Here is a 455,091-nt window from a genome sequence, read left to right on the forward strand (position 1 = left end):
GGACGCGGAGCCGGCGCTTGCGGTCCGCGAAGGCCATGATCCGGTGGACGGCCTCGACCAGTTCGTCGGCGTCGTTGGCGCCGGCGTGCATGCGGCCCTCGAAGTACTCGACGACCGGGGACGGGACGACCGGGACCTCACCCAGGTAGACCTTGCCGGACGAGCCGTCGATGGAGATGAGGTCGCCCTCCTCCACCACATGGCCGCCGGGGACGGTCATCCGCCGGCGCTTGGTGTCGACCTCCAGCTCCTCCGCGCCGCACACACACGTCTTGCCCATGCCGCGCGCGACCACGGCCGCGTGGGAGGTCTTGCCGCCGCGCGAGGTGAGGATGCCCTCGGCCGCGATCATGCCGTCGAGGTCGTCGGGGTTGGTCTCACGGCGGACCAGGATGACCTTCTCGCCCGAACGCGACCATTTCACGGCCGTGTACGAGTCGAAGACCGCCTTGCCGACCGCCGCGCCCGGGGAGGCGGCGATGCCGCGGCCGACCTGCGCGACCTTCGCGTCCTCGTCGAAGCGGGGGAACATCAGCTGCGCGAGCTGGGCGCCCGTCACCCGCTGCAGGGCCTCCGCCTCGTCGATCAGGCCCTGGTCGACGAGTTGCGTGGCGATACGGAAGGCCGCGCCGGCGGTCCGCTTGCCCACGCGCGTCTGCAGCATCCACAGCTGGCCGCGCTCGATGGTGAACTCGATGTCGCAGAGATCCTTGTAGTGGTTCTCCAGGGTCTCCATGATCTGCATCAGCTGGTCGTACGACTTCTTGTCGATCGCCTCCAGCTCCGCCAGCGGGACGGTGTTGCGGATGCCCGCCACCACGTCCTCGCCCTGCGCGTTCTGGAGGTAGTCGCCGTAGACGCCCTGGTGGCCGGAGGCGGGGTCGCGGGTGAAGGCGACGCCCGTGCCGGAGTCGGGGCCCAGGTTGCCGAAGACCATCGAGCAGACGTTGACGGCCGTGCCGAGGTCGCCGGGGATGCGCTCCTGACGGCGGTAGAGCTTGGCGCGGTCGGTGTTCCAGGAGTCGAAGACCGCGTGGATGGCGAGGTCCATCTGCTCGCGCGGGTCCTGCGGGAAGTCCCGGCCGGCCTCGGTCTTGACGATCTTCTTGAACTTGGTGACGAGCTTCTTGAGGTCGGCCGCCTCCAGCTCGGTGTCGACGACGACCTTCTTGGCCGTCTTCGCCGCCTCCAGCGCCTCCTCGAAGAGGTCGCCGTCGACGCCGAGGACCGTCTTGCCGAACATCTGGATGAGCCGGCGGTAGGAGTCCCAGGCGAAGCGGTCGTCGCCGGCCTGCCGGGCGAGGCCCTGCACCGACTTGTCGGAGAGGCCGATGTTGAGGACCGTGTCCATCATTCCGGGCATCGAGAACTTCGCGCCGGAGCGGACCGAGACGAGGAGCGGATCGTCGGCCTGGCCGAGCTTCTTGCCCATCTTCTCTTCGAGCGCGGCGAGGTGGGAGGTGACCTCGTCACGCAGTGCCGCGGGCTCGTCGCCGCTGTCGAGGTAGACCTTGCACGCCTCGGTGGTGATGGTGAAGCCGGGAGGCACGGGGAGACCGAGGTTGGTCATCTCGGCGAGGTTCGCGCCCTTGCCGCCGAGGAGGTCCTTGAGGTCCTTGTTGCCTTCGGTGAAGTCATAAACAAACTTCACGCCCTCAACGCTCTGAGCTACGTGGCCTACGTGGGGATCTTTGTTTTCCGACACAGGTCCCAACTCCTTGAGGACGCGGTGGCTGCCCTGACGGCCAGGAACATACCCAGATCGAAGGCTCCTGGGTACGTCCACTTGCGCGTCATGCGCCTGTAACCACCCGTCCGCCAGTAGATCGAAAGTCAAGGCTTGGCAAGGAACAGTGCCGCGATGTGTTCACCTCTTGAACGCGACCCCGCCCAACAGGCCTGCAAAGCGCTCACCTGAGCACCATTCGGCACGCCTGAGTTCGCTCGATGAACGATCAAAGGGTGGCACCGAGTGCCACCCTTTGAAGTCGCGGAACCGCCCATGATTCGCTCATCTGAGCGCAAGCCCTATCAAGGGTGGCGAGAATCACGCCCTCCGGGCAGCCCGGATTTCACCATGCGGACCAGTGCTCGGGACAGAAACACGCTCGTCATCCCGTCCAGCCATACGAGTCTGGCCGCTCGGGTCCGCTCATACGGGTCCGCTCATACGGGTCCGGTCGTACGGTCCGGTCGTACGGGTCCGATCACTCGGTCCGGTCGTGCGCGTCCCCTCGGCCGGAGTGGCGAGGGCGGGCCCACCGGCTCAGGAGGGCAGCGCCCGCCTCACACCCCCAGCGCCGCCAGCCGTTCCTCGGCGCGCTCCGGCGCGTACAAGTACTCGACGACCTGCGCCGCCGCCCCGACGAGGCCCGCCCGCTCCCCCAGCCGGGAGGTCACCACGTCCAGGTGGGCCGTGGAGCGGGGCAGGGCGCGCTGGTAGAGCAGTTCACGGACGCCGGTGAGGAAGGGGGTTCCGGCCAGATCTCCGGCGATCATCAGAACGCCCGGGTTCAGCAGGGTCACCACCGTCGCCAGCACGTCCCCGACGGCCCGGCCCGCTTCCCGCGCGAGCGCGGTCGCGCCCGGATGCCCGGCGGCCAGCAGGTCGCGTACGTCCGAGCCGGATGCCGCCGGCACCCCCGCCTCCGCCAGCCGTCGCGCCACGGCGCCGCCGCTCGCGATCGCCGCGAGACAGCCGAACGAGCCGCACTTGCACAGCGCGTCCGCGCCCTGCGGGACCCGGATGTGGCCGATGTCGCCGGCGCCGCCGTCGATGCCCCGGTATATCGAACCCCCGACCACCACGCCCGCGCCGATGCCCGTGGACACCTTGACCAGCGCGAAGGCCGAGCAGTCGGCGTAACCGGTGCGCTGTTCGCCGTACGCCATCAGGTTGGCGTCGTTGTCGACGAGGACCGGGACGCCGGCCGGGCCGCAGGCGTGTTCGGTGAAGGCGCGGGCCAGCCGGCCTCTTATGTCGTAGCCGTCCCAGCCGGGCATGATCGGCGGCTGGACGACGCGGCCGGTGTCACTGTCGACGGGGCCGGGCACGGCGAGGCCGATGCCGCAGACCGCGTGCGCCGGGCGCCCCTCCTTCGCGAGCAACTCGGCGAACCAGCGGCCCAGTTCGTCCAGTACGGCGTCGGGGCCCTCGTCGATGACCAGGGTGCCGGTGTGTTCGGCCTGGATCTCGCCGGTGAGGGAGACGAGGGCGGCCCGGGCGTGGCGGGTGTCGAGGTCGGCGGCGAGGACGAGGGCGTGCGCGTCGTCGAACTCCAGGGTGATGGAAGGGCGTCCGCCGAGCGGGGAGTCGACGGGGCCGCCGGCGCCCTCGCGGAGCCAGCCCGCGCGGAAGAGACGCTCCAGACGCTGGCCCACGGTCGCCCGGGACAGGCCGGTGGCCTGCTGGAGCGCGCCACGGGTGGTGGCCCGGCCGCTGCGGACCAGTTCCAGCAGATCTCCGGCACCGGCATGACTGCCCACCCTCACGGCCCTTCTGCTCATGCCGCCATTGTCGCGGCCCCTACGGACATTCACTCCCGCGCACCCTCTTGCGTTCACCAACTCTGCATTACATATTGAGTTTTGCGTGTTAAGTAGACGTAACCCTACGGTAGCTACTGCCGAACCCGTCGGCACCTTGCTCTCCAGGAGCCCTGCGTGGATCGCACAACCCAGCTCACCGCCCGTCGGCCAGGGACAGGCGCGCACGTCGGCGGCGGTGTATACGATCCGGTCGCGCCGGCGACGGCGGCGACCGCCCCGACCGGCTCTGTCGGCTCGACCGGCTCGACCGGCTCGACCGGCTCGACCGGCTCGACCGGCTCAGCCTTCTCGACCGGCTCAGCCTTCTCGAACGGCTCAGCCTTCTCGAACGGATCGCTGCGCCGCGCGGCGGCGCGGGTGCTGGCCGACAACTGGACGGGCCGGTCCACGGTGCCGTCGCGCACGCTGTATCCGCACCAGTGGTCGTGGGACTCGGCGTTCATCGCGATCGGGCTGCGCCATCTGTCGCCGCTGCGGGCGCAGACCGAGCTGGAGACCCTGCTCGGCGCGCAGTGGGGTGACGGGCGGATCCCGCACATCGTGTTCAACCCCTCCGTGCCGCTGGACGCGTACTTCCCGAGCCCCGACTTCTGGCGCTCCTCGACCGCGGGACGCGCCGCGGGCGCCCCGCGCACCACGCAGACCTCGGGGATCGTGCAGCCGCCGGTGCACGCGCTGGCGGCGTGGCTGGTGCACCGGGCGGACCCCGGGCTCTCCCGGGCGCGCGGTTTCCTGGCCCGGATGTATCCGCGGCTGGCCGCCTGGCACCGCTATCTGCTGCACCGCCGCGACCTGGGCGGGGGCGGCCTGGTGTCGGTCGTCCACCCCTGGGAGCAGGGCATGGACAACAGCCCCGCCTGGGACGCGCCCCTCGCCCGGATCACCCCCGCCCCGGCCCGCTCCTTCCGCCGCGCCGACCTCGACCACGGCGCGGCCGAGGACCGGCCGACGGATCTGGACTACGGGCGGTACGTGCGCCTCGCGGCGGACTACCGGGACGCCTGGTACGCCGACGGGCAGGGCGGGTTCGCCGTCGAGGACCCGGCCTTCAACGCCCTCCTCATCGCCTCCGAACACGCCCTCGCGCGTATCGCCAAGGAGCTGGGCGCCCCCGGGACCGCCCGGCACGCACGGGCGGAGCGCCTGACGGCGGCGCTGGTGGAGCGGCTGTGGGACCCGGCGCGGGAGATGTTCCTGTGCCGGGACGTCACCACGGACGCCCTCGTGCCGGAGCGCGGCGTCTCCGGTCTCCTCCCCCTCCTGCTCCCCGGCCTTCCGCGCGACATCACGGCCGGGCTCGTGCGGACGCTCCACGGCCCGCACTTCGGACTCGGCGCGACCACCCGGCTCGTGCCGTCGTACGACCTGACCGGGGAGGCCTTCGATCCGCACCGGTACTGGCGCGGGCCCGCCTGGTTCAACACGAACTGGCTGCTGGAGCGGGGGCTCAGGCTGCACGGGGAGACGGGCCGGGCCGACGCGCTGCGGGCGGCGCTGCTGGAGATCGCGGGGGCGTCCGGGTTCGCCGAGTACGTGGACCCGTACACGGGCGAGGCCTGCGGGGCGCTCGGCTTCGGCTGGACCGCCGCGCTCACGGTCGACCTGCTGCACGGGGACGACCGGGACCACGGCCGCGACCACGGGCACGGGCACGGGCATGACGGGGGCCATGTCGATGGACGCGCCGACGGCCTCGACCACGGGTGGCATCACGGACCGTACGACGAGCGCCAGCGCGACGACGAGGTCGTGTTCGGCATGGGTGACGACATCACTGAGGACATCACTGACGGCATGAGTGACGCGTGAGTGACGGCAGGCATGAGTGACGGCATGAGTGACCAGGGAGGGGACCGGGGATGACGGACCGGCATCACCTGCTCGTGCGCGGCGGGACGTTCGCCGCCGTGGGCGACGGCGGCGACATCAGCGGGGTGCGGGGCGGCAGCGCACCGGACGGGCTGTTCGTGCGGGACGCCCGGCATCTGAGCCGGTGGCAGCTGACCGTCGACGGGGCGGTCCCCGAGACGCTCACACCGGTCGCCGACGGGGACACCGCGCGCTGTGTGCTCGTGCCCCGGGGCGGGCGCCGGGAGCCGCCCGCGTACACGCTCTTCCGTGAACAGGCCGTCTCCGACAGCGCGTTCGTGGAGACGCTGCGGGTCACCAGCAACCGTCCGGTGGCGACGACCGTCCGGATCGCGATCACCGCGGACGCCGACTTCACCGACCAGTTCGAGCTGCGCTCCGACTTCCGTACCTACGCCAAGAGCGGTGTCGTCAGGAAGCGCGAAGTCCTCGACGACGGTGTGGAGTTCAGCTATCGGCGGGGCGAGTGGCGGTCGTGCACGACGGTGACGGCCGAGCCCGCGCCGGACGGTGTGGAGGAGACCGGGACGGGGGCGCGGCGCCTGGTCTGGGCCCTCGATGTCGCGCCGCACGGCTCGGTGGAGCTGACCTGCCGGGTGATGGCGCGGCCGCACGGCGACCGGCGGGCCCTGCGGGTACCGCGCTCGCCGGGCGCCGAGCGGGAGCGGCTGCTGGCGGTGGAGGGCGAGTTCATGGAGGGCGTGGCGTTCCCCACCGGCTGGCCGGAGCTGGCCGCCGCGTGTGCGCGTGGGCTCGCCGATCTGGCCGCGCTCCAGGTGCCGGCGACCGGGCCGGAGGGTGAGGTCCTGCGGGTGCCCGCCGCCGGGGCGCCGTGGTTCCTGACCCTGCTCGGCCGGGACGCCCTGCTCACCTCGCTCTTCACGCTCCCCTACCGGCCGGAGCCGGCCGCCGCCACCCTGCTCGCGCTCGCCGCGGCCCAGGCGACGGAGGTCGGCGTCGGCTCGGTGGCCCAGCCCGGCAAGATCGTGCACGAGGTGCGGCACGGTGAGCTGGCGCACTTCGGGCAGGTGCCGTACGGGCGTTACTACGGCTCGGTGGACGCCACGCCGCTGTTCCTCGTGCTGCTCGGCGCGTATGTGGAGCAGACCGGGGACGTCACCCTCGCCCGCCGTCTCGAAGCGCAGGCGCGGGCCGCGGTCGGCTGGATGCTCGACCACGGCGGGCTCACCTCGCGCGGCTACCTGGTCTACCGCGCCGACCAGGGCGGCCTCGCCAACCAGAACTGGAAGGACTCCCCCGGCTCGATCTGCTCCGCCGACGGCAGTCGGCCCGCCGCCGGGCCGGTGATGGCGGCGGGTGCGCAGGGGTACGCGTACGACGCGCTGCGCCGCACCGCCGTCCTGGCGCGCACGGTGTGGGAGGACGAGGTGTACGCGGCGCTGCTCGAACAGGCGGCGGGTGATCTCCGTGACCGTTTCCAGCGGGACTTCTGGATGCCGCGGCACGGCTTCCCCGCGCTGGCGCTGGACGGTGAGGGCAGGCAGGTCGACGCGCTCGCCTCGGACGCGGGGCATCTGCTGTGGTCGGGGCTGCTGGACAAGGAGTACGGGAAACTGGTGGGCCGACGGCTCCTGGAACCGGACTTCTTCTCCGGGTGGGGGGTGCGGACGCTGGCCGCCGGGCAGCCCGCGTATCACCCGCTGTCGTACCACCGGGGTTCCGTGTGGCCGCACGACAACGCGCTGATCACGCTGGGGCTCGCGCGGTACGGGCTGCACGACGAGGCCCGGACGGTGGCCTCCGGCATGGTGGACGCGGCGACGGCGGCGGGGCATCGGCTGCCGGAGGTGCTGGCCGGGTACGGGCGGGACACGCATCCGGAGCCGGTTCCGTATCCGCACGCGTGTGTGCGGGAGTCGCGGTCTGCGGCGGCGCCGTTGGCTCTGCTCACTGCGGTCGGCGGAGCGTGAGCGCTCCGCTGGGTGGGGTGGGGGGCGGCGTTGTTGTGTGGGGTGGTGGATGGGTGCGGGTTCGTCGCGCTCGCGGCGCCTGACAACTCGGGGGGTGCGGGTGCTTGGGCGGGTGCCGGTTGTGGAGGGTTGCTCGCGCCGTTCCCCGCGCCCCTGGCGGGGCGCGTGCCCGGTGGCGCGGGCTGCGCCTGACAGCTCGGGGGGTGCGGGTGCTTCGGCGGGTGCGGGTCCTGCGTGGTTGCTCGCGCCGTTCCTCGCGCCCCTGATGGGGCGCGTGCCCGGTGGCGCGGGCTGCGCCTGACAGCTCGGAGGGTGCGGGTGCTTGGGCGGGTGCCGGTTGCGGGAGGTGCTCGCGCCGTTTCTCGCGTCCCTGGCGGGGCGCTCAGGTCGGCCGGAGCGTCGGCAGAACGGGGCGGCTAGCCGCCGGACGTGTCCTGTTCGGCTTCCTCTCCTACGCCCGCGCAGTCGTACGGGTCCTTGAGCCAGCCGTCCGGCAGGACTACGCGGTTGTTGCCGGAGGTGCGGCCGCGTGGGCCGTCGGCGCCGGTCGGCCAGGGCTGGTCGAGGTCCAACTCGTCCAGGCCGGAACGGAGTTCGGCGAGGGAGGAGGTGATGGCGAGGCGTTTGCGCATCTCGGAGCCGACCGCGAAGCCCTTGAGGTACCAGGCCACGTGCTTGCGGAAGTCGACGACACCCTTGGACTCGTCGCCGCTCCACTCGCCCAGCAGGGTGGCGTGCCGGACCATGACGTCGGCGACCTCCCGGAGCGCGGGCCGCGCGAGATCCTCCGTGCGCCCCTCGAACGCGGCCACCAGGTCCGCGAACAGCCACGGCCGCCCCAGGCAGCCGCGCCCGACGACCACGCCGTCGCAGCCGGTCTCGCGGACCATCCGCAGCGCGTCCTCGGCCGACCAGATGTCGCCGTTGCCGAGGACGGGGATCTCGGGGACGTGCTCCTTGAGACGGGCGATGGCGTCCCAGTCCGCCGTGCCGCCGTAGTGCTGGGCGGCGGTGCGGCCGTGCAGGGCGATGGAGGTGACGCCCTCCTCGACGGCGATGCGCCCGGCGTCGAGGTAGGTGATGTGGTCGTCGTCGATGCCCTTGCGCATCTTCATGGTGACCGGGAGGTCACCGGCGCCGCTCACCGCCTCGCGGAGGATCGCGCGGAGGAGGTTGCGCTTGTAGGGGAGGGCGGAGCCGCCGCCCTTGCGGGTCACCTTGGGGACCGGGCAGCCGAAGTTGAGGTCGATGTGGTCGGCGAGGCCCTCCTCCGCGATCATGCGGACGGCCTTGCCGACGGTCGCCGGGTCCACGCCGTACAGCTGGATCGAGCGCGGCTTCTCGGTCGCGTCGAAGCGGATCAGCTGCATGGTCTTCTCGTTGCGCTCGACCAGCGCCCGCGTGGTGATCATCTCGCTGACGAACAGGCCCTTGCCGCCGCTGAACTCCCGGCACAGGGTGCGGAAGGGCGCGTTCGTGATGCCGGCCATGGGGGCCAGGACGACGGGCGGGGTGACGGTGTGCGGGCCGATCCGCAAGGGGGCCGGCGCGAGGGAGACGGGCGTGGACATTCCCCCATTGTCGCGCACCTGGACGCATGCCCGCGATTCATTAGTTAGGCGCACTATAGAGTCGGGCGTACGATGGGCCGCATGCCCGAGCTCGGCCGCCGCCACCGTCTGCTCGTGCTCGCGATCTGCTGCACCAGCCTGCTGATCGTGAGCCTGGACAACACCGTCCTGAACGTCGCCCTGCCCTCCATGCAGCGCGACCTGGACGCGAGCCTCGCGGGCCTGCAGTGGACGATCGACGCCTACACCCTGGTCCTGGCGGCCCTGCTGATGCTGGCGGGCTCCACCGCGGACCGGATCGGCCGCAAGCGGGTCTTCATGGCGGGCCTGGTCGTCTTCGCGGTCGGCTCGCTGCTGTGCTCCCTCGCGCCGAACCTGGAGTCGCTGGTCGCCTTCCGCATGGTGCAGGCCGTCGGCGGCTCGATGCTCAACCCGGTGGCCATGTCGATCATCACCAACACGTTCACGGACCCGCGCGAGCGGGCCCGGGCGATCGGCGCCTGGGGTGCGGTCGTGGGCATCTCGATGGCCGCCGGACCGATCATCGGCGGCCTCCTGGTGGAGTCGGTGGGCTGGCGCTCGATCTTCTGGATCAACCTGCCGGTCGGGCTGGCCGCGCTCCTGCTGACCTGGCGGTTCGTCCCCGAGTCCCGCGCCCCGAAGGCCCGCCGCCCCGACCCCGTCGGACAGCTCCTCGTCATCGCGCTGCTCGGCTCCCTCACCTACGCGATCATCGAGGCGCCGACCGCCCCGCTCGGCGAGACCCTCGCCCTCGGCATGGTCGCCCTCGCGGCGCTGCTCGGCCTCCTGCGGTACGAACCCCGCCGCCACGAACCCCTCATCGACCTGCGCTTCTTCCGCTCGGCCCCGTTCAGCGGGGCGACGGTGATAGCGGTCAGCGCGTTCGCCGGCCTCGGCGGTTTCCTGTTCCTGTCGACGCTGTACCTGCAGAACGTGCGCGGCCTGGACGCCCTGCACGCCGGCCTGTGGATGCTGCCGATGGCTGTCCTGTGCTTCGTCTGCGCGCCCGTCGCCGGCCGGCTGGTCGGCAGCCGGGGCCCGCGGCTGCCGTTGCTGGTCGCCGGGATCGCCATGACCGCGAGCGGGGTGCTCTTCGCCGCGTTCGAGGCCGAGACCGGGAACGTCACCCTCGTCATCGGCTACGTCCTGTTCGGCCTCGGCTTCGGCTTCGTCAACGCGCCCATCACCAACACGGCCGTGTCCGGGATGCCGCGCGCCCAGGCCGGGGTCGCCGCGGCGGTCGCCTCCACCAGCCGCCAGATCGGCCAGACCCTGGGGGTCGCGGTGATCGGCGCGGTGCTGGCGGCGGGCCTCGGCTCGTCCTCGTACGCCGACGCGTTCGTGTCGGCGGCCCGCCCCGCCTGGTGGATCGTCGCGGCGTGCGGCTTCGCGGTGCTGGTGCTGGGGGCCCTGACCACCGGGGTGTGGGCCCGGGAGACGGCCGACCGGACGGCCCGCCGCCTGGAGGCGGCGGAGGTCCGGGACGCGGCGGAGGTCGGGTCGTAGCCCTCGACACCCTCTCCGCGGTCGCGGTCGCCGGCGCTGAGCGCCGGGACGGCCGGGCGGCCGCCGGTGCGAGCGGTTTCTCCGGCTTGCTCCGGCTTGCTACGGCTTGCTACGGATCTGCGGTCCCGGTCGGGTCGAACGCCGGGGCCCTGCGCGACGACATAGGTAACGCCTGGGACAACTCCTCGTGCGATCCGCCCCGTTGATGTCGGTCGTGCCGCACACTCCTCACGGACGTGGAACGGGACCGCGCGGGTGTCGGCCGGAGGGGTCATGCGGCAGATCAACACGAGCAGGGTGAGCCGCTGGGACCAGCACGGGCGGGAGCACACCGTGCGGGTCCAGCGCACGGGGGTGCAGCGCACGATCCGCTGCGACACCTGCGGCTGGCGCAGGGGCGCGCAGTTCCTGCCGTGGCTGAAGGCGGAGGAACACCTCGCCGAGGCCCACCAGGCGACGGTGAACCCCGCGGGCTCGTGACCGCCCCGGGACACTGGCCCGGCAGCCTCGTGACCGCCCGGGAACCACAGCCCTGGGCAAGCTCGCGACCGAACCCCGGCCCGCTCATGCCGGGCGGCCTCGCGACCGCCCCAACACCACTGGCCCGGGTGGCTCGCGACCAGCCCCCGGCCCTCTCACACCCGGGCGATCTCGCGACCGCCCCGGCACCACGGACCCGGCGGCCTCGCGACCGTCCCCCGCCCCTCACGCCCTGACAGCCTCACGACCGCCCCCGGCACCACCAGCCCGGACAGCCTCGCGACCGCCCCGGCACCACGGACCCGGCGGCCTCGCGACCGTCCCCCGCCCCTCACGCCCGGGCGGCCTCGCGACCGCCCCGGCACCCCAGGCCGCCCTGCGGGCTCGTGGCCGCCGGCGAGTCCTCAGCCCTGCCGGTCCAGCGCCTCCGCGACCTGCTTGATCACCCGCCGCCAGTGCGCCCGTTGGCGTTCCCGCTCCTCGGGGCCCGCCATGCGCTCCTGATGGAAGACGAGCACCGACCGGCCGCCCCCCGCCGCCGACACGGCGACCTGCACGGTCGTGTCGCCGTAGGTGACGCGGATGCGGTCACCGGGCCGGTAGCCGCGCACCTCGCCCGTGGCGCCCGCGGCGGTCTCGTAGGACGCCCCGCGCTCGGGGGTGAGCCGCGCCCCGGCCCCGAGCCACAGTTCCAGCCCGCGCGGTCCACTGATGAACTCCCAGACGGCGGCGGGCGACTGGGGCAGGGTGCGGGAGACGCCGACTTCCCATCCGGCGTCCCTGGTGAGTCCGGTGGATCGCGTGGTCATGGGGTTCATCCTTTCTCGTGGACCGCTCCCGGCCGGTGTACCCGCCGCCCGGTTCCAGCCGCTCATTCGACCGGGCCCGCCCCGGAGCGGCGTACGCGGTGGGCGCGGACCTTGTGACGGTTGCCGCAGTGCTCCATCGAGCACCAGCGGCGGCGGCCGGGGCGTGAGGTGTCGACGTACAGGAGGTAGCAGCGGTCGCCGGCGCACATGCGGATCCGTTGCGCGTACGGCCCGGTGAGGAGGTCGACGGCGTCCCGGGCGACCGTGGACAGCAACTGCGGGCCGGTCGCCGGGCCCGGGGCCCAGCCCCGGGTGCCGTCCGCGCCGATGGCGGGAGCCAGCGGCGGGCGGGCGGCGGCGTCGTTGACGAGGTCGAGGTCGGCGGTGTCCGCCGGGGCTATGCCCAGCTCGGGGAGCCCGCCGCCGACGACACGGGAGACGGCCGTACGGGTCAGCGCGTCGCGCAGCCGGCGGGCGTACGCCACATCGTCCTCCGTGACATCGAGGGCGGGGGGCGTCGGGGTGAGCCGGGACTGCTCGGCCCAGGCGACCAGGTCGCCGGGGGTGTGCAGCACCTCGTAGCGGGTCAGGGCGCCGGGGCCGCCGGTGATGAGCAGCTCCAGGCAGAGGGCGCCCGGATCGAACCGGAAGACGTTCCCGGAGTAGGACCGCAACCGGATGCCCGACACTCCCGACGCCCCCTTCGGGGCCGATGCCCTGGACGACAAACCCATGTAACCAATATAACCGGTTACATGACTGCCGCACTGAACTGGAAACTGGTCATCGACTCGCGGGACGCCCAGCCCCTGGCAGACTTCTGGGCCGCTGCGCTGGGCTACGAGGTGGAGGACCCCAGCACGCTGATCAGCCATCTCCTGGCCACCGGCGACCTTCCCGAGGCCGCCGTCGCCGAGCACGACGGCCACCGCGTCTTCCGCGGTTACGCCGCCGTCCGCCACCCCGACGACCCGTACGACCCGTTCACCGGTGTCGGCAAGGGCCGTCGTCTGCTCTTCCAGGACGTCCCCGAACCCAAGTCGGGCAAGAACCGTCTCCACATCGACGTCCACGCCGGCCCGGACGGGCTGGAGGCGCTGGCCGTCCGCATGGAGACACTCGGCGCCACCCGGGTCGAGGAGTTCGACCGGGGCCCGGCCGGGCACTGGTGGGTGATGCGGGACCCGGAGGGCAACGAGTTCTGCGTGGCGTAGGCCCGGGCCGGACGGGCCCGGCGTCAGGCCCGCAGGCCTCGCGTCACCAGCTCCACGACCGCCTCGAACTGGGCCTCGATGTCCGGCTGCCGCCAGGTGGGGGCGTACGAGGGGTCGTGGAAGCGGGCGGTGGCGTGGAACACGGCCCGGGCGGTGGCGGCGGGGTCGGTGGCGGCGAAGGCGCCGGCGGCGACGCCGGACCGGACGATGTCGGCCAACTGGCCGGTCAGGTCGGCGATATGGGCGCCGACGGCCTCACCGCTCTCGTCCGTCAGCACCTGGTAGGTGGCGAACAGCTCGGGGTCGTCCCCGGCCTTGCGGCGCTTGGCGGCGAAGAGGGCGGACAGCCAGGCGCGCAGCCGGGCCTCCGGGTCGCGGTCCTCGGCGGCGACGGCGGTCAGGGTCGCCGTCGTACGGTCCAGCCAGCGCTTGGTCACCGCTTCCCGCAGCACCGCCTTCGTGCGGAAGTGGCGGTAGACGCTTCCGTGACTGACGCCGAGCGCGCGGGCCACGTCGACCACGGTGGCCTTGGCGGGCCCGTGGCGGCGCAGGACCTCCTCGGTCGCTTCGAGGATGCGCTCGGGGGTCAGGGTCTCGGAGGTCGGTGACATGGGGGAACCGTACCCGGCGGACGGATCAGCGCTCGCTGTCGAGGTGTGCCATCTGGGCCGCGGGGTAGCGCTCGCCCGCCGCCGCGCCGGCCGGGACGGCGTCCTCGATCGCCGCGAGGTCGGCCGCGTCCAGGGTGACCTCCAGCGCGCCCAGCGCCTCGGCGAGGCGGTCCCGGCGGCGGGCGCCCACCAGCGGTACGACGTCCTCGCCGCGCGAGAGCACCCAGGCGATGGCGATCTGCGCGACCGACACCCCCTTCTCCTCCGCGATCTTCCGCAGCGCCTCCACCAGGTCCAGGTTGCGCAGGAGGTTCTCCCCCTGGAACCGGGGCGAGAACGCCCGGAAGTCCCCCTCCGCCAGCTGCCGGTCCCGGGTGAAGTGACCGGAGATCAGGCCGCGGGAGAGGACGCCGTACGCCGTGATCGCGATACCCAGCTCGCGGGCGGTCGGCAGGATCTCGTCCTCGATGCCGCGTGAGACGAGGGAGTACTCGATCTGGAGGTCCGTGATCGGGGCCGTGGCGGCGGCGCGGCGGATCGTCTCCGCGCCGACCTCGCTGAGGCCGATGTGCCGGACGTATCCCTTCTCGACCAGTTCGGCGATGGCGCCGACGGTCTCCTCGATCGGCACGTCGGGGTCGACCCGGGCGATGCGGTAGACGTCGATGTGGTCCGTGCCGAGGCGCTGGAGGGAGTACGCGGCGAAGTTCCTGACCGCCGCCGGGCGGCCGTCGTACCCGGACCAGGCTCCGTCCGGGTCGCGCAGCGCCCCGAACTTGACGCTGGTCAGGGCCTGTTCGCGGTGGGCGGCGGGCGCGGTGCGCAGGGCCTCGCCGATCAGCAGTTCGTTGTGGCCCATGCCGTAGAAGTCGCCCGTGTCCAGCAGGGTCACACCGGCTTCGAGAGCCGCGTGGATCGTCGCGACGGACTCGGCCCGGTCGGCCCCGCCGTACAGCGCGGACATGCCCATGCAGCCGAGGCCGAGGGCGGAGACCTGGGGACCGGTGGCGCCGAGGGTGCGGGTCTTCGGTGTCGTCGTCATGCGACCACGATGACATGACAGCTGACAGATATCAATATCTGTCAGCTGCTATCTGTCACCCGTCGTCCCCTACCCATCGCAGGGCGTCCGGCCAGGCCGCAGTAGGCGCTTCGCGATGGGAGCGGATCGCCGAGCTGATCGGTGTCCCCGGCCGGAGGCGCGGGCCGTCAGGATCATCGCCATGGGGCGGCCGAAGTGGGCCGGCTGGGCCGAGCTGGCGCGGGACGACATCGGCTGGGACGGGGTGGAGAACACCGTCCGGGTGCGGGGTGAGGTCGACGCGGACATCCCGCTCAACGACAGCCGTGGCATCGACGTCGGCGTCCTCAGCCGGTTCCCGATCACGTCCGCGCGGTCGCACATCTGCCCCGAGTTCGAGGTGAAGGCCGGGGGCGAGCCCGTCGGGCACCCACGGCACCGGCAGGCGGGACGAGCAGAAGCCCGACTGCCTCATGTTCGGCCCGCAGTCGTGGGCGAGGGTGACGAACGTGGGCGTGACCTGCAAACGCGGAGTTCCCCGGCCCCGTCAGGGGCGCGGGGAACTCCGCGACCGGCTACGACCTACGACGAACCCGCAGCCGCTCAATCACACGTGCGAGGCAACCCCTCAGGCGCCCACGAGCCGGCCCGCGAGGTAGCCCTCGATCTGGTCCAGCGACACCCGCTCCTGCTTCATCGAGTCCCGCTCGCGCACAGTCACCGCGTTGTCGTCGAGCGTGTCGAAGTCGACGGTCACGCAGTACGGCGTACCGATCTCGTCCTGGCGCCGGTAGCGGCGGCCGATCGCACCCGCGTCGTCGAAGTCGATGTTCCAGTTCTGACGCAGCGCCGCGGCGAGCCCCTTCGCCTTCGGGGACAGCTCGGGGTTGCGGGAGAGCGGGAGCACCGCGACCTTCACCGGCGCGATGCGGTGGTCCAGGCGCAGCACGGTGCGCTTCTCCAGCTTGCCCTTGGCGTTGGGCGCCTCGTCCTCGGTGTAGGCGTCGAGCAGGAACGCCAGCATCGTGCGGCCGACACCGGCGGCCGGCTCGATGACGAACGGCGTGTACCGCTCGCTGGACTCCTGGTCGTAGTACGACAGGTCCTGGCCGGAGGCCTTGGAGTGGGCGGAGAGGTCGTAGTCGGTGCGGTTGGCGACGCCCTCCAGCTCACCCCACTCGTTGCCGCCGAACTGGAAGCGGTACTCGATGTCGGCGGTGCGCTTGGAGTAGTGGGAGAGCTTCTCGGCCGGGTGGTCGTACCAGCGCATGTTCTCCTCGCGCATGCCCAGACCGGTGTACCAGTTCCACCGCTCCTGCATCCAGTACTCCTGCCACTTCTCGTCCTCGCCCGGCTTGACGAAGAACTCCATCTCCATCTGCTCGAACTCGCGGGTGCGGAAGATGAAGTTGCCGGGCGTGATCTCGTTGCGGAAGGACTTGCCCATCTGGGCGATGCCGAACGGCGGCTTGCGGCGCGAAGTGGTCTGCACCTGGGCGAAGTTGGTGAAGATGCCCTGGGCGGTCTCGGGGCGCAGGTAGGCGACGGAGCCGGTGTCCTGGGTGGGGCCGAGGTGCGTGGAGAGCAGACCCGAGAACTGCTTGGGCTCGGTGAACTGGCCCTTGGTGCCGCAGTTGGGGCAGTTGACGTCCACGAGGCCGTTCTCCGGGAGACGGCCCTTCTTCGCCTCGTACGCCTCTTCCAGGTGGTCCGCGCGGAACCGCTTGTGGCAGGAGGTGCACTCGGTGAGCGGGTCGGAGAAGGTGGCGACGTGGCCGGAGGCGACCCAGACCTCGGGGGCCAGGATGACGGACGAGTCGATGCCGACCACGTCCTCGCGCGACGTCACCATGTAGCGCCACCACTGACGCTTGATGTTCTCCTTGAGCTCGACACCCAGCGGTCCGTAGTCCCAGGCGGCACGCTGACCGCCGTAGATCTCGCTGCACGGGAATACGAAGCCACGGCGCTTGCTCAGGCTGACGATGGTGTCGATCTTGTCGGCGGCCACGGTGCTCTCTTCATTACGACGACGGGCGACGAAGCGATGCGCTCCTGGAGGGAAGCGAACGCGCTTCAGAGCGAATGCCTCAGGTTACCGGCGGGGGCTGCCCTCCGATCAAATCGGTTCGGAGAAGGAGACGGGAAGGAGGGGACGAGAGCCGGACAAAGGCCTTACCAAGGGCTTACCACCAGGCTTGTTGACAATCGTTTCCAGATAAGATGAAAATGACTGTCATGAACGTACGACGACGCCCGCGTCCCCTCATATCCGGGACCGCCGCGGCGGTGGCCACCGCACTCGGCCTCGCCACCCTCTCGGCATGCTCCACCGACAGCGCCGCCGCAGGCAACACGGACAAGTTCGACGTCGTCGCGTCGTTCTACCCGATGGCCTTCCTCGCCGAGCAGATCGGCGGGAAGCACGTGCACGTCACCAGTCTGACCGAACCCGGCCAGGAGCCGCACGACCTGGAGATCAGCGCCAAGCAGACGGCCGCCCTCCAGGAGTCGGACGCCGTGCTCTACCTCAAGGGCCTGCAGCCCTCCGTCGACGACGCGGTCGCCCAGTCCGAGGTCGGGACGAAGATCGACGCCGCGACGCTGACCGCCATGGAGCACCACGGCAACGAGGTCGGCGGCCACTCGGCCGAGCACGACGACCACGAGAACGAGGAGCTGGAGGGCAAGGACCCGCACATCTGGCTCGACCCCGTGAAGTACGCGGAGGTCGCCAAGGGGGTCGGCGCCGCCTTCGAGAAGGCCGACCCGGACCACGCCTCGACGTACAAGACCAACACCGAGGCCCTGGTCATGAAGCTGGGCGCGCTCGACGACCAGTTCGAGAACGGTCTGAAGAACACCGACACCAAGGTGTTCATCACCACCCACGCCGCCTTCGGCTACCTCGCCGAGCGCTACGGCCTCACCGAGGAGGCCATCTCCGGCCTCGACCCCGAGTCCGAGCCGAGTGGCGCGCGCGTCAAGGCACTTGAGACCATGGCGAAGGCCGACGGCGTGACCACCGTGTTCTACGAGACACTGGTCAGCGACAAGACCGCGAAGACCATCGCCGCCGACGCGAACCTCAGGACCGACGTCCTCGACCCGATCGAGGGCATCACCGCGAAGTCGCGCGGCAAGGACTACTTCGCGGTGCAGGAAGCCAACCTGAAGGCCCTCCGGACAGCCCTGGGAGCCACATGACCTCGTCGACCATCCGGAGGCAGCAGGCATGACCGAGCCCGTCATCTCGTTGCGTGGCGTCCGCGCCGAACTGGGCTCGCGCACGGTCCTGCGCGGCATCGACCTCACCGTCCACCGCGGTGAGGTCGTCGCGCTGCTCGGCGCCAACGGCTCCGGCAAGTCCACCGCCGTCCGCACGGTGATCGGGCAGGTACCGGTGAGCGACGGCGAGATCGAGCTGTTCGGCACCCCGCGCCGCCGCTTCCGCGACTGGCGGCGCGTCGGGTACGTACCGCAGCGCACGACCGCGGCGGGCGGTGTCCCGGCGACCGTGACGGAGATCGTGGCCTCGGGCCGGCTCTCCCGCACCCGCCTCGGCATCCTGCGCAGGGCCGACCGCGAGGCGATCCGGCGCGCCCTGGAGCTGGTCGGCATGGCGGACCGCGCCAAGGACTCGGTGAACGCCCTCTCCGGCGGCCAGCACCAGCGCGTCCTCATCGCCCGCGCCCTCGCCTGCGAACCCGAGCTGCTGATCATGGACGAGCCGATGGCGGGCGTCGACCTGGCCAGCCAGGAGGTCCTGGCCGCCACCCTGCGCGAGCAGGTCACCAAGGGCACGACGGTGCTGCTGGTCCTCCACGAACTGGGTCCGCTGGAGCCGCTGATCGACCGCGCGGTCGTCCTGCGCGACGGCTGCGTCACCCACGACGGCCCGCCCCCGGAGGCGGTCGGCCAGCACGCCCTGCCCGGCCACGACCACGTCCACCCGCACGCGGCCCCCGGCATCGAGCCGGTCCGCACCGGCCTGCTGAGCTGAGAAGGCACCCACGATGGACATCCTCGACTACGCCTTCATGCAGCGGGCCCTGCTGGCCGCCGTCCTCGTCGGCATCACCGCCCCCGCCATCGGCATCTACCTCGTCCAGCGCCGCCAGGCCCTCATGGGCGACGGCATCGGCCATGTCGCGATGACCGGCGTCGGCCTCGGCTTCATGCTGTCCTGGTCCCCGGTCTGGACGGCGACGCTCGTGTCCGTGGCCGGCGCGGTCCTGATGGAGCTGATCCGCTGGTACGGCAGGACGCGCGGCGACATCGCGCTCGCCATGCTCTTCTACGGCGGCATGGCGGGCGGTGTGATGCTCATCAACCTCGCGCCCGGCGGCACCAACGCCAACCTGATGTCGTTCCTCTTCGGCTCGCTGTCGACCGTGTCACAACAGGACATCACCGCGATCTGCGTCCTGGCCGCGTTCGTGATCGTGATGACGCTGGCCCTGCGGCGGCAGCTGTTCGCGGTCAGCCAGGACGAGGAGTTCGCCCGGGTCACCGGCCTGCCGGTGCGCGCGCTGAACCTGCTGACGGCGGTCACGGCGGCCGTCACCGTGACGGTCGCCATGCGCGTCGTCGGCCTGCTGCTGGTGTCCGCGCTGATGGTCGTCCCCGTCGCCGCCGCCCAGCAGCTCACCCGCAGTTTCGCGGCGACCTTCGCGGTCGCCGTCGCCATCGGGGTCTGCGTGACCATCGGCGGCACGGTCACCTCGTACTACCAGGACGTGCCGCCCGGCGCGACCATCGTGCTGCTCGCCATCGCCGCGTTCATGCTGCTCACCGCGCTGGCCACCCCGCTGGCCAGGCGGCGCGCGAAGGCTCTGGAGGCGCTGGCCGGCGACCCGGCGGAGTGCGGGATCGCGCAGACCGGCGCGGCCGAAGGAGCCGTAAGGACCAAGGACACGGTCCCGGCCAGCCGGGCCTCCGTCGAGGGGTCCACGGGCTGACCGGCGTCCGCGGCAACCCGGCCGGTGCGCGCGGGCTGGCACAATGGCCCCGCAAGACCGCTACGTGAGGAGGCAACGGTGACGACCGCCGGACCCGTACGAGGTCGTTCCACCCGGCAGCGGGCGGCCGTGGCCGCGGCTCTCGACGAGGTCGACGAGTTCCGCAGCGCGCAGGAACTCCACGACATGCTCAAGCACAAGGGCGACTCGGTCGGGCTCACCACCGTGTACCGCACGCTCCAGTCCCTCGCCGACGCGGGCGAGGTCGACGTCCTGCGCACCTCCGACGGCGAGTCGGTGTACCGCCGCTGCTCCACCGGCGAGCACCACCACCACCTCGTCTGCCGCGTCTGCGGCAAGGCCGTGGAGGTGGAGGGCCCGGCGGTCGAGAAGTGGGCCGACGCGATCGCGGCGGAACACGGCTTCGTGAACGTGGCCCACACGGTGGAGATCTTCGGCACCTGCGAGGAGTGCGCGGCGAAGACCTCGTGAGGCCGGCCGGGCCGCATCGGGCCCGGCCTCCCGGAGCCGGGCCCGGCCCGGCCCGCTCCGCCTAGGCCTTGCGGCCGAAGCAGCGCTCCAGCTCGTTCAGGTCGTAGAAGGCGCTGTGCCTCGACACCGGGCGGCAGCCGGCCTTGAAGGGCGTCTCCTTCTCGTTGTGGAGCGTCCGGACCACGTACGTGGAGCCCTTCCGGAAGACGTCCCACTGGATGTTCGCGCCCAGCGGAGCCACGTCCGCCCCGCGCCAGGGGCTGTCCGCGTAGGTGTACGGCCGCCCGGCGGTGGCACCCTTCGTGCTGCCCGGCAGGCCCATCAGCGCGGCGAGCGGGATGATCTCCTCGACGTGGGTGACTCCAGCTCCACGTTCTCCCCACCGGCCTCGGCCAAGGGTCAGTCCTCCGTCCGGCCCTCCATGGCGAGCAGTTCCTCGTTCGGGATCGCGCCGCCGAAGCGGCGGTCGCGGGAGGCGAACTCCAGGCAGGCGCGCCACAGGTCACGGCGGTCGAAGTCGGGCCACAGCACGTCCTGGAAGACCATCTCGGCGTAGGCGCTCTGCCAGAGCAGGTAGTTGGAGGTGCGCTGTTCGCCGCTGGGGCGCAGGAAGAGGTCGACGTCCGGCATGTCCGGGTAGTAGAGGTACTTCGCGAAGGTCTTCTCGGTGACCTTGGAGGGGTCGAGGCGGCCCGCGCGGATGTCCTCGGCGAGGGCCTGGGCCGCGTCGGCGATCTCGGCACGGCCGCCGTAGTTCATGCAGAAGTACAGCGTCAGCCGGTCGTTGTCCTTGGTCTGCTCCTGGGCGACCTGGAGTTCCTTGGCTACCGACTTCCACAGCTTGGGCATCCGGCCCACCCAGCGGACCCGGATGCCCAGCGCGTCGAGCTGGTCGCGGGTCTTGCGGATGAAGTCGCGGTTGAAGTTCATGAGGAAGCGGACCTCGTCGGGCGAGCGCTTCCAGTTCTCGGTGGAGAAGGCGTAGAGGGAGATGTTGCGCACGCCGATCTCGACCGAGCCCTGCAGGACGTCCAGCACGCGCTCGGCACCGACCTTGTGGCCCTCGGTGCGCGGCAGCCCGCGCTCCTTGGCCCAGCGGCCGTTGCCGTCCATGACGATCGCCACGTGCTTGGGGATCAGCTCGCCGGGGAGCTTGGGCGGGCGGGCGCCGGACGGATGCGGCGTCGGTGCCTCGTACTCGCGGCGCTGACGCCCCAGGAACCCGCGTACCACCATGTGCTTCTCGTCTCCTCTGTGCTGCTCGACTCTGTGGTGCTCGACTGTGTGCTGCTGCTCGACGGCTGTGCCGTGCCGGACGGCCGCGTGCCGCCTACGACTTCTCCACGTACCGGAGGGAGCGCAGGCCGCGCTCCAGATGCCAGTGCAGATAGGCGGACACCAGCCCGCTGCCCTCCCGCACGTGCCGCGGCTCGCTCGCGTCCGCGGTCTCCCAGTCTCCCGTGAGCAGCGCGGCGAGCAGCCGCAGTGTCTGCGGTGAGGGTACGACGCTGCCGGGCATCCTGCAGTCCACGCAGACCGATCCCCCGGCGGCGACGGAGAAGAAGCGGTTCGGGCCGGGCATGCCGCACTTGGCGCAGTCGCCGAAGCTGGGGGCGTAGCCGTTGACGGCGAGCGAGCGCAGGAGGAAGGCGTCGAGGACGAGGTGCGGCGCGTGCTCGCCGCGGGCGAGGGTGCGCAGCCCGCCGACGAGCAGCAGGTACTGCTGCACGGCGGGCTCGCCCTCGTGGTCCGTGAACCGTTCGGCCGTCTCCAGCATGGCCGTCCCGGCGGTGTAGCGGGCGTAGTCGCTGACGATGCCGCCGCCGTAGGGGGCGATGGTCTCGCTCTGGGTGCACAGGGGCAGCCCGCGTCCGATCAGCTCGCTGCCCCGCGCGAAGAACTGCACGTCCACGTGCGAGAAGGGTTCGAGCCGCGCCCCGAACTTCGACTTGGTCCGCCGCACCCCCCGGGCCACCGCCCGCACCCGCCCGTGCCCCCGGGTGAGCAACGTGATGATCCGGTCCGCCTCACCGAGCTTCTGGGTACGCAGCACGACCCCGTCGTCACGGAACAGACTCATCGCCCACCCCCGCAGATCCCCCGCCGAGGGCACGGGGGCCGCCCCCCGGAAGACAGCAGCACGATCCGCTCCGCCGCACCCGGCTTGCGGGTGCGCGGGACGACGGGGGCGTCGCGGGACGGACTCATGCCGCCCATTCTCGCCTACGGCCACCCCTTCAAGGGACCTCGCCCCGACTGCGGGCGTTCTCGTACGCGGTCGCCGCGCGCAGCCGTTCTATGGTCGTGGCGGCCCGGACGGCGTCGGGGGCGCAGTCCCACTCCCTTCCGCCGCCGATCGGCCGCAGCTGGACGTAGGGGCCCTCGTGGCCCATGACCCGGCCGACCCTGCCCGTGCGGGTGTCGACCGCGTAGGTGCCGACCGCCGGCTTCTTCCCGTGTCCGCTCACCGCAGGGCCGCCGCCGAAATACCCGGTACCGACAGAACAATTCCTGCCTTTCCGGCCGTCCGCCGCAATTCCTCCACCGCTTCCTCCGCCTCTTCGACACGCCCGCCGAGTTCCGCCCGCCGGACCTTCTCCCGCCGCCTTCACGGTGCTCCCCCACACCGTCGAATTTCACTCTTCGCATCTCTCCGGTGACCCTTGGTGCCTAAACTCGGCGGCAGTCTGTCCCGTACAACTACGGGGCGGCGCGAAAGCGTTGGGTCGGGGTCGACGGACCTGGAAGGCCAGGGACGAGATCGGGCGCGGTCCTCACAGCATCGTCACAGGCGGTCCTCACATACGAGGGGAATCTCCGTGTTGTCCACCTAAGATTCCCTTTGGTTCCCCCGTTTTCCGACAACTCGTCGACGCATCACGTGTCATGGGAAACCACTCGGCGTACATGAGCGTCGAGCACTGCGTGAGCAACCGCTGTCCCGGCGGTCCGAAAGCACGGAAGATGGGGACCCGTGGAGCTGGAATTCCGACTGCTCGGCCCGGTCGAGGCATGGCACGGTGACAGACCCCTGCGGCTGGGCGGGCCGAAGCCGCGCGCGCTGCTGGCCGTACTGCTGCTGAGGGCCGGGCAGGTGGTGCCCGCGGATGCGCTGGTGGACGTGATCTGGGGGGACGAGCCCCCGGACACCGCGCGGGCGCTGGTGCAGACGTATGTGTCGGCGCTGCGGCGGGCCCTGCCGCCCGAGGCGGCGGAGGCGATCGAGACCCGGCCCCCGGGATACACGATGCGGCCCGGGGTCGGGCGGGTGGATCTGGCGGAGTTCGAGGCATGCACGGCGGACGCGCGGCGCGCCGCCGCCGACGGGGACCACGCGGAGGCGGCCCGGCTGCTGCGACAGGCGCTGGAGCTGTGGCACGGCCCCGCGCTCGGCGGCGTCGGGGACGCGCTGCGCGGTGAGGCCGGGCGGCTGGAGGAGGCCCGGCAGGCGGCCCTGGAGGAACGGATCGCCGCCGAGCTGGAGACCGGCGGGCACGAGGCGGAGCTGGTCACGGAGCTGACCTCGCTGGTCGAGGCCCGTCCGACCCGGGAGCGGCCGCGCGGCCAGCTGATGCTGGGGCTGTACCGGCTGGGCCGGCAGGCGGACGCGCTGGCCGTCCACGCGGAGGGCCGGGCCGCGCTCGCCGAGGAACTGGGGCTCGACCCGGGCCCGGAGCTGACCAGGCTGTACGAGGCCATCCTGCGGGCCGACCCGGCCCTGCTCACCGCCACGACGGCCCCCGCCGCCCCGCGGCCCGCCGCCACCCCCCGGCCGGTGTCGCTCCTGCCGCCCGCCATCGGGGACTTCACCGGCCGGGAGGAGGAACTGGCGGGGGTCGTCGGGGCGTTGCGGGGCGCGCGGGAGGCGATGCCCGTCGTCGTGGTGTCGGGGGCGGCCGGCGTCGGCAAGTCGGCGCTCGCCGTGCAGGCCGCGCACCGGGTGGCGGACGCCTACCCCGACGGGCAGCTCTACGCCGAACTGCACGGTTTCAGCGAGCCCGTACCTCCCGCCGAGGTGCTGGGCCGGCTGCTGCGGGCGCTCGGCGCGGACCCGCCCGAGGACACCGCCGAGCGCGGCGACCTGTTCCGCAGCCTCGTCGCCGGGCGGCGGATCCTGCTGGTCCTGGACGACGCGAACGGCGAGGCCCAGGTACGGCCGCTGCTGCCGGGCAGCGCCACCTGCGGGGTCCTGGTGACCTCACGGGCCCGGCTCGGGGGGCTCGTCGGCGCCCGGCGCACCGACCTGGACGTCCTGGACGACGCGCGCGGCCTGGAACTGCTCACCCGGGTCACCGGCCCGGAACGCACCCCGGACGACCCGCGTGAACAGGCCGCGGCGCGGCGCATCGTCGAGCTGTGCGGCGGGCTGCCGCTGGCCCTGCGGATCGCGGGGGCCCGCCTGGCGACCCGGCGCCACTGGACGCCCAGCGTGCTCGCCGAGCGCCTCGCCGACGAACACCGCCGCCTGGACGAGCTGTCCGTGGGCGACCTGGAGGTACGGGCCGGTCTCGGCCTCAGCTACCGGGCGCTCGACGAGTGCGCCCGCCGGGTCCTGCGCCGCATCGCCACCCTCGGTTCGGCGGACGTCGCCGTGTGGACGGTGGCCGCGCTCTCCGGCATGCCCGAGGACCGGGCGGAGGAGGTCCTCGAACGCCTCCTGGACGCCCAGCTGATCAACTGCCCCGGCACCGACCAGGTCGGCCAGCCCCGCTACCGCCTGCACGACCTGGTCCGCGTCTACGCGGCCGAACGCGCGGAGACCGAGGACCCCGTGGACGACCGCACGGCGGCGGTGGAGAGGGCGTTGGGCGCGGGCCTGTGGCTGATGGACCGGGTGACGGAGAAGTCCCCTTCGGGCGCGGTGACTCTGCGACAGGGCTTCGCCCCGAAGGGGCGCGGGGCCGTGACACACGCGGCTCCGCCGCGCGGGCGCGGGCGACCGCAACGGACCGGAAGCCGCGAACCGGCGAGCGCCCCCACCCCGGTGGGCGAACGGACCACCCGCCGAGCCCTGGAAGACCCCTTCGCCTGGTTCGACGCGGAGGCCGACACCCTCACCAACGCGGTCGAGCGCGCGGCGGCGCTGGGCCTGCACACCCTCGCCTGTGAAGCGGCGGCGGCCCTGTGCTCCTCCTCGTTCGCCATCAAGAACCGCTTCGACGCCTGGTGGCGCAGCCACGACGCCGCCCTCGCCGCGGCCCGCCGCGCCGAGGACCGCTCGGGCGAGGCCCTGCTGATCATCGGCCTGGGGCAGCTCCGCTACGAACAGGACCGCATCGCCGAGTCCCAGGAGTACTTCCGCACCGCGGAGCGCGTCTGCACCGAACTGGGCGACGTGCGCGGCCGGTCCGCCGCCCTCGCGGGCCTCGGCAGCGCCTGCCGCGAGGTCGGCGAACTGCGGGAGGCGGAGCGGGCGTTGACCGACGCGGCCGAGGGCTTCCGGCGGGTCGGCGACGACACCGGGGTCGGGGTCGCCTGCCGGTACGGGGGATCCGTACGTCTCGAACTCGGCGACCAGGAGGGCGCGTTCCCGCTGCTCGACGAGTCGCTGCGGGCGTACCGGCGGCTCGGCAGCCGGCGCGGCGAGGCGCTGGCGCTGCGCACGCTCAGCCTGGTGCACCGCTCGCTCGGCGCGTACGAGGAGGCCGCGCGCGTGGCCGAGCGGGCACTGGAGATCCTGCGCGGGATCGGCGACCCGCACATGGCGGCGTACGCCCTGCGGGCCCGGGCCAAGGCGCGGCTGCGGCTGGGGCACGTGCGGGAGGCGGAGGCGGAGCTGCGCGAGATCGTGGAGGTCTGCCGGGTCCACGAGGACCGTTTCGGCGAGGCCCTGACGCTGCGCACGCTCGGCGAGTGCGCGCTGGCCGACGGGCGGCTGACGGACGCGGAGGGGCTGCTGACCGCGTCCGCCGCCCTCTGGGGCGTGCTCGCGCTGCCCCTCCCCCGGGCCCGCGCCCTGCGCAACCTGTCCGTCGTACGGGCCGCGCTCGGCGACAAGGAGGGCGCCGAGGCGCTGCGGGCCGAGGCGATGACGGTGTTCGACGCCTGCGAGGCCCGCGAACGCCACGAGCCGTGGCCGTGGGTGTGATCCACCCGATCCGGGTGCTCCGGGTGCTCGGGGTGCTCCGCGCGTGTCCGGCGGGGTGACGGGGCGCGTTCACGCCCCTCGGCCAGGCCGAAACCCGCTTGCGGCCGACTTGCAGAGAACTTCCAGCGGAGTGCGCCATTCTCGGTGTCCTCGGGGGAACAACGGATCGGCCGGGCGACCACCGCCCGGCCGGTCGGCCCACCGGAGCGCACAGGGGACGGACCGGTGGGAACGTGACAACAGTGGGTTCGGAACAGCAGGACGGACTGGGGGAACACCCGGCTCCAGACCGCAGACCACCACTCAAGGGGGGAAGCCCCCGGGGAGGGACATCAGGGGATCAGGTCCCTCCCCGGGGTGCTGCCACGCACCCCGCCGCCGCACCCCTCCCGCCCGGTGGAAGACGATCCATGGCTTCGATCATCCTCATGAGCGACCCCGAGGTCGCCGGTGTCCCGGTCCAGGAGTGCGGTGAGCCCCTCGTCGACCTGAGGGAGCTGCCCTTCGTGGTGGTCGACTCCCGCCAGGCCGACCCCGAGGGGTCGTACGCGCACCTGCGCGAGGGCGTCGCCTGGCGCCTCGCCCGCGCCGCCCGGCTGCTCCCCGACGGGCTGCGGCTGCTGGTCACCGAGGGGTACCGGCCGCTCGCCCTGCAGATCGAGTACTTCGAGGCGTACGCCGCCGAGCTGCGGCTCGCCCACCCGGACTGGACCGAGGAGCACCTCCACGTCCAGGCCAGCCGTTCCCTCTCGCCGCCGGAGATCGGGCCGCATGTCGCGGGCGCCGCGGTCGACCTCACCCTGTGCACCGCCGCCGGGGAGGAACTCGACATGGGCACCCGTCTCGACGCGAGCCCCGAGGAGAGCGACGACGCCTGCTACACGGACGCGCCGAACATCTCCAACACCGCCCGCGGCAACCGCCGCACCCTGAGCGCCGCCCTCACCACGGCGGGGCTGGTCAACTACCCCACCGAGTGGTGGCACTGGTCGTACGGGGACCGGTACTGGGCGCTGATGACGGGCGCCCCCAACGCGCTGTACGGACCCGCGAGGGCCGGCGCCTAGCCCGGTGGCCCGCGCCGGGCTCTGCCGTCCCCGCCGTCCCTACCCGTCCCATCTCTGAGGGCCGCACCCCGTCTCCCGTCGCCGCCCCGGCGGCGAACCCCGTAGCGGGGGTCGGGGGCAGCACCGCGCGGATGGGACGGGCAGGGGCGGCGGGGGCGCGGTGGTGCTGCCCGCCGCGGCCGCTCAGGCCCCGAACCGCCGTACGTACCGCCGCTGCCAGGGGGTCTCCACCGCGTGCCGGTCGTAGTGCCGGCGCACGTACGCCACGGCCTCGTCCGGCGGTACGCCGTCCAGCACCGCGAGCGCGGCCAGCGCCGTGCCGGTGCGGCCCCGGCCGCCGCCGCACGCCACCTCGACCCGCTCGGTGGCCGCCCGGTCCCAGACGTCGCGCAGCACCCGCGCCGCCTCCGCCCGGTCGGCGGGCAGCCGGAAGTCGGGCCAGCGCAGCCAGCGGGCCGCCCAGGGGACCTCGGGCGGCTCCTTGCCGAGGCAGTACACGGCGTAGGTGGGCACGCTGCCGTCCGGGAGCGGGTGGCGCAGCCCCCGGCCGCGCACCAGCCGCCCCGAGGGCAGCCGCAGCACACCGGGGCCGGCCGGGTCCCAGGGCTCGATCGGCTCCGCCATGGCCCTAGCCCACCCCCCGCGACGCCTGCGCGGCCCTGGTCTCGATGCCCCTGAAGTGGTCGGCCATCGCCCGGCGCGCACCCTCGACGTCGTGGGCGCGCAGGGCGGCCACGATGTCGCGGTGCCGGCGGATGGTCAGTTCGGGAGTGGGGTCGTCGGTCCAGCCGCGGGCGCCGGCGACGCGCAGGAAGACGGTCCAGAAGGCGCCGGGGAGCTGGGGGACGAGCGTGTTGCCGCGGGAGGCGTAGAGGAGTTCGTGGAAGTCGCGGTCGGGTTCGGCCACGGACCCGCCCGCCTTCCCGGCCTCCTCCATCCGGTCCACCACGGCCGCGAGGGCGTCCACTTCGTCCCGCGTGAGGGTGCCCGCCACCCTGCGCACGAGGCCGTCCTCCAGGATCTCGCGGATCTGGAGGATCTCGGCGAGCGCGGCGGTGTCGCCGTCGGGCCGGGCGAGGGTGCGGAAGGTGAGGCCGTCGATCAGGGGAGTGAGGGAGGCCTCTCCGGCATAGGTGCCGTAGCCGTGCCGGATGTCGACTATGTCGAGGGCCTGCAGGGCTTTCAGGGCCTCCCGGACGGAGTTGCGGCTGACGCCGAGGCCCTCCATCAGCTCCGTCTCGGTGGGCAGCGGCGCGCCCGCCCGGAGCCCCTGGTCGAGGATGAGCTGCATGACCTCGTGCTGGATCTGGCTGCTCACCCGCCGCTCGGGCCGGCGCCGGCCGCGCTCTCCTGAGACATGCGCCGCATCGTACGCTCGCCGGACATCCGACGTCCCACCTCCGGACGGAAACCACGTGGACCGGCCAGGGGAACGCCAGGTAACGCCCAGGGGCGACCGTGGGGCACCACCCCTGACGATCCCTCAACAGTCCTTATGTCATACCGATGTTGATCCGTCATCGGTCGCATCTCCGGCACGTACGCCATTCGTGTGCGATCGCTTGACCGCCCCTGCGGGTGCTCCCAAGGTCACGCTGCCCCTAGGACGTGGGACGTCGTATCTCCCGCCCTGGAGGACCCGTGCGCGACGTGATCCGTGACGCCCCGGCGCCGACCCGCCGGTCGCCTCTGAAGTACTCCGGCGCGCTGGGCGCGGCGGCCGCCGTCTCCTCGTCGCAAGGCGGGCGAGGTGTGCGCGCGGATCGTGCCGGACTTCTCGGCCGCGTCGGCCCCCGGGCACCGCTTCCGCTGCCACCATCCTGTGCAGGAGCAGGAGTCGACGCGTGACCTGGTCGCCCAGGCGGAGGCCGCGCCCGCGCCGGACTCCTCACGCGCTGTAGAGGACCGAGGGAGCCGCCATGACCGTCCCCGCCCCGCTGACCGGTGTCGTCCCGCCCGTCTGCACCCCCCTGACACCGGACCGCGAGGTGGACGTCCCCTCGCTCGTGCGGCTCGTGGACCATCTGGTCGCGGGCGGTGTGGACGCGCTGTTCGTGCTCGGCTCGTCGTCGGAGGCGGCGTATCTGACGGACGCGCAGCGGCGTCGGGTCGTGGAGTCGGTCGTCGGGCACGTCGGCGGTCAACTGCCCGTGCTCGCCGGGGTGATCGACATGACCACGCCCCGCGTCCTGGACCACGTCCGCGCCGTGACCGCCGCCGGGGCCGAGGCCGTCGTGGCCACGGCCCCCTTCTACGCCCGCACCCACCCGGCGGAGATCGCCCGCCACTTCCGGCTGCTCGCCGCCGGTTCCCCCGTCCCCGTCCTCGCCTACGACATTCCGGCCGCCGTGCACACCAAGCTGCCCGCCGACGTGGTCCTGGAACTGGCGGAGGAGGGGGCCGTCGCCGGCCTCAAGGACTCCAGCGGCGACCTGGCCGCCTTCCGCGCGGTCGTCACGGGCGCCCGTACGAACCCGGCCCTGAGCGGCTTCAGCGTCCTCACCGGCTCCGAACTGCTCGTCGACTCCGCCCTCGCCCTCGGCGCGCACGGCGCGGTGCCGGGGCTGGCGAACGTCGACCCCGCCGGGTACGTCCGCCTCGACCGCCTCTGCCGCGCCGGCGACGCTGACCGGGCCCGCGCCGAACAGGAACGCCTGTGCGCGCTCTTCGGCCTGACCGGCGTCGGCGCCCCGTCCCGCATGGGCGCCGGCTCCTCCGCCCTCGGCGCCTTCAAGGCGGCCCTCCACCTGCGCGGTGTCATCGCCTGCCCGGCCACGGCGGAACCGCAGATCCCGCTGTCGGAGGCGGAGGTCGAGCGGATCGGCAAGTACCTGGCGGTCGCGGGGCTGTTGTAGGCCCGCGCGGGCCGCGGACGGTTACGACGGCGTGCGCGCCGCCGCCAGCAGACGGGTCACGTCGTCCGAGCAGATCGTCAGGGCCGCCCCGACCGTGGCGAGCGCGTCCCGCTCGGCCGGGGTGTAGGGGCCGTCCGCCAGGGCGATCCGGGCGCCCTGGAGGAGGATCGCCTCACGGCCGGTGGCGGCGAGGTGGGGGGCGAGCGGGTCGAGGGCCTCGTGGAGCTCTATGGCGAGGCCGGGCCCACAGGGTTCGCCGTGGACGCGGCCCGTGTCGGCGGCCAGTGCCTGGACCAGGGCGGCGAGCTGGTCCTCGGTGCAGTCGTCGAAGCCGGCGGAGCGGACGGCGGAGGCGGCCACCGACAGGGAGGCGCGGGAGCCGCTGCCGTCGGCCGCGAGGACCGCCAGGGCGACCGTGTGGACGGCGTCGCGGAGCATCGCGGAGAAGCGGGTGGTGGTCGGGTGGTCGAGGACGTCGATGGCGTAGTGGTGGCGGCAGGCCGCGCACTCCACCACGGGGCCCGTCTCGCCGCGCGGCAGGACCGGGACGCCGAGGAAGGTGAAGCGACGGCGGCCGGTGAGGCGCTGGTAGTTGCGGTCGCCCCCGCAGCCCGGACAGAAGAACTCGCCGTCACCGACGCCCGTCCACGCGATCCGCGTCCCCATCACCCGCGACAGGCCGGTGGCACGGCTGGTGCACCCCACGCCGGCGAGCGCGGCGGCATCGCCGATCGGGTCCCGTCCTGGCAGCACGTGGCACCTCCGTAACTCCCCCACACACGGCCCCTTGGGCGCGGGAAGTGCCCCCTCGGCAACATTGCCGCGCTTGGTGATGTTAGCCACATCCGTGAGGCGCAGTCAGTACTCCGGACGAGGCCTTCCCGCGACCCGCACAGGGTTTGGCCGGTAAACGACGGGGCCCCGCCCGCCGGAATCCGGCGAACGGGGCCTTCAAACCGCCGGTCGGGCTGGTCAGCGGGCCGCGCGGTTGACGGCGGAGACGACCGCCTTCAGCGACGCACGCGTCGTGTTCGCGTCGATACCGATGCCCCACAGGACCTTGTCCTCGATGGCGACCTCGATGTACGAGGCGGCCTGCGCGGAGGCGCCCTCGCTCATCGTGTGCTCCTGGTAGTCCAGCAGTCGCGCGTCGATGCCGATGCCCTGCAGCGCGTGGAAGAACGCCGAGATCGGGCCGTTGCCGGTGCCCACCAGGGTGGTCTCCGTGCCGTCGACCACGGCCTCCACGGTCAGCGTGTCCACGCCGTCCTTGTCGGTGGTCGACTGGTTGTTGCGGACCTGCACCCGGCCCCAGGGGTTCTCGGGGTTCGGCAGGTACTCGTCCTGGAAGACCGCCCAGATGTCGGAGCCGGTGACCTCGCCGCCCTCGGCGTCGGTCTTGGCCTGGATGAGCTTCGAGAACTCGATCTGCATCCGGCGCGGCAGGTCCAGCTTGTGGTCGTTCTTCAGGACGTAGGCGATACCGCCCTTGCCGGACTGCGAGTTGACCCGGATGACGGCCTCGTAGGAACGGCCGACGTCCTTGGGGTCGATCGGCAGGTACGGGACCGCCCACTCGATGTCGTCGACGGTGACGCCCTTGGCCTTGGCGTCGGCCTCCATGGCGTCGAAGCCCTTCTTGATGGCGTCCTGGTGGGAGCCGGAGAAGGACGTGTAGACCAGGTCGCCCACGTACGGGTGGCGCGGGTGGACCTCCATCTGGTTGCAGTACTCCCACGTGCGACGGATCTCGTCGATGTCGGAGAAGTCGATCTGCGGGTCGACGCCCTGTGAGAACAGGTTCATGCCCAGGGTGACCAGGTCGACGTTGCCGGTGCGCTCGCCCTGGCCGAACAGACAGCCCTCGACGCGGTCGGCGCCGGCCATCAGGGCCAGTTCGGCGGCGGCCACGGCCGTACCGCGGTCGTTGTGCGGGTGGACGGAGATGACGACGTGCTCGCGGCGGGAGATGTTGCGGCTCATCCACTCGAAGCGGTCCGCGTGCGTCGACGGGGTCGAACGCTCCACCGTGGCGGGCAGGTTGAGGATGATCTCGCGGCCCGGACCGGGCTGGTAGACGTCCATCACCGCCTCGCAGACCTCCAGGGCGAAGTCCAGCTCGGTGTCGGTGAAGATCTCCGGGCTGTACTGGTAGCCGAACTCGGTCTCGGGGCCCAGCAGTTTCTCCGCGTACTCCATCACCAGGCGCGTACCGTCCACGGCGATCTGCTTGATCTCGTCCTTGGAGCCCCGGAACACGACCCGCCGGAAGACGGGCGCGGTGGCGTTGTACAGGTGGACGGTCGCCCGCTTGGCGCCCTTCAACGACTCCACGGTCCGCTCGATCAGGTCCTCACGGGCCTGGGTCAGTACGGAGATGGTGACGTCGTCCGGGACGGCCCCCGGCTCCTCGATGATCGACCGTACGAAGTCGAAGTCCGTCTGGCCGGAGGCGGGGAAGCCGACCTCGATCTCCTTGTAGCCCATCGTGACCAGCTGGTCGAACATCCGGCGCTTGCGCTCGGGCGACATCGGGTCGATCAGGGACTGGTTGCCGTCGCGCAGATCGGTGGAGAGCCAGCGGGGGGCGACGGTGATCCGGTTGTTCGGCCACGTGCGGTCGGGGATGTCGACCTGCTCGTACTGCCCGTACTTGTGGATCGGCATGGACGTGGGCTGCTGGCGGTTCGCCATGATGCGTGGGCTCCTCGATGGTCCGGAAAGGACGGCCGACGCAACGCCAGAGCACCGCGGGGAGGGGGTCGGCCTCGACTACAGGCCCTCGCCGCGGCAGCTAAGGAGAAGCAGCCCGAAACGCATGATGCGGAGCAGCTTAGCCGAGCCGTCCCTGCCGCGCGGGGTCGTATCAGTATGCGGGACCGAGGAACCGATCCGGACAAAAGGTGCGCAAGGCCACACCGGGTACGACAGCGCGCCCCTCTTGGGGGCGCGGGGAACCGTGCGAGAACCCCTACGAACAGAAACCCCCACACTCAACCCTCAGTAACACGGCGGTGACGATTCGCAACCCATACGGCGACATTTCACCAATCATGGTTGCCCCTAGTGACATGCCCCTAACGGAGTGCGATCGTGCGGAACATGACGACCAACGGGGGCCACGAGCCCGTCTTCTGCACCGTCGTACCACCCCACGTCCTCGACAAGCTCACCCGCGCCGAGGACCCCGCACTCGCCGACGCCGCGCGCAGGACCCTGGAGCGCGACGCCTTCGAGCGCACCCACCGCCGTCTGACCACGGTCATCGGCGCCCCGAGCATCGCCGCGCCCGTCGGGGCCGAGACGGGCCGGCCGCACCGCACGATCCACGACGCCCGCCACGGCACGGACCTGCCCGGCAGGAAGGTGCGCGGCGAGGGCGACGAGCCCGGCAAGGACGCCACGGTCAACCGGGCGTACGCCGGCCTCGGTGCCACGTACGAGCTGTTCTGGCAGTCCTTCGCGCGCGACTCGATCGACGGCAACGGACTGCCGCTGGACGCGACCGTGCACTACGACCGCGACTACAACAACGCCTTCTGGAACGGCGAGCAGATGGTGTTCGGCGACGGCGACGGCGAGATCTTCCTCGACTTCACCATCCCGATCGACGTCATCGGCCACGAACTGAGCCACGGCGTCACGCAGTACACGGCGAACCTGACCTACTTCGGGCAACCGGGCGCGCTCAACGAGTCCATGTCGGACGTCTTCGGCGCCCTCATCAAGCAGTACACGCTCGGCCAGACCGCCGCCGAGGCGGACTGGCTGATCGGCGCGGGCCTGCTCGCCCCGCGCGTCACGGGCACCGCCCTGCGCTCGATGAAGGCCCCGGGCACGGCGTACGACGACGACGTCCTCGGCAAGGACCCGCAGCCGGCGACCATGGACGACTACGTCCGCACGGGCCGCGACAACGGCGGTGTCCACATCAACTCGGGCATCCCCAACCACGCGTTCTACCTCGTGGCCACCGCGCTCGGCGGACAGGCCTGGGAGCGCGCCGGACAGATCTGGTACGACGTCCTCACCGGCGGCGAGCTGAGCAAGCAGGCCCTCTTCGTCGACTTCGCCACGCTCACGGTGAAGGCCGCGAAGGACCGCTACGGGCAGGGCGACGAGCTGACGGCGGTGCTGAAGGCCTGGGAGCAGGTGGGCGTGCGGACGCTGTGAGGACGGGGATCGGGGACTCGGTGCGTCGGGGGACCCGGTGCACCGCAGGACGCGGTGCTGCGGTCCGGCCCCGATCCGTACTAGACATGACCCATGCGTATCGAAGTGCGGCGCACGGGCGGTTTCGCGGGCATCGAGCGGCACGCGGTGGTGGACACCGCCGGACGGCCCGATGCGGAGGAGTGGCGGGCCCTGGCCGAGTGCGCGCTCGCGGCCGACCGGGGCTCGCCGCCGTTCGGGGTGCCGGACGGCTTCCGTTACGAGATCACGGTGGACGGAAGGACGGCGTACTGCGCGGATCCCGGGCTGACACAGGAGCAGCGGGAGCTGATCACGAGGGTGCTCAAGGAGGGTGCGTGAGCAGCCCGGGAGGGGCGCCGGGGGCGCGTAACGGGCACTTCACCCTCGGGCGTTGACTTCCGTTACCAGTGGTACGGATGATCCGCCCATGGCGACGAACCCGACGAACCCGATACCCCAGTTCCCCGCAGACTTCCTGTGGGGCGTCTCGACCTCCGCGCACCAGATCGAGGGGGCCGCGGCCGAGCGCGAGCCGTCCGTGTGGGACGCCTTCACGGCCGAGGCGGGGCACGTCAAGGACGGCTCGACGGCGGAGGTGGCCTGCGACCACTTCCACCGGTACCCGCAGGACGTGGCCCTCCTGCGCGATCTGGGCGTGGGCGCGTACCGTTTCTCGGTCTCCTGGACCCGGGTGAACTCCCCGGGCGGCCTGGACTTCTACGACCGCCTGGTGGACGAGCTGGCCGGCGCGGGTGTGCGGCCGGTGCCCACCCTCTTCCACTGGGACCTGCCCTCGTCGCTGGAGGAGGCGGGCGGCTGGCTGAACCGGGACACCGCCGAGCGGTTCGCCGAGTACGCCTCCGTCGTGGCCGCCCGGCTCCGCGACCGCGTCACCAAGTGGATCACCATCAACGAGCCCGCCGAGCACACCCTGCTGGGCCACGCCCTCGGCACCCACGCGCCGGGCAAGCAGCTGATGTTCGACGCGCTCCCGGCCGCCCACCACCAGCTGCTGGGCCACGGCCTGGCCGTACGGGCCCTGCGCGCGGCCGGTGTCACGGACATCGGCATCGCCAACTCCCACGGGCCGACGTGGGCGGCCTCGCAGGAGCAGGCGGACGTCGAGGCGGCGGGCTTCTACGACCTGCTCCTCAACCGCCTCTTCGCCGAGCCGATCATCCTCGGTGAATACCCGGAGGGGATCGGGGAGTTGATGCCGGGCACGGACATCTCGGCCGACCTGAAGGTCATCTCCGAGCCCCTGGACTGGTACGGCGTCAACTACTACGCCCCGACGCGGGTCGGCGCGCCCGAGGGCGCGGACATCGAGTTCGGCGGCATCACCATCCCGGCCGAACTCCCCTTCACGGTCAAGGAGATCGAGGGCGCCCCGACGACCGACTTCGGCTGGCCGGTCGTCCCCGGGGGCCTCACCGAACTCCTCACCACCTTCCGCGAGCGCTACGGCGACCGGCTGCCCCCGGTCGTCATCACCGAGAACGGCTGCTCCTACGAGGGCGTCGACGACCAGGAGCGCATCGCCTACCTCGACGGCCATGTGCGCGCGCTGCACGAGGCGACCGAGGCGGGCGTCGACGTCCGCGGCTACTTCGTGTGGTCCCTGCTCGACAATTTCGAGTGGGCCGAGGGATACGCGCGCAGGTTCGGCCTGGTCCACGTGGACTTCGAGACGCTGGAGCGGACCCCGAAGGCCTCGTACGCCTGGTACCGGGACCTGCTGCGGGCCCAGGGCGGAAGATGACCACGACACGGCCGACGGACGCCCTCGCCGAGCCCGTCGAGCGGGTCGGCGGGGCCTGGACCTCCGCCCTGGCGCTGGCCAACGGGGCGATCTGGGTGGGCTGGTACGGCCCGCTGCAGATCCTGCTGGCCTCCCAGGCGGAGGACTTCGCGCCCGCTGCCGGCATGTCGAAGGAGTCCATGCTGGCGTGGGTGACCGGCGCCGGGGCGGTCGTCTCGCTGCTGGCCACGCCGCTGTTCGGGGCGCTGTCGGACCGGACGACGTCCCGCTGGGGCCGCCGTACGCCCTGGATCGTCGTGGGGTCGGCGGGCGGGGCGGTGTCGCTGCTGCTACTCGCGGGCGCGGGCGGGCTGTGGACCGTGACGGCCGGCTGGTGTCTGGTGCAGCTGACCCTGAACGCGTCCTGGGCGGCGGTCACGGCGGCGGTCCCGGACCGGGTGCCCCGGCTCCAACGAGGCGCGGTGGGCGGCTGGTTGGGGGCGGCGCAGATCCTCGGCGTGGTCGGCGGCACCGGGCTGGCGACGCTGGGCGGGGGTGTCGGCGCCGGGTACGCGGCGTGCGCGGTGTTCACCCTGGTGGGCGTGTTGCCGTACGTGCTGGGGCACCGGGATCCGCGGTTGCCGGCGACGGTCCGCCCGCCGTGGTCGTGGCGGGGGTTCCTGGGCGGCTTCTGGCTGAGCCCGCGGCGCCACCCGGACTTCGCGTGGGCGTGGCTGACGCGCTTCCTGATCAATCTGAGCAACAGCATCGGCCTGCTCTACCTGCTGTTCTACCTGCGGGACCGCGTCGGGTATCCCGACCCGGAGGAGGGCGTGCTGATCCTCACGGTGGTGAACGCCTCGACGCTGCTGGCGACGGTGGTGGTCTCCGGGGTGTGGTCGGACCGGGTGGGGCGGCGCAAGCCGTTCGTGTACTGGTCGGGGATGGTGATGGCGGCCGCCACCGGCGTCATCGCCCTGTGGCCGACCTGGCCCGGCACGATCGTCGCCTCGGCCCTCCTCGGCCTGGGCTTCGGGGTGTTCACCTCGGTGGACTTCGCCCTCATGACCGACGTCCTGCCGAAGGCCCTCGACCGGGGCAAGGACCTGGGCGTCATCAATGTGGCCAACTCCCTGCCCCAGGTGGCCGCCCCGGTCCTGGCCGCGCCGATCGTGACCTATCTCGGCGGCTACCGGGCGCTGTATCTGGTGGCGGCGGTGATCGGGCTGGCGGGGGCGGTGTTCGTGGGCCGGATCCGCGCGGTGGAGTAGGGCGCGCGGGCGGCGTGCGGCAGACCGGGCGGGCGGAGTACGGCCGCTCGCTCCGGCGGAGTACGGCCGCTCGCTCCGGTGAAGTGCGGCCTCTCACTCCGGCGGAGTGCGGAAGATCACGCGTTTCACAGCCGGTGCACAGACAACGGATCCGTCCTTTCCCCCGTCTTCAGTGCTGACCACGCTCGCCGCCGAAGGGACGCTCTGTGCCTACGCGTTCAACCAGACCAATCCGAACCCGCCCCGCACGGCAGGCGATAGCCGTGCTGGCGGTGTCCGGCACGCTGCTCGCGACGCCCTCGCTGGCGGCGCCCTCGGCGTTCGCGGCCGGGGCGCCCCCGACCGATCTGCGCGTGGACACGAACCGGGACGGGACGGTCGACGTCACCGGCACCACCGACACCGCCGGCGAGAACGGCTGGACCGTCGCCCGGGGCGCGCTGATGCTGCCCAACATCGACGACGACACCAAGCGCTGCCCGGTGACCGGCCCGAAGGGCAAGCCCCTCTCGGACGCCAAGCTGGCCGCCTGCAACGACGCCTCCGACACGAAGGTGAACGGCACGGCCGACGCCGCCGACCTGGCCCGCGTGCGGTCCGTACCGATGGCGAGCGTCCCCGCCGGGGCGCAGGGCAGCGTGAAGATCACGGCGGGCGCCCAGCAGACCCGGGTCTTCGTCAAGCGGGGCACGAAGTGGGAGCTCGTCACGGACAGGACCCGGCTCTCGCGGGCCGAGCTGAAGGCGGGCGTCGAGTTCGGCGTCGAGGCCCGTGACGTCATCCGGGACACCGCGAAGTGGGACGGGACGGCCCGGGTCCGGCTGACCGTGAAGTCCTCCCAGGGCACCACCGCCGACTCCGTCACTCTGCGGGTCGCCCCGCTCCTGACCCACCACCACCTGCAGAACGCCCAGCAGATGCTGGTCACCAAGGTCTCCGGTGGCAACTACGGCAAGCTCAACCGTGCCTTCCGCGAGGGCCTGGACAAGGCGGCCAAGAGCGCCGGCATCACCCAGCCGACGGTGAACTTCACCAAGTACGGCGACATCTGGGCGCAGGACTTCGTCGAGCCCGCCTACGTCAGCATGACCGGCACGAACGGCAAGCGGCAGGCCATGCGGGTGATGCTGCGCTCCGCCCAACTGGACCGGGAGTCGGGCCGGGAGCTGTTCGAGAAGATGCGCGGCCCGAACATCGGTGCCGTGCAGGTGACGGGCGCCAAGGAGTCGGAGGAGTGGACGCTCAACTCCATGGGCAACCTGGAGACCATTCCGCCGTACGCGCAGGGCGACCGCTCGTTCCCCGCGGGCCGGATCATCATGGGCCAGCGCCCGGACACCGGCTCCAAGCCGGCGAAGGTGATGCGGACGTTCCTGAAGTCGCAGGGGCTGCAGGACCCGCTGTTCCTCGACACCTCCTGGCTGCACGTGGGCCACGTCGACGAGTTCGTGCAGTTCCTGCCCGCCGACACCCCGCGCGGCTGGAAGATCGCGATCGCCGACCCCGAGGCGGGGCTCAAGCTGCTGCGCGACGCGAAGGCCGCGGGCCACGGTTCGACGTCGATGTTCTCCCTGCCGGGCGTCCCCTGGGAGAGCATCTCCGAGGCCCTCGGCTCCAAGCACCTGGTCTCCGACAACAACCTCGCCACGCGCCGCATCGAGGCCAACCTCGCGGTGCTCAAGCGCGAGACGGGCGTCACGGACGCCGAGATCGTCCGCGTCCCGGCCCTCTACACCCGGGGCCGGGAGATGGTCGGCGAGTCGCAGTCGGGCGGCGACGAGAAGATCCGTCTCCCCCGCCTGACCCGCCTCGGCGCCGGCTCCGAACTCCCGGACGCGGCACGGGAGTACGGCCAGCAGCGCCGGCTCGACGACCCGCGGGCCGACCGGGGCGCCCTGACGCCCGACAGCTCGGCGGCGGCCTCCCCGGCGGCCCCGGCGCCCTCCGTCATGACCAGCGCCTACGTCCCGGGCGCCGTCAACGGCATCGTCCTCAGCCGCACCCACTACCTGGCGCCGCGCCAGTGGGGTCCCGTCATCGGCGGCAAGGACATCTTCACCGAGGCGGTGACCGCCGCGTACGCGAGCGCCGGCATGAAGGTGTCGTACCTCGACGACTGGGAGACGTACCACCTCGGCATGGGTGAGATCCACTGCGGTACGAACACCCTGCGGAACACCTCGGCGGCCTGGTGGACGCGCTGACGCCCACCGTCGCCTGACCGCGCACGAGACGAACGCCGCCGCCCCGGAGAACCGGGGCGGCGGCTCCTTTCACACCGGCTCCCGGCCCCGCAGGTCCGCCAGCCGCAGCAGGGCGTCGTGGGCCGTCTCCCGCTGCGCGGCGGTGAGGGGCACCGCCTCGGCCCGGGCGAGCGCGGCGGTCGCCGTCTCCTCGTCGCCGAGCCGGACGGCGACGTCGGCCCGCAGCACGAGCAGCCGCAGCAACAGGGGCTCCGCGGGTTTCTGAGCCATCGCCAGAACCCGGTCGACCACCTTCGCCGCGCCCGCCGGATCGTCCTTCGAGTCGGCCAGCAGGGACGCGTGGTGCAGGGCCCGCGCGAAGGTCTCCTTCGGGGCGGGCCGGTGACTCTGGTCCGCGCTCGTGGGCTGTCCGACGCGTACGCAGTTGCCGCCCGGGTCGGTCAGCAGGAACTGCCGCACGCCGTACGACATGTCCTTCAGCGGCCCGAGCCGCGGCAGTCCCCGGGTCGGTATCCGTCCGTAGGTCTCCTTGAGCCCGGATCTGAAGGCCGTGTAGAGGCCGTCGACGTCGTCCGTGATCACGTAGCACGTGCTGAAGGACCGGGCGGGATCGAACGCCTTCAGTCCGAAGAACTGGAGTTCGATGTCACCCCGCTCGACCACCGCGAACGGGTTGGGGCTGCGCTGTCGAAAGGTCACCTCGAAGCCGAGGGCCTCGTAGAAGTCCAGCACGGGCCGGAGTGTCCGGCAGGGAAGGATCGGGATCGTCTTCTCGCCCATCACTCCACTCTAGTCAAACTTGACCAGTGCTGTAAACGAAAGGGGCGCCGGTGCGGGTCACGGCACCCCTCGCTCGTCCGCTTCGCTGTCAGAACCCCAGCTTGCGCAGCTGACGCGGGTCCCGCTGCCAGTCCTTGGCCACCTTCACATGGAGGTCCAGGAAGACCGGGGTGCCGAGCAGCGCCTCGATCTGCTTGCGGGACTTGATGCCGACCTCCTTCAGGCGCTTGCCCTTGGGGCCGATGACGATGCCCTTCTGGCTCGGACGCTCGATGTAGACGAAGGCGTGGATGTCCAGGAGGGGGCGGTCGGCGGGACGGTCCTCGCGGGGCAGCATCTCCTCGACGACGACCGCGATGGAGTGCGGCAGCTCGTCGCGGACGCCCTCCAGGGCCGCCTCGCGGATCAGCTCGGCGATCATGACCTGCTCGGGCTCGTCGGTGAGGTCGCCCTCGGGGTAGAGGGCGGGGCCCTCCGGGAGGAGGGGGACGAGCAGGTCGGCCAGCAGATCCACCTGCTTGTCGGCGACCGCCGAGACCGGCACGATCTCGGCCCACTCGAAGCCCAGCTCCTTGCCGAGCTGGTCGATGGCGATCAGCTGCTCGGCGAGCTGCTTGCTCTCGACGAGGTCGGTCTTCGTGACGATCGCGATCTTCGGCGTCTTCCTGATGGACGCCAGCTCCTTCGCGATGAAGCGGTCACCCGGGCCGAGCTTCTCGTTCGCGGGCAGACAGAAGCCGATCACGTCGACCTCGGCCCACGTCGCGCGGACCACGTCGTTGAGGCGCTCGCCCAGCAGCGTGCGCGGCTTGTGCAGGCCGGGGGTGTCGACCAGGATCAGCTGGGCGTCCGGCCGGTGCACGATGCCCCGTACGGTGTGCCGTGTGGTCTGCGGCTGGTCCGCCGTGATCGCCACCTTCTGGCCGACCAGAGCGTTCGTGAGGGTGGACTTGCCCGCGTTGGGGCGGCCCACGAAGCAGGCGAAGCCGGCGCGGTGGGCGGCCTCGGCCGGCTGCTCGGATGACTGGGTACGGACGCTCATGGCGCCCATTCTCCCTGATCCACGGAGTCCCACCGCACCCGGCACCGACGGTGAGTTTTCCGAAACCCCCACGCAACGAAACGTCACCGAAACACACCTGTACGCGTCCGGAAACGCACGCCGATCACCCTCTGACGAGCCCCCGCCCCGCCAGAGAAAGGCCGTGCCGACCGTGACCCTCGCCGCGCCACTCGCCACGCCGATCGCCGCGTCCCTCGCCTCACCGGCCGTCGACAGCGGCGACACCGCCTGGCTGCTCGCCGCCACCGCCCTCGTCCTGCTGATGACCCCCGGCCTGGCCCTCTTCTACGGCGGCATGGTCAGGACGAAGAGCGTCCTCAACATGCTGATGATGAGCTTCGTGTCGATCGCGCTGGTCACCGTCGTGTGGCTGGCCGCCGGGTATTCGCTCGCCTTCGGGGACGACGCCTTCGGCGGTCTCATCGGCGGTCTCGACCACCTCGGCATGGCCGACCTCGGCCCCACCGACGTCCACGGCACCGTCCCGACCCTCCTCTTCGCCACCTTCCAGCTCACCTTCGCGGTCATCACGGCCGCGCTGATCAGCGGCGCGATCGCGGACCGGGCGAAGTTCGGGGCCTGGCTGGTCTTCGTGCCGGTGTGGACGCTGCTCGTATACGTTCCGGTCGCCCACTGGGTGTGGGGGCCGGGCGGCTGGATCCTCGACGGCCTCGGCGCCCTCGACTTCGCGGGCGGCCTGCCGGTCGAGGTCACCTCCGGCGCCTCCGGCCTGGCGTTGTGCCTGGTCCTCGGACCGCGGCTCGGGTTCAAGAAGGACGCGATGCGACCGCACAACCTGCCGATGGTCATGCTGGGCGCGGGCCTGCTCTGGTTCGGCTGGTTCGGCTTCAACGCCGGCTCCGCGCTCGGCGCCAACGGGCTGGCCGCCGCCGCGTTCCTCAACACCCTGTCCGCCGGCTGCACCGGCCTGCTCGGCTGGCTCTTCGTGGAGCAGAAGCGCGACGGACACCCGACGACACTGGGCGCGGCCTCCGGCGCGGTCGCCGGTCTCGTCGCCATCACCCCGTCCTGCGGCTCGGTCTCCCTGCTCGGCGCACTCGTCATCGGCCTGGCCGCGGGCGTCGTCTGCTCCTACGCGGTGGGCTGGAAGTTCCGGCTGAACTACGACGACTCCCTCGACGTCGTCGGGGTCCATCTGGTCGGCGGGGTCGTCGGCACGGTCCTGATCGGCGTCTTCGCCGTGGAGTCGATGACCGGCGGACCCGAGGGTCTGCTCCACGGCGGCGGACTCGCCCAGCTCGGCAGGCAGTTGGTGGCCGTGGCCGCCGTCGGGGCGTACGCCTTCCTCGTCACGTACGGCGTCGGGAAGCTGATCGACAAGGTGCTGGGATTCCGCGCGGAGGAGGAGCACGAGCACACCGGCCTCGACCTTACGGTGCACGCCGAGACGGCATACGATCACGGCGTCCTGGGCCATGGCGCCCCGGTCGGCGCGTCCGTCTCGTCATCGTCCTCGACGTCCTCCCCGTCCTCCACGCAGAAGGCCAAGGCATGAAGCTCATCACCGCGATCGTCAAGCCGTACCGCCTCGACGCGGTCAAGACCGCCCTGCAGGAGATGGGCGTGCACGGTCTGACCGTCAGCGAGGCCAGCGGCTACGGCCGACAGCGCGGTCACACCGAGGTGTACCGGGGCGCCGAGTACCAGGTGGACCTCGTCCCCAAGGTCCGGATCGAGATCGTCGTCGAGGACGCCGACTCGGACGCCGTGATCGACGCGATCGTGAAGGCCGCCCACACCGGGAAGATCGGCGACGGCAAGGTGTGGGCGCTGCCGGTGGAGACGGTCGTACGGGTGCGGACGGGCGAGCGGGGTCCCGACGCGCTCTGAGCGGGCGGAACAGCGGGTGAAGGGGTGGTGCCGCCGGTGGGCGGCACCACCCCTTCACCCGTGATTCAGGTGCGTGCGGCGGTTCAGTCGAAGACGAACGGCCCCGGCGACTGGGCCGCGCCGGCGGTGCAGGTCACCGGGAATCCGAAGATCACCATCTGCAGCGAGCCGCCGAAGGCCTCCAGCGAGTCCCCGGGAGCGACGGTGCCGGTCAGGGGCCCGACCTCCACGCCGTCCCCGGCGGCCAGCGCCGGGTTCTCGGTGCCGGTGAAGGCGACGGTGCCGCCGCTCGCGTTCACGAAAGTGAGCGTGGACTGGATGGAGTCCTCGGCGAGGGCGATCGGCGCGGTGATCTCCTCGGAGGTGACGGTGACGGTCGCGGAGGTGCCGTCCTGCGTGGCCGTGAGCGTGGCCACTCCGGAACCGCCGATCGTGCAGCTGGCGTTGATCGTCGCGACGTCAGGGGTGACGGCCACGGCGGTGGGGGCGAGCGCGAGGCCGGTGACGGCCAGCGTCCCCGCCACGAGTGCCGAGGCGGCTCCGAGTCGTATGCGTCTCATCGAGCGAATTCCCTTCCCTGGTACGGGACGGCGCACGGGGGCATGGGGGAGCCCCGTACGTCCCGGTACGGGCGTTGCCATGTGGGGGAGGTGCAATGCGCGGCCGCGCGGCGGAATATGACGGTCCGCCAGGAGAACGGCTCCATTGAGACGCGGGCGGCCCAAGATTGCAAGAGACGGTCCGCCGGTTGTGCCGGGGCCGTCGAAAGTGGCCGAACCCGTTCGCCGGCGACACCGGCCGGCTCGCCCGTCGGGCCGCGCGGGTGGGCCGATCTGTCCCGCCCCGCACGGTTTCACCGGTGGCCGGGCCCGGTGTCCACTCGCCCGCGCATGAGTTCTCCCGCAGCTCGGCGGACTGTTACCGGCCGTAACACGCTAGGACGGGCGACTCCGGGCCCGTACTCAGCCCGCCGTCAGCGTCGTGCGTACCGACCCGTCCGGTCCGGCCAGGAGCACCGGGGTCTTCGGGCCGCCGAGGTCCCGTACGGCGGCCCGGTCCTCGTCGGAGACGGTGTCGGCGGCGGTCACCACTGCCGCCGCCTCCAGGGACGTGGCGCCGGAGGCCACCGCCATGGCGACGGCCGTGCGCAGCGCGCTCAGCCGCAGGGAGTCGAGGGCCACGGTCCCGGCGACATAGGTACGGCCCGTCTCGTCGCGGACGGCCGCCCCCTCCGGCACGGCGTTGCGGGCCCGCGCGGAACGGGCCAGGGTCACGATCTTGCGGTCCTCGGGGTCGAGCGCGCTGCTGTCGGTCATGAGCCGAGCATACGGAGACCGGGGCCGCCCACCACGCCACGGGGTGTGTTCAGGGCCGGTCGAGACGGAGCCGTTCCGCCCGGGGCAGGCCCGCCACCACCAGGTCGTACGAGTCCTCGATCAGTTCCCTGGCGAGGTGGTCGGGGAGGTCGCCGTCGAGGGTCACGGTGTTCCAGTGGCGTTTGTTCATGTGGTAGCCGGGGGCGATGAGGCCGGGGTGTTCGGTGCGGAGCCGGACCGCGTCCTCGGGGTCGCACTTGAGGTTGACCTTGAGGGGACGCTGGTCCGTCCAGCTGAGGGCGAACATCTTGCCGAGCACCTTGAAGACGGAGATCTCCGGACGGAAGGGAAAGTCCTCGACGGCCTCGTGGAAGGAGAGGCAGAAGGTACGCAACTCCTGTGGGGTCACTCGGACTTCTTCTCCCCCTCCGGCGCCTCGGCGGGACCGATCGGCTCCACCAGCACCGTGACGATCTTGTTCCGGCGGCCGGCCGCGGCCTCCGCCGTGAGGCGCAGTTCGCGCTCGTCCGGCAGGGCGACGACCGAGGAGGCACCGGCGATGGGGACACGGCCCAGGGCCTTGGCGAGGAGGCCGCCCACGGTCTCCACGTCCTCGTCGTCGTAGGCCTCCAGGCCGTACAGCTCCCCGAGGTCGGTGATGTCCAGGCGGGCGGTGACGCGGTAGCGGTCCTCGCCGAGGTCCTCGACGGGCGGGAGTTCGCGGTCGTACTCGTCGGTGATCTCGCCGACGATCTCCTCCAGGATGTCCTCGATGGTGACGATCCCGGCGGTGCCGCCGTACTCGTCGATGACGACGGCGACGTGGTTGCGCTCCTGCTGCATCTCGCGGAGCAGGTCGCCGGCGTTCTTCGTGTCGGGGACGAAGACGGCGGGGCGCATGGCCGTGGACACCAGTTCGCTCTCGGCGTCCCGGCTGATGTGTGTCTTGCGGGCCAGGTCCTTCAGGTACACGATCCCGACGATGTCGTCCTCGTTCTCACCGGTGACCGGTATGCGCGAGAAACCCGAGCGCAGGGCGAGGGTGAGGGCCTGACGGATGGTCTTGTAGCGCTCGATGGCGACCAGGTCGGTGCGCGGGACCATCACCTCGCGGACGAGGGTGTCGCCCAGCTCGAAGACCGAGTGCACCATGCGGCGCTCCTCCGCCTCGATCAGCGACTCCTTCTCGGCCAGGTCGACCAGCGCGCGCAGTTCGGCCTCGGAGGCGAACGGGCCGCGCCGGAAGCCCTTGCCGGGCGTCAGAGCGTTGCCGATGAGGATCAGGAGCGAGGGAATGGGCCCCAGGACCCGGGCCAGCGGCAGCAGCACGTACGCCGCCGCCGTGGCCGTGTTCATGGGGTGCTGGCGGCCGATGGTGCGGGGCGAGACCCCGACGGCCACATAGCTGACGAGGACCATCACGGCGATGGCGACGGCCAGGGACTGCCAGGTCCTGTCGAACGCCTGCAGGCAGGCGTAGGTGACCAGCGCGGCGGCGGCCATCTCGCAGGCCACCCGCACCAGCAGCGCGAGGTTCAGATAGCGGGTCGGGTCGGCCGAGATCTGGGCGAGCTTCGCGCTGCCGCGCCGCCCGGACCGTACGGCCTCCTCGGCACGGAAGCTGGAGACGCGCGCGAGGCCCGCCTCCGCGCAGGCGGCGAGCCAGGCGACGACCACCAGGGCGACGGCACCCGCGATGAGAGTCGCGCTCATGACACGGTCGGTGCCGGGGAGGGGCCGGTGAAGCCCTTCTCCGCGCGCCAGCCGTCCACGATGGCGGCCTGCAGGCCGAACATCTCGGCCTTCTCGTCGGGCTCCTCGTGGTCGTAGCCCAGCAGGTGCAGCACCCCGTGGACGGTGAGGAGCTGGAGCTCCTCGTCCATGGAGTGCTGCGTGTCCGCTTCCCTGCCCTGCTTCTCGGCGACCTCGGGGCACAGCACGATGTCACCGAGCAGGCCCTGCGGCGGCTCGTCGTCGTCCTTCGACGGCGGACGCAGCTCGTCCATCGGGAAGGACATGACATCGGTCGGACCGGGGAGGTCCATCCACTGGATGTGCAGCTGCTCCATGGCGTCCGTGTCCACCACGATCACCGACAGCTCGGAGAGGGGGTGGATGCGCATCCGTGTCAGCGCGTAGCGGGCGATGTCGAGGATCGCCTGCTCGTCGACCTCGGTTCCGGACTCGTTGTTGACGTCGATCGACATGGTGCGGTGTCTGTCTACTTCCCCTTGGGCCCGGACCGCCTGCCCCGGCCGCCCTGGTGGCCGCCGTTCTCGGTGCCGTGCTCGCTGTCGTACTTCTCGTACGCGTCGACGATACGGCCGACGAGCTTGTGCCGTACGACATCCTGCGACGACAACCGGGAGAAGTGCACGTCGTCCAGGCCCTCCAGGATGTCCTGGACCTGACGCAGACCGGACTTCGTGCCGTTCGGCAGGTCGACCTGGGTCACGTCACCGGTGATGACGATCTTCGAGTCGAAGCCGAGGCGGGTGAGGAACATCTTCATCTGCTCGGGCGAGGTGTTCTGGGCCTCGTCGAGGATGATGAAGGCGTCGTTCAGCGTTCTTCCCCGCATGTAGGCGAGCGGCGCGACCTCGATCGTCCCGGCGGCCATCAGCCTCGGGATCGAGTCCGGGTCCAGCATGTCGTGCAGCGCGTCGTACAGCGGGCGCAGGTAGGGGTCGATCTTCTCGTAGAGCGTGCCGGGCAGGAAGCCCAGGCGCTCGCCGGCCTCGACCGCCGGGCGGGTCAGGATGATGCGGTTGACCTGCTTGGACTGCAGGGCCTGGACGGCCTTGGCCATGGCCAGGTAGGTCTTGCCGGTGCCGGCGGGGCCGATGCCGAAGACGATGGTGTGCTTGTCGATGGCGTCGACGTACCGCTTCTGGTTGAGCGTCTTGGGGCGGATCGTGCGGCCACGCGAGGACAGGATGTTCTGCGTCAGCACCTCGGCCGGGGTCTCCTGGCCGTCGCTCTTCCCGTTCTCGCTCGCTCTCAGCATGGCGATCGAGCGTTCCACTGCGTCCTCCGTCATCGGCTGTCCGGTGCGGAGCACCAGCATCATCTCGTCGAACATGCGCTGGACGAGGGCGACTTCGGGGGCGTCGCCGACCGCGCTGATCTCATTGCCCCGGACATGGATGTCGACCGCCGGGAAGGCCTTCTCGATCACGCGCAGGAGGGAGTCGCCGGAACCCAGCACGGTCACCATGGGGTGCGCCGCGGGGACGGTGAACTGTGCTCTCGCCTTGCCCTGCGCGGGGGTGTGAGCTGTGGGTGTCTGAGTCATGAGCCGGCTCTGGGGCCGCGGTTCCTCCTTGACGCGGTGGGGCTGGTGTCGCCCCTTCTTCCAGGGTACGACGCGGCGGTGACAGTGCTGTAGGGCTTTTCCGGGGCCGCTCGGGGCCGGCCCCGGCCTTCAGCGCCAGACCGGCGCCCCCGCCCCTCCCGGGGTGGTCGCCTCGATCTTCGCGCGGATCTCCCGCATGACGTCCACGATCCGCCGCTCGTGCTCCGGGGTCAGGCGGGCGACCGGGACCGAGCAGCTGACGGCGTCCTCGGCCGGGGTGTCGGTGCGCAGGGCAAAGCCGAAGCCGACGATGCCGGTGACGCCCTCCTCGCGGTCGACGGCGTAGCCGCGGGCGCGGACACCGGCGAGGTCGGCGGCGAGGGCGTCGCGGGTGGTGCGGGTGTGCGGGGTGAGCGCCTCGTAGGGGCCCTCGGGGAGGTCGCTGTCGGGGCGTTCGGCGAGGAGGGCCTTGCCGAGGGCGCCGGCGTGGGCGGGCAGGCGGCGGCCCACGCGGCTGATCGTGCGCAGGTACTCGTGGGACTCGCGGGTGGCCAGGTAGGCGACGTCCGTGCCGTCGAGACGGGCGAGGTGGATGGTCTCCCCCAGCGCCTCGGACGCCTCGTCGAGATAGGGCCGTACGGCGCGTACGCGCGGGTCGGAGTCCAGGTAGCTGGTGCCGGTGAGCAGGGCGCGGATACCGATGCCGTAGAGGGAGCCGGTGGTGTCGGTGCGGACCCAGCCCCGGTCGATCAGGGTCCGCAGCAGGGCGTACATCGAGCTGCGCGGGACCCCCAGCTCGTCCGCCAGTTCCTGGAGGCGGGCGGGGCGGTCGCCGCGCGCGGCGAGAAGTTCCAGCACCTCGACCGTACGGGCCGCCGATTTCACCTCGCGGACGCCCCCGGCGCCGTCTGTCTCCGCCATGGGCCGATCGTATGCGGGGCCGCGCCGCACGCCGGTGGCGTCTCTTGACGCCCCTCGTTCACTTACCTAATCTCCATCTTCATACATAGATGACGTCTCCATAGGAAGATGATGCGCGTGGGCCTCGACACGGACTCGGCGGCCGAACCGGGGAACGACCCGGTCACGGACCGCTTCACGGACGCGGTCCGGCGGCTGCGGCACGGCATGACGCAGGGCGTCCTGTCGTTCCCGCTCACCAGCTTCGGCTCCGACCTCTCCCTCGACCTCGACGGCTTCCGCGCGCACCTCGACGCGCAGGTCGCCACCGGCCCCGGCGCCGTCTTCCCCGCCTGCGGCACCGGTGAGTTCTTCTCGCTCGACGAGGACGAGTACCGGCAGGTCGTGACCGCCGCCGTGGAGGTCACGGCCGGCCGGGTGCCCGTCGTCGCGGGCATCGGCTACGGCTGGGCGCAGGCCGTACGGTTCGCGCGGATCGCCGAGGAGGCGGGCGCCGACGCCCTGCTCGTGCTGCCGCACTACCTGGTCGCCGCCCCGCAGGAGGGCCTGGTCCGGCAGCTGGAGGAGATCGCCGCCCGCACCCGGCTGCCGCTCGTCGCCTACCAGCGCGGCCAGGTCGCGTTCACCGCCGATGCGCTGCGGAGGATCGCCCGGATCCCGCACGTCGTCGGCCTCAAGGACGGCCACAGCGACCTCGACCGGCTCCAGCGCCTCACCCTCGCCGCCCCCGCGGACTTCCTCTTCTTCAACGGTGCCTCCACCGCCGAGATCCAGGCCCGCGCGTACGCCGCCGTCGGCGTCCCCGCCTACTCCTCCGCCGTGCACGCCTTCGCGCCCGAGATCGCCGGCGCCTTCTTCGACGCGCTGCGCCGCGGCGACGACACGGCGGTGGACCGGCTGCTCCGCGGGTTCTACGTCCCGCTCGTCGAGCTGCGCGACCGCCGGCCCGGGTACGCGGTCTCGCTGGTCAAGGCGGCGGCCCGGCTGCGCGGCCGTCCCGTCGGCCCCGTACGCGCCCCGCTCACCGACCCCTCGCCCGCCGACCTCGCGGACCTGGAGAAGCTGCTCGCAGAGGGCCTCGACCTCGTCGGCGGCCTCACCTCCGCCCCCGCCGCGTCCGCCGTCCCGACCGCAGGAGCCGCCCTGTGACCCGCGACCTGACCATCACCGAGGTCCGGCTGACCCCGATCCTGGTCGCCGACCCGCCGCTGCTGAACACGCAGGGCGTGCACCAGCCGTACACCCCCCGGCTCATCGTGGAGGTCGTCACCGCCGACGGGACCACGGGAGTCGGTGAGACGTACGGCGACACCAAGTACCTGGAGCTGGCACGGCCGTTCGCCGAGAAGCTGGTCGGCCGGCCGGTCGGCGATCTGAACGGGCTGTCCGCTCTCGCCGACGAGGTGGCGGTCGACGGGGCACGGGTCTCCGGGCAGGTCGACGTGGGCGGGCTGCGCGGTGTCCAGACCGCCGACAAGCTGCGGCTGTCGGTCGTGTCGGGGTTCGAGGTCGCCTGCCTCGACGCGCTCGGCAAGGCACTGGGGCTGCCCGTGCACGCGCTGCTCGGCGGGAAGGTGCGCGACCGCGTGGAGTACAGCGCGTACCTCTTCTACAGGTGGGCGGAGCATCCCGAGGGCGTTTCCTGCGAGAAGGACGACTGGGGAGCGGCCGTGGACCCGGCCGGGGTCGTGGAGCAGGCCCGGAAGTTCAAGGAGCGGTACGGGTTCACGTCGTTCAAACTCAAGGGGGGTGTCTTCCCGCCGGACGAGGAGATCGCGGCGGTTCGCGCGCTGGCCGAGGCGTTCCCCGGGCACCCGCTGCGGCTGGACCCCAACGGGGCCTGGTCCGTGGCGACTTCCCTCAAGGTCGCGGACGCGCTGGCCGACGTCCTCGAATACCTGGAGGACCCGGCGCTCGGAACGCCCGCGATGGCCGAGGTGGCCGCGGGGACGTCCGTGCCGCTGGCCACCAACATGTGCGTGACGACCGTCGCGGAGATCGAGGAGGCGTTCACCAAGGGGGCCGTGCAGGTCGTCCTCTCCGACCACCACTACTGGGGCGGGCTGCGCAGCACGCGTGAACTCGCCGCGATCTGCCGGGCGTTCGGTGTCGCGGTGTCCATGCACTCCAACACGCATCTGGGGATCAGCCTGGCGGCGATGACGCACGTGGCGTCCACGGTCCCCGACCTCCACCACGCCTGCGACTCCCACTACCCCTGGCAGTCGGAGGACGTCCTCACCTCCCGGCTCACGTTCGAGAACGGGGCGGTCCGGGTCTCGGACGCGCCCGGACTGGGCGTCGAACTCGACCGCGACCAGCTGGACCGCCTGCACCGCCGCTGGCTGAACGACGACGGCGCCCTCAGGGACCGCGACGACGCGGCGGCGATGCGGGTCGCCGAACCGGGGTGGGTGACACCGCGAGTGCCTCGCTGGTAGCGGCGGTGGGTCGTTCGTCGGCCGCGGCCCGGTGGGGCTTCTCGCGCAGTTCCCCGCGCCCCTGAAAGCACCAGGCCCAGCGGGCCTGAGAGCGCCGGGCTGCGGCCTGAAGACGTAGGGCCGCGGGCCTGAAAGGCGCCGGGCGCAGCCCGTGCCTCTCAGGGGCGCGGGGAACCGCGCGAGCAACCCCCACGCACCCGCGGCCGCCAGAATCCGGAAGGGACCGATCCGAAAGGCGTTCTGCGGGGTCACAGGGGCGGCAGCCCCCGCAGAACGCCCCCACCCGCACCACACACCCAGGGCCCACCCCGCGCCCCCCGCCCCCCAGCGGAGCACTTGGTGCAGACTTACTGGATCCGCACCACGCCAGGGAGCACATCGTGACCGCGTTCAGGGGAGAGCGACCGCACCGGCACCAGGTGGACCCGCTGAGGTCCCTGAGAGCACCGGACGACCCGCCCTGGGACGTCTACCTGACCGGCACCGTCTTCCTCGACATCATCTTCACCGGCCTCGACTCCGCCCCGGTGCGCGGCACGGAGTCCTGGGCCCGCGGCATGGGATCGAGCCCCGGCGGCGTGGCCAACATGGCCACGGCCCTGGCCCGGCTGGGCCTGAAAACCTCCCTCGCGGCGGCCTTCGGCGACGACCACTACGGCGAGTACTGCTGGGACGCCCTGGAACAGGGCGAGGGCATCGACCTCTCCGCCTCCCGCACGGTCCTCGGCTGGCACTCCCCGGTCACGGTCTCCATGGCCTACGAGGGCGAACGCACCATGGTCTCCCACGGCCACGCGGCACCCCCGGAGCAGTCCGAGCCGGAGTACCCGCCGCACGCCCGCGCCGCCGTCGCCTCCCTCACGCCCGGCGTGCGCGCCCCCTGGATCGTGCGCGCCGCGAGCGAGGGCACCCGGGTCTTCGCGGACGTCGGCTGGGACGAGACCGGTGCCTGGGACCTGGCGGCCCTGCCCGATCTCGCCCACTGCGAGGCGTTCCTGCCCAACGCCGCCGAGGCGATGCGCTACACCGGCGCCGACTGCCCCCGGGCCGCCGCCCGCGCCCTCACCGACCACGTCCCGGTGGCCGTGGTGACCCTCGGCGCGGAGGGCGCGTACGCCGTGGACGGCCGGACCGGCGAGACGGCGGAGGTGCCGGCCATCGCCGTGGAGGCCCTGGACCCCACGGGCGCGGGTGACGTGTTCGTCGCCGGCTTCGTCACCGGCACCCTCGCCGACTGGCCCCTCGCGGACCGGCTGGCCTTCGCCGGTCTGACCGCCGCGCTGTCGGTCCAGGAGTTCGGCGGTTCGCTGTCCGCCCCCGGCTGGTCGGAACTGGCCGCGTGGTGGCACCGGGTGCGGTCACTGGAGGACCAGGACCCCGCAGCACTGCGCCGGTACGCCTTCCTGGCGGACCTCCTGCCGAAGGACCACGTCAGCCCCTGGCCGCTGCGCCGGGCCGTCCCCACGATCGGCTTCCGCCGTTCGGCCTGACGGCGTCGCCCCTCACCCGAACTCGTAGGCGTCCACCTCGGCGAGATACCGGGCCCGCCGCTCCTCGTCGTGCTCCAGGAAGGAGGCGGTGAAGGAGTTGCGGGCCAGTTCGCGCAGCCGCTCCTCGCCGAGACCCAGCGTGCGCCCCACGGCGTCGAAGTTGTCGCCGGCGTAGCCGCCGAAGTAGGCCGGGTCGTCGGAGTTGACCGTGCAGAGCAGGCCCGCGTCGAGCATGGCGGGCAGCGGGTGGTCGGCGAGCGTGTCGACGGTCCGCAGCCGGACGTTCGACAACGGGCACAGCGTCAGCGGGATCCGGTCCCGTACCAGCCGCTCGACGAGGGCCGGGTCCTCCATGCACCGCAGGCCGTGGTCGACACGTTCGACACCGAGGACGTCGAGGGCCTCGGTGATGTACTCCGGCGGCCCCTCCTCCCCCGCGTGCGCGACCCGCCGCAGCCCCAGCGCGGCGGCCGCCTCGTACACCTCACGGAACTTGACCGGCGGATGCCCGACCTCGGCGGAGTCCAGCCCGATCCCGACGATCCGGTCGAGATACGGCTTCGCGGCCTCCAGGGTGTCGAGGGCCGACGCGGCGGACTCGTCGCGCAGGAAGCACATGATCAGCTGGGTGGAGATCCCGTGCGTCTCCTCGCTCCTGCCCAGCGCCCGCCACAGCCCCTCGACGACCGTCCCCATCCCGACACCGCGCGCGAGGTGGGCCTGCGGATCGAAGAAGATCTCCGCGTGCCGTACGCCCTGGGCGGCGGCGCGGGCCAGATAGGCGTCGGCGAGGTCGGCGAAGTCCCGCTCGGTGCGCAGGACGGCCATCAGCTCGTAGTACAGGTTCAGGAAGGACTGCAGATCCTCGAACTCGTACGCCGTGCGGAGCGCGTCCGTGTCCGCGTACGGCAGCGCCACCCCGTTCCGGGCGGCCAGCGCGAACGCCAGCTCCGGCTCCAGGGTGCCTTCGATGTGCAGGTGCAGTTCAGCTTTGGGGAGGGACATCAAAGCATCGTACGGCCGCTCTACCGCCGTTTCGGAAGCGCCACCCGCATCAGGTCGTGCGCCACGGTCAGCTCGCCCTCGAACCCGGCGGCCCGCGCCTGCCGTTCGAACTCGGCGGGCTCGGAGTACCGCTGGCTGAAGTGGGTGAGCACGAGATGCCGTACGCCGCAGTCACGGGCCACCGAGGCTGCCTGACCAGCCGTCAGATGCCCGTGGTCGACGGCGAGTTGGACGTCCTCGTCGAGGAACGTGGACTCGATGACGAGCATGTCGGCCGCGTCGGCGAGGGCGTAGACCCCGTCGCACAGCCGGGTGTCCATGACGAACGCGAACCGCTGGCCGCGCCGCGGCTCGCTCACGTCGTCCAGCGTGACGTCACCGACCGCGCCCTCCCGCTGGATCCGTCCGATGTCCGGCCCCTTGATGCCGCGCTCGGCGAGCCGCTCGGGCAGCATCCGGCGCCCGTCCGGCTCCACGAGCCGGTAGCCGTAGGACTCGACGGGGTGCGAGAGCCTGCGTGCGTCGAGGGTGTACGACGGTGTGGCGGCCAGTGTCACGCCCTCGCCGTCGACCGGCGCCTCGATCAGCCGGACCGTCTCCCGGTAGGCGGTGGCGTACCGCAGGCGGTCGAAGAACCGCTGCCCGGAGCGCGGGTAGTGCGCGGTGACGTCGTGCGGGACCCGGTCGAGGTTGATCCGCTGGACGACACCGGCCAGCCCCAGCGAGTGGTCGCCGTGGAAGTGGGTGACGCATATGCGGTTCAGGTCGTGCGCGGCGACCCCGGCGCGCAGCATCTGCCGCTGGGTGCCCTCCCCGGGGTCGAACAGCAGCCCCTCCGCGTCCCAGCGCAGCAGATAGCCGTTGTGGTTGCGGTGCCGGGTCGGGACCTGGCTGGCCGTGCCGAGGACGACCAGTTCACGTACGGACACGGTGCTCTACCCGGGGGGCCACTGCAGGCCGCGGCCGCCGACGACGTGGGCGTGCGCGTGGAACACGGTCTGGCCGGCGCCGGTGCCGGTGTTGAAGACGATGCGGTAGCTCTCCAGCTTGTCCTCGTCGGCGACGGCCTTCGTCTCGCGCAGGACGTCGGCGGCGAGGTCCGGGGCCGCGGCGGCGAGGGTCGCGGCGTCGGCGTAGTGCGCCTTCGGGATGACCAGGACGTGGGTCGGTGCCTGTGGATTGATGTCCCTGAACGCGACCGTCGTGTCGGTCTCCCGCACGATCGTCGCCGGTACGTGTCCCGCCACGATCCTGCAGAACAGACAGTCGTCCTGCGGCTCCCCAGCCATGCGTTGCCTCCCAGCCACCGGTGATCGCCTACCGGGGCATGCTATCGCCAGGGTGCGTCGTCGGGTGCGGGTCCGGTGGGGCTTCTCGCGCAGTTCCCCGCGCCCCTGAAGGCAACGGCCCCTGCGGGCCGTTGAAAAGCAGGGGGCGCAGCCCCTGCTTTTCAGGGGCGCGGGGAACTGCGCGACCAGCCCCCACGCACCCGCACCCGACAACGAGCCCCCGGCCCCTACGACGGCAGCGGCGGCGCCACCTTCGCCGGCGTCGACTCAAGCCCCTCCAGCGCGATCCGGATCGCCTCGTCGAGCTGGGGGTCGCGCCCGGCCGCGTGGTCCTGGGGCGCCTGCACGACCTCCACGTCCGGGTCGACCCCGTGGTTCTCGACCCCCCACCCGTACCCCTCCATCCAGAAGGCGTACTTCGGCTGGGTCACGAGCGTCCCGTCCACCAGCCGGTACCGGCTGTCGATCCCGACGACCCCACCCCACGTCCGCGTCCCCACGACCGGCCCGATCCCGAGCGCCTTGATCGCCGCGTTGACGATGTCCCCGTCAGACCCGGAGAACTCGTTGGCGACGGCGACGACGGGCCCCCGGGGCGCGTCGTCGGGGTAGCTGGTCGCGCGCATCCCGCGCGGCAGGTCCCAGCCGACGATCCGCCGGGCCAGCTTCTCCACCACGAGCTGGGAGGTGTGCCCGCCCCGGTTCTCCCGGACGTCCACGACGAGTCCCTCCCGGGCGACCTCCACCCGCAGGTCGCGGTGGAGCTGCGCCCAGCCGGAGCCGACCATGTCGGGTACGTGCAGATATCCGAGCCGGCCGCCGGATTTCTCGTGGACGTAGGCCCGCCGGTCCGCCACCCAGGCGTGGTACCGCAGCGGCTCCTCGTCGGAGATGGGCACCACCACGGGGTGCCGCAGATCCCCGCCGCCGGACGGCAGGACGGTCAGCTCGACCGCCTTGCCCGCCGTGCCGACGAGCAGCGGTCCGGGCCCGGCCACCGGGTCGACCGGCTGCCCGCCCACGGCGACGATCGCGTCCCCGGCCCGCACGGCCACACCCGGCGCGGCGAGCGGCGAGTGCGCGTCGGGGTCGGAGGTCTCGGAGGGCAGCACCCGGTCGATGCGCCACAGGGCCGACCCCTGCGGGCCGTCCTCGTGCCGGGAGACGTCCGCCCCGAGCAGCCCCTGCCGCCGGTCGCCGGAGGCGCCCCGGCCGCGCGGGGTGACGTAGGCGTGCGAGGTGCCCAGCTCGCCCTGCACCTCCCACAGCAGGTCCACGAGGTCGTCGTGGGTGGCCACGCGTTCCAGGACCGGGCGGTACCGGGCCAGGACGGCGTCCCAGTCCACCCCGCCGAGGTCCGGGCGCCAGAAGTTGTCCCGCATCAGACGGCCGGTCTCGTCGAACATCTGGCGCCATTCGGCGGCCGGGTCGACGGTCCGCCGTACGCGCGAGAGGTCGACGGTGATGTTGCTGTCGCTCTCGTCGTCGTTCGAGGCGCGCCGGTCGCTGGGGACGACCTTGAGCTTGCCGTCGGTCCACAGCAGGACCCGTTTGCCGTCGCCGCTGACGGCGACGTGGTCGGCGTCGGAGGCGAGGTACTCCAGGCGCCGCTGGGCGAGGTCGTAGCGCTCCAGGGACGTCTTGGGGTCGGGGTCGTCGGGGGTGGCCCGGGAGTGGCCGAGGACGCCGGTGACGGGGTGGCGCAGCCACAGGACGCCGTCCTTGGCGGCGCGGAGGGTCGAGTAGCGGCCGGCCTCGACCGGGAAGGGGACGATCCGGTCGGCGAGTCCGTCCAGGTCGATCCGGGTCGCCGGGGCGCCCTCGCTGTCCGGGGTCTCGTCCTTGTCGGGCGCCTCGAAGGGGCGGCCGTGCCGCTGCGGCCCGAAGGGCGACGGCGTGGTCGCGGCGAGCGTGATGAGGTGCGGCCGGGCCCCGCTGACGAAGTGGAGGTCGAAGACGTGTTCGTCGTAGACGGGGTCGAAGGCGCGGGCGGAGAGGAAGGCGAGGTGCTTGCCGTCGAGAGTGAACGTCGGCGAGAAGTCCTGGAAGCGCAGCGGGGTCGCCTCGGTGACGGACAGGTCGGCGGTGTTGGCGAGCTTGAGCTGACGCAGCGGGCGCGGGCCGGGGTGCGACCAGGCGAGCCAGGCGGAGTCGGGCGAGAAGACCAGCCCGGACACCTCGCCGTCCTCGCTCCGGTCGACCTCCCGCACCTCCCCCGTCTCCCGTTCGACGAGCAGGACCCGGCCGTCGTGGGCGGCGACGGCGACCCGGCTGCCGTCGGGCGCGACCGCGAGCCCGAGGACCCGGCCCAGCTGCCCCGCGGCGAGCCGGCGCGGGGTGGCGCCCGGGGCGGGACCGGTCGCCGGGGCGAACTCCAGCCCGTCGTCGCCCTCCGCGTCCGTCACCCACACCACCCACTCCTCGCCCTCCACCCGGAAGGTGCGCGGCAGCCGGGCCCGTACGCCGTCCTCGGCGACGAGCGCGCGGGCGGGGCCGGAGCGATGGGTGACCCAGTGGATCGAGCCGCGTACGGAGACGGCGCTGCCCCGGGCCGTGTGGTCGGGCGAGGCGGAGCCGAGCCAGCGGGAGGCGTTCACCGGGAACGGCTGGAGGTCGACGCGCTGTCCGCCGAGCCGGATGTCGAGCCCGCGCGGCTCGGCCCCGTCCAGGTCGTCCAGGAGCCACAGTTCACCGGCGGACGCGTACACGACCCGGGTGCCGTCGGTGGCCGCGTGCCGGGCGTAGAAACCGTCGAGCGGGGTGTGGCGGCGCAGGTCCGAGCCGTCCGCGAGGGAGGAGTACAGCGCCCCGACGCCCTCGTGGTCGGAGAGGAACGCGATCCGGTCACCCACCCACAGCGGGTACTCGATGTTCCCGTCCAAGTCGGCGTGCAGCCGCGCGAATTCGCCGGCGCCCTCGCCGTCCCCACCCGCGCGGTCGATCCACAGCTTGCCCGCCGTGCCGCCCCGGTACCGCTTCCACCAGGCGGCCTCGCGGCCCATCGGCGCGGACAGCAGCACGGTCGCGGGGCCGTGGGCGACATCACCGACCGGCCCGTACGGGAGGGTGGTGGCCGGGCCGCCGTCGAGCGGGACGGCGCGTGCCCAGCTGCGCCGGAGGCTGGCCTGTCCGTGGGTGCTGAGCGCGAGGACCCGGCCCTCGGGCGTCCAGCCGCGCACCTGGGTGCGCCAACTGCCCCAGTACGTCAGGCGCTTGGCCGAACCGCCGTCGACGGGGGCGACATGCACCTCGGGCGCGCCGTCCCGCGTGGAGGTCCACGCGACGGTGGTGCCGTCCGGGGAGATCCGGGGATGGTTCACGGGCACGTTGTCCGCGCTGACCCGCCAGGCACGGCCGCCGTCCAGAGGCGCGACCCACACGTCGTCCTCGGCGGTGAAGGCGACCAGGTCGCCGTGCAGGTGCGGATACCGGAAATACGCGAGCTGAGTCACCCGGTCACTGTAAGCAGCGTTCGGCCTGATTGGGAGGGGTTTGGATCATGTCCCTCGCGCGGAACCATGTCCCTCGCGCGGGGCCTCACTTGCCCACGGGCGCGCACGCCGGGTCCTTCTGGCACCAGATGGTCTGGGTGACGGTGACCGTCACGGTCGGTCCCGGCCGGTCGGGATCGCGCGGCCCGTTGCTCGGGGCGGGGGCGTCGCAGTTGCCGAGCCCCTCGACGTGGAACCACTCCTTGCCGCCGACCTTCGCGGTCAGGTCCCCGCGTACGCACCTGCCGTTGACCTCCTTCGTCACCTTCCCGGTGAGGCTGATGTCCCGGCCTTCCTTGTCCTCGCCCGTGCAGTCGACGTTCGCGACGGTGGCGACGGACGCGGACGGCGACCCGGACTTCCTTCCCGCGTCGCCGTCGTACGAGGCCGTGCAGGTGAGCCACCGGACGTCGAGGCCCTCCCGCTCCAGCTCCTTGGTGGCCAGCTGGTCCGTCGTGAACGCGACCGCGCCGGTGTTGAGCCCGCCGCCCTCGCAGGCCACCAGGCTCATGACAGCGCCGAGTCCGAGCCCGGCTCCCAGCAGGAGCCGGCGCCCGCCGGTCCGGTGCGACCTGACACGCCTCCATACCCGCATGCACGGCAGCCTGCCACCGCCCGCCGCGTCACGGAAGACCGCGTGCGGCCATGCCGCCGGGAAGGGTGAACCGGGGTTGCGCGGGCGCGCGGCCGCCTCAGCCGCGCATCAGCAGCCATTCCTGCAGCTCCACCAAGTTCCCCTCGGGGTCCTTGAGATGGGCCACGCGCATCCGGTCGGTCATGGGCGCGGGCCCGTGCAGGAGGCGTGCGCCGCGTTCGGTGATCTGCTCGCAGTACGCGTCGAGGTCGTCGACCCGCAGGACGACCAGCGACCGGTGCCCGTTCGCCGCGTCGGCCAGCTCCCCGAGGACCTCCGCCATCATCGCCCGGTCCTGCAGGGCGATCCCCGCGGACCCGATCGCCGGACTGAACTTCTCGTAGGGCCCCTCGGCCGCCCCGGACTGCGGCTTCAGCCCGAGGACATCGGCGTAGAAGCGATAGCACGCGGCGAAGTCGGAGACGAGCAGCCTTACTTGGGCGAGTTCCACGATGCTCCCAGGGGTTGTGGGGACGGGGCCCGGACCGGGGCGGTCAGGACCAGCGTCCGGTTCTGCCCAGCAGCAGCGCCCCGGCCGCCGTCCCGGCGGTCGACGTGCGCAGCACACTGGGCCCGAGTCTGTACGCCCCCGCGCCCGCCTCGCCGAAGAGCGCCAGCTCCTCCGGCGACACGCCCCCCTCGGGCCCCACGACGAGCACGATCTCCCCGGCCGTCGGCAGCTCGGCCGTGGCCAGTGTCTCGTCGCCGCTCTCGTGCAGGACGGCGGCGAAGTCGGCGTTCGCCAGCAGTGCCGCGACCTGCTTGCTCGTGGCCGCGTCCGCGACCTCGGGGAAGCGCGTCCGGCGGGACTGCTTGCCCGCCTCCCGCGCGGTGGCCCGCCACTTGGCGAGCGCCTTCAGCCCCCGCTCGCCCCGCCACTGCGTGATGCAGCGGGAGGCGGCCCAGGGCACGATCGCGTCGATGCCGACCTCGGTCATGGTCTCCACGGCCAGTTCGCCCCGGTCGCCCTTGGGCAGCGCCTGGACGACGGTGAGACGGGGCTGCGCGGGAAGCTCCTCCACCAGGCCCCCCGTGTCCATGACGACCAGCCGGTCCTTGCCCTCGGCGGCCTTCACCACGCCGTTCAGCCACCGGCCCCGCCCGTCGGTGAGGACGACGTCCTCACCGGGCTGCAGCCGCTTCACCGAGACGGCGTGCCGCCCCTCGGGGCCGTCGACCACGATCTCCGGTCCCAGGCCGTCGAACCCGTCCACCACGAACACCGGCGCGGTCATCGGCCCTCGCTCCCGCCCCGGGCCCCGCCCGTCCCGCCGACCCGCGCGGCGGCCTGCTCGGCCTGCGCGGCGGCGATCTCGGCGGCCAGCACCCCGACCAGTTCCCCGGCCGGCAGGTCCCGGGCCATCCGGTGCCCCTGCCCGGCCCACAGCGCCATGCCCTGCGCGTCGCCGGACTTGGCGGCGGCCTTGCGCAGCGGCGAGGTGAGGTGGTGGACCTCCGGGTAGGCGACCGGCGCGTACGGGCCGTGCTCGCGCAGGAAGCGGTTGAGCAGGCCACGGGCCGGGCGGCCGGAGAAGGCGCGGGTCAGCTCGGTGCGGACGAAGAGGGGGTCGGTCAGGGCCAGCTTGTGCACGGTGTGCGCGCCGGACTCGGGGGTGGCGAGGAAGGCCGTGCCGAGCTGGGCGGCGCTCACGCCCGCCGTGAGGAGGGCGGCGATCTGACCGCCGCGCATGATGCCGCCGGCCGCGACGATCGGCAGGGCCACGGCCTCGCGGACCTGTGCGACCAGGGCGAGCAGACCGACGCCGGCGCAGTCCCGCTCGGGGTCGTCCCGGTGCGTGCCCTGGTGGCCGCCGGCCTCGACGCCCTGCACGATCACGGCGTGGGCCCCGGACCGCTCCACGGCCTGGGCCTCCTCCGCCGAGGTCGCGGTGACGAGGGTGAGCGTGCCCCTGCGGGCGAGGGACTCCACGACCTCCGGGGTCGGACAGCCGAAGTGGAACGACACCACCGGGACGGGGTTGTCGAGCAGCACGGCCAGCTTGGCCTCGTAGCCGTCGTCGCGTCCGCTGTCCGGGTCGCCCAGCTCGGCGTCGTACCAGGTGGCCTCACCGGCCAGCTGCTCCGCGTAGACGTCGACGGCGGCCGGCTCGGCGTACTCCGGCTGCGGCATGAACAGGTTCACGCCGAAGGGGCGCGAGGTCAGGGCCCGGAGCGCCTTGATCTCCTGGTACATCCCGTCGGCCGTCTTGTACCCGGCGGCGAGGAACCCCAGCCCACCCGCCTCGGACACGGCGGCGGCCAGCCGCGGCACGGACACGCCGCCCGCCATGGGGGCCTGCACGATCGGCAGCGGGACGAGATCGGTCAGCGCGGAGGACATGACGGCATGTTGCCATGCCCAGGGGTCCCAGCCGAATCGAGTGCGGCCATCTGTTCGACCTCGGCTCGGTGGGGGCTTCTCGCGCAGTTCCCCGCGCCCCTGAGAAGCAGGGGCGCGGGGAACTGCGCGAGAAGCCCCACTCGGCCGCACCCGACGAACAACCGGTCAGCGCCCGTTGAACGCGTCCTTCAGCCGGGAGAACAACCCCTGCTGTCCGGGCTGGAACTGCCCCGTGGGCCGCTCCTCACCCCGAAGCACCGCGAGCTGCCGCAGCAGCGCCTCCTGCTCGGGATCCAGCTTCGTCGGCGTCTGCACCTCGACGTGGACGATGAGATCGCCCCGGCCGCCGCCCCGCAGATGCGTGACACCCCGGCCGTGCAACGGGATCGACTGCCCGGACTGGGTCCCGGGCCGGATGTCGACCTCCTCCAGACCGTCCAGCGTCTCCAGCGGCACCTTCGTGCCGAGCGACGCCGCCGTCATCGGGATCGTCACCGTGCAGTGCAGATCGTCTCCGCGCCGCTGGAACGTCGAGTGCGGCAGCTCGTGGATCTCTACGTAGAGATCACCGGCGGGACCGCCGCCGGGCCCGACCTCGCCCTCACCGGCGAGCTGGATCCGCGTGCCGTTGTCCACACCGGCCGGGATCTTGACCGTGAGCGTCCGCCGCGACCGCACCCGTCCGTCGCCCGCGCACTCGGGGCACGGGTTGGGGACGATCGTGCCGAACCCCTGGCACTGCGGGCAGGGCCGGGAGGTCATGACCTGGCCGAGGAAGGACCGCGTGACCTGCGAGACCTCACCACGGCCGCGGCACATGTCACAGGTCTGGGCGGTCGTGCCCGGGGCCGCGCCCTCGCCGCTGCACGTCGTGCAGACGATGGCGGTGTCGACCTGGATGTCCTTCGTCGTGCCGAAGGCCGCCTCGTCGAGGTCGATCTCCAGCCGGATCATCGCGTCCTGTCCCCGGCGCGTGCGCGAGCGGGGACCCCGCTGCGACGCCGTGCCGAAGAAGGCGTCCATGATGTCCGAGAAGTTCCCGAAGCCGCCGGCGCCGAAGCCGCCCGCGCCGCCGCCCGCCTGGGACAGGGGGTCGCCGCCGAGGTCGTAGACCTGCTTCTTCTGCGGGTCCGACAACACCTCGTAGGCGGCGTTGATCTCCTTGAACCGCTCCTGGGTCTTCGGATCGGGATTGACGTCCGGGTGCAGCTCGCGCGCGAGCCTCCGGAACGCCTTCTTGATCTCGTCCTGGGACGCGTCGCGGCGCACGCCGAGCACGGCGTAAAAGTCCGTGGCCACTTAAGACTCCGCCAGGATCTGTCCGACGTACCGTGCCACCGCTCGTACCGCTCCCATCGTTCCCGGATAGTCCATGCGCGTAGGTCCGACCACGCCCAGTTTCGCTACTGCCTCGCCGCCCGAACCGTAGCCGACGGAGACGACGGACGTGGAGTTGAGTCCCTCATACGCGTTCTCATGACCGATGCGTACGGTCATGCCCGAATCCCCGGCCTCGCCAAGCAACTTGAGGAGGACGACCTGCTCCTCCAAGGCTTCCAGAACGGGCCGGATGGTGAGGGGGAAGTCATGTCCGAAGCGGGTGAGATTGGCGGTTCCGCCGATCATCAGCCGCTCCTCGCTCTCCTCCACCAGCGCCTCCAGCAGGGTGGAGAGCACCGTGGAGACCGTGCCCCGGTCCTCCAGGTCGAAGGCCTCGGGCAGGTCCTCGACCAGTCTCGGCACATCCGTGAACCGGCGGCCCGCGACCTTGCTGTTGAGCCGGGCCCGCAGATCCGCGAGTGACGTTTCTCCGAACGGCGCCGGGCAGTCGACCAGCCGCTGTTCCACCCGTCCCGTGTCCGTGATCAGCACGAGCATCAGCCGGGCGGGGGCCAGCGACAGCAGCTCCACGTGCCGCACCGTCGACCGTGTGAGCGACGGATACTGCACGACGGCGACCTGCCGCGTGAGCTGCGCGAGCAGCCGTACGGTCCGCGCCACCACGTCGTCGAGGTCGACGGCGCCGTCCAGGAAGTTCTGGATGGCGCGCCGCTCGGGCGGGGTCATCGGCTTGACGCCGGCCAGCTTGTCGACGAAGAGCCGGTACCCCTTGTCGGTGGGGATGCGGCCCGCGCTGGTGTGGGGCTGGGCGATGAAGCCCTCGTCCTCCAGCGCCGCCATGTCGTTGCGGACGGTCGCCGGGGAGACGCCCAGGTTGTGCCGCTCCGTGAGCGCCTTGGAACCGACCGGCTCCTCGGTGCCCACGTAGTCCTGGACGATGGCGCGCAGCACCTGCAGCCTGCGTTCACTGAGCACCGCGCACACCTCCAGCTCGCTCTCCTGTGGCTTCCCCTTGGCACTCACCCCGGGCGAGTGCCAACACTCCCCGCCCAGTGTACGGCGGTGGGGTACGCCCCCGGCAAGGCCGGTCCAGCCATGTCATGGCGACGTGTACCGACCTGTCCGACGATGTCGGGCGACCGCCGGACCTCGCCCTACCGCCGGGTACGCGACGGCCGGCCCCCTCCGGCGGCCGAAAAGCGGCGGGGAGCCGCGGTGCGCCTCGGGGAGCTACGGCTAGCGTCGGCCCATGACGGTGACTTGGGAAGAGTGCGGGTGGCAGGGATTGACACCCCGGGTCGGACGGTGCCGCCTGCCCGGCTGGGACTGCACGGCCGGGCTGGTGGTCGGGGACGGTGCGGCCCTGCTGATCGACGCGGGTTCGAGCCTGCGGGAGGGCGCGCGGTTGCGCGCCGAGGCGTGTCGGCTGCTCGGTGGCGCCCGTGTGACACATCTCGCGCTCACCCATCCGCACTTCGACCATGTCTTCGGAGCGGCCGCGTTCGCCGGGGTGGAGGTCTTCGACGCGGTGGGGGTCGACGGCGTCCTGGCCCGCGACCGCGAGACCCTCCGCGCGGACGCCGTGCACCACGGCCTCCCCCCGGCGGACGCCACGGAGGCGGCCGACCTCCTCGTACGGCCCCGCCATCACGTGTCCGGCGAATGGACCCTCGACCTGGGCGGTGACCTGCGGGTCCTCCTGGCGAACGTGGGGCCGGGGCACACGGGCCACGACCTCGCGGTCCTGGTGCCGGGGACCCCGGACGGCTCACGGGAGGTCGTGTTCTGCGGGGACCTGGTGGAGGAGTCCGGCGAACCCCAGGCGGGCCCCGACGCGATCCCCGCCCGCTGGCCGGCCGCCCTGGACCGGCTGCTGGACCTCGGCGGCGAGGACGCGCTGTACGTGCCCGGCCACGGGGCGGTGGTGGACGCGACGTTCGTCCGGGCCCAGCGGGACGCGCTGGCCCGCCGTTTCGGCGTGTCGGGCTGAGGGGTTCCGGCGTGTCGGGCCGAGGGCGCGGGCATCCGGGTGCGGCTTCTCCTATCGTCACTCGAATGCGCCAGTACTCGCCCGATCTGACCCCTCCCTGGAAGAAGCCCTCTCCGGCTCCCGAGGTCCCGGCCGACCCCGGTCTGGTCGTCGAGGAACCCGGCACCGGCTTCTGCGGCGCGGTCGTCCGCTGCGAGGCGGGCACGGTGACCCTGGAGGACCGCTTCGGCAAGCACCGCGTGTTCCCGCTGGAACCCCGGGGCTTCCTGCTGGAGGGCCGGGTGGTGACGCTGGTGCGGCCCTCGTCGACGGCCCCGGCCCGTCCCTCCCGCACCGCCTCGGGTTCGGTGGCCGTCCCGGGCGCCCGCGCGCGTGTGGCCCGTGCCGGGCGCATCTACGTGGAGGGCCGCCACGACGCCGAGCTGGTCGAGAAGGTCTGGGGCGACGACCTGCGCGTCGAGGGCGTGGTCGTGGAGTACCTGGAGGGCGTGGACGACCTGCCCGCCATCGTCGCGGACTTCGCGCCGGGCCCGGACGCCCGTCTCGGGGTCCTGGTCGACCATCTGGTCCCCGGCAGCAAGGAGTCCCGGATCGCGGCGTCGGTGACCAGCGAGCACGCGCTCGTCGTCGGCCACCCGTACATCGACATCTGGGAGGCCGTGAAGCCGTCCGCGGTGGGCATCCCCGCGTGGCCGCGCGTACCGCGCGGGCAGGACTGGAAGACGGGGGTGTGCCGGGCGCTGGGGTGGCCGCCGGAGAACACGGGGGCGGTGTGGCAGGCGATCCTGGGGCGGGTGGGGTCCTACCGGGATCTGGAGCCGGAGTTGCTGGGGAGGGTGGAGGAGCTGATCGACTTCGTCACGGCAGCCGGTGAAGCCGCACCCCGGTGACCGTCCCGAACTCGCTCGTGTCCAGCTTCAGGTCGAGCGATTCGAGCACCACCGGATCACCGAACTTGGTGATCCACTGTCCACGGTAGTCAGCTTGGTCCCCTTGTCCTACCGGGTCGGTCAAGAGAACGCAGTGCGCCACAATGGGGTCGACGATCAGATAAGCGGGGATCCTGCCTGCCGCGTAGACAGATCGCTTGACGCCATAGTCCCGGTCGACACTCGTTTTCGAGACCACCTCGACCACCAAGGTGGCCAACTGAGAGGGAACCAGATTCCCCGAGGCAGGAGCCACACCGCGTTCCAGCACCAGCAGGTCCGGAATGGGCTCGCTGGCTTCGCCGACGATGTCGACATCCGTCGTCTGGAGCCGTTCCCAGCGCTTGCGCGGGATCTGATCCTGCACGTCCGCCACGATCCGGTTGTGCACCAGATCGGGAGCAGCCATCATCACGATTTCCCCCCGGAGGAGCTCGACCTTGACGCCCTCGGGAGGCTCAAGCTCCTCGAAGTACTTGGTCATTCCGCGCTCGTCCACAGCGGTCATCTCCATGGCCTCCATATCCGCCGCTTGCTGTCGGCGGCAGCCTACGAATCAGATTAGGTACCGAACTCCCGTTCCGCACCGATTCACCCACCCGAGTGATCAGTCCACCAAGTCCCGCACCACCGCGTCCGCCAGCAACCGCCCCCGCAGGGTGAGCACCGCGCGCCCCTCCTCGTACGGGCCCGCCTCCAGCAGCCCGTCCGACAGGGCGCGCCCGGCCGCCGCGAGGCCGTCCTCGCGCAGCAGGGACAGCGGGCAGCCCTCCCGCAGCCGCAGCTCCAGCAGGATGCGCTCGACCCGGCGGTCCTCGTCCGCCAGGAGTTCGCGCCCGGCGCCCGGCGACTTCCCCGCCGCCAGCGCGCCCGCGTACGCGCCGGGGTGCTTGACGTTCCACCAGCGCACGCCGCCGACGTGGCTGTGGGCGCCCGGCCCCGCGCCCCACCAGTCGGCGCCGCGCCAGTACAGCTCGTTGTGCAGGCAGCGTCCGGCCTCGGAGGTGGCCCAGTTGGAGACCTCGTACCAGTCGAACCCGGCGGCCGAGAGCATCTCCTCGGCGATGAGGTAACGGTCGGCGTGGACGTCGTCGTCGGTCATCGGCACCTCGCCCCGGCGGATGCGCCGCGCGAGCTGCGTGCCCTCCTCCACGATCAGCGCGTACGCCGAGACGTGATCCGGTCCGGCCCCGAGCGCGGCGTCCAGGGAGGCCCGCCAGTCGTCGTCGGACTCCCCCGGTGTGCCGTAGATCAGGTCGAGGTTGACGTGATCGAAGCCGACGGCGCGCGCCTCCGCGACGCAGGCCTCGGGGCGCCCCGGCGTGTGCGTACGGTCGAGGATCTTCAGGACGTGCTGCCGGGCGCTCTGCATCCCGAAGGAGAGCCGGTTGAAGCCGCCCGCGCGCAGGGTCTCCAGATAGGCGGGGTCGACCGACTCCGGGTTCGCCTCCGTCGTCACCTCCGCGTCGTCCGCGAGACCGAACTCGTCCCGGATCGCCCCCAGCATCCGTACGAGGTCGTCGGCGGCCAGCAGCGTGGGCGTGCCGCCGCCGACGAAGACGGTGCGGACGGGGCGCGGGTCGTCGCCGAGCACCTTGCGGGCGAGACGGATCTCGTCGAGGAGCGTGTCCGCGTAGTTGTCGCGGGAGGCGAGGACGCCGCCGGTGCCGCGCAGCTCGGTGGCGGTGTACGTGTTGAAGTCGCAGTAGCCGCAGCGGGTCGCGCAGTACGGGACGTGCAGATAGAACCCGAGGGGCCGCTCGGCCGCGCCGGCCAGGGCGCGCGCGGGCAGCGCGCCGTCGTCGGGGACGGGCTCACCGTCGGGGAGTGCGGAAGGCATGTCCCCCATTGTCCAGCACCCCCGCCGGTCCTCATTCCGCCCTCAGCACCAGCAGCGCGAGGTCGTCGTCGGGTGGCCCCTCCCCGAACTCGTGGACGAGTCGTCGGATGCGTTCGGCGATCAGCTGGGCGTCGAGCCCGGCGCAGCCGGAGAGCGCGCAGGCCAGACCGTCCCCGTCGTCGAACATGCGGGGGCCGCTGCGCCGCTCGGTGACGCCGTCGGTCACGCACAGCAGTGTGTCGCCGCGGCGCAGCTCGAACGTCTCGGAGACGTACTCGGTGTCCTCGATCACCCCGAGCAGCGTCTGCGGCTCGGCGACGGCCCGTACGTCGCCGTCGGGGCCCAGGAGCAGCGGCAGCGGGTGCCCGGCGGAGGCGAGGGTGCAGCGGACGCCGCCGTCGACGGGGACGAGTTCGCCGTAGAGGAGGGAGAGGAAGCGGGTCTGCGGGCCGTCGGGGTCGACGAGGCCGGGGTCTCCGGCCGTGACCAGGGCGCGGGCGGCGGCGTCGGCCGCCTCGGTGGCGTCGTCGAGGAGGAGCTGGTTGAGGCGGTCGAGCACGTCCGCGACGCCGTAGCCCTCGCGGGCGAGCAGCCGCAGCCAGGGCCGGGCGAGGCCGATGACGACGGCCGCCTCGGGGCCCTTGCCCTGGACGTCGCCGATCGCGAAGCACCAGCGGCCCCGGCCCGCCGGGAAGAGGTCGTAGAAGTCGCCGCTGGGTCCGCCCTTGTCGCACGGCTCGTAGACGAGCGCGCTCGACACGCCGGGGATCTCGGCGACCGCGCCCGGCAGCAGTCCGCGCTGCAGGACACGGCTGATGGTGGCCTGACGGGCGTACTGGCGGGCCGCGCCGATGGACAGCGCGATCCGTCGGCTGAGGTCCTCGACCAGCCCGGTCACCTCGTCGGGAAACCGCAGCAGCCCGGCCCGCCCGATCACCAGCGTGCCGAGCGGCCGCCCACCGGCGATGAGCCGATACGCGAGCGCGGCCCCGCCTTCGCCCTCCGGGCCCGAGCCGCCTCGGCCACGCGCCGCTCGGCCTCCGTGCTCCGCCGGCGGTCCGGGTGCGCGTCGGGGCGCCCCGGCCACTCCGGCTCTGTCGGTCACTCCGGCTTCGGCGGCCACTCCGGGCCCGTCGGCCACTCCGGCCACGTCCGCGACCGGCCCTCCTGCACCCTGCGGTCCAGGCCGGGCCGGGCCCCGGGACGCCGTGCCTTCGCCCACCGCGGCCGGCCTGGCCTCGCAGTGGGGTGCCCCGCGCTCCACCGGCCCGACCGCACCGGGGAGCACCCCGACGCCGGCCTCCGGCACCGGCACGGCTTCGCCCTGGGGGGCCTCGCCCGCACCGACCACCACCTGGCCGGCGACGCCCGCCATCGGCCCCGCTTCGGACCTGGGCGCCCCGCCCTCCCCCTCCGTCGAGGGCCTGTCCTCGCCCTCCCGCGCAGACACGCCTTCTGCCTCGTGCGTCCCGCTGCCCGTGCCGGCCGCCGAGCGCGGTCCGCCCCCGGCTCCGGTCCCCGTCTCCTCAGCCGGTCCAGGCGTCACGTCAGGAGCCGGACCCCGGGCAACCCCGGCCGCCCCATCCTCCGTAGCCGACCCCGCGCCCCGTCCGGACCGGGCCCCGCGCCCCGAATCCGGCTCCGTCGCCTCGGCCTCCGCCCCCTCCCCCAGCTCCGGCCACGGCACAGGCACTGCCCTCGATCGCACCGCGTCGGGCAGCCTCGGGGGGTTCTTCTCCAGGGCTCGGCGCAGTTCCTCGATGCGGTTCTCGCTGCCGTGCCAGACGCGGGCGAGGCGGGGCGCGGGGCCGAACGAGGCGTCGCCCGCGCGCCAGCCCAGACCCTCCTCCTCCAGCCACACCGCGCACCAGTCGGCCAGCCTCGGCACGAGCAGCTGCCCGGCGAGTGCGGCGACCAGGTCCTCGTCCAGCTGCCCGGTGAGCAGATCGGACGCCTCGGCGAGGAAGGAGAGGGCGCCCCGGTTCAGCCACTCCCGATCGCGCTCCCCACCGGGCCGGGGCACGGGCGCGACCAGATCGAGCGGGCGCACGCTCTGTGCGGAGTCACCGGCGTACGCCCGCGCATCCCAGGCGTCGTCGGCACGGTCCCCCAGGGCCCCTTCGGCCGCCGAGCCGCCCCCGTCCCCGCCGTACGGCTCGAACGCCCCCTCCACCGCCATCGCCCCGTCGACCGACAGCCGGGCCCAGACGGTCTTCACGCCGGTCCGGTAGGTGATCCCCCAGGCTTCGGAGAGCGCGGCGACCAGGCGCAGGCCCCTCCCGTACTCGGCTGCCCCGTAAGGCCGTTCGACGAGGTAGGGCCGTTCGGCGCCCTCGCCCCGTACCGCCCGGGAGGGGTGATGGTCCGAGACCTCCAGGAGCAGCCATCCGGGGGCGGTGGGGGCGTCGCGGCCGAGGCGGCAGAGCAGTTCGACATCGGTGCCGGCGTGGACGACCGCGTTGGTGACCAGCTCGCTGACCACCACGAGCACGTCCTCGACGAGGCGGGCCGAGAGCGCGGCGGCGCCGGGCAGGCCCAGCTCGGTCCACTCCGTGAGCGCGGCACCCACGAAGCGCCGGGCGGCTCCGGGCGCGAGCGGCCCGCCCGAAAGCGACAGGTGCGCCGTCGCGCGCCGGTCGAGCCCCGCGTACGCGGGCGCGGCGTACAGGGACTCGGAACCGACGCGCGCCGGCGCATCAGAAGCGCAGGACACGGTGTCCCGTTGCGTCGGAATGGCCCCCACTGAGCGGCTCCCTGAGAAAGTTCGGACGAATAGGCCTCAGGCGGCACGGCCAGAGTGACAGACTGACCACGCCCATAAGCGCCGAGTTACCGAAGTGGGCCACCATGAGCGAGAACAGTGGTACGCGGTTGTCCGAAAACGGTCGGAAGGACAGCCAAACGGACGGTCTGATCCGGGCGTCCGATCTCCGCGCGCTGGCGGCGGCCATGACCGCGGCCCGCGACGGCAGCTTCACGAAGGTCCCGGAGACGGGTCCCGCGCCGGTCGCGGAACTGTGCGCCCTCTTCAACCAGATCATCGACCGCAGCACCCACTTCGGCTCCGAAGTACAGCGTGTACGGCGCGAGTTGGTCCGGCACGGCCGCCTCGACGAGCGGCTCTCCGCCAGTCCGGGCCAGGGCGCTTGGGCGACCCGCGTCGACGACGTGAACCAGACACTCGACGCCCTGGTCGCCCCCGCCGCGAACGCCACACGCGTGCTGGACGCGGTGGCCGGCGGCGATCTGACCCAGCGTGTCGACCTGCACGACGGAACCCGCCAACTGCGCGGCGACCTGCGGCGGTTGGGCAGCGCCGTGAACAAGATGGTCGACCAGCTGTCGCTGTTCACCGGCGAGGTGACGAGGGTCGCCCGCGAGGTCGGCACGGAGGGACGCCTCGGCGGCCGGGCCAAGGTCCGTGGCCTGTCCGGGAGTTGGCGGGACGTGACGGAGGCGGTCAACACCATGGCCGCCCGGCTGACCGCGCAGGTGCGGGACATCGCCCTGGTCACCACCTCGGTGGCGCGCGGCGACCTCACCCGGACGGTGACCGTCGAGGCGACCGGCGAGCTGCTGGAGCTGAAGCTCACCGTGAACACGATGGTGGACCAGCTCTCCGCCTTCGCCGACGAGGTGACCCGGGTGGCCCGGGAGGTCGGCACCGAGGGCCGGCTCGGCGGGCGCGCGCAGGTGCGGGGCGTCTCCGGCGTCTGGAAGGACCTCACCGACAACGTCAACTTCATGGCGTCGAACCTGACCTCGCAGGTCCGCAACATCGCCCAGGTCACCACCGCCGTCGCCAACGGCGACCTGAGCCAGAAGATCACGGTCGACGCGCAGGGCGAGATCCTGGAGCTGAAGTCGACGATCAACACGATGGTCGACCAGCTCTCCGCCTTCGCCGACGAGGTCACCCGCGTCGCCCGCGAGGTCGGCACCGAAGGAAACCTCGGCGGCCGCGCGCAGGTCCGGGGCGTCTCCGGCGTCTGGAAGGACCTCACCGACAACGTCAACTTCATGGCGGACAACCTGACCTCCCAGGTCAGGAACATCGCCCTCGTCTCCACGGCCGTCGCCCAGGGGGATCTCGGCAAGAAGATCACGGTCGAGGCGAAGGGCGAGATCCTGGAGCTGAAGTCGACGATCAACACGATGGTCGACCAGCTCTCCGCCTTCGCCGACGAGGTCACCCGCGTCGCCCGCGAGGTCGGCACCGAGGGCAACCTCGGCGGTCAGGCGCAGGTCCGGGGCGTGTCGGGCGTCTGGAAGGACCTGACCGACAACGTCAACTTCATGGCTCTGAACCTGACCTCGCAGGTCCGCAACATCGCGCAGGTGACGACCGCCGTGGCCAACGGCGACCTCTCCAAGAAGATCACCGTCGACGCCCGCGGCGAGATCCTGGAACTGAAGGACACCGTCAACACGATGGTGGAGCAGCTGCGGGCCTTCGCCGACGAGGTGACGAGGGTCGCCCGCGAGGTCGGCACCGACGGCGCGCTCGGCGGCCGGGCCCAGGTGCAGGGCGTGTCGGGTGTCTGGCGGGACCTGACCGACAACGTCAACTACATGGCGGACAACCTGACTTCGCAGGTCAGGAACATCGCCCAGGTGACCACGGCGGTGGCCAACGGCGACCTCTCCAAGAAGATCGACGTGGACGCGCGCGGCGAGATCCTGGAGCTGAAGACCGCCATCAACACGATGGTGGACACCCTGTCCTCCTTCTCCTCCGAGGTCACCCGCGTGGCCCGCGAGGTCGGCTCCGAGGGCCGACTCGGCGGCCAGGCCCGGGTCGAGGGCGTCTACGGCACCTGGAAGCGCCTGACGACGAACGTGAACGAGCTCGCCTCGAACCTGACCACCCAGGTCCGCGCGATCGCCGAGGTCGCCTCCGCCGTGGCCCAGGGCGACATGTCCCGCTCGATCACGGTGGAGACACAGGGCGAGGTCGCCGAGCTGAAGGACAACATCAACCTGATGGTGGCCAACCTCCGCGAGACCACCCGCGCGAAGGACTGGCTGGAGTCCAACCTCGCCCGTCTCGCCGCCCTGATGCAGGGCCACCGCGACCTGATGGAGGTCGCCGACCTGATCCTGCGCGAGCTGACCCCGCTGGTGAACGCCCAGTACGGCGCCTTCTACCTGGCCGACCCCGACGAGGACGGCGCGGCCCCGCTCCCGGTGGCGCCCACCAAGGGCCTCGCCTTCATCGCGGGCTACGGCGCGGCGCAGGGCGCGACCGTCGAGACCGGCGGCCTCCCCGTGCACGGTCTCGTGGCGCAGGCGGCCCGCGAGAAGAAGCGGATCCTGGTGGAGGAGGCCCCGCCGGGCTACATCAAGATCAACAGCGGTCTCGGGGAGGCCTCCCCGTCCAGCGTCGTGATCATCCCGATCCTCTTCGAGGACAAACTCCTCGGCGTGATCGAGCTGGCGTCCTTCTCCCGCTTCTCCGACGTCCACCTGGCGTTCTTCGACCAGTTCGTCAACACCATCGGCGTCGCCATCAACACCATTATCGCCAACTCCCGCACCGAGTCCCTCCTCGGCGAGTCCCAGCGCCTCGCCATGCAGCTCCAGGAACGCTCCGACGAACTCCAGAAACAGCAGGCGGAGCTGCGTCGCTCGAACGCCGCACTGGAGGAGAAGGCCGCCCTGTTGGCCACCTCCTCGCAGTACAAGTCGGAGTTCCTGGCGAACATGTCCCACGAACTGCGCACCCCGCTGAACTCGCTGCTGATCCTGGCCCGGCTGCTCTCCGACAACCCCGACGGCCATCTCACCGACCAGGAGGTGCAGTTCGCGACCACGATCCACCGCTCGGGCTCCGACCTCCTCCAGCTGATCAACGACATCCTCGACCTCTCGAAGATCGAGGCCGGCCGGATGGACGTACGCCCCAAACGCCTGCCGCTCATCAAGCTCCTGGACTACGTCCACGCCACGTTCCGCCCGCTCACCCTCGACCGGGGCCTGGCCTTCGAGGTCGCGGTCGGCGAGAACGTGCCGCGCGAGATGTACTCGGACGAGCAGCGCCTCCAGCAGATCCTGCGCAACCTCCTGTCCAACGCCATCAAGTTCACCGCGTCGGGGCGCGTCGAGCTGGCCGTCAACCGCGTCAAGGACCCCGACCACCGGTTCACCCGCGAGGACCACGACGAGGTCATCGCCTTCGCGGTCTCCGACACCGGAATCGGTATCGCGCCCGAGAAGCTCCCGGTGATCTTCGAGGCGTTCCAGCAGGCCGACGGCACCACCAACCGCAAGTACGGCGGCACCGGTCTCGGCCTGTCCATCAGCCGGGAGATCGCCGGTCTGCTGGGCGGCCGCATCATCGCCGAGAGTGTCCCCGGCAAGGGCTCCACCTTCACCCTGTACGTGCCCGTCTTCAGCCCAGGCCACGGGCTGCCGGGACCCGCCGCGGCCGAGGAGCCCGGCACCCTCGTACCCGAGCAGCTGACGACCGAGCCGTACCCGGCCGCGCACGACAGCGACGACACCTGGCCCGCGCCCACCAAACTGGAGGCGTGGAAGGCGGGACGCGCCGGCCAGGTGCTGCCCGGCCGCCGGGTGCTGATCGTCGACGACGACATCCGCAACGTCTTCGCGCTCACCCACGTCCTGGGCCGTGTCGGCATGCCCGTCCTGTACGCGGAGAACGGCCGCGAGGGCATCGAGACCCTGGAGCGCAACCCGGACGTCGAACTCGTCCTGATGGACATCATGATGCCGGAGATGGACGGCTACGAGACGATCTCCGCCATCCGCCGCACCCCACGCTGGGCGGGCCTGCCCATCGTCGCCCTCACCGCCAAGGCGATGCCCGGCGACCGCGACAAGTCCATCGCCCGCGGCGCCAACGACTACGTACCGAAGCCCGTGGACGTCGACCAACTGCTCACGGTCGTCTGCGCGGTCCTGGACCCGGAGAGCCCGGCGAACGCGCAAGGCACGCAGAGCCCACAGGGCACGCAGGGCACGCGGAACCCGGCGGACACGGCACCCGAGAAACGCACCGACGAGAACGAGGCACCCTCGCCATGACCACTCGGGACCGGACCGACGGACGCGCGGGCATCCTCCTCGTCGACGACATGGAGGACAACCTGGTCGCCCTGGAGGCCGTCCTGGCATCTCTCGACGAGCCGCTGGTACGCGCCCGTTCGGGCGAGGAGGCCATGAAGGCCCTCCTGAGACAGCGCTTCGCCGTCGTCCTCCTCGACATCCGGATGCCCGGCATGGACGGCTTCGAGACCGCCGCCCACATCAAGCGCCTCGACCAGACCAAGGACGTCCCGATCATCTTCCTCACCGGCACGGACGCCGACGCCGGTTACGCCTTCCGCGGCTACGCCACCGGCGCGGCGGACTACGTCACCAAGCCCTTCGACCCCTGGGTGTTACGGGCGAAGGTGAGCGTCTTCCTGGAACTGCACCGCAAGACCCGGCAGTTGGAGAGCCTGATGACGAGACGGCGCGAACACACGGAACAGGTCGACGCGCGCCTCGCGGCCCTGGACAAGCAACTGGCCCAGTCCGCCCCGGACCTGACGGAGGTCCGAATACAGATCCAGGACCTCCGTCAGCTGGTGGCAGGAGAGGCGGGAGAGCACAGCCCGTGACCCGGGGGACGCGCGAGACGCGGGGACGCGGGGGCCGCACGACCGGCCCTCCCGGACCATGCCTCGTCATCGGTCCCCCGCTCCCGTGCGGCGGGCGCTACGCCTCCCGTGCGCCCGTGTACATCTCGTCGATGAGGTGCTGGTACTCCTTCTCCACCACCGGCCGCTTCAGCTTCAGGCTCGGTGTCAGCTCACCGTGCTCGACATCGAGATCCCGCGGCAGCAGCCGGAACTTCTTGATCGTCTGCCACCGCTGCAGCCCCTCGTTCAGCTGGGCGACATGCCCCTCGATCATCTCCACCGTCGCCGGCGCCGAGATGATCTCCTCGTAGGACTTGCCCGCCAGCCCGTTCTCCACGGCCCAGCCCTGGAGGGACAGCTCGTCGAGGGCGATGAGCGCGGTGCAGAAGTTGCGGTCGGCGCCGATCACCATGACGTTGGACGTGAACGGGCAGAGCGCCTTGAACTGCCCCTCGATCTCGGTCGGCGCGATGTACTTGCCGCCGGACGTCTTGAACAGGTCCTTCTTGCGGTCGGTGATCCGCAGGTACCCGTCGGGCGACAACTCCCCGATGTCACCGGTGTGGAACCACCCGTCGGCCTCCAGGACCTCCTCGGTCTTCTCCGGCAGCCCGTGGTAGCCCTCCATGATGCCGGGGCCACGCAGCAGGATCTCGCCGTCGTCCGCGATACGCACCTCCGTACCGGGCAGCGGCTTGCCCACCGTGCCCGTACGGAAGGCCTCGCCCGGGTTGAGGAAGGACGCGGCGGAGGACTCGGTGAGGCCGTAGCCCTCCAGGATCGGGATGCCCGCGCCGGCGAAGAAGAAGCCGATCTCGGGCGCCAGCGCGACCGAACCCGAGACACAGGCGCGCAGCCGGCCGCCGAACGCCTCACGCAGCTTCTTGTAGACCAGCGCGTCGGCGACCTTGTGCTTGGCCTCCAGCCCGAACGGGACGGACGCGGTGCCCGTGCGCCGGAAGTTGTCCTGGCTGACCTTGGCGTACTCGCGGGCGACCCCGGCCGCCCACTGGAAGATCTTGTACTTGGCCGGGCCGCCCGCGCGCGCCTTGCCGACGACGCCGTTGTAGACCTTCTCGAAGATGCGCGGCACGGCCGCCATGTACGTCGGCTGCACGACCGGCAGATTCTCGATGATCTTGTCGACCCGGCCGTCGACGGCGGTGATGTGCCCGACCTCGATGTGTCCGGCCAGGAGCACCTTGCCCATGACGTGCGCGAGCGGCAGCCACAGGTACTGCACGTCCGCCGGTTCGAGCAGACCGGTCGCGCCGATGGCCTTCGCCATGTACGCCCAGTTGTCGTGCGGCAGCCGGACCCCCTTGGGGCGGCCCGTGGTGCCCGAGGTGTAGATGAGGGTGGCGAGCTGGTCCTTGGTGATCGCCCCGACCTTCTCCTTGATCAGGTCGGGGTTCTTCTCCAGGTACGCGGCGCCGCGCTTCTCCAGGTCGGCCAGGGAGAGCACCCAGTCCTCGGAGAGGTCCGCGCCCTCGGGGTCGATGACGACGACATGGGCCAGCTCGGGCAGCTCGGCCTTCTTCTCGCGGGCCTTGTCGAGCTGCGCCGCGTTCTCGGCGATCAGGACCCGGCTGCCGGAGTCGGACAGGATGTACGCGGATTCCTCGGCGTTCGTCTGCGGGTAGACCGTGGTGTTGGCCGCGCCCGCGCACATGATGCCGAGGTCGCACAGGATCCACTCGATCCTGGTGGCCGAGGACAGGGCGATGCGCTGCTCCGGTTGTACGCCCAGCTCGACGAGGCCGGCCGCGATGGCGTTGACCCGTTCGGCCGCCTGGGCCCAGTTCAGCGACTTCCAGTCCGACGGGCCCTGGCCCGAGGCCGGCGCCACGGGGTAGCGGAAGGCCTCGGCCTCCGGTGTGGCCGCCACGCGCTCCAGGAAGAGGGCCGCCATGGACGGCGGGCGGTTCTCGATCAGGGTCTGTGTGTCGCTCACGACATCCTCCGGGGCACGCGACAGCGCGGCTGGCTCATGGACTGTGTGCTCAGGACTGCGCGGCTGGCTCAAAGCGGCTGTTGTTTAACTCGCGAGTAACCATCGAGTGGTGATCAGGGTAGAGCGAGGTCGGCTGGTTCGTAAGGGGCGGCGGGCAGTCACTTTCCACCGAGAACGACCCTACGAACACGCACCGGCATCTCCCTGACGACCTGCGGGCCCGTCGCGCCGAAACGCGACGGGCCCGCATCATGCCCGAGTTTCCGGGGGTAACAGCGGTCACCCCGCGGACCGGGGCCCCCGCCGCCCGGTGGCTACTTCTTGCCCTTGCCGCTGCCGGCGCTGTCGTCGCTGGACAGAACGGCGATGAAGGCCTCCTGCGGAACCTCCACAGAGCCCACCATCTTCATCCGCTTCTTGCCCTCCTTCTGCTTCTCCAGCAGCTTCCGCTTCCGGGAGATGTCACCGCCGTAGCACTTGGCGAGGACGTCCTTGCGGATGGCGCGGATGGTCTCGCGGGCGATGACCCGCGACCCGATCGCGGCCTGGATGGGCACCTCGAAGGCCTGCCGCGGGATCAGCTCGCGCAGCTTGGCCACGAGCCGCACACCGTAGGCGTAGGCGGCGTCCTTGTGGGTGACGGCCGAGAAGGCGTCCACCTTGTCGCCGTGCAGCAGGATGTCGACCTTGACCAGGCTGGAGCTCTGCTCACCGGTGGGCTCGTAGTCCAGGGAGGCATAGCCGCGCGTCTTCGACTTCAGCTGGTCGAAGAAGTCGAAGACGATCTCCGCGAGCGGGAGCGTGTAGCGGATCTCGACCCGGTCCTCGGAGAGGTAGTCCATGCCGAGCAGGGTGCCGCGCCGGGTCTGGCACAGCTCCATGATCGAGCCGATGAACTCGGAGGGCGCGAGGATCGTGGCGCGTACGACGGGCTCGTACACGGCGTCGATCTTCCCCTCGGGGAACTCGCTCGGGTTGGTGACCGTGTGCTCCGCGCCGTCCTCCATGACGACGCGGTAGACCACGTTCGGCGCGGTGGCGATCAGATCGAGCCCGAACTCGCGCTCCAGCCGCTCACGGATCACGTCCAGGTGCAGCAGACCGAGGAAGCCGACGCGGAAACCGAAGCCGAGCGCGGCGGAGGTCTCCGGCTCGTACACCAGCGCGGCATCGTTGAGCTGGAGCTTGTCGAGGGCGTCGCGCAGCTCGGGGTAGTCGGAGCCGTCCAGCGGATACAGACCCGAGAAGACCATCGGCTTCGGGTCCTTGTAACCGCCGAGCGCCTCGGTGGCACCCTTGTGCAGGGTGGTGATCGTGTCACCGACCTTGGACTGACGGACGTCCTTCACACCGGTGATCAGATAGCCGACCTCACCGACCCCGAGGCCGTCGGCCGCCTTCATCTCTGGGGCCGAGACGCCGATCTCCAGCAGCTCGTGGGTCGCGCCGGTGGACATCATGCGGATCCGCTCACGCTTGTTGAGCTGCCCGTCGATGACACGCACGTACGTCACGACACCGCGGTAGGAGTCGTACACCGAGTCGAAGATCATGGCCCGCGCGGGCGCGTCCTGGACGCCGACCGGGGCCGGGACCTCGGCGACGACCCGGTCCAGCAGCGCCTCGACGCCCAGACCGGTCTTGGCGGAGACCTTGAGCACGTCCGCCGGGTCACAGCCGATGAGGTTGGCGAGCTCCTCGCTGAACTTCTCCGGCTGGGCGGCCGGCAGGTCGATCTTGTTCAGCACGGGGATGATCTTGAGGTCGTTCTCCATCGCCAGGTAGAGGTTGGCGAGGGTCTGGGCCTCGATGCCCTGAGCCGCGTCGACGAGGAGGACCGTCCCCTCGCAGGCCGCCAGCGACCGCGAGACCTCGTACGTGAAGTCGACGTGCCCAGGGGTGTCGATCATGTTGAGGATGTGCGTGGTGCCCGGATCATCGGTCGGCGCCCAGGGCAGACGCACCGCCTGGGACTTGATCGTGATGCCACGCTCACGCTCGATGTCCATGCGGTCGAGGTACTGAGCACGCATCTGCCGCTGCTCGACCACACCGGTCAGCTGGAGCATCCGGTCGGCGAGCGTGGACTTGCCGTGGTCGATGTGCGCGATGATGCAGAAGTTGCGGATCAGAGCCGGGTCGGTACGGCTCGGCTCGGGCACATGGCTAGGGATCGCGGGCACGCAGGGTCCTGATTCTTGAGGTGTCCGCAGCCGTCTGCGGTCTCGGGTCGGATCTAGCGGGTCTTGTACGTAGGCACCATGGTCCCACGGGCGGAGAACTGCGACCGGTTTGGGCCGACCCGTGGGCGGCTGGTAGCGTGGGCGGCTGTGTCTCATGCCCTCTCAGCAGGAGACACGTCCCTAGGAAATCAAACGGTGTCCGAGGCGTGCGCGGCGTGTCCTGCACGACCTCCACGGTCTCGCACACCTGTAGCTGAAAAGGCTCATTCGTGGCGAACATCAAGTCCCAGATCAAGCGGAACAAGACCAACGAGAAGGCGCGCCTTCGCAACAAGGCCGTCAAGTCGTCGCTCAAGACCGCGATCCGCAAGGCTCGCGAGGCCGCTGCCGCGGGTGACGTCGAGAAGGCCACCGAGTACCAGCGCGCTGCCGCGCGCCAGCTCGACAAGGCCGTCTCGAAGGGCGTCATCCACAAGAACCAGGCCGCCAACAAGAAGTCGGCGCTTGCTTCCAAGGTCGTGGCCCTCAAGGGCTGAGCTCCCCTTTGATCTGACCGCCGGCTGGACCCAGAGCGGGCCCTCTCTCTCCGCTCCCACCCGGCACCCCGGACCCGTACGCGGCCTGCGTTCGCCACGCGGGTACAGGTCCACAAGCATTGACCGAGGCCCCGCCCCCATCCCTTCCCCAGGGACGGAGACGGGGCTTCCGTCATACCTGCCCGTCGACAGAGACGGCGGGAGGGGTTCTCGGGAGCGGGGACGGCGGTTCCCCAGGCACGCACGGGCTCAGGGCTTCTGGGAGCGGGGTCGGCGGCTTTCCCGGCTGAGGGAACCGCGCGGCTTCTCTGCCGTGGGGGATCGGCGGGATTGCGCGGAGAAGGGGCGCAGGGTGTCTCGGCAGCGAGATCGGCGTCCGCCAGAGGGAGCTACAGGGCTTCTCTGTGGCGGGGGGGCGGTGAGACTCCTACTGCGAGAGCTGCGGGGCTTCTCTGCGATGGGGGGATCGGCGGGCTTGCGTGAGCCCAGGGAGCGGCATGCTCGCAGGACGTGGAGCACCGCAGGCTTTCAGGGGCGCGGGGAACTGCGCGACAAGCCCCGACGCTCCCGCACCCGCCCACGCACAGACGCCCCCTCCCCCTCCCCCCACGCTCCTCCCACCCTCCCGGGGTAGAAGGGGCAGCGCCCCTGGGGATGGGACGGGTAGGGGCGGCGGGGGCGAAGAACTCAGCCCCGACGAGACCGAGCCGCCCGAGCGATCACCACAACCGCCTTCTCCAACGCGTACTCGGGATCATCCCCCCCACCCTTCACCCCCGCATCCGCCTCAGCCACCGCCCGCAACGCCACAGCCACCCCGTCCGGCGTCCACCCCCGCATCTGCTGCCGCACCCGATCGATCTTCCACGGCGGCATCCCCAGCTCCCGCGCAAGATCCCCCGGCCGCCCACCCCGCGCCGACGACAGCTTCCCGATCGCCCGCACCCCCTGAGCCAACGCACTGGTGATCAACACCGGCGCCACCCCCGTCGCCAACGACCACCGCAGCGCCTCCAACGCCTCCGCCGTCCGCCCCTCGACGGCCCGGTCGGCCACCTCGAAGCTCGATGCCTCGGCCCGCCCCGTGTAGTACCGCCCGACCACCGCCTCGTCGATCGTCCCCTCGACATCCGCGACCAACTGCGACGCCGCGGCCGCCAGCTCCCGCAGATCACTCCCGATCGCGTCGACGAGCGCCTGGCACGCCTCGGGTGTCGCGGACCGCCCGAGCGTGCGGAACTCCCCCCGCACGAACGCCAGCCGATCCCCCGGCTTCGTCATCTTCGGGCACGCCACCTCCCGCGCCCCCACCTTGCGCGCCGCGTCCAGCAGCGCCTTCCCCTTGGCACCCCCCGCGTGCAACAGCACCAGGGTGATCTCCTCGGCAGGGGCCCCCAGATACGCCTTCACGTCCTTGACGGTGTCGGCCGCCAGATCCTGCGCATTGCGTACGACCACGACCTTCCGCTCCGCGAAGAGCGACGGACTCGTCAGCTCGGCCAGCGTGCCGGGCTGCAACTGGTCCGAGGACAGATCCCGTACGTCCGTGTCGGCGTCCGCGGCCCGCGCGGCGGCCACCACCACCTGCACGGCACGGTCGAGCAGCAGCTCCTCCTGCCCCACGGCAAGCGTCACGGGGGCGAGAGGATCGTCATTCGCAGTCTTCTTGGCCATCCCGGAAAGCATCCCACGCCCCACTGACAACCCACCCCGCCCCGCACGGCAGAGCCACCGGCACCGGCACCGGCACCGGCACCGGCACCGGCACCCCGGAACAGCGCAGGGAACCGCGCGGACACCCCCACCGACCAGCAGCCGCCGAACCATCCCCGCACTCCCCGACGCTCCCCGGCCACCGGGGCGTCACGGCTCCTCCCGACACCGGGGCGTCACGGCTCCTCCCGCCACCCCTCCCACTCCCCCGCGAACTCGTCCAACGCCACCGGATCGAGCCGCCCCCGCTCGTCCCGCAGCACCAACAGCCACTGCGCGTCCTCGGCGTCGTCCTCCCCCGCCAGCGCGTCCCGCACCAGCTGCGGCTCCTCGTCCAGCCCGAACCGCTCCCCGAGCGCCTCCGCCGCCGCCTCGGCCGCGTCACGATCAGGCAGCACCAACACATGTCTCACATCGCTCACGCCCCCATTTTCCGTCCGCCCTCCCCCTGCTCCTCCGGGGCCCCTCCCCTCCCCCTCCCCCCACCCTCCTCCCCCGCCCTACCCCAAGCTCCCCCTCCCGTCCCCCACCTCCGGCACCCGCCCCAACTCGATCCCGAACCGCTCCCGGTACACGGCCAGCACCTCCCCGTCCGTCGCCGGCTCGGTCACCTCCCGGTCGCCCTCCGCCGAGGTGACCGTGAGGGTGCGGCCGCTGAGGGTGACGCGGCCGCCGTCCTCGGCGACCCGGGAGCAGACGAGGGACCGGGTGAAGTGGGAGGCCGGTGAGGTGCTGTGCCACCAGGCCCCGGCCACGAAGTCCCCGAGGACCCTCGGCCGCACCTCCAGCCGGTACTGCGGCTTGCCGTCCCGGAACACGTCCAGGTCCCCGAACTCCCGCCCCCCGCTCTGCCGGTCCGCCTCGGCCACCCGGAACGTGCCTCCCGGATCCTTCTGCTCCCCCCGATTCCCGAACTCCAGCGGACAGTGGCTGTTCGCCCCGAACCCGACATCGACCAGCCAGTCACCCCCGTCCACCGTCCCCACCCGCAGCGCGAGATGGTCGTACGGGATGCCGAGCCGCTCCTGCTCGCCGTACACCCGCGCCGCGAGCAGCGTCACGTCGAACCCGAGCGCCGCGAGCAGTGCCCCGAACAACCCGTTCAGTTCGTAACAGAACCCGCCTCTGCGTCGCCCCACCACCTTGTCCAGCAGCAGCTTCTCCTCCAGGACGATCTCCTCACCCAGGTGGATCGACAGGTTCTCGAACGGCACCGCCCGCAGATGGCGCAGGTGCAGTTCACGCAGCACGTCGGCCGTGGGCCGGGCCGGCCGCTCGGCTCCGAGGCGGCGAAGGTAGGCGTCAAGCTCCGCAGTGTCCATGAGGTCAGTCTCGCGCCACGAGCAACTCCTTCGCCGTACCCGCGACAGCGATCGCGCCGTCCTCGTCCGTACGCAGCACCGTGGCGCCCCCGGCCCGCAGCGCGGCGACCGTACTGGGCGCCGGGTGGCCGTACGGGTTTCCGAAGGGTCTCCGACTGGTAGTTCAAGGAGACACCTGGCATGGCTGCATCGCCGCAGGTCAGCGGCCCCGCGTACCCGACTCAACAGAGCACGCGTATGAACACTCACAGCGGCCCCGCGTGCACCACAGGACAGAGCGGGCGCATGAACCCTCTTCTCAGGGGCGTGTCTGCGCTCCGCCTCAGTGTCCTGACCGACGAAACGACTAGCCCCGAGCGTCAGCGCGAAGCCAATCAGGTCGCCGCCGCATCGCTGGGGATCGACCTTGCCGACCGTGAAGCCGTCGATCTCGGCGTAAGCGCCAGCAAGACCACGCCGTTCGAGCGCCCCGAATTGGGTGCATGGCTTCGCCGCCCGAACGACTTTGATGCGCTGGTATTTTGGCGTTTTGACCGCGCAGTTCGGTCCATGGACGACATGCATACGCTGTCGCTGTGGGCCCGCGAGAACCGCAAAATGATCGTGTTCGCCGAAGGTCCCGGCGGGCGCCTGGTGCTGGACTTCCGCAACCCGCTGGACCCCATGGCACAGCTCATGGTCACGCTGTTCGCCTTTGCGGCCCAGATGGAAGCGCAGGCAATTCGTGAGCGCGTAACCGGCGCCCAGGCAGCAATGCGCGTCATGCCGCTTCGCTGGCGCGGTTCCCGTCCGCCGTATGGCTATATGCCGGCTCCGCTCGAAGGCGGGGGATGGACGCTGGTTCAGGATCCGGAAGCCGTTGCAGTCCTTGAACGCATCATGCGGGAACTCATGGGCGATCCCAGCGCGGGAATCCTCGGAAAGAGCACTGCGGCCATCGCAAGGGGGCTGAACGCCGATGGGATTCTTTCACCGCGCGACCACTGGAGCATGAAAAAGGGTCGCCAGACAGGGGGGAAGACCGGCGGGAGTCCTGGCGAGACTGTCACACGCGACCGCTTCGGCTGGCTGCACAGCAGCGTCAAGGAACTTCTCACATCCGAGCGCCTTATGGGGTGGAAGATCCACGGGGCCAACCCGGTACGGGATGACAAGGGCGCGCCGGTCATGGCGACTGCTGAGCCGATCCTCACCCGCGAGGAATTCGACATCATCGGCGCTGCGCTGGCTGAGCGCTCACACAAGAAAGTAGACCGAAGTGACACTGTGGCGCTCCTCCTCCGCGTAATTCACTGCGATGGATGCGGCGAACGCATGTACCTTCACGTCCCGTCCAGCACGAGTAAGAGCACCAGCAAGACAGCAACCTATAAGTGCTCAGCGCACATCAAGGGTGTGGTGTGCAAAGCACAATCCATCATCAAGCGCGAATGGGCGGACGAGTACGTAGAGGGTGAATTTCTGCGGCTACTCGGTTCACTGGAAGTGACACAGCACCGCACCATTCCGGGCTATGACCCGCAACCCGAGATTGACGCCACTCTCGCCGAGTTCGAAGACCACCAGGCACAGCAAGGGCGCCAGAAATCGACTGCGGCCCAGTCAGCGTGGCAGAGGCGCGCAGATGCCCTTGACGCGCGACTCGCTGAGCTTGAAGGCCGCGAAAAGGTCGAACCGCGCACTGAGGTAACCAGCACCGGAAAGACCTACGCAGACGTGTGGGCCGAAGCCGACACCGAAGTGAAGCGGAGGATGCTGCAAGAGGCAGGGGCGCACCTGATCGTGAAGCGGGCAACACGCGGTAGGTGGCACTCACTTGACCTGCGGCGGGTCGAATTCGAAGTACGACAGCCGTTCTTCGCTGACGCTGCGGCAGACCACGTAGCAATGATCGCCGACTTGGAATCGGCAGAGCGCTAGAAACCAATGGTGCCGGGGGTGCACAGACGCCAATCCAGAACACCCCCGGCATCCTCACTGAAGAGGAGACAGCATTATGTCATGGGCGACGCGTGAAGCGTTCCAGTCCGAAATGGACGAGTTCGATGCTGTACGGCTCCGCAAGGAGGAATGGAACTATCTCGACCGCAAGCTGAACGCGCTGTACAAGCTTCAGTTCGAGGGCGACACCAGTGAACTGACCAGACAGCGCGTAGGCAGGATCGAGGCCCTACAGGCAGTTCTCTGCGGCGATCCGGCCGCACTGGCCCAGGAACCCCCGGCACGCAGGCACAGAGCCTGAGCGCCCCACTCTGGCCCCCGCTGGGAACCTTTCCGGCGGGGGCCCTCGCGTGCGCGCTGGAGTTATACGTATAACTGGTGTGACCAGCGCGAACGTGCCTTCGCGTCCATGACTCGACAGTTACTTACTGACAGGGCACAGCGCTTCGCGTACCCGACATGACAGTTCCACAGTAGAGACGCACAGCGCTTCTCAGCGGATGGCATCACTCCAGTCCGCACCTTGGCCCCGCAGCGTGGCGGTTGATACCACGCACCAATAACGGCCCTATCCGGGTTGAGTCTGCACGGCGGTAGTGATGCCCCGCTGTTCGGACTCCCCGGATAGGGCCGTTTTTTGTCTTCCCGCGCTGCATGCGTGGGTTACGCCGACCCGCAATCCCGCTGGCTGGCGAGGCATCACACAAAGGCGACCCTCATGAACGGCTATGAGCACTATCAGCGCGCCGAAGGGCTGTTGGCTTCGGCCAATGAACCCGACATTGTTCACTCCACATCCGGCGAAGCGCTGAGCTATAGGCACAGCGGGGAACAGCGGGCGCACATGATCGCCAGTTCGCACGTTCACGCCCTACTCGCGCTGTCAGCGGCCACAGCGGATGCTACGGAGTTTCAGCGCTCCCTCTATGCGGCGAACGGGCTCGAAGTCCCTCAGAAGGAAGCGCGCAAGCGTCGCAGCGCTGACCGGAACGCTGACGCTGCGAGGGACTACCTGTGACCGACTTCAATGACACCTACTGGGCGCGCACTGCGAAGGACATTAACGTCTCGCATGAAGTGCGCCATGCCAACTTCGCCAAGTTCGTCGCCGAGCACAGCGCGCATTCGCTGAAGTTCGTCACGGGACTCGGCTGGTACCGCTGGACGGGTAAGATATGGGCACCGACCGGCGACGAAGGCGCAGCCCTACAGGCGATTACCGAAGCGTCAGACGTGCTGATTCAGCGCATGCGTGACAGCGAGGATGATCGGGGCTGGGCCGGCGCAGCGGTGGGCAAAATGCTCAATGGCCGAGAGCGCTCTGTCATCGTCCGCGAAATGGCTGCGCGGCCTGAATTCCGGGCGACCGTCGATGACTTCGACACAGCGCGCCATCTGCTGACGTTTCCGAACGGCACAGTAGACCTACGCACGGGCGAACTGCGCAGCCATGATCCGGCGGACATGCTGACGCTGTGCGCGCTGGTCGATTACGTGCCCGATGCGCTGGCCCCTCGCTGGGAGCGGTTCATCGAAGAAATCTTCCCCGGCAAGCCTGATGTGCAGAGCTACTATCAGCGGCTCCTCGGCCTGTGCATCACGGGCGAAGTCCGCGACCACGTTCTAGGGGTCTGGTACGGCTCTCAGGGCCGCAACGGTAAGGGGACGACCGTTCGGACCATGCAAGCTGCGTTCGGCCCTGAGATCGTCCGTGAAGTCGATTTCGGGCTGTACGAAGGCGGGCGGGGCCGCGAACCGCACACCGAGCAACTAGCGGCACTTCGCGGGGCGCGCATGGTCGTTGCCCAAGAGGGCGAAGCGGACGTGCCGATGAACACAGCGCGACTGAAGCGCCACACGGGCGGCGATCGGATTCAGGCGCGACACCTGTACGGACGTGAGTTCACCTTCGCGCCTACGTTCACGCTGGTGCTGGCGACCAACCACTTGCCTGAGTTCAGCGCTGGTGGTGCCGCTCTCTGGGCTCGTACGAAGGCGATTCTCTTCGGCGAGAGCTTCACGGGCGACCGCGTAGACCCTGCACTAGAGCCGACGATTCAGGGCCCCGAAGTCGAGGGGTTCGCCGCATGGGTCGTCCGTGGCGCTGTCGCGTATTACGCAGCGGGCCGGCTGGCGGATATCGACGAAGTCACGCAGGCAACCGAGATGCACAAAGCGGAAGTTGATCCGCTGCGCGCTCTGGTCGGCGACCTCTTCGAGTATGACGAAGGCTGTGAGGTATCCCGTACGGCGTTCAACGGGGCGCTCAAGGAGTGGCGGGAAGCCAACGGCGATAAGTCAGCGAAGTACTCCCCGAGCAGCGTGAAGAAACACCTACTCAACCGGGGAATCACCGAGCGCCGCACGAAGGGTGCCGGTTGGGTATACGGCGGGATTCGGTTCCCCGACGACCGGCCGAGCGACACAGCGCAGCGTGATGACGGGGTGTCAGACATCTTCGGCCAGCCGCTGAGCGCGTAGACGACAGCGCATGCGGAGGGTGCAAAGAAATCGTGCACCGGTCATAACTCCCTAACACGTTAAGAGGGTTTAGACCGGTGCACGTTTTTCTGACACCCCCGCTTGCGCGCTGTTCCGCCCACCCGACCACATACGAATTTTCCGATGTGATGAGAGGTAGCCATGTCCGACGAGATAGCACGTGCGCTCACGGCTGTGCTTGACCCTGCGCCCGGCCACACAGTTCCGATTCCCGCAGTCCATCGTGCCGTGCTGGCGCACATGGGCGTGACCGGCGGAGTGACGTACAGGGCCGTGAAAGGGGTGCTCAGAGCTGTGGGCGTGGTCGTGAGTGGCCGAACCGGTAGCTCCGAGACCTACGCGCATGGCGTTTCCCTGGCGCCTGCCTACACCACCGACCACTGAGAGGTTCTCCTATGACCGACAGCCTGTACATCACGTACACCGAAGCCGATATGGACCTGATCCCGAAGGGAATCACCATTCCCGCTGCGCTGGCTGAGGCTCTGGCCGCCCGCGACACGGCGTATGACGCCTACGGCGATGCGCTGATCAAGTACGACGATGTGCTTCGCCAGGACTACATCACAGCGGCTCAGGCTCGCGATGCTGCGAACGTCCGCGCGGCTGTTCTGGCTGGCTCCGACCCAGACGAGATCCCCAGCGAAGTAGCGCGGGTAACCGCTGCGCGAGGCAGGGCCGTTGGCCTGGTGAATGGCCTCGCTGACCGTGTGCGCCAGTGCGACCGCGAGATCTATCGGCAATGGGTCGCCGTACTGCCGCAGGCCGAAAGCGAAGTGTCCGAAGCCTTGGGCGCCGCTGAGGATGCGCTCCGTAGGGCCGAGGATGCGTTCCGGGCCGCGCGTAGCAATCACGCTGCGATGGTCAACACGCTGGTCTACGTGAGCCTCATGAAGCGTGGTGTGGTGCGGTCGCAGACCGGGGCGCCGAAGTACATGCCCGGACGGGACGAAGACCGAATTGCGCACGCGCGGCTGCACATGAAGAACCTCGGCGTAGGCGATCCGGATGCCAGCGTGGAAATGCGGCGCGTGCTGGACGCGAGCGGGAATGCCGTCACCATCCCGATGCGCAAGGACTAGCCGCTCAGCAACGGGGCCCAGAAACCGTTTCTGGGCCCTCTCCCACACCAATTAGGAGAATCCATGGCACTCGTGCCCGTTGAAATCGTGAACAACTCCGGTCAGACCGTGCAAATGACACTCGATGAGAACGGCGAACAGCTTGCGCACTTCCGCAGGATGGTCCGGCGGGAAGAACTCGTGAGCGTCGAGGTAATCGAGCCTGCGACTACTCCCCGTAAGTCGGCTGCGCGAGGGAAGACCGGCGCGTAACCGCTGAGCAAAGGGCCCTGGGTCGTACACCTGGGCCCCTCTGCGGAAGGGATAAGCCATGACTGTTCGACTGCGAGTCGCTTTCGGTCGTCAGTTCGTGTTCGCCGGCGAGACCTATTCGGGCGGCGATGAGATCGAGATAGCGGACGACGTGGCCATTGCGATGTTGCGAAGCGGTTTGGTCCTGCCCGCTGACGGTAATTGGCGTGACACAGTGCCGAATTCCGCTGAGCCTGAGCCGCTGGCCGACCATCCGCCCTGTGATCCTGGCGAAAGGCCCAAGGGTTCTCGCGGCGCCATGCAGACATGCCCCGTTCATGGGTGTCCATGCCTCACATGGAAGGGCAATTGTAGAGCCCATGCGCGCAGCAATAGCAGGGGAAGGCGCTACAGCGACAGCTATAACGCGGGATCGGCCCGCCGTAAGCGCTGGGATATAGCCAGTCGTGCCTATCTGCGCGAGAATCCGTTGTGCGTCAGCGAGCGATGCGCGGCCAAACCTGAGCCATTGCGGAAAGCGGCCAGCGAGGTAGACCACATCGACGGGCTAGGGCTGCAAGGTCCGCGCGCATTCGACCCGGCCAACTGGCAAGCGCTGTGTAAGCCATGCCATTCACGGAAGACCGCTGGCGAATCATTCGGCCATTAGCTCACGCGCTGTAGTCACTGGCGTCTCACCCATAATCACTCACTGTGTCGAGTGACTACACAGGGTAGGGGGAGGGACCCTGATCGACTGGGATTGGACAGCGCGGGGGAGGGCGCTGTCAGGTCCGCCCGGTTCAAAGACCCCGTTCGTTACCGTTCCGTGACCTGCGGAGCGGTCTGGCCATAACACAGCGTGACAGCAGATTGGGGTACGTCGTGAGCATCTTTCACGCCCTCACTGACATGAAGCTAGGTACCGACGATCCGAGCCTAGACCGCATCCGGGCCGAGCACGCCGCATGCCGCTGGTCGGACTGCCCACACCTCACAGCCTTCGCTGCCCACGAAGACCGAATGCGCACTGCCGGACGTTCCTGGCGCTGCGAGCCGGCGATTCGACACCAGCGCCCCGAGCGCGACTAGACACGAATACCCGCCAATCGCCCCCGAATTTCACTGGATTCGGGGGCATTTTCATGCCTGAGGGGCGCCAGATGGCCAAGAAAAGAGACTTACTCGGGTCGGCTGCGCTACTCGCTGCACTGATTGCCACGGCCAGCGCAGAGTATGAGCTAGCGCGCGCAGTCGGATACGGCGAATGGGTCGCGGGATGCGTTCCGGCCGCACTCGATGTCTGGTGCATCCGCGCATTCAAGGTTCAGCGGGATGTGGCTGCGGCTGTGGTTGCGCTGGTGCTGGTGAATGCGGCTGCGCATCTGGTGAGTGCAGACCTCATTCCGGTGTCCGTCCCGCTGGTGATCGCTGTCAGCGCGATTGCGCCCCTGGTGCTGTACCGAGTGCACGCCCTACATGAGCCGCTGAGCGCCCCGCCAGCGCCCCAGGAGCCTGCGCCAGTGGTCCCGGAGCCGCAAGAGCCTGCGAAGCCCGTACAGACGCCTACGGCTGCGAAGCCTGCGCACTCCGCTGACCCGCTCTTGCCGGATGCGCGGAAGCTCTATGCAGCCAACGGCAAGCCCGTACCGCTGCGCACGCTGCAAGCCGAGTTGCGTATCGGTCAGTCCCGCGCTCAGCGCATCCGAACCGCACTCGCTGCAACCACGTAGTCAAGCCCCTGCACTCGCTGCCATTCGGTGGCCAGTGCAGGGGTATTCGTGTTTCAGGCTGCCTGGTGCTCAGCGAGTAGGGCAGCGACTTCCGGCACTTCTGCGTAATCCTCCAAGCGGCTGAGAATGACACGCACTCGCTCCGCCACTCGCTCTGACAGGGTGTCAGCTCCGAGAGAAATGACCCGCTCGGCTACCGTTGCCGCTTCCTCAGGCTCGTTTGCATCGGCCAGCGCCACGGCCAGCCAAGAGAGGTACAGAGCCATTTCGCGGGTATGCGTTGCGTCGTAGCCGCTGAGGACTTCACGGAGCAAGGGAACAGCGCGCAAGGGCCGGTGAAGCTCGGTGTAAACGCGTGATTCCATGACCCGCAGTTCGCCAGCGTCCACCCAATACAGGTACGCGGGTGACTCCGTTGCGGCGCTGTCCTCGCTGAGTGCTTGCCCGGCTTCCCCCAGCGCGCGCATCGCTTGCCTTGCATGGTCGATTCCCCCGACCTTCGTATGCGCCCATGCCACGCGGTCGAGGTACAGTGCGCGTGCCTTCGGCGGGGCATCGCTGCCAGCGTCATATAGCGCCGCTTGTGCCAGCGTGACACCCTCGATTTCCCGCCCAGTGTTGCTCATCTGGTAGGCCAGCGATCCGGCTATGTTCCCGGCAAGCGTGTGATCCTCCGCCTGCCTCGCTGCGCTGATTCCGACCCGGTAAATGCGTTCAGCTTCACTGTGCTGGCCGGCGTCGCTGGCAATCCATCCGGCAATCTGCGCCAACTCCCCTATCTGCCTGAGTAGTCGGCGCCCTACTTCGCTGGTATGGGTTCCTTCGCGGTACAGCTTCACGGCGGAGCGGAGTTCACGCAGCGCAGGCCGGATTAGGTCGCCTCCCGCTAGAACGTCGTCGGCAAGCCTGAGCCCGTGCACTCGCTGCTGTAGGTCATCCACCTGGCCCATGCTGATCCGGCGCCCTGTACGGGCACTCAGCGGGCTTAGCGGGTCACCTTCGGGCAGGAAGTCAGCGAGGGTCGGCAAAGGCGGCTCAGCGGGCTTCTGTGGCGCGCGCAGCGTGTCTACGGGTACGCCGAGAGCAGCAGCGAGGAACGGAAGCCATTCACGGGGCGTGCGCTTGCCCGTCTCCCATCGGCTGATCTCTTGGCGCCCGACTGGTTCGCCAACAACCCCAGCGGTACGGCAGACCTCATGCGCTAGACGTGCCTGACTCCACCCGCGCGCTTCGCGGTACCGCCGGATGTTGGCCCCGATGTCGCTGCCCATGCCTCAAGTCTGGCCGACAGTTGGCCTACAGGGGGCCGCTATGCCGCTGCTTTTTGGGGCGGAAGGGTCGAGGAGCGTAAGTACCCCCGCGACGCTGCGAACGTCCGGGGGCGTGGGCCACCTGAGAAAGGCAGGCAGTCACCATGGGTCTATCACGAACGCTCGAACGAGTGAGAGCCGCATTCCGGCGACGCACACCAGGCAGGCACAGGCGCTCCGCGCTGACCCAGGAAGCGCCCTGGGGTGGTGCCCAGTGATGACCATCGCTGTGTACCGGATCGACCCGCAGACAGGCGCTCAGACCCTCGTACGCGCGCAGCACACGGTGAAGCCTGCGAGCGTGCCGGATCTCTCCAGCGAATACCCACCGTGCGCCTGCCCGCGCCACAGGGGCAGCGAAAGCAGACTCCGCACTCTGCTGGCCGAAGCGAACCGACGTAGCAGGGGGACGCTGTGACGCGCTCGATCATCAGGGCCGCTGAGTGGACGCTAGGGCCGGAAACCGCCCAGGGTGCTACGCAGGGCATCTACTCCGCCGAGTGCATCACGTGTGGGGCCCAGGCTCAGCCAACTGACAATGACCGCTTGCCAGTTGAGGTCTGGACGTTGAAGCACACGGGGCTGAATCCGACGCACCGGCAGTTCAAGGCCACGACGGAGACTTTCTGGCGCGTGACTCCGACTGACGGCAACCCGTACCGCGAGAACGACTGAGCGCCCAGCGCCGAAGACTGCCCCGTTTCACTTGCTCTCCCACGCTGGCGAGTGAAACGGGGCTCCTTGCTGCCTCAGTGCTGGCTCAGGGCTCCGCGCAAAGCGTCTGCCAGCGCCACAGCCACAGGAGCGTTCAGCCGTTCCCCGCGCAGTTCTGCTACGCCAGCGACGTCCTTCACGGCTCCGGCCAGTTTCTCGACCAGCGAGCAAAGCTCAGCGCGTGAGATCTCCGGCCGCTGGACCATCGTCAGCGCGTAGGCGGCATCGTTGCGCGCTGCGCTGATGATGTGCGCTTCGGTGCGATCCGCGATCAGGTCAACACCTTCGCCGGGCACTGCGTACTCTGCGTGTCCCGCTGGCCCGTTCCACGGTAGGCGCCTGCCGATAGGCTCAGTCACGCCGACTCCAATCCAGTCGGTTAGCCCCGGTGCGGAAGCCTTCACCCTTCCCGCCGGGGCACTGTTTTTGACTTGATCAGATTACGTGGCCGGGCACTTTCAGGGACGCTCGCACGCCCATTTTCGGGGCCGATTCCCCCTGTTGGGGTCTCGCGCTGGCCTGGGACGACGTGCTAGAACTGCCAGTCACAGGCCCTACGGGTTGTCCGCGCCGACCGAGATGAGGGCCAACCGTGGAGCCATCGCACGTATCAGTCCAGGGTCCTGGTAGGCCGAACCATGGTGGGCGACCTTCACCACGTCCACGGCTCCCAGCGCCGCGGCCTCCGGTGATCCCGCCAGTTCCCGCTGGCCCGGTGGCTCCAGGTCGCCCAGGAGCAGCAGGGTCAGCCCGGCCGAGCGGACGAGCATGGTCACGCTGGCGTCGTTCGGCCCGTCCGGTGCGGCGGCGTCGGCCGGTGGCCACAGCACCCGCCAGGTGAGGCTGCCCGTGCGGCGCTCCTCCCCCGCCACGGCCCGGGTCAGCGGGATCCGCCGGTACGCCGCCTCCCTGCGCACGAACTCGGCCTGTTCCTCGGGCTCCTCGAAGCCGGTCGCCGCGATCGCCCCCACCGCACGCCCTCGCAGCACTCCCGGCAGCCCCATCACGTGGTCGGCGTGGAAGTGGGTGAGGACCACGAGCGGGATCCGGGTGATGCCGAGTGCCGTGAGGCAGCGGTCGACCGACACCGGATCGGGACCGGCGTCCACGACCACTCCGGCGCCGTCGCCCGCCGCGAGGACGCTCGCGTCCCCTTGCCCCACATCGCACATCACCAGGTGCCAGCCCGGCGGCGGCCACCCCGTGATCACCCTGGTCAGGGGCGGTGGCTGCACCACGACCAACAGAAAGGCCAGCAGGCAGGCACCCACCAGATACGGATGGCTGAGGAGGCGCCGCCCGATCAGGACGACCACCACGGTGACCAGGACGAGGAGCAGCGCACCGGTCCAGCTGCCCGGCCAGTCCACTCCCGCGCCGGGCAGCGACGCCCCGGTGCGGGCGATGTCCGCGATCCAGCCGGCGGGCCAACTCGCGCACCAGGCAAAGCACTCGGCGACGGGCATCGCCACCGGGGCCGTCGCCAGGGTGGCGAACCCCAGCACCGTGGCCGGGGCCACCGCGAACTCCGCCAGCAGGTTGCACGGCACCGCCACCAGGCTCACCTTGGCCGACAGCACGGCGACGACCGGCGCGCACACCGCCTGCGCGGCTCCCGCCGCGGCCAGCGCCTCGGCCGGACGCGGTGGCACCCGGCGCCGCTGGAGCGCGGCGCTCCAGCGCGGGGCGAGGATGAGCAGCGCTCCGGTCGCGAGGACGGACAGCAGGAAGCCGTAACTGCGGGCCAGCCACGGGTCGTACAGGACCAGCAGCAGGACCGCCGTCGCCAGCGCGGGGACGAGGGACCTGCGGCGTCCCGTCGCGATGGCCAGCAGCGCGATCGCACCGCACGCGGCGGCCCGCACCACGCTGGGTTCCGGCCGGCACACGATCACGAACCCGAGCGTCAGCGCACCACCCGCCAGCGCGGTCGCCCGCAGAGAGATGCCGAGCCGTGGTGCGAGTCCCCGTCGCTCGGCCCGCTGCGCCAATCCCGGCGGTCCGATGAACAGGGCCAAGAGAATCGTGAAGTTGGCCCCTGAGAATATGTACCGGACAGGTGAGTCGGTCGCTATCCTCAGGCCATGCCGATCGCGCCCGAATACCTCCATCTGGTCTACCCAGACACGGTCTTCCACGCCCTGCTCTACGGCCGCGCCTCCCGCGACCCCCGCAAAAAGGGCCGCAGCGTCGGCGACCAGCTCGACACCGGACACGAACTCTGCGACGCCAACGGCTGGCCCGTCGCCGAAACCTTCCGGGACATCGACCGCTCTGCTTCCCGCCACGCCCGCCGGACCCGCGACGACTTCGAGGCACTCATCGCCGCCATCGAAGCGAAGAAGGGCCGCATCGTCGTCGCCTTCGAAGCCTCCCGCTACTACCGGGACATCGAGGCATACATCCGGCTGCGGAACGCCTGCATGGCCAACGACGTCCTGCTCTGCTACAACGGCCAGGTCTACGACCTCTCCAAGCGCGAGGACCGCAAAGCCACCGCCCAAGATGCCATCGCCGCCGAGGACGAAGCCGAAGGCATCCGCGACCGCGTACTCCGCTCCACCCGCGCCCAGGCCAAGAAAGGTCTTCCCCACGGCCGCCTCCTCTACGGGTACGCACGCCGCTACGACCCCGACACCGGCGACCTCATCGAGCAGTACCCCCACCCCGAGCAGAGCGCCATCGTGCTGGAGGTTTTCGAGCGGGTCGCCGCGGGTGAGACCGAGTACTCGATCCTCCAGGACCTTCGGACGCGCGGCGAGCGGACGCCGGGGCAGGAGTGGGGCTACTACCACTTGCCGAACATGCTGCGGAACGTCGGCTACAAGGGCCGCCGCCTGCACCGCGGCGAGGACTTCGGGGAGGCGACGTGGCCGGCGCTGGTGCCGGAGGAGCTGTTCGAGCAGGTGCAGGAGATCATCGGGGCTGAGTCGCGGAACACGGTCCGGGACTATGCGGTGAAGCATCTGCTGTCGGGGATCGCCCGCTGCGGCGAGTGTGACGATCACCCGCATCTGCGTGTGGGGAAGTCGCGCGGCTATCTGACGTACGGATGCTCGGCCAAGTTCGACTCGCAGATGAACAAGGACAAGCTCGACGCGTATGTCGAGGAAGCGGTCGTGGAGTGGCTGGGATCGCGGGCCGCGGTGGCTGCGTTCCAGTCGGACGAGCAGGGCAAGCGGGCCGAGCGGGCACGCGCCCGGCAGAAGGCGTTGCAGCGGCAGTTGGACGAGGCGCGGGAGATGTCGGCGACGTTCAAGGAGGACGGGGTGACGCCGCGCTTGTCATTGGCGTCGCTGGCGGTTCAGGAGGACCGGCTGGTGCCGCAGATCGAGGCGGCGCGGCGCGAGGCTCAGGAGATGGACGCGCCGCCGCTGGTGCGCAGGTTGGTCGGCCGGCCGGATGTTCAGGAGGTCTGGGACGAGGAGTTGACGATCGAGCAGCAGCGGACGGTGCTGCGGGCGGTGGTCAACATCCGTTTGAACAGGGCGAGGGCTCGGGGTGTGCGCTCGATTGAGCCAGGCCGGGTCACGCTGCGGTTCTTCGGGCAGCCCGGGTTCAGGGACCAACCACGTTATGTCCGCGCGACCTCTCCCGCTCCGGCTGCTGCTGAGGGAACGGAATGAGGTTGCCCTTGACGGCCGGCTGAGGCGCGAACTTGCCGTTGCGGTACATGCGGACGGTGGCTTCCATCGTTTCCGCGATGAGGGAGGCGCGGCGCTCTTCGAACTCGGAGTGCAGTGCCTCCCTTTCGGTTGCCAGGCGGACGGCGAGGGCGGCGCGTTCGGCAGCTACGGCTTGGGTGCGGCGCCCGTGTTCGTTTTCCAGGGCCGCTTCCAAGGAGACGTAACGGTTCCTCTCGTCGTCGGCGGCGCGTGTGGCGTCGGCGAGGGCGCGTCGTTCTTCGCTGGTGTTGGTGAACCAGCGGTGGATGAAGAGCAGAGCTATGAGCGTGAGCGCGACCATGGCCAGGCAGAGCCCGCCGAGGGCTTGTGCTGGGTCGCCGCGGACTACTGCATGGAGGGTTACTGCCGCTCCTGCGAGCAGGGCTGCCGCTCCTGTTGTGGCTGTGGCTCGTGTTCCGCCCGTGAGACCCATGCGCATCCCCCGATCACATTTCTGCTGCTGCCTCTCCGGGGTTGTTGCGCTCGGTGGGCTGGTCGTCTTCCAGGCGCTTGAGACGGTCGATGGTTGCGAAGAACATCTGGCGTCCCACTTCGTCCTGGATTCCGAGCCCGTCGGCTACTTCCTCCGGAGTGAGGTCAGAGCCTACCTGCGATCGGTCAGTTTCGGACAGTGACTGAAGAGATTCGCGGGACATGAGCCCGGCTTCGACGAAGAGAGCCGCAGGGTGGAGGCCTACAGCCTCGGCGAGGGGCTCGAAGAAGCGGGGCTCGGGGATGGCTTGTCCGTTCCACATTCGGCCAATGCTGCTCTCGGTCATGCCGGTGGCGCGTGCGAGGCGGGCTTGGCGGCCGTGGCCGGTGTAGCCGGCGCGTATGGCGGCGGGCACGACGACGGCGGCGAAGCGCTGCGCGAGCGTGGGGGTCGCATCGGTCATGTTCCGAAACTGTACCTCCCTAGTTAGGGAGTATCCAGAAAATCCCTGAGGCGCAAGAGTCTCTATCGGGCCACCTACCTGCATTAACGCAGGCCACGCCCGAAACTGCGTGAAAGTTCATCTAAAACCCACCCCTATCGGACCTGCATCCTCCCTTGCGAGGGAGGGTTTTTCATGACAGAGTCTCCCTCGTGAGCAAGGAACCCCCTTCCACCAGTGACAACCCCTGCCAACCACCCCCCGAGGGAGGTGAGTACGTGTTCCGCCTGGACACCGCCAAGATCCTCGAAGTCGCCGCGCTTCACGGCGACAAGACCCGCGCCGCCATCTACCGCCGGACCGGGATCACCGAATCGTCCGTCTATCGGATCCTCAACGGCGAGACCCAGCCTGACCTGAACTCGGCCATGCGCCTCGCTGAGGCATATGACGTTGACCTGCGCACCGTCATCAAGCGCGTCCCCATCGAGGCCGCCGCGTGACCCGCGAACAGCGCCGGGCGCTCCTCGGCGACGCGGCCATCGAGCACATCCACGAAGGCGTCGACGAGGCCGTCCGCGACTTCACGAACGCGCCGTCCGAGGACAAGGTCGGCCTGATTCGCCGGCTCCGGCCGATCCTCGCGCCGGCTGCGGCCCGCTTGCAGTCCCGCAAGGCGGCTGAAGCGCCGGCTGCTGCGGCCTCGAAGGCCGCCTGATCCCACACATGCCGAAGGCCCGCCCGACTGCCAGGCCCGGCGAGCCCACGACTTTCGGCGACCCCTTCAACTTCAGAAAGCAGAGGTCACCATGACCGAACAGACTACCGCTCAGAGTAAGACCCATCGCCTGATGGCGGCGCTCTCCGTGGCCGAGCGGCTTACCGCCGAGTCGCCGATCACGCCGTCGAACCTGCGGGTCGACGGTCACTCCGACTGGGCGGCCCCGTCGATCGGGGTGCTCCTGTACTTCCACCGCGACCCCGAGGCGGTGCGGGTCTTCGCCGAGCACTTCTCGCTGACGGTGTTGCGGCGAGGCTGTGGCGAGGACGACGAGTACACGCTGGCGGACGGCGTCGTGGACGGTGTGCCGTTCCGTGCGTGGTCGCTGACCGAGGTCAAGTCTTCGGCGGTGGCGGCATGAGCGCCGACGAGTTGGCGGCTGCGGTCGCGGAGCTGGGCGCCCTGCCGATGCCGGTGCCGGTCGCGCCGGAGGCGGAGGAGCCTCTGCCGGTGGCGTTCCTGGCGTGCCGGGACTCGCGGGTGCTCGGCCTGTACGGGCAGAGCGAGGACGCGCTGCACCACTGCGAGAACGCGCTGGGGCGGACCGTCGGGTACAGCGCCGCCACCCCCTTCTCGTGGCGAAAGCGGCCGGGCGGGATCCGCGAGTTGTACGCGTGGACTTCGCAGGAGGTGTCTTCGGCTACCGGGTTCACCGTGGCGCGGCTGGAGGTGCGTGACGAGTTCGACGAGGGCTGGGGCGCGGACGCGGATGTAGTGCCGGATCCTGTCGCGGTCTTGTCGTCGGAGCGTCCGGTGGACGGGCTGACGGCGGTGTTTGTGCCGGTGGCGTCGTTGCGTGAGCCGGAGCCCGAGTTCTACGGGTCGGTGCATCACGACTGGCGGCTCGGCCGGGACCTGCCCGAGGGCGGCCTCCGATGAGCGCCACGCACAGTCTCGCCGAGTGGGCGTCCGTCCTGTCGCTGGGTGTCTCCGCGATCAGCCTGATCGCGTTCGCCCTGGCGTTCGCGCCCGCCGATGTCGAGTACTTCGACCCGCGTCCGCTTCTCGGCCGTGCCGGTGACCGGCTGCTCGTCGAGGCCGTGAACGCCCGCCTGGCCCTGCGTGATGCCGCGATCACCTGCGCCGCGCTCCTCGCTCTTCTCACCGTCCGACCGGAGGCACTCCGATGACCGAGACCACTGCGCCCATCCCGCTCGACGCCGACGGCGAGGAGCTCGTGGACAGCGCCGAGTACATCGACCGGCACGGCGACACGTGGCGCTACCTCGGTGGGATCGAGGAGCTCCGTCACGTCAAGCGCGCCGACGAGGACACGCCTGACCCCAACTGTGGCCGCTGGTGCGAGGACGCGACCGCTGTCGCCCGCGACTTCGGCCCCATGACCAAGGTGACGGAGGCCACCCGATGACGTACAAGATCGAGGGTCCGACCCCTCTCACCCTCAAGGCCACCGACGACGGCGCCGAGCTGGGTGTGGCCCCGTTCCTGCGGGCCGTGTTCCTCGACCTGTTCAACGCCGCCGACTCCGACCCCGAGAGCTTCGCTGCCGAGTTCGCGGAGATGCACGCCCTCGCGCAGTCCGCACAGACGCAAGGCCGGGACTCGCATGCCCGTCACGAGTTCGACGAGCGGATGAACAAGCTGCTCGACGAGTTCGCGGACGGCGGCACGATCAGCCTGTACGCGGGTGGCCTGCACCAGTTGCGGGACGCGGCGGCGGAGATCACGGCCCCGCGCTCGGTGCCCGGCCAGCGATCGGCGGGCGCCGCGTGAACGCCCGTCGTCACCTCATCGCCGCCCTGTCTGAGGACAGCCTCGGTGGGATCGCCACCCTGGCGGACGTCGCCCACGCCGAGCAGCTGGTGGACGCCTACCGCGCGGAGATCCTGGCCGAGGCCAAGATCGAGGTTGTCGCCTGGCTGGTGAAGAAGGCCGCCGAGGGCACCCCGATCGGGGACCTCGCGTCCAAGGTCGACAGGGGCGCCGTCCGCGCCTTCCTCGGGACGGGCCACTACCGGGACGCCATGGACGCCCACCGCTCCCGGGTCCTCAACGAGGCCGCCGACTACGTCGAGCAGCGGCGTCTCGCACGCGCCGACATCGTCACCGACTTCGACCGGGGGCGTCGGGCTGCCGAAGGCTGTGTCGTCGAGGAACTCCGCGAACTCGCCGGTGAGGAGGCCACCGCTGCGGCGGCGACGGCCACTCCCGACGAGAAGTTCTTCGTCCCGGGCCGCGTCTACACCCGCACCAACCGGCTCGGCCTCCACCTCAGGTTCGTGTGCGAGCACCTGACCACCGACCCGAAGGTCGGCGACCGGGAGGCGTGGGGCTGGCTCCACCGCTCCGACGGCACCCGCCGCATGGAACGCCTGTGGGACCACGACTACCCCCGCTGGACGGAGGCGGGTGAAGGCCGTGGATGAGCGTCCTCGCCGCCTCAGTCTCCTCGCCGAGATCCACCGTATCGGCGGCGAGATCACCTCCGGTCAGGCCCACCGCTTCTACCGGGCGACCGGCTGGGGCCCGTCCCGGAGCACGGCCCGCGGCGACCTCCAGTACTACGCCCGCCGCGGCGTCCTCGTGCAACGCGGCCCCGACAACGGGCGCCTGTACACCCTCGCACCCCAGAAAGGCGGCACCGCCTGATGGCAACCGTCGCGCAGGCCGGGGTTGACGCCCCGGCCGCCGGCCCCACCGTCCTCGGCTTCTTCGAGCCGGGTTCGGATCAGTGGCACGCCGCCCGAGCGAACGGCATCGGCGGCAGCGAGATCGCCGCCGTGATGGGCCTGTCTCCGTACGAGTCCCGGTTCTCCCTCTGGCACCGCAAGAAGGGCCTGATCGGCCCGGTAGAGGAGAGCGACGTCATGTACTGGGGGAAGATCCACGAGCCCGCGATCTGCGCCGAGTTCGCCAAGCGGCACCCCGACGGCGAAGTCCGCCCGTCGCCCACGTACGCCGCGGCCGGACGGCCGTGGCAGGTCGTCAACCCAGACCGTCTGATCCTCGATGGCGAGTGGAAGACGACGGCGATCGTCGAGGCCAAGACGAGCCGCGACGCCGAGGGCTGGGGCGAGGAGGGCACCGCCGAAATCCCGGTGCACTACCGGGCCCAGTGCCAGTGGTACATGGACGCCCTGGTCGTGCCCCGCTGCCACGTCGCGGTGCTGATCGCCGGGTCGGAGTACCGCGAGTACGTCGTCGACTACGACCCCGCCGACGCCTTGAAGATGCGGGAAGCCGCCACCGAGTTCATGCGGACCCTCGCCGACGACGAGCGCCCCAGCATCGACGGTCACTCCGCGACGTACCAGGCGATCCGCGAGATCCCTGAGGGCATGGACCCGGTCGACGTGGAGATCCCCACCCTGCTGCGCGACCGCTTCTACGCCGCCCAAGACGCCGCTTGGACCGCCGAGGACGAGCTGACTGCCTGCAAGGGCGAGCTTCTCGACGCGGTCGGTACTGGCCAGCGGGCCGTCTGCGAAGGACAGCGCATCGCTACCCGCACCGTCCGCAACGGCTCCACCTACTCCCTCATGCCTGCCCGAACCCGAAGGAACGCCCGATGACCGACAACACCGTCTCCAATGCCGTCGCCGTCCGTGATGCCGGCCCCGGCGCCATGGTCGAGCAGTACCGCGAGGAGTACGCCGCCCTCGTCCCCTCCCACGTCAACGCCGACCAATGGGTCCGCCTCGCCGTCGGAGCCATCCGCGGCAACCGTGACCTGGAGCAGGCCGCCAAGACCGACATCGGCGTGTTCCTGCGGGAGCTGAAGATCGCCGCCCGTCTCGGCCTGGAGCCCGGCACCGAGCAGTTCTACCTCACGCCCCGCAAGTCGAAGGCCCACCGAGGCCAGAAGATCATCAAGGGGATCGTCGGCTACCAGGGAATCATCGAGCTGATCTACCGGGCCGGCGCCGTGTCCTCCGTCGTCGTCGAGACCGTCCGCCAACGCGACACCTTCCGGTACGTCATCGGCCGCGACGAGCGCCCCGTCCACGACGTCGACTGGTTCGGCGGCGAGCGCGGCGACCTGGTCGGCGTGTACGCGTACGCGGTCATGAAGGACGGCGCCACCAGCAAGGTCGTCATCCTCAACCGGGCGCAGGTCATGTCGGCGAAGGCGAAGTCCGACGGCCGCAACAGCGAGTTCTCCCCGTGGAACACCAACGAGGAAGCGATGTGGCTGAAGACAGCCGCCCGCCGCCTCGCCAAGTGGGTGCCGACGTCCGCCGAGTTCATGCGCGAGCAGCTCCGGGCGCAAGCCGAGGTCGCCGCCGAGCTGCCGTCCGGGTTCGCCCCGGCGCTCCCGCAACCGCAGGTCGACCTGCCCGATGACGGCGACGACGCCATGGACGACGAGGGCCCGATCGAGGGCGAGTTCGTCGACGACGAGCCCGGCCAGCAGTGGCCTGCCGTCGCCCAACCGCCTGCCTGACCCCTCGCCCTTGCCGAGCTCCCGCCCGCCGATAACAGGCGGGGGCTCGGCCTCCCCTAGGAGACCACGCCCATGACCCACACCGAACCTCCCTGGTTCACCCAGAGGCTTGCGGCCCTCGACTTCGAGTGCTCCGACAAAGTGCCGGAGACCGCCCGCATCGTGTCCTGCGCCCTGATCCTCGTCGGCGGCGGACTGCCCACCGACACCCGCACCTGGCTGGTCAACCCGGGTATCGCGCAGGAGCCGGGCGCGATCGCCGTGCACAAGCTGACGGATGAGCACCTCGCCGAGCACGGCACGCCGGCTCCGGAAGCGGTCGGGGAGATCGCCAAGTCGGTGGCCGAAGTCGTCGCCGCGGGGACGCCGTTGGTTGGCCACAATCTCGGAAGTTTCGATTTGAACCTTCTGAACCACGAGTGCATGCGCCACCTCGGCGACAGCCTCGAAGGCGTCTGCCGGCAGCCCCTCACCCGCGTGCTGGACACGATGGTGCTGGACAAGCACGCCGCCCCGTACCGGCGGCGCGTGTCGGAGAAGCAGGGCCCGTACCAGATGCGGACCACCGCCGAGACGTACGAGCTGCCCTGGGACGAGAGCGCGGCTCACGGCGCCGAGTACGACGCCCTGATGTCCGCCCGTGCCGCGTACCGGATCGGGATCATCGCCCACACCCCGCCCGAGCACCGGCCCGACTGGGTCAAGGCGCTCCGCAACCGGCGCGGCCCGTACGACCGGTTCGACGACCTCGCCAACGTCACCGTCGAAGGCCTGCACCAGCGGCAGATCCGGTGGGCGGCCGACGACGCGGCCTCCTACCAGGCGTGGCTGCGAGACCCGGCCAAGAGCGGGGACAAGCACAACCCGGACGCGGTCATCGACGGCACCTGGCCGCTGCGCCCGATCGGCGGTGCGTCGTGACGAGCCCGATCCGTTTCCTGCGTCAGGTCGTCGCCCCGAACGGCCGGCACCGTCTCCGGCCGGTGTTGCTGCCCGACGAGCCGATCCCGCCGCGCGCGGAGCCTGTCCCGCACGTGGTCCTCGACGAGGACGAGTTGCTGCGGCTCCTCGACGAGGACAAGGCTGAGGTGTTGGAGTGCGCGGACTGCCCGGTCTGTGACCGGCTCACCGCGCACGCCGTGAGCCCGGACAGCCGGCGCTGCTGGGTGTGCGGCACCGAGTCCCCCGCAGGGGGCGTCCGGTGAGCCTCGACGCGAAGACGTTGGACGTGTTCATCAGCGTCCCCACAAACACCGCCGAGACCCGCCGCGCGGCCGCCCTGCACGTCGCCTCCAAGGCCGTCGACAAAGCAGACGCCACCCAACTGCTGGCCGCACTCGGGCTCCTGCCTCGCGCACATCCGGCGGTCCTCCGCGCGGACGAGCACGGCATGCGCGGCTGGCGGTTCGGCTGCCGCTGCACGGTGTGCCGGAAAGCGAAGTCGGACGACAACCGGCGGAGCGCGAAGAACGGGGGCGCGGCATGAGGGACGCCCTTCTCTTCCTCGGCTGCTGGCTGGTCCTGGGCATCGTCGCCGCGGTCCTGTTCGGCCGTCACGCGCGCCGCCGCCCGTACCTCGCCGCCCGCTGGGACGACGGCGCAGGCGACTGGGCCGACGAGACGCCGACCGCCGGCAGCCCGGCCGACCTCGACGCGCTCGAACTCCTGTGGGACCTGCCCACGTACAGCGGCGGCGACCACACCACCACCAACCCGACGGGGGACCAGTGACCACGCCCACCACCACCGAGCTGCTCGCCGACCTCGAACGCGCCCGCTCGATCGCGGTCGCCTTGGAGCAGCAGCTCGCGCTCGCCACCGTCCTGGAGATCCCGCGCCCGGGCACCGGCATCCCGCTGCAACTCCGCCGCAGCCACGGCCACACCGACCGCTGGGCCATCTGCGACCGCGAGGGCCGCCGCTGGCACCGCGAGCACGGCTGGGTCTACGAGTCGCAGGGCATCCGCGACGAGGCGCAGCGCGACGACACCCGGTACACGCTCGACGAGGCGCTTCCCCTGGCCCAGCAGCTCGCCAAGGACGGTGCCGAATGAGCCTGCTCAACTGCGAGGCACCGGCCGCCACCACGGCGGCCGGGCCCCCGGCCTACACCATCACCCTGCCCGCCGGCCTGAAGCTCCTCAACTCCAACCAGCGCCTCCACCACAGGCCCAAGGGCGAACGCACCGCCGAACTCCGCGCCGCCGCCATGGAAGCCGTCAGCGACAACCCGACCCTCATGGCTGCTCTCGCCGCCGCGAAGCCCGGCCCGCTGTTCCAGCGCGCTCACATCCTCGGCATCCTCCACCCGGCCACCAACGGCCGCTGCGACCCCGCGAACTGGTACCCCAGCTTCAAGGCCGCGGTCGACGGGATCGTCGACGCGGGCCTCCTCGACGACGACGACCACACCCGCGTCGTCGGCCCGGACATGCGGCTCGGGACGAAGGTGAAGGGCGGCCAGCTCGTCCTCGTCGTACGCGGCCTGGGGCCGGGCGAGGACCTGCTGGACACGGTCGGGCTGGCTGGCTGCCAGTGGCCCGACCACGAGCAGGTGACCCGATGACTCTCGGATCCGTACACGGCCTCACCAGCCCCCGCCCCGCCGACTGGCGCGCCACCGCCCCCTGCAAGGACGACGCGGACGCCATGTTCCCCAGCAGCAAGGGCGCCGAGATCGAGCACGCCAAGTCGTTCTGCCGCCGCTGCCCCGCCATCGAACGCTGCCGGGACTGGGCTATCGACACCCGCGAAATCTATGGCGTCTGGGGCGGCCTCACCGAAGACGAACGCTGGGAAATCTTCCGCCAAACCCCCCAGCCCCACCGCGCCGCCCAGCCCCCCGGGCCCCGGGTCCCGCCGCCCGACTCCCTCGGTGAACTGTTCGCCCGGCACGCCAACCCGTCCACAGGCGGACACCTGATGTGGATCGGCGCGAAGACACCGATCTACCAGGGCCGGCAGTTCACGCCGGGGCAGGTCGCGTTCATCGCCGACCGCGGCCGCAACCCGCAGGGGCTGGTGCAGCGGACGTGCGAGGTCCGCGGGTGTGTGCAGCCGGCACATCTGGAGGACGACACCGAGCGGCAGCGCTGCGGCACGCGGCCGGGATACAACCGGCACCGCCGTAACGGTGAGGCGCCGTGCGCCGACTGCCGTCAGGCGAACGCGGACGCCGACAACCGGCTCCGTAGGACCGGCACCACGAAGGTCGCCGTCTGATGGCCGGCCCCCCGGGCGTGCCGCGCGCCGACATCGTCGCCCTCCTCCACGACGGCCACTCCGACCGGTACATCGGCCGCACCCTCCACACCAACCCGAAGCGGGCCGCCCGGATCCGTACCGAACTCGGCCTCCCCAAATCGGTGCGCATCCAAGGCACCGCCATCGAACACAAGTGGAACAAGTGGACACACCCCGTCACCGGCGGTCACATCCGCTGGACCGGCGCCGTCCGTGGCATCACCCCCAACCTCGTCCACCGCAAGCGGAACTACTCCGCCCGCCGGGTCGGCTTCCAGCTTGAGCACGGCCGGCTGCCGGTCGGCCGTGTGCTGCCGGGCTGCGGCCAGTCGTGGTGTGTGGCGCCAGCGCATGCGACGGACGAGCCGATGCGTCGGGCAGACGCCATGTACCGGCGGATCTTCGGGCGGGCGGCCTGATGCCCGGCCCGTGGCGTGGCGGGATCGCTGTACGGCGGATGGACCGCGGCCAGGTAGCCGTCGCGGACTTCCTGTGCGCCGTGTGCATGCATCACCGCCGGGTCACGGGCCGGGCCATGGTCGTCGACTTCCTCAACTCCTCCCCGATCGAAGCGCACCGGACGGTGTGCACCCGAAAGGACAACCCGTGAACCGCTTCCTCCTCGGCCTGCTCCTCGGAGCGAGTGCCGCCCTCATCACCTGGGTGATCTCGTCCAGCCACCTGTGGACCGCCGTGATCGGCCTCGTCGTCGCGGTCCTCGTCTGGTTCGGCGAGTTCCTCCTCGACGACCTCATCTGACCCGCCCCAACCACAGCGCCCGCCGGGGGCTATCCGGCGGGCACCACCCCAAGGAGAACACCGTGACTGACCGCCCGTACACCGACGAAGACCTCCGCACCGAAGCCGCCCGCCAGCACGTCGCCCTCACCGAGGACCCCGACTTCATGGGCGTCGGCGAGCAGATGGAAGACGCTCCCGTCCCGTCGACCGAGGACGGCGACACGTCACTGACGTGGACGGAGCTCCTCGTCCCGCAGGGCGCGGGGGCCAGCTACGAAGCGTTCGGCGAGGCACAGCGGCAGATCCACGACCTGATCAACGGCGCGGCCGACGTGTCCGAGTGGGCGATCAACCTCGGCGCCGACGGGCTGGAGCCCAGCGACGAGCACCTGATCACCGTCAACGCCGACAACGGGGTCGAGCGGCCCATCGTCCGCATCCACTTCGCGTTCGAACCCGGCATGCCCGAGGAGATGCGGACCGCGTTCGTGCAGGGCATCGGCCAGGCCCTCGACGCCCACCTGAGCTAACCGACCGGCGGCTGCACCTCCCCCCAGCAGCCGCCACCGGGCCCGCTCCTCACCTCCCCCAACGAGGGGCGGGCCCGGACCACCAGCCACCACGAGAGGAGCCCTCGATGAGGGACTACAAGCCCGGCACCCAACTCACCGGCGACGTCCGTACCGCAGCCCGCGACAAGGCCGCCGAACTGTACGGGCAAGGCTGCACGATCCGCTCCGTCGCCCAGCAACTCGGCCGCTCCTACGGCGGCACACGCGTCCTCCTCCTCGAAGCCGGCGTCACCCTCCGCGGGCGCGGCGGCGGCATCCGGAAGGCGGCCGTCTGATGGGCCTCTACCACTCCGTGAACCTCGCGTACGGCTTCGAGATCCCCGCGAAGACCGACGTCAACGAGATCGACCGCGCACTACAGGGCCAGCCCTACAACCCCGACAGCGTCGGCTACATCGTCGTCGGCGACTGCGACCACCTGCTCCTCGCCACCCGGTGCACGCGCGTCGACGAGAACGAGTTCGTCCGCCTCAGCATCGACACCCTCGCACCGCCCGCCGAGCAGGCCGCGTGGGACACCGCCCTCCACCAGGCGGCCGTCAGCGTCGGCTGCCCGGACCACCCGGCGCCCGCCTGGCTGGTCATCCACAACTACCGCTGAGCAACACGAAGGCCCCGCACGCACGGTGCGGGGCCAGGGAGGAGGAGGGGTGTCAGGACTCGGCGATGTTGCGGGCGGCGTTGGCGTCACGGGCGCGCTTCGGATCGGGCGCGATCTTCGCAACCCACTCACGGGTCATGCCGGACCAGCGGGCCATGTCGGACGGCCCGACGCCTTGAGCGCGCCAGGTCACGAACAGCTCGCGCAGCGCGGCGTCGTCCCGCTCGAAGGCGGCCTTCGACTTCTCGCGCTTACGGGTGGCTTCCCGGATCTGGGTCTCGGCATCGCTGGTCATGACCCTCATGGTGGCACAGCTTGTCACGGTCGCGCTACGCGTCCGCGCTATGGGGTCGCGAAGCGCGGTCGCGAACGGTATTCTCGTCTCATGAGTAACAGCGAACGGCGATCGGCCGTCCGGATTGCCGACGGAAAGATCACGATGGCCTACTCGACGGAAGCCGACGCACGCACCGCTTTCCGCCAGCTGGCCGAGGCGTACGGCTGGCTCGCCCGGGAGGAAGTGGTCATCCCCGGGTGGGGGCGCATCGATCTCGTACTGCGGTCCACCGAAGCCGCTAGCCCGGTTCTCATCGAACTGAAGAAGGAGCTGAAGAAGCCCTCGGAGATCCGCAAGGCGTTCCAGCAGGCAGACGGTTACGGCCGATGGTGGGCTCTCCACAAGGACGAGAGCGTCACCAGTCTTCTCGTGGGCATGGAGTGCGACTGGGCGCAGGTGCAGCCGGTCGCAGATGCCTACCCGCAGGTCAAATCTCTCTCCGGCGCAGGGTTCATGACGAACCTCTTCAACTGGCGTCTAGACCCGGGTACGCGCGCGCCACGTGCCCGCGAACGCCTGGCCTCTCTGGAAGCGCTCCTCGCCATCCACCGCCTCGCTGTGGAGGAGATGGACACCGAATCCACTCAAAGCCCTTATCCCACGGAGACGGACAGTGTCTGAAGAAATCACCCGCTTGATGACGGAAGCAGAGGCGCATGCATCCGTAGACCGCACGAAGCGCAGTCTGCAAGACGCCGCAGATGAACTCGTTCGGCAGATCAACGGCCGCGCGTGGATCGCGCTGGGATATCAATCGTGGGACGACATGCGGGAGGCCGTCTATGGCGGCGCAGCCATCATCGTTCCGCGTGCGGATCGTCCCGAGCTGACCGCTCAACTGGCCGCTGGCGGTCTCAGTCAGACCCAGATCAGCGAGACGCTGGGCGTCTCTCAAGCCACCATTTCGGGCGACCTGCAACGCGTTATCAACTCTGATAACGCGAGCGTCCCCGCCACCCGGATCGACTCCATGGGGCGAGAGCAGGTGCGCACCAAGCCGCGCACGACGCCCCCCGCCGAGTCTGACCCACCGTCGGACGAGGACCTCCTCGACGGCCGCGAGTGGACGGGCGCCGCAAACCCCAGCCTCGAACCCGCCCGGCCTGAGCCGCCGAAGCCGAAGCGCCGCCCGCTCCCCGAGGCGTTCACCGACGCCACCCATGACTTCGTCCGCATCGCGGAGCGCTTCGACCGCCTGCGCCAGGACGACCGGTTCACCCGCAACCGGCACCAGACCCACCACCGGGCCTCCGACATCGTCCGGGCCCTGGACTCCATCGCCCAGTTCGCCGCCGACATGGATCTCCCGGCGGCCGAGACAAGCGAGGAGGCCCGCCGCTGGTGGGCGACGAGCCTCCACAACATCTCCGACGCCCTCACCGGCGTCGCCAACTCCCTCGAACAGGAGAAGTAATGACCAGCTCCATCGTACCCATGACCGGCCAGGACGGCCCGGTCTACACCGTCGTCGACATCACCCCCGACCTCGCCAAGGACTGGCTCGGACAGAACATCCACAACCGCAACCTCCGCGAGCGCGTCGTCAACGGCTACGCCGCCGACATGCGCGACGGGAACTGGGTCGAGGACGGACAGAGCATCAAGTTCGCCAAGGGCAACACCGTCCTCCTCGACGAACCCCCGATCGTCGGCGGCGCACTCCTCGACGGCCAGCACCGTCTCAGCGCGGTCGTCGCAGCCGACACCACCGTCCGCATGCTCGTCGTCACGAACCTGTCCGACAGCACGCAGGAAACCATGGACACCGGCGCCAAGCGCGTCCTCGGCGACGTCCTCAAGCTCCGCGGGGAAGAGCGCTACGTGCCCCTGGCGGCCATCCTCCTCCGCGTCTACCTGTGGGAGGTGCAGGGCCAGCGGCGCAGCATGAAGGCGAACAACGCCCGCCCCACCCACCGCCAGCTCCTCCAGTTCCTCGAAGAGCACCCCGAGCTGCGGCGCTCCGCCGAGATCGGCAGCCGGGTCAGGACCGCCATCCCGCTGTCGGCCAGTTCTGGCGGCCTGTGCCACTGGCTGTTCAGCCGGATCGACCAGAGCGACTCGGCGTTCTTCTTCGCCCGCCTCGTCGACCACGCCGGCCTCGTGCCCGGCGATCCGATCTACGCCCTCCGGCGCGTGATCGAGAACTTCGCCAAGGACAAGGGCCGCGTCGGCGAGGAGCACCTCACCGCCCTCGCCATCAAGGCGTGGAACGCCTACCGCGACGGCCGCCAGGTCCAACTCCTGACGTACAAGCCGGGCGGCGCCACCCCCGAGGCGTACCCCGAGCCCAAGTAGCCGCACCCGCGGGGCCGTCCACGCGGCGGCCCCGCTTCCCTCCCTGATCAGTACGGACGAGAGAAGCACTTCATGGCCTGGTTCGCCCTCGATGACGGGTTCGACACGCACCCCAAGGTGCGCAAGGCGGGCAACGCTGCCGTCGGCCTCTTCGTGCGCCTCGGCGTCCACGCGACCAGGCACCTCACCGAAGGGCACCTCGACGGCGACATCGTCCGCAGCTACGGCACCGGACCCAACATCAAAAAGCTCGTCGCCGTCGGCATGCTCCACGGCCACGGCCACGACTGCATGCGCTGCCCGCAGCCGGCCGACGGCGACTTCGTCATCCACGACTACCTCGACTACAACAAGTCCCGCGCGCAGATCGAGGCCTCCCGTGAAGCGGCCCGGAAGCGGCAGAACCGGGGTCGGGAAACGGCCCGCGCGAACCGGAATGCACGCGATTCCGAGCGCGTTTCGAGCCCGATTCGGAGCCGAAACGGATCCGATTCCGCTCCGAATCGTGAACGAAATGACCCCCTGTTTGATGATGAACCCGCAGGTCACGACGACATGTCACGGCGTGACACCCATGAGGGTGTCACGGTTGTCCCCTCCCCTCCCCTCCCCTCCCATAACTACGACGTGGCTGATGTAGGTGGGGGAACTACCGGTAGTAGGGCCGCTGATCTTGACGCTCACGCGCCCACACCGATCGAGATCGACGGCTTCCAGCTGACCGACGCCATGCGCCGCTGGGCCAAGCGCGACGGCTACTCAGACCTCGTCGACATCGACCACGCCACCGCCCAGTTCGTCTCGCACTACCGCTCCACGGCCGCCCGCCGCTCCTCGTGGCCGGACGCCTGGCAGAAGTGGATCCGCGACGACGCCAAGCGCGCCACCGAACGCGGCACCCGCACCCAGCAGGGCGCATTCCTCGTCGCCCTCCCCGGCGGAGGACAAGCACCACCACGCCCCTCCACCACCGACGCCCGCGTCCAAGCCGCCCTCGACCTCGGCCGGCAGATGCAAGCCGAATACGACGCCGCCCACAAGGAGGCCCAGTGATCACCTTCGAAGACGCCTCAACACTCCTCGGCCTCGCTGCTGCTCGCGACCAGCGCACCGTCGGCCGCGCCGATGTCCTCGCCTGGCACGCCGACCTCACCGCCGCAGGCCTCACCCGCAACGATGCTGAGGCCGCGCTGACGGTCTTCTACCAGGAGATGGCCAGCCGCCAGCCGAAGGACCGCTACCGGGTCACCGCCGTCGACTTGATCGACATCGCCAAGCGGGCCCGCCGCGAACGCGTCGCCAACCTCCGCTACGACGGCGACCCCGACGAAACCCCCGCCCAGTACCTTGCCCGGCTCCGCGCCCGCACCGCCGCCCTCGCCGACGGCCGCATCGGACCGGACACCGGACTCCGTGCCCTCAACCCCGGCACCCCCGACCCGCGACTGCTCCGCGAACTCACCGCCATCGGCCGCGACGTACCCGACGACGACACCGCTGGAAGCCGGCGGCCGGTACGCGTCGGCCCGCTCACCGTCGCCTGCCCCGCCTGCCTGGCACCCCTCGGACGGCACTGCCGCACCAACGGCCACCCCCGCACCGTCCCCCACGCCGCCCGCCGCCGAGCCGCACGCGACGCCCACGAACTGCCCCGCGAAGACACCGCCCAGATCGCCGCCCGCAAAGAAGCCGCAGCCGCCTACCTCGGCCAGCTACCTCCTGAGGAGCGTGCCGAGCTGGAGGAGTTCAAGAGCCAGATCCGGAAGACGGACGCCCCGTGACCGACAAGCCGCCCGCCTGGTCCATCCGCTGCCCGTGGTGTCAGGCCCCTCCCGGCGCCCGCTGCACCAGCCCCCGCGGCCGGCGCCTCGCCATCGAATCCCACGACGCACGACTCCAAGCCCACACCGCCCGCACCGCCGCCGAGAACAGGACCAGCCCATGACTGCCGACTTCTACGAGCCCGGCCACACCTATGCCAAGAGCCACGGGTGGAAGTTCCGCGTCGACATGATCACCACCCACCCGGCCGACGGTGAACGCACCGCGCTCGGCTGGCGCTTCTTCCGCGACGAGTGGGAGCCCTACGAGTACGGCGAGGGCGACTGGTCGATCCACCAGGCCACCGGCGGCTTCACGGAGATCACGAAGACGGAGGCCGACCGGTGACCGCCTTCAAGCCGCACCCCGCCGTCCACGCCCCGTGGATGTTCATGTGCGCCATGGACGACCCCGACGCCGTCATCATCTCGTTCGCCGAAAACCCGGGCGCCCAGATCGCGAGCGCCCTCCTCGAAGACGTCGGCGACTGGCACCACGCGATCAAGAACCTTCAGCGGACCAACGTCCCCGAAGGCGTCGTCACCGCCCTGGACGCCTTCCACGACGCCGTCTGCGGCTGGGTCGAGTGGAACGAACAGGCGGCCAAGCGGACGGAGCCCAAGCCGTGACCCCGCTGGAGCGGCTCCTCGCCGAAGACATCCCCACCCGACCGCCACCCGCCCCGTCCACGCCCAGGACAAGCACCGGCCGCCGGCCATGGACCCCCGCCGAGCAAGACGCCCACTGGCAGGCCCTCTGCGACGCCGTCGGCGCCCCGGACACCCAACGCCCCGCCCTCCGCCTCATACGACCCGCACAAGCCGCTTGACCTGTTGTGCACCCCGACCGCCAGACAACCAGCACAAACACCACGAAAGGACCCGCGTCGTGACCATGAACGACGACCTCAACCGCATCGGCTACCAGATGCTCAGCCGACGCGTCCACGCCGCCGAAGCCGTCGCCTGGCAAGCCCTCAACATCACACCCCTCGACGACGAGACCGCCGCCCAGGTACTCGCCCGCATCCGGTACGTCGCCGAGCGGGACCACCCCGAACTGCTGCTGCGCTTCGAGCACTCCCGCATCGAGATCTACACGGTCGCCGACGACTGCGGATGCGACGAGAACGCCGAGGACTACGACAGCGACCACGGCGAGAGCGACGACGACGGCCGCTACCTCTGCTCGAAGAAGTTCCACGGCCACGTCTGCGGCGACTGCGAGAACGAAGACGGCGACGGACCCTCCTGGCGCCCGGACCGCTACGAGTGGCCGTGCCCGACCGTCGCCGCGATCGACCGCCGCACCACCAACCAGCCCGCCGCCTGACCCGCAACTGATCACCACCGCGCGACCACCCGGATACCCCGCCGTCTAGCCGTCGCGCGTTGAACCCCGCCTAAGGAGCCACACCATGAACACACGCCGAACCCTCGCCCTCACCGCCTACATCCTCGCCATCGCCGCAGCGAACTGGCTCACCACCCGCTACGGCATCGTCCCCACCGGCTTCGGCCTCGCCACCACCGCAGGCACCTACGCCGCCGGACTCGCCCTACTGCTCCGGGATGTCGTGCAGGACTACGCCGGCACCGCCTGGGTGTTCGTCGGCATCGCTGCCGGAGGCGCGCTCACGGCCGTCATGTCGCCCGCCCTGGCCGTGGCTTCCGTGGCCGCGTTCGTCCTTGCCGAACTGTTCGACTGGGGCGTCTACACCCCGCTCCGCTCCCGCGGGTGGGCACGGGCCGCCCTCCTCTCCGGGATCGTGGGCGCGATCGTCGACACGGCGGTGTTCCTGCGGCTCGCCCCGTTCCCGTTCGAGTGGCCCGTGTTCTGGGGCCAACTGGTCGGCAAGGCGCTGTGGGCCACGCTCCTGCCCGTCCTGCTCGTCGTCGCTATCCGGCAGGTGCGCCGTGGTCCGGTATCTCGGCACTCCGTCGGGGCCTGACGTGCGGGCCGCGATGAGTGCCGGGCTCATCGGCTGCATGACGACCCCGGCCCAAGGCAACCGGATCCCCGAGGGCGCGCTGTACGCGTGCGACAACGGCAAGTTCGGCTGCGACGGCAAGGGCCGCAACTGGCCCGGCACCCAACGCTGGTGGGACTGGCTAGAGCGCACCGTGGAGCGGTACGGCGCCGACCGGTGCCTGTGGGCGCTCGCTCCCGACGTCCCGTTCGATGCCGCCGCCACCCTCGACGAGTCCCGGCCGTGGCTCGCCCGCATCCGTGAACTCGGCGTACCGGCCGCGTTCGCCGCACAGAACGGCTGCGAGTACGGGCTCATTCCGTGGGGCGAGTTCGACGTGCTGTTCCTCGCCGGGGACACCGAGTGGAAGACCGGCCCGATCGCCGAACGCCTGTCCCGGGAAGCGCGGGAGCGGGGCGTGGCCGTCCACATGGGCCGCGTGAACTCCCTCGCCCGGCTGCGCACAGCGGAGTGGTTCGGCTGCGACAGCGCGGACGGCACGTATCTGGCGTTCGGCCCGGACAAGAACCTCGCCCGGCTCACCGGCTGGCTGGACGAGCTGCACCACACGCCGAGCCTCTTCGGCACATGACCACGCAGGACGGCCGCCCCTGTCGCTATCAGGGGCGGCCGCACCCGAAGTCCATCACACCGCCCGTCCGTTCCCCGGCTGCCGCTTCACGGTGGCGGCCGGCCACCCCAACCGTGAGGACCACCATGACCACCGACCCGACACCCGAGTCCGCCCGCGCGCTGCTCGACCGGCACGGCCTGCCTGAGGACGTCATCGACGGCGTGCTCTGCCTCCACGCGCAGGAACTCGCCGCCTTGCAGCGGCTCCGCATGGACGAGCTGGACCTGACGGGGCAGAAGGCCCGGTTCGTGGGGCGGATCGTCGACCTGATCGACCCGACGCGCACCGCTGCTGTTCCTGTTGCCGCGCCGCCCACCACCGAACAGACCGCACTCCGGGACTGCATCCGCCGCGCGCTGTGCGAGGCCGCTGGGTTCGGCTTCGCCTGGGGCACGGACATGCTGGAGCCCGACGAGTACGGCGAGGTCGCCGATGCGGTGCTGGCTGTGCTGCCTGCGCCCGCAGACCGGGCCGCCGAGGCTCGGGTTCGCGCCCTGCACCAGGAGTACGCGTTCGGCGGCGACCCGCAGGTCTACTGCGCGCACTGCAACCAGATCAGCGGCGGATGGATCCCGTGGCCGTGCCCGACCGTGCAGGCGCTGGCCGCCGAGGCACCCCACGCCGAGACACCGGACGCCGAGGGTCTGCCTGCCCGTCTCGAAGCCGCGCTCACCGAACGCTTCACCGCGCTCGGCAATCCGTTCTCCGAGATGCGCCGCCAGGAGCAGGGCCCCGACGGCTGGCCCGCGTCGCGTCCGGTCGGGCCGCACCAGGTTGCCGAGGTGCTGCGGGAACTGCTTGCCGCCGCGCCCGCCGTTGTGGCCCAGCCCGGCAAGGAGAACTGACATGGCCGACCGATTCAGCGGCAACCACATCGGCCGCTCCTGGACCACCCACGAGATCGAAGACCGGTGCCCCTGCCCGAAGGCCCCGTGCGGGCTCGTCGTGCAGGACGAGGTCGCCGCCGAGTGCCGTGAGCACCACTGGTCCGCTGCGAAGACCACCCGCCAGTCGCACTCCGCTGACCGATGCCCGGGAGCAACGCAGTGATCGCCGAAGCCTTGGAGGCGGCGTGGGTGGTCGTCGGGGTGGTGGCGGTGACGGTCGGCCTGTACGCGGTCGTGGTGGCCGGGTGGGGGATCTGGCGGGCGGTGGTGGCTGTGATTCGCCGCTGTCGCACCTCGGAAACGCACGACGACCCCTCGTCCTGGTCCGGAGAGGGGTCGAGAAAGGGTGTGACGGGGGCTGTGAGGCGATGAGGGGGCGTTTCTTTACCGCGCCGCATCGGGCGAGTTTGCGTGGCTCAGGCGGGCGCTCAGGGCTTTGGATCTTCCTTGGGTGCTCTGGGCCGGCGGGCCGGGTGCGACGCCCGCCACTTGTCGACCTCTCCGGGAAGCCAGAGCGAGGCCCGTCCGACCTTGGTCGGCTTCGGAAAGTCGGGCGACCTGTTGACCAGGTTGTAGACGCTCTGCCGGGAGATCCCCAGACGGCTCGCTACCTGGTCAGCGTCGATGTATCGGCTGATGTCCATTGGCACACGGTAACCCCTTGGAGTAGTTCAGGAATGCTAGGATGGAGTAGTTCAGGTCGCCTAAGAAAGGTTGAAAGGTGACAGCAAAACCCCTCCCTCCCGGAGACTGGCGCCTACGCGTCTACGGCCGCGCCCCCGCCAACGGAGTCACAACCCGGCAATATCCCCGCGTCGCCGAACGCAACCGCGCCATCGAGAAGCAGAACAACCAGTGCCTCTACTGCGAGATACCGATCGGCACGCCCATATGGCGCCACAGCAAGACCGTGATCCTGCGCCTCAACTGGGATCACTTCGTGCCCTACGCCTACCTCGCGCGCAGCCCCCGCGATAACTGGGTCCTGGCCTGCCACGTCTGCAACCGGATCAAGTCCTGCCGGATGTTCGACACCGTGCAGGCAGCCCGCGAAGTCATCCTCCCCGAGCGCGTAGCCCGGGGGTACGAGGCGCCCAAGGAAGTCCTTCTCCGCCTCGGTCTTGCGGCCAGCGAGAACCCGTGGCCGGTCGACGTCCGGGCTATGGGGCACGCCGTGTACCACTCGGCGCGCATGGTCCGTGAGGGCGTGTACCTCACCCCGTGCGGGGTCGAAGTGGCCCGCGAGAACATCCGTCCGATCGCGTCGCATCAGCGGCGCTGCACCAAGTGCCTACAGCTGCGCGACCTTCCCGTTGTGCCGCCTGCGGCAACACCGTGAACGGGCAGGGCGCCCCCCGCAGCAATCGGGGGGCGCCCGTCGCCCATCCAACCACGCTCGTGCTCAGCAGATGGAAGGCAAGATCGATGCGCGATCCAGATTCCCAACGACGGGAAGTGCAAGGCAGCTTCGAGGGCGGCGCCAAGAGCACGAGAGCCCGTGGGTATCGGAACCTCACCCAGCAGGCGCGGAGAGCGCACACCGCCGCAGGCCAGGCCGATCATGTACTACCCACGACTCCCGAGGCGTACCAGCAGGCGATCGACGCCCAGATGTGCCCCGCATGCGGCGCGGGACCATGGAAGATGCTGGCTGGCCACATGTCCAAGACGCACGGAATTGGCCCCGCTGAGCTGCGGCGTCTGGCAGGCCTTCGCCCCAAGGACAGCGTCTGCGATGCCGACTACTCCTCTCGCCGCCGAGAGTTGATCACAGAGCGCATCGAAATCGAGCCGCTGCCTCGCCCGAAGCCCAGAGAAGGCATCGAGGCCGACCGTGCCGAAATGCAGCGGTTGTACGAGAAGGAAATGCTCAGCGTGCGGGCCATTGCCGCACGGTTCGGCTTGGAAAAGCGGCAGGTAGGCCGAATCTTGAGGAGACGCGGCGTAGCGATGCGGGATGGCTCTCGCTCCGGCGCAAAGCTGACCGAGGAACAGGTTCGGCAGATCCGGCAGAGCCCTGAGCAGACGACGCCCCGGCAACTCGCCGACGAGTACGGCGTAAGCCCCTCCCTCATTTCGATGATCAGGAACCGACGGGTCTGGAAGGAAATCTGAGCCGACCACCCCGCGTCTCGTGTCGGGCCTGCACCGGGCCCGACACCCCACCCCACCAAGGAGACACCCATGACCGCCAAGCCCACACCCGAGGAAGCCGAGACGCTCCTCGCCGCCCTCCAAGGCCAAGCACCCGCGATCGTCTGCTACAGCCGCTGCTGGCCCTGCCAGTTCGACCAGCACTACGACCCGCCACAACCGCACCCGTGGGCCGACGACGAAGACCGCGCACACGCCACGGCAACCGGCCAGCCCGAACCCACGGGTAACTGCGCCTGCCGCTGCGCCAAGCCGGAAGCCGAGGCGCAGCGATGACCACGGCCGCCGACGAAGCAGACCGAGCCGCTCGACGGCGCGCCGCCCTCCACCACGTCTCCGGCGTCACCATCGACTGCTGCGAGCAAGGTGAGACCGACTGCCCGTGCGTGTGCCACGACCCCGAGGAGGCGCGGCGATGACCGCCACTCCGAAGCGCCGCCCGCCAGCCCGCGAACTCCTCACCGACACCGCGGCCCGCATCCTCGCCACCCGCTACCCCGGCCAAGTCCGCGCCGTCGTCATCGAACGCGCACTCCAGCGGATGGCCGCAGCAGACGCCCGCCGCCAACGAACAGCCGCACGCAGGAGCCGGACATGACCGACCGCCACACCGTCAACACGATCACCAGCGACGCACTCGACGCCCTGTACGAGCAGCTGGAAGCAGCCGAGGACACAGAGTCGCAACGGCAACTTCGCATCGCCGACGCAGCATTCGCATCCGCCACCGTCCGCGCCGCACAGCTCGGAGCACAGCTCGCCGAAGCCCGCCGCCTGCACGCCCAGACCTGCCCCCTCGCACAAGGCCAGCTCCGGCCGCCCGCGTTCACCTGCTCGATGTGCGACGCCCTCACCGCACCCGCCCTGGAGACCCCGTGACCCCGCCCGACATCACCCACCGCTGGACGTGGACCGGCGACCGTACCCTCCCCGACTGGCTCGACCGCCGCCACCACTGGCACGCCGACCGGCCGATCATCCACACGTCGGACGGGCCCCGCACCCTCTACGACGGCTGGATCGTCATCGGCTGGTCGGACGGGGCGATCACCGTCGCATCCGCCACCGTCGCCGAACGCGTCTACGGGCCGGACGGGATCGCCGGCCGACTCGCCGCCGCAGAGAAAGCCCTCGCCCGCATCCAGGCGATCGCCGACGAGCACCCCGCCGGCATCGACACCGCCCTCATCCACGCCGCACTCGACGGACAGCCCGACCCGACAGCGACCCAAGCGACCGAAGCCAGCACATCCGCACGCCCCTGGTCCACGTGCACCGTCCCCGCCGACCACGGCCCCCATCCCTGGCACGACCCGCGGCCACTCCCGGACGGGCAGGACGCGCACTGCCCCGGACGACCCACACCAGGCTGACCGGCGTGGCATCCTGGCCCTGCGGTCTCCCTGTCCCACCCCGTGACGGGAGACCGCACCGTCTGCCGGGATCAGGTCGGGACCAGGTGACTGGACCCTCCCGCGAACATGCATCTCCGCAGGTCAGCCAGGTTACCGGAGCCGGTAACCTGGAGACCGCAGAGGCCAGCCGCGCGGGCAGTGGCCCCCGGAGACACGCAGTGCCCCGTTCACCCCGAGCGGGGCACTCGCCGTTGTCAGACACCCGCCGTACCCTGGCGAGGCCGCCCGCCGTTCATGCTGCTGCACGCCGGGAGGCCTGCCTCGTCCCGGGGCATACGACAGCCCCGCCTCAGACCGAGGCGGGGCTTCGTCGTACGCGGCTACGGCCGCCACTCCTCGCGGTAGCCGGGCCGGTCCGCGTACGGCAAGGCGAGGAGCGGAAGTACCCACTCGGTGCCACCCGTGTCGCCGTGCTCGCGCAGCCACGCGTACCGATCCACGATCCGCCTCTTGGCGTCGATTTCCCGCAGCACCCGAGCCGGATCCCACACCGCGATGTGGTGCGCGACCACCTCCGCGAGAGGCATCTCCAAGCCGTCCGCTACCTTCGCGACCTCAGCCTCGCGCCCACCGCCCCCGCTTCCGGCCATGACCCACGGGCCCGGATCGGACCACTCGTGCCCGAGGTCTACGGGGATGGCGCGCGTCTTCCGTTCGTCCTCGTCGAGACAGGCTGTCAGCCACTGCACAAGATCAACCATCGGACGGCTCCGACTCGTCGGCGTTGGCGGCAGCCCACGCAGCGTTCTTCCATTCCGGGTCGTCGCTGGGCGGTTCGAGGAGCCCGCCGGCGACCGCCGCCCGCACCCACTCCCGCGCCTCCGAGATCAGCGCCTCCGGGTTGTCCTTGCCGAGCCACAGCCACTCCTCACGGGTGCCGCCCGTCCGCAACCGCCACGCCACCTCGGCGAGATGCCGGATGCGGGGATCGGTTGCGTAGTGCACGTTCAGCGCGGGCCTGGCGTCGATACGTGCCACCTCAGGCCCCTTCCGTCTCCGTCGCGTTCAGCAGCTCCGCGAGATCCGGATTGTCCTCCACCAGCTTCGCGGCGACCGCGTCCCCGGACGACTGCTCCAGCCGCCACAGGAAGTCACGGAGCTCGGCCGCCCGGTAGGCGGCGAGCATCTTCACCGCCTCATCCCACGGCACGCACCGCTTCTCGGCCGTCGCGTTGTACGGCGGGTCGTTCAGGTCGGACAGGATCGCAATACGCGGATCAACGGTGTGGCTCACTGGTTCTCCCTGCTTGGGCCTGGGGCTGCGCTTCTTCGTGTCCGGACCGCGCCCCCGCCGCTTTCCGAGCCGCTCCCGCATGTACTCGGCGAGCACGTCATACGGCAGCGTCCGCGTCTTCCCGACCACCCGGTAGTCGCCGGGGCCGATGGGCCAACCGGACTTCGGGTCGCGCGCGAGTCTGCGTAGCCCTTCGGCGGTCATGTTCGGAGCGATGCGGTCCTCGACGAGCCGTTCGGCAGCCTCGGTGAAGGACAGCATCGTGGGCTGCTCCTCTCCCTGTGGCGTGTCTTCGGGCATGGCTCATCCTCCCAGCTTTATTGCGTTGAACGCAACAAAGAGCTACGGTCGTACAGCACCAATAAGTCGGCCCGGCAGGAAATCTCACCTTCCTGCCGGGCTAGCCACTACTGATCTCACCAGGAGTGACCATGGCCGATCGTAGCGATCCGCAACCCCCGAAGCACGACCCGCGCACCTGCCAGCCCTGCGGCATCTACCGCCACCCCGCCCAAGCGAAGCAGGGCCGCGCCCTCCAAGCGCACCTCGCGGCCAACCCCTTCCCCCGGCAGGCGGCCACCCAGTGAGCTACCAGGGCCCCACCTGCACCGGCTGCGGCGGCCAAGGCGGCTACCCCGACACCACCCCCACCCCCGAAGGCGGCCACACCACCGTCTTCCGCCCCTGCACCACCTGCGGCGGAAGGGGCCACCAGTGACCTGCTGCGGCAAGCCCATGCAACAACAAGGCCAACAACTCGTCTGCGGCAAATGCGGCGGATGGATCGACCCCGACACCAGCTGACCTCCCCAAGCCGCCGCGCCCCGGTACCACCCCCGGCCGGGGCGCGGCACCCCTACGGAAGGAACCCCATGCGCTCCTGGAAGACCCTCGTCGAAGTCACCGACCCGAACGGCCGCGCCGGCACCGTCGAAACCCCCGTCTGCGCCCTCACCGAAAACGCCGCCGCCACCGGAATCATCGGCGAACTCAAAGCCGACGGCTACACCCCCACCGACGGCCGCGTGATCGTCGAACCCACCGGCACCTGCACCCACCAGTAACCCCTCACCCGAAGGACCCCCCCATGGGCCTGTTCAGCCGTAAACCGCACGTCAACAGCAACGGCATGACCGACGCCGAACTCCACGCCTCACTCCGCAACACCCTGGAACAGCGCGAACGCCAAGCCGAAGCCGACGCCGCCGAAGCACGCCAGCGCGCACAGAAGTGGGACCGCACCGTCCGCAACATGACCAGCCGCGGCGAAGACCACGAAGGCCGCGACTACGCCATCCGAGCCCGCACCCGCGCCCAAGGCGACCTCGCCGCCGCAGAGATCGACCAACTGACCGCGAAGAACGAACGCTCCAACTACCGCCGCTAACCGAAAGGAACCCGACATGGGCCTGTTCAAGAAGACCGACGAGGAGAAGGCCGCGATCGCCGACATGAAGGCGGCCGACCGCGCACTGAACGCCAACTCCGCCCGGGAGTTCAAGGCCGGCATCCGGGACGAGACGCCCGAGTACCAGCGGCTGAACACCGCCGCGAACGAGGCCGCCGCCAAGGTGTCGTTCTGGAGCGGCGGCACCAAGCGGAAGTGACTGGCCGGTAGCCCACGGCCCACGTCCCCTCACCGGTACGCGGGCCCTGGAAATCCGACCAGCCCACACCACCCCGAACGGAGACCCCGATGCCCCGCTGCGCCTGGCTCTTGATCGGAGCCCTCACCCTCCTCCTCCACCAGACGATCGGCATCCCCGCCGTCCTCGAAGCCGCCGTCGCGGTCACCGCCTGGGCCATGACCACGCCGGCCGTCCTCGTCGCCATCGCCGCACTCGCCGCCTGGCACCTCACGAACGAGCACCCGCCCCGCACCGCCCGAGCCCGGACCTAACGGAGGAACCCCGTGAACACCCCGATCGTCCGCGCCGTCACCCGCAACGGCCGCACCCACCACGTCGAAGAGCCGGCACAGCTCCCGCCGCTCACCCCCGACGAGATCATCATGCGGGCCGTCGGGGTAGCCACCGCGATCGTCGTTACCGGCGCGCTCGTCTGGTCCACCGTCAGCGTCGGCGCGATGCTCGGCAAGGTCGCGCCCGAGTGGGCCGCCTACATGATCGCCGGGGTGTTCGACCTGACGTGGATCGTCGCGATGGCCATCGAGTACGTCCTCCGCTTCGAACCCGCCCGGCAGAAGATCCCCAAGCGGATCGGCTGGCTCTCCCTCTTCATCTCCATGGCCGCGATCTTCACCCACGGGGCGCTCCTCGAAGCCAAGTGGATCGGCCTGTTCGGCGCCCTCGTCTCCGCCCTCGCCAAGGGTCTGTGGTGGCTGACGATGTACGTCACCAGCCGCCAGCTCGACAAGGACACCCAGGCCTGGCTCAACGCCGAACTCGGCGAGGTCCACGCCCGGCGGGCCGAGCAGATGGCCGTGGCGAAGGTGGAGCGGGAGCGGGAGCGGTACGCCCTGAACCAGCCGCCCGAACCACCGCAGCTCACAGTGAGCCGGACCGTGAACCCGCCGCAGTCCACGCCGGTTCAGGCCGCGGTTCAGGCCCCCGACCAGCTCGCGAACCAGATCGAGGCCACCCCCGAACCGGCCCCGGTTCAGACGGCTCAGGCCGCGGTCCGCCCGGTCGAGACCAAGGACCAGGTCGCTGAACTCCACCAGCGCCTCAAGGTCGGCGAGCACATCACCAAGGCCCGCGCCGCGGAGATCCTCGGCATCCCCGAGTCCACCGCCTACCGCCGTCTCACCGCCGCCCAGGCCCTCCTCAACACGTACCGCTGACCGCCCGCCCGGCCCCCGCCACCGTGCGGGGGCCCGCCTGTCTCTGCGGAGCCCACACCGTGAAGATCGACCGCACCGACATCGTCACCGCCATCACCGTCCCCGGCCTCGTTTCCGCCGCCGCGCTCACCGCAGACGGCATCTACGGCACCACCGCCGCCGCCATCGAGTTCGGCACGGCCATCGCCGCAGGCTCCCTGTCGTGGACGTCGTTCTCGAAGAAGTGGCCGCCCTCCCTCGCCTGGGGCAGCCTCGCCCTCGCCGGCGTCTCCGGACAGGCGTGGCTCACCGGCACGGTCGGAGGGTTCGCCGCCTGGTACGGGTACGCCATCAGCGCGGCCGCCGTGTTCGCGGCGATGGTCAAGCACCGGCACGACACCCGCCACGACCAGATCAAGTTGGACCACGAGACCGCCCGCCTGGAGACCACGCTGATCCGGCAGCAGATGGCCCAGCATGCCCTGGTCCAGAAGACCACCCCGGAACCGGTCCAGTCCGGACCGGACCTGACCGGGCGGACCGTGGAAGAGACCAGGCTGCGGACCGTGGTCCACGAACTGTTCGCCGCCGAACTGCCGGGCTGCACCGTGGAACGCACGCGGACCGGGTGGACTGCGGTCCTGGACCTGCCCGTGAGCCTGGACCGGGACAAGCTCCGGTCCGGCTGGCCCAAGGTGGCGTCCGGGATGGGCGTGGCCGGGGAGTTCATGCTGGAGGACGGGGCGCTCACGAACCAGCTCGTCGCCAAGTTCATCGACGGCGACCCCCTCGCCGACGTGGTCCCCTACGTCCGGTCCACCGCAGCCCGGTTCACCGAACCGGTCCTCCTCGGCGTGGACCGGTTCCTGAACTCGGTCTGGCTCGACCTGGCCTACAACCACACCCTGATCGCCGGTTCATCCAAGTTCGGAAAGTCCACGCTGGTCCGGTCCATCGCGGTCCAGCTCGCGGACCGGCCCGACGTCGTCCTGTACGGCATCGACATGAAGCCCGGCGCCCCCGAACTCACCCCCATGCTGCCGATCCTGCAAGACCTCGCCACGACCGCCGAGCAGGCCCACGCCCTCCTCGACTGGCTGAAGGCAGAACTCGCCGAGCGCGGAGAGATTCTCGCCAAGGCCGGCGACCAGGAATGGGACCCGGCCAAGCACGGCCGCCCGGCGATCTGGGTCATCGAGGACGAACTCGCCGAGCTGGTCCGGCAGGGCGACGACGGGCCGTGGAAGAAGAACCCGGCGTCGAAGAAGAACCAGTCACTGCTGGCGCTCCTGCGGTTCGCCGGCATTCACAAGCTGTCGGCCACACAGCAGCCGTCCAGGCAGGTTTTCGGAGGGACGACGGACGCCCGCGGGAACTACACGAACCGACTGTCCACGCGCATGAACGATGCGGACCACCGCCGGTTCATTTTCGGCAACACCCCTGGTTGGGAGCCTGGGAAGCTGGACCAGCCGGGGAAGTTCCTCCTCCAGTCGCCGGTCCATCAGGTCGCGGCGCCGTACAAGGGGATGTGGCTGACGGGGGAGGAGTTCAAGGCGGAGGTCGCCCGGATCGGCGCGACGACGGTGCGGGCGCCGGTCGGCAAGCGTCTGATCCTCCCGGTGTCCGGCGCGACGAATCAGGAGAAGGTACGGGCCGCGCTCACGAAGTACGGGAACGCCACCCGCCGGGAGCTGGAGATAGCGGCCGGCCTGGACGAGCGGCAGGTGCTGAAGGCGATCGAGGGCCTGAAGCCGGACGTGGAACGGACGGACGCGGGGACGTGGCGGATGGTGCCCGCAGGGGCGTGGGAAGCGCAGGCGGTCTCCGTGCCCTGAGCGGGTGAAACCGCAGGCCGGAAGGCGTGCAGCGGGGTCCCTTACCCCCTCCCTTGAGAGCCCTCTACGGGTTCCCTGCGGGAGGGGGTTTCCGTGTCTGGGGGACCGGGTGGGGGACTGGCCTGCCACACTGGCATCACCCCCGTGGCCCTGCCCCCGGTCCGTCCCCCCGGCCGGCGGGCAGGGCCTCTTTCGTGCGGTTGGGTGCCGTACGCCCGGCGTGTGCCGCTACGATCCGGTCCTCCGTACGTCCTTGGGGGGACCATGCGCCACACTGCTGCTGCCCTGCTCGCCGTCGTCTGTTTCGCGCTCGCCGGATGCTCGTCGTCGGGGGAGGACGAGCCCGCGAAGACCGTGACCGTCACCGCGAGCCCGTCCCTGTCGGATGCGGAGGCGCGGCAGGCGTGCGTGGACGGGTGGCTGAAGGTGATGACGGCCGACGGCTACGACCCTGACCGCGGGCTGGACGCGCGGCCGGGAGTGTGTGAGGGGCTGCCGGGTCAGGCGACGATGTACGCGGAAGCATTGCAGGCCCGGAACCAGGCCAACCGGGACGAGCTGGACGCGTGCACGGAAGACCCAGCGTGCACGGTGTGGCCGATGCCGTAGCCGCACGCGAAGAGGCCCCGCCGGGTTGGGCGGGGCCTTCGTCATGCGGTGGGCTATGTCGGGACCGCGATGAACTCGCAGTTCGTCCACCGGCACACGTCCTCGGCGGCAGGCCCGTACTGGACGTACCAGGCGTGATCGTGGAACCGCTCGTCGTCGCGGATCAGGTCGGGTTCCTCCGCGAGCGTGGCCGCCCACTCCTCATCGGTGGACGCCCATTCCTCGCGGTGGGCGATCAGGATGCCGAAGCCTTTGATCTTCGCGTCCGTGTCGCGCCGGTAGAACCCGGTCACTTCCATGACGAGGTCGCCAGGCTGCGGGTCGCGCATGCGGGCGTACATGTCGGCGACTACGGGTGCGGGGTTGCCGACGAGTGTGGCGGTGTGGAGAGCCTTCACGGTGCCGATCATGAGGAGTCGGCGGGCGATGGCCTTGTCGGCGAGGGCGAGGAGGTCGTCCTCGGTGCGCTCGGTGCCGGTGATGCCTTCGCGGGGCTGCGGGTAGAGGGTGGCCGTGTCGCTCATGGGGTGGGCTCCTCGTCCGGGCGCACCGGGCCCGCGCTGAGGTAGCGCTCCTTGTTCGCTTCACGGATCCGGAAGCTCCAGCGGAGGCGCTGCTGCTCGCCCGCGAGGATCTCCTGTCCCTCGCGCCGCATCTTCTTTGCCACGGACGCCTCGGCCTCGTTGAGGATCCCGTGGATGGCGAGCGTGTTGGACAGGTAGTGGACGGTGTCCTCCAGCTGCTGCACGCGCTGCTTGAGGTTGTCGATCTGCTCCTCGGGCGTGATGGGGGCGGGCTTCTCGCTCATCCGTTCGTCTCCTCGCCGCTCACCGGGCGCTCCGGGAGGGTGATGAGGCCCTCGTCCACGCCAGCCTGAACCCCTAGATAGGGTCGCCGCCCCGGCGGAACGGTGCCCAACGTCCGCCGCATCTTGAACGCCCACTGGATATTCCGGGTCTCGGCATCCCTGAACAGGTCCTGCGCCTCGTCGTACGACAGGGCGGCGACCTCCGGGGAGACGCCTACGTGCTCGGACGGCTCGGGGGCCGGGTCGTCGGGAAGCGTCTCGGTGACCCGCTGCCGAGGCGCAGCGGCGGCGGGGCTCGGCTCCTTGGCGGTGCTCAGCTCCTCGACCCTCCGGCGCAGCGCCTCCATCTCTGCCTTCTCCTTCAGGCGTCGCAGGTGCTCGCGGCTCCATCCGGTGACGCGTGCGACGTCGGCCTGCTTCACACCATCCTGCTGGAGGAGCGCGACGGCGGTCCCCTGCATCTCGGTGCGGACAAGGTCGAGCGCGTCGGTGGCCTTCTTGTAGCGGTGGGCTACGTCTTCGAGGTCCTTCATGTCCATGGGGCCATGGTGTCACATGGCCTATGTGCGTTCTAGTGGCCAACGCAACCCATACATGCCAACTGTGTTGCCATAGGCCAACAGGGGTGGCATGATGGAGTCATCGCACCGCACCAAGGGGGATCACGATGACCGCCGCCACCCGCACCCGCCGCAACACCCTCCGCACCGCCATCCACACCAGCCGCGCCCTCGGCTACCGCACCCTCTCCGGCATCATCGCCGCCCACGTCGAAGCCGGCCGCCTCATCCGCACCGGCGACTTCCTCGACCGGGTCGGCGGCGGCGACCTGAAGGACGGCCAGAAGGCCTGGTTCGGCCGGCACGTCGCCAAGGCGTACCGGGCGCAGCACGGCGGCGACACCGTCCGCGTCTGGACGCAGCACCGGACGACCGGCAAGTGGATCCACGTCTACGCCTACGGGGTCGTCGACGACGCCCTGTACACCGGCCTCTTCAGCTACAAGGGCACCCAGCACCTCCTCGCCGACACGTACGCGGAGGCGGCCTGAGACCAACTCCACGGCGCAGCAGACGACCCAGACCAGCGTGCCCGACTTCTGCGGAACCTGCGGTGAGACGTTCACCGAACGCTCCGCCCTCGACACCCACCAGTTGGAGACCGGGCACGAGATGGACCAGCCCGACCACCCGCTACGCCAGGAGCCCGTCATGCCCGTCCCCGCGTTCACGCCCTGCCCCGGCGGCTTCGTCACCGCCACCCCGCTCCCCGACGGCCGCACCCTCATCGAGGGCTGGATCCTCAACCTCAACCCCTACGACAGCGACAAGCCCCGCACCGACCCCGCCTGCCACTGGATCGCCGACAGCGAGAAGGAGGCCGCCGACACGATCGCCGAGTTCACCAACGACCTCGCCGCCCCGATCACCGCCTGAGGAGGCCCACCGTGACCCGCACCGAGAACCTCGCCACCCTGACCACCAACGGCCTCCACGACGAACGCGAAGCCTGCCTCCTCCTCACCACCGACCACTACGCCGGCAGCACCCAGGTGATCGAGTTCCACGCCGACCTCGCCGACCGGATCAGCGACGAAATCGACCGCCGCACCAACACCTGACCATCGCCGCCCGATCGGAGTCCCGTCGACCTCGGCATCACCCACCTCGTCTGGTCCGACCTGCCCGTCGAACTGGAAGACCGCCCGCACAACCCGATGATGCGCGGAGACTGGGGCCCCTACCGGCCCGCCACCTGACCACCCGACACGACAGGAGCAACCGCATGACCGAGCTGCCCGAGCGGCTGATGGACTGCCTGCACGCCGAAGCCCTCGCCGAGAACGAGGCACGCAGCGTGCCCTACTGCACCGGCGACCGCTGCGCCGACTGCACGGCCCCCACCGCCGACGACCCGGACGACGAGTGCTGCGAGGCCACGTGCGGGTGCTGCCCCCGCGTCGACGAGCACGGGAACTGCTGGATCGGCTCCGAGCAGGACGACGGCAGCCGGTACTGCTCGCAGCACGGCGAAGGCTGGCTCAACGACCGCACGCCCGAGGCTGAGCTGCGCTACCAGATCCTCCGCGCCAACGCCTGACCTGCCGCACGCCAGAGGGCCCGTCTGGGATTTCGGCGGGCCCTCAACCCCGACCATCCAACCCGCACCCCGCGAGGTCCCCCGTGACCATCCACATCGGCAACGCCGAAAACTTCACCCCCACCCGAGGCTGGTTCGTCGGCGGATTCCTCGACGACACCCACGGCCCCCTCAAAACCGAAGACCTCGAACTGAAATGGAGCCGCCACCCCGCAGGCGACCACCGACACGAACTCTCCGAAGCCGCCGACACGGCCAGCATCACCATCCTCATCTCCGGCCGCTTCCGCCTCGACTTCCCCGGCCAGGACCCCGACACCGTCACGCTTCAGCAGCAGGGCGACTTTACGTACTTCGGCCCCGGCACCCCGCATGCTTGGCAAGCCGAGGCCGAGTCGGTGATCCTGACCGTGCGCTGGCACCCACGCATTCACGCCAGCACCTGAACGCAAGGAGGGGCCCATGCCCGACAGAATCGCCCCCCTCCACCAGCAGGGCACCCACCACTGGCTCCTCACCCTCGACCAGGTCGGCTCCCGCTCCGGGACCTGCACCCCCGACCCCGGCGAAACCCGCTACGACCTGTACCTCCGTATCCGGGCCGAAGTCCTCGACGCCGAAGGGTTCGCCGACGGCCCGGTCCCGGTGACCCTCAACTTTGACGTCCAGCCCAACCTCCTGAACGGAACAGCCGCATGAAACTCATCGCGCACATCGCCTCGGAGACCTGGCGGGTCATCCGCTACCTGGCAACAGGCCACACGAACAGCCGCCGCGACCGTCAGGCGCTCGCCAGCTACTGGCGCTACCAGGCCACAGAGCGAGCGGCAGAGACGCGGAGCCCGCGAACATGATCCTTGCCGTCGTGAGTCTGATCGTTTCTGTCGCCGTCCTGCTCCTCGTCCTGGACACCCGGCGGAAGATGCTTCACCTGCTCAAACAGCGCGACAAGCAACAGGGCGCCTAAGTCTCCATTCGGTCACGGGGCCACGCGCGCCGCCCCGGGCACGGCACGCTGAGCACCCGCACACACCAGGGAGCTGCCGTGCCGTCATCCGCCAGACGCCCCATGTACCCCCGCCCCTGGCAACGCTGGGCCTGGGCCGCCGTACCAGCCGTCAGTGCCACCGCGTTGACGTTCGTCCCATTCATCGTCGCCTGGCGCCGGCACGTCGTCGGCTGGCGCACCCTCGCCGTGTACACGGCGCTGAGCGGCATCACGATCGCGGGCGCGGTCGCCGAAGTCGACGTCCATCAGTGGGGCACCTTCTGGCGGGAGGTCATCCGCTACACGACGTGGGCGTACCTGATCACCGGGGTCGTCCACGTCGCCCTCCTCGACTGGCCGCACAGGAAGCCTGCCGCCGCCAAGGGGTAGCCGCCATCTCTCGTGACGTCTGCGGCCTCGACTCGACAGTCGGGGCCGCTTTGCGCACCATGCCCTACGATTCGAAGGTAAGAGCGGACATGTTCCGACGAATCAACGGACGACGAGGAGCGTGAAGGATGGCCGGAGGACCAGGAGGACCAGCCCCCTACCGCAAAAACAACCGCGCCGAACGCGCCGAACTCGCCGAACTCGTCTTCGACCTCAAACTCCGGGGCCTCTCCTTCCGCGCCATCGAAGAAGCCACCCAAGACCCCAACGGCCCCACCGGCGGCAAACGCGTCCCCGCCGGCACCGCCCGCGACCTCGTCCGCGACGAAGCAGCCCGCCGCGTCGACCCCAAAGTCGACGCCTGGCGTGCCATCGTCGTCGAACGCCTCGAAGCGGCTCACGCCCGCCTCGACCGCATGGAAGCCGCCGCCCACAAGGTGCTGGAACGGCATCACATCACCGTCAACAACGGCCGCATCATCACGCTCGACGACGGTGAACCCCTCCTCGACGACGGCCCGGTCCTCGCCGCCATCGACCGCCTCGCGAAGATCGAAGACGCGCGCCTCAAAAACAACGAGAGCCTGCGCCGACTCTTCGGACTCGACATGCCCGTCAAGGTCGACGCCACCGTCACCGAAGTCACCCAGCAGGACCTCGAACTTCAGGAGATGCTCCGCGAAGCCAAGGCCCACGTTGCCGCGCAGGAGGAGGAACTCCGCGAAGGCGCCGGCGGCGAGGCCTGACCGTGACCGCGGCCGTCGCAACCGCCGGCTACCTCGACGGGCTGGACGCCGAGACGTTCAACCTCCACGCGTACCTCGCCCAGTTCAACCCTGATCTCCTCGCCGACCCCGAAGGGCGCCGCACTCTCACCCGCCTCGACCCGCTGCTGTTCGCTCTCACCTATCTCCGCCACCACCTGAAGGACACCGCAGGCCGCATCTCCTTCGGGGACGCTCATCTCGACTGGTGCCGCGCCGGCCGACGCTGGGTTCGTCCCCCGTCAGAGCCGGCCGCCGAGCGGGACGCGTACATCGCGCCCCGGAACACCGGCAAGAGCACCTGGTGGTTCCTGCTCCTGCCGATGTGGGCTGCCGCCCACGGTCACGTCCGGTTCGCTGCCGCGTTCGCCGCGTCCGCCACCCAGGCCGAAACCCACCTGGCCACCTTCAAGCGGGAGATCGACAACAACGCGCTCCTGCGCCGCGACTACCCGGACCTGTGCTCCCCGGCGAAACGGCCGTCCGGCGCGAACGTCGCCGACACGCAGAACATGTACGTCGCCAAGTCCGGATTCGTGTTCGCGGCCCGCGGTATCGACAGCTCCAGCCTCGGCATGAAGGTGGAGGAGAAGCGGCCCGACCTGCTGCTGTGCGACGACATTGAGCCGGACGAGTCGTCGTACTCGGCGGAGCTGGCGCGGAAGCGGCGTACCACGCTGGTCGATGCGATCTTCCCGTTGAACGTGTACGCCCGCGTCGTGATCTGCGGGACCGTCACCATGCCGGGCAGCATCATCCACCAGCTGGTCCGGGCCGCGAAGGGCGTCCAGGCCGAGGAGTGGGTTCGGGAGGAGGGCATCCGGGCGCACCACAGCCTGCCGATCGTGCAGCGCCCGGACGGCACCGAGCGGTCGATGTGGCCGGCGAAGTGGCCGATGACCTATCTGGCGGAGACTCGGCACACGAGGTCGTACGCGAAGAACATGGCGAACGATCCGCTTGCCGCGGACGGGGCGCTGTGGACGCCGGAGGACTTCCGCTACCCGGGCGAGGACGGCCCGGACCCTGCGACGCACATGATGCTCAGCATCGATCCCGCGGTCACCGCGAAGAAGTCCAGTGACTTCACCGGGCTGGCGGTGGTGTCGTGGTCGGTGCAGCGGCAGCGGTGCACGGTGCATGCGGCGTGGGCGGTGAAGCTGACGCCGGGGCCGCTGCTGCGGGATCGGGTGCTGGCGATCCTGGACGAGTTTCCGCAGATCGGGCTGATCTTGCTGGAGGTGAACCAGGGGCACGACACGTGGCTGTCGGTGCTGCATCACATGCCGGTGAAGGTGAAGCCGGTGTCGCAGTCGGAGCCGAAGTTCGCGCGGGCCGAGGGCGTGTTGAACCACTACCAGCGGGGTCGGGTGCTGCATGCGCGGAAGTTGCCGGAGCTGGAGCAGCAGATGTGCACGTTCCCGAAGGGCCCGAACGACGACATGGTCGACGCGGTGGGCAGCGCCGTGCGGCGGTTCATTCCGGCGGCGAAGAAGCAGGAGCCGCCGAGCGCGAGGCGAGCCAGCTACGTCTAGCCTGCGATTCGTTTGCGGCAATCGACTCGCTGCGCATCTACCGGCATTCGATGGGGGCGTTATCCTTCGATTCAAAGGTCACGTCTAGGAGGTCGCATTGGAAGACGAGCCGAGCGTCGACCCCCGCGCCGACCTCATGTCCGGCATCGCCGAACTGGACGACGCCCGCCCCGGCTACAACCAGGCGCAGACCTACTACGACGGCAAGGTCCCCGAGGTCTTCACCTCCGCCCGCCTACGCCGCGCGCTCGCCGTCCACAACATCGACTTCGACCTGAACTTCGCCAAGACGCCCGTCAACGCCGTCACCAACCGGTTGAAGATCGCCTCGATCACCAGCCCCGACGAGACGACGAACACCCTCATCTCCAAGATTTGGCAGGACAACCAGCTCAACCTGGAGATGAAGAACCTGTTCCGCCGGGCCGGAGAATACGGCGACGCCTACCTCATGGTGCTGCCCGTCGAAGACACCAAGGGCAACGTCATCCGCGTCGAGATGTTCTACAACTCGCCGCAGACCGTGCGGGTGATCTACGACGAGGAGAACCCGCGGCGGAAAAAGTTCACGATCAAACGGTGGTGCGACGGGCCGTACCTGCGGGCCGAGTTGTACTACGACGACCGCACCGAACGGTGGACCACCGCGAAGGGCTCCACCGGCGAGAGGCCCAACGACTGGATGCCCTGGCCGGCCGACCCCGACGACTCCGAGTCGTGGGTGATCGACCACGACTGGGGTGAGCAGCCCGTCTTCCACTTCCGCACCGACCGCCCTTACGGGGTGCCGGAACACTTCGGCGCCTACGGCCCGCAGAACGCCATCACCAAGCTCCAAGCCACCCACATGGGCACGGTCGACTACCAGGGCGCACCCCAGCGCTACGCACTCACCGAAACCGCCACCACCGACACCTCCGACCTGGAGCCCGGCGACTTCGATGACGACGACTGGCCACCCAACGACGCGGGCGCGGGGCCCAGCGACTCCGGCGACGACAGCAGCCTGAAGGCCGGCCCTGGCGAGATGTGGCTGCTTCGCGGCTACAAGTCCGTCGGCCAGTTCGACGCCGCGGACCCGGACGTGTTCCTTGACCCGATCACTTTCAACGTGAAGGCGATGGCGCAGATCACGGAAACCCCGCTGCGCATGTTCGACCCCCAGTCCTCCAGCCAGCGGTCTGGTGTCTCCTTCCAGGAGGAGGACTCCCCGTTCATCAGCAAGATCGAGGACCGGCAGACCGCCTACGGGGCCGAGACGCACGCGGCGTTCGTGTTCGCGCTGCGCCGCCTCGGCATCCCCGATCCGGTCGTCACCGTCGACTGGGTTCCCGCCCGGTCCGTCACCGACGCGCAGGGCTGGCAGACCGTCAAGGCGAAGATCGACGCCGGGGTCCCGCGCAGGCAGGCCCTGATGGAAGCCGGGTACCGGGCCGAGCAGGTAGATGCGTGGCTCGCCAAGGTCGACGACGCCGAGCTTCAGCGCCGCGTCGAGATCCTCGCGCGCCTGGCCGACTCCGCGCAGAAGCTCGGCGCGGCCGCGACCCTCGGCGTCATCTCTGACGACCAGGCCAAGGCGCTTCTTGCCGGGGCCCTGTCGGATCTCGAAGTCCTCGCTGGCGCGCAGGAGGAGGGCGGCTGATGGCGTATCGCAGCGACCGCCTGGCCCGCCTCGTCCAAGGCCAGCACACGAGCCAAGTCACCGACATCGAAGACCAGATCGCCGACAGCGTGATCGGTGACGGCGACAGCGCGTTCGAGGACCTGATCCGGCGGACCCTCGCAGCCTGGGTGAAGGCATTCGGCAGCTCCGACCAGGATGCGCTGTCGGGCGAGACACTCCGCCGGATCATCGCCGCCGCCCGCTCCGCCGTCCGACGTCTCCTCGGCGAGGTCGCCGGCCGCGGCCCCACCGCGCTGTGGAGCGCCCTCGCCGGGGCGTTGGCGCTGGGGGTCGAGCAGGGGACGGCGTTCGTACGAGCCGCATCCGGAAACAGCCTGCCCGCGCCTGCCGTGCCGCGCGCCGCCCGGGTGCTGCGGGACGAGGCGCTGCGTATCCGTGAGTTGGTGGAGCAGCGCCGCGACCGCGCCCTGTTTTTGCTGCATCCGGATCGGGTGAACCGCTGGTCGCATCTGCTGGCCGGCCTCGGCGCCGCCCGCGCCGCACTGCCCGCAGTCCGGGCTCACGTGGCGTGGGTCATCAACACCGCGGTCTCGCAGGGCTGGGATGCGGTCGCCCGCGCGACGGCCCCGCAACGGCTGTGGGTGTCGGAGGCGGATGCTTGCGTCCGCTGCCTGGCCTACACCGGCCGGGTCGTGGCCGTCGACGAGCCGTTCCCGGGCGGTCTGTCCTGGGACCCCCGGCAGCGCCGCACCACAGTGGCCGCTGTCGAAGGGCCGCCGCTGCACGCGAACTGCCGATGCCGGGCCGTCCCATGGAACGACGCGTGGACCACCAGCGGGATCCCGTTCCCGCTCGCCCTGCGCCGTGAGGCGCACCGGTCGATCGCCTACGGCCGGGCCCGCCCATCGGAGTCCCGCACGGCCCGGATCCGCGCGGCCCGGGAACTCCTGCGCGCCGAGCCCGGCCTGCTGCCCGCCGTGGAGGCACGCGCCCGAACCGCTGTACGCGAGGGCCGCTTCGCCCCCGCCGCATAAACCCCCGGCGCCCGCGACGGGCCGCCGCCAACCACCCCCGCGATGGGAGAACATCATGGGCATCCACCCCGACACCACCGACCCGCTGCCCGGCATCAGCGTGCCGCCCGGCACCATCCTCGGCTACCGCGCCGACGGCCGGCCGATCCACGTCATCGCCGGCGCCGCCGAGACCGACGACGAGCCCGACATCGAAGTCGAGCCCGATGACGACCCGGAGCCCGAGCCGGAGGCCGACCCTGAGCCGGAGCCGGACGACAAGCCGAAGCCCAAGCCGCCCGCCAAGAAGGACGACCCGAAGCCCGGCGACGACGACTACGAGCCGCCTTCCAAGACGGAATGGGCGCGCACCCAGGCCGCGCTGAAGAAGGCCAACGACGACGCCAAGCGGCACCGGCTCCGCAACAAGGAGCTGGAGGACAAGGCGCGCGGCGACGAGTCCGACCACGAGAAGGCGCTGCGGGAGGCGCGCGAGGAAGGTGAGCGGAAGTACCGCGCCCCGCTGGTGCAGACCGCGGCCAGGTCCGCGCTCGTTGAGGCTGGGGCGCTGGCGTTCCTCTCCGATGAGAAGGAACCGGAGTCACAGGCTGCCCGCGAGAAAGGCGAGTCGCGCCTGAAGCGGCTGTTGAAGCTGGTCGACACGGACGCCCTCGACATCGACGACGACGGGTCGGTGTCGGGTCTGGACGCTGCGGTCGATGAGTTGCGCAGGGACTATCCGGAGCTGTTCTCGGCGCCAGCCCGGAAGCCGAAGGCCCGGCCGACGGGCGCGCCCCGGCCTGCCGCGGTGGAGAAGCCGAAGAGTACGGCGGAGATCCATGCGAACCGGATCCTCGGAAAGGCTTGACGCCAACAGGTATATTCATCACCAGGTGAATTGCTCCGGTGATCGGAGTAGGCCGCCGCCCTTGCTTGCGAAGGCGCCCGTGATGGGGCCCGAGCCCCAACTCGTATCCCCATCACGCCGCCCGCAGGAGGGCCATCATGGCGCGCAACACCCTTGAGGCATGGATCCCCGAAGAGTGGGAGACATCCAAGGTCATTCAGGGCATCAACCAGATGTCCGCCGTCGAGGCACTCGCCGCCCGCATCACCATGGGCTCCGACACCAAGCACGTCCCGCGCACCGCTGGCATGGGTGTCGACGTCGTCGCGAAGGGCGGCGCCTACGGTGAGGACGTCAGTCTCAACGACGAAGTCCTGCTGACGGCCCGCAAGTTCGGCAAGGCCGCGAGGATCGCGGAAGAGGACATCGACGACTCGGTCGCCGACGTCATCGAGGCGAAGATGATCGGCTGGGGCCGGTCCTACGCCAAGATGATCGACAACGCGTCTCTCGCTGTGTCCGCCGCCGAGAACGGCACCACCATCCCGTTCACGTCGCTGTACCAGCTGCTGAACACCACCGACGCCACCCTCAGCTACACCGGCGGCGACAACATCACCACCGCCGCCAGCTCCGGCGCCCCCACCTACGGCGAGTTCTCCACCGCCATCGGCGACGTCGAGGGCGGCGACTACTTCGACCCCGGCAACATGGTCGCCATCGCCCACCCGGCGTTCCGCAAGAGCCTGCGAGGCGTCCTCGACGACCAGAGCCGCCCGATCTTCATGGAAGGCCTGTCCGGCACCCCCGACACCATCTTCAGTGTCCCGGTCCGCTGGTCCCTCGGCGCACGCCTGTCCGCGACCGCCACCTCGGCGCCCACCGGACGGCCGATCATGGCGTTCGTCAACCCCGAGCTGCTGCTCCTCGGCGTCCGCTCCGGCCCCGAGAGTGTGTTCATCGACGGCCGCGACGGCCTGTCCGCCCTGACCGACGAGTCGATCCTCAAGATGCGCGCCCGCCGCGGCTTCGCCTACGGCCACCCCAACGGCGCCTCCATCCTCGTCGGCTGACCGCCCCGATTGTGGTGTGCCGCCCGACGGCTCCGGGCGGCACACCACCGAACACAGGGAGGTGAGCCATGGCAGCGAGGAAGACCACCAGCAGCAAGACCACGGCCGACAAGCCAGCCGAGAGCGAGGAGCAGCTCCAGCAGAAGCAGTTCCCCGCGAAGGCCGGCGCGCCGGAAGTCGAGGTCGACAAGCGGTCCCCGGACGGCGCCGAGGGCACGCGCCACGTCAAGGAGTTCGTCGTCCTCGGCGACACCTGGACGGGCGAGGAGTACCAGCACGAGGCGAACAGGGCGGCGGTCGCCAACGAGGCGATCCAGCGCGGCCTCCACCCGCGCGGCGAGGCCACCTTCGACGGCGCCGAGGATCACCCCGACGGCGCGTCCGTGACCCTCACCTACTCGGTGGAGACCGTGCCGTCCTCCATCGACCACTCCCCGGAGGACACGACCACCCCGCGCGACGTCATCGAAGACGCCGGCGGCGACACCAGCAGCAGCAAGGCCGAGGCCTGACATGGTCGACGCCTGGGCTACCGCGCAGCAGGTCCTGAACACCACAGGGGTGTCGGTGACCGATGCGCAGCTTGCCCAGGCGCAGGACGACATCGAGATCTTCACCAGCCGGGTCTACGCCGACACGGCGCGGATCCGGACGCGGGATCTCTACTGGCTGGGCCGGGCCGTCGCCCGGCAGGCAGCGTGGGCGGCGGGCCAGTTCGGTCTGGAGACGCGGCTGGATGCCACGCAGATCCAGCAGGACCAGGTGTCGACCACGCTCACGGGCGACGGCCTGGTCCTCGCACCCATGGCAGCCCGCGCTTTGCGGAAGGTGTCGTGGATGCGGTCGCGGACCGTGCACATCCGCTCGGCGGTCGAGGGTGCGGGCCCGGTCGGGAACGTCCTCTCGGACGCGGCTGACGACCAGCTGGACTGGGCGCCGGTCGGGAACGGGGGCCACTGATGCAGGCCATCGCCACCACCCTCCTGACCGTGCTGCGCGGCACGACCACCGACGTGTACGGCGACGAGCAGGACACCGACGCCCCCGTCCTCACCGGCATCCCTGCCTCGCTGACCGAGCAGTCCCGGCGGGTCACCACCCGCGACAACCCGACCCCCCGCATCGTCCGCTACGCCGTCGCCCGTGTGGCTGCTGGCACGGATATCCGGGATCAGGACCGGGTGCGTGATGAGCGCACCGGGGCCGTGTACATCGTCGACGCCCCGTCGTCGATGGCGAACCCCGCGATGACCGCTGATCTGCGGCTGGATCTGCGGCGCACGACCTGACAACAGCATCGGCCACCAGCGCCCGGGGAGACCGGGCCCGGCCAGCACGACACCACCTTCGGAGAGGAGGCGGCGACTATGGCGCGATCCGGCGTACGGATCGACCCGTCGGCGCGTACGCATGTCGACGCGGCGATCAACGACTGGATGGGAGACGTCATCGGCGTCGCCATCCTCGGAGACGCCCGCGACTACGTCCACAAGCGCACCGGCCGCCTGCACGACTCCCTCCGCTCCGAGTGCCACGACAAGGTGCTGCGCGTCGGCTCCCTCGACTGCAACTACTCGACGGACGTCGAACTCGGCACCGCCCCGCACGTGATCGTGCCCCGCAACAAGAAGGCCTTGTACTGGCCTGGCGCTGACCACCCCGTGGCCCGCGTGAACCACCCCGGCACTCCGCCCATGCCGTACTTGCGTCCCGCTCTGTTCCAGCGGAGGACGCCGTGAGCCTCCAACTGCGGGCCACCCCAGAACTCGTCGCCACCGCCTGGCTCAAGACCGTCGTCGGCGACCGCGTCGCCACGACCCTGCCCAAGGACAACACCTCGTGGGCGGCGTCCGGGTTCTGCACCCTCGTCACGGCCGGCGGCACCCCGAACCTGTACGTGCCGCTGCGGGATCCGGCGATGGGCGTGGACTGCTGGGCCTTCAACCCAGACAGCCAGAAGCCGCCGTGGAACAAGGCCGCCGTGCTCGCAGAGGCGATCCAGGCCGCCTGTTACGACCACACGGCGATCCCGCAGACCGTCACCCTGCCCGCCGGGTATCCGGCCGCGCGGGTTCTGTCCGCGTACACGGTCGGCGAGTCCCGACGGATCCATGACGACGCCTCGTCGTACGCCCGCTACTCGATCCCCGGGCTCGTCATCGCCTGGACGGAGGTCCCCTCGTGAGCTGCTACGCCGTCCAGGAACGCAAGCCGCATGGCCAGCTCCTCAGTTGGAACGGGCGCGTCATCGTCCACAACAGTCGAGACGAGTTGGAGTTCCTTCTCACCGGCGACATCCGCATCGTCGACTGCCCGCGCTCCATTCCGCCCGAGCAGACCATCGAACTGCGCTTCCACCCGCAGTTCAGCCACCACCGCTTTCCACTCTGTCGGGAGGACTACCCCTGATGCCCACCGTCCGGACCACCATGCAGCCCGACCGGGAGATCGAGGTCACCGACGCCGACTACCTCGACCTCAAGCGGCAGGGCCTCCTCATCGACGACACCCCGGAGACTCCCGCACCCGCCACGGCGGCCCCTGCCCCTCCCGAGAAGAAGACCATCGCCGGCACGGCCGGAAGCAAGGAGAGCTGACCTATGTCGGTGACCACGACCAACCTGATCCAGGGCCCCGCAACCCTCTACAAGGGGGCATTCGGTGCGACCGAGCCCGCTGACACGGCCGTCAACGCGGCCCCGCCCGCGTCCTCGTGGACGGATCTGGGCGGTACGCAGGACGGCGTGAAGCTCAGCGTCGACCAGACCTACTCGGAGCTGGAGGTCGACCAGATCACCCTCCGCGTCGGCAGCCGCCTCACGAAGCAGGACTTCACCATCGAGACCTCCCTCGCGGAGGCGACGCTGGAGAACCTGTCGATCTCCCTCAACGGCGGCACGGCAGCGTCCGGGTCGGGCTACAAGAGCTTCGATCCGAACGTTACGTCGAGTGCGACGCAGCCGAACTACTTCGCCGTGATCATGGACGGTTACGGCCCCGGCGGCACGCGTCGCATCATCGGCCGCCGGATGCTCAACACCGACTCGACGGAACTGGCGTACACGAAGGACAAGCAGACGCTGATCCCCGTCAAGTTCACGGGGCACTACGTCAGCTCGGTGATCACCCCCTTCCACATCGTCGACCAGAACTGACCAGCCCCTAGCCCCTGCCCGTACGAGGAGAACCACCCATGGCATCCACCACCGCACGCACCCGCCAGTCTGCCGCCGCCAAGCGGAACGCGGCCAAAACTCTCAACCCCGACGTCGACTTCGAGCCCGTCCGGATCGCTGCCGACGACGAGGTCGTTGAGGAGCGGGTCCCGCTCTTCTATATCGGCGACGACGAGTACACGATCCCCAAGCGCATCCCGAAGGGTGTCGCCCTCCAGTACCTGCGGCAGGCAGGCGAGCGCGGCCATGAACTTGCCACCGCGCCCCTGCTGATCCGGGTGCTCGGCGAGGACGCCTACGAGGCGCTGGAGAAGTCCAAGGCCCTGACCGACGAGCAACTCGAATCGATCGTGGACATCATCGTCGGTCAGGCCCTCGGCAGGCAGGAGGGCGGGAAGGGAAAAGCCCAGAGTGGCTGACCCCGCTCCACGGGGCGATCACCGCCCTGCCGTGGCTGGAGGCGATCGCAGAGCGGACCGGACAGATCATCTGGGTCCTCGACCACCAGGACGACATCGACGCCGACTTCCTTGCGATCTACCACATCGACCTCGAACGCGACGAGATTGACGCCCGCCGCTACTTCGCCCTGGCGCACCGGCTGACCGCCTACTCGGGCGTGATGGCGGCCCGCGCTGAAGCCGAACGCGAAGAGCAGCAGCCGACAAGCTCGACCCCAACCCGCACCAGCAGTACCCCCGCGCCCGAGGGCGCGGACAGCGACGCCCGAGAGGTCTCGCTGACGACGTTCCGGATGCAGTTCCCCGGACTGGTGAGCATGGGAGGCGGGGCAGGGTGACCACCAAGCAGTGCACCCGGTGCAGCGAGGTCAAGCGCCTCTCCGACTTTTACTCAAAGGTCAACCGGCGCCCGCACCGCAAGGCCGACCGGACCTATGCCTCGGAGTGCAAGACGTGCACGTTGACCTACGCCGCTGAGTGGCGGGCCCGTAACGCTGACCATGCCGACGTGAGGCCGCTCCCCGCCTCTGCGTTCTGTGGGCGGTGCAAGACCGAGAAACCCACTGGGGACTTCGCCCTCAACCGCACCAAGGCGCGCGGGATTCAGCACATGTGCCTGGACTGCATGAGGGATCGGAAGTACGGGCTGGCCCTCGGCGAGTACGACCGCATGCTCGAACAGCAGGGCGGCGGCTGCGCTATCTGCAAGCAGCCCTGCGCCCGCGAGCGGCGCCTCAGCGTCGACCATTGCCACAGCACCGGGCGAGTGCGCGGGCTGCTCTGCCAGAACTGCAACGCCGCCATCGGCATGCTCAAAGAGGACGTCGCCTTGTTCTTTAGGGCGGTCAACTACCTCTCCGGAGGCGGTTCCTGATGGCCGGGAGCTTTAGGATCGCCGAAGGTTACGTGGAAGTAACCGCCGACGAGTCTGGCTACGACCAGGCGATGGACCGCCTCAAGGCGAAGAAGCACACCGTCAAGGTGGGCGTTGACATTGACGATGCGGACGCCGTCGCCAAGCTCGACAAGTTGGCCAAGGACCGCAAGGTCAAGTTCTTGGCCAACGCCGACACTCGCGTTGCCGCCGATGAGCTGAAGAACCTTACCCAGAAGCGGACTACACGGATCGGTGCGGACGCTGACACTCGCGTTGCAGCTGAAGAAATCGATCTCCTCACCCGCTCGCGCACCGTCCGCGTCGACGTGGACTTCGATGGGACCGCGCTCGCTGGACTGACCGCACTCCCGGACACGATCGAGATCCTGACGGAGTTGAATCAGGCGGCTTATGACCGTGTCGTCGCCAAGCTCGACAAGCTGACCGCCGACCGGACCGTCATCATCCGCGCGTCCGCCGACACCCGCGTCGCCGCCGACGAGATCCGCAACCTCACCGCCCGCCGCCAGGTACGCATCGGCATCGACGTCGACACAAGGGTCGCCGCCGACAGCATCGCCAACCTCACCCGACGCCGCACCATGACCGTGCAGGCCCGCGCCGACACCGCCGCCGCGCACACCGCTCTGAACTTCCTCACCCGCGACCGGAACGTCAACGTCCGCGCCCGCATGATCGGCAGCCTCGCCGGACTCGCAGGACTTGGCAGCAACGCCTCCAGTGGCGCCGGAGGAGTCGGCCTCCTCTCCTCCCGGCTCGTCATGCTCGCCTCCGCCGCCATCGGCGCACTGCCCACCGTGGCCTCCCTCGGCCAGTCCATCGCCGCCATGGGTCCCGCCGCCGCGGTCGCTGCGCCGGCGATCCTGTCGCTCGCGACCGCGTTCGCCGCGGTCAAGGTCGGCACAGCCGGTATCGGTGACGCGTTCAAGGCCGCGTTCGCGCCGGCCACCGCGAGCGCGGGCGCCGCCACGTCGTCGATCCGGCAGGTGGAGAACGCGCAACGCTCCCTCGCCAAGGCGCAGCAGGGTGTGAAGGACGCCGAAGTCCGGGCGGCCGAAGCCAGGGTGCAGGCGGCCCGGCAGATCAAGGACGCCCAGCTCAACCTGAAGTCCACGATCCAGGACGTCGCCGACGCCAACCGGCGCGCGGCCCGTCAGATCGCCGACGCCGAACGCGACCTCGCCGACGCGCAGAAAGACGCACGGCAGGCGCAGGAGGACCTCACCCAGGCCCGCAAGGACGCCGCCGAGGAACTCGAAGACCTCAACAACAATTTGGCCGGCGCCAAGCTCGACGAGCGCCAGGCCGTCCTCGACCTCCAGGACGCCGAGCAGGAGCTGGCGGCGGTCAAGGCGAAGGGGACGAAGGCGTCGCAGGAGGACATCGACAAGGCGCAGCTCGCCTACGACCGCGCGTTGCAGAACCTGGACGAGCAGCGGACCGAGACGAAGCGTCTCGAAGAGGAAACCGCGGCCGCGAACAAGGCCGGGGTGGAGGGCTCGGAGAAGGTTCAGCGCGCCAAGGAAGGCGTAGCGGACGCCGACCGGGCGGTCCTGGACCGGACCCGTGCCGTACGTGATGCGGTTGTGGAGGCGGCCCGCACGCAGCAGGACGGGGTGCAGCGTGTCGCCCGCGCTGAACGCGAGGTCGCCGACGCTCGTGAGGCTGCGCGTAAGGCGGCGGTGGACGGGGCCCGCGACATCAGGGACGCGCAGATGGCTGTCGCCGACGCAGCCCGCGCGGTTGCTGACGCGCAGACGTCTGGCGCCACCGCGGTCAACAAGCTCGCCGACGCGATGGCGAGGCTCAGCCCGAACGCCCGTGAGTTCGTCAACGCCGTCATCTCCCAGGGCGCCGCCTGGCGCGGCCTCAAGCTCGACGTACAGGACGCCCTGTTCCGCGGCCTCGGGACCACGTTCACCAACCTCACCACCGCTGTCGTGCCGCCGCTGACGGCCGGCCTCGTGGGGATGGCGGACAACCTGAACGCGATGGGGAAGAACGCGGCCAGCGCGGTCATCGAGTTGTCGAAGACTGGCAGGCTGCGGCAGATGTTCGACGGCCTGAACGCAGGGTTCGCGAACCTCAACCGGGTGCCCGCCCAGTTCTTGAAGGGCCTGACCGAGCTGTCCATCGCAGCGTCACCCGCCTTCGGGCGGCTGACGAAGGCGGCGGGGGACGCCGGGGACCGGATCTCGAAGAAGATCTCCGATGGGCTTGCGTCGGGCAAGTTGGAAGAGTCCATCAACCGCGGCATCGACGTCGCGAAGCAGTTCGGGCAGCTGCTCGGGGACATCTTCGGGACGCTCGGGAACATCATGAAGGCCGCCGGGGAGGGCGGCGGGGATGCGCTGGGCACGTTGGGCGAGGTGTTTGCGGAGCTGCGGCGGATCACGGCGATGCCGGAGGTGCAGCAGGCGCTCGCGACGATCTTTCGGGCGGTCAACGAGATCGCGAAGCTGTTCGCGGGCACGCTGGGCGCGGTACTTCAGGCAGCCCTGCCGCTGCTGGAGGCGCTCGCGCCGGTCGTCACTGAGCTGGCGCAGAAGCTGGGCCCGGTCCTGGCCTCCCTCGCGGAGGCGCTGGGCGAAGCGCTCATGCCGATCATGGATGCGCTGCTGCCGGTGGTCGAGGAACTTGGTGACGTCCTCATCGACGTCGTGCAGGCGATCATGCCGCTGCTGAAGCCGATCGGTGAACTTCTTGCGGTGGTCGTGTCCGCGCTGGCGCCGGTGCTGCCGGTTGTCGGGGACATCGTGACGCTGCTCGTCGGCGCGCTCGTCACCGGGCTGAAGCCGGTCATCGCCGCGCTCATCCCGGCCGTGGGGACGTTCGGGAGTCTCATCGGCCAGTTGGCGCCGATGCTCGTGCCGCTGTATGCGGCGTTCGCGCCGCTGATCCCGGTACTGGGGCAGATGGCGGCCGCGCTGATCAACCTGGCGATGTCGGTGATCGAGCCGATGCTTCCGCTGATCGTGGGCCTGGCGGGCATGATGTCCGGCGTCTTGGCGGGCGCGTTCAACATCTTGGTGCCTGCGATCACGACGGTCGTGGGCTGGCTGACGACGTTCGCGAACAAGGTCAGCGAGGTCGTCGGCTGGATTGTCGACAAGTTCGAGTGGCTGTATGACACCCTCGTCGGGCACTCCATCATCCCGGACTTGGTGCGGGACATCACGCGGTGGTTCACGTCGCTGTGGACGAACACAAAAAAGATCTTCACCGCATTGAAGGACTGGGTCGTCAAGACCTGGCGGGACCTGTGGGCTTCGGTACGAGACCGGTGGAACTCCTTCTGGTCCGGGCTACGGGGTGCGGTCTCCGGGGCGTGGAAGTCGCTCCGGGACAGTGTGAGCAACCTGCGGACGTCGATCTCCAGCACGTGGAGCAACCTGTGGAACGGCGCCCGCGACAAGGTGACGTCGATCTTCTCGACGATCCGCAGCAAGGTCGACTCGTTCAAGTCGGGGATGCGGACCGCGTTCACGTCCCTCCGGGACAGCTTGGGCCGGATCTGGGACGGCATCAAGAGCAAGTTCGCCTCGCCGGTGCGGTACGTCGTCGGCACCGTCTACAACAACGGCATCCGCCGCATGTGGAACGCCATCGCCGGAAAGATCAACTCCGGGATCACCCTCCCCGCGATCAAGCTCGGCTTCAACAAGGGCGGCGTCGTCCCCGGCCAGGGCAACCGCGACACCGTCCCCGCCATGCTCACCCCCGGCGAACGGGTCCTCTCCACCAGCCAAGTCACCGCCCTCGGTGGCCACCGCGGCATCGACGCCATGCTCGGCCAGGACCGCCCGACGAAGACCGGCGGGAACCCCACCCGGCAGCAGGAACGCCGCCGACAGCAGCAGCCCGTGCAGCACTTCGACGTGGGCGGCATCGTCGGCAACGTCACCGGCGGCATCAGCAACGTCGTCGGCGACGTCACCTCCTGGGCGAAAGACCTCGTCGTCGGCGGCCTCAAGGACGCCGCGAAGAAGGCCCTCTCCTCGCTGGTACGCCCGCTCATCGGGAAGATCCCCAACACCGGCATCGGGAACCTGATGCGCGGCCTGTCGAACAAGGCGGTCGACGGGATGATGGGCTGGTTCGGCAAGGAGGACAAGAAGGCCGTCGGCGGGCCCGGCGTTCAGAAAGCCCTGTCGTGGGCGAAAACGCAGCACGGCAAGAAGTACCAGTGGGGCGGCAACGGCAACCCCAGCTGGGACTGCTCCGGCCTGACCTCCGCGATCGAGTCCGTGATCCGCGGGGAACGCCCGCACCGCCGGTGGGCCACCGGCAGCTTCGTCGGGAACAACGGGCCGTCCGGATGGGTCCGGAACCTGAACAGCCCGTACATGATCGGCATCACGAACAGCGGCGTCGGCCACACGGCGGGCACGATCGCCGGCGTCAACGTCGAGAGCCGCGGCGGCGACGGCGTGGTCATCGGGAAGCGGGCCCGCTCCTACAGGGACAGCATGTTCACGTCCCGGTGGGGCTTCGCGCCCGCCGCCAAGTTCGACTCCGGCGGCCTGCTCCAGCCCGGCGCGACGATGGCCATCAACGCCACCCGCCGACCGGAGCGGATCCTCGACCCGCAGCAGACTGCCCTGTTCGAGCAGCTCGTCGCGGGCGGGGGCGCTGCTGGTGGCGTGACGATCGAGAACATCACGGTGGCTGGCACGTTCGACTTCTCCACACCTGCCTCCCGTCGAGCGGCTGCTAACGCCCTCGTCGACGAGATGAAGGAAGCCATCCGCAAGTCCGACAGGAGCCGCGCCTGATGGCCCTCTACAACTGGGGCGACGTCCAACTCGGCCGCATCCCCCTCCGTGAGACGTTCACCGTCACCGAGTCGGGCGGCGAGTCCCGCAGCCTCGACCTCGAAGGACAGGAGTCCTACCCGCCGCTCACCCGCGCGCAGGTCATCGCCCGGCACGACGGCATCAACGCGCTCCAGATCGGTCAGTGCGTGCCGGTGACGTTCACCGACAAGCCAGAGCGGTCCGGCTACTACACGATCAAGAGCGCGGGGGCGACGTACAGCGAGCATCTCAACGAGCGCGTCACTACTGACTGGAAGGTCAGCTTGGAGCGGGTCGGCTCCGACTCGGAGACCGACCTCCAGAGCCGCCTTACCGGGGCCGTGCGCGTCAACGACTTCTCGCTGACCGGGGAGCGCTGGCATGCGCCGCCGATCGGGCACTACGGCTACTACACCGGCTCCACCAACGCGACGACGATGACCCGCACCGGCGCGGACGGGGCGATGACCGTCTACCGCAGCGTGCCCGCGAACGTGTCCCCACGCTGGGGCTGCGCGCCGACGTCGTACCTGACCGGCCGGGTCAAGGTCACCACCACCGGGGCGCAGGAGGTGTACGGCGTCGACGTGCCGCTCGCCGCCACCGGGTGGGCGCTGTCGAATGGCCTCGTCAACGTCGCCCCCGGCGCGTCCGCGACGCTGGACGTGCAGGCGTACACCGGCAGTGCCTACCACTCCAAGCTCTGGAACGTCAGCGCCGCCGGGTCCGCCTCCTCGATCACGACGTGGGACGGAGCCACCCTCCTCCGCAACGACCCCGAGATGTGCATCGTGCGGCTGATCAAGGGCCTGGCGCCGGGCCGCGCGACCCTCGACCTCACCCTCCGCCGCGGCTCCCGCTTCGTCGAGGGCTACCTCCAGACCGGCACCTCTGCCACGCTCGCCGCCTACCGCAGCAGCCTGGAGACCAACACCAGCTTCGCCGCGTCCGGGTACGTCGTCGCCACGTCGGACGATGCCGACGGCAACAAATTCGCGGCAGGCTCCGCGAGATCGTTCACCGCCCACACCAACGGAGGCGTCATCAAGAGCAGCGCCACCAGCATCGACTTCTGGATCGGCGTAGCGGCCGGCGGGAGCAGCGCTATATCCGGGGACGCCGCGACCGACCTGCGGAACCAGTACGTCGCCTGCATGCCGGAAGCCGTCTACGGAGTCCGGAGGTAGCGCGGGTGGCCGTCAACGAGGTACTGAAGGCTCTGGGTTCGTGGGAGATCGGTCTGCTCCCGTCGATCCCCCGCGACGCCCTGGACGCGATCCAGTACTTCGGGCACGTCGCGATCGTCCCCGGCCGGCTCGACCCCGCCCAGTACGGCGACAACCTCCTCGACGTGGCCCGCTACGTCGGCGTCGTCCGCACGCGCACGACCGGCGACGACGGTCGCACCAACGCCCCCGGCGACAACCTCAGCGTCGGCGGCGTCGGGATGGCGTTCTGGCTCGGCGACGAGGACAGCAAGGGCGACGTCTTCGAGAACGCCGTGGAACCCGCGAGCGCCAGCTTCGCCACGGCCATCAACATGCTGCTCCCCGCGTCCGGCGCGGTCACCGCCGGCACCATCCACTCCGTGTCCGGCACGTACACCGGCCGACACCAGTACGAGACGCCCCGCACCGCGATCGGCTACGTCTGCGACACCATGTCGTCCGAGAGCGTCCCCGTCTCCTGGCGCGTCAACGGCGACGGCACCCTCGACGCCGGGCCGGACTCCGATCTGTTCGTGACCAACCCGACGTGCGTCATCGTCACCCGCGGCGCCGGCGAGGACATGGCGCTACGGGCCCTGCCGGGCAGCATGGACGTCACCCGGGATATGGAGGACTACTCCACCCGCGTCGTCCTGCTGGCCGAGGGTGAGGGGGCGAGTATCGCCACGGGGGCGGCGGACATCTCTCCGGCGACCGGGTTCAAGGACATCCACGGCAACCCGCTGAAGCTGACCCGCCTCGTGTCCGAGTCGGATACGACGTCGACGAACGCGGAGACCCGGGCTGCGTTGCAGCTGTCGCGGTTCACGTCGGCACGGAACGCCCTCACGCTGTCGACTGCGGACTACGACGTCCACGGGTCGTTCGTGGTCGGGGACCGGGTGTGGGTGTACGACCCGGACTCTGGTCTTGTCGACACATCGACAGAGATCACGTTCCGGGGCCTGCGGCTGAACCCGCTCAAGCTCCAGGTGACGGAGACCTCATGGTCCATCACCGAGGGATACACGGTCGCCTACCGGGCAGCCGACGGCACCTGGACCGACCTCACGCAGTACATCGACTTCGAAACCGACGGCACGTCCACCGTCACCGTCGGGGACTTCTCCCGGCAACTCACCAACTCCTCGACCGAGCCGATCGGGTCACGACCCAACGCCGACACCTCGGTACCCAGCCAGCCGGTGTTCGTAGAACCGTTCACCGGCCTCGCCTACCTCGACAACCGCGGCTTCACCCGCGCCCGCGTCATCCTCACCTGGAACGCCCCCAACAACGTCGACGGATCCACGGTCCTGGACGGGGATCACTACGAGATCCGCTACGCCGTCGACACCGACATGCTGTACCCAGCCACCTGGACGCAGGTCTCCCAGGTCCGCTGGCAAGACCTCCAGACCTGGAGCCAGCCGTTCGCCGCGCCCGATGACGACTGGCAGGTCATGTTCGTGGCCTGGGGCGAGACAACCGCCCAACTCCAAGACCTCTCGCCCGGGGTCGGCTACGACGTGCAGATCCGGGCGGTCGACAGGACCGGCAACACCGGCGCCTGGTCGCCGGTGACGACGTTCGTAGCCTCGTCCGACAACCTGCCGCCCTCCACTCCCGCCGCCCCGTCGGTGGCCGGGTCGCGGATTGCAGTGCAGATCACGCACGAGTTGGGCAAGGCCAGCGGCGGCACGTTCAACCTAGAGTCGGATCTCGACCACCTTGAGATCCACGCCGACTACGAGCCCGGGTTCACACCGACCACGACCACCCTCAAGGGCAAAGCAGTCGCCAACGCGGGCATGATCCAAGCCGAGATCCCCGTCGTGTTCACCGCCCAGGTGGAAGAGACGTCCGCCCGGTACGTGCGGGTCGTCGCGGTCGACAAGACCGGCAACAAGAGCGGGCCCAGCGACGCGGCGTCGGCGACCGCACTCCTCATCGACGACGCCCACATCAGCGACCTCACCGTCTCCAAAGTCACCGCCGGTGAGATCACGGCGTCGTGGGTCATGGCCGGGGAGATCAAAACCGCCGACACCGGCGCCCGCGCCCGGATGTCCGCCGACGGCTACGAGCTGTACAACACCGCCGGCAGCCGCACCTTCTTCGCCGACGCCTCCACCGGCGACGTGTCGATCATCGGCCAGCTCCTTTCCGGTACAACCGGAAAGCGACTGGAGATCAACCCCACCGGAACCTTCCTGCCCGAAATCCGCTTCTACCCCAACTCCGGTAGCGACTTCGGCTTCATCAACGGAGTCTCCGCAGGCACCGACGTCAGCCTCGGCATGAACTCCAGTCCGTTCGACGACGGCGGCGTCACCTGCACATCCCGCGCCTACCTCACGCCCACAGCCGCCCGCCTCGAAGTCATCCGATCCGACACCGCGGAACGCCGCGGCGGCTACGTCATCGCCCAGCCCGGCGCCTTCTCCGCCGGCTACCAGCGCGGCGGCGTGGACGGCGGCAAGTTCTACGGCGACGAGGTGCAGGCCATCGTCGGATGGGACAACGGCACCGACGCCACCGCCAACTACTGGCTGCACTTCGCCAACCGGACCGTACACATCGGCAGGTGGGCCGACTTCGCAGCCCCGGGCAGCATCGACGGCATCTTCACCGGCACCGTCGCCGGGACCGCGAGTGCCTCCAGCCTGTCCCTGGGGTTCGGTATCACCATGGACACCCAGCTCGTACCGATCGTGTCCGTCCGCGACGCCCCTGCCGTCGCCAACACGCGCGGGTTCTGCATCAGCGCCTCCGACACGACCGGCTTCACCACCCAACTCTCCGGCGCCGCCGACGGCGGCTGGTCCGTTTATTTCTGGTGCTACAGGATCTGACATGCCACCACGCGAATACATCGTCCAGACGGTCGGCGAGTACTGGCCCAACCCCGACAACCCGTGCTGGTACGTCGACATGCTCAAACCGGACGGCACCCTGCACCGGCACGTCTTCCCCAAGATGACCTTGGAGAATTTGGCCGCCGAATACGGCATCGACCCGACAGCGGTGGACGACCTCCTCGACATCGCCATGCACCAGCCGTTCGCACCCAACCCCGAGGACCCGGACGGCGAGGACCCGGCCGGCGCGGCGGGCATGCTGTCGCCCGCGCTCGTCTCGCGCGGCACGACCCGCAAGGGCGACCCTGTACCGACGACCCTGTACACGGCTGCCGACACCGCCGCGGCGCGTGAGGCGCACCGGATACGGATCGAGCACACCAAAGCCCACCGGGTGCGGGTCGTCCCGCCGAAGGCCGGCCGGGACCCGCTCAACACGATCCGGCAGGCGCACGGCATCGACCCGGCCCGCGTCGCCGTGAAAGCCCGCATGGTCGAGGAGCGGCGGCTGGTCGCTCAGGGCCGTGCCCCGCAGCGCCCTACCACCCGTAACCCCGACTTCCTGAAGGGCGGCCCCCGTGCCTGACGCTCCCACCACCAGGCTCGGCCTGTACAAATCCCTGTCGGACGGCTCTGAACTGGTCGACTACTCGCAAGATATCGGCCAGAACTGGGACAAGGTCGACGCCGCCGCAGGCTTCCAAGTCGTCACCTCGGGGACCCGGCCCTCCAGCCCGTACAGCGGCAAGGGCATCGCCGAGTCCAACACCAGCTACCGGACGTACTTCTCCAACGGCACCGCGCCCGCCTCCGCGTCGTGGGTGCAGATCCCCAACAGCAGCAGCACGTACGACGCGGACCTCGACCTCACCAGCGGCAAACAGGTCAACATCGGCACCAGCAGCAGCACCGCCAGCATCGCCGTCGTCAACGCCGCCACCACCACCGACGCCATCAGTCTCCGCGTCACCGGAGACACCCAGTCCCGGTTCCTCGTCGACACCGACGGCTCCATCAACTGGGGTGCGGGCGCCTCAGCCGCAACCGACGTCACCCTCTACCGGTCAGCCGCCAACATCCTCCGCACCGGCGACAGCCTCACCGTCGACATCGACCTCACCGTCACCGGCAACATCAACTCCGCCGCAAACCTCAACACCGGCGCCTGGACCACCTACACGCCCACCTGGACGAGCAGCGGAACCCAGCCCGCCCTCGGCAACGGCACCCTCGTGGGACGGTACGCCCGCATCGGTCGCACCATCGTCTGCCAGATCAACTTGATCCCTGGCTCCACCACGACATTCGGTACGGGCACCTACTCGTGGGCGCTACCGGCTACGAGCGCGAACGCGGGCGCCACCTACATCGGTCAGGCTCACCTTCTCGGCACTGCCCGGTGGGCAGGCCAGTTCGTGATCAGCCCCAACCAGTCGGCGTCCAACCCCTTTTTCTCCACCGCGTCCGGCGACTCACGGCTCGCCGGCATGACACCGACCGTGCCGGAGACGTTCGCGAACGGGTCCCAGCTCCGCATCACCGTCACGTACGAGGCGGCCGCCTAGCCGTGGTCGTCGGCCGGGTACGCCGGCTGCGCGGCCAGGTCCGGGCCGAACGTCGATGGGTCGGGCTTGGCCTGCTGGAGCCGCTGGTTCTCCTCCTGCGCGGCGGCAAGCTGGCGTTCCAGCCCGGCGACCTTCGCGCGCAGGAGGAGGGTTTCGTCGAAGAGTTCACCGCACCGCTGCCGGAATACGGGGAGCGCGTCGTCGACGCTGATCTGCTGACCCTGGGGCTGGTTCATGCGGTGACCGCCTTGTCTGCGAGGTCCCGGTACCGGTCCAGGAGGTCGGTGTCGTTGAGGAACGCGTGCTGGGTGAAGAACGACCAGTGCGACACGATCGCGTCGCCGCGGAGGATGTTCGGGGCGCCGGTGGCGAGCGGGTGGTGGATGGTGTGAAAACTCTCCTCCTCGTCCGGGACGAGGACGCCGGGGCCGTGCGGGAGTCCGGCGTACATGCTGCCGAGGCTGGCGAAGCAGGAGACGGAGAATTGGGTGCCGGGCTGGATCGGGAAGTCCTGGTACAGGTAGAGGTCTTCGACGGCGCCGCGCTCGATGTGGTCGAGGAGCAGTTCGTGGAGCTTCACCGCGAACGGGCCGTTGGCCCAGCCGTTGGGGTCCATGCAGTACATGCCGACCTCGCCCCACTCGCGCGGAACCTTCCCGCAGTGCTGGAGGAAGTGCGAGCAGATCGCGTTGTTGAAGATGATCGGGAAGATCGCGGTAGGCGCGGGCATCTGAAGGCGGGCCCGGACGAGGTTGGGAATCGCGTCCTCGTGTAGGTAGATCACGTCATCGTCGAGCCTCAGATAGACGGCCTCCGGGTCGATCATCTCCCGGTAAGCCAGGCCCGTGTACCTCTGCTTGGGCAGGTTGCCGAGGTCGACGCCTTCGGGCCGGTGCTTCAGCTTCACCCAGTCGAACTGCTCGTCCAGCTCGTGGGCGTAGGCGATGTCGTCCTCTTGGCCGACCGGGTCGGTGTTGAGGTACAGCCACGCTTCGTCGACCAAGCCGCGGGCATGGTCGCGCTCCAGGTACTTGATGAGCAGGCTGAAGGTCCGGCGCCGGCCGAACGGTGTCCACGCGATGACGCGCTTCCCATCGATCACGGGTTCCTCCTCGTGGTGCGGTGTTGTGGCGGCCACTGCCCGGACGCGTCGGTCCACGGCAGGTCAGGGTGCAGCTTCCGCAGGAGATCCACGGTCGCCGCGTGATGCTCGCTGCGGGCGTCGGAGAGCTGGCCGGGGTGGACGCGCACGAAGTACAGCGGCTGCTCCACCACCGCGTACCGGTGCATGCCTGCCTTCCAGACGCGAATCCACCAGTCCCAGTCCTCCGCCGTCCCGTACGTACCGGGCGGCGTGGCGTCCGGCGAGTAGCCGCCGACCGTCTCCCACACCCTGCGGCGGATCAGCGCCTTGTCGATGAGCGGCGGCCACTGCGCGAAGTCGTCCAGCGTGGCGTCCGGGAGGCTGGCCTGCACGTGGTCGGCCTCGCCGAACTGCTGCGCGTGCGGGACGACGAAGTCCCGGCCGCCGTCCGCACCTAGGGCGGACGCGCAGCGGGCGATGCACTCCGGGTGCAGCCGGTCGTCTGCCGAGGCGGTGAACAGCGCGTCACAGCCGTCGGCGAGTGCGAGGCGGGCGGCGGCGTTGAGGCTGCCCGCCCAGCCGACCCGCTTCCGATTCCGCCGCATGCCGGCCCACAGGTCGGGGTGCTCACGCAGCCACTCGTAGGTGCCGTCGTCGGAGCGGTCCTCGGCGATGTACGCGTGCGCAGCGTGGGTCTGGCCCTGGACCGAGTCGAGCATCTCTTCGAGGTAGGGGAGAGCGTTGCGGGCGGGGATGATGACGCCGATCTTCATCGCGTTCGCTCCATCCACTGGTAGGTGCGGGCCACGCCCTGCTGCCACCCGACGGCGGGCTCCCAGCCGCGGACTGCGCTCACGGGGGAGTTGTCCGTGACGACTCGTTGAAGATCCCCGGGGAGGCGTTCGGCGTGGCGCACGTCGCTGTAGTCGATGCGTTCCAGGAGCCCGAGGAGGCTGACCTCGTTGTCGGGGCCGCCGCCGACGTCGTAGGTGCGGCCCTGGTAGGCGTCGAAGTTTTCGACGATGTCGCCGAGGAGGCGGGTGAAGTCGTCGATGTGGAGGATGTCGCGGGACTGGGTGCCGTCGCCGTGGACGGTGATGGTGCGGCGTTCGAGGGTGGCGCGGAGGAACCAGGTGACCCAGCCTGCTTCGGCGCTGCCGTCCTGTCCGGGCCCGTACACGGTGGACGGTCGGAGGATGACCGACGGGAGGCCGTAGAGGTCGCCGTACAGGCGGAGGTAGTCCTCGCCGACGCGTTTCGACAGCCCGAGCGGGGCGATCTTCCCGTCGGCGCCGGCGTTCACCTTGACGCTGGACGTGAACAGGACGGGCACGCCCCCGGCCTGGCGTGCGGCTTCGCACACGTTGAAGGTGCCGAGCGCGTTGTCCCGGAAGTCGGCGGCCGGGTCGGCGAGGCTGACGGCCGTGGAGCAGCTGGCGCCGAGGTGGACGATGACGTCGGGCTGGGCGGCGTCCACGGTCTTCTGGAGCGCGGCAAGGTCGGTGGTGGGTCGGCCGTGGCGTTTGTCGATGCCGGTGACCCGATGGTCGTGGGCGGTCAGCTGTCGGACGAGGTGGGTGCCGATGAATCCGGATGCCCCGGTTACGAGGATGTTCACGGGCGCTGCCTCCAGAGGTCTCGGAGCACTGGCCCCAGGAAGGCGAGACTGGCCAAGGCGGACAGGATCGCGACGGCGGCCCATTCGCGGTTGCCGGAGGCCATCGTGACGATGGTGAACGCAGCTGCCGACGCCGAGGCGGCCATGGAAGCGGCGATCTGAGCGGCGATCTCGTTGTCCTTCACCAGCCCACCGCTTTCTGCCAGGAGACGTACTCGGTGAGCTTGGCCTCGGCGAGGACGGCGACGAGCGCGGCGGTGAAGTGGGCTTGGGCGGCGAGGACGTCCAGATGGCTGGGCGGCCAGATGCCCGGCTTGATGCCGCGCGCTTGTTCCTCGTCGCTGACGGGTTGGCCTTCGAGGAGGCGTTCGCCTTCGCGGTAGTGATCCGGTCCAGTAGCCATCAGGCAGCCTGCTTCCTGGCATGGTGGCGGCGCTGTGCAGCGTTCTCGCAGGCGCGACACTGCCGCTTCCCGTTCCTTCGGGTGATCGTGTTCTCGGGGGTGAACTCGTGCCCCCTGCCGCAGCGGTTGGTTCTGACAGCGATTGCTGTAGGCGTCATGCCGCGCCGGATGTTCTCAGCCTGTGTGACCGGCTCCAGATGGGCGGGGTTCACGCATCGCCGGTTGCGGCATGTGTGGTCTAGGACAAGGCCTTCGCGTACCGCACCTACAGCGAACTCGTACGCCACGACGTGCGCCCTGCGTGTACGTCCCGCAAGCTTGAACTGGCCATAGCCGTCGCGGACATTGAGGGAGGCCGTCCATTCCCAGCAGGTATCCGCTGAGGAGCGGTTGACCTTGGCCCAGAAGCGGACCGCTGTCTGGTCGTTCACACCGTCACCCCCACGGGCGCCGTAAGAGCCGCCTGCCACTGCACGTGCAGCGCCTGCATGATCGACCCCGACGCCTCGCCCCGCGCCGCCATCCCGACCCGCTGACGAAGCTCCGGATCGTCTGCGAGGAGCTTGAGGAACTTCCCCCACTGGTGCTCGTGCTTCACCAAGAAGCCGTTCTCGCCATGACGGATCACCCGCCGGTACGGCTCGATATCCGACGCGATCAACGGAATGCCCAGGACGCTGGACTCCAGCCACTTCGTCGGAAACTTCGCCCGGTTGAACGCCGTGTCCCGGTACGGCGCCACCCAGACGTCCCAGTCGCTGCACGCCTGAAGGTAGTTGTCGACGCTCGGCACCCAGCCCAGCGCGCCGACCCCGCGCCCCTTCAACCCGAGACCTATCGCGTGCTCGGCGGTGATCCCCACGATCCGCACCTGCACCCCACCCGGACGCCGATAGGTCGCGATCCGATTCAGCGCCCGCACCGCATCCGGCAACTCGGCCACCGTGCTGCTCGTGCCGGCCCAGCCGACGGACAGCGGCCGGCCGTCAGCGCGGTAGTCGCGCGGCTTGCCGAGGAGCTGGGCGGGGAGACCGTTCGGAATCACCCGGACGTCAGCCGCGTAGTCCCGCAGCACGCGCGCGAGGGGTTCGGAGCAGCAGGTGACGAGGTCGGCGAGCGCCATGTTGTCGGCCAGCCGCTGGAGCATCGCCTTGTCCCACGTCTGGGCGGCGTGCTGGTTGGTGGGGTCGATGTGGAAGTAGTCATCGTCCAAGTCGAGGACGAGGCGGGTGTTCGTCTCCTGCTTGAAGTGCTGCCACATCTGGGTGGGCTCGGGCTTCGCGACGCGGCAGCCGACGAGCGCGTCCAAGTCCCGCCAGTCGTGGGGGAGGCGCATGCCGCCGCTGACCTGGTGGCCGAGCCATTGGAGGCTGATGCCGGGGAGCTGTGCGCGGTAGTACGACGATCCGGCGGTGTCGGCGGCCCAGAAGTGGAAGCGGCCCATCTCAGCCCCCAGGAGTCGGCACGACAGGCCCGTGGTTGAACGTTCCGGGGCACTCGTGCGGCTCCTCAGCGGTCCACTGCCCCCAGGCGTGGCAGCCGTCGCAGTGCCCCCACCCGCCTGCCTTGATCTCGTGGAAGCGGGACGGGGTGCCGTCGGGGTGCGTCGGACGCCCCGTCGACTTGGCATCGCCCGGCCCGGACCTGGCCGCGTCCAGCCGTTGGTAGAAGCCCGCGAGTTCCCGCTGCCGCTCGCCGACCTGCTCGATCAGCTGGTGCCACGTCGTGTCCCGCGACAGGAGCAGGGCGTCGCAGAGGGCGAGCCGGGTCTGCTCGTGCGCGTGGATGAGTTCACCGGTCTGCGCATCCCCCTCGCGATCGTCGACCGCGACCGGGGCCGCGTTGTTGCCGAGGATCTCCACGGTCTCCGGGGTGACGATGGCGGCGCGCGCACCGATCTTGTCGGCGATGCCCTGCCAGTAGTCACCGAACGGCATGTCCTGGCCGAGGATGATGCGCTGTGGAACCGTCTCGTCGACGACGAGGACGAACGGCGGCCGGTCGTCGCCGGTGCCTTCGGGGAGTTCGAGGATCTGCAAACGGGCCATCAGCCAACCGCCTCGCGAGGGGGGAAGAAACGCAGTCTCACCATGACGGCGGCTCCAGGTACTGAGCGGCCGCGAGTAGACGCTGCTGGTCGTCCTTGGCGTGGCCGAGCATGAGGTTGCACGTCGCGCAGAGAATGCCCCGGATGCTTCCTGTCCTGTGGCAGTGGTCGACGTGAGTCTGTTTGTGAGAGGTGAACTCGTCCGAGCAGATCCCGCAGCGGTTCTCCTGCGCGTGGATCATGCGCTCCAGGTCGACGAGGCTGATTCCGTAGTGACGACGCAGATCCCGGTCCCGGCTCTTACGGAGTCCTTCCGGGGTCTGCCGCGCCGCGCGGCGGCGCGCCGTGATGGCTTCCGCGTTCCTCGCCCGGTACTCACGGTTGCGCCGCCTGCTGCACTCACGGCAGTGCGCGGACGTCTTCGTGGTCGAAGTGTGACTCTGGCTGGAGTAGAAGGCGTTCAGCGGCTTCGTCTCGCCGCAGTCGGGGCAGCGCTTCATTCCTGCTCCGCGCGCCACTTCGGCAGCCAGTTCTCGGCGTACCAGGCGACGACGTCCGCGATGCCCGCATCCAGGTCGACGAGCGTGTCCGCGCTCATGTCGACGAGGGGAAGCGTGCTGGTGTCGGCGGTGACTCGCGCACCCTTTACTTCCCCAGGGCGCATCCAACCCGTGTGCGCGAGCGGCACCTCGTCGTACCCCAGGGCGACGGCCGCCTTGACGACCGTCTCGGCGACCTCGTTCACAGTGCGGTGGTCGGCGGGTCCGACCTCGACGGGGCGGGGGGTCTTGTCGTTGTCTTCGAACACGATGCCGCTGGCAGCCTTCTCCAGGGCAGTGACGAGGGCCTTCGCCCCGTCGGTGACGTGGACCATGTCGGACACCTGCTCGCCGTCGCCGTAGATCTCGATCGGCTGGCCGGTGAGGGCGCGGCAAACGAACGAAGGCGTGATCTTCTTGACCTTCGCCGGGCCGAACGGTGGGGCGACGGACTGGCGAGGGCCGTAGGCGTTGACGAGCCGGACGATGTTGCAGCGGGTGCCGCGCTCCTTGTTGAACATGGCGACGTACCGCTCGACGGTGGTCTTGGAGATGCTGTAGGTGTTGTTCATCCAGTGGTTGCCCACCCCGATGTAGACGCCGGGGATCTTGTACTGGGTGATGGCTTCGAGGAAGTTGAGCCCGCCCTTCACGTTGGTCTCGGTGGCTGGCCGAGGGTTCTGGATCGTCTCCTGGGTGCCGAGGCAGGCGGCCAGGTGGATGATCCCGTCGACGTGGGCGCCGAGTTCCGCCATGGCGACCTCGTCGCGGACGTCGCCCATGCGGACGGGGTGCCCGTGGGCGCTGCGTCCGGCGGTGTCGAAGATGACGGGCTGGTGGCCGCGTGCGACGAGTTCGTCGACGACGTGTCCGCCGATGAATCCGGCGCCTCCCGTGACAGCGATCCTCATGCCTCGTTCTCCTTGCTGTTGGTGCACGTGCAGCCGTTGCAGTGCCGGGTCTGGTGTTTGGCGAGGGCGACGTCGCGGATGGAGTTGCTGATGGCCATGGCGACGAGCGCGACGACGATGATCACGGTGATGTAGACGGCAGTCACGGGGTCTCCCCTTCGACGGGGAGGATGTGGCCGCCTTCAACGCAGTGGGAGGACACGCAGCGGCCAACGGGCGTGGCCCCCAGCGCGGCGTGTACGGCCCGCCAGATGACCGCATTCCGGTGCACCGGGTCGGGCGGCAGGTAGGTGCCGAGCCGCCGGATGTACTCGTACACGGCGTCGTAGGCGGGCTGACGCGGGTCCGGGCGGACGGGGAGCGCGGGGTTCAGCTCCTCCTCGGCGGGCTGCTCGGGGCGGCCCTCGTCGTCCGTCTCTGTGTCCGGTTCGGCCATGGCGTCTCCCAACTGGCGCGCGTGCGGGCATGCCTTGCAGTGCTGGCACTGTTCGTGGCCGTCCGGGCAGTCGCAGCGCGGGCAACGGCGCCCCGTGTCCGCCTGAACCGCAGGCTCGGCGTGGGGGCACTGGACGGGCGTGCCCCACGGGTCGGTGTGCTGCTCACCGCCGCACTCGGGGCGGACGCATCGGCGGCTCATCGGCTGCTCCGTATGACGGGCGTCATTTCGACGTTCACCACAGGTGGCGGAACGAACGCCAGGTATGCGAACAGGAACGACAACGCGGCACACAGGTAGTTCACGACTCGCCCCCGGCTGCCTCGGCTCCGGCCCGCTGGCTGAAGACCTTCAACACCGTGCGGGCCAGGGCGGGCACCCAGTCCTGACCGTCCGGGTCGTCTTCCAGTGCGTACGAGACCTCGTCCATGCCGTAGTTGTCGAACGGAAAGTCTCGGATGGCGGCTTCTACCTGCTCGCGGAGCGGGGAGCCTGCGGTGCGGGGCTCGGTCATGGCGTGACTCCTGTGCGGGTTCGTGCGGGTGGGGTGCGGGTCTTGATGCGGCAGGGGTACGACCCGCACGGACACACCCCTGCCGCGATCCCTTGAGCCAGGGATGCACGAACCATCCTACGATTCGCAGGAAAAACGCAAGTACAAGCTACGATTTGAAGGAATGCGCGCCACGGGAGGACCCCACACCTTCCCCGACAGGGCACACACGGACGCGATCGGGAGAGCGTGATGGCCACCCAGTGCAAGCTCTACCGAGGCGAGACGCCGCAGTTGATCCCGCCGAACGTGTGGACACTGCTCACGTTCGAGAAGCGGATTCGCAACGACCGGTCCATGGCGCGCGACCTGGCCCTGGTCATGCCGCCGTTCGACGGGGACTTCCTGTGGTCCCGGAACCTCCGGTGGGCCGCGATCACGATCCCCGAAGGCGACACCCGGCCCCGACAGTTCATGTCCCGCTTCATCCGCGACCCGCACGGCATCGGTGACGACACCGGCGCCGACGACCGCATGGCCACTCCCGGCCGGTCATGGCAGACGGTGACGTGGCCCTTCGCGGGGGAGGCAGGCCAGCCGGTGGGCGTCGAGGTATGGCACGACCACCACGAGCCCTGGGCTGTGGAGCACGCCCAGTTCGTCGGCACCACGTGGGACTACTGAAAGGGGCCTGATCATGGCCGAGTTGTGGATGCCGGGAGCAACCCGACTGGACATCGGCGACCACGCCGCGACCGACGGCGGACCGGCGAAAGCCATCGCGCACATCACGTGGGACGTCAACGCCACCGCCGCCAAGCCCGCCGACCTCATCCCCTATGAGCGGCTCCGCGGCTACTTCTCCGGCGGCGGCAAGGCCGCGTGCCCGCACATCCTGTGGGACCCGTTCACCGGCCGCATCACCCAGTTCCTGCCCGCGAACTCCCGCAGCAAGAGCCTCGCCGACCGGGCCGGCGGCACGCGCACCAACCGTGCAGGCTCCGTCGTCCTCCAGATCGAGGCCCTGTTCTTCCCGTACTGCCGGGTCGGCGACACCGTGTACCCGACCCTCGCGGGCACGCCCTGCAAGGGCTGGACCGAACTCCACGCGTGGGTGAAGTCCTGGGGTGTCGCCGATGCGTGGCCGAACGGACGCCCCGAGAACTGCACCCGCAACGCAACGAACTGGGCAACGAAGAGCGGCTGGTTCCCGCACAAGGCCGTTCCGGAGAACGACCACGTGGACCCGCTGTCCTGGCCGGCGTTCCCGACGGAGCCCGTCGTCGTACCGCCCAAGCCGAAGCACGAGCCATTCCCGGGCGTCGGATTCTTCGCGGCCGGCCGCCATAGCCCGATCATCGCGGCGATGCACAAGCGGCTTGTCGCCGAGGGCTGCAACCGGTACGCGTCGCAGGCGAACGCCGACGTGTGGGGCAGCGGCGACGAACGGTCCTACGCCGCCTGGCAGCGGAAGCTCGGCTACTCCGGCGCTGACGCCGACGGCACTCCCGGCCCTACCTCTTGGGCCCGGCTCCAAGTCCCCAACGTCTGACCCGAAAGCGAGAACGCCATGAACGTCAACCTCGACCAGGCCTACTGGATCGGCCTCCTCGTCTCCGTGATCCTGCCTGTCCTCGTCGGCCTGGTCACCACCAGAGTCACCCACGCTGGAGTCAAGGCCGTCCTCCTCCTCGCCCTGTCCGGGCTCGACGGATTCCTCGTCGAGTACGTCGCGGGCGGGCCCGGCTACGACGTCGGCACGGCCGCGGTGCTCGCGCTCGTCGCGTTCGCCACCGGCGTGCTCAGCCACTTCGGCCTGTGGAAGCCCGTCGGCGTGGCCGGACGAGCGCAGGACACGTTCGTCAAGGCTGCCTGACCTGTCCCGTGAGCGCGTCGGGGAGGTGGTGGTGGCGTGGACGCGGCCATGGTGACGGCGATCGCAGCGGTGGTCGTCGGCACCCTGTCCGCGGCGGGCGTCATGTACGGCAGCCGCGGCGCGAACCGGGCGGCTCGGGAGGGCAACGCGGTGACCGGATTCAGCAGCCTGACGAACGAACTCCAGGAGGAACGCAAGGAGCTGAAGCAGGAGATCGCCACCGTGCGCGCGGAACTGGCGGCGGAGAAGCTGGAGTCGGCCCGGCTGCGGCTCCTCGTGCAGCAGCTCGGAGGCGCGCCATGACGCGGACCGAGCTGGTGCTGTATCGCAACCGGCGGCTACTGCTGCTGACGGCTGTCCTGCTGGTGCTCGGCGGCGGGGTGGCCCTGTCGCTGATTTTGATCGGCCGGGAGGCGGATGCCCGTCGGGAGCTTGCGACGGAGGCGGACCTCCGCGGCACGGCCGTGAGCACGTTGGCGGGTGATGTGCGGGCGTTGCGCGAGCAGGTGCTGGGCGAAGGCGAGATACCGGTGGCGCCGGATCCGACGACGGCGGTGGAGGATCTACCGGATCGGGCTGAGGTACCGGTGCCGATCCCGGGACCGGCCGGGCCTGACGGAGAGGACGGGGAGGACGGCGAGCCGGGCAAGACCGGGCCTTCGGGGACACCAGGCAACGACGGCCAGACCGGAGCAACAGGCCCGCCCGGCGCCACCGGCCCGACGGGCCCGCAGGGTGACGTGGGCCCGCAGGGGCCTGTCGGTCCGCAGGGCGAACGCGGGGAGAAGGGGGACACCGGCGATACGGGCGAGCAGGGCCCGCCCGGACCAGCCTGCCCCGACGGCTACAGCCTCCAGCCGCCGGCCGACGACCCGGACGCGCTGGTCTGCCGGCGGGACAGCGCACCCGACGAGCCCGACGGTAACGCCCCGCAGGCTGTAGCCCTTGATCCGCAACGCAGGCTGTACGCATGAAACCGAACGTGTGAACTGGAGTGAGTCATGGCTAACCTCGTCTTCAACGTGGCCCTCGGCCGCGTCGCATCGCTGGCCGCGCTCGGTGCCGCGTCCGACGCCTTGATCCTCGTGCCCTTGGAGGCGTCGGGGCTGGTCGCGGACTCGACGATGCGGGACTACGACACCCTCGCCGATCTCCTCGCCGGCGCGTCCAACGAGCAGACGACGGTGGGCCGCAAGACGCTCGCGTCGGTGACGGTGACGGTCAACGACACCGACAACAGGGTCGACGTCGACGCCGCCGATGTCACCTGGACGTCGCCGACCGGGAACGCTGTCGGCGCGGTGGTGATCTGCTACGACGCGGACACTGGCACGGGCACCGACGCGGATCTGATTCCGCTGACCAAGCACGATCTGACGTGGTCGCCGGACGGCAACAACTTCACCTTGGCGATCACGGACTTCTTCCGCGCCAGCTCCAGCGCCTAGCCGTGGCCAGCTTCAGCGACGACTTCAACCGGGCCGACAGCAGCGACCTGGGCGCCGGGTGGGTGGAGGTGTCCGGGGACTGGTCGATCGTCTCCCAGCAGCTCTCGCCCGGCGCGGCGGGCGGCACGATCATCCTGCGGGCTGCCGGTGCGATGGACACCGACGACAACTATGCGCAGGTCACGATCGCTGCGACGGTGGCCGCAAGTCAGGGCGTGTGGTGTCGCGGCAACAGCAACATCTCCTCCGGTTACCTGTGGCGCAACGACGGCAGCACGTGGGATCTGTTCTCTGTCGTCGGCGGTAGCTTCACAGCCATCGGCAGCTACGCGGCAGCGGCAGCACCCGGCGACGTCGCGAAGGTGCAGGCCGTCGGCTCCACGATCAAAGCGCTCGTCAACGGCGTCGAACGCGTGTCGCTCACCAACACGCACGTGGTGACCGGCACGAGCGTCGGTATCCGCTCCGAATCCGCCGGCGCCCTGCGATTCGACGACTTCGCCGCCGCAGACGTCACAGCCGGCGTGGTTCTCGAAGCCGCCCTGGAGACCGACGAGGCGCAGAGTCTCGCCGGCGCCAAGTCCGCAACGCTCACCGCTGCAGCGGAGGCGGCCGCCGCGCAGCCGTTGAGTGGGGCGAAGGCGGCCACGCTCGGCGGCGCGGCCGCGGTGGAGTCTGCACTGCTGCTCTCGGGTGCCAAGGCTTCGGTGCTGTCACCGGCTGTGGGGCAGGAGGCTGCGCAGGCCCTGAGCGGGACGGTGTCTGCGGTCCTGGGTGTGGCCGGGGCGGTCGAGGTGGCGTTGCCGCTGACGGGTGTGAAGACGGCCGTGTTGGCGCCTGCGGTGGAGATGGATGCGGCGCGTGCGTTGTCGGCGGTGTCCGTCACCGCGCCCAGCTTGGAGCGCACCTACCAGGTCCCCGCCGAGCGTCGGGTGTTTGCCGTGGTTGCCGAGGATCGCACCCTGATTGTGAGGTAGGCGGGATGTCGAACGCGTATGTCAAGGACCCTGCTGCGTTGTTGGATTACAGCTGGGATTGGTCGGAGTGGCTTGCTCAGGTTGCGGACACGATCAGTTCTGCGACGGTGGCTGTACCTGCTGGGTTGACGGCTGTGGGGTCGCCGGTGGTTGACGAGGGGGTTGTCACTCAGCGGGTGTCGGGCGGGGCGGTGGATGGCGCGTATGTGCTGGTCTGCCAGATCACTACGGTCGGCGGGTTGATCGATGAGCGGTCGATTTACCTCACGATCGGCAACCGGTGAGGGGTGGGCTCGTGGCCCGGATGTTGAGGCGGGTGTCGCCGTCGTTCTGTCCGGTGTGCCGTCGCGGCCCGGCTGGGGTGGACTGCCCGGACGCGGGGCGGTCGAAGAGGGCGCAGCGGGCTCGGGAGAAGCGGCAGTGGAAGCGGGAAGCCCGGCGATCACTTTCGCGGAGCCTCGAAACTGACAAGGGTTTTCACTTTGTCGGCACCGACAAAGTGATGAGGGGTTTTCACGGACCTCCGTAAGAACCTCCTGACCAGCTACGCCGCCTCCACCACCTCAGCCCGTACCGCCTCCGCCCACTCCACATACAGCTCGTCCCGCCGCGCCCGCTGCTCATCCGTCAGAGGTACACGCGGATCCACCCACAGGCTCCTGATCTCGGCGTTGATGGCCGCAGCAGAGCGCACGGGGCCAGAGGCCGGAAGGTTGGGGGGCATGACCCCAGACTATCGACCGGCCACCCCAGATACGCATGGCGGCCTCGGCGACTTTTAGCCGCCGCCCTCCCCGCCGTCACACCCCACGACTATGCTGCCGTTCACCGCCTCCGGGGCCCGAACCCCCGGGGGCGCCCTACTGCCGGGAGTAGCCGTGGAACGCTGGAAGCTGACCTACGCCAACCGTGACGCCATGCTCGGCGAGACGCCCGTCCGGTCCAAGACGGAGGAGTTCGACGCCGACACCGACGGTCTCGACGAGAAGACCGACGAGCAGGCCATCCTCGACAAGCTGCACCACCTGATCGACGAGCACACCGACGGCGCGGGCGTCCTCACCGGAGCCGAGAAGCTCTAGACCCGCCGCTCTGCGTCCTCCAGCCGGGCCAGGTAGTAGCCGTGGTCGCGCGGGAACCCGGCCAGCGCGGGCAGTGCTTCACGGAAGCCGGCCGCCGCATCCGCCCAACGCTGGCAGGCGTACGCCGCATCCGCCGCCTGTAGCCGGGCGCGGGTGGCGTCGAGCCAGTACAGCCAGCCTGGCCGCTCCTCCTCGTCCGGCGCCCGCAGCGCGAGCCCGTGAGCTTCCTCCGCGAGGCGTACGGCCCGGTCCCGCTCCCCGAGCTGCGCGGCAGCCATCGCCTCTTGGTGGACGGCGGCGGCCTCGGCTGCCGGAGACAGCGGGCGGGGGCCGGCGAACCGGGCGCCCTCCGCCGTCCGTAGGGCGCGGACGGGGTCGCCGTACTCCAGCGAGTAGTGGGAACGGACGCGCTGCGCCCAGCTGGCCATGTCCGGGTGCCCGCCGTCGACGGCCCACCCGTGCGCGAGGTCGATCCACGCCAGCGCCGGACCGCGCTTGTCTTCCTGCCAGGACACCCACGACAGCCAGTGCGCATGCTCGGCGGCGAGGAGGAGCAGCCGGTCCGCGGCCGGGCCGCTGGTGCCGGGAATCAGCGCGGTGACCTGGTCCAGCTGCGAGCGGACGATGGGCCACAGGTCCATGCCGCCGACTTCGTCTTCCGCGCGGCGGTGTTGGGCGAGGACGACACCGATCCAGTCGGCGGTGCGCAGGTCGCCTCGGCCGCGGGTGTGGGCGTGCGCGAGCCGCTCTCGCAGTTCGGCGGATGGCCCCCACTCGTCCAGGGTGCGGTCTCGTGTGACTCCGCCCAGTTCTGTCGGCACCTTCAGGCCCCTTGTGATTCGGGCGACGACCTCGGCACTCCTGATCTGGTGTCGTCCCCGTTCCACGTTGGAGACGTAGCCCTGGGTCATGTCCACGAGTTCGCCGAGGTGCCGCTGTGAGATGCCCGCCAGGTGCCGGTAGCGGCGGAAGACGGCGGGCCAGTCGCGGGCCGCCCACGCGGCTCGTAGGCGTCCGTCTCCCCAGGGTTGCTGACCACTCATGGTGACGACGATACGACGCAGATATACGACGGTGATATGGGTTCGAGAATCCGCCACTCCCACGATGTTGTCTCGATCACACCGAGTCGGGTCGGGGAGAGAGCGCCATGCCGAAAGAAGCCGTCACACAGCCGCCGCCGCTATCCCTGCTGCCGCTGGATCTGGTCGGCCTGTCCGGGCCGCAGCGGCGCGGCGCGATCTGCGTGTGGGGTGGCGAGTCCCTCGGCGTGGACGCCGTCAACCTCGGCGACCACCGTCTCGACGGCACGAAGGTCTTCCCCCGCGCCTGCCCCCGCTGCATCGCCGACCAGGCCGCCGAGACCGCGGGCGCGCACGCCGCCATATGCGAATCGTGCGTCGACAACCCGATGGGCTGCGAGACCGTCCGTGCCCTGCGGCGCCTCTACATGGAGCACGCCCGATGAGCGCCCCGGCCGCCAGTGTTGGCGATCTGTCGCCCGAGTGTGAGCTTGCCCGGCGCGCCGAGTACGACAGCCTGCACGCCGACTGCCGGCAGGAAGACGTTCCATTGCCCGGGGCCGTGGGCGTGCTGCTCCAGAAGCGCTGCACCTGCCAATGCCATCCTTCCCCGAAGGTGAGGAAGCCGTGATCAAGATCTGTGGAGACTGCCAGCAGTCGATCCGGGACGGCGAGGAGTACAGGTCGTACCCCATAGACGCGGCGTCGACCGCCGCAGGGGTCGTGTACTTCCACCAGCGGCCGTGCCGGAAGCAGCCGTACCAGACAGCCCCATCCGGCCTCGGCCGCTGAGACCCCCTCGCGCCGGCGCCCGGTAACGCTGGCGTGTGGGTGGCCGCCTTGCGCTGGAGGCGGCCTGGGTGGGCCCGCCGCTCGACCCCCGAGGCGGCGGGCTCACCGCACTAGGTCCGCGAGGGGGACGCCGAGGGCGTGGGCGATCAGCGCCAGGTGGTCGATCAGTGTCGCGTGTGTGCCTTGCTCGATCCGGTTGACCGTCTTGCGGTCCAGGCCGACGTTCTCAGCGAGGCGTTCCTGTGTCAGCTTGTGGCGCGTGCGTTCGGCGCGGACTCGGTCCCCGATCGCTCGACGTTGCAGGAGTACCCAGTCGGGCATGGGGTCGGTTGGCACGGATCAACGCTGGTCAAGCCCGAGATCGATGTCTGTACCATCGATGGGACATTCACGGAACGAAGACCACGGCCATCCGCAACCTATACCTGAATAAAACGCCCGTTCGAGTGACGTTGTATCTTGACCATTGTTCAGGCCAGAGGCTTACCTGATCATTACCCCCACCCCCGCACCAGCCGTCCGCCCCGCGCCACCCCGCAGCGCCCGCACCACAGGTGACCTCACACATGACCGAGCAGCCCGATCCCACTCAGGGCAGCCCCCTCACCCCCACGCAAGCCATGATCATCGACTTCGCCCGCAACGACTCCGCCCGCACCGAGGAACTGGCCCGCCTGCCCCCTGCCAACCTCATCCTCATCATCGAACGCCTACGCGGACGCCTGGACGACATGCTCCACCTCGTCGACGAGATCACCCAGGCCAGCCCCAAGTCGCACCAGTAGCCACCTCCGCCACCCTGAACTGCGAAGATCTCTAACTGTCACCCACCCTCCTCGTCAACCTTCGCTCCGCTGACGGCGAGGAGGTGCGTGAGATCGGTCGCCTTGAACGCCTCGTCCAGCTCGGCCGGGACCCGCGAGGTGTCCCCGACGACGAACCCCGGCAGCAACGCCCGCGCGTCGGCGTCCAGCCCGTCGGTCGCCTCCCGCAGTCCCGCGCGCAGCCGTCCCGCGAGCCGCTGCACGGCGCTCGGCTCCTCCGTCACCACCGGCGCCCCACCGCCCCGCACCCGCAGCACGGCGGCCACCCGGTCGCCGCCGACCATGGCCGGCGCGACCCGCGCCGCGACCCGCACCCGCGTGGACGGCAGAAGCGAGAGCCACAACGCTCGACCGGACCGCTCGTCCACGTCGACCATGACCAGCACCGGTGTGCGTGTCCGCACGTCCGTCCCGTCCGGGCTCCGCACCCGGCGTACCTCGGCCTGGAGGAGCACGGCGGCCGGGGCCGCGTGGTTGCCCCTGATGCGGGGGCGGGTGAGCCGTGGGTCGGCCGTCAGCCGGATCTCCGCGGTCACCCGGGCGTACTGCTCGGCCAGAGCGGGGACGGGCCCCCGCCGCAGATCCGCCCCGTGCAGTCCGGCGGAGGCGGCGGCCGCTCCGGCACAGAGCAGCACAGCGGCGACGGACACCTTCGTCCGAGCCCCGGTCCCACCCCGTACCGGCCCGTCCGCGCGCCCCGGCCTCTGCCGAAGAACCAGCAGGGCCGAGCCCACCACCAGGCAGGTCACGACCACTCCCGTGACCCAGCCGGGCGAGGCGTGCACCATGAGCGCCGCCGTCCCCCACGCGGCCAGCGCCGGGGGCACGAGACGCAGGTCCGTCGGTCCCTCCTGTCTGGGGTGGGCGTCGCCGAGCCGGGTGCCGGCGGCCGCGTGCACGGCGGGCCGCGGCGGAGCGACCCCCGCATCGGCTGCCGCCGTGGCCCCCTCCTGCGTCGTACTCACGGCTGTACGAGGTCGCGCAGGTCGGCGAAGCGGCGGTCCCCGATGCCGTTCACCTCGCGCAGTTCGTCGACCGAGCGGAAGCCGCCGTGGCGGGTGCGGTGGTCGATGATGTGCTGGGCGAGGACGGGGCCGACGCCGGGCAGGGTGTCCAGCTGGTCGGCGGTGGCGGTGTTGAGGGAGACGGGGGCTGTGGGCGCGGCTCCGGTGACGGCGCCACCGGCCCCGACCGCACCCGCCCCGGGCATCGCGCCCGGCCCGGACACCGGCATCGGACGTCCGACCAGGACCTGTTCGCCGTCCACAAGGATTCGGGCGCGGTTGAGCCCGTCGGTCTTCGCCCCCGGCCGGACACCGCCCGCCGCCCGTAGCGCGTCGGCGACCCGGGAGCCGGCCGGCAGCCGTTGGATGCCCGGCCGACGGACCTTTCCGCCGACGTCCACCACGATCGAGGGCCCCGTCGAGGCGACCGCACCGACCGAGGCGTCCGGCACCGCCGCCGCCCGGCCGTCCCCCGCCTCACCGTACGAGGCCGCCGGGCCCCCGGAAGCGCCTGGGGCACCCGCCCGCACCACCTCCGGCGCGCTCACGGTCTGGGTCCGGCCCGTCCAGAAGTGCTGGGCCGCGAACAGCGCAGCGACGACCAGCACCACGCTCAGCGCGGCCACGCTCTTGCGTTCGGTTGCGCACCGCACCTGCAACCACAGCGGCAACCGCTCCCGCAGGGCCGGCCCCATCCGCTCCCGCCACGCACCCCTCGCCGCACGATCGGCATCTCCGAAGCCGACGTCACGACCGGTCGCGAACCTGTCCGCCCCAGCGGTCCTGCCGGTGACAGCGTCATCCCTGCCGACGACGACGGCTTGCTTCTCGGCGGTCTCGGCGGTCTCGGCGGCCTCATCGACATCGACGTCACCAAGCTCCGCGGAAGCCCCAGAGCTCAGGGTCCCCTCCGCGGCGAGAGCCCGGACCGCGCGGCCCTCGCTGCCACCCCTCGGCGTCCCGCCGGTCGCTCCCGGCGGCCCGTGCCCCAACTCCCTTGGTTCTCGCGCCCTCTCGGGGAACAGTGCCTCCGCGCGCAGGCGGAGCGTCTCCGCCGTCGCCCGGCGGCCGGCCCTGCCCCCAGGCTGTCGAGGGCGGTGGCGGGCGCGTCCGTCGGAGGACGGGCCCCTGCCGGGGCCGCTGGTGACCGTCGCAGTGCGTGAACGTGATCGAAGTGCCATGCGACGAGGATCGGGCAGACTCGCCCCGTCGCGATGATCTTGCTCAATTACGGTGGATTACTACCGGGTTGTGGATAACTCCGTCACCCACACGAGCGGTGAAAGTCTCGACGCCCCCGCACCCCCGCGCCCCTAGCCCCGACTCACCGACTCACCGACTCACCGACTCACCGACTCACCGACTCACCGAGGTGAGACGACGACCCCGAGCAGCCCAGGCCCCGTGTGCGCCCCGATCACCGCTCCGACCTCGCTCACATGCAGGTCGGCCAGTCCGGGCACCCGGCTCCGCAGCCGGTCCGCGAGCGCCGAGGCCCGCTCGGGCGCGGCGAGGTGATGGACCGCGATGTCGACCGGCGCGCCCCCCGCCCGCTCGGCGACGATCTCCTCCAGGCGGGCGATCGCCCTGGACGCCGTACGGACCTTCTCCAGCATCTCGATGCGGCCGCCGTCGAGCTGCAGCAGCGGCTTGACGGCCAGCGCCGAACCGAACAGCGCCTGGGCCGCGCCGATCCGTCCACCCCGGCGGAGATAGTCCAGGGTGTCGACGTAGAAGAAGGCGGACGTCCCCGCGGCCCGTTTCTCGGCGGCCGTGACGGCCTCGTCCACCGTGCCGCCCGCCTCGGCGGACTCGGCGGCGGTCAGGGCGCAGAACCCGAGGGCCATCGCGACCATCCCGGTGTCGACCACGCGCACCGGCACGGGTGCCTCGCGGGCCGCGAGCACGGCCGCGTCGTAGGTGCCCGAGAACTCGGCGGAGAGGTGGAGGGAGACGATGCCCGTGGCGCCCGTCTCCGCGACCCTGCGGTAGGTCTCGGCGAACAGTTCGGGGCTGGGGCGCGAGGTGGTGACGGACCGTCGCTTCTGCAGCGCCTGGGCCAGGGAGCGTGCGGAGATCTCGGTACCCTCGTCGAGCGCCTGGTCGCCGAGGACCACGGTCAGGGGCACCGCGATGATGCCGTGACGCTCCATCTCCGGCGGCGGCAGGTAGGCCGTGGAATCGGTGACGATCGCGACATGGCGGGACATGAGCTGGAGGTTACCCGCCCAGCCCCGTCGACGGCAGCCCGGCCCCTCTCACCTGCGACCGTACGGAGCGAGTCGACCGTCCCGGGCGAGCCGTCCGCCGTGGCGACCGGATCAAGTCGTGCTCTCCGGGCGGGGCTTCTTCTGCCACGGGTACGTCGGCCGCGCGCTCGCCGGGGCGATCGCGGGCTTGGGCGGCCCCTCGCCGCCGGGGGACTCACCACCACGGGACTCGGCGGCGCGAGGCTCGGCCGTGCGCGACGCGGGGGTCTCCTGCCAGGTCTGCCCGGTGGAGGCGGTGGCCTCGGGCTTCGGCGCCTCGGGCCACACCGCGGCGGGTTCCGTCGTCCAGTGCCGCAGCGCGCCCGCCTCGACGTCGATCTGCGCACTGAGTGTGTCCAGGTCGTCCTCCGCGAACCTGCGCGCCCTGTCGTGCGCAGCCCAGCGCAGGGAGTCGGCGGACTTGACGACCCGCTCCGTGCGCTCGCGCAGCGCGGGCAGCCGCTGGGCCAGCTTGCTCCGGTCCGGCTCGGGCTCCAGGCGCCGAAGCTCGCCGTCCAGCTCCCGGCCGTGCTTGCTGAGCTGCTCGAAGAGGGCCAGGGACTCCTTCAGGGACTCGTCCTCACCCACCCCCGCCTGCAAGGCCTCCTGGGTGGCCCGCATCGACGTACGCAACTTCAGCCGCAGATCGGCCAGTTGCCCCGCCGGGCCCGGCTGGGCCAGGCTTCTGGCGCGCAGGGTGGTGTCCTCGACGGTCCGCTTGGCCTGGGTGATCGTACGGTCCACGCCACGCTTGGCCGCGCCGACCGCCTTCACCGTGGCGTACACGCCCAGCGCCACGAACAGCACGAAGAACAGGGCGACGATTGCGATGACGGCTTCCACGACGCGCTCCTCCTCCGACCGGCACGGCATGTGCTGCGGCGCTCTTCAACGGTAAACGCAACGGGCAGGTTCCGAGTTCCACCGGAACCCGGAACCTGCCCGTAGGGGACGACCCCGAACCACCGCAGTCAGCACCCGCACGATCACCCGCGGCCGCACGACCTACCGCAGCAGATCCACCACCCGCCGTCAGCCGAACGACCACCGCCAGCCGCCGCTGACTACCACCGGTCGTCCGCGGACCACCGTCAGTCGTCCGCGGACCACCGTCAGTCCTCCTCAGGCCACCGCCGGCCGCCACCGACTACCGCCGGTCGTCCTCAGACCACCGCCAGTCGCCCCACGGATCACCCGCAGCACCCCACAGACCACCAGTCGTCCCGCAGCACCCCACGGACCACCGCCGGTGGTCCCGCAGCGCCCGGCGGAGCACTCCGCCGGGCGCCCCGCTCACGTGACGATGTTCACCAGCTTCGGCGCCCGCACGATCACCTTCCGGATCGGGGCCCCGGCCAGCGCCGCGACCACCTTCTCGTCGCCCAGAGCCACCTTCTCCAGCTCCTCCTCGGAGATGGCCGGCGACACCTCCAGGCGGGCCTTGACCTTGCCCTTGATCTGGACGACGCAGGTGACGGCCTCGTCGACGACGTACGCCGGGTCGGCGACGGGGAAGTCCCGGTGCACGACCGAGTCCGTGTGGCCCAGCTTGCGCCACAGCTCCTCGGCGATGTGCGGGGCCAGCGGCGCGACCAGCAGGACCAGGGCCTCGGCGACGGGGCGGGACACCGGGCCGCCCACCTTGGTCAGGTGGTTGTTCAGCTCGGTGATCTTGGCGATCGCGGTGTTGAACCGCATGCCCTCCAGGTCCTGCCGTACGCCGTCGATGGCCTTGTGCAGCGCGCGCAGGGTGTCCTCGCCGGGCTCGTCGTCCACCACGGTCACCTCGCCGGTGGCCTCGTCGACGACGTTGCGCCACAGCCGCTGCAGCAGGCGGAACTGACCGACCACCGCGCGCGTGTCCCACGGCCGGGAGACGTCCAGCGGGCCCATCGCCATCTCGTACAGGCGCAGCGTGTCCGCGCCGTACTCCTCGGCGATCGACTCGGGAGTGACGGCGTTCTTCAGGGACTTGCCCATCTTGCCCAGCAGGCGGCTGACCTTCTCGCCCTGGTAGTAGTAGGCGCCGTCGCGCTCCTCCACCTCGGCGGCCGGTACCGCGAAGCCACGGCTGTCGCGGTAGACGAAGGCCTGGATCATGCCCTGGTTGAACAGCTTGTGGAACGGCTCGGCCGAGGAGACGTGCCCCAGGTCGAACAGGACCTTGGACCAGAAGCGCGCGTACAGCAGGTGCAGCACGGCGTGCTCGGCGCCGCCGACGTACAGGTCGACACCGCCGTGCGGCTGGCCCTCGCGCGGACCCATCCAGTAGCGCTCGATCTCCGGGTCGACCAGCTTCTCGGAGTTGTGCGGGTCCAGGTAGCGCAGCTCGTACCAGCAGGAACCGGCCCAGTTGGGCATGGTGTTGGTCTCGCGGCGGTACGGGCGCGGGCCGCGTCCGTCGCCCAGGTCCAGCGTGACGTTCACCCAGTCCTCGTTGCGCGAGAGCGGCGTCTCGGGCCGGGTGTCGGCGGCGTCCGGCTCGAAGGTGCGCGGCGAGTAGTCCTCGACCTCGGGCAGCTCCAGCGGCAGCATCGACTCGGGCAGCGGGTGCGCGACGCCGTCCTCGTCGTAGACGATCGGGAAGGGCTCGCCCCAGTAGCGCTGGCGGCTGAACAGCCAGTCGCGCAGGCGGAAGTTGACGGTGCCCCGCCCGATACCGGACCGCTCCAGCCACTCGGTGATGCGCGCCTTGGCCTCGACGACGCCCAGGCCGTCCAGGGACACGCCCTCACCGCTGGAGTTGATGATCTTCGCGTCGTACGAGGCGAAGGCGTCCTCCCAGGTGGAGGTGTCCGTGCCGCGGCCGTCGGTGGGCTCGACGATGCAGGTGACGGGCAGTTCGAAGGCGCGCGCGAACTCGAAGTCGCGCTGGTCGCCCGCCGGGACGGCCATGATCGCGCCGGTGCCGTAGCCCATCAGGACGTAGTCGGCGATGAAGACCGGGATCTTCTCGCCGTTGACCGGGTTGGTCGCGTACGAGCCGGTGAAGACGCCGGTCTTGTCCTTGGCCTCGGCCTGCCGTTCGACGTCGGACTTGGAGGCGGCCTGTGCGCGGTAGGCGGTGACGGCGTCGGCCGGGGTCGCGTGGCCGCCGGTCCACACGTCGTGGGTGCCCGCGGGCCAGGCGTCCGGGGTGAACTTGTCGACCAGCGGGTGCTCGGGGGCCAGGACCATGTAGGTCGCGCCGAACAGGGTGTCGGGGCGGGTGGTGAAGACGGTGATGTGCTCGCCGTCGATGGGGAAGTCGACGCGGGCGCCCTCGGAACGGCCGATCCAGTTGCGCTGCTGCAGCTTGATGGCCTCGGGCCAGTCCAGCTCGTTCAGGTCGTCCAGCAGGCGGTCGGCGTAGGCGGTGATGCGCATGTTCCACTGGCGCAGCTTGGCCTTGAAGACGGGGAAGTTGCCGCGCTCGGAGCGGCCGTCGGCGGTGACCTCCTCGTTGGCCAGCACGGTGCCCAGGCCGGGGCACCAGTTGACCGGCGCGTCGGAGGCGTACGCCAGGCGGTGTCCGCCCAGCACGTCGGCACGCTCGGTGGCGCTCAGCCCGCTCCAGGAGCCGCCGCCGGGCAGCGCGCGCTCACCGGACTCGAACTGGGCGACCAGCTCGGCGATGGGGCGGGCCCGCTTCGCCTCGTCGTCGTACCAGGAGTTGAAGATCTGCAGGAAGATCCACTGGGTCCACTTGTAGTAGTCCGGGTCGATCGTGGCGAACGACCGGCGCTTGTCGTGGCCCAGGCCCAGCCGGCGCAGCTGGGACTTCATGTTGTTGATGGCCGCTTCGGTGGTGATCCGGGGGTGCTCACCGGTCTGCACGGCGTGCTGCTCGGCGGGCAGGCCGAAGGCGTCGAAGCCCAGGGTGTGCAGGACGTTGTGGCCGGTCATCCGCTGGAAGCGGGCGAAGACGTCGGTGGCGATGTAGCCCAGGGGGTGACCGACGTGCAGGCCCGCACCGGAGGGGTACGGGAACATGTCCATGACCAACTTCTTGGGCTTGGCGGCCAGTCCGGGGTCGCCCGCCAGATCACCCGTCGGGTTGGGGGCCGCGTAGGTGCCCTCGGCGTCCCAGAAGTCCTGCCAGCGTGCCTCGATGTCGGCCGCGACGGCGGCCGTGTAGCGGTGCGGCGCTGCGTCCACCGCCGTGTCAGTGGCAGCGGGGTTCGTCTCGCTCATGATCCTCAAAGCTCCATCGATCGTCTCTGCCAGCGGCTTGTGTCGTCGGAAAACGAAAAATCCCCTCGCACAGGAGGGGACGCCGCGCCGATGCCGACCACGCCGTTCATCGGCGGTCGGGACTGATCAGCGCGGCTCACTAAGCAGAAGGCGTACGGCACGCATGGGCTCAGGGTACCGCAGCCGTCACAGCCGTCGCGACGAGGTTCCGGCCCCTCGGCGGGCCGGAACCAGCGGCGTGTCCGCCACAGGTTCCGGCCAAAAAAGTTGAACTTTATTCAAAACTTACTTCGCGTAACAACCACTAACGGGCATCACAGATGTGAGATTGGTCCTTGATAACAACGCAATAACTCAAACCTCGTACCGCCCGGTATTGGCACCACTTACAGTTCGACGACGGGACCGCTTTCCCGAACTGTTCGGAGTTGCCCCCATGAACCCTCGTCGCAGTAACAGCTCGATGCCCCAGACCGGCCGTTCGGCCTACGGGATGGCCACGGCTGCCGCTCTACTGCTGATACCCGTAAGTGTGCTGGTCGGAGGTGACGCGTACCGGGAGTTCCTCGACTTCGGAGCGGGCGTGCTCTCGCTCGTCTCGTTGACCTGCTCGGTGCTCTGGGGGCTCGTCGCCCAGGACCGGACCCTGCTGACCGTGCGCCAGCGGATCATCGGCCAGGCCGTCCACCGGACGACCGCCATCGCGTCCGTCGCGTTCCTCGTGCTGCACGTCACGGTCAAGCTGGCGCTCAACCACGTCTCCGCGATCGCCCTGTTCCCCTTCGCGCTCGGCGTGACGGGCACCGGAGCGCTCATCGGCTTCGGCGCCACCGCCGGATCCATGATGATCTTCGTCGCCATCACCGGCGCGCTGCGCAGCAACTTCGCGTCCCCGGCGCCGGTCGCGGCACGCTGGCGCGCGATGCACATGATGGCCTACCCGGCCTGGTGTTTCGCGCTCGTGCACGGACTCTACGCGGGTCGCGAAGCGAAGCCGATCTTCATCACCCTCTACTCCCTCGGCCTGGTCGCCGTCGCCGCCGCCCTGCTGCTGCGCGCCGCGCCGCGCCCGGTCAAGCGCCAGGTGGTCGAGCGGATCGCCGCCGTCCTCGGCACCGACGGCCAGCGTCCCCCCGAGGTCGACGACCTCGTGAAGTCGCGCTCCGCCCTGCAGGGCACGGACGAGCCCGGCGGACGCCGCGAGGGTGGCCGGCGCGAAGGCGGACAGCGCGACCGGATGCGCGACACCGGCCAGTTCCCGCTGCCCGGCTTCGGCGGCGGACAGGGCAACCCCCCGCTCGGCGACCCGCTGGTGCCCCCGCAGCGCGGGGCGGCCGCCGTGGCCGACAGCGGCCCCGGCTTCGCGGCCGCCTACCGCGCGGTGTCGATGACCCCGCGCGCGGCGGAGCCCACGGCGCCCTATCTGACCCAGCAGCAGCCGCCGTTGGACATGCAGCCCACCCAGGCCATGCCCCGCATGGACGACGGCTCGACCACCGGGAGCACCCGCTGGCCGGCCCCGTCCCCGCCGCCGGTGGGCGAGGCGCCCCCGTCGTCGTACGACCCGATGCAGGACACGTTCGCCGGACAGCCGCTCGGCGGGCAGACCTATCCGGGCCAGGCGTACCAGAGCCAGACCTACCAGGGCGAGACGTACAACACGGGTGTCTCAGAAACTCCCTACGGAACCGCTGAGACGAACGCCCCCTACGGCACGTACAACCCGAACGACACGTACAACAGCGGTCCCGCCACTGAAACGCTGTCCGGCTACGACGACTACAACCAGCCGGGCTCAGGCGAACCCTGGAACGCGCCTTCCGGAGGATTTAAGTGAACGAGGCCCTTCCCGACGTCCCCGAAGTCCGAGTGGTGGGGCTCCCCCAACTCACCTCGGGCTTCGACCTCGTCGAGAGACTCGACCTCCCCATGCACCTCAAGGTGCACGGTCCGCTCGAACCGATGGGCGGCGAACAGCTCGCCCAGCTGTCCGAACGGATCAACCTCAAGGGCAGGGGCGGCGCGGGCTTCCCGTTCCACAAGAAACTGCGGTCGGTCGCCGAGTCGGCGATCAAGCGCGGCATCCGGCCCGTCGTGGTCGTCAACGGCAGCGAGGACGAACCCGCCTGCCGCAAGGACACGGTGCTCATCAACCGTGCCCCGCACCTCATCCTGGACGGCGCCCTGCTCGTCGCCGAGGCCCTGGGCGCACGTCAGCTCGTCATCGGGGTGACACGTGAATCCACCGAGCGCTCGATGGAGGCGGCACTCGCCGAGCGCGGGCTGAGCAACCGGCGCGGCGCCGCCATCCGCGCGAGCGTGCAGCGCAACCCGGTGCGGATGGTCACCGGCGCCGCCGGCTCGCTGATCCGTTCCATCGACGGCGGGCCGCCCATCCCGCCGGGCCGCAAGACCAGCGCGTCCAAGAGCGGTGTCGGCGGCGCGCCGACGCTGCTCTCCAACGCCGAGACCTTCGCCCAGCTCGCCATCGGCGCCCGCATCGGCTCCGAGCGGTACGGCAACACCGGCCTGTACGACGAGCCGGGCACCGTCATGCTCACCGTGTCCGGCGCGGTCGCCCGCCCCATGGTGATCGAGGCACCCACCGGCGTGCCGCTGCGCTACATCCTGCAGCTGGCCGGCGCGCCGCCGGTCCCGCAGGGCGTGCTGACCGGCGGCTACCACGGCAAGTGGATCGACGCGGCGACGGTCAACGAGGCGGTCGTCTCGCGCAACTCGCTGGACGCGGTGGGCGGTGCGCTCGGCGCGGGCGCGATCCTGCCGATCAGCCAGGACACCTGCCCGCTCGGCGAGTCGCTCCAGGTCGCCAAGTGGCTCGCCGAGGAGAGCGCGGGACAGTGCGGCCCCTGCTACCTCGGTCTGCCGGCGGCCGCGCGCGGCATGGAGGACATCCTCAACGGCGGCGGTCCGGCCGCCCTGGAGGCCCTCAAGCAGGTCGCGAAGAACGTCAAGCGGCGCGGCGCGTGCTCGCACCCCGACGGTTCCGCGATGTTCCTGGAATCGACCATCAAGGCGTTCACGGACGACCTCGCCGCGCATGTCCTCGGCAACGGCTGCGGCCGTCCCGTCGAGGGCGTGCTGCCGCTCTTCGAGGGCGGCAGGATGCCCACCGGCATCCCGGGCGGTGCCGGCGAGGAGGAGACCGGCAGCCGACAGAAGATCTTCGTCGACTGGACGCTCTGCCGGGGTCACGGCCTGTGCGCCGACATCCTCCCCGAGGTCTTCCAGCTCGGCGCCGACGGCTTCCCCACCGTCGCCCAGGCGAAGGTCCCCCAGTACGCCGAGGCCAAGGCCCTGCGCGCGGTGCGCCGCTGCCCCGCGCTCGCCCTGCGCCTGGAGGAGGACAACCGCGCCTCCGCCCCGTCCCGCAACCTCCCGGTCCTCTCCCCGGGCCGTGGCCGCCGGGCCCTGGGCAGCGGTCGCTGACGCACGGACGCCGAAGGGCGGGTCACCCCGGTCGGGGGCGACCCGCCCTTCTCCGTTCCGCCGCGGCCGCCGAGACTCCACTGCGGTCCACCGAGCGCCTCTGCGGTCCACCGAGTGGCGCCACCAACGCGAAGACCCCGTCCACTTGGGACGGGGTCCTTTCTGTGGAGCTAAGGAGAATTGAACTCCTGACCTCCTGCATGCCATGCAGGCGCTCTACCAACTGAGCTATAGCCCCTTGCCGTGCTGTCCGCCCGGTCTCCCCGGCGACGACGCCAACATTACCGGTCCCTCACGCGCACCACCAAATCGATTCCGGCGGACCCGAAAGAGGAGTTGATTTGATGCTGAATGTCGGATATCGAACCCCCGGTCACCCGCCCGCCGTTCACGACCGCCGACGACGGCCGCCGTCGGGCCGCCACAAGGGCACCGGAGCACCCCTGACGCCCCCGCCATGGGCGGGGGCCGGGCAGGGCCGCGGAGTTGACGCTCAGGCCGTCACGAACGAATAGAAGCGCTTGAGCGTGCAGTGCTCCTCCAAGAGCCGGCCGTAGATCGGCTCACCCTCCAGCTCACGGTACGTCTCGATCGGGTCGCCTTTTATGATCAGCGCCCGCGCGCATTCCTCGCACCAGTACTGGTAGTCGGCGTTGACAGGCTCCATGTCGCGGACGATGGGCGTGCCGCTGCCGCACCAGTCGCACTTTCTCCTGTGTGCACCCATCGTTCAGCTCCAGCTGTGGCCGCAGGCCGTGCACACGTAGGAGATCCCTCCGTTGTCACCGAGGACTTGGGCCACGTGGAGCGAGCCGCAGGAAGGGCAGAGGAGGGTGGTCTTGCTCCGCATCACCACCCTCACGGGAAGGTCGTGGACCCTCCCGCGGATGCTCGCAGGCATCGCTTCTCCCTCCCGTCGGGCCGCGCCCCCTTCCGGCCGTTTGATTCTGCCACGGCCGGACCAATACGGTCAGCGACGCCTTCGTACCAGTCCGGGCGAGGAGCGGGAAAGAAGACGTCCTCAGAGCTATACGCCTCCGGAGCGGCGACTGCTCAAGAAGGGACGCAGGTCACACACGAAAAATCCCGTCCCCTCGCGGGAACGGGATCTTCTGTACCGATCTGTGGAGCTAAGGAGAATTGAACTCCTGACCTCCTGCATGCCATGCAGGCGCTCTACCAACTGAGCTATAGCCCCTTGCGTCACGCGGTGAACCGCGTGGTGTCCGGTCCCGCTCGGCGGGGCGAACAAGAAGAACTTTAGCCTGCGACCAGCCGGAAAGTGAAATCCGGGCCGCGGCCCCGGTACGGGGCCGCGTACGGGGTCAGTCGTCGTCGCCGAGCACCGGCTCGGGCAGCGTGCCGGCGTTGTGCTCCAGGAGCCGCCAGCCGCGGGCGCCCTCGCCGAGGACGGACCAGCAGCAGTTGGAGAGGCCGCCGAGGCTCTCCCAGTGGCGGGGCTCCAGACCGAGGAGGCGCCCGATGGTGGTGCGGATGGTGCCGCCGTGGCTGACGACCACGAGCGTGCCGCTCTCCGGGAGCTTGTCGGCGTGCCGGAGCACCACGGGGGCGGCACGGTCGGCGACCTCGGTCTCCAGTTCGCCGCCGCCGCGGCGGATCGGCTCGCCGCGCTTCCACGCGGCGTACTCCTCGCCGTGCCGGGCGATGATCTCGTCGTGTGTGAGGCCCTGCCAGACGCCCGCGTAGGTCTCGCGCAGGCCCTCGTCGTGGCTGACCTCCAGACCGGTGAGCGCGGCCAGCTCGGCGGCCGTGTCGGCGGCACGCCGCAGGTCGGACGCGACGATCGCGTCGGGCTTGAGGGAGGCGAGCAGCCGCGCGGCCCGGCGTGCCTGGCCGAGTCCGGTCTCGGTCAGCTCGACGTCCGTGGTGCCCTGGAAGCGGCGCTCCACGTTCCACGAGGTCTGGCCGTGCCGCCAGAGGATGAGGCGGCGGCCCTTCCCCGTGCGGGAGGCCGCCTCGGTGCCCGCGGTCACCGCAGCTCCCCGTCCAGCTCGGCCTCCTCCTCGGCTGCGCGCAGCTTGGCGTGCTCGGCGCCCTTGCCCCGGGTGGCCTTGGCGTCGGCGGGCAGTTCCAGCTCGGGGCAGTCCTTCCAGAGCCGCTCCAGCGCGTAGAAGACGCGCTCCTCGCTGTGCTGGACGTGGACGACGATGTCGACGTAGTCCAGCAGCACCCAGCGGGCCTCGCGGTCGCCCTCGCGGCGGACCGGCTTGGCGCCGAGCTCCTTGTTCAGCCGCTCCTCGATCTCGTCGACGATCGACTTGACCTGGCGGTCGTTGGGCGCGGAGGCGAGCAGGAAGGCGTCCGTGATGGACAGCACATCGCTGACGTCGTACGCGATGACGTCGTGCGCGAGCTTGTCGGCGGCCGCCTGCGCGGCGGTGGTGATGAGCTCGAGGGAGCGGTCGGTGGCGGTCACTACACGGCTTTCGGTCGTCGGTCAGGAACCCTCACGGGCTACCCCAAGGGTCTCACGGCCCACCGACACCGCCCCACGCGTTAATCGATCGGGCCCCGGAGCGACGCCGATGCGGCGGCTCCGGGGCCCGATGTCGATCACTCCGATGTCGATCACCCCGGTGCGGTCATCCCGGTGCGGTCGTGCCGGTGCGGTCAGCGCGGCACGGTCACCCCGTGGTCCCGGTCGTGCCCGTCGTGCCGGTGGTTCCCGTCGTTCCCGTCGTCCCGGTCGTGCCCGTCGTCTCGTAGTTCTGGCCGAGGACGACGGAGACGTCGGCGTTGGACGTGGTCTCGCCCTTCTTCACGGCGCTGGTCGGCAGGCCGAGGGTCTTGGCGACCTCGACGGCGTCCTGTTTGCGCGCCGCGTCGGAGTAGGTGACCCGGGAGGTGGCCTCGGCGGTGGCGGTCGTGCCGGCGTCGAGGAAGGTGTAGCCGCCGTTGAGGACGACCACGCGGGCCTGCTCGGTGGCGTCCTTCTCGCCGGTGGCGTTGCGGATGCCGACACGGACGGCGTCCCCGGCGTCGGGGCTCTTGGCGGCGCCGCCGAGCAGGTCCTTGACCACGCGGTCGGAGTCCTCGGCGCTGAGCGTGCCGTCCTGCTGGACGGGCAGCAGCTCCGTCCTGTAGTCGCCGCCCTTGGCGTGGTCGGCGAGCTTGGCGAGGAAGGTGCCGAGGTCCTTGTCGCCGAGCGAGGGGTCGAGGATCTGGGCCAGCGTCTGCACGGTGACCGTGGCGGCCTGCGCGTCGGACGACAGCTTGCGCAGCACGCCCTGCATGACCTGCCCGAACCGCTTGAGCTGCGCGTCCTGCGTCTCGCCCGGGGCCCGGTAGGTGGCGTAGGCGACAGCCATCTTGCCGCTGAGGGTCTGTGCCTTGCCCTTGGTGACGAGGGGGGCCTCGGTCTTCTTCTTCGCCTCGGGGTCGGGCACGTTCGCGTTCGTGTCGATGTCGATGTTTCCGACGAGTCCGACGAGGTTGTTCAGGTACGGGGTGTCCAGCCGCCAGGTGCCCTCGATGTCGGTGCCGAGGACGGTGTCGAGCGCGTCGCGGGTCCCGGAGGAGCCGTCGTCGTCGACGGATTTGGCGAGGGTGGTCGTGGTGCCGTCGTCGGCGGTCAGGGCGAGGGCGTTGGGGATCAGGACGGTGGCGCCCCGCTGGGTGGTGGCGTTGTCGACGAGCAGCGCCGTGGAGGTGCCGCCGTTCCTGGTGTCGTGCAGGTGGACGACGACCACGTCCCGCTTCTGGGCGGCCGCGGAGGTCGTGGCGCCGGTCCGCTCGTCCGGGGAGGAGCCGGGCAGCATGCCCGCCCACCACAGGTAGCCGACGCCACCGACCGCGACGAGCGCGAGGGCGACGACCAGGGCGACCATCCGGGTCCTGGCCCGCCGTTTGGCCTCCTCGCGGCGCTCGGTGCGGTTCTCGGTGAAGTTCAGCCAGTCGATGACGTCCTCGGAGTCGCCGTCGGGCTCCTCGACGAAGGCGAACTGCTCGGTGCGGTAGTCCGGTTCGGCGCTGCCCGCTTCGGCGGAGTCCGCTTCGGCCGGGTTCGATTCCGCGAAGGGATCGCCGGTCCGCGGGTCGCTGCCCTCGGCGGTCCCCGGGGGCGCCGACTGCTGCGGGATGTAGGCGGTCTGCCCGGCGACGGGCGTCTGCAGGCCGGTGGCCGCGGTCTGCCCGTAGGGGTCGTACGGGTCGTAGGCGGGTGCCGGTGCCTGCTGACCCTGGTCGTAGCCCGTGCCGTAGCCCTGGGCGGGCTGCTGCTGGACCTGGCCGGTCGCGTACGGGTCGTAGCCGTAGCCCTGGACGTACCCCTGGGGCTGCTGTGCCCCGTAGGGGTCGTACGCCTGTTGCTGAGGCACCTGCTGGGCGGGCACCTGTCGGTACACCGGCTGCCCGAACTCGTCGTAGCCGACGAGTTCGTAGCTCTGGTCGCCTCCGTAGCCGGCGTCGTATCGGTCGTTCACCGGTGCCCCTCTCGGCTCACTCGCCGCGGTACAGCTGCCGCTTGTCGATGTAGCGCACCACGCCGTCCGGCACCAGGTACCAGACGGGATCGCCCTTGGCGACTCTCGCACGGCAGTCCGTGGAGGAGATGGCCAGTGCCGGCACCTCGACCAGGGAGACCCCGCCCGCGGGAAGGCCCGGGTCGGCCAGGGTGTGACCCGGACGGGTGACCCCGATGAAGTGCGCGAGGGAGAAGAGTTCCTCGGCGTCGCGCCAGGTGAGGATCTGGCCGAGCGCGTCGGCGCCGGTGATGAAGAAGAGGTCCGAGTCGGCGTTGAGGTCGTGCAGTTCGCGCAAGGTGTCGATGGTGTACGTGAGGCCCTTGCGGTCGATGTCGATCCGGCTCACGGAGAACTGGGGGTTCTCGGCCGTGGCGATGACCGTCATCAGATAGCGGTCCTCGGCCGCCGAGACCGAGCGGTGGGACTTCTGCCACGGCTGACCGGTCGGTACGAACACGACCTCGTCGAGACCGAACTGGGAGGCGACCTCCTGGGCCGCCACGAGGTGCCCGTGGTGGATCGGGTCGAACGTGCCGCCCATGACGCCGAGACGGCGGCGGCCGGGCTGCGACGGGCGGTTTCCCGGTGCGCCGGAGGCACTGTCGGTGCGGCCGTCCGTGGTGTCGTGCGCCTGGTCAGCCGCCTTGTCGTGCTCGGGACCGGTAGGCATTTCCTGCTCTCCCATGCGTGGAGAGCCTACCGGCCCGGCCGACGCAGACCGTTCGAACGTCCTTTTGCGCGGATTAGCGATCGCGGTTGAAACGGGTGGTGATCCACAGCAGCAGCATCAGGGCGAAGAAGGCTCCGCCGCCGGTCAGGTAGGGGCTCAGGCTGTCGTGGTTGCCGCCGTGCTCCCCGCCGCCCTCGGCGGCGAAAGTGACCAAGTCGGCAGCGGTGCTGTGGAAGCTCATCGTCGGCGTGACCTATCCGGTGGTGGGATCGGGATGGAGACCCGCCCATCGTAAGCGGGAGCCTTCGCCGCGATCACGCCGACTCCGTCCAGGAGTGAACGCGGGCGCCGCCGGGCGCGTACTTCGCGTGCGAGCAACCGTTCGCGCGTGCCGTACGTCCTTCCCGTCGGCGGGCGTCAGTCGTCCCGCTTGTATCCCCGCAGAAGGAACCACGCCACCAGGACGGAGCCCAGGACCATCACGATCAGCACCACACGCAGCAGGTTGCCGGCTCCCTGTTCCTTCGCGGCGGCGTCCGCGGCCTCGGTGAGCCAGGCGGACGCGGGCAGGTGCGGGAGATGCCCCATGAGATCGCTCCTTACGGTTGATGCCCTGCCACGGTAACTCCGCCTAGGCTGGACCCCGCTTCGGGGGCAACTCGGGCACACAGACGCATGGGGGAAACATGCCGGAAGAAAGCCACGAGCAGAACGGGCGCGAGAACGTGCCGAGCAGGCAGCGCAGGCGCTTCGAGGGGATCTCCTCCCGGGCGTACGAACACCCCGCCGACCGCTCGGCGCTGGTGGCGCTGCGCAAGCTCAGCGGCTTCGACACCGTGTTCAAGGCGCTCAGCGGCCTGCTGCCGGAACGCAGCCTGAGGCTGCTGTTCCTGTCCGACTCCGTACGGGTCTCGGACCAGCAGTTCACCCACCTCAACGACATGCTGCGGGACGCGTGCTACATCCTGGACCTGGAGAAGGTCCCGCCGATGTACGTGAACCAGGACCCGCAGCCGAACGCGATGTGCATCGGCCTGGACGAGCCGATCATCGTCGTCACCACCGGGCTCGTCGAGCTGCTCGACGAGGAGGAGATGCGGGCCGTCATCGGGCACGAGGTGGGCCACGCGCTCTCCGGCCACTCGGTGTACCGCACGATACTGCTCTTCCTGACGAGCCTCGCCGTGAAGATCGCCTGGATCCCGCTGGGGAACCTCGCGATCATGGCGATCGTGACCGGGCTGCGCGAGTGGTTCCGCAAGTCGGAGCTGTCCGCCGACCGTGCGGGGCTGTTGGTCGGCCAGGACGTCCAGGCGTCGATGCGCGGTCTGATGAAGATCGCGGGCGGCAACCACCTGCACGAGATGAACGTGGACGCGTTCCTCGCGCAGGCCGAGGAGTACGAGGCCGGGGGCGACCTGCGCGACTCCGTCCTCAAGATCCTCAACGTGCTGCCCCGCTCGCACCCCTTCACCGCCGTGCGCGCGGCCGAGCTGAAGAAGTGGGCCGAGTCCCGCGACTACCAGCGGATCATGGACGGGCACTACCCGCGGCGCAGCGAGGACAAGGACACCTCGGTGACCGACTCCTTCCGTGAGTCGGCCTCGCACTACACGAGCAGCGTGAAGAACTCCAAGGACCCGCTGATGAAGCTGGTCACCGACATCGCGGGCGGCGCGGGAGACCTCGGCGGCCGGGTCCGCCGCGGCTTCGGCAACGCCACGCGCGGCGGCGCGACGGCCACCGACACCGATCCGGGCCAGGGCGGCGGCACGGACACCGCCACGGAGGACAGGCGCCGCGACGAGGAGTGACGTACGGCACGACTGACGGTGGGTGGGGCCGGCCGCGCGAACCGCGCGGCCGGCCCCACCCCCATGTGGCTCACACCTTCGGCTGTGCGCTCTCCGCGAGGGTGCCGCACAGGGCCGTGGCGGCGCCCGTGCCGTACGGGTCGGTGCCCGCGGAGGGGCCGCCCTCCTTGGCGGTCTGACCGGCCAGGAGGGGGCGCAGATGGTTCGTGGCGTCGTCGGCGCAGGCCAGCGGCCCGGCCTGGACGTAGGAGACGACGACCTCGACCTGGTGGGTGCGCAGGTCGTCCTGGTCGAAGCGGAAGTGCAGCTCGCGCCGGACGGTGAACAGCGAGGCCTCGGCGTCGGTCCGGTCGCCGGGCGGCCGCAGCGCGTACACCAGGGTGTGGGCGGCGACGACCTCCAGGGTGCCGGAGTCGAACTCGGCGGCCTGGAGGGTGCCCTGGACGCGGATGCGGTGGTCGGCGAGGGCCGCGCGGGACGGGTCGAAGCGGACCAGCCAGCCGGTCGGGGCGTGCCGCCCGTCGGCCGCCGGGTGATCGAAGCTCTGCTCGAACTGGTCGAGCTGCTCCCCGTCCAGCAGCCGCCGCACGGGCTGGACGGTGACACCGCCGAGCACCTCCGGGTCGAGCGAGGAGGCGACGAGGTACTCCTTGGAGATGGTCAGCGCGGAGACGACCTGGCTGTCGGTGAAGTGGGCGGTGCGCCGGGTGGCCGGCATCGTGATGCCCTCGGCGCCGATCCGGAACTGGGCGGCCGGGCTGTGCGTGTACAGCGTCTCGGCGTTCTGGGCGCCGGGCACCGTGGACTGCGGGGACAGCGGGATCACCGTCATCCGCAGCGGCTCGGTGGGCTTGGCGGCCGGGGTGTCGTACGGGTGGCGGACGCCCATGTAGACGGCGGTGCCGAAGGCGAGGGCGACCAGCAGGACGAGGACGAGGGCCTGCCGGGAGAGGCCTCGGCGGACGACGGGGCGGCGGCGGACGGCGGGGGCGTGGTCGGAGAGGCGCTCGTGGGCGGAGAACTCCTGGATGCGGGCAGCGCGGACGAACGACTCGTCGAAGACGACGGATCGGTATTCGTCCTCGCCACCGCCGGGGGCGCCCTCGGGAGTCCCCTCAGGTGGGTTTCCTGGCCCGCCCATACCTTGAGAGTAGGTCTTCGGGAGCTCCGGTAAACGCACCGGTGCACGACAACTTCTGACAGGTCCTCACCAGGTTCGCGCACGACCGGCGAACCGCTCTCCCGGGCCCGCGCGAGGCCCTGTCAGGGTGTGCGGGGGTCCGCGGAGACGACCGGCTGGGAGAAGTCGGCGGAGGCGGAGGGCCCTGTCGGGGCGCCCTGCTCGACACCGGTGGTGGCGGGGGGCGGGACCCGGTCGCCGCGGCCGGAGGAGGTGCCGCGGTAGACGGCGGTGAAGGCCAGCGCGACCATGCCGATGCCCATCACGAGGGCGAGGATCCAGGCGACGGGCCTGTGCCAGCGGGTCTGCTTGCCGTACGGCCTGCCGTAGGCCCCGTCGGCGCCGTAGCGGCCTTCCAGGATCTCGGAGTCGTCGAGGTCGTCCAGGTCGTCGCGGCCGTGGCCGTAGTCGGGGCCGTAGCCGTCGTCGTAACGGTCGTCGTCGCCGCGTACTCCTCGGGAGTGCGACCGGCGGGCTTCGGCCTCCTGGGCCGCGGCACGGGCCTCCGCCGCCGCCAGCAGACGTTCGACCGCGGTCGGCTCGTGGACCACGGCCGCCCGGACGAAGTCCTCGTCGAAGACCACGGAGGCGAACTCTTCGTCCATACCCCCGCGGTCGCGGTCGTCGTCGGGCTCCCAGCCGTCAGGGAACGGCGTGCCCCCCACGTCCTCCGGCACGGATCCAGAGTAGACCGGGGTGGTCAATTTGGGCAGACGGTAAGGAAATTCATCCGTTACGCCGAACGGGGCGCCGGTCCGTTCACAGGAACGGGCAGACGCCCCGCGCGATCCGCGCCGGCTAGCGGCGGACGTGTCCGTCGCCGGTGACGATGTACTTCGTGCTGGTCAGCTCGGGCAGGCCCATCGGGCCCCGGGCGTGCAGCTTCTGCGTGGAGATGCCGATCTCGGCGCCGAAACCGAACTGGCCGCCGTCGGTGAACCGGGTCGAGGCGTTGACGGCGACCGTGGTGGAGTCGACCAGCTGGGTGAAGCGGCGGGCGGCCTGCTGGGAGGTGGTCACGATCGCCTCGGTGTGGCCGGAGCTCCACAGCCGGATGTGCTCCACGGCCCGCTCGAGCGAGTCGACGACGGCGGCGGCGATGTCGTACGACAGGTACTCGGTCTCCCAGTCCTCCGTGGTGGCCTCCACGACCGTGGCCCGGCTCTCCTTGGCGTAGGCGAGCACGCGCTCGTCGGCGTGGACCGTGACGCCCGCGTCGGCGAGCGCGTCGAGGGCGCGGGGCAGGAACTCGGGGGCGATGTCCTGGTGGACGAGGAGGGTCTCGGCGGCGTTGCAGACGCTGACGCGGTGGGCCTTGGAGTTGATCAGGATCTCGATCGCCATGTCGAGGTCGGCGACCGCGTCGACGTAGACGTGGCAGTTGCCCGTGCCGGTCTCGATCACCGGGACGGTGGACTCCTCGACGACCGTACGGATCAGGGAGGCGCCGCCGCGCGGGATGAGCACGTCGACCAGGCCGCGGGCGCGCATCAGCTCACGGACGGACTCGCGGCTCTCGCCGGGGACGAGCTGGATGGCGTCGGCGGGCAGGCCCGCGCCGCCGACGGCGTCCCGCAGGACGCGCACGAGGGCGGCGTTGGACTCGTGGGCGGAGGACGAGCCGCGCAGCAGGACGGCGTTGCCGGACTTCAGGCAGAGGGCGGCGGCGTCCACGGTCACGTTCGGGCGGGCCTCGTAGATGATGCCGACGACGCCGAGGGGGACGCGGACCTGGCGCAGGTCGATGCCGTTCGGGAGGGTGGAGCCGCGCACGACCTCGCCGACCGGGTCGGGCAGCGCGGCCACGTCACGGACGTCGGCGGCGATCGCGCGGATCCGCTCCGGGGTCAGGGTGAGCCGGTCGACGATCGCCTCGCTGGTGCCTGCCTCACGGGCCCGCTCGATGTCCTTGGCGTTGGCCTCCACGACGTCGCTCGTACGGACCTCCAGCGCGTCGGCGATGGCGAGCAGCGCGTCGTCCTTGTCGGCGCGCGGCAGCGGCGCGAGGTCGGCGGCGGCGGCCTTGGCCCGGTAGGCGGCCCGGGTGACCGGCGTCATGGAGTCGTACGGCGAGAGCGAGGTCATACAGGAAGGGTAGTGCGCCCGGCGGAGGGGTCCAGCGCGTGTTCCACAGCGCGAGACACGCCGTGCGGGGGACCCGCCGGGGCACTCCTGGGCGGGGCCGGGCTCCCGCCGGGACGGTCAGTAGGGATGGACCCCTACGGGTGTCGCCGGGGGCGACCCGTACCCCTCGGCGATGCGCTGGTGGTAGGTCTGGCGGTCGATGACCTCCAGGCCGACGATCTCCCAGGGCGGCAGCCCGGCCGTGCGGCGGTGCTCGCCCCACAGGCGCAGGGCGACGGCGGCCGCGTCGTGGAGGTCGCGGGCCTCCTCCCAGTAGCGGATCTCGGCGTGGTCGTTGGCATAGCGGCTGGTCAGCAGGAAGGGGTGGTCGTGGGCGAGCTGTTCCAGGCCGCGCCGCACCTCCGCGAGGGGGGCCTCGGCCCCGGAGACGCTCAGCGTGACGTGCCAGAGCCGGGGCAGGTCCTGCGGCTTCTCGGCGCCCTCGCTCTCGTACGTGTCCGAGGCGGCGACGCTGGTGAGCTTGCGCTCCTCGCCGGCCGCACGGGAGGGACCACCACCACGGGACGCCGCGGCCCCGGGGCGCACTCGTCTCACGACGGCCTCCTTCGCAACGATTCGAGCTTCGCAACAGGTCGTGCGGAATCTCCCTGCGTCAAAGTTGAGCAGGCTCAGGGGCTTCGCGTGGCGGTTTTACGGAACGTGCACCGCCGGGGCCCGCGCTCTGCTCCCTCCACGAGGCCGCTGGTCAGGGGTGCAGGAGGACGAGATCGTCCCTGTGTACGACCTCTCGTTCGTACGCGGGACCCAGCTCGCGCGCCAGTTCCCGGGTCGAGCGGCCGATCAGCCGGGGGATCTCCTTGGCGTCGAAGTTCACGAGCCCGCGGGCGACCGCCCGGCCCGTGCCGTCGCGCAGCTCGACGGGGTCACCGGCGGTGAAGTCACCCTCGACGCCGCCGATCCCGGCCGGGAGCAGTGACGTGCGGCGTTCGACGACCGCGCGCACGGCCCCGTCGTCGAGGATGAGCGCGCCCTGCGGGGTGGAGGCGTGCTGGAGCCACAGCAGCCGGTCGGCGGAGCGCCTGCCGGTCGGGTGGAAGTACGTGCCCGTGTCACGGCCGCCGAGCGCGTCCGCCGCGTGGACGGCGCTGGTGAGGACCACGGGGATGCCCGCACCGGTGGCGATCGCGGCGGCCTCGACCTTGGTGACCATGCCCCCGGTGCCCACGCCCGCCTTGCCGGCGCTGCCGATCTCCACGTGCGCGAGGTCCTCGGGCCCCCGGACCTCCGCTATCCGCGACGTGCCGGGCTTGGCGGGGTCGCCGTCGTACACGCCGTCCACGTCCGACAGCAGGACCAGCAGATCCGCGCGTACGAGGTGGGCGACGAGGGCGGCGAGGCGGTCGTTGTCGCCGAAGCGGATCTCGTCCGTGGCGACGGTGTCGTTCTCGTTGACGACCGGCAGGGCACCCATCGCCAGGAGCTTGTCGAGGGTGCGGGAGGCGTTGCGGTGGTGGGCGCGGCGGCTCATGTCGTCGGAGGTGAGGAGCACCTGGCCGACGCGGATGCCGTAGCGGGCGCAGGAGGCCGTGTAGCGGGCCACGAGGAGGCCTTGGCCGACGCTGGCGGCGGCCTGCTGCCGGGCGAGGTCCTTGGGGCGGCGGCGCAGGCCCAGCGGCGCGAGCCCGGCGGCGATGGCGCCGGAGGAGACGAGGACGACCTCGCGCTCTCCCCCGCTGCGGGCCTTGGCGAGGACGTCCACGAGGGCGTCCACCCGGTCCGCGTCGAGGCCGCCGGACGCCGTCGTCAGCGACGAGGAGCCCACCTTGACGACGATCCGGTGCGCTTGCGCCACTGCCTGCCTAGCCGCTGACACGCCTCTCCTCAATGCTCCGAACAGCCCGGTGTGTGCACTTCGCAATCTACGGGAGCGTGCGGACCTCCCGCGTTCTCATTTCGAGGGGCGGACGGCGCGGGGCCCCGGGGCGGACGGCGCGGGGCCCGCGCCGGGCGCTTCAGGGGGAGATGCTTCGGCAGACGTCGAGGTTGCGTGCGTTATGTCCGGCTACCGGTGATTGTTCCCACGGCGGATTGCTCCCCGGCCGCCCTAGGTCATACGGTCAGGGATCGGCCTCCCGCAGGCCACCTTCCGCGTCACCTCCCCTCCTCCGTCCGTCACACCCTCCGCAGGAGCCCAGCCCGTGCCCTCCGCAGGCCTCCCACCCCGCCGCATCGCGCAGCTCTGCGCACTGCTCGCGATGTTCGCGCTCTTCACGGCCCAGATCGTTTCCGCGCTGCTGCCGAACATTCCCGTGTTCGTCGCCGCCAGCGCGGCGGGCCTCCTTCTGGACACGTTCCTGCAGTACCGGGATCCCGGACTGCTCGCGCTGCTGGGCAAGGTCCGCTTCGACGCGCTGGTGCGCCAGCTGATGCGCGACATGCTGATCCTCGTGGGACTGCTGCGCATCGACGGGATCGACCCGTTGCGCGAGCAGGCCCCGCTCCTCGTCGGCCTCGTCCTCTTCTACGCGGTCCACTTCACCTGCCAGGCCGTCTCGGTGCTCGTGCGCCGCACCCGGACCCTGCCGATCGTGACCCGCAACATCGACGCCTCCGCGCTGCGCCTGACGGTCTCCCCGCCGCGCATACTGGCCCGCCGCCAGGCCCACCGGCTGCTGACCTTCTCGCTGCCGATCACGGCCGGTCTGGTGCTCACGGCTGCCACGCAGGACGCCACCTGGGGCGGTGTCGGCCTCGGCGCCGGTCTCACCCTCCTCGTCGCGGGCACCGCGTACCTGGCGACCTGGCTGCTGCCGAAGAAGCGCGCGAAGAACGAGCAGCAGGTCATGGAGTGGCTGGACGCGTGGCTCGCCGACTACCGGCCGACCACCGCGATGTACTTCTCCGGCGGTACGTCGTCGGCGTACCAGGCGAACATGTGGCTCTCCACGCTCTCCAAGCTGGAGAAGCCGCTGATCGTGCTGCGTGAGCGCTTCATGGTCCAGAAGATCGACGCGACGGACGTGCCGATCATCTGCTTCCCGAAGGTCGCCACGATGTTCTCGCTGGAGACCTCGACGCTGAAGATGATGCTGCACCCGGCCAACGCCGCGAAGACCTCCCAGGTGCTGCGCATCCCCACCGTCAAGCACGCCTTCATCAACCACGGCGAGAGCGACAAGCTGTCCTCCTGCAACCCGTACGCGAAGGCGTACGACGAGGTGTGGGTGGCCGGTCCCGCGGCGCGCGAGCGGTACGCGCTCGCCGAGGTCGGCGTCGAGGACAAGGACATCGTCGAGGTCGGCCGGCCGCAGCTGTCGCCGATCCGCCCGTACGCCGGCCCGCCGACCGGCACGTACACGACCGTGCTCTACGCCCCCACCTGGGAGGGCTGGGACGGCAACCCGGGCAACACCTCCGTGGTGCTGGCCGGCGAGAACATCGTCCGGGGCCTCCTCGCCGACGACAAGGTGCGGCTCCTCTACAAGCCGCACCCGATGACGGGCTCGGTCGACCCGCGCGCGGGCGTGGCCAACGAGCGCATCAAGGCGATGATCCGCGAGGCCAACGCCAAGCGCTCGGGCGCGCGGCCGGGGGCGGAGGCGGCCGCCGAACTCGCCCGTCGTACGGCCGAGCTGGACAAGCTGACCTCCACGTCGTTCCGTGCCAGCGCGGACGAGATGGAGCGGATGCTGCTGCAGGGCACCCCCAGCGGGGACCGCGAGGCGGTGATCTCCGAGGCGACGCTCGCGTGGGAGAGGGCGTACTGGGCGTCCTTCCCGGAGTGGGAGCACGGCATCGTCACCGAGGCGCGGCCCGCGATCTTCGCCTGCTTCAACGTGTCGGACCTGCTGATCAGCGATGTCTCCTCGGTGGTCTCCGACTGGCTGTCCAGTGAGAAGCCGTACGCGGTCGCCAACACCTCCGGACTGCCGGAGGCGGCCTTCCGCGCGGCCTTCCCGACGGTTTCCGCCGGTGTCGTCCTGACGCCCGGGGCGGACGGCGTCGCGGCCCTGCTCGACGCGGTCCGCAACCCCGAGAAGGACGGTTTCGCCAAGGCACGCGCCGACCTCAAGGAGCAGCTGCTGGGTCCCTCCGACCCGCCGTCGCTGGTCCGCTTCGACGCCGCGGTGAAGGCGCTCTGCGCCGAGGCCGACGACCGCCGGGTGCGGATGGAGTCCCGCCTCGTCAACGACCTGCCGTCGCCCCGTGAGGCCGGCGACGAACTCACCGAGGGCGAGCCGAGCGAGGCACTCGCCTAGGGACACGGGCACGCACCGCGTACGCCGAAGGGCCCCGGAGAGATCCGGGGCCCTTCGGCGTACGCGGTGCGCGGGCTCTGCCCGGCGGCAGGCCTAGAACGGCTCGAAGTCGTCGTACTCCTTCTGCAGCTCGTCCCGCTCCGCCTGGCGGTCGCGGCGGCGCTGGACGGCCGGGCGGGGCTCCTCGAAGCGGTGGTCCTCGCCACGGCGGCCGAGCATCTCCGCGCCGGCCATGACGGTCGGCTCCCAGTCGAAGACGACGGCGTTGTCCTCGGGGCCGATGGCGACGCCGTCGCCGGAGCGGGCGCCCGCCTTCATCAGCTCGTCCTCGACACCGAGCCGGTTCAGACGGTCGGCGAGGTAGCCCACCGCCTCGTCGTTGCTGAAGTCGGTCTGACGGACCCAGCGCTCCGGCTTCTCGCCCCGGACGCGGAACAGCCCGTCCTCCTCCCGCACGACCGTGAAGCCGGCGTCGTCGACGGCCTTGGGCCGGATGACGATCCGCGTCGCCTCCTCCTTCGGCTTGGCGGCACGCGCCCGGCCCACGAGGTCGGCGAGCGCGAACGACAGCTCCCGCAGACCCGTGTGGGCGACGGCGGACACCTCGAAGACCCGGTAGCCACGGGCCTCCAGGTCCGGCCGCACCATCTCGGCGAGGTCCTTGCCGTCGGGCACGTCGATCTTGTTGAGGACGACGATCCGGGGCCGCTTGTCGAGCCCGCCGTACTGCGTCAGCTCCTCCTCGATGATGTCGAGGTCGGAGACGGGGTCGCGGTCCGACTCCAGCGTGGCCGTGTCGAGGACGTGGACGAGGACGCTGCAGCGCTCGACGTGGCGCAGGAACTCCAGGCCCAGCCCCTTGCCCTGGCTGGCGCCGGGGATGAGCCCGGGGACGTCGGCGATCGTGTAGACCGTCTCGCCGGCCGTCACCACGCCCAGGTTGGGGACGAGTGTCGTGAAGGGGTAGTCCGCGATCTTCGGCTTGGCGGCGCTCAGCACCGAGATCAGCGAGGACTTGCCCGCGCTCGGGTAGCCGACCAGCGCCACGTCGGCGACGGTCTTCAGCTCCAGAACGATGTCGCCCATGTCGCCGGGCACGCCGAGCAGCGCGAAGCCGGGCGCCTTGCGGCGGGCGGAGGCGAGGGCCGCGTTGCCGAGGCCGCCCCGGCCGCCCTGCGCGGCGACGTAGGAGGTGCCGTGGCCCACGAGGTCGGCGAGGACGTTGCCCTGCCGGTCGAGGACGACCGTGCCGTCCGGCACGGGAAGGACCAGGTCCTGCCCGTCCTTGCCCGACCGGTTGCCGCCCTCGCCGGGCTTGCCGGCGGTGGCCTTGCGGTGCGGGGAGTGGTGGTAGTCGAGGAGAGTCGTCACGGACTGGTCGACGGTCAGGATGACGTCGCCGCCCCGGCCGCCGTTGCCGCCGTCGGGGCCGCCGAGCGGCTTGAACTTCTCCCGGTGGACGGAGGCACAGCCGTGGCCTCCGTTACCCGCGGCGACATGCAGCTCGACGCGGTCCACGAAGGTGGTCATGGTGGGTGCCTCCAGATACGCGCTGTGCGTGGTGTTCGGAAATGTCTTACCTGTAACACGTCAAAGGCGGACCCGCTTCCCGTACGGAATCCCGTACAAGAAGTGAGGTCCGCCTCGACGAATCGCTCTACGGAAGCCTTGGTCGAAAGACCGGGCGAGTCAGAAGACTCAGGCGGCCGGAACGATGTTGACGACCTTGCGACCACGGCTGGTGCCGAACTCGACCGCACCGGCGTTCAGCGCGAACAGCGTGTCGTCCTTGCCGCGGCCGACGCCCGAACCCGGGTGGAAGTGCGTGCCGCGCTGGCGGACCAGGATCTCACCGGCGTTGACGACCTGACCGCCGAAGCGCTTCACGCCGAGCCGCTGAGCGTTGGAGTCGCGACCGTTCCGGGTGGACGATGCGCCCTTCTTGTGTGCCATGTCTCCTCAGTCCCTTACTTCGCAGCCGCGGGGATCTCAGTGACCTTGATCGCCGTGTACTGCTGGCGGTGGCCCTGACGACGGCGGTAGCCGGTCTTGTTCTTGTAGCGCAGAATGTCGATCTTCTGGCCCTTGTGGTGGTCCACGACCTCGGCCTGGACCTTGATGCCGGCCAGCACCCACGGGTCGCTGGTCACAGCGTCGCCGTCGACGACGAGCAGGGTCGAGAGCTCGACCGTGTCGCCCACACTGGCGGTGGAAATCTTGTCAACCTCAACGATGTCGCCGACAGCAACCTTGTGCTGGCGACCACCGCTGCGCACGATGGCGTACACGCGGATCTCACTCTCTCGCTCGGGAACGGCACCCCCGCAGTCCAGCCGCCCGACATGCGAACGGCCTCTCCCACGGCGCCCGGCGCGCGGAAGGAATGAGGTTTACGGGGATGTGACGCGTCTCTACCTACGGACACGCCGACGGTCAAGGTTACGGGGCCACGCCCGAAGGGGTCAAACCGAGCCCTTCGCCCGCCACGTGACCGACATCTCACCGCCCACCGACGGCCGTTTCCCGGCCGGGGCCGGAGTCCTCGCGCGCCACGCGCACTTCCGTGCCGCACGAGCCGTCCCCGTCCTGCCCCCGACCCCACATCAGCGCGCCCTGTGTGAGGTTGCTCTCCCCGGCCCCGGCGGTGCCTCCACACGCCGGTGCCCCTGCCGGGTGGTGTTCCCACCCGGCAGGGGCACCGGTCGGAGCGGACGGCTTCTCCGCCCGGGGCTCAGCTCTCGTCGGTCGAAGCGGTGACCGTGGACGAGGACTGCTCGGCGGCCACCGTGGTCTTCTTCGTGGCCGTCTTCTTCGCCGTGGCCGCCTTCTTGGCCGTGGCCTTCTTCGCGACCGTCTTCTTGGCCGCCGCCGTCTTCTTGGTGGCGGCCTTCTTCGCCGTCGCCTTCTTGGCCGTCTTCCGCGCCGCCGTCTTCTTGGCGGGCGGCTCGGCCCCGGTCTCCTCGGCGGCCTCGGCGGCCTCCTCGACCGGCGCCTCGGCCGGGGTCACGACCGCGTCCTCGGCGGACACCGACGGAACCACGACCACGGCCGCCTCCGCCGACGCCGTGGGCGCCGTCGCCTTGCGCACGGCACGCCGACGCGGACGGGCCGGAGCCGCGCTCTCGGCGACGGCAGGCTCCTCGGGCCGTGCGGCCTCCTCGGCCACGACCGGCTCGGACACCGTCACCGTCGTCTCGGCAGCGACCGGCTCGGACACCGTCACCACGGTCTCCTCCGCGGCCGCTCCGGCCGGGGCGCCCGCCGGGGCGGTGGCCTTCCGGGTGGCCCGGCGACGCGTACGGCCCCTGGGCGCGGCGTCCTCGGTGCTCACGGCGGCCGGCGTCTCCACGACCGGGTCCTCCACGGCCACGGGCTCCGCCTCGGCGGCCTCCCGCGGCTTCGGGGCACGATCCTCGGAGACGGTGGTGGCCACGGCCTCGCGGGACTTCGGCGCACCGGTGGGCGCGGACGCCCGCCGGGTCGCGCGGCGCCGCGAACGACCACGCCCGACCGCCGCCTCGGCCTCGGCGACGCTGCTGTACAGCTCCTCGTCGGGCTCGAACTCGGGAGCGGGGAGCGCCACGGGCTCGGCGACCTCGGCGGCCACCTCGGCCTCGACCAGCTCGGCCTGCTCCACCGGCTCGACGGCCTCGTGAGCGGACACGTGGTCGTGGTCGTGGTCGTGCTCGGCACCGCCGCGCCCGCGCTTGCGGCGCTTGCCGCCACCGCCGACGGCCGTCGGCTGGTCCATGTGCACGATCACGCCGCGCCCGTTGCAGTGGACGCAGGTCTCGGAGAAGGACTCCAGCAGGCCCTGTCCGACCCGCTTGCGGGTCATCTGGACCAGACCCAGCGAGGTGACCTCGGCGACCTGGTGCTTCGTGCGGTCGCGTCCCAGGCACTCCAGCAGGCGCCGCAGCACCAGGTCCCGGTTGGACTCCAGGACCATGTCGATGAAGTCGATGACCACGATGCCGCCGAGGTCGCGCAGCCGCAGCTGACGCACGATCTCCTCGGCCGCCTCCAGGTTGTTCCTGGTGACCGTCTCCTCCAGGTTGCCGCCCTGGCCGGTGAACTTGCCGGTGTTGACGTCGACCACGATCATGGCCTCGGTCTTGTCGATCACCAGCGAACCACCGCTGGGCAGCCACACCTTGCGGTCCAGCGCCTTCATCAGCTGCTCGTCGATGCGGTACGTCGCGAAGACGTCGACCTCGGAGGTCCACTTCTGCAGACGCTCCGCCAGGTCGGGCGCGACGTGCGAGACGTAGCCGTGGATGGTCTCCCACGCCTCCTCGCCGCTGACGATGACCTTGGAGAAGTCCTCGTTGAAGATGTCGCGGACGACGCGGACGGTCATGTCCGGCTCGCCGTACAGCAGCGTCGGCGCGTTGCCGTTCTTCGCCTTCTTCTGGATGTCCTCCCACTGCGCCTGCAGCCGTTCGACGTCACGGCGCAGCTCGTCCTCGCTCGCGCCCTCGGCGGCGGTGCGCACGATGACGCCCGCGTCCTCGGGGACGATCTTCTTGAGGATGGTCTTCAGCCGGGCCCGCTCGGTGTCGGGCAGCTTGCGGCTGATCCCGGTCATCGACCCCTCGGGGACGTAGACCAGGTAGCGGCCGGGCAGGGAGACCTGGCTGGTCAGGCGCGCGCCCTTGTGGCCGATCGGGTCCTTGGTGACCTGCACGAGCACGGACTGACCGGACTTCAGGGCGGACTCGATACGGCGCGGCCCGTTGGCCATGCCGAGCGCCTCGAAGTTGACCTCACCGGCGTACAGGACGGCGTTGCGGCCCTTGCCGATGTCGATGAAGGCCGCCTCCATCGACGGCAGCACGTTCTGCACCTTGCCGAGGTAGACGTTGCCGACGTACGAGGTCGACTGCTCCTTGTTGACGTAGTGCTCGACGAGCACGTTGTCTTCCAGGACGCCGATCTGGGTGCGCTCGCCGCTCTGGCGGACGACCATGACGCGCTCGACGGCCTCACGCCGGGCGAGGAACTCGGCCTCGGTGATGATCGGGACGCGACGGCGGCCCTGCTCCCGGCCTTCGCGGCGGCGCTGCTTCTTGGCCTCCAGACGGGTCGAGCCCTTGATGGACTGCACCTCGTCGGAGAACTCGGTCTCCTTGGCGCGCCGTTCGCGCGGCTCACGGACCTTGACGACCGTGCGCTCGGGGTCGTCGGGCGTGGCCTCGGCCTCGGTGCCCGAGTCACCGGCGCGACGACGACGGCGACGGCGCCGACGGCTGCTGCTGGAGCCGGAGCCGGAGTCCTCGCGCTCGTCGGCCTCGTCCTCGGCGTCCTCGTCCACCTGCTCGGCGGTGTCCTCGGTGTCCTGCGCGGCCTGCTCGGCGGCGAGTTCGTCACCCTCGGCGTCGTCGGCGTCGGCCGCGTCGCCCCGACGGCGGCGGCGTCCGCCCCGGCGGCGGCGACGACGCGATCCGGTGGACTCCTCCTCGCCGTACTCGTCACCGTCTCCGGCGTCCTCTTCGGGCTCCTCGGCCTCCTCCGGCTCCTCCTCGATCACCACGGCGGCGGCGGGCTGCTCCGCCTCGACGGGCTCGCTCCGACGGCGACGACGGCGGCGCGGGCCGCCGGTGTTCTCCTCCTCGGCGAACCCGCCGAGGTCGGCGGTCTCGACGGTCTCCTCGACCTCCACGGGCTCGACCTCCGCCTCGGCGGCGGCCTGCGCGGCGGCCCGCTCGGGGGTCTGGAACATCGGCTCGGTGAACACCGGCGCCTGGAACACGGCCACGGCGGGCCGGGACGGGCGGGACGGCGCGTCCTCCGCGGCGGGCGGGGGCGGCGCCGAGAATCCGACGGCGGCCTTGCGCGCCGACCGGCGACGGGCCCGACGCGGCCCGCCGTCCTCCGCCTCGGCGGCCGGGGCCTCCTGGACGGCCTGGGCCGGCGCGGTCTCGGCGGCGGGCGCCTCCTGCGGCGCGGCGCTCGGGGCGGCGACGGACTCGGCCGCCTCGGCGGACTCGCCCTCGGGCGCCCCGGCGGGCGTGGTCACCCGGCGAGTCGCACGACGACGTGTACGAGCGGCCGGCGCGGCCTCCTCGACAGCGGCCGGCACCTCGACGGCCGGAACCTCGACCGGGGCAGCGGCCTCGGGCGCGGCGGCACTCTCCTCCGCCACCTGCGGCGCAGCGGTCGGAGCAGTGGCCCGACGGGTCGCACGACGACGCGTACGAGCGGCCGGCGCGGCCTCCTCGACAGCGGCCGGCACCTCGACGGCCGGAACCTCGACCGGGGCAGCGGCCTCGGGCGCGGCGGCGCTCTCCTCCGCCACCTGCGGCGCAGCGGTCGGAGCAGTGGCCCGACGGGTCGCACGACGACGCGTACGAGCGGCCGGCGCGGCCTCCTCGACGGCGGCCGGCGCCTCGGCGGCAACCTCGGTGGTCTCGGCGCTCTCGGCCACGGCGGTGGCGGCAGCCGGCGCCACGGTCTCGACGACCTCGACGGCCTCGGCTTCCTTGGGCGCACCGGCGGGCGCGGAGGCGCGGCGGGTCGCACGACGGCGCGTACGAGCGGGGGGCGCCGCCTCCTCGACGGCCGCTGTCTCGGCGGCTTCCTCGTCCGGCTCGGCGGTCGCGTCGGCGGTCGCGAGATCCTCGGACTCGGCGGCCGGTATGGCCGGCACGGTGCTCTCCGCGGCCGCCTCGGCGCCGGCGGACGGCGGTCCCGCGGGGCGGGACGCGGCGCGGCGGCGACGGCGCGGCGGCAGCGTGTCGCTCGGCGTGTTCTGCTCGGAGCCCTGCGCGGGCTCTGCGGATTCGATCGATTCGGGCATGCGGGCGTTTCTCCCGTCAGGCTCCCGGGCGCCGCACCCGGTCCGGCAGGGCCGGTGACGTCCGCGGCTCGCGTCGTGCGCGACTGCCGCCGTCCGGGGCGCGGGCGCCGCACGGGAGCTCTCTGTGTCCTGTCTCGCCGGTTCCGTACGCCATGTTGCGTACGGCCTGGCGAAAGTCTTGTGGTCGGTGCGCTGCCCGACCCAGGTGGCTCCCGGATCAAAGGGCGACGCTACGACGTCCGTCCCTACGCGGGGCCCACCGGCGCCGACGCCTTCGCGGCGGCAGTGGGTTCGGCCGTTGAGAGGGCCGGCGCTGCCTCGCGGTCGGGCGCGAGCGGGTCGGTCACCGTGCCGGTCTCTTCATCGAAAAGCCCCTGCGCCAGCCTGGTCACCGCAGCGGGGACCGGCGGCGCCAGGTCGGCCACGGCGCGGAGACCGGACAGGACGTCGTCGGGTCGTACGGCAGGCGTCACGTGCCGAACAACCAGCCGCAGTATCGCACAGGGCTGGTCCGTCGGCCTATCAGCCTGTGGACCGGGCGTCTCAGAACCGTCGGCTCCGTCGCTTCCGTCCCGTCCGTCACGACCGGTGAGGTCGACGACGGCGGCCCTGGCGTCGAAGGTCCGCAGACCGTTCTTGGTCCTGCGCTGGACCTCGACGAGGTCCGCCGCCGTGAAGGCCTCGGCCGCGCGCGCGGCGTCCGCCGGGTCCACGCCGTCGAGGCGCAGTTCCCACACGGAGGCCGTGAGCCGGTCGGCGAGCCCGGAGGTCCGGGCCTCGACCGCGTCCACGATGTCGAGCCCGGTGGGCAGCGACTCGTCGAGGAGCATCCTGAGCTTTTCCGGGTCGCGCGCGTCGGTGAGCGCGATCTCCAGGTACTCCGCCTCACTGCCCGTGCCGGTGGGTGCGGCATTGGCGTACGACACCTTCGGATGCGGCGTGAACCCCGCCGAGTACGCCATGGGCACCTCGGCACGGCGCAGCGCACGCTCGAAGGCGCGCTGGAAGTCACGGTGGCTGGTGAACCGGAGGCGGCCGCGCTTGGTGTAACGCAGTCGGATGCGCTGCACCGCGGGTGCGGGCGGCGGGCCTTCGGGCTGTCGCTTGCCCAGTGTCGTTCAGTCCTTCGTGAGAGCGGTCGTACTTCTACCAAGAGTACGTGCCCCGGCGGCCGCCGGTTCCCGCCCGGGGACGGGCTTCGGCTCCGCCGGCCGCCCGAGGAGTGCCGAGCGCACGGCGGCGCGGGCCTGGCGGGCGGACTCGCGGGCGGTGGCCCAGGCCTGCCGCGAGGCACTGCCCACAGCGCGAGCGGCCGCCGTGGCCGGCTTCCACACGGCGTCCCGCACGACATGGCCGGCGGGTGTGAGCACGGTCCGGTACAGCCACCGCGCCGGGTCGACGAGGAGCCACCGGACGAAACCGGCCAGGAACCGCCCCACGGCGCGCGAGAGGCGCCCGGCCACGCGCCAGGCGTGTCCGAGGGCGTCCCCCAGCTCCCGGCCCACGACGGCGAGCATCCGCCCGACCGGTACCAGCACCCACCGCCACACGGCGAGCGCGGGCACCACGAGCAGCACGCGTGCCGTCCAGGAGAACCCGAGCCAGATCCCGGTGAAGACCATCCGCATGAGCCACCCGGCGCCCCGGGCCGCCCACGCCATCGCGTGTCCCACGGGGGTCAGCGCATACCGGTACACCCACACCGCCGGCACGACGAGGAGGTACCGCGCCAGCCAGGCCAGGGCCGTGAACAGCGCGACCGCGACGGCGACGGTCCCGGCCCCGATTCCCCTGGCCAGCCACGCGATGCCCCGCCCGAACGGCGCCAGCGTCCACCGGTACAGCCACCCGAGCCCCGCCCGGAGCCCACCGGCCAGCAGGACGACCGCGCCCCACGTCCCGGCGAACGCCCAGGCGACCGCATGCCCCACGGGCGTCAGCGCATACCGGTACACCCATACCGCCGGCACGACCAGCAGCCGGTGCCCGAGCCACCCGAGCCCCTGGGCGGCCGGCACGACGGCGTAGCGCCACAGCGCCACCCACGGCCGGACGAGGACGGCCCTGGCGACCCACAGCGACGCCCGCCCCAACGGCCGCCCCACGGCGTCCCTCAGGAACCGGCCGACCACCACGAGCACGTCCCACACCATCCGCACCGGCACGACGAGGACGAGCACGACGATCCGCACGGGAATCCGGATCGCGGCCGTGAGGCATCCCTCGGGCGCCTGCTGTCGCTCGGGCGCCTGGTGTCCCTCGGGCGGGCGCTGCCGCTCGGGCGGGCGCGCCGCCGGAGGCTCGGCCGACGGCCGGACAGGGGGCCTCTTCTCCAGGTCCATGACGACGTAGACGCCTCAGCGGCCCGTACGGATGCGACTACGCGGCTGCACCTTCCACGCCGTTCGCACGCGTGTCCCCACGCCCGTGCCCGGGTGGATCGGCCGAAAAGGCCGCTACCGCCTGCGCCCGGAAGCCCCCGCTGACTTGTCGGACTCGGCGGGCTTGGCGGACTCGGCGGGCTTGGCGGACTCGGCGGACTCGGCGGGCTTGGCGGACTCGGCCGACCCGCCGGCCCGGGGGGCCTCGGGGCGGCGCACCACGGCGGACAGTTGCCCCCGGGAGGCGTGGGGGGCGGAGAACTCCCGGTTGCTCTCCACCTGGCGGCGGACGTGCTCGGGCAGGTCCCGCATGGCCAGCAGACGGTCGCACGCCCGCAGGGCCCCGGCGTGGTCACCCACCCAGTGGGCATCGATGGAGAACTCGAACAGCAGGCCCCAGCGGTAGACCCAGGGCCTGGTGAAGAGGAGGTCGTCCGGGGCGGGCCGGTCGACGACGTCGACGAGGAGGGCGTACGCCGTGTGGTAGCGGCGGCGCAGCCGCAGCCGGGAGGCCAACTCGTAACAGGCCTCCAGCCGCTCGGGGCGTGCCTCCCAGGCCCGCGAGAGCGCGTCCATGGCTCCCGGCCAGTCCTCCTCCTTCTCCGCTCGGAGAAGGCCCGCTTCGAGCAGCGAGCAGTACACCTCCTCGCCCCAGCCGCCCATCTCCGCGCGCCGCTCGTACAGGGCGATCGCCTCGCGCGCGTGGCCCAGGTCGCGTTCGGTGTTGGCGAGGTAGAAGACGGTGCGGGGGTTGGTGGGGTCGCGGTCGAGTTCGCGCCTGAGCAGACGCGCGTCGCGCTCGAACTTGTCGCCGCGGCAGCCGCCGTCGGCATGGTCCTCGATGACGATCGCGTCCAGGTTCTCCTGGACGTCGGGCCCGTCGGTGCACGGGTACTCGTGGGTGACGCCCTCGTAGCGCCACAGCCGGTCCCCCCGCATCAGGTGCTTGAAGCGGTGCTGGGTGCCCGGGGTGTCGTAGCGCAGCATGTACGAGGTGGCCGTCAGCCGGGGCAGTGGCGCGTCCTGGCGCAGTACGTGGTCGGCGTCGATGGTGAGCAGGAAGTCGGCTCTGCCCCGGGCGTGTTGGATGTTCCGCGTCCGGTTGTGCCCGAAGTCGACCCACGGGTCCTGGTGGAGTTCGCCCGGGATGCCCTCCAGCGCCTCGCGGATCAGGTCCTGCGTACCGTCCGTCGAGCCGGTGTCGGAGATGACCCAGGTGTCGATCAGGGGGCGCACGGAGGCGAGGCAGCGCTCGATCACCCGGGCCTCGTTCTTGACGATCATGCAGAGGCAGATGGTCTGCGGCTTCACGGCCTCACCGGTCCCGGGGACGTTGGAACGCTGCCCGAGCGGCTGCGCGACATACCTCCTCATATCTCACAAACGACTGCCGACGCCGTCGAATTAGCCCACCCGGGACGCCCGGTTACGCCGACTTGATGATCTACGTCCCCGTCCGGTCCAGCGCGCTGGTCGGCTCGGTGGACAGGGGTGAGGCTCACGATCGAGTGAGGGGAAAAGCCCCAAACCGGTTGAAACAAGGAGCACATAGATGAGTCCTGAGCGCAGGACGATCTCGCTGATAGGCCCGCTGGCTCGCGACAGGATCACCAAGGTCAGCACCTTTGCCTCGCTCGCGCTGGTGGTGACAGCCGGTCTGGCCGCCCCCGCCGTCGCGACCACACGCAGCATGTCCGACCACTCCACCCTGACGAGGGCCGACGACGAGGAGTGCCCTCCCTCCGAGGATCACGGCCAGCACCACGACGAGCACGGCGGGCAGCAGGCCGACCACGACGATTCGTCGCCCGACTGGCACGACGAGGGGGACCGCGACCGCACCGCGGCCCTCGGTGGCAACGACGACCACTGCGAGGAAGGTCCCGACGGTCCCACCGGCCCGACCGGCCCTCCAGGAGCGACCGGCGCCACGGGCCCCAGAGGCGAGACCGGCCCCCAAGGCGACACCGGCCCCCAAGGGGAGACCGGCCCCCAGGGCGACACCGGCGAGGCCGGCGCCACGGGTCCGACCGGACCCACCGGCGCGGACGGCATCACGGGTCCGACCGGACCGACGGGCGCCGACGGCATCGCCGGCCCGACCGGACCCACAGGCGCCGACGGCATCGCCGGCCCGACCGGACCCACAGGCGCCGACGGCATCGCCGGCCCGACCGGACCCACAGGCGCCGACGGCATCGCCGGCCCGACCGGACCCACAGGCGCCGACGGCATCGCCGGCCCGACCGGACCCACAGGCGCCGACGGCATCGCCGGCCCGACCGGACCCACCGGGCCCGCGGGCGGTGTCACCGGAGCCACGGGCGCGACCGGGGCGACCGGACCCGCCGGCCCCTGCTCCGACATCGACGCGGTGCAGGACTCGAAGAAGCTCGAGTTCCGGGTCGTACTGACCGAGGGACGGGTCTTCGCGGGCATCCGCGACCTGACGGGCGCGACCGCCCACCCCTTCCTGTGGACCGACCTCAGCACCCACCCCAACTTCCCCTCGGGCGGCCGTGATTCACAGGGCCGCGACGTCGGCTACGCCTGCGGCGTCTCCGTCAACACCCACTCCTACACCGGCCACGGGCAGAAGGAGACGGGCACGGACACCGGGCAGGACCACGGTCAGAGCACGGGACACAGCCAAAGCGCGGAGCACAGTCAGAGCACCGGGCACAGCCAGAGCACGGGCCAGAGCCAGGACCACGCCCAGAACACGGGCCAAGGGCAGAGCCAGGGCCAAGGGCAGGGCCAGGGCCAAGGGCAGGGGCAGGGGCAGGGCCAGGGTCAGTACCAGGGCCAGAGCCAGAGCGAGAGCCAGAGCCAGAGCCAGAGCCAAGGTCACACCCAGAGCACCGGCACGAACGGCTCCGGGCAGGACCACGGCGAGGGCAAGGGTCAGAACAAGGGCGACCACACGAGCGCCGACAAGGGCCTCGTCAAGTTCAACCTCGTCACCACCGTGGGCCAGATCTGGGAGACCACCTGCGTGCCGGTCGACACCACGCCGCACGCCACCCTGAACTGCGACGACGCCCAGGGCAACCCGCGCCCCTGGTACAGGGTCGAACTCCAGCCCGCGGACAGCATCATCAACGGCGGCTCCACCGTCACACCCCGCGTGACCGGCCGGTAAGCAGCACACGAACAGGGGTGCCCGGAGGTCGGCCGACCCGACCCTCCGGACACCCCTCACGATCCAGCTCCCTCACGCCATGACCGTTCCACGTCCATGACCGTGAGGTTCAGTGGCTGTGCTGCCCGCTCCCCACCGGCTGCTTGACCGACAGCGGCAGCAGCTTCTTCCCCGTCGGGCCGATCTGGATGGAGGTGTCCATCTGCGGACACACCCCACAATCGAAGCACGGGGTCCAGCGGCAGTCCTCGACCTCGGTCTCGTCGAGGGCGTCCTGCCAGTCCTCCCAGAGCCAGTCCTTGTCGAGGCCGGAGTCCAGGTGGTCCCAGGGGAGGACCTCCTCGTAGGTGCGCTCGCGGGTGGTGTACCAGTCGACGTCGACGCCGAAGGCCGGGAGGGTCTTGTCGGCGCAGGCCATCCAGCGGTCGTAGGAGAAGTGCTCGCGCCAGCCGTCGAAGCGGCCGCCGTCCTCGTAGACGGCGCGGATGACGGCGCCGATGCGGCGGTCGCCGCGGGACAGCAGGCCCTCGACGATGCCGGGCTTGCCGTCGTGATAGCGGAAGCCGATGGAGCGGCCGTACTTCTTGTCGCCGCGGATCTTGTCGCGGAGCTTTTCGAGACGGGCGTCCGTCTCCTCCGCGGAGAGCTGCGGAGCCCACTGGAACGGCGTGTGGGGCTTCGGGACGAATCCGCCGATCGACACGGTGCAGCGGATGTCGTTCTGGCCGGAGACCTTGCGGCCCTCGGCGATCACCTTCATCGCCATGTCGGCGATCTGGAGGACGTCCTCGTCCGTCTCCGTCGGCAGGCCGCACATGAAGTACAGCTTCACCTGGCGCCAGCCGTTGCCGTACGCGGTGGAGACGGTCCGGATCAGGTCCTCCTCCGAGACCATCTTGTTGATGACCTTGCGCATGCGCTCGGAGCCGCCCTCGGGCGCGAAGGTGAGGCCGGAGCGACGGCCGTTGCGGGTCAGTTCGTTCGCCAGGTCGACGTTGAAGGCGTCCACGCGGGTCGAGGGGAGGGACAGACCGATCTTGTCCTCCTCGTACCGGTCCGCGAGGCCCTTGGCGATGTCGCCGATCTCGCTGTGGTCGGCGGAGGAGAGGGAGAGGAGGCCGACCTCCTCGAAGCCCGTCGCCTTGAGGCCCTTCTCGACCATCTCGCCGATGCCCGTGATGGAACGCTCACGGACCGGGCGAGTGATCATGCCCGCCTGGCAGAAGCGGCAGCCACGGGTGCAACCGCGGAAGATCTCCACCGACATGCGCTCGTGGACCGTCTCGGCGAGCGGGACCAGGGGCTGCTTGGGGTAGGGCCACTCGTCCAGGTCCATGACGGTGTGCTTGGACACCCGCCACGGGACACCGGACCTGTTCGGTACGACGCGGCCGATGCGGCCGTCGGGGAGGTACTCCACGTCGTAGAACGCCGGGATGTACACCGATCCGGTCTTGGCGAGGCGGAAGAGGACCTCCTCGCGACCACCGGGCCGGCCCTCCGCCTTCCAGGCGCGGATGATCTCGGTCATGTCGAGCACGGCCTGCTCGCCGTCGCCGATGATCGCCGCGTCGATGAAGTCGGCGATCGGCTCGGGGTTGAAGGCCGCGTGGCCGCCGGCCAGCACGATCGGGTCGTCGAGCGTGCGGTTCCTGGACTCCAGGGGGATCCCGGCCAGGTCCAGCGCGGTCAGCATGTTGGTGTAGCCCAGCTCCGTGGAGAAGGACAGACCGAACACGTCGAAGGCCTTCACCGGGCGGTGGCTGTCGACGGTGAACTGCGGGACGCCGTGCTCCCGCATCAGCGCCTCCAGGTCCGGCCAGACGCTGTACGTGCGCTCGGCCAGGACGCCCTCGCGCTCGTTCAGCACCTCGTAGAGGATCATGACGCCCTGGTTGGGCAGACCGACCTCGTACGCGTCCGGGTACATGAGCGCCCAGCGGACGTCGCTGGACTCCCAGGGCTTGACGGTGGAGTTGAGCTCACCGCCCACGTACTGGATCGGCTTCTGCACATGCGGCAGCAGGGCCTCGAGCTGTGGGAAGACCGACTCGACAGACATCGCGGGGGTTACCTTCGTGAGCGGACGGGGGGTGACCATCTAGCGTAACGCCCCCGGAGACACCCCTCGCACGCCCGTTTACCGGTGGACCGGCGGACGGCCGGTGCGCCCGACCTCAGAACGACATGTCCGCGCTGACCTTCGCCCACGTCTCCGGCAGCGCCTCCTCCGCCAGCTCCGCCCGCCGTTCCTCCCTGCCGTACAGCAGTCCGTACGTGAAGGCGCTCTCCCCCGGTGCCGCGTGGGCCTGGTGGGCGAGGTCGCGCAGGACCTCGCGGGCCATCACGCTGTCCTGGTGGTCGCCGAGGAGGCTCTGCAGGGACTTCATGTCCTTGACGAGTGCCTTGGCCGGCTTGCCCAGCAGGGGGTGTGCCGCTTCGGCCGCGTACCGGGTGCGCTTGGTCTTCTTGCGGGCCTCGTGCATGGCGAGGTCGCGGTCCGCGCCGGACGGCTGTGCCAGGGCCTCCTCCACCAGGGCCGCCACCTTGGCGAAGTCCTTCCTGACCGCCTTGGTGATCACCTTCTCGGGATCGCCCTCGGCGGCCGCGAGCAGCGGCGGGTCCGCGATCACGGCGTCGACGGACTCCAGCAGCTCCAGATACCGCTCTCCGTCCAGTGCCTCGATCAGTTCGCTCCGGGGGCCGGTACCGCCGTCCTTCCGCGACCAGGCGCGCAGCCGTGCGTGGACCGGGCCCGTCACCAGGCTCTCGGGGAGGCCGTCCAGCGCCTCGGTGAGCCGTTCCGTCAGAACCTCGTGGTCTCGGTCGACGCCCAGCTCCCCCGCGAGCCACTTCAGCTCCTCGCCGATCGGGTCCGTGACGGTCCGGTCAAGCACCTTCCCGAACGATTTGAAGGTGCTGCGCAGTCGGCGGGTGGCGACCCGCATGCTGTGGACGGAGTCGAAGACGTCCCGGCGGACGGCGGGATCGAGCTCGACGATCGCGTCACGCTGGGCGCGGACGTAGGCGAGAACATGATCCCCGGGGGTGACGGGCTCGCCCGGAGCCGCCGCCCCAGCCTTCTTCCGGTTCTTCTTTCCGCCCTTCTTCGGTGCCGTCTCCTTCAGTGCCCTGGCCAGTTTCGAGGGCGAGTCCGAAGGCCGTACACCGGCCTTGCGCAGCTTCTTGTCGACCTTGTCGAGGAAGGCGGGGTCGCCGTCGTCGGCGAGTTCCACCTCGATCTCGGACCACTGGGAGGTCCGGCCGTCCTCGGTGAGCCGCTCGGCGACCACGGCGTCGACGCTGACCTCGGCGAGGAGGGCGCCGTTCGCGTCGAGGAGTTCACTGACGTCGCGTGTGGAGAGGAGGCGGACCAGCGGGACCAGTTCGGCTCCCCTGACCCGGGAGCGCACGAGTCCCTTGAGTTCGTGCGGCAGCGTGTCGGACAGCGGGGCCCGGATCTCGTCCCGTACACCCGCCGAGACGGGGAGCTTCAGATGCCAGCCGGCGTCGCTGCCTCCCGTGCGGCGGCGCAGGGTGATGGAGGCGGCGGCCAGGCGTTCGTCGGGGGTGTCGTAGTAGACGGCGTCCAGCTCCGCCACACCCTTGTCCATGACGGTCGCGACCCCGGCCACTCCGGTGAGATCGGGCAGGCCGCTCTCGTCGGACTCGTACTTCCGCTCGATCTCACGCTTGATGTCCGCCATGAAATGAATCTAGTCCTGCTTCAGGCAAAGGGGCAGACCACCGTGCTCCGGCAGGAGCGCGGAAGCCCGCCCCGGGGCGGCGCGAGCCCTAGGCGGACATCGGCCGCTCCACCCGGATGGACTGCAGCAGTCCCACCGCCACCCACACCGCGAACATCGACGATCCGCCGTACGACACGAAGGGCAGGGGCAGTCCCGCCACCGGCATGATGCCGAGGGTCATTCCGATGTTCTCGAAGGCCTGGAAGGCGAACCAGGCGATGATGCCGCCGGCGACGATCGTGCCGTACAGCTCGGTGGTCTCGCGGGCGATGCGGCACGCACGCCACAGGACGACACCGAGCAGCAGGATGATCAGTCCGGCGCCCACGAACCCCAGTTCCTCCCCCGCCACGGTGAAGACGAAGTCGGTCTGCTGCTCGGGCACGAACTGTCCGGTGGTCTGCGAGCCCTTGAACAGCCCGGTGCCGAGCAGTCCGCCGGAGCCGATGGCGATGCGGGCCTGGTTGGTGTTGTAGCCGACGCCGGCCGGGTCGAGTTCGGGGTTGGCGAAGGCGGCGAAGCGGTTGATCTGGTACTCGTCGAGCACGCCGAGCTGCCAGACGGCGATCGCGCCCATCGCGCCCGTGCCGATGAGGCCGAGGACCCACCGGTTGGACGCGCCGGAGGTGAGCAGGACGCCCAGCAGGATGACCACCATGACCATGACCGAGCCGAGGTCGGGCATCAGCAGGACGATCAGTATCGGCACGGCGGCGAGGCCGAGGGCCTGCACGACCGTGCGGTGGTCGGGGTGGGCCTTGTCGCCCGCGTCCACCCGGGCCGCCAGCAGCATCGCCATGCCCAGGATGATCGTGATCTTCACGAACTCGGAGGGCTGGAGCGAGAAGCCACCGCCGATGACGATCCAGGCGTGGGCGCCGTTGATCGTCGCGCCCAGCGGGGTCAACACCAGCAGGATCAGCAGGAGCGAGATGCCGTACAGGATCGGGACGGCCGTGCGCAGGGTGCGGTGTCCCAGCCAGACCGTGCCGATCATCAGGGCGAAGCCGATGCCGGTGTTGAGCAGGTGCCGGAAAAGGAAGTAGTACGGGTCGCCCTGGTTGAGTTCGGTGCGGTTGCGGGTGGCCGAGTAGACGAGGGCGGCGCCGATCAGGGAGAGCGCGATGGCCGAGAACAGTATCGGCCAGTCGAGCCGGCGGGCGAGCGAGTCACGGGCGAACAGCCGGGTCCACCCGGAGCGCTCGGGCCCGTACCCGGAGACGGAGAAGCTGTTGCCGGTCATACGGACCTCCTCCGCGTGAGCGCTCCGCCGGGGGTGCCGGGATACGCCGTCGTCGGTCGGCTTCGACGTCGTCGTGGCTGGTCGCACGGTTCCCCGCGCCCCTTCGGGGCGCGCCCGCAGCCGGTACGCCGTCGCGCCGCCCGGTTGCCGCTGCCGCCGCGCGTGCTCACGATCGCCGGCGGGCCGTCGAAGGACACGGGCTGGGCGAGCGGCCCGGCGGCGACGGTCTGGGTGCCGTCCTCCGCGGCGTCCTTCTCGGTCTTCTTCGGCGGGTAGGTGCCGATCTTCGGGCTGTCGATGGAGCCGTCGGACTCGATCTTCGGCAGGCCCTTCTGCGGGGTGGGCAGCAGCGCCTTCCTCTTGTCGATCTTGCCGTCCTCGGAGACGCCGTACAGCGCGTTGTACAGCTTGCGCACGGCGGGGGCCGAGGCGCCGGAGCCCGTACCACCCTGGGAGATCGTCATGACGATCGAGTAGTCCTTGGTGTAGGTGGCGAACCAGGACGTCGTCTGCTTGCCGTAGACCTCGGCCGTACCGGTCTTGGCGTGCATGGGGATCTTGTCCTGCGGCCAGCCCTGGAAGCGCCAGGCTGCCGTACCGCGGGTCGCGACTCCTTCGAGGGCTTCGTCTATCTCGTCGTGGGTCTTCTTCGTCATCGGCAGCTTGCCGTGCGACTTGGGGGCGATCTCCTGCACACGCTTGCCGTCGGCGCTGATGACGGCCTTGCCGACGGTGGGGTCGTAGAGGGTGCCGCCGTTGGAGATGGCCGCGTAGATGGTGGCCATCTGGATGGGGGTGACGAGGGTGTCGCCCTGGCCGATGGAGTAGTTGACGGAGTCACCGGCGCGCATGCGGTTGCCTTCGAGGCAGTTCTCGTACGCGATCTGCTCGGCGTACGTGCCGCCCTTCTTGCCGTACTTGCACCAGGCGTCCTTGTTGGCCTTCCAGTAGTCCAGCTTCCACTTGCGGTCCGGGATGCGGCCGGTGACCTCGTTGGGCAGGTCGATGCCGGTCTCGGCGCCGAGGCCGAACTGGTGGGCGGTCTTGTAGAACCAGTTGTTGGCGCCCTTCTTGGGCTTGATGCCTCCGTCGCGCTTCCACTCCTCGTGGGCGAGGCGGTAGAAGACGGTGTCGCAGGACACCTCAAGCGCCTTGCCGAGGCTGATTCCGCCGTGGCTCTGGGACTCGAAGTTCTTGAAGACCTGGCCGCCGATCGAGTACGAACTGGAGCATTCGTAGGGGCCGTTGAAGGAGTAGCCGGCGTTGACCGCGGCGGCGGTCGGGACCACCTTGAAGATGGAGCCGGGGGCCGACTGGCCCTGGATCGCGCGGTTCAGCAGGGGGTAGTTGGACTTCTTGCCGGTGAGTCTGGCGTAGTCCTTGGCGGAGATGCCCCCGACCCAGGCGTTGGGGTCGTAGTCCGGGTTGGAGGCCATGGCGACGACGCGGCCGGTCTTGGCCTCCATCACGACGACGGCGCCGGAGTCGGCCTTGTAGTTCGTGCCCGTGTTGCGGTCGTTCTGCTTGCGGGCTTCCTTCATCGCCTCGTTGAGTTCGTACTCGGCGATGCGCTGCACGCGGGCGTCGACGCTGGTGACCAGGTTGGCACCGGGCTGGGCGGGGTCGGCCTCGGCCTCACCGATGACGCGGCCGAGGTTGTCGACCTCGTAGCGGGTGACGCCGGCCTTGCCGCGCAGCTCCTTGTCGTACTGGCGCTCCAGGCCGGAGCGGCCGACCTGGTCGGAGCGCAGGTACGGCGAGTCGGTGTCCTGGGCCTTGGTGATCTCCTCGTCGGTGACCGGCGAGAGGTAGCCGAGGACCTGCGAGGTCTTGGAGCCGCCGGGGCTGGCGTACCGGCGGACGGCCTGGGGCTCGGCGGTGATGCCGGGGAAGTCCTCGGAGCGCTCGCGGATCTGCAGGGCCTGCTTGGCGGTGGCCTCGTCGGTGATGGGGATGGGCTGGTAGGGCGAGCCGTTCCAGCAGGGCTGGGGGGTCTCGGAGTCGCAGAGGCGGACCTTGTCCATGACGTCCTGGGGCTTCATGTCCAGGACACCGGCGAGCTTGGTGAGGACGGCCTTGCCGTCGTCGTCCATCTTCAGCAGGTCGGTGCGGGAGGCGGAGACGACCAGCCGGGTCTCGTTGTCGGCGATGGGCACTCCGCGGGCGTCCAGGATCGAGCCGCGCACGGCGGGCTGGACGACCTGCTGGACGTGGTTGCCGGAGGCCTCCTTGGCGTAGGCGTCGCCTTCACGGATCTGCAGGTACCAGAGGCGGCCGCCGAGGGTGCCGAGGAGGGAGAAGACGAGGATCTGGATGATGACGAGCCGGATCTGGACCCGTGGGGTCCGCCCGGTCTCCGGGATGTTGGTCACTGCCTGTCTCCCCCTCTCAGCGCGCGGACAGGTGGTGCGCGAACGGATGCAGCGCGAACGGATGCTGCTCGTACGAATGCTGCTTGTACGGATGCCGCCCGTACGGGTGGTGCGCGTGGTGCCGGTACATGGGGTACACCGCTCGGCGGTGATCGGTTCCCTCGTCCGTCCCGGGTGCCGGGTGCCCTGCCGTCACAGCCGCTTGACCCCCTTGATGCGCCCCGCCCTGGCCGCCCGTGAGCGCGCGGCCTTCATCCGCAGTCCTCCGCGCTGGCTGCCGATACGCAGTCCGGTGCCGGAGGAGAGCCAGCCGGAGGCGACGTCGGAGGTCTTGGCGGCGCCGCCCGTCTCGGCGAGCGGGTTGTTGTCGGCGCGGCGGGCGAGCGCCATGACGCCGGGCACGACGAACGGTGCGAGCAGCAGGTCGTAGAGCGCGGCGGTGAACAGCAGGCTGGACAGCCCGACATGGCGGGCCGCGTCGTCGCCGACGAGGGCGCCGACACCGGCGTACAGCAGGGTCGCGCCGAGGGCGGCCACGACGACCACGGCCATGGGGCCGGTCGCCGACTTCAGACGGCCCGTCTCGGGCTTCGCCAGGCCGGCGAGGTAGCCGATGACGCAGAGGACGAGGGCGTACCGCCCGGCCGCGTGGTCGGCGGGTGGCGCGAGGTCGGACAGCAGCCCGGCGCCGAAGCCGATGAGGGCGCCGCCGACATGGCCGTAGACCAGGGCGAGGCCGAGCACGGTGAGGAGCACCAGGTCCGGTACGGCGCCCGGGAGATGGAGTCTGGCGAGGACGCTCACCTGGATCACCAGGGCGACGATCACCAGGGTGGTGGAGAGCAGCATCCGGTTGAAGCGCATCAGGGGGTCAGCTCCTACTGTCCTACGTCTACTGCTCTTGCGGCTGTCCGTCGGCGCCTTCGGCGAGGTCGTCCGCGCCCGGGGTGACCGTCACCGTCACGGTCGGGGTGGGCGTGGCCTTCGGCCTGTTCGGCAGGACGGTGTCGCGCGGGTCCTTGCGGGGCGGCTGGACGACGACGCCGACGATGTCGAGCCGGGTGAAGGAGACGAACGGCTTGACGTAGATCGTGCGGGTGAGGTCGCCGCCGGAGGGGTCGACGCGGGAGACGAGGCCGACCGGGACGCCCGGCACGAACGGCTTGTCGGCCTGGGAGCCGAAGGTGACGAGGCGGTCGCCCGCCTTCACCTTGGCCTTGCCGTTGAGGAGTTCGACGCGCAGCGGGCGGTCGCCCTGGCCGGAGGCGAAACCGAGTTCGTCGGTGGACTCCATACGGGTGCCGACGGTGAAGTCGGGGTCGTTGGCGAGGAGCACGGTGGCGGTGTTGGGTCCGACGGTGGTGACGCGGCCGACGAGCCCGTCGCCGTTGAGGACGGTCATGTCGCGGGTGATGCCGTCGTCGCTGCCGATGTCGATGGTGACCGTCCAGGAGAAGCCCTGGGCCGCTCCTATGGCGATGACCTCGGCGCCCTTGATGCCGTACCGGCCGTTGGCCGCGGTCCTGAGGATCTTGTCGAGCTGCTTGCTCCGGCTGCGGTTGCGGTCGTCGCTGCCGAGGGACGCCTTCAGTTCGGCGTTCTCCTTCTCCAGCGCGGCGAGGCGGTCGTGGCGGGAGCCGGAGTCACGGACGGCGCTTATGGCGTTGCCGATGGGGTCGACGGCGGTCGACACGCCGTCCTCGATCGGGCCGAAGACGGTGGCGGCTCCACGTCGGGCACCGTCGACCGGTGAGTCCTCCCCGCCGCGGATGTCGACCGTGATCAGCGCGAACGCGACGGCGATCAGCAGCACCAGGAGCAGCCGGCTCTCTCGTGTGTCCCTCACGTGCGGCGGCCGTGCCTTCCTCATAGGAATTCGACAGGAATGGGGGAATTCGGGTAGCCCCTGAGAATCCCGAGACGGGAACGACAGGGGCGCTTTGTCGGAGCTTATGCCTCGATATCAACGATCCGCCGCACGAGAAGAGAACGTCCCGTACGGCGGAATCGAAGTGTTACTTCATCTGCGGGGCTGGGCGTCGAGCACCTGCTGCAACGCCTCGAACTCCTCGACGCACTTGCCGGAGCCGAGCGCCACGCTGTCCAGCGGGTCCTCGGCGATGTGGATCGGCATTCCGGTCTCCCGGCGCAGCCGCTCGTCGAGACCGCGGAGCAGGGCGCCACCACCGGTCAGGACGATGCCGCGGTCCATGATGTCGCCGGAGAGTTCCGGCGGGCACTTGTCGAGGGTCGTCTTGACGGCATCGACGATGGCGTTGACGGGTTCCTCGATCGCCTTCCGCACTTCCCCCGCGGAGATGACGACGGTCTTGGGCAGCCCGGACACCAGGTCCCGGCCGCGGATCTCGGTGTGCTCGTCAGCGTCGAGGTCGTACGCCGAACCGATCGTGATCTTGATCTGTTCGGCCGTCCGCTCACCCAGAAGGAGTGAGTACTCCTTCTTGATGTGCTGGATGATCGCGTTGTCCAACTCGTCGCCCGCGACGCGGATGGACTGGGCGGTGACGATGCCGCCGAGGGAGATGACCGCGACCTCCGTGGTGCCGCCGCCGATGTCCACCACCATGTTGCCCGTGGCCTCGTGGACCGGCAGGCCGGAGCCGATGGCCGCGGCCATGGGCTCCTCGATGATGTGCACCTGACGGGCGCCCGCCTGGGAGGACGCCTCGATGACGGCGCGGCGCTCGACACCGGTGATGCCGGACGGCACGCAGACGACGACCCGGGGACGGGCGAGATACCGCCGCTTGTGGATCTTCAGGATGAAGTAGCGGAGCATCCGCTCGGTGATCTCGAAGTCGGCGATGACACCGTCCTTCAGCGGACGTACGGCAACGATGTTGCCGGGCGTCCGCCCGATCATCTTCTTGGCCTCCGCGCCGACCGCGAGAATTCCACCGGTGTTGGTGTTGATCGCGACGACGGACGGCTCGTTCAGTACGATCCCGCGACCCCTGACGTACACCAGCGTGTTGGCGGTCCCGAGGTCGACAGCCATGTCACGGCCGATGAACGACATTGAGTTCCCCATCAGGATTCGTGTGGCCTTCCCACGTGGAGCGCTGACGGCTTTTGAGAGCTTTTCAGGCTTTTCGGGTCGGCGAAGTGGGTGCTGTGACGTGAAGGCTTACATCGTAGTCTCGCCCGCACGAACACTGCGCGAGGGTCTTCGCCATTGTGGGCATGCGATGCGTCGCCTCGCCTCTGGAGACGATCCATCGGGGGTGCGCGTTCCCCCGATCGCCGCGCATATGCCGTTGTACGGCCGGATTTCGCGCGGGACGGCTGGTCAGCCGGTGTAGGCCGGGTGGGTGGTGGCCGAGTGTCGCGAGAAGAGTAAGGGCGGCGGGGACGGGACGGATCACCGGCCCCCGCCGTCGCGCGGGTCGCTACGCGCGCCCGGGGAAGAAGATCTTCACCTCGCGCTCGGCGGACTCCTCCGAGTCCGACGCGTGGATCAGGTTCTCCCGCACGATCACGCCGTAGTCGCCCCGGATGGAACCGGGCTGCGCGGCGATCGGGTCGGTCGGGCCGGCCAGCGCCCGCACCCCTTCGATGACGCGCTCGCCCTCGACGATCAGCGCGACGACCGGTCCGGAGGCCATGAACGCGACGAGCGGCTCGTAGAACGGCTTGCCCTTGTGCTCGCCGTAGTGCTGCTCCAGCGTGTCCTGGTCCAGGGTCCGCTGCTCCAGCGCGGTGATCTGCCAGCCGGCCTTCCGCTCGATACGGCTGATGATCTCGCCGGTCAGGCCACGCCGGACGGCGTCGGGCTTGAGCAGGACGAGGGTGCGCTGGCTCACGGTGGTGACTCCTTCAATTCACACGGGTGCGGAGCTCAGAGGCTACAGGGCGCCTCCGCCCCGGTGTTACGCAGCGTCAGGAGGACCGGGCTGCCCCGGGCCTCTGCCCGGCTCGACCCGGCTCAGGAGGCTCCGGCGCCGGCCTCGGTGGCCGCCTGGGCCGCGAACCGGGCCTTCGCCTCGTCGACCTTCCGCCCGTAGTGGACCGACGCCCACCACAGGGCGGCGAAGACCGCGCCCATGAAGAACATGGTCGGGACGAAGAAACCGGAGAGGATCAGCGCGATCTGCAGGGCCCAGCCGAGCTGGACGCCGCCGGGCCGGGTGACGAGGCCGCACAGCAGGACGCACAGGAACATGGCGACGCCGCTGACCGTCCAGACCGTCGACACGGCCAGCTCGGGATCCTTCATGGCGACCAGACCCGCGAAGCCGATCACGAAGAACTCGCCGATCAGGGTCGAAGCACAGAGGGTACGCATCGTGGAACTCAGCCCTTCCCCAGCAGCAGCCGGGCCTCGCCGACGGTGATGACGGAACCGGTGACGAGGACGCCACCGCCCGCGAACTCGCCCTCCTCCTCGGCGAGCGTGATCGCCGCCTCCAGGGCGTCGGGCAGCCTCGGCTCGACCTGCACCCGCTCCTCCCCGAACACCTCGACCGCGATCCCGGCCAGTTCGTCGGCGTCCATCGCCCGGTGGCTGGTGTTCTGCGTGATCACGACCTCGGCGAAGATCGGCTCGAAGGCCTCCAGGAGACCCCGTACGTCCTTTTCGCCGCTGGCACCGACCACACCGATGAGCCGGCTGAAGTCGAACGCCTCGCCGACCGCCTCGGCCGTGGCCCGCGCGCCCGCCGGGTTGTGGGCGGCGTCGAGCACGACGGTCGGGGACCGGCGCACGACTTCGAGGCGTCCCGGTGAGGAGACCGACGCGAACGCCTTGCGGACCGTGTCCAGGTCGAGGGGTTCCGGGCGCTGCGAGCCGACACCGAAGAACGCCTCGACCGCGGCGAGGGCCACGGCCGCGTTGTGCGCCTGGTACGGGCCGTGCAGCGGGAGATAGACCTCGGGGTACTCGCCACCGAGGCCGCGCAGGGTCAGCATCTGCCCGCCGACCGCCACCTGCCGCCCGACGACACCGAACTCCAGGCCCTCGCGGGCCACCGTCGCGTCGACCTCCACGGCCTTCTTCAGCATCACCTGCGCCGCGTCCACCGACTGCTGCGCCAGGATCACGGTCGCGTCCTGCTTGACGATCCCGGCCTTCTCCAGGGCGATCTCGGCGGGGGTCGTCCCGAGCCGGTCGGTGTGGTCGAGGTCGATGGGGGTGACGACGGCCACGTCCCCGTCGATGACGTTGGTGGCGTCCCAGGTGCCGCCCATCCCGACCTCGACGACGGCCACGTCCACGGGCGCGTCCGCGAAGGCGGCGTACGCCATGCCGGTCAGCACCTCGAAGAAGGACAGCCGGTACTCCTGCTGGGAGTCGACCATCTCGATGTACGGCTTGACGTCCTCGTACGTCTCGATGAACCGCTCGGCGGAGATCGGGGCGCCGTCGAGGCTGATGCGCTCGGTGATCGACTGCACGTGCGGGGAGGTGTACCGGCCGGTGCGCAGCTCGAAGGCGCCGAGGAGGGCCTCGATCATACGGGCGGTGGAGGTCTTGCCGTTGGTGCCGGTGATGTGGATGGAGGGGTACGACCGCTGCGGCTCGCCCAGGACGTCCATCAGCGCGGCGATCCGGGTGACCGAGGGCTCCAGCTTGGTCTCGCCCCAGCGGGTCGCGAGGTCGGTCTCGACCGCGCGCAGTGCCTTGTCGACGGCCGGGTCGGTGGGGCGGGACGGGACGTCGTCCTGCGACGCGCCGCCCCGGGTGCGCAGGGTGCGGCTGCCGGCCTCGATCACCGCGAGGTCGGGATCCCTGTCGGTCTCCGCGGCGATGATCTCCTCGAACGGGTCGATCGGGTCGGGCTGCGTGTCACTGCGTTCGCTCACGGGGTCAGTCTACGAGTCGGGCTCCGCCGCGCTGGGGGAGCCTCACAGCTCGGGGGTACGCGTTGTGGGGGCGGCCGCGGGTGGATGGTGGCTGATCGCGCAGTTCCCCGCGCCCCTGGAAGGGCTGCGCCCTTTCCCCGCCCTCCACGACCGCGGGCAGGCGTGCCGCTGGGCGGCACGGGCAGGCGCAGGCGGCGCCCGGCAAGCGCCCCCTGCCCCCGGCAGGCGGAAACCCCCGGTGCCCCAAGAGCACCGGGGGTCTCCCACACCTGCGAACGGCTACGCCTGCGGCAGCCGGTCCAGCTGCGCGGCGATGCGGGCGATGTCCTCGTCCGCCTTCGCCAGGCGCCCGCGGATCTTGTCCACCACGTTGTCCGGGGCCTTGGCGAGGAACGCCTCGTTGCCGAGCTTGGCGGTGGCCTGGGCCTTCTCCTTCTCGGCCGCCGCGAGGTCCTTCGCGAGGCGCTTGCGCTCGGCGGCGACGTCGATGACGCCGGAGAGGTCGAGCGCGACCTCGGCGCCCGCCACCGGCAGGGTCGCGGTCGCCGAGAAGCCCTCGCCCTCGGGCTGGAGGCGCAGGAGCTGACGGATCGCGGCCTCGTGAGGTGCCAGGGCCGTACCGTCGAGCGTGAGGCGGGCCGGGACGCGCTGGCCGGGCTGGAGGCCCTGGTCGGCACGGAAGCGGCGGACCTCGGTGACGACCTGCTGGACCAGCTCGATCTCGCGCTCGGCGGCGTCGTCGCGGAAGCCGCCCGGTGCGTCAGCGCCAGGAACGGACACGGCCTTGGGCCACTCGGCGATGACGAGGGACTCGCCGCCGGTCAGCGTCGTCCACAGGGTGTCCGTGACGAACGGGACGACCGGGTGCAGGAGACGCAGCGTGACGTCCAGGACCTCGCCCAGGACGCGCTGGCTGACCTCGGCCGCCTCGCCGCCCGCCTGGAACGTCGTCTTGGACAGCTCGACGTACCAGTCGAAGACCTCGTCCCACGCGAAGTGGAACAGGGCGTCGCTGAGCTTGGCGAACTGGAAGTCCTCGTAGTACGCGTCGACCTGCGCGACCGTCTCGTTGAGGCGGGCGAGGATCCAGCGGTCGGTCGCCGAGAGCTTCGACGCCTCCGGGAGCGGGCCCTGGACCGTCGCGCCGTTCATCAGCGCGAAGCGGGTGGCGTTCCAGATCTTGTTGGCGAAGTTGCGGGAGGCCTGGACCCAGTCCTCGCCGATCGGGACGTCGGTGCCCGGGTTGGCGCCGCGCGCGAGGGTGAAGCGGAGCGCGTCGGAGCCGTACTTGTCCATCCAGTCGAGCGGGTCGACGACGTTGCCGAAGGACTTCGACATCTTCTTGCCACGCTCGTCGCGGACCAGGCCGGTCAGGGCGATGGTCTTGAAGGGGACCTCGCCGTCCATGGCGTAGAGGCCGAACATCATCATCCGGGCGACCCAGAAGAAGATGATGTCGTGGCCGGTGAGGAGGACGTCGGTGGAGTAGAACTTCCGCAGGTCCTCGGTCTGTTCGGGCCAGCCGAGCGTGGAGAACGGCCACAGGCCGGAGGAGAACCAGGTGTCCAGGACGTCGGTGTCCTGGGTCCAGCCCTCGGCCTCCGTGCCGGGCGGCTGCTCGTCGGGACCGACGCAGACCGTCTCGCCGTCGGGGCCGTACCAGACCGGGATGCGGTGGCCCCACCACAGCTGGCGCGAGATGCACCAGTCGTACATGTTGTCGACCCAGTCGAAGTAGCGCTTCGACATGTCCTCGGGGTGGATCTTGACCCGGCCGTCGCGGACGGCGTCACCTGCCGCCTTGGCCAGGGGCGCGACCTTGACCCACCACTGCATGGACAGCCGCGGCTCGACCGTGGTCTTGCAGCGCGAGCAGTGGCCGACGGAGTGGGTGTACGGGCGCTTCTCGGCGACGATGCGGCCCTGTGAGCGCAGCGCGCCGACGACGGCCGAGCGGGCCTCGAAGCGGTCCTGACCGAGGAAGGGGCCGTGGACGGTGATGACACCGTGCTCGTCCATGATCGTCATGGACGGCAGGTCGTGGCGCTGGCCGATCGCGAAGTCGTTCGGGTCGTGGGCGGGGGTCACCTTGACCGCGCCCGTGCCGAACTCGGGGTCGACGTGGGTGTCCGCGACGACCGGGATGCTGCGATCGGTCAGCGGCAGCTTGATCAGCTTGCCGATGAGGTGCCGGTACCGCTCGTCGTCCGGGTGGACGGCGACGGCGGTGTCGCCGAGCATCGTCTCGGCGCGGGTGGTGGCGACGACGAGGGAGTCCTCGCCCTCGCCGTACCGGATGGAGACCAGCTCGCCGGCGTCCTCCTGGTGCTCGACCTCGATGTCGGAGATCGCGGTGAGACAGCGGGGACACCAGTTGATGATGCGCTCGGCGCGGTAGATCAACTCGTCGTCGTAGAGCCGCTTGAAGATGGTCTGGACGGCCTTGGACAGTCCTTCGTCCATGGTGAACCGCTCACGGTCCCAGTCGACGCCGTCGCCCAGCCGTCGCATCTGGCCGAGGATCTTGCCGCCGTACTCCTCCTTCCACTGCCAGACGCGCTCGACGAACTCCTCGCGTCCCAAGTCGTGGCGGGACTTGCCCTCCTCGGCGAGCTGCTGCTCGACCTTGTTCTGCGTGGCGATGCCGGCGTGGTCCATGCCGGGGAGCCACAGCGACTCGTACCCCTGCATGCGCCTACGCCGGGTCAGGGCGTCCATGAGGGTGTGCTGGAAGGCGTGCCCGAGGTGCAGGCTGCCGGTGACGTTCGGCGGCGGGATGACGATGGTGTACGCGGGCTTGTCGCTCTTGGCGTCGGCCGCGAAGTAACCACGCTCTACCCAGCGCTCGTACAGCGCCCCCTCTACATCGGCCGGCGCGTACTGGGTCGGCAGATCGGTGGCGGGCGCTGGAGGCTGCTGCTGAGCGTTCTCGGTCACCCGCTCAGTTTAGGGGTGTCACGGGGTGGTCCCGAAACCCGATTCTTCCGTAACGGTGTGCCCCCCGGTGCGTGGGACCCATCGAGATTGCGCCAGGATGTCAGGAACACATAAGCATCTGGAGGGGAACCCAGAACATGAGCTACAACCAGCCGGGCCCGTACGGCGGGCAGCCCCAGCAGCCCGGACCGTACGGCCAGCCGGGCCCCTACGGCCAGCAGCCGCCGCAGGCCGCCCCCCAGCCCGGCTACGGCCACCCCCAGCAGGCGCCGCCGGCGCAGCCGGGTTACGGGTACCCCCAGCAGGCCCCCCAGGGCGTCCCGCCCCAGACCCCGCCCTACGGCCAGCCCCAGGCCCCCTACGGCCAGCAGCCCTACCCGACCGTCCCCCAGCCGCCGGTCCCCTCGGGCGGCGGCGGCAAGAAGGTCGGCATCATCCTGGGCGCGGTCGCCGTGGTGGCGGCGGTGGCGGTGGGCGCGTACCTCGTCCTCGGCGGAAGCGGGAGCGCGGACATCGCGGACGACGGCCCGCACAAGCTGACTACGCCGGCGACGGTGCTCGGGGACTACAAGAAGTCCGGCGAGTCCGGCGACGAGATGACCGACGAGGAGCTGAAGAAGGCCGAGGCCTTCGGCATCAAGAACCCCAAGGATGTCAGCGCCAACTACCAGTCGGGGGACAAGAGCAACCCCCTGGCCGGAAAGATGATCAACTACGGCGGCGTCTACGGCGAGATCGAGGACCCGGAGAAGGCGGTCGACAGCTTCCTCGCCATGCAGAAGGAAGAGGCCACGAAGAACGACATCACCTTCGTCGGCGATGCGGAGGAGTACACACCGGACTCGCTCGACGGCGCCGTCATGAAGTGCCAGAAGGCGAAGGGGAAGCTGGACGAGGGCGACACGACGAGCGGCGGACCGAGCGAGATGAACCTGGTCTACTGCGTCTGGGGCGACCACAGCACTCTGGGTTTCGTGATGCCCATGGAGTACTCGGATCTCGCAGCGGGCAAGTCGACGGACCCGAACGAGGCCGCCGAGACCGCCGCCAAGCTCCGCAAGGAAGTTCGCGTCGCGGTCTGACAGCTCTCCCACGCACGAGGGGCACCCGACTCGGGGTGCCCCTCCGTCGCTTCTGGCCTCTGGCGCAAGCCGACCGGCCTCAAGGCCTCAGGCCAATGTGCATGCCCTGTTCGCGTGTCCCGCCCTCACACCAACGTCCTGCAGTTTGACTATGCAGACCGGATTGAATCCGATGACGCTGTGATAACCGCATGCGCTGGTTACCACCGGGCCGACTCTGTACCCCTTGTCCTTGAGGTACTCGACACAGTCGAACGCATCAGCGTGCGCCGTGCCAGCCGCGGCCACCGGCACGATCCCCGCCGCTGCGGCCACACCCAGGGCGGCCAGGAAGCGCCTTACCTTCACGTCATGATCCTTTCGTTCCGTCTCAGAGGTCGGTTCTGAGGCGCGAACAGGAGATCATTTAAGGTGATCATGACACTAGGCCTTCGGCTGGGCCTGGCCTGATCTGGATGGAGACTGACCGAAGAGGGCACCCGACGTGAGACGTCGGGTGCCCTCTTCGGTCAAAGGCAGGCGGCTACGCCGTCTTCTGCTCCCCCGGGCCCCGGCCCCGCGCGTCGCGGGGGATCAGGGTCGGGTTGACGTTGGAGCGGACGACGTCCGCGTTGATGACGACCCGGGCGACGTCCTTGCGGGACGGGACCTCGTACATGACCGACATCAGGACTTCCTCCATGATGGCGCGCAGGCCGCGGGCGCCGGTCTGGCGGAGGATGGCCTGGTCGGCGATGGCTTCGAGGGCCTCGCGCTCGAAGTCCAGCTCCACGCCGTCGAGTTCGAAGAGGCGCTGGTACTGCTTCACCAGCGCGTTGCGGGGCTCGATGAGAATCTGGAGCAGCGCCTCGCGGTCCAGGTTGTGGACCGAGGTGATGACGGGCAGACGGCCGATGAACTCCGGGATCATGCCGAACTTGACCAGGTCCTCCGGCATGACGGCCTCGAACTGGTCCTTGGACTCCAGCTCGCGCTTGGAGCGGATCGTCGCGCCGAAGCCGATGCCCTTGGCGCCGGCCCGGGACTCGATGATCTTCTCCAGCCCGGAGAAGGCACCGCCCACGATGAACAGGACGTTCGTCGTGTCGATCTGGATGAACTCCTGGTGGGGGTGCTTGCGGCCGCCCTGGGGCGGAACCGAGGCCGTGGTGCCCTCCAGGATCTTCAACAGGGCCTGCTGGACGCCCTCGCCCGACACGTCACGCGTGATGGAAGGGTTTTCACTCTTCCTCGCGACCTTGTCGATCTCGTCGATGTAGATGATCCCGGTCTCGGCCTTCTTGACGTCGTAGTCGGCCGCCTGGATGAGCTTCAGCAGGATGTTCTCGACGTCCTCGCCGACGTACCCCGCCTCCGTCAGCGCCGTCGCGTCCGCGATCGCGAACGGGACGTTCAGCATGCGCGCGAGGGTCTGGGCCAGGAGCGTCTTGCCCGAGCCCGTGGGGCCCAGCAGCAGGATGTTGGACTTCGCCAGCTCGATGGCGTCCTCGCGGCTTTGACCGCCGCCGTTCTCCCCGGCCTGGACGCGCTTGTAGTGGTTGTACACGGCCACGGAGAGCGCCTTCTTGGCCGCCTCCTGACCGACCACGTAGCCCTCGAGGAACTCGTAGATCTCGCGGGGCTTCGGGAGTTCCTCCCAGCGGACCTCGCTGGTCTCCGCGAGTTCTTCCTCGATGATCTCGTTGCAGAGGTCGATGCACTCGTCGCAGATGTACACACCGGGCCCTGCGATGAGCTTCTTGACCTGCTTCTGGCTCTTGCCGCAGAACGAGCACTTGAGCAGATCGCCGCCGTCACCGATGCGTGCCACGGTGTGCTTCCCCTTCGCCTGGGAGTCGACTGGACGATTGGAATCCAGCGGCTCCTGGTGCTGCCTTATGTCGACGGTACCTTGCCGGGCCCCTCGTTCGGGCCCCCCTTGGCACGGTTCGCTTTGACGTGCACCTTGTCGTGCACTGGGTCAAATGGTGCCAACCATGCCAAGGGGCGGCAGACGATACATCCTTTTCGCAATCAGCGGACGCTGTCGTTGTTCATCTTCCGCGTGGAGATGATCTGGTCGACCAGGCCGTACGCCAGCGCGTCCTCGGCCGTGAGGATCTTGTCGCGCTCGATGTCCTCGCGGATCTTCTCGATCGGCGTGGTGGAGTGCTTGGCCAGCATGTCCTCCAGCTGGGCACGCATCCGGAGGATCTCGTTGGCGGCGATCTCCAGGTCGGAGACCTGACCGCGGCCCGTCTCGCTGTACGGCTGGTGGATCAGCACCCGGGCGTTCGGCAGCGCCATGCGCTTGCCCGGCGTACCCGCGGCCAGCAGGATCGCGGCGGCGGAGGCCGCCTGACCCATGCAGACCGTCTGGATGTCGGGCTTCACGAACTGCATCGTGTCGTAGATCGCGGTGAGCGCCGTGAAGGAGCCGCCGGGGCTGTTGATGTAGACCGAGATGTCCCGGTCGGGGTCCATCGACTCCAGGCACAGCAGCTGCGCCATGACGTCGTTGGCGGAGGCGTCGTCGATCTGCACCCCGAGGAAGATCACCCGCTCCTCGAAGAGCTTCGCGTACGGGTCGTACTCACGGATGCCCTGCGAGGTGCGCTCGACGAAGCGCGGGATGACATAACGGGACTCGGCCGTCGGGCCCGTGTACTGGGAGCGTGGGCCGTCGAAGAGGCCGCTGCCGGGGAAGTCGTTCACTGTGGTCTCCTGGGAGCCTGAGAGGGGCTGAGGCGGTCGGCTGGGGGCTTTGCGGGGGTGGAGGTGCCGGCGGGTGCCGTCACTCCTGCCCGGCCCCGGTGCCGCCGCCGCCCGGCATACCGGCGGCCGTGGGGATCACGTCGTCGATGAGGCCGTACTCCTTGGCCTCGAAGGCGTCGAACCAGCGGTCACGGTCCGAGTCACGGGTCACCTGCTCGACGGTCTGACCCGTGTGCTGGGAGGTGAGCTCCGCCATACGCTTCTTGGTGTGCAGCAGCCGCTCGGCGTGGATCTTGATGTCCGACGCCGAACCGGCCAGGCCGGCCGAGGGCTGGTGGATCAGGATCTCGGCGTTCGGCAGCGCGAAGCGCTTGCCGGGGGTGCCCGCGCTGAGCAGGAACTGGCCCATCGAGGCCGCGAGCCCCATGGCGATCGTCACGACGTCGTTCTTGATGAACTGCATGGTGTCGTAGATGGCCATGCCGGCCGTGATGGAGCCGCCGGGGCTGTTGATGTAGAGGTAGATGTCCTTGTCGGGGTCCGCGGCAAGGAGCAGCAGCTGTGCGGTGATCTTGTTGGCAATGTCGTCGTCGACCGGCTGGCCGAGGAAGATGATCCGCTCGCCAAGCAGCCGGTTGTAGACCTGGTCGCCGAGGCCACCGCCGATGGAAGGCTCTCCGGCGGCGTAGGGCATCAGATTCGTCACGTATCCACCTGCTCGTCTTACGACGGCGCCGGGCCGTCTTCACGTTTCCCTTCCGGGGGCCGAGCCGTTCATCGACAGCCCAGCCCTCGTCTTCATGGACCCTAACGCGGTGGCTCCGCCGGTGAATCCCGCAAAGGGAACTGTTCGCTGTCAGCGCATGTGCTCCGCTGGTCGAGCGGGGGCCTGGTCGCCCCCGCCCCCGCCGAAGGGGCGCGGGGATCTGGGCGACCGGCCCGCCACGAGCCGCGGACGCGTCTGCCACGCCAGGGGCGTCGGCGAGTGCGGCTCGTACGCGGCGGGCCGCGCAGTTCCCCGCGCCCCTGAAATGCACCAGGGCCCCCGGGGCACCAAGGGTGTCCCGGGGGCCCGTCAAGGCGTCACGAGCGGAGCGATCAGGCCTCGGGGGCCTTCTCCTCGGCCTCGGCCGCGGCCGGGGTCTCCTCGGCGGACTCGGCGGAGGCCTCCGTGGTCTCCTCGTCCTCGTCGTCGTCCAGGTCGACGACCTCGCCGTTGGTGTCCTTCACGGTGGCGGACTCCACGACCAGGGCCAGGGCCTTGCCGCGGGCGACCTCGCCCACGAGGAGCTGGACCTGGTTGTTCTGGACGACCGCCTGGGCGAACTCGTCCGGGGACATGCCGGAGGAGGCGGCGCGGCGCATGAGGTGCTCGGTGAGCTCCTCCTGGTTCACGTTCAGCTTCTCCTTGGCGACCAGCTCGTCGAGGACGAACTGGGTCTTGATGCCCTTGACGGCCGCTTCCTTGGTCTCGGCGTCGAACTCCTCGACCGTCTTGCCCTGGATCTCCAGGTACTTCTCCAGGTCCAGGCCCATCTGGCCGAGCTGGTGGTGCTCCAGGTTGTGCTTGCGGGTGTTGATCTCGTCCTCGAGCAGCTTCTCGGGGACGGGCACCTCGACGATCTCCAGCAGCTTCTCCAGGACACGCTCCTGGGCCTGCGTGGCCTGGTCGTACTGCTTCATGTTCTCCAGGCGCTTGCGGCTGTCCGCGCGCAGCTCCTCGAGGGTGTCGAACTCGGAGGCGAGCTGGGCGAACTCGTCGTCCAGGGCCGGGAGTTCACGGGCGGCGACCTGGGTGACCTTGACGGTGACCTCGGCCTCCTTGCCGGCCGCCGAGCCACCCTTCAGCTCGGAGGCGAAGGTGGTCTCGCCACCGGCCTCCAGGCCCTTCACGGCGTCGTCGATGCCGTCCAGCAGCTCGCCGGAGCCGATCGTGTAGGAGACACCCTCGGCGACGCCGTCCTCCAGGATCTCGCCGTCGACCTTGGCCTCCAGGTCGATCGTCACGACGTCGCCGTCCTCGGCGGCACGCTCGACCGGGGAGGTGGAGGCGAAGCGCTCGCGCAGCTGCTCGACCGCCTTCTCGATGTCCTCCTCGGTGACCTCGACGGCGTCGACCTCGACCTCGATGCCGGAGTAGTCCGGGATCTCGATGGCCGGGCGGACGTCCACCTCGGCGGTGAAGTTCAGCGTCTCGCCGTCCTTCAGCTCGGTGATGTCGACCTCGGGCTGGCCCAGGACATTGAGCTCGGCCTCGTTGACCGCGTCCGTGTAGAACTTCGGGAGCGCGTCGTTGACCGCCTCCTCCAGAACCGCACCGCGGCCGAACCGCTGGTCGATGACGCGGGCCGGGATCTTGCCCTTGCGGAAGCCCTTCACCGTGACCTGCTGGTTGATCTTCTTGTACGCCGCGTCGAGGCTGTCCTTGAGCTCCTCGAAGGGCACCTCGATGCTGAGCCGAACCCGGGTCGGGTTCAGGGTCTCCACGGCGCTCTTCACGGTTCGGTCTCCTTGGGGGCTGACTTCTTGGGGTTCTGCTGACCTTCCCCGCCGGTGGGCGGGGCTTCAGCGGACTTCGCGGCCCTTGAGAGACGTGAGAGTGCAGACACACGGGCGCGCAGTTTGCATAGTAGCCGCAGGCGGTACACGCCCCAAAAGGTGATCTTGCCGGTGGCGGGCGCGCCTGCCGGCACGGTGGTCGGGGTGGCGGGATTTGAACCCACGGCCTTCCGCTCCCAAAGCGGACGCGCTACCAAGCTGCGCCACACCCCGTCTGGTGCGACACGTAGGGTACATGCCCGCAGGCCATGGGATTGCCGCATTTACCGAGTGCGCGGGCGTGTGCGACGGCGGACGACAGGCGCGGCCCGGAAGGGGTGTGCGGCGGTGGCGCCCGACCCGCTACGATGCCTTCAGTGCCGCGGTCGCCCGACCTGCGGCGCGAGCTGTGCGGGCGTAGCTCAATGGTAGAGCCCTAGTCTTCCAAACTAGCTACGCGGGTTCGATTCCCGTCGCCCGCTCCAACGGCCTCCGGCCCGGTTCGAGGGAATCCCTCGGACCGGGCCGGAGGTTTTTTGTCGCCTCGCGGTTCGCCGACCGACCGCTCCGCCGTCGTACGGCGCGTGTCCGCCTTCGCACGACGCGTGCGCGGGTGCGCACGGCGCGTGTTCGGGCGGTCACTAGAACTGGATCGAGTTGATCGTGTCCGCTATCGAGTTCAGGAAGCGTTGGATGTCGTCAGCCATACCCGTCGAGGCGAGGAAGAAGCCGAAGAGGATGGCGACGACGGCCGGTCCGGCCTTGATCGTCCCTCCCCGCATCAGCACTACCAGGATGATCCCCAGCAAGAGCACCACTGACAGCGAAATGGCCACACAGATCACACCCTCGGTCGGTCCGCACCCGGCCCGGGGCGCCGACCCCACGCGCACCCCGCCAGAACCATCGTGCCACCAACGGGGCCGTCATATGCAGCAGGTGAGACAACGTCGGTCACGGCACCGCACGCGCGCCACCTCCGCCCCCGGTCAACGGGAGCGTGCCGGGAGTGAATTCGGGATGATCGTTTCCGTGCACACACAACCCGTGCGCAGGTAATTCGAATTGTTGCCACAGACACATCAAGAGGCAGGGCCAGGACGGTAATTAACCGGACATTTCACCGGAGTCGCCTGCGCACGTTATGCACCATTTAGTCGGGATGAATGCGGACAGACCGCCAGATGGCAACCGCCGCACGGTGTACACACGGTGATGCTCTACCCGGTCATGACTTCACGAATCCGGGGTACGCGTGAGGCACACGTACCCCTCAATACAGGATTCACGTGGGTGGTTTTACGTAATCGCACAGACAACGCTAGGGTGCCTCAGATGTTCACCGCTGCCTCGTCCCCCGCTTGCGCAGCGAGTGCTCGGACCGTCTTCCGGAGTTTCCGGCGGGAGGGTCTGTGACGAACTCGCTGCGACCGCACGGCCGGTCCGGGACGCCGCTCCCGCCGGCACAGTCACCACAGCCGTCCGCCGACGGAGTGCCGAGTCCGCGCTCGCTGAAGTCCTCGTCCCCCCACCCGGCGCCGAGTGGCGCCTCCCCGGAGGCCAGACCGGCCAAACAACGTGACGCGTTCTTCGACAACGCCAAGTACCTCGCCATCGTGCTCGTGGCGATGGGGCACGCGTGGGAGCCGCTCACCGACCACAGCCGCGCCGCCGAGGCGCTTTACATGGTCGTGTACACGTTTCACATGCCGGCGTTCATCATCATCTCCGGCTACTTCTCGCGCAGTTTCGACATGCGCCCCGACCGGCTCCGCCGACTGGTCACCGGCATAGCCGTGCCGTACGTCCTCTTCGAGATCGCCTACTCCTTCTTCAAGCGGTGGGGCGACGACGACCCCTCCCACCCGATCAGTCTGCTCGACCCCTGGTACCTCACCTGGTTCCTCATCGCGCTGTTCGTGTGGCGGCTGACGACGCCGCTGTGGAAGGTCGTGCGCTGGCCGGTCCCGGTGGCCCTCGCCATCGCGGCGCTCGCCTCCGTCTCCCCCGACATCGGGGACGACCTGGACCTGCAACGTGTCCTGCAGTTCCTGCCGTTCTTCGTCGTCGGTCTCTTCATGAAGCCCGCGCACTTCCAGTTCATGCGGCGCCGTGAGGTGCGGATCCTGTCTCTGCCGGTGGCCGGGAGCGCGCTGGCCATGGCGTACTGGCTGGGCCCGGACATGAACTCGGCCTGGTTCTACCACCGTGACAGCGCGCAGGAGCTGGGTGCGCCGTGGTGGGCCGGGATCGTCATGACCTTCGCGCTGTTCGGCTGCTCCATGGTGCTCACCACGTGCTTCTTCGCCTGGGTGCCCCGGCGCAAGATGTGGTTCACCGTCCTGGGCGCGGGCACGCTGTACGGCTACCTGCTGCACGGGTTCCTCGCGAAGGGCTCGCGCTTCTGGGACTGGTACGACGCCAACGCGTGGGTGTACCAGCCGCTCGGCGAGCTGTTCGCCACCTTCTTCGCGGCGGCCGTCATCACCGTGCTGTGCACCCCGCCGGTGCAGCGGATGTTCCGGTTCGCCATGGAGCCGAAGATGGAGTGGGCGTTCAAGCGGGACGCCACCGAGCTGGCCCGTGAGCGAGGGAAGGCCGGCGCCAGGTCGTAGGCACCCGGGTTCCGTTCCCGGCCCCGGCGCCGGGTTCTTCGCCCTCAGTTGTTCCCCGTGGCCTCCTCGGCCGCCGGTTCGTCCGGCAGGCCGAGGAGGTTTCGCATGTGGGCGTACTTGTGGGTCAGGCGGGTGCGGGTGGGTTCGTCCAGGACGGCGAGGCGGGCCGGGTTCGCGTTGTGGGCGAGGTCCGACTGCTTGACGAGGAGGGCGCCCGGGGTGTCGAGGATGCGGGCGGCGTACGCCTCCGGTCGTTCGCCCTCGCGCTTGGTCAGCGCCCGCACGATGGCCTTCGTGCGGGCGGTCAGGGGGGCCTCGGTGAGCCAGGTCTCGGTGAGGGCGCCGTCCTCGACGGCGTCGTGCAGCCAGGCCGCGGCGATCTGGTCATCGTCGCCGCCTCGTGCCGTGACGCCGTCCGCCACCGCCTGGAGGTGCTCGGTGTAGGGGTGGCCGGCCTTGTCCGTCTGGGTGGCGTGGGCGGTTCTGGCCAGGGTTTCGACTTCGGGGAGGGAGAGAGGGGTCGGGGGCATCGGGTTCCTGGCTCCTTCGGGTGGCGGGAGGCGGGTGGTCGGTGGCGGGTGGGTGTGGCGGGTGGCGGGTGGGTGTGGCGGGTGGCGGTCCGGATGTCGCCCCCGCCGCCCCTACCCGTCCCATCCTCAAGGGGCTGCGCCCCTTTGACCCCCGTCTGCCGGTCCGGTGGGGGTTCTCGCGCCGTTCCCCGCGCCCCTTTCAGGGACACCTACCGTGTCGCCGTCGGGCCTTCTCGGCAGATCAGGAGAAGGGCTCGGTCGTCGTTGACGTCCTTGGCCACGGCTTCGATGAGGTGCCAGGCGGCGCCGTGGAAGCCGCCCGCGACGTAGCGGTCGGCCTCGCCGGTGAGGCGGTCGATGCCTTCGACTATGTCCCGCTCGGAGGTCTCGACGAGTCCGTCGGTGAACAGCATCAGGACGTCGCCGGGGCGCAACGAGCCCTTGACCGGGTCGAACTGGGCACCGTCGTAGACACCCAGGAGGGGGCCCTCGGCGGCCTTCTCCTCCCAGCGACCGGTGCCCGCGCTGAGCTGGAGGCCCGGGGGGGTGGCCGGCGGAGAAGAGTTCGTAGTCGCCGGAGTCGAGGTCGAGGACGAGGTGGATGGAGGTCGCGAAGCCCTCGTCCCAGTCCTGGCGGAGGAGATAGCCGTTGGCGGCCGGGAGGAAGGCGTGCGGTGGGAGCGATCCCAGCAGTCCGCCGAAGGCGCCCGACAGGAGCAGGGCGCGGGAGCCCGCGTCCATGCCCTTGCCGGAGACGTCGGTGAGGACGACTTCGAGGGTGCGGCCGCCGTTCGTACGGGCGGCCACGACGAAGTCACCGGAGAAGGACTGGCCGCCCGCGGGGCGCAGGGCCATCTCGCGGTGCCAGCCGACGGGCAGCTGCGGCAGCTTGCTCTGTACCCGGATGCGTTCGCGCAGGTCGAAGAGCATGGTGCCGCCGCGCCGCCAGGGCACGCCGACCCGGCTGCGGAACTGGGCGATGAGGAGGCCGAAGAAACCGCAGGCGGCGACCACGAGCACGATGCCGGGCGTCACCCGGGCCGGGCCCTCGGGATAGGGGCCGAGCCGTACCGACTCCACGATCAGCGCGGTCGCGGCGGCCGCGTACAGGCCGAGGAGGCTGGCGGGCCGCAGCAACAGGCCGCCCGCGACGATGGGCAGGACCAGGACGGCGGGTGAGAACCAGACCTCGTTGATCAGCGTGAGGCAGGCGATCAGCGGGATCATCATCAGCAGGCCGACGAGGGCGATCCAGTCGGAGCCGTCCCCGCGGAAGTAGTCGACGGCGGATTTGCGCACGCCGGTGCGGACCCGGTGAACCAGCTTCTTCATCCGGGCCGTGAGCGTATCGGCCGCCGCGCGCCGCTCTCGTCCTGCTGCCATTGTTCGGGACCTTATCCATCGGACCAGCCCCTGTGCACAGGAGGTCCTACTTGTCCCCCTTCCGAGGGCCGGTTCACGACGAATCTCACACAGATCTCACACCGGAACGCGTCCTTCGGCCCCCGTGCGCCCTCCGTGCGGCACCTGGGAAGGATCCCACGTCGCGCCGCGACGCGCGGGGCAAATTCGCTCGCTCGCGCCGGAGCGCCCTGCTAGGCATGGCGTATGACGACTGAGCTGCGGCCACTGCGCAAGGAAGACTGGAACGTCTGGTACGACAACCTCGTCCGCGCCTTCGGCGGCACCCCCGAACCGCCGGAGGAGCGCGAGTTGTGGCAGGCGCTCACCCCGTACGACCGCTCCGTCGGCGTGTGGGAAGGGGACCAATGCGTGGGTACGGCGGGGGCGTTCGACTTCCGTCTCGCGGTGCCCGGCGGCTCGGTCGTCCCCGCGGCGGGCGTCACGATGGTCGGTGTCGCGGCCACGCACCGTCGGCGCGGGGTGCTGACGTCCATGATGCGGCGGCAGTTGGACGACATCCGCTCCTGGGGCGAGCCGCTGGCCGTGCTGACCGCGTCGGAGCCGGCGATCTACGGCCGGTTCGGATACGGCCTCGCCACGCGCCGGCTCACCGCCGACATCGACACCGCCCGGGTACGGCTGTCCGTACCGCCGGGCACCGATGACGTACGGCTGCGCTACGCCGACCCCGCGGAGGTGCTCGACGCGTGCGAGGCGGTGTACGCCCGGCAAGTGCCGGAGCGGCCCGGGATGCTGGCCCGGCGGCCCGGCTGGGCGCAGGCGGACCTGCTCGACACGGAACGCCATCGCAACGGGGCCTCGCCCCTGCAGTGCGTGGTGGCCGAGCGGGCCGACGGCGACGGTTCCGGTGTGGTCGGGTACGCGCGGTTCCGGATCAAGTCCGACTGGGGGCCGAGCGGGGCGGAGGGCGTCGTCCAGGTGAGCGCGCTCCAGGCCCTGGACCCCGCCGCGCGCGCCGCCCTGTGGCGGTTCCTCTTCGACATCGACCTGACGTCGCGCGTCGTCGCGCACCGGCTGCCCGTGGACGAGCCCGCGCTGCACCTGGTGTCGGACATCCGCCGCTGCGGACTGCGGATGACGGACGACCTGTATCTCCGGCTGGTGGACGTCGGCGCGGCCCTGCGTCTGCGGACCTATCAGGCGCCGCTGGACGTGGTGTTCGAGGTCGAGGACTCCTTCTGTCCCTGGAACGAGGGGCGTTGGCGGCTCACCGGCGACCCGAAGGGCGCGACCTGCGAGCGGACCGCCGACGCCGCCGATCTCTCCCTGTCCGTACGGGAGTTGGGGTCGGCCTATCTGGGCGGTGTGAGCCTGTCCGCCCTGGCCGCGGCCGGGCTGGTGCGGGAGCTGCGGGAGGGGGCGCTGGCGGAGGCGTCCGTGGGGTTCCTCGCGTCGGGGCCGGCGCCCTGGCTGCCGCACGGGTTCTAGGGCGCGGAGCCCGAACCCGACCCGGTGGGCCGGGGGTTCACCTCTGCTGGCAGGACGGGCACCAGAAGAGGTTGCGGGCGGCGAGGTCGGCGGTGCGGATCTCGCCGCCGCACAGATGGCAGGGCATGCTCGCCCTGCGGTACACGTACACCTCGCCGCCGTGGTCGTCGACGCGGGGCGGGCGGCCCATGGCCTCGGGCGTGTGTTCCGGGCGGACGGTGTCGATGCGGTTGTGCCGCACCCCCTCGCGCATGAGGCCGACGAGGTCGGCCCAGATCGCGTCCCACTCCGCCGGGGTGATGTCCCTGCCCGCGCGGTACGGGTCGATGCCGTGCCGGAAGAGGACCTCCGCGCGGTAGACGTTGCCGACGCCCGCGATCACCTTCTGGTCCAGGAGCAGCGCCGCGATCGTCGTTCGGCTGCGGGAGACACGGGCGTACGCGCGGGCCGGGTCCGCGTCGGCGCGGAGCGGGTCGGGGCCGAGGCGCGCGTGCACCGCCTGCTTCTCGGCGTCCGTGACCAGGGCGCAGGTCGTCGGGCCGCGCAGGTCCATGTACGACGTGTCGTTGCGCAGCCGCAGGCGGACGGTGTCCGTGGGCGGGGGCGCGGGGGCCGGCCCGAAGGTGACCTTGCCGAAGAGGCCCAGGTGGATGTGCACCCGTTCCTCGGCGTCCGGGTCGCCGAAGTGCAGGAAGAGGTGTTTGCCGTGGGCCTCGGCGGTGTGGAGTGGGGCGCCGGTGAGGAGGGCCGCGGCGTCACTGAACTTGCCCTGGGGGCTGGTGACGTGGGTGGGCCGGCCGCCACCGCCGAAGTGGGCCAGGCAGTCTTCGGCGAGTCGGTGGATGGTGTGCCCCTCCGGCACGGGGTCCTCCGGGGGTTCGGCAGGGGGGTGGGGGGTGGGGGGTGGCAGGCGTGCGATTTCGGGTGCGGGTGGGGTGGGGGTTGCCCGCGCAGTTCCCCGCGCCCCTGGCGTGCGGGGGCTGCGCCCTCTGCACGCCAGGGGCGCGGGGGGCGCCTCAGCCCTGGGGGTGGTGTGCCGGGATGGGCGGGAGGTCGCCGGTTGTTTCGTACGCCGCCAGCATGTCGATGCGGCGGATGTGGCGCTCGTCACCGGAGAACGGGGTGTTGAGGAAGGTCTCGACGAACTTCGTCGCGTCCTCCTGGGAGTGCATGCGGGCGCCGACGGCGACGACGTTGGCGTTGTTGTGCTCGCGGCCCAGCGCGGCGGTCTCGGCACTCCACGCGAGGGCGGCGCGGACGCCGGCCACCTTGTTCGCGGCGATCTGCTCCCCGTTGCCGGAGCCACCGATGACGATGCCGAGGGACCCGGGGTCCGCGGCCGTGCGCTCCGCCGCGCGGAGGCAGAACGGCGGGTAGTCGTCCTGGGCGTCGTAGATGTGGGGACCGCAGTCGACGGCCTCGTGGCCGGCGGCCTTCAGCCACTCCACGAGGTGGTTCTTGAGTTCGTATCCGGCGTGATCAGAGCCGAGGTAGACGCGCATGGTCCGAGTGTGACACGCGCGTTTCGGCGCGGCACGACGGGGTGCTGACCGGCGAAACCTGACACCGGGCCAGAGAACCTCAAGTAAACCTCAAGTAACGATCTGGATTCAAAGGCCCAGGAACACTTTCGCCTCCGATTCACTGGACCGATCTTTATGGCGGCCCACCCGGCTCCCGGCTGCCGACTCTCGTTTCCCGCTCGTACGAGAGTCGATCGGGGGTCGCTGGGCAGACGCACGGAAGTCCCCACGACGGCGCAAAGGAAACCTCCCCCATGACCTCGCAGCCGACCCTGCCTCCCCAGGCGGACGATCCAGACTCGTCCTCTCCCCCCTCCCCCGGTCTGCACGCCGGCCTCAAGAACCGTCATCTGTCGATGATCGCGATCGGCGGTGTGATCGGGGCCGGCCTGTTCGTCGGATCGAGTTCCGGCATCAGGACCGCCGGTCCCGGCATCCTCCTGTCCTACGCGCTCGTCGGCACGATGGTGGTGCTGGTGATGCGGATGCTCGGTGAGATGTCCGCCGCGAACCCGACGTCGGGGTCGTTCTCGGCCCACGCCGACCGCGCGCTCGGGCGCTGGGCCGGGTTCTCGATCGGCTGGCTGTACTGGTTCTTCTGGGTCGTCGTGCTCGCGGTCGAGGCGACCGCGGGTGCGGTGATCCTGGAGGGCTGGATCCCGGCGGTGCCGCAGTGGGGCTGGGCGTTGATCGTGATGGTCGTGCTGACCGCCACGAACCTGGTCTCGGTGGGCTCCTACGGTGAGTTCGAGTTCTGGTTCGCCGGGATCAAGGTCGTCGCGATCGCCGCGTTCATCGTGGTGGGCGGTCTCGCGGTGTTCGGCGTACTGCCGGGGGCCGACACCGACAAGGCCGGGCTGTCCAACCTGACCGACCACGGCGGGTTCCTCCCCCACGGCCCGGGCGCGATCCTCATCGGTGTCCTGCTGGTCGTCTTCTCCTTCATGGGCAGCGAGATCGCCACGCTGGCCGCCGGGGAGACGGAGAACCCGCAGAAGGCCGTCACCAAGTCGACCAACAGCATCATCTGGCGGATCGGCGTCTTCTACCTCGGCTCGATCTTCGTCGTGGTCACGCTGCTGCCGTGGAACGACCCGTCGATCAAGGAGAAGGGCTCCTACGTCGCCGCCCTGGACTCCCTCGGGATCGCGCACGCCGGTCAGATCATGAACTTCATCGTGCTGACGTCGGTGCTGTCCTGTCTGAACTCCGGTCTGTACACGGCCTCGCGCATGGCCTTCTCGCTGGGCGAGCGCGGGGACGCGCCGCGCGCGTTCGGCCGGACGAACGCGCGCGGTGTGCCGATGGCGGCCATCCTCTCCTCGGTGGTGTTCGGGTTCGTCGCGGTCATCTTCAACTACTTCTTCCCCGAGGGTGTCTTCCTCTTCCTCGTCAACTCCTCCGGCGCGGTCGCCCTGTTCGTGTGGCTCGTCATCTGCTTCTCGCAGCTGCGCATGCGCAAGATCATCGAGCGGGAGACGCCGGAGAAGCTCGTCGTGAAGATGTGGCTGTACCCGTATCTGACGTGGGCCACGATCGGACTGATCCTCTTCGTCCTCGGCTACATGCTCACCGACACCGAGCACGGCAACCGCGAGATCCTGCTGCTGTCGCTGCTGGTCGCGGCGGTCGTCGTCGGCATCGCGGTCGTCAAGGACAGGCTCGGCGGGCGGAAGTCCGCCGCCACCGAGGTGAGCGACAAGGTGCACTGAGATCCTGGCGTGCTCCGGGGCCCGGTGGCGGTTCGTCCGCCGCCGGGCCCCGTTTCGTCGTCCGGGGGCCTACGGAGTCGTCCGGGCCCTATAGAGGGGTGAAGGTCTTCTCGACCTTCTCGTAGACCGGGAGGGCGCGGTCCTCGATGTCGGGGTGGTACCAGGTGGTCAGCTGGTACGACTTGCCGCCGGTGTTGAAGCCCAGGGACCGGACGTGCCAGGGCAGTTCCTGGGCGGTCACGGTGTACTCCCACACGACGGCGGGCTCGCCCCGGAACTCGGTCTCCTCCAGACGGATCCGGGTGTATCCCGGCCCCTCACCGGTGCTCCTCTCCTTCTTCCGCCACTGCTCCATGAGGTCGCCGCGCGCGAGGGAGGCCTTGCCGACGATCTCCTGCCGGGCGTCGGGCGAGGTGTAGTGCACCTCCGCCCCGGCGTGCACCTCCCGCGAGAAGCCGTCCGGCGGCACCCAGGCGAACACTCCGGCCTCCGTACGGGCACCGGGCGGCAGTCGGGGCGGGCGGGAGGTGCCGGCGACGGTGGGGGCGGGGGTGCCGGTGGGGGTCTCGCTGGAGTGGGACGCCGAGGACGACGGCTTGTCGGTCCTCTCGTCGCGCGAGCCGTTCAGCGCTGGTACGAGGACCGCGGCTACGGCAGCGGTCGCGGCGAGGGTCGTGGCCGCGACGAGGGCCGGGCGGCGGTGCTTCGGCCGGGGGGCCGGGGGTGCTGTGGGGGTGGCGGGTTCTGCGCGGTCTGCGGGTTCTGTGGGCTTCGCGGGTTCTGCGGGTTCCGTGTGCCTTGGGTGGCTTGATGGCACGGGCGGGGCCTCGGAGGAGGCGCTGCGCGGCGGGGAGGGGGTGCGGTTGAGGACGGGGGTGGTGGGTCGGTCGGGTTGGGAAGTGGGGGCGAGGGTGGGGGCGGCGTACGGGTCCGACGCGGGCGGGGTCGGTTGTCGCGGGTCGGGGTGTGTGCGGGGGTGCGGTGCGGGCTCGGGGTGCGGATGCGGGTGCGGTGCGGGCTCGGGGGTGGGTCGGTTCCGTACGGTCGGCGTCGGCTGTATGGGGGTGGAGCGGGCGGTGGGTGTGGGCTCCGGGGGCACCGCGGGCTTCGCTGCGGGGTGCGCGGGGGCGGCTTCCGGCTCCTCCGCGTCGTCCGACGGCCCCGGCCACGTCGTCGGGGTGGTCGTGGGCGGGTCGGTGGCGATGTGGCGGAGCGTCTCGGTGAGTTCGCGCACGCCGGGACGGGACTCCGGTTCCTTCTTGAGGAGGGCGGCGAGGAGGTCGTGGAGGGGGCCTGCGGCCGTGGGGAGTTCCGGCTCCTCGTAGAGGACCGCGTGCAGGGTGGCGAGCGTGGTGGCGCGGGAGAAGGGGGAGCGGCGTCCGAGCGCCGCGCAGAGGGTGGCGCCGAGGGACCACAGGTCGGAGGGCGGCCCCTGCGGACGGCCGGAGACCCGCTCGGGGGCCATGTAGTCGGGGGAGCCGACGAGCATGCCGGCCATGGTGAGGGCCTCGGCGTCATGGAGGGCGGCGATGCCGAAGTCGGTGAGGACGGCGTGAGGGGCTCCTGCGCGTTTGACGAGGACGTTGGCCGGTTTGATGTCGCGGTGCAGGACACCCTGGGCGTGCACCTGGCCGAGCGCGTCGACGAGTTGGAGGCCGATCCGGGCGGTTGCCCGTACGTCGAGTGGGCCGTCCTGCGCCACGAGTTGCTCCAGGGAGCGGCCGTCGACCAGTTCCATGACGATCCAGAGCCGGTCGCCCGCGTCGACGACGTCGTAGACGCGTACGACGTGGGGGTGGTCGATACGGGCCGTGGCCCGGGCCTCCCGCAGGGTTCGCTCGCGCCGGGTGCGGCTGTCCTCCGGGTCGAGACCGTCGATCCGCATTTCCTTGACGGCGACCTGCCGGTCGAGGATGTCGTCGGTGGCCCGCCAGACCCGGCCCATTCCACCCTGACCGATGCTTTCGACCAGGCGATATCGGTCGGCCACCACAAGACCCGGAACACCGCCCCGCGTTATTTCCGGCACCCCCGTGCCCCCCTTCAACAAGTGACCTCATTTGCCACAGAAAAAACAAAAGGTCGCGCATTGGTCACACTTCGTGCCGCACCAGCATAGTGCCGAGAAATCTTGTGGTACCTCTTCAGAGGCCGTGAATTCAGGCACGGTCAGGGGGACGCAAGGGGGATGGAACATGAGTTCTCATCGTAGGACTGTCATCGCCGGGTCGCTGCTCACCGCGTCGTTCACGTCGGTGATGATCCTCGGCTTCGCGGCGTCGGCGGACGACGAGGGGGGATTGAGCAAGCATGGCGGAAAGACCGTGGACGCGGTACCGGCCGGAGTGAAGCTCTCGACACTGCTGTCCAAGGAGATCAAAGTCGACAACAAGTCGAAGGAAACGGATATCACCGGCGTCGTGAAGAACGAGGGCAGCAAGGCCAGCGGCGAAATCCGATTGCTCGTGGTCGGTTTCGACGGCCTTACGGTCAAGAACGTCGAGGGATGTTCGGCCATTCCGGAGGGAGATCTTCCCGACGGCGCGAACAGTGGTTTCGCGTGCGCGATCGACGACCTGGCGGCCGGAAAGTCGAAGACGTATGCGATCGACGCCACGTACGACCTGAGCAAGAAGGGAAAGATCTGTCTTCCGGTCCAGAACGCCGACGGTTCCAAGACCTGGTGGCAGCAGGGCCCGGTGCCGTTCGGCGCGACCAACCAGGCACCCAACGAGCCCGCCACGCCGCTGCTCCTCGGCACCGACAACAGCCCGGTCACCCCGGGCGGCGGTGACGGCGGGGGCGACGACGGTGGCGGTGGCGGTGGTGGTAACGGGAAGGACGGCAAACCGGACGAGCTGCCCCAGACCGGTCCGGCCGATCGCATCCTGCCGCTCGGCCTGGTCGGCGCCGCGCTCGTCTCGGCCGGCGCGGCGGGCCTGTGGTGGAACCAGCGGAGGGCCCGCCAGGAGGGCTGAAGGGCCGAGAGGGAAAGAGGGGCGGAAACCGTCGGGTCGGTGGTGCGGGCCGGGCGCGGCGCTCGCGAAGGCCGCGCGGGCCCGGCCCTGCGGTGCCGCGAAGCGGAGGAGGCTCGCCGGGGGGCGGTCGGTGCGTCGACCCGGCGAACCTCCTGGTGAGGGGCGCTACTTCCCGCGTGGCGCCCGCTCGGCGGGGCTGAGCCCCTGTGTCACCTGTTTCTTGCGAGGAGGCCCCGGCGTTCACGCCGGGGAGGAATCGCATCCGGGTGTTGCGACGCGGAGCGTCGCCGCATCCGGTTCTGGGTGCGGAGCGCCCGTACCGCTGCCGACATCTGTCGGTAGCGCCAGGGATGCGAACGTGCGTGCCCGTGGTCGCTGGTTGGGGTGGTGGCCGCAGGATCGGGGTGCGTGTGTGCGGCTGTCGTACACGTGGTCCGTCGCAGGGTTCGGGACGGACCCGTGTCCCGGCCGGGGACCGTGGGGGGGCGAGATGACGCAAGCGAGCGCTGTGGAGGCCGGGCATGCCCGCCACACGTACCGGCTGCGTGTGTCGTGTGCTGCCCGTACCGCCCTGGCGGCGGAGTGGGACCGGTGCCGCTGGGTGTGGAACGAATGCGTCGCCAAGTCCAGGGCTGTACACGCGCACAACAAGGCCACCGGCCAGAAGGTGACGTGCGGCCCCGCGCAGCTCGACAGGATGCTGACCGAAGCCCGGGCCCGTACGCCGTGGCTGCGTGAGGGCTCATCAGTCGAACCGAAGAAGGGCCGCCCCGGATCGAAGGGCTACCGCGAGGCGAAGCACCTGCGGGCGAAGGCGCACAAGAAGGTCGCCAGGCAGCGCCAGGACACCGGCCGCAAGTGGGCCAAGAAGGTGGTCCGCGACCACGACGCCATCGCCATCGCCATCGCCATCGAGGACTTCCGCCCGAAGTTCCTGGCCAAGACCACCATGGCCGAGAAGGCCGCGGACGCCGCCATCGGCGCCACCAAGCAGGCCCTGATCGAGATGGGCCACAAACACGGGCGGGACATCCGCCTCGTCCGCCCCGCGCACACCACGATGGACTGCGCCAACTGCGATGCGAGAGCCAAGCACCGCCTGCCGCTGGGTGAGCGCGCCCACTCCTGCACCGCATGCGGAACCGCGTCCCCGCGGGACAAGAACTCCGCACGCGTCATGCTCGTCCGGGCTGGTCAACCCGGCTGGTGCTGATGGCGGAAAACCTCCTGGAGCGCTGCTCCAGGAGGCGGCCTGAGCCAGGAATCCCCTCCCTTCAGGGAGAGGAGGATTCAATTCCTCAGCAGCTTCCAGGCCGTCGGCAGCAGCCCCATGGCCAGGACGACCTTGATGGCGTCGCCGATCAGGAACGGTGTGAGGCCGAGCGCGACGGCGGAGGAGAGGCTGATGTCGGCGGTGGCGGCGAGGTACGGGACACCCACGGCGTAGATGATCGCCTCGCCGACGAGCATCGTGCCCGCCATGCGCGCCGTCGAACGGTCGCCGCCGCGTCGGGCCAGAGCGCCCACGGCGGCGACGGCCAGGATCATGCCGAGGATGTAGCCGAAGGAGACGCCGACACCGGAGGTGCCGTTCGCGAACCACGGCACACCGGCCAGACCGGCCAGGGCGTACAGGCTCAGCGAGGCGACACCGCGGCTCGCGCCCAGGGTGGTGCCGACGAGCAGGGCGGCGAAGGTCTGGCCGGTGACCGGCACCGGGGAGCCCGGCACGGGCACGGCGATCTGCGCGGCGAGCCCGGTGAGCGCGGCGCCGCCGACCACGAGCGCGAGGTCGCGGACGCGGGCGCCGGAGACGGGCAGGAGGTCGGCGAGGACCTCGCCGGGGCGGGCTGACGTGGCGGCGGTGCTCATGTGCGGGCTCACTCCGGCGGGTGAAGACGGCGGGGACACGGTGACGCTATCCCCGGGCCCGCACCCCGGGCACCGTCAGCTCTCGACAAAGGGGGGAACAACCTCTTGGTGGGCTTCGAACAAAGGATGCGTGTTACACCCGGTATGGCGTGACGCCGGTCACTGAGGTGAGGTGGGTCGGGGCACCAAGAGGCGCCCCCATCGGTTCTGTAGGGTTTCACCAATCGAGTCGTCGGCATGGACAGCCGCCGTCTCGCCCGTCGGTCGCCGTCTGGGCAGCGGTGGGCCGTTTTGCTAGCTTCGAGCCCATGGTTGCTCAGGCCCGGTACTTCTCGTCGCGTCGCTACGTCGACCTGCGACGCGTGGGCACGGCCACCTGTCGCCGTCCCGGGTGAGGCGGCTCCGGCACGCCTCGCCCTTCGAGACGGCGCAGTGTCGGACCCGTTCCCGAGGATGATCGTCATGCCCCAAGCCGCGGCAGCACCCACCCTGTACGCTCCCGCTCCCTCACCTTCTCCCTCTCCTTCTCTCGCTGCCTCTTCTCCCTCCCCCTCGTTCGCCTCCTCTCCCGTGCCGCGCGTCGCCGACAGCGACCGGCGGCGGACGAGTGCCAGCGTGGTGCTGCGGTCCGTGCTGGAGCACGGGCCCGTGGCGCGCAGCAACATCGCCCGGGTGACAGGCCTGTCCCCCGCCTCGGTGACCGACTACTGCGCCCGGTTCGCGGGGCTCGGTCTCATCCGCGAGACCGAACCGCCCCGGCGGACCAAGGGGACCGGGCGCCCGCACGTACCTCTCGACCTGGACGACTCGCGGTTCCTGGTGGGCGGGGTGCATGTGGCCGTGCCGTACACGACCGTCGCGCTGCTCGATCTGCGCGGACGGGTCGTCGAGGAGCGGCGGTTGAAGCACGACTCCACCGATCCCGCCCCGGTCCTGGCGCGGGCCGCCGACGAACTCCGCGCCCTGCTGGACGCGGCACCGGACTGCCGGCCCCTGGCCGTCGGCTTCGCGGCCGGCGGCTGGGTGGACCGGGAGAGCGGGACGGTGGTCGAGCATCCGCTGCTGGGCTGGCGCGAGGTGCCGGTGCGGGAGATCCTCCGTGCCCGGACGGGGCTGCCGGTCCATGTGGACGGGCACGCACGGGCGTTGGTGAGCGCCGAGCAGCTGTACGGGCGGGCGCGGGGCAGCCGGAGCGTGCTGCATCTGTTCGTCGGCAACATGGTCGACGCGGCGTTCGCGACCAACGACGAGGTGCACCACGGTCCCCGCTCGCAGGCCGGGGCGATCGCCCATCTGCCCCTGCCCGGCGGCACCGAGGCCTGCGCGTGCGGGCGGACCGGCTGCCTCCAGGCCGAGTTGAGCGAACTGACCCTGTGCCGGCGGGCGCGGGCGGCCGGGGTCATCGACGGGTCGAACCCGATGCGGGTGCTGGAGGCGGCGGCGGACGGCGACACGGTGGCCGCAGGGCTGCTGGTGGAGCGGGCGCGGCTGGTGGGGCGGGCGGTGGAGCTGTTGCTCGACGTGCTGAACCCCGAGACCGTGGTCGTCACCGAGGTCGGGATCATCGGCCGGGAGGACTGTCTAGCGGCGTTGCGCGAGACGGTCGGACCGGACCGGGCGGCGGCCGTGGGGCCCACGAGCTTCCCCGACTCCGTGCTGGCCGCGGCGGGCGGGGCGGTGGCCCTGGACGTGCTCTACCGGGACCCGTTGGGGGCCCTCGCCCGTCTCGACCGTGCTTCCGCCCAGGCCGGTTAATTCAGAAACTCCGAATGTTGACAGGCAATACCGAAGACCGGGAACATCGTATTCATGCTGCTCACGAGTTGTCGCACCCTCTGTTGCTGACACGTTGACGTTCCGGAGTGCCCTTCGCGCTCCGACCGACGCGGCACTTCCTCCTGCGTGAATTCCTCTTCCGCAGCTCCCCTTCCGTCAGCCTCCGCGGATTCCACCCCTGCGCGATTCGCGCACTGAGCCGTACGCGGTTCCTGTGCGATTCCGTGTGCGGTTCCGTGCGGCGCCGGTGCACGATTCCGTGCGCCTTCCCACTGCTTCCCGCTCCTTCCCACCGTTTCCCCTGGGGGTCCTCCCATGTCCACTTCCGCCGCGCCCGGTTTCGACCGGCGACTCTTCCTCACCTCCCTCCTCGGCGTCACGGCCGCGGCGGCCGGGCTCAGCGGGTGCGCCGACAGCAGCGCGGCGACCGCCCGGACGGCCGCCGACGCGCCGCTGCCCACCAAGGTGCCCTCGGGTACGAGCCTGAAGATCGCCTCCTTCCAGAGTCAGCAGGAATTGCAGCTCAAGCTCGCGAAACTCGACGATCTGCCTTTCAAGGTGAGTAGTTGGGCGAACATCGGCGCGGGACCGGATGTCATCAACGCCTTCCGCGCCGGTTCGCTGGACGTCGCCAACAACGCGGGAATTCCGCCGATCCAGGCGCATTACCAGGGATACGACGCGAAGATCGTCGCGATCAACGTCACCCGGAAGCCGAACTATCTCTTCGCCACCAAGCCCGGCAGCGACATCGCCTCGGTGAAGGACTTCCGGGGCAAGAAGCTCGCCTTCTCCCAGGGGCAGGCGCAGGGCGTCGTCCTGCTGCGGGCGTTGAAGGAGGCGGGGCTCGCGTACGACGACGCGGAACTCGTGCCGCTCACCAGCAACCAGTTCCTGACGGCCCTGCAGTCGGGCCAGGTGGACGTCGCCCCGCTCGCGAACCAGCAGGCGCCCGCCTATCTGCAGCAGTACAAGGCCAAGGGTGCCCGCACCATCCCCACGGATGTGGTGGACCTGCTCAACCTGCTGTGGGCGCCGGCCTCCGTGCTGGGCGACTCCGCGAAGGTGGCCGCCGTAGCCGCGTACATCCCGTACTGGGCGAAGGGCGCGGTCTGGCAGTACGAGAACCCGGACATCTGGAACAAGGAGTTCTACGTGAAGACCCAGAACCTGACGCTCCCCCAGGCGGAGTCGATCACCGAACTCGCCAACAAGCCGCTTTTCCCGCCGAGTTGGGACGAGTCCATCAAGTGGGAGCAGGAGACCGCGGATCTGCTGGCGGAGGGCGGCTTCGTGAAGGAGTTCGACGTCGCTTCGCTCTTCGACCGGCGGTTCGAGCAGATCGCGGCGAAGGCCGTGCCCGCGGAGTACCGGAAGTGAGCGCCGTGACCACGGGTGCGCCGACGGCGACGGGCACCTCGACGACCACCGGGCGGGGCCCCACGGCCGTCCCCGCCACCGCCGCCGAGGCCGCCCCCCTCGCCACCGAGCGGACCGCGCAGGTCCGCAGGCGTCGGCGCCTGTCCCCCGGCAAACGGCTGCCCGCGTCCCGGCTCGTCGGGCCGGTGCTGTTCCTCGCCCTGTGGGCTCTGGCCTCCGCCGCCGGGCAGCTCGATCCGGCAGCGGTCCCGGCGCCCTGGACGGTGCTGGAGACGGGCGTGCACCTGTGGACCGACGGAACGCTGACGACGGACATCCTGACCTCGTTGCAGCGGGCCGGAACCGGCTTCGTGATCGGGCTGACCGCCGGTGTCGCGCTCGCCCTGGCCGCCGGGCTCAGCCGGGTCGGCGAGGCACTGATCGACGGGACCGTGCAGCTCAACCGGGCGATCCCGACGCTGGGGCTGATCCCCCTGTTCATCCTGTGGCTCGGCATCGGCGAGACCTTCAAGATCGCGATCATCGCCATCGTCGTCTACATCCCGATCTACCTCAACACCCATGCCGCGCTGGCCGGGATCGACAGCCGCTTCGTCGAACTCGCCGAGGTCCAGGGCCTGTCGCGGTTCCGGTTCGTCCGGCAGATCGTCATCCCCGGCGCACTGCCCGGCTTCTTCGTGGGCCTGCGGCTCGGAGTGACCGGCTCCTGGCTGGGCCTGGTCGTGCTGGAGCAGATCAACGCCACCAACGGACTCGGCTACATGATGTTCCAGGCCCAGAACTACGGCCAGAGCGACGTGATCCTCGTCGGCCTGGTCGTCTACGGGATCTTCGGCCTGATCTCCGACAGCGCGGTCCGTCTCATCGAACGGAGGGTGCTGTCATGGCGACGCACGCTGAGCAGCTGACGACCACCGGGCGGCCGGCCACCCCTGAGCCGCCGGCCGACCACGAGGCGCCGACGGCCACGAGCACGGCCCCGGCCACAACCACAACCACAGCCACCCGGCCCGCCGTACGGTTGAGGGACCTCACCCGGTCCTTCGACGGGCGGAAGGTCCTCGACGGCATCGACCTCGACATCCCCGCCGGGCAGTTCGTGGCCCTGCTCGGTCACAGCGGCTCCGGCAAGAGCACGCTGCTGCGGGCGGTCGCGGGCCTCGACCACGAGGTGGTGGGCAGCGGGCAGCTCACCGCACCCGACCGGGTGTCCGTCGTCTTCCAGGACTCCCGGCTGCTGCCCTGGCGCCGGGTGCTCGACAACGTCCTGCTCGGCACGGAGGGCAAGGAGGCCGCCGGCCGGGGCCGCGAGGCGCTCGCCGAGGTGGGCCTGAAGGGCCGCGAGCGGGCCTGGCCGAACGAGCTGTCCGGCGGTGAGGCCCAGCGCGCCGCACTGGCCCGCTCCCTGGTCAGCGACCCCGAACTCCTGCTGGCCGACGAGCCGTTCGGCGCCCTGGACGCCCTCACCCGGATCCGGATGCACAGCCTGCTCAGGCAGCTGTGGGAGCGCCACAGGCCCTCCGTCCTGCTCGTCACCCACGACGTCGACGAGGCGATCGTGCTCGCCGACCGGGTCCTCGTGCTCGAAGAGGGCCGCATCGGCCTCGACCTGACCATCGACCGCCCGCACCCCCGCTCGTACCGGGACCCCCTGCTGGGCGACTACCGCGAACGGCTGCTGGCCGCGCTCGGCGTGAAAGAGGACCACCAGTGACCCGGGAGAACAGACACGTGCCCGCACGACAGCTCCACCTCAACGCGTTCCTGATGAACACCGGCCACCACGAGGCGTCGTGGCGGCTGCCGGAGTCCGACCCGTACGCGCACGTCGAGCTGGACCACTACGTCCGGCTGGCCCGGATCGCGGAGCGCGGCACGTTCGACTCACTCTTCCTGGCCGACGGGCCGCAGCTGTGGGGCAGCGTGGGCCAGCGACCGGCGGGCGCCCTGGAACCGCTCACCCTGCTGACCGCGCTGGCGACGGCCACCGAGCACATCGGACTGATCGCCACCGCCTCCACCTCCTACAACTCCCCCTACAACCTGGCCCGCAAGTTCGCCTCGCTCGACATCCTCAGCGGCGGCCGGGCCGGCTGGAACATCGTCACCACCGCCGGCGCGGAGGCCGCCCGCAACTTCGGTCTGGACGCCGAGCCCGCACACGCCCAGCGGTACGCGCGGGCCTCCGAGTTCCTCGACGTGGCCCTGAAGCTCTGGGACAGCTGGGAGGACGACGCGATCGTCGCCGACAAGGAGTCCGGGGTCTGGGCCGACGACACGAAGATCCATCCGCCCCGGCACCGGGGGACGTACTTCAGCGTCGAGGGCGCTCTCAACGTGCCGCGCTCGCCGCAGGGTTACCCGCTGCTCGTGCAGGCGGGGTCGAGCGAGGACGGCAAGGCGTTCGCGGCCCGGTACGCGGAGGCCGTGTTCACCGCGCAGCAGACGATCGAGGACGCGCAGGCCTTCTACGCCGACCTCAAGTCCCGTACGGCGGCGGCCGGCCGCGACCCCGAGCACATCAAGGTGCTGCCCGGGATCGTCCCGGTCCTCGGGTCGACGGAGGCCGAGGCGAGGGCGGCCGAGCGGGTCCTGGAGGACCACATCGTGTACACGCACGGCGTGGGCAATCTGGAGCGGCTGCTGCAACTGCCCGCCGGGTCCCTGGATCTGGATGGCCCGCTGCCTGCCGATCTCCCTCCCGAGAGTTCGATCGAGGGTGCCAAGAGCCGCTACACGCTCGTCGTCGAGCTGGCCCGGCGCGACCGGCTCACCGTGCGGGAGCTGATCGGGCGGCTGGGCGGCGGGCGCGGGCACCTCACCTTCGCCGGAACGCCCGAGCAGGTCGCCGACAAGATCGAGGCCTGGTTCACGCGGGGTGCCGCCGACGGCTTCAACATCATGCCCGCGGTCCTGCCGTCCGGCCTCGACGCGTTCGTCGACCACGTCGTCCCTCTCCTGCGCGCCCGGGGTCTGCTGCGCACCCGGTACGGCCCGCGCCGCACCCTGCGGGACCGCTACGGCCTGCCTCGCCCCGCCAACCAGCACGTCCACGCGTCCGCACCCGCCCTCGTCTGATCCCGCAGCCCGGTCCGTGACCGGCAGCCCGGTCCGTGAAAGGAAGCACGTCATGACCATCGAGATCCAGAAGGTCACCGCCCGTATCGGTGCCCGTGTCTCCGGCGTCGACATCTCCAAGCCCCTCGACGAGGAGACGGTCGCCGCCCTCCGGGAGGCCCTCAACGTGCACAAGGCGCTCGTCCTCGACGACGTGCACCTCGACGACGAGTCGCACCAGGCCTTCGTCCGCCACTTCGGCGACATCACCACCGCCCACCCGACGGTGGCCGCCGTCGAGGGTGCCGCGAGCGTCCTGCCCGTGGACAGTGAGCGGGGGCGCGCCAACCACTGGCACACCGATGTCACGTTCGTCCTCAACCCGCCGCAGGCCACCACCCTGCGCAGCATCACGATCCCGCCGTACGGCGGCGAGACCCTGATCGCCAACTCGGCCGCGGCCTACCGGGACCTGCCCGAGCCGCTGCGACGGCTGGCCGACGGCCTGTGGGCCGAGCACACCAACGACTACGACTACGCGGTGCCCGACGAGGAGATCGACACGGAGAAGGCCGAGCAGCGCGCCCGGTTCACCTCGATCACGTACCGCACGGCCCACCCGGTCGTGCGCGTCCACCCGCTGACCGGTGAACGCGGGCTGTTCATCGGCGGGTTCGCGCAGCGGATCGTGGGCCTGTCGCTGGGCGAGTCCCGCAAGCTCCTCGACCTGCTGCAGTCGTACGTGACCCGGCCGGAGAACGTGCTGCGCCACCGCTGGTCGGAGAACCAGCTCGTCGTCTTCGACAACCGCGTCACGCAGCACTACGCCATCGACAACTACGACGGTCTGCCGCGCCGGCTGCACCGGGTGACCGTCGCCGGTGACGTGCCGGTGGGCATCGACGGCACGGATAGCCGCTCGATCGAGGGCGACGCCTCGCACTACACGTCCGTGGCCGCACGGCAGGAGGCGGTCGCCGTGGCCGCGTAGGCACGGCACGGATGCTCCACAGGCGAGAACCCCCGCGAGGACGTGACGCGCGGGGGTTCTTCGCGTTCCCGGGGCGCCGGAACGCGCCACCGGCGGGACGGGTTCCGGTCTGCCGGATTTCCGGACATTCGCCCTATGCTCCCGTATTCCGGCCGGATTCCCGATCCGGCCGACCGGACCCGGGAGGTCGCATGGAGACGAGCTACAAGCACTGTCCTCCTTGTGGGGGAGGCAAGCCCCTGCCGTTCCACAAGGCCGACAAGGAGGTGCGGCAGTACCTCGCGTCCCTGGGGAAGAACCCGGCCGGCTGGTGGCGCTGCGCCAACCACGGGGAGAAGGGCCGCTGCCTGTTCGTCCAGCCGTACGGAAGGCAGAGGGAGGGCCTGACCCTCCCCGAGTCCTTCCGCTGACCCGGTCGCCGGTCGCCGGCCCCCGGTCAGACCAGGTTGCTGAAGTCCGGGCCCTGGGTGCGGCTGCGCTTGATCTCGTAGAAGCCGGGGACGGAGGCGACGAGGAGGGTGCCGTCCCAGAGCCTGGCGGCGTCCTCGCCCTTGGGGGCGGGGGTGACGACCGGGCCGAAGAAGGCGATCTGCTCGCCGTCGGCGCCGGGGACGGCGATGACGGGGGTGCCGACGTCCTGGCCGACCTTGTCGATGCCCTCCTGGTGGGAGGCCCGCAGCTGCGGCTCGTACGGGGTGGAGTCCCAGTGGTCCATGAGGGAGTCGGGGAGGCCGACGTCCTTCAGGGCGGCGGCGACCGTCTCCTTCTCCGGGCCCTCGCCCTGGTTGTGGATGCGGGTGCCGAGCGCGGTGTAGAGGTCGCCGAGGACCTCGGCGCCGTGCTCCTCCTGGGCGGCTATGACGATCCGTACCGGACCCCACGCCTTCTTCTCCAGCAGCTCGCGGTACTCCTCGGGCAGCTCGTCGATCTTGGGCTCGTTCAGCACGGCGAGGCTCATCAGGTGCCAGCGGACCTCGATGTCCCGGACCTTCTCCACCTCCAGGACCCACCGCGAGGTCATCCAGGCCCAGGGGCACAGCGGGTCGAACCAGAAGTCGACAGGGGTCTTGCCGGAGGTCTGCTCGGACATGGTTCTCCTCGGGAGGACATTCGGACGGCAGTCGTCTCAGCTCGCAACACCGACGGCCGCGCGTCGCATTCCCACCTGCCCCCCGTCAGGTGCGCATGACAGGATCGGACCTGTCCGCATGCTGAACAGCGCTTGAAATCCACCCCGAGGGAGTGCCCCCGTGCCCGGTGAGAATCTGTCCCGCGACGAGGCCCAGGAGCGGGCCGCACTGCTGTCCGTCGACGGTTACGAGGTCTCTCTCGACCTGCGGTCCGCCGTCGGCGACGCGGGTGGCGCGGCCCGCGAGCCGCGCACCTTCCGCTCGGTGACGACGATCCGCTTCCGCTGCGCCGAGCCGGGCGCCGGCAGCTTCGCCGATCTGATCGCGCCGAGTGTGACGGCCGTCTCCCTCAACGGCAAGGACCTCGACCCGAGCGAGGTCTTCGACGGCTCCCGGATCGCCCTCGACGACCTGGCCGCCGAGAACGAGCTGGTGGTCGACGCCCGGTGCGCCTACTCCCGCACCGGCGAGGGCATGCACCGCTTCGTCGACCCCGAGGACGGCGAGGTCTACCTCTACACGCAGTACGAGCCGGCCGACTCCCGGCGGGTCTTCGCGAACTTCGAGCAGCCGGACCTCAAGGCCCCCTTCCGCTTCGAGGTGCGCGCGCCGGAGGGATGGGTCGTGTGGAGCAACGGGGCCGGTGAGCTGACGGACGGGGTGTGGCGCTTCGCGGAGACGAAGCCGATCTCGACGTACATCACGGCGTTCGTCGCGGGCCCGTACCACTACGTGACGGACACCTACGAGCGGGTCTTCGAGGACGGTACGCGGCTGGAGATCCCCCTCGGCGCGATGTGCCGCAAGGGTCTCGCCCCCTACTTCGACTCCGACGACGTCTTCCTGATCACCAAGCAGGGCCTGGACTTCTTCCACGACCACTTCGACTACCCGTACCCGTTCGGGAAGTACGACCAGGCGTTCGTGCCCGAGTACAACCTCGGCGCGATGGAGAACCCGGGGCTCGTCACCTTCCGCGAGGAGTTCATCTTCCGCGGCAAGGTCACCCGGGCGTCGTACGAGCGGCGGGCCAACGTGATCCTGCACGAGATGGCGCACATGTGGTTCGGCGACCTGGTGACCATGGTGTGGTGGGACGACCTGTGGCTGAAGGAGTCCTTCGCCGACTTCATGGGCTCCTTCTCGATGGTCGAGGCGACCCGCTTCACCAACGGCTGGGTCACCTTCGCCAACAACCGCAAGTCCTGGGCGTACCGCGCCGACCAGCTGCCCTCCACCCACCCCGTCACGGCCGACATCCGTGACCTGGAGGACGCGAAGCTCAACTTCGACGGGATCACGTACGCCAAGGGCGCCTCCGTGCTCAAGCAGCTGGTGGCGTACGTGGGGCGCGACGCCTTCCTGGAGGGCGCCCGGCGCTACTTCAAGCGGAACGCCTACGGCAACACGAAGCTGGGCGACCTGCTGTCGGTGCTGGAGGAGACCAGCGGGCGGGACATGGTCTCCTGGTCGCGCGCGTGGCTGCAGACGGCCGGGGTCAACTCCCTCACCCCGCAGGTGCTGCTCGCCGCCGACGGCCGCGTCGACGAGCTGGCCGTGGTGCAGGAGGCCGCCGAGTCGCACCCCGAGCTGCGGCCGCACCGGGTCGCGATCGGCCTGTACCGGCGCGCCGGCGACGGGGGCACGCTGGAGCGGTACGCGCGGGCCGAGGTGGACGTGGACGGGCCGCGTACGGTCGTGGGCGAGCTGGCCGGGGCCGAGGCGCCCGAGCTGGTGCTGGTCAACGACGACGACCTGACGTACTGCAAGATCCGGTTCGACGCGGGGTCGCTGGACACGCTGCGGGCCGGGCTCGGGGACGTCTCCGACCCGCTGGCGCGGGCGCTGTGCTGGTCGGCGCTGTGGAACCTGACGCGGGACGCGCTGCTTCCGGCGCGGGACTTCGTCGACCTCGTCCTGCGGTTCGCGGGGCGGGAGTCCGACATCGGGGTGCTGCAGATGCTGCACGCCTGGGCCGGTTCGGCGCTCACGCACTACGCGGCGCCCGGGTGGCGGGCGGCCGGGGGCCGGCTGCTGGCGGAGGGCGCGCTGCGTGAGCTGCGGGCGGCCGAGGCGGGCAGCCAGCATCAGCTGACGTGGGCCCGGTTCTTCGCCTCGGTGGCCTCGGGCGAGGGTGATCTGGCGTTGCTGCGGGGGCTGTTGGCCGGGACCGAGAAGATCGACGGGCTGGACGTCGACCAGGAGCTGCGGTGGGCGTTCCTGGAGCCGCTGGCGACGCACGGGGCCGCCGACGAGGCGTCGCTGGCCGCGGAGCTGGCGCGGGACGACACGGCGTCCGGGAAGCGGCACCAGGTGCGGTGCCTGGCGGCGCGGCCGTCCGCGGCGGTCAAGTCGCAGGCGTGGGCCTCGGTCGTGGAGTCGGACGCGATGTCCAACGCGCTGGTGGAGGCGACGATCGCGGGGTTCGCGCGGCCGTCCCAGCGGGAGCTGGTGGCGCCGTACGCCGAGAAGTACTTCGCGGTGATCGAGCGGCTGTGGGCCGAGCGGTCCATCCAGATCGGGATGGACGTGGTGCGGGGGCTGTTCCCCTCGCTGCAGGACTCGCGGGGGACGCTGGACGCGACGGACGCCTGGCTCGCCGCGCACGAGAAGGCGGCGCCGGCGCTGCGGAGGCTGGTGCTGGAGGCGCGGGACGATCTGGCGCGGGCGCTGCGGGCGCAGGCGTGTGACGCGGCGGCGGGGACCGAGGGGTAACTGCCTTCGGGGCGGGGTGTGTTGCGCACCCGGCGGCTGCCGCAGGGCAGGGGCCGGGTGCGCGTGAGGGGGCGCTCATGGGCGCGGATCCGGCCCGGTTGAGGGTTACCGAATTCGGGTAATCGGAGCCGTAACCTTTTCCGATCGCGTCCGGACCAGCGGATATCGGCAGTCGAACGCACGTACTTTAGTGTGGTCTTGTCCGGATTTGTCGACGAGCGTGTAACAGCGGTTAATCCGCGGCGCCGGAGCGGGAACCTCCGGGTCATGACCCACAACACCCCGCTCTCCCCCCGCCCCCTCCGTCGCCTCCCGGACGTCACGCGCCGGGTGCTGACGGCCGCGCAGCTGCGCGCGCAGGGTGTCACCGCCGCCGACACGAACGAGCAGTGCCGGCCCGGTGGACCCTGGCAGCAGATCCTGCCGGGTGTGTTCCTGCTGCACCCGGGCCCGCCCACCTCCGAGGAGCGCCTGCACGCGGTGCTGTCCTACGCGGCCCGCTCCCCCTTCCGCGAGACGGCCGCCGGGGTACCCGCGCAGCCGAACGCCGACGAGCCCCGTCCGGCACCCCGCTACCCGGAGGCGGTGCTCACGGGCCTGGCCGCCCTGACCCTGCACGGGTTCACCTCCGCGCCGCCGCTCCCCTCCCTCGACACGATCGACGTCCTGGTGCCGCGCATGCGCCGGCTGCGGACCGCCGGCTGCGCCCGGATCGTCCGCACCCCGGCCGTGCCGACCCCGTCGTACGTCACCGGTCTGCCCGTGGCGCCCGTGCCGCGCGCCCTCGCCGACGCGGTCGCCGAACTCGACGACGCGGGCGTGGTGCGCCGGCTGCTGACGGAGGCGGTGCGCGGCGGGCACACCGAACCGGTCGCCGTGGTGCGGGAGTTGACCGAGGCGCGGCTGCTGAACCGTCCGCACGTCGCCGACGCGGTGGACTCGCTGGTCGCCGAGGGCCGGGCGATCGCGGAGGACCACCTGTACCGGATGGTGCGCGAACACGCCCTGCCCGACCCGGTCTGGAACGTCGACCTCCGTCTGCCCGGCGGCCCGCACCTCGGCGGTCTCGACGCGTACTGGCCGGAGCAGGCCGTCGCGGTCGAGCTGGACACCCGCGCCCCGCGTCAGGAGGACGACGCGCTGTGGTCCGAGTACGCCCGTAAGCGCGAGATGCTGGAGCGGCTCGGCATCACCGTCGTCCACATCACTCCCAGGAAGCTGCGTGACTCCCTGGAGCAGCAGGCGGCCGTCGTCCGCACCGCGCTGATGGCGTCGGGCGACCGCGATCCGGCCGCGTACGTCGTGGTGCTCCCCCGGTAGATCGGGTAACCCGGGGACATCAGGAGGGGAGAGGAAGGGCCGCCGCCCGTTCGGCGGCCCTTCCTCGTGCCGGGGCGACTACTGGGCGCAGAACTCCGCCTCCATGATCGGCAGGCTGTCGCCCGCCCAGTCGCTGTTGAAGTTGTACGCGAGGGTGTGGCGGCCGTCGGAGGTGGTGGCGGCCTCGGAGAGGGAGCCGTGGATGCCGCCGCTGTGGCCCCAGAGCTGGACGCCGCAGGAGAGCTTGTAGGTGATGAGGCCGAGGCCGTAGCCGCCGCGGTCGCCGTCGAGGGGGACCACGTCCTTCATCTCGGCGAGCTGCTTCCTGGGCAGGAGCTTGCCGCGCAGGAGGGCCGAGACGAAGCGGTTGAGGTCGTCGGCGTCGGAGATCATCCCGCCGGCCGCGCCCGCGATCGAGGGGTTGAGTCTCGTGACGTCGTAGGTCCTGCCGTCCGACGTCTCCGCCAGCTTGGAGTAGGCGCGGCTGTGCGGGCCCGGGAGGGTGGGGGACGTGCCGGGGACCTTGGTGTCGCTCAGGCCGAGGGGCTCGATGATGCGGCCGCGGATCTCGTCGCCGTAACCGCGGCCCGTGACCTTCTCGATCACCATGCCGGCGAGTACGTAGTTGGTGTTGGAGTAGCTCCAGTCGGTGCCGGGGGCGAAGGTGGGCTCGTGCTTCATGGCGATGCCGACGAGTTCGCGCGGGCTCCAGGTGCGGTAGCGGTTCTTGAGGAAGCCCTCGGCGAGGAAGACGTCCTCGACGAACCGCTCGTCCGAGGTGTACTCGGCGATTCCGCTGGTGTGGTTGAGGAGTTGGCGCAGGGTCACCTTGCGGCCGTCGTGGCCCCGGCCGCGCACCACGCCCGGCAGCCACCTGTCGACCTTGTCGTCCAGGGACAGCCTGCCCTCCGCCTCCAGCTGGAGCAGCACGGTGGAGACGAAGGTCTTGGTGATGCTGCCGATGCGGAAGTGGTCGCGTGCGGAGCGGGGTTCGCCCGTCCTCAGGTCGCCGGTCCCCGAGGCCGCCTTCCAGACGCCGTGGGCGTCCTTCGCCTGGACGGCGACGCCGACGACGCCGTCCTTCACCTGGGCGTCCATCGCCTCGCGGGTGGCGCGGTGGTCGCCTCCCGCCGAGGCCCCCGTGGGCACGGCCGCCACCGCCGGGGCGGCCAGCGCCAGTGCGGCGGTCACGGCGGTCGCCGCCAGCAGAGCCGTGCGCGTCGTACGGGCCGTGCGTACCGCCATGTCGTTCTCCCCCTTCGCCCGGTGTTCCCGGCTCTTCCGGGAACGGGCCGGTCGGGGAGAGGGACACGGGCGGTGCGTGCCGGGTTGAGCGGTGTTCGCCGGTTGAGCTGTTTTCAGCCCTTCCGCAGCACCAGCTCCGTGTTGCGGTCGCCGGGGGTGCCGGTGAGGGTGTCGCGGCGGCCGGGCGCGTTGTAGGACAGCTCGCGGTAGAGGGCGGCGAGGCCGGTCTGCGAGAGGTCCGTGAAGTCGGTGGCGTGCGGGGCGGCCGATTCGATCAGGGTGGTGAACAGGGAGATCGTGCCGTCCTTGTTGTCCACCAGCTCGATGACGCGGGCGAGTTGGGGGAAGTCGATGTGGGAGGCCGTGGAGATCTCCCAGAAGGACCCGTTCACGGACTTGTGCGGCGTGATGCGGTTGCGGTGGCTGTGGCCGTTCACCCAGGCCAGGACGTTGCGGTGGCGGCCGAGCAGGGACAGCACCTCGTCACCGCCGTGGCGGGCCTCCTTGGGGCGGGCCGGGTCCTTGCGGAGGTTGCGCATCGACGCGCTGGTGTGGTGGCTGAACACGACGGCGTACGAACCGTTCTTGGCGGCCTCCTTCAGCGTGCGGTCCAGCCACGTGAGCTGGGCCGTGCCGAGGGAGCCCTCGTAGTGGCCGCCGGGGTCGGTGGAGTCGAGGCTGATGCCGATGACGTCGTCACCGACGCGGAAGGCGTAGTACTGGGTGCGGGCGTCGAGGTTGGCCTGCGAGTAGCCGTGGCCGACCGGGCCTGGGCCCGTGTGGGCCGGGTCCAGGTGGGCCTTCAGGTAGTCCTGCGGGGTGAAGGGGGCGCGGCCCTCGTCCGGGGTGACCGCGCGCATCTTCTTCGCCTGGGCCTTGAGGACGGCCCTCCACTCGGCGCCCCGGGGGTCGCCGCCGCTCTTGACGTTGTCCCAGAGTGCCTTGCCGACGCGCTCGTCCAGCGTCATCAGCTTCCGGCCGCCGACCGCGAAGTCGGCGAAGAAGGAGTCGCCGGGGGCGTAGCAGCCGCCGGGGAGGGAGTCGTGGTTGCCGACCGTGGAGTACCAGGGGACGTTCAGGCCGGGGCTGTTGACCTCGCGGATCGCTGCGGCGAGGAAGCCGTTCAGCCGCGGGAAGCCGAGCTGCTTGTCGGCGTCGCGCAGGGCCGCGTCCGGCTGCCAGTAGAGCGTGAGACCGCTGTCCTGGACACCCTCGTAGCGGCGCGGGTCACCGGAGTTGGGAGTGACACGGCCGCCGCTCATCACCTTCAGGAACCAGTCCAGTTCCGTCCGGGAGTTGTTGTCGGTGTTGTCGCCAGTCGTCATGACGAAGTGCAGGGGGGAGCCGGTCACCGGGGCTCCGCGCAGCGCGTTCACCCGCTCGACGAGCGAGACCGCCCCGGCCACGGACAGCGCCTCCTGCGGGCGCCAGGCGCTGGCGGTCTGGGCGCGCAGGTACTCGTAGCGCAGCGGGTGCTGGACGTCCACCACGTGCAGGTCGGTGAACTGCACGAAGGACGCCAGTGCCGTACGGCGCTTCTCGCGGCCGGACTTGGGGGTGGCCAGGTCGCCGCGGACGACCCGCGCCCAGGCGGGGCCGGAGCCGAGACGACGGTAGCCGGAGGAGCCCCGCGGGGTGGCGACCGAGGCGAGGGTCGTTCCCCGTGTGTACGGCGCGAGGGGTGCGGCCGGAGCCTGTCTGTTGGAGAGGTTCGTCAGGGGGATCTCGGTGGCCTCGGCGGCGGTGGAGGCGGCATGGGCGGCGGTCTCCGGCCGCAGGGCGAAGCCGGCCCCCGCGGCGAGGCCGACCGCGCCGGTGGCGGCGAGGAAGGCCCGGCGGTCAGGGTTGGTGGCGGCGGCAGCGACTGAGCGTATGCGCGACATGGCGCGGTCTCCCCGAGTGCGAACGCGTCGGAAGTGGTCGCGGGGCCGCTCCGCGGTGGGGCCGGAGTGAGGTTCCCGCTCTTCCTCGAATGCTTGGCAGCGGGGGTGGCCTGGACGTTAACGACGTCGCAACGGACAGCGCCGATCACCGTACGTGGATCTACGGCGACGGTGCGCGTCACCGGGGGTTCCCGAATGTGAGCGGGAGTGAGGGAAGGCGGTCACTCCTTGTTCATCTGCGGGGGTACGGCACCTGTTTCGCCGTGGGCCCGGGAAGTCACCGCGGCGACAGCCTGCCGTGCCCGGGGCGTTCCCTCCACAGGCGCAGGCCCACGTCCACCAGGTCCACCCGGTCCAGGTCCGGGATCTCGGTCAGGGGGTGCCAGGCGGCCATGTCCGTGGAGCCGTTCGTCTCGTGGCGGAGGTCGCCGCCGGTGACGCGGGCCTCGTAGACGATGCCGAGGGCCTGGAAGTCGACGCGGGTGCCCAGGCGGCGGGGGTCCTCGCGTCTGATGGTGTCGATGCCGAGGAGGGCGGTGGGTTCGACCGCGTGGCCGGTCTCCTCGGCCACCTCGCGGACGACCGTGTCGTAGGGGTCCTCACCGTGCTCCATACCGCCGCCCGGCAGGGTCCACCTCCGCACGCCCTCCCGGGAGACCCAGCGGGCCAGCAGCAGTTGCCCGTCACGGACACACACGGCGTAGGCCGCCACCCTCAACTGCTCACGCATGCACGCACGTTACCCACAATGTCCGCTCATGCGCGGCCATTGCACCCATGACGGGTTGAGGGTTAACCCCATGAAATGGATCCGTTGCGGTCAGCTCTCCCCAAACATCTATCACTTTGGTAAGACTGGGCGATCAGCCGGGACCACATAACGGACCGGACCGATCCGAACCTGCCGCTCGGATCACCCATGCCCGTGCTCACTGAATTCCTTACCTACAAGGGATGTCGATGACCCTCACCCCCCAGCCCGGCCCCCGGCCGGGTTCGAGACGCGTGGCCCGCACAGCCGTGGCCGCGGGTCTGGTCGCCGCGCTCTCCGCGGCCGGGCCGATACCCATGGCCTTCTCGGCGGACAACCCGTCCACCACCGTCCCGTCCGACGGCGGTGTCAAGTCCGCGCACGACAAGCTCGGCTCGAACGACGCCGACCTCCTCGCCGAGGCCAAGGCCGACGGCGACAAGAACGTCACGATGATGATCGCGACCGCCCCCGGCAAGACCGAGCAGGTCGCCGAGCAGCTGGACGCGGTCAAGGGCGGCTCCGTGGGTCGCACCTACGACAAGCTCGGCTACGTCCGCGCCACGGTCCCGACCAAGCGCGCCGACGCGGCCATCTCGGCCGCCGCGAAGCTCTCCTCCGTGCAGGGCATCGACCTGCGCCACGAGATCGTCCTCGACGACCCCTCGCCGGCCGCGGACACCGCGAAGAGCGCGAAGACGCAGGGCACGGTCGCCGAGACCTACCCCGGCCCGGACAAGAACACCCCCGCAAAGAACCCGTACAACCCGTCCTTCGAGACGGGCGCCGTGGACTTCGTGCGGAAGAACCCGACGGCCGACGGCCGGGGCATCACCATCGGCGTCCTGGACTCCGGCGTCGACCTCGCGCACCCGGCGCTGCAGAAGACGACCACCGGCGAGCGCAAGATCGTCGACTGGGTGACGTCCACCGACCCGATCGTCGACAACGACCTCAGCTGGCGTCCGATGACGAACTCGGTCTCCGGACCGACGTTCACCTTCGGCGGCCGCACCTGGACCGCCCCCGCGGGCTCCTACTCCGTCAACACCTTCCGCGAGTCCGCCACGGCGGGCGGCGACGCGGCGGGCGACGTGAACCGCGACGGCGACACCACCGACGCGTGGGGCGTGCTCTACGACGCGGCGGCCGGCACGGTCACCGTCGACGTCAACCAGAACTTCGACTTCCGCGACGACAAGCCGATGAAGCCGTACAAGGACGGCTACCAGATCGGCTACTTCGGCACGGACAACCCGGCGACCGACGTCGCCGAGCGTCAGCCGTTCGTCGTGGAGTACCGCAAGGACGTCCCGATGGACCCCTTCGGGGGCGACTGGGTCGGCAAGAAGGCCGACTTCGTCAACATCGGCCTCATCTCCAGCGAGCACGGCACCCACGTCGCCGGCATCACCGCCGCGAACGGCCTGTTCGGCGGCAAGATGAACGGCGCCGCCCCCGGCGCGAAGATCGTCTCGTCCCGCGCCTGCGAGTTCGGCCCCGGCTGCACCAACGTGGCGCTCACCGAGGGCATGATCGACCTCGTCGTCAACCGCGGCGTCGACATCGTCAACATGTCCATCGGCGGCCTCCCGGCGCTGAACGACGGCAACAACGCGCGCGCCGAGCTGTACACGCGCCTCATCGACACCTACGGCGTCCAGCTGGTCATCTCGGCCGGCAACTCGGGCCCCGGCGCCAACACCATCGGCGACCCCGGTCTGGCCGACAAGGTGATCTCGGTCGGCGCGTCCATCTCCAAGGAGACCTGGGCCTCGAACTACGGCTCCGAGGTCGCCAAGGGCTACCAGCTGTTCAACTTCTCCTCGCGCGGCCCGCGTGAGGACGGCGGCTTCACCCCGACCCTGGTGGCCCCCGGCGCCGCGGTCAACACCGCCCAGACCTGGCTGCCCGGCGTCATCGCCCCCGAGGCCGGCTACACCCTGCCGGCCGGCTACCAGATGCTGAACGGCACCTCGATGGCCTCCCCGCAGGCGGCCGGTGCCTCCGCACTGCTGCTCAGCGCCGCGAAGCAGAAGGGCATCGCCCTGCCGCCCGCGAAGCTGCGCACCGCGCTGACCTCGACCGCGGACCACATCCGCCGCGTGCAGGCGTACGCCGAGGGCGCGGGCCTGATGGACATCGAGGCCGCCTGGAAGTCGATCAAGGCGGGCGCCTCGGCGCACGAGTACACCGTCAAGGCCCCCGTCGACACGGCGATCGACTTCGCGCTGAAGACCCCGGGCTTCGGCACCGGCGTCTACGACCGCGAGGGCGGCCTGAAGGCCGGGCAGACGAAGACGTACGACGTCACCGTCACCCGCACCACCGGCGCCGACAAGGCGATCGCGCACGACCTGCGCCTCAAGAACGACGAGAACGACGCGTTCTCGATCGTCGGCGGCGACACGGTCTCCCTGCCGCTGAACAAGCCGGTCACCGTGAAGATCGCCGCCACGCCCGAAGAGGCCGGCATCAGCAGCGTGATCCTGGAGGTCGACGACCCGAAGACCGTGGGCGTCGACAAGCAGATCCTCAACACGGTGGTCGTCTCCAAGCCGCTGAAGTACACCCACTCGGTGTCCGGCACGGTCCAGCGCAACGCCTTCAAGTCGTACTTCGTCACCGTCCCCGAGGGCGCCAAGTCCCTTGAGGTCGCGATCGGCGGACTGAAGGACAAGAGCCAGACCCGCTTCATCGCCAACCACCCGTACGGTGTCGCGGTCGAGAGCACCAGCTCCCTGACCTGCTACAACAACTTCCAGGACGGGGGCGGCTGCAAGCCGGACGTGCGTTCGTACGCCAACCCGCAGCCCGGTGTCTGGGAGTTCGAGGTCGAGTCGCGCCGGACGTCTCCGCTGCTCGACAACCCCTTCAAGCTCGACTTCGCGGTGTACGGGGCGAACTTCGACCCCGAGGTCGTCACCGTGCCCGAGGCCAAGGTCGGCACCCCGACCGCCGCCTCCTGGAAGGTGATCAACAAGCTCGCCCCCATCGAGGGCAAGCTGACGGGCGGCCCGCTCGGCTCGGCCAAGACCGACCGGCCGACCATCGCCACCGGTGCCACCCAGACCTCCACGGTCACGGTGCCCGCGGGCGCCAAGTCCCTGGACGTCTCCATCGGCAACACGGCCGACACGGGCGCCGACCTCGACCTGTACGTCTACGACGCCGCGGGCACCCAGGTCGGCAGCTCCGCGGACGGCGACTCCGAGGAGTCCGTCTCCCTGCCGTCGCCGGCCGCCGGTACCTACACCATCGAGGTCGTCGGCTACGCGGTCCCGTCCGGGTCCACCGCGTACGACTACCGCGACGTGTTCTTCTCCTCCGCCCTCGGCGAGGTGAAGGTCGCGGGTGCCACCGTCAAGCTCGGCACGGGTCAGTCGACCACCGTCTCCGGTGACGTCGTCGCGGCCGCCCAGGCCCCGGCCGGCCGGGAGTTCTTCGGCCAGGTCCAGCTGGTCAACGCGCGCGGCACCGCCGCGGGCACCGGCAGCGTGCGGATCGAGAAGGTCACGCCGTAGCGCGCCGGTAGTGCGTGAGTGACGAAGGGGCGGGTGTCCACCAGGACACCCGCCCCTTCGGCGTTCAGCGGGTCACTGTTCAGCGTGCTTCTTGCGAGGAACCCCGGGCGTTTACGCCTGGGAGGAATCGCATCGTGTGGTGGCGACGCGGAGCGTCGCGGTGTCCGGGAGTTCGGGCGCGGAGCGTCGGTAGGGCTGTCCGGCGGAGCCGGGGCAATATCGAACGTACGGTCGGTGGGTCGCTGGATGGCGGGGTGGGTGTGCGGACGTCGTCCGTCTGTGCGGGCGGCTGGGGAGGTTCGGGTGTCATGAAGCTGGTGGTGCAGGTCAAGCTGTTGCCGACGCCCGTACAGGCGGCGGCGCTTGAGGCGACCCTGCACGCCTGCAACGAGGCGGCGTCCTGGGCGTCCGAGGTCGCCTTCGACAAGGATGTGAAGCGGAACTTCGCGCTGCGCGAGCACACCTACGCCGAGATCAGGCACCGCTGGGGGCTCGGTTCCCAGGCGGCCCAGCACGTGATCAAGAAGACCTGCGACGCCTACCGCACACTGGCGGCGAATGCGAAGGCCGGGAACCTCGGCAAGCGGTGGTCCAAGCGGTACCGGCGGGCGGCAGAGAAGCCGATCGTCTTCCGGCCCGAGGGCGCGCAGCCCTATGACGACCGGATGCTGTCCTGGCGGATCACCGACCGGACCGTCTCGCTCTGGACGTTGTCGGGGCGGGTGAAGGGGGTGGTGTTCACCGCCTCCCCGGAGCAGCTGGCCCCTCTGGCTCTGTACCGCAAGGGCGAGTCGGACCTGCTGTACCGGGACGGCATGTGGTTCCTGAACGCGACCTGCGAGATCCCCGAAGCGCCCCTGAACACCGACCCGGACGGCTTCCTCGGCATCGACCTGGGGATCGTGAACGTCGCCACCACGAGTGACGGCCAGATCATGGCGGGGCGCGCGCTGAACCGGGGACGGTTGCGTGAGCGCGCCCTGCGCACCAAGCTGCACCGCAAGAGCACCCCGTCCGCCAGGCGCCGGCTGAAGAAACGCAGGCGCAAGGAAGCACGGCGGGCCAGGGACATCAACCACAAGATCGCGAAACATGTGGTGGCCGAGGCAGAACGCACCGGACGCGGAATCGCCCTGGAGGACCTGACGGGCATCCGCGAACGGGTACGGCTTCGCAGGCCCCAACGGGCCACCGACTCCAGCTGGTCCTTCGCCCAGCTGGGGCAGTTCGTCGCGTACAAGGCCAGGAAGGCCGGGGTGCCGGTGGTGTACGTCGATCCGGCGTACACCTCCCGCACCTGCGCCGAGTGCGGCCACATCGACAGAGCGAACCGGGTCTCCCAGGCCTGGTTCGCGTGCCGGTCCTGCGGATTCGTTGATCACGCAGACCGCAACGGCTCCCGCAACATCCGCGCCCGCACGGAAGAGTTGTGGCGACGCGGGGCGCAGTCAACCGCCCCAGACCCACCCCCGACACCCGAGGGCGGGACAGGACGCAAGCACAGCACCACAGCCAGTGGCGCCCGCTGTGCAAACCCGGGACTTCAGTCCCGGGTACGTTGACCGGGTCACTCGCACGACAGCTTCTCCGATGCGGGCAGCGCCGCCTCCATCCAGGCCCGCTCGTGGGCGATCTGCGCCTCCTTCGTGGTCCAGACGTCCGGGTGGGCACTGTCCTGGGGGATGCCCACGAGGACGTGGTCGCCCTGCTTCAGCCGGGGATCGACGTCCTGGTCCATGGGGAAGACGATCCGTTCCCCGCCCTTGTCGGGCTTGATCCAGTGGTCCACCTCGACGGTGATCCGGTCCTGCGCGGCGCCGGGGACCGGTTCGACCTCGGTGACGGTGCCCTCGACGATGAAGCGGGCACAGGCGACGTACCCCTCCCGGCTGAGCGAGGCCGAGTCGCCGCCGCCGTCCCCCTTGTGGGCGTCGCCGTCGTCGCGACCCGCCGACTCCTGGGACACACCCGAGTCGGCGGACGACTTCGTGTCCGCCGCGCCGCCGTCCTGCATGACGCCCCAGCCCACGCCGAGGACCACGGAGGCGACCGCCGCGGCGGCGAGGCCCCCGAAGGCGATGCGCGCGACCCGCCGGGCACGGTCCGGCCGCGGCAGCAGGGGCGTCACCGACGCGGTGGGGGCCGGCGCGGTCCCGGACACCCGCCCGGGGTCCGTCTGGGCACCGGCCGCGTCCCCCGGCCGCGCGGCCGCGAATCGCCCCGGCGGGGCCCCGGCCAGGGCGTCGTCGCCGGTCACCGCCAGCGCCTCGCCGATGATCCCCAGCTGCTCCCGCAGCAGCGCGACATCGGCGGCGGCCGTGTCCCGCGCCGCCATGAACTCCGCGTCCCGCAGCGCCTCTTCGGGCAGCGGATCGTCGAGAAGGGCGGCCATCAGCGCGTCCATACCGGCATGGACGGGGCCGTCGTGACCGCTGTCGTCGTACCGCCGAGCGCCGTCGTGACCGCTGTCGTCGTACGACCGAGCGCCCTCGTGTTCGTCGTCGGCGCGGCGCGCGCCGTCACCGGGGGCGAGGCCCTCACGGGCACCGTCCCCGCGAGCGAGGCCGTCTCGCTCGACGCCGTCCCGCGCGACGTCCTCGTACTCGGCGTCGCGCCTGCTGTCGTCCCGGGCGGCCACGTCACACCACCTCGTCCTCGTGCAGGCGGGTGCGCAGGGCGCGGACCGCCGAGTGGAGCCTGCTCTTGACCGTGCCCTCGGGGATACCGAGTTCGTCGGCGATCCCGCGCACCGGCAGGTCGGCGTAGAAGCGCAGGACGAGGACCTGACGCAGGGCGTCGGGCAGCTCGTCCAGGCCTCGGGCGACGGCGAGCGAGAGCACGCTGGAGTCCTCCCCCGAAGGCAGCTCGTGCTGGCGCAGCGAGGCCAGACGCTCCCCCAGGCGCTCCTGGCGCCGCTTGGCGCGGTGCCAGTCCATCGCCAGGTTGGAGGCGACCACCGCCGCCCACGCGGACACGTCCCGCGGTGCCTCCTGGCCGTTCGCGGCCCGCTCCAGCAGCCGCAGTCGGACCTGCTGTACCCCGTCCAGCAGGTCCGACTGCGGCACACCGCCGAGCGCGAGCACCGCCCGCACCCGCCGCTCCTGGGCCTCGTCCAGCGGGTCGTGCGCCTCCCGGACGCTCGCAACCTCCCGGACGCTCTCGACGTGGCGCGCCTTTCTGCGCAGCACAGTCCCCCCTCCCCTCCCGCGTTTCCCCTACGACGCCGCCCCGGGCCGAAACGTTCGGCGGGTTCGGCCCGGCTTTCCCGGCGGAGCGCAGAGGCGTACGTCACACCTTCGCGTGCGCCCGGATGCCGTGGGCAGGGTCGGGGCAGCACAGCTTGCGGTACGGGGCCACCGTAGGGCGAATTTCTCCAGCTCAGCCGGGGTGGCGGCCAAAGAAGCGGTCCCGGTGGCAGGGTCTGTCGCGTCCCGTCTGTCGGACCAGCCGGTCAATCGATTGGACAGGCGGGCCCGGCCTGACCGCATGATGGAAAGGCCTCGGCCATGCCGCAGACACACCAGAGCCACGTAGAAGGAGTCGCCGTGAGGGTCGGAATCGTCGGAGCCACCGGTCAGGTCGGCACGGTCATGCGCAGGATCCTCAAGGACCGCGACTTCCCGACGAGCGAGCTGCGCCTGTTCGCGTCCGCCCGTTCGGCCGGTTCGGTCGTCGACGGCGTGACGGTCGAGGACGCGGCGACGGCCGACTACACCGGCCTCGACATCGTCCTGTTCTCCGCGGGCGGCGCGACCTCGAAGGCGCTGGCCGAGAAGGTGGCCTCGCAGGGCGCGGTCGTGATCGACAACTCCTCCGCGTGGCGCCGGGACCCCGAGGTACCGCTGGTCGTCTCCGAGGTGAACCCGCACGCGATCGCCGACCGCCCCAAGGGCATCATCGCCAACCCGAACTGCACGACGATGGCGGCGATGCCGGTCCTGCGTCCGCTGCACGAGGAGGCGGGTCTCGAAGCCCTCGTCGTCGCCACCTACCAGGCGGTGTCCGGCTCCGGCGTGGCGGGCGTCGCCGAGCTGCACGGCCAGGTCCAGAAGGTCGTCGGGGACGCGGACAAGCTGACGCACGACGGCTCGGCGGTCGACTTCCCCGAGCCGGGCGTCTACCAGCGTCCCATCGCCTTCAACGTCGTCCCCCTCGCCGGCTCGATCGTCGACGACGGTCTGCACGAGACGGACGAGGAGCAGAAGCTCCGCCACGAGTCCCGCAAGATCCTGGAGATCCCCGGCCTCAAGGTCTCAGGCACCTGCGTCCGCGTCCCGGTCTTCTCCGGCCACTCCCTCCAGGTGAACGCCCGCTTCGCGCGCCCGATCACGGTGGAGCGCGCGACGGAGCTGCTGGCCGGCGCCCCCGGCGTCGCCCTCTCCGAGATCCCGACCCCCCTGCAGGCCGCCGGCCAGGACCCGTCCTTCGTGGGCCGCATCCGCGCCGACGAGACGGTGGACAACGGCCTGGCCCTCTTCGTCTCCAACGACAACCTCCGCAAGGGCGCCGCGCTGAACGCGGTCCAGATCGCGGAGCTGGTGGCGGCGGAGCTGAGCGAGTAGGCGGACGGTACGCGAGGAAGGGGCGCCCACCGGATGGCGGTGGGCGCCCCTTCGCGTGTTCGAAGGACGGGGTAAGGGTGTTCGCGCGGGAATCGGCATCCGTGCGAGGACACCGGTCATGGAAGGATGGCGCAACCCACACATACCGAGGAGATGACCGCGTGCCTGGCACAAACCTGACCCGCGACGAGGCTCAGCAGCGGGCGGCGCTGCTCACCGTCGACTCGTACGAGATCGATCTCGACCTCTCCGGCGCGCAGAGCGGGGGAGGCACCTACCGGTCCGTGACCACCGTGCGCTTCGACGTCACGGAGAGCGGCACGACGTCCTTCATCGACCTGGTGGCCCCGACCGTCCACGAGGTGACCCTCAACGGCGACGCGCTGGACCCGGCGGAGGTCTTCGCGGACTCCCGGATCGCGCTTCCCGGGCTGCTCCAGGGCCGCAACATCCTGCGGGTCGTGGCCGACGCCGCGTACACCAACACGGGCGAGGGCCTGCACCGGTTCGTGGACCCGGTCGACGACCAGGCGTACCTGTACACGCAGTTCGAGGTCCCCGACGCCCGCCGTGTCTTCGCGAGCTTCGAACAGCCGGACCTGAAGGCCACGTTCCAGTTCACCGTGAAGGCCCCGACGGGCTGGACCGTCATCTCGAACTCGCCGACTCCGGAGCCCAAGGACGACGTCTGGGTCTTCGAGCCGACGCCCCGGATCTCCACGTACATCACGGCGCTCATCGTCGGCCCGTACCACTCGGTGCACAGCGTGTACGAGAAGGACGGGCAGAGCGTGCCGCTCGGCATCTACTGCCGGCCGTCCCTCGCCGAGCACCTGGACTCCGACGCGATCTTCGAGGTCACGCGGCAGGGCTTCGAGTGGTTCCAGGAGAAGTTCGACTACGCGTACCCGTTCAAGAAGTACGACCAGCTGTTCGTGCCGGAGTTCAACGCGGGCGCGATGGAGAACGCGGGCGCGGTGACCATCCGCGACCAGTACGTCTTCCGCTCGAAGGTGACGGACGCGGCGTACGAGGTCCGCGCCGAGACCATCCTCCACGAGCTGGCCCACATGTGGTTCGGCGACCTGGTGACGATGGAGTGGTGGAACGACCTGTGGCTGAACGAGTCGTTCGCCACCTACACGTCGATCGCCTGCCAGGCGGACGCGCCCGGCTCGCGCTGGCCGCACTCCTGGACCACGTTCGCCAACTCCATGAAGACCTGGGCGTACCGGCAGGACCAGCTGCCGTCCACACACCCGATCATGGCGGAGATCAACGACCTGGACGACGTCCTCGTCAACTTCGACGGCATCACCTACGCGAAGGGTGCCTCCGTCCTGAAGCAGCTCGTCGCGTACGTCGGGCAGGACGAGTTCTTCCGGGGCGTGCAGGCCTACTTCAAGGCGCACGCGTACGGCAACACGCGTCTGTCCGACCTGCTGGGCTCTCTGGAGAAGACCTCCGGCCGCGATCTGAAGGCCTGGTCGAAGGCGTGGCTGGAGACGGCGGGCATCAACGTCCTGCGCCCCGAGATCGAGACGGACGAGCACGGGGTCATCACCGCGTTCGCGATCCGCCAGGAGGCCCCGGCGCTGCCCGCGGGCGCGAAGGGCGAGCCGACGCTGCGTCCGCACCGTATCGCGGTCGGCCTGTACGAACTCGACGACGACAGCGGCAAGCTGATCCGCGACGAGCGCGTCGAGCTGGACGTCGACGGTGAACTGACCGCCGTGCCCCAGCTGGTGGGCCGCCGCCGCCCGGCCGTGGTCCTCCTCAACGACGACGACCTGTCGTACGCGAAGGTCCGCCTCGACGAGCGGTCGCTCGCGTTCGTCACCGAGCACCTCGGCGACTTCGAGGCCTCCCTCCCCCGCGCGCTGTGCTGGGCCTCGGCCTGGGACATGACACGTGACGCGGAGCTGGCGACCCGGGACTACCTGTCGCTCGTCCTGTCGGGCATCGGCAAGGAGTCCGACATCGGTGTCGTCCAGTCGCTGCACCGCCAGGTGAAGCTGGCGATCGAGATGTACGCCGACCCCACGGCCCGCGAGGCGCTGCTGACCCGCTGGACGGACGCCACGCTCGCGCATCTGCGGGCCGCGGCCGCCGGTTCCGACCACCAGCTGGCCTGGGCCCGCGCGTTCGCCGCGACGGCCCGCACGCCCGAGCAGCTGGACCTGCTGGAGGCGCTGCTGGAGGGCACGCAGACGATCGAGGGCCTGGCCGTCGACACCGAGCTGCGCTGGTCCTTCGTACAGCGGCTCGCGACGGTGGGCCGCTACGACGAGGCGGAGATCGCCGGCGAGTACGAGCGCGACCGGACCGCCGCCGGTGAGCGCCACGCGGCCACCGCCCGCGCCTCCCGTCCGACCGCCGAGGCGAAGGCGGAGGCCTGGTCGCAGGTCATCGAGTCGGACAAGCTCCCCAACGCGCTGCAGGAAGCGGTGATCGGCGGCTTCGTCCAGACCGACCAGCGCGACCTCCTCGCCGCCTACACCGACCCGTACTTCGAGGTGGTGAAGGACATCTGGGAGTCCCGCTCACACGAGATCGCCCAGCAGATCGCGATCGGCCTCTACCCGTCGGTCCAGGTCTCGGCCGACACCCTGCACAAGACGGACGCCTGGCTGACCGCCGCCGAGCCCAACGCGGCCCTCCGCCGCCTGATCTCGGAGTCCCGCTCGGGCGTGGAGCGAGCGCTGCGGGCCCAGGCCGCGGACGCGGCGGCGGCCACGGAGTAGCCACCGCCGCTCGTACGACGACAGGGGCGCCCGGTGATCTCTCACCGGGCGCCCCTGTCGTTCGTCAGCGGCCGGGGCGGCCGACGAGCGGGGCCTGCGACTCGCCGCCGTGCCGCGGCCGAGGCACGTGCCCTCCCCCGTCGGCCGGCGTCGGCGTGCGGGGCTGGAGCTGGCCGGCGATCGTCGCGCCGAAGGCGATGGCCATGCCGAGCAGCTGGAGAGGGCCGAGGGACTGGCCGAGCGCCGCCCAGCCGACGACAGCGGCGGTGAGGGGGGACAGGGGGCCGAGGAAGGTGACCTGGGTGGCGGAGAGGCGGCCGATGCCCCGGAACCAGAGCCAGTAGGAGACGGCGGTGTTGCCCAGCATGAGGTAGAGGTAGCCGCCGATCGCCGGGCCGTCCAGGGCCGGGGGCGCGCCCTCGACCAGCAGGGCGAGCGGGGCGATCAGGAGGCCGCCCGCGGTCAGCTGCCAGCCGGTGAGGGCGAGGGGGCTGACGCCGGCCGGGCGCCCCCACCGCTTGGTGAGGACCGTGCCGGTGGACATGGAGGCGGTGGAGGCGAGCGCCGCGAGCAGTCCGACCGGGTCCAGCGCGCCCGCCGCCTTCAGGACGACCAGACTGACGCCGAGGGCCGCGGCGATGCCGGTGAGCAGCGTGCGTACGGTCGGCCGGTCGCCCAGCAGCAGGGCCGCCAGTCCCGCGACGAACAGGGGCCCGGTCGAGCCGACCACCGCCGCCATACCGCCCGGCAGCCGGTACGCGGAGAGGAAGAGCAGCGGGAAGAAGGCGCCGATGTTCAGCGCGCCCAGCACCGCGGCCTTCCACCACCAGACCCCGCGCGGCAGCGTGCGCGAGATCGCCAGGAGCAGCAGGCCCGCAGGGAGCGCCCGCACCAGGCCGGTGAACAGGGGGCGGTCGGCCGGCAGGAACTCCGTCGTCACGGCGTAGGTGGTGCCCCAGGAGAGAGGGGCGAGCGCGGTCAGGGCGATGAGGGGGAGACGACTGGCGGTGTGCGCGGTGTGCGCGGTCATGGGACGCGTCCTTCGCGGCGGGGAGGGCGGCTCGGTCGGCAGGCAGGTGGGTGGGGTGCGGGGTATGGCTTGCTTGCGATTAGCTTAGTACTAAGCCACTTTCCGTCAAGCTACTTTCTTGCGGCCGACCCATCGGCATCCGATACTCACCCCATGAACGCGCGCCCCGAGCCCGACAGGCCCCTTCGCGACCCCGTCGACACGATCGTCGACCAGTGGGCCGTGGCCCGACCCGACCTGGACACCACCGCGATGGAGGTGTTCGGCCGGGTCTACCGGCTCTCGCGGGCGCTGGGAGACCGGATGGAGAAGGCGTACGCGCGGTTCGGGATCTCACGCGGCGAGTTCGACGTGCTCGCGACCCTGCGGCGGTCCGGGGAGCCGTACACCCTCTCGCCCCGTCAGCTCTCCGCCGCCCTCATGCTCACCACCGGCGGGATGACCGGCCGACTCGACAAGCTCGAACGCGCGCACCTGCTCCGCCGCTCCCCCGACCCGCACGACCGCCGGGCCCTTCACGTCACCCTCACCGACGAGGGGCTGCGCCTGATCGACGAGGCGGTCGTGGCGGGCCTGGCCGTCCAGACCGAGGCGCTCTCCGCCCTGGACGACGAACAGGCCGGCCAACTGGCCGGCCTGCTGAGGCTGCTGGTGGTGGGCACGGGGTCATGACGGAACGCGTCGAGGGCACCCCCGGCGCGCGGGTGTGCGCGTGCGCCGGGGGTGCCCTCGATGGAACGTCTCAGCGAGGTGGAGCGGAGGTGGTCAGGCCTTCGCCTTGGCCTTCGGCTGACGGTCCGTCGATCCGTCCAGGACCCACACGAGGCCGGCGATCACGGCGAACAGGCCGATCGGCGCCACCACGAAGAGGCCGAGCGTCTCGATCACGCTGAGGCCCGGGCCCGGGTCGGCGCCGTCGTCGGGCGTCAGCGCGAGGGCGGGGGACGACATGAGCAGCATCATCAGCGTCGTACCGGCAGCCAGGGCGCCGGCGCGCAGGGCGTTCTTCTTGTCCACGCGCTAAAGGTAACGAACGCGCGGGGGGTTCGCTCGGGCGGGGGGCGCCTAAGGGGGTGGGGGTGGCGGGTCCGTCGGCGGGTGCGGGTGCGGGGGGCTGGTCGCGCAGTTCCCCGTGCCCCTAAAAACCCAGGCCCTGCGGACCTGAAAAGCACGGGGCTTGGCGGGCCTGAAAAGCGCGGGGCCTGCGGGCCTGAAAGCACGGGAGCCTCGCGGGTCCGAAAGGTGCAGGGGCCTCGCGGGTCCGAAAGCGCGGGAGCCTCGCGGGTCCGATAGTGCGGAGGCCTCGCAGGCCTGAAAGCGCGGGGCGCAGCCTCTGCTTTTCAGGAGCGCGGGGAACTGCGCGAACGGCCCCCACCGGAGCCGCACCCGCCGGCGCACCCGCACCCCCGAGCCATGAGGCACCCCCGAGCTACGACACCCCCCGCAGCACATCCACCAGCGCGTACAGGCGGGGCGACGCCGCCAGATCCTCCAGCGTCGCCGGACGGCCCTCCGCGTCGGCGATCGGCAGACGCCAGTTCGGATACTGATCCCACGTGCCGGGCAGGTTCTGCGGACGGCGGTCGCCGAGCGCGTCGGGCAGCCAGAGCCCGATCATGCGGGCGGGCGTTCGCAGCAGGAACCGGTGGACGGCCTGGATCCGCTCCTCCTCGGACGTCGTGGAGATGCCCCCGCCGGCGCCGTCCAGCAGACCCAGCCTGGCCAGGAGGGCCAGCCATTCGCCCGCGTCGGCGGCGGCCTCCGCCCGCTCCTCCTCCAGGGACCGGGTGAGCAGCCCCAGGCCGTGGCGCAGGTCGACGTGGTCGCAGGTCAGCCGCGAGGCGGTGGGCGGGAGGTCGTGCGTGGTGGCGGTGGCGAGACAGTTCGCGCGCCAGCGCTCGGGCGGGAGGGGCCGGCCCGTACCTTCCCAGTCGCGTTCGAACCACAGGACGGACGTGCCCAGCACCCCACGCGCGTCGAGGGCCTCGCGCACACCCGGCTCGACCGTGCCGAGATCCTCGCCGATCACCAGGGCGCCGGCCCGTGACGCCTCCAGGACCAGGATCGCGAGCATGGCGTCGGCGTCGTAGCGGACGTACGTGCCCTCGGTCGGGGCCTGGCCCTGCGGGACCCACCAGAGGCGGAACAGGCCCATGACGTGGTCGATGCGGAGGGCGCCCGCGTGACGGAGGAGGGCGCGCAGGAGGTGGCGGTAGGGGGCGTAGCCGGACTCGGCGAGGCGGTCAGGGCGCCAGGGCGGCAGACCCCAGTCCTGGCCCCGGGAGTTGAAGGCGTCGGGGGGCGCGCCGACGGACATGCCGGAGGCGAAGTACTCCTGCTGGGCCCAGGCGTCGGCGCCGCCGGGGTGTACGCCGACGGCCAGGTCGTGCACCAGACCGATCGGCATGCCGGCGTCGCGCGCGGAGCGCTGGGCGGTGCCGAGCTGGGCGTCGGTCAGCCAGGCCAGCCGGGTGTGGAAGTCGACGCGGTCCATCAGTTCCCCGCGTGCGCGGGCGGTCTCGGCGGAGCGCGGGTCGCGCAGGCCGGCCGGCCAGCGCTGCCAGTCGGAGCCGTAGACCTCGGCGAGCGCGCACCAGGTGGCGTGGTCCTCCAGCGCCTCGCCCTCCTCGGCGAGGAAGTCCCAGTAGGCGGCCCGCCGCCCGGGGCCGAGCGGCACGGCGCGCACCAGGTCCAGGGCCTCGCGCTTGAGGGCCCACACCGCGTCCCGGTCGATCAGCTCGCCCTTGGCCAGGACGGATTCCCGCAGCCGCACGGCCCGCTCCAGCAGCCCGCCGACGCGGTCGCGCTCCTCGGGGGAGGCGAGGGCGTAGGGGTACTCCGGTACGTCCTCCACCCGCAGGTGGACCGGGTCGGGGTAGCGGCGGGAGGAGGGGCGGTACGGGGAGGGGTCGGTGGGGGCGCCGGGGACCGCCGCGTGCAGCGGGTTGACCTGGACGAAACCGGTGCCGAGGGCGCGGCCCGCCCAGGCGGTGAGTTCGGCGAGGTCGCCGAGATCGCCCATGCCCCAGCTGCGCTGCGAGAGGAGGGAGTAGAGCTGGACGAGGAGGCCGTACGTGCGGCCGGGCGGGGCGGGCAGCCGGGCCGGGGCCACCACGAGGTGGGCGTCGGCGGTGCGCCCGTCGGGAGCGGTGGCGCGCAGGGCGTGCACACCCGGGGGCAGCTTCTCGATGCCGGAGCGGAGTTCGCCCTGCTCGGTCTCGATGCGCAGCCGGGTGCCGTCCGGGAGGGCGGTCAGCGCCGCCGGGGGCTCGCCGTCGGTCCAGTGGACGACGGTCGGCGGCAGCAGCCGTTCGCCGAGACTCCGTTCGCGGGCCGCGAGGGCGGCGGCGACGGACTCGGGGGTGCTCGCGTCGACGTCAAGCGCGGCGAGGGCGGCCACGACCGCGCCGTCCGAGGCGGCGACCGTGTGGTCCGGGGAAGGGCTGTAGGAGGTGGCGACGCCGCACAGGGCGGCGAGCCGGGCCAGCGGGGTCTCGGCCATCGGGCTCGAACCCCCTGGGTCTTCGTGCATCTAGACCCCCGATGCGGCGCCGTGGGACGTGGGTTCACTGGTGAGGGGGGCCGCGTCGGTGAGAGGCGGCTCGCTGGTGAGGGGTTCCGCGTCCGGAAGCGGGGGCTCACTGGTGAGCGGGACGTCGGCGCAGGGGCCCTCGGCACTGAAGACGCAGACGTGGGGTTCGTGGAGCTCGAAGGGCTCCGGCGTGCGTTTGGAGCGGACGGGGGCCGGAAGATGAGCCGGTGCGGCCACGGGGGTCTCCTTGTCGTCGTACGGCGATGGGGTGCGGGTCCGGGGTACTCCAGCCCTACCCAGCGGGCGGCGTCGCAGACGTGGGTGGGGGGACATCGTGGTTCTGATCACTTTCGCGCCGGTGCTCCTCCCCCGGCTCGCCCCAGCCCCCTAGCGCACTATTCACTCAGTACATGTACTCGATGTATAGTGATCACCATGAGCACCCGTCACATCCTGTTGGGCCTGCTCGCCGCTGGGCCGAGCCATGGCTACGACCTCAAGCGACGGCACGACGAACGCTTCCCGCAGGCCCGTCCGCTGGCCTACGGCCAGGTCTACACGACCCTGCAGCGGCTGGTCCGCGACGGACTGGCCGAGATCGACGGCACCGAGGCGGACAGCGGTCCGGAGCGGACGATGTACCGCTCGACGGACAAGGGGGCCCGCGAACTGACCGAGTGGGCCGGGGAGATCACCGCGCCCGCGCCGTTCGTGACGAACGAGATCTTCGCCAAGCTTGTCGTCTCGATCCTCGCCGGGGGCGACCCGGCCGCCTACCTGAGGGCGCAGCGCACCGCGCACATGGCGCGGATGCGGGAGCTGACCGCCGTGAAGACCGCGCCGGGAGCCGATCTCGCGACGGTGCTCGGGGCCGACTTCGCCCTCAACCATCTCGACGCCGATCTCCGCTGGATGAACACCACCGCGGCCCGGCTGACCACCCTGACCGCGGAGGTCGACACAGCGTGAACGAACACAACCCCCACGACAACCCCGGCCCCGGGCCGCTGCTCATGGCCCGGGGTCTCGCCAAGCGGCACGGCAGGACACAGGCGCTGCGCGGCGCCTCGGTGGAGCTGCGCGAGGGAGAGATCCTCGCCGTCACCGGGGCCAGCGGCAGCGGCAAGTCCACCCTGCTGCACTGCCTCGCGGGCATCGTCCGGCCGGACGAGGGTTCGGTGACGTACGCCGGGAAGCGGCTCGACCGGCTCCCGGAGAAGGAACTGAGCGAACTGCGCCGGACGGACTTCGGGATCGTCTTCCAGTTCGGGCAGCTGATACCCGAACTGACGGCCGTCGACAACGTCGCGCTGCCGCTGCTGCTGGCCGGCGCGGCCCGTCAGGAGGCACGGGAGCGGGCCGGTGAGTGGCTGGAGCGGTTCGGCGTGCGCGGGCAGGAGGAACAGCGGCCCGGCGAGATGAGCGGCGGCCAGGCGCAGCGGGTGTCACTGGCGCGGGCCCTGGTGACCGCGCCGAAGGCGGTGTTCGCGGACGAGCCGACCGGGGCGCTGGACTCGCTGGCGAGCGAGCAGGTGATGGCGTCGCTGACGCACGCGGCCCGGGAGTCCGGCACGGCGGTGCTGCTGATCACCCACGACGCGCAGACCGCGGCGTACGCGGACCGCGAGGTCGCGCTGAAGGACGGAGCCGTGGTGTCGGACGCCGACGCGGCGCTGGGGGTGACCCGGTGAAGGCGCTCGCGAACGATCTTCGGCTGGCCGTTCTGCTGACCCGGGGCACCGACCGTCGCGAGCGGTGGCGGGTGCTGCTGACGGCCCTCGGAGCGGCCCTGGCCACCGGCTTCGGCATGGCGGCGGCCGCGCTGGCCTCGCTGGAGGGCCGGTACAGCGTGCAGTTCGGCAACGGTCTGCTGAACCAACCCGGTGGGCGCTCCGGGGTGATCGTCACCCTGCTGCTCCTGCTGGTCCCGGTGCTCGGGCTCCTCGCGCAGTGCACCCGTGTCGGTGCGGTGCACCGTGACCGGCGGCTGGCCGGGCTGCGGCTCGCCGGGGCGTCGGTGACCCAGGTACGCAGGATCGCGGCGCTGGAGACGGCGGCGGCCGGTCTGGTCGGCTCCCTGGTCGTCACGGTCTTCTTCGTGCTGCTCGTGCTGAGCACATGGACGCCGCCCGCCCTGGCCTGGGTCGGCATCGCCCTGGTGGCGCTGGGGGTACCGGCGCTGGGCGCGGTCGCGAGCGCGTCGGCGCTGCGCCACGTGGTGGCCTCCCCGCTGGGCCGGGTGCGCCGGGCGCGGCCGAGCACGGGCCGGGGGCCCGGGCGGGTGTTCCTGGGCGCGGTCGCGCTGGTGGTGCTCGGGGCACTGCTCTTCGTCGCCCACACCAACCGCGACATGCCGGACGTCTCGTCCGTGCAAGCCCCGCTGACGATCTCCGGCGTGCTGCTCGCCGCGGGCGCGGGCGCGGTGTGGCTCTCGGGCGCGGTCTCGAAGTCCACCGGCCGTCTGCTCGCCGCGCGCGCCGAGACCCCGGCCGTGCTGATCGCCGCCGAGCGGCTGCGCGACGACCCGTGGGCCTCGGCCCGCACCCACGCGGCGGTGGTGACGGGGACCGTGGTCGGCAGCGGATTCCTCGGCATCCGGCATGCGCTGCTCGCGGCCGTCGAGAAGCACGACTACCTGAGGGACAGGGCCGACTTCTACACCACCGGCCTGAACCTCACCGCCGCCGCGATCCTCGTCGGCTTCGCCATCACCCTCTTCGGGCTGGCCGTCGGCACCGCCGAGTCCCTCGCGACCCGCCGCCGGGGCCTGGCGGCCCAGGTCGCCACCGGGGTGCCGTACGAGGTGCTGCGTCGTGCGCTGCTGCTGGAGACGGCCCTGCCTCTGGCGCCGTCGGTGCTCGTCGCGGGCCTGTGCGGTACGGCGATCGCCGTCGCGTACGCCACGGCCCTGACCGGCACCCTGTGGATCGCCTACGGCTCACTTTTGGTGCCTGTCGCGGCCTACGGCGCCTGCCTCCTCGCGGCCGCCACGTCCCTGCCGCTGCTGCGCCGCACGATCCGGCCCGCGGAGCTGCGGTACGCGTAGATCCGAAGAAGCGGCGGCCCAGGGGACACGGGGGTGCTCCTGGGCCGCCGCGAGGCGCGTGCGCGCGTGCGCTACTTCGGCACCCCCGAGGGCGCGATCGGCGTCGCCCGCTCCGACTGGGGCGAGGTCGTGTTGGAGTAGACGGACGGGGCCGCCACGCCGGCGGCCGGGTCGGCGTCCGGGTTGTCGGCGGCGAGGGCCTGGGTGCCGCCGACGATGGGGATGTCGGCGGCGTCGAACGCCTTCTTGATGCGCCAGCGCAGTTCACGCTCGACGGTGAGGGCCTTGCCGGGCATGGTCTTGGCTGAGACGCGGACGACCATCGACTCCAGGAGCACGTCGTCGAGGCCGAGCACCTCGATGGGGCCCCACAGAAGCTCGTTCCAGGGGTCCTCCTTGCTCATCGCCTCACCGACCTCCAGGAGGGTGCGGCGGACCTTGTCGAGGTCCTCGTCGTAACGGACGATGACGTCGACGCCGGCCGTGGCCCAGCCCTGGGAGAGGTTGCCGATGCGCTTGACCTCGCCGTTGCGGACGTACCAGATCTCGCCGTTGTCGCCGCGCAGCTTGGTGACGCGCAGGCCGACCTCGATGACCTCGCCGGAGGCGACGCCCGCGTCGACGGTGTCCCCGACGCCGTACTGGTCCTCCAGGATCATGAAGACGCCGGAGAGGAAGTCCGTGACCAGGTTCCGGGCACCGAAGCCGATGGCGACGCCCGCGACACCGGCGGAGGCCAGCAGCGGGGCGAGGTTGATCTCGAAGGTGGCGAGGACCATCAGGGCGGCGGTGCCCAGGATGAGGAAGGACGCCACCGAGCGCAGCACCGAGCCGATGGCCTGGGAGCGCTGGCGGCGGCGCTCCACGTTGACCAGCAGCCCGCCGAGGGTGCCTCCCTCGACGCCCGGCACGGAGCGGTTCATCCGGTCTATGAGCTTGGTGATCGCCCGCCGGACGAACACTCTCAGCACCGCCGCTATCACCACGATCAGCAGGACGCGGAGACCGATCGCCAGCCATGTGGACCAGTTCTCCTCCACCCAGCTGGCGGCGTTGGTCGCGCTCTCCTGGGCGTCCTCCAGCGACGGCACCGCGGGGGTCGTCGACGTCTCCGAGGGGGACGGCGTCGGCGTGGCGGCGGCCGGTAGGAGGGGCAGGGAAGAAACGGACGACACGGCGGGATACCTCCAGGTGCTCTATCTGCCCTCCGGTACGGCGGTCAAGATCCGTCAGGTCACGGATGGGTCACCGGACGGGCAGGCCCACCACACTAACGGGGCATTGTGTGGAGGTCGTCGCCATGTCCGAGGGAGACAAGGCGCTCACCAGGGAGTGAAGGGCGCACGCGGCGGGGGATGAATCAACGTGTGGTCGAAAACACTCCCAGCCCGTTACCGGGACATGGTGGCGCTTCCACCAGGCATGAGGGGAGACTGACTACGGATCGTCCACGGCGCGAGCCACGCGCCGCCGGCGTACAAGGAGGCATCCGTGCCGCACGTCCTGGTCCTCAACGCGTCGTACGAGCCGCTCGGTGTCGTACCGCTCCGCCGCGCGCTCGTCCTCGTCCTGGAGAACAAGGCGGTCTCCCTGGAGGAATCCGGCGCCTATCTGCACAGCGCGACCGTCACAGTCCCCGCACCCAGCGTGGTCCGGCTCAAGCGGTTCGTCCGGGTTCCCTATCGGGGGCCCGTTCCTCTGACCCGTCGGGCGCTGTTCGCCCGCGACGGGGGCCGGTGCATGTACTGCGGTGGCGTCGCAACCAGCGTCGACCACGTCATCCCGCGCAGTCGCGGGGGCAAGCACGTCTGGGACAACGTCGTCGCGTCATGCCGCCGCTGCAACCATGTCAAGGCCGACCGCCATCTCGTCGAGATCGGCTGGCGGCTCCGTCACAAACCCGCTCCGCCCTCCGGGCTGGCCTGGCGCATCATCGGCACCGGCCACAGGGACCCGCGTTGGCTGCCCTACCTGCAACCGTTCGGCGCGGACGACGCGATGGCCCGGATCGACGGCATCTCCGCCTGACGGTCCGGGTTTTTGCATGGCCGGGTGCCTCCTCCCGCGGGGCACCCGGAACGCCCGCATCCGGTTGACCTGCGCTTTCGTTACCGTCTCCACAAGTACCCCGCATTCCCCTCGCACTAGTGATCGCCTAGTGTCACTTCCAACAGGCGGCCCTTGTTCTGGAGCGCAACGCCCAGGGGCCCGCCTCGAATGTGGGGACTCATGCGCAAGCTCGCCATAGGCGCCGCCGTGTCCGGCGCCCTGGCTCTCACCGGCCTGGCCGCGCCCGCCGCGCTGGCCGACTCGCCGGACCTGACCTTCGGCGCCGTCACCGTCAACAACGGCAAGCCGATCGTCATCGGCACCAAGGCCGAGGTGACCGTTCCGGTCACGTACAGCCTCACCCGGCCGACCGCTTTCACGGTCGACTACAAGAACAACTTCCTGGGCGTCGCCCTCTACCGAGGCAGGCTCGCGGAGCCCGACAACGCCATCGAGGGCCCGCCCAAGAAGCCCGTCTGCACCCCGACGGCGACGACCGACACCACGGTGACCGAGTCCTGCACCACGAAGCTCACCATCGATCCCCGGGACAGCCTCTTCGAGGGCGCGGACGCCACCACCTGGAAGGCGGCCGCCTTCTACAGCGAGCAGGCCATCGACGAGGACGACTCCGACGACCACATCAGCTTCCACCTCGGGAGCGACATCTGGGGCAACCTCGGCACCGCCAAGCTCCAGCGGCTCGCCAAGGCCACCGTCAACGCCACCCCCGAGCCGGCCGTCAAGGGCAGGACCCTGACCGTCAAGGGCACGCTCACCCGCGCCGACTGGAACACCAGCCGCTACGCGGGCTACAAGGGCCAGAAGGTGACCCTGCAGTTCAAGGCCAAGGGCGCCGCCGCCTACACGGACGTGAAGACGGTGACCTCCGGCACCACCGGCGCCCTGTCCACCACGGTGAAGGCGTCGAAGGACGGCACCTACCGCTACGTGTTCGCGGGCACGTCGACCACGGCGGCCGTGAAGTCCGCGGGAGACCTCGTCGACGTGAAGTGATGTGAAGCGGATCGAAGTGAACTGAGGTGACGTACGTGAGGTGAGGTGCGACCGCACCGCCTCGCGCGCCGCCGACCACACCGCCCCCGGGTAACGACTCCGTTGCCCGGGGGCGGTTTTTACTGGCCGGATATTGACGCCCACCTGGTCTAGTCCTATCGTCCTGGCATCCGACAGGAAACTTTCCTAACAGTTGGCAGGTGGCGGACCATGGCAGGAACACCCCGCGTACTGCGCGCCATGAACGACCGCGCCGCACTCGATCTGCTGCTGGAGCACGGGCCGCTCTCCCGGACCCGGCTCGGCAAGCTGACGGGGCTGTCGAAGCCGACGGCCTCGCAGCTCCTGGCCCGCCTCGAAGCCGCCGGGCTCGTGGTGGCCACGGGCACCGGCACGGAAGGGTCCGGCACCGGCGGACCCGGCGAGAGCGGTTCCGGCGCGGGCCGACCCGGCCCCAACGCCCAGCTCTACGCGGTCGACCCGACCGCCGCGTACGCCGCGGGCCTGGACGTCACCCCCGAACGCGTCCTGGCCGCCGTCGCCGACATCACCGGCCGCACGGTCGGCGAGTTCGCCGTCCCCACCCCCGGACGACGCCCCGCCGAACCCGTCGTACACCAGGTCACCACCGCCCTCGACGGGGCGGTCAAGGCCGCCGGGCTCGTCCGGGCGGACGTGCGCCGGCTCGTCATCGGCACACCGGGCGCCTTCGACCCGGGCACCGGGCGGCTGCGGTACGCCTCGCACCTGCCCGGCTGGCACTCCCCCGCCCTCCTCGACGCACTCGCCGCCGCGCTGCCGATGCCGGTGGAGTACGAGAACGACGTGAACCTCGCCGCCCTCGCCGAACAACGGCTGGGCGCGGCCAGGGGCCACGAGGACTTCGTCCTGCTGTGGAACGAGGGCGGTCTCGGCGCCGCGGTGGTCCTGGGCGGACGGCTGCACCGGGGGTTCACCGGGGGCGCCGGCGAGGTCGGCTTCCTGCCGGTCCCCGGTGTGCCCCTGGTGCGCCAGGTGACCAAGGCGAACAGCGGGGGGTTCCAGGAACTCGCCGGTTCGCAGGTCATCCCCCGGCTCGCCCGTGAGCTGGGCATCACCGACATCCCCGACGGCCCGTACGCCGAGGTCGCCGCCGCCCTCGTGGCGCGGGCCGCCACGGTCGACTCCGGTCCGCACCGGCGACTTCTGGCCACCTACGCCACCGCCGTCGCCACCGGTCTGGCCGCACTCGTGTCCGTACTCGATCCCGAACTCATCGTCCTCAGCGGCTCGGCGCTGGCCTCCGGCGGGGAGCCGTTGCGGGCTCTCGTGGCGGCCGAACTGGGCGAACTGGCCGCTTCCCGACCGCGGCTGGTCCTCGGTGACGTACTCGAACACCCCGTACTGCGGGGGGCGTTGGAGAGTGCTCTCGCGACGACGCGGGACGAAGTCTTCGACACGTTGACGCTCCGCTGAGTTCGGCCGCGTTCCAGTTTCTTCGAGAACCGGCCGCCCGTCGCGGCCGGTCGCGCCCCCGCGGCGGAGCCGCACTCGACACCGCCTCGCGCCCCTGAGGTTTCCCGGGCGCGCCCCCGTCCTTCCCGATCACCCCTCCCCTCCCTCAGGAGACCCCGCCATGTCCGGAATATCCAAGAACGCGGCGATCGCGCTCGCCGCCACCGCCTCCCTCGCCCTCCTCGCCACCGCCTGCACCGGCCAGGCGGACACCACCTCCTCCGACGACCCGAACGCCAAGACGACCATCACCTTCTGGCACGGGTGGAGCGCGCCCGGCGAGGTGAAGGCGATCCAGGCGAACGTGGACCGGTTCGAGAAGAAGCACCCCAACATCACGGTGAAGGTCGTCGGGAACATCAACGACGACAAGCTCAACCAGGCGCTGCGGGCGGGCGGTTCGAACGGGCCGGACGTCGTGTCCTCGTTCACCACGTCCAACATCGGCAAGTTCTGTTCCTCCGGGGCCTTCGCCGACCTCAAGCCCTTCATCGAGAAGTCGAAGCTCGACCTCGACAAGATCATCCCGAAGCCGATGCTGGACTACACGCAGTTCGAGGGCACCCGGTGCGCGCTGCCGCTGCTGGGGGACGCGTACGGGCTGTACTACAACAAGGACGCGTTCGAGAAGGCGGGCATCAAGGCGCCGCCGAAGACGTGGTCCGAGTTCGCCGTGGACGCGAAGAAGCTGACGAAGACCAAGGGCGACGGCTACGCGCAGCTCGGGTTCATGCCGAACTACCACGGCTACGAGACGGTCGTGGACCACTACATGTCGCAGTGGGACCACTCCTACTTCAACTCCGAGGGCAAGTCGAACATCTCCGAGGACCCGGCGTTCGCGGAGATGTTCACGTACCAGAAGAAGCTGGTGGACTCGCTCGGCGGCTTCGCGAAGCTGGAGAAGTACCGGAACACCTTCGGTGACGAGTGGGGCGCCAAGCACCCCTTCCAGACCGGCCAGGTGGCCATGCAGCTGGACGGCGAGTGGCGGCTCGGGATGGCGAAGGAGGCCGGGACCGACTTCGAGATCGGCACCGCGCCGATGCCCGTGGCCGACGACGAGGTGGCCGAGTACGGCAAGGGCTTCCTCTCCGGCACGGTCATCGGCATCGCCCCCCAGAGCCGGAAGCAGAACGCGGCCTGGGAGCTGGTGAAGTACCTGACGACCGACACCGAGGCCGTCGTCTCGTTCGCCAACGCCATCCACAACGTGCCGTCCACGTTCGCCGCCCTGAAGTCGCCCGACCTGAAGGTGGACGAGGGCTTCAGGACGTTCCTGGACATCGCCCAGAACCCGCACTCGAACACCCCGCCGGCCTCCATCAACGGCTCGACCTACCAGACGACGCTCCAGGACTTCGGCTACCAGTACGAGTCCGGCAAGGTGAAGGACCTGCACAAGGGGCTGGAGAAGACCGCGGCGCAGATCGACACCGACATCGCACAGGCGAAGTAGCGGTACGGGAACGGGATCCCTCCGATGTCCACGCACTCCCCGCGGGTGGCCCTCGCGTCCACGCCCACGCTGCGTTCGAAGCGCCGCCGGTCGGCGCTGCGTACCGTGGCCTTCCTGTCCCCCTGGCTGATCGGGTTCGGCGTCTTCTTCGCCTATCCGCTCGTGTCGACCGTGTACTTCTCGCTGATGAAGTACGACGGCTTCGGTACCCCGGCCTTCCGCGGCCTCGGCAACTGGTCCTACGTCTTCGAGGACTACCCGCTGTTCTGGCCCGCCCTGCGCAACACGCTCTGGCTGGTCCTCGTGATGGTGACCTGCCGGGTGCTGTTCGGGCTCGGCGTCGGGCTGCTGATCACGAAGATCAAGACCGGCGCGGGCGTCTTCCGCACCCTCTTCTACCTGCCGTACCTCGCGCCGCCGGTCGCCGCGACGCTGGCCTTCGTCTTCCTCCTCAACCCCGGGACCGGGCCGGTCAACTCCGTCCTCGAAGGGCTCGGCCTGCCGGCACCCGGCTGGTTCACCGACCCCGCCTGGTCCAAGCCGGCGCTCACCGCGCTCGCGCTGTGGGGCGTGGGCGACCTGATGGTCATCTTCATGGCCGCGCTGCTCGACGTGCCGAAGGAGCAGTACGAGGCCGCCGAGCTGGACGGGGCGTCGGCCTGGCAGCGGTTCCGGTTCGTGACACTGCCGACCATCTCGCCGATCGTGATGTTCGCGGTGGTCACGGGCGTGATCCAGACCATGCAGTACTACACGCAGCCCCTGGTGGCCGGAAAGGTCGCCTCCGGCGTCATCGGCGGCTCCGGGCAGCAGTTCGAGCCCGGCTACCCGGACAAGTCGACGCTGACGCTGCCGCAGCTCGTCTACAACCTCGGCTTCCAGCGCTTCGACTACGGCTCCGCCTGTGTGGTCGCCCTCGTGCTGTTCGCCCTGTCGATGGTGTTCACGGCGCTGCTGATGCGGCGCCGGGGCGGACTGATCGGAGCGGGTGACCGATGACCCAGGTACTCGATGTACACGACAGGCCGGTGGCGCGTGCCGCCGCCACGGCGAGCGAGCGGACCGCCCGCCGCCGGGCGCTCCTGGAGTGGATCGCCGTCCACTCGCTGGGCGTGGCCGCCGCGCTCTTCTTCACCCTGCCCTTCGTCTTCGTCGTGCTGACCTCGTTGATGGGCGACCAGCAGACACTCACCCGCGACCTGGTCCCGGACACCTGGGAGTGGGACAACTACCGCCAGGTCCTCGACACCCCCGGCTTCCTGACCTGGTGGAAGAACACGCTCCTCTACGCCGGCCTCGGCACGGTCCTCACCGTCGTGTCGTCCGTCCCCGTGGCCTACGCGCTCGCCAAGTTCCGCTTCCGGGGCCGCAATCTGGCCCTGATGCTGGTCATCTCGATGATGATGCTGCCGCCGCAGGTCGTCGTGATCCCGATGTACCTGTTCTGGGCCAAGCAGATGGACCTGTCCGGCTCGCTGTGGCCGCTGATCATCCCGATGGCGTTCGGGGACGCGTTCTCCATCTTCCTGCTGCGCCAGTTCCTGACGACCATTCCCGACGAGTACCTGGACGCGGCCCGGGTCGACGGCTGCGGCGAACTGCGCACCCTGCTGCGGGTCGTCCTGCCGATGGCGAAGCCCGGCATCGCGGCCGTCGCGCTCTTCCAGTTCTTCTACGCCTGGAACGACTACTTCGGCCCGCAGATCTACGCCTCCGAGAACCCGGCCGCCTGGACCCTCAGTTACGGCCTGGAGTCCTTCAAGGGCGCGCACCACACCGACTGGAACCTGACCATGGCCGCGACCGTGCTGGTCATGGCCCCCGTGATCCTCGTGTTCTTCTTCGCGCAGAAGGCGTTCGTCGAAGGCGTCACCCTGACCGGAGTAAAGGGTTGATACAGCTATGAAGCTCACCGTGGTCGGCGGAGGCTCGACCTACACACCCGAACTCGTCGACGGGTTCGCCCGGCTCAGGGACACCCTGCCGATCGAGGAGCTGGTGCTCGTCGATCCGGCCGCCGACCGGCTGGAGCTGGTCGGCGGGCTGGCCCGCCGGATCTTCGCCCGCCAGGGGCACCCCGGGCGGATCGTCACCACCGATGACCTGGACCGGGGCGTCGAGGGCGCCGACGCCGTCCTCCTGCAGCTGCGCATCGGCGGCCAGGCCGCCCGCGAGCAGGACGAGACCTGGCCGCTGGAGTGCGGCTGCGTCGGCCAGGAGACGACCGGCGCGGGCGGCCTGGCGAAGGCACTGCGGACGGTCCCGGTCGTCCTGGACATCGCCGAGCGGGTCCGCCGGACCAACCCCGACGCCTGGATCATCGACTTCACCAACCCGGTGGGGATCGTGACCCGCGCCCTGCTGCGGGCCGGCCACAAGGCGGTCGGCCTGTGCAACGTGGCGATCGGCCTGCAACGGAGGTTCGCCGCGCACCTCGGCGTGACCCCGGCCGAGGTCCACCTCGACCACGTGGGCCTGAACCACCTCACCTGGGAGACCGGCGTCCGCCTCGGCGGCCCCTCCGGTGAGGACGTCCTGCCGAAGCTGCTGGCCGGCCACGGCGACACCATCGCCGCCGACCTGCGGCTGCCCCGCCCGGTCCTGGACCGCCTCGGCGTGGTCCCGTCCTACTACCTGCGGTACTACTACGCCCACGACGAGGTCGTCCGGGAGCTGGGCACCAAGCCCTCGCGGGCCGCCGAAGTGGCCGCGATGGAGCGGGAGTTGCTGGAGATGTACGCGGACCCCGCGCTCGACGAGAAGCCCGCGCTGCTCGGCAGGCGGGGCGGGGCGTTCTACTCCGAGGCGGCCGTCGACCTGGCCGCGTCCCTGCTGGGCGACGGCGGCAGTCCGTACCAGGTGGTGAACACCCTCAACGGCGGCACGCTCCCCTTCCTCCCCGCCGACGCGGTGATCGAGGTGCAGGCCGCCGTGGGCCGTCAGGGGGCGGCACCGCTGCCGGTGGAGACCGTGGACCCGCTGTACGCGGGTCTGATGGCGAACGTCACCGCGTACGAGGATCTGGCCCTGGACGCGGCCCTGCGCGGCGGCCGGGACCGGGTGTTCCGCGCACTGCTCTCGCATCCCCTGATCGGGCAGTACGCGTACGCCGAGACCCTCACCGACCGGCTGATCGCACACAACCGGGAGCACCTCGCGTGGGCGTGACCGACAGCGTGCGCGGCGGCACCGGGCCGGCCGGGCGCGGGAGCGTGCTCGCCGTCGACGCGGGCAACAGCAAGACCGACGTGGCCGTGGTCGCGCCGGACGGGGAGGTGCTGGGCGCGGCACGCGGCGGCGGGTTCCAGCCGCCGGCCGTGGGCGTGGGCGTCGCGGTCGACGGCCTCGCGGAGGTGGTGGGGCGGGCCTTCGCCGAGGCCGGGGTCGGCTCGGTCGACCATGTCTCGGCGTGTCTGGCCAACGCGGACTTCCCCGTCGAGGAGGAACGGCTCGCGGCGGAGCTGGGCACGCGCGCGTGGGGCGCGACCGTCGAGGTCCGCAACGACACCTTCGCCATCCTGCGCGCCGGCGTGGCCGAGCCGCGAGGTGTGGCCGTGGTGTGCGGTGCCGGCGTGAACTGCGTCGGCATGCGCCCCGACGGCCGCACCGCCCGCTTCCCGGCGCTCGGCCGCATCTCCGGCGACTGGGGCGGCGGCTGGGGCCTCGCCGAGGAGGCGATGTGGCACGCGGCCCGCGCGGAGGACGGCCGGGGCGGTCCCACGGCCCTGGCCGCCGCGCTGCCCGCGCACTTCGGCCTGGACACCGTGTACGCCCTGGTCGAGGCCCTGCACCTGGAGCACATCCCGGCCGTCCGCCGCCACGAGCTGACCCCGGTCCTCTTCGCCACGGCGGCCGGGGGCGACCCGGTGGCCCGCTCGCTGGTGGACCGCATGGCCGAGGAGGTGGTGGCCATGGCGACGGTGGCCCTGACCCGCCTGGACCTCCTCGGGGAGGAGACCCCCGTCCTCCTCGGCGGCGGTGTCCTCGCCGCCCGGCACCCCCTGCTCGACGCCCGGGTCCGCGAGGCGCTGGCGGCCGCCGCGCCCAAGGCCGTCCCCCGGGTGGTCACGGCCGCCCCGGTGCTGGGCGCGGCGCTGCTCGGGCTGGACCGCGTGGGCGCGCCGAGGACCGTGCACGCGCGCGTGCGGGCGCACTACGAAGGAGGGTGACCCGGCAGCCCGCGCCACCCCCCGCCCCTCCTCCTCGAACGCGTTCGACCCCCAGGGAACCGAACCCGGCCGAACCGCGTATTCATGGGCAGGGGGCGGTGCGGGAAGCCTTGTGCTGCGCCGGAATTCGACAGGCACGGCACGTACGGACACGATCGGGGAACAAGATCGAGTCAAGGTCTGTGCGTGGTCACTCCCGGCGGCGATACTTGCGGCCGTGCACCTCCGTCCGTGGGAGCGGGCGGGCGTGACGGACGGATGACCAGGGGGAGGTCAGGTGACATTCACTCCGGAGGGCAGCGCGGCTCCTACGGCACCACCCGCCGGGCCGGGCCCGGTCGTGCCGTCCCAGGCCTCGCACACGCCGAGGCCCCCGGTGCCGTCCCCGGACCCCGACGGCGGCCCGCCCCGCAGGACCGCGTTCGCCGAGGGCGTCGACCTGCTGCGCGCCGCCGCGACGACCGAGCCGGGCCGGCTGCGCATCATCGGCGCCCTGCTCGCCCTCCTGGTCGTCGCGTTCGGCTCCGTCACCGCCTGGCAGATGAACGACCGCTCGGCCGCGGCCGACGACGTGCTCCACGGCAGCCAGCCCCTCAGCTCGGCGGCGGCGGAGATCTACAGTTCCCTGGCCGCCGCCAACACGGCGGCCTCCAGCGGGTTCCTCGCGGGCGGCCAGGAGACCGAGGAGTCGCGCAAGGACTACGAGCGGGAGATGCGGGAGGCGGCGAAACAGCTGGCCCTCGCCGCGACCGCGTCGGAGGTCGGCTCGGACTCCGAGGAACGCATCGCCAAGCTGAACGCCCTGCTGCCCGAGTACAAGGGCCTGGTCGAGCGGGCCCGTGCCAACAACCGCCTGGGCTACCCGCTGGGCGGCGCCTATCTGCGCTACGCGAACGACAAGATGCAGGGCATGCTCGGCGAGGCGCGGAGCATCTACGACAACGAGAACGAGCGGCTCCGCGACGACTACGAGGACGCCACCGCGTATCCGTGGGCCGCGATCGGTCTCGGGGTGCTCGCCCTCGGCGGCCTCGTGTGGGCCCAGCGCCGTAACTACCGGCGGACCAACCGGGTGCTGAACCACGGTCTCGTGGCGGCGACGGCCGCGTCGGCCGTCGTCCTGCTGTGGCTGGCCGGCGGTCACACCCTCGCCCGCTCGGGACTCAACGACTCCTACGACAACGGCGTGCGGTCCCTGACCGTGCTGAACGACGCGCGGATCGCCTCCCTCACCGCGCGTGGCAACGAGAACCTGACCCTGATCAGCCGGGGCGCGGAGACCACCGAGAACGCCAAGGGCAAGAGCGTGGACAAGTTCGACTACGCCTTCGAGACCAGCATGGCGACGCTCGAGAAGCAGCTGGCCGCCGCCGAGCGGATCGCCGACGACGCCGGCGGCGAGAAGCCGCTGAAGGCCGCCGGCGCCGGTATGGAGGAGTGGAAGAAGCGGCACGGGAACGCTCGCGAGGCCGACAACGAGGGCGAGTACCAGTGCGCTCTCGCCCAGGTGATCGGTGGCACGTCGCCCCCCGGCTGCGAGAACGGCGACAAGCCGACCGGCGAGTGCTTCGACGAGGTCGACAAGAATCTGGGCATCGCCAGCGCGTACGAGGCGAAGGAGTTCGAGCGGGCGGCCCAGGACGGCCGTGCCGCGATGCTCGGACTCCCCGTGGGCGCCGCGGTGCTGGCCGTGCTGGGCGCGGCGGGCGCGGTGCTCGGCATCGGGCGCAGGCTTTCGGAGTACCGGTGACGGCGGCGGGAGGAGGCGCGGTGGAAGGGGTCGCGATGAACGCGGTACGACGCCTGCGGGCCGGTCTCAGGGGCTGGGGCGGGGTGGGCGCGATGGCGGTCCTCTGCGCGCTGGCCGTGGTCTTCGCCCTGGTGCTGCCGGTGAGCGGGACACGCGACGGCGTCACGAGCACCGGGGGCCAGGGGGTCGCCCGGGGGACGCAGGCGCGGGCGGACGACTGCGAGAAGAAGAACGACCCGCAGAACCGGAGTCTCAGGCCCTCCTCGGACGAGTCCGGAAAGACGATTCAGCGGATCAAGGACAACGGCTTCATCACCGTCGGCGTCGACCAGAACAGCTACCGCTGGGGTTACCGCGATCCGAACGGCAAGAACGACGAGGCCCAGCTGGAGGGCTTCGACATCGACATCGTGCACAGGATCGCCGAAGAGATACTCGACGACCCGACGAAGGTGCGCTTCAAGGCGATCCCCACCAGTCGGCGCATCCCCGCGCTCCAGGACGGGGAGGTCGACATGGTGGTCCGCACGATGACGATCAGCTGCGAGCGCATGAAGGATGTGGCCTTCTCGCAGCCGTACTTCAGGACGGGACAGCAGATCCTGGCGCCCAAGTCCTCGACGATCAAGGGCTACGACAAGACGCTGGCGGACAAGAGGATCTGCACGGCGGCCACTTCCACGGCCCTGTCCGCCCTCACCGCCGGTAAGGAGTCGGGCGAGGTGCCCGCCTCCGCCGACATCTCCCTGCAGGTCCCCAACCAACTCGACTGCCTGGTGCGGCTCCAGCTCGGCCAGGTCGACGCCGTGGTCACCGACGGCGCCCTCGCCGCGAGCCAGGCGGCGCAGGACCCGACGGTCGATCTGAAGGGTGAGCCGTTCACCACCGAGTACTACGGCGTGGCGATGAACCTGGAGGCGGACGATCTGGTACGCCGGGTCAACCAGGTGCTGGTGGACTATCTCAAGGACGGCTGGCAGGACTCGTACTCCACCTGGCTGTCCGCCACGATGGGCGGGAACGCGGAGCAGTCCCGTCCGCCCTCCCCCCAGCGGTACCGGGACTGACACGGCGGGACCGACCGACGAGGACCGCATTCAACTGAGGGACACCGACAGCAGCGAGAGGTGATCGATGGGCGTCGCGGGATCCACCGGGCCGGTGATGGACCGGGACGAGGTGGACCGTGCGCTCGCGCGGCTCGGCGCGGAGCACGAGGCCATCGAGACCTCGCTGCTCGCCCTGCAGGACCACGCGGGCCGCAGGCTGCTCGAAGGCGCCGCGTTGACCGGCGTCACCCAGGAGCGCTGGACGGCCGCGGACGCGTCGATCACGCTGCTGTGGGCGTACTTCGACGCGTACTCGGACGCGCTGCGCTCCGCCCGGGAGATCCGCTCGCGGCGCCGCTGGTCGAGCCGTGAGGACCTGGTGGAGCTGACCGAACTGCTGCGCGGCGAGGCGGTGACGGTCGCGGGCAGTGCCACCGCGATGGCCAACGCGCCGACACTGCAGGGCACGAGCCGGCTCAGCGAGCAGTTCTCGCTGGTCACGCTCGTGGACCGGATGAACGATCTGTACGCGTCCTCGCTCGACATGGTCGTGGCCGCCGACGCGGTGTGGTCCGCGCTGCCCGCCCGGATCGATCTACTGGCCGCCGAGCTCCAGCGCACCCGCCAGCTCGCGCACTCCGTCGGGGTACGCCCCGGTGAGCACCCGGCCGGCGACGACCTGGAGCGGATCACCCGCACCCTGACCCGGCTCCGGGAGCAGGTCGTCTCCGACCCGCTGGCCTTCTGGGTCCCCTCGCCGGGCAGTTCGGCGCCCGGCGGCGGCCGCCCGGACACCACGACGTACGACCGCGAGGCACGGGCCCTGGACGACGTCCGGCGGGAGATCGACGCCGTGCTGACGGTCCGGCAGGACGCGGAGTCGCGGCTGGTGAAGCTGCGGGACGTGCTGAGCCGCGCGGACCGTACGCTCGCCGAGGCGCGCAGCGCGCGCGGTGAGGTGCTGGCGAAGATCGCCGCGAGCGAGGTGCCCGCGGTGAGCGGCCCGCCGACGGTGCTGCAAGAGCAGTTGGCGATGGCGGCCGAGTACCGCAGACACGCGCAGTGGCACCGGCTGTCGCCGCTGCTGGAGTCCCTGGAGCAGAAGGCGGACGACGAACTGCTGCGGGCCCGCGAGTCGTTGACGGCGGTCACCGCGCCGCTGGCGGTCCGCGCCGAGCTGCGCGGCCGGCTCGACGCGTACAAGGCGAAGGTCGCCCGGCACGGCTTCGCGGAGGACGCGCTGCTGGTCGAGCGGTACGACGCGGCGCGGCGCATGCTGTGGAGCGCCCCCTGCGACCTGCGGGTGGCCGAGACGGCGGTGCTGCGCTACCAGCACGCGGCCGCCGAGGTGCTGAGCCCGTCGGTGCCGGCGCAGGGGGCGCCCCAGGACCGGAGGGAGGAGGAATCGTGAGTCAGACGGAGGAGAGCCCGGCGGGCGAGGTCCCCGCGGGAGAGGCCCCGGCGGGCGAAGAGGCTCCGCAGCAGTCGTGCCAGCGGCCCGGCTGCTCGGGATCGTACGAGGACATGGGCGGCGGTGAGCTGTACTGCGACACGTGCGGGCTGGCCCCGGTCGTCTCCGCGAGCGGCATGGTCAACTCCCCGCCCACCGGCATCACCGGGGGCGGCAGGGGTTCTCGCGGCTCCGGTTCCAGCAGTGCGCGCTCCTCGCGCACCTCCGCGCGCTCCTCGCAGTCCCGGCGCTCGGTGTCCGGGCGGCTCTCGCGCGCCCTGTCGGGCAGGACCACGGGCCGCTCGGTGTCGGTGCGCAGCTCCGGCAAGACCGCCGGCTCCTCGGGCCGGGCCCGCCTCGGCGTCGGTCTCGTCCAGGTCCCGGACGTGCCGCGCCCGGACCCGCGTTCGATGGTCCTGGAGACCGCCGAGGTGCCCGAGCGGAAGCGGTTCTGCTCGCGCTCCGACTGCGGGGCGCCGGTCGGCCGGGCGCGCGGTGAGCGGCCGGGTCGCACGGAGGGCTTCTGCACCAAGTGCGGCCACCCGTACTCGTTCGTGCCGAAGCTGCACTCGGGCGACATCGTGCGCGGCCAGTACGAGGTCGTGGGCTGTCTCGCGCACGGCGGTCTGGGCTGGATCTACCTGGCCATCGACCGCGCGGTGTCGGACCGCTGGGTCGTGCTGAAGGGCCTGCTCGACACCGGCGACCAGGACGCGATGGCCGCCGCGATCTCCGAGCGCCGCTTCCTCGCCGAGATCGAGCACTCCAACATCGTCCGCATCTACAACTTCGTCGAGCACCTCGACCAGCGCACCGGTTCGCTGGACGGGTACATCGTCATGGAGTACGTCGGCGGCAAGTCCCTCAAGGAGATCGCCAACGACCGCCGCACGGCGGACGGGCGCCGGGACCCGCTGCCGGTCGAGCAGGCGTGCGCGTACGGCATCGAGGCCCTGGAGGCGCTCGGTCACCTCCACAGCCGCAACCTGCTGTACTGCGACTTCAAGGTCGACAACGCGATCCAGACCGAGGACCAGCTCAAGCTGATCGACATGGGCGCGGTGCGCAGGATGGACGACGACGAGTCCGCCATCTACGGCACGGTCGGCTACCAGGCGCCCGAGGTCGCCGACGTGGGCCCGTCGGTGGCCTCCGACCTGTACACGGTCGCCCGGACGCTCGCGGTCCTCACCTTCGACTTCCAGGGCTACACGAACGTCTTCGTGGACTCCCTGCCCGACCCCGACACCATCGAGGTCTTCCGCCAGTACGAGTCCTTCTACCGGCTGCTGGTCCGGGCCACCGACCCCGACCCGGCGCGTCGCTTCGCCTCCGCGCAGGAGATGGCGGAGCAGCTGACGGGCGTGCTGCGGGAGGTCGTCTCCCTCCAGACGGGCCGGGCCCGCCCCGCCCTGTCGACGATCTTCGGCCCCGAGGTGCGGGTGACGGACACGGAACTGTTCGCGAAGCTCGACGGGGACGTGTCCCGGCTGGGGAGGCGCCGCGACAAGGCGAGCACGAGGAACGGAAGTTCGCCTTCCGTCGGAAGTTCACCTTCCGCCCCGCCCGCGCTGCTGACCGCCGGTGCCGCCGTCCCCGCCCGGCTCACCCGGGCGCTCGACACCGCCGCCGCGGCCCTGGCGCTGCCGGTCCCCCGGGTCGACGCCGGGGACCCGAACGCCGGGTTCCTGGCGGGGCTCATGACCTCCGCGCCGACCGAGCTGATCACGGCGCTGCACGCGGCCCCCAGCGGCTCACTGGAGCTGCGGCTGCGCGAACTGCGGGCCCGGCTGGAGATGGGCGAGTTCACCATCGCGCTGGCCACCCTGGACGCCCTGGAGCGGGACCACCCCGACGACTGGCGGGTGGTCTGGTACCGGGGCGTGGCCGCGCTCGCCACCGGCGACCACGAGAACGCCGCGCTGTCCTTCGACGCGATCTACGACGCCTTCCCCGGCGAACCGGCCCCCAAGCTGGCCCTCGGCCTGTGCGCCGAGGTGCTGGGGCAGCTGGACAACGCCGCCGAGTACTACCGCCTGGTGTGGACGACCGACCCCAGCTTCGTCAGCAGCGCGTTCGGGCTCGCCCGGGTGCGGCTGACCGCCGGGGACCGGCAGAACGCCGTCCACACCCTGGAGTCCGTGCCGGAGGCGTCCATCCACTACACCGCCGCCCGGGTCGCCGCCGTACGGGCGCGGCTCAGACATCGCCCGGAGGCGACGCTCGGAGCAGTGTCGGCTCCGCCCCCTGCCGGGGCCGCCGGGAACGCCGAAGCCGCGCCGGACGTTCCGTTCCTGGACGACCTGACCGCGGCCGCCGGGCAGATCGAGGCGCTCGGCGGGTACGGTCTGGACGCGGTGCGCCGCGAGCAGTTGTCCACAGAGGTCCTTGGCTGCGCCCTGGACTGGGTACTCTCCGGGAGCCAGGGTGCCGCGCCCCCGGCCGGTGAGCGGATGCTGCTCGGCAGCGCGCTGGACGAGCGCGGCCTCCGCTTCGGACTGGAGCGGTCGTACCGCACTTTGGCCCGGCTCGCCCCAGGCGGCGAGGAGAGGATCGACCTGGTGGAACGTGCCAATCGTTACCGCCCCCGGACGTGGGTGTAGTTGATGTCGCAGATGCCCCAGCCGACCGCGCTGACGAAGTGCCCGATCTGCGAGTGGCCCCTCGCTTCGGACGACCGCTTCTGCGGTGCGTGCGGCCATGACCTCTCGGCGGTGCCCGCACCGCCGGAGGACCATCCCACCCTCACCATGAACGGGACGGCGGGCGACGGTCCCGACGCGGCCTCGTCCGTGGACTGGCCGCTCGCCTCCCCGCCCAGCTCCGACACCCCGCCGCCGGTGGTCCGCCCCACCGACATCCCGGGCACCGACTCCGGCGGCGGCGAACTGCCCGGTGCGGGGCGGGGCGTACGGTTCGACCGGCCCCGCGAGCCCGACGAGTACCCGCTGGCCGCGCCCCAGCCGCCGGATCCGCGCACCGGCGACCTCGCCACCCCGCCGGCCGGTACGAAGGTGTGCGTGGCCTGCCGCGCGGGCCACGTCGACCGGGACGGCTACTGCGAGAACTGCGGGCACGCGCAGCCGCGCGAACGCGACCACATGGAACTGGAGCTGGGCGCGGTCGCCGCGGTCAGCGACCGGGGTCTGCGCCACCACCGCAACGAGGACTCGTTCGCGATCTCCTCGACCGCCCTGCCCGACGGCTCCCCCGCGGTCGTCGCGATCGTCTGCGACGGCGTGTCCTCCGCGACCCGCCCCGACGACGCCTCGCTCGCCGCGGCCCGCGCCGCCAACGAGACGGTGCTGGAGTCGCTGCCGCGCGGCACCCACCCGCAGCAGGCGATGCACGACGCGATCGTCGCCGCCGCGAGCGCCGTCAACGCCCTGGCGGAGGAGCCGGAGACGGCCCAGGAGCACGCCCCGCACCAGAACGCCCCGGCGTGCACCATCGTCGGCTCCGTGATCACCCCGACCCTGCTCGTCGTCGGCTGGGTCGGCGACAGCCGCGCCTACTGGGTCCCGGTGGACCGCAGCGCGCCCCCGGCCCGGCTCACCGAGGACGACTCGTGGGCGGCGCAGATGGTGTCCGCGGGACTGATGAACGAGGCCGAGGCGTACGCCGACGAGCGCGCCCACGCGATCACCGGCTGGCTCGGCGCGGACGCGTACGAACTGGAGCCGCACACCGCTTCCTTCAAACCGGACCGGCCGGGTGTAGTGGTGGTGTGCACCGACGGACTGTGGAACTACGCGGAGGCCGCCGAGGAGATGGCCGAGGCCGTGCCCCTGGACGCGGCCGAGCGGCCGTTGCACTGCGCGCAGGTGCTGGTCGGCCGGGCCCTCGACGGCGGGGGCCACGACAACGTAACAGTGGCCGTCCTGCCGTTCCCGGCCCCGCCTCAGGGGGCAGGATCGGCCTGAGGGTGCTCGCGGGCGGGATGTTCGCGGGCGCCTCGGCGGCCGGACGGGAAAGGGCCGACGGACCGGAGGGGACCGGTCCGGGACAGGCACGCACAGTCATCACCCCACGGGCTGTGGGGCCAACAGTGGTGCTGCTAGGGGGATCAGAGTAGGCATGGCCAAATTCTCGAAGTCGAACGTGCCGCAGTTCTCGGTCGAGGTGTACCAGAACGAGTACCTGCCCGAGGGCGGCCGTGAGGTCAACGCCATCGTGACGGTCAGCGCGACCGGCGGCGGCACCATCGGCAGCGCGGTCGCCGCGCCGCACCTGTACTCGCCGGGCCAGGGCCCGTCCGCCGCCGTGGCGCTCATGGTCGACTGCTCGGGGTCGATGGACTACCCGCCGACCAAGATGCGCAACGCGAGGGACGCCACCGCCGCCGCGATCGACACCCTGCGCGACGGCGTCCACTTCGCGGTGATCGACGGCACCCATGTGGCCCGGGAGGTCTATCCCGGCGGCGGCCGGCTCGCGGTCGCCGACTCCGCCACCCGGGACCAGGCCAAGCAGGCGCTGCGCCGACTCAGCGCGGGCGGCGGCACCGCCATCGGCACCTGGCTGAAGCTCGCGGACCGGCTGCTCGCCTCGGCGGACGTCGCCATCCGTCACGGCATCCTGCTGACCGACGGCCGTAACGAGCACGAGTCGCCGGAGGACCTCAAGGCCGCGCTGGAGGCCTGTTCCGGGCGGTTCACGTGTGACGCGCGTGGAGTGGGCACCGACTGGGAGGTCAGGGAGGTCACCCAGATCGCCTCCGCGCTCCTCGGCACCGCCGACATCGTCGCCGACCCCGCCGCCCTCTCCGCCGACTTCACGCAGATGATGGAGACGGCCATGGGCAAGGAGGTCGCGGACGTCGCCCTGCGGCTGTGGACCCCGGTCGGCACCCAGATCAAGTTCGTGAAGCAAGTGGCGCCCACCGTCGTGGAGTTGACCGACCGTCGCACCGAGGCCGGGCCGCGCGCCGGCGACTACCCGACCGGTTCGTGGGGGGACGAGTCCCGCGACTACCACGTGTGCGTCGAGGTCCCGGCCGCGTCCCTCGGCCAGGAGATGCTGGCCGCCCGCGTCTCCCTGGTCATCCCCCAGCCCGACGGAGGAACCGCGCAGAACCTCGGCGCCCAGGGTCTGGTGAAGGCCGTGTGGACCGACGACATGGTCGCGTCCACGTCGATCAACCCCCAGGTCGCGCACTACACAGGTCAGGCCGAACTGGCACAGGTCATCCAACAAGGGCTGGACGCTCGCAAATCCGGCGATTTCGACGGAGCGACGGCCAAGCTGGGACGGGCCGTACAGCTCGCCAGCGCGTCGGGGAACGCGGATACTGCGAAACTGCTTGCGAAGGTGGTGGACGTGGTCGATGCGGCGACAGGTACTGTGCGACTGAAGGCGAAGGTCACGGAGGCCGACGAGATGACTCTCGAAACGCGGTCGACAAAGACTGTTCGTGTAAAGAAGTAGGTAGAAACAACCCGAAGCATCGCCGCGCGTCAGCCTGGCTTCCCCACCGGGAATCCGGACAGAACCGGCCACACCGGCCCGTCGTGGCCACAGGAACCGGCCGCGAGGTCGGAAAGGAGAGGGGGAAGCGCCGACATGCCGACCTGCCCGAACGGACACCAGTCGGGTTCCGACGACTGGTGCGAGGTCTGCGGTCACCGTATGGCCGGTGCCGTACCCCCGCCGCCACCACCGCCGCCCCCGGGCGCCGGTTACGGATACCCGCCGCCCGGCTCCCCTCCGCCGCCTCCGGGCGCGGGCGGTCCGGGCCCCGGGGGCCCGGGGGGTCCCGGTGGACGCCCGCACCTCGCCGCCCAGCCGGAACTCTGCCCGCAGTGCCGCACCCCCCGCGAGGGCGGCGCGCCCTTCTGCGAGGAGTGCCGGTGGAACTTCCTGACCAACACCGCGACGACGTACACCCCGGCCGCGCCCCGGCCGTCGGCACCCGGCCCCGGCGCGGGTCCGGGCGGTCCCGGCCCCGGTCCCGGTCAGGGCCCCGGAGGCGGCCCCGGTCAGGGCCCCGGAGGCGGTCAGGGCCCCGGCGGGAACCCGGCGCTCCGGTTCCAGCAGCAGCAACCGCCTCCGCCGTCCTACGGCGGCGGTGACGGGTACGACTACCAGAGCTCCCGGCCCTCGCAGATGAACCGCCCCGCCGAGCCGATCCCGCCGGGACCCCAGTTCGGCGGCGATCCGTCCGGTCCGGGCGGACCCGGCGGTCAGGGCGGAAACGGTGGGTACGGCGGGCCCGGTGGGCCTGGTGGCCCCGGCGGCCCCGGCCGTCAGGGGGGTCCCGGTGGACCTGGTGGCCCGTCGGGGCCGGGGGGTTCCTCCGGGTTCGGTGGCGGGCCCGGAGGGCAGCCCGGCCAGCCCGGTCCGGGGCAGTCGGGTCGGCCCGGCCAGCCCGGCCAGCCCGGTCCGTCCGCGTTCGGCCAGGATCCCTCACGACCTGGGCCCTCTGCCTTCGGCGGTGACCCCTCACGCCCCGGCCCCTCGGGCTTCGGCGGCGATCCCTCCCGACCGGTTCCGCCTCCGCCCGGCCCTACGCCGGGTGGACCTGGCGGGCCCGGCGGCCCCGGCTTCCCCGGTGGTCAGGGTCCCGGTGGTCAGGGTCCCGACGGTCGGGGCCCCGGCGGGGGCCAGCAGGCGTTCCAGCAGGCCGGGACGTCGGCCCCGCCCGCCTTCCCGCAGGAGACCCGCCGACCGCAGCCCGGCGGCCCCGGCCAGGGCCCCGGTGGCGGCCCCGCCTTCGGTGCCGATGACGACTGGGTGATCTCCCCGCCGTCGACCGGCCCCGGTGGACACGGTGGGCCCGCCGGTCCCGGTGGACACGGTGGTGCGGGCGCCCGCCCCGGTGGCTACGGCTACCCGCAGCCCGGTGCCACCCAGGCCCCGCCCGGCCCCGCGTACCAGCAGGCGCCGACGTCCTGGAGCGCCACCATCGGCCCGGACCGCGACTACTTCATGGCGATGATGCAGCGCTCGGGCCCCGAGGCGGCGGGCCTGAACCTGCCCGCCTACTCCCCGGAGCAGCGGCGCGCCCTCACCGGCAACCAGATCACCATCGGGCGCCGTCGCCACTCCACCGGTGACGTCCCGGACATCGATCTGTCGGTGCCGCCGGAGGACCCGGGCGTCTCCCACCAGCACGCGGTGCTGGTGCAGCAGCCGGACGGCGGCTGGGCCGTGGTCGACCAGAACTCCACCAACGGAACCACCGTCAACGGTTCCGAGGAGCCCATCCAGCCGTTCGTCCCGATCCCCCTCCAGGACGGGGACCGGGTACACGTGGGCGCGTGGACGACGATCACCATCCGCCGGGGCTGACCCGCCCCACCAGCGAGAGGTCAGGGCCGGCCGAGCGGCTTCGGCCGGCCCTGACCCTTCTCTCGGGCCCCTCTCTCGGGCTCCGGATCGCGCCGGGGGCCGCGTCCTCAGTCCGGGAGCGGCCAGGCGTACGGCCCTTCCGGGTCGTCCAGCCAGGCCCAGGCGTGGTCGCCGCGGACCGTGATGCCGTAGCGCTCACGCGAGGGCATGCCCTCGCGCTGCCACAGGGCGAGGGCCTCGTGCGGGTCGAGGCTCCCCGCCGTCAGGGCGAGCAGGAACCGGAACAGCTCGTCGTCCCTGGCGCGGCTCGGCAGCCCGCCGAGGTGCGGATGCATCGCCTCCGGCTCACTGCCCCCACGCAGCGGTACGAAGTACGCAGACGTGTGCAGGAAGCGCCCCTCGGCCTGCTCCGCGTCCTCGACCCGCAGCCGTACCAGCCCCGTGGCCAGGGGTGTCAGGATGCGTGCGCCGGGGGTGCACTGGGCGAGCCAGGCGCGCGGGATCGAGGGCAGGGTGCAGGTCGCGACGATCCGGTCGTACGGCGCCCGCTCGGGCACCCCGCGCGCCCCGTCCGCGGTGACGACGGTCGGGTGGTAGCCGGCGGCGTCCAGATGTCTGCGCGCCGCCTCGGTGATGTCCGCGTCCAGATCGACGGTCGTGACGAGGTCGTCCCCCAGTCGGTGCGCGAGCAGGGCGGCGTTGTACCCGGTGCCGGCACCGATCTCCAGCACCCGGTCGCCGTCCTCCACCTCCAGCTCGGCGAGCATCTTCGCCATCAGCGAGGGCTGACTGCTGGAGGAGATCAGCCGCCCGTCGCGCAGCCGCGTGGCGAGCGGGGCGTCGGCGTACGCGCCGCGCACCCAGCGGTCGCGCCGCCGCGGGTCGCGCTCCTCGCCCCACAGCCGCTCGAAGCCGCCCCTGGCGCTCACGTAGTAGTAGGGCACGAACAGGTGCCGGGGGACGCTCTCGAAGGCCTTGCGCCACACCGGGTCGGCGTCCCACGCTCCACTGGCCTCGATCTCGCGCACCAGCGCCGACCGGGACTCGGCGGCGAGACGCTCCAGGTCGTGGTCCACAGCGCGCGTGCCCATACCTCCACTGTGCGGCCGGACGCCCCCGGAGGCGAGTACCACGCCGCACCGGTCCGGAATCGACCGGCCCGTGCTCCCGGTCCGCCGTGGGATGGTCCTAAGCCTCCAGTCCTCCTCCCACGCGTCTGAGACCATGGGTGACGTGAACGAGATTCGGCGCGGCACGCTGCAGGAGCAGACCTTCTACGAGCAGGTCGGTGGCGAGGAGACCTTCCGGCGCCTGGTGCGCCGTTTCTACGAGGGCGTCGCCGAGGATCCGATCCTGCGCCCCATGTACCCCGAGGAGGACCTGGGCCCGGCCGAGGACCGCTTCGCCCTCTTCCTGATCCAGTACTGGGGCGGCCCCACCACGTACAGCGAGAACCGCGGGCATCCCCGGCTGCGCATGCGTCACGCCCCCTTCACCGTCGACCGCGCCGCCCACGACGCCTGGCTGAAGCACATGCGCGACGCCGTCGACGAACTGTCGCTCTCCGAGGAGCACGAGCGCATCCTGTGGAACTACCTGACGTACGCCGCCGCCTCGATGGTGAACGCCCCGGGCTGAGCCGGCCGCGCCGGCGCGGGGTCAGCGGACGCTGACGTCGAACGCCCCGAGTCCCGCCCTGCGCACGGCGATCGACCCGTACGGGGTGCGCAGCCGCAGCCACGCGCCCGACGAGAACAGTCCCGGCGTCGCCTGCTCGGGCGCGCCGGGCGTCGTCCGTGCGGTGCGCAGGAAGCCGAGCGACTGGGCCGCGTGCACGGCACGCACCGGCAGAGGGGTGTCCCCGACCGTCCGGGACCAGATCTCCCGCCCGATCCGGTCGAGTTCGGCCCGTGTACGCCGCTCGGGCGCCAGCTCCTCGGTGCGGGAGCGGAATTCGCGTACGGCCGTGGAGACCATCGCCCGCAACGCGTCCGGCGCGGGCAGCCCCGCCTCCGGCCGCCAGCCACCACGCGGGGGGAGCACCCCGGCCCACGGAGGCCCGGTCACCGCCTCCGGGACGACCGCCGTGCCCGCGGACTCGTCGACGGACTCCAGGAGCTCACCGGCCGACACGGTCACGTCGAGCGTGACGTCGAGCCCGTTCTCGTAGGGCTTGGCCAGGCGCGCGGAGCGGATGGCCAGGACCTCGAAGGACGGAGGCCGGCCGAAGACGGCCAGCGCGGTGCCCGCCACCTGGAGGCGCACAGCGGCCCCACGGTCGTAGTGGAGCAGCCGGGAGAGGAAGGCCGCGAGATCCGCCGCCTCCCCCTCGTCGGCGAGGTGGAGCACCGTCATGCGGCGACGGCCCTCTCCTCGTCGTCCCTGTACTCCTCCAGGAACTCGCGTTCCTCGGCGGTGATCCGGCGGGGCCGCTGGGTCGCGAAGTCGAACGGCACTATCACCGTCGAGGCCCGGACGTAGACCTGCTCGGGGTCCTTGACCTCGTAGGTGATCGTGAACGACGCCGCTCGTATCTCCGTGATCCACAGCTCGATGTCCACCGGCCTGTGCCGGTGCACGAGCTGTCGCTTGTAGTCGATCTCGTGGCGCGCCACCACGGACCCCTGCTTGAAGTCCTTCTCCGGGCGGAACAAGAAGTCGATACGGGCTTCCTCCAGGTAGCGGAGGAAGACCACGTTGTTGACGTGGCCGTACGCGTCCATGTCCGCCCAGCGCAGTGGGCAGCGGTAGATGTGCCGCAAGATCGATCAGCCCCGGGTCAGCTTCTTGTAGGTGGCGCGGTGCGGACGGGTGGCGTCGGCGCCGAGCCGCTCGATCTTGTTCTTCTCGTACGACTCGAAGTTGCCCTCGAACCAGAACCACTTGGACTCGCCCTCGTAGGCGAGGATGTGCGTCGCCACCCGGTCCAGGAACCAGCGGTCGTGGGAGATGACCACCGCGGCGCCCGGGAACTCCAGGAGCGCGTTCTCCAGCGACGACAGGGTCTCGACGTCGAGGTCGTTGGTCGGCTCGTCGAGGAGGAGCAGGTTGCCGCCGAGCTTCAGGGTGAGCGCCAGGTTGAGGCGGTTGCGCTCACCACCGGAGAGGACCCCGGCCGGCTTCTGCTGGTCCGGGCCCTTGAAGCCGAACGCGGAGACGTAGGCGCGGGAGGGCATCTCGACCTGGCCGACGTTGATGTAGTCCAGCTCGTCGGAGACGACGGCCCACAGCGTCTTCTTGGGGTCGATGTTCTCGCGGCTCTGGTCGACGTAGGAGATCTTGACGGTCTCGCCGACCTTGATCGAACCGGAGTCGGGCTCCTCCAGACCCTGGATCATCTTGAAGAGGGTCGTCTTGCCGGCGCCGTTCGGGCCGATGACGCCCACGATGCCGTTGCGCGGCAGCGTGAAGGAGAGGTTGTCGATCAGGACCTTGTCGCCGAAGGCCTTGCTCAGGTTCTCGACCTCGACGACCACACTGCCCAGGCGCGGGCCCGGCGGGATCTGGATCTCCTCGAAGTCCAGCTTCCGCATCTTGTCGGCCTCGGCCGCCATCTCCTCGTAACGGGCGAGACGGGCCTTGGACTTGGCCTGGCGGCCCTTGGCGTTGGAGCGGACCCACTCCAGTTCTTCCTTGAGCCGCTTGGCGCGCTTGGCGTCCTTCTGGCCCTCTACCTTGAGACGGGTCTGCTTGGTCTCCAGGTAGGTGGAGTAGTTGCCCTCGTAGCCGATCGCGCGGCCGCGGTCCAGCTCCAGGATCCAGCCCGCGACGTTGTCGAGGAAGTACCGGTCGTGGGTGACGGCGACGACGGTGCCGGGGTACTTCGCGAGGTGCTGCTCCAGCCACTGCACGGACTCGGCGTCCAAGTGGTTGGTGGGCTCGTCGAGGAGCAGCAGGTCGGGGGCTTCGAGCAGCAGCTTGCACAGCGCGACGCGGCGGCGCTCACCACCGGAGAGGTTGGTGACGGGCCAGTCGCCGGGCGGGCAGCCCAGCGCGTCCATGGCCTGCTCCAGCTGGGTGTCCAGGTCCCAGGCATTGGCGTGGTCCAGGTCCTCCTGGAGCTTGCCCATCTCGTCGAGGAGCGCGTCCGAGTAGTCGGTCGCCATGAGCTCCGCGACCTCGTTGAAGCGGTGGAGCTTGCCCATGATCTCGGCAGCGCCGTCCTGCACGTTCTGCAGGACCGTCTTCGACTCGTCCAGCGGCGGCTCCTGCAGGAGCATGCCGACGGTGTAGCCGGGCGACAGGAACGCGTCACCGTTGGAGGGCTGCTCGAGACCCGCCATGATCTTGAGAACGGTGGACTTACCGGCACCGTTCGGACCGACCACACCGATCTTCGCGCCGGGCAGGAAGCTCAGCGTGACGTCGTCAAGGATCACCTTGTCGCCGTGCGCCTTGCGTGTCTTGCGCATCGTGTAGATGTACTCAGCCAAGAGAAACCGTCCGGCAACTTGAAATCTGGCAGTGGGCAGTACCACCCATCTTGCCGCACGGCCAGCCCTCGACGGAAACCGGATGGTGAAGCCCCCCGGACGAACGACGCGGCCCCGGCGCCTTGGGGGCGTACCGGGGCCGCATCGCACGCGTGCGTGATCGCGCGGTCACTCACTGTTGAGTTGCCAAGGAGCACTTTCTCTCAGGGGGTCGTCCAGGGGTTCCGCTCACTGGCTCCGCCACGGGCTCCGCTCACGGGTTCAGCTCGGGGATTCCGCTCAGGGATTCCGCTTGCGGAGGAGGATCATCACCGCGCCGCCGATCACGACCAGTCCGATGGCGAGGCCCCCGATCACCGGGGTGGCGCCGGAGCTGCCGGTCTCGGCGAGGTCGGTGGCGGTGTCGGCGGCCTCGCCGCCGCCCACCGTCGCCGGGCTCGGCTCGCTCAGCGTCTGGACCGATTCCCCGTCCGCGCCGGCCGCGGTCTCCGTCCTGCAGTCCAGCACGCCCCGGAACTGCTTCGCGAGGCCGTTCGGCCCCTCGATCGTGAAGTCGTACGCCTGGTCCTCCTGCAAGGGGATCGTCACCGTGCGGGTCTCGCCCGCCTCGATGGTGTAGGTGATCCCCATCAGCTCGAAGGTGAAGGGCTCGTCGCCCTGGTTGGCGGCGGTGAGGTCCAGGCCGCCCGCGGCGCAGTTCTTCTCGGCGGACAGCGCCGGTATCGCGCCCTTCCCGGCCCAGTGCGCGGTCGCCGTCGCGGAGACCGTCGACTCGCTGGAGCCCGCGAGGATCTGGGTCTGGCTGCGGGTCTCGGAGGCGAAGGCGCGGCCGACCGGCACGGTGGTCGAGGCCTCCACGGTCAGCTCGGCCGAGCCGGCCGCGGCCTTCTCGGGCACCTCGAAGTACAGCTCGCCGCCGTCCCCGGCCGAGGTGACGGCCTCGCCCTTCGCGTCGACGACCCGCACGCCGTCCGCCGTCGCGTCCGAGGGCGGGGTCACGGTCACGGCGTCCGCGGTGGTGTGCACCGTGACGGGGCCGAGCCGCTCGCCGGGCCGGCCGGAGACCGCCGAGGTGTCGAGGGTCAGGGAGGCGGTCGGTTCCGCCAGGTTCCGCGCGCTCTTCTCCAGGTAGTCCGCGAGCTTCTCCGCCTCCGGGTCCAGGGCCGTCACCTCGGCCCCGTCCGAGTACCGCCAGATCGCGACCTGCGTGCCGGTCGCCGCGTCCTCCTCGGTGAGGCCCTTGGCCCCGGTCTTGCCGGCGAGCGCCGCGAGGTCGTTCACCTGCGGGTAGGAGTTCTGCAGGATCCAGCGGATCTTGCCCGCTTGCTCGTTGGCACCGAGGGAGGTGCCGCTCCAGGGGGTCTCCCGGTACTCGGCGTCCTTCTGCGTCGGGTTCTGGACGTCGACGCAGTAGGTCTGCAGGGTGCCACCGCCGTCGACGAACATCTCGAACAGCCCTGCGGGCAGCTGCTGTTCCTGGCCGTCCTCGGTCCGGAGCACGGCGGTGCCGTACGTCTTGAGGCCACCTATGGTCGCGGTCGCCCCGCCCGAACTCGGCGCCGTGTCGTCGGCGGCGGCCGAGCCCGCCGAGACGACCGCGCCCGCGACGACGAGGCCGGACGCGAGTGACACGGCGGCGAGGCGGGCAGCCCCTCGCCTGCGCGCGGCCCACCCGGACCACCCGGAGAACGACGCCGAGAACGAAGAAAGCACAGAATTTCCCTTCGAGCAGGACCCGTTGACGTGGGGGGTTGTGGTCCCACCAGCAGAATCAGAAGCCCCGTGAGCTATGCCCGGCATCCTAGGGACGAGGCGCACCACTCTTCCCAGTCGTATCGTCGGACAACCGATCCGAATCGGAATCGTTATCGCTTGCACCGCTCGTGAACAGCCCTTGTCGACAAATCCCTCGATTTCGCACACGGAGCCTTCACCACGCGTACGCCGATCTCCCACGACCGCGCCGCCACGGCCTGAGGTCACGTCACCCCGGCCGGTTCCGGCCTGAGTTCGGCGGCGGGATCGAGCGGGCCGCCGGGTGGCGGTGTCTCCCAGTTCGGCTCCGGCTGGGACGGGGACCGATCCGCCGGGGTCTCGCCCCTGGGCGTCCGCCGGAACGCCGAGGTGCCCCGTGAGAGATCGTGCCCGATGGCGACCGCGTCGACGTCGGCCGAGGCCCAACTCTGCCCGTCCCGCTGCTCGGTGCGCACCTTCAACCGCCCTTGCACCACCACCGGATCCCCCAGTGCCACGGACGAGGCCACGTTCGCCGCGAGCGTGCGCCGCGCCCACACCGTGAAGAAGTTGGTGTGCCCGTCGGTCCACTCGTTCTTCTCCCGGTCCCAGTACCGCGAGGTCACCGCCAGCCGGAACCGGGCCGACGAACCCGTCGACAACTCCCGGCAGACCGGCTGGGTCGCCACGTTCCCCACCACGCACACCATCGTCTCGTTCATCTCGCGAACCCCTCCTCGACGTCGGCACCGAGGCCGGCGCCGACGGACACGCGTACGGGCCCGTCCCGTACGGCTGCTGCGTCTGTCGTGCGGCGGTGCTGTGATCGCCGCCCGTTCAGACTGCCGCCGCCGGGCCGAGCCCGCGGAGCCCTGTGCACTACCCGCCGGTTGTGGACAACTCCGTCACCCGACGGGGTGAACCGCCCCGACCGGAGCCGCGCCTCACCCCGCCGGAGCCGCGCCTCACCCCACCGGCGCCGCCCCCAGCACCCGCCCGTACTGCTCCCGCACCTCCCGGTACCGCAGCAGTTCGGCGGCCACCGGATCCAGCACCAGCGCCCGTCCGCACCCGGCGGCGGCCTCCCTCAGCCGCCGTTCCGCCTCCTGGCCGTACCGCCGCGCCGGACCGCGTGCGGCCAGCCGGCAGCCCCACTCGACGGCCGGGCCGCCGACGATGCCGATCACCATCAGCAGCACCGGCACCCCGAGGTTCGGTGCCATGAAGCCGATGATCTGCCCCAGCAGCCACAGCCCGCCGACGACCTGGAGCAGGGTCATGGACGCCTGCGCGAGCACCGCGGCGGGCCACCAGCCCGGCCGCGGCGGCCGTCCCGTGGGCGCCCCGACCCGCACGGCCAGCTCGTCCAGCGCCTCGGGCAGCCCCTGCGCCCCGCGTACGGCCGCCTCGCGCACCGCCTGGGCCCAGGGTGTGGGCAGCCCCGCCGCGGCGCGTTCCGCCACCGTACGTACGGCGTGTTCGACGCGCTGCCGGGCGGTGGCCTCCTCGTCCACGGGCGCCGCCAGGGCGAGCCGCCCCGTAGGGGGTTCGCTCCGGTCCTGGTACCACCGCCACAGCCGTAGCCAGGGCGTACCGCACGCACGGTTGGCGTGGCGCAGCCAGACGCGTTCGGCGGCCTCGCCCGCGGCGGCGGCACCGACGGCGTCCGCGAGCCGCGCGGCGAACTCGTCCCGGGCCCGCTCGCTGAGCCCCGTGCGCCGCTGGTTGGCGTACACGGGCCACAGCCGCGCGGCCGCCGCGTCCAGATCGGCGCGGACCCGGCGGGCGGGCGCGCCCCGCTCGGCCACGAACTGCCCGAGGGACTCGCGCAGTTCTCCCACGCCGTCCCCGGTGAGTGCGGACAGCGCGAGCACGGTGGCGCCCGGTTCGCCGTGCTCCCCCAGCGCGATCCCGTCCTCGTCGAGCAGTCGTCGCAGGTCGTCGAGGACCTGGTGGGCCGCCTCGCCGGGCAGCCGGTCCACCTGGTTGAGGACGACGAACATGACCTCCGCGTGACCGGCCAGGGGCCGCAGATAACGCTCGTGGAGGATGGCGTCGGCGTACTTCTCCGGATCGACGACCCAGATGACCGCGTCCACCAGCGCCAGGATCCGGTCGACCTGCTCCCGGTGCTGCACCGCCGCCGAGTCGTGGTCGGGCAGATCCACCAGCACGAGGCCACGCAACTGGGCTTCCGCCTCCGGGCTCTGACACGGCCGCCGCCGCAGCCGGCCCGGAATGCCCAGCCGGTCGATGAGGCTCGCCGCGCCGTCGCTCCAGCTGCACGCGATCGGCGCGGCCGTGGTGGGCCGGCGTACGCCCGTCTCCGAGATCGTCACCCCCGCGAGGGAGTTGAACAGCATCGACTTGCCGCTGCCGGTGGCGCCCGCGATGGCGACGACCGTGTGCTGCCCCGAGAGCCTGCGCCGCGCGGCGGCCTCGTCCAGCACCCGTCCGGCCTCCGCCAGGGTCGTGCTGTCCAGTCGTGTGCGGGACTGCCCCACCAGCTCCCGCAGCGCGTCGAGCCGCGACCTGAGGCGTCCGTCGTACGCGAGCGGGATGACCGGCTGGACGACCGGAGCCCTGGTCTCCACGCCCGGGGCCCGCTCGCCCGCGCCCGCCTCGGTGGCACGCCGGGCGATGAGCCCGTCGTCCCAGGGGTCACCGGACTCCGTCCGCGCGGACGGATCACCGGACAGATCACCGGACGAATCCCTGGGCCGATCGCCAGATCGATCACCAGATCGATCACCGGCCCGGTCGGCGGACCGATCACCGGGCGCGGCACCACCGGGGCCGGACCGCTCGGGCACGCGCGCGTGGACGCGGTTGTCATCCCCCTCCCCCTGGGAACGCCGCTCGCTCGGCCGGGCAGGCTCACCGGCGGCCCGGTCCGGCACCGCGCGCCGCTCCTCGAACCGCGCGCCACCGACCCTCTCCGACGGCCCGCCGTCGGGGTTCCTCGGCCGCGCGGCCCCGGCACCCGTGTCGCGGGGACGGCCGGCCCCGCCGTCCACGGGCCTCCTGTCACCCCTCCTGTCGCCCGTCCTGTCGTCACCCTTGTCGGGGACGTCGTCTCCGGTCTGATCCGTGTGGTCAGTGACGGCGGTCACGGCGGTCACCTCTCCTTCTGCAGTACGGACAGGGCGGCGATGAGTTCGGCCTGTGGTTCGGGATGTACGTCGAGTGCGTCGAGGGGGGCGAGACGGCGTTCGCGCTCGGTGTCGAGGGCCCGCTCCAGGTATTCGGTGAGCAGCCGTCCGCCCCGGTCGCGCAGCCGCAGCGCGCCGTGCGCCCCGATCCGTTCGGCGAGGCCCTCACCCGCGGACCGGGCCCGCCGTCCGCCCAGCAGGGCCGTGGCGCCCAGCGCGGCCACCGCCTCCACGTCCGGAGCCACACTCCGGTCGAGGTCGCGCACCTCTTCCTCGGCGTACTCCTCCAGGACGCGCCGCCAGCGTCGTACGGTGATCCCGATCCGGTCCTCGACGCTCTCGCGCAGGGCGTCACGTTCGGTCAGCCCGGCGTCCACGGCCGCCGGTTCGCGGCGCCAGGCCTCACCGACCCGCTCGTCGGCGGCGGTGACGGCACAGAGCAGCAGGGTGCCGAGGCTTTCGACGAGGGCGTCGAGCAGTTCACCGGCAGTGCAGTCGAGCGGATAGCTGCGCCACCGCTTGAGGGCGTCCCCCGCGAGCACGGCCCCCGACTGCAGACGCCCCTTCACGCGCGCGTGCTCGCTGTCGTAGGCCGTGTCGACGGCGGCGGTGAGCCGCATGGCGGCGGAGTACTGCTGGGCCGCCGCGCCAGCCAGCTCGGGCATCCGGGACCTCAGCGAGTCGAGGACCCCGTGCGCGGTGCGCGCCACGGTCTCGTGCCGGGCCCCCGCGTCGGTCGCCTGCTGGACGAGCCAGGCCCGCAGCGGTGCGACGGCGGTACCCGGCAGCAGTCCCCCGCCCCAGGCCGACTCGGGCAGTTCGGGCACCGTGAACCGCGGCACGTCGCCGAGCCCGGCCTTGGTCAGCAGCGCCCCGTACTGCCGGGAGACCTCGGACACCACCTGGTGGGGCACCCGGTCGAGCACGGTGACCAGGGTCGCCCGGTGTTCCTTCGCGGACCGCAGCAGATGCCACGGCACGGCGTCGGCGTAGCGGGAGGCCGTGGTCACCATCACCCAGATGTCGGCGGCGCAGATCAGTTCCGCGGCGAGTACGCGGTTGTCGGCGTCCAGGGAGTCGACGTCGGGTGCGTCGAGGAGGGCGAGACCGGGCGGGAGACTGTCGGCGGTCTCGATGCGCAGGACGCGCTCACCCTCCTTGCCGCCGTCCCCGCCCGGCGGGAACGACTCGTCGTCCGGATCCTGACCGGGCTCCCGCGGAGGCGCCCACGCACGCGTGAGGTTGGGCAGGACGCGCATCCCGCTGAACCAGTGATGGTCCTCGGGATGACAGATCAGGACGGGCGTACGGGTCGTCGGCCGCAGCACACCGGCCTCGCTGACCTTCCGCCCCACCAGGGAGTTGACGAGAGTGGACTTGCCGGCTCCGGTCGACCCCCCGATGACGGCCAGCAACGGCGCTTCGGGTTGGCGCAACCGGGGCACCAGGTAGTCGTCGAGTTGCGCGAGCAGTTCGTCGCGGTTGGCACGCGCGCGCGGAGCCCCTGCCAGGGGCAGCGGAAAGCGCGCGGCGGCGACACGGTCGCGCAGGGCGGAGAGCGCGTCGAGCAGCTGAGGCCGTACGTCCAAGGTCACCACATGCGAAGAATGCCCAATTTTGGGAATATTCTGAAGCATATGAGCACGCCTGCGCGCCGACCGGACACAGGGGGACGGAGGGGACGAGAGGGGCGCAGGCATAACGAGTGCACAACATGCGAGGCCCGAGGCGCCAAAAGAGGTGCACGATTCGTACCTGCCTGCGATTATCAGGACCGCTTCACCGAACCTCCACATTGAGCCACGGAGGCGAAGCAACAGGGTCAAGGACTCGGGAGCCCTATCCTTGTCCCCGGCAACGTCACGGATCAGCCCACACCCGGGCACCAGGACAGAGGCCACCACACCCGGCCCCCGTAGCTCAGTGGATAGAGCAGGCGCCTTCTAAGCGCTTGGCCGCAGGTTCGAGTCCTGCCGGGGGCGCAAGTCTCCACCCTCCCTTTGGGAGGGTTTTTTGCTGGTCACAGCGGGTACCGCTCGCCACGACAAAGCCCCGGACCCTCCCCCGACGATCAAGGGGAGGGTCCGGGGCTGTCCGGCTGTCACCGGGTTTTCGCGGGTGACCCTGTCGAATACGTGTCGAAATTCTTGGCGAGAAGCCTCAGTCTCCGTCGGCCGGCTCGGGCAGGTCTCCAGCGGCCTCCAGGCGCCTTTTCAGGTCAGGCAGCTGACCCTCGACGCACCGTGCGTATGCGGCCAGCAGGACCGGCACGCTGTTCCCGGCCCATTCGGCCACCTGTGCGGGTGGAATTCCGTCATTGAGCCACTTCGTGAGGCGCGTGTGCCGGTTGTCGTACACCCGCCTCCCTGTGGGCGAGTCGAAGACGTGCGGGAGCAGGACGGCCTTGCGGGCGCTGCGCCACGCCCGGCGGATGACCGAGCCCGCGAGAATGCCGCCTGCCTCTCCCTGGAACAGCAGATCCCCCGGCTTGAGCTGTTCGTCCTCGATGTGCTGCCGCAGGATGCGCGTCAGGGCGGGATGCCCTGGCACGGTGCGCGTCTCGCCCTCGGCACGGCCCTTCAGGTCGCGTTCCTCGTGGATCTCTCCGGTGTCGGTCCACTGCTTGCCGACCTCCGGAGTCGCCGTGTGGCTCAGCAGCTCGCACCACTGGTCCCCGCCGTCGGGGCCGGGCAGCGTCACGTCCTGCACTCGCATGGCTATGGCTTCCTCCGGTCGCAGAGCGCAGTAGTACAGCGTGGCGAAGAACGCGTGCAGTCGCTGTCCTCCACGCGGCCGGACCGGCGGCGCGGGAATCGAGGCGGGAGCCGGAGACGGGACCGCGTCAGGCTCGGGCACGGCTGCTTCCAGTAGCCGGGGCTCGGCGTCCGGGGTGTCCGGGACGCGTGCCGGCGGAATCGGCGCCGCCTCCGACTCCGCGGCCGACGAGTGGGCGAGGAGCGTTCCGCCGAGGAAGGCGAGCGCGGGCCACCCGGCGATGCCGACACGGAGCAGGGCGGGCGGGTCGGCCAGGTCGAGAAACCCGGCGGTAGCGACATTGGCGCCGAGCGAGGCGAACAGGGCGATGAGGAACCAGCACCAGGCCAGCCGGGACGGGCCCGCCCTCACTGCGCAAGCGCCGCCAGGCCGCGACCAGGAGCGGGTCGACACTGACCGGGTAGGCCCACGCCTTCCAGCCGTTCTGTCCGGCAGCGGCGGCCAGGTCGTGCAGGTGGGCGAAGGACAGGGCACCGGCGATCACGGCCTGAACCAGCACCGCGTCGACACGGAGGCCGTGACGGGCGCCCATCAGGAGTCCTCACCGGAGTAGGTGGGGCCGCCGTCGAGGTCGTCGCCGGACGGGAACATGCCAGGCGGCGGCTCGGGCAACGAGACGGCGAGCGACGTACTGACCGCTTCCACGAAGTCGAGGTCGGCGCCGCCCATGTCGGCGTACAGGGCGAGTTGACCGAGGAGGAGCACGGTCCGGGCGAAGTCCTCGCAGTTCGGGCACATGCCGAGTTCTCCCTTCATCAGGCATGGCGGGGTAGGGACTTGGCGCGAAGACGGTCACGCCGACCGATGGGGGCGAGCGAGAGATCAGGCGGTGGCCGGAGAAGGCTTGGCCGACGGCACGGAAGCAGCTGCGGCGGGGCCGGGGAGAGCGGGCCGGAACGGCGCCAGCTCGGGCAGGTCCGGGGTCCGGTCAGCGTGCCGGTCGCGGAGGTTCACGGCCTGGCGCAGCGAGGTGTGCGGAGCCCGGATGCGGTGCCAGCCTCCAGAGGAGTCGCCCGCGATGGCGATTCCTCGCATCTCCGCCGGAATCTGGATGGCAGCGAGGACGGCGTCCGGGGATATGTCGCCGAAGGCCATATTCGCCGAGGACTCGTCGTTGACACGGTGGGCGGTACGGCCGGTGAGCTGCCCGCGGAGCATGGTGATGCCCTTGCCGAGTGCAGAGCCGAAGCGCTGTCCGCAGATTTCCAGGTAGATGCCGGCAGCGCGGCCGAGCTGGGCGAGACGCACCAAGGCGGTGATGATCCGGTCCCGCCGCTTCTCCTTCTCCTTGCTGGCGTACAGGGCGAGTTCGGCAACCTCGTCGACCAGGACGACGACCGGAGTCGGACGCAGTCCGTCGGGCAGATCCCAGATGTCGGCGGCGATCTCCGCGTCCGGCTTGTCGGAGCCGATGACTACTCGGGCACGCTGCTGCCACGTCCTGAAGGGCCGAAGGCCGGTGCACCGGTGCCCCGGTGCCCCGGTGCGAGATGACACCGTTACTCCTCGACGGCCGAGCGACCAGCCAAGCAACCCTCTAACGCCCTTCCAGCCAGCAGTTCCGTACGAAGAGCCCTGAGCCAGACAAGCGAAAGACCGCGCCCAGACCGCAGCTTCCACACTGCGGACGGGCATGCCTTCGGCGTCTTCCTCTGCTCAGATTTCGACCGAAGATGAGTACATCACATTACAAATTAACTCTTTGTTGACTCTGAGGCACCAGGGATTACTGAGGCAAAGGTTTGATCATCTTCCCGAAAAAACGATTGCGTAAAAACGGAGTCTGGCTGAAATAGCTGAGGGTCAGCTACCCTCCTCTGCAAAGGGTTGAGTAACGGAAAGGCTTCCATGAGCAGCGGCGCAGGGGGGAGCTCCGGCACTCCGGAGCCTACGCCCACACCAGTACCCGATCCCATCCCGACATCCGAGCGGCCCTGGTACCGAAACCCGCTGGTGGCGATACCTCTCGCCCTTGCGGTAATCACAGTTCTTTTCGGTGACGCCATCTTTAACCACACGGTGAAAGCATGGCTCACTAGTAGCTACGTACAGGAGGCGGACGAGGCTTGCAGCCGCTCCATTCCTGCGCTTAAGGCACTTGGTGATGAGCCTTGGCAGGAACAGGGAGAGGTGTATCACGAGTACATGAAGAAGCGGAGGGATGTCATCCTCCAAGCCTTAGCTGCATGGCATGCAGTGGATGTTCCTCCCATCGCAGGAGGCGAGATCCGCGACACCTACCATATTGCTCATTCGGCCGGACGCCATTTCCAGGTCGCGGTCGACTGGGCCGAGAACGGAAACGAGGACCGAGCCAACGACTTCTTAGATAAGTTCGACAGTGAAGCGATCGAGGCAATTCGAAAGGCTCGGGCACTCGGACTTGAAGTATGTCCTGTAGGTTTCTAGCGAATCCACTTCGAGGGTCTCGGCGCACGTTCTGACACGGCGCGTGTTACGGCTGTACCTATGGCAGGGGAAGCCACGATCCGAGGGCGCTGGCCAGCAAATCCGTGCCTGCCAGCTCGCTCTTTCAGTCCCAGACGACGTAAGAGTGTCGGTCAGGGTGCAGCCGGGCGGCCAACGACGCCTCGTCGCCACCTCCCAGCAGGCCACTCGAACTGTCCCCGCTCAATGACCTCACCCCGGTCGGAACCAGCTGAACAGCAAGCCCAGCAACCGCCATCGCCCAGCACTGGCTTTCAAAGCCCTCCCCGGAGCCTGCATGACCTCAAATGACCGATCTCTCCAGAGCTACAGATCAGAAGGCTTCTGACATCCACGTGTGACATCAACGACGCCGGACGGGGGCATACACCAGCAACTCTGTCCGGCCGTCGCACCAGCCGACGGTCGCAGCCGCAGCCGGCCCGGATCGAACTCCTAAAACGGTGCCCCGACACCATTGCATCATGGGTGCATGATGGGGAACCGGCCCTGGTGGACAGGGCATTGCTGGTGAACGAGCTGCGCGGGACCGCCCGGCTCCAGCTGCTCATGCCCGGGGACCAAGTGCACCGCCGAGGTCAACAAGTGATCGTCCTCCTTGTGGTGCGCGGAGTTGTCCTTGTGGCGCTTCGCACGCTCGGCGCGCACCATCTCGTCGAGCCCGGCCGCCAGCTCACGCTGCCGCTCGTCGTCGGAGTGCTGATAGATCAGCGCGGCTTTCTCGGAGGACTGCCCGGCCCGGACCATGGTGTCTTTCAGCGTCGCGCCGGAACGCGTCGACAGCGTGTGTCCGGTGTGACGAAGGTCGTAGAAGCGGAAGCCGTCCGGCAGACCCGCTGCCAGTCGGGCACGACGCCATTTCCGCCCGAAGGACGTACGGCGGAAGGCCGCCCCTTTCTCGCCGACGAAAACGAGGCCATCAGGCCCCTTCTCCGCGTACCAGGCGAGGTGGCGTTTCACGTCCTTCTCCAGGAAGGCGGGAAGCACGACAAGACGGGCACCCGCGTCGGACTTGGTGGCACCGGGAGCGCGCTTGCCGTTGGTCCGCTCAGGCTCGGCGGCACGGACGCGGATCACCAGATTGTCGAGGTCGGCGTCTCGGCGCCGAAGGCCGGCCAGCTCCTCGGGCCGCATCGGTCCGTAGGCGCCCAGGTAGACCATGAGACGCCAACGGATACCGATCGCGTCGGCAAGTGCGTCGACCTGGGCGACGGTGGCGATCCGGCGCTCAGCCGCCGACTCCTTCCCCGCGCCCTTGATCCGGCACGGATTGCGGCTGATCAGGTCGTCATCAAGGCCGTCTCCATGACGCCTTTGAGCAGCCTGTACGCCTTGGCGACGGTTGTCTTGGCACTTGTTGTCCGCAGCCGCTCAGCGCGCCATTCGCGGACGCGAGGGGCGGTGATCTCGTTCCAGTTCGAGCGCGCCGAAGGCCCGGAGGATGTAGAGCCGAAGAAGGTGTTGGTACAGGTCAACCGTGCGAACGGCCAATTCCCGCTCCTCGACCCATTTCTCGGCGTACTCACGGAAGTTCACGGCGCCCGCGTCGGTCACCGAGGGTGTCTCACGCTCGCGTTGCCCGCCACCTCACCCGGTATCGAAGTCCCAGGTCAGCCCGAGGGTTCTCCAGCCTCTCCCCTAAAGCGGGTGTCGCAGGTTCGAATCCTGCCGGGGGCACCAGCCAAAAGGCCCCGGACCGATCATGGTCCGGGGCCTTGACATCCACTTCTGACATCAACGCGGGCGGCCACTCGCGGATAAGGCGTCTCCTGAGCAGGCGATCCATGTGGCGCCAGAGGTCAGTAGCGCCCTTGAAGCGCCTTGTGGACAACGTACGCCTCAATGAACCCCTGAATCGTCTGCAGGTCGTCCGCAAAGGATATGGATTGCCATTTCCCCTTCCGACCGTCGCGATAGTTGAGGTCCACCCACACGTCAAGATCCGCGAGCATGCTCCCGGAGGAGGTACTTGCGGTCGCTTTCAGCGTTATTCCAGCTAGATCACAGAAATTGACAATAGTCAGCGGCTTGCGTTCGTCCTTGTACTCGATGACCTCGTCAGGGGTGATGACCAGCAGCGGATCCGGGTCATCAGATGTTCCGCGCAGGAAGCCGGATAGCTTCCCCCGCTTCTTGGTGAAAACCCGCCAATTCTCCGGTACAGGACCTTGGCTTGCCTGCGTCAGGACGGTTCGGGGATTCGTCATGCCACCCATTGGGCTGCCCTCCGGTGCAGAGCTAAGCATTCATAACGCTACACTCGGTCTCAACTGGCCGCAATTTAACGCAGGTTGAAAAGGTAACTACGAAAGAGCCTGACTAAAGGCTCTGCCGGGCCTGGGCTTGGCTAGAGGCACCCCGCCTCAAGGAGTTCGACGAACTACGTTCGGCCACCGAACCCGTCGCATCAGGTTCCGTGGGAGCCAACGTCTGATACTGGCAGTTGCTGTGGTAATTCGCTGTCGTACAGCTGGGATCGTCTGGTTGCCGGGTTACAACAGCTAACACAAGAAGGTGGTTCGGCGCTGATGGCCGTGTCCCGAGCGAGAGTTGAACGTTCGGCCAGGTGTGGGGACATCGCCATGGATCGTGCCGGATGAGCTGCGGGATCGCCTGGAGCCGCTGCTGCCGCGGCGCGAGCGGCGGTTCCGATACCCGGGTCGCAAGGCGTTACCGGACCGGGAGGTGCTGTGCGGGATCCTGTACGTGCTGCACACCGGTATCCAGTGGGAGTACCTCCCGAAGGATCTCGGATTCGGCTCGGGAATGACCTGTTGGCGCCGGCTGCGGGACTGGAACGAGGCCGGCGTGTCGCAGCGACTGCACGAAGTGCTGCTCGCCGAGCTCAACGCGGCCTCGCGCCTGGACTGGTCCCGGTGCGTGGTCGACTCCTCCTACGTCAGGGCGCTAAAAGGGGGCAGCACACGGGCCCCTCGCCGGTGGACCGGGGCAGGGCAGGCTCAAAACACCACTTGATCACTGACGGGCACGGCACTCCGCTCGCGGTCCTGCTGACCGGCGGCAACCGCAATGACGTCACCCAGCTCCTGCCCCTGCTCGACGCCATTCCACCGCTCCGCGGCGGCGTCGGACGTCCCCGCCGCAGACCCGACTCACTTTTCGCCGATCGCGGCTACGACCACGACATCTACCGCGACCAGGTCCGCGCTCGCGGCATCGTGCCGGCCATAGCCCGCCGGGGCACCGGGCACGGCACCGGCCTGGGCACCTACCGGTGGGTGGTAGAGCGGACCTTCGCCTGGCTCCACGGCTTCCGACGCCTACGCATCCGCTGGGAGCGACGAGCCGACATACACGAAGCGTTCCTCAAACTCACCTGCTGCCTCATCACGCACCGGCAACTCAGCTCATTCAGTTAGCCGTTGTTAGCCACCGACTGCATCCGGAGCTGCCGGTATCACCCTCACGCCGGCCTCACGCAGGGCCGTACAGGTCGCGTCGTCTTCCGACGCGTTGGTGACGACCACATCCAGGTCTTCCGGATCGCAGATCTTCACCATGCCGGTTCCCGGGAACTTACTCCTGTCGGCTAGAAGGACCACTTTGTCGCTGGCGGCAATCATGGCGCGCCTGGCGGGCACCTCGGCCACGGTGGTGTCCATGACCTGGCCGCCAGGTCGAAGGCCGCAGGCTCCCATGAACAGCCAGTCTGCATGGACTTGCCGGAGGTTATCCTCGGCCATGAAGCCATCCAACATGCGTGATTCACGGATGACCATGCCACCGAGCAACATCAGGTCGATGTTCTCGTCATCGATGAGCTCGTCGTAGACCGCAAGGTTGTTGGTGATCACAGTGAGTCGGCGGCCATGCAGCTGAAGCGCCAGCCGGTGCACCGTCGTTCCGCTGTCGAGAATGACCGACTGGCCGTCCTCGATCATCGTGGCCGCTTGGGCGGCGATCGCGTCCTTCTCTCTCACCTGAACCGAGGCGGCCTCGTCGAAGGGCGGCTGATCCTCCTCGACGACCGCTCCGCCATGCACCCGGGTAAGCAACCCGTCCCCCTCCAGTTTTAGGAGGTCTCGACGGATCGTCGCCGCACTGGCATCAAGCTGCTCGGCGAGGTCAGTCACGGACGCCGTGCCGCCCGAGCGCAGGGCCTGCAGGATGAGTTGGTGTCGTCGTTCAGCCAGCACGCAACCGGACACTACACGCTGCCAGTCAGCGCAACCTGTCGACTTCCACCCGCAGTTGCCGAGTACTCGTGCGCCCACAGCAGTCGGCTCGAACCGTTTGAAGGCGACCAGGACACATGGCGCCGTCGAGAGCCCCGCTCGCAGCGCCATACGAACACGTGCTCCCGACAGTGGACCGTCTGTCTCATTGTGTTAGCGCCTGTTAGCCAGAGGTTGAGCGCGAAGACCAGCGTCTCTGTGAGGTTCCCCCCACCGGTCGACGGCAACGATCGATGCAGTCTTGGGGCGACCTCCTAAAGCGCTCAGCTAGCCGTGGCCTACCCGTGGACTCGCCCCCCGCCTGATCTGCCACATACGGGGCAGTGACCTGCTGCTTTGCCCGGGGCCCAAGCGGCCTCCGGAGCCGTGGGCGCGAGGCGCGCTCCGCGTCAATGGGTGTCTGCCGCCACCTTCTATGCAGCCGAACCCAGGGCTGCTGCATGGGGCTATGGCTGCCTTGTGTCAGGCGTCAGGTAAGCCTTGATCGATGCCGAAGTGTCGGGAGACCTCTTCGATGGTGAAGCGGGCGCGGAGCTTGCAGGCGGAGTTCTGGTTGGCAAAGAAGCCCGTGCGCCACAAAGCCTCTTCGCGTGGCACAGCACGCTCCCAAGTGACGGGGACGATCCACTCACGAGGATCCTCCGCACCGCTCTCGGCTCTGTCCCCGGCACGTCGGTAGGTGCCCGCCAAGGAGAGATCGGACATGCGGCGGGTTTCACTCTCGCTACTGAGGGCCGCGTCTTCAAACGGTTGCGGTTCGCCGGAGACTGTGCCGACGCCCACGTAGCCCACCTTAGGGATATGCGTGAACACCCTCGCTCCCAGCGGCAGGGACCGGAGCGTCCGGGAGAACCACTCCCCGCCGCCGGCGGACACGAAGCCGTAGCGAAGGGCGTCGTCCCAGTTTCGGCCCCCGGCCTCATCGCCGAACGACACGTACCAATCCGACCCGTTCCACGGCTCCTGCTTGCCACGGCCCTTCGCTCCGGCTGACGGCATCACGGCCTCGGCCTCGTCCATCAACCATGTGCGGGCTAGATAGGAGCGCCCATCGTCCTCGAAGTAGCGAAAGAAGAGAACGTTGACCGGGACCTGGAACCCAGAAGCCAGGTAGGTGACGATCCGCTCCGTCGCGGCGTCGATCTCACTCGCGACAATGGTGAGAGCGTGAGTCGAATTGAGAGCTTCCGGCGGAGTGCCGCCGAACCGCACTGCGAACGCCTCGTCCAACTCCTCCGCCAGTCCTTTTGCCGCGGGCGTAGGAGGTGTAGATGTCGCGGATCTGATCGTTGGTGAGCTCCTGGACCCAGGAACCGTAGTCGAGGACCTGAGCCACCACTTCGCGAGGCGTGCGGTCTCGCTTGAGCTCCAGAACGTGCAGGCCGCCCTCAGCATCCATGCCCAGCAGGTCAACGACCTTGCCGTGCTGCGTGAGCACCTGCCGACCGATCAGCAGCAACGGATGCCCCAAGATGCCGGGATCGGCCTCAATGAGCTCCTCCAGCCGGGTCTCCAAAGGCATCGGACGCGTCGCGACTCGCACGGGCTTGTCGTCCACACGCCACAGCCCAAACTCCAGCGGCATCGCCGATCCCCCTCCGTTCAGACCACAGAGCTCAGCTGACCAGGCGCGGCAACCGACTTATGACGCCGAAAAGCCTCGTCTGCCAGTGGGCCTCGTGTGGTCCAGCTCCTCGTGATTGCCGTTGCGGTACAGCAGCGAAGTACAGCGACCAGCGCGACCGCAGCCGACCGCAGCCGACCGCAGCCGACCGCAGCCGACCGCAGCCGACCGCAGCTGACCGCAGCTGACCGCAGCTGACCGCCAATACTCCTCGATGGCTGCTGACTAGTCCACCAGCACCTCGATGACCTCTCAGCCGAGAGTTCGGGACGAAGAGGTCGCTCCAGACGCGTGCCAGATCGTGCGGGCAACCACGGGGACAAGACGCTAGCCCGCCTCTGCTTCGTCCAGGTCACCACTGCAACCGACCATAGATCATCCGAACTTCCCAAGCTCATGGCTTTGCGGTGGTCAGACCACGGTCGGCGAGCGCAACGATTTCCGCTCAGCGGGCCTGGGTATTGCTGAGGGATGCCCCGACGGGGCGAGCCGTCTTGAGTGCAGCTTCGAAGGTTGCGTGAGTACAGGTGGGGGACTCGTGGCGCCGCAAGACAGTGATGCAAGTGCTCGCTGAGGCGTACAAGGCGAAGCAACAGGCCAAGGCTGCTGAATTGAAGCGCGCCCAGCAGAAGGAGCAGAGGACAGCGAAGGCTGCTGAGGAGCGTCGGCGCAGTCAGAAGCGTGTGGCCGCCAAGGCCGAGGCCGAGCACGCCCGCCTGCTGGCCGCAGGAGAGAAGCACCTTGAGCGGGAACAGGCTGCCCAGGCGCGTGAGGTTGCCCGTATCGAGCGCGAGTTAGCGAAGCGCCAAGCCGAGCGGCAGCGCGCTGCCGAGCAACGGGAGCGGGAGCAGGCCCGCTCGGAAAAGGAACAGCAGAAGCAGGCACGAGAGACCCGCTTGGCTCAGTTGAAGTACGAGGCAGAGCAACGCACGCTCCAGGCCCAGGAGCAGGGAGAGGAGCCCAGATTCTTATCCAGGCCCCTCTCCCAGCACAGACGGAACGGGAGGCTGTCCCCGTCACCGCCCTGCCGACCGTCCTCCTCAAATCCGGTCAGGTTCCCTTACCGCCAGGAGGTGACCGCGGCTGGTGGCCACGCGGAGCACGTCTCGCAAGGCTCCGGTCAGTTCCTTCGCCAAGAGCTGCGTGTCCTCCGGGCCGGTGTGCTCGTCACCGAGGGTTTCCGCGGCCTGCTTCAGCAGTTCGGCCGCCGTTTCGAGTTGCTCCGATTCGATGTTGTCGGCCAAGCGGGACATGTAGCCGTCCCTGTCGTCGGTGCTCAGGTAGCAGGGCTTGCCCTCCGGCCCCGACCACGGGAGAAGCCGCAGCTCGTTCTGTGGCGTCATCCTTGCGTCTGCCTCTCATCGATCACGTGGTGGGTGGTGAAGACCGCGTCGACGCGATCCCCCGGGAACACCAGAAGCGCGGCCTCGACGACGCGCCCGGCGGTGTCGGCGGCAACGCGTGTGATCGCGAGCACCGCAGCGGTGGGGTTGATCCGGAGGGTGGACGCCTCGTCTGGTGTCGGGAGGCGGGCGGAGACCGTCTCCCGGACCTCCGCCGACAGAGGGCTCAGAACAGCAAAGCTCTCTTCTGTCCGTATGGATGAGGCGCCGTCGCCGAGCGTTTCGGTGGGCTCCAGGTCGCGCGGGACGTAGATGCGGGCCAGGCTGTGCGGGGACTCTCCCTGGTAGCTGATGCTGAGGAACTCGGTCAGCGGGCTACCGTTCGGCACTCGCAGTAGGGCTGCCAGGTGTCCACGTGCCTCTATCGCAGTGGCGCGGTCCGTGACGCGCAGAGCCGTTTCAGCGGCTGTCCACGGGTCCAGCGTCCCCCAGCCGCCGACGTACATGATCTTGCGGAGGCGGTGGCGGACGAAGTTCCCCTTGCCGTGAATCTTCTCGACGAGGCCTTCCCCTTGAAGTACCGCGAGGGCGCTCCGCAGCGTCGCTGTGCTGACTTTGTACTGGCCGGCGAGTCCGGACTCAGGCGGAAGGCGGGCGCCAGGCTTGATGCGACCGGCCGTGATCTGACGCCTGAGGTCATCGGCGATGTCGTGACGGCGAGGGGGCACGGTCCGTATCACCGCCTTCTCAGGATCCGCACGGCGAGGAGCCGACTCCGCGTGTGCATGGTCAGCAGCTCGCCCGACTCGAACAGCAGTTGCTTGGCGCCTTGGGGCAGTTGAAAGAGGTTGCTCACCCGGCACGCCCGGCCGCCGACTTGGATGATGTCGCCGCGCTGCACAGTGGTTGAGGTGATCTCCACGGGCTGGGATACCAGTACGCCGCTGGGTGCCCGTTGCCTCACCGCTGCACCTCCGCAGGCGTGGACCGATTGGGCGCTGCGTGACACGGGCAGTCACACACCTCGTAGATCACCGGCAGGTCGACCGGCGCGACCGTCGGGGAGGACTCCGCGCAGGCGTGGTGAGTGCCGATTCGGCATGCGGTCGATCGGTAGGGGACGGACGAAGTGCCTGTGACGTGAGGCTGTCGGCGAGGAGGCATCAGTGCACTCCCTGGAGGACCGACCAGGCTTCGGACGGCAGATGGGCCGCCACGATCACCGAACGCCGCGGCTGTCCGCGCTTCTCCCAGGCCAGCACGTACGGGCGGACGAGCGCGACGTCCTCACCCCTGAGCGATCCCACGAGGTTCGCCGAGTCTGGGCCCCTCCTCAGAACAGCCGTCGGCTCCTCCGCGGGCGCAGGGGATGCGTAGGCCGGCGACGGCCTGGTGGACGTTAAGGGGCGGCGGTGCCTGCCCTTGGGGAAGTGCCGCTCTCTGGTGAGCGAGACGGCACGGCGGATACGGTTGAGCACGCTGCTCAGCTCCTATCGCTCATGGCTCGGTCCCCCAACATCGCCCGTCGTGGGGACCGCTTTGCGTACGACCGCCCAGAGGGTGCGGCCGTTCAGGCTGGTGGCGAGGAGACCGAAACGGTCGGCCGCGGCCACTACTTCCAGGGCCTCCTGCCATAAGTCGGCGGAGAGCGATTCCGGCACCTCCGCTTCGACCGACGTGTGCCGGGGGTGTTCCTCCACTCGCGTGAGAAGCCCGATGGCGGACAGCCGGGCGGCGAGGGACGCCGCGCTAACTCCCGAAGCGGGCACAGGGCAGCCTCCGTCACCGGCGATCACTTTGAGTGAAGTTAGTTAACTAGATTAGAAGTGGACTAGATTTTCCATATGTCTGAGCAGCCGCCCTATCTCCGCATCGCCGACGAACTTCGGCGGCGCATCGCGGAGCACGTCTGGGAGCCGGGGGATCGCCTGCCCTCCCGCGCCCAGATCGGCCAGGAGTGCGGCGTGGGCGAGAACGTGGTGCGCCGAGCGCAGGAGTTGCTGATCTCCCAGGGCGTGTTGGAGGGTCGGGCCGGGTCCGGCACGTACGTCGCCGAGCCCAGGCACCGGGTGCGAGTCGTCCGCTCGTCGGCGCGAGAGCAGTCCGACGGGTCCCCGTTCCGCGTGGATATGAGGGCTGCCGGCAGCCAAGGGGATTGGGAGAGCCGGACCGATGCCAAGGTGCCGGCACCGGCGGAGATTGCGGCGCGTCTCGGAATCGCCGAAGGCGACCTGTGCGTCCGAACGGCGTACGAGTTTCTTGCCAACGGCAGGCCCGTGCAACTCTCGACGAGTTGGGAGCCGTACGACCTCACGGCTGGCTCACTCGTCGTCCTCCCTGAGGGAGGGCCACACGCCGGGGCGGGTGTCGTGAACCGCATGGCCGCGATCGGTATCACCGTCAGCCACGCCGTGGAGCAGCCTGAGCCACGGCTGGCGACCGCCGAGGAAGCGTCGCTTCTCCGCGTCCAGAAGGCAGCGCTCGTCACGCACATCCGGCGGACGTACTACAGCGACCAGGGGCGGCCCGTGGAAACCGCGGACATCGTGGTGCCCGCCGCGCACTGCGAGATCGTCTACGAGATCCCGATCAACCGCTAGCTCTAGATCGCCTTGGGTGCTGACTCATCTGGGCAAGATGAATACATGGCATCGGAGTGGATCCCCGCTGTGGTAACCGGAGTCTCAGGAGCCCTCGGCGTCACCTTCACATGGCTCGCCGGAGCGCAAGGTAGAACACACGCAGAGCGCATGGTTACGCAGTCACGAGAAGCCGAGCAGCACACTTACCTACGAAGGGAGCGGCGCGATGCCTACTTCGAAGCCCTTCGCGTGGCCGTCCTCGATGTGCGCCGCCTGAGGTACGAACGGTCCGGAAAGATCGAGAAGCTCCGAGAAGTCGAGCAGTATTGGACGAAGACCAAACGCATCGAAATGAGCATGGAAGCCCTCATCGCCCTGCACGCGTTCGGCAGCGAGGAGGCTCGCCACTTCGCTGAGGCATGGCGGGCGGCCACAGAGGCCAACGACCTCGACACGATGCAGCGGCTTGTCAGGCAGTTCGGGGAACTCATGCGGACTGAGCTCCAGGAAGGCTAGCCACAGGTGCCCCAGCGAAAGCGATCTAGCCTCGGCCTGTCGAGTGCGTGTCGAAGGGCGTCCTTCTAGCTGGTCGAGCAACGCAATTGCCCAGCTCAGAGGTTGTCGAGGCTCCTACTAGCCAGGCGCCTTCTAAGCGCTTGGCCGCAGGTTCGAGTCCTGCCGGGGGCGCCCACACCTCACCCTCCTCCCGGGAGGGCTTTTTTCTGCCACGGCGGCTCGGACCACATGCCCCTCCGGGGCCGGGTCACACCCGCCGGTCGGCGACCGACGGGGCGGCGGCGCGCCGCACGCGCTCCGCGAGGCGGCTCGAAGATGGCCAGATGACGGCTACCAGTCCCAACCCGATGGCCCCACCCACGAGTTGCGCCCCCACGAACCCGGCGACCGACCCCGGCGCGATACCCGCGAAGGTGTCGGTGAAGGCGCGCCCCACCGTCACCGCCGGGTTGGCGAAGGACGTGGACGAGGTGAACCAGTACGCCGAACCGATGTACGACGCCACCGCGACCGGCGCGAACCGCAGCCGGTCGGAACGGGCGAGGCCGAGGACGAGCAGCACCAGGCCCGCCGTCGCGACCACCTCGGCCAGCAGCAGGTGCCCCGCCGAACGCTCGTGCGTGGACCACTTCACCAGGGGCTCCGCGAACATCGCGTCCGCGAGTACGGCTCCGGCGATCGCCCCGAGGGTCTGCGCGGCGACGTAGGCGACCGCCTCCCGAGCCGTGAGGCCCGTGGCGCCCGCCGCCTCCGCGACCTCCCGGCCCCGCACACCGCCGCGCCGCCGCCCCGTCCACCACTCGGCCGAGGTCACGACGGGATTGAAGTGCGCCCCGGAGACCGGCCCGAACAGGGCGATGAGCACCCCGAGCCCGAAGACGGTGGCCAGGGAATTCGCCAGCAACCGCACCCCGACGTCAGGCGTCAGCGCGGTGGCCTGGATGCCGGACCCGACGACCACGGTGACCAGTGCCGCCGTACCGACGAACTCGGCGGCGACGCGCGCCCCCAACGGGGTACGCCCGGGCGCGACGGCGACCGTGTCGATGCCGATGTCGACGACCGGCCCACCGGCCCCGGCCCCGGCCCCGGCCCCGGCCCCGGCCCCGGCCCCCGCGACACTCTCCTCGATGGCAGCCAACACCACTCCTCGACATCACCCGGCGACGCCGGTTCAGGAACAGGACCGCTTCACGTCGTTCTCGACAGTCACCCGCGCGGCCTCCGCCAGTTCGGCGAAGCCGCCCGCGAGGGAGGCGAGGGCCTCCGGCCGGAGCCGGTAGTACGTCCACCGCCCGCACGGTTCCGTCTCCACGATCCCGGCCTCGCGCAGCACCTTCAGGTGGTTGGAGAGATTGGTCTGTCTGGCGCCCGTCTCCTCCACCAGATGCGTGGTGCAGAGGGTCTCGCGCGCGAGCAGGGTGACGATCCTGAGGCGCAGCGGATCGGCCAGAACCCGGATCAGGTCCCGCAGCGCGTCCCGGTCCGGATCCTGGTCGGGGTCCCGGTCCGGGCCCTGCGTTGATTCAGCATCGACTGACGTCAGCATGCGCTGATATTGTCACATCACCTCAGGCTGATGCGAGCCGACCCGCAACCACAAACAGAAGCAGAACCAGAACCAGAACCAGAACCAGCCATCACAGGAAGCGACCCCGCCATGACCTCCCCCCTCGCCTCCGTGCTCTTCGTCTGCGTCCACAACGCGGGCCGTTCCCAGATGGCCGCGGGTTTCCTGACGCACCTCGCGGGCGACCGGATCGAGGTCCGCTCGGCCGGCTCCCTCCCCGCCGACCGGGTCAACCCGGCCGCGGTGGAGGCCATGAAGGAGGTCGGCGTCGACATCGCCGGCGCCGCGCCCAAGGTGCTGACCACCGAGGCCGTCCAGGCCTCCGACTACGTCATCACCATGGGCTGCGGCGACGCCTGCCCGGTCTTCCCCGGCAAGAAGTACCTCGACTGGGCACTGGAGGACCCGGCCGGACAGGGCGTCGAGGCGGTCCGCCCCATCCGCGACGGGATCAGGACCCGCGTCGAGGCCCTGATCGCCGAAATCACCGAGAACGACACCCGGTCCTGAGCACCTTCGGCCGGATCTCCGCACGAACGGCCGCTCGACCGGCCGACCGCACGCCCGGCCGCCCGACCGGCCCCCCGATTGGCCCACGCCCGGCCGCCCGACCGGCCCCCCCGATTGGCCCACGACCGGCCGCCCGCCCCGCCCCATACTCCCGTTCGGAACGGGTGATCCCCCGCCGGACGCCGTGACCCGCGGTGCGCGGGCGCGTTGAAGGGGCGTGCGGCCACGAAGTGGGGGTCGTGCTCACCGATCAAGAAGGAGAACGTGATGTCTCGCATCGCGAAGGCAGCCGTCGTCACCCTCGGCACGTCCGCCGTCGTGCTCAGCGGCGCCGGCCTGGCCGCGGCGGACGCCGGCGCCGAGGCCAAGGCCATCGGCTCGCCGGGTGTCCTGTCGGGCAACATCATCCAGGTCCCCGTCAACGTGCCGGTCAACCTGTGCGGGAACACGATCAACGTCGTCGGCCTCCTGAACCCGGCCTTCGGCAACGTCTGTGTCAACAAGAGCCACGACAACCACAAGGGCAACCCCGGCCCGTCCGGCTACGGCCACTGACGGGGCCCACAGCCCCGAGCGTCACAGCAGCGACACGGCAGTGACAAGAAGCCCCCGACGGTGTCCCACCGTCGGGGGCTTCACGCCGCGCGGAAACCCGGAGACCGCGGCCGGTCACCCGTACCGGTACACGTGCCCGATCGACTCCAGCGCGCCCGGGGTCACGTTCCAGGGCGGCATCCGCTCGTCGCGCGCGACGATCCGCCCCCGCTGGGAGTCACCCTTGCCCGGCGGCTTGGCCGGCAGGTAGCGCGCGCCCCGATGACGCCGCTGCCAGCGCGTCCACTGCAGGTCGATGAAGGCGTGGTGCAGCCAGAAGACGGGGTCGTTGACGGAGGCGCCGCCGACCATGTGCCCGCCGACCCATCGGTGCACCCGATTGTGGTTGAGCCAGGAGCCGTTGCCGGTGCCCTGGCCCCACCCTTCGAGCCGGTTGCGGAAACCCCCGCGGGTGACCGAGTTCCACGGAGCCTTGTCGTAGACGGACTCGGCGAGCGCCGCGTCCAGGTCCCGGGCGGTGGGCAGGCCGACGGGGTTGCGCGGGTAGCCGAAGTCCCGGGTGAGGTACTCGATGTCCGTGAGCCCTTCCGTGATGGTCCACCGGCCCGTCCCGTACGCGAACGGGCCGGTCGTCACCCGCAGGTCGGAGCGCCGCCCGTTGCCGCCGAGCAGATCGGCCGTCCAGGGCACCGACGTCGTCGTACGGTCCCGCGTCCAGTCCCAGTACGGCACGGTCACCGAGTCGTCGATCCGGCGCAGCGCCTTCTCCAGCTCCAGCACGAAGCGGCGGTGCCAGGGCAGGAAGGAGGGAGCCATGTGGGCCGCCCGCAGACCGCCGTCGCCGTCGGAGACGTAGTGGTCGATGTGCATCCGCACGAATTCGTCGTACTCGCCGCGCTGTTTGAGCTTCAGCAGCGCGCCCACGAACCGCCGCCGCTCCGTGCGCGTGAGCGTGCTGACGTCCTTACGCGTGTAGACCATGGCCGACCGCTCCCTCCGACGTCTCCCCCACGCGCAGGCGCTGCGTGGTCCCCAGTTCCTCGACGGCGGCGCGGGTCGCCTCCAGGGCCGTCGGGTACGAGCGGTAGTGGTCGATCATGCTCAGGTACGTGCCGTCCGCGCGGCGCATGAGATGAAGCGGGCGCCCGTCGACGGTGACGTCCCACTCGCCGGGGCCGGGCGTGCGGGCCCCGAGATAGGCCGTCTGGCCCGTGTCGGCCCTGACCCCCCGGATACGGCGGCCCCGGAACGTCTCGTCGAAGTCGACCTCCCCGGGCCGCGCCGACCGGCGGGGCCACGCGGCGGCGACGACGGGGGCCACGGCCAGGGCGACGGCCGACGCGCCCAGGACGCGCAGCGCGTTGCGGCGCGTTCTGCTCCGGCCGGCTTCGGGGTCCACCGTCACTCTGCTGACGAACAACACTCTCTCCTCGTCGTGTTCGGTAGCGGTGACCCCCGGACGGCCGGGCCCGGGCTGTCAGGGCCCCGGGCCTCGTCTCCGTGTCGCCGCGGGCTCAGACGAGCCCGAGGTTCGCGGTCGGCGCCGTCCGCAGCAGCGGGGTGAGGACGGCCACCTGGGGGTCCTTCAGGCTGGGCAGGCCCAGCGCGTGGGGGTCGGGCGCGGTCAGTGGGGTGTCCACGTTCAGCCCGGGGGTCAGGGTCCGCAGGTCGGCGGCGGGGGCGTCGACGCCGAGCCGCTCGAAGCCCTCCCCGACGACCCGGGGCAGCGGGGTCTCGGCCTTCAGCCCCGGCAGCGCGGTGCCGAGCGGCACCTGGGGCAGGCTGCTCGCGGGCAGCAGCCGTCCCTCGACGTACTTCGGTCCTCCCTGGGGAGCGCCCGGCATGAGCAGCGGCAGCTCTCCGCTCAGCTTGGGCGCCTTCACGTTCAGGGAGTGCTCCACCCCTTCGAGCGGCAGGGGGACGGGGACCGTCTCGGCCGCGACGGCGGGGGCGGCGGAGGCGCCCATCGCGGCCGCCACACCGGTGACGACGGCGGCAAGGGTTCCTCGTGTGGTCGGCTTCATCTCGGTACGGTCCCTTTCGAGCATGGGCGGATCCGCGATCGGCGACCGTGGGAATCGGCCGGATCGGCGGATACGGAATCGGCGGTTCGCGAGCCGTGCTGCGGGGCTCGGCGCCCGTACCGGGTGAACGATCCGGGGATCTCCCTCAGTTCAAGATTCGCCCGACTGCCGCAATGGTCCGAGAGGCCTATGGGCCCATTGCCGCATCGACCCATTGCCTCAATGTCCTATTGCCTCGATGTCCTATTGCCTCATCGGTCTCTTGACCGTCGGCCTGCCGCCCATCGGCCCATTGCACCACTCACCTGTCGATCCGCAGGTCAGCTTGTCCAGAAGTCCCACCATCGGGTCAGGACGAGCATCCCGATCACTCCGAGGTGCAGCACCGGGAGCACCCAGGTGAACTCGACGAGAAAGCCGCTCAGCCAGGCCGGCGCGGGCAGGAAACCGTTGCGGACGTCGAAGGAGAGCAGGTACCAGAAGAGAACGATCGTGGCGATCCACGCCAGACAGCACCACAGACAGAGCGAGTTGATCCGGTACAGCGACTCGAACTGCAGCCAGGTCACGAAGCCGACCCCGAACAGCGCCCCCGCGCCGAAGGTCAGCCAGTACCAGCGTGGGAACACCGCTCCGGCCAGCAGACTCACGCCGACGCAGACGACGACCCCGTAGGCCACCAGTCCGAGCATCGGGTTCGGGAACCCGAAGGCGGAGGCCTGGTCGCTCTTCATGATGTTGCCGCAGGAGACCACCGGGTTGAGGCTGCACCCGGGGGTGAAGTTCGGGTCCTCCAGCAGCTTGAACTTGTCGAGCGTGATGACCCAGGACGCGAGCAGACCGGCCGCGCCGGTGAGCAGCAGCAGGATCGCGAAGGCACGGCCGCCGCCGGCCGTGCGCGCCGGCCGCCCTGCCGGGACGGCCATCAGCCGCGCAGGCTGCGGGCCGGCAGGAGGACGTGGGCGGCGCTGGTCAGTGTCTCGGGGTCACCCGCGAAGGCGGCGAGGGCCGCGGGCTCGACGGGCATGCCGGGCCGCGCCTCGGGCCAGGGGCGGGTGGCGAACAGCAGGTAGGCGAAGCCGCGGGTGCCGACGGCGGCGAGCCACTCCGGCGGGGCCGGGCACTGGGCGTTGAGCTGCGGCAGGGTGATGACGGCCTGGCCGGCCTCGACGAGCAGGGTGACCGGCAGGCTGGGGTGGGCGGCGCCGTCGACGACCTTCTCGCCGATGGACAGGCCGAGACCGGTCAGCAGATCCGCCACGGCGGCCGTGGAGCCCTCCGGTCCGTTCCGGCCGTCGCCCAGGGTGTAGGCGAGCAGATAGGGCATGTCTCCGTCGGGGGCTTCACCGCTCCACGCCATGACGACGAGCGTTCCGAGGTCGGCGGGACGGAAAGGGCGGGTTTCAGCGGAAGTTGAAGTCACCGCGGAACCCTATCCACGCCCGCCAAACGACTGGGCCGTGTTTTCACCCGACCGGGCGACAGGCGACGACCGACCACACGAACGAGGGACACGCCTCGAACACCGGGGAATTCACTCGACGGAGGAGCGGAAAGCGCGTCGGGCCGGTTCCGCTTTTTCCGCGGAACCGGCCCTGGGCACACACTGCGAAAGGAAATGTCAGCCCTGGAGGGGCAGACCGCCCAGGAGCTTGCTGGGGCCGCCGGGGGCGTTGAGGGCCTTGGTCGCGCCGCTCACCGTGTGGAGGACGGAGTCCTTGTTCTCCGTGTCGAGCGCGTTCGACTGCTGCTGCATCGGAGCGGGCGCGATGGGCCCCTTGAAGAGCGTGTTCACCGCGCCGTTGAGGCTGGTGGGCGTGACGTCCGTGGCGTCGTAGGCAAAAGCCGGTGCGGCGGCACCGGCGATGGCCAGGGACCCTGCGACGACAGCGGCGGCCTTCAGCGACTTCATCGTGTTCCTCTCCTCGGATACTGGAAGCACTGCGCCGTGTCCAACGAGCCCCCGCGCCGACGGAAACCCCGTTTCGGACAGGTCATATCTGACGCCGAACAACAGGTCATACGAAACAGCCGTCGGACCGACCCGGACGGCGGTCGGCCCGACGGCCTGCGGAGAGCCGCTGCCAGCGGAATTCTCAGCGCACGGGCGGCACGGCCGGCGGCCGTACCGGCAGCGTGTCCGTGGAGGGCGTCACCGGCAGCTCCGCCGGGGACTGCACGGCCGGCAGGGCGACCGGGGCGGGCAGGCCGCTGCCCAGGAGGATGGACCCGATGAGCTGGACCAGACCGGCGACCACACTGTTGACGGCGGGCAGCACCTGGGCGAGGTCACCGGAGGTGACCGCCTTGAGCAGGGTGTCGACCGCCTTCTGCAGGGCGGTGAGCGCGTCGGTCACGGGGTTCGCCGCGACGCTGCCGGCCGGGCGCACGAGAGCGCGGTCGAACGCCGGCAGCGTGACCGCCTGCTGCGGAGCGGCCGGCACCACGGGGGCCGCCGGGGCGGTGGGCACCGACGGGAGCGAAGGAGCCGCCGGGACGGACGGGACCGTGGGCGTCGTCGCCGCGGGCGGAACGGCAGGCGCGGGCGGAACAGCGGGCGCGGGCGGGGCCACCGGCAGGGCGACCGGCGGAACCGCCGGAGGAACGGCCGGCGAGGTCACCGGCGCACCCGCCTTGGCCCGGTCGATGGCGTCCCGCACCGCCTTGCCCAGCTCGGCCGCCCGGTCGGCGGAGAGCTGGCCGTTGTCCGCCTCGAGTACGGCGTCGAGCAGATCGGTCACCGGCTTCAGCACCCCGCCGAGGTCGCCGAGACCCTTGAGCTGGTCCTGGAGCGCGTCCGCGCCGGGGACGGGGGCCGCCGACCGGGCGCGCTCGCGTGCCGACTCGACGTCGGCGGCCAGGGCGGCCGGGGCGGTGACGCCGAGGAGGAGCGTGGCGCAGAGCGCGGAGACCGCGAGACGCCGTGCGGGCAGAACACGCATGGATGTTCCTTTCATCGGTGCGAGGGATCGTGTTTTCACCGTGAAATCGCTGATCGCCGACTGCAACCGATGGGGCCCATCCGGAGCAACACGAACCGGCCGCCCTCCCCGTGGGGAGAACGGCCGGTTCGTGTGGAACGTGCGAACGTCAGTCCGGAGACGTCAGTGCGGGGACGTCAGTCCTCGAACGTCAGTCGTTGAAGCACTTGTTGCCGAACGACGGGTTCAGCAGACCGATGACGTTGATGGTGTTACCGCACACGTTGACCGGGATGTGGACCGGAACCTGCACGACGTTGCCCGACAGCACGCCCGGGGAGTGGGCGGCGAAGCCCTTCGCCTCGCTGTCGGCGGTGGCGACGCCGGCGGTGCCCGCCACGGCCGCGGCAGCAACGGAGGTCAGGGCCAGGCCCTTCGCGATACGCGACATGGAGAGGTGCTCCTTGGAGTTGATGCAAAAAACACTCGGGCGGGGGTGCCCGGCGGTGAGTCAACGCGTGGCATGCGTCCGGGGTTGTGCCTCCAAAGGAGTGATCTCGCAGAACGCCCGCTTCACCGTTCCGACACAGTTGGCGCGTTCCGTAGATAAGTACGCATAGCGGGATAGAGTGCGCATCTCCTCACAACACCGCGGCCTTTATCAGATCCGCACATTTTCTGCCCGTCGAGGGTCCGCGGCCTTTCCCCGACAAGCACCCGAACGAGCTCCCGAAAGGGCACCGCCGGTCATGCGAATTCACCCGGGTCCTCTGCTGCGCCGCGCGATGGTGGGCTGCTGCGCCCTCGCCGCCCTCTGGGGGCCCGGCGCTCCCGCGACGGCCGCGCCACCCGCCCCCTCCCCCGAGGCCGAGCGCCTGGCGTTCGGACAGCGTTACCGGGCGCTGCAGCACGGCGGGATCGTCCGCGCGGCCAACTCCTCGATCACCTGCCGTGCGGCGGTGCCGGCCGCCTCGCCCGCGGCCGCACCCTCCACGACACCGGCCGCGCCCGCGGCACTCACGCCCGCTCCCGCGGTCGCTCCCGCGGTGTCCTCGTGCGCCGACGCGCGTGCGGGGCGTACGGCCGTCAACGGCGACTTCGACATGTTCTACATCGACGTCGACCGGGACCCGAACACCTACAACTCCAGCCGGGGCGAGGTCCGGCTGCCGCCGGGCGCGCGGGTGTCGTACGCGCGGCTGTACTGGGGCGGGAACCTGCGGGTGGGAGAACAGAAGCCGCCGAAGGACAACGGGCGGGTGCTGATCGCGGAGCCCGGCGGCGCGTACAAGGAGGTGCTCGCCGACTCGGTGGTGGGGCACCGGGTGACGCGGGGCGCGGACGCCTTCCAGGCCTCGGCGGACGTCACGGAGCTGGTGCGCTCCAGCGGGTCGGGGCTCTACACGGTGGCGCAGGTCAATGTGGCCATGGGCCGTTCGGCGGCCGGCGCGTGGGGCGGCTGGACGCTGATGGTGGCGTACGAGAACGCGGCGGAGCCGCTGCGGCACCTGGCGATGTGGGACGGGTTCGACACGCTCGCGCCGAACGGGGAGCAGCGCATCGGGTCCACCGCGATGGCGCTGCCCGAACGCGCGCGCGGGGTCGTCGGCCTGGTCGCCTACGACGGGGACCGGGGGAGCCGGGGCGATTCGCTCACCGTTTCGACCGGACGCGGTCCGGCCGTCGCGCTCGGCGACGCGGCCAACCCGCGTGACGACGTCCTGAACTCCACGATCGGCGAACCGGGGACGCTCGCCGCAGGGCGTACGCCGACGTACTCGAACACGCTCGGATACGACTCGGACGTGCTCGAACTGGACGACGAAATCCGGCGCGGCGGTGACCAGTTGGCCTTCCGGCTCGTTTCGCAGCGGGACGCGGCTTGGGTCGGGGCGCTCTTCGTCGCCGTCGACGCCAAGCCGTGACGCGCGCCGCCCGGCGCCGCCCCTGAGCAAGGAACCCGCATGCAACTGTCACCATCCGACCCTCCGTCGCGGGTCCTGCACATCACCCAGCCGGTCGACGGCGGCGTGGCCCGTGTCGTGACGGACCTCGTGCGCGCCCAGCTCGCCGACGGCCTGCGCGTCGCGGTGGCCTGCCCCGACGGCCCGCTCGCCCCGGCCCTGCGCGCGCTCGGCGCGGACGTACGGCTCTGGGCGGCGACCCGCTCGCCCGGCCCCGCACTCGTGTCCGAGGTACGGGCGCGCTGGACGGTGATCCCGAACGGGGTCGACGCCGGCCGCTTCCACCCCGCGGCCGTGGACACCGTGCGCGCCGGGATCCCGCTGCTCGCCGGTGTCGATCCGGCCGCTCCGCTGGTGGTGTGCGTGGGGCGGCTGTGCCGGCAGAAGGGGCAGGACGTGCTCCTCGCGGCCTGGGACGCGGTGCTGCGGCAGGTGCCGGGGGCGCGTCTGGTGCTGGTCGGCGACGGGCCGGAGGGTGAGCGGCTGCGGGCCCTGGCCCCCGAGAGCGTGCTGTTCGCCGGGGGTGTCACGGACGCCGTGCCCTGGTACCAGGCCGCCGATCTGGTCGTCCTGCCGTCGCGGTGGGAGGGCATGGCACTGGCGCCGCTGGAGGCCATGGCGTGCGGGCGGCCGGTCGTGCTCAGCGATGTGGACGGGGCCCGCGAGAGTCTGCCGCCCGGTCAGGAGCCGGTGCCGGTCGAGGACCCCGCCGCGCTCGCCGGGGCGGTCGCCCGGCTGCTGCGCGATCCGCTGCTGCGCGAGTCGCTCGGCCACCAGGGCCGCCATCACGTACTGACCACGCACGACGTGCGGCACACGAACGAGGCCGTCGCGGACGTGTACCGCGAACTGCTCGGCGGTACGGACGGCCGACGCGGGAAAGCCACCGAGTGCAGGGAGTCCATCCACACGTGACTGCGGAACGTACGGAAAGCACCGTCCACTCCCCCGGTGGACAGCAACGCGAGTTCGGCGGCTCGTCCGTCTCGGTGGTCCCGCCCCGCGAGACCCTCGGCGGCCCGGCCCTCCCGGCCGGCCGGCGGCCCGTCGCCCGGCCTCCCTCGGGGCTGCCACTGCTGACCGCGGACGGCGGCGCGGCCCTGCTCGCGGTGCTGGCACTCACCGACGACATGACTGCCGGGCGGCCGCTGATGGTCGCCGTCCTGACCCTGGCCGTGGCCGTGCTGAACGCCCGGGCGCGCCTCTACCGGCCCCCCGCCGTGCCCGCCGTGCTCGACGAACTGCCCGCCGTGTGCGGACGGATCGTGCTCGGCTGGTGCGTGCTCGGCGCCGGGGTGGCCGCGCACTCCCCCGACCACGCGCTCGCCGCCCATGAGCTGGCCCTCGGCTGCGCCCTGCACTCGGCGGCGGCCTGTCTCGGCCGGGGCACGGTGCACTGGCACCGGCGCCGGGCGCTCGTCAGACGCCCCGGCACGGCCCTGGTGGTGGGTCCCGCGGCGACCGCGCAGCGCGTGGCCGCCGCGTTCCTGCGCCACCCGGGATGCGGCATCCGGCCCGTCGGTGTGGTCGCCGACCAGGCCTCCGGGACCGAGGGCCTGCCCGTGCTGACCACCCCCGAGGAGGTGCGGCGGGCGGCCGTGCAGAACGGCGTCCGGGCCGTGCTCGTCGTCGGCTCCCGCATCGAACGCGCCCCGCTGCTGCGCACCCTCCAGGACGACGGCTGCGCGCTGTGGGAGGTGGACCCCGAGTCCCCCTCCTACGACCGGGACGGCTCGACCGAACTGCTCGCCGGGTTCGCCTGCCGGCGACTGGAACTGACGGTCAGCCATGAGGCCTTCGGCAAGCGCCTGCTGGACGTGGCGGTCTCCGGGGCGCTGCTGCTGCTGGTGAGCCCGCTGCTGCTGGTGTGCGCGGTGGCGCTGCGACTGGGCGACGGGCCCGGGGTGGTGTTCCGGCAGGAGCGGATCGGCCGGGACGGGCTGCCGTTCACGCTGCTGAAGTTCCGCACCCACCGCCCGGCCGACGCGCACGAGGCGGCGACCCGGTGGAGTGTGGCGAACGAGCAGGAGATGGGCTGGTTCTGCCGCTTCCTGCGGCGCAGTTCGCTGGACGAGCTGCTGCAGCTGTGGAACGTGCTGCGCGGCGACATGAGCCTCGTCGGCCCGCGCCCCGAACGGCCCTACTTCGTGGCCAAGTTCGGCCAGACCTACCCCGGTTACGCGGCCCGGCACCGGATGCGGACCGGCATCACGGGCCTGGCCCAGGTCACCGGGCTGCGCGGCGACACCTCCATCGAGGACCGGGCCCGCTTCGACAACGCGTACATCGACAACTGGTCGCTGTGGCAGGACCTCTGCATCCTGGTGCGCACGGCCGCCGCGCTCGTCCGTCCGACGGGGAGCTGACCGTGACGTCTGTGCGCGCTGCGGCGCCCGTCCTGCCCGTGGTCGCCGTGGTCGCCGCGCTCGCGCTGCCGATCACGCAGGGCGCCGAGGGCGGCGCGACCCCGGCCGACGCCGTCTCGGGGCTGCTGGTGCTGTTCTGCGCCGTGCGGCTGCTGCGGGACCGGCGGCGCCCCCTGACCCGCACGGCCGCGGTGGTCCTCGGACTGCCGGTGGTCGGGCTCGCGATCGCGACGGCCGGGGCGGGCGACCCGGGGGCCGGGGTCGAGGGGTTCGGCCGGTATCTCCAGATCTTCGTGCTGGTGCCGGTGGCGGTGCTGCTGTGTGTGCGCGGCCGGTCCGACTTCCGGGTGGTGGCCTGGTCGTTCGTGGGGCTCGCGCTGTGGCAGGGCGCCGTCGGGGTGCACCAGTTCGCCACCGGGACCGGGGCCAGCTACGCCGGTGAGGACATCCGGGCCGTCGGGACCTTCGGGGCCGGGGACGTCATGGGGATGGCGACCGTCGTGTCGTTCGGGCTGGTGTGCGCGGTCGGGCTGGCGCTGGCGCCCGCGACGGTGCGGCAGCGGGCCTGGGCGGTGGTGTGCTCGGTGCTGCTGGTGCTGCCGCTCGCGGTGTCGTTCAGCCGGGGCGCGTGGATCGCCACGGCCGCGGCGTGCGGACTGCAGGTGCTGCTGGCCGGGCTGCGGCGGGCGGTGGTGGTCTGCGCTGCCGTCGCCGCCGTGGGCGTGGTCCTCGTCGGCGGGCTCGGGATCGGGTCCGCGATGATCCAGGACCGGATCAGCAGCATCACCCACGTCGCCGACACGCCGGACCAGTCGGTCACCGACCGGTACACCATGTGGGCCGCCGCCGCCGGGATGTGGCGCGAGCAGCCGCTGGCGGGCGTGGGACTGAAGGGCTTCCCCGAGCACCGCGACGGCCACGCCTCGCTGGCGCTGTCCGCCGGCAGCGACATCGCCGGCGCCGGCACCGCCTACCAGAAGCAGCCGCTCCTCTCCCCCCACAACATGTACCTGCTGGTCCTGGGGGAGCAGGGGCTGATCGGCCTGACGACACTCGCCGGGAGCTGGCTGGCGCTGGCGGTGTGCGGGGTGCGGGGGCTGGCGCGGGCCCGGCACGAGAGCGGGCCACGCCGGACCGGCGGGCTCGACTGCGGGCTCGTCGCCTGTGGGCTGATCACCTGGGTGCTGGTCGACTTCCTGTACGCGGACATCGGCGGGCCGACGACCGTGCTGACGGCCGTGTGCTTCGGCCTCGTGGCGTGGTGGGCGCTGGCGGACCGCACCGCCACGGGTGCCGCCCCGGCCGGGGCCGTCGCGTCCCGCGTACCGGAGGGGGCCGGGGCACGATGACCGGAACTCCCCCGCACGCACCGCGGCAGACACCTCCGGCGGCACCGGATTCCGGCGCCGTGGACCCGGTGCCGCCCCCTTCGCACACCGTCGACCCCGTTCCCCCGGCCCCCGCCCCCTCGGTGCCCGGCGCGCGGGCCGCCGAGCCCTCGGAGGTCGCGCCGCCCACGGGGCGGTTCCTCGCGAAGGCGACGCTCGTCACGGCGGCGCTCACGGCGGCCGCCGCGCTGCTGGGGCTCGGCCGGGACCAGTCGCTGTCGTACCTGTTCGGGGCCGGCAGCGAGACGGACGCGTTCCTGGTGGCGTGGACCGTGCCGGAGTTCGCGGCGACGCTGCTGATCGAGGACGGCATGGCGTTCGTGCTGGTGCCCGCGTTCAGCGTGGCCGTGGCCCGGCGGGCCAGGGGCGGCGCGGGCGCCGACCCGGTCCGTTCCCTGGTCGCCTCGACGCTGCCCCGGCTGGCGCTGGCCTTCGCCGCGTCGGCCGTCCTGCTCATCCTCGGCGCGCCCTACCTCGTCGAGGCCCTCGCACCCGGGCTGCCCGATCCCCGCCTGGCCGTCGACTGCACCCGGCTGACCGGCACCTGTGTCCTCACCTTCGGCCTGGCCGGCTACTGCAGCGCGGCCCTGCGCGCCCACCGCCGGTTCGTGGCACCCGCCGCGATCTACGTGGCGTACAACGTCGGGATCATCACGGCGATGTTCGTGCTGGGCGGGCGCTGGGGCGTGCGGGCGGCGGCCCTCGGGGTCGCGGTGGGCGGTGTGCTGATGATCGCCACGCAGCTGCCGGCCCTGCTGCGGCAGCTGCGCCGCCCGAAGCGGGACCGTGGGGCCCCCGCGCCGCCCGTGTGCCCCGAGGCGCTCGCGTCCGGGGACGACCGGGACGCCGCCCGGCCCGTCGAGCTGACCCTCATCACCACCGTGCTGCTGTTCGCGCTGTGCCGTCAGTCCCAGGTCCTCATCGAGCGCTTCCTCGGCTCGACGCTGCCCTCCGGAGCCATCTCGCACCTCAACTACGCGCAGAAGGTGGCCCAGATCCCGATGACGTTCTCGCTGATGCTGTGCACCGTCACCCTCCCGGTGGTGGCGCAGGCGATGGCGGAGGGCGACACCGAGCGGGCCCGCAGCCGGGTGGAGAAGGATCTCGCGCTGGTGTCGTGCATCGTGCTGCTGGGCGCGGCGGCGATCTTCGCCTGCGGTCCGCAGATCATCGAACTGCTCTTCCAGCGCGGTGCGTTCACCGCGCGGGACACCGCCGCCACCGCCGCCGTGATGCGGGTGTACGCCCTCGGGCTGCTCGGCCACGCCCTGGTGAGCGCACTGGTCCGCTCCTACTTCTCGGCGGGCCGGCCCACCTGGTACCCGTTGGCCGCGATGGCCTCCGGGATCGTCGCGACCTCGTGGATCGGCGCGGCCACCGTCGACTCCTGGGGCGTCCTCGGCATCGCCGCCGCCAACGCCATCGGCATCACCCTCACCGCCCTGCTCCTGCTGCGCGGCATGCGCGGCCGGGCGGTGCCGATCCGCACCCGGCAGGTGGTCGGCGAGATGAGCCGGCCGGTGCGGGCGGCCGTGGCCGCGGGCGTGGTGGGGATGTACTGCGCCGACCGGTTCGACTCCCCCGTGCTCGGCCTCGCCGTCGGCGGCGTGGTCGTCGCCCTCGTCTTCGTCCTGCTGGCCTCGGCCCTGGGCGCCTCCGGCGTCACCCCCGCCCTCCGTTCCGTCACACGAAGGCTGCCGTATGTCCGTAACCGCTGACCCCAGACCGACGACCGCCGCCACCCCGCTGTGGGTGGCCATGTACCACTCGGTGGGCGACTCCTCCGAGGACCCCTACCGCATCACCGTCTCGCCCGACCGCCTCGACGCCCAGCTCGGCTGGCTGCGGCGGCGCGGGCTGCGCGGGGTCGGCATGGCCGAGCTGCTGGCCGCCCGCGCCCGGGGCGAGGGCCGGGGCCTGGTGGGGCTGACCTTCGACGACGGGTACACGGACTTCGTCGACACCGCGCTGCCGCTGCTGCGCGCCCACGGCTGTGGGGCCACGCTCTTCGTACTGCCGGGACGGCTCGGCGGCGAGAACGCCTGGGACCCGCTGGGCCCGCGCAAGCCGCTGCTGGACGAGGAGGGCATCCGGACGGCCGCCGGGACGGAGGGCATCGAGGTCGGCTCGCACGGGCTGACCCACGTCGACCTCACGAAGGCGGACGACGAGACCCTGCGCGCCGAGACCGCCGACAGCAGAGCGCGGCTCGCGGAGCTGACCGGCGCTCCCGTCCAGGGCTTCTGCTACCCGTACGGCACCCTCGACCAGCGGGCCGCCGACGCCGTGCGGGACGCCGGGTACGCGTACGCCTGTGCCATCGACCCCGGCCCGCTGAACGGCCCGTACGCGCTGCCCCGGGTGCACATCGGCGAGGAGGACACGGCCCTGCGGCTGCTGTTGAAGCGGAAGCTGCACCGGCTGCGCCGCCGTCCCGTCGAGGGGGTCTGAGGCCGACGTGAAGGCGCTGCACATCATCACGGGCCTCGGCGTCGGGGGCGCGGAGCAGCAACTGCGGCTGCTGCTGCGTCATCTGCCGGTCGACTGCGACGTGGTGACACTGACCAACCCGGGCCCGGTCGCCGACGGTCTCACCGCCGACGGGGTCCGTGTCACTCATCTGGGCATGGCGGGCAACCGTGACCTCGCCGCGCTCCCCCGTCTGGTGCGGCTGATCCGCCGGGGCGGCTACGACCTCGTCCACACCCACCTCTACCGGGCCTGCGTGTACGGCCGGTTCGCCGCCCGGCTGGCGGGGGTCCGCGCGGTCGTGGCCACCGAGCACTCCCTGGGCGACTCGCAGATGGAGGGGCGCCGGCTGTCCGCCGGAGTGCGCGCCCTGTATCTCGCCAGTGAGCGCCTCGGCCGGTCCACGGTCGCCGTCTCGCCGACCGTCGCCGACCGGCTGCGGCGCTGGGGCGTGCCGGCCCCCCGGATCGAGGTCGTCCCCAACGGCATCGACCTCGCCGGCTTCCGCTTCGATCCGGACCTGCGCGAGCTGACCCGGCGGCGGCTCGGGCTGCCCGAGGGCGCGTACGTCGTCGGCGGTGTCGGACGGCTCGCGGCCGGCAAGCGGTTCGACGTGCTGGTCCGGGCGCTCGGCCGGCTACCGGACGACTGCTGGCTGCTGATCGCCGGCGGTGGCCCGGAGGAGAGCGTGCTGCGGCGGTCCGCCCAGCGGGCCGGGGTCGCCGACCGGGTGCTCCTCACCGGGGAACGGCCGGCCGCGGGCGCCCCCGGGGCCGATCTGCCCTCGCTGATGAACGCCATGGACGTGCTCGCCTCGCCCAGCGCCGAGGAGGCCTTCGGGCTCGCGGTGGTGGAGGCGATGGCGTCCGGGCTGCCCGTGCTCTATGTCTCCTGCCCGGCGATCGAGGACCTGCCGCCGGACGCGACCGTCGGCGCCCGGCGCGTCCAGGGGGGCGCGGAGTCGTTCGTCAGCGCCCTGCTGGACCTCCGCGCGCAGGGCGCGCGCAGCCGGGCCGTCCCCGCCGCCGCCCAGCACTACTGCATCACCCGCAGCGCCGCCCAGCTCATGGACGTGTACGCGGCCGCCGTCTCCCGCACGCCCTCGCCGACCCCGCCCCTGGGAGTGAGTTCCGTATGACCGACCGTACGTCTGAACGTATGTCCGACAGCCCGCACCGCGGGCCGGCCCACGGCGGCCGCGCCCGGTCCCTGCCCTCCTGGTCCGTGCTCGCGGCCGGCGCGCTGCTCGGCGGGGTGGCCGGGGGCGCGTACGGCGTGGTGAAGGCGCCCGTCTACACCGCCACCAGCTATCTCGTCGTCGTGCCCGCCGAAGGGTCGGACACCCAGTCGGCGCTCGGTTTCGCGCAGGCGTACGGGCGGGTGGCGACGCAGGTCGCGGTGCTCGGGGACGCGCAGGTGTGGGCGGGGGTGCCGGTGGAGACGCTGCGCAAGGACGTGCGGACGGCGACCTCGCCGGACGCGCCGATGGTCGCCGTCTCCGCCACCTCCTCGCGGCCGGACCTCGCCGCCGACATGGCCAACGCCGTCTCCCGGGCCCTGACCCGGCACGCGAACGACACCAAGAGGTCCACGCGCGTCGAACTGCAGCAGTTCGCCCGCGCGACCAGGCCGACCGAGGCGTCCTCGGCGTCGCCGACGGTGACCGGTCTGGTGGGCACCGCGGCCGGCGGGCTGCTCGGCGGGCTGGCCCTGCTGATCCGGCCCCGCCGCGCCCCCGGGGCCCCGCCGTCGGCCTCCGTACCGGGTCCCGCTCTCGCCGCCGACGCCCACGGACAGCTGTGACCAGCGTCCTGGAGACGGGGACGAGCACCACCCTGCGCGCCGAACTCTGCACCGACGAGCGCGAGTTCGGCGAGCTGGCCGGGCCCTGGGACCGTCTGTACCGGCGGTGCGGCGCGGCCACCCCGTTCCAGAACCACGCCTGGCTGCACTCCTGGTGGCTGTCGTACGGCACCCCCGGCAGGCTCCGGCTGGTCCTCGTCCGCGACGGGGCCGAGCTGCGCGCGGTCGCCCCGCTGATGCTCGTACGGCGTCCGCTGCCCGCCCTGGTCCCGCTCGGCTGCCCGATCTCGGACTTCGCGGACGTGATCGTCGACGACGAGTACGCCGAGCAGGCGTCGACGGCGCTCGCCGAGGGGCTGTCGGCCGCCGCCCGGACCGCGCTGATCGACTTCCGCGAGGTACGGCCGGGCGCTGCCGTCGAACAGATTTACGACCGCTGGCGGGGACCCCGCCGCAAGGTGGCCGACTCGGTCTGTCTGGAACTGCCCGCGCGGCCCATGGACGAGCTGCTCAAGCGGCTGCCCAGCTCCCGGGCCCAGCGGGTGCGCGCCAAGCTCCGCAAGCTCGGCGACCTCGGCATCGAGCCGCGCGCGGTGGGCGCCGACGAGGTGGACGCGGCCCTGCGGACCATGCTGGACCTGCACCGCCTGCAGTGGCAGGACCGCAAGGTGACCACCGAGCACATGCGCCCCCGCTTCTCCGAGCATCTGTCCCGCGCGGTCGGGCCGATGGTGCGCTCGGGGGACGCCGTGGTGACCGAGTTCCGGCTGGACGGCGACGTGATGGCCGTCGACGTCACCCTGCTGTCGCACCGGCTGGCGGGCGGTTACCTCTACGGCGCCCATCCGCGGCTGCGCGAACGCAAGGCCGACGTCGCCACCATGCTGCTCAACGCCTGCGCCGGGCATGTCGGTTCCGGCGTCCACCAGGTGCTGAGTCTGCTGCGGGGCGCCGAGCCGTACAAGCTGCGCTGGCGCCCGGACACCGTCGTCAACCAGCGCCTGCTGCTCGCCCGACGCCGCACCGCGCCCCTGCTGTCGGCCGTCGCCTGCGACGCGGCGGCCCGGCTGCGGGGCAAGGAACTGCTCCACCGGTGGCGGGCCAGGAAGGGCGCCGAGCAGAACCGGGAGCGCGGGGACCGGCCGGAGCGGAAGGAACGCGGTGGCGGCGGGCCCTGAGCGGCCCGCCGCCGGCTCCGGATCACCGGTAGCGCGACCACCAGTCCGTACGGACGCAGAGCTTCCCGCCGAGCCAGTACTCCACCCAGTCGCCCAGCTCCAGCGGCGAACAGTTCGGCGGACGTACGGGCGTGGTGGGAGCCGGCTTCGGTGTGGGGGTGGGAGTGGGCGTCGGAGTCGCGGTCCCGGCCGTGTCACGGCCGAAGAGCATCGACCGGTACACCTGCGCCGCCTTCGGGTTGCTCGAACACTGCCAGACACCGTGCGGGCAGTAGTCCGTGAGCGTGTTGTAGAGCGGCTTGTGCTCGTCCATCCAGGCGAGCATGCGCCGCATGTACTCCGGGTTGTCGCCGTTGCGGAAGAGTCCCCATTCCGCGTAGGAGATGGGCTTCTTGTGCGCCTTCGCGAAATCGACGTGTGCCTGCAGGCCGTAGGGCTCCTTCACCTGTTCGTCGAAGGTGATTCCGCGCGGCTGGTCGTAGGAGTCCATGCCGATGATGTCGACGGTGTCATCTCCCGGATAACACTGCGTCCAGGGAATGGCGTCCCTGCCCCGGTTCGGGGTCCAGTCGAACTTGAATTTCTGACCCGGCACCGCGCGCATCGTGGTGACGATCCTGTTCCAGTACTTCTTCCAGCTCTCCGGGTCCGGCCCGCAGCGATGGGTGTACGTGATGCCGTTCATCTCCCAGCCGAGCACGATCACCGTGTCCGGGATCTTCAGCTCGACCAGTCGCTCCGCGAGCCGGCGGTAGTGGTGGTCGAACTGACCGGCGGCGGCGCGGCGCAGCAGCGCGCGGACCTCGTGGTCGGAGACGCCCTCCTCGTTGCGCTCCATCATGGGCACGTTGAGGACGAACATCCGGTCGTCCTCGTCGCGCCGCCACTCGGCCCAGGAGTCCAGGAAGCCGGGCAGGCCCTCGATGTTGGACCAGCGGTCGCCCGGCAGGTAGGTGTGCGCCACCCGCAGGTCGGAGCCGCCCAGCCAGTCGCTCAGCTCGGCGATCCGGGCGACCCCGCGGGGCCCGTAGTGCAGGTAGGCGCCGATGGCCGGCAACTGCTCGGGAGGCTTCGGGGTCGCGGAGGGCGTGGCCGGCACGGGCGAGCCCGCCGGCGGCGGGACGGAGGCGCTCGGGGCGGCCGGTGCCGTCGGGACGACCGGAGCGGGCGTCTTGGCGACCGGAGCCGGGGTGACGGCGGCGGGCGCCGCCGGGACCGGGGGCTTGACCGGCGCCGCCGGGACCGGGGGCTTGACCGGAGCGGCCGGGACCGGGGGCTTGACCGGAGCGGCCGGGACCGGGGGCTTGACCGGAGCGGCCGGGACCGGGGGCTTGACCGGAGCGGCCGGGACCGGGGGTGCCGGTGGGTCGGTCGCCCGGCCCGCCACCCGCGCGCCCACGGCGTGCACCGGGACCGACGCGAGGGCGAACGACGCGACCACGCCTGCCGCGACGAGCGCCAGCCGTCTGGTGCGGGGTCTCCTGTGCCGGGGCCGCCGCTGTTGTGGAGCCATGTCCGCTCCCCTCTCCGCTCTGTTCACTTCACTGCTTTCCGCCGCCGATTTCCACCTACTGACAATCAGTCATACGAATACGAACTCCGCCAACTGGGGCTCCGGCCTTCGGGTGTCCGAATCGCCCGCACGGGTGACCCGACGTCAAAGAAATGTGCGAGGACCCCGACGAAATGAACCTGTCGCCACTCGACACCCGCGTTCCGGCCGTTCTGCTGCGAACGGACCGCAATCCCTTTCACCACGGAACCCTGGGCGCCGTACGCTCCCTGGGCCGCGCCGGTGTGGAGGTGCACCTGGTCGCCGACTGCGAGGGCAGCCCCGTGCGCAGCTCCCGGTTCCTCCACGCGACGCACACCCCGCCCCGGCTCGGTGCCTCCCTCGACGAATTCGCGGCCGTGCTGCGCCGGGTGGCTGACCGGGTCGGCCGTCCCGCGGTGCTCATCGCCCTGGACGACGCGAGCGCCGTGGCCACCGGCCGGCTGCGCGCGGAGCTGACGGACGGTTATCTGCTTCCGGCCGGACCCGCCGCCCTCGCCGAACAGGTGGCCGACAAGGCGGAACTGGCCGCGCTGTGCGGGCGCCTGGACCTCCCCCACCCGGCGACGGTGGTCCCCGGCAGCCCGGCGGAGGCCGCCGCCGCCGCGCGGGAGCTGGGCCTGCCGGTGGTGGCCAAGTGGAGCCGCCCGTGGCTGCTGCCCGCCGACGCGGGGCTGCGCAGCACGGTGGTGGTGCGCTCGGCCGGAGAGGCCGCGGCCCTGTTCCGGCGTTCGGAGCAGGCCGGCAGCCGACTGCTCCTCCAGGCGTTCCTGCCGCCGGGGCTCGACCACGACTGGTTCTTCCACGGGTACGCCGACCGCGCCGGGGCCGTGTGCGGTGGCGGCACCGGCCGGAAGCTGGCTGCCTGGCCGCGCGGCGCCGGCCTGACCGCCGTCGGCCGCTGGACCCCGAACCCCGAGGTGCGGGCCCTCGCCGAGCGGCTGACCGGCGCGCTCGGCTACCGGGGCGTGTTGGACCTCGACTTCCGCCGCGAGGGCAGCACCGGCGCGTACCACCTGCTCGACTTCAATCCGCGTCCCGGGGCCCAGTTCCGCCTCTTCACGGACGCGGCCGGCATCGACGTCGTCCGCGCCCTGCATCTGGACCTGACCGGCCGCCGGGTCCCGGACGGGGCCCCCGTGCCGGGCCGGACCTTCGTCGTGGAGAACTACGCGCCGCTCGCCGCGCTGCGCCGGACGTCCCTGTCGTACCCGCCGTCCGGGCCGGGCGCGCGCGAGCTGGCCTGGTACGCGCGGGACGACCGTGCCCCCGGCCTCGCGCTGTGGTCGCTGTGGCCACGCCGCGCGCTCGGCCGCCTGCTGGCACCCCGCCCGCCGCTTCCCCTCCAGCGCGACCACGCTCCCGGCGAGGTCCGCGCCGGGAGCGGTGCCGAGAACCACGCCGAGAACCGCGCCGAGAACGAGAAAGCGAGCAGACCCTGATGTACGACCTGCTGGTGATGGGCGCCGGCCCGTACGGCCTGTCCATCGCGTCCCACGCCGCGGCCGCCGGGCTCAGCCTGCGCGTCCTCGGCCGCCCCATGGCGTCCTGGCGCGACCACATGCCGCCCGGCATGTTCCTCAAGTCCGAGCCCTGGGCCTCCAACCTGAGCGATCCCGAGGGGCGTTGGCGGCTCGACGCGTACTGCGCCGAACAGGGTTTCGAGGCCCGGCACGGCCGGCCGATCCCGGTCGGCACGTTCGCCTCGTACGGCCTGTGGTTCGCCCGCAACGCCCTCCCGCCCGTCGACGAGCGCATGGTCACGCTGCTGCGGCGCCACCACTGCGGTTTCGAGGCGGTCCTGGACGACGGGGAGACGGTCCGCGCCCGCACGGTGGCCCTCGCCGTCGGTGTCGTGCCGTTCGTCGAAGTCCCGTCCGCGCTACGGGAGTTGCCGTCCGACCGGGTCTCCCACAGCAGCCACCACAGCGACCTCGACCGCTTCCGGGGCAGGGACGTCACGGTGATCGGCGGCGGCCAGGCGGCTCTGGAGACGGCCGCGCTCCTGGCCGAACAGGGCACACGCGTCCGTGTGCTGGCCCGCTCCGGCGCCCTGCGCTGGAACGACGTCCCGCCCCCGCTGGAGCGCCGGCCGTGGGACTCCGTCCGCTCCCCGCACAGCGGCCTCGGCTGCGGCTGGCGCAACTGGTTCTACGCGGAGCGTCCGGGCTGGTACCGCCGCCTGCCGGAGGCGAGACGGGTGCGGATCGCGGCGGAGGCGCTCGGCCCCGCGGGCGCCTGGTGGGTCCGCGACCGCGTCGAGCCGGCCGTCGAGGTACGGCTCGGCCAGGAGGTCGCGACGGCGTACGAGACGGGCGGCGCCGTACGCCTGGAGACGGTCGGCCGCGGCGGTGAGCCGGCCTCGCTGGACACCGAACACGTCATCGCGGCCACGGGGTTCCGGGCCACCTGCGAGCGGCTGGACCTGCTGGCGCGTGAGGTGCGCGCGGATCTGGTGCCCCTCGCCGACGGCTCGCCCGCGGTCGGGCGGGACTTCGAGTCCTCGGTCCCCGGCCTGTTCCTCGCGGGCCTCACCACCGCGGCCGGTTTCGGCCCCGCGATGCGCTTCGTGCACGGCGCGTCGTTCACCGCCCCGACCCTCGTCCGAGGGGTGCGGCGACGGCTGCGCGCCGGGGTGCCCGGCGGACGCGTCCCGGTGCCGGGAGCGCGGGCGGACCTGGCGTCCACCGCCGGGGCGTGACGCACGTGGGTGCCGGGAGGCGCGCCGCGCGTCCCGGCACCCACGTGGACTCAACGACGGGAAGCGGCCCGGCCCCGCCGGTACAGGATGCCCCCACCCGCGATCAGCGCGACGCTGGCGGCCCCGGCCGCGAGCAGGGCCTCACGGTCGCTGCCGGTCTCGGGGAGCGTGGGCGGGTGATCCGTCGGGGGGTGGTCCGTCGGCGGGTGGTCAGTGGGGGGCCTGTCCGTCGGAGGCTTGTCGGTGGGGGTGGGGTGGCCCGTGGGAGAGGGGTGGCCCGTGGGGGGCTTGTGCGTGGGGCTCGGACCACCGGTCGGCGGCTTGTGCGTGGGGGGCTTCTCCGTCGGGGGCTTGCCCGTGGGGCTCGGACCGCCGGTCGGCGGCTTGTGCGTCGGAGGCTTCGTCGTGGGCGGCTTCGTCGGCGGCTGGTGCGGGGGCTTGGTCGGCGGGGTGTCGCCGTAGCCGACCTCGGTGTCCTCGTCGGTGTCCGGGGCGTCGCCGTAGTCGCCGGGGGCCTCGTCGTGGCCGCTCGGCGTGCCGTCGTGGTTCCCGTGGCCCTCGTCGCTCCCGTGGCCCTCGTCGCTCCCGTAGCCCTCGTCGCTCCCGTGGCCTTCCTCGTCCCAGCTCTGCGGGTGCTCCACGGGTTCGTCGTACTCCTCGTAGTACGCGTCCGGCCGCGTGTACTCCTCGTACGCCTGCTCCCAGGGCTCCTCGGCGTCCGCCGCCGGGGCCGGCGTGTACTCGGGCTCCGCCACCGGGGTGGCGTGGCGCTCCGGGGCGCTCTCGGTGGTCTGGGCGCGCTCGGCGTTCTCGGTGCTCCGGGCGTTCTCCGGGGCGTGGTCGCCGGTGTTGCCGCACTCGTTGCCGAGGGTCGGGTTGCCGAGGGCCGCGGCGTCGACGGTGTTGCCGCAGACGTTCACCGGGACGGTGACCGGCACCTCGACCGTGTTGCCCGACGCGACGCCGGGCGAGTTCGAGGCAGCCCCGTGCGCGCCCGTGTCCGCGAGCACCGGTGTGCCGTAGAGGGACAGCAGGCCCGTCGTCGCGGCGGCCACGACCATTCTCTTGCGCAGGTTCTGTCGCATCTCTCTTTCTTCCTGCTCGAAGAAGTGGGAAAAGCCGGCCTTGGAGCCGTTGAGAACACTCCAAGACCGGCTGAGGCACAGCCGAACGGCTGCTGCGATGCGCTACGACGTCAGTCGTTGACGCACACGTTGCCGGCTGTCGGGTTGAGCAGGGCGATGATGTTGATCGAGTTGCCGCACACGTTGATGGGCACGTGGACGGGGATCTGCACCACGTTGCCCGAGAGGACACCCGGGGAGCCGATGGCGGCACCGTGGGCCTCCGCGTCGGCGAAGGCCGGGGTGGCCAGACCCATGGCCATGATCACGCCGGCGACGACAGCAGCGCTCTTCTTGAGCTTCACGTCTTTTCCCTTCTCTGCGGTCATGCCTCAATTGACGGCCGAAACCGAGCGAGCACAGCATGAACGGCTCGCATCATGACCTGCAGTCTGCGAACGAGGAATAGACACCGGAGGAAACTGAGGAACGCGGGGGGTGGGGTAATTCACCCGATCGCCCCGCAATATTGTCGAACAGTCTTATCGGCGGCACTCGATCGGCCCATACGGCTAAAGACGACGAACTCGGGCCGCCCGCACACACCGTGCGGGCGGCCCGAGCCGTTTTGCGGTCCGACAATCAGCCGTTGCCGTTCCCGTTGCCGTTGTCCGAGAGGATCGGGATGTCCGACAGGATGTGCGACAGCGGCTCGTCGCCCTTGGCCTGGGTGGAGTTCTCGGTGCACTGCTGGTTCTGCGGGGCGGACAGGATCGGGACGTCCTGGAGGAGGGGCGCCGCGGCGAGGTTGACCTTGGCGGGAAGGCCGACGCAGAGCTTGTTGAGCGACCCCTGGACCAGCGAGAGCTGCGGGCTCATGTCGCCCTTGGTCACCGAGTTGCCGAACGCCTGGCTGGCGCCGTTCCCGCTGAAGCTCGTGGTGCCGCCGTCATCGGCGAGAGCCTGGGGGGCGGTCGCGGCCCCGAGGCCGGTGATGGAAGCGGCGACCGCAACGGCGGCCATTGCCTTCTTGAGCATTTCGCGTTCCTTTCCTGGCGGGACCCGCGGATCCCTGCTCCGGCAGCAACGGCGGTACATCCGTATCGGTTTCGACACATCACCCGTTCGGCCCCGCTCGCACCGGCGAACTCCAAAAACGACAAACGCTCCACACGCCCCGCTTGCACCCCCTCCGAATGAGCCGACGGAGTGAATCAGAGCAACTCGGGAGTCCGGAGCAAGTTGTCCATGGCGCTCCGGTGGAAACGGGGTTTTTCAGAAGGGATCGCAAGTGATCAAGAAAATTATGGCCGTAGCCACGATCGCCGCCTCCGCCGTCGGAGCCTCGGCCGTCGCCGCGCCTCAGGCTCTCGCCGATGACGGCGGCACCACGAGCTTCAGCGGGAACGACGCCCAGCAGGTGTACGGAAACTCGACGACGTACGGCAACATGAGCCCGCAGATGGCACTGATTCAGGGCTCGTTCAACAAGCCCTGCATCGGCCTGCCGCTCAAGGCCAACCTCGCCGCGGCGCCCCTCCTCCAGGACGTCCCGATCCTGTCCGCCCCGCAGAACCAGCAGTGCACCGAGAACTCCACCCAGGCCAAGGGCGACGAGCCGCTGTCGCACATCCTGTCCGACATCCCGATCCTCTCGGACAACGGCAACGGCAACGGCAACAACAACGGCGGCGGGAAGTAGCGCCCAGGCCACCACCGCACGGGTGAGCCGTCGGCCGGCTCGGCGACTCACCCGCGATAAGCCGCCTATTGCGCCAATAGGGGCAATCAACGCAACCGTTGGCCGGATGCCCTGTTGATCAGGGCGCAACTCCGCAACGGAGTCCGCTTTCCGAAGGGATCGAACATGAAGAAGCTGTGGGCTACCGCGGCTGTTGCCGTTTCCATTGCCGGCCTCGGGGCCGCGACCGCCCCCCAGGCTCTCGCCGACGACGGCGGCACCACGAGCTTCAGCGGGAACGGCGCCAGCCAGGCGTTCGGCAACTCGGTGACCAAGGGCGACATGAGCCCGCAGCTCTCGCTGGTCCAGGGGTCGCTCAACAAGCCCTGCATCGGCCTGCCGCTCAAGGCCAACCTCGCCGCGGTGGCGGCCCTGGCCCAGGACGTCCCGATCCTGTCGGCCCCGCAGAACCAGCAGTGCACCGAGAACTCCACCCAGGCCAAGGGCGACGAGCCGCTGTCGCACATCCTGTCGGACATCCCGATCCTCTCGGACAACGGCAACGGCAACAACAACGGCGGCGACAACGGCGCGAAGCACCACTGACGCCACCACCGGACACACCGAAGCGGGTCGCCGAGTTCACCGGCGGCCCGCTTCGCCGCGTCCCCGCAGGTGTCGGCCCCGGGTCACCTCTTCGCGTAGAGCGACTCGATCGCCGCCGCGTACGCCGCCGTGACCGCGTGGCGTTTGATCTTCATGGAGGGGGTGAGCAGGCCGTTCTCCTCGTTGAACTCGCCCTCGACCAGCTTGAACTCGCGGATGGACTCGGCACGGGAGACGGCCTGGTTGGCGTAGTCGACGGCCTGCTGGACGTCGGCGCGCATCCGGGGGTCGGCGACGATCTCGGAGAGCGGGGTGTCCGGGGACATGCCGCGCACGTGCAGCCAGTGGGTGACGTCCTCGGGGTCGAGGGTGATGAGGGCGGCGACGAAGGGGCGGTTGTCGCCGACGACCATGCACTGACCGACCGGGGGGCGGCTGCGCAGCCGGTCCTCCAGGACGGCCGGCGAAACGTTCTTGCCGCCGGAGGTGACGAGGATGTCCTTCTTGCGGCCGGTGATGGTGAGGTAGCCGTCCTCGTCGAGCGCGCCGAGGTCGCCGGTGGCGAACCAGTCGTCGGTGAGGGCGGCGTCGGTGGCGACCGGGTTGTTCCAGTAGGTGCCGAAGACGATGCCGCCCTTGATGAGGACCTCCCCGTCGTCGGCGATCCGGACCGCGGTGCCGGGGACGGGCCGGCCGACGGTGCCGGGGCGGGGCCTGAGGGGCGGGACGATGGTGGCGGCCGCGGTGGTCTCGGTGAGGCCGTAGCCCTCGTAGACGATGACCCCGGCGGCGTAGAAGAAGAGGTTGAGGTCGCGGTCGAGCGGGGAGCCGCCGCTGATGGCGTAGCGCATCCGGCCGCCCAGTTCCCTGCGGATGCGGCGGTAGACCAGCAGGTCGTACAGGGCCCAGGCGGCGTACAGGCCAGGGGTGGGGCCGGGGCCCCGGTCCAGGAATCTGTCCAGGTAGGCCTTGGCGAAGCGCACGCCGATGCGGTGGGCGCGGTCGAAGGAGGCGCCGCGGCCGATGCGTTCGGCGGTGGCGCGGCCGGTGGCGTGGATCCGCTCGAAGAGGTAGGGGACGCCGACGAGGAAGGTGGGGCGGAACTTCTTGAGGGCGGGCCGCAGTTCGTCGGGCTTGATGCTCGGGCAGTGGCCGATCTCGATGCGGGCCATCAGGCAGGCGATCTGGATCGCACGGCCGAGGATGTGGGCCAGGGGGAGGAAGAGGAGGGTGGAGGCGGCCTGGCCGGTGATCTCCTTGAAGATCGGGTGGAGGAGTTCGACCGTGTTGGCGGCCTCCGCGTGGAGGTTGGCGTGGGTGAGGACGCAGCCCTTGGGGCGGCCGGTGGTGCCGGAGGTGTAGCAGATGGTCGCGGCCGTGTCCGGGGTGAGGGCGGCGCGGCGCTTGGTGACCTCGTCGTCGGGGACGCCCCGGCCGAGGTCCGCGAGGTGGGCGAGGGCCTCCCGGTCGATCTGCCAGACGTGCGGGGGCTGGGAGTGGCGGGCGGTGGCGGTGGCGACGGCTTCCGCGTTCCCGGCGGTCTCCGCGACCACGAAGCGGGAGCCGGAGTCGCGGACGATCCACTCGATCTGCTCGGGCGAGGACGTGGCGTAGATGGGCACGGACTGGCCGCCGGCCGCCCAGACGGCGAAGTCGAGGACCGTCCACTCGTAGCGGGTGCGGGACATCAGCGCGACGCGGCCGCCCGGTTCGAGGCCGGCGGCGATCAGCCCCTTGGCGGTCTCGGTGACCTCGCGGGCGAAGGCGGCGGCGGTCACCGGATGGTAGGTGCCGTGCTGGTCTGCCCGGCGCAGGACCACGGCGCCGGGCGCCTCGGTGGCGTTGACGAAGGGGAGGTCGGCGATGCTGCCGCCGGTCGGGCGGGGCGCGAGGGCGGGTGTGCGCGCCTCGCGGACGACACCCCGCGCGTCCCTGACGACCTCGACCTTCGCACGGTCGGACAGGCCGCCGCGCTGTTTCGCCCGGTTCAAGTCCCTGCGTACGCCCATCACCGCTCCCCGAGGTCTCACGTGTCCACGTTACTGGCGAGTCAACTTACCGGTACGTAAGGAAATATCAATGCTTCGGTACGACTGCGAGGCTCGGGAACGGGCGCGTGATAGGTGTGGATCATGCGCCCCCACCGCCTCGGTTCCACCCTGATCTCCGCCGTCGCCTCCCTCTGCGTCTGTCTGTCCGCCGGTGCCTCGTCCGCCGCGGCCCTGCCCGGTGCTTCGCCGGTCGCCGCAGAGTCGTCCTCCGCCCCTCCTCGTACGGCTCCCGGCGCCCGGTCGCTCACCGCGGTGACGGATCTGTTCGCCGAGCGGCTGCTCGTCGCGGACAAGGTCGCGGCGGCGAAGTACGGGACGACCACGCCGATCGACGACCCCGTGCGGGAGAAGGCGATCCTGGACGACGTGGCGGCGCGGGCGGTCGGGCTCGGCCTCGACCCGGAGGCGGTCACCGCCGTGTTCCGGGACCAGATCGAGGCCAACAAGCTGGTGCAGCGCGGCCTTTACGCCCGGTGGGACGCGCACCCCGAGGAACGGCCCACCGAGCGGCCCGATCTGGTGAAGGAGGTGCGGCCGGTGCTCGACCGGATCACCACCCGGCTGCTGAGCGCGCTCCAGGAGACGGAGTCTCTGCGGGCCGGGGCGTCGTGCGCGCCCCGGCTGCGGGTGGCGGCGGTGTGGTCCGCGGTCGACCACCGGCTGGACCGGTTGCACGGGCAGGGGCTGGTGCGGGCGTCGCCCTCGGTCTGCGCGCCGGTCGTGAAGCCCTAACCCATCAGCTCCTCCGCCGACTTGACCGCCTCGGCGAGGGCGTAGACGTCCTTGTCCTCGCGGTCCCTCGCCAGATCGTCCGCCCGCAGGCCCAGTCGGTGCAGGGAGGGGCGGGCCGGGAGGTCGGGCCGGCGGCCGTCCTCCTGGCGGAGGGAGTCGGCGAAGTAGGCGGCCACGGCGGCCACCCGCAGGCCGTACGGGGAGTCGGTCCACAGGTCGTCGTGCAGGGCCGACACCTCCAGGCCCGCCGCCTCCTCGTGCGGGGTGCGGGTGTCGGGGTCCAGCCAGCGGACGGTGGCGGTGGCGAGGTGGCCGCCGTCGGCGCCGTCCTTGGTGCGGACGACGTAGAGCGCGGTGACGGTGTGGCCGGGGCCGACCTCGCCGCCGTCGACCCGGTCGTCACGGAAGTCCTCGTCGGCGACCCGCCGGTTGTCGTAGCCGATCAGGCGGAACTCCTCGACCGTGGCCGGGTCGAAGGCGACCTGGGCCTTGGCGTCGCGGGCGGTGAGGTCGACGTGGCGCGGGAGTTCCTCGCAGAAGACCTGCTCGGCCTCCTCCTCGGTGGAGACGTAGGTGGTGTGGCCGTCGCCCCGGTCGGCGAGTTGTTCCATGAGCTCGTCGCCGTAGTCGCTGCCGACGCCGACGCCGAAGAGGGTGATGCCGTGGTCGCGGCGTTCGCCCGCGATGCGTTCGAGGATGGTCTCGGCGTCGGTGGAACCGGTGTTGGCGAGGGCGTCGGAGAGCAGGACGACCCGGTTCGTGGCGCCCTTGCGCAGGCCCTCGACGGCGGTCTCGTAGCCGGTCTCGACGCCCGCCGCGAGGTTGGTGGAGTCGGTGGGCTCCAGGCTGTCGACGGCCTCGCGGATCTCACCCCGGTTGCCGTCGAGGCGGGTCATCGGCAGGACGGTCTCGGCCTCGTCGCTGAAGGTGACGACGGCGACCGAGTCGTCGTCGCGCAGCCGGTTCGTCATCGTGCGCAGGGCGTCCTGGGCGAGGTCGAGGCGGCCCGGTTCGGACATGGACCCGGAGACGTCGATGACGAAGGTGAGGGCGGCGGGCGGGCGTTCGCCGTCGCCGCCCGCGGCCCGGGTGGCGAGGCCGACCCGGACCAGGGACCAGTTCTCGGCGTCGGTGCGGGCGCCGTCGACGGTCACCGAGAAGCCGTCGCCGTCCGGGCGTTCGTAGTCCTGGCGGAAGCTGTTCACGAACTCCTCCGGGCGGACCGTCGCCGGGTCGGGCAGGCTGCCCTCGTCCAGGGTGCGGCGGGCGTAGCCGTAGGAGGCCGTGTCGACGTCGAGGGCGAAGGTGGAGAGGTGGTCGGGGGACGGGGCGAAGTCGCCGGAGTCGTCGCCCTGTTCGCCGGAGTCGGGGCCCTCGGGCGCGGGAGCCGGGAAGCCGTCCGCCGTGCCGCCGCTGCCGCCCCGGTCGTACGAGGAGGAGTTGCCCCCGTCACCGCCGTCGCCGCAGCCGGTGAGGAGCAGGGCGCAGGCTGCGCCCAGGGCGAGGAACGCGGTGCCGGTCCGCCGCCCGGCCCTCCGCCTCGGCCTCGTCGTCGGCCCCGTCGTCCTCGTCGTCGGCGTGCTCCTGCGATACGCGCGCATCCGGGCCCCCTAGCCACGTCGTCCGTCGCCTTCCGCGGGTTCTCGCGGGCGGCTGTTGTGACTGTGACGGCGCGGGGGGCCCGGATGTGCGCCACGGGGTGTTGCGGATGCGTCTCGAAGCGGCCACGGCGGGCGCCCGCCGAGACCGGTGGGTGATCCTCCGGTGACCTAGGAGACGACGTCCTTGCGGCCGAAACCGCGGAAGGCCAGGGCGAACAGCACCAGCGCGTACGTTACGGAGACGGAGACGCCCTGGATCATGTCGGTGTACTCGGGCTGCGGGCGGACGACGTCCAGCCAGGCGTACTGCCAGTGCGCGGGCAGGAAGTCGCGCCAGTCGCCGAGGGCGGTCACCGAGTCGAGCACATTGCCGACGATGGTGAGGCCGACGGCACCGCCGACCGCGCCGAGCGGGGCGTCCGTCCGGGTGGAGAGCCAGAACGCCATGGCGGCGGTGACCAGTTGGGACACGAAGATGTACCCGACCGTGATCAGCAGCGCCTGGGCGGCGGCGCCCGCGGCGAGTCCACCGCCGGTGGGCAGCTCCAGCGGGCCCCAGCCGTAGGCCGCGGTGCCGACCGCGAGGGCGACGACCGGCAGCAGCACCAGCGCCGCAAGGCTGAGGGTGAGGCCGACGACGAGCTTGGACCACAGCAGCCGGGCGCGCGGCACGGGCGCGGCGAGAAGGTAGCGCAGGGAGGACCAGCTGGCCTCCGAGGCGACCGTGTCGCCGCAGAACAGCGCGACGGGGATGACGAGCAGGAAGCCCGCGGCGGCGAACAGGTTCACCGCGGCGAAGTTCGCGCCGGACGCGGTGGCCGTGTCCATCAGGTTGACCCGGTTGTTGCCCTCGCCGGGCGTGCCGCCGACCTGGAAGGCGATCAGCAGCACGAGCGGCAGGGCGAACAGGATGCCGCCCATGACCAGGGTGCGGCGGCGCTTCAGCTGGCGGACCAGTTCGACCCCGAGGGGCAGGGTGCGGCCGGCGCGGTAGCCGTCGGCGACCTCGACGGGCCGGGCGGGCCCGGGTTCTGCGTGCTCGGCACGCTCGGCCAGCGTGCTCATGCGGACTCTCCGATCAGGGTGAGGAAGGCGTCTTCGAGGCGGCGGTGCGGGCCGACCGACTCCACGGGTACGTCCAGCCGGACGAGTTCGGCGACCAGACGCCGGGCGCTGCCGCCGGCGTCGAGGCGGACCACCAGACCGCCGTCGGCGGGTACGGCCGAGTCGACGCCCGGCAGCGCGGCGATCTTCTCGACGAGCGGCTCGTCCACCGGCTCGGAGGTGCCGACCAGCAGCGTGTCGCCGGATCCGACGATCTCGCTCACGGGGCCGGCCTGGACGAGTTGCCCGTGGTCCATGACGACCAGATGCGTGCAGGTCTGCTCGACCTCCGCCAGCAGGTGACTGGAGACGATGACCGTGCGGCCGGCGGCCGCGTACCGGATCATGACCTCGCGCATCTCGCGGATCTGCGGCGGGTCGAGTCCGTTCGTCGGCTCGTCCAGGATCAGCAGGTCGGGCAGGCCGAGCATGGCCTGGGCGATGGCCAGGCGCTGGCGCATGCCCTGGGAGTAGGTGCGCACCGCGCGGGCCAGGGCGTCGCCGAGGCCGGCGATCTCCAGGGCCTCGTCGAGGTGGGCGTCCTCGGCCGGGCGGCCGGTGGCGGCCCAGTACAGCTCCAGGTTCTCGCGGCCGGAGAGGTGCGGGAGGAAGCCCGCGCCCTCGACGAACGCGCCGACCCGGGAGAGGACCGGGGCGCCCGGCACGATCGCGTGGCCGAAGACGCGGATCTGGCCGCCGTCCGGCTGGATCAGGCCCATCAGCATGCGCAGGGTCGTCGTCTTGCCCGCTCCGTTCGGTCCGAGCAGGCCGAGGACCTGGCCCTTCTCGACGCGGAGGGAGAGGTCGCGGACGCTGTAGCGGTCGCCGTTCCTGTACTTCTTGCTCAGGTCGGTGATCTGCAGCGGGACCTCGGCGAGCGCCGGGTCGGGGGCCGGGGTGACGATCCGGCGGCGTCCGGTGACGAGGAGGACGGCCGCGATCACGGCGCCGGCGATCGGCAGGTACCAGACCCAGGCGGGCAGGACGTCCGTGCGGTCGGCCCCGGCGAGGGGCGTGGGCACCTCCAGGCCGCCCTTGAGGGAGACGGTGTACGTCGCCGGGGTCGTCGGGGAGGCGTAGCCGAGGTCGGTGGAGGCGAGGACCAGACGGAGGCGGTGGCCGTCGTCGAGTTCGTGGTCGACGGCCGGGAGGGTGAGCGTCACGTCCTTGCCGGCCTTCGCGCCCCGCACCCGGACCGGCTCGACGAGCTGGGAGGGGAGGACCTGGGACCTGCCGTCGGGGCCGACGTCGTACACCTTGGCGAAGAGGACGGCGTCCTCGCTGGTCGACTTCACGTGGACCGTGGCCGTGGGCGAGCCGGTGATCTGCAGGTCGTCCGCGACCGGCTTCGACTGGAACGCGGCGAACTGGCCGGGGAAGTCGAGGGAGATGCCGACGCCGAGCGAGGACAGCTGGGCCAGGCCGCCGCCGGCGCCGAGGCCGGGCAGGGCGGAGATGGCGGGCGGGTTGGCGCCGGCCGGGCTCTCGAAGCTCTGCTCCCGGCCGGCAAGGGCGATCTTCGTGGGGTCGCCCTCCAGGCCCGGGTAGGTGTCGTCGGTCGTACCGGCGAGGCGGGGCTCGCCGTCGCCGGAGCCGGCGCCGAGGGTGCGGGTGACGCGGAACGCGGAGCCGGTGTCCGCGCTCTTGTCGCCCTTCAGATAGCGGTCGAACCAGGCCTGTGTCCGGGCCTGGACCCGGCTCGTCTCCATGTCGCCGCCGTCGTGGCCACCGGAGATCCAGTCGACGTCCACGGGCGCGCCGTTGGCCTTGATCGCCCGGGCGGCGGCGTCGGCCTGGCCGAGCGGGAAGAGGGAGTCGGTCTGGCCCTGCATCAGCAGGGTGGGCACCTTGATGCGATCGCCGACGGCCTCGGGGCTGCGCTCCTGGAGGAGCTTCACGGCCTGCGCGTCCGGCTGCCCGGACTCGGCGACCCGCTGGTACATCTCGCAGAGCTGCTTCTCGAACTTCTCGCAGCCGCCGCCGGTGTTGACGAACAGACCGGCCCACAGCTTCTTGAAGACGCCGTTCGGGAACAGGGCGTCCGCCAGGTTCCAGTACGTGATGGCGGGCGCGATGGCGTCGACCCGGTCGTCGTACCCGGCGGCCAGCAGCGAGATCGCGCCGCCGTACGAGGCGCCGGCGACGCCGAGGCGCGGGTCGCCCTTCTTGTCGAGCTGGACCTCGGGGCGCTTCGCGAGCCAGTCGATCAGCTTGGAGACGTCGGCGACCTCGCCCTTCGGGTCGTTCAGCCCGATCTTGCCGGTCGAGTCGCCGAAGCCGCGGGCGGACCAGGTCAGCACCGCGTAGCCGTCGCGGGCGAGGGTCTCGGCCTGCTTGCGGACGTCGTTCTTGCTGCCGCCGAAGCCGTGGCCGAGCAGGACGGCCGGGCGGCGGCCGTCACCGCCGGAGGTGAAGTACGAGGTGTCGATGCGTACGCCCTCGGCCGTGTCCATGGCCCGGTCGGAGCGCTTCACCGGCGCCGCCTCGTCGGAGGCGGTGGCCGTCCAGGTACCGGCGCCGGCGAGCACGACGACGGCGGCCGCGGCGGCGAGGGTGCGACGCGGCCTCCGCCGGAGCGCTCCGCGCAGGCGCGGGCCGGTCAGTCGAAGATCCATGCGTCAACGGTACGGGGGCGTGGTGGTGGGTCACGGCCCCCTCAGGGGGGAGGGGTGGGGTATCCCACGGTCGTACGGGGGGAATTCGGTATACAGCGGGTGCGGTATGCGGGGGTGGGGCGGGCCTGACAGCAACCTGATAAGTCGGGGCAGATCGGGGTAGGCGGGCGTGCGCGGGTCCGGTGGGGCTTCTCGCACGCTTCCCCGCGCCCGTTCGGGCGCGGGGAAGCGTGGGTACGGGCTAGTGGTTGCGCGGGTACGGGCTAGTGGTTGCGCGGGAAGCCCAGGTCCACGGCCGACGGGCCGTCGGCCGGGTCGGGCCAGCGGGTGGTGACGACCTTGCCGCGGGTGTAGAAGTGCGTGCCGTCGTTGCCGTAGATGTGGTGGTCGCCGAAGAGGGAGTCCTTCCAGCCGCCGAAGCTGTGGTAGCCGACGGGGACCGGGATCGGGACGTTGACGCCGACCATGCCGGCCTCGACCTCCAGCTGGAAGCGGCGGGCGGCGCCGCCGTCACGGGTGAAGATCGCGGTGCCGTTGCCGAACGGGGAGGCGTTGATGAGGGCGATGCCCTCGTCGTAGGTGTCGACGCGCAGCACGGTCAGCACCGGGCCGAAGATCTCGTCCTGGTACGCCTTCGCCGAGGTGGGGACCTTGTCGAGGAGCGAGATGCCGATCCAGTGGCCGTCCTCGAAGCCGTCGACCGTGAAGCCTGTGCCGTCGAGGACGACCTCGCAGCCCTCGGCCGCCGCGCCCTCGACGTAGGAGGCCACCTTGTCGCGGTGGACCGCCGTGATCAGCGGACCCATCTCGGACGTCGGGTCGTTGCCGGGGCCGATCTTGATCTTCTCGGCACGCTCGCGGATCTTGTCCACCAGTTCGTCGCCGATCGCGCCCACGGCCACGACCGCGGAGATCGCCATGCAGCGCTCGCCCGCCGAGCCGTAGGCCGCCGAGACCGCCGCGTCGGCCGCCGCGTCCAGGTCGGCGTCCGGGAGGACCAGCATGTGGTTCTTGGCGCCGCCGAGGGCCTGGACGCGCTTGTGGTTGGCGGAGGCCGTGGTGTGGATGTAGCGGGCGATCGGGGTCGAGCCGACGAAGGAGATCGCCTTGACGTCCGGGTGCTCCAGGAGGCGGTCGACGGCCACCTTGTCGCCGTGGACGACGTTGAAGACGCCGTCGGGGAGGCCGGCCTCCGAGAGGAGTTCGGCGATCTTGATGGAGGCCGAGGGGTCCTTCTCGGACGGCTTCAGCACGAACGTGTTGCCGGTCGCGATCGCCATGGGGAACATCCACATCGGGACCATCGCCGGGAAGTTGAACGGCGTGATGCCCGCGACGACGCCCAGCGGCTGGCGGATGGAGGAGACGTCGACGCGGCTGGCGACCTGCGTGGACAGCTCGCCCTTCAGCTGCACGTTGATGCCGCAGGCCAGTTCGACGATCTCCAGGCCGCGCGCGACCTCGCCGAGCGCGTCCGAGTGCACCTTGCCGTGCTCGGCGGTGATCAGCTCCGCGATCGCGTCACGGTTGGCGTCCAGCAGGGCGCGGAACTTGAACAGGATCGAGGTGCGCTGGGCCAGCGAGGACTGGCCCCAGGTCACGAAGGCCTCCTTGGCGGTGCGTACCGCCGCGTCGACCTCGTCGACGGTCGCGAAGGCGACCTGGGTGGTGACCGCGCCGGTCGCCGGGTCCGTGACCGGCCCGAACGTACCCGACGCGCCTTCGACGGTCTTGCCGCCGATCCAGTGGTTGACGATCTTCGTCATGCCGAGAAACTCCTTCTCACAGATGGCGGCGTCGGGTTGAGACGTGCCGGTCGTACTCCTCGCGTGCCTTGACCGCCGACGCGCGGGTCGCGGTCTCGGCCACAGGTACATCCCACCAGGCCTGCGCGGGAGGCGGGCCCGACACAGTGTCTGCCGTTTGGGTCTCCACGTAGACACAAGTGGGAGTGTCGGCCGCCCGCGCCTCGGCGAGTGCGGCGCGCAGGTCACGGACCGTCCTGGCGCGCAGGACGCGCATGCCGAGACTGGCCGCGTTGGCGGCGAGATCCACGGGCAGCGGGGCGCCCGTGAACGTGCCGTCGTCAGGGTTGCGGTGCCGGTAGGCGGTACCGAACCGCTCACCGCCGACCGACTCGGAGAGCCCGCCGATGGAGGCGTACCCGTGGTTCTGCACGAGCAGCACCTTGATCGGGACGTTCTCCTGCACGGCCGTGACGATCTCGGTCGGCATCATCAGATACGTGCCGTCGCCGACCAGCGCCCACACCGGGCGCCCGGGAGCGGCCAGCCGGACGCCGATCGCGGCCGGTATCTCGTAGCCCATGCAGGAGTAGCCGTACTCCAGGTGGTACTGGTCCCGGGACCGGGTACGCCACAGTTTGTGCAGGTCACCGGGGAGGGAGCCGGCCGCGTTGATGAGGATGTCGTCCTCGTCGACGATCTCGTCGAGGAGGCCGAGCACCTGGGCCTGGGTGGGCCGGGTGTCCGGCTCGTCTGCCTCGTAGCAGGCGTCGACGCGGTGCTCCCAGCGCTGCTTGTCCTGGGCGTACTCGGCGACGTAGCCGTCCGCGACCCGGTGCCCGTGCAGCCCCAGGGCCTCGGCGAGCGCCTCCAGGCCGGACCGGGCGTCCGCGATCAGCGGCAGTGCGGAGAGCTTGTGGCCGTCGTACGGGGCGATGTTGAGGTTGAGGAAGCGCACGTCGTCGGCGGCGAAGAGGGTGTTCGAGGCCGTGGTGAAGTCCGTGTACCGGGTGCCGACGCCGATCACCAGGTCGGCGGTGCGGGCGAGTTCGTTCGCGGTCGCGGTGCCGGTGTGACCGATGCCGCCCACGTCCTGCGGGTGGTCGAAGCGGAGGGAGCCCTTGCCGGCCTGGGTGGACGCCACGGGGATGCCGGTGGCGGCGGCCAGTTCGGCGAGGGTCTCCTCGGCGCGGGCGTGGTGGACGCCGCCGCCGGCGACGATCAGGGGGCGGCGGGCCGCGCGGATCGCGGCGATCGCGGCGGCCAGTTCGGCGACGTCGGCGGCCGGGCGGCGCACGTTCCAGGTCCGCTCGGCGAAGAACTCATCCGGCCAGTCGTACGCCTCGGCCTGCACGTCCTGCGGCAGGGCGAGGGTGACGGCCCCCGTCTCTACCGGGTCGGTGAGGACGCGCATCGCCTGCAGCGCGGCCGGGATCAGGGCCTCGGGGCGGGTGATCCGGTCGAAGTACCGCGACACCGGACGCAGTGTGTCGTTGACGCTGATGTCGCCCGCGTAGGGGACTTCGAGCTGCTGGAGGACCGGGTCGGCCGGCCGCGTGGCGAAGGTGTCGCCGGGCAGCAGCAGCACCGGGAGGTGGTTGATGGTGGCGAGGGCGGCGCCGGTGACCAGGTTGGTGGCGCCGGGGCCGATGGACGTCGTCACGGCGTGCGTGGACAGCCGGTTCGACTGCCGGGCGTAGCCGACGGCCGCGTGGACCATCGACTGCTCGTTGCGGCCCTGGAGGTACGGCATGTCGTCGACGTACTCGATCAGCGCCTGGCCGAGGCCCGCGACGTTGCCGTGGCCGAAGATGCCCCAGGTGGCGCCGATCAGCCGCCGCCGCTCGCCGTCGCGCTCGGTGTACTGGGCGGACAGGAAGCGGACGAGCGCCTGGGCGACCGTCAGCCGCGTGGTGGTCGTGGTCGGGCTCATCGGTAGCCCTCCGTGTGGTCGGGGTGGAAGCAGATCTGCCACTTCCGCTCGGAACCGGGACCCGCCATCACGTTCAGGTAGTACATGCTGTGGCCGGGCTGCGCGACGGACGGGCCGTGCCAGCCGTCGGGCACGAGCACCGCGTCACCGGAACGGACCTCGGCGAGGACCTCGGAGCCGCCCTCGCGGGAGGGGGACACGCGCTGGTAGCCGAAGCCGTGGGGACCGTCGATCTCGAAGTAGTAGATCTCCTCCAGCTCGGTCTCCTCCCCCGGCCGGTTCTCGTCGTGCTTGTGCGGCGGGTACGAGGACCAGTTGCCGCCGGGGGTGATGACCTCGACGGCGATCAGCTTGTCGCACTCGAAGGCGTCCGCGGAGGCGAAGTTGCGTACCTGGCGGGCGCAGTTGCCGCTGCCCCGGTCCTCCACGGGGACCTCCGGCGCGGGGCCGTAGCGCGCGGGGAGTCGTCGCTCGCACTTCGCTCCTGCCAAAGCGAAGCGGCCTCCCGCGCCGGAGGCGATCTGTACCCGGGCGTCACGGGGCGCGTAGACGAAGTCGGAGACTCCGGCGAACACGCTCTCCCTGCCCAGGACTTCGAACTCGGCGCTGCCGCCGCCGTCTGAACTGCCCGGTTCCTCCGACACCCGCACCGTACAACCGCCGGCCAGGGACAGCACGATCCATTCGCTGTCCCCGGTCGTGAACGTGTGCGAGCCACCCGGCTCCAACTCCACGACGCGCAGGCTGCTGTGGGTCCAGCCGGCCCGCTTCGGGTCGATGTCGACGGCGTACCGGGCGTTCGCGGTCGCGCCCTTGGGTACGTACAGCTCGGTCTTGTGTGTCATGCGGCCCTCACAACAGTCCTACGGCGGTGTCCACGGCGGCGGTCACGTCGTCGTCCGCCGGGTAGAGCAGCGAGCGGCCGACCACCAGGCCCTGCACGGTGGGCAGTTGCAGCGCGCCCCGCCACTTCTCGTACGCCCCGTCCTGGTCCTCGCCGACATCGCCGCCGAGGAGGACGGCGGGCAGCGTCGAGGTCTCCATCACGCGGGCCATGTCGTCGGGGTTGTCGGTGACGGGCACCTTCAGCCAGGTGTACGCCGACGTGCCGCCGAGCCCGGCCGCTATGGCGATCGACTTGGTGACGGCGTCGGCGCTCAGGTCGTTCCTGACCTTGCCGGTGACGGGGTCGCGGCGACTGATGAACGGCTCGACGAAGACGGGCAGCCGCCGCTCGGCCATGGCGTCCACGGCACGGGCGGTGGACTCCAGGGTGGTGAGGGAGCCCGGGTCGTCGTAGTCGACGCGCAGCAGGAGCTTGCCGGCGTCGAAGCCGAGGCGCTCCATGTCCTCGGGGCGGTGTCCGGTGAAGCGGTCGTCCAGTTCGAAGCTGGCGCCCGCCAGGCCGCCCCGGTTCATCGAGCCCATGACGACCTTGCCGTCGAGGGCGCCGAGGAGGAGCAGGTCGTCGAGGATGTCGGCGGTCGCGAGGACACCGTCGACGCCGGGGCGGGACAGCGCCAGGCACAGTCGTTCGAGGAGGTCGACGCGGTTGGCCATGGCGAGCTTGCGGTCACCGACGGAGAGCGCGCCACGGGCCGGGTGGTCGGCGGCGACGATCATCAGTCGGCCGCTGTCCCCGATCAGGGGGCGCCGGACGCGTCGGGCGGCGGCCTCGGCGACGGCCTCGGGGTGGTGGACGCGGGTGCGGACGAGGGCGGAGACGTCGACGGGGCCTAGCGGGCTCACGGGGCGTGCGGGAGTCACAGGACCGCTCCCGCCGTGACCGCCGCCTCGATCTCGTCCACCGTGGGCATCGCGGACGAGCACTCCAGACGGGAGGCGACGATGGCCCCGGCCGCGTTGGCGTGCCGCATGATCTTCTCCAGGCCCCAGCCTTCGAGCAGGCCGTGGCAGAGGGAGCCGCCGAAGGCGTCACCGGCGCCGAGGCCGTTGAGGACGTTCACGGGCAGCGGCGGGACCTCGGCGGACTCGCCCCTGCTGTTGACCGCGAGGACGCCCTTGGGGCCCTGCTTGACGACCGCGAGTTCGACCCCGGCGTCGAGCAGCGCGCGGGCGGCGGCGTGCGGTTCGCGGACTCCGGTGGCGACCTCGACCTCGTCGAGGTTGCCGACCGCGACGGTGGTGTGCCGCAGGGCCTCCTCGTAGAAGGGGCGGGCCTCGGCCGGGTCGTTCCAGAACATGGGGCGCCAGTCGAGGTCGAAGACCGTCGTGCCGGCCCCGGCCCGGTGGGCGAGCGCCGCGAGCGTCGCCGTACGGCTGGGCTCCTCGCTCAGGCCGGTGCCGGTCACCCAGAAGATCCTGGTCCCGGCGATGGCGTCGAGATCCAGCTCGTGGGCGTCGATCTCCAGGTCGGGGGCCTTCGGGCGGCGGTAGAAGTACAGCGGGAAGTCGTCCGGCGGGAACACCTCGCAGAAGGTGATCGGCGTCGCGAGGCCGGGGACCGGGGTGACCCAGCGGTCGTCCACGCCGAAGTCGCGCAGTGCCTGGTGGAGGTACTCGCCGAAGGGGTCCTCGCCGGTGCGGGTGATGACGGCGGTGGAGCGGCCGAGGCGGGACGCGGCCACCGCGACGTTCGTCGCCGATCCGCCGAGGAACTTGCCGAAGGACGTCACCTGCGGCAGCGGGACCCCCGTCTGCAACGGGTAGAGGTCCACACCGATCCGCCCCATGGTGATCAGGTCGTACGCCATCGAGTTCCCTTCACGCGCCGGGTCCGTCCGCCGGGTCCGTCAAGGTCTAGCCCTGTCGGAGCGACCCTGTCAATACTTTGTCCAGACATTCGGACTACCTATTGACACCCTCAGCTTCGAGGCTGAAGCTGACTCCCATGACGTCGTTGTCACCTCAGTCCTCACTTTCGCGCATCCGAGTCGGCTCGGCGCCCGACTCCTGGGGCGTCTGGTTCCCCGACGACCCCCAGCAGGTCCCCTGGCAGCGCTTCCTCGACGAGGTCGCCGCTTCCGGATACGAGTGGATCGAGCTGGGGCCGTACGGCTATCTGCCGACCGACCCGGCGGTCCTCGCCGAGGAGACCGCCAGGCGCGGCCTGAAAGTGTCGGCCGGCACGGTCTTCACCGGGCTGCACCACGGCCCCGACGTCTGGGAGAAGACCTGGGCGCACGTGGCCGACAACGCGGTCCTCGCGCAGGCCATGGGCGCCGAGCACCTGGTCGTCATCCCGTCGTTCTGGCGGGACGACAAGACGGGCCAGGTACTGGAGCCCAGCGAGCTGACCGTCGAGCAGTGGCGGCACCTCACCCAGCTCACCGAGCGGCTCGGGCGGGAGGTGCGGGAGAAGTACGGCCTGAAGATCGTCGTCCACCCGCACGCCGACACCCACATCGACAGCGAGGAGAACGTCGTCCGCTTCCTGGACGGCACCGACTCCTCGGTGGTCTCGCTCTGCCTGGACACCGGGCACTACGCCTACTGCGGCGGCGACAGCGTCAAGCTGATCGAGACCTACGGCGAGCGCATCGGCTATCTGCACCTCAAGCAGGTCGACCCCGAGATCCTGGCGGACGTGCGGGCGAACGAGGTGCCGTTCGGGCCCGCCGTCGCCCGGGGCGTGATGTGCGAGCCGCCGAAGGGCGTGCCCGAGCTGGGGCCGGTGCTGGCCGCCGCGGCGAAGCTGGACGTGGATCTGTTCGCGATCGTCGAGCAGGACATGTACCCGTGCGAGCCGGACACTCCGCTGCCGATCGCCCAGCGGACCCGGGCCTTCCTGAGGTCCTGCGGGGCGTAGGCGCTCCGCCGGGGGCCGGCGTGCCGGGAAGCGCCGGGGACTGCGGGGTCGGCGGCGGGCCGCGGGTGGCCCGGGGCCGGTCGCGCAGTTCCCCGCGCCCCTGAGGGGGCGCTGCGGCTGGGCCTGCCTGACGGAGCGTGCCTGACGGAGTGCCGTACCTGAGCGGTGCTCAATTTCGTCACTCGTGTCACAAAAGACACCTTTGCGTCACGAGTGTCACGTCTACGCGGGTCTTCCGTCACGCGTGGTCCACGGGCCCTTGCCGGTGTTCACCCGCTGTCGTTGGCCGGTCACAGGCTAGTGATCGCCAGCGCAGCGCCCGGCTCCCCCGACGGCTTCCCGGCCGCCTCCGTGGCGCGCGCGGGGAGGTGCCTCTGATGACCGACCGACGCCTCTGGTCGTACAAGGACATCGCGGCGCACATCCGTGTGCAGCCCGACACCGTCCGCTCGTACCGCAAACACGGGCTCCTGCCGCCGCCCGACCACATGGAGAACGGCAAGCCCTACTGGTACGCCGACACCGTGCGGGCCTGGGTCGCCTCCAGACCGGGCAACCGGGGGCGCAGGGGCGACTGACTCCCGCCGACCGCCGCTGCCGGCTGCTCGCAGCCCTTCCGGCTCCTCGTGACCAATTTCGCTTGTCCCCGGATCCGTTCGCCGTCCAGGATCCGGGGATGAGCTTTTCCCACAAGCCCGTACTCACCGGTGAGCGTGCCGTCCTGCGGCCGTTCACCGAGGACGACGCGCCCGCGATGGCGCGGATCCTGGCCGACCCGGAGGTCTTGCGGCTCACCGGCAGCCCGACCGGGGAGTTCGGGACGGACCGGTTGCGTTCCTGGTACGGCAGCCGCAACGACCACGCCGATCGGCTCGACCTCGCCGTCGTGGACCGGGCGAGCGGCGAACTGGTGGGTGAGGTCGTCCTCAACGACTGGGAGGAGGCCAACCGCAGCTGCTGCTTCCGCATCCTGATCGGCCCCGGCGGGCGGGACCGGGGGCTCGGCACGGAGGCCGTCCGGCTGATGGTCGGCCATGCCTTCGAGGAGGTCGGGCTGCACCGCGTGGCGCTGTACGTCTTCACCCACAATCCCCGGGCCCGGCGCGCCTACGAGAAGGCCGGCTTCGTCGCCGAGGGGATCGAGCGGCAGACCCTGTGGCAGGACGGGACGTGGATCGACGCCGTACGGATGTCGGTCCTCGCCCCGGAGTGGGCCGCCCGTCGGGGGCGTCCCGTCGGCCGCCGGGACGCCCCCGGCGGCGATCGGGTCAGCTCCACGGCTCGATGACCGTCACACCGCCGCCCGGTGCCGTGCCCATGGCCGCGAGGGCGGCGGGGGCCGCGTCCAGGGAGATCGTGGAGGTCACCAGGAGGTCGGGGCGCAGGACGCCGGCCCGGACCAGCTCCAGCATTCCGGGATAGGCGTGGGCCGCCATGCCGTGGCTGCCCAGCAGCTCCAGCTCCAGGGCGATCGCCCGGGCCATGGGGACGGGGGTGGTGCCCTCCGGGGACGGGAGCAGGCCCACCTGGATGTGGCGGCCCCGGCGGCGGAGGCTGTTGACGGAGGCCGCGCAGGTGGCCGGGGAGCCGAGCGCGTCGAGGGAGAGGTGGGCGCCGCCGCCGGTCAGGTCGCGGATGGCCGCGGCGGTGTCGGGGCCGGCCGAGGCGTCCACGCATTCCGCCGCGCCGAAGTCACGGGCCAGGTCCAGGGCTCGGGGAGAGACGTCGACGGCGATCACTCGGGCGCCGGACGCCGCCGCGATCATCACCGCGGAGAGGCCCACGCCGCCGCAGCCGTGGACCGCGACCCACTCCCCCGGCGCGACGCGGCCCTGTACGACGACCGCGCGGAACGCCGTGGCGAAGCGGCAGCCCAGGGCGGCCGCCGTGCCGTAGGACAGCTCGTCCGGCAGTGCCACCAGGTTCACGTCGGCGTGGTCCAGGGCGACGTACTGGGCGAACGAGCCCCAGTGGGTGAACCCCGGCTGGGTCTGGCGCTCACACACCTGCTGGTCCCCGGTCGCGCAGGCGGGGCAGGTGCCGCAGGCGCACACGAACGGGACGGTGACGCGGTCGCCGGGGCGCCAGGCGGTCACCGCGCCGCCGGTCGCCTCCACGACGCCGGCCAGTTCGTGGCCGGGGACGTGCGGGAGGGTGATGTCGGGGTCGTGGCCCTGCCAGCCGTGCCAGTCGCTGCGGCAGAGGCCGGTGGCCTCCACGCGGACGACGACGCCGTGGGGGGTCGGGGTGGGGGTCGCGATGTCCTGCACCGTGGCCGGCTCTCCGAACCGTTCGAACACGACTGCGCGCATGTGCGCCCGCCTTTCGCATGTGGCTGGTGATCTCTGCCGGGCCCGGCCAGCATCGCATTGTGGGTGGGTGGGGTTTTTCGCCCCCGCCGCCCCTACCCTTCCCATCCCCCAGGGGCCTGCGCCCCTTCGACCCCCATCTGACGGCTCGGTGGGGGCTTGTCGCGCAGTTCCCCGCGCCCCTGAAAAGCAGGGGCTGCGCCCCTTTCGACCCGCAGCCGCAGGCCCGGTGGGGGTTCTCGCGCCGTTCCCCGCGCCCCCTGAGGGGGCGGGGACCTTCGGGCCTGCCCGCCCCCTCAGGGGGTGGAGTGGGTGGTGACCTTTTCCCGTTCCGGCTCGGGGTGGGGCTCCGGCTCGGGCGGTCGGCCGCCCTCGCTCACTCCGAACCGCTCGTGGAACCTTCGCAGCGGGGCCGGGGCCCACCAGGTCGCGCGGCCGGTCAGGCGCATGACCGCCGGGACCAGGAGGCTGCGGATGACCATGGCGTCCATGAGGACGGCGAGGGCTATGCCGAGGCCGAGCATCTTGGTGTTGGTGACCCGGGAGGTGCCTATGGCGATCATGACGACGGCGAGGATGACCGCGGCGGCGGTGATGAGGCCCCCGGTGCGTTGCAGGCCGAAGCGGACGGAGGCGATGTGGTCGCCGGTGTGGTCGTACTCCTCCTTGATGCGGGAGAGCAGGAAGACGCCGTAGTCCATGGAGAGGCCGAAGGCCACGCAGAACATCAGGACCGGGAGGGTCGTCTCGATGGAGCCGGGGCTGGTGAAGGCGAGGAGCCCGGTGAGGTGGCCGTCCTGGAAGACCCAGACCAGCGCGCCGAACATCGCGGTGAGGCTGAGGGCGTTCAGCAGGACCGCCTGGAGGGGGATCAGCACACTGCCGGTCAGGAGGAAGACCAGGATCAGGGTGACCGTCGCGATGAAGCCGAGGGCCCAGGGGATGCCGTCGCCTATCGCCGACTTCGTGTCGACCAGGACCGCCGCCGTGCCCGTCACCGAGGTGTCGAAGGGGGTGCGCATGGCCCGGATGTCGTGCACCAGGCGCTGGGCGGCCTCGTCGACCGCGTCGCCCTCGGGCTGCACGGTGAAGTAGGCCCAGTCGCCGTGGACCAGGGGGCCCTCCACGCTGAGCACGTCGGGCAGGTCGGCCAGCCGCTGCCGGTAGGTGGCGTACTCCGTCTTCGTCGCCCCTCCTTCCGTCAGCACCGCCAGACCGCCGCCGGGGGTGCCGGGGAAGCCTTCGCGGAGGTGCTGCTGGACGACGTGGGACTCGGCGGTCGAGGGAAGCTGGCGGTCGTCCGCCGTGCCGAACTTCACGCCCAGGAAGGGCAGGCCGAGCAGGAGCAGGCCGGCGGTCGTGGCGACGGCGAAGTAGGGGGCCCGGCGCATGACGAGGGCTGCCGTACGGCCCCAGGCCGCGCCCTCCTCCACGGCCGGGGCGTCGGCCCCGCCGGGGTCCGCGCCCTTGCGGCGGCGGAACAGCTTGCGCAGGTCCAGGGCGTTGACGCGGTCGCCGAGGAGGACCAGGGCCGCCGGGAGCAGGATCAGGGCGGCCGCCGCGGCCAGGAGGACCACCGCGATGCCCGCGTAGGCGAAGGACTTCAGGAAGTACTGCGGGAAGACCATCATGGCGGCCAGGGAGACGGCGACCGTGAGGGCGGAGAACAGGACGGTGCGGCCGGCGGTGCGCAGGGTGGTGGCGACGGCCGTCAGGGAGTCGGCGCCGCCCGCCAGCTCCTCGCGGAAGCGGCGCACGATGAACAGCGCGTAGTCGATCGCCAGGCCCAGGCCCATGGCCGTGGTGAGGTTCAGGGCGAAGACCGAGACGTCGGTGACCTCGGTGAGGCCGCGCAGGATCGCGTTGGTGCCGAGGATCGCGACGATGCCCACGCCGAGCGGCAGCAGGGCGGCGACCGCGCTGCCGAAGACCATGACCAGCAGGACGAGCGTCACCGGCAGGGCGATCATCTCGGCCCGCAGCAGGTCCTCCTGGATGGTGGTCTGCATCTCGTGGCGCACGGCGAGGATGCCGCCGACCTTGACCTCGACGGGGCCGTGCGTGCCGCGGAACTCCGGGGCGATGCGGTCCAGGGTCTTGTTGACCGCGGTGTCGTCGCCGGTGAGGCGGGCCGCTATCAGCGCCTCCCCGCCGTCCTTCGCGCGCAGGGCGGGGGCGCGCGTCTGCCAGTAGGAGGCGACGCCCCTGACTCCCTTCTCGGCGGCGAGCCGCTCGGTCAGCCGCTTGGCCTCGGCGGCGACGGCCGGATCGTCGACCGAGGCCCTGCCCGCGTCGACGAGCAGCAGGAAGTTCGGCTGGGAGTCGGGGAACTCGCGCTCCAGGGCCTTCGTCGCGTACGTGGACTGGGCGGCCGGGTCCTCCCAGCCGCCGCTGCCGAGACGGTCGGCGACACCGCTGCCCGCCATCACAGCGAGAGCGGTGAGCACCAGGGCGACCAGCAGGGAGAGCCGGGGGCGGGCGGTCACGAACCGGGTCCAGCCCCCCACCCGGGGTGGCCGGTTGACTTCGGTCATGGTGCGGTGTCCCCTTCAGTCTGGTCCGTCGCTCGACCCGTGCCGCGCGCGGCCGGGTGCCACGGGAGCACCGAGCCATACACTGGAAAACACGAGAGATCGCTCGCGTTTCACCAGAATGCGAGCGACCACTCGTGTTTGTCAATCACGTCCGGAAAGCTGGGGATAACTCGTGCCCGTGAACCAGGAGAAGGAACAGCCGCGCCGCCGTCAGGCACGCGGCGAGCGCCGCATCGCCCAGCTCCTCGAAGCCGCGGCCTCCGTGTTCTGCTCGACCGGGTACGCCGCCGCCAGCACCAACGCCATCGCCCGCGAGGCGGGGGTCTCGCCCGGGACGCTCTACCAGTTCTTCCCGAACAAGGAAGCGATCGCGATCGAGCTGAGCGAGCGGCTCATGCACGAGATGCGCGAGACGTACGGCGAGGCGCTCGCCCCGGTGGATCCGGCGACCCCGCTGGAGGAGGCCGTGGCGGCCGCCGTCGACCGCTTCATCGACTTCAACTGCCGACACCCGGTGATCTTCACGCTGATGCACGGCCCGGACGTACCCGGCCGGATCGCCGAGCAGCACGACGCGGTGCACACGGCCCTGCTCGCGCGGATCGAGGCGCTGCTCACCCCGTTCCTGCCCGACGCGCCGGCCGCAGACATCTCGCGTACCGCGCACGTCTGCGTGGCCATGTACAAGGCCGGCCTGGAGCTGGTGCTCGGCCGTGAGGGCGCCGAGCGCGACGCCTATGTGCAGGAGCTGAAGAACGTCCTGCTCCGCTACCTGGAGCCCCTGGTGGGCAACTGCCCGCCCGCCACCCCTTCCAGCGCCCCCGCCGCACCTTCGAGCACCCCCGGCGCCCCGGTCCGCACCCCGACCCCCTGACCCACCCGGCCCGCCGCCCCGGCCGGACCTCTCTTGGATTCATACCCCTAGGGGGTATAAGCTGAACGAACAGAAGGGTTACTCGAACCCCACCCGCCCCCTCAAGGAGTACGACATGACCGCCGAGACCGACACCCAGGGCTCCGTCACCGCCGTCTACAAGGTGAGCGGCATGAGCTGCGGGCACTGCGAGGGCGCCGTATCCGGCGAGATCACCGAGCTGGCCGGCGTCTCCTCCGTCAAGGCCGTCGCCTCCACCGGCGAGGTCACCGTGGTCTCGGCCGCCCCGCTCGACGAGGAGGCCGTGCGCGCCGCCGTGGACGAGGCGGGCTTCGAGCTGGTCGGCAAGGTCTGAGACCGGCCACGGTACGGACGTCACGGGCACGGACATGACGAGCACCACCGCAACAGCCCCGGCGAGCGGGCCCGTCCACGAGGTCGAGCTGGCCATCGGCGGGATGACCTGCGCCTCCTGCGCGGCCCGCGTCGAGAAGAAGCTCAACCGCCTGGCCGGGGTCACCGCCTCGGTGAACTACGCGACCGAGAAGGCCAAGGTCGCGTACGCCGAGGGGATCGAGGTCGCCGACCTGATCGCCACGGTCGTGAAGACGGGCTACACGGCGAAGGAGCCACCGCCCCCGGCTCCCCCGGTGGCCGCCCCGGCTCCGGCGACGGCCTCCGGAAGCGGCGAGGACGCCGGCGACCAGGACGGCGACGACCCCGAACTCGCCGCCCTGCGGCAGCGGCTCTCCGTCTCCACGCTGCTCGCGGTGCCCGTGATCCTCATGTCCATGGTCCCCGCCCTGCAGTTCGACAACTGGCAGTGGCTCTCGCTGACGCTCGCCGCGCCGGTCGTCGTGTGGGGCGGGCTGCCGTTCCACCGGGCCGCGTTCACCAACCTCCGGCACGGCGCGGCCACGATGGACACCCTCGTCTCCGTCGGCACGCTCGCCGCCTTCGGCTGGTCCCTGTGGGCCCTCTTCCTGGGGCACGCGGGCATGCCGGGCATGCGGCACGGCTTCACCCTCACCGCGCTGCGGAGCGGCGCCGAGGCGCGCGCGTCGGCCTCGTCGGCGATCTACCTCGAAGTGGCCGCCGGAGTGGTGGCGTTCATCCTGCTCGGCCGCTATCTGGAGGCCCGCTCCAAGCGTCGCGCGGGCGCCGCGCTCAGGGCGCTGCTGACGCTGGGCGCCAAGGACGTCTCGGTGCTCCGCGAGGGGCGCGAGGTGCGGATCCCGGTGGCGGACCTGGCCGTCGGCGACCGCTTCGTCGTACGCCCCGGGGAGAAGTTCGCCACCGACGGGACCGTCGTCGAGGGCGCCTCCGCCGTCGACGCGTCCATGCTCACCGGCGAGTCGGTGCCGGTGGACGTGACGGCCGGGGACACCGTCACGGGTGCGACCGTGAACGCCGGGGGCCGGCTGGTCGTCGAGGCCACCCGGGTCGGCGCGGACACCCAGCTGGCCCGGATGGCCCGGCTGGTGGAGGACGCGCAGAACGGCAAGGCGGAGGCACAGCGGCTCGCCGACCGGATCTCGGCGGTGTTCGTCCCCGTCGTCCTGTTGATCGCGATCGCCACCTTCGGCGCCTGGCTCGGCGCCACGGACGACACCACCGCCGCCTTCACCGCCGCCGTCGCGGTGCTGATCATCGCCTGCCCGTGCGCGCTCGGCCTCGCCACCCCGACCGCCCTACTGGTCGGCACCGGCCGGGGCGCCCAGCTCGGCATCCTGATCAAGGGCCCCGAGGTCCTGGAGTCCACCCGCCGCGTCGACACCGTCGTCCTGGACAAGACCGGCACCGTCACCACGGGCCGGATGACGCTCCTGAGTGCTCATGCCGCCGAGGGCGTCACCGAGGAGGACCTGCTCCGCCTCGCGGGCGCCGTCGAACACGCCTCCGAACATCCGGTGGGCCGGGCGATCGCCGCGGGCGCCGAGGACCGCCTGGGCGCGCTCCCGCCCGTGGACCACTTCGAGAACCTGCCCGGAAAGGGCGTACGCGGCCGCGTGGAGGGCCGCACCGTCCAGGTGGGCCGGATCCTCGACGGACCGCTCCCCGAGCCCCTGAGAGACGCCAAGGAGGCCGCCGAGGCCGCGGGCCGCACGGCGGTCGTGGTCACCCGCGACGGCGTGGCACTCGGTGTCGTCACGGTCGCCGACGCGATCAAGGAGACCAGCGCCGAGGCCGTACGGCGCCTGCGGGCGCTCGGACTCACCCCGGTCCTGCTCACGGGCGACAACGAGCGGGTGGCCCGGTCCGTGGCCGCCGCGGTCGGCATCTCCCCCGAGCACGTGATCGCCGAGGTGCTGCCCGAGGACAAGGTCGACGTCGTACGGCGACTCCAGAGCGAGGGCCGTACGGTCGCGATGGTCGGGGACGGGGTCAACGACGCGGCAGCGCTGGCCGCCGCCGACCTGGGGCTCGCCCTGGGCACGGGGACCGACGCGGCGATCGAGGCCGGGGACCTGACGCTCGTCCGCGGGGACCTTCGCGCGGCCGCCGACGCGATCCGGCTGTCGCGGCGCACCCTCTCCACGATCAAGGGCAATCTGGCCTGGGCCTTCGGCTACAACGTCGCGGCACTGCCGCTGGCCGCCGCCGGATTGCTCAACCCGATGATCGCGGGGGCGACTATGGCCTTTTCGTCCGTTTTCGTGGTAACGAACAGCTTGCGACTCAGGACATTTTCATGACCGCCGGGCAAAAGTCCCTCTAGAGTCCGGAAGCAGCCTCACATAAGCTCTTCACAAGGCTCGCGCATCATCCTTACGCTGGGGCCTCGATCACCGATTCGTGCCTCTTGCGTATCTTCAGGCGATACGGCGGGAGACGCAGATCACAGTGGTGTGAACGTAACCACCGAAGGGGTTCGTGAGTCTAAGTTGGCGATGTCAGAAGCGTCTTGGGGGGCGTGACTGGCATCTGGGGATGTCTTGGGGGACGTTCCCGGAATTGCGTTGCCGGGGCTCGTGCACCGGGGAGCTTTGAGCGGCCCTCCCGTACGTACGCGTCCCGGCAGACCGCACACCGCCGCACAACAGCTACATACAAGTAGGCCGAGTTCTGCTCGTTCTGCTCAGCGATTCAGGCGCTGGTCCACCAGACGCCCGGCCGGATCCCGTGGGGGGAATCCGCACCGGGACATGGGAAGGCGCCCTGCTCGCCGGCCCGTGGGGGGACCAGCGTTGCAGGGCGCCTTCTCTCATCTCTTTTTTTGGGGCTCGGTTCGCCTCCGGGGCGCAGAAGCCTGTGTCGAGAGCGCGACCGTGCTCGACCCCTCCTTCGTCGGGGCCTCCGCGCGCTCGCGCTCTCGACACAGGCGCGCCCCTTCGGCTCACTCGCCGTAGGGCGCCCTCTTCCGTAGCGGGACGGCCGGGCAAAGCAGTGGGCCCGTACGGACGGCTCTCCGCACGGACCCCTCTGCTACGCGTACTCGGTTCAGCGACCCTCGACCGGCACGAAGTCGCGCTCGACCACGCCCGTGTAGATCTGGCGCGGGCGGCCGATGCGGGAGCCGGGCTCCTTGATCATCTCGTGCCACTGGGCGATCCAGCCGGGGAGGCGGCCGAGGGCGAAGAGGACCGTGAACATCTCGGTCGGGAAGCCCATGGCGCGGTAGATCAGACCCGTGTAGAAGTCCACGTTCGGGTAGAGGTTGCGCGAGACGAAGTAGTCGTCGGAGAGCGCGTGCTCCTCCAGCTTCAGCGCGATGTCCAGCAGCTCGTCGGACTTGCCGAGGGCGGAGAGGACGTCGTGCGCGGCGGCCTTGATGATCTTGGCGCGCGGGTCGAAGGACTTGTACACCCGGTGGCCGAAGCCCATCAGGCGGACGCCGTCCTCCTTGTTCTTCACCTTGCGGATGAAGGAGTCGACATCGCCGCCGTTGGCCTGGATGCCCTCCAGCATCTCCAGGACGGACTGGTTCGCGCCGCCGTGCAGCGGGCCCCACAGCGCGGAGATGCCGGCGGAGATCGAGGCGAACATGTTCGCCTGCGAGGAGCCGACCAGACGGACCGTGGACGTCGAGCAGTTCTGCTCGTGGTCCGCGTGCAGGATGAGGAGCTTGTCGAGCGCGGAGACGACGACCGGGTCCAGGTCGTACTCCTGGGCCGGGACCGAGAAGGTCATGCGCAGGAAGTTCTCGACGTAACCGAGGTCGTTGCGCGGGTAGACGAACGGGTGACCGATCGACTTCTTGTACGCGTACGCCGCGATGGTCGGCAGCTTGGCGAGCAGGCGGATCGTGGAGAGGTTGCGCTGCCGCTCGTCGAACGGGTTGTGGCTGTCCTGGTAGAACGTCGACAGGGCGCTGACCACGGAGGACAGCATCGCCATCGGGTGGGCGTCCCGGGGGAAGCCCCGGTAGAAGTTCTTGACGTCCTCGTGCAGCAGGGTGTGCTGCGTGATCTCGTTCTGGAACGTGGAGAGCTCGTCGACGGTCGGAAGCTCGCCGTTGATCAGCAGGTACGCCACCTCCAGGAAGGTGGAGCGCTCGGCCAGCTGCTCGATCGGGTAGCCGCGGTACCGAAGGATGCCCTGCTCACCGTCGAGATACGTGACGGCGGATTTATAGGCGGCGGTGTTCCCGTAGCCGCTGTCCAGGGTGACCAGACCGGTCTGGGCCCGGAGCTTCCCGATGTCGAAGCCCTTGTCGCCGACGGTGCTGTCGATCACCGGGTAGGTGTACTCGCCGTCGCCGTACCGCAGTACTACAGAGTTGTCGCTCACGTCATCCCTCACCGACGTAGTGCCTCTTCTTCGAGGTGCCCTGACTGTCTCTACCATCCCCCAATTGGCTCTGGAGAGTGCACTCGGGGTCGACCATCGGGCCCATCGGCGGCACTGAGTGCCGCCAACTTGCCCATCCTGCCCCCTCCGTCCGCCATCCGGAAGGGCTGTGTGACCTTTACGACTCGTTTGATCGATCAAATTTCACTCACGGGTCGCCGGAACGGCGCGAGAGGTTCCCCCCAAGGCCGCCCACGGCTACAAAACCCGTGGTGCGAGCCGGAAGTCGAGAGCCGTGCACCGCCGGCCCGCGGAGACCGTGCGGACCGCCTGGCCTATGGCCTTGCGGGAGCCGACGAGGACCACCAGTTTCTTCGCCCTGGTCACCGCCGTATAGAGCAGATTGCGCTGGAGCATCATCCAGGCCCCCGTGGTGACGGGGATCACCACGGCCGGGTACTCGCTGCCCTGGGACCGGTGGATCGTCACCGCGTAGGCGTGCGCCAGCTCGTCCAGTTCGTCGAACTCGTACCCCACCTCCTCGTCCTCGTCGGTCAGGACCGTCAGCTTCTGGTCGACCGGGTCGAGCGCGGTGACGACGCCGACGGTGCCGTTGAAGACGCCATTCTCGCCCTTGTCGTAGTTGTTGCGGATCTGGGTGACCTTGTCGCCGACGCGGAAGACCCGGCCGCCGAACCGCTTCTCGGCCAGGTCGGGGCGGGCCGGGGTGATGGCCTGCTGGAGCAGGCCGTTGAGGTTGCCCGCGCCCGCCGGGCCCCGGTGCATGGGTGCCAGGACCTGTACGTCCCGGCGCGGGTCGAGCCCGAACCTGGCCGGAATGCGACGGGCCGCCACGTCCACGGTGAGCCGGCCGGCCTCCTCCGTCTCGTCCTCGACGAAGAGGAAGAAGTCCTTCATGCCCTCGGTGACCGGGTGCTGTCCCGAGTTGATCCGGTGCGCGTTGGTCACCACACCGGACTGCTGGGCCTGGCGGAAGACCTTGGTGAGCCGGACCGCCGGGATCGGGCTGCCGTCGGCCAGCAGATCACGCAGGACCTCTCCGGCGCCGACGCTGGGAAGCTGGTCGACGTCTCCGACGAAGAGGAGGTGCGCCCCCGGCGCCACCGCCTTCACCAGCTTGTTGGCCAGCAGGAGGTCCAGCATGGAGGCCTCGTCGACGACCACCAGGTCGGCGTCCAGAGGGCGGTCCCTGTCGTAGGCCGCGTCGCCGCCGGGCTTCAGCTCCAGCAGGCGGTGGACGGTGGAGGCGTCGGCGCCGGTCAGCTCGGCCAGACGCTTGGCGGCGCGGCCGGTGGGGGCCGCCAGCGCGACCTTCGCCTTCTTGGCGCGGGCCAGCTCCACGATCGAGCGGACGGTGAAGGACTTGCCGCAGCCGGGGCCGCCGGTGAGCACGGCGACCTTCTCGGTCAGGGCGAGGCGTACGGCCGCCTCCTGCTCGGGGGCCAGCTCCGCGCCCGTACGCCCCCTCAGCCAGGTCAGCGCCTTGTCCCAGGCCACGTCGTGGAAGCCGGGCATCCGGTCCTCGTCCGTGCGCAGGAGGCGCAGCAGCTGGGCGGAGAGGGAGAGTTCGGCGCGGTGGAAGGGGACCAGGTAGATCGCGGTGACCGGGTCGCCGCCGTCCTGGCCGGGGACCTTCTCCCGTACGACGCCGGGTTCGCCGGATTCCTCGTCGGGCAGGGCGAGTTCGGCCAGGCACTCGATGACCAGGCCCGTGTCGACCTGGAGGAGTTTGACCGCGTCGGCGATCAGCCGCTCCTCGGGGAGGTAGCAGTTGCCCTGGTCGGTGGCCTGCGAAAGGGCGTACTGCAGGCCCGCCTTGACGCGCTCGGGGCTGTCGTGGGGGATGCCGACGGACTGGGCGATCCGGTCGGCGGTCAGGAAGCCGATGCCCCAGACGTCGGACGCCAGGCGGTAGGGCTGGTTCTTCACCACGCCGATCGAGGCGTCGCCGTACTTCTTGTAGATGCGCACCGCGATGGACGTGGACACCTCGACGGTCTGGAGGAAGAGCATGACCTCCTTGATCGCCTTCTGTTCCTCCCAGGCGTCGGCGATCTTCTTGGTGCGCTTGGGGCCGAGGCCGGGGACCTCGATGAGGCGCTTCGGCTCCTCCTCGATGATCTGGAGCGTGTCCAGGCCGAAGTGCTGGGTGATGCGGTCGGCGAAGACCGGGCCGATGCCCTTGACCAGGCCCGATCCGAGGTAGCGGCGGATTCCCTGGACGGTGGCCGGGAGGACGGTGGTGTAGTTCTCCACCGTGAACTGCTTGCCGTACTGCGGATGTGAGCCCCAGCGGCCCTCCATGCGCAGGGACTCCCCGACCTGGGCGCCGAGCAGCGCGCCGACGACGGTGAGGAGATCGCCGCCGCCGCGGCCGGTGTCCACGCGCGCGACCGTGTAGCCGTTGTCCTCGTTGGCGTACGTGACGCGTTCCAGGACGCCTTCGAGTACGGCGAGACGTCGTTCGCCCGGGGGGTTTCCCGCCTGCTGAGCCATGATCCGACGGTACCGGTGGGGTACGACAGCCGGGGGCGGATCAGTCCCGGGAACGGGTCTTGAGTGCTTCGAGGAAGGAGGCGAAGGCGGGGGCGGAGAAGGTGAGGGTGGCACGGGACGGGGTTTTGGAGTCGCGGACGGCTATGCGGGTGGGGGTGGGGGCTATCTCGACGCAGGCGTTGCCGTCGTCCGGGCCGGAGTAGGACGACTTCCGCCAGTTGCACATGAGGCGCCTCACAGCTCTTTCGCCAGCCGATCGATGAAGTCGCGCGACCGATCGGGGTCGAGCGACACGGCTTCCACCTTAAGGAAGCGTGTTCGGAAGGCGTTGAGCTGTGCTTCGGAGTCGATGAACGCCGAGCCGGTGGGCACGTCTCTCACCACAGTGTCGAGTCGGGGCACAGATCCGCCCGCGTACGTCATGGTGCTGGCCGCTCGGGCAAAGCCGTCCAGGTCGAAGGGGATGACGCGCACGACGATGTGATCCGCTTCGGAGCGACCGAGGAGCTTGGCGAGTTGAGCACGGGAGGCGGCACGGTCGCCGACTCTGATGCGCAAGGCCGCCTCATGGATCACCAACTCGTACGGGATCACGGACCGCTGGCGCGCGAGTCGGTGACGGACACGCAACTCAAGCTCGGAGTCCGTGAGTTCGGGGACTCTGGACGAGAAGACCGAGCGCGCGTAGTCCTCCGTCTGGAGCATGCCCGGGACATACAGGATCGCCACTTCCCGCAAGAACTCGGCGTGATGTTCCAACTCGGCGAGATCCAGGAACGACGTGGGCAACAGTCCCCGGTACTCCTCCCACCAACCCCGCGACCTGTCCCCGGCCATGGCCACCAGGGCATCGATGAACTGCGTGTCGGTGCAGGCGTAATGCGAAGCGAGCCGGCGCAGCCGCTCTTCGCTCACTCCGATGAGCCCCAGCTCGATGTGGCTGATCTGCACCCTGTTCGCCCCAAGAAGCGCCGCCGCCTGCACGGTTGTCAGGCCGGCGGTCTCACGAAGCCTCCGCAGTTCGGTGCCCAGACGCACCTGCCTGGCCGTCGGTTCGCTCCGCTGGACCATGTGCAGTCCTCCTCTTTCGGGGCCGGATCTCGCGACCGGCTTGCTTCGGGTTACACGTTACCCATACCGTCAGTGACGCTACGAACACGGTACGGAAGCGCACCGATCCGCCACGCATGGCCACGTCGGCAATGCCACCGCGCCCGAAATTCCCCTCACCGCAACGGAGTTGACGACCCATGCCCGAAACCTGGGACTACACCCTCCAGATCCCCAACGACCTCAGAGCCGTGACCGTCTGCCGCCGCACCCTGCGGCTGATCCTCACCCTGCACGGGCTCATCGGGCTGGTGGACACGGCGGAGCTGCTCGCGGCGGAGTTGATCTCCAATGCCGTACGGCACACGAAGGGGCCCGCCGCGCTGCGGGTGCGGCGGTCCGCGGAGGGGGTGGTGTGGATCGGGGCGTGGGACGCCGACCCCGAACCGCCGCGACCGCCGGAGCCGTTGGACGCGGTGGGCGAGCGGGAGGACGGGCGGGGGTTGGGGCTCGTCGTGGCGTGCACGCCGCACTGGGGATGGATGCCGTCGGCCAGGTTCGGCGAGCGGGGCAAGTACGTGTGGTGCGAGCTGGCGGCGGCCTAGTCGGCGGCGTCGTACCGGGCGCGTGCCGCCAGCACGTCGGCCTCGTGGGTGACGGCCCATTGTCCGATCGTGACCAGCAGTTCCCGCAGTGAACGCCCCAGGTCCGTCAGCGCGTACTCGGCCCGTGGGGGGATGTCGGCGTGAAGGGTCCGGCTGATGAGTCCTTCGCGCTCCAGCGACCGCAGAGTACGCACCAGCATGCGGCGGCTGAGGCCCTGGACCGACCTGTCGAGCTCGTTGAAGCCGTAACTGCGCTCCGCCAGCAACGACAGCAGCACAGGGCTCCATTTGTCGCCGATCCGGCGCAGCAGCACCGTCGCCGGACACCCCTCGTGGTCAGCGACCGTGACCGGCACCGTGACGCCGCCGAAGGGTTCGTCCGCCGAAGTTCCGTGGAGGGGTGACATCAATGTGCCTTCTTACGAGACCAGCACGCCATCACTGATCCTCAGGCTACACACACGACAGAGGAGCCTTTCTTGATCGCAGTGAGCGGAGCCTCGGGGAAGCTGGGCAGCTCGACCGTCCGTCATCTCGTCCAACGCACCGACGCCGCCCGCGTCCTGGCGTTGTCCCGCACTCCGGACACGAGCGCCGACCTGGGCGTACGCGCTCGCCATGCCGACTTCGACGAACCGGACGCGCTGGTCCGGGCCCTCGACGGTGTGGAACGGCTGCTGATCATCAGCATCGGGACCGACGACCGGCTGCCCAAGCACGTCCGGGCGATCGACGCCGCCGTGCAGGCGGGCGTGGGCCACGTCCTCTTCACCTCGATCACGCGCGCCGGCGACCCGGGCCACCCCAATCCCCTCGTCCCCGACTACGGGGCCACCGAACGGCTGCTGGCGGAATCCGGATTACCGTTCACCGTGCTGCGCTTCAACGTGTGGGCCGAGATGCTGAACCTGGTCGGAGTGGCCCCTCGGGCCGTGGCCACCGGGGTCCTGCCCAGCAACAGCCGGGACGGACGTATCGGCCACCTCACCCGCGACGACAGCGCCGCGGTGGCCGCCGCCGTCCTGGCCGAGGGCGGCAGCCAGGGAGAGATCCTGGAGGTCACCGGGCCGGAGGCGGTGACCGACGCCGACATCGCCGCCGCGCTGTCCGAGGCCACCGGCCGCCGGGTACGCCACGAGGAGGTCTCCGACGACGTACACCCCCGGCGACTCATGGACCAGGGGTTCCCCGAACACTTCGCCCACGCGTGGAGCGCCGCCGGCAGGGCGAAACGCGACGGCTGGTACGACATCACCACCCACACCGTCGAACGGCTCACCGGCCGGCCGGCCACCCCCGTCGTCGACTACTTCACCGCGCACCGCGCCGAGTTGACCGGCTGATCCGGATCCTGGTGCCGGGCTCCTGTGCCCGGGGGGCGAGTCCCCCGACGGGCACAGGAGCCTCGTGCCTCGCGCACCCCGTCGGCGTCGTCCGTTCAGTGGCCGCACCGAAGAAGCGCACTGCCTCGGTGCCGCGTCCGCCCCTGTCGACGGTGCGCAGAGGAGACACCTCCCGGGAGAACCCGGTCAGCCACCGCACCTCGGTCACGATTCAATTTCGGCCATCGCCACCCCCTTGCCCATCCCCGTGGAATCGATTCCAATCCTTCATGACCTCGATGTAATCGATTCCACGAGGAGGTGGAGCGGCGATGGCGAGCATCAAGGACGTCGCGGCCGAGGCGGGGGTGTCCGTCGCCACGGTGTCGCGGGTCCTGAACGACCATCCGTCGGTCAGTGAGGACGCGCGTACGCGGGTGAGGGCCGCCGTGGCCGTGCTGGGGTACCGGCCGAACGCCGTCGCCCGGTCGTTGCGGACGGACCAGACCCACACCCTCGGACTGGTCATCAGTGACGTGATGAACCCCTACTTCACGGAGCTGGCGCGGTCCGTCGAGGAAGAGGCGCGGGCGCTCGGGTACAGCGTGATCATCGGGAACGCCGACGAACGGCCCGAGCTGCAGGACCACCACGTACGGACCCTGCTGGACCGGCGGATCGACGGGCTGCTCGTGTCGCCGACCGACGGGGGCTCGCCGCTGATGCTGGACGCCGTGCGGGCCGGGACGCCGATGGTGTTCGTGGACCGGTGGATCCCGGGGGTGGACGTACCGGTGGTGCGCTCCGACGGGCGGGCGGCCGTGCGGGACCTCGTCGCGCATCTGCACGGGCTCGGGCACCGGCGGCTCGCGATCATCGCCGGTCCGGCCGCGACCACCACCGGGCGGGAGCGTGTGGAGGCGTTCCGGGAGGCCCTCGCCGAGCACGGGCTGCCGCTGCCGGACGCCTACATCGGGCAGGGCGACTTCCAGGCCGAGAGCGGGCGGCGGGTCACCGAGGGGTTCCTCGACCTGCCCGAGCCGCCCCGGGTCGTGTTCGCGACGGACAACCTGATGGCGCTGGGCGCGCTGGACGCCGTCCGCGCGCGTGGGCTGCGGGTTCCCGAGGACATCGGGCTGGCCGCCTTCGACGACATCCCGTGGTTCGTGCACACCGATCCGCCGATCACGGCGGTCGCCCAGCCGACGGGCGAGCTGGGGCGGGCCGCCGTCCGCGCGCTCGTCGACCGCATCGAGGGGCGGCCTCCGCAGTCCGTCACCCTCCCCGCACGTCTCGTCGTACGTCTGTCGTGCGGCGAGTCCACTCCCTCAGAGCCGTCCCCCGTGACGAACAGGAGCACGTCGTGAGCGACCCGGACGAGTTGCTGCGCATCGAAGGCATCCGGAAGACCTTCCCCGGGGTGGTCGCGCTGGACGGCGTCGACTTCGATCTGCGCCGGGGCGAGGTGCACGTCCTGCTCGGGGAGAACGGCGCGGGCAAGAGCACGCTCATCAAGATGCTCTCCGGCGCCTACACACCCGACGCGGGACGGATCCTGGCCCGGGGCGAGGAGGTGCGCATCCACGGTGCGCAGGACTCCGAGCGGCTCGGGATCGCCACCATCTACCAGGAGTTCAACCTGGTGCCCGATCTGACCGTCGCCGAGAACATCTTCCTCGGGCGGCAGCCGCGCCGCTTCGGGATGATCGACCGGAAGCGGATGGAGGCCGACGCCGCCGAACTGCTGGAGCGGGTCGGGGTGAAGGTGTCGCCCCGCGCGCGGGTGCGTGAACTCGGCATCGCCCGGCTGCAGATGGTCGAGATCGCGAAGGCGCTGAGTCTCGACGCGCGCGTGCTGATCATGGACGAGCCGACCGCCGTGCTGACGACCGAGGAGGTCGAGAAGCTCTTCGCGATCGTGCGCCGGCTGCGCGAGGACGGGGTGGGCGTCGTCTTCATCACCCATCATCTGGAGGAGATCGCCGCCCTGGGTGACCGGGTGACCGTCATCCGGGACGGCAGGAGCGTCGGGCAGGTGCCCGCCTCCACGCCCGAGGACGAGCTGGTACGGCTCATGGTCGGGCGCTCCATCGAGCAGCAGTACCCGCGGCAGCGGGGCGACTCCGGCGCCGGGGAGGCGTTGCTCGTCGTCGAGGGGCTGACGCGGGACGGCGTGTTCCACGACGTGAGCTTCGAGGTGCGGGCCGGTGAGGTCGTCGGCATCGCGGGGCTCGTGGGCGCCGGTCGTACGGAGGTCGTGCGGGCCGTGTTCGGCGCCGACGCGTACGACCAGGGGGCCGTGCGCGTCGGCGGTTGCGCTGTTCCCAAGGACGACGTGGGCGCCGCCCTGGCCGCCGGGATCGGGCTCGTGCCCGAGGACCGCAAGGGCCAGGGGCTGCTGCTGGACGCCTCCGTCGAGGAGAACCTCGGACTGGTGACCCTGCGGGGCGCGACCAGGGGCGGGTTCGTCGACCTGAAGGGGCAGCGGGAGAACGCGGCCCGGGTCGCCGAGCGGCTCGGGGTCCGGATGGCCGGGCTGCACCAGCAGGTGCGCACCCTCTCCGGCGGCAACCAGCAGAAGGTCGTCATCGGCAAGTGGCTGCTCGCGGACACCCGCGTGCTGATCCTCGACGAGCCGACGCGCGGCATCGACGTCGGCGCGAAGGTCGAGATCTACGAGCTGGTCAACGAACTGACGGCCGCCGGTGCCGCCGTACTGATGATCTCCAGTGACCTGCCCGAGGTGCTCGGCATGAGCGACCGGGTGCTGGTCATGGCCCAGGGGCGGATCGCGGGCGAACTCGCCGCCGCCGAGGCCACCCAGGACACCGTGATGGCGCTCGCCGTCTCGAACCCCACCACCCTTGCGACGGAAACGGAGGCCCCCGGTGGCCGCTGACACGCTCAAGAGCACGCGGGGCGCGCGTAGCGCCTCGGGAACGTCGGGGCTTCGCCGGCTCCTGCTCGACAACGGCGCGCTGACCGCGCTCATCGTCCTCGTCGTCGCCATGTCGGTGCTCTCCGGCGACTTCCTGACGGCCGACAACCTGCTGAACATCGGCGTCCAGGCCGCGGTCACGGCGATCCTGGCGTTCGGTGTGACCTTCGTGATCGTCTCGGCGGGCATCGACCTGTCGGTGGGCTCGGTGGCGGCCCTGTCGGCCACCGTGCTGGCCTGGAGCGCCACGTCCGAGGGCGTCCCGGTCTTGATAGCCGTGATCCTCGCGATCGTCACCGGTGTCGCGTGCGGTCTCGTCAACGGCTTCCTGATCTCGTACGGGAAGCTGCCGCCGTTCATCGCGACGCTCGCCATGCTGTCGGTGGGGCGCGGTCTGTCGCTGGTGATCTCGCAGGGCAGCCCGATCGCGTTCCCGGAGTCGGTCTCGCACCTCGGGGACAACCTGGGCGGCTGGCTGCCGGTGCCGGTCCTGGTGATGCTCGTGCTGGGTGGTGTGACGGCCGTGGTCCTGGGCCGTACGTACATCGGGCGGGCCATGTACGCGATCGGCGGCAACGAGGAGGCGGCCCGGCTGTCCGGGCTGCGGGTGAAGCGGCAGAAGCTGGCGATCTACGCGCTGTCCGGGCTGTTCGCCGCCGCCGCGGGCATCGTGCTGGCCTCCCGGCTGTCCTCCGCGCAGCCGCAGGCCGCGCAGGGCTACGAGCTGGACGCGATCGCGGCGGTCGTCATCGGCGGCGCCTCGCTGGCCGGCGGTACGGGCAAGGCGTCGGGGACGCTGATCGGCGCGCTGATCCTGGCGGTGCTGCGCAACGGGCTGAACCTGCTGTCGGTGTCGGCGTTCTGGCAGCAGGTCGTCATCGGTGTCGTCATCGCGCTGGCGGTGCTGCTCGACACGGTGCGCCGCAAGGCCGGGGCGACCCCGGTCGCGGCCGGTACCGGCGGGGCCGGGGAGCGGCGCAGGCAGGCGCTGACGTACGTGCTCGCGGCGGTGGTCGCGGCGGCCGTCGTGGGCGCGACCTCCTTCCTGCACGGCGGGTCGTCGGCGGCCAAGAGCGAGAAGATCGGGCTGTCGCTGTCGACGCTCAACAACCCGTTCTTCGTGCAGATCCGGGCCGGGGCGCAGGCCGAGGCGAAGAAGCTGGGCGTGGACCTGTCGGTCACCGACGCGCAGAACGACGCCTCGCAGCAGGCCAACCAGTTGCAGAACTTCACCAGCGAGGGCCTCGGCACGATCATCGTCAACCCGGTGGACTCCGACGCGGTGACCCCGGCGGCGAAGGCCGTGAACAAGGCGGACATCCCGCTGGTGGCCGTCGACCGGGCGGTCAACGGCGCGAACACGGCCGCGCTCGTCGCCTCCGACAACGTCAGCGGCGGCAAGCTGGCCGCCAGGTCGCTCGCCGAGAAGCTGGGCGGCAAGGGCGAGATCGTCATCCTCCAGGGCCAGGCGGGCACCTCCGCCAGCCGGGAGCGCGGCGCCGGCTTCGCCGAGGGGCTGAAGGCCTACCCGGGCATCAAGGTCCTCGCCAAGCAGCCGGCCGACTGGGACCGCACCAAGGGCCTCGACGTGATGACGAACCTCCTCCAGGCCAACTCCGGCGTCGACGGGGTCTTCGCGGAGAACGACGAGATGGCGCTCGGCGCGATCAAGGCGCTCGGCGCCAAGGCCGGAAAGTCCGTCCAGGTCATCGGCTTCGACGGCACCGCCGACGGCCTCAAGGCCGTCGAGGCGGGCACGCTGTACGCGTCGGTCGCCCAGCAGCCCGCCGAACTCGGCAGGATCGCGGTGCGCAACGCGGTGAAGGCCGCCGAGGGCGAGAAGGTCGCGAAGTCGGTGATGGTGCCGGTGAAGGTGGTCACGTCGCAGAACGTGGCCGAGTTCGGCGGCTGACACGATGCGGTGGCCGGACGGGGAGCGCGTGACCCCGTCCGGCCGCCTCGGCCGTTCCGGGCGCGTCGGTTGTGCCGGGTCGTTCGGGGCCCGCCAGTTCTGCCGGGTCGTTCGGGGCGCTTCGGTTCCGCCGCGTGTTTCGATCGTTCCGCCCGTCGGCGTGACCGGCCGCCGGGCGGCTCCAGTCCACCTGCACAGGGAGATGGATCATGTACGACTACGACCTCCTGGTCGTGGGATCGGCCAACGCCGACCTGGTGATCGGTGTCGAGCGGCGGCCGGGGGCCGGGGAGACCGTGCTCGGCTCCGACCTGGCCGTGCATCCGGGCGGCAAGGGCGGCAACCAGGCCGTCGCCGCGGCCCGGCTGGGGGCACGTACGGCGCTGCTGGCGCGGGTCGGTGACGACGGCCACGGGCGGCTGCTGCTGGACTCGCAGCGCGCGGCCGGGGTCGACACGGCGGGGGTGCTGGTCGGCGGGGCGCCCACCGGGGTCGCGCTGATCACGGTGGACCCGTCGGGCGACAACAGCATCGTGGTGTCGCCGGGCGCCAACGGCAGGCTCACCCCCGAGGACGTGCGGGCGGCGGACGCGCTGCTGCGGGCCTCGCGGGTGGTCTCGGCACAGTTGGAGATCCCGCTGGAGACGGTGGTGGAGGTCGTGCGGCGGTTGCCGGAGGGCACGCGTTTCGTGCTGAACCCGTCGCCGCCCCGGGAGTTGCCCGCCGAGGTGCTGGCCGCCTGTGATCCGCTGATCGTCAACGAACACGAGGCGCAGGTCATCGTCGGGGGTGAGCTGGCGGGTTCGCCGGAGGACTGGGCGCGGGCGCTGCTGGCGCTGGGGCCGCGGTCGGTGGTCGTCACGCTGGGCGCGCAGGGCGCGTTGGTCGCGACCGCCGAGGGCAGTGTGCGGGTGCCCGCCGTGCGGGTGGAGGCCGTGGACACCACGGGGGCCGGGGACGCGTTCACCGCTGCGCTGGCGTGGAAACTGGGGGCGGGCGCGGAGCCGGCCGAGGCCGCCGCGTACGCGGCCCGGGTGGGGGCGGTGGCCGTCACCAGGGCCGGGGCGCAGGTGTCGTTCCCGACCGCCGAGGAGGTCGCGGCGCTGTGAAGCGGGCCGGGATACTGAACCGTCATCTGGCGGGCGCCCTCGCGGAGTTGGGGCACGGGCACGGGGTGCTGGTGTGCGACGCGGGGATGCCGTTGCCGGAGGGGCCACGGGTGGTCGACCTGGCGTTCCGGGCCGGGGTGCCGTCGTTCGCGGAGGTGCTGGACGGGCTGCTCGACGAACTCGTGGTCGAGAGCGCGACCGCCGCGCGCGAGGTCCGGAGCGCGAACCCGGAGGCGACGGCGCTGCTGGAGGACCGTTTCCCCGATCTGGAACTGGTCTCCCACGAGAAGCTGAAGGAGCTGTCGGCGGGTGCGCGGCTGATCGTACGGACCGGGGAGGCGCGGCCGTACGCGAACGTGCTGTTGCGGTGTGGGGTGTTCTTCTGAGCCGGTGAACCGGGCATCGGGCATCGGGCATCGGGCATCGGGCATCGACGTGAGTGTCGGCGGTGCGGGGCGGCGGTGAGGACGTTTCGAGGGGCCCGGTCCAGTGGACCGGGCCCCTCGGCTTCCCTCCCCGTCAGAAGTCCCGCGATCCCCCCGGATCCCCCGTCCGAGACGTTCTGATGCCACATACGACCCGCGAAGTGCGGGGAGGGTTGCACGGTGTCCTGAGATTTCTTTGGTATGCCAACGTGGTCGGCGACACAAGGGTGTTCGAATTATGTCCCGATGATGTCACTTCACCGGCAACCTCGTTGCGGGTGCAACGGGTTGTGGGAGAGCATGTTCGGGACGCAGGTGAACCGGACACACGGGGGTGGACACGACGTGAAGTTCGACATGGGGTCGACAACCCTGGCGGACCTCGGCAAGAGCACGCTCGGATCGAGCGACGACCTCGGGACACTGATCCAGCTGCTGATCAGCGCGGCGGAACCGCTGGAGGGCAAGTTCAACGGCGCGGGCAAGCTGGCGTTCGACTCGTTCAAGAACCGCGCGGACGAGATCACGGCCGATCTGAACGGCTCGCTCGCCGCGATCCTGGGCGGTCAGTCGGGCATGGACAACGCGTTCGGCACCGGTGACGTGGAGTCCCAGGACAACGCCAACCAGAACATGGGCCTGGCCAACTTCGACGCGGCCCGCTTCGGCGCCCGATAAGCCATCGAGAGCATCAGCAGGGGGACATCCACATGGCGCAGAACCAGGACCGCCGTTCGTACGACACCGGAGCCTCGGGCGAGGTGCAGACCGCGCTCGGCACGATCGTGGGGCAGTTGGAGCGGGTCCTCGGCGACCGTGACGCCGCCGTCAAGGGCGCGATGACCGAGTTCCAGGCCGACGGCGTCTCCGACGACTACCACGGCAAGGAAGAGCGCTGGAAGAAGGCGGCGGGCGAGGTCCGCGAGATCATCCGTCTCGTGCGCACCACGCTCGACCAGAACGACGGCACCGCCCAGTCCACGCTGGCCAAGGCCCGCGCGGCGGTCGACCAGATCGGCTGACCGGCCGGTCGGCCGACAGAGAGACGAGCGGGGTTCCGTAGCCGTGGCAGCGCAGGATTACGACAGCCAGTTGCTGGAGTCGGTGTCGGTGCGGCGTCGACGGCTGCGGGACGCCCTGCTGTTCGGGGCGCAGCGGCAGCGGCGTTCCGTGGACGAACGGATCGGGAAGATCTTCGCCGGGATCGTCATCGCGGCGGTGTTGTGCGCGGGGTGTGTGGGGTGGTCCTTCGTGTCGAACCGCATCATCGGCAAGAGCCCGTACGGGGGTTCGGTGCAGCCGTCCGTCACCCCCTCCCCCACTGTCTCCACAGCGGTTTCCACAGCCCCGACCAGCACTTCTACCCGGTGATAGGTTCGATCGCGTGATGTCTACGGGGACGTTGGGACAGGCCACGGGCGGGGCGCGGACGGCGCTCAGCCGGGTCACGCTGGTCGGTGAGCGGCGGCGGGTGGATCTCGTGCTGCCGTCGCGCGAACCGGTCGGACTGCTGCTGCCGGAGATCATGCGGCTGCTCGACGACCGGGTGGGCGGGCGGCCGGAGTTGCGGCATCTCGTCACCACGGACGGTTCCGCGCTGGCGCACGACAGCACGCTGGAGTCGGCCGGCATTCCGGACGGCGCCGTGCTGCGGCTGGTCCGGGCCGAGGACGCGCCGTCGGCGCCCGTCGTGCACGACGTCACGGACGAGGCGGCCGACGATCTCGACGCCCGCGCCGGCCGCTGGCGGCCGGCCGCACGCCGGGTGACCGCCGGGTTCGCCACGGCCGGCTGGGCCCTCGCCGCCGGCGTCCTCGCACGGGCCGCGTACGAGCCCGGGGTGGTCGCCGCCACGCTGCTCGGTGTCGCGCTGGTGGCCGCGCTCGCGGGTGCGCTGCTCGGGCGGGCCGGGAAGCGGGGCCTGGCGACGACCCTGATCGCGACGGCGGGTGCGCTGGGGCTGCTCGGCGCGTGGACGTCGGCGGAGGCACAGCACTGGTCCGGGACGGCACAGGTCGCGGCCCTCGCCACGGCCGGGGTCGGCACGCTCGCCCTGCTCGGGCTGTTCACCCCGCTCGGGCGGGGCGGGCTGGTCGGGGCGGGAGCGCTCGGCGGGATCTCGCTCTGCTGGCTCGGGGTCGCCGCGGCCGTGTCGGGCGCGGTGTCGCCGACGGTGGCGGAGCAGGCCGAGGCGGGGGCCGTTCTCGCGGTCGTCTCCGTGGTCCTGCTCGGGCTGCTGCCCAGGCTGGCGCTGATGGCGTCGGGGCTCTCCGGGCTGGACGACCGGCGTTCCGGCGGCACCTCCGTGAGCCGCTTCCAGGTGTCGGCGGCGCTCACCGCCACGCACCGGGGGCTCGCGCTGGCGACGGTCACCCTCGCCGTCTCCGCGACCGCGGCCGGAGTGTTCGCGCTGCGCGCGCCCACCAGGTGGACGGTGCTGCTGACCGTCGTGACCACGGTCGTCCTCGCGCTGCGCGCGCGGGCCTTCCCGCTGGTCGCCGAGGTCGTGGTGCTGCTCGGCGCGGCGGCCGTGCTCGCCGTGCGGCTGGTCTCGGCGTGGCTGGACCACTCCGGCGGGGCGGCCGGTCCGCTCGCCGTCCTCGTCCTGCTCGCCGCCCTTCCGCTGCTGGTGCTCGCCGTGCAGCCCGCCGAGCACGTACGCGTACGGCTCCGGCGTTTCGGCGACACCCTCGAATCCATCGGCGTCATCACTCTGTTCCCGCTGCTCATCGGGGTGTTCGGCGTGTACGGACGACTGCTCGACACGTTCGCCTAGGGGCTGGGGGCCGCACATGACACAGGCAGGGGACTGGCAGCGGGATGTGCTGCGCGAGCTGGGCGGGCAGGATCCGGCGCCCGGGGGCGAGAACACCGCCCCCGCCGCGCCGGTGACGCCCGTCCGGCGGGGCGAGCCGACGCTGAGGTTGGTGCGGTCGGTGCCGATCGAGCCGGTCGAGCCGACCGGGTCGGCGGAGTCGGCGGGCGGGCCCGAGCCGACGGGCGGGCCCGGGGCGGTGGGCAGGTCCGACGCGGCGGTGCCTGGCGCGGCCGGGGGGCCGGGGTTCGCCGAGAGTGCCGGGAGCGAGGGGTTCGCTCGGCCTGTGCCGGGGTACGCCACCGCGGCCGAGGAGGCACTGAGGCCGGGTGCGGGGCAGCCGGAGCAGGGTGTGCCGGTCGGGCCGCAGGCGGTGCGGCAGGCAGCCTTCGCGCAGCCGCAGCCGCCGGTGGAGCCGGGGCACGACGTACCACCGCCGGTACGGCCGGGGCAGGCTGCGCAGCCGCCGGGGCAGGGCGTGCCCGCCGTGCAGCGGGCATCCGCCGCACAGCCGCCGGTTCAGACCGGGCACGTCGCCTGGCCGCCCTCGCAGGAGAGCCCCCTCGGGCAGCAGCCGGGCCGGCCGACGCCCGCCGCACAGGCGCACGTACAGCCGGGGCACGCCGTACAGCCGCCCGTACAGCCGGGGCACGCCGTACAGCCGCCCGTACAGGCGCACGTACAGCCGCGGCACGCCGTACAGCCGCCCGTACAGCCGCGGCACGCCGTACAGCCGCCCGTACAGGTGACACCCGTCGAGCAACCGCCCACGCAGCCGAACCCCGACCTACCACCGCCGCTACAGCCAGGGCACTACGCACAGCCGCCGGTGCAGCCCACCGGCACACCCCCCGTGCCGCACTCACCCGTCGTGAGCCCCCCTGCCGGAGCGCACGGTGCCGTGGTGCGGTCGGCCGATGTGCCCGGTGGCGGGGACGTGCCGGAGGCGCCCGGTGGGGACGGGGCGTCGGGCGGCGTGCCGGCGGCTCGTGGTGCGCGGGTGCCGCAGACGCCCCTGCGCGCCCCCGACTCCGTGCCCACGATCGACCCCCGGCTCGCGCACGCGCTCGGGCGGCCGCAGCACGGGGACTCCGTGGTGCGGCGTACGGGGCGCTCGATCCGGAAGCTCGCCTCCTCCGCCGCGCAGGACGTGGCCGAGGAGACCCGGATCGCGCGGGAGTTGCAGCAGCCGGTGACGACGGGGCGGGTGATCGCCGTGACGTCGATCCGGGGCGGGGTGGGTAAGTCGACGACGGCCGCGCTGCTGGGGCGGACGTTCAACCACTACCGGCACGACCCCGTGCTCACGATGGAGGCGGACGCCGCCCTCGGCACGCTCCCGGTGCGGATGGGCGCCGACTCGGTGCGCTGGGCGGCGGCCGATCTGGCACGCATCCTGAACCCGGCGATGCAGCTCACCGATGTCACCGGGTACCTGGTGCCGGTGTCCGACGGCGGCTGGCTGCTGCCCGGCAGCCAGGGCCGGGTCGGGGCCCCGCTGGACATCCGGACGTACCGCACCGTGACCCTCGCGCTGCGGCGCTACTTCGCCGTGACGGTGGTGGACTGCGAGACCCTGCCCGGCGAGGTGGCCCGTACGGCGATGGACACGGCCCACGCGCGCGTGGTCGTCGCGCCGATGACCGCCGAGGGCGTCAACGGCACCCGCCAGGTCCTGGACTGGCTCGGCCAGCTGCCGCACTCGGCGCTCGGCTCGACGGTGGTCGCGCTGACCGCCAACTCCCCCGACGTGACGCTGGACCGCGACACGGCCGTCGCCCACCTCAAGGAGTCCGGCGTCCACGTCGTCCCCGTCCCCTACGACCGCCACCTCGCCCAGGGCGGCCCCATCCGCACCGCGCTGCTCGGCCGGGAGACCCGCGCGGCGGCGATCACGCTGGCGGCGGAGGCGATGACCCGGGCGGTGCGGATGCGTTGAACGACCACGGGCAGGAAGAACAGAAGGAACAGGCAGAAGGGGTCCGTCCGTGACCCAGCAGTTGATCCACCGGCCCGCGCGCAGCACCCGGCCGCTCGGGGCCGCGGGGGCCCGCACGATCGAGCCGCCGCCGAACCTCCCGGAGGGCAAGGCGGGGACGGCGGCGACGGCGTTGCTGCCGATGGCGGGTGTCATGGGCTCGGTCGTGATGATGACCGTGATCCGCAACAGCCAGTTCGCGGCACTCGGCGCGATCGTGCTGGTGTTCGCGCTGCTCGGCGCGGTCGCCCTCTTCCTCTCCCAGCGCGGCAAGGCCCAGCGCACCCGGCGCGCGCAGCGCGAGCGGTACCTGGAGTATCTGGAGGAACTGCGCGAGGGGTTCGGGGCCGAGGAGCGGGAACGGCGGGCGCTCGCGCGGGTGCTCAATCCGCCCCCGGAGGCGCTGTACGACCTGGTGCGCGACCCCGCCCGGCTGTGGGAGCGGCGGCGGCAGGACCCGGACTTCCTGCGGGTGCGGGTCGGCACCGGTGACGTCCCCGTGGCGGACCTGGTCATCGGGCAGAACCAGGGCGGGGTGATGACCCCGCCGGACCCCTTCATGCTGAACGAGGCCCGCGCGCTGCTGGCCCGCTACTCGGTCGCCAACGACTGCCCGGTCACCGTGCCGTTGGACCGCGCGGGCAACGTCAGCGTGGTCGGCGACCGGGAGGGTGTCCTGCGGGTGGCCCGCGCGCTCCTCGTCCAGGTGGCCGTCGCGCACGCGCCGGACGACGTGGCGGTGGCGCTCGGCGTCCCGGGCGAGCGGCTGGCGGACTGGGAGTGGGCCAAGTGGCTGCCGCACGTGCTGGACGCGCAGGAGCACGACGGCCCGGTGGCGGCCCGCCGGATCGCGCCGAGCCTGCCGCAGCTGGCCCGGCACTTCCGGCACGAGCTGGGCCGGCGCGCGTCGTACGCGGCGGAGGTGCGCCGCGGGCTCGCCGACCGCAAGGCGCTGCGGCTGGCGTCCCGGATGCTCGTCGTGAGCGACGAGTACGGGGAGACGGCCGCCGAACTGCCGCGTCCGGACACGGCGGTGGGGCTCGCGGACATGGGTGTCACCGTGCTGCATCTGTTGGCGGAGCAGGTGCACGAGCCCGACCACGTGTCGGTGCGGATCACCGTGCGGGGCGATGAGGTCGTGGTGGAGGACCTGCGCGATCCGGACCCCTCGGCGATCACGGCCCCCACCGCCGTCCCGCCCGCGCACGGCACCTGCGACCAGGTCACCGCCGCCGGCGCCGAGGGCCTCGCCCGGCTGCTCGCGCCGCTCCGGCTGTCCGCCGAGTCGGCCGCCGAGGGCACCCCGGTCACCGGCCCCGTCGACTTCCCGGGCCTCCTCGGCATCGACGACCCGGCCGTACTGGATCTCCACGAGCTGTGGGCGCCCCGCGGCGAGCGTGAGTTCCTGCGCGTACCCATCGGCCTGACGGACCGTCACGAGCCGGTCCTGCTCGACCTCAAGGAGTCCTCGGAGCTGGGCATGGGCCCGCACGGGCTGTGCGTCGGCGCCACCGGGTCCGGCAAGAGCGAGCTGCTGCGCACCCTCGTGCTGGCGCTCGCCGCCACCCACTCCCCCGAGGACCTGGCGCTCGTCCTGGTCGACTACAAGGGCGGCGCGACCTTCGCCCCGTTCACCGGACTTCCGCACGTGGCGGGCGTGATCACCAACCTGGAGAACCAGGCCGGACTGGTCGAGCGCGTCCACTCCAGCCTGGCGGGCGAGGTGAAGCGGCGGCAGCAGGTGCTCAAGGACGCGGGGAACGTGGCCGACATCGGGCACTACGCCGCCCTGCGCGCCACCCGTCGGCCCGACCTCGAACCGCTCCCGCACCTCTTCGTGGTGATCGACGAGTTCGGTGAACTCCTCACCGCCAAGCCGGACTTCATCGACCTGTTCCTCTCCATCGGCCGCATCGGGCGGTCCATCGGCGTCCACCTGCTGCTCTCCAGCCAGCGCATCGAGGGCGGCAAGCTCAAGGGCCTGGACACCTACCTCTCGTACCGGCTGGGACTGCGCACCTTCTCCGCCGACGAGTCGCGGACCGTGCTGGACACGACCGACGCGTTCCATCTGCCGCCGCTGCCGGGCTTCGGCTATCTGAAGGTGGACACCTCCACGTACGAGCGGTTCAAGGCGGGGTACGTGTCGGGCGCGTACCGGGGCCCGGCGCTGGTGGCGCAGGAGGACGACACGCCGCTGGCGTGGACGTATCCGACGTACAACACGCTCGACAGCGCGCGGACCGACACCGAGGTCGTCGAGGGGCCGAAGGCGACCAAGCGGGAGACCGGGCCGACGGTGATGTCGGTGACGGTGGACCAGCTGGCCTCCGCCGCCCGGCCGGTGCGGCGGATCTGGCTGCCGCCGCTGCCGGACGCGATCACGCTGGACGCGGCGGCCGGGCCCGTGCGGGTGGACGAGCGGGGGCTGCGGCTGGCGTCCGCCGAGGGGCCGTTGCGGGTGCCGCTCGGGGTGCTGGACGATCCGGCGAAGCAGTGGCAGGGGCACTGGGTGCTCGATCTGACGGTCGCGGGCGGGCACGCGGCGGTGATCGGCGGCCCGCAGTCCGGCAAGACGACCCTGCTGCGGACCCTCGCGCTCTCCCTCGCCGCCACCCACACGCCCGCCGAAGTGGCCGTCTACGGGCTCGACCTGGTCGGCGGCGGACTGTCCGCGCTCGCCGGGCTGCCGCACGTCGGCGGGATCGCGGGGCGGGCCGACCGCGAGCGGGCGGCGCGGACGGTCGCCGAGGTGCGGACGATGCTGAACGAACGGGAGGAGCTGTTCCGGGAGCACGGCATCGACTCCGTCGACCAGCTGCGGCAGCTGCGGGCGCAGGGGAAACTGCGCGAGCTGGGGTCGACCGACATCGTGCTGCTCGTCGACGGGTTCGGGGCGCTGCGCGACGAGTTCGCCGAGCTGGACGACACGGTCGTGGACCTGCTCAAGCGCGGCGGCGGGTACGGCATCCACGTCGTCGGCGGCATGCTCCGCTGGAACGACGTACGGATCGCGACGCAGTCGATGTTCGGGACGCGGGTGGAGCTGCGGCTGAACGACCCGAGCGATTCGAGCGTCGACCGCAAGCTCTCCGAGACGCTGTCGCCGGACACGCCGGGGCGGGTCCTGACCGACGGCAAGCTGTTCGCGCAGGCCGCGCTGCCGCGCCTCGACGGACGGCCGTCCACGGGCGACCTCGGTCCCGCGCTGGAGGACGCGGCCCGGACGATCCGCTCCACCTGGCACGGTGAACTGGCGGCTCCCGTAAGGGTGTTGCCGACCCGGCTGCCGTCCGGCCGGCTGCCGTCGGTTCTCGCCGAGCCGCACCGGGTGCCGATCGGCGTGGACCAGGACGCCCTGGCGCCCGCCCTGCTGGACCTCTTCGGCGCCGACCAGCACCTGCTGATACTGGGCGACAACGAGTGCGGCAAGACGAACCTGCTGAAGCTGGTCGCCGCGCGGCTCGTGGAGCGGTACTCGGACGAGGAGCTGGTCTTCGGCGTCTTCGACCCCCGGCGCGGGCTGCGGGGCGTGATCCCGGAGCCGTACCGGGGCGGCTACGCGCACAACGCGAAGCTGGCGGCGGGTCTGTCGAGCGGGATCGCGGGCGAGCTGGAGAAGCGGATGCCGCAGAGCGCCGACCCGGACGCGCTCACCGACGAGCCCGCGTTCGAGGGCCCGCGGATCGTGATCCTGGTAGACGACTACGACATCCTCACCACGGCCGGGCAGCAGCCGCTGGCTCCGTTCCTGCCGTACGTCTCCTCGGCGCAGGACATCGGACTGCACTTCGTGATCACCCGCCGGGTGGCGGGCTCCTCCCGGGCGATGTACGAGCCGCTGCTGCAGACCCTGCGCGAGACCGGTACGGCCGCGCTGCTGATGACCGGTGAGCGCGGCGAGGGGCAGCTCTTCCCGGGCCTGTACGCCTCGGCGCAGCCGCCGGGGCGGGGCACGCTGGTCCGCCGGGGGCGGGCCCATCAGCTGATCCAGACGGCACTCGACAGCGAGGAGGGCGACCGCCCGTGACCAGGGACGTCATCGCGCTCACCCCGAAGATGCCCGACGTGTGGGCCCTCATGGCGAGTCTGTACGCCGGCGGCTCCGACCTGGACATGTCGGCGGCGGCCGACGGCGCGGTCGTCCAGCTGCACGGGCCGGGCGGGCGTCCGCTGGTGTCCGTGGAGTCGCCGGTGCTGGTGCAGGTGCCCGGTGAGGCGGAGCGGCTGCTCGGGCAGACCGTGCGGGCCCCGTTCTGGTGGACGGAGGCACGGGCGTCCACGGCGGTGCCGGAGGCGGAACGGCTCGCGGGTGTGGTGTGCGGGCGGCTCAACGCCCTGCTGGGCGGCTCCACCTGGCCGCCCGGGGCGGCGAGCACCGAGGTGGTGGACGTGTCCGCCGTACCGTCGGCGGGGTCGGGACAGCCCGCCGTGGACGTGGTGACCGAGCACGCGGCCGTGGTCCTCGTCGACCGGCCGGTGGTCGCCCTGACCAGCTGGCTCGCGGAGATCATGCGGACGGCCGTGGCGTCCCGGCGGTCCCTGCAGATCGTCACCCCGCCCGGGGTGCGGCTGACCACGGCGGCCCGTACGACGCTCGCGCGCGTCCCCCACCGCTGGGTGGTGCGGGACCCGGAGTGCGGCTACTACGACGGCCTGTCGGGGGCGGTGCTGCGCTGGCGGGACGGGGCGTTCTCGCCCGCGTTCGCCGAGGACGGGACGGCGGCGGTGGCCGCCGCGTTCACGCGCCCGGCGCACGTGTCGGAGAAGGGCGCGAAGGAGAAGGGCGCGAAGGAGAAAGGCGCGGCGGGCGGTCCGGGGGACGAGCCGCTCGGACGTCAGCTGATCGTCGCCCTGCGTACGGTCCACCGGGCCGACGAGCGGCTGCTGCTGGGCGGCGCCCTGGAGGCGGCCTGGCAGGAGCTGACGGGGGCGGCGCCGGCGGGCTGGGGCACCGCCGAACCGGTCAACCTTCCGTGGTCGCGGCGGCAGTTGACCGACCTGGCCCGGGAGCGGGCGCCGGAGCCGTCGCAGTTGGTCGTCGTCGGCGCCCCGGAACGGCCGGCCATGGCGACGGTCCGGGTGACGCGGACGACGAAGGGCGTGGAGGAGGACGCGGTCCTGACCCTCGGGTACGCGGCCGATGAGGAACCGCCGCTGGACCGGATCGAGGCGCTGGCCGACACCCTGGTCCGGGAGCACGGGCTGCGGACCATGCTGACCTCGCTGCGCGTGGCGCGCGCCGACCTGACGACCGCGCCCCGTCTGGAGGGCCCGCCGCTGCCGGTGGCCTTCACCCTCGGCCCGGACGACGTCCACACGATCGGGCCGGACCGCGCGCGGCGGCCCCCGGTCGAGGTCCGCGCGGTCCCCCTCGGCCCGGCGGCCCGCCCGGCGCTGCACTACCCCCTCGGGGACGGCGCGGACACCGAGGCGTGGGGGCGGCTCCAGCAGCTGACGGCACATCTGAAGGGCGATCATTCCCGGCCATCCACCCCTGCTCAGCACGGGTGACTCGCGTCACTAACTCAACGACCACTACGAGCAGTACGAGCTCTGACGGGAATGCCATTTACCGGCCTGACCTGGGTCCCTAACCTCCCGGCAACAGCTGCCAGAAGGCACGCGCCAGGAGGAGAACCATGGCCAGATCCAGCCACACCGCTACCGGGCACCTCGTCGTCACCGGCAGGGGAACGGCATACCGGCGTCCCCTCGCGGCGGCGTTCGCCGCGACCCTCGCGCTCGGCACCCTGGGCGCCTGCGGCGGTGGCGACGACGCCGCGCCGAAGGTGGCGGAGAACAAGATCTCGGCGGGCAAGGTGCCGGACTACTACCCGGCCGGCTACGCCGACCTGATCGCGGCCGCGGAGAAGGAGGGCGGCAAGCTCACCGTCTACTCGAACCTCGGCGACGAGAACATGGCCCCGATCGTCCGGGACTTCAAGAAGAAGTACGGCTTCGTCAAGACGGTCTCCGTCAACGAGCTGGACAGCGACGAGCTGTTCCAGAAGACCCTCTCGGAGAACGCGGCCGGCTCCTCCCCGGCGGACGTGCTGATCTCCAGCGCGGCGACCGCCTGGGCGGACTTCTCGGCCCGGAAGAACACGGTCCTGTCGTACGAGTCGCCGGAGCTGAAGGAGCTGGGCGCGAGCGCGCAGCTGCTGCCGAGCGTGTACTCGATGTCGCAGGACCCGATGACGATCGCGTACAACACGTCGCTGATGGAGACCCCGCCGACCACGCTGACGGACTTCGCCGAGATCCTCACGTCGGACGAGGACACGTACAAGAACAAGGTGACGGTCCGCGACCCGGAGGGCTCGTTCGGCTTCACGGTCACGCGGGCGCTCACCGAGGGCAACCCGGAGTCCTGGGACGACCTGGAGAAGATCCTCCCGCTGACCCGCCCGGAGACCTCCTCCGGCACCCAGCTGGAGAAGATCGTCGCCGGTGAGTACACTGCCGGCTTCCTGATCAGCGCCTCCCCCGCCTACCCGGTGGTCGAGGACAGCGCGGGCCTGGTGAAGATCGTGTTCCCGAAGGACGGGACGGTCGTCCTGCCGCGCGGCCTGGGGATCGCCGCCGAGGCTCCGCACCCGGCGACCTCGAAGCTCTTCCTGGACTTCGCCCTCTCCGAGGAGGGCCAGCGCGCGGTCGCCGAGGGCGGACTGGCCTCGTACCGCGAGGGCGTGAAGGGCGAGGGCCTGCACACCTACCAGGAGGTCGTGGACGCGGTCGGCGAGGAGAACATCATCCACGTCGAGTACAAGCCGGTCGGGAAGGACGACGCCGCCGCCTGGCTGGAGCGCTTCGACGGACTCCGCAAGTAGGCGCGCGAGCAGGCAGCCTTCGGGACGATCGGAGTCACCTCACATGTCAACCCTCACCCAGCCGCCCCGCACACCGGCCGGCGCGCCACCCCCGGACACGTTCAGGCCGCCGCGCTATCGCCGCCCCCTCGGCATCGGACGGGACACGGTCGTCCAGTACACGGTCCTGGCGTTCCTCGCCGTCCTGGTGCTGGCCCCGATCGTCCCGACGCTCTACCAGAGCATCCGCAACCGCCCGCTCTACGAGGCGGGCGGGGCCTTCACCCTCAGCGGCTACACCGACCTCTTCACCGAGGCCGGCTTCGGTGAAGTCGCCCTGAACACCCTGCTGTTCGCCTCGCTGACGACGGTCCTCAGCCTGGCCATCGCCATCCCCATGGCGATCGTGGTGGTCCGCACGAAGCTGCCGGGCGGCCGGCTGGTCGCCCTGGCGATGCAGTGGCCGTTCTTCATCTCGTCGCTGATCCTGGGCTTCGGCTGGATCATCATGTACGGCCCGGCCGGGTTCGTCAGCGTGAAGGTGCAGCAGGTCTTCGGCGGGGTGCCGTGGAACCTGTACTCGATCCCCGGCATGGCGCTCACGGAGGCCGTGGCGCTCGCCCCGATCGCGTACGTGTTCTGCGCCAACGCCCTGCGGCAGTCCGACGCCTCGCTCGAATCGGCCGCCCAGGTCTGCGGGGCGGGTCCCTTCCGCATCCTCGCGCAGGTGGTCGTGCCGCTGCTGCGGCCCCCGATCGTGTACTCGGCGATCCTCGTCTTCTCCGTCTCCATCGAGACGCTGAGCGTGCCGCTGCTCTACGGCCAGCCGGTGAGCATCGACGTCTTCTCCACTTTCCTCTACCACAACGGACTTCAGTCGGTGGACCCCGACTACACGATGCTGGGCGCGGCCTCCACGGTGATCCTCGTGGTCACGCTGAGCCTGGTCGCCGTCCAGGCGAAGCTGCTGAAGGACGCGGCCCGGTTCGTGTCCGTGCGCGGCAAGGTGACCCGGCCGCGCAAGCTGGACCTCGGCTGGCTGAAGTGGGTGAGCATCGCCTGCATCTGGGTCTACGTGATCCTCGGTGCCCTGGTCCCGATCGCGGGCCTGGTGATGCGGTCCTTCACGCTCGTGTTCACGCCGCTGCAGTCGCCGTTCAGGACGGTCACGACGAAGAACTACGAGCTGGTCCTCGACTCCGACAACTACGTGCAGTCGCTCTACAACAGCATGATCGTGGCCGGGGTCGGCTCGGTGGTCGTGTCCGCCCTCGCCGTGTTCGCGGTGATGGTGGCCCGGCGGTCGACGTTCCGCTTCGGCCGGGCGGTGGAGTACCTGGCCCTGATCCCGCAGTCACTGCCCGGCATCATCATCGGTATCGGCTTCTTCTGGGCCTTCGCGCTGGCGCCCTTCGGGATGGGCTCGGTGCTCCAGGGCACGCTCTACGCCGTCGTCATCGCCTTCGGCATGCGGGCCCTGCCCAGCGCGTTCGGCTCGGTCGCCCCGGCGATCATGCAGATCGGCGGCGAGCTGGACAACGCGGCCCGGGTCTCGGGCGCCGACTGGCTGATGACCTTCTTCCGTGTCCTGCGGGCCCTGGTCACACCGGCGTTCGCGGGAGCGCTCGTCCTCACCTTCGTGATCATGCTCAAGGAGTACTCCCCGGCCGTCTTCCTCTCCTCGGCCGACAACAACGTCCTCGGCACCACCATGCTCAGTCTCTGGACGCAGGGCAGGGCCGGATCCGTCGCCGCGCTGGCCACCCTCCAGATCGGCATCACCGCGGTCTTCGTCGCACTCGCCGGACTGCTCATGAAGGGAAAGCACCATGCCTGAGGTGACCGTCAAGAACCTCGCCAAGACGTTCGGCGACAACTCCGTCCTGCGGGACGTCACCTTCACCATCAAGGACGGGGAGTTCTTCACGCTGCTGGGCGCGAGCGGCTGCGGCAAGTCGACGACGCTGAACTGCATCGCGGGCCTGGAGCAGCCGACGGAGGGCTCGATCGCGGTGGGCGGGCGGCCGTTCGTGGACGCGGGGGCGGGAATCTTCCTTCCGCCCGAGGAGCGCAACCTCGGGATGGTCTTCCAGTCGTACGCGCTGTGGCCGCACATGACCATCGCGAAGAACCTGGCTCTGCCGCTGAACATCCGCAAGGTGCCGAAGGACAGGCAGAGGACGCTGATCCACGACGCGCTGGACAAGGTGGGCCTGGCCGCGCTCAGCGGCCGCTACCCCCACCAGCTCTCCGGCGGCCAGCAGCAACGCGTCGCCCTGGCACGGGCGTTGGTGTACTCCCCGACCGTCCTGCTGCTCGACGAACCGCTCTCCAACCTGGACGCCAAACTCCGCGAACAAGCCCGCGCCTGGCTCAAGCGGCTCCAGGAGGAGCTGGGCATCACCACCGTCTACGTCACCCACGACCAGGACGAGGCGCTGGCACTCAGCGACCGGATCGCGGTCATGGAGGGCGGCAACATGATCCAGATCGGCACCCCGCACGAGATCTACGAGAAGCCCGCCGCGCCGGCGGTGGCGGCCTTCGTCGGCCGCTGCAACTTCCTCACCGGCAAGGTCGTGAGCGTCGACGGCACCCGGCACACCGTGCTCCTCGACGCCGGCGGGGAGGTCGTACGGGTCGACAGCGACCGGCGCGTCCCGACGGGCGACTCGGTCACGGTCGCGGTCCGTCCCGAGCGCCTGGAGGTCGTCGCCTCGGCCGAGACCCCGGCCGGCATGAACAGGCTCGACACCCAGGTCGTCACCAGCTCCTACGTCGGCTCCCGCTACGAGTACGACGTCCGCCTCGGCGACCAGGTGGTGCAGGTCCTGAGCGGCAACGGAGGGCTGGCGGGCGAGGTGGCGCTGGTCTTCGACCCGGGGCATGCGCTGCTGTACGCGGACAAGGTCGAACTGCCGGAGGATCAGCGGGAGTTGCTGACGGTCGCCACGTGACGATGATGGTGACGGTGGCCTGGGACCGCCGTCGCCCGGGTCACCGGGGGTCCCCCTGCGGGATGCCGAGGGACCGGAAGATCTCCGCGGCCTCCGTCCGGTACGGGGCCGGGTCCTCCTCCCCGGTCGCGGCGACGGCGCGGCCGATGATGTCGAGGGCCTCGGCCTGGGCCTTGCGCCAGCCCGTGGAGCGGTGCACCGCGTGGCCTCGCGGGCGATGGCGGTGGCCGCCTCTCCGTGCCGCAGTTCGGCATCGGCCAGGGCGGTCAGGGCCTCCGCCTCCACCAGCAGGTGCTCCGTGCCGCGGGCGACGTCCAGGGCGTGGGAGATCTGCTCACGGTCGGGCGGGTCGGTGATGGCGGCCAGGCCGAGGAGGGCGCGGGCCCGCAGTTCGTCCGCGCCGCGTTCCTCGGCCAGCTTGAGCGCCTCCCGGTAGACGACATCCGCCTCGCCGGGGCGGCCGAGGGCGAGCAGGACGCTGCCGAGGGTGATGCGGGCGTCCGCCCGGTAGTACTCCTCGCCATCCTGGTCGAAGAGACGCGTGGCGGTCGTCGCCATGTCCAGGGCGGTGGTGAGGTCACCGGCGTCGCGGTGGACGGAGGACTGGAACCGCAGCACGTACGCCTCGCTGCCCTGTTCGCCGCTCTCCCGGACCATCGTCAGGGCGGTCGCCAGGTGGTGCGTCGCCCGCGCGGGATCCCCGAGGAGGTACAGGGTGCGTCCCAGGTTGGCGTGGGTCAGGATCCCGTTGTGCTGGGAGCCGAGGTTGCGCGGAGCACGCTCGGCCCCCCGCAGACGGTCCAGCGACTCGGTCAGCCGGCCCAGGTCGCGCAGCGTGATCCCGAGCGTGAGCAGGACGACCGGGTGGCCGTCCGGCATGCCGTTGCGCCGGTCGATCTCCGTGGCCCGTTCCAGGTACTCCGCACTGCGTGTCAGCCGGCCGACGAGCCAGTTCACACTGGCGAGGTTGGTGAGCGCCGCAGCCGTACCCTCCGGCCAGCCGCCTGCCTCGGAGAGGGCGAGCGTCTGCTCGAAGTGAGGGATGGCCGCATAAGGGAGGCTCTGGTGGAGTTCCGCGGCGCCGAGCAGATTGTGCATGGCGGCCTGGGCCACGGGCTCGTCGGCGGCACGGGCGGCGTCCAGGGCGGCCCGGCCGAGGGCCGCCCAGTCCACGGCGGTCTTGCGGGTCCAGGAGTGGCCGCGCAGAGCGTCGGCGAGCCGCCAGGAGGCGGGGTGGCGCTCGGCGGCGGCCTGCTGGACGGCGGCGGCGAGGTTGGGCAGTTCGTCGTCCAGCCAGCGGATCGCCGCGGCGGCGTCGGGGATGCGGAGCGGGGGCTCGGTGTCACCGCGGCCGACGCCACCGTCGCCGTCGGTGCCGGTGGGAGGCAGGGGTGCCTGGCCGGGGTACAGAAGTTGGGCGCAGTGGCCCGTGGCGGTCAGGAGCCAGCGGTACAGGGCCTCGGAGGCGGCGCGGCGGTCGGCGGCGGTCTCCTCCAGGCGCAGCCGCTCGGCCGCGTACAGCGCGACGAGGTCGTGACGGCGGTACCGGCCCGCCCGGTGCTCCCGCAGCATATGGGCGGCGGTGAGCCGTTCCAGCAGCCCGGCGGCCTCCGCGGGGGCGAGGCCCGCGACGACCGCGGCGGCTTCGAGACCCGTCTCCGGGCCGGGCACCAGGGCCAGCAGCCGGAACATCCGCCGGGCCGGGGCGTCGAGGGCGTGGTACGAAAGGTCGAAGGCGCTCCGTACGGCGGTGGTCGCGTCACCGGTCACGGACAGCGCGGACAGCCGGTCGCCGTCACGCAGTTCGGCGGCCTGTTCCTCCAGCGTGCGCCAGGGCGTGTGGTCGAGGTTGGCGGCGGCGATCCGCAGCGCCAGGGGGAGGTACCCGCAGGCGTGGGCGAGCTCGGCCGCCGCCCGCGGGTCGGCGTCCACGCGCTCCGCGCCGAGGGTGCCATGCAGCAGCAGCCGGGACTCCTCGGGGCTGAGCACGTCCACTCCGATCCGCCGGGCGCCGTCACGTGCCGCCAGCCCGGCCAGCCGGTCGCGGCTGGTGACCAGCACCAGACAGCCGGGCCCGCCGGGCAGCAGCGGCCGTACCTGCTCCGCGTCCACGGCGTTGTCCAGCACGACCAGCAGCCGCCGCTTGGCGGCCAGCGTCCGGTACAGGTCGGCGGCGGTCTCCGGCGTCCCCGGAAGGGCTTCCGCGGCCACCCCCAGCGCCAACAGGAACCGGGTGAGCGCCTCCACCGGGCGTACCGGGCCCTCCGGCGAGTGGCCGCGCAGGTCCACGAAGAGCTGGCCGTCGGGGAAGCGGTCGCGCACCCGGTGCGCCCAGTGCACGGCGAGCGCGGTCTTGCCCGCTCCCCCGGCCCCGGTCAGCGCACAGACCCCGCTCCCCCCGGCGGGACCCTCCCCGGAAGCGGGCAGCAGGGCGTCCAGCCGGGCCAGGTGATCGGCACGTCCGGTGAAGAAGGCGGCGTCGTAGGGCAGGAGCGCGGGGACGACCGGCGGGGTGGAGGGTGCGGGTGCCGGGGACACGGTCGTACGGGCGGTGGCGGGCCGTGGGAGGTCCCGGCGCAGGACCCGCAGATGGGCGTCGGTCAGCTCGGGACCGGGACGGACGCCGAGCTGGTCGTCGAGGCGGTCGCGCAGGACCGTGTACAGGCTCAGGGCGGCGGCCTGCTCACCCGAGGCCGCGAGCGCCAGCATCAGCCGGGCGTGCACCCCTTCGTGCAGGGGCTCCAGATCGGCCGTCCTGCGCAGTTCATGGAGGGCGTTCTCCGTCGTGCCCTCGGCGAGGGCACGATCCGCGTACGCCTGGACCACGGACAGGCGCAGCCGGGACAGAGCGATGGCCGAGGGGTGCTCACGCAATCCCGGCGCCGAGCCCTGGAGGACGGGACCGCGCCACAGCCGCAGGGCCGCCTCGGCCCGGGCGTACGCCTCGGTACGGTCGGTGGACTCGCCCCCGTCGTGGGTGAGGCAGGGCAGGGCGCGCGAGGCCAGGACGGTGAAACGCGCCGCGTCCGAGTCCTGTTCGTCCAGGTCGAGTACGTATCCGGTCCGGGTCCGGCGCAGTACACCGCCGGGCCGGTCGCCGGGGTGAGTAGCCGGCGCAGCCGGGCCACGTAGGTGTGGACCAAGTTCAGGGAGCTGGCCGGAGGTCGGCCGCCCCACAGGGTGTCGACGATCTCGTCCTGCGGTACGGCGGTGCCCGGGTGCAGACCCAGCAGGGCCAGCAGAGCGCTCTGTTTCGCCGCGCCGGGTTCGGCGGGCCGGCCCGCCACGTGGAGGACGAGGGGACCGAGGACGTCGACGCGGAGACGCCGGTTGTCGCCGGGCTCCGATGCAGTGTCCGGTTCCAGTACCTTCATGAGCCTGAACACCGAGGGACTGTGCGGTGACCGCGCCCGGCCCCGCTCGATCTCGCGGATGCTGCGGGTGCTGACCCCGGCGAGTTCGGCGAGCTGCCGCTGGCTCAGTCCCAGCTGCGCCCGACGGTCACGGAGCCAGGCCCCCAACTGCTCAGGCATCCGCCCCTGTTTCTCCCCGCATCCACGTCGCCCGCCACCGGCGGCGGCCTCACCAGGCGAAACCTCCCGCCATGGATGGATGACAGTACGTGACCGAGCCGTCCCTTGGAGAGATCTTTCTCCGCCAACCACTGACCGAAAAATCTCAGGCAAAAGTACGCTGACGTCATGTCAATTTCCTTTATATGCAGGCAACTTACGTGGAGCATGCAGGGGAGCTGAAGCAGAGCACCTCCCCGCCGGGGAGGTGCCCTACGTGATCCGCCTTCGGGCCGAACTGGCCGAGCTAGTCGAAGTTCTGCGGAACCCAGGCGGCGTCGAGGGCTCCTTCCTTCACGAAGGCCTTACCGCTCTGGACGACACCGATCCGGTCCCCGGACAGGACCAGCGAACCGACGCCCTGGGACTCCCGAGTCCAGCTCGCATCGAGGGCGCCCTCCTTCACGAGGGCATCGCCGGTGCGCTGGACGACACCGATCCGGTTCCCGGACAGGGCCATCGAAGTGACGCCCTGGTTCTGCAGAGTCCAGTTCGCCCCGAGACCGCCCTCCTTCACGAGGGCATCACCGGTGCGCTGGACGACACCGATCCGGTTCCCGGACAGGGCCATCGAAGTGACGCCCTGGTTCTGCAGAGTCCAGTTCGCCCCGAGACCGCCCTCCTTCACGAGGGCATCACCGGTGCGCTGGACGACACCGATCCGGTTCCCGGACAGGACCATCGAAGTGACGCCCTGGTTCTGCAGAGTCCAGTTCGCCCCGAGACCGCCCTCCTTCACGAGGGCATCACCGGTGCGCTGGACGACACCGATCCGGTTCCCGGACAGGACCATCGAAGTGACGCCCCTGGACACCTGAGCCCAGGGCGCCGAGAGGTCACCCTCCTGCACGAAGGCATTACCGGTACCACGCTGGACGACACCGATCCGGTCCCCGGACAGGGCCATCGAACTGACGCCCTGGAAGACTTGGACCCACTCGGCGAAGCCTTCTTGGACATAGACGATGCCGTCAGTGGTGAGGATGCCGGTTCGGTTGCCGGTGACGACGACGCTCGCGACCGGGGTGTCGGAGGCGGCGCGAGCGCTCTCTGCGGCCACAGCCGACTGGGCCGTCAGCACCGGCATGAGAACAGCAGCGGAAACCGCCGCGATCAGACCGGCCTTCCACCTTCGGACCGAAGGCGACCGCTCTCTGAGAAAAGCGAACATGGATGTCCCCTCATGAGGAGTTCGAGTGCAGGGCTGGACCGCGCGACTTGACGGCCTGTGTGGGTGCCTCTCGCCGGCATCTCGACTCTAGGAACAAGGGACGTCAGAAGAACTGGACGGTTTCTGGACGCCGGCCGTCTCCCACCCGGACCCCGGACGCAACCGTCCGAACTGCGGAAACGCACCACCCGACCATGAGAGCCCGACTGCTGGGCGGCAAACCATTGCCGCCCGGCCGGCATCGTTTGGCGCTTCCATGGCTCCGGCGGGCTACACGCGGCGCGTCAGCGTGCCCTGGTCGGCACTGCCGGGCGGCCCCGTGCCGTACACGACGGTCCTGCTGCTGACCGGTGACCGTGCGGAGCGTGGCCGCACCGCGAGCGGAGGCCCGGCACTCCCGTACCCGGCCCGCCGCCTGCCGCACGCATGCCAGGCGTTCGCCGAAAGGGCACGGAATGGACCGCTCTCCGCTCACCCGACGCGGCGCGCTGACCGCCGCCATGGCCACCACCGCCGCACTCGCCGTCCCGGTGACGGCTCACGCGAGCACCTCGACGGCCGGTGCCGCAACAGGCGGTCCAGCTCTTCGGCCCCACGTTCGCCCAGGCGGTGTCCGGCGGAGCACCAGCGGGCGAGGCGGGTCTGCGGAGCGTGAACACGCGTGAGTCCCGGGAGGTCTGCTCCCTCCCGGGACTGCCGCGACACCTTACGGGGTGACGATGACGGAGTTGTACGTGGTGAGGTCGACGTCCGTCCAGGCACCTGGATAGAAGGTCCAGTCACAGTCTTCGCCGTTCCAGCCATGGCACAGCCGGAACTTCCAGCCGTCCGTCTGGTTGTTGAACACGGTGTGGAGGCCCACCTGGTTGTAGAGCTTGTGAACCCCTCGGGACCAGTACTCGTTGGTCACGCCACCGCTGCTGTTGGGTCCGCCGTAGATGCACGCGGCGCCGGACGGACAGCCGGCGGGGGCCGCCGAGGCCGGCGACGCCGACAGCACTCCCGTACCGAGCGCCAGCAACGCGGTTGCGGCTATCGCTGCGACCCTTCTCCGGATCGGTGTACGCGTCATGTATGCCCCCTCAATCGTTGCGGAACGGACGACGTGCGGCAGATCTGTCACCGGGGCGCGCCCGGCGCCGCACGACGGCCGAGGTGCTTGGAGGCAAACGGTAGGGCGACTTCACATCGGCCCACACCTGTAAAGCGCCGGATTGACAGGCCCCCTCGGGCTCCGTCTTCCCACCGGTCTCCGATGTCGCTAGCCGCGCCTCTTGCAGGGCCGGCGTTCGGGGAGCCGTCTCATCAGGGACCGCCAGTCCGGCAGGTCGATCTCGACGAGGACGGTCTTGCCGGGCGGTCTGCCGTCCTGGACCTCCCAGCGGTCGGCCAGCGCGTCGACCAGAACCAGACCGCGCCCGCCCTCGTCCAGGGGGCGGGCCGGCCGTACGGTGCCGGGGCGTGGCGGCAGGCGTTCGGCGCGGGTGTCGGTGACCTCGATGCGGAGGGAGCCGGTGGGCAGGGAGAGGCGCAGCTCGAAGTCCCGGCCCGGGACGCGGCCGTGGGTCACCGCGTTGGCCGCCAGCTCGGCCACGACCGCCGCCGCCCGGTCGGAGGGGTCCGACCCGTACCGGATGCCCCAGGCGTGCAGCTGGTTCAGGGCCAGGTGCCGGGCCAGGCGGGCGCCCAGCGGGGTCGAGCTGAAGCGCTGCGTGAACGTCGGTGCCGTCAGCGTGTGGCGCGCGGCGGGCGGTGCGGTCATGTCGCCAATGTGGCCTGCGGGAAGCCCGGTTCGCCAGCTTCACGCCGCGTACGCCGAGGCAGCGTACGCGGTTACTCACTGGACGGTACCGGTGACGTGCTGTGACCATGAGCGGGGAACGGTGTGGTTCGGCGGGCGGGTGCGCGGGAGGTGGCCCATGGTGGCCGACAGCGGCGGCGGCATGGCGGCGACGGGGATGGGCGGCGGGGAGCCGGAGGCGTCCGACAGCCTGCGGACGTTCGGGGCGATGGTCCAGGCGTTGCGGGAGCACGCGGGGCTGGGCCGCGAGGAGTTGGCCGACGCCGTCGGGTACTCCAAGCACATGGTGGCGTCGGTGGAGTTGGGACGACGGATGCCGGACGCGGCGTTCGTGGAGGGGGTGGACCGGGAGCTGGGGGATACGGGGGCGCTGGTACGGGCAGCCCAACACCTCGGGCGGCAACCGGGGTTGGCGGCGTGGTTCAGGAAATGGGCCAGGTTGGAGGCGGGGGCGATCACGTTGTACACGTACGAATGCCGCATGATCCCGGGCCTGTTGCAGACCGAGGCGTATCTGCGGGCGATGTCGGCCGACCAGCTCCCGCCCATGGATGACCAGCAGATCGAGGAGCGTTGGGCCGCTCGTGCCGAGCGACAGCAGCGCTTCGCGGAACGCGCGAACACTGCTTTCAGCTTCATCCTCGAAGAGCACCTGTTCCTTCGACGCACAGGAGGGGCCACAGTCACGCGAGGGCTCCTTGACCGGGTGCTGCAAGTCGCCGAACTGCGCAATGTCGATATCCAGATCATGCCTCTGGTGCAGGAGTCGCACTCCGGGTTGCACGGGCCGATCCGGCTCTCGGAGAGCCCAGAGAACCGGTGGTTCGCCTACAACGAGGGACAGGAAAGCGGTCAGCTGATCTCCGACGCGAAAGTGGTCAGCGTCCTTAAGCAGCGGTATGTCAGGATGCGTTCGCAGGCTCTCACCATCCAAGACTCCGTGAGCCTGTTGCGGCGGATGCGAGGGGACCTATGAGTGCGACCCAACTGGTCTGGTTCAAGAGCAGCTACAGCAGCGCTTCCGGCGACGACTGCGTCGAGGTGGCCGTAGCCCTCCCCCACGCCATCCACATCCGCGACTCCAAGACGAACACCGAACCCGGCCCCCGGCTCACCCTCTCCCCCACCGCCTGGGCCGACTTCGTCCCGTACGCCGCCGCTCAGGACTGACCCCGACATGATCGGAACGGTCTTCCGGAGCGACGACGTGCCCAAGGAGCACCGGTTCGAGTACTGGGGCGAGTTGATGCACCGGGCGATCGCGCCCAGTCACATGAGCAGCCTGTTCGCCGACGACTTCTGGGCGGAACAGCGGCTGATGGAGCTGGGCCCGGTGCTGGTGTGGCCGACGTCGCACCTGCCGACGGGGTTCCGGCGTACCGAGAAGCAGGTGCGGCAGTCCGACCCGGAGATGTACCACCTGTCGCTGGTGCTCGGCGGTGACCTGGGGTTCGAGCATGTGGGGCGGGCCGAGGCGTACGGCCCGAGCGATCTGTGGCTGAGCGACACCTCACGGCCGTACGAGGTGCACCTGCCGACCGACCGGGGCCGCCAGGTGATCACGGGGGTGGGTGTGGACTTCCCCAAGGCGCTGGTGCCCCTGCCGCCCGCCCGCATCCAGCAGCTGCTGGGACGGCGGCTGCCGGGGCGGGAGGGGGTGGGCGCCCTGCTGACGGGGTTCCTCACCGGCCTGGAGCAGCAGGGCGACGTTCTCCAGCCGTCCGACGCGCCCCGCCTCGGCACCGTCCTGATCGACCTGCTGTCGGCGTGGTTCGCGCAGGTGCTGGAGGCGGAGGACGCGCTGCCGCCGGAGACCCGCCAGCGGGCTCTGGCGACGCGCGTACGGGCGTTCATCCGCCAGAACCTGCACGACCCCGAGCTGGCACCGCCCGTGATAGCGGCGGCGCATCACATCTCGCTGAGCTATCTGCACCGGATCTTCCAGGAGGACACCCCCGGCGAGACGGTCGCGGCCTGGATCCGCGTCCAGCGCCTCGAAGGCGCCCGCCGCGACCTGGCGGACCCCAACCTCACCTCCACGCCCGTCCACACCATCGCCACCCGCTGGGGGATGGTCCGCGCCTCCGACTTCACGCGGGCGTTCCGGAGCGCGTACGGGGTGTCGCCCATGGAGTACCGCGTGCTGGTACAGGCGGGGGCCGTGCGGGAGGCGGGGTAGACCCGTCGACAACGTGCCCGTGGACGCACAGGCGCGGCCGGGGGCACTCTGGCCGAGGAAGGGCAGGTGGAAGGTGGTCAGGCCCATCCTGGCGGAGGGTCGGCGCGTTCGGGCCGGCCCGCGGCCCCAGCCACCCGGCGGAACCGGCCGCGGCCCGTCCGTCAGCGAGTCAGGTCCATGACCCCGACCCCGAGCCCCTGATAGGCGTCCGGCTCCACCGTGGCGATCAGCGCGCCCATGGGAATCGTCTGGTTCGGTCTGGCGGCGTGGACCGCGGCCGAGGCGCTGTGGGAGACGCCGGCGCGGCTCAGGTCGGCGATGGTGACGGCCATGGCGTAGTCGTCGTCGAGGACATGCAGTACGTCCACCAGTACGCCCACGTGCTCCACCACGCCCGAACGCAGACGCTCGGCTTCCAGGAGACATAGAACAGGCACCCACAGGCGAACGTCATCGCTCGCCGCCGCCGCGTGGACGAGACCGGAGACCTGCTTGTCGCCTCCCAACGCCAAGAGAGTCGGGGTGTCGAGGACGTAGTGCTCGGTATCCCTCAACGGGACGACTCCGCTTCGGCGAGAGCTACCCGGTGAGCCGCGGTGGCCTCCCGCATCTTGCGCCGCATCTCGGCGGACTCCTCGTCGGACACGTCATGTCCGAACCGATCGGCGAGCAGGACACGGATACGGTCGGCCCGTTCCCTGATCTGCTCGGGAGTCAGCGTCTGCGCCGCTATGTCCTGCATCAGCGCGCGAAGGCTGGTGCCGCGAGCCTCGGCCACGGCGGCGAGCTGGTCACGGACTTCGGCGGGCACACGGATCATGACATCGGACACGCGGCGAGTATACGTGACGTATACATCCCGCGTCGCCGGAGCAGGGCCCCGCGAACCCTCTCCGCCAACTCCTGCTAGAACGCGCTCAGCCCGTAGCGGGCCAGCACCCAGTGCACCGGCTGGAAGAAGGTCCGGTACTGGTTCTGGGCGCTGTTGCACGAGGCATCCTTCGGAGTGTTGGTCGCGGAGGTGATGCCGAGCGCGTCGGTTCCCGCCCACAGAGGACCGCCGCTGTCTCCGGGCAGGGCGCAGTGCGAGGTCTCGATCATGTTCTTCATGACCTTGCCGCTGGGGAAGGTGAAGGTCACGCTCGGGTTGATCACCTGGCCCACCAGGTCGCTGCTGACGGCGCCGGCGCGTTTGACGGACTCACCGTCCTGGGGGTAGCGGGAGTCGGTGATCTCGAACGTGGCGCCGGCCGCCCGGACCGCCCCGTAGGCGGCGACGTCGTCGTTGAGGTACTCGATGACGGCGTAGTCCTTGTCGACCTCGCCGAAGTCCCACCATTCCGTGCGCTTGCCCAGGTAGATGCCGCCGGCCTCCCGGTGCCAGAACCTCTCGTCGTCGGTGCTCGCGCAGTGCCCGGCGGTGACGAAGTACCTCTTGCCGGAGGAGTCGCGGACGTTGAACCCGAGAGTGCAGTTCGTGGGGCCGTACGGCGCCACGATGCCGATACCGCCGAGGGATTCGTAGGCGGTCTCCTTGATCCCGCCGGGCAGCTCCTCGACACGCACCTTGTCGCCGTAACCGGCAACGAGGTCGGTGAGGCGTTTGTGGTCGGCGGCGGAGACGCCGTCGAAGATCGACACGGTCACCTGGTTGGTGCTCTGGTCGACGCCCCAGGCGGTGTTGGGGATCGGGTCGGTGTCGGCGATCCGCCGGTCGAGGGTGGTGCGCACGGAGTTCAGGTCGGCGGTGCTGTGCTCGACGACCTTGGCGGTGCCGCCCTGGGCACGGACGGTCCGCGCGGCGGCCTCGTCCGTGACGGCGACGACGAGCTGCCCGTCGCCGTCGTAGAAGGTGCCGCCGGTACGGTCGGCACCTATCGACGCGACCAGCGCTCTCACCTGGGCCGGTCCGGCCATCGAGGCCGGGACCGGGGTCGCGTTCGCGGTCGGCGCGGCCAGCACCGCGAACAGGCTGCAGATCGCCACCGTCATCGACGTGCGAGGGGTCGACAGTCGTCGCATGGATCGCGCCTCCGTGGGCTCCGTGAGCAGGGACCACGGCGTGATCGATCGCCGTGCACGGAAGCAGCATGTGCCGTGGGCACCGACCTTGTCATTGGTGGTAGATCCACAGAAGTCTTGCCTCTGCGTCCACTCCCGCTCACATGATCCGTGCCGCCGCCCGGACTTGATACGCCGACGGCCTGTCCGCCCCCGCGGACAGGCCGTCGTCACCACATCACCGGCTCGCTACGCCGCGTGCTCCACGAACCGCGCCGCCGTCTGCGCCAGCAACTCGCGGCCGTCGCCCGCCCACAGCTCGTCGTTGAACAGCTCGACCTCGATGGGGCCGGTGTAGCCCGCGGCCTCGACGTACGCCTTCCACTCGCGCATGTCGATCGCTCCGTCGCCGATCTGGCCCCGGCCGGTCAGGACGCCCTGGGGCAACGGGGTGATCCAGTCGGCGAGTTGGAAGGTGTGGATGCGGCCGGAGGCGCCCGCTCGGGCGATCGCCGCCGGGGCCGTGTCGTCCCACCAGATGTGGTACGTGTCCACGGTCACGCCCACCTGGTCCGCCGGGAAGCGCTCCGCGATGTCCAGCGCCTGGGAGAGCGTCGACACCACGCAGCGGTCCGAGGCGAACATGGGGTGCAGCGGCTCGATGGCCAGGCGTACGCCGTTGGAGGCGGCGTAGGGGCCCAGCTCCGAGAGCGCGTCCGCGATGCGTTCCCGTGCGCCGCGCAGGTCCTTCGAACCCGCCGGGAGGCCGCCCGAGACCAGGACCAGTGTGTCCGTGCCCAGGGTCGCCGCCTCGTCGATCGCCTTGCGGTTGTCGGCCAGCGCCGCCGCCCGCTCGGCCGGGTCGATGGCCGTGAAGAAGCCGCCCCGGCAGAGGGTCGTGACCGACAGGCCCGCGTCGCGGACCAGTTTGGCCGTGGCGTCCAGGCCGTGCGCCGCCACCGGCTCGCGCCAGAGGCCCACGCCCCCGATACCCAACTCCACGCAGCCGTCGACCAGTTCGGGCATCGACAGCTGCTTGACCGTCATCTGGTTGATGGAGAAGCGCTCAAGTCCGTTACTGGTACTGGTGCTCACTGGGCCACTCCGTACACCGCGAGCAGGTTCCCCATCCGGGCCTCGGCCAGCGCCGGATCCGGGAACAGGCCCAGCCCGTCGGCGAGTTCGTAGGCGCGCGCGAAGTGCGGGAGGGAGCGGGCCGACTGGAGGCCGCCGACCATCGTGAAGTGCGACTGGTGGCCGGCCAGCCACGCCAGGAACACCACGCCCGTCTTGTAGAAGCGGGTGGGCGTCTGGAAGAGGTGGCGGGACAGCTCGACGGTCGGGTCCAGGAGGTCACGGAAGCCCTGCACGTCACCCGTGTCCAGGACGCGGACCGCCTGCGCCGCCAGCGGGCCCAGCGGGTCGAAGATGCCGAGCAGCGCGTGGCTGAAGCCCTGCTCGTCGCCCGCGATCAGCTCGGGGTAGTTGAAGTCGTCGCCCGTGTAGCAGCGGACGCCCTGCGGGAGCCTGCGGCGGATGTCGATCTCGCGCTGGGCGTCCAGCAGGGAGACCTTGATGCCGTCGACCTTGTCGGGGTGGGCGGCGATGACGGCGAGGAAGGTCTCCGTGGCCGCGTCGAGGTCCGACGAACCCCAGTAGCCGTCCAGCGCCGGGTCGAACATGGGGCCGAGCCAGTGCAGGACGACCGGCTCGGCGGCCTGGCGGAGCAGGTGGCCGTAGATCTCCAGGTAGTCCTCGGGGCCCGAGGCCGCCGCCGCCAGTGCGCGCGAGGCCATCAGGATCGCCTGGGCGCCCGACTCCTCGACGAGCGCGAGCTGCTCCTCGTACGCCTTGCGGATCTCCGGCAGGGAGGCCGCCGCCGGGTCGGTGAGCTGGTCGGTGCCCACACCGCAGGCGATCCGGCCGCCGACGGCCTTCGCCTCGGCCGCGCTGCGGCGGATCAGCTCCGCCGCGCCCGCCCAGTCGAGGCCCATGCCGCGCTGCGCGGTGTCCATCGCCTCGGCGACGCCCAGGCCGTGCGACCACAGATGGCGACGGAAGGCGAGGGTGGCGTCCCAGTCGACGGCGGCGGGCGAGTCCGGGGACACGTCCGCGAAGGGGTCCGCGACGACGTGCGCCGCAGAGAAGACCGTACGGGAGGTGAGGAGGGTGCCAGGGGACACCGCCAGGGGCTCGGTGCGCGGGGTGTAGGCGCGCAACTGCCCTCCCGTAGCAGGGAGTTGGATCGTCACAGCTGAATCTCCGGTACGTCGAGACGGACGCCCTCGGCCGAGGACTTCAGGCCCAGTTCGGCGAGCTGGACGCCGCGGGCGCCGGCCAGCAGGTCCCAGTGGTAGGGCGCGTCGGCGTAGACGTGCTTGAAGAACAGCTCCCACTGCGCCTTGAAGCCGTTGTCGAACTCGGCGTTGTCCGGCACCTCCTGCCACTGGTCGCGGAAGGAGTAGGTGGCGGGGATGTCGGGGTTCCACACCGGCTTGGGGGTGGCGGAGCGGTGCTGGACACGGCAGTTGCGCAGACCGGCGACCGCCGAGCCCTCGGTGCCGTCGACCTGGAACTCCACCAGCTCGTCGCGGTTGACGCGGACGGCCCAGGAGGAGTTGATCTGGGCGATCGCGCCGCCGTCCAGCTCGAAGATGCCGTAGGCGGCGTCGTCGGCGGTGGCGTCGTAGGGCTTGTCCTGCTCGTCCCAGCGCTCGGGGATGTGCGTGGCGGTGAGGGCCTGGACGGACTTCACCCGGCCGAACAGCTCATGGAGCACGTACTCCCAGTGCGGGAACATGTCGACGACGATGCCGCCGCCGTCCTCCGCGCGGTAGTTCCAGGAGGGGCGCTGGGCCTCCTGCCAGTCGCCCTCGAAGACCCAGTAGCCGAACTCGCCCCGGATGGAGAGGATGCGGCCGAAGAAGCCGCCGTCGATGAGGCGCTTGAGCTTCAGCAGACCCGGCAGGAACAGCTTGTCCTGGACGACGCCGTGCTTGATGCCGGCGGCGTTCGCGAGGCGGGCCAGCTCCAGGGCGCCGTCGAGGCCGGTGGCGGTCGGCTTCTCGGTGTAGATGTGCTTGCCGGCGGCGATGGCCTTCTTGATCGCCTCCTCGCGGGCCGAGGTGACCTGGGCGTCGAAGTAGATCTCGACGGTCGGGTCGGCGAGGACCGCGTCGACGTCCGTGGAGACGTTCTCCGGGTCCAGGCCGTGCTGCTCGGCGAGCGCCTTCAGCACGTGCTCCCGGCGGCCGACGAGGATGGGCTCCGGCCACAGGACCGTGCCGTCGCCGAGGTCCAGGCCGCCCTGCTCGCGGAGGGCGAGGATGGAGCGGACGAGGTGCTGGCGGTAGCCCATGCGTCCGGTCACGCCGTTCATGGCGATCCGTACGGTTCTGCGTGTCACGGCCGGTCCTTTCGTTGGTGTGCGTTCGTGTCTGCGTACGCGTCCGGCGCCGCGTACGCCCGACGAAAGGGTGAGCGTCACAGCAAGCGCTTTCTATCCAACTAGAAGCTAGCCTCTGGGCAGCGGTCTATACAAGACCGCGAGGGGGTCGAGTTGTTCGAGGGGGCGAACGGCGATCGCGGTCGTAAGGTTCCCCGACAGCCCGAACATCACGCGCACCGGAGGACGAGCAACGATGACTGTGACCCTGGCGGACGTGGCGGCCCGTGCGCAGGTGTCGCCCGCGACCGTCTCCCGGGTGCTGAACGGCAACTACCCGGTGGCCGCGACCACGCGCGAGCGGGTGCTGAAGGCCGTGGACGAGCTGGACTACGTCCTCAACGGCCCGGCCAGCGCGCTCGCCGCAGCCACCTCCGACCTGGTCGGCATCCTCGTGAACGACATCGCCGACCCCTTCTTCGGGATCATGGCCGCGGCCATCCAGTCCGAGATCGGCGGGCCCGGCGGGCGTGCGGGTGGGGAGCGGCTCGGGGTGGTGTGCAACACGGGCGGCTCCCCGGAGCGCGAGCTGACGTATCTCACGCTGTTGCAGCGCCAGCGCGCCGCCGCCGTCGTACTGACCGGTGGGGCCATCGAGGATCCCGCGCACCTGACCGCCGTCGGCCACAAGCTGCGGAAGCTGTCGGAGGCCGGGACGCGGGTGGTGCTGTGCGGGCGGCCGCCGACGCCGGAGGCCATCGCGATCACCTTCGACAACCGGGGCGGCGGGCAGCGGCTCACCGAGCACCTGATCGGGCTGGGGCACCGGCGACTCGGCTACATCGCCGGGCCGCAGGAGCGGACGACCACCCGGCACCGCCTGGAGGGCCATCGCGCGGCGCTGGCCGCCGCGGGCATCGAGGACGACCCCCGGTGGACGGTGTACGGGCGCTACGACCGCCTCTCCGGCTACGAGGCGACGCTGGAGCTGCTGCGGCGCGACCCGTCGCTGACGGCCGTGGTCGCGGCCAACGACACGGTCGCGCTGGGGGCGTGCGCCGCCCTGCGCGACTCCGGTCTGCGCATCCCGGACGACGTCTCCGTGGCCGGCTTCGACGACCTCCCCTTCAGCATCGACGCGGTGCCCTCGCTGACGACGGTGCGGTTGCCGTTGACGGAGGCGGGGGCGCGCGCCGGCCGCATCGCCATGGGCCGCGAGGAGCCGCCGCCCGGGGGGATCGCCACGGTGCGGGGGGAGTTGATGGTGCGGGGGTCCAGTGGGGGGCCTCGGAAGGGCTGAGGGGCGGGCTGGGCGGGGCGGGGGCGGTCGGTCCTGACCGGGGCGGGATCTGACCGGGGCGGGGGTCGGTCGGGGCGGGTTGGTCGGGCGGAGTGGGCGGGGCGGAGGCGGTCGGTCCTGACCGGGGCGGGGGTCGGTCGGGGCGGGTTGGTCGGGGCGGGTTGGGCCAGGTCGGACGGGGCGGGCCAGGTCGGTCGGACGGGTTCGGGGTCCGCTGCAGGCGGGTCGACGGCGCGCCGGATCAGTGCGGGGTGCTGCGACGGCCCTGGAAGACGGCCGCTCCCAGGGCGAGCGTGCCGAGGGTGATGCCGCCGTAGACGGTCGGGTTCACCCAGTCGGGGACCAGTTCGGTGCCGACGCCCTTCTCCGTGACGCACTGCGCGCTGACCGGCAGGGTCGTGCGCGTGACCACGTAGTCACCGGGAGCGCCTGCGGCCGCGCACATCTGCTCGGGGTCGAGGATGTAGAAGCCCGACATCACGCCGACCCCGTACACGCCGAGGGCGATCGCAGCGGCCAGCACAGCGAGCAGGGCGCACGAACCGGCGTCCGGCAGGCGCCGTCCGCCGCCTTTCTCCCGGCGATGCGCGCGCACCGCGAGTGCCGAGGCCGTGGCAGCGACGACCAACGGTGCCAGGAACGGGGCGAGGGCGAGGACCAGGAAGAGGAAGGACTCCACGCCTGAGCGGACTTCGCCGGTGGGCCGGCGGTTCCGCCGCGAGGAGATCCAGGGCGACGGGACGGGTTCGACACGTGGGCCGAGGTCCGACCCCGAGCCACCCCTCACGCAGCGTGACGCTTCGGCGCGCGACAGTCACCGGTCCGTCCTACGTTGGGCGGGAGAGCCATTCGCCTCACCCCCACCACCGAAGAGGAGGAACCATGGCCGCCAAGGACAAGGGCAGCATGGACAAGATCAAGGGCAAGGCCAAGGAGATGTCCGGGAAGGTCACCGGCAACCGCGAGCAGCAGGCCGAGGGCAAGATGCAGCAGGTGCGCGGTGAGGCCAAGAAGATGAAGGGCAAGGTGCAGGAGCGTGCGCAGGAAGCGCGGCGCCCGGCGCAGCGCGACGGCGTCTGAGGCCGCGTAGCGCGACGGCCCCCGCGGTCGCGCGGCACGCGTAGGCGTACGGCCGGCGGCCGGTGGCCCGAAACGGCGTGCGGTCCTCACGGACCCGCCGACCCCGGGCCGCGGCGGCGGCGGCCGAGGACGGGGGCTCCCCTGACGGGAGCCCCCGTCGCCGTGGGCGCCGCCTCCCGCCCTCGGCGCCCGGCACCGCCGTGAGCAGGGACGTACAGGTGAGAACTCGTGCATCACGGGTACCCGGCGCCCATGGAGACTCGGGTGGCAGGACCGGCGCTGCCGGAGAGCAGAGGGCCGATCTCGGCTGCGGTCGTGGGGTTCCTGCGGGGCGAGGGGACCCCTCCCGACAGTCGGACGATCGCCGGGGCCGACCCCTTCGGCGAGGACCTCCAGCTCGCCCTGTACCTCTGTTACGAGCTGCACTACCGGGGCTTCGCCGGCGTCGACGCCGACCTCGAATGGGACCCGGAACTGCTGCGCTGCCGGGCGGCCCTGGAGTGGCCGTTCCTGGAGTCGTTGCGCGATCGGGCGACCCGGCACGTGAGCGCCGAGGAGGCGCTGGACGACCTGCTCGTGGAACCGGCGGCCGACGACGGCGGCGGGGTCGGTGACTTCCTCCAGGACAAGGGCGAGCTGTGGCAGGTGCGCGAGTACGCGGCGCAGCGCTCGCTGTACCACCTGAAGGAGGCCGACCCGCACGCCTGGGTGCTGCCCCGGCTGTGGGGGCGGGCGAAGGCGGGGATGGCCGCGGTGGAGTTCGACGAGTTCGGCGGGGGGCGGGCCGAACGGGTGCACGCGCGCCTCTTCGCCGACCTCATGACCGACCTCGACCTCGACCCGGCGTACGGCCGCTATGTGGACGCGGCCGGTGCCGAGGCGCTCGCCCTGGTGAACCTGATGTCCCTCTTCGGGCTGCACCGCGCGCTGCGCGGCGCCCTGGTCGGGCACTTCGCGACGGTCGAGATCACCTCCTCCCCCGGGTCCCGGCGGCTCGCCCGTGCCATGCGGCGCACCGGGGCCGGCCCCGCCGCCGAGCACTTCTACGACGAGCACGTGGAGGCCGACGCCGTACACGAGCAGATCGTCCGGCGGGACGTCGTCGCCGGGCTGCTGGAGGAGGAGCCGCAGCTGGACGCCGACGTGGCCTTCGGCGTCGATGCGACCAACCATCTGGAGGACGCCCTCGCCGACCGTCTTCTCGGAGCGTGGCGGGCGGGCCGTTCGTCCCTGCGCACGCCGGTCTGACGACACCGATCCCCGTCCGCACTCCCGCCGACGCACCTGCCTGGAGGCCCATCCCCGTGATTCCCCTCCCTTCCCTCTCCCTCCCCGTGTCCCTGCCCGGCGTCTACGCCCCGCAGGACGACACCGAACTCCTGGTCCACGCCCTGGGGCGCGAACCTCTGGCCCCGGGGGCACGTGTCCTGGACGTCGGTACGGGGACGGGCGCCGTCGCCCTGGCGGCGGCGCGGCGGGGCGCGGACGTCACGGCCGTCGACATCTCCCGGCGGGCGGTGCTCAACGCCCGGGTCAACGCCGTACTGGCGCGGCTGCCGCTGACGGTCGTCCGCGGCGACCTGCTGGGCCCGGTGGCCGAGCGGTCCTTCGACCTCATCCTGTCCAACCCGCCGTACGTGCCGGGCCCGGAACCGAGGCGACGGCGGGGGCCAGGTCAGGGTCCCGGCGCGGCGCCGAGGCCCGACAGACTCGGCCACGCACGGGGAGCCGCGCGGACCTGGCACGGCGGACGGGACGGCCGACTCCTGCTGGACCGGATCTGCCGGGACTCACCGGGGCTGCTGCGGCTTGGCGGGGTGCTGCTGCTGGTGCACTCGGCGCTGAGCGACGCGGAGCGGACCCTGACGCAGCTGGGGGCCGCCGGACTGCGGGCCGATGTCGTGGAGCACCGCCGGGTCGCGTTCGGACCCGTCCTGCGGGAGCGCGGCGACTGGCTGCGCGGGCGCGGGCTGCTGGGGGCCGAGGGCCGTGCCGAGGGCGACGAGAAGGAAGAGCTGGTGGTCATCCGTGCCGAACGTCCCCGCTGAACGCCGCCGCGTCACCCTGCAACGCCCCGGCCCGCTGCTGGTCGAGGGGCCGGTCGAGGTCACCCTGGACGACGGGACGACCGTGTCGTCGGACCGTTTCTGCGTGGCCCTGTGCACCTGTCGCCGCAGCCGGATCCACCCGTGGTGCGACACCAGCCACCGCCGTCGCGCCCAGCGGCACCCTGCCGAGCCGGACGACTCCCGCCCCGCGCAGCCGCCCCCCTCCTGAAAGGACCCCGAAGCCATGCAGCCCGAGGAGCACACACAACCCCAGCAGCGGTCGTACTGGATCGAGAGCGCGCCGCACGGGAGCGAGCACCCGGCGCTCGACGGGGACCTGGTCGTCGACGTGGCGGTGGTGGGCGCGGGCATCGCGGGGATCAGTACCGCGTGGGAGCTGGCGCGGCGGGGGCGGCGGGTGGCGCTGCTGGAGGCGGACCGGGTCGCGGCGGGGGTCACGGGGCACACGACGGCCAAGGTGACGGCGCTGCACACGCTGATCTACGACCGACTGCGGCGGACCCGGGGCGCCGAGGCGGCCGCGCTGTACGCGCGGTCGCAGAACGAGGCGGTCCGGCATGCCGCCGCGCTGGTGGAGGAGCTGGGCATCGACTGCGACTGGGAGGACGCGGCCGCCTACACCTACGCCGAGGACGAGGGGCGCGTCGCGGAGCTGCGGGCCGAGGCGGAGGCGGCGCGGGAGGCCGGGCTGCCCGCCGAGTTCGTGACGGAGACGGGGCTGCCGTTCCCGGTCGCGGGGGCGGTGCGGGTGGCCGACCAGGCCCAGTTCCATCCCCGGAAGTACCTGCTGGCGCTGGTGGGGGATCTGGTGCGGCAGGGCGCGTCGGTCCATGAGCGGACGCGGGTGGTGCGGCTCAAGGAGGGCTCGCCGTGCCGGCTGACCACCGAGGCGGGGTTCACGGTGACCGCCGAGGACGTCGTGATCGCCACGCACTACCCCGTCTTCGACCGGGCGCTGCTGTTCACCCGGCTCTCCCCGCGCCGCGAACTCGTGCTCGCCGCGCCGGCCCCGGCCGGTGCCGACCCGCACGGCATGTACATCACCCAGGAACAGCGCACCCGCTCCGCGCGGACCGCCCCGTACGGGGACGGGCGGCGGCTGCTGATCGTCACCGGGGAGCACTTCACCCCGGGCACGGCCGGCGTCGAGGCACGGTTCGAACTCCTCGCGGACTGGGCGGCCGAGCGCTTCGGGCCGCTGGACTTCACCCACCGCTGGGCGACGCAGGACAACGACTCCACCGACTCCGTGCCGCTCGTCGGCCTCTTCCACGCGGGCAGCCGCCACACGTGGGTGGCGACCGGGTTCGGCGGCTGGGGCATGAGCGGCGGGATCATGGCCGGGCGGCTGCTGGCCGGGCTGATCACCGGGCACAAGTCCGCGTGGAGCGATCTGTACGACCCGCGCCGGGTGCTCAGCGCGGTGCGGGAGGCGCCGGCCTTCCTGAAGCACCAGGCCCAGGTCGCCCGGCACTTCGTCGGCGACCGGATCAGCCCGCCCGGGGACGCCTCCGTGGACGCGATCGCCCCCGGGGACGGCGCGGTCGTCCGCGTCGGCGGCCGCCACTGCGCGGTCCACCGGGACGAGGACGGCTCGCTGCACGCCGTCTCCGCCCGGTGCACCCACATGGGCTGCCTGGTCGGCTTCAACCGCGCGGAACGCATGTGGGAGTGCCCCTGCCACGGCTCCCGTTTCGACGTCGAGGGCCGGATCGTGCAGGGACCGGCGACGAAGCCGCTGGAAGGGCGGGACCTCTGATGCGGGGGTCGATACGGGGGTCGATACGGGGGTCGCGCGCGCCGAGGAGCGCGGGGCCCGGGTTTCGCGGCCCCGGCGCTCCTCGGCGTGCGCGGCCGACCCGTGTCCCCCACACCCCGGCGGGGTGCCGCACCGCGCCGGACGACGTGTACGGTCCGAAGGCATGAAACTCGCGTTCTCCACCCTCGGTGTCCCCGGTCTCCCCATCGCCGACGTCGTACGGCTCGCCGTCACGCACGGCTATCACGGCGTCGAGTTGCGCGCCCATCCCGAGGAGCCGGTGCACCCGGGGATCGGGGCCGGCGAACGCGCCGAGGTGGCCGCCGCGTTCAAGGCCGCGGGCGTGGAGATCCTGGGGGTCGCCGGGTACGCGCGCGTCGCCGCGCCGGGCGACGACGGCCCCGTACTGGACGAGATCCGCCAACTCCTGGACCTGGCGAAGGACTTGGGCGCCCCCTTCGTCCGTGTCTTCCCCGGCGCCGACCTGGCCGGCGGGCAGAGCGCGGACGAGGCCGACGCGATCGCGGCGCGGCGGCTCGGGACGGCGGCGGAGGACGCGGCCGACCGGGGCGTACGGGTCCTGCTGGAGACCCATGACTCGCACCGCACCGGCGCCGACGCGATCCGGGTGCTCGGCCCGGTCGGCCACGGCAGCGTGGGATCGCTGTGGGACGTGATGCACACCTGGCTCGGCGGCGAACAGCCCGCCGAGTCCTACGCCGCCCTCTCCCCCTTCCTCGGCTACGTCCAGGTCAAGGACATCGCCTCCCCCGACGACACCACCCCGCTCGCGCTCGGCGCGGGCGTCCTCCCGCTCGGCGAGTGCGTCGACCTGCTCTCCCGCAAGGACTGGGACGGGTGGCTGTGCTGGGAGTACGAGAAGCGGTGGTACGAGGAGGCCGCGCCGCTGCCGGAGCTGCTGGCGGCGGGCCGGGAACACCTCGGACGGCTCCTCAACGACGCGGCGTAAGGCCATGGCCTGAGCTTGGCAGGTCAAGCCCAGGCCTCCTTCGGCCCTGCTCGGCGCGGATTTTGACCGCGAATCAGCATCGACTCACCCAAAGCCGATCACGCGCCGAGCAAGGATCGATCAGGTGCCGAGCAAGTACCGACAGTAACTCTTGGAAAACGGAGCGCTGCGGCCCGTCCTTACAGCAGACTTACCTCCCGCGCCTGTCAGGCACAACTGGCCATGCATCGGGGGGATTTGGCATATGCAAGGCACGGTCGACGGTTTCAGCTACGGCGCGGTCACCCCGGTGGCCGCCTACGTCATGGCCTGCCTGGGCGCGGCGCTCGGACTGCGCTGCGTCGTCAGGTCGGTCTACAACGAGCAGTCCTGGAAGCCCGGTTGGCTGGCCCTCGGGGCCGCGTCGATCGGCTGCGGCATCTGGACGATGCACTTCATCGCGATGATCGGCTTCCGGGTCAGGGAGAGCGAGATCCACTACGACGTCGCGCTGACCGTGCTCAGCCTCGTCGTGGCCGTCACCGTCGTCGGCATCGGGGTCTTCGCCGTGGGCTACCGGGGGGTCAGCACAGCCTCCCTGTGCTCGGCGGGAATCGTCACGGGCCTCGGGGTGGCCGCCATGCACTACCTGGGCATGGCGGCCATCCAGCTGAACGGCTACATCCGCTACGACCTCGCCGTCGTCGCCCTCTCCATCGGCATCGCCATCGCCGCCGCGACCGCCGCGCTCTGGGCGGCCGTGTCGATCCGGGGCTTCCTGACCAGCCTGGGCGCCAGCCTGGTGATGGGGGTCGCCGTGTCCGGGATGCACTACACGGGGATGGCCGCGGTGGGGGTGCACCTGCACAGCACGGCCCCCGGCACGTTCACCGGTGAGTCGCCCACCTCGATCCTGCTGCCCATGCTCATCGGACCGGTCATCTTCCTGCTGCTCGCGGGGGTGGTCGTGATGTTCGACCCGATGCTCGTGCTCGGCGAGGGCGACTGGGACCGGTCCGCCGCCCGGGACAGGGAGCGCGAGCCCGCCGCCCCGCGGCAGCCCAGGCGCGCCGACCGCCCCGACGTCCCGCTCCAGCACCCCGACGACGACTCCGCCGGCTCCCTCTTCGACCCCCGGTCCCGCCGGCCGCAACCCCCGCCCCAGCCCTACCGCCAGCAGCAGGCGGGAGGCCGTGCCCAGCAGTGGTGACAGCGCTCCGAGCGGCCCGTCGAAGAATCTTCCGGGAAATCCGCGCCAGGCTGTCACAACCGCCGCCCCTGCGGTGTCTAGAGGTCGAATCCCCAGGAAGCGGAGGAGACATCATGACGAAGAACACCGCGGTGGTCGTGATCGGTGGCGGATACGCCGGGGTCATGGCGGCCAACCGCCTCACGCGACGCGACGACGTGACCGTGACGCTGATCAACCCGCGCCCGGACTTCGTCAACCGGGTCCGTCTGCACCAGCTGGTCGGCGGGTCCGACGACGCGGTGGTCGCCTACCGGGAGGTCCTGGCCGAGGGCGTCCGGCTGGTGGTCGACACCGTGACACGGATCGAGACGGCCGAGCGGGGGGTGACCCTGGCGAGCGGCGCCACGGTCGACTACGACCACCTGGTCTACGCGGTGGGCAGCGGCAGCGCCGACCCGGGCGTGCCCGGAGCCGCCGAGTTCGCCTACCCGATCGCCTCCCTGGAGGAGGCGCGGCGGCTGCGGCCCGTCCTCGACGCCACGGCCCAGGCGGCCCCGGTGGCCGTGGTCGGCGCCGGCCCGACCGGCATCGAGACCGCCGCCGAACTGGCCGAGCAGGGCCGCCCCGTGACCCTGCTCTGCGGCGGGGTGCTCGGCCCGTACCTGCACCGCCGGGGGCGGCGCGCGGTGGCCCGGCGGCTGACCGCCCTCGGGGTGAGCGTGCTCGACGGCCCCGGCACCAAGGTGACGGCGGTGACGGACACGGCCGTCCGGCTCGGCGACGGCCGCGAGGTGCCGAGCGCGGTGACCGTCTGGACCGCCGGGTTCGGCGTGCCGGACCTGGCCGCGCGCAGCGGGCTGAGCACCGACGCGCTGGGGCGGCTGCTCACGGACGAGACGCTGACCAGCGTGGACGACCCGCGGATCGTCGCGGCCGGCGACTCCTCGGCGCCGTCGGGCCTGCCGCTGCGGATGAGCTGCCAGGCCGCGATCCCGCTGGGCGCGCGGGCCGCCGACACGGTGCTGGCCCGGATCGAGGGCGAGCGCCCCGCGCCCCTCAACCAGTTGTTCGCCGGGCAGTGCATCAGCCTGGGCCGTGGGGAGGGCATCTTCCAGTTCGCCCACCGCGACGACGTACCGCGGTGGTTCCACATCGACGGCCGCACCGGCGCGAAGATCAAGGAACTGGTGTGCACGGGCATCATCAAGCACCTGAGCGGTGAGGCCCGCGAGCCCGGTGCGTACGGCCTGCACCGCGTCTCGGGAGGCAGCAAGCGGCGCCGGCTGCTGGAGTCGGCACGCCACGAGGCCCCGGCGACCGCCGGGAGGAAGATCGAAGCATGAGCGAGCACACCGCCGACCCGGCGACCGAGGCGTTCGTCGCCCACCGCAATCTGCTCTTCACGGTCGCCTACGAGATGCTCGGCTCGGCGGCCGACGCCGAGGACGTCCTCCAGGAGACCTGGCTGCGGTGGGTCGACGTCGACCTCGGGCAGGTGCGCGACCAGCGCGCCTACCTGGTGCGGATCACCACCCGGCAGTCGCTCAACCGGCTGCGCGCGCTGAGCCGCCGCAAGGAGGCGTACGTCGGCCCGTGGCTGCCGGAGCCGCTGCTCACCACGCCCGACGTCGCGGAGGACGCGCTGCTCGCCGAGAGCGTGTCGATGGCGCTGATGCTGGTGCTGGAGACACTGTCGCCGACCGAGCGCGCGGTCTTCGTGCTGCGGGAGGTCTTCGACCTCGGCTACGACGAGATCGCCACCGCCGTCGACAAGAGCCCGGCGGCGGTCCGGCAGATCGCCTCCCGTGCCCGCAAGCACGTGGACGCCCGCCGGCCGCGGCAGGCGGTCTCCGTGGGCGAGACCCGCAAGGCCCTGGACTCGTTCCGGCGCGTCCTGGAGACCGGTGATCCGCAGGGCTTCCTCGACGTGCTCGCCCCCGACGTCGTCCTGATCGGCGACGGCGGCGGCATCAAGCAGGCCGCGGTCCGGCCGATCACCGGCGCCGACAAGGTCTCCCGCTTCCTGCTCGGCGGCCTGCGCAAGAACGACCTCCCGGTCCGGGTCGTCCCCACCGTCGCCAACGGCGCCCCCGCTCTCGCCGTGCACCTCGACGGCGAACTGGACGGCATCGTCGCGATCCACGTCGAGGACGGCCGGATCACCAGCCTCTACTACGTCCGCAACCCGCAGAAACTCTCCCGAGCCGAGTCCGAGACCCCCCTCACCCTGCGGTGACCGTCCCGGACCGCCCCTACCGGCGGGGCTCCGGCAACAGCCGGGGCTCCACCCGCTCCTCGCTCACCGTGCCACCCTCCCGGCGCACGATGTACGCCCCCTTGCCCGGGAGTTCGGCGACGGCCTCCACCAGTCGGGTGCCCCGGTAGACGAGGCCGACGCCGTCGTCCGTGCAGTGCGTCTCCGGGAGGGTGCCGTCGGAGACGAGGGCGTGGACCAGGGGGCGCCGGCCCTCGTCGCTGTCGTAGTGGACACCGTTGCCGTAGGGGAGGTAGCCCAACGCGTCGGTGACGGGGCGGAGTCGGGGGCCGAAGGAGTCGGTCGTGCCACCCCGGAACCAGCAGAGGGAGCCGGCGCTGACGCCGCTGAGGACGACGCCGGACTCCCAGGCACGGCGCAGGACGCGGTCGAGGCCGTGGACGCGCCAGACGGCCAGCAGGTTGGCGACCGATCCGCCCATGACCCAGACGACGTCCTGTTCGAGGACGGCCGACTCGATGTCCTCGATGTTGGGCATCGGGAAGAGCGCGAGGGGTGTCAGGTCGAAGCCGGCCACGCGTGCGGCCTCGCTCATGCGGGCGGTCATGTGTTCGGCGTCGCCGATCGCCGTGCCGATGTACATCACCCTCGGGCGTCGGCCGTGCGCGCCCGAGAGGTCCACCGCGTGGTGCACCAGGGAGTGGAAGGTGACCCGGGTGCGGTCACCGAGGCGGTGCCCGCCCGAGGTCGCGACGATGGTGGGCTCGGAGGCTGTCATGTCCCGGAGGCTAACGGAGGCCTCCGGCGGGCCGGGGGGCTGTCGGCTGCCGGCCCGGTGGGTGGACGATCGGCTGCCGGCCCGGGGGGTGGACGATCGGCTGCCGGCCCGGGGGGGTGGACGATCGGCTGCCGGCCCGGGGGCTTCTCGCGCAGTTCCCCGCGCCCCTGAAAAGCAGGGGCTGCGCCCCGTGCTTTCAGGCCCGCAGGGCCTGTGTGGCTTTCAGGCCCGCAGGGCCTGTGTCTTTTAGGGGCGCGGGGAACTGCGCGACAAGCCCCACCGGAGCCGCACCCGCCCACGACGGGGACCCGCAACGCACCCATCCCGCCCCGCCGCGCGCCCTCCCTTGACCGGTAGAAACTTTCCGGATAATCGTGACACCTGGAAGTTTCCTTCAGCAGTCAGCAGTCACCAGTCAGTAATCAGCAGCAGCTCCCTCTCCCCCACCTCCGGAAGGAGCGACGCACGTGCCCTCCAGACGTACCGTTCTCGCCGCCACGGCGGGCGTCACCTCGGCCCTCGCGCTCGGCACCGACGCGCGGGCCGGCAGCGGCCCCGACGACAAGAGACTCCGTCGGCTGATCTCGCGCATGACCCTTGAGGAGAAGGTCGGCCAGCTCTTCGTGATGCGGGTCTACGGGCACTCGGCGACCGCGCCCGACCAGGCCGACATCGACGCCAACCTCCAGGAGCTGGGCGTCAAGACGGCCGCCGAGCTGCTGGCGAAGTACCGGGTCGGCGGGATCATCTACTTCTCCTGGGCGCACAACACCCGCGACCCCCACCAGATCGCCGCCCTGAGCAACGGCATCCAGCGCGCCTCCCTCGCCCTCCCCCGCGGCCTGCCCGTGCTCGTCTCCACCGACCAGGAGCACGGCGCCGTGGCCAGGGTCGGCAGGCCCGCCACGCTGCTGCCGGGCGCGATGGCCCTCGGCGCCGGCGGCTCCGCGAGCGACGCCCGCGAGGCCGGACGCGTCAGCGGCGCCGAACTGCGCGCGCTCGGTGTCCGGCAGGACTACGCGCCGGTCGCCGACGTGAACGTCAACCCCGCCAACCCGGTCATCGGCGTACGGTCCTTCGGCGCCGATCCCCAGGCCGTCTCGAAGCTGGTCGCCGCGCAGGTGAAGGGGTATCAGGGCGCCGGGGTCGCGGCCACCGCCAAGCACTTCCCGGGGCACGGGGACACGGCCGTCGACAGCCACTACGGCTTCCCGGTCATCGAGCACACCCGGGCCCAGTGGTCCGCCCTGGACGCCCCGCCGTTCCGGGCCGCGATCCGCGCCGGCATCGACTCGATCATGACGGCGCACATCATGGTCCCCGCCCTGGACCCCTCCGGCGACCCGGCCACCCTGTCCCGCCCGATCCTCACCGGCATCCTGCGCGGCGAGCTGGGCTACGACGGGGTCGTGGTCACCGACTCGCTCGGCATGCAGGGCGTACGGGAGAAGTACGGCGACGACCAGGTGCCGGTGCTGGCGCTGCGGGCCGGTGTCGACCAGCTCCTCAACCCGCCCTCGATCGAGGTGGCGTGGAACGCGGTCCTCGCCGCCGTGCGCGCCGGCCGGCTGACCGAGGCCCGCCTCGACGCGTCGGTCCTGCGCATCCTGCGGCTGAAGGCGAAGCTCGGGCTGTTCGAGCGGCCGTACGTCAGTGACGCCGGTGTCGACCGGGTGGTGGGGACCGCGCGGCATCTCGACGCCGCCGACCGGATCGCCGAGCGGACCACGACCCTGCTGGTCAACGAGGGCGCGCTGCTGCCGCTGTCCCGCCGCAGGCACAGGAACGTGCTGGTGGTCGGCGCCGACCCGGCGTCCCCGTCGGGCACCACGGGCCCGCCGACGGCCGTCCTCGCCGCCGAACTCACCTCCCTCGGCTTCACGACGACCCGGCTGTCGACCGGTACGGCTCCCACCCAGGCGGTCGTCGACCAGGCCGTCGCGGCGGCGGCCGGCAAGGACGCGGTGGTCGTGGCGACGTACAACGTGACGGCGGCCGGCACCCAGCGGACCCTCGTCACCCGGCTCCTCGCCACCGGGGTCCCGGTGGTGGCGGTCGCGATCCGCAACCCGTACGACGTGGCCCAACTCCCGGCGGTGAAGGGCTACGTGGCGTCGTACACCTGGACGGACACGGAGGTGCGGGCGGCGGCCCGGGTCCTGGCCGGGCGGGTCGCGCCGCGCGGCAGGCTGCCGGTGCCGGTGCAGCGGGCCGACGACCCGGCGCGGGTGCTCTACCCGATCGGGCATGGCCTGACCTACGGACCTTGACGTAGAGGGCCTACGCCGCATCATTCGCACACCGGCCCCAAGTGACGCAAAGCGCACGGTATGTCCGGCGTGCCCCCCTCCCCGAGGTCACGCTGGACGGGGTTCATCGGGGAGGGCCATGCGAGGGACGCGTCGCGTTCGAAGGGTGCGCGCAGGAGGGCTGGTGACCGCCGTCGTCCTGGCGGTCGCCGCGCTCTCGGGGTGTCAGGCCTGGCCGGACGGGGTGGGCGAGACGCCGGCGGAGCCGACGGCCACGGCCGTGCCCACGCCGACGTCCGGGTACGGGACGGTCTTCCTCGGGGTCGACGAGTGCAGTTCGTTCGGGACGACCAGCTTCACGGAGGTGCCGTGCGCGGGCGAGCGGGCCGCCGCCCGGGTCGTGGCGCGGCACGACGACCGGGTCGGCCAGGGGCCGCTCTGCCCGCCGACCACCGACTTCGTCCTCCACATCAGCGAGTCCCGGCCCCCCTCGGACGGGTCCGGCCGCTCCGGCGCGTCCGGCGCGGACGAGGACGGCGACGGTTCCGTGCCGCAGGGCTACGCCTGTATGCGCAAGCTCCAGCCGCCCCACCCGGGCGACCCGGGCGGCGGGGGCGGCCCCCGCACCATCGTCGGCGACTGCGTCTACGGCTCCGGTCGGGGCGAGGTCCGCGAGACGGCCTGCGACGGCCGGGGCGAGCACGACCCGGAGTACGAGGTGACGACGGCCGTCGGCACGAGGGCGCGGTGCCCGGCCACCACGGACCTGTACGTACGGCTGGGCGGGGACCGGCCGGTGGGGTGCGCGGTGCCCCTGTGACGTCCGGGAACGTGTGGGGCCCGGTCACCGCCGGACGGCGGCCACCGGGCCCCACTCGCTCACAGCTCCGGCGGGCTACGGCCGGAGCGTCATCTCCCGCTCGACGTCACGCTTGTCGAGCTTGGAGTCGAACTTCGCCAGCGGCTTCGCCTTGCTCGGGTCTGCCTGGACGGCGGCCGGGGCGACGCCCGCCCACTTCAGGATCCGGGCCGTGGCCAGGTCCTTCTGCGCCTTCACCAGACCGGCGACGTTGGCACCGTGGTTGGCGCCGGGGGCCGTGAAGACGTACGAGTCGCGCGCCTTCTTGCCCAGGTGGAACGGCTCGGAGCCCCACGGGTCGTTCTGCCCGTAGACGAAGAGCATCTGCTTGGCGTTGTTCCGGACCCAGGTGTCGACGTCCCGCATCGCGTTCTTCTGGAACGTCATCTCGATGTCGCGCGGGACGAAGTTCCGGGGCGGCTGGTAGCCGTAGCGGATGTACTTCTTCTCGATGTGCGGGAACGTGATGTCGGGCGCGCCCAGCTGCGTACCGGCCTGGTAGTAGTACGGCGTGTACGGCTCCAGGCCCTGGTCGGCGTAGGCGGAGAAGCCGGAGATGGTGTCGATGGACGTCCAGATCTCGTCGTCCGTCGCGGCCTTGGCGTCCTTCGGGACGACGCCGCTGTCGCAGTCGGCGAGCAGGCTGTACTGCCAGAAGCCCCACACGTAGTCGAGGACGACCGCCTCGTACGCCTTGTCGAGGCTGCCGATCGTCTCGAAGGTGAGGCCGTCGGCGGCGGCGACCTCCGCGTACTTCTTCTCCAGCGGCTCACGGCGCACCAGCGCCTCGCGCTGCACGGCGTTCAGCCGGTCGCGGCACTCCTTGGTGCCGACCTTCGCGAAGAACCGGTCGTAGGCCGAGTCCTCCTGGTTGACGACGTCGTTGGGGGCGACGTACGCGACGACGCCGTCCATGTCGTGCGGGTAGAAGCGCTCGTAGTAGGTGGCGGTCATGCCGCCCTTCGAGCCACCGGTCGAGACCCAGTTCTGCCGGTAGATCTTCCTCAGCGCCCTGAAGATCCGGTGCTGGTCGCTGGCCGCCTGCCAGATGTCCAGCTTCGACCAGTCGGCCGGGTCGGGGCGGGAGGGGTTGAAGAAGCGGTACTCCATGGAGACCTGGTTGCCGTCCACGATCTGGGTGGGCTCGCGGCGGCCGGGGTTGGTGGAGACGTTGTAGCCGCCGGTGTAGAAGACCGTCGGCCGGGCCGTGTCCTTGTGCAGCACGGTGATCCGCTGCTGGAACGTGCCCTTCTTCGGGTTCCTGTGGTCCACCGGCTGGGTGAAGTTGAGGACGAAGAAGCGGTAACCCGGGTACGGCTTCTCCTGGATCAGGCTCACGCCCTTGATGGCGAGCAGTCGGTCCTTGATGTCAGCGGTGTCCGACCCGGCGGCCGTGGCCGCCCCCGCCGTGCTCAACGTGCCGATGAGCACCACGAGCGACAGCACCCACCTGAGTGCTTTGCGCATGCGTTTTCTCCCCTATGCAGCGGCTGTGCGCCGGAAGCTATCGGAGCCACCGCCGGGGCACCAGGGAAGAAAGGGGCCAACTGGACTGCCTTCGGCCGCAGATGGGCGGGATAGGGAAAACCCTGTGTGCGGTTCAGCGCAGGATCCAGCCCGAGTCGTAACTCCGGCCGCCGGCCTTCGCCTTGATCCACACGGGGCGTCGGCCCGCGTGCACGGTCACGGGACCGGCGGGGCTCTTGACGTTGCGCACCCACTGGCCGCCCCAGGCCCGGATGCGCAGGGTCCCCTGGCGGGCCTGCTTCCTGGGCACGAGCACGGCGCACACGTACCGGCCGCCCTTGCGGTACACCCGCACGGTGCCGGTGGCGAAGGTCAGGGTCCGTACCTTGCGCCCGCCGCAGGACGCGGCGGCCTCCGCGCTCGCCGGCGGCCCCGCCAGTGTCAGCAGCCCGGCGGTCGTCAGCACGGCCAGTCCGAGCGCCATGCGCCGACGTATCCGCCCGCTCACTGCAGCCCCTCCCGCCACACACCCGTACTGATGTACGGACGCACAACCCCCCTCGAACGGTTGCGCGCTCAAGGGGACACGCTACGGAGGGCCGCTACGGTTTCAGAGCCGGCTCGCCCACGAACGTGCGCCACAGTGCCGCGTACCGGCCCTCGCGGGCCAGGAGTTCGTCGTGGGTGCCGTCCTCCGCGACCCGGCCGCGGTCCATGACGACGACGCGGTCGGCGCGGGCGGCCGTGGTGAGCCGGTGGGCCACGACGAGGGTCGTACGGCGGCCGGCCAGGCGGTCGGTGGCGTGGTTGACCTGGGCCTCGGTGGCCAGGTCGAGCGCGGCCGTCGCCTCGTCCAGGAGCAGGATGTCGGGGTTCACCAGCTCCGCGCGGGCCAGGGCGATCAGCTGCCGCTGCCCGGCGGAGAGGTTGCGGCCGCGCTCGGCCACCTCGTGGAGGTAGCCGCCGTCGAGCGTGGCGATCATGTCGTGCGCGCCGACCGCGCGGGACGCGGCCTCCACCTCGGCGTCGGTCGCGTCGGGGCGGCCGTAGGCGATGGCGTCCCGGATGGTGCCCTGGAAGAGGTACGCCTCCTGCGGGACGACGCCCAGGCGGTGCCGGTAGGAGGTGAGGTCGAGGTCGCGCAGGTCGGTGCCGTCGACGGTGACCCGGCCGCCGGTGGGGTCGTAGAAGCGGGCGACGAGCTTGACGAGCGTCGACTTGCCGGCGCCGGTCTCGCCGACGAAGGCGACGGTCTGTCCGGCGGGGACGGTGAGCGCCACACCGCTCAGGGCCGCTTCCCCGTCGGCGGAGCCGTAGGCGAAGTCCACGTCCTCGAAGGTGATCTCGCCGCGCAGGGAGCCCACCTTCCGCGGCTCGGCGGCCGACTTCGTGGACGTCGGCTCCTGGAGGAGTTCCTGGATGCGGCCCAGGGAGACGGTGGCCTGCTGGTAGCCGTCGAAGACCTGGGAGAGCTGCTGGACGGGGGCGAAGAACAGGTCGATGTAGAGGAGGTAGGCGACCAGGGCACCGGTCGTCAGGGTGCCCGCGTCGACGCGGTGGGCGCCGACGATCAGCACGGCCGCCGCGGCCGCCGAGGACAGGAACTGCACGAACGGGAAGTACAGGGAGATCAGCCACTGGCCGTGGACCCGGGCCCGGCGGTAGCTGTCGCTGCCGGCCGCGAACCGCTCGCCGCCCGCGCGCTCGCCCCGGAACGCCTGCACGATCCGCAGCCCGGCCACCGACTCCTGGAGGTCCGCGTTGACCACGGAGACCCGCTCGCGGGCCAGCTCGTACGCCTTCACGCTCGCCCGGCGGAAGAAGAACGTGACGACGATCAGCGGCGGGAGGGTGGCGAAGACGACGAGGGCCAGCTCCACGTCGAGCACCAGCAGGGCGACCATGATGCCGAAGAAGGTGACGACGGAGACGAAGGCCGTGACCAGGCCGGTCTGCAGGAAGGTCGACAGGGCGTCGACGTCCGTCGTCATCCGCGTCATGATCCGGCCGGTCAACTCCCGCTCGTAGTAGTCGAGTCCGAGGCGCTGGAGCTGGGCGAAGATCTTCAGGCGGAGGGAGTACAGGACGCGCTCGCCGGTGCGGCCGGTCATCCGCGTCTCGCCGACCTGGGCCGCCCACTGGGCGAACACCGCGACCAGGCCCAGCAGGGAGGCGGCCCAGACCGCGCCGAGGGCCGCCTGCGAGACCCCGTCGTCGATGCCGTGCCGGATCAGCACGGGCAGCAGCAGGCCCGTGCCCGCGTCGACCGCGACGAGCGCCAGGCTGATCAGCAGGGGCAGGCCGAAGCCGCGCAGCAGCCGCCTCAGGCCGTACGACTCCTCCGGCGCGACCGCGCGGGCCTCGTCGACGCCGGGGGTGCCGGTCGCCGGGGGCAGCGCCTCGACCTGGGCGAGGAGTTCGGGGGTGGCGGGGGTGCCGGCGAAGGCGGTGTCGCGGGGCTCCCGGTCGCCGGTCCACAGCCGGGGCGTGATGCCGCGCTCGGCGTCGAACTCCGCGTCCAGCTCGTCCCTTATCGAGTCGCGTACGGGGGTGTCGTCGGTCTTGGTGAGGGAGGCCGGGGGGAGGTGGCCGGGTGAGACGCCGCCGAGTTCGTCGGGGTCGGTGAGCAGCCGGCGGTAGAGGGCGGAGCGGCCCTCCAGCTCCTCATGGGTGCCGATGTCGGCGAGGCGGCCCTCGTCGAGGACGGCGATGCGGTCGGCGAGGTTCAGGGTGGAGCGGCGGTGGGCGATGAGGAGGGTGGTGCGGCCCTCCATGACATGGGTCAGCGCCTCGTGGATCTCGTGCTCCACCCGCGCGTCCACGGCGGAGGTCGCGTCGTCGAGGACGAGCAGGCGGGGGTCGGTGAGGATCGCGCGGGCGAGGGCGACGCGCTGGCGCTGGCCGCCGGAGAGGGTGAGGCCGTGCTCGCCGACCTTGGTGGCGTAGCCGTCGGGCAGCTCGGCGATGAAACGGTCCACCTGGGCGGCGCGGGCGGCGGCCTCGATCTGCTCGTCGGTCGCGTCGGGGCGGCCGTAGGCGATGTTGGCGCGGACGGTGTCGGAGAAGAGGAAGGAGTCCTCGGGGACCAGGCCGATCGCGGCGCGCAGCGATGCGAGGGTCAGCTCGCGGACGTCGTGGCCGCCGATGAGGACGGCGCCGCGGGACACGTCGTAGAAGCGCGGGAGGAGGAGGGAGACGGTGGACTTGCCGGAGCCGGAGGAGCCGACGACGGCGAGGGTCTCGCCGGGGCGGATCTCGAAGCTGAGGCCGTCGAGCACGGGGCTGGTCGTGCCGTGGGCGCCCTCGTAGCCGAAGGACACGTCGTCGAACTCGACGGTGGCGGGCGCGTCGGCGGGGAGGGTCTTGGTCCCGTCGGTGAGGGCCGGCTCGGTGTCGATCAGCTCCAGGACGCGCTCGGTGCCGGCGCGGGCCTGCTGGCCGACGGTGAGGACCATGGCGAGCATGCGGACGGGACCGACGAGCTGGGCGAGGTACGTGGAGAACGCGACGAACGTGCCGAGCGTGATGTGCCCGCGCACGGCCAGCCAGCCGCCGAGCGCCAGCATCGCGACCTGGCCGAGCGCCGGGACGGCCTGGAGGGCGGGGGTGTACCGGGAGTTGAACCGGATGGTGCGCAGCCGCCCCGCGTAGAGCCGGCGGCCGACCTCCCGCAGTTTCCCGGTCTCCTGGTCCTCCTGCCCGAACCCCTTGACCACGCGGACGCCGCTGACGGCGCCGTCGACCACGCCCGCGACGGCCGCGGCCTGGGCCTGGGCGTACCAGGTGGCGGGGTGCAGCTTGGCGCGGCTGCGCCGGGCGATCCACCACAGCGCGGGGGCGACGGCGACCGCGACCAGGGTCAGCGGCAGGGACAGCCACGCCATGATCACGAGGGAGATCAGGAACAGCAGGATGTTGCCGATGGTCATCGGCAGCATGAAGAGCAGGCCCTGGATCAGCTGGAGGTCGCTGGTGGCGCGGCCGACGACCTGCCCGGTGGACAGCTCGTCCTGCCGCCGTCCGTCGAGGCCCGTGATCGTCCCGTACATCTCCGTGCGCAGGTCGTGCTGGACGTCGAGCGCGAGCCGGCCGCCGTAGTAGCGGCGGACGTAGGTGAAGACGTACACCAGGAGGGCGGCGCCGATCAGGGCCCCGGCCCAGGGGGCCATCTCCCGGGTCCGGTCCCCGATCACGTCATCGATGATCACCTTGGTGATCAGGGGCACCAGGGCCATCACGGCCATACCGCCGAGGGACGACCCCAGGGCGAGGATCACGTCCTTGGGGTACCGCCAGGCGTATCCGGCGAGTCTGCGCGCCCAACCTCGGTCGCCCCCCTGTTGCGCTACCACGCCGGTGCCCTCCGTTCGTCCTGGTCTCCGCAGGAGACCAACACGCGGGGCCCGGGATTTCATCCCGCCGCAACAATTCGGGGGCGGCGCTCAGCCCACGCGCACCCGCAGGGAGTAGAAGCGGGTCGTCTGTACGGCGTTCTGGTTGTCGTCGCTGACCAGCAGTACGTCCAGCCGTCCCGGCCCGTGCCCGTCGTGCGCCGCGTGCCGCCGCTGCCCGGTGACGGCCATCCCCTCGATGTTGTCGAGCAGCGGGTTCGGCTGGGGCTGCTCGGCGGTGGCGCCGAGGGAGGGGCAGTGCACGAGGTCGGCGAGGAGGGTCTTGCCGACGAGCGTCACGCCGTCGCCGTCCTGGCCGGTGAGGACGTCCACGCCACCGGTGTCGGTCGCGCGGCGCGGGTCGGCGGCGTAGAGGCGGACCGTGTTGCCGACCCCGGCGGTGAAGCCGCGCTCCAGCACCAGCAGCCGGCCGCCCGGCAGGCCCGCCACCTCGACGACGCCGAGTCCGGTGTCGGCGCGGTAGCCGTACTGGGCGGCGAGCCGGAAGTCCCGAGCGCCGTGCCTGTGCCAGGTCTGCAGGCGGACGATCCCGGCGGCGTCCCCGGCGAGGGCGCCCTCCATCGAGGCGAGCAGGGTGCGCCCGCCGGGCAGGAGGGTGAGCCCCTCGAAGGTCTGGTTGGCGACGGCCCGGCCGGCCGGGGCGACCCGTAGCGCGGCGGGTACGGGCAGGGTGCCGAGGAGCCGCCCTGCCCGGTCGTACCGACGGACGGACGGCTCGGTCTCGGAGGTGACGAGCCGGGTGCCGTCACGGTCGACGGCCAGTGCCTCGGAGTCGAGCGCGGCGCCGGTCTGTGTGGCGAGCGGGACGACGCTCCTCGGCCGCAGGGTGCGGCGGTCGAGGGTGAAGAGGGAGGACCGGTCGGAGACGGCGAGGAGCGAGCCGTCGTGGTCGACGGCGAGGCCGGAGAGGTTCCCGACGAAGGTGTCCTCGTAGGTCGTCTTGTCGAGGACGTCGGAGTACGCCGTGATCGACACGGACGGCGAACAGGCGTGGCTCGGCGGCGGGCCGGCGTGGACGGGCCCGGCGGCGGCCAGGGTGGTGGCCGCCGCCAGGCCCGCGGTCAGGGTCGCGACAAGGCTTCTGAGAGGCATGGCGTCACGGTAGGACGACGCCGGTGATCCGTGGATGGCCTCGCCGTGAACGTCCGGATGCCACTCGCCGCGGTCTACTCGGTCTCGGGCACCGGCACGGTCGCCTCCTGGGGCCGGTCGGTGGGCACGTAGCGCTGCACGCTCGGCGCACCCGAGGCGCTCTTGGCGACGGGCACGAGATCCTTGTGGATGACCTTGGCGACACCCTGGATGGTGTTGACGCCGTACTGCATGTCCGGGTTGCCGTGGGTGAGGACGGTGATCGTGTAGTCGCGCCCGCCGCCGGTGAACGTGCCGACGCTGTGCACCCGCCAGCCGTGCGTGGCGCGGGACAGCCACCCGTTCTTGACGTGCACCTTCACGGTGGAGGGGGCCCCGGCCGGGGTGCCCCAGCGCTGCGAGGCGACGACCTGGTTCATGAGCTTCAGGGTGTAGGCGCGGGCGTTGTCGCTCAGCACGGTGTTCTTCGCGGTGAGCAGGGCGAGCAGCCGCTGCTCGTCCCGGACGGTGATCTGGGTGAGGCCCCAGTAGTTGTCCGCGCCCGGCTTGGTCTGGGTCATCTTGGCGGCGGTGAGGAACGCCTTGATCTTCTTCATGCCGAGCTGCTTCCACAGGGTGCTGGTGGAGGCGTTGTCCGACTTGGTGATCATGGCGGTGGCGAGCTTGGTCTCACGGTCGGTGAGATACCTGTTCGTCTTCTTCGCGTCGTACAGCAGCGCGGCGAGCACGGTCACCTTCACGACGCTGGCCGAGTCGAAGGCGGTGTCGCCGCGCAGCGTGCAGGTGGTGCCGGTGGTCCGTTCGGACAGCCCGACGGCCACCGTCCCCTTCCGGTTCCCCAGCGCGGCGGTGATGTCCTTCTGCAGCTTCTCGGCCAGCCCGGCCTGCTTCGACGTACAACTGACCTGCGGTGCCGGCGCCGCCGCGGCGGCCGGCGCGAACGCCACCGCCGCCGACGACACGACCATCCCGACGCCGATCCCCGCAGCTACCGCACGCGCACTTCTGGACGTACGCGACACCCGGGATACCCCCGATATCCGGTGAGTCATCTACCTTTTTCCCATCCCCTTGAGCGACTGGAACCCGCCACGGGCGGATTCACCTCAGTCGACTCGCGAGGGCGCGCGATGGTTGTACATGTGTTCGCCTGATCGGGGATCGGTACGGGCGGGCCCTCTCCCGGCCGCCGCAGGAGTTTTCGCCGAAGGCGATACCGCCCACCAGGTGAAGGAGGCGCTGCGGTTGCCGCCGGAGCAGCTTCTCGCAGCCCGGACACTGGGCCCGGATCACTGGAAGGCGGTGGTCGAGGTGTACCGGGAGATACCGGGCCCTCTCCCGGCAACGCTGCCCGGCACCACCATGAGCGCCGGCCGGCAGCGGCGGTTCACGACGGCGTACCAGGAGCAACTTCGCGTGTACACGGAGAAGTTCGCGCAACCTGCCTCCCGGGCGACCGGTGGGGAAAATCAGTCGCCCGGCCACCGCCGGACCGTAGGCTCGACGCCATGACCACCACCCTGGAGACGATCCACGACGTGCCCGTGCTGATGTGCGCCCCCGAGGGCGAGACGATCGCCCGCGAGAGCGACGCCCTGGATCTCATCGGCAACGCCGGGTACCAGGGCGCCACCTGGGTCGTCGTCCCCGTCGAGAGGTTCGACGAGGCGTTCTTCCGGCTGCGCACGCGCGTCGCCGGCGACATCATCCAGAAGTTCGTCCAGTACGGTGTCCGCCTCGCCGTGATCGGCGACATCTCCCCTTACACGGAGGCCAGTTCGTCGCTGCGGGACTTCGTGCGGGAGTGCAACCGCAATCGTCAGACGTGGTTCCTGGCCGACATCGACGAGCTGCGGGAGCGCCTGCGGGGCTGAGGCCCGCGCGGCGGACCGACCGCGCCGCGTGGGCCGCGCCGAAGTCTCGGCGCGGCCCACGCGGTGATCCGGACACACCCCCGGAACCGCCTCTCACACCAGCTCGGGCTGCCGCTCCGCCGGCCGTTCCGGCAGCGCCGTCGGCACGGGCTTCCCGTCCCATCGCCGTTCGTTCCGTACGTAGCCGTAGCCGACCGAGGCCATCATCAGCAGGAGCAGCGGGCCGTACGCCCACGGGTGCCGGGCCATCTCCAGCGGCAGATGGCGGTAGGCCAGCAGAAGCGCGACGAACACCGTCGCGCCGTAGGCGACGAGCCGGGCTCCCGACCGGTCCCAGCCGCGGTCGACCGTGCGCAGACCCGCCTCGATGGTGAGCGTGAACACGACTCCGGCGATGAGGTCCACGCCGTAGTGGTAGCCGAATCCCAGCGTCGCGGTGAGCGTGGCGATCAGCCAGAACGTGCCCGCGTACCGCAGAAGGCGCGGGCCGCCGCGGGAGTGGACGAAGATCGCCGTGGCCCACGCCGTGTGCAGACTGGGCATGCAGTTGCGTGGGGTGATGTCGTCGTACGGCATGGAGTGCGGGACCCCGACCGGCGGCGGAACGTCGGGCCACAGGTCGGCGAGCGCCCAGTGTCCGCCGCCGGTGCCGAACGCGCCGGAGCCGTAGGCGAAGACCGGTCCGACCACAGGGAAGATCATGTAGATGCCCGGCCCGAGAAGGCCGATCACCAGGAACGTGCGCACCAGGTGGTGGCGCGGGAAGCGGCGCTCGGCGGCCACGTGGCGCAGCTGGTAGAGCGCGACGCCGACCGCCGCGACCGCGAGCTGGATGTAGACCCAGTCGAGCAGATGGGTGCCGACCGGGCCGGTGGCCCTGACCATCCGGCCCACCAGCCACGACGGGTTGCCCAGCGCGTGGTCGGCGGTCGCCAGATACGGGTCGAGCACCGTCGGGCGGGTCTTGGACGTGATCAGCAGCCAGGCGTCCCCGGTCTTGCGGCCGGCCACCAGCAGCAGGCCCAGCCCGACGCCCTTGAGCAGCAGGGCCCGTTCCCGGCCGGTGCGGCGGGTGACGGCGATGACCGCGCAGCCCAGCAGCACCCACAGCGCGCCGTTGCCGAACATCATCTTGGCGTCGAGAGCCCACCGCACCAGGAAGAAGACGACGTCGATCCCGATCGCGACGCCGAGGGCGATGAACCGTTGCCGCCAGGTGAGCACCACCATCGTCAACGCCATGCTGGCGTACAGCAACGGCCCCGACTTGGGGGCGAATATCACCTCTCGCGCCTGGTTGGTGATCGGACCCGGCAGTCCGTAGCCACGAGAGACGATCTCCAGCGCGAGAATGAATCCGACGGTCGCGACACTCGCCGCGGCCCACAGAATCACCCTCGGCCGACGCCACTCGACGGACGCGAACGCGTTTCGTATGCGCGGGAACACCCGCGGGACCATGGATATCAATTATCCGGCCGTCGTCTCGGTCGGGTACGACGGGCCGGGTCTCTTCGTGGTGCGCAGCATGACTTTCCGGTGGAGGGCGTGGGCGGACGGAAGCGGTTCACGACGGGCGGGACCGCGCGAGGGATCTGGGACCAGCGGGGTCACTCCTGGGAAGACCGACGACCACCCCTCGGGGTTGCTCGCACGATCGGATACGCGGGCACCGCGTCCGGCTCGCGATATGGAGTCCGTCCACACGTCGTCCACTGATCCGTCCCCCACTCTCCCCTGGGCGCCATCGCCTCCCCACCAGCATCGTGGACGGCTTCGGGAAGGCATAGAGCGCCCCCCGCACTCCGCCGGACCGGCCCACGGGCCGGCCGGCGGCTCGAACAGTCGGCCGACCCGCCGCGCACGTGCCCAGCACGCCTGATTTCGCACGTCAATGGGGGTCTCCCCTCGCGTCGGGGCACGCGAGCGGGGCGTGGGGCCCGAGGGTTGCCCCGTTGGCCAGAACGTCACCAAATCGCCTTCCCTTCGTAACACACGGACTGACCCGTCCATGCCAATCTCTCGATTGCCCACACAGTCAACCCGCGTAGAACGAGACTCCCCGAAGCAACTCCTCGTGCTGCGCGGCCCTCTGGGAAGGGACACCCCTCATGCCCGCTGCGCGGATACGCAGTTGGAAGTCGGTCGCTCTCGCAACGTCGGCCGTGCTCGTCGGTATCGTCCTCCCGGCCGCCACGGCCTCCCCCGCCTCGGCGACGACCACCGCCTACGACGCGACGTACTACAAGAACGCGGTCGGCAAGACCGGTACGGCCCTGAAGTCCTCCCTGCACACGATCATCAGCGCCAACGTCTCGAAGATCTCGTACTCCGCGGTCTGGGACGCGCTGAAGGTCACCGACCAGGACCCGAACAACAGCAGCAACGTGCTCCTGCTGTACAGCGGTGTCTCCCGCAGCAAGTCCCTCAACGGCGGAGACGTCGGCGACTGGAACCGCGAGCACACCTGGGCCAAGTCGCACGGCGACTTCGGCGAGGCCATCGGGCCGGGCACCGACCTGCACCACCTGCGCGCCTGTGACGTCCAGGTCAACAGCACCCGCGGCAACCTCGACTTCGACAACGGCGGCAGCGCCGTCACCAACGGCGGCGGCAGCACCGTCGACTCCGACTCCTTCGCGCCGCGCGCCGCGGACCGGGGTGACGTGGCCCGCATCATCCTCTACATGGCCGTGCGCTACGACGGCGGTGACGGCTTCGCCGACCTGGAGCCGAACGAGAAGGTCAACAACGGCTCCAACCCGTACATGGGCAAGCTCTCCGTCCTGAAGGCCTGGAACGAGGCGGACCCGCCGAGCGCCTTCGAGGAGCGCCGCAACCAGGTCATCTACGACACCTACCAGCACAACCGCAACCCGTTCATCGACCACCCGGAGTGGGTCGAGGCGATCTGGTAGACGCTCGCCGAGCACGTCGAACCCCCGGTCCCCGTACGAGGGCCGGGGGTTCGACGTCCCACCGGCGCGGAAGCCTCCGCACCCGCCGCTGTGCGCGGGGGCGAGCCGGCACCGGCGGCGCGTCCGGGTGAGGGCTCTCGACCAGTTACCCATCCATGACATTCGGACGTACAACCGATGAAGGGCGCCTGGAGTCGGACTACACGGACGCGGCACTTCCGCCACGCCGGATCCACCGACTCGAAAGGCACGTGCATGTCACGAGCAGGAGCACGACGCAGCACCCGCGCGGCACGACTGAGCGCCCCCATCGCCGCGGTGGTGCTGCTGACCGGAGGCCTGACGGCCCTGTCGCTCGGCCCGGCCGCTGCGGCGCCCGCGAAGGTGGGCGTGGCGGACGACTTCAACGGCGACGGCTACGGCGACCTGGTCGTCGGCGCCCCGAACGCCAAGGTGTCCGGGAAGGCCAGGGCGGGCTACGTGACCGTCCTGTACGGCTCGAAGAGCGGGGCCTCCGCGGCGAAGAAGAAGCTGATCAGCCGCTCGACGAGCGGGGTGCCGGGCGCCGCCACCGCGAACCAGCGCTTCGGCTCGACGTTCACCAAGGGCGACCTGGACCGGGACGGCTACGGCGACCTGGTGATCGCCGGCGGCACGGCGGGCTCGGTGATCCTCTGGGGGTCGGCCTCCGGGCTGACCGGCGGCACGAGCATCGCCAAGTTCGGGTCGGCCCCGCAGGCGGGCGACTTCGACGGTGACGGCAAGACCGACCTCGCCCTCTTCTCCGCCCAGGACATCAGCGGCGACGACCCCGAGGGCGCGCCGGCGGCCCTGTGGAAGGGCCCGATCTCCCGCGCGGCCAAGCCCGCCGCCGTACTCCCGCTCCTCGACAAGTCCCTGTGGTGGGGCTGGTACGAGGACGACGCCTCCTGCGCCACCGGCCACGGCTGCGAGAACGGGCCGTCCTCCATCACCGGGCCGGTCGTCTCCGGCCAGGTCGGGGACGTCAACGGCGACGGCCGCGACGACCTGGTCCAGTGGTACTACACGGGTGACGGCACCTGGGGCAACCGGCTGCTCCTGGGCGGCGCCTCGGGCTTCAAGCGCGGCTTCGCGCCCGGCGACGACGTGACCCGCGCGGCGGCGGGCACGGGCGTGGGCGACGTGAACGGCGACGGCTACGACGACGTGGTCGTGGGTGCCGACGGCTGGACCGACCAGGTCCGCGTGGCCTACGGCTCCCCCACCGGCACCTCCGAGTCCAACGTCCAGACCTTCGACCAGAACCTGCCGGGCTTCCCCGGCGCGCAGGAGGAGGGCGACCTCGTCGGCTCGGCGGTCTCCGTCGCCGACGTCACCGGCGACGGCTACGCCGACCTCGCCCTCGGCATCGCGTACGAGGACGTCGGCGACATCACCAACACCGGTTCGGTCGCCCTGGTCCCCGGCAGCGCCGCCGGCGTCACGGGCGCCGGCACGCAGGTCTTCCACCAGAACACCGCCGGGGTCCCCGGCGCCGCCGAGGCGGAGGACAAGTTCGGTACCACCACGGCCCTGGTGGACCTCGACGGCAACGGCCACCCCGACCTCGCGGTCGGCGCCCCCGCCGAGAACAGCGACAACGGGGCCGTCTGGGTCCTCCCCGGCACCACGACCGGTCTGACCACGACGTCGGCGCTCGCGTTCGGCCCCGGCGACGTGTCCGCCCCGGCGACCGACGCGATGTTCGGCGCCTTCCTGCGCTGACCTGACCCGGTCCGGCGTGACGGCCGCGCGCGGTCACGCCGGACGGTGAGGTGCCGGGGCCGGACCGGGGGCGGGGCGGTGCTGGGGCCGGAGCGAGGCCGGGGCCGGAGCCGGGGCGGTTCGGGGGCCTGGCCGCCCGCGTGCGCCCCTGACCCGACCCGGTCAGACGTGCGTCGGCGCGAACATCCGCAGCACCGCCGGGAGCACCACCACCGCAGGCCCCGGCGCGGCGAGGGACGTGGCCAGGTCGTCCGCGAGGGACTCGGGGGTCGTCCGCACCCCCGGGACGCCGAAGGACTCCGCCAGGGCCACGAAGTCCGGGCGGGACAGCTCCGTGCCGGTCGGCTCGCCGTAGGCGTCGGTCATGTACTCGCGCAGGATGCCGTAACCGCCGTCGTCGACGATCAGCCAGGTGACGTTCAGGTCGTACTGCCGGGCGGTGGCCAGCTCGGCGATCGAGTAGAGCGCGCCGCCGTCGCCGGAGACGGCCAGCACCGGCCGGGTCGGGTCGGCCGTCGCCGCGCCGAGGGCGGCCGGGAAGGCGTAGCCGAGACCACCCGAACCCTGCGCGGAGTGCAGGGTGTTGGGGCCCTTGGGGTCGAACGCCGCCCAGGCCCAGTAGGACAGGATCGTCATGTCCCAGAAGGACGGCGCGCGGGCCGGGAGGGCCCGGCGGATCGACGCCAACAGGTCCTGTTCCAGGGTGAGTTCCTGGGCGTCGATGCGGGCGCGGACGAGGTCGAGCACCGCACGGACGCGGTCCGGCGCGGACGCGTCCTCGCGGGGCTCCTCGATCGTCTCCAGCAGGGCCGTCAGCGCCAGGCGCGCGTCCGCGTGGATGCCGAGCCCCGGGTGGTTGGACTCCAGCTTCCCGAGGTCCGCCTCGATCTGGATCACCCGGCCGCGCGGCTTGAACGTGTGGTAGTTCGAGGAGAGTTCACCGAGCCCCGAGCCGACCACCAGCAGCACGTCCGCGTCCTCCAGGAAGTCGGTCGTGTGCCGGTCCTCCAGCCAGGACCGGAGGGACAGCGGATGCGTCCACGGGAAGGCGCCCTTCCCCCCGTACGTCGTCACGACCGGCGCCGACAGCCGCTCCGCCAGCTGCCGCAGCTTGCCGGACGCGTCCGCCCGTACGACCCCGCCGCCCGCGATGATCGCCGGGCGGGCGGCGGTGGACAGCAGGTGGGCGGCCAGGGCGGTCAGTTCGGGGCGCGGGGGCAGCTCCTCGGGGAAGGCGTCGCCGCCCGTCACCACCGGGATCAGGGTCTCGGCCAGCAGGACGTCCTGCGGGATCTCCACCCACACCGGGCCGTGCGGGGCGGTGAGCGCGGACTGCCAGGCGGCGGCGATCGCGGAGGGGATCTGGGACTGCGTACGGACCGTGTGGACGGACTTCACCACGCCCCTGAAAGAGGCGGCCTGGTCGGGGAGTTCGTGCAGGTAGCCGTGACGGCCCCCGCCGAGGCCCGCCGTGGGGATCTGGCCGCTGATCGCCAGCACCGGCGCCGAGGCGGCCGCCGCCTCCTGGAGCGCGGCGAGCGAGGTCAGCGCGCCCGGACCGGTCGACAGGAACAGCGGGGCCGCCTCGCCGGTCATCCGGCCGTACGCGTCCGCCGCGAACCCGGCGTTGTTCTCCACGCGCAGCCCGATGTACCGCAGGTCGGAGCGGCGCAGCGCGTCGAACAAGGGCAGCGCGTGCTGGCCGGGCAGCCCGAAGACCGTCGTCGCGCCGAGCCCGGCCAGTGTCTCCACGACCAGGTCTCCGCCGTGGCGGCCGGCGGGAGGGTTCAGCGCGGCCTCCGTCTGGGCGGCCGTCGGGCGGAGCACCAGGTCGTGGTCGTGGGTCACTTGCCCTCGTTCTCCTTGCGGGCCCCGGCGATCTGGCGGGACATGATCGTGGTGAGTTCGTACGCCGTGTGCGAGGCGGCCACCGCGGTGATCTCGGCGTGATCGTACGCGGGCGCCACCTCGACGACGTCGGCGGAGACCAGGTGGCAGGAGGCGAGGCCGCGCAGGATCTCCAGCAGCTCGCGGGAGGTCATGCCCCCGGCCTCCGGCGTGCCCGTGCCCGGCGCGTGGGCCGGGTCGAGGCAGTCGATGTCGATGGAGATGTAGAGGGGCCGGTCGCCGATGCGCTGCCGCAGCTGGTCGGCGATCTCGTCGACGCCGCGCCGCATCACGTCCGCCGAGGTGACGATCCCGAAGCCCATCTTCGCGTCGTCGGTGAGGTCCTGCTTGCCGTACAGCGGGCCGCGCGTGCCCACGTGGGAGAGGGCCTCGGTGTCGAGGATGCCCTCCTCCACCGCCCGCCGGAACGGCGTGCCGTGGGTGTACTCGGCGCCGAAGTACGTGTCCCAGGTGTCGAGGTGCGCGTCGAAGTGGAGCAGGGCCACAGGGCCGTGCTTCTTGGCGACCGAGCGCAGCAGCGGCAGCGCGATGGTGTGGTCACCGCCGAGGGTCATCAGCCGGGCCCCCGTGCCGAGCAGCTCGTCCGCCGCCGCCTCGACCGTCTCCACCGCCTCGTTGATGTCGAACGGGTTGACGGCGATGTCCCCGGCGTCCGCGACCTGGGCGAGGGCGAAGGGGGAGGCGTCCTGGGCCGGGTTGTAGGGGCGCAGCAGCCTTGACGCCTCACGGATCGCGTTGCCGCCGAAGCGGGCGCCCGGCCGGTAGGAGACTCCCGAGTCGAACGGCACACCCACGACGGCGACGTCCGTACGGCCGACCTCGTCGAGGCGCGGCAGCCGGGCGTAGGTCGCGGGCCCGGCGTAGCGCGGGATGCGCGAGGAGTCGACGGGGCCTCGGGGCGAGTCCACGGGGCCGGGCGTGCCGACAGGGCCGCGGGGCGTCTCGGGGTCGCTCATGATGTTCTGCCTTCCTTCGCACGTCTCGCCGCGAGTGTGCCGCGTATGTCCCACTCGGTACGACTCTGCCACCGGGCCGGTGGCGGCACCGACACTAGGTGGCCGACGAGCGACTGCGAAGTGTACGTTTCATCCATTCGAGCCGATCTGGATGTAAGGAACGCACACCGTGCCGGACCCGACCTCACCCACCGCCCCCGCTGTCCCGCCCACCCCGCCCGTGCCCCTCTCGGCGCTGCTGGCCCATGGCGACCTGGGGCTGCGGCAGATCGCCGGCCCGGTGGACACGGGTACGGCGATCCACGGGGCGCACACCTCGGAGATGCCGGACCCGTACCCGTATCTGCTCGGCGGCGAGCTGCTGCTGACGGCCGGCGTCCACATCCCGGAGACGGCGGGCTCGGGCACCTCCGTCGCCGACCCCTTCGGCGGCTACCTCGACGCCTACGTCGCGCGCGTCGTCGCGGCGGGCGGCGCGGCGCTCGGCTTCGGCGTCGCCCCGGTCCACGACAGCGTCCCCGGTGCCCTGGTGGCCGCCTGCGACGCCCACGGCCTGCCCCTGATCGAGGTCCCGCCGGGCACCACCTTCTCCGGCGTCGCCCGCGCGGTGTGGCAGCTGATGGCCCGGGCCAGGCACGCGGAACTCCGCCGGGTGGCGGAGGCACAGCAGGGCCTGGCGGCGGCGGCGTCCCGCCCGGACCCGGCCCGCGCGGTCCTGCGGCAACTGGCCCGGCGCCTCTCCGGCCGAGCGGTCCTGTACGGCCCGGAGGGCACGGAACTGGCGTCGTACGGAGGCGAGTACGGCGAAGCGGTCCACCGTGGCCTGGCGGCACTGGCCACCGTGGTCCGCCCCGGCGTCAGGGGCGCGGGGCCGAGTCATGTGCGGCTCCGCCGCGCGGGCGCGACCAGCCACCACGCACCCGCGCCCGCCGACACGCCCCCATCGCCCACCCTCTCCCCGCGCACCTCCGCCCCCACCTCCGGCACCGACACGGTCGACGGCGTCCACCTCGCCACCTACGCGCTGGGCGCCGGCCACGACTTCACCCTCGGCGTGGCCTCCCCTCACCGCACCCCCGGCGACCACACCATCGCCTCGGTCGCCGCCGTCCTGCTCTCCCTCCTCACCGGTGAACGCCAGAGCGGCACCGGCGCGGCCCGCACCTCGGCGCTGGTGCGGCTCCTGCTCGGCGCCGAGCCGCAGGAGGTCGCTCCCCTGCTGGGCACGGGAACCCACTGGCACGTCGTCCACGCCCGGCCCGCCGAGGGCGCCCCCCCGCCGGAGGCCCTCGCCGCGGCGGCCCTCGGCGCGGCTCTGGGCTCCGCGCTGGTCGACGTCCACGGCGACGACGTACGCGTCCTCGTCCCCGCCGACCGCGACATCCCCGAGCAGCCCGGCTGGACGTGCGGGGTGAGCGCCGCCGCCGAGCCGCACGCGTGGCCGACCGCCGACGTGCAGGCCGCCCGTGCGCTGGCCCGCGCCAGGGCGACCCGGACGGCGCTGGTCCGGCACGGGCGGCCGACGACACTGGCCCAGCTCGTGCCGACGGAGGACGCGACCGCCCACGCCCTTGCCCTGCTGGCCCCGCTCACCGCCGCGCCGGGCGGCGCCGCCCTCGTCGAGACCCTGCGCACCTGGCTCTCCCTGCACGGCAGTTGGGACCGCACGGCCGTAGCGTTGACCGTCCACCGCAACACGGTCCGCCAACGCATCGCCCGCTGCGCCACGTTGCTGGACACGGACCTCGACGACCCGGACGTCCGCATGGAGTTGTGGTTCGCACTGCGCCAGGGCTGACCTACGCGCCGCCCCTGCGGCCGACCGGTCTCAACCCTGGTGGGCGGCGGTCGTGGACCCATGAGCAGCACCGCGCGTCGTCTGCTCAACCCCCTGCCCAGGCCCACCATCACACGGTCGAGGCGCCCGGAGACGACACTCGGCGTCGAGGGGCGGCGGTCCAGCGTCCGCAGTGCCGTCTCCACGACCTCCCGCGGGGACTGGCGTCCGGCACCGCCGTCCGCGTCATCCTCGCCGATGACGTCGACGAACTCGGTGTCGGTCGCGCCGGGGGACAGCGCGAGCACGCGCAGCCCGGTGCCGCGGGATTCCTGCCACAGGGCCTCGGTGAAGTCCGGCACGAACGCCTTGGCCGCCGCGTAGACGCCATGTTCGGGACCGGAAAGCCGGACCGCGCCGACGCCTGTCCGTACCACGCCGCGGTCCTCCCGACAGCGCCGCGGTTCGCACAGCGCGCGCTCCCGACCCACTCCTGCGAGACCTAGTCTTGGCGGCATGCGCAGATACGTGCTCACCGGCACCCCCGGGGCGGGCAAGACGACCCTCCTGCGGGGGCTCGCCGCGCTCGGTCACACGGTGGTCGAGGAGGCGGCCACCGAGGTCATCGCCCGGGCGCAGGCGCGCGGCGAGGACGAGCCGTGGACCCGGGAGTGGTTCGTCGACGAGATCGTGGAGCTGCAGAAACAGCGGCAGTTGGCGGCCTCGACCGCCGACGACGTCCAGGTGTACGACCGTTCACCGCTGTGCACGCTCGCGCTCGCCACCTATCAGGGGCGCCCGCCGTCCCCGGCGCTGACCGCCGAGGTCGAGCGGGTCACCGGCCAAGGCGTCTACCAGCGGCAGGTGTTCTTCGTCCGCAACCTGGGTTTCTGCGAGCCCACCGCCGCACGCCGCATCGGTTTCCGGCAGTCGCTGGAGTTCGAGCGGATCCACGAGGACACCTACCGCGCGTTCGGCCACGAACTCGTCGAGGTGCCCGCCGGCGACCTCGCCGGGCGGATCGCCGCGATCCACGCGGTCGTCTCCGCGCGCCGAGCGGAGTGACGCAGGTCGCAGCGGGCGGGACGCCCGCGACTCCCGCAGTCGTCTGCCTCACAATGGAGCCATGCCGATATCCGGGACCCCCAGCCGCGCCGAGCTAGTCGAACACCTTGTACGGACGCGTATCGCGGGCGACGTCGCCACGCCGCGCGAGAACAACCTCTCCCACTACCGCGAACTGGCCAACGGCAACCGCCACTACTGGCTCGGCCTGGAGCTGGGGGACCGCTGGAGCGACGAGCAGGACGTGCTGGCCGTGATGGCGGAGCGCGTCGGCGTGAACGACGACCCGGGGTACCGCTACGGCCAGGACACCATCGACCCGGACCTGACCGTCGACGCGCTGGAGCGCATGGCGGCCCGGCTGCGCAAGGCGGCGGAAGGCGGTCAGCGCGTGCTGTTCGCCACCGGCCACCCCGGCGGACTGCTCCAGGTGCACCACGAGACCGCGCGGGCGCTGCGCGCCGCCGGCTGCGAGATCGTCGTCATCCCGGACGGCCTGCAGACGGAGGAGGGGTACGTCATGCAGTTCGCGGACGTGGCCGTCCTCGAACACGGCGCCACGCTCTGGCACACCCACTCCCCCGAGCCGATGCGCGCGATCCTGCGGGGCCTGGAGGGCGCCGGCCGCCCGCTGCCCGACCTGGTCGTCGCCGACCACGGCTGGGCGGGCTGCGCGGGCCAGCTCGGCGTCGACTCCGTCGGCTACGCGGACTCCAACGACCCCGCCCTCTTCCTCGGCGAGTCCGAGGGCACCCTCCAGGCCGTGGTCCCGCTCGACGACCATGTGGTCAGCCCCCGCCACTACGACCCGATGTCGGCGTACCTGCTCCAGCAGGCGGGGCTCAGCGAGGCGTAGCCCCCGGCGCCCCCGGCCGTTCCCGCGGCACGCGTACGACACCCTCCTGGATCACGGAGATCGCGAGCCGCCCGTCCTGCGTGTAGATGCGGCCCTGGCCGAGGCCCCGGCCGGCCGACGCCGACGGTGACTCCTGGTCGTACAGGAGCCATTCGTCGGCGCGGAAGGGCCGGTGGAACCACATGGCGTGGTCGAGCGAGGCGCCGACGACGTCGCCGACGGCCCAGCCGCCGCGCCCGTGCGCGAGCAGGATGGAGTCCAGAAGCGTCATGTCGGAGACGTAGGTGGCGAGGACGACGTGCAGGAGGGGGTCGTCGTCGAGCTTGCCGTTGGCGCGGAACCAGACCTGGGAGCGCGGTTCACGGGGCTCGCCGTAGCGGCCGTAGGGCGGGTCGTCGACGTAGCGCAGGTCGACGGCGGCCCGGGCCTCCAGCATCTTCTCCACGACGGCCGGTTCGAGGTCGTACGCGGGGAGCCGCTGCTCGGCGGTGGGCAGGGACTCCGGGTCGGGCGCGGCCGGCATCGGGGCCTGGTGGTCGAGGCCGTCCTCGTACCGCTGGAAGGACGCGGAGAGGGCGAAGATCGGCTGTCCGTGCTGGACGGCGACGACGCGGCGCGCGGTGAAGGAGCGGCCGTCGTTCATGCGCTCCACGGTGTACACGATCGGCGCGCCGGCGTCCCCGATGCGCAGGAAGTACGCGTGGAGGGAGTGCGGGAGCCGGTCGGCGGGGACCGTCCGTCCGGCGGCGACGAGCGCCTGGGCCGCGACCTGCCCGCCGAAGACCCTCGGGACGATGGCGGGCCGGGACCGGCCGCGGAAGATGTTCTCCTCGATCTGCTCCAGGTCGAGCAGATCGAGGAGGGACTGCAGTGGTTCCTGACTCATGGGGTCAGTTGTACAGAGCCGGTTTTTCCGGGGCCTTACAGACCCATGTCCTTGGCGATGATCGTCTTCATGATCTCGCTGGTGCCGCCGTAGATGCGGTTGACGCGGTTGTCCGCGTACAGGCGGGCGATCGGGTACTCGTTCATGAAGCCGTAGCCGCCGTGCAGCTGGAGGCAGCGGTCGATGACGCGGTGGGCGACCTCGGTGCAGAACAGCTTGGCGCTGGCGGCCTCGGCGGGCGTCAGCTCACCGGCGTCGAGGGCCTCCGTGGCGCGGTCGGCGACGGCCTCGGCCGCGTCCACCTCGGCCTGGCAGGCGGCCAGCTCGAACTTGGTGTTCTGGAAGTGCGCGACGGGCTTGCCGAAGACGGTGCGCTCCTGCACGTACTGCTTGGCGAACCGGACGGCGGCCTTGGCCTGCGCGTAGGCGCCGTAGGCGATGCCCCAGCGCTCGGAGGCGAGGTTGTGGCCGAGGTAGGAGAAGCCCTTGTTCTCCTCGCCGAGGAGGTTCTCGACGGGCACCTTGACGTCGACGAACGCCAGCTCGGCGGTGTCGGAGGTCTTCAGGCCGAGCTTGTCCAGCTTGCGGCCGATCGAGTAGCCCTCGGACTTGGTGTCCACCACGAGCAGGGATATGCCGTGCCGGCGGTCCTCGGCGCTGGGCGCGGCGGTGCGGGCGCAGACGATCATCTGGTCGGCGTGGACGCCGCCGGTGATGAAGGTCTTGGAGCCGTTGAGGACGTAGTGCGTGCCGTCCTCGCTCAGCTTGGCGGTGGTCTTCATGCCCGCGAGGTCGGAGCCGGTGCCCGGCTCGGTCATCGCGATCGCCCACATCTCCTCGCCGGAGACGAACTTCGGGAGGTAGCGCTTCTTCTGCTCGTCGGTGGCGAGCAGCTTGACGTACGGCAGGCCGAGCAGCACGTGCACGCCGGAGCCGCCGAAGGTGATGCCCGCGCGGGCGGTCTCCTCGTACAGGATGGCCTCGAACTTGTACGAGTCGATGCCGGCGCCGCCGTACTCCTCGTCCACCCGGATACCGAAGACGCCCAGGTCGGCGAGCTTGTAGTAGAACTCGCGCGGCGCCTGCCCGGCGGCCAGCCACTCGTCGTACTCGGGCACGACCTCGGCCTCGATGAAGGCACGCAGGGTCTCCCGGAACGCCTCGTGATCCTCGTTGAACACCGTACGACGCACCGCCGCCACCTCCACCTGAGTACCTTCGGATGTGCTCAAGCGCCCACCGCCTCGCACGGCTAAGCGCTTGCTCAGATCAAAAGGTACCGGCGGGTAGGGACACGCGTCCAGACGGTCGCCCCCGTAACGCTCGTCACGCTTTTGCCGGACCGCGGGGACCACCGGCCCCCCGCTCAGCCGGACGCAGCCGCCCCGAAGGCCCCCCGGGCCATCCGGTGCAGCAGTTCCGCCATGGCCGCGCGGCCCGGCAGCGACCCCGCCCGGCCCAGGTGCGGGGTGGAGTTCAGCAGGCCGAACACCGAGTGGACGGCGGAGCGCGCGGCCGGTTCGGCCAGCCCGGGGTACACCTCCCGCAGCACCCCGACCCACAGCTCGACGTACTGCCGCTGCAGCTGCCGTACGAGCTTGCGGTCGCTGTCGCGGAGGCGGTCCAGCTCGCGGTCGTGCAGGGTGATGAGGGGACGGTCGTCGAGGGCGAAGTCGATGTGCCCCTCGATGAGCGAGTCCAGGACCTCCGCCCCGGGCACCCCGTCGGCCTCGGCCACCCTCCGCTTCGCCCCGGTCAACAACTGCCCGCTGATCCCCACCAGCAGCTCCGCGAGCATCGCGTCCTTGCCCGCGAAGTGCCGGTACAGGCCCGGCCCGCTGATGCCGACGGCCGCCCCTATCTCGTCGACGCCGACACCGTGGAAACCACGCTCGGCGAAGAGGCGGGCGGCTTCCTTGAGGATCTGCTCGCGACGGGTGGGCGCGTCGGTTCTCGTGGCCATGGAGCCAATTCTAGACAGGGAGGTTAGCGGTCGTTAACCTGAGGGAAACGCGTTAACGCTCATTAACAGGAATCCACTGGGTGAGGGGACCGCACGATGGACCAGGCACCGGAGCTGACGACCGCGGCAGATCCCGCGGCCGAGGCGTATCGGGCCAACGAGGCCGCGCACCGCGCGCTGGGCGAGGAGCTGCGGGCCAAGCTGGCCGCGGCACGGCTCGGCGGCGGCGAGAAGGCGCGCGCCCGGCACACCGCGCGCGGCAAGCTGCTGCCGCGCGACCGGGTGGACACCCTCCTCGACCCCGGCTCGCCCTTCCTGGAGCTGGCCCCGCTGGCCGCCGACGGGCTGTACGACGGCCAGGCGCCGGCCGCGGGTGTCATCGCGGGCATCGGCCGGGTCTCCGGCCGCGAGTGCGTGGTCGTCGCCAACGACGCCACCGTCAAGGGCGGCACGTACTACCCGATGACGGTGAAGAAGCACCTGCGGGCCCAGGAGGTGGCCCTGGAGAACCGTCTGCCCTGCCTCTACCTGGTGGACTCCGGCGGCGCCTTCCTGCCGATGCAGGACGAGGTCTTCCCCGACCGCGAGCACTTCGGCCGCATCTTCTACAACCAGGCGCGGATGTCGGGCGCGGGCATCCCGCAGATCGCCGCCGTCCTCGGCTCCTGCACGGCGGGCGGCGCGTACGTCCCCGCCATGAGCGACGAGGCCGTCATCGTCCGGGGCCAGGGGACGATCTTCCTCGGCGGTCCCCCGCTGGTGAAGGCCGCCACCGGCGAGGTCGTCACCGCCGAGGAGCTGGGCGGCGGCGAGGTCCACTCCCGGATCTCCGGCGTCACCGACCATCTCGCCGAGAGCGACGCCCACGCCCTGCGCATCGTGCGGACCATCGTCTCCACCCTCCCCGCCCGGGGCCCGCTGCCCTGGTCGGTCGAGCCGGCCGTCGAACCCAAGGTCGACCCGTACACGCTGTACGGCGCGGTGCCGGTGGACTCCCGCACTCCGTACGACGTGCGTGAGGTCATCGCGCGCGTGGTCGACAGTTCGCGGTTCGCCGAGTTCAAGGCGGAGTTCGGGCAGACCCTCGTCACCGGCTTCGCCCGGATCCACGGGCACCCGGTCGGGATCGTCGCCAACAACGGCATCCTCTTCTCCGAGTCCGCCCAGAAGGGCGCCCACTTCATCGAGCTGTGCGACCAGCGCGGCATCCCGCTCGTCTTCCTGCAGAACATCTCGGGCTTCATGGTCGGCCGGGACTACGAGGCGGGTGGCATCGCCAAGCACGGCGCCAAGATGGTGACGGCCGTGGCCTGCACCCGCGTCCCCAAGCTGACGGTCGTGATCGGCGGCTCCTACGGCGCGGGCAACTACTCGATGTGCGGCCGGGCGTACTCACCGCGCTTCCTGTGGATGTGGCCCGGCGCCAAGATCTCGGTGATGGGCGGCGAACAGGCAGCCTCCGTCCTCGCGACCGTGAAGCGGGACCAGATGGAGGCACGCGGGGACTCCTGGTCCGCCGAGGACGAGGAGTCCTTCAAGGACCCGATCCGCGGCCAGTACGAGCGCCAGGGCAGCGCCTACTACGCCACCGCCCGCCTCTGGGACGACGGCGTGATCGACCCGCTGGAGACCCGTCAGGTCCTGGGCCTCGCCCTGACCGCCTGTGCCAACGCGCCGCTGGGCGACCCCCAGTTCGGCGTCTTCCGGATGTGAGGGGGCTCTCAAGGTGAGCATGTTCGACACGGTCCTCGTGGCCAACCGGGGCGAGATCGCCGTCCGCGTCATCCGCACCCTGCGCGCCCTCGGCGTCCGCTCGGTCGCGGTCTTCTCCGACGCGGACGCCGACGCCCGGCACGTGCGGGAGGCCGACACGGCGGTACGGATCGGTCCGGCGCCTTCGTCGGAGAGCTATCTGTCGGTGGAGCGGCTGCTGAAGGCCGCCGCCCGCACCGGCGCCCAGGCCGTCCACCCCGGGTACGGCTTCCTCGCGGAGAACGCCGCCTTCGCGCGGGCGTGCGCGGAGGCCGGCCTGGTCTTCATCGGCCCGCCCGCCGACGCCATCTCCCTGATGGGCGACAAGATCCGCGCCAAGGAGACGGTCCGGGCGGCTGGGGTCCCGGTCGTGCCCGGTTCGAGCGGCAGCGGCCTGACCGACGCCCAACTCGCCGAGGCCGCCCGGGAGATCGGCATGCCGGTCCTGCTCAAGCCCAGCGCGGGCGGCGGCGGCAAGGGCATGCGGCTGGTGCGGGAGGCCGGGCTGCTGGCCGAGGAGATCGCCGCCGCCCGCCGCGAGGCCCGCGCCTCCTTCGGCGACGACACCCTCCTGGTGGAGCGGTGGATCGACCGCCCCCGGCACATCGAGATCCAGGTCCTCGCCGACGGCCACGGCGGCGTCGTCCACCTCGGGGAGCGCGAGTGCTCCCTCCAGCGCCGCCACCAGAAGATCATCGAGGAGGCGCCCAGCGTCCTGCTCGACGAGGCCACCCGTGCCGCGATGGGCGAGGCGGCCGTGCAGGCGGCCCGCTCCTGCGGCTACTCCGGC

General features: G+C 71.0%; 438 protein-coding genes, 6 tRNA genes and 12 pseudogenes (2 of these 456 running past the window's edge). 246 read left to right on the forward strand and 210 right to left on the reverse strand.

The features are described 5' to 3' along the window. Both ppdK and H4687_RS15715 read right to left on the reverse strand, forming a co-directional pair. Positions 1-1,705, reverse strand: the 5' portion of a protein-coding gene (gene ppdK, locus H4687_RS15710) for a pyruvate, phosphate dikinase (RefSeq protein ID WP_046918114.1). It extends 1,043 nt beyond the left edge of the window; the window shows 1,705 of its 2,748 coding nt (coding positions 1-1,705); its start codon is at positions 1,703-1,705; its stop codon lies off the left edge, out of view. 581 nt (positions 1,706-2,286) lie between these two features. After that, positions 2,287-3,507, reverse strand: coding sequence for an ROK family protein (locus H4687_RS15715; RefSeq protein WP_179860122.1), 1,221 nt, complete (start codon positions 3,505-3,507; stop codon positions 2,287-2,289). A gap of 156 nt (positions 3,508-3,663) precedes the next feature. Between H4687_RS15715 and H4687_RS15720 the strand changes: the two genes are divergently transcribed. Both H4687_RS15720 and H4687_RS15725 read left to right on the forward strand, forming a co-directional pair. Continuing rightward, positions 3,664-5,358, forward strand: coding sequence for an MGH1-like glycoside hydrolase domain-containing protein (locus H4687_RS15720; protein WP_046918113.1), 1,695 nt, complete (start codon positions 3,664-3,666; stop codon positions 5,356-5,358). A gap of 50 nt (positions 5,359-5,408) precedes the next feature. After that, positions 5,409-7,349: an amylo-alpha-1,6-glucosidase gene (locus H4687_RS15725; protein WP_050398242.1), complete on the forward strand. Its 1,941-nt coding sequence runs from the start codon at positions 5,409-5,411 to the stop codon at positions 7,347-7,349. 416 nt (positions 7,350-7,765) lie between these two features. Here H4687_RS15725 and dusB read toward each other — a convergent pair whose 3' ends face one another. Then, positions 7,766-8,920 (reverse strand): tRNA dihydrouridine synthase DusB, encoded by a 1,155-nt coding sequence (dusB, locus tag H4687_RS15730; protein ID WP_046912919.1) that lies wholly within the window; start codon positions 8,918-8,920, stop codon positions 7,766-7,768. A gap of 81 nt (positions 8,921-9,001) precedes the next feature. Here dusB and H4687_RS15735 point away from each other — a divergent pair, with 81 nt between their 5' ends. Both H4687_RS15735 and H4687_RS15740 read left to right on the forward strand, forming a co-directional pair. Further along, positions 9,002-10,447 carry an MFS transporter gene (locus H4687_RS15735; protein WP_046912932.1) on the forward strand — a complete coding sequence of 482 codons (1,446 nt, stop codon included), beginning with the start codon at positions 9,002-9,004 and terminating at the stop codon, positions 10,445-10,447. A 273-nt stretch (positions 10,448-10,720) separates the two neighbouring features. Continuing rightward, complete coding sequence (locus H4687_RS15740; protein ID WP_020115417.1) at positions 10,721-10,927, forward strand: hypothetical protein; 207 nt, start codon at positions 10,721-10,723, stop codon at positions 10,925-10,927. 404 nt (positions 10,928-11,331) lie between these two features. Here the strand turns inward: H4687_RS15740 and H4687_RS15745 are convergent, their stop codons facing one another. Further along, positions 11,332-11,745: an SRPBCC domain-containing protein gene (locus H4687_RS15745; RefSeq protein ID WP_046912920.1), complete on the reverse strand. Its 414-nt coding sequence runs from the start codon at positions 11,743-11,745 to the stop codon at positions 11,332-11,334. A 53-nt stretch (positions 11,746-11,798) separates the two neighbouring features. Beyond that, a complete protein-coding gene (locus tag H4687_RS15750; protein WP_192781678.1) occupies positions 11,799-12,470 on the reverse strand; it encodes a CGNR zinc finger domain-containing protein in 672 nt (223 codons plus the stop codon). A gap of 21 nt (positions 12,471-12,491) precedes the next feature. Between H4687_RS15750 and H4687_RS15755 the strand changes: the two genes are divergently transcribed. Then, positions 12,492-12,950, forward strand: coding sequence for a VOC family protein (locus H4687_RS15755; RefSeq protein WP_046912922.1), 459 nt, complete (start codon positions 12,492-12,494; stop codon positions 12,948-12,950). Positions 12,951-12,973: 23 nt separating this feature from the next. On the opposite strand, the gene H4687_RS15760 is transcribed toward H4687_RS15755, so the two are convergent. The 3 genes from H4687_RS15760 to H4687_RS15770 form a co-directional block, all read right to left on the reverse strand. Further along, the gene (locus tag H4687_RS15760) at positions 12,974-13,561 is read right to left on the reverse strand and encodes a TetR family transcriptional regulator (protein ID WP_046912923.1); all 588 of its coding nucleotides are present in this window, start codon (positions 13,559-13,561) and stop codon (positions 12,974-12,976) included. 25 nt (positions 13,562-13,586) lie between these two features. Further along, a complete protein-coding gene (locus H4687_RS15765; protein WP_046912924.1) occupies positions 13,587-14,603 on the reverse strand; it encodes an aldo/keto reductase in 1,017 nt (338 codons plus the stop codon). A 607-nt stretch (positions 14,604-15,210) separates the two neighbouring features. Next, positions 15,211-16,593 carry a glycine--tRNA ligase gene (locus tag H4687_RS15770; protein ID WP_005479171.1) on the reverse strand — a complete coding sequence of 461 codons (1,383 nt, stop codon included), beginning with the start codon at positions 16,591-16,593 and terminating at the stop codon, positions 15,211-15,213. A 227-nt stretch (positions 16,594-16,820) separates the two neighbouring features. Between H4687_RS15770 and H4687_RS15775 the strand changes: the two genes are divergently transcribed. From H4687_RS15775 to H4687_RS15790, 4 genes are all read left to right on the forward strand, one after another. Next, positions 16,821-17,789, forward strand: a complete 969-nt coding sequence (locus H4687_RS15775; RefSeq protein WP_046912925.1) for a metal ABC transporter substrate-binding protein — start codon at positions 16,821-16,823, stop codon at positions 17,787-17,789. Positions 17,790-17,817: 28 nt separating this feature from the next. Further along, on the forward strand, positions 17,818-18,585 hold the full coding sequence (locus tag H4687_RS15780; protein WP_046912926.1) for a metal ABC transporter ATP-binding protein: 768 nt from the start codon (positions 17,818-17,820) through the stop codon (positions 18,583-18,585). 13 nt (positions 18,586-18,598) lie between these two features. Beyond that, positions 18,599-19,543 carry a metal ABC transporter permease gene (locus H4687_RS15785; RefSeq protein ID WP_046912927.1) on the forward strand — a complete coding sequence of 315 codons (945 nt, stop codon included), beginning with the start codon at positions 18,599-18,601 and terminating at the stop codon, positions 19,541-19,543. Between the two features lie 78 nt (positions 19,544-19,621). Beyond that, positions 19,622-20,035 carry a Fur family transcriptional regulator gene (locus tag H4687_RS15790; protein WP_046912928.1) on the forward strand — a complete coding sequence of 138 codons (414 nt, stop codon included), beginning with the start codon at positions 19,622-19,624 and terminating at the stop codon, positions 20,033-20,035. Between the two features lie 61 nt (positions 20,036-20,096). On the opposite strand, the pseudogene H4687_RS15795 reads toward H4687_RS15790, so the two are convergent. From H4687_RS15795 to H4687_RS15810, 4 genes and pseudogenes are all read right to left on the reverse strand, one after another. Further along, positions 20,097-20,393 (reverse strand): annotated as a pseudogene (locus H4687_RS15795) (histidine-type phosphatase); the annotation flags it as partial. Between the two features lie 41 nt (positions 20,394-20,434). Next, positions 20,435-21,271, reverse strand: a complete 837-nt coding sequence (locus H4687_RS15800; protein ID WP_005479184.1) for an isoprenyl transferase — start codon at positions 21,269-21,271, stop codon at positions 20,435-20,437. 94 nt (positions 21,272-21,365) lie between these two features. After that, positions 21,366-22,115, reverse strand: coding sequence for a DNA repair protein RecO (gene recO, locus H4687_RS15805; protein WP_005479186.1), 750 nt, complete (start codon positions 22,113-22,115; stop codon positions 21,366-21,368). A gap of 157 nt (positions 22,116-22,272) precedes the next feature. Next, positions 22,273-22,503 carry a hypothetical protein gene (locus H4687_RS15810; RefSeq protein WP_046912930.1) on the reverse strand — a complete coding sequence of 77 codons (231 nt, stop codon included), beginning with the start codon at positions 22,501-22,503 and terminating at the stop codon, positions 22,273-22,275. A 506-nt stretch (positions 22,504-23,009) separates the two neighbouring features. On the opposite strand from H4687_RS15810, the gene H4687_RS15815 reads away from it, so the two are divergent. Together H4687_RS15815 and H4687_RS15820 are read left to right on the forward strand one after the other, a co-directional pair. Continuing rightward, positions 23,010-26,123, forward strand: coding sequence for an AfsR/SARP family transcriptional regulator (locus H4687_RS15815; protein ID WP_050398241.1), 3,114 nt, complete (start codon positions 23,010-23,012; stop codon positions 26,121-26,123). 410 nt (positions 26,124-26,533) lie between these two features. After that, a complete protein-coding gene (locus H4687_RS15820) occupies positions 26,534-27,190 on the forward strand; it encodes a M15 family metallopeptidase (RefSeq protein ID WP_046915097.1) in 657 nt (218 codons plus the stop codon). Between the two features lie 183 nt (positions 27,191-27,373). On the opposite strand, the gene H4687_RS15825 is transcribed toward H4687_RS15820, so the two are convergent. Beyond that, the gene (locus tag H4687_RS15825) at positions 27,374-27,814 is read right to left on the reverse strand and encodes a protein-tyrosine phosphatase family protein (protein ID WP_046915098.1); all 441 of its coding nucleotides are present in this window, start codon (positions 27,812-27,814) and stop codon (positions 27,374-27,376) included. A 4-nt stretch (positions 27,815-27,818) separates the two neighbouring features. Beyond that, the gene (locus tag H4687_RS15830) at positions 27,819-28,508 is read right to left on the reverse strand and encodes a FadR/GntR family transcriptional regulator (RefSeq protein ID WP_046915099.1); all 690 of its coding nucleotides are present in this window, start codon (positions 28,506-28,508) and stop codon (positions 27,819-27,821) included. A gap of 323 nt (positions 28,509-28,831) precedes the next feature. On the opposite strand from H4687_RS15830, the pseudogene H4687_RS48490 reads away from it, so the two are divergent. Then, positions 28,832-28,927 (forward strand): annotated as a pseudogene (locus H4687_RS48490) (twin-arginine translocation signal domain-containing protein); the annotation flags it as partial. A gap of 182 nt (positions 28,928-29,109) precedes the next feature. After that, entirely contained in the window at positions 29,110-30,045 is a 936-nt protein-coding gene (locus H4687_RS15835) for a dihydrodipicolinate synthase family protein (protein WP_046915100.1), read from the forward strand. A 21-nt stretch (positions 30,046-30,066) separates the two neighbouring features. On the opposite strand, the gene H4687_RS15840 is transcribed toward H4687_RS15835, so the two are convergent. Continuing rightward, positions 30,067-30,798 (reverse strand): TerB family tellurite resistance protein, encoded by a 732-nt coding sequence (locus H4687_RS15840; RefSeq protein WP_005479201.1) that lies wholly within the window; start codon positions 30,796-30,798, stop codon positions 30,067-30,069. Positions 30,799-31,017: 219 nt separating this feature from the next. After that, positions 31,018-32,739, reverse strand: coding sequence for a 2-isopropylmalate synthase (leuA, locus tag H4687_RS15845; RefSeq protein ID WP_046915101.1), 1,722 nt, complete (start codon positions 32,737-32,739; stop codon positions 31,018-31,020). 408 nt (positions 32,740-33,147) lie between these two features. On the opposite strand from leuA, the gene H4687_RS15850 reads away from it, so the two are divergent. The 5 genes from H4687_RS15850 (at position 33,148) to H4687_RS15870 (ending at position 39,455) form a co-directional block, all read left to right on the forward strand. Then, positions 33,148-34,218 carry a M4 family metallopeptidase gene (locus H4687_RS15850; RefSeq protein ID WP_046915117.1) on the forward strand — a complete coding sequence of 357 codons (1,071 nt, stop codon included), beginning with the start codon at positions 33,148-33,150 and terminating at the stop codon, positions 34,216-34,218. Positions 34,219-34,311: 93 nt separating this feature from the next. Then, on the forward strand, positions 34,312-34,578 hold the full coding sequence (locus tag H4687_RS15855; protein WP_046915102.1) for a protealysin inhibitor emfourin: 267 nt from the start codon (positions 34,312-34,314) through the stop codon (positions 34,576-34,578). 88 nt (positions 34,579-34,666) lie between these two features. Further along, a complete protein-coding gene (locus tag H4687_RS15860; protein WP_046915103.1) occupies positions 34,667-36,001 on the forward strand; it encodes a GH1 family beta-glucosidase in 1,335 nt (444 codons plus the stop codon). Next, positions 35,998-37,251, forward strand: a complete 1,254-nt coding sequence (locus tag H4687_RS15865) for an MFS transporter (protein ID WP_046915104.1) — start codon at positions 35,998-36,000, stop codon at positions 37,249-37,251. Before H4687_RS15860 ends, H4687_RS15865 begins: the two co-directional genes overlap by 4 nt. A gap of 263 nt (positions 37,252-37,514) precedes the next feature. Continuing rightward, positions 37,515-39,455, forward strand: coding sequence for a protein-arginine deiminase domain-containing protein (locus H4687_RS15870; protein ID WP_046915105.1), 1,941 nt, complete (start codon positions 37,515-37,517; stop codon positions 39,453-39,455). Between the two features lie 69 nt (positions 39,456-39,524). On the opposite strand, the gene H4687_RS15875 is transcribed toward H4687_RS15870, so the two are convergent. Together H4687_RS15875 and era are read right to left on the reverse strand one after the other, a co-directional pair. Then, positions 39,525-40,235 (reverse strand): bleomycin resistance protein, encoded by a 711-nt coding sequence (locus tag H4687_RS15875; RefSeq protein ID WP_046915106.1) that lies wholly within the window; start codon positions 40,233-40,235, stop codon positions 39,525-39,527. Positions 40,236-40,323: 88 nt separating this feature from the next. Continuing rightward, positions 40,324-41,286, reverse strand: a complete 963-nt coding sequence (era, locus tag H4687_RS15880) for a GTPase Era (RefSeq protein ID WP_005479218.1) — start codon at positions 41,284-41,286, stop codon at positions 40,324-40,326. A gap of 163 nt (positions 41,287-41,449) precedes the next feature. Here era and H4687_RS15885 point away from each other — a divergent pair, with 163 nt between their 5' ends. Together H4687_RS15885 and H4687_RS15890 are read left to right on the forward strand one after the other, a co-directional pair. Further along, complete coding sequence (locus H4687_RS15885; RefSeq protein WP_404819311.1) at positions 41,450-42,814, forward strand: ammonium transporter; 1,365 nt, start codon at positions 41,450-41,452, stop codon at positions 42,812-42,814. Then, complete coding sequence (locus tag H4687_RS15890) at positions 42,811-43,149, forward strand: P-II family nitrogen regulator (protein WP_046915108.1); 339 nt, start codon at positions 42,811-42,813, stop codon at positions 43,147-43,149. Before H4687_RS15885 ends, H4687_RS15890 begins: the two co-directional genes overlap by 4 nt. 83 nt (positions 43,150-43,232) lie before the next feature. Here H4687_RS15890 and H4687_RS15895 read toward each other — a convergent pair whose 3' ends face one another. The 7 genes from H4687_RS15895 to H4687_RS15925 all read right to left on the reverse strand — a co-directional run bounded on the left by H4687_RS15895 (position 43,233) and on the right by H4687_RS15925 (position 48,681). Then, a complete protein-coding gene (locus H4687_RS15895; RefSeq protein ID WP_005479225.1) occupies positions 43,233-43,709 on the reverse strand; it encodes a hypothetical protein in 477 nt (158 codons plus the stop codon). A gap of 402 nt (positions 43,710-44,111) precedes the next feature. After that, on the reverse strand, positions 44,112-44,465 hold the full coding sequence (locus H4687_RS15900; RefSeq protein ID WP_046915109.1) for a cytidine deaminase: 354 nt from the start codon (positions 44,463-44,465) through the stop codon (positions 44,112-44,114). Between the two features lie 49 nt (positions 44,466-44,514). Continuing rightward, complete coding sequence (locus H4687_RS15905; RefSeq protein WP_046915110.1) at positions 44,515-44,874, reverse strand: MmcQ/YjbR family DNA-binding protein; 360 nt, start codon at positions 44,872-44,874, stop codon at positions 44,515-44,517. Then, positions 44,871-46,178, reverse strand: a complete 1,308-nt coding sequence (locus tag H4687_RS15910) for a hemolysin family protein (RefSeq protein WP_046915111.1) — start codon at positions 46,176-46,178, stop codon at positions 44,871-44,873. Before H4687_RS15910 ends, H4687_RS15905 begins: the two co-directional genes overlap by 4 nt. Then, the gene (gene ybeY, locus H4687_RS15915; protein ID WP_046915112.1) at positions 46,175-46,672 is read right to left on the reverse strand and encodes an rRNA maturation RNase YbeY; all 498 of its coding nucleotides are present in this window, start codon (positions 46,670-46,672) and stop codon (positions 46,175-46,177) included. Before ybeY ends, H4687_RS15910 begins: the two co-directional genes overlap by 4 nt. 14 nt (positions 46,673-46,686) lie before the next feature. Further along, positions 46,687-47,760 carry a PhoH family protein gene (locus tag H4687_RS15920; RefSeq protein ID WP_046915113.1) on the reverse strand — a complete coding sequence of 358 codons (1,074 nt, stop codon included), beginning with the start codon at positions 47,758-47,760 and terminating at the stop codon, positions 46,687-46,689. Between the two features lie 129 nt (positions 47,761-47,889). Continuing rightward, on the reverse strand, positions 47,890-48,681 hold the full coding sequence (locus H4687_RS15925; protein WP_046915114.1) for an IclR family transcriptional regulator: 792 nt from the start codon (positions 48,679-48,681) through the stop codon (positions 47,890-47,892). Between the two features lie 111 nt (positions 48,682-48,792). Here H4687_RS15925 and H4687_RS15930 point away from each other — a divergent pair, with 111 nt between their 5' ends. The 3 genes from H4687_RS15930 (at position 48,793) to H4687_RS15940 (ending at position 52,612) form a co-directional block, all read left to right on the forward strand. Further along, on the forward strand, positions 48,793-49,830 hold the full coding sequence (locus H4687_RS15930) for a 5-dehydro-4-deoxyglucarate dehydratase (RefSeq protein WP_078907152.1): 1,038 nt from the start codon (positions 48,793-48,795) through the stop codon (positions 49,828-49,830). Continuing rightward, positions 49,827-51,122 (forward strand): glucarate dehydratase family protein, encoded by a 1,296-nt coding sequence (locus H4687_RS15935; RefSeq protein WP_046915115.1) that lies wholly within the window; start codon positions 49,827-49,829, stop codon positions 51,120-51,122. Before H4687_RS15930 ends, H4687_RS15935 begins: the two co-directional genes overlap by 4 nt. 380 nt (positions 51,123-51,502) lie before the next feature. Beyond that, the gene (locus H4687_RS15940) at positions 51,503-52,612 is read left to right on the forward strand and encodes a carbohydrate kinase family protein (protein WP_097250198.1); all 1,110 of its coding nucleotides are present in this window, start codon (positions 51,503-51,505) and stop codon (positions 52,610-52,612) included. Between the two features lie 12 nt (positions 52,613-52,624). On the opposite strand, the gene H4687_RS15945 is transcribed toward H4687_RS15940, so the two are convergent. From H4687_RS15945 to hrcA, 10 genes are all read right to left on the reverse strand, one after another. After that, the gene (locus H4687_RS15945; protein WP_046914257.1) at positions 52,625-53,617 is read right to left on the reverse strand and encodes an adenosine deaminase; all 993 of its coding nucleotides are present in this window, start codon (positions 53,615-53,617) and stop codon (positions 52,625-52,627) included. Positions 53,618-53,637: 20 nt separating this feature from the next. Then, positions 53,638-54,546 (reverse strand): ribonuclease Z, encoded by a 909-nt coding sequence (locus H4687_RS15950; protein WP_046914258.1) that lies wholly within the window; start codon positions 54,544-54,546, stop codon positions 53,638-53,640. Positions 54,547-54,552: 6 nt separating this feature from the next. Beyond that, on the reverse strand, positions 54,553-54,906 hold the full coding sequence (locus tag H4687_RS15955; protein ID WP_046914259.1) for an HIT domain-containing protein: 354 nt from the start codon (positions 54,904-54,906) through the stop codon (positions 54,553-54,555). Positions 54,907-55,133: 227 nt separating this feature from the next. Beyond that, complete coding sequence (locus tag H4687_RS15960; RefSeq protein ID WP_046914260.1) at positions 55,134-58,358, reverse strand: S41 family peptidase; 3,225 nt, start codon at positions 58,356-58,358, stop codon at positions 55,134-55,136. A gap of 85 nt (positions 58,359-58,443) precedes the next feature. After that, positions 58,444-58,908, reverse strand: coding sequence for a hypothetical protein (locus H4687_RS15965; RefSeq protein ID WP_046914261.1), 465 nt, complete (start codon positions 58,906-58,908; stop codon positions 58,444-58,446). Between the two features lie 181 nt (positions 58,909-59,089). Continuing rightward, entirely contained in the window at positions 59,090-59,482 is a 393-nt protein-coding gene (locus H4687_RS15970; RefSeq protein ID WP_046914262.1) for a VOC family protein, read from the reverse strand. A gap of 43 nt (positions 59,483-59,525) precedes the next feature. Next, positions 59,526-60,266 (reverse strand): 16S rRNA (uracil(1498)-N(3))-methyltransferase, encoded by a 741-nt coding sequence (locus tag H4687_RS15975; RefSeq protein ID WP_005479258.1) that lies wholly within the window; start codon positions 60,264-60,266, stop codon positions 59,526-59,528. Continuing rightward, complete coding sequence (locus H4687_RS15980; RefSeq protein ID WP_046914263.1) at positions 60,263-61,372, reverse strand: nitronate monooxygenase; 1,110 nt, start codon at positions 61,370-61,372, stop codon at positions 60,263-60,265. Before H4687_RS15980 ends, H4687_RS15975 begins: the two co-directional genes overlap by 4 nt. A gap of 165 nt (positions 61,373-61,537) precedes the next feature. Further along, positions 61,538-62,671, reverse strand: coding sequence for a molecular chaperone DnaJ (dnaJ, locus tag H4687_RS15985; RefSeq protein WP_005479261.1), 1,134 nt, complete (start codon positions 62,669-62,671; stop codon positions 61,538-61,540). Beyond that, positions 62,672-63,688, reverse strand: a complete 1,017-nt coding sequence (hrcA, locus tag H4687_RS15990; protein ID WP_046914266.1) for a heat-inducible transcriptional repressor HrcA — start codon at positions 63,686-63,688, stop codon at positions 62,672-62,674. A gap of 274 nt (positions 63,689-63,962) precedes the next feature. Between hrcA and H4687_RS15995 the strand changes: the two genes are divergently transcribed. Together H4687_RS15995 and H4687_RS16000 are read left to right on the forward strand one after the other, a co-directional pair. Then, a complete protein-coding gene (locus H4687_RS15995; RefSeq protein WP_046914264.1) occupies positions 63,963-64,703 on the forward strand; it encodes an MBL fold metallo-hydrolase in 741 nt (246 codons plus the stop codon). Between the two features lie 65 nt (positions 64,704-64,768). Next, positions 64,769-65,593, forward strand: a complete 825-nt coding sequence (locus H4687_RS16000; RefSeq protein ID WP_050398239.1) for a DUF3097 domain-containing protein — start codon at positions 64,769-64,771, stop codon at positions 65,591-65,593. Here the strand turns inward: H4687_RS16000 and H4687_RS16005 are convergent. The 3 genes from H4687_RS16005 to H4687_RS16015 all read right to left on the reverse strand — a co-directional run bounded on the left by H4687_RS16005 (position 65,562) and on the right by H4687_RS16015 (position 70,215). After that, entirely contained in the window at positions 65,562-66,140 is a 579-nt protein-coding gene (locus tag H4687_RS16005; RefSeq protein WP_046919568.1) for a Uma2 family endonuclease, read from the reverse strand. The two genes, H4687_RS16000 and H4687_RS16005, sit on opposite strands and share 32 nt — an antisense overlap. Positions 66,141-66,239: 99 nt before the next feature. Continuing rightward, on the reverse strand, positions 66,240-67,472 hold the full coding sequence (gene hemW, locus H4687_RS16010; RefSeq protein WP_046919569.1) for a radical SAM family heme chaperone HemW: 1,233 nt from the start codon (positions 67,470-67,472) through the stop codon (positions 66,240-66,242). A gap of 31 nt (positions 67,473-67,503) precedes the next feature. Beyond that, positions 67,504-70,215, reverse strand: coding sequence for a SpoIIE family protein phosphatase (locus H4687_RS16015; protein ID WP_050398238.1), 2,712 nt, complete (start codon positions 70,213-70,215; stop codon positions 67,504-67,506). Between the two features lie 104 nt (positions 70,216-70,319). On the opposite strand from H4687_RS16015, the gene H4687_RS16020 reads away from it, so the two are divergent. Further along, complete coding sequence (locus H4687_RS16020; RefSeq protein ID WP_225966712.1) at positions 70,320-74,519, forward strand: HAMP domain-containing protein; 4,200 nt, start codon at positions 70,320-70,322, stop codon at positions 74,517-74,519. Further along, positions 74,516-75,097: a response regulator gene (locus H4687_RS16025; RefSeq protein ID WP_046919682.1), complete on the forward strand. Its 582-nt coding sequence runs from the start codon at positions 74,516-74,518 to the stop codon at positions 75,095-75,097. Before H4687_RS16020 ends, H4687_RS16025 begins: the two co-directional genes overlap by 4 nt. Positions 75,098-75,194: 97 nt before the next feature. Here H4687_RS16025 and H4687_RS16030 read toward each other — a convergent pair whose 3' ends face one another. After that, positions 75,195-77,072: an AMP-dependent synthetase/ligase gene (locus tag H4687_RS16030; protein ID WP_046919681.1), complete on the reverse strand. Its 1,878-nt coding sequence runs from the start codon at positions 77,070-77,072 to the stop codon at positions 75,195-75,197. A gap of 314 nt (positions 77,073-77,386) precedes the next feature. Continuing rightward, complete coding sequence (lepA, locus tag H4687_RS16035) at positions 77,387-79,255, reverse strand: translation elongation factor 4 (RefSeq protein ID WP_046919680.1); 1,869 nt, start codon at positions 79,253-79,255, stop codon at positions 77,387-77,389. Between the two features lie 269 nt (positions 79,256-79,524). On the opposite strand from lepA, the gene rpsT reads away from it, so the two are divergent. Next, positions 79,525-79,791 (forward strand): 30S ribosomal protein S20, encoded by a 267-nt coding sequence (gene rpsT / locus H4687_RS16040; RefSeq protein WP_005479277.1) that lies wholly within the window; start codon positions 79,525-79,527, stop codon positions 79,789-79,791. Positions 79,792-80,478: 687 nt separating this feature from the next. Here the strand turns inward: rpsT and holA are convergent. From holA to H4687_RS16055, 3 genes are all read right to left on the reverse strand, one after another. Then, the gene (gene holA / locus H4687_RS16045; RefSeq protein WP_192781679.1) at positions 80,479-81,465 is read right to left on the reverse strand and encodes a DNA polymerase III subunit delta; all 987 of its coding nucleotides are present in this window, start codon (positions 81,463-81,465) and stop codon (positions 80,479-80,481) included. A 215-nt stretch (positions 81,466-81,680) separates the two neighbouring features. Further along, positions 81,681-81,926 (reverse strand): hypothetical protein, encoded by a 246-nt coding sequence (locus H4687_RS16050; protein ID WP_078595581.1) that lies wholly within the window; start codon positions 81,924-81,926, stop codon positions 81,681-81,683. Between the two features lie 78 nt (positions 81,927-82,004). Further along, positions 82,005-82,826 (reverse strand): arylamine N-acetyltransferase family protein, encoded by an 822-nt coding sequence (locus H4687_RS16055; protein ID WP_050398236.1) that lies wholly within the window; start codon positions 82,824-82,826, stop codon positions 82,005-82,007. 285 nt (positions 82,827-83,111) lie between these two features. On the opposite strand from H4687_RS16055, the gene H4687_RS16060 reads away from it, so the two are divergent. The 8 genes from H4687_RS16060 (at position 83,112) to H4687_RS16095 (ending at position 90,315) form a co-directional block, all read left to right on the forward strand. Further along, the gene (locus H4687_RS16060; RefSeq protein WP_046916283.1) at positions 83,112-84,746 is read left to right on the forward strand and encodes a recombinase family protein; all 1,635 of its coding nucleotides are present in this window, start codon (positions 83,112-83,114) and stop codon (positions 84,744-84,746) included. A gap of 76 nt (positions 84,747-84,822) precedes the next feature. Then, the gene (locus H4687_RS16065; protein ID WP_046916284.1) at positions 84,823-85,068 is read left to right on the forward strand and encodes a hypothetical protein; all 246 of its coding nucleotides are present in this window, start codon (positions 84,823-84,825) and stop codon (positions 85,066-85,068) included. Between the two features lie 417 nt (positions 85,069-85,485). After that, a complete protein-coding gene (locus H4687_RS16070; RefSeq protein ID WP_159026181.1) occupies positions 85,486-85,785 on the forward strand; it encodes a hypothetical protein in 300 nt (99 codons plus the stop codon). Next, complete coding sequence (locus tag H4687_RS16075; protein WP_050398235.1) at positions 85,782-87,248, forward strand: DNA primase family protein; 1,467 nt, start codon at positions 85,782-85,784, stop codon at positions 87,246-87,248. The genes H4687_RS16070 and H4687_RS16075 overlap by 4 nt, the downstream gene beginning before the upstream one ends. A gap of 416 nt (positions 87,249-87,664) precedes the next feature. Next, a complete protein-coding gene (locus H4687_RS16080) occupies positions 87,665-88,351 on the forward strand; it encodes a hypothetical protein (RefSeq protein ID WP_046916286.1) in 687 nt (228 codons plus the stop codon). Between the two features lie 63 nt (positions 88,352-88,414). Further along, positions 88,415-88,603, forward strand: a complete 189-nt coding sequence (locus H4687_RS16085; protein ID WP_046916287.1) for a hypothetical protein — start codon at positions 88,415-88,417, stop codon at positions 88,601-88,603. A gap of 298 nt (positions 88,604-88,901) precedes the next feature. Continuing rightward, positions 88,902-89,252, forward strand: coding sequence for an HNH endonuclease signature motif containing protein (locus tag H4687_RS16090; protein WP_078907181.1), 351 nt, complete (start codon positions 88,902-88,904; stop codon positions 89,250-89,252). A gap of 493 nt (positions 89,253-89,745) precedes the next feature. Further along, positions 89,746-90,315, forward strand: a complete 570-nt coding sequence (locus tag H4687_RS16095; protein WP_159026182.1) for a hypothetical protein — start codon at positions 89,746-89,748, stop codon at positions 90,313-90,315. 53 nt (positions 90,316-90,368) lie between these two features. Here the strand turns inward: H4687_RS16095 and H4687_RS16100 are convergent, their stop codons facing one another. Then, positions 90,369-91,586 (reverse strand): helix-turn-helix domain-containing protein, encoded by a 1,218-nt coding sequence (locus tag H4687_RS16100; protein ID WP_046916288.1) that lies wholly within the window; start codon positions 91,584-91,586, stop codon positions 90,369-90,371. Positions 91,587-92,039: 453 nt separating this feature from the next. On the opposite strand from H4687_RS16100, the gene H4687_RS48700 reads away from it, so the two are divergent. Next, the gene (locus H4687_RS48700; protein ID WP_046916289.1) at positions 92,040-92,300 is read left to right on the forward strand and encodes a DUF7848 domain-containing protein; all 261 of its coding nucleotides are present in this window, start codon (positions 92,040-92,042) and stop codon (positions 92,298-92,300) included. A gap of 74 nt (positions 92,301-92,374) precedes the next feature. Here the strand turns inward: H4687_RS48700 and H4687_RS16105 are convergent, their stop codons facing one another. Continuing rightward, a complete protein-coding gene (locus tag H4687_RS16105) occupies positions 92,375-92,635 on the reverse strand; it encodes a hypothetical protein (RefSeq protein ID WP_046916290.1) in 261 nt (86 codons plus the stop codon). 258 nt (positions 92,636-92,893) lie between these two features. After that, entirely contained in the window at positions 92,894-94,627 is a 1,734-nt protein-coding gene (locus H4687_RS16110; RefSeq protein WP_404819276.1) for a ComEC/Rec2 family competence protein, read from the reverse strand. Here H4687_RS16110 and H4687_RS48495 point away from each other — a divergent pair. After that, a pseudogene (locus H4687_RS48495) lies at positions 94,541-94,864 on the forward strand (recombinase family protein); the annotation flags it as partial. The gene H4687_RS16110 and the pseudogene H4687_RS48495 sit on opposite strands and share 87 nt — an antisense overlap. 123 nt (positions 94,865-94,987) lie before the next feature. After that, positions 94,988-95,965 (forward strand): recombinase family protein, encoded by a 978-nt coding sequence (locus H4687_RS48500; protein ID WP_404819312.1) that lies wholly within the window; start codon positions 94,988-94,990, stop codon positions 95,963-95,965. Here the strand turns inward: H4687_RS48500 and H4687_RS16120 are convergent. Together H4687_RS16120 and H4687_RS16125 are read right to left on the reverse strand one after the other, a co-directional pair. Next, entirely contained in the window at positions 95,898-96,305 is a 408-nt protein-coding gene (locus H4687_RS16120) for a hypothetical protein (RefSeq protein WP_078907151.1), read from the reverse strand. The genes H4687_RS48500 and H4687_RS16120 overlap by 68 nt on opposite strands. A gap of 145 nt (positions 96,306-96,450) precedes the next feature. Continuing rightward, on the reverse strand, positions 96,451-96,900 hold the full coding sequence (locus H4687_RS16125) for a helix-turn-helix domain-containing protein (protein ID WP_046916291.1): 450 nt from the start codon (positions 96,898-96,900) through the stop codon (positions 96,451-96,453). Between the two features lie 257 nt (positions 96,901-97,157). On the opposite strand from H4687_RS16125, the gene H4687_RS16130 reads away from it, so the two are divergent. The 24 genes from H4687_RS16130 (at position 97,158) to H4687_RS16245 (ending at position 107,222) form a co-directional block, all read left to right on the forward strand. After that, positions 97,158-97,382: a helix-turn-helix domain-containing protein gene (locus H4687_RS16130; RefSeq protein ID WP_046916292.1), complete on the forward strand. Its 225-nt coding sequence runs from the start codon at positions 97,158-97,160 to the stop codon at positions 97,380-97,382. Beyond that, positions 97,379-97,597, forward strand: coding sequence for a hypothetical protein (locus H4687_RS16135; protein WP_046916293.1), 219 nt, complete (start codon positions 97,379-97,381; stop codon positions 97,595-97,597). The genes H4687_RS16130 and H4687_RS16135 overlap by 4 nt, the downstream gene beginning before the upstream one ends. 91 nt (positions 97,598-97,688) lie before the next feature. Continuing rightward, positions 97,689-98,021, forward strand: coding sequence for a hypothetical protein (locus H4687_RS16140; protein WP_159026183.1), 333 nt, complete (start codon positions 97,689-97,691; stop codon positions 98,019-98,021). Beyond that, positions 98,018-98,539, forward strand: a complete 522-nt coding sequence (locus H4687_RS16145) for a hypothetical protein (protein ID WP_046916295.1) — start codon at positions 98,018-98,020, stop codon at positions 98,537-98,539. Before H4687_RS16140 ends, H4687_RS16145 begins: the two co-directional genes overlap by 4 nt. After that, positions 98,536-98,790, forward strand: a complete 255-nt coding sequence (locus tag H4687_RS16150; RefSeq protein ID WP_046916296.1) for a hypothetical protein — start codon at positions 98,536-98,538, stop codon at positions 98,788-98,790. Before H4687_RS16145 ends, H4687_RS16150 begins: the two co-directional genes overlap by 4 nt. Continuing rightward, positions 98,787-99,029, forward strand: a complete 243-nt coding sequence (locus tag H4687_RS16155) for a hypothetical protein (protein ID WP_046916297.1) — start codon at positions 98,787-98,789, stop codon at positions 99,027-99,029. Before H4687_RS16150 ends, H4687_RS16155 begins: the two co-directional genes overlap by 4 nt. Beyond that, positions 99,026-99,394: a hypothetical protein gene (locus tag H4687_RS16160; RefSeq protein ID WP_046916298.1), complete on the forward strand. Its 369-nt coding sequence runs from the start codon at positions 99,026-99,028 to the stop codon at positions 99,392-99,394. Before H4687_RS16155 ends, H4687_RS16160 begins: the two co-directional genes overlap by 4 nt. Then, on the forward strand, positions 99,391-100,047 hold the full coding sequence (locus H4687_RS16165; RefSeq protein ID WP_046916299.1) for a hypothetical protein: 657 nt from the start codon (positions 99,391-99,393) through the stop codon (positions 100,045-100,047). Before H4687_RS16160 ends, H4687_RS16165 begins: the two co-directional genes overlap by 4 nt. Then, complete coding sequence (locus H4687_RS16170) at positions 100,040-100,270, forward strand: hypothetical protein (protein ID WP_159026184.1); 231 nt, start codon at positions 100,040-100,042, stop codon at positions 100,268-100,270. Before H4687_RS16165 ends, H4687_RS16170 begins: the two co-directional genes overlap by 8 nt. Further along, complete coding sequence (locus H4687_RS16175; protein ID WP_046916301.1) at positions 100,270-101,193, forward strand: YqaJ viral recombinase family nuclease; 924 nt, start codon at positions 100,270-100,272, stop codon at positions 101,191-101,193. Before H4687_RS16170 ends, H4687_RS16175 begins: the two co-directional genes overlap by 1 nt. Then, positions 101,190-102,065 carry a recombinase RecT gene (locus H4687_RS16180; RefSeq protein WP_046916302.1) on the forward strand — a complete coding sequence of 292 codons (876 nt, stop codon included), beginning with the start codon at positions 101,190-101,192 and terminating at the stop codon, positions 102,063-102,065. The genes H4687_RS16175 and H4687_RS16180 overlap by 4 nt, the downstream gene beginning before the upstream one ends. Positions 102,066-102,137: 72 nt before the next feature. Then, positions 102,138-102,986, forward strand: a complete 849-nt coding sequence (locus H4687_RS16185) for an exonuclease domain-containing protein (protein ID WP_046916303.1) — start codon at positions 102,138-102,140, stop codon at positions 102,984-102,986. Further along, positions 102,983-103,270, forward strand: coding sequence for a hypothetical protein (locus H4687_RS16190; protein ID WP_046916304.1), 288 nt, complete (start codon positions 102,983-102,985; stop codon positions 103,268-103,270). The genes H4687_RS16185 and H4687_RS16190 overlap by 4 nt, the downstream gene beginning before the upstream one ends. Further along, positions 103,267-103,551, forward strand: a complete 285-nt coding sequence (locus tag H4687_RS16195) for a hypothetical protein (RefSeq protein ID WP_046916305.1) — start codon at positions 103,267-103,269, stop codon at positions 103,549-103,551. Before H4687_RS16190 ends, H4687_RS16195 begins: the two co-directional genes overlap by 4 nt. After that, on the forward strand, positions 103,548-103,796 hold the full coding sequence (locus H4687_RS16200; protein WP_046916306.1) for a hypothetical protein: 249 nt from the start codon (positions 103,548-103,550) through the stop codon (positions 103,794-103,796). The genes H4687_RS16195 and H4687_RS16200 overlap by 4 nt, the downstream gene beginning before the upstream one ends. After that, positions 103,793-104,119 (forward strand): hypothetical protein, encoded by a 327-nt coding sequence (locus H4687_RS16205; RefSeq protein ID WP_046916307.1) that lies wholly within the window; start codon positions 103,793-103,795, stop codon positions 104,117-104,119. Before H4687_RS16200 ends, H4687_RS16205 begins: the two co-directional genes overlap by 4 nt. Next, positions 104,116-104,631: a hypothetical protein gene (locus tag H4687_RS16210; protein WP_046916308.1), complete on the forward strand. Its 516-nt coding sequence runs from the start codon at positions 104,116-104,118 to the stop codon at positions 104,629-104,631. Before H4687_RS16205 ends, H4687_RS16210 begins: the two co-directional genes overlap by 4 nt. Continuing rightward, a complete protein-coding gene (locus H4687_RS16215; RefSeq protein ID WP_050398233.1) occupies positions 104,628-105,287 on the forward strand; it encodes a WhiB family transcriptional regulator in 660 nt (219 codons plus the stop codon). Before H4687_RS16210 ends, H4687_RS16215 begins: the two co-directional genes overlap by 4 nt. Next, positions 105,287-105,727 carry a hypothetical protein gene (locus tag H4687_RS16220; RefSeq protein ID WP_046917049.1) on the forward strand — a complete coding sequence of 147 codons (441 nt, stop codon included), beginning with the start codon at positions 105,287-105,289 and terminating at the stop codon, positions 105,725-105,727. The genes H4687_RS16215 and H4687_RS16220 overlap by 1 nt, the downstream gene beginning before the upstream one ends. Then, on the forward strand, positions 105,727-105,918 hold the full coding sequence (locus tag H4687_RS16225) for a hypothetical protein (RefSeq protein WP_046917050.1): 192 nt from the start codon (positions 105,727-105,729) through the stop codon (positions 105,916-105,918). Before H4687_RS16220 ends, H4687_RS16225 begins: the two co-directional genes overlap by 1 nt. After that, positions 105,915-106,067 (forward strand): hypothetical protein, encoded by a 153-nt coding sequence (locus H4687_RS16230; protein ID WP_159026203.1) that lies wholly within the window; start codon positions 105,915-105,917, stop codon positions 106,065-106,067. Before H4687_RS16225 ends, H4687_RS16230 begins: the two co-directional genes overlap by 4 nt. A gap of 62 nt (positions 106,068-106,129) precedes the next feature. Next, a complete protein-coding gene (locus H4687_RS16235) occupies positions 106,130-106,579 on the forward strand; it encodes a hypothetical protein (protein ID WP_046917051.1) in 450 nt (149 codons plus the stop codon). A gap of 107 nt (positions 106,580-106,686) precedes the next feature. Continuing rightward, the gene (locus H4687_RS16240) at positions 106,687-106,896 is read left to right on the forward strand and encodes a helix-turn-helix domain-containing protein (RefSeq protein ID WP_046917052.1); all 210 of its coding nucleotides are present in this window, start codon (positions 106,687-106,689) and stop codon (positions 106,894-106,896) included. Further along, positions 106,896-107,222: a hypothetical protein gene (locus tag H4687_RS16245; protein ID WP_046917053.1), complete on the forward strand. Its 327-nt coding sequence runs from the start codon at positions 106,896-106,898 to the stop codon at positions 107,220-107,222. Before H4687_RS16240 ends, H4687_RS16245 begins: the two co-directional genes overlap by 1 nt. Positions 107,223-107,274: 52 nt before the next feature. On the opposite strand, the gene H4687_RS16250 is transcribed toward H4687_RS16245, so the two are convergent. Beyond that, positions 107,275-107,517 carry a hypothetical protein gene (locus tag H4687_RS16250; protein WP_046917054.1) on the reverse strand — a complete coding sequence of 81 codons (243 nt, stop codon included), beginning with the start codon at positions 107,515-107,517 and terminating at the stop codon, positions 107,275-107,277. A gap of 90 nt (positions 107,518-107,607) precedes the next feature. Between H4687_RS16250 and H4687_RS16255 the strand changes: the two genes are divergently transcribed. The 14 genes from H4687_RS16255 (at position 107,608) to H4687_RS16315 (ending at position 115,537) form a co-directional block, all read left to right on the forward strand. Next, a complete protein-coding gene (locus tag H4687_RS16255) occupies positions 107,608-108,180 on the forward strand; it encodes a hypothetical protein (protein WP_159026204.1) in 573 nt (190 codons plus the stop codon). Then, positions 108,173-108,973, forward strand: a complete 801-nt coding sequence (locus tag H4687_RS16260) for a helix-turn-helix domain-containing protein (RefSeq protein WP_046917056.1) — start codon at positions 108,173-108,175, stop codon at positions 108,971-108,973. Before H4687_RS16255 ends, H4687_RS16260 begins: the two co-directional genes overlap by 8 nt. After that, positions 108,973-109,854 carry a hypothetical protein gene (locus H4687_RS16265; RefSeq protein WP_050398232.1) on the forward strand — a complete coding sequence of 294 codons (882 nt, stop codon included), beginning with the start codon at positions 108,973-108,975 and terminating at the stop codon, positions 109,852-109,854. Before H4687_RS16260 ends, H4687_RS16265 begins: the two co-directional genes overlap by 1 nt. Before the next feature lie 72 nt (positions 109,855-109,926). Beyond that, a complete protein-coding gene (locus tag H4687_RS16270) occupies positions 109,927-110,907 on the forward strand; it encodes a hypothetical protein (protein ID WP_050398231.1) in 981 nt (326 codons plus the stop codon). After that, a complete protein-coding gene (locus tag H4687_RS16275; protein WP_046917057.1) occupies positions 110,904-111,635 on the forward strand; it encodes a zinc finger domain-containing protein in 732 nt (243 codons plus the stop codon). The genes H4687_RS16270 and H4687_RS16275 overlap by 4 nt, the downstream gene beginning before the upstream one ends. Beyond that, complete coding sequence (locus H4687_RS48705; protein WP_434977110.1) at positions 111,632-111,799, forward strand: zinc finger domain-containing protein; 168 nt, start codon at positions 111,632-111,634, stop codon at positions 111,797-111,799. The genes H4687_RS16275 and H4687_RS48705 overlap by 4 nt, the downstream gene beginning before the upstream one ends. Continuing rightward, positions 111,796-112,023 carry a hypothetical protein gene (locus tag H4687_RS16280; RefSeq protein WP_046917058.1) on the forward strand — a complete coding sequence of 76 codons (228 nt, stop codon included), beginning with the start codon at positions 111,796-111,798 and terminating at the stop codon, positions 112,021-112,023. Before H4687_RS48705 ends, H4687_RS16280 begins: the two co-directional genes overlap by 4 nt. After that, positions 112,020-112,304 carry a hypothetical protein gene (locus H4687_RS16285; protein ID WP_046917059.1) on the forward strand — a complete coding sequence of 95 codons (285 nt, stop codon included), beginning with the start codon at positions 112,020-112,022 and terminating at the stop codon, positions 112,302-112,304. The genes H4687_RS16280 and H4687_RS16285 overlap by 4 nt, the downstream gene beginning before the upstream one ends. Before the next feature lie 259 nt (positions 112,305-112,563). Continuing rightward, positions 112,564-113,007 carry a hypothetical protein gene (locus H4687_RS16290; protein WP_046917060.1) on the forward strand — a complete coding sequence of 148 codons (444 nt, stop codon included), beginning with the start codon at positions 112,564-112,566 and terminating at the stop codon, positions 113,005-113,007. A gap of 85 nt (positions 113,008-113,092) precedes the next feature. Beyond that, the gene (locus H4687_RS16295) at positions 113,093-113,626 is read left to right on the forward strand and encodes a VUT family protein (RefSeq protein WP_046917061.1); all 534 of its coding nucleotides are present in this window, start codon (positions 113,093-113,095) and stop codon (positions 113,624-113,626) included. A 37-nt stretch (positions 113,627-113,663) separates the two neighbouring features. After that, a complete protein-coding gene (locus H4687_RS16300) occupies positions 113,664-114,236 on the forward strand; it encodes a hypothetical protein (protein ID WP_046917074.1) in 573 nt (190 codons plus the stop codon). Between the two features lie 125 nt (positions 114,237-114,361). Next, the gene (locus H4687_RS16305; protein WP_046917062.1) at positions 114,362-115,123 is read left to right on the forward strand and encodes a hypothetical protein; all 762 of its coding nucleotides are present in this window, start codon (positions 114,362-114,364) and stop codon (positions 115,121-115,123) included. A 1-nt stretch (position 115,124) separates the two neighbouring features. Next, a complete protein-coding gene (locus H4687_RS16310) occupies positions 115,125-115,328 on the forward strand; it encodes a hypothetical protein (protein ID WP_046917063.1) in 204 nt (67 codons plus the stop codon). Beyond that, on the forward strand, positions 115,325-115,537 hold the full coding sequence (locus tag H4687_RS16315; protein WP_046917064.1) for a hypothetical protein: 213 nt from the start codon (positions 115,325-115,327) through the stop codon (positions 115,535-115,537). The genes H4687_RS16310 and H4687_RS16315 overlap by 4 nt, the downstream gene beginning before the upstream one ends. A 56-nt stretch (positions 115,538-115,593) precedes the next feature. Here H4687_RS16315 and H4687_RS16320 read toward each other — a convergent pair whose 3' ends face one another. Further along, a complete protein-coding gene (locus tag H4687_RS16320; protein WP_079028243.1) occupies positions 115,594-115,809 on the reverse strand; it encodes a helix-turn-helix transcriptional regulator in 216 nt (71 codons plus the stop codon). Between the two features lie 77 nt (positions 115,810-115,886). Here H4687_RS16320 and H4687_RS16325 point away from each other — a divergent pair, with 77 nt between their 5' ends. From H4687_RS16325 to H4687_RS16350, 6 genes are all read left to right on the forward strand, one after another. Next, positions 115,887-116,504, forward strand: a complete 618-nt coding sequence (locus H4687_RS16325; protein WP_159026205.1) for an HNH endonuclease — start codon at positions 115,887-115,889, stop codon at positions 116,502-116,504. Between the two features lie 320 nt (positions 116,505-116,824). Next, on the forward strand, positions 116,825-117,280 hold the full coding sequence (locus H4687_RS16330; protein WP_159026206.1) for a hypothetical protein: 456 nt from the start codon (positions 116,825-116,827) through the stop codon (positions 117,278-117,280). Between the two features lie 69 nt (positions 117,281-117,349). After that, positions 117,350-117,595, forward strand: a complete 246-nt coding sequence (locus H4687_RS16335; protein WP_046917066.1) for a hypothetical protein — start codon at positions 117,350-117,352, stop codon at positions 117,593-117,595. 139 nt (positions 117,596-117,734) lie between these two features. Then, positions 117,735-117,917 carry a hypothetical protein gene (locus tag H4687_RS16340; RefSeq protein ID WP_159026207.1) on the forward strand — a complete coding sequence of 61 codons (183 nt, stop codon included), beginning with the start codon at positions 117,735-117,737 and terminating at the stop codon, positions 117,915-117,917. Then, complete coding sequence (locus tag H4687_RS16345) at positions 117,914-118,198, forward strand: hypothetical protein (RefSeq protein WP_046917067.1); 285 nt, start codon at positions 117,914-117,916, stop codon at positions 118,196-118,198. Before H4687_RS16340 ends, H4687_RS16345 begins: the two co-directional genes overlap by 4 nt. Beyond that, positions 118,195-118,692: a hypothetical protein gene (locus tag H4687_RS16350; protein WP_046917068.1), complete on the forward strand. Its 498-nt coding sequence runs from the start codon at positions 118,195-118,197 to the stop codon at positions 118,690-118,692. Before H4687_RS16345 ends, H4687_RS16350 begins: the two co-directional genes overlap by 4 nt. Positions 118,693-119,054: 362 nt before the next feature. Here H4687_RS16350 and H4687_RS16355 read toward each other — a convergent pair whose 3' ends face one another. From H4687_RS16355 to H4687_RS46440, 3 genes are read right to left on the reverse strand one after another with little or no spacing between them, the layout of a single operon-like run. Further along, complete coding sequence (locus tag H4687_RS16355) at positions 119,055-119,435, reverse strand: DUF6221 family protein (protein WP_046917069.1); 381 nt, start codon at positions 119,433-119,435, stop codon at positions 119,055-119,057. After that, positions 119,428-119,712 (reverse strand): hypothetical protein, encoded by a 285-nt coding sequence (locus H4687_RS16360; RefSeq protein ID WP_046917070.1) that lies wholly within the window; start codon positions 119,710-119,712, stop codon positions 119,428-119,430. Before H4687_RS16360 ends, H4687_RS16355 begins: the two co-directional genes overlap by 8 nt. A gap of 1 nt (position 119,713) precedes the next feature. After that, entirely contained in the window at positions 119,714-120,268 is a 555-nt protein-coding gene (locus H4687_RS46440) for a hypothetical protein (protein ID WP_225966713.1), read from the reverse strand. Between the two features lie 131 nt (positions 120,269-120,399). Here H4687_RS46440 and H4687_RS16370 point away from each other — a divergent pair, with 131 nt between their 5' ends. The 8 genes from H4687_RS16370 (at position 120,400) to H4687_RS16405 (ending at position 125,197) form a co-directional block, all read left to right on the forward strand. Continuing rightward, positions 120,400-120,555 carry a hypothetical protein gene (locus tag H4687_RS16370; RefSeq protein WP_159026208.1) on the forward strand — a complete coding sequence of 52 codons (156 nt, stop codon included), beginning with the start codon at positions 120,400-120,402 and terminating at the stop codon, positions 120,553-120,555. Between the two features lie 285 nt (positions 120,556-120,840). Then, positions 120,841-121,032, forward strand: coding sequence for a hypothetical protein (locus H4687_RS16375; RefSeq protein WP_046919537.1), 192 nt, complete (start codon positions 120,841-120,843; stop codon positions 121,030-121,032). A gap of 23 nt (positions 121,033-121,055) precedes the next feature. Beyond that, positions 121,056-121,355 carry a hypothetical protein gene (locus H4687_RS16380; RefSeq protein ID WP_046919538.1) on the forward strand — a complete coding sequence of 100 codons (300 nt, stop codon included), beginning with the start codon at positions 121,056-121,058 and terminating at the stop codon, positions 121,353-121,355. 16 nt (positions 121,356-121,371) lie between these two features. Then, positions 121,372-121,575: a hypothetical protein gene (locus H4687_RS16385; RefSeq protein WP_046919539.1), complete on the forward strand. Its 204-nt coding sequence runs from the start codon at positions 121,372-121,374 to the stop codon at positions 121,573-121,575. Between the two features lie 89 nt (positions 121,576-121,664). Next, positions 121,665-121,868 carry a hypothetical protein gene (locus H4687_RS16390; RefSeq protein ID WP_046919540.1) on the forward strand — a complete coding sequence of 68 codons (204 nt, stop codon included), beginning with the start codon at positions 121,665-121,667 and terminating at the stop codon, positions 121,866-121,868. Between the two features lie 12 nt (positions 121,869-121,880). Next, entirely contained in the window at positions 121,881-122,771 is an 891-nt protein-coding gene (locus tag H4687_RS16395) for a hypothetical protein (protein ID WP_050398229.1), read from the forward strand. A 59-nt stretch (positions 122,772-122,830) separates the two neighbouring features. After that, positions 122,831-124,588 carry an FtsK/SpoIIIE domain-containing protein gene (locus tag H4687_RS48045; protein ID WP_046919541.1) on the forward strand — a complete coding sequence of 586 codons (1,758 nt, stop codon included), beginning with the start codon at positions 122,831-122,833 and terminating at the stop codon, positions 124,586-124,588. Positions 124,589-124,852: 264 nt separating this feature from the next. After that, on the forward strand, positions 124,853-125,197 hold the full coding sequence (locus H4687_RS16405) for a hypothetical protein (RefSeq protein WP_046916600.1): 345 nt from the start codon (positions 124,853-124,855) through the stop codon (positions 125,195-125,197). A 53-nt stretch (positions 125,198-125,250) separates the two neighbouring features. Here H4687_RS16405 and H4687_RS16410 read toward each other — a convergent pair whose 3' ends face one another. The 3 genes from H4687_RS16410 to H4687_RS16420 are packed head-to-tail and all read right to left on the reverse strand — an operon-like array spanning position 125,251 to position 126,544. After that, the gene (locus H4687_RS16410; protein WP_046916599.1) at positions 125,251-125,721 is read right to left on the reverse strand and encodes a hypothetical protein; all 471 of its coding nucleotides are present in this window, start codon (positions 125,719-125,721) and stop codon (positions 125,251-125,253) included. Further along, positions 125,718-126,005 (reverse strand): hypothetical protein, encoded by a 288-nt coding sequence (locus H4687_RS16415; protein ID WP_046916598.1) that lies wholly within the window; start codon positions 126,003-126,005, stop codon positions 125,718-125,720. Before H4687_RS16415 ends, H4687_RS16410 begins: the two co-directional genes overlap by 4 nt. Beyond that, a complete protein-coding gene (locus H4687_RS16420) occupies positions 126,002-126,544 on the reverse strand; it encodes a hypothetical protein (protein ID WP_050398228.1) in 543 nt (180 codons plus the stop codon). The genes H4687_RS16415 and H4687_RS16420 overlap by 4 nt, the downstream gene beginning before the upstream one ends. Before the next feature lie 128 nt (positions 126,545-126,672). Between H4687_RS16420 and H4687_RS16425 the strand changes: the two genes are divergently transcribed. From H4687_RS16425 to H4687_RS16565, 29 genes are all read left to right on the forward strand, one after another. Beyond that, positions 126,673-127,056: a hypothetical protein gene (locus H4687_RS16425; RefSeq protein WP_046916597.1), complete on the forward strand. Its 384-nt coding sequence runs from the start codon at positions 126,673-126,675 to the stop codon at positions 127,054-127,056. A gap of 37 nt (positions 127,057-127,093) precedes the next feature. Further along, a complete protein-coding gene (locus tag H4687_RS16430) occupies positions 127,094-127,441 on the forward strand; it encodes a hypothetical protein (protein WP_046916596.1) in 348 nt (115 codons plus the stop codon). A gap of 11 nt (positions 127,442-127,452) precedes the next feature. Further along, positions 127,453-127,626 (forward strand): hypothetical protein, encoded by a 174-nt coding sequence (locus H4687_RS16435; RefSeq protein ID WP_159026194.1) that lies wholly within the window; start codon positions 127,453-127,455, stop codon positions 127,624-127,626. 164 nt (positions 127,627-127,790) lie between these two features. After that, a complete protein-coding gene (locus H4687_RS16440; protein ID WP_046916595.1) occupies positions 127,791-128,105 on the forward strand; it encodes a hypothetical protein in 315 nt (104 codons plus the stop codon). Positions 128,106-128,188: 83 nt separating this feature from the next. Then, positions 128,189-128,551 (forward strand): cupin domain-containing protein, encoded by a 363-nt coding sequence (locus tag H4687_RS16445; protein WP_046916594.1) that lies wholly within the window; start codon positions 128,189-128,191, stop codon positions 128,549-128,551. 16 nt (positions 128,552-128,567) lie between these two features. Next, on the forward strand, positions 128,568-128,804 hold the full coding sequence (locus tag H4687_RS16450) for a hypothetical protein (RefSeq protein WP_046916593.1): 237 nt from the start codon (positions 128,568-128,570) through the stop codon (positions 128,802-128,804). Beyond that, on the forward strand, positions 128,801-128,959 hold the full coding sequence (locus tag H4687_RS16455) for a hypothetical protein (protein ID WP_159026193.1): 159 nt from the start codon (positions 128,801-128,803) through the stop codon (positions 128,957-128,959). The genes H4687_RS16450 and H4687_RS16455 overlap by 4 nt, the downstream gene beginning before the upstream one ends. A 191-nt stretch (positions 128,960-129,150) precedes the next feature. Next, complete coding sequence (locus H4687_RS16460) at positions 129,151-129,483, forward strand: hypothetical protein (RefSeq protein ID WP_159026192.1); 333 nt, start codon at positions 129,151-129,153, stop codon at positions 129,481-129,483. A gap of 128 nt (positions 129,484-129,611) precedes the next feature. Further along, positions 129,612-130,229 (forward strand): hypothetical protein, encoded by a 618-nt coding sequence (locus H4687_RS16465; RefSeq protein ID WP_046916591.1) that lies wholly within the window; start codon positions 129,612-129,614, stop codon positions 130,227-130,229. Positions 130,230-130,231: 2 nt separating this feature from the next. Further along, the gene (locus H4687_RS16470; protein WP_046916590.1) at positions 130,232-131,782 is read left to right on the forward strand and encodes a hypothetical protein; all 1,551 of its coding nucleotides are present in this window, start codon (positions 130,232-130,234) and stop codon (positions 131,780-131,782) included. Between the two features lie 97 nt (positions 131,783-131,879). Next, positions 131,880-133,424 (forward strand): phage portal protein, encoded by a 1,545-nt coding sequence (locus H4687_RS16475; protein ID WP_046916589.1) that lies wholly within the window; start codon positions 131,880-131,882, stop codon positions 133,422-133,424. Further along, positions 133,424-134,440, forward strand: a complete 1,017-nt coding sequence (locus H4687_RS16480) for a hypothetical protein (protein WP_050398226.1) — start codon at positions 133,424-133,426, stop codon at positions 134,438-134,440. The genes H4687_RS16475 and H4687_RS16480 overlap by 1 nt, the downstream gene beginning before the upstream one ends. A gap of 55 nt (positions 134,441-134,495) precedes the next feature. After that, positions 134,496-135,287: a hypothetical protein gene (locus H4687_RS16485; RefSeq protein WP_046916588.1), complete on the forward strand. Its 792-nt coding sequence runs from the start codon at positions 134,496-134,498 to the stop codon at positions 135,285-135,287. A gap of 137 nt (positions 135,288-135,424) precedes the next feature. Then, the gene (locus tag H4687_RS16490; RefSeq protein ID WP_046916587.1) at positions 135,425-136,339 is read left to right on the forward strand and encodes a phage major capsid protein; all 915 of its coding nucleotides are present in this window, start codon (positions 135,425-135,427) and stop codon (positions 136,337-136,339) included. A 68-nt stretch (positions 136,340-136,407) separates the two neighbouring features. Then, entirely contained in the window at positions 136,408-136,851 is a 444-nt protein-coding gene (locus tag H4687_RS16495; protein ID WP_046916586.1) for a hypothetical protein, read from the forward strand. 55 nt (positions 136,852-136,906) lie between these two features. Further along, positions 136,907-137,299 carry a hypothetical protein gene (locus tag H4687_RS16500; protein WP_159026191.1) on the forward strand — a complete coding sequence of 131 codons (393 nt, stop codon included), beginning with the start codon at positions 136,907-136,909 and terminating at the stop codon, positions 137,297-137,299. After that, positions 137,299-137,628 (forward strand): hypothetical protein, encoded by a 330-nt coding sequence (locus H4687_RS16505; protein ID WP_046916584.1) that lies wholly within the window; start codon positions 137,299-137,301, stop codon positions 137,626-137,628. Before H4687_RS16500 ends, H4687_RS16505 begins: the two co-directional genes overlap by 1 nt. Before the next feature lie 78 nt (positions 137,629-137,706). After that, a complete protein-coding gene (locus H4687_RS16510; RefSeq protein WP_046916583.1) occupies positions 137,707-138,078 on the forward strand; it encodes a hypothetical protein in 372 nt (123 codons plus the stop codon). Continuing rightward, positions 138,075-138,524 carry a hypothetical protein gene (locus tag H4687_RS16515; protein ID WP_046916582.1) on the forward strand — a complete coding sequence of 150 codons (450 nt, stop codon included), beginning with the start codon at positions 138,075-138,077 and terminating at the stop codon, positions 138,522-138,524. Before H4687_RS16510 ends, H4687_RS16515 begins: the two co-directional genes overlap by 4 nt. After that, entirely contained in the window at positions 138,521-138,748 is a 228-nt protein-coding gene (locus H4687_RS16520; protein ID WP_046916581.1) for a hypothetical protein, read from the forward strand. The genes H4687_RS16515 and H4687_RS16520 overlap by 4 nt, the downstream gene beginning before the upstream one ends. After that, positions 138,748-138,936 (forward strand): hypothetical protein, encoded by a 189-nt coding sequence (locus tag H4687_RS16525; RefSeq protein WP_046916580.1) that lies wholly within the window; start codon positions 138,748-138,750, stop codon positions 138,934-138,936. Before H4687_RS16520 ends, H4687_RS16525 begins: the two co-directional genes overlap by 1 nt. A 3-nt stretch (positions 138,937-138,939) precedes the next feature. Beyond that, positions 138,940-139,494, forward strand: coding sequence for a phage tail tube protein (locus H4687_RS16530; RefSeq protein WP_046916579.1), 555 nt, complete (start codon positions 138,940-138,942; stop codon positions 139,492-139,494). A 38-nt stretch (positions 139,495-139,532) separates the two neighbouring features. Next, a complete protein-coding gene (locus tag H4687_RS16535; protein ID WP_046916578.1) occupies positions 139,533-139,934 on the forward strand; it encodes a hypothetical protein in 402 nt (133 codons plus the stop codon). Positions 139,935-140,310: 376 nt separating this feature from the next. Next, positions 140,311-140,850: an endonuclease VII domain-containing protein gene (locus H4687_RS48050; protein WP_050398225.1), complete on the forward strand. Its 540-nt coding sequence runs from the start codon at positions 140,311-140,313 to the stop codon at positions 140,848-140,850. A 32-nt stretch (positions 140,851-140,882) separates the two neighbouring features. Then, positions 140,883-145,649: a hypothetical protein gene (locus H4687_RS16545; RefSeq protein ID WP_318787708.1), complete on the forward strand. Its 4,767-nt coding sequence runs from the start codon at positions 140,883-140,885 to the stop codon at positions 145,647-145,649. Next, positions 145,649-146,857 (forward strand): hypothetical protein, encoded by a 1,209-nt coding sequence (locus H4687_RS16550; RefSeq protein WP_046915828.1) that lies wholly within the window; start codon positions 145,649-145,651, stop codon positions 146,855-146,857. Before H4687_RS16545 ends, H4687_RS16550 begins: the two co-directional genes overlap by 1 nt. Positions 146,858-146,862: 5 nt before the next feature. Further along, positions 146,863-149,733: a fibronectin type III domain-containing protein gene (locus H4687_RS16555; protein WP_046915827.1), complete on the forward strand. Its 2,871-nt coding sequence runs from the start codon at positions 146,863-146,865 to the stop codon at positions 149,731-149,733. A 1-nt stretch (position 149,734) separates the two neighbouring features. Then, positions 149,735-150,325: a hypothetical protein gene (locus H4687_RS16560; protein WP_046915826.1), complete on the forward strand. Its 591-nt coding sequence runs from the start codon at positions 149,735-149,737 to the stop codon at positions 150,323-150,325. Then, complete coding sequence (locus H4687_RS16565) at positions 150,318-151,304, forward strand: hypothetical protein (protein ID WP_050398223.1); 987 nt, start codon at positions 150,318-150,320, stop codon at positions 151,302-151,304. The genes H4687_RS16560 and H4687_RS16565 overlap by 8 nt, the downstream gene beginning before the upstream one ends. Here H4687_RS16565 and H4687_RS16570 read toward each other — a convergent pair. The 14 genes from H4687_RS16570 to H4687_RS16635 form a co-directional block, all read right to left on the reverse strand. After that, the gene (locus H4687_RS16570; RefSeq protein ID WP_046915825.1) at positions 151,301-151,540 is read right to left on the reverse strand and encodes a hypothetical protein; all 240 of its coding nucleotides are present in this window, start codon (positions 151,538-151,540) and stop codon (positions 151,301-151,303) included. The two genes, H4687_RS16565 and H4687_RS16570, sit on opposite strands and share 4 nt — an antisense overlap. Beyond that, a complete protein-coding gene (locus H4687_RS16575) occupies positions 151,537-152,406 on the reverse strand; it encodes a hypothetical protein (RefSeq protein WP_046915824.1) in 870 nt (289 codons plus the stop codon). Before H4687_RS16575 ends, H4687_RS16570 begins: the two co-directional genes overlap by 4 nt. Continuing rightward, positions 152,403-153,161, reverse strand: coding sequence for a glycosyltransferase (locus H4687_RS16580; RefSeq protein WP_046915823.1), 759 nt, complete (start codon positions 153,159-153,161; stop codon positions 152,403-152,405). The genes H4687_RS16575 and H4687_RS16580 overlap by 4 nt, the downstream gene beginning before the upstream one ends. After that, positions 153,158-154,006: an NAD-dependent epimerase/dehydratase family protein gene (locus tag H4687_RS16585; protein WP_046915822.1), complete on the reverse strand. Its 849-nt coding sequence runs from the start codon at positions 154,004-154,006 to the stop codon at positions 153,158-153,160. Before H4687_RS16585 ends, H4687_RS16580 begins: the two co-directional genes overlap by 4 nt. After that, positions 154,003-154,191: a hypothetical protein gene (locus tag H4687_RS16590; protein ID WP_046915821.1), complete on the reverse strand. Its 189-nt coding sequence runs from the start codon at positions 154,189-154,191 to the stop codon at positions 154,003-154,005. The genes H4687_RS16585 and H4687_RS16590 overlap by 4 nt, the downstream gene beginning before the upstream one ends. Then, positions 154,188-154,409: a hypothetical protein gene (locus H4687_RS16595; RefSeq protein ID WP_046915820.1), complete on the reverse strand. Its 222-nt coding sequence runs from the start codon at positions 154,407-154,409 to the stop codon at positions 154,188-154,190. Before H4687_RS16595 ends, H4687_RS16590 begins: the two co-directional genes overlap by 4 nt. Next, positions 154,409-154,879: an HNH endonuclease signature motif containing protein gene (locus H4687_RS48505; protein ID WP_404819277.1), complete on the reverse strand. Its 471-nt coding sequence runs from the start codon at positions 154,877-154,879 to the stop codon at positions 154,409-154,411. The genes H4687_RS16595 and H4687_RS48505 overlap by 1 nt, the downstream gene beginning before the upstream one ends. Further along, entirely contained in the window at positions 154,837-155,853 is a 1,017-nt protein-coding gene (locus H4687_RS16605; protein WP_046915818.1) for a glycosyltransferase family 4 protein, read from the reverse strand. Before H4687_RS16605 ends, H4687_RS48505 begins: the two co-directional genes overlap by 43 nt. A gap of 1 nt (position 155,854) precedes the next feature. After that, positions 155,855-156,457, reverse strand: a complete 603-nt coding sequence (locus tag H4687_RS16610; protein WP_192781680.1) for a hypothetical protein — start codon at positions 156,455-156,457, stop codon at positions 155,855-155,857. A gap of 37 nt (positions 156,458-156,494) precedes the next feature. Then, the gene (locus tag H4687_RS16615) at positions 156,495-156,956 is read right to left on the reverse strand and encodes an endonuclease VII domain-containing protein (RefSeq protein WP_050398222.1); all 462 of its coding nucleotides are present in this window, start codon (positions 156,954-156,956) and stop codon (positions 156,495-156,497) included. Beyond that, complete coding sequence (locus tag H4687_RS16620; protein ID WP_046915817.1) at positions 156,953-157,906, reverse strand: NAD-dependent epimerase/dehydratase family protein; 954 nt, start codon at positions 157,904-157,906, stop codon at positions 156,953-156,955. Before H4687_RS16620 ends, H4687_RS16615 begins: the two co-directional genes overlap by 4 nt. Then, positions 157,903-158,052 carry a hypothetical protein gene (locus H4687_RS16625; protein WP_159026159.1) on the reverse strand — a complete coding sequence of 50 codons (150 nt, stop codon included), beginning with the start codon at positions 158,050-158,052 and terminating at the stop codon, positions 157,903-157,905. The genes H4687_RS16620 and H4687_RS16625 overlap by 4 nt, the downstream gene beginning before the upstream one ends. After that, positions 158,049-158,342, reverse strand: a complete 294-nt coding sequence (locus H4687_RS16630; protein WP_046915816.1) for a hypothetical protein — start codon at positions 158,340-158,342, stop codon at positions 158,049-158,051. The genes H4687_RS16625 and H4687_RS16630 overlap by 4 nt, the downstream gene beginning before the upstream one ends. A 301-nt stretch (positions 158,343-158,643) precedes the next feature. Then, positions 158,644-158,856, reverse strand: a complete 213-nt coding sequence (locus H4687_RS16635; protein WP_046915815.1) for a hypothetical protein — start codon at positions 158,854-158,856, stop codon at positions 158,644-158,646. 231 nt (positions 158,857-159,087) lie between these two features. On the opposite strand from H4687_RS16635, the gene H4687_RS16640 reads away from it, so the two are divergent. From H4687_RS16640 to H4687_RS16675, 8 genes are read left to right on the forward strand one after another with little or no spacing between them, the layout of a single operon-like run. Further along, the gene (locus tag H4687_RS16640) at positions 159,088-159,519 is read left to right on the forward strand and encodes a hypothetical protein (RefSeq protein ID WP_046915814.1); all 432 of its coding nucleotides are present in this window, start codon (positions 159,088-159,090) and stop codon (positions 159,517-159,519) included. Positions 159,520-159,532: 13 nt separating this feature from the next. Further along, positions 159,533-160,387, forward strand: a complete 855-nt coding sequence (locus H4687_RS16645; RefSeq protein WP_046915813.1) for a peptidoglycan-binding protein — start codon at positions 159,533-159,535, stop codon at positions 160,385-160,387. A gap of 18 nt (positions 160,388-160,405) precedes the next feature. After that, on the forward strand, positions 160,406-160,711 hold the full coding sequence (locus H4687_RS16650) for a hypothetical protein (RefSeq protein WP_046915812.1): 306 nt from the start codon (positions 160,406-160,408) through the stop codon (positions 160,709-160,711). 36 nt (positions 160,712-160,747) lie between these two features. Continuing rightward, positions 160,748-161,014, forward strand: coding sequence for a hypothetical protein (locus tag H4687_RS16655; RefSeq protein WP_046915811.1), 267 nt, complete (start codon positions 160,748-160,750; stop codon positions 161,012-161,014). Next, entirely contained in the window at positions 161,011-161,685 is a 675-nt protein-coding gene (locus H4687_RS47515) for a collagen-like protein (protein WP_046915810.1), read from the forward strand. The genes H4687_RS16655 and H4687_RS47515 overlap by 4 nt, the downstream gene beginning before the upstream one ends. 27 nt (positions 161,686-161,712) lie before the next feature. Further along, a complete protein-coding gene (locus H4687_RS16665; protein ID WP_046915809.1) occupies positions 161,713-162,159 on the forward strand; it encodes a hypothetical protein in 447 nt (148 codons plus the stop codon). Positions 162,160-162,161: 2 nt separating this feature from the next. Then, positions 162,162-163,136 (forward strand): hypothetical protein, encoded by a 975-nt coding sequence (locus tag H4687_RS16670; protein ID WP_046915808.1) that lies wholly within the window; start codon positions 162,162-162,164, stop codon positions 163,134-163,136. A 5-nt stretch (positions 163,137-163,141) separates the two neighbouring features. Then, the gene (locus H4687_RS16675; RefSeq protein ID WP_046915807.1) at positions 163,142-163,420 is read left to right on the forward strand and encodes a phage fiber-tail adaptor protein; all 279 of its coding nucleotides are present in this window, start codon (positions 163,142-163,144) and stop codon (positions 163,418-163,420) included. Between the two features lie 260 nt (positions 163,421-163,680). Here the strand turns inward: H4687_RS16675 and H4687_RS16680 are convergent, their stop codons facing one another. Further along, on the reverse strand, positions 163,681-163,860 hold the full coding sequence (locus tag H4687_RS16680) for a hypothetical protein (RefSeq protein WP_050398221.1): 180 nt from the start codon (positions 163,858-163,860) through the stop codon (positions 163,681-163,683). A gap of 154 nt (positions 163,861-164,014) precedes the next feature. On the opposite strand from H4687_RS16680, the gene H4687_RS16685 reads away from it, so the two are divergent. Further along, a complete protein-coding gene (locus H4687_RS16685) occupies positions 164,015-164,218 on the forward strand; it encodes a hypothetical protein (protein ID WP_046915806.1) in 204 nt (67 codons plus the stop codon). Here H4687_RS16685 and H4687_RS16690 read toward each other — a convergent pair. Continuing rightward, positions 164,215-165,261: a helix-turn-helix domain-containing protein gene (locus H4687_RS16690; protein WP_046915805.1), complete on the reverse strand. Its 1,047-nt coding sequence runs from the start codon at positions 165,259-165,261 to the stop codon at positions 164,215-164,217. The two genes, H4687_RS16685 and H4687_RS16690, sit on opposite strands and share 4 nt — an antisense overlap. Before the next feature lie 107 nt (positions 165,262-165,368). Between H4687_RS16690 and H4687_RS16695 the strand changes: the two genes are divergently transcribed. From H4687_RS16695 to H4687_RS16705, 3 genes are read left to right on the forward strand one after another with little or no spacing between them, the layout of a single operon-like run. Beyond that, a complete protein-coding gene (locus H4687_RS16695; RefSeq protein ID WP_046915804.1) occupies positions 165,369-165,686 on the forward strand; it encodes a hypothetical protein in 318 nt (105 codons plus the stop codon). Next, entirely contained in the window at positions 165,683-165,871 is a 189-nt protein-coding gene (locus tag H4687_RS16700; protein WP_046915803.1) for a hypothetical protein, read from the forward strand. The genes H4687_RS16695 and H4687_RS16700 overlap by 4 nt, the downstream gene beginning before the upstream one ends. Further along, positions 165,868-166,032, forward strand: a complete 165-nt coding sequence (locus H4687_RS16705; RefSeq protein ID WP_159392187.1) for a hypothetical protein — start codon at positions 165,868-165,870, stop codon at positions 166,030-166,032. Before H4687_RS16700 ends, H4687_RS16705 begins: the two co-directional genes overlap by 4 nt. Positions 166,033-166,134: 102 nt before the next feature. On the opposite strand, the gene H4687_RS16710 is transcribed toward H4687_RS16705, so the two are convergent. Further along, positions 166,135-166,368 carry a helix-turn-helix domain-containing protein gene (locus H4687_RS16710; protein WP_050398220.1) on the reverse strand — a complete coding sequence of 78 codons (234 nt, stop codon included), beginning with the start codon at positions 166,366-166,368 and terminating at the stop codon, positions 166,135-166,137. A gap of 230 nt (positions 166,369-166,598) precedes the next feature. Here H4687_RS16710 and H4687_RS16715 point away from each other — a divergent pair, with 230 nt between their 5' ends. Then, on the forward strand, positions 166,599-166,817 hold the full coding sequence (locus tag H4687_RS16715) for a hypothetical protein (RefSeq protein ID WP_050398219.1): 219 nt from the start codon (positions 166,599-166,601) through the stop codon (positions 166,815-166,817). 62 nt (positions 166,818-166,879) lie between these two features. Here the strand turns inward: H4687_RS16715 and H4687_RS16720 are convergent. The 5 genes and pseudogenes from H4687_RS16720 to leuS form a co-directional block, all read right to left on the reverse strand. Beyond that, positions 166,880-167,755, reverse strand: a pseudogene (locus H4687_RS16720) (ComEC/Rec2 family competence protein); the annotation flags it as partial. Positions 167,756-167,817: 62 nt separating this feature from the next. Then, positions 167,818-168,762 (reverse strand): helix-hairpin-helix domain-containing protein, encoded by a 945-nt coding sequence (locus H4687_RS16725; protein ID WP_046918124.1) that lies wholly within the window; start codon positions 168,760-168,762, stop codon positions 167,818-167,820. 462 nt (positions 168,763-169,224) lie between these two features. Next, a complete protein-coding gene (locus tag H4687_RS16730; protein ID WP_046912828.1) occupies positions 169,225-170,070 on the reverse strand; it encodes a DegV family protein in 846 nt (281 codons plus the stop codon). A 111-nt stretch (positions 170,071-170,181) separates the two neighbouring features. Then, complete coding sequence (locus H4687_RS16735; RefSeq protein WP_046912827.1) at positions 170,182-170,982, reverse strand: hypothetical protein; 801 nt, start codon at positions 170,980-170,982, stop codon at positions 170,182-170,184. A 420-nt stretch (positions 170,983-171,402) separates the two neighbouring features. Further along, positions 171,403-174,282 (reverse strand): leucine--tRNA ligase, encoded by a 2,880-nt coding sequence (leuS, locus tag H4687_RS16740; RefSeq protein ID WP_046912826.1) that lies wholly within the window; start codon positions 174,280-174,282, stop codon positions 171,403-171,405. Between the two features lie 493 nt (positions 174,283-174,775). Between leuS and H4687_RS16745 the strand changes: the two genes are divergently transcribed. Together H4687_RS16745 and H4687_RS16750 are read left to right on the forward strand one after the other, a co-directional pair. Further along, positions 174,776-176,119 carry a ferric reductase-like transmembrane domain-containing protein gene (locus H4687_RS16745; protein ID WP_046912830.1) on the forward strand — a complete coding sequence of 448 codons (1,344 nt, stop codon included), beginning with the start codon at positions 174,776-174,778 and terminating at the stop codon, positions 176,117-176,119. Further along, the gene (locus H4687_RS16750; protein WP_046912825.1) at positions 176,116-177,729 is read left to right on the forward strand and encodes an NADH-quinone oxidoreductase subunit NuoF family protein; all 1,614 of its coding nucleotides are present in this window, start codon (positions 176,116-176,118) and stop codon (positions 177,727-177,729) included. Before H4687_RS16745 ends, H4687_RS16750 begins: the two co-directional genes overlap by 4 nt. A gap of 165 nt (positions 177,730-177,894) precedes the next feature. Here H4687_RS16750 and H4687_RS16755 read toward each other — a convergent pair. The 9 genes from H4687_RS16755 to H4687_RS16795 form a co-directional block, all read right to left on the reverse strand. Then, positions 177,895-177,967 (reverse strand) — tRNA-Ala (locus H4687_RS16755). A gap of 255 nt (positions 177,968-178,222) precedes the next feature. Continuing rightward, positions 178,223-178,456, reverse strand: coding sequence for a hypothetical protein (locus H4687_RS16760; protein WP_005479297.1), 234 nt, complete (start codon positions 178,454-178,456; stop codon positions 178,223-178,225). Positions 178,457-178,854: 398 nt separating this feature from the next. Then, positions 178,855-178,927, reverse strand: a tRNA-Ala gene (locus H4687_RS16765). 127 nt (positions 178,928-179,054) lie between these two features. Further along, positions 179,055-179,723 carry a histidine phosphatase family protein gene (locus H4687_RS16770; RefSeq protein WP_046912824.1) on the reverse strand — a complete coding sequence of 223 codons (669 nt, stop codon included), beginning with the start codon at positions 179,721-179,723 and terminating at the stop codon, positions 179,055-179,057. Beyond that, positions 179,720-180,166, reverse strand: coding sequence for a ribosome silencing factor (gene rsfS, locus H4687_RS16775; RefSeq protein ID WP_005479303.1), 447 nt, complete (start codon positions 180,164-180,166; stop codon positions 179,720-179,722). The genes H4687_RS16770 and rsfS overlap by 4 nt, the downstream gene beginning before the upstream one ends. A gap of 208 nt (positions 180,167-180,374) precedes the next feature. Further along, on the reverse strand, positions 180,375-182,171 hold the full coding sequence (locus H4687_RS16780) for an LCP family protein (RefSeq protein WP_046912823.1): 1,797 nt from the start codon (positions 182,169-182,171) through the stop codon (positions 180,375-180,377). 16 nt (positions 182,172-182,187) lie between these two features. Further along, positions 182,188-182,898, reverse strand: a complete 711-nt coding sequence (gene nadD / locus H4687_RS16785; RefSeq protein ID WP_046912822.1) for a nicotinate-nucleotide adenylyltransferase — start codon at positions 182,896-182,898, stop codon at positions 182,188-182,190. A 58-nt stretch (positions 182,899-182,956) separates the two neighbouring features. Continuing rightward, a complete protein-coding gene (locus H4687_RS16790; protein ID WP_046912821.1) occupies positions 182,957-183,124 on the reverse strand; it encodes a hypothetical protein in 168 nt (55 codons plus the stop codon). A gap of 176 nt (positions 183,125-183,300) precedes the next feature. Further along, the gene (locus H4687_RS16795) at positions 183,301-183,471 is read right to left on the reverse strand and encodes a hypothetical protein (protein WP_046912820.1); all 171 of its coding nucleotides are present in this window, start codon (positions 183,469-183,471) and stop codon (positions 183,301-183,303) included. Between the two features lie 98 nt (positions 183,472-183,569). Here H4687_RS16795 and H4687_RS16800 point away from each other — a divergent pair, with 98 nt between their 5' ends. Beyond that, positions 183,570-184,697: a M48 family metallopeptidase gene (locus tag H4687_RS16800; RefSeq protein ID WP_046912819.1), complete on the forward strand. Its 1,128-nt coding sequence runs from the start codon at positions 183,570-183,572 to the stop codon at positions 184,695-184,697. A 70-nt stretch (positions 184,698-184,767) separates the two neighbouring features. Here the strand turns inward: H4687_RS16800 and H4687_RS16805 are convergent, their stop codons facing one another. The 5 genes from H4687_RS16805 to proB all read right to left on the reverse strand — a co-directional run bounded on the left by H4687_RS16805 (position 184,768) and on the right by proB (position 189,814). Continuing rightward, on the reverse strand, positions 184,768-185,838 hold the full coding sequence (locus H4687_RS16805) for an SCO2583 family membrane protein (protein WP_046912818.1): 1,071 nt from the start codon (positions 185,836-185,838) through the stop codon (positions 184,768-184,770). 122 nt (positions 185,839-185,960) lie between these two features. Beyond that, a complete protein-coding gene (locus tag H4687_RS16810; protein WP_046912829.1) occupies positions 185,961-186,554 on the reverse strand; it encodes an SCO2584 family spore wall biosynthesis protein in 594 nt (197 codons plus the stop codon). 121 nt (positions 186,555-186,675) lie between these two features. Beyond that, entirely contained in the window at positions 186,676-187,962 is a 1,287-nt protein-coding gene (locus H4687_RS16815; protein ID WP_046912817.1) for a glutamate-5-semialdehyde dehydrogenase, read from the reverse strand. Between the two features lie 117 nt (positions 187,963-188,079). Then, positions 188,080-188,547: a hypothetical protein gene (locus H4687_RS16820; protein WP_046912816.1), complete on the reverse strand. Its 468-nt coding sequence runs from the start codon at positions 188,545-188,547 to the stop codon at positions 188,080-188,082. Positions 188,548-188,707: 160 nt separating this feature from the next. Beyond that, positions 188,708-189,814 carry a glutamate 5-kinase gene (gene proB, locus H4687_RS16825; RefSeq protein WP_005479321.1) on the reverse strand — a complete coding sequence of 369 codons (1,107 nt, stop codon included), beginning with the start codon at positions 189,812-189,814 and terminating at the stop codon, positions 188,708-188,710. Between the two features lie 346 nt (positions 189,815-190,160). Here proB and H4687_RS16830 point away from each other — a divergent pair, with 346 nt between their 5' ends. Then, positions 190,161-192,221, forward strand: a complete 2,061-nt coding sequence (locus H4687_RS16830) for a membrane protein (protein WP_046916664.1) — start codon at positions 190,161-190,163, stop codon at positions 192,219-192,221. A 93-nt stretch (positions 192,222-192,314) separates the two neighbouring features. On the opposite strand, the gene obgE is transcribed toward H4687_RS16830, so the two are convergent. The 7 genes from obgE to H4687_RS16865 all read right to left on the reverse strand — a co-directional run bounded on the left by obgE (position 192,315) and on the right by H4687_RS16865 (position 202,775). Continuing rightward, positions 192,315-193,751 carry a GTPase ObgE gene (obgE, locus tag H4687_RS16835; protein ID WP_046916663.1) on the reverse strand — a complete coding sequence of 479 codons (1,437 nt, stop codon included), beginning with the start codon at positions 193,749-193,751 and terminating at the stop codon, positions 192,315-192,317. Positions 193,752-193,919: 168 nt separating this feature from the next. Beyond that, positions 193,920-194,174: a 50S ribosomal protein L27 gene (gene rpmA / locus H4687_RS16840; protein WP_020115438.1), complete on the reverse strand. Its 255-nt coding sequence runs from the start codon at positions 194,172-194,174 to the stop codon at positions 193,920-193,922. A gap of 14 nt (positions 194,175-194,188) precedes the next feature. Next, complete coding sequence (gene rplU, locus H4687_RS16845) at positions 194,189-194,509, reverse strand: 50S ribosomal protein L21 (protein WP_005479329.1); 321 nt, start codon at positions 194,507-194,509, stop codon at positions 194,189-194,191. A 443-nt stretch (positions 194,510-194,952) separates the two neighbouring features. Next, positions 194,953-199,020: an Rne/Rng family ribonuclease gene (locus H4687_RS16850; RefSeq protein ID WP_046916662.1), complete on the reverse strand. Its 4,068-nt coding sequence runs from the start codon at positions 199,018-199,020 to the stop codon at positions 194,953-194,955. A gap of 245 nt (positions 199,021-199,265) precedes the next feature. After that, a complete protein-coding gene (locus H4687_RS16855) occupies positions 199,266-200,090 on the reverse strand; it encodes a TIGR03936 family radical SAM-associated protein (RefSeq protein WP_046916661.1) in 825 nt (274 codons plus the stop codon). Between the two features lie 48 nt (positions 200,091-200,138). Continuing rightward, positions 200,139-201,362 carry a hypothetical protein gene (locus H4687_RS16860; protein ID WP_107082362.1) on the reverse strand — a complete coding sequence of 408 codons (1,224 nt, stop codon included), beginning with the start codon at positions 201,360-201,362 and terminating at the stop codon, positions 200,139-200,141. Between the two features lie 114 nt (positions 201,363-201,476). Beyond that, complete coding sequence (locus H4687_RS16865) at positions 201,477-202,775, reverse strand: glycosyltransferase (RefSeq protein ID WP_225966715.1); 1,299 nt, start codon at positions 202,773-202,775, stop codon at positions 201,477-201,479. A gap of 178 nt (positions 202,776-202,953) precedes the next feature. Between H4687_RS16865 and H4687_RS16870 the strand changes: the two genes are divergently transcribed. After that, positions 202,954-204,543 carry a collagen-like domain-containing protein gene (locus H4687_RS16870; protein ID WP_225966716.1) on the forward strand — a complete coding sequence of 530 codons (1,590 nt, stop codon included), beginning with the start codon at positions 202,954-202,956 and terminating at the stop codon, positions 204,541-204,543. A 109-nt stretch (positions 204,544-204,652) separates the two neighbouring features. Here H4687_RS16870 and H4687_RS16875 read toward each other — a convergent pair whose 3' ends face one another. From H4687_RS16875 to H4687_RS16925, 11 genes are all read right to left on the reverse strand, one after another. After that, on the reverse strand, positions 204,653-206,605 hold the full coding sequence (locus tag H4687_RS16875) for a TIGR03960 family B12-binding radical SAM protein (protein WP_046916660.1): 1,953 nt from the start codon (positions 206,603-206,605) through the stop codon (positions 204,653-204,655). 115 nt (positions 206,606-206,720) lie between these two features. Then, positions 206,721-208,250 carry a CYTH and CHAD domain-containing protein gene (locus H4687_RS16880; RefSeq protein WP_046916659.1) on the reverse strand — a complete coding sequence of 510 codons (1,530 nt, stop codon included), beginning with the start codon at positions 208,248-208,250 and terminating at the stop codon, positions 206,721-206,723. Between the two features lie 88 nt (positions 208,251-208,338). Next, positions 208,339-209,535, reverse strand: coding sequence for a rod shape-determining protein RodA (gene rodA, locus H4687_RS16885; protein WP_046916658.1), 1,197 nt, complete (start codon positions 209,533-209,535; stop codon positions 208,339-208,341). Beyond that, on the reverse strand, positions 209,532-211,907 hold the full coding sequence (gene mrdA, locus H4687_RS16890) for a penicillin-binding protein 2 (protein WP_046916657.1): 2,376 nt from the start codon (positions 211,905-211,907) through the stop codon (positions 209,532-209,534). Before mrdA ends, rodA begins: the two co-directional genes overlap by 4 nt. Positions 211,908-212,099: 192 nt before the next feature. Beyond that, positions 212,100-212,771: a rod shape-determining protein MreD gene (mreD, locus tag H4687_RS16895; protein ID WP_046916656.1), complete on the reverse strand. Its 672-nt coding sequence runs from the start codon at positions 212,769-212,771 to the stop codon at positions 212,100-212,102. A gap of 28 nt (positions 212,772-212,799) precedes the next feature. Then, positions 212,800-213,753, reverse strand: coding sequence for a rod shape-determining protein MreC (mreC, locus tag H4687_RS16900; protein WP_020115442.1), 954 nt, complete (start codon positions 213,751-213,753; stop codon positions 212,800-212,802). Between the two features lie 174 nt (positions 213,754-213,927). Further along, positions 213,928-214,947, reverse strand: coding sequence for a rod shape-determining protein (locus H4687_RS16905; protein ID WP_005479350.1), 1,020 nt, complete (start codon positions 214,945-214,947; stop codon positions 213,928-213,930). 370 nt (positions 214,948-215,317) lie between these two features. Continuing rightward, on the reverse strand, positions 215,318-215,731 hold the full coding sequence (gene ndk, locus H4687_RS16910) for a nucleoside-diphosphate kinase (RefSeq protein ID WP_005479351.1): 414 nt from the start codon (positions 215,729-215,731) through the stop codon (positions 215,318-215,320). Positions 215,732-215,853: 122 nt separating this feature from the next. Further along, positions 215,854-216,213, reverse strand: a complete 360-nt coding sequence (locus tag H4687_RS16915; protein ID WP_046916655.1) for a DUF4233 domain-containing protein — start codon at positions 216,211-216,213, stop codon at positions 215,854-215,856. A gap of 8 nt (positions 216,214-216,221) precedes the next feature. Beyond that, the gene (gene folC, locus H4687_RS16920) at positions 216,222-217,730 is read right to left on the reverse strand and encodes a bifunctional tetrahydrofolate synthase/dihydrofolate synthase (protein WP_046916654.1); all 1,509 of its coding nucleotides are present in this window, start codon (positions 217,728-217,730) and stop codon (positions 216,222-216,224) included. A 279-nt stretch (positions 217,731-218,009) separates the two neighbouring features. Continuing rightward, positions 218,010-220,667 carry a valine--tRNA ligase gene (locus H4687_RS16925; RefSeq protein WP_050398217.1) on the reverse strand — a complete coding sequence of 886 codons (2,658 nt, stop codon included), beginning with the start codon at positions 220,665-220,667 and terminating at the stop codon, positions 218,010-218,012. A 137-nt stretch (positions 220,668-220,804) separates the two neighbouring features. On the opposite strand from H4687_RS16925, the gene H4687_RS16930 reads away from it, so the two are divergent. Then, positions 220,805-221,749: a hypothetical protein gene (locus H4687_RS16930; RefSeq protein WP_050398216.1), complete on the forward strand. Its 945-nt coding sequence runs from the start codon at positions 220,805-220,807 to the stop codon at positions 221,747-221,749. Positions 221,750-221,836: 87 nt separating this feature from the next. Here H4687_RS16930 and H4687_RS16935 read toward each other — a convergent pair whose 3' ends face one another. From H4687_RS16935 to H4687_RS16960, 6 genes are all read right to left on the reverse strand, one after another. Beyond that, a complete protein-coding gene (locus H4687_RS16935) occupies positions 221,837-222,097 on the reverse strand; it encodes a hypothetical protein (protein ID WP_050398215.1) in 261 nt (86 codons plus the stop codon). 175 nt (positions 222,098-222,272) lie between these two features. Next, complete coding sequence (gene clpX / locus H4687_RS16940) at positions 222,273-223,559, reverse strand: ATP-dependent Clp protease ATP-binding subunit ClpX (protein WP_005479362.1); 1,287 nt, start codon at positions 223,557-223,559, stop codon at positions 222,273-222,275. Between the two features lie 203 nt (positions 223,560-223,762). Then, a complete protein-coding gene (locus tag H4687_RS16945) occupies positions 223,763-224,443 on the reverse strand; it encodes an ATP-dependent Clp protease proteolytic subunit (RefSeq protein ID WP_046918143.1) in 681 nt (226 codons plus the stop codon). A gap of 79 nt (positions 224,444-224,522) precedes the next feature. After that, positions 224,523-225,137 (reverse strand): ATP-dependent Clp protease proteolytic subunit, encoded by a 615-nt coding sequence (locus H4687_RS16950; protein ID WP_028796973.1) that lies wholly within the window; start codon positions 225,135-225,137, stop codon positions 224,523-224,525. A gap of 404 nt (positions 225,138-225,541) precedes the next feature. Continuing rightward, positions 225,542-226,942 carry a trigger factor gene (tig, locus tag H4687_RS16955; protein WP_046918144.1) on the reverse strand — a complete coding sequence of 467 codons (1,401 nt, stop codon included), beginning with the start codon at positions 226,940-226,942 and terminating at the stop codon, positions 225,542-225,544. Between the two features lie 196 nt (positions 226,943-227,138). Next, positions 227,139-227,215 (reverse strand) — tRNA-Pro (locus H4687_RS16960). 177 nt (positions 227,216-227,392) lie between these two features. On the opposite strand from H4687_RS16960, the gene H4687_RS16965 reads away from it, so the two are divergent. Then, positions 227,393-227,466 (forward strand) — tRNA-Gly (locus tag H4687_RS16965). A 156-nt stretch (positions 227,467-227,622) separates the two neighbouring features. Here the strand turns inward: H4687_RS16965 and H4687_RS16970 are convergent. Further along, positions 227,623-227,817: a hypothetical protein gene (locus tag H4687_RS16970; RefSeq protein ID WP_033526477.1), complete on the reverse strand. Its 195-nt coding sequence runs from the start codon at positions 227,815-227,817 to the stop codon at positions 227,623-227,625. Positions 227,818-228,393: 576 nt separating this feature from the next. Between H4687_RS16970 and H4687_RS16975 the strand changes: the two genes are divergently transcribed. Beyond that, the gene (locus tag H4687_RS16975) at positions 228,394-229,596 is read left to right on the forward strand and encodes an acyltransferase family protein (RefSeq protein WP_050398214.1); all 1,203 of its coding nucleotides are present in this window, start codon (positions 228,394-228,396) and stop codon (positions 229,594-229,596) included. A 44-nt stretch (positions 229,597-229,640) separates the two neighbouring features. Here H4687_RS16975 and H4687_RS16980 read toward each other — a convergent pair whose 3' ends face one another. Both H4687_RS16980 and H4687_RS16985 read right to left on the reverse strand, forming a co-directional pair. Continuing rightward, positions 229,641-230,126: an HD domain-containing protein gene (locus tag H4687_RS16980; RefSeq protein ID WP_050398213.1), complete on the reverse strand. Its 486-nt coding sequence runs from the start codon at positions 230,124-230,126 to the stop codon at positions 229,641-229,643. Between the two features lie 209 nt (positions 230,127-230,335). Next, a pseudogene (locus H4687_RS16985) lies at positions 230,336-231,509 on the reverse strand (PP2C family protein-serine/threonine phosphatase). Between the two features lie 225 nt (positions 231,510-231,734). On the opposite strand from H4687_RS16985, the gene H4687_RS16990 reads away from it, so the two are divergent. Further along, positions 231,735-232,979 carry a GNAT family N-acetyltransferase gene (locus tag H4687_RS16990; RefSeq protein ID WP_050398211.1) on the forward strand — a complete coding sequence of 415 codons (1,245 nt, stop codon included), beginning with the start codon at positions 231,735-231,737 and terminating at the stop codon, positions 232,977-232,979. A gap of 37 nt (positions 232,980-233,016) precedes the next feature. On the opposite strand, the gene H4687_RS16995 is transcribed toward H4687_RS16990, so the two are convergent. Both H4687_RS16995 and H4687_RS17000 read right to left on the reverse strand, forming a co-directional pair. After that, entirely contained in the window at positions 233,017-233,841 is an 825-nt protein-coding gene (locus H4687_RS16995) for an Fpg/Nei family DNA glycosylase (protein WP_097250184.1), read from the reverse strand. A gap of 154 nt (positions 233,842-233,995) precedes the next feature. Further along, on the reverse strand, positions 233,996-234,481 hold the full coding sequence (locus H4687_RS17000) for a ribose-5-phosphate isomerase (protein ID WP_046918111.1): 486 nt from the start codon (positions 234,479-234,481) through the stop codon (positions 233,996-233,998). Between the two features lie 275 nt (positions 234,482-234,756). Here H4687_RS17000 and H4687_RS17005 point away from each other — a divergent pair, with 275 nt between their 5' ends. Next, the gene (locus tag H4687_RS17005; protein WP_046918110.1) at positions 234,757-236,214 is read left to right on the forward strand and encodes an amino acid permease; all 1,458 of its coding nucleotides are present in this window, start codon (positions 234,757-234,759) and stop codon (positions 236,212-236,214) included. 88 nt (positions 236,215-236,302) lie between these two features. Here H4687_RS17005 and H4687_RS17010 read toward each other — a convergent pair whose 3' ends face one another. Next, on the reverse strand, positions 236,303-238,204 hold the full coding sequence (locus tag H4687_RS17010) for a serine/threonine-protein kinase (RefSeq protein WP_404819278.1): 1,902 nt from the start codon (positions 238,202-238,204) through the stop codon (positions 236,303-236,305). 205 nt (positions 238,205-238,409) lie between these two features. Here H4687_RS17010 and H4687_RS17015 point away from each other — a divergent pair, with 205 nt between their 5' ends. Continuing rightward, positions 238,410-239,192 carry a hypothetical protein gene (locus H4687_RS17015; protein ID WP_046913705.1) on the forward strand — a complete coding sequence of 261 codons (783 nt, stop codon included), beginning with the start codon at positions 238,410-238,412 and terminating at the stop codon, positions 239,190-239,192. Positions 239,193-239,682: 490 nt separating this feature from the next. Continuing rightward, positions 239,683-240,448, forward strand: a pseudogene (locus H4687_RS17020) (zinc ribbon domain-containing protein). A gap of 34 nt (positions 240,449-240,482) precedes the next feature. On the opposite strand, the gene H4687_RS17025 reads toward H4687_RS17020, so the two are convergent. Continuing rightward, positions 240,483-241,064, reverse strand: coding sequence for a biotin transporter BioY (locus tag H4687_RS17025; RefSeq protein ID WP_046913706.1), 582 nt, complete (start codon positions 241,062-241,064; stop codon positions 240,483-240,485). Positions 241,065-241,526: 462 nt separating this feature from the next. Between H4687_RS17025 and H4687_RS17030 the strand changes: the two genes are divergently transcribed. From H4687_RS17030 to H4687_RS17060, 7 genes are all read left to right on the forward strand, one after another. After that, positions 241,527-242,819 carry an ROK family protein gene (locus H4687_RS17030; protein ID WP_078907178.1) on the forward strand — a complete coding sequence of 431 codons (1,293 nt, stop codon included), beginning with the start codon at positions 241,527-241,529 and terminating at the stop codon, positions 242,817-242,819. 336 nt (positions 242,820-243,155) lie between these two features. Further along, positions 243,156-244,220 carry an ABC transporter substrate-binding protein gene (locus H4687_RS17035; RefSeq protein WP_046913708.1) on the forward strand — a complete coding sequence of 355 codons (1,065 nt, stop codon included), beginning with the start codon at positions 243,156-243,158 and terminating at the stop codon, positions 244,218-244,220. 5 nt (positions 244,221-244,225) lie between these two features. After that, a complete protein-coding gene (locus tag H4687_RS17040) occupies positions 244,226-245,128 on the forward strand; it encodes an ABC transporter permease (RefSeq protein WP_046913726.1) in 903 nt (300 codons plus the stop codon). Then, a complete protein-coding gene (locus H4687_RS17045) occupies positions 245,104-245,934 on the forward strand; it encodes an ABC transporter ATP-binding protein (protein ID WP_046913709.1) in 831 nt (276 codons plus the stop codon). Before H4687_RS17040 ends, H4687_RS17045 begins: the two co-directional genes overlap by 25 nt. A 17-nt stretch (positions 245,935-245,951) precedes the next feature. Further along, complete coding sequence (locus H4687_RS17050; RefSeq protein ID WP_046913727.1) at positions 245,952-247,298, forward strand: LLM class flavin-dependent oxidoreductase; 1,347 nt, start codon at positions 245,952-245,954, stop codon at positions 247,296-247,298. Positions 247,299-247,350: 52 nt separating this feature from the next. After that, complete coding sequence (locus H4687_RS17055) at positions 247,351-248,268, forward strand: TauD/TfdA dioxygenase family protein (RefSeq protein WP_046913710.1); 918 nt, start codon at positions 247,351-247,353, stop codon at positions 248,266-248,268. Positions 248,269-248,459: 191 nt separating this feature from the next. After that, the gene (locus H4687_RS17060) at positions 248,460-248,678 is read left to right on the forward strand and encodes a hypothetical protein (RefSeq protein WP_046913711.1); all 219 of its coding nucleotides are present in this window, start codon (positions 248,460-248,462) and stop codon (positions 248,676-248,678) included. Between the two features lie 26 nt (positions 248,679-248,704). On the opposite strand, the gene H4687_RS17065 is transcribed toward H4687_RS17060, so the two are convergent. Next, positions 248,705-249,358 carry a mycothiol-dependent nitroreductase Rv2466c family protein gene (locus H4687_RS17065; RefSeq protein ID WP_046913712.1) on the reverse strand — a complete coding sequence of 218 codons (654 nt, stop codon included), beginning with the start codon at positions 249,356-249,358 and terminating at the stop codon, positions 248,705-248,707. A 160-nt stretch (positions 249,359-249,518) separates the two neighbouring features. Between H4687_RS17065 and pepN (H4687_RS17070) the strand changes: the two genes are divergently transcribed. Together pepN (H4687_RS17070) and H4687_RS17075 are read left to right on the forward strand one after the other, a co-directional pair. Continuing rightward, complete coding sequence (pepN, locus tag H4687_RS17070) at positions 249,519-252,113, forward strand: aminopeptidase N (RefSeq protein ID WP_046913713.1); 2,595 nt, start codon at positions 249,519-249,521, stop codon at positions 252,111-252,113. Positions 252,114-252,380: 267 nt separating this feature from the next. Then, positions 252,381-253,433 (forward strand): hypothetical protein, encoded by a 1,053-nt coding sequence (locus H4687_RS17075; RefSeq protein ID WP_046913714.1) that lies wholly within the window; start codon positions 252,381-252,383, stop codon positions 253,431-253,433. Between the two features lie 78 nt (positions 253,434-253,511). Here the strand turns inward: H4687_RS17075 and H4687_RS17080 are convergent, their stop codons facing one another. From H4687_RS17080 to H4687_RS17090, 3 genes are all read right to left on the reverse strand, one after another. Next, positions 253,512-254,678: a serine hydrolase domain-containing protein gene (locus tag H4687_RS17080; RefSeq protein ID WP_179860119.1), complete on the reverse strand. Its 1,167-nt coding sequence runs from the start codon at positions 254,676-254,678 to the stop codon at positions 253,512-253,514. 113 nt (positions 254,679-254,791) lie between these two features. After that, complete coding sequence (locus tag H4687_RS17085) at positions 254,792-256,561, reverse strand: TIGR03767 family metallophosphoesterase (protein WP_046913715.1); 1,770 nt, start codon at positions 256,559-256,561, stop codon at positions 254,792-254,794. 277 nt (positions 256,562-256,838) lie between these two features. Beyond that, positions 256,839-257,291 carry an NUDIX hydrolase gene (locus H4687_RS17090; protein ID WP_046913716.1) on the reverse strand — a complete coding sequence of 151 codons (453 nt, stop codon included), beginning with the start codon at positions 257,289-257,291 and terminating at the stop codon, positions 256,839-256,841. A gap of 224 nt (positions 257,292-257,515) precedes the next feature. Between H4687_RS17090 and H4687_RS17095 the strand changes: the two genes are divergently transcribed. Together H4687_RS17095 and H4687_RS17100 are read left to right on the forward strand one after the other, a co-directional pair. Then, positions 257,516-260,836 carry a S8 family serine peptidase gene (locus H4687_RS17095; protein ID WP_046913717.1) on the forward strand — a complete coding sequence of 1,107 codons (3,321 nt, stop codon included), beginning with the start codon at positions 257,516-257,518 and terminating at the stop codon, positions 260,834-260,836. A 308-nt stretch (positions 260,837-261,144) separates the two neighbouring features. Further along, a complete protein-coding gene (locus H4687_RS17100; protein WP_046913718.1) occupies positions 261,145-262,398 on the forward strand; it encodes an RNA-guided endonuclease InsQ/TnpB family protein in 1,254 nt (417 codons plus the stop codon). Between the two features lie 5 nt (positions 262,399-262,403). Here H4687_RS17100 and H4687_RS17105 read toward each other — a convergent pair whose 3' ends face one another. Together H4687_RS17105 and H4687_RS17110 are read right to left on the reverse strand one after the other, a co-directional pair. Beyond that, entirely contained in the window at positions 262,404-263,474 is a 1,071-nt protein-coding gene (locus H4687_RS17105; protein ID WP_046913719.1) for a hypothetical protein, read from the reverse strand. Between the two features lies 1 nt (position 263,475). Beyond that, positions 263,476-264,024 carry a sigma-70 family RNA polymerase sigma factor gene (locus tag H4687_RS17110; RefSeq protein ID WP_046913720.1) on the reverse strand — a complete coding sequence of 183 codons (549 nt, stop codon included), beginning with the start codon at positions 264,022-264,024 and terminating at the stop codon, positions 263,476-263,478. Between the two features lie 357 nt (positions 264,025-264,381). Between H4687_RS17110 and H4687_RS17115 the strand changes: the two genes are divergently transcribed. Beyond that, positions 264,382-265,398 carry an aspartate-semialdehyde dehydrogenase gene (locus H4687_RS17115; protein ID WP_046913721.1) on the forward strand — a complete coding sequence of 339 codons (1,017 nt, stop codon included), beginning with the start codon at positions 264,382-264,384 and terminating at the stop codon, positions 265,396-265,398. Positions 265,399-265,559: 161 nt separating this feature from the next. Continuing rightward, positions 265,560-268,142 carry an aminopeptidase N gene (pepN, locus tag H4687_RS17120; protein ID WP_046913722.1) on the forward strand — a complete coding sequence of 861 codons (2,583 nt, stop codon included), beginning with the start codon at positions 265,560-265,562 and terminating at the stop codon, positions 268,140-268,142. A 64-nt stretch (positions 268,143-268,206) separates the two neighbouring features. Here the strand turns inward: pepN (H4687_RS17120) and H4687_RS17125 are convergent, their stop codons facing one another. Next, entirely contained in the window at positions 268,207-269,172 is a 966-nt protein-coding gene (locus H4687_RS17125) for an EamA family transporter (RefSeq protein WP_046913723.1), read from the reverse strand. A 153-nt stretch (positions 269,173-269,325) separates the two neighbouring features. Here H4687_RS17125 and H4687_RS17130 point away from each other — a divergent pair, with 153 nt between their 5' ends. Continuing rightward, positions 269,326-269,844: a MarR family winged helix-turn-helix transcriptional regulator gene (locus H4687_RS17130; protein WP_050398210.1), complete on the forward strand. Its 519-nt coding sequence runs from the start codon at positions 269,326-269,328 to the stop codon at positions 269,842-269,844. A gap of 93 nt (positions 269,845-269,937) precedes the next feature. Here the strand turns inward: H4687_RS17130 and H4687_RS17135 are convergent, their stop codons facing one another. The 3 genes from H4687_RS17135 to H4687_RS17145 form a co-directional block, all read right to left on the reverse strand. Continuing rightward, positions 269,938-270,189: a hypothetical protein gene (locus H4687_RS17135; protein WP_046913725.1), complete on the reverse strand. Its 252-nt coding sequence runs from the start codon at positions 270,187-270,189 to the stop codon at positions 269,938-269,940. A 412-nt stretch (positions 270,190-270,601) separates the two neighbouring features. Continuing rightward, the gene (gene malQ, locus H4687_RS17140; RefSeq protein ID WP_050398209.1) at positions 270,602-272,674 is read right to left on the reverse strand and encodes a 4-alpha-glucanotransferase; all 2,073 of its coding nucleotides are present in this window, start codon (positions 272,672-272,674) and stop codon (positions 270,602-270,604) included. A gap of 30 nt (positions 272,675-272,704) precedes the next feature. After that, positions 272,705-272,941, reverse strand: a complete 237-nt coding sequence (locus H4687_RS17145; protein WP_046915544.1) for a hypothetical protein — start codon at positions 272,939-272,941, stop codon at positions 272,705-272,707. A gap of 198 nt (positions 272,942-273,139) precedes the next feature. Here H4687_RS17145 and H4687_RS17150 point away from each other — a divergent pair, with 198 nt between their 5' ends. The 3 genes from H4687_RS17150 to H4687_RS17160 are packed head-to-tail and all read left to right on the forward strand — an operon-like array spanning position 273,140 to position 275,750. Further along, a complete protein-coding gene (locus H4687_RS17150) occupies positions 273,140-273,673 on the forward strand; it encodes a PadR family transcriptional regulator (RefSeq protein ID WP_046915550.1) in 534 nt (177 codons plus the stop codon). 44 nt (positions 273,674-273,717) lie between these two features. Then, positions 273,718-274,395, forward strand: coding sequence for an ABC transporter ATP-binding protein (locus tag H4687_RS17155; protein ID WP_046915549.1), 678 nt, complete (start codon positions 273,718-273,720; stop codon positions 274,393-274,395). After that, positions 274,392-275,750, forward strand: coding sequence for a hypothetical protein (locus tag H4687_RS17160; RefSeq protein ID WP_046915543.1), 1,359 nt, complete (start codon positions 274,392-274,394; stop codon positions 275,748-275,750). The genes H4687_RS17155 and H4687_RS17160 overlap by 4 nt, the downstream gene beginning before the upstream one ends. Before the next feature lie 71 nt (positions 275,751-275,821). Here H4687_RS17160 and H4687_RS17165 read toward each other — a convergent pair whose 3' ends face one another. Then, a complete protein-coding gene (locus H4687_RS17165) occupies positions 275,822-276,925 on the reverse strand; it encodes a mechanosensitive ion channel family protein (RefSeq protein WP_046915542.1) in 1,104 nt (367 codons plus the stop codon). A gap of 316 nt (positions 276,926-277,241) precedes the next feature. Here H4687_RS17165 and H4687_RS17170 point away from each other — a divergent pair, with 316 nt between their 5' ends. From H4687_RS17170 to H4687_RS17240, 15 genes are all read left to right on the forward strand, one after another. After that, positions 277,242-277,778 (forward strand): HNH endonuclease, encoded by a 537-nt coding sequence (locus H4687_RS17170; RefSeq protein ID WP_005479438.1) that lies wholly within the window; start codon positions 277,242-277,244, stop codon positions 277,776-277,778. 201 nt (positions 277,779-277,979) lie between these two features. Then, a complete protein-coding gene (locus H4687_RS17175) occupies positions 277,980-278,816 on the forward strand; it encodes a hypothetical protein (protein WP_046915548.1) in 837 nt (278 codons plus the stop codon). A gap of 210 nt (positions 278,817-279,026) precedes the next feature. Then, a complete protein-coding gene (locus H4687_RS17180) occupies positions 279,027-280,271 on the forward strand; it encodes an ROK family transcriptional regulator (RefSeq protein ID WP_046915541.1) in 1,245 nt (414 codons plus the stop codon). Positions 280,272-280,431: 160 nt separating this feature from the next. Continuing rightward, positions 280,432-281,769 carry an ABC transporter substrate-binding protein gene (locus H4687_RS17185; protein ID WP_046915540.1) on the forward strand — a complete coding sequence of 446 codons (1,338 nt, stop codon included), beginning with the start codon at positions 280,432-280,434 and terminating at the stop codon, positions 281,767-281,769. A gap of 24 nt (positions 281,770-281,793) precedes the next feature. After that, a complete protein-coding gene (locus tag H4687_RS17190; protein WP_046915539.1) occupies positions 281,794-282,768 on the forward strand; it encodes a carbohydrate ABC transporter permease in 975 nt (324 codons plus the stop codon). Further along, positions 282,765-283,664: a carbohydrate ABC transporter permease gene (locus H4687_RS17195; RefSeq protein ID WP_046915538.1), complete on the forward strand. Its 900-nt coding sequence runs from the start codon at positions 282,765-282,767 to the stop codon at positions 283,662-283,664. Before H4687_RS17190 ends, H4687_RS17195 begins: the two co-directional genes overlap by 4 nt. A 7-nt stretch (positions 283,665-283,671) precedes the next feature. Then, positions 283,672-284,937 carry a 6-phospho-beta-glucosidase gene (locus H4687_RS17200; protein WP_046915537.1) on the forward strand — a complete coding sequence of 422 codons (1,266 nt, stop codon included), beginning with the start codon at positions 283,672-283,674 and terminating at the stop codon, positions 284,935-284,937. Next, on the forward strand, positions 284,928-285,938 hold the full coding sequence (locus H4687_RS17205) for an N-acetylglucosamine kinase (RefSeq protein WP_233443338.1): 1,011 nt from the start codon (positions 284,928-284,930) through the stop codon (positions 285,936-285,938). Before H4687_RS17200 ends, H4687_RS17205 begins: the two co-directional genes overlap by 10 nt. A 277-nt stretch (positions 285,939-286,215) precedes the next feature. Next, on the forward strand, positions 286,216-287,688 hold the full coding sequence (locus H4687_RS17210; RefSeq protein WP_404819279.1) for a hypothetical protein: 1,473 nt from the start codon (positions 286,216-286,218) through the stop codon (positions 287,686-287,688). Between the two features lie 20 nt (positions 287,689-287,708). Then, on the forward strand, positions 287,709-288,755 hold the full coding sequence (locus H4687_RS17215; RefSeq protein WP_046915535.1) for a glutamate ABC transporter substrate-binding protein: 1,047 nt from the start codon (positions 287,709-287,711) through the stop codon (positions 288,753-288,755). Between the two features lie 67 nt (positions 288,756-288,822). Further along, complete coding sequence (locus H4687_RS17220) at positions 288,823-290,148, forward strand: hypothetical protein (RefSeq protein WP_046915534.1); 1,326 nt, start codon at positions 288,823-288,825, stop codon at positions 290,146-290,148. Then, the gene (locus H4687_RS17225) at positions 290,145-292,790 is read left to right on the forward strand and encodes a serine/threonine-protein kinase (RefSeq protein ID WP_046915533.1); all 2,646 of its coding nucleotides are present in this window, start codon (positions 290,145-290,147) and stop codon (positions 292,788-292,790) included. The genes H4687_RS17220 and H4687_RS17225 overlap by 4 nt, the downstream gene beginning before the upstream one ends. Before the next feature lie 3 nt (positions 292,791-292,793). Beyond that, positions 292,794-294,110, forward strand: coding sequence for a PP2C family serine/threonine-protein phosphatase (locus H4687_RS17230; protein WP_046915532.1), 1,317 nt, complete (start codon positions 292,794-292,796; stop codon positions 294,108-294,110). A gap of 154 nt (positions 294,111-294,264) precedes the next feature. After that, positions 294,265-295,614 carry a vWA domain-containing protein gene (locus H4687_RS17235; RefSeq protein ID WP_046915531.1) on the forward strand — a complete coding sequence of 450 codons (1,350 nt, stop codon included), beginning with the start codon at positions 294,265-294,267 and terminating at the stop codon, positions 295,612-295,614. Positions 295,615-295,749: 135 nt separating this feature from the next. Continuing rightward, positions 295,750-297,477, forward strand: coding sequence for an FHA domain-containing protein (locus tag H4687_RS17240; RefSeq protein ID WP_078907146.1), 1,728 nt, complete (start codon positions 295,750-295,752; stop codon positions 297,475-297,477). Positions 297,478-297,584: 107 nt separating this feature from the next. Here the strand turns inward: H4687_RS17240 and H4687_RS17245 are convergent, their stop codons facing one another. Then, positions 297,585-298,568, reverse strand: coding sequence for a methyltransferase domain-containing protein (locus H4687_RS17245; RefSeq protein ID WP_046915529.1), 984 nt, complete (start codon positions 298,566-298,568; stop codon positions 297,585-297,587). Between the two features lie 133 nt (positions 298,569-298,701). Here H4687_RS17245 and H4687_RS17250 point away from each other — a divergent pair, with 133 nt between their 5' ends. Continuing rightward, positions 298,702-299,115, forward strand: a complete 414-nt coding sequence (locus tag H4687_RS17250) for a globin (RefSeq protein WP_046915528.1) — start codon at positions 298,702-298,704, stop codon at positions 299,113-299,115. Positions 299,116-299,136: 21 nt separating this feature from the next. Here the strand turns inward: H4687_RS17250 and H4687_RS17255 are convergent, their stop codons facing one another. The 7 genes from H4687_RS17255 to H4687_RS17285 form a co-directional block, all read right to left on the reverse strand. Further along, positions 299,137-299,832, reverse strand: coding sequence for a hypothetical protein (locus H4687_RS17255; protein ID WP_046915527.1), 696 nt, complete (start codon positions 299,830-299,832; stop codon positions 299,137-299,139). Beyond that, the gene (locus H4687_RS17260; protein WP_046915526.1) at positions 299,829-300,239 is read right to left on the reverse strand and encodes an acyl-CoA thioesterase; all 411 of its coding nucleotides are present in this window, start codon (positions 300,237-300,239) and stop codon (positions 299,829-299,831) included. The genes H4687_RS17255 and H4687_RS17260 overlap by 4 nt, the downstream gene beginning before the upstream one ends. A gap of 6 nt (positions 300,240-300,245) precedes the next feature. Then, on the reverse strand, positions 300,246-301,910 hold the full coding sequence (gene ettA, locus H4687_RS17265) for an energy-dependent translational throttle protein EttA (protein WP_078907145.1): 1,665 nt from the start codon (positions 301,908-301,910) through the stop codon (positions 300,246-300,248). Positions 301,911-302,189: 279 nt separating this feature from the next. Further along, complete coding sequence (locus tag H4687_RS17270; RefSeq protein ID WP_167358619.1) at positions 302,190-303,623, reverse strand: Cys-Gln thioester bond-forming surface protein; 1,434 nt, start codon at positions 303,621-303,623, stop codon at positions 302,190-302,192. 266 nt (positions 303,624-303,889) lie between these two features. Further along, complete coding sequence (locus H4687_RS17275; protein WP_046915524.1) at positions 303,890-304,366, reverse strand: single-stranded DNA-binding protein; 477 nt, start codon at positions 304,364-304,366, stop codon at positions 303,890-303,892. Positions 304,367-304,609: 243 nt separating this feature from the next. After that, positions 304,610-306,766, reverse strand: a complete 2,157-nt coding sequence (locus H4687_RS17280; RefSeq protein WP_050398208.1) for a GTPase — start codon at positions 306,764-306,766, stop codon at positions 304,610-304,612. After that, entirely contained in the window at positions 306,763-308,433 is a 1,671-nt protein-coding gene (locus H4687_RS17285) for a dynamin family protein (protein WP_046912940.1), read from the reverse strand. The genes H4687_RS17280 and H4687_RS17285 overlap by 4 nt, the downstream gene beginning before the upstream one ends. A 272-nt stretch (positions 308,434-308,705) precedes the next feature. Between H4687_RS17285 and H4687_RS17290 the strand changes: the two genes are divergently transcribed. Beyond that, positions 308,706-308,778 (forward strand) — tRNA-Arg (locus tag H4687_RS17290). Between the two features lie 814 nt (positions 308,779-309,592). Here the strand turns inward: H4687_RS17290 and H4687_RS17300 are convergent. The 3 genes and pseudogenes from H4687_RS17300 to H4687_RS17310 form a co-directional block, all read right to left on the reverse strand. Then, positions 309,593-310,103: pseudogene (locus H4687_RS17300) on the reverse strand (DUF2637 domain-containing protein); the annotation flags it as partial. After that, positions 310,103-310,327, reverse strand: coding sequence for a hypothetical protein (locus H4687_RS17305; protein WP_225966721.1), 225 nt, complete (start codon positions 310,325-310,327; stop codon positions 310,103-310,105). The gene H4687_RS17305 and the pseudogene H4687_RS17300, both read right to left, overlap by 1 nt. Before the next feature lie 66 nt (positions 310,328-310,393). Next, positions 310,394-310,975, reverse strand: a pseudogene (locus H4687_RS17310) (FtsK/SpoIIIE domain-containing protein); the annotation flags it as partial. A 549-nt stretch (positions 310,976-311,524) separates the two neighbouring features. Here H4687_RS17310 and H4687_RS17315 point away from each other — a divergent pair. Further along, complete coding sequence (locus H4687_RS17315; protein ID WP_159026063.1) at positions 311,525-311,980, forward strand: hypothetical protein; 456 nt, start codon at positions 311,525-311,527, stop codon at positions 311,978-311,980. A gap of 501 nt (positions 311,981-312,481) precedes the next feature. Here the strand turns inward: H4687_RS17315 and H4687_RS17320 are convergent. Then, positions 312,482-313,567, reverse strand: a pseudogene (locus tag H4687_RS17320) (tyrosine-type recombinase/integrase); the annotation flags it as partial. Positions 313,568-313,818: 251 nt separating this feature from the next. Continuing rightward, positions 313,819-314,226: a hypothetical protein gene (locus tag H4687_RS17325; protein ID WP_159026064.1), complete on the reverse strand. Its 408-nt coding sequence runs from the start codon at positions 314,224-314,226 to the stop codon at positions 313,819-313,821. Between the two features lie 361 nt (positions 314,227-314,587). Here H4687_RS17325 and H4687_RS17330 point away from each other — a divergent pair. Next, a protein-coding gene (locus H4687_RS17330; protein WP_404819280.1) for an IS5 family transposase occupies positions 314,588-315,399 on the forward strand; the annotation gives its coding sequence in 2 pieces (ribosomal slippage) (positions 314,588-314,923 and positions 314,926-315,399; 810 coding nt in all). A gap of 6 nt (positions 315,400-315,405) precedes the next feature. Here the strand turns inward: H4687_RS17330 and H4687_RS17335 are convergent. The 8 genes from H4687_RS17335 to H4687_RS17365 form a co-directional block, all read right to left on the reverse strand. Continuing rightward, positions 315,406-316,176 carry a DeoR/GlpR family DNA-binding transcription regulator gene (locus H4687_RS17335; protein ID WP_046912953.1) on the reverse strand — a complete coding sequence of 257 codons (771 nt, stop codon included), beginning with the start codon at positions 316,174-316,176 and terminating at the stop codon, positions 315,406-315,408. Positions 316,177-316,677: 501 nt separating this feature from the next. Then, the gene (locus H4687_RS17340) at positions 316,678-317,445 is read right to left on the reverse strand and encodes a hypothetical protein (RefSeq protein ID WP_225966723.1); all 768 of its coding nucleotides are present in this window, start codon (positions 317,443-317,445) and stop codon (positions 316,678-316,680) included. Next, positions 317,360-317,773 carry an endonuclease NucS domain-containing protein gene (locus tag H4687_RS46455; protein WP_233443335.1) on the reverse strand — a complete coding sequence of 138 codons (414 nt, stop codon included), beginning with the start codon at positions 317,771-317,773 and terminating at the stop codon, positions 317,360-317,362. The genes H4687_RS17340 and H4687_RS46455 overlap by 86 nt, the downstream gene beginning before the upstream one ends. A gap of 1,106 nt (positions 317,774-318,879) precedes the next feature. Further along, positions 318,880-319,182 carry a hypothetical protein gene (locus tag H4687_RS17345; RefSeq protein WP_046912943.1) on the reverse strand — a complete coding sequence of 101 codons (303 nt, stop codon included), beginning with the start codon at positions 319,180-319,182 and terminating at the stop codon, positions 318,880-318,882. Continuing rightward, on the reverse strand, positions 319,179-319,910 hold the full coding sequence (locus H4687_RS17350; protein ID WP_107082293.1) for a GntR family transcriptional regulator: 732 nt from the start codon (positions 319,908-319,910) through the stop codon (positions 319,179-319,181). The genes H4687_RS17345 and H4687_RS17350 overlap by 4 nt, the downstream gene beginning before the upstream one ends. A gap of 8 nt (positions 319,911-319,918) precedes the next feature. After that, the gene (locus tag H4687_RS17355) at positions 319,919-320,146 is read right to left on the reverse strand and encodes a hypothetical protein (protein WP_046912945.1); all 228 of its coding nucleotides are present in this window, start codon (positions 320,144-320,146) and stop codon (positions 319,919-319,921) included. 199 nt (positions 320,147-320,345) lie between these two features. Beyond that, positions 320,346-320,489, reverse strand: coding sequence for a hypothetical protein (locus H4687_RS46460; protein ID WP_225966724.1), 144 nt, complete (start codon positions 320,487-320,489; stop codon positions 320,346-320,348). 183 nt (positions 320,490-320,672) lie between these two features. Further along, on the reverse strand, positions 320,673-320,951 hold the full coding sequence (locus H4687_RS17365; protein WP_046912947.1) for a hypothetical protein: 279 nt from the start codon (positions 320,949-320,951) through the stop codon (positions 320,673-320,675). A 75-nt stretch (positions 320,952-321,026) separates the two neighbouring features. Here H4687_RS17365 and H4687_RS17370 point away from each other — a divergent pair, with 75 nt between their 5' ends. From H4687_RS17370 to H4687_RS17380, 3 genes are all read left to right on the forward strand, one after another. Beyond that, entirely contained in the window at positions 321,027-321,782 is a 756-nt protein-coding gene (locus tag H4687_RS17370) for a GntR family transcriptional regulator (RefSeq protein ID WP_046912948.1), read from the forward strand. A 45-nt stretch (positions 321,783-321,827) separates the two neighbouring features. Further along, positions 321,828-322,280 carry a hypothetical protein gene (locus H4687_RS17375; protein WP_159026065.1) on the forward strand — a complete coding sequence of 151 codons (453 nt, stop codon included), beginning with the start codon at positions 321,828-321,830 and terminating at the stop codon, positions 322,278-322,280. Between the two features lie 88 nt (positions 322,281-322,368). Next, positions 322,369-322,451: transfer RNA gene (locus H4687_RS17380), tRNA-Arg, on the forward strand. A gap of 76 nt (positions 322,452-322,527) precedes the next feature. Here H4687_RS17380 and H4687_RS17385 read toward each other — a convergent pair. Then, positions 322,528-323,334: an aquaporin gene (locus tag H4687_RS17385; protein ID WP_079028211.1), complete on the reverse strand. Its 807-nt coding sequence runs from the start codon at positions 323,332-323,334 to the stop codon at positions 322,528-322,530. Positions 323,335-323,454: 120 nt separating this feature from the next. Then, positions 323,455-323,754 (reverse strand): ArsR/SmtB family transcription factor, encoded by a 300-nt coding sequence (locus tag H4687_RS17390; RefSeq protein ID WP_050398296.1) that lies wholly within the window; start codon positions 323,752-323,754, stop codon positions 323,455-323,457. A 186-nt stretch (positions 323,755-323,940) separates the two neighbouring features. Here H4687_RS17390 and H4687_RS17395 point away from each other — a divergent pair, with 186 nt between their 5' ends. Then, on the forward strand, positions 323,941-324,360 hold the full coding sequence (locus H4687_RS17395) for an arsenate reductase ArsC (protein ID WP_050398206.1): 420 nt from the start codon (positions 323,941-323,943) through the stop codon (positions 324,358-324,360). A gap of 267 nt (positions 324,361-324,627) precedes the next feature. Further along, complete coding sequence (locus tag H4687_RS17400) at positions 324,628-324,915, forward strand: chaplin (RefSeq protein ID WP_179860117.1); 288 nt, start codon at positions 324,628-324,630, stop codon at positions 324,913-324,915. 114 nt (positions 324,916-325,029) lie between these two features. On the opposite strand, the gene H4687_RS17405 is transcribed toward H4687_RS17400, so the two are convergent. The 8 genes from H4687_RS17405 to chpG form a co-directional block, all read right to left on the reverse strand. Then, entirely contained in the window at positions 325,030-325,896 is an 867-nt protein-coding gene (locus H4687_RS17405) for a tyrosinase family protein (protein WP_046919144.1), read from the reverse strand. After that, positions 325,880-326,338 carry a tyrosinase family oxidase copper chaperone gene (locus H4687_RS17410; RefSeq protein WP_404819281.1) on the reverse strand — a complete coding sequence of 153 codons (459 nt, stop codon included), beginning with the start codon at positions 326,336-326,338 and terminating at the stop codon, positions 325,880-325,882. The genes H4687_RS17405 and H4687_RS17410 overlap by 17 nt, the downstream gene beginning before the upstream one ends. A gap of 91 nt (positions 326,339-326,429) precedes the next feature. Next, positions 326,430-326,939 carry a hypothetical protein gene (locus H4687_RS17415; protein WP_046919152.1) on the reverse strand — a complete coding sequence of 170 codons (510 nt, stop codon included), beginning with the start codon at positions 326,937-326,939 and terminating at the stop codon, positions 326,430-326,432. Between the two features lie 320 nt (positions 326,940-327,259). Next, positions 327,260-327,865 carry a vitamin K epoxide reductase family protein gene (locus H4687_RS17420; protein WP_046919146.1) on the reverse strand — a complete coding sequence of 202 codons (606 nt, stop codon included), beginning with the start codon at positions 327,863-327,865 and terminating at the stop codon, positions 327,260-327,262. Beyond that, a complete protein-coding gene (locus tag H4687_RS17425) occupies positions 327,865-328,362 on the reverse strand; it encodes a DUF5949 family protein (RefSeq protein ID WP_046919147.1) in 498 nt (165 codons plus the stop codon). The genes H4687_RS17420 and H4687_RS17425 overlap by 1 nt, the downstream gene beginning before the upstream one ends. 198 nt (positions 328,363-328,560) lie before the next feature. Next, positions 328,561-328,851 carry a hypothetical protein gene (locus tag H4687_RS17430; RefSeq protein ID WP_046919148.1) on the reverse strand — a complete coding sequence of 97 codons (291 nt, stop codon included), beginning with the start codon at positions 328,849-328,851 and terminating at the stop codon, positions 328,561-328,563. 184 nt (positions 328,852-329,035) lie between these two features. Next, on the reverse strand, positions 329,036-329,881 hold the full coding sequence (locus H4687_RS17435; RefSeq protein WP_046919149.1) for a hypothetical protein: 846 nt from the start codon (positions 329,879-329,881) through the stop codon (positions 329,036-329,038). A gap of 190 nt (positions 329,882-330,071) precedes the next feature. After that, positions 330,072-330,311, reverse strand: coding sequence for a chaplin ChpG (gene chpG, locus H4687_RS17440; protein ID WP_005479502.1), 240 nt, complete (start codon positions 330,309-330,311; stop codon positions 330,072-330,074). A gap of 298 nt (positions 330,312-330,609) precedes the next feature. On the opposite strand from chpG, the gene H4687_RS17445 reads away from it, so the two are divergent. The 9 genes from H4687_RS17445 to H4687_RS17485 are packed head-to-tail and all read left to right on the forward strand — an operon-like array spanning position 330,610 to position 341,028. Further along, complete coding sequence (locus H4687_RS17445; protein WP_046919150.1) at positions 330,610-331,785, forward strand: hypothetical protein; 1,176 nt, start codon at positions 330,610-330,612, stop codon at positions 331,783-331,785. A gap of 39 nt (positions 331,786-331,824) precedes the next feature. Continuing rightward, positions 331,825-332,739 (forward strand): glycosyltransferase family 4 protein, encoded by a 915-nt coding sequence (locus H4687_RS17450; protein WP_192781682.1) that lies wholly within the window; start codon positions 331,825-331,827, stop codon positions 332,737-332,739. Further along, positions 332,736-334,190, forward strand: a complete 1,455-nt coding sequence (locus tag H4687_RS17455; RefSeq protein WP_233443334.1) for an exopolysaccharide biosynthesis polyprenyl glycosylphosphotransferase — start codon at positions 332,736-332,738, stop codon at positions 334,188-334,190. The genes H4687_RS17450 and H4687_RS17455 overlap by 4 nt, the downstream gene beginning before the upstream one ends. 11 nt (positions 334,191-334,201) lie before the next feature. Next, on the forward strand, positions 334,202-335,539 hold the full coding sequence (locus H4687_RS17460; RefSeq protein ID WP_046919898.1) for an O-antigen ligase family protein: 1,338 nt from the start codon (positions 334,202-334,204) through the stop codon (positions 335,537-335,539). Further along, on the forward strand, positions 335,536-337,296 hold the full coding sequence (locus H4687_RS17465; RefSeq protein WP_225966726.1) for a lipid II flippase MurJ: 1,761 nt from the start codon (positions 335,536-335,538) through the stop codon (positions 337,294-337,296). The genes H4687_RS17460 and H4687_RS17465 overlap by 4 nt, the downstream gene beginning before the upstream one ends. Beyond that, a complete protein-coding gene (locus tag H4687_RS17470; protein WP_225966727.1) occupies positions 337,280-338,029 on the forward strand; it encodes a polysaccharide deacetylase family protein in 750 nt (249 codons plus the stop codon). Before H4687_RS17465 ends, H4687_RS17470 begins: the two co-directional genes overlap by 17 nt. 7 nt (positions 338,030-338,036) lie before the next feature. Beyond that, positions 338,037-339,185, forward strand: coding sequence for a glycosyltransferase (locus tag H4687_RS17475; protein WP_046919698.1), 1,149 nt, complete (start codon positions 338,037-338,039; stop codon positions 339,183-339,185). 20 nt (positions 339,186-339,205) lie between these two features. Continuing rightward, positions 339,206-339,850, forward strand: a complete 645-nt coding sequence (locus H4687_RS17480; protein ID WP_179860116.1) for a YveK family protein — start codon at positions 339,206-339,208, stop codon at positions 339,848-339,850. Continuing rightward, a complete protein-coding gene (locus H4687_RS17485) occupies positions 339,847-341,028 on the forward strand; it encodes a GNAT family N-acetyltransferase (RefSeq protein ID WP_046919700.1) in 1,182 nt (393 codons plus the stop codon). The genes H4687_RS17480 and H4687_RS17485 overlap by 4 nt, the downstream gene beginning before the upstream one ends. A gap of 22 nt (positions 341,029-341,050) precedes the next feature. Here H4687_RS17485 and H4687_RS17490 read toward each other — a convergent pair whose 3' ends face one another. Continuing rightward, a complete protein-coding gene (locus H4687_RS17490) occupies positions 341,051-342,541 on the reverse strand; it encodes a glycoside hydrolase family 26 protein (RefSeq protein WP_192781683.1) in 1,491 nt (496 codons plus the stop codon). Between the two features lie 179 nt (positions 342,542-342,720). Here H4687_RS17490 and H4687_RS17495 point away from each other — a divergent pair, with 179 nt between their 5' ends. Together H4687_RS17495 and H4687_RS17500 are read left to right on the forward strand one after the other, a co-directional pair. After that, positions 342,721-344,022, forward strand: coding sequence for an ATP-grasp domain-containing protein (locus tag H4687_RS17495; RefSeq protein WP_046920070.1), 1,302 nt, complete (start codon positions 342,721-342,723; stop codon positions 344,020-344,022). Then, the gene (locus H4687_RS17500; RefSeq protein ID WP_046920069.1) at positions 344,022-345,281 is read left to right on the forward strand and encodes an NAD(P)-binding domain-containing protein; all 1,260 of its coding nucleotides are present in this window, start codon (positions 344,022-344,024) and stop codon (positions 345,279-345,281) included. Before H4687_RS17495 ends, H4687_RS17500 begins: the two co-directional genes overlap by 1 nt. Before the next feature lie 50 nt (positions 345,282-345,331). Here H4687_RS17500 and H4687_RS48055 read toward each other — a convergent pair whose 3' ends face one another. The 3 genes from H4687_RS48055 to H4687_RS17515 form a co-directional block, all read right to left on the reverse strand. Next, positions 345,332-346,366, reverse strand: a complete 1,035-nt coding sequence (locus H4687_RS48055) for a chaplin (protein ID WP_050398202.1) — start codon at positions 346,364-346,366, stop codon at positions 345,332-345,334. 110 nt (positions 346,367-346,476) lie between these two features. After that, on the reverse strand, positions 346,477-346,734 hold the full coding sequence (locus H4687_RS17510) for a chaplin (protein WP_046918773.1): 258 nt from the start codon (positions 346,732-346,734) through the stop codon (positions 346,477-346,479). Between the two features lie 253 nt (positions 346,735-346,987). Then, positions 346,988-347,383, reverse strand: a complete 396-nt coding sequence (locus tag H4687_RS17515; protein ID WP_046918774.1) for a rodlin — start codon at positions 347,381-347,383, stop codon at positions 346,988-346,990. A gap of 253 nt (positions 347,384-347,636) precedes the next feature. Between H4687_RS17515 and H4687_RS17520 the strand changes: the two genes are divergently transcribed. Together H4687_RS17520 and H4687_RS17525 are read left to right on the forward strand one after the other, a co-directional pair. Further along, the gene (locus H4687_RS17520; protein WP_050398200.1) at positions 347,637-348,047 is read left to right on the forward strand and encodes a rodlin; all 411 of its coding nucleotides are present in this window, start codon (positions 347,637-347,639) and stop codon (positions 348,045-348,047) included. A 165-nt stretch (positions 348,048-348,212) separates the two neighbouring features. After that, a complete protein-coding gene (locus tag H4687_RS17525) occupies positions 348,213-348,632 on the forward strand; it encodes a rodlin (protein ID WP_046917922.1) in 420 nt (139 codons plus the stop codon). Between the two features lie 83 nt (positions 348,633-348,715). Here H4687_RS17525 and H4687_RS17530 read toward each other — a convergent pair whose 3' ends face one another. After that, positions 348,716-350,641 (reverse strand): AMP-dependent synthetase/ligase, encoded by a 1,926-nt coding sequence (locus H4687_RS17530; protein ID WP_046917923.1) that lies wholly within the window; start codon positions 350,639-350,641, stop codon positions 348,716-348,718. 123 nt (positions 350,642-350,764) lie between these two features. On the opposite strand from H4687_RS17530, the gene H4687_RS17535 reads away from it, so the two are divergent. Next, a complete protein-coding gene (locus H4687_RS17535; protein WP_046917927.1) occupies positions 350,765-351,415 on the forward strand; it encodes a chorismate mutase in 651 nt (216 codons plus the stop codon). Here H4687_RS17535 and H4687_RS17540 read toward each other — a convergent pair. The 8 genes from H4687_RS17540 to iolC form a co-directional block, all read right to left on the reverse strand. Beyond that, positions 351,412-353,016, reverse strand: coding sequence for a vWA domain-containing protein (locus tag H4687_RS17540; RefSeq protein ID WP_046917924.1), 1,605 nt, complete (start codon positions 353,014-353,016; stop codon positions 351,412-351,414). The genes H4687_RS17535 and H4687_RS17540 overlap by 4 nt on opposite strands. A 168-nt stretch (positions 353,017-353,184) precedes the next feature. Beyond that, positions 353,185-354,081, reverse strand: a complete 897-nt coding sequence (locus tag H4687_RS17545; RefSeq protein WP_046917925.1) for an ABC transporter permease — start codon at positions 354,079-354,081, stop codon at positions 353,185-353,187. Then, the gene (locus tag H4687_RS17550; protein ID WP_046917926.1) at positions 354,078-356,735 is read right to left on the reverse strand and encodes an alpha/beta fold hydrolase; all 2,658 of its coding nucleotides are present in this window, start codon (positions 356,733-356,735) and stop codon (positions 354,078-354,080) included. Before H4687_RS17550 ends, H4687_RS17545 begins: the two co-directional genes overlap by 4 nt. A gap of 263 nt (positions 356,736-356,998) precedes the next feature. Continuing rightward, on the reverse strand, positions 356,999-358,501 hold the full coding sequence (mmsA, locus tag H4687_RS17555) for a CoA-acylating methylmalonate-semialdehyde dehydrogenase (RefSeq protein ID WP_046918511.1): 1,503 nt from the start codon (positions 358,499-358,501) through the stop codon (positions 356,999-357,001). 16 nt (positions 358,502-358,517) lie between these two features. Further along, complete coding sequence (gene iolD, locus H4687_RS17560; RefSeq protein WP_046918510.1) at positions 358,518-360,413, reverse strand: 3D-(3,5/4)-trihydroxycyclohexane-1,2-dione acylhydrolase (decyclizing); 1,896 nt, start codon at positions 360,411-360,413, stop codon at positions 358,518-358,520. Then, positions 360,410-361,258, reverse strand: coding sequence for a 5-deoxy-glucuronate isomerase (iolB, locus tag H4687_RS17565; protein WP_046918509.1), 849 nt, complete (start codon positions 361,256-361,258; stop codon positions 360,410-360,412). Before iolB ends, iolD begins: the two co-directional genes overlap by 4 nt. A gap of 7 nt (positions 361,259-361,265) precedes the next feature. Continuing rightward, positions 361,266-362,162: a Cgl0159 family (beta/alpha)8-fold protein gene (locus H4687_RS17570; protein WP_046918508.1), complete on the reverse strand. Its 897-nt coding sequence runs from the start codon at positions 362,160-362,162 to the stop codon at positions 361,266-361,268. Positions 362,163-362,176: 14 nt separating this feature from the next. Continuing rightward, entirely contained in the window at positions 362,177-363,127 is a 951-nt protein-coding gene (gene iolC, locus H4687_RS17575) for a 5-dehydro-2-deoxygluconokinase (protein WP_046918507.1), read from the reverse strand. A 137-nt stretch (positions 363,128-363,264) separates the two neighbouring features. On the opposite strand from iolC, the gene H4687_RS17580 reads away from it, so the two are divergent. The 3 genes from H4687_RS17580 to H4687_RS17590 all read left to right on the forward strand — a co-directional run bounded on the left by H4687_RS17580 (position 363,265) and on the right by H4687_RS17590 (position 365,470). Further along, positions 363,265-364,182, forward strand: a complete 918-nt coding sequence (locus H4687_RS17580) for a sugar phosphate isomerase/epimerase family protein (RefSeq protein WP_046918506.1) — start codon at positions 363,265-363,267, stop codon at positions 364,180-364,182. 377 nt (positions 364,183-364,559) lie between these two features. Next, positions 364,560-364,760 carry a helix-turn-helix transcriptional regulator gene (locus tag H4687_RS17585; RefSeq protein WP_005479573.1) on the forward strand — a complete coding sequence of 67 codons (201 nt, stop codon included), beginning with the start codon at positions 364,560-364,562 and terminating at the stop codon, positions 364,758-364,760. Positions 364,761-364,858: 98 nt separating this feature from the next. Then, positions 364,859-365,470, forward strand: coding sequence for a GNAT family N-acetyltransferase (locus tag H4687_RS17590; protein ID WP_046918505.1), 612 nt, complete (start codon positions 364,859-364,861; stop codon positions 365,468-365,470). Here H4687_RS17590 and H4687_RS17595 read toward each other — a convergent pair. Then, positions 365,451-366,494: a zinc-dependent alcohol dehydrogenase family protein gene (locus H4687_RS17595; protein ID WP_046918504.1), complete on the reverse strand. Its 1,044-nt coding sequence runs from the start codon at positions 366,492-366,494 to the stop codon at positions 365,451-365,453. The genes H4687_RS17590 and H4687_RS17595 overlap by 20 nt on opposite strands. Before the next feature lie 293 nt (positions 366,495-366,787). Then, positions 366,788-369,025, reverse strand: a complete 2,238-nt coding sequence (locus tag H4687_RS17600; protein WP_046918503.1) for an MMPL family transporter — start codon at positions 369,023-369,025, stop codon at positions 366,788-366,790. A 172-nt stretch (positions 369,026-369,197) separates the two neighbouring features. On the opposite strand from H4687_RS17600, the gene H4687_RS17605 reads away from it, so the two are divergent. From H4687_RS17605 to H4687_RS17615, 3 genes are all read left to right on the forward strand, one after another. Beyond that, on the forward strand, positions 369,198-369,899 hold the full coding sequence (locus H4687_RS17605) for a TetR/AcrR family transcriptional regulator (RefSeq protein ID WP_050398199.1): 702 nt from the start codon (positions 369,198-369,200) through the stop codon (positions 369,897-369,899). Positions 369,900-370,014: 115 nt separating this feature from the next. Then, on the forward strand, positions 370,015-370,254 hold the full coding sequence (locus H4687_RS17610) for a heavy-metal-associated domain-containing protein (protein WP_005479581.1): 240 nt from the start codon (positions 370,015-370,017) through the stop codon (positions 370,252-370,254). A gap of 34 nt (positions 370,255-370,288) precedes the next feature. After that, entirely contained in the window at positions 370,289-372,595 is a 2,307-nt protein-coding gene (locus H4687_RS17615) for a heavy metal translocating P-type ATPase (RefSeq protein WP_050398198.1), read from the forward strand. 745 nt (positions 372,596-373,340) lie between these two features. Here H4687_RS17615 and H4687_RS17620 read toward each other — a convergent pair. The 4 genes from H4687_RS17620 to H4687_RS17635 all read right to left on the reverse strand — a co-directional run bounded on the left by H4687_RS17620 (position 373,341) and on the right by H4687_RS17635 (position 378,218). Then, complete coding sequence (locus H4687_RS17620) at positions 373,341-374,630, reverse strand: citrate synthase (protein ID WP_046917420.1); 1,290 nt, start codon at positions 374,628-374,630, stop codon at positions 373,341-373,343. A gap of 258 nt (positions 374,631-374,888) precedes the next feature. Then, positions 374,889-377,147, reverse strand: a complete 2,259-nt coding sequence (recD2, locus tag H4687_RS17625; RefSeq protein WP_046917421.1) for an SF1B family DNA helicase RecD2 — start codon at positions 377,145-377,147, stop codon at positions 374,889-374,891. A 40-nt stretch (positions 377,148-377,187) separates the two neighbouring features. Further along, positions 377,188-377,373 carry a DUF397 domain-containing protein gene (locus H4687_RS17630; RefSeq protein WP_046917422.1) on the reverse strand — a complete coding sequence of 62 codons (186 nt, stop codon included), beginning with the start codon at positions 377,371-377,373 and terminating at the stop codon, positions 377,188-377,190. Positions 377,374-377,381: 8 nt separating this feature from the next. Then, complete coding sequence (locus tag H4687_RS17635; RefSeq protein ID WP_046917423.1) at positions 377,382-378,218, reverse strand: helix-turn-helix domain-containing protein; 837 nt, start codon at positions 378,216-378,218, stop codon at positions 377,382-377,384. Positions 378,219-378,397: 179 nt separating this feature from the next. On the opposite strand from H4687_RS17635, the gene H4687_RS17640 reads away from it, so the two are divergent. Beyond that, positions 378,398-378,802, forward strand: coding sequence for an ATP-binding protein (locus tag H4687_RS17640; RefSeq protein WP_046917424.1), 405 nt, complete (start codon positions 378,398-378,400; stop codon positions 378,800-378,802). Here the strand turns inward: H4687_RS17640 and H4687_RS17645 are convergent. Continuing rightward, complete coding sequence (locus H4687_RS17645) at positions 378,799-379,209, reverse strand: winged helix-turn-helix transcriptional regulator (RefSeq protein WP_050398197.1); 411 nt, start codon at positions 379,207-379,209, stop codon at positions 378,799-378,801. The genes H4687_RS17640 and H4687_RS17645 overlap by 4 nt on opposite strands. Before the next feature lie 81 nt (positions 379,210-379,290). Between H4687_RS17645 and H4687_RS17650 the strand changes: the two genes are divergently transcribed. From H4687_RS17650 to H4687_RS17725, 16 genes are all read left to right on the forward strand, one after another. Beyond that, the gene (locus tag H4687_RS17650; protein WP_233443365.1) at positions 379,291-380,145 is read left to right on the forward strand and encodes an NAD(P)H-binding protein; all 855 of its coding nucleotides are present in this window, start codon (positions 379,291-379,293) and stop codon (positions 380,143-380,145) included. A 311-nt stretch (positions 380,146-380,456) separates the two neighbouring features. Further along, positions 380,457-381,491, forward strand: coding sequence for a LacI family DNA-binding transcriptional regulator (locus H4687_RS17655; RefSeq protein ID WP_046917426.1), 1,035 nt, complete (start codon positions 380,457-380,459; stop codon positions 381,489-381,491). Then, positions 381,488-383,023, forward strand: a complete 1,536-nt coding sequence (locus tag H4687_RS17660) for a sugar ABC transporter ATP-binding protein (RefSeq protein ID WP_046917427.1) — start codon at positions 381,488-381,490, stop codon at positions 383,021-383,023. The genes H4687_RS17655 and H4687_RS17660 overlap by 4 nt, the downstream gene beginning before the upstream one ends. Continuing rightward, positions 383,013-384,974 (forward strand): ABC transporter permease/substrate-binding protein, encoded by a 1,962-nt coding sequence (locus H4687_RS17665; RefSeq protein WP_046917428.1) that lies wholly within the window; start codon positions 383,013-383,015, stop codon positions 384,972-384,974. Before H4687_RS17660 ends, H4687_RS17665 begins: the two co-directional genes overlap by 11 nt. A 209-nt stretch (positions 384,975-385,183) precedes the next feature. Continuing rightward, positions 385,184-386,083: a ribokinase gene (locus tag H4687_RS17670; protein ID WP_046917429.1), complete on the forward strand. Its 900-nt coding sequence runs from the start codon at positions 385,184-385,186 to the stop codon at positions 386,081-386,083. Continuing rightward, positions 386,080-386,469, forward strand: coding sequence for a D-ribose pyranase (gene rbsD, locus H4687_RS17675; RefSeq protein ID WP_046917430.1), 390 nt, complete (start codon positions 386,080-386,082; stop codon positions 386,467-386,469). The genes H4687_RS17670 and rbsD overlap by 4 nt, the downstream gene beginning before the upstream one ends. Positions 386,470-386,853: 384 nt before the next feature. Continuing rightward, on the forward strand, positions 386,854-387,186 hold the full coding sequence (locus H4687_RS17680; RefSeq protein ID WP_013003453.1) for a hypothetical protein: 333 nt from the start codon (positions 386,854-386,856) through the stop codon (positions 387,184-387,186). Positions 387,187-387,218: 32 nt separating this feature from the next. Next, positions 387,219-387,530: a pore-forming ESAT-6 family protein gene (locus H4687_RS17685; protein ID WP_046917431.1), complete on the forward strand. Its 312-nt coding sequence runs from the start codon at positions 387,219-387,221 to the stop codon at positions 387,528-387,530. A 43-nt stretch (positions 387,531-387,573) separates the two neighbouring features. Further along, positions 387,574-387,879 (forward strand): hypothetical protein, encoded by a 306-nt coding sequence (locus H4687_RS17690; RefSeq protein WP_078907139.1) that lies wholly within the window; start codon positions 387,574-387,576, stop codon positions 387,877-387,879. 16 nt (positions 387,880-387,895) lie between these two features. Further along, complete coding sequence (eccD, locus tag H4687_RS17695) at positions 387,896-389,284, forward strand: type VII secretion integral membrane protein EccD (protein WP_050398195.1); 1,389 nt, start codon at positions 387,896-387,898, stop codon at positions 389,282-389,284. A 16-nt stretch (positions 389,285-389,300) separates the two neighbouring features. Then, the gene (locus tag H4687_RS17700) at positions 389,301-391,262 is read left to right on the forward strand and encodes a hypothetical protein (protein WP_079028245.1); all 1,962 of its coding nucleotides are present in this window, start codon (positions 389,301-389,303) and stop codon (positions 391,260-391,262) included. A gap of 49 nt (positions 391,263-391,311) precedes the next feature. Continuing rightward, positions 391,312-395,331 (forward strand): type VII secretion protein EccCa, encoded by a 4,020-nt coding sequence (gene eccCa / locus H4687_RS17705; protein ID WP_046917137.1) that lies wholly within the window; start codon positions 391,312-391,314, stop codon positions 395,329-395,331. Continuing rightward, positions 395,328-396,815: a DUF6177 family protein gene (locus H4687_RS17710; RefSeq protein WP_046917138.1), complete on the forward strand. Its 1,488-nt coding sequence runs from the start codon at positions 395,328-395,330 to the stop codon at positions 396,813-396,815. Before eccCa ends, H4687_RS17710 begins: the two co-directional genes overlap by 4 nt. A gap of 128 nt (positions 396,816-396,943) precedes the next feature. Then, the gene (locus H4687_RS17715) at positions 396,944-398,134 is read left to right on the forward strand and encodes an ABC transporter substrate-binding protein (protein ID WP_046917139.1); all 1,191 of its coding nucleotides are present in this window, start codon (positions 396,944-396,946) and stop codon (positions 398,132-398,134) included. 43 nt (positions 398,135-398,177) lie between these two features. Beyond that, positions 398,178-399,950: an ABC transporter permease gene (locus H4687_RS17720; protein ID WP_046917140.1), complete on the forward strand. Its 1,773-nt coding sequence runs from the start codon at positions 398,178-398,180 to the stop codon at positions 399,948-399,950. Continuing rightward, on the forward strand, positions 399,943-401,070 hold the full coding sequence (locus H4687_RS17725) for an ABC transporter ATP-binding protein (protein WP_046917141.1): 1,128 nt from the start codon (positions 399,943-399,945) through the stop codon (positions 401,068-401,070). The genes H4687_RS17720 and H4687_RS17725 overlap by 8 nt, the downstream gene beginning before the upstream one ends. A gap of 948 nt (positions 401,071-402,018) precedes the next feature. On the opposite strand, the pseudogene H4687_RS17730 reads toward H4687_RS17725, so the two are convergent. The 5 genes and pseudogenes from H4687_RS17730 to H4687_RS17745 all read right to left on the reverse strand — a co-directional run. Then, positions 402,019-404,247 (reverse strand): annotated as a pseudogene (locus H4687_RS17730) (ATP-binding protein); the annotation flags it as partial. Continuing rightward, positions 404,226-404,603, reverse strand: a pseudogene (locus tag H4687_RS46465) (helix-turn-helix domain-containing protein); the annotation flags it as partial. The pseudogenes H4687_RS17730 and H4687_RS46465, both read right to left, overlap by 22 nt. Positions 404,604-404,889: 286 nt before the next feature. Next, positions 404,890-405,729, reverse strand: a complete 840-nt coding sequence (locus tag H4687_RS17735) for a leucine-rich repeat domain-containing protein (protein WP_192781684.1) — start codon at positions 405,727-405,729, stop codon at positions 404,890-404,892. A gap of 790 nt (positions 405,730-406,519) precedes the next feature. Continuing rightward, positions 406,520-406,885 (reverse strand): hypothetical protein, encoded by a 366-nt coding sequence (locus tag H4687_RS17740; RefSeq protein WP_046915621.1) that lies wholly within the window; start codon positions 406,883-406,885, stop codon positions 406,520-406,522. A 189-nt stretch (positions 406,886-407,074) separates the two neighbouring features. Next, entirely contained in the window at positions 407,075-407,575 is a 501-nt protein-coding gene (locus H4687_RS17745) for an ATP-binding protein (protein WP_046915620.1), read from the reverse strand. Between the two features lie 157 nt (positions 407,576-407,732). Between H4687_RS17745 and H4687_RS17750 the strand changes: the two genes are divergently transcribed. From H4687_RS17750 to H4687_RS17760, 3 genes are read left to right on the forward strand one after another with little or no spacing between them, the layout of a single operon-like run. Then, positions 407,733-408,590: a helix-turn-helix domain-containing protein gene (locus tag H4687_RS17750; RefSeq protein WP_078907173.1), complete on the forward strand. Its 858-nt coding sequence runs from the start codon at positions 407,733-407,735 to the stop codon at positions 408,588-408,590. Then, positions 408,587-408,784, forward strand: a complete 198-nt coding sequence (locus tag H4687_RS17755; protein ID WP_050398193.1) for a DUF397 domain-containing protein — start codon at positions 408,587-408,589, stop codon at positions 408,782-408,784. Before H4687_RS17750 ends, H4687_RS17755 begins: the two co-directional genes overlap by 4 nt. 7 nt (positions 408,785-408,791) lie before the next feature. After that, a complete protein-coding gene (locus tag H4687_RS17760; protein ID WP_050398192.1) occupies positions 408,792-409,793 on the forward strand; it encodes a helix-turn-helix domain-containing protein in 1,002 nt (333 codons plus the stop codon). A gap of 161 nt (positions 409,794-409,954) precedes the next feature. Here the strand turns inward: H4687_RS17760 and H4687_RS17765 are convergent, their stop codons facing one another. The 6 genes from H4687_RS17765 to H4687_RS17790 all read right to left on the reverse strand — a co-directional run bounded on the left by H4687_RS17765 (position 409,955) and on the right by H4687_RS17790 (position 415,200). Next, positions 409,955-410,347 (reverse strand): PIN domain-containing protein, encoded by a 393-nt coding sequence (locus H4687_RS17765; protein WP_046914206.1) that lies wholly within the window; start codon positions 410,345-410,347, stop codon positions 409,955-409,957. After that, complete coding sequence (locus H4687_RS17770) at positions 410,344-410,625, reverse strand: Arc family DNA-binding protein (protein ID WP_046914207.1); 282 nt, start codon at positions 410,623-410,625, stop codon at positions 410,344-410,346. Before H4687_RS17770 ends, H4687_RS17765 begins: the two co-directional genes overlap by 4 nt. A gap of 74 nt (positions 410,626-410,699) precedes the next feature. Next, a complete protein-coding gene (locus tag H4687_RS17775) occupies positions 410,700-411,815 on the reverse strand; it encodes a S1 family peptidase (protein WP_078907137.1) in 1,116 nt (371 codons plus the stop codon). 228 nt (positions 411,816-412,043) lie between these two features. Beyond that, on the reverse strand, positions 412,044-412,841 hold the full coding sequence (locus H4687_RS17780) for a sugar phosphate isomerase/epimerase family protein (RefSeq protein ID WP_046914212.1): 798 nt from the start codon (positions 412,839-412,841) through the stop codon (positions 412,044-412,046). Positions 412,842-412,885: 44 nt separating this feature from the next. Then, positions 412,886-414,046, reverse strand: coding sequence for a dihydrodipicolinate synthase family protein (locus H4687_RS17785; RefSeq protein ID WP_046914209.1), 1,161 nt, complete (start codon positions 414,044-414,046; stop codon positions 412,886-412,888). Further along, the gene (locus H4687_RS17790) at positions 414,043-415,200 is read right to left on the reverse strand and encodes a Gfo/Idh/MocA family protein (protein ID WP_046914210.1); all 1,158 of its coding nucleotides are present in this window, start codon (positions 415,198-415,200) and stop codon (positions 414,043-414,045) included. The genes H4687_RS17785 and H4687_RS17790 overlap by 4 nt, the downstream gene beginning before the upstream one ends. A gap of 235 nt (positions 415,201-415,435) precedes the next feature. Between H4687_RS17790 and H4687_RS17795 the strand changes: the two genes are divergently transcribed. Next, a complete protein-coding gene (locus H4687_RS17795) occupies positions 415,436-416,479 on the forward strand; it encodes a LacI family DNA-binding transcriptional regulator (protein ID WP_050398191.1) in 1,044 nt (347 codons plus the stop codon). 241 nt (positions 416,480-416,720) lie between these two features. Here H4687_RS17795 and H4687_RS17800 read toward each other — a convergent pair whose 3' ends face one another. Then, positions 416,721-417,158, reverse strand: coding sequence for a hypothetical protein (locus H4687_RS17800; protein ID WP_233443333.1), 438 nt, complete (start codon positions 417,156-417,158; stop codon positions 416,721-416,723). A 203-nt stretch (positions 417,159-417,361) separates the two neighbouring features. On the opposite strand from H4687_RS17800, the gene H4687_RS17805 reads away from it, so the two are divergent. The 9 genes from H4687_RS17805 (at position 417,362) to H4687_RS17845 (ending at position 425,764) form a co-directional block, all read left to right on the forward strand. After that, positions 417,362-417,559, forward strand: coding sequence for a CsbD family protein (locus tag H4687_RS17805; RefSeq protein ID WP_046919753.1), 198 nt, complete (start codon positions 417,362-417,364; stop codon positions 417,557-417,559). A gap of 252 nt (positions 417,560-417,811) precedes the next feature. Beyond that, positions 417,812-418,807, forward strand: coding sequence for an iron-containing redox enzyme family protein (locus H4687_RS17810; RefSeq protein ID WP_046919752.1), 996 nt, complete (start codon positions 417,812-417,814; stop codon positions 418,805-418,807). A gap of 56 nt (positions 418,808-418,863) precedes the next feature. Further along, positions 418,864-419,607: a methyltransferase gene (locus H4687_RS17815; RefSeq protein ID WP_046919754.1), complete on the forward strand. Its 744-nt coding sequence runs from the start codon at positions 418,864-418,866 to the stop codon at positions 419,605-419,607. After that, positions 419,588-419,836: a CDGSH iron-sulfur domain-containing protein gene (locus H4687_RS17820; RefSeq protein ID WP_046919751.1), complete on the forward strand. Its 249-nt coding sequence runs from the start codon at positions 419,588-419,590 to the stop codon at positions 419,834-419,836. The genes H4687_RS17815 and H4687_RS17820 overlap by 20 nt, the downstream gene beginning before the upstream one ends. Positions 419,837-419,851: 15 nt before the next feature. Further along, on the forward strand, positions 419,852-421,387 hold the full coding sequence (locus H4687_RS17825) for an FAD-dependent oxidoreductase (protein ID WP_050398190.1): 1,536 nt from the start codon (positions 419,852-419,854) through the stop codon (positions 421,385-421,387). Positions 421,388-421,550: 163 nt separating this feature from the next. Next, complete coding sequence (locus tag H4687_RS17830) at positions 421,551-422,357, forward strand: sugar phosphate isomerase/epimerase family protein (protein WP_046919113.1); 807 nt, start codon at positions 421,551-421,553, stop codon at positions 422,355-422,357. 244 nt (positions 422,358-422,601) lie between these two features. Then, on the forward strand, positions 422,602-423,546 hold the full coding sequence (locus tag H4687_RS17835; RefSeq protein ID WP_046919112.1) for an MHYT domain-containing protein: 945 nt from the start codon (positions 422,602-422,604) through the stop codon (positions 423,544-423,546). 113 nt (positions 423,547-423,659) lie between these two features. Then, positions 423,660-424,871 carry an NAD(P)/FAD-dependent oxidoreductase gene (locus tag H4687_RS17840; RefSeq protein WP_046919111.1) on the forward strand — a complete coding sequence of 404 codons (1,212 nt, stop codon included), beginning with the start codon at positions 423,660-423,662 and terminating at the stop codon, positions 424,869-424,871. Continuing rightward, complete coding sequence (locus tag H4687_RS17845) at positions 424,868-425,764, forward strand: RNA polymerase sigma-70 factor (RefSeq protein ID WP_046919110.1); 897 nt, start codon at positions 424,868-424,870, stop codon at positions 425,762-425,764. Before H4687_RS17840 ends, H4687_RS17845 begins: the two co-directional genes overlap by 4 nt. Before the next feature lie 16 nt (positions 425,765-425,780). Here H4687_RS17845 and H4687_RS17850 read toward each other — a convergent pair whose 3' ends face one another. Then, positions 425,781-426,521, reverse strand: coding sequence for a Type 1 glutamine amidotransferase-like domain-containing protein (locus tag H4687_RS17850; protein ID WP_046919109.1), 741 nt, complete (start codon positions 426,519-426,521; stop codon positions 425,781-425,783). A gap of 467 nt (positions 426,522-426,988) precedes the next feature. Between H4687_RS17850 and H4687_RS17855 the strand changes: the two genes are divergently transcribed. Together H4687_RS17855 and H4687_RS17860 are read left to right on the forward strand one after the other, a co-directional pair. Further along, positions 426,989-428,791 (forward strand): glycoside hydrolase family 3 protein, encoded by a 1,803-nt coding sequence (locus H4687_RS17855; protein ID WP_046919441.1) that lies wholly within the window; start codon positions 426,989-426,991, stop codon positions 428,789-428,791. 163 nt (positions 428,792-428,954) lie between these two features. After that, positions 428,955-429,590, forward strand: a complete 636-nt coding sequence (locus tag H4687_RS17860; protein WP_046919440.1) for a hypothetical protein — start codon at positions 428,955-428,957, stop codon at positions 429,588-429,590. A 75-nt stretch (positions 429,591-429,665) separates the two neighbouring features. Here the strand turns inward: H4687_RS17860 and H4687_RS17865 are convergent, their stop codons facing one another. The 5 genes from H4687_RS17865 to H4687_RS17885 form a co-directional block, all read right to left on the reverse strand. Next, positions 429,666-431,096, reverse strand: coding sequence for a S28 family serine protease (locus tag H4687_RS17865; protein WP_046919439.1), 1,431 nt, complete (start codon positions 431,094-431,096; stop codon positions 429,666-429,668). A gap of 133 nt (positions 431,097-431,229) precedes the next feature. Next, a complete protein-coding gene (locus tag H4687_RS17870) occupies positions 431,230-431,580 on the reverse strand; it encodes a hypothetical protein (RefSeq protein WP_046919438.1) in 351 nt (116 codons plus the stop codon). 118 nt (positions 431,581-431,698) lie between these two features. After that, entirely contained in the window at positions 431,699-435,448 is a 3,750-nt protein-coding gene (locus H4687_RS17875) for an ABC transporter ATP-binding protein (protein ID WP_192781685.1), read from the reverse strand. A 90-nt stretch (positions 435,449-435,538) separates the two neighbouring features. After that, complete coding sequence (locus tag H4687_RS17880; protein ID WP_046915611.1) at positions 435,539-436,600, reverse strand: esterase-like activity of phytase family protein; 1,062 nt, start codon at positions 436,598-436,600, stop codon at positions 435,539-435,541. Between the two features lie 74 nt (positions 436,601-436,674). After that, on the reverse strand, positions 436,675-437,568 hold the full coding sequence (locus tag H4687_RS17885) for a serine hydrolase (protein ID WP_046915612.1): 894 nt from the start codon (positions 437,566-437,568) through the stop codon (positions 436,675-436,677). A gap of 540 nt (positions 437,569-438,108) precedes the next feature. Between H4687_RS17885 and H4687_RS17890 the strand changes: the two genes are divergently transcribed. Next, positions 438,109-438,474: a DUF4180 domain-containing protein gene (locus tag H4687_RS17890; RefSeq protein WP_005486458.1), complete on the forward strand. Its 366-nt coding sequence runs from the start codon at positions 438,109-438,111 to the stop codon at positions 438,472-438,474. Between the two features lie 93 nt (positions 438,475-438,567). On the opposite strand, the gene H4687_RS17895 is transcribed toward H4687_RS17890, so the two are convergent. Further along, positions 438,568-439,935, reverse strand: a complete 1,368-nt coding sequence (locus tag H4687_RS17895) for a phosphatase PAP2 family protein (protein WP_179860114.1) — start codon at positions 439,933-439,935, stop codon at positions 438,568-438,570. Between the two features lie 650 nt (positions 439,936-440,585). Here H4687_RS17895 and H4687_RS17900 point away from each other — a divergent pair. Both H4687_RS17900 and H4687_RS17905 read left to right on the forward strand, forming a co-directional pair. Continuing rightward, positions 440,586-441,392 carry an endonuclease I family protein gene (locus H4687_RS17900; protein ID WP_046915614.1) on the forward strand — a complete coding sequence of 269 codons (807 nt, stop codon included), beginning with the start codon at positions 440,586-440,588 and terminating at the stop codon, positions 441,390-441,392. A 255-nt stretch (positions 441,393-441,647) separates the two neighbouring features. Continuing rightward, positions 441,648-443,138 (forward strand): FG-GAP-like repeat-containing protein, encoded by a 1,491-nt coding sequence (locus H4687_RS17905; RefSeq protein ID WP_046915615.1) that lies wholly within the window; start codon positions 441,648-441,650, stop codon positions 443,136-443,138. Between the two features lie 162 nt (positions 443,139-443,300). On the opposite strand, the gene H4687_RS17910 is transcribed toward H4687_RS17905, so the two are convergent. Next, entirely contained in the window at positions 443,301-444,986 is a 1,686-nt protein-coding gene (locus H4687_RS17910) for a thiamine pyrophosphate-binding protein (protein ID WP_046915616.1), read from the reverse strand. Continuing rightward, a complete protein-coding gene (gene speB, locus H4687_RS17915) occupies positions 444,983-446,002 on the reverse strand; it encodes an agmatinase (RefSeq protein WP_046915617.1) in 1,020 nt (339 codons plus the stop codon). Before speB ends, H4687_RS17910 begins: the two co-directional genes overlap by 4 nt. Positions 446,003-446,171: 169 nt before the next feature. On the opposite strand from speB, the gene H4687_RS17920 reads away from it, so the two are divergent. Then, complete coding sequence (locus H4687_RS17920) at positions 446,172-447,800, forward strand: PucR family transcriptional regulator (protein ID WP_192781686.1); 1,629 nt, start codon at positions 446,172-446,174, stop codon at positions 447,798-447,800. 239 nt (positions 447,801-448,039) lie between these two features. Here H4687_RS17920 and H4687_RS17925 read toward each other — a convergent pair. Then, positions 448,040-448,297, reverse strand: a pseudogene (locus tag H4687_RS17925) (SDR family NAD(P)-dependent oxidoreductase); the annotation flags it as partial. Between H4687_RS17925 and H4687_RS17930 the strand changes: the two are divergent. Then, positions 448,296-448,844 (forward strand): AAA family ATPase, encoded by a 549-nt coding sequence (locus tag H4687_RS17930; protein WP_046913324.1) that lies wholly within the window; start codon positions 448,296-448,298, stop codon positions 448,842-448,844. The pseudogene H4687_RS17925 and the gene H4687_RS17930 sit on opposite strands and share 2 nt — an antisense overlap. A gap of 61 nt (positions 448,845-448,905) precedes the next feature. After that, a complete protein-coding gene (locus H4687_RS17935) occupies positions 448,906-449,700 on the forward strand; it encodes a phosphatase (protein ID WP_046913325.1) in 795 nt (264 codons plus the stop codon). Here the strand turns inward: H4687_RS17935 and H4687_RS17940 are convergent. The 3 genes from H4687_RS17940 to H4687_RS17950 form a co-directional block, all read right to left on the reverse strand. Next, positions 449,687-450,586 carry an acyl-CoA thioesterase gene (locus H4687_RS17940; RefSeq protein WP_005486477.1) on the reverse strand — a complete coding sequence of 300 codons (900 nt, stop codon included), beginning with the start codon at positions 450,584-450,586 and terminating at the stop codon, positions 449,687-449,689. The genes H4687_RS17935 and H4687_RS17940 overlap by 14 nt on opposite strands. Before the next feature lie 35 nt (positions 450,587-450,621). After that, on the reverse strand, positions 450,622-451,779 hold the full coding sequence (locus H4687_RS17945) for an acyl-CoA dehydrogenase family protein (RefSeq protein WP_046913336.1): 1,158 nt from the start codon (positions 451,777-451,779) through the stop codon (positions 450,622-450,624). Between the two features lie 173 nt (positions 451,780-451,952). Beyond that, on the reverse strand, positions 451,953-452,549 hold the full coding sequence (locus H4687_RS17950; protein ID WP_005486483.1) for an SACE_7040 family transcriptional regulator: 597 nt from the start codon (positions 452,547-452,549) through the stop codon (positions 451,953-451,955). Positions 452,550-452,645: 96 nt separating this feature from the next. On the opposite strand from H4687_RS17950, the gene H4687_RS17955 reads away from it, so the two are divergent. Together H4687_RS17955 and H4687_RS17960 are read left to right on the forward strand one after the other, a co-directional pair. Next, positions 452,646-454,262 carry a carboxyl transferase domain-containing protein gene (locus H4687_RS17955; RefSeq protein WP_046913326.1) on the forward strand — a complete coding sequence of 539 codons (1,617 nt, stop codon included), beginning with the start codon at positions 452,646-452,648 and terminating at the stop codon, positions 454,260-454,262. 19 nt (positions 454,263-454,281) lie between these two features. Continuing rightward, positions 454,282-455,091, forward strand: partial view of an acetyl/propionyl/methylcrotonyl-CoA carboxylase subunit alpha gene (locus H4687_RS17960; protein WP_046913327.1) — the beginning only. The gene runs 1,230 nt beyond the window's last position; 810 of the gene's 2,040 nt are visible here — the first part of the coding sequence; its start codon is at positions 454,282-454,284; its stop codon lies off the right edge, out of view.

Origin of the sequence: Streptomyces stelliscabiei (assembly GCF_014873495.1) — a bacterium.
Classification (GTDB): Bacteria; Actinomycetota; Actinomycetes; order Streptomycetales; family Streptomycetaceae; genus Streptomyces; species Streptomyces bottropensis.

What these genes read in the sequence shown, in the direction of transcription:
- H4687_RS15715 (WP_179860122.1), bottom strand. Translation starts at nt 3,507, where the DNA reads ATGAGCAGAAGGGCCGTGAGGGTGGGCAGTCATGCCGGTGCCGGAGAT.
- H4687_RS15725 (WP_050398242.1), top strand. Translation starts at nt 5,409, where the DNA reads ATGACGGACCGGCATCACCTGCTCGTGCGCGGCGGGACGTTCGCCGCC.
- dusB (WP_046912919.1), bottom strand. Translation starts at nt 8,920, where the DNA reads ATGTCCACGCCCGTCTCCCTCGCGCCGGCCCCCTTGCGGATCGGCCCG.
- H4687_RS15735 (WP_046912932.1), top strand. Translation starts at nt 9,002, where the DNA reads ATGCCCGAGCTCGGCCGCCGCCACCGTCTGCTCGTGCTCGCGATCTGC.
- H4687_RS15740 (WP_020115417.1), top strand. Translation starts at nt 10,721, where the DNA reads ATGCGGCAGATCAACACGAGCAGGGTGAGCCGCTGGGACCAGCACGGG.
- H4687_RS15745 (WP_046912920.1), bottom strand. Translation starts at nt 11,745, where the DNA reads ATGAACCCCATGACCACGCGATCCACCGGACTCACCAGGGACGCCGGA.
- H4687_RS15750 (WP_192781678.1), bottom strand. Translation starts at nt 12,470, where the DNA reads ATGGGTTTGTCGTCCAGGGCATCGGCCCCGAAGGGGGCGTCGGGAGTG.
- H4687_RS15755 (WP_046912922.1), top strand. Translation starts at nt 12,492, where the DNA reads ATGACTGCCGCACTGAACTGGAAACTGGTCATCGACTCGCGGGACGCC.
- H4687_RS15760 (WP_046912923.1), bottom strand. Translation starts at nt 13,561, where the DNA reads ATGTCACCGACCTCCGAGACCCTGACCCCCGAGCGCATCCTCGAAGCG.
- H4687_RS15765 (WP_046912924.1), bottom strand. Translation starts at nt 14,603, where the DNA reads ATGACGACGACACCGAAGACCCGCACCCTCGGCGCCACCGGTCCCCAG.
- H4687_RS15775 (WP_046912925.1), top strand. Translation starts at nt 16,821, where the DNA reads ATGAACGTACGACGACGCCCGCGTCCCCTCATATCCGGGACCGCCGCG.
- H4687_RS15780 (WP_046912926.1), top strand. Translation starts at nt 17,818, where the DNA reads ATGACCGAGCCCGTCATCTCGTTGCGTGGCGTCCGCGCCGAACTGGGC.
- H4687_RS15785 (WP_046912927.1), top strand. Translation starts at nt 18,599, where the DNA reads ATGGACATCCTCGACTACGCCTTCATGCAGCGGGCCCTGCTGGCCGCC.
- H4687_RS15800 (WP_005479184.1), bottom strand. Translation starts at nt 21,271, where the DNA reads ATGGTGGTACGCGGGTTCCTGGGGCGTCAGCGCCGCGAGTACGAGGCA.
- recO (WP_005479186.1), bottom strand. Translation starts at nt 22,115, where the DNA reads ATGAGTCTGTTCCGTGACGACGGGGTCGTGCTGCGTACCCAGAAGCTC.
- H4687_RS15820 (WP_046915097.1), top strand. Translation starts at nt 26,534, where the DNA reads ATGGCTTCGATCATCCTCATGAGCGACCCCGAGGTCGCCGGTGTCCCG.
- H4687_RS15825 (WP_046915098.1), bottom strand. Translation starts at nt 27,814, where the DNA reads ATGGCGGAGCCGATCGAGCCCTGGGACCCGGCCGGCCCCGGTGTGCTG.
- H4687_RS15835 (WP_046915100.1), top strand. Translation starts at nt 29,110, where the DNA reads ATGACCGTCCCCGCCCCGCTGACCGGTGTCGTCCCGCCCGTCTGCACC.
- leuA (WP_046915101.1), bottom strand. Translation starts at nt 32,739, where the DNA reads ATGGCGAACCGCCAGCAGCCCACGTCCATGCCGATCCACAAGTACGGG.
- H4687_RS15850 (WP_046915117.1), top strand. Translation starts at nt 33,148, where the DNA reads ATGACGACCAACGGGGGCCACGAGCCCGTCTTCTGCACCGTCGTACCA.
- H4687_RS15855 (WP_046915102.1), top strand. Translation starts at nt 34,312, where the DNA reads ATGCGTATCGAAGTGCGGCGCACGGGCGGTTTCGCGGGCATCGAGCGG.
- H4687_RS15860 (WP_046915103.1), top strand. Translation starts at nt 34,667, where the DNA reads ATGGCGACGAACCCGACGAACCCGATACCCCAGTTCCCCGCAGACTTC.
- H4687_RS15865 (WP_046915104.1), top strand. Translation starts at nt 35,998, where the DNA reads ATGACCACGACACGGCCGACGGACGCCCTCGCCGAGCCCGTCGAGCGG.
- H4687_RS15875 (WP_046915106.1), bottom strand. Translation starts at nt 40,235, where the DNA reads ATGGGCGAGAAGACGATCCCGATCCTTCCCTGCCGGACACTCCGGCCC.
- era (WP_005479218.1), bottom strand. Translation starts at nt 41,286, where the DNA reads ATGGGCGCCATGAGCGTCCGTACCCAGTCATCCGAGCAGCCGGCCGAG.
- H4687_RS15890 (WP_046915108.1), top strand. Translation starts at nt 42,811, where the DNA reads ATGAAGCTCATCACCGCGATCGTCAAGCCGTACCGCCTCGACGCGGTC.
- H4687_RS15895 (WP_005479225.1), bottom strand. Translation starts at nt 43,709, where the DNA reads ATGAGACGCATACGACTCGGAGCCGCCTCGGCACTCGTGGCGGGGACG.
- H4687_RS15900 (WP_046915109.1), bottom strand. Translation starts at nt 44,465, where the DNA reads ATGACCGACAGCAGCGCGCTCGACCCCGAGGACCGCAAGATCGTGACC.
- H4687_RS15910 (WP_046915111.1), bottom strand. Translation starts at nt 46,178, where the DNA reads ATGAGCGCGACTCTCATCGCGGGTGCCGTCGCCCTGGTGGTCGTCGCC.
- ybeY (WP_046915112.1), bottom strand. Translation starts at nt 46,672, where the DNA reads ATGTCGATCGACGTCAACAACGAGTCCGGAACCGAGGTCGACGAGCAG.
- H4687_RS15920 (WP_046915113.1), bottom strand. Translation starts at nt 47,760, where the DNA reads ATGACTCAGACACCCACAGCTCACACCCCCGCGCAGGGCAAGGCGAGA.
- H4687_RS15925 (WP_046915114.1), bottom strand. Translation starts at nt 48,681, where the DNA reads ATGGCGGAGACAGACGGCGCCGGGGGCGTCCGCGAGGTGAAATCGGCG.
- H4687_RS15930 (WP_078907152.1), top strand. Translation starts at nt 48,793, where the DNA reads ATGCGCGTGGGCCTCGACACGGACTCGGCGGCCGAACCGGGGAACGAC.
- H4687_RS15945 (WP_046914257.1), bottom strand. Translation starts at nt 53,617, where the DNA reads ATGTCCCTCCCCAAAGCTGAACTGCACCTGCACATCGAAGGCACCCTG.
- H4687_RS15955 (WP_046914259.1), bottom strand. Translation starts at nt 54,906, where the DNA reads ATGGCTGGGGAGCCGCAGGACGACTGTCTGTTCTGCAGGATCGTGGCG.
- H4687_RS15965 (WP_046914261.1), bottom strand. Translation starts at nt 58,908, where the DNA reads ATGAGCCTGGTGGCCTGCGAGGGCGGCGGGCTCAACACCGGCGCGGTC.
- H4687_RS15975 (WP_005479258.1), bottom strand. Translation starts at nt 60,266, where the DNA reads ATGACCGCGCCGGTGTTCGTGGTGGACGGGTTCGACGGCCTGGGACCG.
- H4687_RS15980 (WP_046914263.1), bottom strand. Translation starts at nt 61,372, where the DNA reads ATGTCCTCCGCGCTGACCGATCTCGTCCCGCTGCCGATCGTGCAGGCC.
- H4687_RS15995 (WP_046914264.1), top strand. Translation starts at nt 63,963, where the DNA reads ATGACGGTGACTTGGGAAGAGTGCGGGTGGCAGGGATTGACACCCCGG.
- H4687_RS16000 (WP_050398239.1), top strand. Translation starts at nt 64,769, where the DNA reads ATGCGCCAGTACTCGCCCGATCTGACCCCTCCCTGGAAGAAGCCCTCT.
- H4687_RS16005 (WP_046919568.1), bottom strand. Translation starts at nt 66,140, where the DNA reads ATGACCGCTGTGGACGAGCGCGGAATGACCAAGTACTTCGAGGAGCTT.
- hemW (WP_046919569.1), bottom strand. Translation starts at nt 67,472, where the DNA reads ATGCCTTCCGCACTCCCCGACGGTGAGCCCGTCCCCGACGACGGCGCG.
- H4687_RS16020 (WP_225966712.1), top strand. Translation starts at nt 70,320, where the DNA reads ATGAGCGAGAACAGTGGTACGCGGTTGTCCGAAAACGGTCGGAAGGAC.
- H4687_RS16025 (WP_046919682.1), top strand. Translation starts at nt 74,516, where the DNA reads ATGACCACTCGGGACCGGACCGACGGACGCGCGGGCATCCTCCTCGTC.
- holA (WP_192781679.1), bottom strand. Translation starts at nt 81,465, where the DNA reads ATGGCCAAGAAGACTGCGAATGACGATCCTCTCGCCCCCGTGACGCTT.
- H4687_RS16055 (WP_050398236.1), bottom strand. Translation starts at nt 82,826, where the DNA reads ATGGACACTGCGGAGCTTGACGCCTACCTTCGCCGCCTCGGAGCCGAG.
- H4687_RS16060 (WP_046916283.1), top strand. Translation starts at nt 83,112, where the DNA reads ATGAACCCTCTTCTCAGGGGCGTGTCTGCGCTCCGCCTCAGTGTCCTG.
- H4687_RS16065 (WP_046916284.1), top strand. Translation starts at nt 84,823, where the DNA reads ATGTCATGGGCGACGCGTGAAGCGTTCCAGTCCGAAATGGACGAGTTC.
- H4687_RS16070 (WP_159026181.1), top strand. Translation starts at nt 85,486, where the DNA reads ATGAACGGCTATGAGCACTATCAGCGCGCCGAAGGGCTGTTGGCTTCG.
- H4687_RS16080 (WP_046916286.1), top strand. Translation starts at nt 87,665, where the DNA reads ATGACCGACAGCCTGTACATCACGTACACCGAAGCCGATATGGACCTG.
- H4687_RS16085 (WP_046916287.1), top strand. Translation starts at nt 88,415, where the DNA reads ATGGCACTCGTGCCCGTTGAAATCGTGAACAACTCCGGTCAGACCGTG.
- H4687_RS16090 (WP_078907181.1), top strand. Translation starts at nt 88,902, where the DNA reads ATGCAGACATGCCCCGTTCATGGGTGTCCATGCCTCACATGGAAGGGC.
- H4687_RS16095 (WP_159026182.1), top strand. Translation starts at nt 89,746, where the DNA reads ATGGCCAAGAAAAGAGACTTACTCGGGTCGGCTGCGCTACTCGCTGCA.
- H4687_RS16100 (WP_046916288.1), bottom strand. Translation starts at nt 91,586, where the DNA reads ATGGGCAGCGACATCGGGGCCAACATCCGGCGGTACCGCGAAGCGCGC.
- H4687_RS16120 (WP_078907151.1), bottom strand. Translation starts at nt 96,305, where the DNA reads ATGGTCGCGCTCACGCTCATAGCTCTGCTCTTCATCCACCGCTGGTTC.
- H4687_RS16125 (WP_046916291.1), bottom strand. Translation starts at nt 96,900, where the DNA reads ATGACCGATGCGACCCCCACGCTCGCGCAGCGCTTCGCCGCCGTCGTC.
- H4687_RS16140 (WP_159026183.1), top strand. Translation starts at nt 97,689, where the DNA reads ATGACCGAACAGACTACCGCTCAGAGTAAGACCCATCGCCTGATGGCG.
- H4687_RS16145 (WP_046916295.1), top strand. Translation starts at nt 98,018, where the DNA reads ATGAGCGCCGACGAGTTGGCGGCTGCGGTCGCGGAGCTGGGCGCCCTG.
- H4687_RS16150 (WP_046916296.1), top strand. Translation starts at nt 98,536, where the DNA reads ATGAGCGCCACGCACAGTCTCGCCGAGTGGGCGTCCGTCCTGTCGCTG.
- H4687_RS16155 (WP_046916297.1), top strand. Translation starts at nt 98,787, where the DNA reads ATGACCGAGACCACTGCGCCCATCCCGCTCGACGCCGACGGCGAGGAG.
- H4687_RS16160 (WP_046916298.1), top strand. Translation starts at nt 99,026, where the DNA reads ATGACGTACAAGATCGAGGGTCCGACCCCTCTCACCCTCAAGGCCACC.
- H4687_RS16175 (WP_046916301.1), top strand. Translation starts at nt 100,270, where the DNA reads ATGGCAACCGTCGCGCAGGCCGGGGTTGACGCCCCGGCCGCCGGCCCC.
- H4687_RS16180 (WP_046916302.1), top strand. Translation starts at nt 101,190, where the DNA reads ATGACCGACAACACCGTCTCCAATGCCGTCGCCGTCCGTGATGCCGGC.
- H4687_RS16185 (WP_046916303.1), top strand. Translation starts at nt 102,138, where the DNA reads ATGACCCACACCGAACCTCCCTGGTTCACCCAGAGGCTTGCGGCCCTC.
- H4687_RS16200 (WP_046916306.1), top strand. Translation starts at nt 103,548, where the DNA reads ATGAGGGACGCCCTTCTCTTCCTCGGCTGCTGGCTGGTCCTGGGCATC.
- H4687_RS16210 (WP_046916308.1), top strand. Translation starts at nt 104,116, where the DNA reads ATGAGCCTGCTCAACTGCGAGGCACCGGCCGCCACCACGGCGGCCGGG.
- H4687_RS16215 (WP_050398233.1), top strand. Translation starts at nt 104,628, where the DNA reads ATGACTCTCGGATCCGTACACGGCCTCACCAGCCCCCGCCCCGCCGAC.
- H4687_RS16220 (WP_046917049.1), top strand. Translation starts at nt 105,287, where the DNA reads ATGGCCGGCCCCCCGGGCGTGCCGCGCGCCGACATCGTCGCCCTCCTC.
- H4687_RS16225 (WP_046917050.1), top strand. Translation starts at nt 105,727, where the DNA reads ATGCCCGGCCCGTGGCGTGGCGGGATCGCTGTACGGCGGATGGACCGC.
- H4687_RS16240 (WP_046917052.1), top strand. Translation starts at nt 106,687, where the DNA reads ATGAGGGACTACAAGCCCGGCACCCAACTCACCGGCGACGTCCGTACC.
- H4687_RS16245 (WP_046917053.1), top strand. Translation starts at nt 106,896, where the DNA reads ATGGGCCTCTACCACTCCGTGAACCTCGCGTACGGCTTCGAGATCCCC.
- H4687_RS16250 (WP_046917054.1), bottom strand. Translation starts at nt 107,517, where the DNA reads ATGACCAGCGATGCCGAGACCCAGATCCGGGAAGCCACCCGTAAGCGC.
- H4687_RS16255 (WP_159026204.1), top strand. Translation starts at nt 107,608, where the DNA reads ATGAGTAACAGCGAACGGCGATCGGCCGTCCGGATTGCCGACGGAAAG.
- H4687_RS16265 (WP_050398232.1), top strand. Translation starts at nt 108,973, where the DNA reads ATGACCAGCTCCATCGTACCCATGACCGGCCAGGACGGCCCGGTCTAC.
- H4687_RS16270 (WP_050398231.1), top strand. Translation starts at nt 109,927, where the DNA reads ATGGCCTGGTTCGCCCTCGATGACGGGTTCGACACGCACCCCAAGGTG.
- H4687_RS16280 (WP_046917058.1), top strand. Translation starts at nt 111,796, where the DNA reads ATGACTGCCGACTTCTACGAGCCCGGCCACACCTATGCCAAGAGCCAC.
- H4687_RS16295 (WP_046917061.1), top strand. Translation starts at nt 113,093, where the DNA reads ATGAACACACGCCGAACCCTCGCCCTCACCGCCTACATCCTCGCCATC.
- H4687_RS16300 (WP_046917074.1), top strand. Translation starts at nt 113,664, where the DNA reads ATGACGACCCCGGCCCAAGGCAACCGGATCCCCGAGGGCGCGCTGTAC.
- H4687_RS16305 (WP_046917062.1), top strand. Translation starts at nt 114,362, where the DNA reads ATGACCACCGACCCGACACCCGAGTCCGCCCGCGCGCTGCTCGACCGG.
- H4687_RS16310 (WP_046917063.1), top strand. Translation starts at nt 115,125, where the DNA reads ATGGCCGACCGATTCAGCGGCAACCACATCGGCCGCTCCTGGACCACC.
- H4687_RS16320 (WP_079028243.1), bottom strand. Translation starts at nt 115,809, where the DNA reads ATGGACATCAGCCGATACATCGACGCTGACCAGGTAGCGAGCCGTCTG.
- H4687_RS16330 (WP_159026206.1), top strand. Translation starts at nt 116,825, where the DNA reads ATGTCCAAGACGCACGGAATTGGCCCCGCTGAGCTGCGGCGTCTGGCA.
- H4687_RS16335 (WP_046917066.1), top strand. Translation starts at nt 117,350, where the DNA reads ATGACCGCCAAGCCCACACCCGAGGAAGCCGAGACGCTCCTCGCCGCC.
- H4687_RS16340 (WP_159026207.1), top strand. Translation starts at nt 117,735, where the DNA reads ATGACCGCCACTCCGAAGCGCCGCCCGCCAGCCCGCGAACTCCTCACC.
- H4687_RS16345 (WP_046917067.1), top strand. Translation starts at nt 117,914, where the DNA reads ATGACCGACCGCCACACCGTCAACACGATCACCAGCGACGCACTCGAC.
- H4687_RS16355 (WP_046917069.1), bottom strand. Translation starts at nt 119,435, where the DNA reads ATGGTTGATCTTGTGCAGTGGCTGACAGCCTGTCTCGACGAGGACGAA.
- H4687_RS46440 (WP_225966713.1), bottom strand. Translation starts at nt 120,268, where the DNA reads ATGCCCGAAGACACGCCACAGGGAGAGGAGCAGCCCACGATGCTGTCC.
- H4687_RS16370 (WP_159026208.1), top strand. Translation starts at nt 120,400, where the DNA reads ATGGCCGATCGTAGCGATCCGCAACCCCCGAAGCACGACCCGCGCACC.
- H4687_RS16375 (WP_046919537.1), top strand. Translation starts at nt 120,841, where the DNA reads ATGCGCTCCTGGAAGACCCTCGTCGAAGTCACCGACCCGAACGGCCGC.
- H4687_RS16380 (WP_046919538.1), top strand. Translation starts at nt 121,056, where the DNA reads ATGGGCCTGTTCAGCCGTAAACCGCACGTCAACAGCAACGGCATGACC.
- H4687_RS16385 (WP_046919539.1), top strand. Translation starts at nt 121,372, where the DNA reads ATGGGCCTGTTCAAGAAGACCGACGAGGAGAAGGCCGCGATCGCCGAC.
- H4687_RS16390 (WP_046919540.1), top strand. Translation starts at nt 121,665, where the DNA reads ATGCCCCGCTGCGCCTGGCTCTTGATCGGAGCCCTCACCCTCCTCCTC.
- H4687_RS16405 (WP_046916600.1), top strand. Translation starts at nt 124,853, where the DNA reads ATGCGCCACACTGCTGCTGCCCTGCTCGCCGTCGTCTGTTTCGCGCTC.
- H4687_RS16410 (WP_046916599.1), bottom strand. Translation starts at nt 125,721, where the DNA reads ATGAGCGACACGGCCACCCTCTACCCGCAGCCCCGCGAAGGCATCACC.
- H4687_RS16415 (WP_046916598.1), bottom strand. Translation starts at nt 126,005, where the DNA reads ATGAGCGAGAAGCCCGCCCCCATCACGCCCGAGGAGCAGATCGACAAC.
- H4687_RS16420 (WP_050398228.1), bottom strand. Translation starts at nt 126,544, where the DNA reads ATGGACATGAAGGACCTCGAAGACGTAGCCCACCGCTACAAGAAGGCC.
- H4687_RS16425 (WP_046916597.1), top strand. Translation starts at nt 126,673, where the DNA reads ATGACCGCCGCCACCCGCACCCGCCGCAACACCCTCCGCACCGCCATC.
- H4687_RS16440 (WP_046916595.1), top strand. Translation starts at nt 127,791, where the DNA reads ATGACCGAGCTGCCCGAGCGGCTGATGGACTGCCTGCACGCCGAAGCC.
- H4687_RS16450 (WP_046916593.1), top strand. Translation starts at nt 128,568, where the DNA reads ATGCCCGACAGAATCGCCCCCCTCCACCAGCAGGGCACCCACCACTGG.
- H4687_RS16455 (WP_159026193.1), top strand. Translation starts at nt 128,801, where the DNA reads ATGAAACTCATCGCGCACATCGCCTCGGAGACCTGGCGGGTCATCCGC.
- H4687_RS16465 (WP_046916591.1), top strand. Translation starts at nt 129,612, where the DNA reads ATGGCCGGAGGACCAGGAGGACCAGCCCCCTACCGCAAAAACAACCGC.
- H4687_RS16480 (WP_050398226.1), top strand. Translation starts at nt 133,424, where the DNA reads ATGGCGTATCGCAGCGACCGCCTGGCCCGCCTCGTCCAAGGCCAGCAC.
- H4687_RS16485 (WP_046916588.1), top strand. Translation starts at nt 134,496, where the DNA reads ATGGGCATCCACCCCGACACCACCGACCCGCTGCCCGGCATCAGCGTG.
- H4687_RS16490 (WP_046916587.1), top strand. Translation starts at nt 135,425, where the DNA reads ATGGCGCGCAACACCCTTGAGGCATGGATCCCCGAAGAGTGGGAGACA.
- H4687_RS16495 (WP_046916586.1), top strand. Translation starts at nt 136,408, where the DNA reads ATGGCAGCGAGGAAGACCACCAGCAGCAAGACCACGGCCGACAAGCCA.
- H4687_RS16505 (WP_046916584.1), top strand. Translation starts at nt 137,299, where the DNA reads ATGCAGGCCATCGCCACCACCCTCCTGACCGTGCTGCGCGGCACGACC.
- H4687_RS16510 (WP_046916583.1), top strand. Translation starts at nt 137,707, where the DNA reads ATGGCGCGATCCGGCGTACGGATCGACCCGTCGGCGCGTACGCATGTC.
- H4687_RS16525 (WP_046916580.1), top strand. Translation starts at nt 138,748, where the DNA reads ATGCCCACCGTCCGGACCACCATGCAGCCCGACCGGGAGATCGAGGTC.
- H4687_RS16530 (WP_046916579.1), top strand. Translation starts at nt 138,940, where the DNA reads ATGTCGGTGACCACGACCAACCTGATCCAGGGCCCCGCAACCCTCTAC.
- H4687_RS16535 (WP_046916578.1), top strand. Translation starts at nt 139,533, where the DNA reads ATGGCATCCACCACCGCACGCACCCGCCAGTCTGCCGCCGCCAAGCGG.
- H4687_RS16550 (WP_046915828.1), top strand. Translation starts at nt 145,649, where the DNA reads ATGGCCCTCTACAACTGGGGCGACGTCCAACTCGGCCGCATCCCCCTC.
- H4687_RS16560 (WP_046915826.1), top strand. Translation starts at nt 149,735, where the DNA reads ATGCCACCACGCGAATACATCGTCCAGACGGTCGGCGAGTACTGGCCC.
- H4687_RS16570 (WP_046915825.1), bottom strand. Translation starts at nt 151,540, where the DNA reads ATGAACCAGCCCCAGGGTCAGCAGATCAGCGTCGACGACGCGCTCCCC.
- H4687_RS16580 (WP_046915823.1), bottom strand. Translation starts at nt 153,161, where the DNA reads ATGAAGATCGGCGTCATCATCCCCGCCCGCAACGCTCTCCCCTACCTC.
- H4687_RS16595 (WP_046915820.1), bottom strand. Translation starts at nt 154,409, where the DNA reads ATGGCTACTGGACCGGATCACTACCGCGAAGGCGAACGCCTCCTCGAA.
- H4687_RS16605 (WP_046915818.1), bottom strand. Translation starts at nt 155,853, where the DNA reads ATGGGCCGCTTCCACTTCTGGGCCGCCGACACCGCCGGATCGTCGTAC.
- H4687_RS16610 (WP_192781680.1), bottom strand. Translation starts at nt 156,457, where the DNA reads ATGGCCCGTTTGCAGATCCTCGAACTCCCCGAAGGCACCGGCGACGAC.
- H4687_RS16615 (WP_050398222.1), bottom strand. Translation starts at nt 156,956, where the DNA reads ATGAAGCGCTGCCCCGACTGCGGCGAGACGAAGCCGCTGAACGCCTTC.
- H4687_RS16620 (WP_046915817.1), bottom strand. Translation starts at nt 157,906, where the DNA reads ATGAGGATCGCTGTCACGGGAGGCGCCGGATTCATCGGCGGACACGTC.
- H4687_RS16630 (WP_046915816.1), bottom strand. Translation starts at nt 158,342, where the DNA reads ATGGCCGAACCGGACACAGAGACGGACGACGAGGGCCGCCCCGAGCAG.
- H4687_RS16635 (WP_046915815.1), bottom strand. Translation starts at nt 158,856, where the DNA reads ATGACCGAGCCCCGCACCGCAGGCTCCCCGCTCCGCGAGCAGGTAGAA.
- H4687_RS16640 (WP_046915814.1), top strand. Translation starts at nt 159,088, where the DNA reads ATGGCCACCCAGTGCAAGCTCTACCGAGGCGAGACGCCGCAGTTGATC.
- H4687_RS16645 (WP_046915813.1), top strand. Translation starts at nt 159,533, where the DNA reads ATGGCCGAGTTGTGGATGCCGGGAGCAACCCGACTGGACATCGGCGAC.
- H4687_RS16650 (WP_046915812.1), top strand. Translation starts at nt 160,406, where the DNA reads ATGAACGTCAACCTCGACCAGGCCTACTGGATCGGCCTCCTCGTCTCC.
- H4687_RS47515 (WP_046915810.1), top strand. Translation starts at nt 161,011, where the DNA reads ATGACGCGGACCGAGCTGGTGCTGTATCGCAACCGGCGGCTACTGCTG.
- H4687_RS16665 (WP_046915809.1), top strand. Translation starts at nt 161,713, where the DNA reads ATGGCTAACCTCGTCTTCAACGTGGCCCTCGGCCGCGTCGCATCGCTG.
- H4687_RS16675 (WP_046915807.1), top strand. Translation starts at nt 163,142, where the DNA reads ATGTCGAACGCGTATGTCAAGGACCCTGCTGCGTTGTTGGATTACAGC.
- H4687_RS16680 (WP_050398221.1), bottom strand. Translation starts at nt 163,860, where the DNA reads ATGCCCCCCAACCTTCCGGCCTCTGGCCCCGTGCGCTCTGCTGCGGCC.
- H4687_RS16690 (WP_046915805.1), bottom strand. Translation starts at nt 165,261, where the DNA reads ATGAGTGGTCAGCAACCCTGGGGAGACGGACGCCTACGAGCCGCGTGG.
- H4687_RS16695 (WP_046915804.1), top strand. Translation starts at nt 165,369, where the DNA reads ATGCCGAAAGAAGCCGTCACACAGCCGCCGCCGCTATCCCTGCTGCCG.
- H4687_RS16700 (WP_046915803.1), top strand. Translation starts at nt 165,683, where the DNA reads ATGAGCGCCCCGGCCGCCAGTGTTGGCGATCTGTCGCCCGAGTGTGAG.
- H4687_RS16715 (WP_050398219.1), top strand. Translation starts at nt 166,599, where the DNA reads ATGACCGAGCAGCCCGATCCCACTCAGGGCAGCCCCCTCACCCCCACG.
- H4687_RS16730 (WP_046912828.1), bottom strand. Translation starts at nt 170,070, where the DNA reads ATGTCCCGCCATGTCGCGATCGTCACCGATTCCACGGCCTACCTGCCG.
- H4687_RS16735 (WP_046912827.1), bottom strand. Translation starts at nt 170,982, where the DNA reads ATGCCGTGCCGGTCGGAGGAGGAGCGCGTCGTGGAAGCCGTCATCGCA.
- leuS (WP_046912826.1), bottom strand. Translation starts at nt 174,282, where the DNA reads ATGAGCGAGACGAACCCCGCTGCCACTGACACGGCGGTGGACGCAGCG.
- H4687_RS16745 (WP_046912830.1), top strand. Translation starts at nt 174,776, where the DNA reads ATGGCCACGGCTGCCGCTCTACTGCTGATACCCGTAAGTGTGCTGGTC.
- H4687_RS16760 (WP_005479297.1), bottom strand. Translation starts at nt 178,456, where the DNA reads ATGGGTGCACACAGGAGAAAGTGCGACTGGTGCGGCAGCGGCACGCCC.
- nadD (WP_046912822.1), bottom strand. Translation starts at nt 182,898, where the DNA reads ATGGGAGAGCAGGAAATGCCTACCGGTCCCGAGCACGACAAGGCGGCT.
- H4687_RS16790 (WP_046912821.1), bottom strand. Translation starts at nt 183,124, where the DNA reads ATGAGCTTCCACAGCACCGCTGCCGACTTGGTCACTTTCGCCGCCGAG.
- H4687_RS16795 (WP_046912820.1), bottom strand. Translation starts at nt 183,471, where the DNA reads ATGGGGCATCTCCCGCACCTGCCCGCGTCCGCCTGGCTCACCGAGGCC.
- H4687_RS16800 (WP_046912819.1), top strand. Translation starts at nt 183,570, where the DNA reads ATGCCGGAAGAAAGCCACGAGCAGAACGGGCGCGAGAACGTGCCGAGC.
- H4687_RS16805 (WP_046912818.1), bottom strand. Translation starts at nt 185,838, where the DNA reads ATGGGCGGGCCAGGAAACCCACCTGAGGGGACTCCCGAGGGCGCCCCC.
- H4687_RS16815 (WP_046912817.1), bottom strand. Translation starts at nt 187,962, where the DNA reads ATGACCTCGCTCTCGCCGTACGACTCCATGACGCCGGTCACCCGGGCC.
- obgE (WP_046916663.1), bottom strand. Translation starts at nt 193,751, where the DNA reads ATGACCACCTTCGTGGACCGCGTCGAGCTGCATGTCGCCGCGGGTAAC.
- rpmA (WP_020115438.1), bottom strand. Translation starts at nt 194,174, where the DNA reads ATGGCACACAAGAAGGGCGCATCGTCCACCCGGAACGGTCGCGACTCC.
- H4687_RS16850 (WP_046916662.1), bottom strand. Translation starts at nt 199,020, where the DNA reads ATGCCCGAATCGATCGAATCCGCAGAGCCCGCGCAGGGCTCCGAGCAG.
- H4687_RS16860 (WP_107082362.1), bottom strand. Translation starts at nt 201,362, where the DNA reads ATGGACCTGGAGAAGAGGCCCCCTGTCCGGCCGTCGGCCGAGCCTCCG.
- H4687_RS16865 (WP_225966715.1), bottom strand. Translation starts at nt 202,775, where the DNA reads ATGAGGAGGTATGTCGCGCAGCCGCTCGGGCAGCGTTCCAACGTCCCC.
- H4687_RS16870 (WP_225966716.1), top strand. Translation starts at nt 202,954, where the DNA reads ATGAGTCCTGAGCGCAGGACGATCTCGCTGATAGGCCCGCTGGCTCGC.
- H4687_RS16875 (WP_046916660.1), bottom strand. Translation starts at nt 206,605, where the DNA reads ATGTCTGTCGAGTCGGTCTTCCCACAGCTCGAGGCCCTGCTGCCGCAT.
- H4687_RS16880 (WP_046916659.1), bottom strand. Translation starts at nt 208,250, where the DNA reads ATGGCGGACATCAAGCGTGAGATCGAGCGGAAGTACGAGTCCGACGAG.
- rodA (WP_046916658.1), bottom strand. Translation starts at nt 209,535, where the DNA reads ATGACCGGCAACAGCTTCTCCGTCTCCGGGTACGGGCCCGAGCGCTCC.
- mreD (WP_046916656.1), bottom strand. Translation starts at nt 212,771, where the DNA reads ATGCGCTTCAACCGGATGCTGCTCTCCACCACCCTGGTGATCGTCGCC.
- H4687_RS16905 (WP_005479350.1), bottom strand. Translation starts at nt 214,947, where the DNA reads ATGTCGTTCATCGGCCGTGACATGGCTGTCGACCTCGGGACCGCCAAC.
- H4687_RS16915 (WP_046916655.1), bottom strand. Translation starts at nt 216,213, where the DNA reads ATGCGTACCCTCTGTGCTTCGACCCTGATCGGCGAGTTCTTCGTGATC.
- H4687_RS16930 (WP_050398216.1), top strand. Translation starts at nt 220,805, where the DNA reads ATGAGCTACAACCAGCCGGGCCCGTACGGCGGGCAGCCCCAGCAGCCC.
- H4687_RS16950 (WP_028796973.1), bottom strand. Translation starts at nt 225,137, where the DNA reads ATGCCCTACGCCGCCGGAGAGCCTTCCATCGGCGGTGGCCTCGGCGAC.
- H4687_RS16980 (WP_050398213.1), bottom strand. Translation starts at nt 230,126, where the DNA reads ATGCCCCCGACCCCTCTCTCCCTCCCCGAAGTCGAAACCCTGGCCAGA.
- H4687_RS16990 (WP_050398211.1), top strand. Translation starts at nt 231,735, where the DNA reads ATGACGACTGAGCTGCGGCCACTGCGCAAGGAAGACTGGAACGTCTGG.
- H4687_RS17000 (WP_046918111.1), bottom strand. Translation starts at nt 234,481, where the DNA reads ATGCGCGTCTACCTCGGCTCTGATCACGCCGGATACGAACTCAAGAAC.
- H4687_RS17005 (WP_046918110.1), top strand. Translation starts at nt 234,757, where the DNA reads ATGACCTCGCAGCCGACCCTGCCTCCCCAGGCGGACGATCCAGACTCG.
- H4687_RS17015 (WP_046913705.1), top strand. Translation starts at nt 238,410, where the DNA reads ATGAGTTCTCATCGTAGGACTGTCATCGCCGGGTCGCTGCTCACCGCG.
- H4687_RS17025 (WP_046913706.1), bottom strand. Translation starts at nt 241,064, where the DNA reads ATGAGCACCGCCGCCACGTCAGCCCGCCCCGGCGAGGTCCTCGCCGAC.
- H4687_RS17030 (WP_078907178.1), top strand. Translation starts at nt 241,527, where the DNA reads ATGCCCCAAGCCGCGGCAGCACCCACCCTGTACGCTCCCGCTCCCTCA.
- H4687_RS17035 (WP_046913708.1), top strand. Translation starts at nt 243,156, where the DNA reads ATGTCCACTTCCGCCGCGCCCGGTTTCGACCGGCGACTCTTCCTCACC.
- H4687_RS17045 (WP_046913709.1), top strand. Translation starts at nt 245,104, where the DNA reads ATGGCGACGCACGCTGAGCAGCTGACGACCACCGGGCGGCCGGCCACC.
- H4687_RS17055 (WP_046913710.1), top strand. Translation starts at nt 247,351, where the DNA reads ATGACCATCGAGATCCAGAAGGTCACCGCCCGTATCGGTGCCCGTGTC.
- H4687_RS17060 (WP_046913711.1), top strand. Translation starts at nt 248,460, where the DNA reads ATGGAGACGAGCTACAAGCACTGTCCTCCTTGTGGGGGAGGCAAGCCC.
- H4687_RS17065 (WP_046913712.1), bottom strand. Translation starts at nt 249,358, where the DNA reads ATGTCCGAGCAGACCTCCGGCAAGACCCCTGTCGACTTCTGGTTCGAC.
- H4687_RS17075 (WP_046913714.1), top strand. Translation starts at nt 252,381, where the DNA reads ATGACCCACAACACCCCGCTCTCCCCCCGCCCCCTCCGTCGCCTCCCG.
- H4687_RS17080 (WP_179860119.1), bottom strand. Translation starts at nt 254,678, where the DNA reads ATGGCGGTACGCACGGCCCGTACGACGCGCACGGCTCTGCTGGCGGCG.
- H4687_RS17085 (WP_046913715.1), bottom strand. Translation starts at nt 256,561, where the DNA reads ATGTCGCGCATACGCTCAGTCGCTGCCGCCGCCACCAACCCTGACCGC.
- H4687_RS17090 (WP_046913716.1), bottom strand. Translation starts at nt 257,291, where the DNA reads ATGCGTGAGCAGTTGAGGGTGGCGGCCTACGCCGTGTGTGTCCGTGAC.
- H4687_RS17095 (WP_046913717.1), top strand. Translation starts at nt 257,516, where the DNA reads ATGTCGATGACCCTCACCCCCCAGCCCGGCCCCCGGCCGGGTTCGAGA.
- H4687_RS17100 (WP_046913718.1), top strand. Translation starts at nt 261,145, where the DNA reads ATGAAGCTGGTGGTGCAGGTCAAGCTGTTGCCGACGCCCGTACAGGCG.
- H4687_RS17125 (WP_046913723.1), bottom strand. Translation starts at nt 269,172, where the DNA reads ATGACCGCGCACACCGCGCACACCGCCAGTCGTCTCCCCCTCATCGCC.
- H4687_RS17130 (WP_050398210.1), top strand. Translation starts at nt 269,326, where the DNA reads ATGAACGCGCGCCCCGAGCCCGACAGGCCCCTTCGCGACCCCGTCGAC.
- malQ (WP_050398209.1), bottom strand. Translation starts at nt 272,674, where the DNA reads ATGGCCGAGACCCCGCTGGCCCGGCTCGCCGCCCTGTGCGGCGTCGCC.
- H4687_RS17150 (WP_046915550.1), top strand. Translation starts at nt 273,140, where the DNA reads ATGAGCACCCGTCACATCCTGTTGGGCCTGCTCGCCGCTGGGCCGAGC.
- H4687_RS17155 (WP_046915549.1), top strand. Translation starts at nt 273,718, where the DNA reads ATGGCCCGGGGTCTCGCCAAGCGGCACGGCAGGACACAGGCGCTGCGC.
- H4687_RS17175 (WP_046915548.1), top strand. Translation starts at nt 277,980, where the DNA reads ATGCGCAAGCTCGCCATAGGCGCCGCCGTGTCCGGCGCCCTGGCTCTC.
- H4687_RS17180 (WP_046915541.1), top strand. Translation starts at nt 279,027, where the DNA reads ATGGCAGGAACACCCCGCGTACTGCGCGCCATGAACGACCGCGCCGCA.
- H4687_RS17185 (WP_046915540.1), top strand. Translation starts at nt 280,432, where the DNA reads ATGTCCGGAATATCCAAGAACGCGGCGATCGCGCTCGCCGCCACCGCC.
- H4687_RS17190 (WP_046915539.1), top strand. Translation starts at nt 281,794, where the DNA reads ATGTCCACGCACTCCCCGCGGGTGGCCCTCGCGTCCACGCCCACGCTG.
- H4687_RS17195 (WP_046915538.1), top strand. Translation starts at nt 282,765, where the DNA reads ATGACCCAGGTACTCGATGTACACGACAGGCCGGTGGCGCGTGCCGCC.
- H4687_RS17200 (WP_046915537.1), top strand. Translation starts at nt 283,672, where the DNA reads ATGAAGCTCACCGTGGTCGGCGGAGGCTCGACCTACACACCCGAACTC.
- H4687_RS17220 (WP_046915534.1), top strand. Translation starts at nt 288,823, where the DNA reads ATGGGCGTCGCGGGATCCACCGGGCCGGTGATGGACCGGGACGAGGTG.
- H4687_RS17230 (WP_046915532.1), top strand. Translation starts at nt 292,794, where the DNA reads ATGTCGCAGATGCCCCAGCCGACCGCGCTGACGAAGTGCCCGATCTGC.
- H4687_RS17235 (WP_046915531.1), top strand. Translation starts at nt 294,265, where the DNA reads ATGGCCAAATTCTCGAAGTCGAACGTGCCGCAGTTCTCGGTCGAGGTG.
- H4687_RS17240 (WP_078907146.1), top strand. Translation starts at nt 295,750, where the DNA reads ATGCCGACCTGCCCGAACGGACACCAGTCGGGTTCCGACGACTGGTGC.
- H4687_RS17245 (WP_046915529.1), bottom strand. Translation starts at nt 298,568, where the DNA reads ATGGGCACGCGCGCTGTGGACCACGACCTGGAGCGTCTCGCCGCCGAG.
- H4687_RS17250 (WP_046915528.1), top strand. Translation starts at nt 298,702, where the DNA reads ATGGGTGACGTGAACGAGATTCGGCGCGGCACGCTGCAGGAGCAGACC.
- H4687_RS17255 (WP_046915527.1), bottom strand. Translation starts at nt 299,832, where the DNA reads ATGACGGTGCTCCACCTCGCCGACGAGGGGGAGGCGGCGGATCTCGCG.
- H4687_RS17275 (WP_046915524.1), bottom strand. Translation starts at nt 304,366, where the DNA reads ATGAACGAGACGATGGTGTGCGTGGTGGGGAACGTGGCGACCCAGCCG.
- H4687_RS17285 (WP_046912940.1), bottom strand. Translation starts at nt 308,433, where the DNA reads ATGCTTCAGAATATTCCCAAAATTGGGCATTCTTCGCATGTGGTGACC.
- H4687_RS17305 (WP_225966721.1), bottom strand. Translation starts at nt 310,327, where the DNA reads ATGAAGGGAGAACTCGGCATGTGCCCGAACTGCGAGGACTTCGCCCGG.
- H4687_RS17325 (WP_159026064.1), bottom strand. Translation starts at nt 314,226, where the DNA reads ATGACGAATCCCCGAACCGTCCTGACGCAGGCAAGCCAAGGTCCTGTA.
- H4687_RS17345 (WP_046912943.1), bottom strand. Translation starts at nt 319,182, where the DNA reads ATGACGCCACAGAACGAGCTGCGGCTTCTCCCGTGGTCGGGGCCGGAG.
- H4687_RS17370 (WP_046912948.1), top strand. Translation starts at nt 321,027, where the DNA reads ATGTCTGAGCAGCCGCCCTATCTCCGCATCGCCGACGAACTTCGGCGG.
- H4687_RS17375 (WP_159026065.1), top strand. Translation starts at nt 321,828, where the DNA reads ATGGCATCGGAGTGGATCCCCGCTGTGGTAACCGGAGTCTCAGGAGCC.
- H4687_RS17395 (WP_050398206.1), top strand. Translation starts at nt 323,941, where the DNA reads ATGACCTCCCCCCTCGCCTCCGTGCTCTTCGTCTGCGTCCACAACGCG.
- H4687_RS17400 (WP_179860117.1), top strand. Translation starts at nt 324,628, where the DNA reads ATGTCTCGCATCGCGAAGGCAGCCGTCGTCACCCTCGGCACGTCCGCC.
- H4687_RS17405 (WP_046919144.1), bottom strand. Translation starts at nt 325,896, where the DNA reads ATGGTCTACACGCGTAAGGACGTCAGCACGCTCACGCGCACGGAGCGG.
- H4687_RS17415 (WP_046919152.1), bottom strand. Translation starts at nt 326,939, where the DNA reads ATGAAGCCGACCACACGAGGAACCCTTGCCGCCGTCGTCACCGGTGTG.
- H4687_RS17420 (WP_046919146.1), bottom strand. Translation starts at nt 327,865, where the DNA reads ATGGCCGTCCCGGCAGGGCGGCCGGCGCGCACGGCCGGCGGCGGCCGT.
- H4687_RS17430 (WP_046919148.1), bottom strand. Translation starts at nt 328,851, where the DNA reads ATGAAGTCGCTGAAGGCCGCCGCTGTCGTCGCAGGGTCCCTGGCCATC.
- H4687_RS17435 (WP_046919149.1), bottom strand. Translation starts at nt 329,881, where the DNA reads ATGCGTGTTCTGCCCGCACGGCGTCTCGCGGTCTCCGCGCTCTGCGCC.
- chpG (WP_005479502.1), bottom strand. Translation starts at nt 330,311, where the DNA reads ATGTCGCGTATCGCGAAGGGCCTGGCCCTGACCTCCGTTGCTGCCGCG.
- H4687_RS17445 (WP_046919150.1), top strand. Translation starts at nt 330,610, where the DNA reads ATGCGAATTCACCCGGGTCCTCTGCTGCGCCGCGCGATGGTGGGCTGC.
- H4687_RS17450 (WP_192781682.1), top strand. Translation starts at nt 331,825, where the DNA reads ATGCAACTGTCACCATCCGACCCTCCGTCGCGGGTCCTGCACATCACC.
- H4687_RS17465 (WP_225966726.1), top strand. Translation starts at nt 335,536, where the DNA reads ATGACCGGAACTCCCCCGCACGCACCGCGGCAGACACCTCCGGCGGCA.
- H4687_RS17470 (WP_225966727.1), top strand. Translation starts at nt 337,280, where the DNA reads ATGTCCGTAACCGCTGACCCCAGACCGACGACCGCCGCCACCCCGCTG.
- H4687_RS17480 (WP_179860116.1), top strand. Translation starts at nt 339,206, where the DNA reads ATGTCCGACAGCCCGCACCGCGGGCCGGCCCACGGCGGCCGCGCCCGG.
- H4687_RS17490 (WP_192781683.1), bottom strand. Translation starts at nt 342,541, where the DNA reads ATGGCTCCACAACAGCGGCGGCCCCGGCACAGGAGACCCCGCACCAGA.
- H4687_RS17500 (WP_046920069.1), top strand. Translation starts at nt 344,022, where the DNA reads ATGTACGACCTGCTGGTGATGGGCGCCGGCCCGTACGGCCTGTCCATC.
- H4687_RS48055 (WP_050398202.1), bottom strand. Translation starts at nt 346,366, where the DNA reads ATGCGACAGAACCTGCGCAAGAGAATGGTCGTGGCCGCCGCGACGACG.
- H4687_RS17510 (WP_046918773.1), bottom strand. Translation starts at nt 346,734, where the DNA reads ATGACCGCAGAGAAGGGAAAAGACGTGAAGCTCAAGAAGAGCGCTGCT.
- H4687_RS17515 (WP_046918774.1), bottom strand. Translation starts at nt 347,383, where the DNA reads ATGCTCAAGAAGGCAATGGCCGCCGTTGCGGTCGCCGCTTCCATCACC.
- H4687_RS17525 (WP_046917922.1), top strand. Translation starts at nt 348,213, where the DNA reads ATGAAGAAGCTGTGGGCTACCGCGGCTGTTGCCGTTTCCATTGCCGGC.
- H4687_RS17530 (WP_046917923.1), bottom strand. Translation starts at nt 350,641, where the DNA reads ATGGGCGTACGCAGGGACTTGAACCGGGCGAAACAGCGCGGCGGCCTG.
- H4687_RS17535 (WP_046917927.1), top strand. Translation starts at nt 350,765, where the DNA reads ATGCGCCCCCACCGCCTCGGTTCCACCCTGATCTCCGCCGTCGCCTCC.
- H4687_RS17540 (WP_046917924.1), bottom strand. Translation starts at nt 353,016, where the DNA reads ATGCGCGCGTATCGCAGGAGCACGCCGACGACGAGGACGACGGGGCCG.
- H4687_RS17545 (WP_046917925.1), bottom strand. Translation starts at nt 354,081, where the DNA reads ATGAGCACGCTGGCCGAGCGTGCCGAGCACGCAGAACCCGGGCCCGCC.
- H4687_RS17550 (WP_046917926.1), bottom strand. Translation starts at nt 356,735, where the DNA reads ATGGATCTTCGACTGACCGGCCCGCGCCTGCGCGGAGCGCTCCGGCGG.
- mmsA (WP_046918511.1), bottom strand. Translation starts at nt 358,501, where the DNA reads ATGACGAAGATCGTCAACCACTGGATCGGCGGCAAGACCGTCGAAGGC.
- iolD (WP_046918510.1), bottom strand. Translation starts at nt 360,413, where the DNA reads ATGAGCCCGACCACGACCACCACGCGGCTGACGGTCGCCCAGGCGCTC.
- iolB (WP_046918509.1), bottom strand. Translation starts at nt 361,258, where the DNA reads ATGACACACAAGACCGAGCTGTACGTACCCAAGGGCGCGACCGCGAAC.
- iolC (WP_046918507.1), bottom strand. Translation starts at nt 363,127, where the DNA reads ATGGCGTACGACCTGATCACCATGGGGCGGATCGGTGTGGACCTCTAC.
- H4687_RS17580 (WP_046918506.1), top strand. Translation starts at nt 363,265, where the DNA reads ATGACGTCGTTGTCACCTCAGTCCTCACTTTCGCGCATCCGAGTCGGC.
- H4687_RS17585 (WP_005479573.1), top strand. Translation starts at nt 364,560, where the DNA reads ATGACCGACCGACGCCTCTGGTCGTACAAGGACATCGCGGCGCACATC.
- H4687_RS17590 (WP_046918505.1), top strand. Translation starts at nt 364,859, where the DNA reads ATGAGCTTTTCCCACAAGCCCGTACTCACCGGTGAGCGTGCCGTCCTG.
- H4687_RS17595 (WP_046918504.1), bottom strand. Translation starts at nt 366,494, where the DNA reads ATGCGCGCAGTCGTGTTCGAACGGTTCGGAGAGCCGGCCACGGTGCAG.
- H4687_RS17600 (WP_046918503.1), bottom strand. Translation starts at nt 369,025, where the DNA reads ATGACCGAAGTCAACCGGCCACCCCGGGTGGGGGGCTGGACCCGGTTC.
- H4687_RS17610 (WP_005479581.1), top strand. Translation starts at nt 370,015, where the DNA reads ATGACCGCCGAGACCGACACCCAGGGCTCCGTCACCGCCGTCTACAAG.
- H4687_RS17615 (WP_050398198.1), top strand. Translation starts at nt 370,289, where the DNA reads ATGACGAGCACCACCGCAACAGCCCCGGCGAGCGGGCCCGTCCACGAG.
- recD2 (WP_046917421.1), bottom strand. Translation starts at nt 377,147, where the DNA reads ATGGCTCAGCAGGCGGGAAACCCCCCGGGCGAACGACGTCTCGCCGTA.
- H4687_RS17630 (WP_046917422.1), bottom strand. Translation starts at nt 377,373, where the DNA reads ATGTGCAACTGGCGGAAGTCGTCCTACTCCGGCCCGGACGACGGCAAC.
- H4687_RS17635 (WP_046917423.1), bottom strand. Translation starts at nt 378,218, where the DNA reads ATGGTCCAGCGGAGCGAACCGACGGCCAGGCAGGTGCGTCTGGGCACC.
- H4687_RS17640 (WP_046917424.1), top strand. Translation starts at nt 378,398, where the DNA reads ATGCCCGAAACCTGGGACTACACCCTCCAGATCCCCAACGACCTCAGA.
- H4687_RS17645 (WP_050398197.1), bottom strand. Translation starts at nt 379,209, where the DNA reads ATGTCACCCCTCCACGGAACTTCGGCGGACGAACCCTTCGGCGGCGTC.
- H4687_RS17655 (WP_046917426.1), top strand. Translation starts at nt 380,457, where the DNA reads ATGGCGAGCATCAAGGACGTCGCGGCCGAGGCGGGGGTGTCCGTCGCC.
- H4687_RS17670 (WP_046917429.1), top strand. Translation starts at nt 385,184, where the DNA reads ATGTACGACTACGACCTCCTGGTCGTGGGATCGGCCAACGCCGACCTG.
- H4687_RS17685 (WP_046917431.1), top strand. Translation starts at nt 387,219, where the DNA reads ATGGCGCAGAACCAGGACCGCCGTTCGTACGACACCGGAGCCTCGGGC.
- eccD (WP_050398195.1), top strand. Translation starts at nt 387,896, where the DNA reads ATGTCTACGGGGACGTTGGGACAGGCCACGGGCGGGGCGCGGACGGCG.
- H4687_RS17700 (WP_079028245.1), top strand. Translation starts at nt 389,301, where the DNA reads ATGACACAGGCAGGGGACTGGCAGCGGGATGTGCTGCGCGAGCTGGGC.
- H4687_RS17715 (WP_046917139.1), top strand. Translation starts at nt 396,944, where the DNA reads ATGGCCAGATCCAGCCACACCGCTACCGGGCACCTCGTCGTCACCGGC.
- H4687_RS17720 (WP_046917140.1), top strand. Translation starts at nt 398,178, where the DNA reads ATGTCAACCCTCACCCAGCCGCCCCGCACACCGGCCGGCGCGCCACCC.
- H4687_RS17725 (WP_046917141.1), top strand. Translation starts at nt 399,943, where the DNA reads ATGCCTGAGGTGACCGTCAAGAACCTCGCCAAGACGTTCGGCGACAAC.
- H4687_RS17735 (WP_192781684.1), bottom strand. Translation starts at nt 405,729, where the DNA reads ATGCCGGTGCTGACGGCCCAGTCGGCTGTGGCCGCAGAGAGCGCTCGC.
- H4687_RS17740 (WP_046915621.1), bottom strand. Translation starts at nt 406,885, where the DNA reads ATGACGCGTACACCGATCCGGAGAAGGGTCGCAGCGATAGCCGCAACC.
- H4687_RS17745 (WP_046915620.1), bottom strand. Translation starts at nt 407,575, where the DNA reads ATGACCGCACCGCCCGCCGCGCGCCACACGCTGACGGCACCGACGTTC.
- H4687_RS17750 (WP_078907173.1), top strand. Translation starts at nt 407,733, where the DNA reads ATGGTGGCCGACAGCGGCGGCGGCATGGCGGCGACGGGGATGGGCGGC.
- H4687_RS17755 (WP_050398193.1), top strand. Translation starts at nt 408,587, where the DNA reads ATGAGTGCGACCCAACTGGTCTGGTTCAAGAGCAGCTACAGCAGCGCT.
- H4687_RS17760 (WP_050398192.1), top strand. Translation starts at nt 408,792, where the DNA reads ATGATCGGAACGGTCTTCCGGAGCGACGACGTGCCCAAGGAGCACCGG.
- H4687_RS17775 (WP_078907137.1), bottom strand. Translation starts at nt 411,815, where the DNA reads ATGCGACGACTGTCGACCCCTCGCACGTCGATGACGGTGGCGATCTGC.
- H4687_RS17780 (WP_046914212.1), bottom strand. Translation starts at nt 412,841, where the DNA reads ATGACGGTCAAGCAGCTGTCGATGCCCGAACTGGTCGACGGCTGCGTG.
- H4687_RS17795 (WP_050398191.1), top strand. Translation starts at nt 415,436, where the DNA reads ATGACTGTGACCCTGGCGGACGTGGCGGCCCGTGCGCAGGTGTCGCCC.
- H4687_RS17805 (WP_046919753.1), top strand. Translation starts at nt 417,362, where the DNA reads ATGGCCGCCAAGGACAAGGGCAGCATGGACAAGATCAAGGGCAAGGCC.
- H4687_RS17810 (WP_046919752.1), top strand. Translation starts at nt 417,812, where the DNA reads ATGGAGACTCGGGTGGCAGGACCGGCGCTGCCGGAGAGCAGAGGGCCG.
- H4687_RS17825 (WP_050398190.1), top strand. Translation starts at nt 419,852, where the DNA reads ATGCAGCCCGAGGAGCACACACAACCCCAGCAGCGGTCGTACTGGATC.
- H4687_RS17830 (WP_046919113.1), top strand. Translation starts at nt 421,551, where the DNA reads ATGAAACTCGCGTTCTCCACCCTCGGTGTCCCCGGTCTCCCCATCGCC.
- H4687_RS17835 (WP_046919112.1), top strand. Translation starts at nt 422,602, where the DNA reads ATGCAAGGCACGGTCGACGGTTTCAGCTACGGCGCGGTCACCCCGGTG.
- H4687_RS17840 (WP_046919111.1), top strand. Translation starts at nt 423,660, where the DNA reads ATGACGAAGAACACCGCGGTGGTCGTGATCGGTGGCGGATACGCCGGG.
- H4687_RS17845 (WP_046919110.1), top strand. Translation starts at nt 424,868, where the DNA reads ATGAGCGAGCACACCGCCGACCCGGCGACCGAGGCGTTCGTCGCCCAC.
- H4687_RS17850 (WP_046919109.1), bottom strand. Translation starts at nt 426,521, where the DNA reads ATGACAGCCTCCGAGCCCACCATCGTCGCGACCTCGGGCGGGCACCGC.
- H4687_RS17865 (WP_046919439.1), bottom strand. Translation starts at nt 431,096, where the DNA reads ATGCGCAAAGCACTCAGGTGGGTGCTGTCGCTCGTGGTGCTCATCGGC.
- H4687_RS17870 (WP_046919438.1), bottom strand. Translation starts at nt 431,580, where the DNA reads ATGGCGCTCGGACTGGCCGTGCTGACGACCGCCGGGCTGCTGACACTG.
- H4687_RS17880 (WP_046915611.1), bottom strand. Translation starts at nt 436,600, where the DNA reads ATGCCTCTCAGAAGCCTTGTCGCGACCCTGACCGCGGGCCTGGCGGCG.
- H4687_RS17885 (WP_046915612.1), bottom strand. Translation starts at nt 437,568, where the DNA reads ATGGTCGTGTCGTCGGCGGCGGTGGCGTTCGCGCCGGCCGCCGCGGCG.
- H4687_RS17890 (WP_005486458.1), top strand. Translation starts at nt 438,109, where the DNA reads ATGACCACCACCCTGGAGACGATCCACGACGTGCCCGTGCTGATGTGC.
- H4687_RS17895 (WP_179860114.1), bottom strand. Translation starts at nt 439,935, where the DNA reads ATGGTCCCGCGGGTGTTCCCGCGCATACGAAACGCGTTCGCGTCCGTC.
- H4687_RS17900 (WP_046915614.1), top strand. Translation starts at nt 440,586, where the DNA reads ATGCCCGCTGCGCGGATACGCAGTTGGAAGTCGGTCGCTCTCGCAACG.
- H4687_RS17905 (WP_046915615.1), top strand. Translation starts at nt 441,648, where the DNA reads ATGTCACGAGCAGGAGCACGACGCAGCACCCGCGCGGCACGACTGAGC.
- speB (WP_046915617.1), bottom strand. Translation starts at nt 446,002, where the DNA reads ATGAGCGACCCCGAGACGCCCCGCGGCCCTGTCGGCACGCCCGGCCCC.
- H4687_RS17930 (WP_046913324.1), top strand. Translation starts at nt 448,296, where the DNA reads ATGCGCAGATACGTGCTCACCGGCACCCCCGGGGCGGGCAAGACGACC.
- H4687_RS17935 (WP_046913325.1), top strand. Translation starts at nt 448,906, where the DNA reads ATGCCGATATCCGGGACCCCCAGCCGCGCCGAGCTAGTCGAACACCTT.
- H4687_RS17940 (WP_005486477.1), bottom strand. Translation starts at nt 450,586, where the DNA reads ATGAGTCAGGAACCACTGCAGTCCCTCCTCGATCTGCTCGACCTGGAG.
- H4687_RS17950 (WP_005486483.1), bottom strand. Translation starts at nt 452,549, where the DNA reads ATGGCCACGAGAACCGACGCGCCCACCCGTCGCGAGCAGATCCTCAAG.
- H4687_RS17955 (WP_046913326.1), top strand. Translation starts at nt 452,646, where the DNA reads ATGGACCAGGCACCGGAGCTGACGACCGCGGCAGATCCCGCGGCCGAG.